Here is a 461,373-nt window from a genome sequence, read left to right on the forward strand (position 1 = left end):
ATATTGTGAGTGCGGAAGAGGGGCGTCCGATTGAGTTCTCGGTCATGTCCCAGGGGTTGCGTGAATTGGAACGGCAGGCAGATTGGCTACTGGTAGAAGGTGCTGGCGGCTGGTTTACACCGCTGTCTTCGCAGTTGACCTTCGCTGACTGGGTGGTGGTTGAGCAACTCCCGGTTATTTTGGTGGTGGGCATTAAACTGGGCTGCATTAATCATGCTTTACTGACGGTTTTAGCCATTCAACAGGCTGGGCTACATTTGGCTGGCTGGATCGCCAATGAGGTTGAACCGGCCGGTAAACGACAAAAAGAATATATCGCAACCTTGACCGAAAAACTTCCCACGCCCTTGCTGGGTGTGATTCCTCACTTGCCAGAGGTAGAAGGGCATCCATTAGGGGCTTATCTGGATATCAGCCTACTGACATAGCCAGAAAGTAAAAACTTGCGGGTGGAGAGTCATCTGCCTGCAGGTATAGATTTATCCCGTTAAATGCTCATTAATCAGATTATTATCTAATTGATCCCATGCTCCTTCTGCCACATTTCTCCCGTCTGACATCAAATAAAAACGATCAGCGACTGGCTGAATGTTCGCCAACCGATGTTCCACCCATAATACTGTCAGGCCGAATCCTTGACTGAACTGCTGGATAATCTGTCCTATCTCGACATTCAGTGTCGGCTGATTACCGCTACCCGGTTCATCCAGAATCAACAGTTCCGGTTCGGGAACCAATGCGCGAGCCAGCGCCAACTGTTGTTGTTGATTTCGGGACAAATCGCCGCTACGCAGGTGACGTTTATCGTGTAACTGCGGGAAAAAGTCATATAACCATGTGGGAATAACCTGATGTTTATTGCGGCCTGCCAGCAAGGCGATCAGAAGATTTTCTTCCACGCTGAGTTGCGAGAAAATTTGTTGCCCTTGAGGCACATAACTGATGCCCAGCGCAGTTCTTCGCTCAACTGGCTGTTGCAGCAGATTTTCCTCGGGCTTATCGGCGGGTTGCCAGGTCATGGTGCCACTCTTCACCGGCAGATGGCCCATAATGCAATTAATCAAGGTGGTTTTCCCCACTCCATTGCGGCCGATCAGGCAAGTACATTGGCCGCGAGGGAGCACCAGATTGATATCCCATAAAATATGGGTTTGACCATAAAATTGATTGACTGATTGTAGACGCAACATCAGAGAATCTCCTTGGTTAGTGGTACTGAATACTGTAAACCCAGTCAAATTCCGGCTCATTAACCTCCGTTTAATCGCTAATAATTAGCATAAAAAACTTTCGACTCAACGCACTGCATTGGAACAAAAAATGTAGGAATAAGGCAGTTGCGCGATGAAATAGCAGCCAAAGGCTATTTTCCACCCTGACTTTCCGATTTTGACCCTAAACCCAGGCCATTGAGTATTTGACCGCCTTTACTGCATCCTACTTTTTATGTGCTTAATCACAGTGAAACAAGCAACTGTTAGGCCAGGTTGAAAAATCAGCAACAATAATCCGAACGTTAATAATATGTAATGAAAATTAATGGGCAAAAAAAGCAGAGAGAGGCGAAATAGTGTAGAGCAGGCCGCAGTAAGGCTAAAGGGTTGCACCTGAGTGGTGCCGCTCTGTTATGGCATGGTGCAAAAAAGCAACAGTCTGGATAAAACGGAGGTTGCTCTACTCTGCTAGGCGTTGAATAGCAAATTATCAAGGGGGCTATTTAGTACTAATTGAAATAAATAGAGAGATAAAAATGTAAAAAAATAACTAAAAAAGCCGGTTTACCCCCATTTTTACCTTAACGACTGATTTTCGCCAACTCCCAGCACATACGGGTTTGAATGAGTTATCCACCATTCCTGTGGATAACCTTGTGCATTAGCCATAGAAAACTCATGGGAGACGAGAGCTGACGCGGCTTATGCTCCCGTTGTCCGGATTCTCTTCTTTTTGTTAAAATTGTTTATTTACAATAAGTTAATTAAAATCAAGACCCGGCAATTTAATGATCTTGGTTATGTATGATATTTAATCAATTTGTTTGGTGATGGTTAACAACAACGAACTTCTGGGGATAAACGGCATCTTGTCGTGTTCTTGCCCCGTTTGAAACCACGAAAAAAGGTATTTCATATTGTGATGTTACCCAGTTTCTCTCTATTCACACTTGATGCTGGTTTTATATCCAGTATCATAAAGGTGGAAAAAATCTGGGAGGCTCGCATAATTAGCTTCCTAACCGCGAGTGTCTCTCCATCGGGTAGCTAATTCATGAGTAAATTATTCAAACTGCATTCTGAGTTTAAGCCTGCTGGCGATCAACCGGAGGCGATTCGCCAACTGGAAGAAGGGCTGGAAAACGGCTTGGCGCACCAGACTTTACTGGGCGTGACGGGGTCGGGGAAAACGTTTACCGTGGCCAACGTTATTGCCGATCTTAATCGTCCCACCATGATTTTGGCGCCCAATAAAACTTTGGCAGCGCAACTTTATGGCGAAATGAAAGAATTTTTTCCCGATAATGCGGTGGAATATTTTGTTTCCTACTACGATTACTACCAGCCTGAAGCCTATGTGCCCAGTTCAGATACGTTTATCGAAAAAGATGCCTCGGTAAACGAACACATCGAACAAATGCGCCTTTCGGCGACCAAAGCCTTGCTGGAGCGGCGTGATGTGGTGGTGGTGGCTTCGGTTTCTGCCATTTACGGTTTGGGCGATCCGGATCTTTATCTGAAAATGATGCTGCATCTCACCAAAGGGATGATTATCGACCAGCGGGCAATTTTGCGCCGCTTGGCTGAGTTGCAGTATGCCCGTAACGATCAGGCATTCCAGCGTGGGACTTTCCGAGTTCGTGGTGAAGTGATCGATATCTTCCCGGCGGAATCCGACGAACTGGCACTACGCGTCGAGCTATTTGATGAGGAAGTTGAGCGACTCTCTCTGTTTGATCCTTTGACGGGGCAATTACAGCAAGAGATAGCGCGTTTTACGGTATATCCGAAGACGCATTACGTCACACCGCGCGAGCGAATTCTGCAAGCGATGGAAGATATCAAAGTCGAATTGGCGCAGCGGCGTAAGGTTCTGTTGGAGAATAATAAATTAATCGAAGAACAGCGCATTGCGCAACGTACGCAGTTTGATTTGGAAATGATGAATGAACTGGGCTATTGCTCAGGCATTGAAAACTACTCGCGCTATCTTTCCGGGCGTGGTGAAGGTGAGGCACCACCGACACTGTTTGACTATTTGCCGCCTGATGGTCTGCTGATCGTGGATGAGTCCCACGTGACTATCCCGCAGATTGGCGGGATGTACAAAGGAGACCGTTCCCGCAAAGAAACGCTGGTGGAATACGGTTTCCGTCTGCCGTCAGCGCTGGATAATCGCCCGATGCGCTTTGAAGAGTTTGAGGCTTTAGCACCGCAAACCATCTATGTTTCGGCAACGCCAGGGAAATACGAGCTGGAGAAATCTGCTGATGAAGTGGTTGAGCAGGTTGTGCGACCGACGGGGTTACTGGATCCGATCATTGAAGTGCGTCCTGTCGCTACGCAGATTGATGATTTGCTGTCTGAGATTCGCCAACGGGCAGCGATTAATGAGCGAGTATTGGTGACCACGCTGACCAAGCGTATGGCCGAGGATTTAACTGATTATCTGGTTGAGCACGGTGAGCGGGTGCGTTATCTCCACTCTGATATTGATACTGTTGAACGGGTTGAGATCATTCGCGATTTACGTCTTGGTGAGTTTGATGTACTCGTGGGGATAAACCTGTTGCGTGAAGGTTTGGATATGCCGGAAGTGTCATTGGTCGCTATTTTGGATGCGGATAAAGAAGGCTTCTTGCGTTCAGAACGCTCGCTGATTCAAACCATTGGTCGGGCAGCCCGTAACCTGAATGGTAAAGCAATTCTTTACGGCGACAGAATTACGGCTTCGATGGAAAAAGCTATCAGTGAAACCGAGCGTCGCCGAGAAAAACAGCAGGCGCATAACGAGGCTCTGGGCATTGTTCCACAAGGCCTGAATAAGAAAGTCGGTGATATACTACAACTGGGGCAGCCTTCTCTGCGTGGTAAAGCTCGAGGGAAACATGGCAAGGCAGCGGCAGAAAGCGCGGCGGCCTATGATGCGCTAACACCGAAAGCCTTGGATCGCAAAATCAGCGAACTGGAGGCACAGATGTATACTCACGCGCAGAACCTTGAGTTTGAGCAGGCCGCAGAACTGCGGGATCAGGTACATAAATTGCGGCAACAGTTTATTGCTATTTCCTGATGACCTTGCATCTTACACATTGCGGTGGCGTGTTTTGTCTTTAGCTAACTGAGCACTGAGTCGTCAGATTCTTGGGGATTCGCTCAGTTGTCGCCTTACTGCAATGGGAAATCAATTGGGTATGGTTTAGATGGATGTGATAAATCAGGAATTTCTTCTTGTCGCATCCGTAAATCCTGATTAATGTGTGCGACTTATAAATTAGCCACCTAATAACGTATGAGATAAATAATGAGCGACCACTTGTCTAAAGATCCACTCCACGGTATTACGCTGGAGCAGTTACTGACCAGGTTGGTGGAGCATTATGGTTGGGAAGAATTGGCGTACCGTATCCGCATCAACTGCTTTATGAGCGATCCTAGTATTAAATCCAGCCTGAAATTTTTACGTCGCACGCCTTGGGCACGGACGAAAGTCGAAGAGCTTTATATCCATATGACGCAAAAGCCAGACTGGATGAATGACGCCAATTGATAGAGTGTTTATGCTACTCATTCAGGCTCGCAATGCGGGCCTGATGTCTTTCTGTCAATGTGATAATCAGTCCAATTACTTGCGGAATAAATAATATGAGTATCACAATAGTGAAGCAGATTAATATCCTCCATTTTATTATTGATAATTTTTATTAATCATAAAGGGCACTCGTTTTATCTTTTTATGTTTAAATTATGTTAACTATTCATCTGGTGATGTGAATACGCTTCGATAATAAAAAAATAAAAATAACTTCTTGAGAATAAATGTAGATTCTTTTTTTAATTTATTTGTTCTTGACCGTAAATAACTTTGTCTATATCGTCCATGGAGACAATTGGCTTTATTCCTTATATTAAATAATGATTTTAATTTTTTTTATTTCTGGCTTTGTGAGTGTAATTTAAATAGATTCCAGCTATGGATGGTTGAAAATGAATGGATGCTATAAATCCCATTTATTACTCTCTTTTTTTATTTTTATTTCTTCAATCCCATTATCTATTAATGCCACTGAAGATAATAAACAGACTAATATGGAGGTTATTGGTCAGCCATATTCAGAATATGGTATTGCGCGTAGTTCTTATCAACAGGAACAGCAAAAACTTGCCCGGATTGCTGGCGGGACCAATCTGATGACACCCGGTGAGGAAGGTCGGTTAGGTACCTTACAAGATGCATTGGACTATCAACCGGGATTGGTCATTCAAAACTTCTTCGGTGGCGTTGATCAGCCTCGTCTGAATATTCGTGGATCTGGCGTACAGAGTGCGCCTTTATCTCGTGGTGTAACCCTATTGCAAGATGGCCTCCCGCTGAATGATGCGGATGGTGGTTTTCATATCAGCCTGTTGGAACCGAGAGAAAGTCAGTTTATTAGCGTCATACGTGGTGCCAATGCGGTCAGCCCAGTGAGTAATGCTCTCGGCGGCGAGTTGGATTTCATTTCCTATACCGGTGCTGATGAAACCGGGCGGATACGTTATGAATACGGCAGTTTTGGTCGCCAAGGGTGGCAGGGTGCTTTAGGGGGGCGCGATGGCGATCTTGACGGGCGAATCAGTATCAGCGGCGATCGTTTTAACGGTTATCGCCAGCACTCAGCCTCGCGTCGTAATGCAGTCAGAGCCAATCTGGGTTACGAAGGTGAAAATTTTGCCAGCCGAACCTGGTTTAGTTGGACTGATCTGGCATTTGATGTCGCAGGCTCTCTGTCGCAGGAACAGCTAAAAGCCAATCCCCGCAGCGTTTTCCCTTTGGTGCTGGTGCGAGATCCTCACCGTAATGTAGAGCAAGCCAGAATCGCTAACCGCATGAGTTGGCACGGCGATAATAGGCAACACCAATTAGGGTTATGGGCGCAGCATACACACGATAACTTTGTCACCCCAGTGGTATATGTGCTTAGCGGAGGCAACACTTATGGTGCGCAGTGGTTGACTCACTTGCAGCAAGGCCAGTGGCATTATCGCTTGGGTGCATCGACAGATCGATCTGATATGGAAAGGGATTTACATCAGAATCGGCGAGGAAAACCCGATAACTATAAACTTATCGGCGCTTATAACATGCTGGCACAAAACCATAATCTGGCGTTCGGTGCCGGGTGGAAACCCAATGAGCAGTGGCGGATTGATACCGATTTGAAAGGAACCCGCGCGGTACGTAATGCCTTGTCTAAAGATGGGCGTAGTGGGTTGGATCAGCACTGGTATTTTCTTTCACCTAAGTTGGGGGTGATTTGGACGCCTAATCCGCAACAACGCTGGTTTGGTAGTCTGAATTGGAGCAATGAAGCACCGAGTTTTCGTGAGATTATCTCCAATAAAGGTCTATTAACCCCGCTACGTCCACAGCAAGCAGTTACATTGGAAATGGGTGGTTCAGGCACATTGACCCGCCACATAAAATGGGATCTAGCGCTTTATCGCAGCCTGATCGCCGATGAGTTGATCACCACTTATGACAGTGAGGGAAATTCGGTCGGTACCTTCAACTATGGCAGCAACACGGTGCATCAAGGGATTGAAATGGGGTTCAAAGGGCATATTCCCATGCGCGATAGCAGCATTGAATACCGTTTTGCCTGGACCTATAACGATTTTCGCTTTAAAGGTGGAGAATATGCAGGCAAACGCATTGGCGGCATTCCACCGCAGTTAATTTCTGCTGAAGTATTGTACCAATGGCAACGTTGGAGTATTGGTCCCAATTTACATTGGTTACCAGAAATAACGCCAGTCGATCATCTTAATCGTACCCAGATTCAGGCGCGTGATAAATATGCGGTTTGGGGCATAAAAATGGATTATCGTCATCCTGACGGGTGGTCTGCTTATCTGAGTATGGATAATCTGACGGATAAACGGTATGCCACCGCATCGGTGACTGAACGGGAAGTGACATCAAAACAAAGTAAGACACTATTCCCTGGAATGGGCCGGTCAATTAATGGCGGCTTCACTTATACATTCTAATTAACGTTACCCACACTTATTTATCATTTAGCGATTTTAAATAGAGTCGGAGTTAATCACATCCGACGATTATCACAATGAAATATTGGTATCGGATACTAGAATGAAGAAGGTTTATCGCCTGTTAGGCTATTTTATTTTATCGATTTACTTATCAGTGCCATCCCTTTCATTGGCTGAGAATAATAGTTTTATCGATATGAATCAGCGCCACGTCAATTTACCTGCTGAGGTGAAGCGTGCGGTAGTGATTCCGATTCCAGCAGCATCATTGCTGGCTAGTCTAGATCTCGGCACTCAGCGTTTGGTCGGGATCCACCCTTTTGCCAAAGTGGCGGCGCAGGAAGGTCTACTCAGCCGGATGTTTCCGGCGATAAACCAGATCGCCAGCGATACTGTTGGTCAGGGATTCTCACCTAATATTGAAACTTTATTGGCCGCACAGCCCGATTTGGTTTGGCAATGGGGGCACTTAGGCAATGATATTGTTGAGCCGATTGTGCAGGCAGGGCTGAAAGTGGCAATAATCCTGTATCCCTATCACGATGATAGTCGTATGCAGCAGTGGATAACGCTGATGGGTATTTCCATCGGCCAGATGGCGCGGGCGCGGCAAATGATAGAATGGCGTCAACAGACGCTCGCTGACGTCATCAAAAAAACCGCACATATTCCTCGCGCACAAAAAGTTCGGGTGCTCTATCTTTCGCGGTTCTTATCCGAAATACAAACCATCGGCAGTACTTCTCATACCAACAGCGATATTCAACGGGCTGGAGGAGTCAGTATTACCGCTGATTTTGGTGGCGCACGCACCATTAATCAGGAACAAATCATGGTGTGGAACCCCGATATTATTTTGCTGGGTAATTTTGAGGTTGGGCTATTACCTGAGCATATTTACCAAAGTCCGGCTCTGGCTGAAGTTGCCGCAGTAAAGAATCGGCGGGTTTACAAAATCCCCATCGGTGGTTTTATCTGGGATGCCCCCAATCAGGAAACACCGCTGTATTGGCAATGGCTTGCGATGACGTTTTATCCCGACAATATTGCTTGGCCGTTACGGGCAGAGATTCATCGCCAATACGATTTTCTTTATGGTTATCGGCCGACAAGCCAAGACATTGATGGCGTTCTCCAGTTAGAGGCCAATAAGGCGTCAGAACGCTACCACCAACAATTCAAGGATGGTTTATGAGCACTGGGCATAGTGTTTACGGAGGAAATAAAAGCTTCTGGCTACTTTCGATATTCCTGTTGTTGATGGTCATGCTGTTGGCGCTCTGTTCTGGGCGTTATCACTTGCCTATCGACAAGGTGCTTTCCATTTTGGCATCGTCCCTATTTCCCCAGCAATGGCTGACATCATTAGTGCCGTATAGCCCGATAGAGCAACGAGTGGTTGAGTATATTCGTCTACCGCGAATGCTCATTGCCTTGCTGACCGGTGCCGGGTTATCTGTAGCCGGAGCTGCTTTACAGGGGATATTTCGCAACCCGCTGGTAGGGCCGCAAATGGTGGGCGTTTCCTCCGGTGCCGCGTTGGGTGGGGCATTAGGAATAGTGCTATTTTCTTCATTACTGGTGGTCAGCGGTTTGGCATTTATTGGTGGGATCGGCGCAATCTTGTTGGTGTATTTTCTCAGTCGCAGTGGCGGCAGTACCAGTATTTTGATGCTTATTCTGGCTGGAGTGGTGATCAGCGCCTTTTTCGCTGCGCTGATTTCATTGGTGACCTACTTTGCCGATCCGAATAATACCTTGCCAGCGATTGTCTTCTGGTTGATGGGCAGTTTTGCCACGGTGACTTATACCAAACTGGCTCTGGCAACGTTACCGGTATTCTGTGGCCTGTTACTGCTTTACGCTCTGCGATTTCGGATTAACGTTTTGTCACTGGGGGATGAAAACGCTGCTGCACTGGGTGTGCCGGTGGAAAAAGTACGTTGGTTGGTGCTGATTTGCGTTGCGCTGATTACCTCCGCGACCGTGGCTGTCGCTGGCACGATTGGCTGGGTTGGTCTGGTGGTTCCCCATATTGCCCGAATGCTGGTTGGGCCGGATCATCGGCAATTGATTCCAGCCTCGGCGCTGGTGGGAGCCATTTATATGGTGACGATTGATACATTGGCGCGAACCGCCAGTAGCGCCGAGATTCCATTGGGCATTATTACCGCTCTGATAGGTGCGCCAGTGTTTATCTGGTTGCTGCGTCAAACCGGACAAAAAGGATGGTCGCATGATTAAAGTTAACCAGCTAACGATGGTCAGAGAGCAAAAACCGTTGTTCGACTCACTGTCCTTTCACTTGAGCAAAGGTAGCGTAACCGCGATCCTTGGGGCGAATGGGCGAGGAAAAACGACTTTACTGCGGTTAATCCTTGGGACGATAAAACCCACCCGAGGATGTGTTTATCTCACGGCCAATACGGCCTATGTGCCGCAACAAGAAACGGCGGTTTTCCCTTATAGCGTAAAAACCATGGTGATGTTGGGGCGGGTGCGTCATATGGGATGGTTTGCCTCACCGAGTCATCAGGATCAAGACGTAGCGATGCGTTGTCTGGATTGCTTCGGATTGTTGCCGTTGGCGGATAAACCCGTTAATCAACTGAGCGGTGGTGAACGGCAATTGGTTTGTATTGCCCGCGCATTGGCGAGTGAACCAGAAATCTTGATTCTGGACGAGCCGGCTGCCGCGCTGGATTTATCTAATCAGGATAAGGTATTAACAGGATTACGGGAATTATCTACTCGTTTGGCGATGACGGTGCTGTTTACCACTCATTCACCGTTGCATGCGCTGCATATTGCCGATCTGGCTTTATTGTTATATCCACAGGGAGAGGCGGCATTTGGCGCGACACGGGAGATCTTGACCGACGAAAATCTGACGCGGCTTTATCAGTTACCGGTACATATTGATCAGGTGACCTATGCCGATAAAACGTGGGATACCGTAGTGCCGTTGTTTAACTGAGATGATGATTCAGGATGGTGCAAGCCCGGAAACCCGGGCTTGAGAACGTTAGCCAAGTTTTTGCAGAGTATATTCCAACGCCTGATGCAATAATTCCCGATCATGGCGATAAGGAATATCGACCGCTTCCAACGGTTGCTGAACCACGATGCGATCTTTCACGCCACTGGTATCGATGGTGGGGCTAACAATCACCGCATCAATCATTTTGCGTCCGATTTTGCTTTCCATGAGTGCCAGTTTATCTTGCAACCTCAAACTCGCAGCGGCCACGCTCAGTTCACGACCCAGATTACCAATATAAATCATACTGGCAGAACTACGGCGCAAAGCCTGGGTTAAATCATCCAGTAGCAACAAGGGCATCAGGCTGGTGAGAAAACTGCCCGGACCAATCAGGATGACATCAGCCTGGCCGATGGCCTCAATGGCTTCGCGGGTGACATTGACGTGAGGAGACAGCATCATTTCTTGTGGCATATGAGTCAGTTGATCGATATTCACTTCGCCGTAAACCGTATGGCCTTCATGGTCTAACGCCAGTAAGTCTACCGGCTGCTCCGACATCGGAATCAGCCAAGCGTCAACTTTCAACAGACTGCGTAACAAATTAATGGCTTCGATTGGCCGAACACTGAGATGGTCGAGAGCCTTTAACATCAGATTTCCGAGATTATGCCCCGATAATTCACCGTTGCCGCTAAAACGGTATTCAAACATGGCTGACGCCACGCTGGGTTCGGTAATCAGTTGATTCAGACAATTACGGGTATCACCCCAGGCAATACCGCCTTCAGAGCGCCGAATACGTCCGGTAGATCCACCGTTATCGGTGGTGGTGACAATTCCGGTCAAGCGCGATCCCAACGGAGAAAGTGCTGACATCACTCGGCCTAGCCCATGGCCACCACCAAGCGCCACAACCCGATCCAGATCGGCTAATGTGCGATTTCGCATAAGATTCCTATCGATTTGCCTAAATCAGGTCTATTTAGCAACCAACGACATAAAAACATGCCATAAGTTAACGGATTTACACGCGAAACGCGATAGAAGCCGCAATTTGCGTGATGTCGGGCAAAAATTTATCCAGCAATTAATCTAGCCTCGAAGTTCTGTTTATTTGTTGGCTAAGTCGTTGTATATGAAAATATATAGCGAATAGTCCGATTGGCTATCGCGGTGTTTTAGCGCTAGAATCCTGATGAAAACCACGGTTTCTCTTTCGGGTCTGCTGCCCGGAGATGAAGTCAAACTCCTAGCCTCCGTGTCTACGTTGCTGGTGCAATATGATGCTCAGGCCGTGGCTTATCGCCACCAGGGTGCAAGGTAGAAATGCCTGCATCTCCCGTATTTGGAAAGGTGTTATGGTACCGCAACTGACTGACGCTTTTGCGCGCAAGTTCTATTACCTGCGCCTATCGATTACTGACGTGTGCAACTTTCGTTGCACCTACTGCCTGCCTGATGGCTACCAGCCTAATGGGGTGAAAAGTTTTCTAACGTTGGATGAAATTCGCCGCGTTGGTCGTGCTTTTGCCGCATTGGGCACCGAAAAAATCCGGCTGACTGGCGGCGAACCTTCTATGCGTCGTGATTTTCCCGATATCATTGCCGCACTGCGGGAAAATCCGGCAATCCGTACACTGGCTGTTACCACCAATGGTTATCGGCTAAGCCGCGATGTCGTCCAGTGGCGGGATGCGGGGCTGACAGCCTTGAATATCAGCGTTGATAGCCTCGATCCACGCCAGTTTCATGCTATTACCGGGCAAGATAAATTCCATCAGGTGATGCAAGGGATCGATGCAGCCTTCGAGGCCGGCTTTGAAAAAATCAAAATCAATGCCGTACTGATGCGCGAGGTGAATGATCGTAGCCTGAAAACCTTCCTCGACTGGATTAAACCGCGCCCGATTCAACTGCGTTTTATCGAATTGATGGAAACCGGCGAAAGCAGCGATCTATTTCGTCAACACCATGTTTCCGGCGGCGTGATTCGCCAGCAGTTGCTTGCACAAGGCTGGCAACAGCAGGATCGCGCCCGCAGTGACGGCCCAGCGCAAGTCTTTCGCCATCCTGATTATCGGGGGGAAGTTGGGCTGATCATGCCATACGAAAAAGATTTTTGCGCCAGTTGCAACCGCCTGCGAGTGTCGGCCATCGGTAACCTGCATTTATGCTTATTCGGTGAGCAGGGCATTCCATTACGAGACTTACTGGCTGGCGACCTACAGCAGGAAGAACTGAAAGAACGAATTCAAAGCGCGTTACAGACCAAAAAACAAACCCATTTTCTGCATCAAGGCAACAGCGGCATCACGCAGAATCTATCGTTTATTGGCGGTTAACACGCGGGGGCATGACGCCACTATCAGGAGTTTCTATGAACCAATTGACCCATATTAATGCCGCTGGGGAAGCCCATATGGTTGATGTTTCAGGCAAAGCGGAAACGGTACGCGAAGCCAGAGCTGAAGCCTTTGTCGAAATGCAGGCGACCACGTTGGCCATGATTATTGACGGCAGTCATCATAAAGGCGATGTCTTTGCTACTGCCCGGATTGCCGGTATTCAAGCGGCGAAACGTACCTGGGAGTTAATCCCGCTGTGTCATCCGTTGATGTTGAGTAAAGTTGAAGTCAATTTGCAGGCTCAGCCGGAGCATAATCGGGTGCGGATCGAATCCTGCTGCCGCTTGAGCGGCAAGACGGGCGTAGAAATGGAAGCGCTAACGGCAGCCTCTGTCGCAGCACTGACCATCTATGACATGTGCAAAGCAGTACAAAAAGACATGATTATTGGCCCAGTACGCCTGTTGGCGAAAAGTGGCGGAAAATCCGGTGATTTTGAGGTGAATTCATGATTCAGGTTCTATTTTTCGCTCAGGTGAGAGAATTGATTGGCACCGAGAGCCTGCAATTGACTGCTGAGTTCTCAACGGTGGAAGCCTTACGTCAGGCACTGTGCCAGCGTGGTGATCGTTGGCAGTTGGCATTAGAGGAAGGAAAGTTGCTGACGGCGGTTAATCAATCGTTGGTCAGCCTCGATCACCCGTTGTCTGCCGGTGATGAGGTTGCGTTCTTCCCGCCGGTGACCGGAGGTTGACGATGGAAAATACCCGAATTCGCGTGGGTGCCGAGCTTTTTAATGTCGGTGAAGAATACCACTGGTTGGCACAGTGCGATGAAGACGGTGCGGTGGTGACGTTCACCGGCAAGGTGCGCAATCATAATCTGGGTGATCATGTTTGCGCTTTGACGCTGGAGCATTATCCTGGAATGACGGAAAAAGCGCTGAGTGAGATTATTGCCGAAGCCCGAGCTCGCTGGCCGCTACAGCGGGTGGCGGTGATTCATCGGGTTGGCGCGCTCTATCCTGGCGATGAAATTGTTTTTGTCGGCGTCACCGGTGCTCACCGTGGCATGGCATTCGACGCCGCGGAGTTTATTATGGATTACCTTAAAACCCGCGCACCGTTCTGGAAGCGAGAAGCAACGCCGACAGGGGAACGCTGGGTTGAATCTCGCGATAGCGACCATCACGCGGCTAAGCGCTGGTAAACTCATGTAAAGATCCCCCTGAAATACGTATTTTAACCTCCTGGCTATACGTTATTTTGTGGTAATCTTAGAATCAGGTGGGCTATCGTCGGATGGCCCGTATTCATTGTTCATATGCAAAAGGTAACTACCATGGATCGCTATCCACGCTCTAATGGTTCGATTGTCGAACGTGCCAACACAGGCATTCAGGCATATATGGCGCAGGTATACGGCTGGATGACCTGTGGTCTGTTATTAACCGCCTTTGTTGCCTGGTATACCGCCAGTACGCCAGCAATTCTCCACTTTATTTTCTCCAGCCAGATCACGTTCTTTGGCTTGATTATTGCTCAGTTGGGCTTGGTATTCGTTATTTCCGGTATGGTTAATCGTCTGAGTGGCACCATGGCGACCAGCTTGTTTATGCTGTACTCGGCGCTGACCGGGCTGACATTATCCAGCATTCTGGTGATGTACACTGGTGCGTCTATCGCCAGCACCTTCATCATCTGTGCTGGTATGTTTGGCGCGATGAGCGTATTTGGTTATACCACCAAGCGTGATTTAAGCGGTATGGGCAGCATGCTGTTTATGGGGCTGATTGGTATCGTGCTAGCTTCCCTCGTTAACATCTGGCTGAAAAGCGATGCATTAATGTGGGCAGTAACCTATATCGGTGTAGTGGTATTCGTCGGGTTGACCGCATACGATACCCAGAAACTGAAAAACATGGGGGCGCAGCTTGATGCGAACGATAAAGATAGCTTCCGTAAATACTCTATCGTTGGTGCGTTAACGCTGTATCTTGATTTTATCAACTTGTTCCTGATGTTACTGCGGATTTTCGGCAACCGTCGTTAATCACTGACAGGTTGCAGCGTACGGCATATTAACTTGTCGTATGCAGTTCTAAACGCTTTTAAGTCCTAAGCAACCTGAAAGGACACGATTTTAATCGTGTCCTTTTTTATGTCTGAGGAATGGTTATCCTAATAAGAATCGTGCGCTAATCAGGCAATTTTCCGGCGGAACATAGCATAAGCGGCACTACCGGTCGTCGCAGTAATGACCAGCAATGGCCATAGGCTATGCCAGATAATATCGAAGCTGGCGTCCTTCAAATATATTTGCTTGGTAATGTCAGTAAAATGGCGGATGGGATTAATCCAGGTGATATTTTGCAGCCACATTGGCATATTCTCCACTGGCGATACATAGCCGGAAAGTAATATCGCTGGCATCATAAAGACGAAAACGCCGATAAAAGCCTGTTGCTGTGTTGAACACAGTGACGAAATCAGTAAGCCAAAACCAACCAGTGATAATCCATAAATCAGCATCGTGCCATAAAACAGCACTAATGAACCGGCAAAGGGAATCTGGTAAAAGAAAATCCCAATCAGCAACACAATCGAGGCCTGACAAGTGGCGACAATCAGCGCCGGAACCGCTTTACCGATAAAAATCTGCCAAGTCGTCAACGGGGAAACCAGTAACTGATCCAACGTTCCCTGCTCCCGTTCCCGCGCCACAGAGAGTGACGTCACAATTAGCACGCCAATTGTCGTAATCATGGCGATCAATGATGGAACAACAAACCATTTGTAATCCAGGTTCGGGTTGTACCAATTACGCACGACCAACTCACTGTTGTTGGGTTTGATCTGCCCTTGTGTCACCTCGTCTTGATAGTTTTGCACAATCTGCTGAATATAATTGGCAGCGATTTGGGCACTATTGGAGTTGCGGCCATCCAGCAACAATTGCAGCGGCGCGGTCTTACCATTGACTAAATTCGCGCTGAATTGCTCTGGAAATCGGATAAGTAACAGCGCGCGCTGGTTATCAATCACCGGTTGAATCTCCTGCGGGCTGTGCAGCAACAACACCTGAGAAAAAGCCTTGGCCTTGGCGAAACGTTGAGTCAGTTCTACCGAGGCTTTACCGCTGTCTTCGCTATAAATAGCGATGGTGGCGTTGGTCACTTCCAACGTGGCGGCATAGGGAAACAGCACCACCTGTAAAATGACTGGCAGGATCAAAATTGCTCGGGTTTGTGGATCGCGCAGCAATGACTGCAATTCTTTGATAATCAAAGTATAAAGACGATGAAACATGATAACTCCTTGCTCAGTCCAACCGTCGCTTGGTTTTCCACGCTGTCAGCCCGATAAACACCACCGCTGAAGCGATCAGAAACAGCAGGTTAATCCACAACACCGTGCCGATATTTCCGGCTAAAAACAGGGTTTGCAGGCTGCTAACGAAATAGCGGGCTGGAATGATATAAGTCACGGCCTGCACAATGGCGGGCATGCTGTCTATCTCGAAAATAAAGCCGGATAACATCACCGAGGGTAAAAATGCGGCATTCAGCGCGATCATTGCGGCATTGAACTGATTGCGGGTGACGGTGGAAATCAACAAGCCCATGCCAAGGGTGTTGGCCAGAAACAAACTGGTCATGACAAATAATATCCCCAACGAACCACGATAAGGCACACCCAAAATAAATACCGACACGACCATGCATAGCACCATGGCAATCATGCCGAGGAAGTAGTAGGGGAGCAGTTTGGATAGCAGCAATTCGCTGCGAGTGATTTGTGTAGAAAGTAGAGCTTCCATCGTGCCGCGTTCCCATTCCCGGGCAATGACCAACGAGGTCAGAATCGCCCCGATAACGGTCATAATAATGGTAATGGCGCCGGGAATAATAAAGTGTCGGCTAATAGCCGCGGGATTGAACCAATAACGCAGTTGCACGTCGATTAATGGTTCATTGGTTTGCCCCAAATTTTGCCCTTGTTGCTGTTGCCAGACCTTCCAGATGCCCTGAGCGTAACCTTGTACGAAGTTGGCGGTATTGGGTTCACTGCCGTCGGTAATCACCTGAATCGGTGACGTATCCGGTGGCCGATCCAACCGCTGGGCAAAATCGCCAGGAATCACGATCAACCCGCGAATCTTACCTGCCTGCATTGCCTGAATCAGCGCATGGCGGTCGTCACTGATTTGTGCCGCGATATAAGGCGAACCGGTAAAGGCGGCGGCCAAATCTTGCGCGGGTTTGCTCTGTTGCTCCATCAAAATGCCCACGTGCAGTTTGCTGGAGTCTAGATTGATGCCATAGCCAAAAATAAACAGCAACATGATAGGAATAACAAAGGCAATCAGCCCGCTACTGGGATCGCGTAGGATTTGGCGGGTTTCTTTACGACACAACGCTCGCAGCCGTCGCCATGAAAAACCGGTATCCTGATAGGTTTGTTGCTGTGTAGTAGAGGATGGCGATTGATTAAGCATGCTGGTGCTCCTTATCGTAGTTTTGTACTAACCCGATAAATGCCTGTTCCATGGTGGGATTGGGGTCTTCAAGCGTAGCAACCTGCTGTTTGAGTTCGTCTGGTGTGCCCGCAGCAATGATTTTCCCACGATAAACCAACCCGATTCGATCACAATATTCTGCTTCGTCCATAAAGTGGGTTGTCACCATCACTGTGACACCTTTATCAACCATCCCATTGATATGTAGCCAAAATTCACGTCGAGTCAAAGGATCGACGCCCGATGTTGGTTCATCCAAAAATAGAATATCAGGCTCATGCATTAATGCGCAGGCTAAGGCTAAACGCTGTTTAAAACCCAGCGGCAGGGAGTCTGGCGTTTGGTCAAGGATTGGCGTGAAGTTAAAGGCCTCAGTCATATCACGGATTTTGTCGCGCTGAACTTTACCTTGTAGCCCATAAACCCCGGAAAAGAACTTCAGGTTTTGTGCCACGGTCAGATTACCGTACAAAGAGAACTTCTGCGCCATATAACCTAAATGCTGGCGAGCCTTACCGGAACTGGTTTTCAGATCCATTCCCAGCACTCGCGCATGACCTTCACTTGGTACCAATAGGCCGCACATCATTTTGAATGTTGTGGATTTGCCCGCGCCATTTGGGCCGAGTAAACCGAATATTTCACCGCGTTTGACCTGAAAGTCCACATGATCGGTAGCCGCGAAGTGGCCGAATTTTTTGGTCAAGCCGCGTGCTTCAATGACAGTTTCACTGTGATCGCCACTGACCGTGGGCATAATCTTTGCTAGCGCTGATTCGCTGGCTGGGCCGCCGCCTAATAGATCGATAAAAGCATCTTCGAAACGCGGTTCAGCTTCCTGAATTTTCGCATCGGGTTGTTTTAACTGTTGCAGAAGTTGTCGCCGGTCGGCATCCGGCTTCAGGATTAGTCGAACATATTTTCCCTGAATAACGCCGTCACTTACATTGGGTAGCGTCAATGATTTCTGTAACAGTTTACGGTTGGTACCGTTTTTCGCCGCCAGCAAAATAGTACGCCCACTCATGCGTTGGGTCAGGGATTGTGGCGCACCGCTGTACAGTAATTTGCCTTCATTCAGCAGTAAAATATCACGACACTGTTCCGCTTCATCCAGATAAGAGGTGCTCCACAGAATCAGCATTCCGTCACTGGCCAACTCGTGTACCATCCGCCAGAGTTCGCGGCGGGAAATGGGATCAACGCCAACACCTGGCTCATCGAGCAGCAATACTTTAGGCTGGCCAACCAACGTACAGGCCAAACCGAGTTTTTGCTTCATACCTCCGGACAGTTTGCCAGCCAAACGTTTGGTAAAGCGAGTCAGATCGGTAAAAGTAAGTAGCCGTTCAAAAGTTTGCAGCCGCAGTTCGCCAGTGATGCCTCGCAGATCGGCATACAGCGTCAGGTTTTCCATAACCGTCAAATCTTCATACAACCCGAATTTTTGCGGCATATAACCGAGAATAGCGTGTAATTGACGATCATCTTCAATCGGATCCAATCCGATCACCGACAGTTTTCCGCTACTGGGTTTGAGCAGCCCGGCTAGCATACGCAGCAGAGTCGTTTTCCCTGCGCCATCGGGACCGACCAGCCCGGTCACCGCGCCGCTGCGTATTTCAGTGGTTAAGCGGGCAACCGCCGGATTTTCCAGTGTGGGGAAGGTTTTTTCCACCCCATCCAGTGTGATCAAATGCTGGACTTCACGCATAATATCGCCTCTCGATTAAGGTTGTGAGAAGCGTATGGTGACCGGCATGCCTTGACGGAGTTCGCTATCGGCATCGGTGACGATAATGCGCAGGCGATAGACCAAATCGGTACGTAAATCCGGTGTTTCAACGGTTTTCGGTGTAAATTCAGCTGTGGGAGAAACAAAACCGATCTGGCCGCGATAAGGCTTACCGGGACGGCTATCGGTATAAACATCAACTTCTGTTCCGGGAACCGCCTGGCCTAAATGGCGTTCATCCACATAAGCACGCACCCAAACGGGATTGGTCAGCGACAAAGTGAATACCGTGTTACCGGCGGAAAGAATCGTCCCTGGCTCAACGGCACGAGTCAAAATAGTCCCTGATGACGGAGATATCAGGCTGGTATCATGAAGGTTGAGCTGCGCCTGCGCCAATTCGGCTTCAGCCTGTGCCACATTGGCTGCGGCCTGAGCGATTTCCTGTGGACGATTACCGCTCAGAAATTGCGCGAGCTTATCTTTGGCGGCCTGCAACGCAGCCTGAGCCTGATTTCGCGAGGTACGTGCATCGTCTAAATCGTTAGCAGAGGTCGCTTTGCTTGACCATAGGCCTTGCTGGCGTTTTAAAAAACTATCGGCGTAATTAAATGCGGCCTGCTTCTGCGCAACCTCCGATTTAACTTGTGCAATTTCCTCGTCCCGGTAGCCCGCTTGCAGCAATGCCAACTGTGCCTGTGCGCTTTCGACATTGGCCTGAGCCTGTTTTAACGCATTGTTAAATGGACCTTGGTCTAATTGCCCCAGTTGCTGTCCCGGCTGAATTTTGTCGCCTTCATCGACATCCAGAGAAGCCAGGCGGCCACCAACCCGAAAACCTAAATTCACCGTGCGAATATCGACATTACCATAGAGCGTCAGCGATTGATCCTGCTGCTGGCGATAGTCGCTCCATCCGTACATTGCCGCTGCTATCAGGGCGATAACGATAACTATCACTGCAATACGCTTGCGATTCATAACATTTCCTACCCACTAACATGTTGTTATTGCTGCGCTACCTGATGCCGCAGCCCGTTGAGAAGAAGGTCGATATGTTCGATAAGTACTTGATTGATTAATTTGTTTTCATGCTCTCCAATACTGAGCCAACCAGCCTGGTAGCGAATGGTTTCCCGTGCCATTCGAAACGCCAATACCTCACCCAACAGGGCATGGGTGTGGATAATGGTCTTGGTCGCCTGAGCATCAGCGCCGATATAGCGGGCTAACAGCAGATTAAGTTTTTGATGCAGGGGGGCAATGGCTTGATGATGGATCAGCGGATAGGCTTCAGTAGGGGAGAGTTGTTCTCGCGCCATGATCTTGCTGAGATTAATAGTTTCCTGTTGCGTCATTAAATGGCTGAATTCCAATAAGCCGCGGCGAATATAATGTAGCTGCTGTTCCGGTGATTGCTCCGCAGTAGGTTGTTGTAAGAAAACCTCAATTTCAGCGGCCAGCGGCATAAATGCCTGGCGGATAAAGTCAGCAATCTGTTGCGCTACCGCAAGATACAGCCCTTCTTTTGAGCCGAAGTAGTAGGTTATTGCTGCGATATTCTGGTCGGCGCGCTGCGCAATATCGCGGGTAGTGGCACCTTTCAGGCCCAGTTCTCCAAACAGCTCGGTCGCTGCGCGCAATAGTTGCTGCCGGGCCTGTTCGCCCCGGAGAGTGACAGGAACAGTCGAGTTAGGCATAACAGAACGCTCCGTATAGAAACCATTCTATATTAAGACTACCAGATACCTGACTAACATATTAATCAATCATATGATTAACTTTAGTCCATAAGTTTTACCCTGTAAAGTCAGGGGGTAGGAAAGGATTTTTAGCTGGGATAAGGCAATCTTTATGCATTTTTTACCTATAATTTCATCGTACTATTTAAAAAACTCATTTTTTGATAAAAATCTGATATAATCCGCCTTAATGGTGCACTGCAGTTTGTGCCAATCCCTCGTGGTAAAGCCTCATTTAATACCTCGTCTGATCATCTTCCCTTGAAACTGCACCTGACTGAATTGTCAGGATGGGGAAGATCTGGAGTTTCTCGTAATATGTCATTTGATTCCCTCGGCTTAAACGCCGATATCCTGCGTGCAATTGAAGAGCAGGGCTACCTTGTGCCGACGCCAATTCAGCGTCAGGCGATCCCTGTAGTACTGCAAGGCCGTGATTTAATGGCCAGTGCTCAAACCGGTACTGGTAAAACCGCAGGTTTTACCTTGCCGCTGTTGCAAATACTCAACGAAAACGCGCAACCAATCAAAGGCCGTCGCCCTGTACGTGCCCTGATTTTGACGCCAACGCGTGAACTGGCGGCACAAATCGGCGAAAACGTCGAACAGTACAGCAAGTATCTTAAATTACGTTCGCTGGTGGTCTTCGGTGGTGTGAGTATCAATCCGCAGATGATGAAGTTGCGCGGAGGTGTCGATATTTTGGTCGCGACTCCGGGCCGTTTACTGGATCTGGAACATCAGAACGCGGTAGATTTATCCAAAATTGAAATTCTGGTGCTGGATGAAGCCGATCGCATGTTGGATATGGGCTTTATTCATGATATTCGTCGAGTGTTGGCCAAATTGCCTGCCAAACGCCAGAATCTGTTGTTCTCTGCGACTTTCTCAGATGAAATCAAAGGATTGGCTAGTAAGCTGCTGAATAATCCAGCATCAGTCGAAGTTGCACGCCGCAACACCGCTTCTGAGCAAATTACCCAAAGTGTTCACTTCGTGGATAAAAACCGCAAACGTGAATTACTGTCCCAGATGATTGGCAGCCAGAATTGGCAGCAGGTATTGGTATTTACTCGGACTAAGCACGGCGCTAACCATCTGGCAGAACAATTGAATAAAGACGGTATCACTGCCGCCGCTATTCACGGTAACAAAAGCCAAGGTGCTCGTACTCGTGCGTTGGCTGATTTTAAAGACGGCAAAATCCGCGTGCTGGTAGCCACAGATATTGCTGCTCGTGGGCTGGATATCGATCAGTTGCCACATGTGGTCAACTATGAATTGCCTAACGTGCCGGAAGATTACGTTCACCGTATCGGTCGTACTGGCCGTGCAGAACGCACTGGCGAAGCGATTTCTCTGGTTTGTATCGATGAGCACAAATTACTGCGTGATATCGAACGCTTGTTGAAACGTGAAATTCCGCGTTTCGCTATCGAAGGCTATGAGCCAGATCCAAGCATCAAAGCGGATCCGATCCAAAACGGGCGTCAAGGCCGTGGCGCATCTCGTCCAGGTATGGGGCGTGGCAGCGCAACCCGCTCATCAGGCAGTGCAGGTACCGGTACTGGTCGTGGTGATAGCCGTGGCAATAGCAGCAAACCTCGTAGCCAGGGTGATGGCCAGCGCCGTTCAGCGCCACCGTCATCTCGCCCACGTAGCCGTAAACCGGGCGAATAAATTGTCAGTATTCACTGGAAACCGCCTTTAGGTATAAGGGCGGTTTTTTTTCGACTAAAATTCGGCATTTTCGGGTTTAATGCGCGGTATTGCTTGTCTTGTTCCAAGGTTCGCTCGTATTATTGCCGATCTTTTTTCGAGTTATCTTGATACAGATAATCACGATCATCATTAGCTGGTAGGTAACAGGGTCATGCGGGTACTTTTGGCACCGATGGAAGGGGTTCTGGATTCACTGGTTCGCGAATTACTTAGCGAAGTAAATGATTATGACCTTTGTATCACCGAATTTTTACGCGTGGTTGATCAACTGCTACCGGCTAAATCCTTTTATCGCCTGTGTCCTGAATTACACCATCAAAGCCGGACCCAATCTGGTACCTTGGTTCGTATCCAACTATTGGGTCAGTACCCAGAATGGTTAGCGGAAAATGCGGCTCGTGCCGTTGCGTTGGGCTCCTACGGGGTCGATCTTAACTGTGGTTGTCCATCAAAACTGGTGAATGGCAGTGGTGGCGGTGCCACCCTGCTGAAAGATCCTGAACTGATTTATCAGGGTGCCAAAGCCATGCGTGAAGCCGTGCCTGCGCATTTACCCGTAACCGTTAAAATCCGACTGGGTTGGGATAATGATTCTCGCCAGTTTGAAATTGCCGATGCGGTACAGCAAGCGGGGGCGACTGAACTTGCGGTTCACGGGCGTACTAAAGAAGATGGCTATAAAGCAGAACTTATTAACTGGGCGGCCATTGGCGAGATACGTCAGCGTTTGACTATTCCGGTGATCGCTAACGGCGAAATCTGGGACTACCAAAGTGCGCAGGAATGTCTGAAAGTGACAGGCTGCGATGCAGTTATGTTAGGCCGTGGCGCACTGAATGTTCCCAATCTGAGTCGGGTTGTGAAGTATAACGAACCGCGTATGCCGTGGCCGGAAGTGGTAAAACTGCTGCAAAAATATGTGCAATTGGAAAAGCAAGGCGACACGGGCTTGTATCATGTGGCCCGCATTAAACAGTGGTTGGGTTATTTACGTAAAGAATATACTGAAGCGACAGCGTTATTTAGTGAAGTCCGCGCATTAAAAACGTCAAAGGATATTGCACAGATTATCTGCCGCTAATTTTTCGCGGGTAGCGGTAGCTTATGCCAAACAGGATTGTAGTGGATCAGTCATGACTGCGCCAATGCCTTAAATATGTACCAAGCAGCCTCTTGCCATCAGTGTGGCAACAATTTCGGGTAACCGGGAAAAGTTGTTCCAACGTAAATCCAGCCGTTTTAACTGGTTTAATTCAGCGAAGCTATCGGGCAGCGCTGATAGTTGATTGGCGCGTAAATCTAGCGTTTGCAAGTTCTTCAATTCACCAAAGTTATCGGGTAACTGTGACAACTGGTTGAAGCGGAAATTAACATCCGTTAATTGTGCTAACCGGCAAAACTCATCAGGTAATTGACGTAAACAGTTATCTGAAATATCCAAAACTCGTAATTTGGTTAATGAGGCAATGCCTTTGTCAATCGATTCGATGTTATTCTTCATCAAATGCAGCTCCTGCATTTGCTGTAAGCGTCCGATAGATTGAGGAAGAATAGTAATAGCATTGTTATACAGGCGAAGTTCTTCAAGGGTGGAGAGGGAAAAAATAGCCTCGGGGATATCTTCCAACTGATTGTCTGTCACATTTAGGTAGACTAAATGCCGCAAGGCAGACAATGTCTCTGGCAAAGATTTCAACTTATTATTGCTCAGATACAAATATTCCAAATGGGTCAGATCGCCTAATTCAGCGGGTATAGAATCAATCTGATTGTGTCCCAAATCCAGCATCCGCAAAGCGGATAATTCAGCGATATCGACGGGTATAGCTGGAATATTATTACATGATATATTCAAAACCTGTAATGCTTTTAACGTACAAATCTGAAGTGGAAATGAATTTAAGTTATTATTATATAGACTAATTTCACGTAATCCCCCCCTCGCCGCGAGGCTTTCAGGAACGGAATTTAATCCTTTACCATCCATATTAAGCACCTGTTTGCTTTCAACAACGCCGTCGGTTTTTTCCTGTGGGTGTTGATGTAATAGCATAGTATTTTACCTTTCCAATTAAAGATGATACGCCATCTTAGTTAATTTCTTTCACCATGGGAAATTGATGCTGGAATTATCCTTTAACCAGATCTATCTTTATATTGGGTTTGATAAGTATTAATTAATGGATGATAAAGATTGACATCTGGTTATTACGGAACCAGTTACGCTACTCAACCAGATAAAACCTGAGAGAGGTCATGCTTAATCTTTGTAACAATCATTTAGATAATGTCTGGTGCGCAGTTTATAGTGGTAATTTATACTGCGATAGATTCTATTTCCGTCACTTACGACGATTCACTTAAGTCAGCGAACATGCATGCGAAAATCCGTTATTCATTATTAACTTTGGTTGTTTTATCAGCAACGGCGCTGGCTGTACCTCCGGTATTGGCTACAACAAATGTTGTTGTAAAACAACAGGTAGCACCGTTAGAATTGGCCTCTGGTAGCGCGATGGTGGTTGATTTAAAAACCAATAAAGTCCTTTACAGTAATAATCCCGATCATGTGGTGCCTATTGCCTCCATTACTAAATTGATGACAGCAATGGTAACCTTGGATGCTAAGTTGCCGCTAGATGAGGTGATTTCTGTTGATATTCATCAAACCAAAGAATTAAAAGGCGTGTTTTCTCGGGTTAAAGTCAACAGCGAAATAAATCGCAAGGATATGTTATTACTGGCTTTAATGTCATCAGAAAACCGCGCTGCGGCCAGCTTAGCCCATCATTATCCTGGTGGCTATAGTGCATTTATTACTGCTATGAATGTGAAAGCCAAATCTTTGGGCATGACGCATACCCACTTTGTAGAACCTACTGGGTTATCAATCAATAACGTTTCGACGGCGCGCGATCTCAGTAAGCTCCTGTTAGCGACAAAGCAATATCCGCTAATTGGACAATTAAGTACCTCAACGGAAAAAATGGCTACATTCCGTAACCCAAGTTATACCTTGCCTTTCCGTAATACCAATCATCTGGTTTATAATGATAAGTGGAATATTCAACTGACCAAAACGGGTTTTACCAATCAGGCTGGCCATTGTTTAGTGATGCGAACCGTGATTAATAATCGTCCGGTTGCTCTGGTTGTATTAGATGCATTTGGCAAATATACCCATTTTGCTGATGCAAACCGGCTACGTAGCTGGATGGAAACCGGTAAAGCCGCACCGATCCCTGGGGCGGCAAAAAGTTATCGTCAGCAGAAAGATTCTCAAGCTCGTTTGGCTCTGGTATCCGAGTAAGTCGGTATTGAGTTAAAGGAAGATGCAGGCGTGTAATGGCTTAAAGTGAATTCGCGGTGAGATGCCGCGAATTCAGCCAGAGTTTAAAAGATCAGTTTGAAAACACTGCTGATGGTCAGCCAGCCGCTTCTGCCACTCATCGCCACTGCCGATATTTAAGCATTAACTGAGTCATCAACGGATTCTTATTTATTGCTGCCAATGTTTACATTTGGACGTTTTACCCACGCCTGGATTAAAGCTATTGGTTGGGTCTATTGCCTGATAAAACTCTTTCAATTCAGGCTTAGCTAAATAGAGGTGACCGACGTTATGTTCAGCTGGATATTCAGCGCCTTTTTCATTTAGGATTTCCAACATTTTCTCTTTAATTTCCTGCGTATTATGGCCTTTTTTAATAATATAATCTTGATGAAAAACATGGCACATAAAATGGCCATAATAGAGTTTCGCCAACAAGCAGTGATCAATTTCTTCTGGTAAGGTTTCGAACCATTGGTCATCATTACGACGCAGTGCAATATCCAAAGCCAGAATATCTTCAACTTTATTGCAGTGAACTGCCTGATAACGTATCGCTGCCCCAGCGGCAGCAAAACGATGTAAAAAGGCCTTTTTCCCCTCATCAGCTGTACAGACTAAATAATTACCTGCAGCAGTAGCGAAAAAACGACGTAAATGCTCGTTAGCTTCTGCAATGCCTGCGCCGGACATTTTTAGCATTAAATGATGTTCATATTTATCACGATAACTTTTTAAACGTTTAGGCAAATGGCTAGGCAGAATATGGCTTAAGCCCTGCATAATTCGGTCGGTGAGATTATTGATTAGAAAAGGAACTTTATTTAGTCGGGCATCAAGCTTTCCCTTAATAGTAAAAAAGGTCGGCATTTTATCGGTACCCATGGTATTGATCATCATAAAGGTATCTTTGCCGTACACTTCGGCAATATCAAAAACGTCCCGGTGCATATATTCACCCGCCACCGGTAACTGTTTAAAATCGCGTAGAATTGTACGACGTAAATCAGTGAGTACGCGAGTATCGTTAGTGCCAATATAAAAAACCTGCTGTTGGGATTCCGCAGGGAATGTATCTAAACGCACGGCAAAAATGGCCAGTTTCCCGGCGCAGCCAGAGGCTTCAAATAAACGTCGTTTATCGGCATTGAATCGGGATGGTGTGCAGGCATCAATATCTCGAACTCGGTTGGCATAATCATGATCCGATGCTTTTTGCTCACCATAACCAATATCTTCTGGATCGTAATCCCCGAGGCTTAAACGCAATAAAATATCCTCCGGCGTATGGCCTAAATGGATCCCTAGGTGATTGACCAACTGTAGTTCCCCACGCGCATTTATTTGTGCAAATAAGGCCATTTCGGTATAGGCGGGGCCACGTTGAATTAACGAACCGCCGGAATTATTGCACACACCACCGACGATGGACGCCCCGATGCAGGAGGAACCTATCACCGAATGCGGTTCACGGTTATAGGGCTTTAAACGCTTTTCCAGATTGTTCAGGGTACTGCCGGGGAAAGCAATAACCTGTTTACCCTCACTGAGAATTTGTATTTGATCCAGACGCAGCGTATTGATAATAACGATTTGTCGATCATAATTATTGCCACTGGGCGTCGAGCCTTCCGTCAACCCGGTATTGGCTGCCTGCATAATAATAATCACATTGGCCGCAACACAGGCTTGCAGTATTTGCCATTGCTGAATTAACGTTGAGGGAAAAACCACGGCCAGTGCGGCACCCTGGCCAGAGCGAAAACCGGTTCGATAGCGTTCCGTTTGACGGGCATCGGTAAGAAGATAACGCTTGCCGACAATATTCTTTAGCTGTCGTAATAATTCTTGATTAGTATCAACGTCTACCTGATTCATTTTTCTCACCGAGAGTGCGAACATCCTGTTTAAATACGAAAATAAATCTGAATGGATTATTTACCGAACGAAATATTTTGTGTTGCCTTGAAGTAAACATGAGGTGGCAGGTTATTTCCTGGAAGCTGGGGTGACTCTGTGACCAGTTTCACACACTTATCTGTATGGGAAGTCGATCACTTACAGTATTAAGGATATTCCAGACTTTTTCTCCTGAATATATATAATCTTCGATACCCCACTGTTGGGGCGTGATGCTATATCATCAGATAATTAATTGACGTTTTCGGATACTTTCTATGAGTGAGCATTTTGTTGGGCAATATGAGGTCGAATTAAAATATCGGGTTAACAATGCAGATAATTTACTCGCAAGGCTTGCGGCATGTAATGCTGAGATTTTCACCTTTGAAAATCATGAAAAAGATTGTTATTTGGAAGTGAGCGATGACCATCTGGCACAGCAGAATATCAGCATGATATTGCGAGAAATGAATCCCTCTGGGATACGATTATGGATTATCAAAGGACCGGAAGCCGATCGTTGCGAAGCCAGTAGAGTCGAGGATCTGGCTAAAGTGCAGAGTATGCTCTCTACTCTTGGCTATCAACCGGCATTTGCCATTGAAAAAATACGTAGTATCTATTTTCTGGATAAATTCCACATTACGTTCGACCGGCTGACTTCACTAGGAAATTTTGCTGAAATAGCGGTCATGACAGATAATCTCAACGAATTAGCAAAGTTAAAACAAGAGGGTACACTTTTTGCCGCCCGTTTAGGACTGACACCCGAAGCCGTAGAACCGCGTTCTTACCGCCAGTTACTGGGTTATTAATCGTTAGACAAATTTGGCTCCAACGCTAATAACCGGTGAATGACACTCACCGGCCCAAAGTGGCTTATTTTTTCAATAAGGATTTCAGATTGGCAAAAGGATTATGAGTTGCGACGCCCTGATCTTTTTGCGCGTCATCTCCTGCAATAACGGTTGATCCATATTGGTCTGCTTCGGTGTACTTGGAATGCTCATGATCGTGGCAGAACAGACACAACATTTCCCAATTACTGCCATCTTCTGGATTGTTGTCATGGTCGTGATCAATATGGTGAACGGTTAACTCACGCAGATTCGAATAAACAAACTCTCTGGAACATTTACCACAAACCCAAGGGAACAGTTTCAGTGCTTTCTCCCGGTAGCCGCTTTCCAACCGAGAGTAATTTTTAGGTATATAAGCCATTAGAACCTTCAATTCCGTCGCATGATATCTGAGCTTATTTTAACGCGAAAGCCGGTGTGTCACCACGATTAAGATAGTCATGATCAGAATACCGTTGCTGACCTGCTGAAAATTGTGCTGGATGTCGGGTAAGGCTGGGAATGGTGTGAGTCAGCTAAAAATAATCTGATTAGCCGTATTTTGAGACTTTTGCTGATGATTTAAAGAGATAAGTCGTTTTACACTAACAAGATAATTAGGCTAATTTTATCTGAAGAATGGCATAACCAACCCGTGCCTGATAGATATTCCTTGCCGATAAAGTTGAGGCGATATGAAAGAATCTGAAATGCTGGCTGAAGTCAGTAATGAAAACCAGACCTTGATGGCGGTCGTTCAGCAAGATCAGCGGGTCGTTTATTTCTATATTTATCCCCTTGAGTCAACGGAAGATCGCTTCCCTGTGCGTGCCTGTTGGGTGAGAAATCTGACGGCAGCGCCACCATCCGATGATAGTGCCGCTGTGGCTCAAGGCGTTGCCCCGTGTTTGGCCGCAGAGTATTGCCGTAATATTGCCGGTGAAGCGGCGTTAGATGCCCAGTTTATTAACATCGTTTGGTCGGAAAGTGATGATGGTGCAGCCCTTTGGTATCAGGGGCAATTACTGGCTGTGATTCCCGGCTGGAGTTTATATATTGATCATTCGGTGTGCTATTCCGCGGGTTGCATCAAAGAAAATCCTCTGACATTACCGCTGGGTTCGGCCTCAACCAATACGCAATATGCTCTGGCTGAGCGCACCCGCTTATTTTGGCGTGCGTGGCAACAGGAAGAAGGAAACCCTTGGCCAGCAATACAGACCGAATATGTCCGCCGTTATGAACAACACTTTGGGCCATCACTAAAATATTACGCGATCGATCAAGGCACATGGCCTCCGATGGCAATATCCCAACATGAGAAAGACGGGATTTATTATTTTCTGACTCTTGGTGTCAGTATTCGCCCTCAGCCCTGGGTAGATATCTTGTTCAATGATGATGCCGGGCAATATAGACGTATAGAGATGGCATTGGCTGTCGATAGCCACTATGTCAATGAAGATAATGCAGTGAGAATGGCCAGTGCCTTGGCTGGTTTTGCCTCGGTTCCTTGGAGTAAAATAAGCTGGTTAGGGGAAGGGCATACATTGGAGTCTGACGTTGCGCCTCAGGGGTATGAAGGCTATGTATTATCCGCTCATCTTTATCCTGATGCCGATAGTTTGACACTGCCATTACAGCAAGACGATCCGGTTAATATTTATTGGGTCAGCCCGATATTTACCAGCGAGCGAGAGTTTGCTCATAGCACACCGAGCGGTGGCTTGGATTTACTGGCTAAAATGCGTCAGAGGCAGATAAATCATATTTTCACGCCGCGTGAACCGGTTATTTAACTGGCTGGTAGTCGTATTTTTCCTGAATAAATTTTTTATTTTTATTCGGGAAATTCGTTGTGTGATTTGCAGATTATCCTGATTGGGTCTTAACTTAATATTGTAGTTTATGCAGTAAGAGGCTAATGGCCAGTCAGCTAATGACTTATAGTCTGTCTGGTTTTTTCATTTTTGGAGGACGCTATGGGCATTCTATCCTGGATTATTTTTGGTCTTATTGCCGGTATTTTGGCTAAATGGATTATGCCGGGTAATGACGGCGGCGGTTTCTTTATGACTATCATCCTCGGCGTTGTGGGTGCCTTGGTTGGGGGATATATCAGCACCTTTTTCGGCATGGGGAAAGTAGACGGTTTCAACATTGGCAGTTTTATCGTTGCCGTTATTGGTGCATTGGTTGTGCTGTTTATTTATCGAAAAGTCCGCAGTTAATTCAATTCGAAAATCTATCTTCTTTCAAGAAAGGTGGCAAAGTCATGTCACCTTTCTCTCATAAAACCATCATTTCTCTGTCATAAAAATAACCGTTAATGGCTCGAAGGATAACTTGTAACCTGAGAGACATTTTATGGGTCAGGCATTACGTAAGTATACAGCGGATTCCCCTGAATCATTGCCGGAAACCAAAAAGAAAGTGCTTGTGGTTAAAGGCTTGGTCAAGGCTTACACCTCCCAGCAAAAAGTATTGGATGATATTAACTTTGAACTTCATGCTGGCGAGTTTGTTGCCATTATTGGTCGCTCTGGGGCGGGGAAATCCACGTTACTCCATGTATTGAATGGCACTATTTCGTCAAGTGCCGGGGAGATCCTCAACTACCAGGAAAATGGTGAAACACAAAATATCGCAGCCCTTACAACCAAGCAAATGCGTCAGTGGCGGGCGAAATGTGGCATGATTTTCCAGGATTTCTGTTTGGTTCCTCGGCTAGATGTGATTACCAATGTGCTATTGGGGCGTTTAAGTCACACCTCAACATTCAAATCCTTTTTTAAAATTTTCTCCGAACGGGATCGCGCCAGAGCTATAGAGTTATTGCAATGGTTAAATATGTTACCCCATGCCCTACAGCGGGCAGAAAATCTGTCTGGCGGTCAAATGCAGCGAGTAGCAATTTGCCGCGCCATGATGCAAAACCCTAAAATCTTATTAGCCGATGAACCCGTTGCTTCCCTCGATCCTAAAAACACCACACGAATAATGAATACACTACAAAAAATCAGTGCAAATGATATTGCGGTGGTAGTGAATTTGCATTCTGTAGCATTGGTTAAAGATTATTGTACGCGGGTGATTGGTATTGCTCAGGGGAAAATTGTATTTGACGGACATCCAAATCAACTCAGTGACAGTATTATTCAAGATATTTATAGCGACGAATCGATAGACCTCTTACATTAATTTCCATTAACCCTTTACACACATAGGTTATTTTAATGAAAAAAGTACTGAGTGTTACTTCGTTAGTAGCAGGTGTAATGATGGTATTTAACGCCACTGCGGCAGATACACCAAAAGAAATCAATTTAGGTATTCTTGGCGGGCAAAATGCGACGCAGCAAATTGGCGATAATATGTGTGTGAAGGAGTTTTTAGATAAAGAATTAAATGTAAAAACCAATTTGCATAATGCATCAGATTATTCGGGTGTTATTCAGGGATTGTTGGGCGGAAAAATTGATATGGTGCTGAGTATGTCACCATCATCCTTTGCGTCGGTCTATATAAAAGACCCCAAAGCTGTCGATCTAGTCGGCATTGTGGTCGATGACACTGATCAATCTCGTGGTTATCACTCGGTAGTGGTGGTGAAGGCTGACAGTCCGTATCAGAAAATTGAAGATCTGAAAGGGAAAGCTTTTGGTTTTGCCGATCCAGACTCTACTTCAGGCTTCCTGATTCCGAACCAAAGTTTTAAACAGAAACTGGGTGGCACGGCAGATAATAAATATAACGATTTCTTTTCTAGCGTGACTTTTTCCGGTGGTCATGAGCAAGACATTCTCGGTGTCATTAATGGCCAGTTTGCAGGAGCAGTAACCTGGGCCTCAATGATTGGTGATTACAATACCGGTTACACCAGTGGTGCCTTTACCCGAATGATTCGCATGGATCACCCAGATTTAATGAAGCAAATTCGAATCATCTGGCAATCACCATTAATTCCCAACGGCCCTATTTTGGTTCGCAGTGCCTTACCAACAGAATTTAAAGCACAGTTGGTTGCGGCAATCAAAAAGCTGGATAAAGAGGATCATGCCTGTTTTATCAAAGCGGTGGGCGGTAAACAACATATTGAAGAGACTTCTCTGAACGAATATCAGACCGTAATAAACCTGAAACGCGACCTAACCAAAGGCGACCGTTAAGTCGGTTGATGTGATGAACAGGATAGCTTTGGAACGCCATTTCTAGAGCTATCGCTTTTTAGGCGGTAAGTTATTTTGAATACTGATTTTAGCCATTATTATCAACAGATTCGCAATAAACAAAAACGTGAAACATTGCTATGGTCATTAACGCTGGTCGTTTTTTATTTAGGCGCGGGCCGTGTTGCTGAATTTAATCTCCATACTGTATGGGTGTCTTTCCCTCATTTTTTCGACTATCTGGCGGAAACTATTCCGGTTCTACATTGGCAGAATCTGTTTGCTGATGGATATACGGAAGGTTCATTAGCCTATTGGGGTTATCGTTTGCATATCCAATTGCCACTGATCTGGGAAACATTACAGTTAGCAATGGCTGCGACTATTCTCTCGGTAATTGTGGCCTGTATATTGGCTTTTTTCGCAGCGAATAATACGCATAGCCCGGTTGCACTTAGATTGGTCATTCGAACCTTTGTGGCCTTTTTACGCACCATGCCGGAATTGGCTTGGGCGGTCATGTTTGTTATGGCTTTCGGTATCGGTGCTATACCTGGTTTTCTTGCACTGGCACTACATACTATCGGTAGCCTGACAAAATTATTCTATGAATCTATTGAAACGGCATCCAATAAACCGGTTCGAGGTTTAACGGCCTGTGGTGCCAGTCAATTACAACGTATGCGCTTCGGTATTTGGCCGCAAGTGAAGCCGATATTCCTGTCTTATAGTTTTATGCGTTTGGAGATTAACTTTCGCCAATCGACTATTTTGGGTTTGGTTGGCGCTGGTGGAATAGGGCAGGAGTTAATGACGTCAATTAAACTGGATCGTTATGATCAGGTCAGTATGACGTTATTGCTAATTATCACCGTGGTTTCACTTTTAGATTATACCTCGGGGAAATTACGCAAACGGGTTGTGGAGGGCATTGCCTAATGTTAATGAATACACTTTCACCTGCTGATGTGACATTATTAAAGCAACAACATCCAGCGCTATTTTCCCTACAGCGCCGTTATATTGGTCTGATAGCCACTGTTGGTATCGTTATCGTGCTTTACTATCTGTTATTTTTTAAATATTTTGGTATCGACTGGCCTGCATTTATTCACGGAAGCCAACAAATTGGCCGTTATTTTTTACGTATGTTTGTCTGGCATGATTTTATTAACTGGCCATTTAAATATTACTTTGGCCAAATTTTTATTACCTTGGCGATCGTTTTTGCCGGTACCCTAACCGCAACCTTAATTGCATTGCCACTTTCATTTCTTGCCGCCAGAAATGTAATGGATACGCCGTTATTACGGGCTATCTCTTTCGTGGTTCGCCGTTTCCTCGATATATTCCGTGGTATCGATATGGCAATTTGGGGGCTGATATTTGTTCGAGCGGTTGGGATGGGGCCTTTGGCTGGGGTATTGGCAATATTTATGCAGGACATGGGGTTACTGGGGAAACTGTATGCCGAAGGTCATGAGGCAGTAGATAAATCGCCAAGCCGTGGTTTAACAGCGATGGGTGCCAATCCACTACAAAAATATCGCTTCGGTATTTTCACGCAGTCTTTTCCAACTATTTTAGCTTTAAGCCTATATCAGATTGAATCCAATACCCGTTCCGCCGCGGTATTAGGCTTTGTCGGAGCCGGAGGAATTGGTCTGGTGTATGCTGAGAATATGCGGTTGTGGAACTGGGATGTGGTGATGTTTATCACGTTAATTATGGTGGTGATTGTGATGATTATGGATAAGATTTCGTCCCTGCTGCGTAATAAATATATTATTGGCGAAGAGATAGCACTGTATAAGTCAACTACAGGCGAGATTGGTGTGATAAACAGTGATAAATAGCTAAGATTTATTACCAGATTAACCTGGTCAGGATAAATATATTCCTGACTGGGTTGGCGGTTTTTTTTAAAGATATGCTGAGTACGATTTTTATCTGAATTACGTCTCATGATTTTAATTGGGTTTTATTATTTCAAATTAACTTTTATTTCTATTTTTATATTAAATTAAATTTACATTGAGAAAGTCAACGTAAATCTATATAATACTGCCCGCCAGACGTTAAAGAAGTGATTCTGTTATTCTTGCGACATTCGCACACGTCTATTAAATTAATTTAAAATAGGGCAGTAATATGATCAACAACGATGTGCTCCGCAGTGTTCGCTATGTGCTTAATGTTAACGATGCAAAAATTGTAGAAATCATTAAGTTAACGGATTTCGAAGTGAACAGTACGGATATCGTTAATTTTCTTAAAAAAGAAGATGAAGATGGCTACCAGAATTGTCCTGATGAGGTGATGGCTCATTTTCTTAATGGCCTGATCTTCTTTAAACGCGGTAAAGACGACAAGTTCCCCGCGCCTTCTATTGAAGCCCGTATTACTAACAATATTGTACTGAAAAAGCTGCGTGTAGCCTTTGAGCTAAAAGATACTGACATGCACGATATCTTTACGTCTGTTGATTTCCCTGTATCCAAACCTGAATTGAATGCATTATTCCGTAAGGATGACAGCAAAAACTTCCGCCCTTGTGGCGATCAGGTATTGCGTTATTTCCTGAAAGGTCTGACGCTGCGCGTACGTGGCCCGAAAAAATAATTTTATTTTTCGGTTAGTTAGGTTAGTCACAGTAGTTATCCGGCGAGTCGCCTCCTTTGTTGGGTATGGCAAATAAATGCGGGAAAAGAGAAGCGTGGCACTATTGTCACGCTTGTCAACAAGCAGGAGTATTTTCTTAGATTAATTATATTATTTAATTAGTGGTAATTCGATTTTATAATATTTCAAATAATCAATCCTAATATCAAAAATATTTTCTTCAAAATCGTAAAAATATAAGATGGCATCAATTTTTGTTATTTTATTTGTTTTGAGATGCACGACTTGTTTGCAGCTATATTATCGTGCACCTACGGTGTTATTTAACCAAGGTTGCAATCGGTAAACTATCAGAGGCTCCCCATTCCGCCCAAGAGCCATCGTACAGCGCCACCGAGCGGGCTTTCACCGCATGTAAACCTAAAGCCAGCACGGCGGCTGTCACGCCGGAGCCACAGCTGACAATAATCGGTTTATTCAGGTCAACGCCTTTTGATTGGAATATTTCACGTAAAGTATCCGATGATTTAAGTTGGCCTTTATCGATCATCTGCCCCCAGGGTATATTGATGCTTCCCGGAATATGACCCAATCTCAGACCGGGGCGTGGTTCAGGTTCATGGCCGGCAAAACGTGCAGCCGGACGTGCATCCAGAATCTGAGTCTCTGGATCGTCTATTGCTTTCAGTATTTCAGCGACATTTTTAACTGATGATCTTTTCAATGTTGCAGTAAACCATTGTGGACTGGGATTGGCTGGCCCACTTTCCAGCGGATAAACCGCTTGTTGCCATTGTTCGAATCCTCCTTCCAAAACCCTAACGTCGCGAGCGCCGAAAGTACGAAACATCCACCAACCGCGTGGTGCGGAAAACAGGTTGCCATCGTCATACAGTACAATTGTGTGCTGATCGTTGATCCCAAGTTTTCCGATTGCTTCGCTGAATGCTTCGGCGGTAGGTAGCATATGTGGCAAAAGGGTACTGTGGTCAGATATCGCATCAATATCCAAATAAACGGCTCTAGGGATATGCGCCAACTCAAACTCCTCGCGAATGTTTCGCAGCGGAGACTGTCCCGGAGGTTGTAGGCGGATGTCCAGAATAACCACTTGGTTATCGTTTAAATGTTCAGCCAGCCACTGCGGGCTAACCAGAAAGGAAGGATTCATAGTGAGTTATCTGTCCATAGGTTAAAGAAAACAGTGACTGAACACTATATATCGAAATTTGCTCAATGGGATTTTCTCTGGGTGTTATCTTTTTCTATTGCGCGCTGGCTCTGAGTTTTGTTCGATAGATAAACAATATTTTTTCGCGATATGTTTATATTTTAGCCATTAAACTTTTGCCGAACCACGCTGTGAGTGGCGTGAACTAAGGGCGATGCCAAGCAGTTGATCTCGCTTGAGATCACTGCGCTGCAGGAATGTTGGCTAAAAGACTATACTGAATAAAGGTATTTTTTCGTCATATATTCATCCCCCCACTTAGTCTGGTTAGTCAGACTAAGTGGCGACAAACCAGCAAAATTAATGGTTATTTATATTGAGGCGAATGGCGGTTGATTAGGGGGGGTAGTGTGGACTGGTTACTGGATTAAGATAAATAAAGTCAATATAGTTATTGATTTGTTAATAGTTATTGGGCCATAAATAACCCTGTAACTGATTAAATTCATTCGCTGACAAGAGGTAAATCGATGGCGCTACATCTTACCCGCGGCCCCATTTTTGCACTGGCCACCATCATGTTAAGTCTGGGTTCCGGTTTGGCTCATGCCGCTGATAGTGTGCGTGTCGGTTCGAAAATTGATACTGAAGGTTCGCTGTTGGGCAATATCATTGTGCAGGTTTTGGAAGCCAATAATATTAAAACGACCAATAAATCGCAGTTAGGGACGACTAAAGTCGTGCGAGCAGCGATGACTGCTGGTGAGATTGATATTTATCCAGAATATACCGGTAACGGGGCTTTTTTCTTCTCGGATGAGAAAGATCCGGCTTGGAAGAATGCTCAGGCTGGCTATAACAAAGTCAAAGCACTCGATTATGAAAAAAACAGGTTGGTATGGCTTGAAGCTGCGCCAGCCAATAACTCTTGGACTATTGCCATTCGTCAGGATTTAGCCAGCCAGAATAACCTCAAGACACTAGATGACTTAGGCCAATGGGTGCGTAGTGGGGGGAAATTCAAACTGGCGGCTTCTGCCGAGTTTATTGAGCGACCTGATGCCTTACCCGCTTTTGAGCAGGCCTACGGATTTAAGTTGAGCCAGGATCAACTGCTATCGTTGGCCGGGGGGGATACTGCAGTGACGATTAAAGCTGCAGCAGAGCAGACCTCGGGTGTTAATGCTGCCATGGCCTATGGTACGGATGGCCCGGTAGCGGCTCTGGGATTACAGACGTTAGCGGATCCAAAAGGGGTTCAACCTATCTATGCGCCAGCACCCATTATTCGCGAAGTCACGTTGAAGCAACATCCGACGATACCGGCCATACTCAATCCGGTTTTCGCTACACTTGACGGACCTACCTTACAGAAATTGAATGCGCGCATTGCCGTTGAAGGACAGGATGCGAAGAAAGTTGCGGCGAATTATCTAAAAGAAAAAGGGTTCATCAAAGGGTAATTCGTTTTGTGTAATACGGGCCGGTAAAGGATTCGGTATTTGCCTGTCATGGAGACCTTTTGTTTATGGTAGTAAAAAACCGCGTGTTGCTAACGTTGGTCATGTTGTTGATTTTGGCTGGCGGCGGACTCTCGTTTCTCAGCCATGCGCCGAACCGGTTGATTTCAGGGCAGGGTATAGCCTTGTTCTCTTTGCTGCATGGGGCAGTCTGGCTTTTACTGTTGCCAGTGATCCTTTTAGTCTTGCTTTCTTTTTTGCCGCCTAATCGCGTGAACTGTGGTTTGGTCGTGCTGTCCGCCGAGTTACTGTTATTTGGCTTAACCTGGCTGGCGGGATTCTCGGCGTTTCAACTTTCTGGGCCGGAAGACAGTCTGGTGCGGACTTCATTAGGTAGTGCTTTTTGGCTGATGGGGGGGCTGAGTTTCTTGATTGCCGCAGACAGCTTATCCCGCGCTATTGTCAGCCCAGTCTGGCGTATGTTGGCAAGCTTGCAAGTATTGTTGCCAATTATCGTGTTGTTGGTCGGTGGTCAACTGGATCAGCTCTCTCTGATGAAAGAATATGCTAATCGGCAGGATATTTTCGACGATGCCTTATGGCAGCATCTGGGGATTTTGCTGGCGACGATAATTCCTACCGTGCTGCTGGGAATTCCTCTTGGCTTACTGTGTTTTCGTTCCTATCGTTTACGTACCGCAATTTTTTCCTTTTTGAATATTATTCAAACGGTACCTTCTATCGCGCTGTTTGGTTTACTTATCGCGCCATTAGCCGGATTGGCCGCCGCGTGGCCGTGGCTGAGCACTCTGGGCATCAGTGGTATAGGTCTGGCTCCGGCGATTATTGCATTGGTTCTCTACGCCTTATTACCGCTGGTTCGTAGCGTCGTTGCTGGGCTAGAAAGCGTGCCCGATAGCGTGATGGAGTCAGCTCGAGGTATGGGGATGACACGCAGTCAACTTTTTTTTCGCGTGCAGATTCCGCTAGCTTTGCCACTGATCCTCTCGGGTATTCGTATTATTGCGGTGCAAACCGTTGGCCTGGCAGTCGTTGCTGCTTTAATTGGTGCTGGTGGGCTGGGGGCGATAGTGTTTCAGGGGTTACTCAGTAGCGCATTGGACCTGGTGCTGTTGGGGGTTATTCCCGTCATAGTGATGGCCATCGTTGTTGATTCACTGTTTAAATTTATAGTTACTTTTTTGGACGTGGCACGCCGATGATTCAGTTTTATCATGTTAGTAAATACTTCGCCGGTAAAGTGGCGGTGGATAATCTTTCTCTGCATATTGCCAAGGGGGAATTCACAGTACTGATTGGAACCTCAGGATCGGGTAAGTCCACTACGCTGAAAATGATTAACCGGCTGATTGAACATGATGAAGGGCAAATTCATTTCGCCGGTGAAGAAATCCAAAAGTTTAAAGCGGAGGATTTGCGACGGTGCATGGGTTACGCCATTCAGTCTATCGGCCTATTCCCACACTGGACGGTTGAACAGAACATTGCCACCGTACCGCAGTTGCTGAAATGGCCACGAGCTAAAATACAGCAACGGGTTAGCGAATTATTGACGTTGCTACACTTGGATCCAGAACAGTTTCTCCACCGTTATCCCCATCAACTTTCTGGTGGTCAGCAGCAGCGGGTTGGTGTGGCAAGAGCGCTGGCGGCCGATCCGGAAGTGTTGTTGATGGATGAGCCTTTTGGTGCTCTGGATCCGGTTACCCGCTCGGCATTGCAATTCGAAATCGCCCGAATCCATCAACTGTCTGGTCGTACTATTGTGTTAGTAACACATGATATTGATGAAGCTTTGAATCTAGCCGATCGCATCGTGCTGCTTGATCAGGGCAAAGTTATTCAGCAAGGTACGCCTTTTGAACTGTTAACCCAACCGGCTAATGACTTTGTACGAGATTTCTTTGGCCGTAGCGATGTAGGCATCAAGTTATTGGCGCTCGGGTGGGCCGAGCAGCGGATGCGTCGAGGGGAAACTGTTGCGGGGGAACCTATTCTGGCTTCAACCAGTCTACGGGAAGCATTATCGCTGTTTGTTTCGCGCAAGGCCGACAAGCTACAGGTGATCGACGATTTGGCTAAACCTCTTGGTGTACTCTATTTTTCCGATCTGATTGTCGAGGATGGAAAACCATGAAAAGGTTTAGCGAGGGTTGCATCTGGCGTCGGTTAACCGATCCGCTGAGCTGGGTGATATTGCTGTTAGTGGGGTTGGTGTTTGGTATGACATCGTTACACGGCCTGTTCGCCGTATGGTTTCCCGATCTCGATCGACCCGTGTATTTACAGGACAGTTTCTGGTCTTTAGTTGAGGCTCATGTACTACTCGTTCTGGTCTCCAGCGTTATTGCCATTATTTGCGGTGTGGCCACTGGGATTGCAGTCACTCGCCCAGCTGGCCGGGAATTTCGCTCGGTCGTCGAAACCGTTGTGGCTATCGGACAAACTTTTCCCCCTGTCGCGGTATTGGCTATCGCGGTGCCAGTTATGGGGTTTAGTGAAAAACCCGCGATTATCGCGTTGGTGTTGTACGGTTTATTGCCGATTTTGCAAGGGACGCTAACGGGGATCGAGTCTGTTTCGCAGTCAATTCGCGAAGTGGCACAGGGCGTTGGAATGAGCGCCAGGCAAATCCTCTGGCGTGTCGAGTTGCCACTGGCTGCACCGGTGATGGTGGCAGGAATTCGCACATCGGTAATTATTAATATTGGCACCGCAGCCATTGCCTCTACCGTTGGCACCAAAACGCTGGGCTCACCCATTATTATTGGACTCAGCGGTTTTAATACTGCCTATGTGATTCAGGGGGCGCTGGTGGTAGCGTTGTTGGCGATTATTACGGATATGTTGTTTGAGCGCTGGACGCGGCGACTTTCAGCCTGGCGTGACATACAGCAAGTTTCTACATCAGAATAATCATTATTATCTTTCACTATTCTTTCAGTGATATTAGAAAGCTCGGATCCCATGTGCGTCAACCAGATAGCTATATTTTATACTGAAATTCAATGTGCCTGGGTTAACAGGTGATGGCCGTTATTATGGTTTCAATGACAGAGATGGCATCGAATGTTACATCAATAGCTAAAAATCACATAGTGATTGCCGCTAATAGGATTGAAAAATAAGTGAGTTCAGTTCGTACTGATTAAAAAGTTTATTTTTTCACAGGCGCGATGCTCAAATAACAGAAAACAAATTCCGTGTTAGGGATGGAGTCATTGATTAATATAGTGATGTTTGTTTATTGTGTGGATGATCAATAACTTTTATTTTCTATAATGACTAAATTTGATTTATATCAATAGTTGGATGGTATGCTCTTATATATGTTCTTCCATACAGTTAAGTCACATATTGTTACATGGATGATACCAATAAACCCAAGAGATTAAATAGCCTCAATAATATCTATTTACCTATATAATTATTACGTCACTAAGTGGTTTGTTATATTTAATATTATATTAAAATTGGTGTTTTATTCTGATGCCCTGTGCTGTAATTGCTGTTAATAGTGTTTTATCATTAAACTTATCGTCACACCATTGTCCCATGGGGGTTGTCATTAATTGTTTTTTATCGAAAATATCATTTTAACCTTTTATATCAATGGCTTTAATTTCAATCTTGTTATTATCATAATAACGAGTTGTTATTCTTCTCCTTACTTGGTATTGCGTGGATAACTTTCCTTCTACAAGTTATTGCTATGGCTTTTTTTTGATCAAGATTAAACTTTTTTAGATTATTTATTTTCTTTCTTTATAAATTTCATCGACTATCTTTAAATATGCATTTGGTTATTACTCATTATTTTAGCCCGACTAGTCGGGGTTTGTAAGGATGACCTATGTCTACAGATGATCAAAAGGTGGGCCTAATCCCTGTTACCTTAATGGTTGCAGGCAATATAATGGGCTCTGGTGTTTTTCTGTTGCCTGCGAATCTGGCATCAACGGGTGGTATCGCTATTTTTGGTTGGTTGGTCACTATTATTGGTGCACTGGCACTTTCAATTGTTTATGCAAAAATGTCATCAATTGATGATAGCCCAGGGGGGTCTTATGCTTATGCACGTCGCGCATTCGGACCTTTTTTAGGTTATCAGACTAACGTTCTTTACTGGTTGGCTTGCTGGATTGGGAATATTGCGATGGTGGTAATTGGGGTCGGTTACCTCAGTTATTTCTTCCCTATCTTAAAAGAACCAATGGTATTAACCATCACTTGCATTATCGTTCTGTGGATATTCGTTGGGTTGAATATTATTGGCCCAAAAATGATAACACGGGTGCAAGCGGTTGCTACCTCACTGGCCTTAATCCCAATTGTCGGGGTCGCGCTGTTTGGCTGGTTTTGGTTCAAAGGCGAAACCTACATGGAAGCTTGGAATGTTAGCGGAATGGGGACTTTTGGCGCGATTCAAAGCACCCTAAACGTGACATTATGGTCATTTATCGGGGTTGAAACCGCCTCGGTTGCGGCTGGGGTAGTTAAAAATCCAAAACGTAACGTGCCTATTGCAACTGTCGGTGGCGTATTGATTGCTGCGGTATGTTATGTCCTATCCAGTACTGCCATTATGGGGATGATTCCAAACGCAGCGCTGAAAGTTTCAGCTTCACCTTTTGGCGATGCGGCGCGTATGGCATTAGGTGATACCGCAGGGGCAGTGGTTTCTCTGTGTGCGGCTGCTGGATGTTTAGGTTCACTCGGGGGCTGGACGCTGGTTGCAGGTCAAACGGCTAAAGCGGCGGCGGATGACGGTTTGTTCCCACCGATTTTCGGTAAGGTCAATAAAGCCGGTACGCCGGTCGCCGGGCTTCTGATTTTGGGGGTACTGATGACCCTATTCCAGATCAGCAGTATTTCTCCTAATGCAACTAAAGAATTCGGTCTGGTTTCTTCCGTCTCGGTCATATTCACTTTGGTACCTTATATTTACACCTGCGCTGCGTTACTGCTGTTGGGGCATGGTCATTTAGGTAAACAGATCAATACCTACATTGCGATTACGATGGTGGCGTTTGTTTATTGTATCTGGGCCGTGGTGGGCTCTGGTGCTGAAGAAGTCATGTGGTCGTTCGTGGTGCTGATGGTGATCACCGCGCTCTATACCTTCAATTATAACCGTATACACAAAAACCCATTCCCGTTGGATGCTCCGCTCGATAAAAGCAATTAATTCATTTATCTCCCCCCGCAGCCAAAGCGCGGGGAGAATGAATCAGATGTTTTAGTCTATTAACAAGGACAGCTACGATGATTGATTTAAGTAGTCACAAAAAACGCAACGTTCTGGTGGTTGACAGTAATATTCTTGAAACCAATACCGCCAATGGACGAGCTGTGAACGAACTGATTGAAGCCCTAAGAGACATCAATTTTAATGTTATCGCTGCGGCCACTTTTGAAGACGGCACAGCCACAGTCGCTTCAGATTCATCTTTGTGTTGTATCTTCGTCGATTGGACCTCTGGAGGGAATGATGACGCCTCCCATAGTCAGGCTTTCGCACTGCTGCAAGATATTCGCCGACGCAATAAGAATGTACCGGTATTATTGATGGCGGAGCATTCGTGTATTAATAGTCTCAGCCTTGAAACCATGCGTCTGGTAAATGAATTTATTTGGATGCATGAAGATACCGCTGAGTTTATTGCAGCTCGTGCTCATGCGTTAATCACTAAATATTACGAACAGCTATTGCCACCGTTCACTAAAGCTTTATTCCAGTATACGGAAAATAATCCTGAATATTCCTGGGCTGCTCCGGGCCATCAGGGCGGTGTTGCGTTCAGCAAAACTGCCGTAGGTCGTGAGTTCCTCGATTTCTTTGGTGAAAATCTATTCCGTACCGACACCGGTATTGAACGTGAATCCTTGGGTTCTCTGCTCGATCACAGCGGGCCGATCAAAGATTCAGAAGCTTATGCCGCCCGAGTTTTTGGTGCGCACATGAGTTATTCGATGCTGAATGGTACTTCCGGTTCTAACCGTGCCGTGATGGCGGCAGTGATCGGAGACAAAGAAATCGCTCTGTGCGATCGTAACTGTCACAAATCTATTGAACAGGGTTTAGTGATGACCGGAGCCTTGCCGGTATTCTTTATGCCAACTCGCAACCGCTACGGTATTATCGGGCCGATTCCAAGATCTCAGCTCAAGCCGGAAGTCATCCAGCAAAAAATTGAACAGAATCCGTTAAGATCGCAGGGTAACAGTACCAAACCCGTTTATGCGGTATTGACCAACTGTACTTACGACGGTATGTGCTATAACGCGAAACAGGCGCAGGATTTGCTGGCAAAAAGTGTGGATCAGATTCACTTTGATGAAGCTTGGTACGCGTATGCCCGCTTTAATCCGCTGTATAAAGATCGCTATGCCATGCGTGGAAACCCTGCGGATCATGATCCTGACGGCCCGACGGTATTTGCTACCCAATCAACGCATAAATTGTTGGCAGCATTGTCCCAGGCTTCCTATATCCACGTCCGTAACGGTAAGAAACCAATAGAGCATTCCCGCTTTAACGAATCTTATATGCTGCAATCCACGACATCGCCACTGTATGCGATTATTGCCGCCAACGAAGTGGGTGCCGCGATGATGGATGGTGAGCAAGGAGAGGCATTGACTCAGGAAGTGATCAACGAGGCGGTTGATTTCCGTCTGGCACTGGCGCGTGCTCATGATACTTTCGCTGAGCAGGGTGACTGGTTTTTCAAACCGTGGAATGCTCCGGAGATTACCGATGCTGAAACCGGTAAAAAAGTCCCCTTTGCCCAAGCGTCGCGCGAACAGTTGACTACCGACCCATCTTGCTGGGTATTGAAGCCGGGCGACAACTGGCACGGTTTTGATCAGTTAGAAGATGACTGGTGCATGTTGGATCCGATCAAGGCTGGCATTATGGTGCCGGGGATGGGCGACGACGGCAAAATGCTGGATACAGGGATTCCAGCGGCGGTAGTGACGGCGTTCCTTGGGCAAAAAGGAATTGTACCATCACGGACCACTGATTTTATGGTGTTGTGTCTGTTCTCCGTCGGTATCACCAAAGGGAAATGGGGGACTTTAATCAACGTATTGCTGGAGTTCAAACAGCACTATGATGACAATACGCCAATCGCGCTTTGCCTACCGGATTTGGCGAAAAATTATCCACAGCAATATGGCAAAATGGGACTGAAAGATCTGTGTGATGATATGTTTGCACACATGAAAACCAGTGAAATGGATAAACTCCAGTCTGAAGCGTTCAGCAACTTACCAAAACCTATTACTCTGCCGCGCAAAGCCTTCCAGGATCATATGGCTGGTCGTTGCGAATTACTACCAATTGAAAAACTGGCTGGTCGCATTTCGGCGGTAGGGGTTATTCCTTACCCACCGGGTATTCCTATTATCATGCCAGGAGAAAGTTTTGGTTCTCAGGATGAACCTTGGCTGCGTTACATTCGGAGCATCGTGGCGTGGGGAGATAAATTCCCTGGTTTCGAGAAAATCCTGGAAGGCGCTGAGCTGAGGGAGGGTAAATACTTTATCTGGGTTCTGAAGCAGTCATAGAAACGCAGGAGCATGGTGAGCTGCGAAAATAAAAGGGTTAAGGACGTTTTGCGCGTTCTTGGCCCTTTTTTACGCCTACCACGGTACTTAAACGGCATAGGGTTGTGACCGCGTTCTCAGCAATGATGCGGGAGATTAAGGCTTGGCCTTCGCCTGATTTGACATACCTGCTGGAGCGATATCCCCCAATGGCGATGATGCCGTTTCGGTTTCCAACGGAGTAGTTGAACGGGTATACATGTTCAATCCCGCGAGGAATACGCCGCCAAGAGAACTCAGTGCCATCACGGCAAACAGGGCAATCAGTAATTTCTTCTGCATAGTTATATATTCACTTTTTATTGAAACATCCGCAATTATAGTCGTTTACCAGGGTGAAACAAAGGCGCAACTTTTAATGTTTACCAATCAAAAACTTGCCTAATGTCACCAATAGCACCGCAGAAACGATGATGCCAAGCGCCAGCCATTCGGTTAGCGATAGACTTTCACCCGCGAAACCGATACCGAGTAACACTGCGACCACTGGATTGACATAGGCATAGCTGGTCGCTACCGCCGGGCGCACGTTTTTCAGCAGGAACATATAGGCACTGATAGCCAGCATCGAACCGAAAACAATGAGATAAAGCAGTGCCAGAATTCCGCTAGTCGTTGGCAGTTGTGTCAGTTCTTCACCGCTGAGGGTTGAACCCAGCAGTAATACCACGCCAGCAACCAGCATTTGCGCCGCGCCGGACATCGCCCCAGTGGGGAGTGCCAGTTTTGAGCTCCAGATAGAACCAAAAGCCCAACTGGCCGATGCCAACAGAATCAATAGGGCGCCAGTGGGATTATCGGTCAGGTTACTGCCAGTATTCAGCAGGACTATCCCAACCAAGCCGAGAGCAATACCCGCCCATTCTAATTTGGTATTTTTCATGCCCCAGAGCAGGCTAAAACATAAAGTGAATAAGGGTACGGTGGCGACCATAACGGCGGCGATACCTGATGGAACATGTTGATGTTCCGCAATGGTGACTAGACCATTACCAATCGCCAATAGCAAAATCCCGATAGCACTGGCTGCTAGCCACTGACGTGCGGTGGGCAAGGCATGGCCGCGAATGATGAGAAAACCAAACAGGAGAATACCCGCGACCAGATAGCGAATACCGGCCATCATCAACGGGGGCCAGCTTTCTACGCCAATGCGAATCACCAGGTAAGTCGAACCCCAGACGAAATACAGCGTGAAAAGCGCGCCAATGAGTGGCCACGGATTACGACTAGCTTGCTTTAGCATAGATTATTCAACAGGTAAGCACGGGGGAAAATAGTGTTATAAGTAGACATGATATTGCTCACAATAAGCAAAGAATTAAATATGCTTTTTATCTGATATTATGTGACGAATAACTCCTTGTTTGTTGTATGTCTATCTGCGGGTTATTTCCTTACACTTGATCGCCGACGGATGCTGGGATGCATTTGATGTAATGCAATGTAATCTTAGTCTTGCTACAGCGGCCCGTACTCCAATCGCTAGCGGGATGGTTACGTGGAATCAGGTGGATAACGCCCTTAAACAGCGGTATTGCGTAATCGTAGGGGATTGTTATTTATATTGAAGATAAAACAAACGATTGTCATAAAAAAACCGGGAATAATCCCGGCGAATGATTTGAAAATATTTCATATAAAATGAGGGTAATACTTTCCTAAATCTTAGAACTGATAAACTAAGCCGACTGCAACGATATCATCACTATTCAGTTTAAGTTTATTATCGCTGCTCAGTTGATTAATTTTATAATCAATATAGGTGGACATATTCTTATTAAAGTAGTAATAGGCACCCACATCAATATATTTAACCAGATCGGCATCGCCGACACCTTCAATATCCTTTCCTTTAGACTGAACATATGCCAGCGATGGTTTCAAACCAAAATCAAATTGATATTGCGCGACTAACTCAATATTCTGCGCTTTATTGGCAAACCCGCTAACGGCTGTTGGCGTATTATTAATGCTGGCAGTACCAGAAATCGGGGTCATATTGCGGGTTTCAGCATAAGTCGCTGCCAAATAGATGCCATTATCGTCGTATTTCAGACCGGTAGCCCAGGCATCGGCTTTATCGCCCTTACCAAATGCACTCGCTTTTTGTGCGGTAGTACGGTTGGAAGAGGTATAAGCCGCACCAACGCTCACGCCAGAGCCGATGTTATAGCTGGACGCCAGACCAAAACCGTCACCGTTTTGTTTCGAAGTACCGCGTGACGTATCGTCGTTTTTACCTTGATATTGCAGGCTAAATTTCAGGCCGTCTACCCACCCGAAGAAATCACTGTTACGATAAGTGGCTACACCGTTGGTGCGGCCGGTCATGAAGTTATCGGTTTTCACATAGCTGTCACCGCCAAACTCTGGCAGCATATCTGTCCAAGCTCCGATATCGTATAACACACCGTAGTTGCGGCCATAATCGAAGGAACCGAATTTAGCATAACGTAAGCCAGCAAAACCTAAACGGGTTTTGGTATCGGTGGTGCCTTCGCTTTCGGCATGATTAACAGCTACGTTATATTCCCATTGGCCATAACCAGATAGTTGATCATTAATCTGTGTCACGCCTTTAAAACCAAAGCGGACATAAGATTTATCGCCATCACTATTTTTATTGTCAGAGAAATAATGCAAGCCTTTTACTTTTCCGTATAAGTCTAATTTATTACCGTCTTTATTATAAATCTCTGCTGCGTGGGAGGTGGCGGTAATGAAAAGTGCCGGTATAAGCATTGCCAGAATATTAATTTTCATGTTTTGCCCTGTTTCTCTTATTGAAAGATGCTAATCACCAATTTTTTTGCTGTATTCAATATCAGTCTGAACTTTCTCAGCGCAGAATTTTTACCGCAACTGTGTGATATATTTATGACAAAGTGAATTTAAGAACGATATTAATGAAAATAAGGGAGTCTGGCAGACATAACGGTGGCTCATTGTTGTTTTTAAGAGGCTGACGTGAGCGGCACTCTGTGGGACAATAGGACAACATTCAGTTTAGATAAGATATGCATGGCGTTATCCCCCGCAGTAAAAAACCAGATCAGCCAATGGTATAAAGCGCTTGGGCAACAAATTCCGGACTTTGTTTCTCGAACACCGCAGCGACAAATGATTGCCGAAGTAGCGAAAACGTTGGCAGGTGATGCTGGACGACATTTGGCCATCGAAGCCCCAACGGGTGTGGGGAAAACTTTGTCTTACTTGATTCCCGGTATTGCCATTGGTCGGGCGGAAACCAAGCCGCTGGTGGTCAGTACCGCGAACGTTGCGTTGCAAGATCAGATTTATAGCAAAGACCTGCCATTACTGAAAAAAATCATTCCTGATTTGAAATTCACCGGAGCCTTTGGCCGTGGGCGCTATGTGTGCCCACGTAATCTGGCCGCCATGTGTACCGATGTCTCTGGTCAAGGGGATTTATCGCTATTTTTGGGTGATGAACTGGCACCGGCCAACGGGGAAGAGCAGGCTACCTGTGTGGCATTATCAAAATCTCTCAATAGCTATGCCTGGGATGGTTTGCGAGATCATCATCAAAAGTCGCTGAGCGATGGGCTGTGGGCCAAACTCAGTACGGATAAAGCCAACTGTTTAGGCCGGAATTGTCACTATTTTCGCGAATGTCCCTTTTATATTGCGCGTAAAGAGATCGAAACCGCCGATGTGGTGGTCGCCAACCATGCTCTGGTGATGGCGGCGCTGGAAACTGAATCAGTGTTGCCTAATCCGAAAGAATTACTGTTGGTGTTGGATGAAGGCCACCATTTACCGGATGTTGCGCGCGATGCACTGGAGATTGAAGGGGAAATCACGGCAGTTTTTGCCAATCTACAGTTGGATATGATCGCCAGACTGGTAGATCAATGTATGGTGCAATACCGGCCCAAAAACCCACCAAAGCTGGCTAATCCTGAGCGCTTGCAAGATCATTGCGAGCAGATGCGGGAACTGATTCTTGACGTTGAGCAGCAGGTCAACCAACTGTTGCCAACCGATAGTATTCAGGCAACTCACCGCTTCGAAATGGGTATTTTGCCCGAGAGGCTGACGGAAAGTTGTGCCAAACTGTTCAAATTGACCGATGGTCTGCGGGGTCTGACTGAATTTGTGTTGAACGATTTGAGCGAACAAACCGGCAAGCACGATATTGTTCGTTTGCATCGAGCCATTTTACAAATGAGCCGAACCTTTGGTTATCTGGAAGCGATGACCAAATTGTGGCGTTTGGCAGCACTGGATAAAGCCTCTAACGCGCCGATATCCAAATGGGTAATGCGGGAATATCGTGAAAACCAAACGCACCTGTCTTTCCACTGTGTGGGTATTCGCGTGAGCGATCAGTTAGATAAAATGCTATGGCGAAAAGTCCCTCATGTGATCGTGACATCGGCCACGTTGCGCTCTCTAAATAGCTTCGCCCGCCTGCAAGAATTATCCGGCCTGAGTGAGAAGGCGGGTGATCGTTTTGTGGCTCTGTCTTCGCCGTTTAACCACGTTGAGCAGGGCAAGTTAGTGATCCCGCAAATGCGTTTTGAGCCGACTATGGCCAATGAGGCCGATCATCTGGCTGAAATGGCGCAGTTTTTCCGCGCTGAACAAGCCAGTGGCCGACATAAAGGGATGCTGATTTTGTTCAGCAGTCATCGGGCGATGCAGACTTTTCTCAGTCACGTGACAGATCTGCGGCTGATGCTGTTGGTGCAGGGCGATCAGCCTCGTTATCGTCTGGTCGAAGAGCATCGAAAACGGGTTGAGCAGGGAACCGCTAGCGTGTTGGTTGGTTTGCAGTCATTTGCTGAAGGTCTGGATCTTAAAGGCGAATTGCTGACCCAAGTACACATTCACAAAATAGCGTTTCCGCCGATCGACAGCCCAGTGATATTAACAGAAGGAGAGTGGCTAAAATCATTAAAACGCTATCCTTTTGAAGTCCAAAGTTTGCCGAGCGCGTCTTTTAACCTGATTCAGCAGGTTGGCCGATTAATTCGCAGTAATGAATGCCGTGGCGAAATTGTCATTTATGACCGTCGATTACTGACGAAAGGCTACGGTGCGCGTTTACTGGCGGCGTTGCCCGTTTTTCCGATTGAACAACCTGAAATGCCCGCCGCTGCCGCACTGCCGGTGAGTGTGAAAAAAACGCCGCGCAAGGCGGTGATAGGTAAGAAAAGAACACCCAAACGGCGTCGAAGCAATGTCACTCTCGGTAGCGGATGATATTGATGGCCAGTGGCCAATAATCGACCGTTAAACCCTTTTTATTCTAACAAAAATAGCGAGAAGGAAGCCTTGTCGATGGATTACCGCAAAATTATCAAAGAAGTGGGGCGGGGTAAAAATCATGCCCGCGATCTGGATCAGGAAACGGCCTATGGGCTTTATCAACGGATGCTACAAGGGCAGGTTCCTGAACTGGAATTGGGTGGAATTCTGATCGCTTTTCGAATTAAAGGTGAATCGGAACAGGAAATACTCGGTTTTTATCGGGCAATGCAAGAGCAGGTTATGAATCTGAAAGCCCCTCAGGGACGGCCAATTCCGGTGGTGATCCCCAGTTATAACGGCGCACGCAAGCAGGCAAATTTAACTCCATTATTGGCGTTGTTGCTCTCTCGCTTGGGATTCCCTGTGGTGATTCACGGTGTGACTGAGGACAGCACTCGTGTCACTAGCGCGGAAATATTTCAGGCGCTGGGCGTGCCGTGGTCGCTCACCAAAGACGATGCGCAAACCCGTTTAGATCATGGTTTGCCGGTATTTATTCCGGTAGCGGTGTTCTCGCCTGAGTTGGATCAACAATTAGCGTTACGCTGGCAGATGGGCGTGCGTAACAGTAGCCATACCTTGGCCAAATTGGCGACGCCGTTTGGGCAACACCCATCGTTGCGTCTGGCGAGTGTCTCACACCCAGAATATATGCAAAAAGTCGGCAGTTTCTTCCAAGAGATCGGTGCGCCAGCGTTGTTGCTACAGGGCACTGAAGGTGAAGTGTATGCCAACCCACTGCGTTGCCCGCCGATTCACGCTATTGTTGAAGGGGAACAACGGATATTGATTGAACGCTTATCCAATGATGACACGCCGACTCTTCCTACTTCTAAAGAAACAGCTGAAACTGCGCGCTGGATCGAAAGTTGTCTGGCGGGAGAGGTGCCTATTCCGGCATCAATAATCAAGCAATTAGCTTGTTGTTTACTGGTTACCGGGCAGGTCAGTTCGCTGGAGCAGGCACTGAAACAATTCGCTGGCTGAGTCAGGTTTGCCACCCCGGAACGGCAGCGTTGTCCTTGGCGTCGGCCTGTTCTTATTGGCATTTTATGCTATCTTACGCGCCAGAAAATGCCCACCAGAGAGTCAACCGATGGAAAACAAAAAAATCTTTCCCAAAGAAAAAAGCGGATTACATCCCCGAAATCATCATCGTTCTCGCTACGATTTTGATGCGCTTTCAATCAGTTGCCCTGAGTTAAGTGCGTTTTTGGCACCGAATGCCTACGGTGATATTTCAGTAGATTTTGCCGATCCTGCGGCGGTAAAAATGTTGAATCGGGCATTATTAAAACATTTTTATGGCATTGAATTTTGGGATATTCCTGCCGACTATCTATGCCCGCCGATTCCGGGGCGAGCCGATTATCTGCACCATTTGGCCGATCTGTTAGCCAGCGATAACGGTGGCGTTATCCCGCAGGGGAAAAGTGTCGCGGTATTGGACGTCGGTGTCGGTGCCAACTGCATCTATCCTATTATTGGTCAACGGGAATATGGCTGGCGTTTCACTGGCACAGAAATTGACCCACAGGCGCTGAGTGCTGCGAAAATGGTGGTTTCCATGAACCCAACGCTGAGAAATACACTGCGTTTGAAGTTACAGAAACAACCTGCGGCTATTTTTGACGGTGTATGGGCGATTAACGAGCGTTATGACGTGACGTTATGCAACCCGCCATTCCATGCTTCGGCGGAAGAGGCTGCAGCCACTACGCGGCGTAAACTGCATAAGCTAGGCAAAAATGAAGTGGCGGCGCAGCCGGTACAAAACTTTGGTGGTAAAAATGCCGAGTTGTGGTGCGATGGTGGTGAAGAAGGTTTTGTGACTCGTATGGTGAGAGAAAGCGTCGAGCGCGGCAACAACTGCCTTTGGTTCACGTCACTGGTTTCCAAAAAAACCAGTCTACCGGCGATTTATCATGCTCTCCGTTATGCGAATGCTGCGGAAATTCGCACCATTGATATGGCACAGGGACAAAAAGTCAGTCGCTTTGTCGCTTGGACATTCCAGACTGAAGCCCAACGTGCTGTCTGGGTTGCCGAACGTTGGTAGTTTTTTGACCGGTTAAATCGAATTTTCACCCTACGGCAGTTAGCTCATTGTGCGGGTATTTTTAGGCGCTTTGAATGGTGATTAATTTTAGCAATCAGAGATAAAACAGAGCGAAATACCTTGCGGGAGGCATGATTGTCCCCCGCAAGGCTAATTTATCAGGATACGTGTTGCAAGAACTCGCGCAAGCGATTACTTGGCGGGTTGGTGATTAACGTATCAGGATCTCCGTCCTCGGCTACGCGACCTTTATCAATAAAGATCAACCGTGACGCCACCTTCTGCGCAAAGCCCACTTCGTGAGTGACGATGACCATCGTCATGCCTTCTTCAGCCAGATCCTTCATTACAGTCAACACTTCATGACGTAATTCTGGGTCCAGTGCGGACGTTGGCTCATCAAACAGCATCAGTTTGGGTTTAACTGCTAGTGCTCTGGCGATAGCCACACGCTGCTGCTGACCGCCGGACAGTTCGGCAGGATAATGGTGTGCTCGTTCGGATAGCCCAACTTTTGCCAGCAGTTCGCGAGCCTGTTTTTCTGCATCCTGTTTACTGGCATGGCGCACTCGGATCGGGCCAAAGGCCACATTTTCCAACGCAGTCAGGTGCGGGAACAGATAAAACTGTTGGAAAACCATACCGGCTTCCTGGCGAATCAGACGTTCATCGACTTTAGGGTCGTTAACATCTAAACCATCAACGATCAGTTGGCCTTTGGTGATGACTTCCAGCTTGTTGATGCAGCGCAGCAACGTGGATTTACCTGAGCCAGAAGGCCCGATAATCACCACCACTTCGCCCTTGGTGATATTCAGATTGATATCGTGCAGTACCTGGGTTTGCCCAAAGTGTTTAGAAACATTCTTGAATTCAATCATATTATTTTCAATTTTCTTTCTAACCGACGCAGGGCAAAGCTCAGCGCCAGCGTGATAATCAGGTAAATCACCGCAACGGCCGTCCAGATTTCCATGGCACGAAAGTTACCGGCAATAATCTCCTGACCCTGACGAGTCAGTTCGGCCACACCGATCACGATAAACAGTGAGGTATCTTTAATGCTGACAATCCATTGGTTGCCCAGCGGCGGTAACATACGACGCAGTGCCAAAGGGGCAATGACATAACGCAGCGTATCGCGCTTGGATAAACCCAATGCCAAACCGGCTTCGCGGAAACCATTGTGGATTGACAGCACTGCACCGCGGGTGATTTCCGCAATATAAGCGCCGGAGTTAATCATGATGGTCACAACGGCTGCCGAGAAAGGATCGATGCGTACTGGCATCATCATTGGCAAGGCGAAATAGATAAACATCACTTGTACAACAATTGGCGTACCGCGAATCAATTCAATGAAAACTAACGCGATATTTCTACTTAACCAACCACCATAAGCACGAGCAAAACCTGCGACAACCCCAATAATCAGGCCACCAAGCAACCCGAGAACCGAGATCCACAGGGTTAACTTGGCACCTTCAAGCAAGATTGGTATGGCGGGCCAAATAGCGCTCCATTCAAACTGCATGTATATTCTCCTGGTATAAAAACCGCAAAAAAAATTAATTACTTAGGTTCAACACCAAACCATTTCTTATAGATTTCATTGTAAGTGCCGTTCTCTTTCAATGTCTTCAGTGCCGCATTGACCTTCACCCGCAACTCACTGCCTTGTGGGAAGGCGATACCGTATTGTTGTGCCTTGATGGAATCACCGACCGCTTTAAACTGGCCATTACCGGCAGTTTTGATGAAATACAGGATGTTCGGTGTGTCGTGCAGAACCGCATCAGCACGGCCAGTACCTAATTCCAGGTAAGCGTTGTCGATATTAGGGAACTGACGCAGGTCTTTGGTTTTGATGTTGGCTTTGGCGTAATCAACGGAACCAGTACCGCTTTTGACTGCCAATACTTTACCTTTCAGATCGGCTTCGCCTTTGATGTCATTGTTGGTGGTTTTTACCATTACCAGCAAGCCGCTGTTGTAGTAACCATCAGAGAAATCGACCGCTTTTTTGCGCTCGTCGGTAATGGTGATACCAGCCAGAGCCAAATCAACGTTTTTGGTTTGCAAGGCAGGAATAATGCCGCTGAAATCCATAGGTTTCAGTTCGTAATCCAACTTCAATTCTTTGGCGATAGCCGCCCAAAGATCAACATCAAAACCAACGTACTTATCCCCTTGTTTAAATTCGAAAGGAACGAAAGCGGTATCCGTGGCAACAATCAATTTGTCCGCTGCGTGAGAACTTACTGCAAAGGCCAGAGTGATAGCGGCCAATGAAACTTTTACAAGTGACTTCATATGTGGGAGTTCCTTTGTACTTTGAGTGGAGGAGATCCGTTTTTTTATAATTCCGGGAGCAATATGAAAAAATCGTGCCAAAATTGCAAGTCTTTTAAAAATAAAGCATTTAATACAAATTATTAGGCTGCAACTACTTAGCTACAATCAATTGCACTGCAACGAATCACCAAAATGGTGCATTTTGGCTATTTTGGTGCAATGCCATCATAATTAACTCACTACTAACTAATTAGTCAATAATTAATGATTGTGTTTTAACATGAAAACAACACAATTGCTGGTGGGCGCAGATTTTTATGTGACAGGCGTCAGAGGTAACATCAATGCGTGAGAGGAAAATATCACGTACAGCAATGGCTAAGTGAACGGGAAAAATGACGAAGGGCCAGCGTTGCCAGCCCCAATCATTTAATCTGATAGCATTCTTTCAATATGTCAGCGTTATTCGATATTGGCTTCGATAAACCATAGGAATTGGTCTAGATCGCGGGAAGCGGCGGTAAACATGTCAGCAGTGTCTTCGTCTTCGACCTGATTAATGGCTTTGCGAATATCATTAGCGACAACGGCGTAGCGATCCGCCAGCGCTTTCAGGTGTTCCTGTACGCTATGAATATTGGTCGGATAGCTTTTAAGCGGTGATTTATCATTCACAACCTGTACAGTACCTAATGCAATACCACCGAGCTGTACAGCACGTTCTGCAAAAGTATCCAAATGCCCGGTAATTGAGGTACGGAAACCATCCAGCATTTCATGTACGGCAATGAAGTTTGCCCCGCGCATATTCCAGTGAGCCTGTTTGGTTATCAATGAGAGATCGATAAATTGAATAAGCATGCGGTTCAGTGCCTTGATGGCAGCAATTTTTACGCTTTCATCCAGATCATTACGGGTGTAAAGCAGATCAGAAGATTTGGTTTTTACCAGTTTAGCGGTACTCATGATAGGTATCCTCTTGATAAGTGATTTATTCATTTTCTTACCGAATAATTATAGCAGTGATATTTATTTGCATTAAGCGGTTACGGCCTATCAATGACATCGGTTATATCTTGATATAATGAGTGGTAAATTATTTTTTATAACCATTGTGTTTTATTTTGATATTTATCAAGGATTTTATTTTTTATTATTAATGATTGTCGATGAGTTTATTTAACATTTAAATTAACCCGTCAATCTGAAAGATGAATAATCACTCAATACCTAACCATTACACTAAAGTTTATTATTTCCAATGGATATAATAGGAATAGATATCTTCTACTCCGTTAATTTTCACTGTTTAAAATCAACGGAGTAGAGACGCTATCTACCGACTTGCGCCACAATAAATAGGCGCGGGAAGGTCAGTAAACGGCGACCATCGCTTTGGATGCGATAAGCGGCATCAATCTTTCGTAAATAGGCTTGCAGAAAAGCTTGGCGTTGAATGTCATCGAGCGGATCGAGAAATGGCCTTAATCCGGTAGCACGAAGCCAATTGACGATGGCTTCAGCAGACGGCATCGGGTGGTAATAAAAGGTGCGCCATATATCAACCCGCTGAGCGAGCGGAGCCAGTAAATTGTAATATTCGCGCACAGACAGTATTTTCACCTGCTCGGCATGACTCGTTGCTAACAGCGATTGCCATGGGCCTTCCGTTGCCACTTCACGCATGGCTCTGTGGCTGGGTTCGTCGCGATTATCGGGCATTTGCACTGCCAGAATGCCTTGCGGGGCAAGCTGCGCCAGTAATTGTGGCATTAAATGTTTATGCTCTGGTAGCCACTGTAAACTGGCATTGGCGTAGATCAGATCCTGTGGCTGCGGAGGTTGCCAGTGCTGAATATCGCCCAGTTGGAATTGGCAGCCAGGTAAGCGCTTTTGTGCACTGTCTAGCATGGTTTGCGAGTTATCAATGCCGACTAGGTTGCCGGTAGAAAAGCGCTGCCACAATAATTCGGTGGAATTACCAGGCCCACAGCCCAGGTCGCTGATAAATAGAGGGTTATCGAGTGCCACCTTGGCAAGCAAATCGGCGGCTGGTCGGGTGCGTTCGGCTTCAAATTGACGGTAAAGATCGGGTTCCCAGTCTGACATGTCAATCCTCACTTTAGGTGTGTATCAGCGCTGTCATTGCGGCTCACTATTTTGCAACGAGCCGCTGTACAGCACCAATAAGTTGTCCAGTGGGTGAATCGCCTTCGGTTCCAGTCTGATAGCGCTTAGCCCTAAAGAAACCGACCGGCGTTAATTCGTCGGTATCCAGCGGGCCAAGAGAGTGAAGTTGCTCGCTAGCAGCCAGATTTCATTGTGTGTTGCCGGTCTGGCTTCCAGATTGTTGCTCTTGGGTGGCGGATTAAGCCAATTCTTCTATTTTAGATTTAGCTCTAATGGTTAAGGTTGCGCCAATCGATGCACAGATAATCGAGGCGAGTGCCAACCATTGCACCAGAGACAGATGCTCATTGAGGAAAATTAAGCCGGAAATAGCTGCCAGCGCTGGTTCCAGACTCATTAAAGTACCGAAGGTACGAGCGGGTAGACGAGTGAGTGCAACCATTTCCAACGAATAAGGCAATGCGGTGGAGAGAATGGCAACCGCTAGCGCAACAGGTAAAATAGCGGGCGAAAATAACGCCATGCCATTATAAGCGACACCAATCGGACAGAAAACCAACGCAGCGATTAATGAACCTATTGCCACCGTTCCGGCTCCGTGATCGCCACCGGCTTTTTGTCCGGAAAGAATATAAATCGCCCAGCAGGCACCGGCACCCAGAGCGCAGGCTGCACCAAACAGATCAATACGTTCGACGCTTTGACCGAGGGGAAGTAAAAAGGTTAATCCCAGTATAGCCAATCCCACCCACAGGAAATCGATCGGGCGACGTGACGAAAACATCGCCACCGCCAGTGGGCCGGTAAACTCAAGTGCAACGGCAATGCCTAGTGGCACCGTTTTTAATGATAAATAGAAAAGAAAGTTCATTCCGCCAAGTGCCAAACCATATATCAGCAGGGCTAACCGACTTCCTGCGGCAAAACGCATTTTCCACGGCTTGAAAATAACGAACAGAATCAGCGTGCCAATTCCCAGTCGTAGAGAGGTAATGCCCTGCGCACCCACTAACGGGAATAGGCTTTTTGCTAGTGATGCACCGCTCTGAATTGAAACCATAGCAATGACCAGCAGGCAAATGGGAAGCAGGGGAAATGACGATTTGGATGGAGGGGACAGCGACATCCTTTGAGACCTCGGTAAAATTAATAAATATTCAGTTTTTTACCAGTGTAAATGAATTGCTATCGATGTATCCAAAAATTAGCAAAAGCAGTGAGTCAAATGCAAAAAAAGGCAAACAACTTTAGCGCTGTATGTTTTTCAAACGCCAAAAGTGGGTTTTATAGACGATATGTTTAAGAATTGTCTGGAATTGAATAAAGTGATGAACTTCACAGTTCAAGCTTAATTTGGCTAAATCATGTATACTTTTAGCAAGTTACCTGTTCTAGAAAAGATTTGTTACACCATATAAAAGTTTAGACAACGATTCAGGTGCAGAGTTTCTATCTAATATTTGTTATATTTTAAAGGTGCTTTGTTTAATTAATAATAATTTGCGTCTTGAGGTAGTTATGAAGAAAATTGCATGTCTTTCAGCAGTAGCAGCTTGTGTGTTAGCAGTAAGCGTCGGTAGTGCATTTGCAGGCGAAAGCACCGTTACTGGTGGTTATGCCCAGAGCGATTTACAAGGTGTTGCTAACAAAGCTTCAGGTTTCAACCTGAAATATCGTTACGAGTGGAGCGATTCCCAGTTGGGCGCTATCGGTTCTTTCACTCACACTGAAAAAAGTTCTTTCGGTGATAAAGACAGCGCTTACAACAAGGCTCAGTACAACGCAATTACTGCGGGTCCAGCTTACCGTATCAACGATTGGGCTAGCGTTTATGGCGTAGTCGGTGTGAGCTATGGTCGTTTCACTCAGAACGGTCTGGCTAGTGACAACAAAGCAAGTTCAAGCGATTACGGCTTGGCATACGGTGCTGGCGTTCAGTTGAACCCAATCAAAAACGTCGCGTTGGACTTCTCTTACGAGCAGAGCCGCATCCGCAGCGTTGACGTTGGTACTTGGATCGCTGGTGTTGGTTACACTTTCTAAGTGTAGTTAGCCGCTAGGGTATTGGTTCTTTGGAACTCAGTACCCAATCCAATAAAAATCCGCCTCCGTGCGGATTTTTTCGTAATGGAAAACTTTTTAAGTTCAGTTAGTTATATTTTCATTCTTCATACGATGGGTCATCTTAAATAAGATAAAGTGCAAATTTATTTCAGCGGCAGCACTGATTTTTTAAAACCAACTTATTTTTATCTATGACTACTTTTTTCTAAATATTACTTAAACGACTTGCGAATGCCCGGAAAATTTTGGAAAGGGCGTGCTTTAATCACCGCGAAACAAATATGTATGCAGTATCTCGTTTGGCGAGGCTCCTATACAAACACAGGTTACTGATCTGACGACATCGAGAGATGCCCAAGGTTAAGACAGGCTTTATCGGATTAAGGTTCAGCCCAAGGTAACTTCTGATGACATCATCAGATACGTTGTATAGTGCTAAAACCTGGACGCGGAGATAGGCAGTCTGCACTCCCTCTTTGGTTACCGCCCCTATGCGATCACTGTTGAAGTCTAAACAGATATAGGGACAATCATGACTCATTCATTATCACACCATAATACGCTATTAAAAACTGACGCTGATGCCTGTGAAGAAGCATCCGTGGCGGCTTATATGAGCGATAACTTTATTACCATTTCTGAAAAGCTGACGACGAAGGAAGCCCGCGATTATCTGCTTTCTCAGTTAAAGACCGATGAAATTCCTTCTCAATTATTTGTCACCAGCGATAATTGTCATCTGTGCGGCGTGCTGTCAGTAAAGAAACTACTGCAATCGATTGAACCAAACAGCCCGATTAGTACCATGATGAACCAAAGTTTTTTCCATGTTTCTCCCGATGATGAGCGTAGCCATGTCGCGCAGTTATTAAGTCAGGGTGGCGTTGATGTTGTGCCAGTATTAGCGAATTGGAGTTTGGTCGGTGTGTTGGGTGAAAAAGAAATTGCTCGCCTGGTCGAAGACGAAAATACCGAAGATGCTCAACGTCAAGGCGCCAGTTTACCGCTGGATAAACCTTATTTGAGTACCAGTTCATGGGAATTATGGAAAAAACGCTGTCCGTGGTTGCTGATGTTATTTGTTGCTGAAGCTTATACTGGCACAGTGATCAAAGCCTTTGAAGAACAGTTGGAGGCGGTTATTGCGTTAGCGTTCTTTATTCCCTTATTGATTGGTACTGGTGGTAATAGTGGTACGCAAATCACCTCAACCTTGATTCGTGCTATGGCGTTAGGCGAAGTCAGCCTGCGCAATGTGGGTGCCGTCATTAAGAAGGAAGTGACAACCTCATTGATGATTGCTGTGACTATTGGTGGCGCGGCTTGGGTGCGCGCCTGGGTTATGGGCGTCGGTACGGATGTGACCTTGGTGGTGAGTTTGGCTCTGGTGGCGATTACCATCTGGAGTGCTTTTGTATCGTCCATTATTCCTATGATACTCAAGAAAGCCGGTATTGATCCCGCCGTAGTTTCAGCGCCGTTTATCGCCACTTTTATTGATGGTACGGGGCTGATTATTTATTTTAAAATTGCTCAGGTCATATTGAATATATAACAGACGAGTTAATACATGATAGAGAGCCACGCATTATTACATTAAGAATAACCGTAATAATAGTGTGCGTGGCTTTCTTGTCAGAAGTCTGTGAGTAAAAACTATTAATCTTGAAGCGGTTATTCAGGCAGTCAGTTTTATTGATAGCTTGCTGTTGTAGATATAATGGGTTGTTCGCCGTTTGTATCTGTGAAGGTGCCTTTTATGCATAATATTGTGGTAGTTATGTTAACCCTCAGTTTTACCAGTATATTGGTCTTCTTCGCTATTGCTATGCATGCTTGATGGGATGATTCGTCGAGAAAGTGAGACTCGCTAAATACATCCTTCTCGTGTTTGATCTTAATGAGTACGACAAAAAAATAGAGGTCATTGTGGTATTTTATTTTATCGGGATTATATATGCCATCTTTATGATTTATGTCGGTATTTATGAAATCAGCCAGGAATCAGGCGAAAGTCATGCTGTTTTCTACCAGATGTTATTAATATTTTCTGGGAGTATAATCGTCGTGGCTTTTATCTGGAGTCTGCTGTATCGGATAAATAGCGCGAAAAAATAAAGCTTATGTCGAACGACAATCAGCATCTGTGCACCTTGAGCGTATAAACGGGATCATCATAATCCAAATATCCGATATTAAAATCGGAGAGTTTATTGTAGGTAATGTCGATAAATGTGGGCATTGCCGTTATTGAGTGAGTCGTAAAATGCGAAATGAAAAACAAGATGTGGCTTGGAAATCAATGATTGCTAGTGGTTTACTTTCGATCGGAAAATTTGCCGTTGGGATATTCACCGGAAGTATTGGTCTTATTTCTGAAGGAATACATTCTCTTACCGACTTTATCGCCACTACCGTCACCTGGTGCGCAGTGCGGGTCAGTGATAAACCCGCCGATGACGATCACCACTTTGGGCACGGAAAAGTAGAGAATATGGCGGCTCTGTTTGAAATTTTGCTGCTATTAATGGCCGCAGCTTGGATCGCCGTCGAAGCATGGAAACATTTTTGGGGAGAAACCCAGCCGATTATTGCCGCGCCAGCGGTTATTCTGACGCTGATTATTGCGATGACGGTTGATTTTTATCGTGTCCGTGCCTTAAAACGAGTGGCCGAAAAAACCAATAGCACGGCGCTGGAAGCCGGTGCTCTGCATTTTCTCTCCGATATGATGTCGTCTGGAGTGGTTTTATTGGGCATGGTATTTGTGTTGTTTGGCTACCCAAAAGCCGATGCGCTGGCAGCGATGGTGGTAGCACTGTTTATTCTGGTGACGGCAATAAGACTGGGAAAACGTTCCTTTAACACGTTAATTGATACCGCTCCGGTCGGTAAACAGCATGAAATTACTGCTTCATTAACCCGTTTTCCCGAGGTTATTTCCGTGGCTAAATGCCGGGTGAGAGATGCGGGAGCGATGTTGTTTATTGAAGTAACCATTATTGTTTGTCGGACATTGTCGTTAGAGCGTATTGATCAGCTTAAAAGTCACATTGCTAAAAACTTGGCTGCGGATTATAGCGATGCCGAAATAACTGTATTGGCCACACCGAAAAAAAGAAATGATGAAAGTATGGCAACCCATTTACGGGTTATTGCGGCCAACAATGACGTAGCGATCCATAATCTGACCTTGCAGCAATTGTCTTCGCATACGTCGATTAGTTTGGATTTGGAAGTGCCAGCTCATTTTAGTGTAACCCAGGCCGATGTGGTGGCGACCGCCATGAAATCAGCCATTAGAGACGAGATGGGCGCGGCAACCGAAGTCGATATTCATATTGAACCGCAGATCAACTACTTGCTAAGTAGCGCGGATGTACCAAAAGCAGAACTCGTTACTATTCGCGAGGCACTATGCCAGTTGATGCAGCAAGACAGTATGTTGCGTGATATTCGCGACGTGAAAGCGAGAAATACCGATGTAGGTATTGTCGTCAGCTTTAATTGTATCGTACAACCTTTTATTTCTGTGATTAAAGCTCACTCGGCGATCGATAATATCGAGATGAAACTTAAAGCGCTTTATCCGGCCATTTCACGCGTTGTGGGTTATGTTGAGCCAGGTGACATTGAGCCGGTTGAAGCTTTGCAATAGTGGCGGTTTAAAGCTGCATTCTTGGCGGTCGATGGGGTATTGTGCAAACGAGAGGCGATTCTGCCTCTATCTTGTGGCATAATGCGCGCCGAATCACATATTTCTAATATTGATCCCCCTATTCAGTTATCCAATCGAGAGCGAGCTCTGTGCTAAGTACTAACAACATCACCATGCAATTCGGCAGTAAGCCGCTGTTTGAAAACATTTCAGTAAAATTTGGCGGCGGCAACCGCTATGGTTTGATCGGCGCTAACGGCTGCGGCAAATCAACCTTCATGAAAATTCTCGGTGGCGATTTAGTGCCGAGCGCAGGTAACGTGTTCCTCGATCCCAATGAGCGTTTGGGTAAATTGCGTCAGGATCAGTTCGCCTTTGAAAAGTACACTGTTCTGGATACCGTGATCATGGGTCATGGTGAACTGTGGGAAGTGAAGGAAGAACGTGACCGCATTTATGCTTTAGCCGAAATGAGTGAAGAAGACGGCTATAAAGTGGCCGATCTGGAAGTTGCCTACGGCGAAATGGACGGCTACAGCGCGGAAGCCCGTGCCGGTGAATTATTACTGGGCGTAGGTATTCCGGTCGAACAGCATTATGGCCTGATGAGCGAAATCGCTCCAGGCTTTAAACTGCGTGTACTTTTGGCGCAGGCGCTATTTTCCAACCCGGAAATTCTATTGCTTGATGAGCCAACCAACAACCTGGATATCGATACTATCCGTTGGTTGGAGCAAGTGCTGAACGAGCGTAGTAGCACCATGATCATTATTTCCCATGACCGTCACTTCCTGAATATGGTGTGTACTCACATGGCGGATTTGGATTATGGCGAACTGCGGGTTTATCCGGGTAACTACGACGAATACATGACGGCGGCAACGCAGGCACGTGATCGTCTGTTATCCGATAACGCCAAGAAAAAAGCTCAGATTTCTGAGTTGCAGTCTTTCGTTAGCCGCTTTAGCGCCAACGCCTCGAAATCCAAGCAGGCGACATCGCGTGCTCGTCAGATTGATAAAATTCAATTGGATGAGGTGAAAGCTTCGAGCCGTCAGAACCCGTTTATTCGTTTTGACCAAGAGAAAAAACTGTTCCGTAACGCGCTGGAAGTTGAGGCGCTGACCAAAGGCTTCGATCATGGCCCACTGTTTAAAAAACTCAATCTAATGGTTGAAGTGGGTGAGAAAGTTGCCATTCTGGGGCCGAACGGTATCGGTAAAACGACCTTACTGAAATGCTTGGGGGGTGACGCGCAGCCGGATTCTGGCACCGTTAAGTGGTCAGAGAACAGCAAGATCGGTTACTACGCGCAGGATCATGCCAGTGATTTTGAGATCGACCTGACGGTATTCGACTGGATGAGCCAGTGGAAACAGGAAAAAGATGATGAGCAGGCGGTTCGCAGCGTGCTAGGTCGTCTACTGTTCAGCCAGGATGATATCAAGAAGAAAGTCAAAGTGTTATCTGGTGGTGAGAAAGGCCGCATGTTGTTTGGTAAGTTGATGATGGAACGTCCTAATATTCTTATTATGGATGAGCCAACCAACCACCTTGATATGGAATCCATTGAAGCTCTGAATATGGCACTGGAAATGTATGAAGGCACCTTGATCTTCGTTTCCCATGACCGTGAGTTCGTGAGTTCACTGGCGACCCGTGTGATCGAAATGACGCCGAGCAAGATTCACGACTTTACCGGTAACTACGAAGATTATCTGCGTAGTCAGGGTATTCAGTCTTAATCGACTCTCGTTCCGCGCCATCCCTGGCGCGGACGCTTGACTCTTCTCCCCGTCTTTCCTTCCAGAGATTGCGTTATCGAGGTGGATCAGCAGTCTGAAGAGGGTACTCGGAACAATGGCTACTTACCGCACACTTCACACTGCGGCGCTTTAGTCAGTTTCAGGGTGCGAAACTCCAGCGTCATGGCATCCAGCATTAACAGGCGGCCACGGCGTACCTCTCCGTAACCAGTTAGCAGTTTAATTGTTTCCATCGCCTGTAAGCTGCCTATGGTGCCGACTAACGGTGCCATCACTCCAGCTTCAACGCAGGTAAGTGCCTCTCTACCGAATAAACGGCTGAGGCAACGGTAGCAAGGTTCGTCATCTCCATAGGTAAATACGCTGATTTGCCCTTCCATACGAATTGCTGCGCCGGAAACCAGTGGTTTTTTCTGGTAAAAGCACTGACGATTCAACTGTTCACGTATCGCTACGTTATCGGTACAGTCCAGCACTAAATCGTGTTCGGCTATGCTTACCGCCAGCGGCTGATCGTCCAGTTGGCGATCCAGCGTGGTGATGCTCAGGTGTGGATTGATTTGCTCAAGTGTCAAACGGGCAGAAGCCACTTTGCTCATGCCAATCCGGTCATCCCGATGTAGAATCTGTCGCTGTAAATTGGACAGTGAAACTCGGTCGAAATCCAGCAATGTCAGGTGACCAACCCCTGCTGCGGCTAAATATTGCGCAGCAGCGCAGCCCAGACCACCCAAGCCCACCACCAGAACCCGCGAAGCTTTCAGTTTTTCCTGACCATCAAAATCAAAACCACGCAGGACAATTTGCCGGTTATAACGCATCATTTCCGCATTCGATAGCTCCGGCAACATATCAGCCTCTCAGCACAGGGTTAAACAGCTCGATCTCGACGCTTTCACCAACGGCGACGGAACCGCGATCCTGTTCCAGCACGATAAAACAGTTACCTTGACTAAAAGAGCTAAAAACGTGCGAACCTTGATGACCGGTGCTGCTGACTTGCAGTTTTCCATCCGCGCTACGGGAGAGGCGGCCTCGCTGGAAATCCAGTCGCCCTGGCGATTTTTTCAGCGGTGTCATAGCAGTAGCAGTCAGGCGTAGCGGTGGCTGCCAGTGGGTATGCCCAGACAGTTTCGCCAGCAGCGGTTGCACCAGTTGATAGAAGGTCACCACGGCGGAAACTGGATTGCCCGGCAGGCCACAGAACCAGGCATTTTTCAGCTTACCGAAAGCGAAAGGTTTACCTGGCTTGATGGCCAGTTTCCAGAAGCTGACATCGCCCAGTTCTTCCAGCATTTGCTTGGTGTAATCAGCTTCTCCCACGGAAACACCACCGCTGCTGATCACCAAATCGGCCACTTCATCGGCTCGTTGGAATGCGGTGCGCAGCGCGGATTGATCGTCGGGAATGACACCTAAATCAATAACCTGACAGCCTGATTGTTGCAGCATTAAACGTACTGCGAAACGATTGGTATCGTAAATTTGCCCTTCAGCCAGTGGTTGCCCGATGGCTTGCAGTTCATCTCCGGTTGAGAATATGGCCACTTTCAACTGACGTATGACTGGCAGTTCGGCGATACCCAGTGAGGCCAACAACGGTAACTCAGCCGCGCCCAGTTTGATGCCCGCAGGCAACACATCGGCACCTTGGCGAATATCTTCACCAGCTAGTCGAATATTTTGCCCACTTTTAATGGGTACATTGAACAATATGCCGCCATCGCTGATGGTAGCTTGTTCCTGCATAATAACCGCATCAGCACCGATGGGAATCGGCGCACCGGTCATAATTCGAATACAGGTATTGGCTGGCCATTCACCTTTGAACGGCGCGCCGGCAAAGGCTTTTCCAGCTACCGGTAAGGCTGTGCTAACGTTAATCTCATGGCTACGTACGGCGTAACCGTCCATCGCCGAGTTGGCAAAAGGTGGGACATTAATCGGGGAGGTCACGGAGGTAGCAGTCATCCGGCCAGCAGCATCGGTCAATGGAATGGATTCGGTGGCCGTTAACTGAGTCACTTGCGACAACATTTTTTTCAGCGCCTGTTCCAGAGAGATTAAATCCGGGGTGTTACAGTGATCCATGCTGGGCTCCGTGGTCAGGATATCTGGCGGGTAAACAACTTCACCGGCGGCAGATGATCCAATCAAATAGGTGAGGTGACTATTATGTCAGAGATCGGCAATTGGGTGAATGAATGGTCGGGGGAAAGTCGTCAGCACTTCACTCTCAGGCAAAATCAGGTATTAAATGGGGAGCAGCGATGAACAGCCAACAAATTCTGGATTTTTGGTTCAGTGAAATTGACCCGGCATTGTGGTTTAAAAAAGACGATAATTTCGACAAATTACTGAGCCAGCGTTTTGGCACGGTGTGGCAGGCGGGTGCCAAGGGAGAGTTGGCCGAGTTTCCAGTGCGGAAGAACTGGCTTTTTTATTGCAATCCGACTCTTCTTTTTAACCTCAGATTAAATCAGGTGCTCTTTAGTCATACTGAGCACCTGATTTAATCGCGGGTTTGCATCTATAACTTTGTCATTAACCTCGCAGGGTTCTGCTTGCTACAATAATGATTTTTTATGTAAATATTTTGCGTGAAAATGCAAATGATCTGCAATAAATGTCGCTATGGTAAAATAACTATGGTCATAGCCTGGCTGAATACGAAGCACCAGCGACCCGTCTCGTTGGCGCGCAATTTCAGCCAATTTGGCCGGCTGAAGTTGGTCGGCTAAAAACTGATCGCCATCGCCTTGATCGACCAGAATGGGCAACGCGGTGTTGCTGATGGATAACAAATGGCAGCTATCGTATTGCAACCACTGAGATTCATCTTCCCCCAGATAAGCGGTGAAAGCTTTACGCCCCCATGGTACCTGACAAGGATTCACAATCGGTGCGAAGGCGGAAACTGACTGATATTGCAGAGGATTACGCAGTGCCAGCATTAAAGCACCGTGGCCACCCATTGAGTGGCCGCTGATGGATTGTCGATCGCTGACGCTAAAGTGCTGACGAATCAAGTCGGGCAACTCTTTGCTGATATAATCATACATCCGAAAATGATCGGACCAGGGTTTTTGCGTGGCGTTCAAGTAGAACCCGGCACCCTGGCCAAGATCGTAGCCTTCATCGTTCGGCACATTCTCACCGCGTGGGCTGGTATCCGGCATGACCAGTACCAGACCCAGTTCGGCGGCAACGCGCTGTGCCCCAGCTTTCAGGGTAAAGTTTTCGTCATTGCAGGTCAGGCCTGACAGCCAATACAGCACCGGTGGTGGCGTGTCATCCCGCGGTGGCGGCAGATAAATGCTGAATGTCATGTTGCAATTCAAGCTGCTGGCGGTGTGGCGATAGCGCTGCTGCCAGCCGCCAAACATCCGGTGCTCTTCGAGAAGTTCAATTGACCTGTGCATATCTCTGCCTCCTTGCCTTATTGATTAAAGTGAATCACAGTGCGGATCGATTTACCTTCATGCATTAAATCAAAGGCTTCATTGATTTGATCCAACCCCATCGTATGGGTAATAAAGTCGTTCAGTTGGAATTTCCCGTCTAAATACTGCTGTACGATGCCTGGCAGCTGTGAGCGGCCTTTAACGCCACCAAAAGCGGAACCGCGCCATACGCGGCCGGTGACCAACTGGAATGGTCGGGTAGCGATCTCTTCACCGGCTCCGGCTACGCCGATAATGACCGATTCACCCCAGCCTTTATGGCAGCATTCTAGCGCGGAACGCATGACATTAACGTTACCGATACATTCGAAAGAAAAGTCTACGCCGCCATCGGTCAGCTCAACGATGACATCTTGAATCGGCCGATCATAATCTTTCGGGTTGATCAGATCGGTGGCACCCAGTTTCCGCGCCAAATCAAATTTACTGGTATTCAGATCGATACCGATAATTCGACCGGCACCCGCCATTTGCGCGCCAATAATCGCTGATAACCCTATACCGCCGAGACCAAAGATCGCTACGGTATCGCCGGGTTGGACTTTAGCGGTATTCATCACGGCTCCCATGCCGGTGGTGACGCCACAGCCTAACAGGCAGACTTCTTCTAACGGTGCTTCTTTATTGATTTTTGCCAGTGAGATTTCAGGGACTACGGTCAACTCAGAAAAAGTCGAGGTACCCATATAGTGGAAGATGGGTTGGCCATTTTTTGAGAAACGGGTAGTGCCGTCTGGCATTAGACCTTTGCCTTGTGTAGCACGAATAGCCTGACACAGGTTGGTTTTACCGGATCGGCAGAATTTACATTCACCACATTCCGGGGTGTACAGCGGGATCACATGGTCACCGACCGCAACGCTGGTTACGCCTTCGCCCACCGCTTCGACAATACCGCCACCCTCATGGCCCAGAATTGCCGGAAATACGCCTTCAGGATCTTTGCCGGACAGGGTGTAGGCGTCGGTGTGGCAAACGCCAGTGGCGACAATACGCACCAGCACTTCGCCTTTCTGTGGCGGCATCAGATCCACTTCTTCAATGGATAGTGGCTGATTCGGCCCCCATGCGACGGCTGCGCGGGTTTTGATCATCTCCATGCTATTACTCCTCGGTTTTGCTACTGTAAATGTGATTTAATTTAATGTTTTTTGTATTAAATATGTTAATTTAATCAATTCAACGATTGATGATGGGACTGAACTTAAACGGCTCAGGCGGCTTCAATTTGCTCAATAATTAGCTGTTTCAGTGCCCGTACATTGGGGCTGAAGGCATCTCTACGCCAAATCAGCCAAGTGGCGGTATCGGCAAACTCAGCCGGTAGCTGATGCACCCGCACACGTTCGTGGCCAGGTAATAACGCCAGTACTGAATGGGGAATCAACGCCAGACCGGCACCGCTAACCACGCAGGCCAGCATGGCGTGATAGGACTGGATTTCCAGAATGGCACCAGGCAAGACACCAGATTGACGAAACCAGGACTCCAGTCTTAAACGGTAGGAGCAACTGGGACGGAAGGCAAACAAGGTTTTATCCACTGCATCGCTGGCCTGCTCGATCGGCGGGTGATCGACACAGGAAATGATCACCAACTGTTCGTCAAAGGCGCGACAGCCATGCAGTTCATCATGTTGAACTGGCCCATCGACCAGCGCTGCTGCCAGCGTACCGGCACGCACCTGCTCAATAATTTCGCCGGAAGTGCCGGTTATCAGGGAAAGTGACACCTGAGAATAGCGTAGATGATAAGCCGCCAACAGATTGGGCAAGCGGCTGGCGGCAGTACTTTCCATTGAGCCTAGCGGGAAGCTCCCCGCTGGCTCTCCGGCATGGGTAATGCGCATCGCTTCTTCACTCAATGCCAGAATACGGTGGGCATAACAGAGAAAGTTATGGCCCATCGGCGAAAGGCGCAGACGCTGTTTTTCTCGGATAAACAGGTCGGCTCCCAGCTCCACCTCCAACTGGCGCAGGCGGGTGGTCAAGTTAGACGGCACACGGTGCATCTGTTCTGCAGCACGAGCGACGGAACCGGTTTCCGCCACGCAGCAAAACATACGCAGTTGGGTCAAATCCATGGGCATTCTCTTTTCGTGATTAACTTTGTGACTATTATTCATTTTTTTTGATTCTAGTGTCGGCGCATGATATTAGCAACTTTCTTTTAACTGGCAGTATTGGTTCCGGTAGGTGATGGATATGGCGTTAAGAATTGCATTAAGTGGTTTTCTGGCATTGGTCGTCGCGATGGGCATTGGCCGCTTTGCCTTTACGCCACAGGTGCCTTTAATGATAGCCGAACATCAGTTCAGCCTGACTGGAGCGGGCTTGGTCGCGGCATTTAACTATTTGGGCTATCTGTGTGGTGCCTACGACGCTATGCGCGCCAGCCGTCATGTCGAACGGCGTTTATGGCTTGGTGTGTGGGGCGCGGTGACGCTGACGTTGCTGTCGGCCGTGGTCAATGGCCCGTGGTGGCACGGCGGGGTGCGTTTCGCCATTGGCTGGGCCAGCGGTTGGTCGATGGTGCTGGTGGCGGCCTGGACCAATGAGCGTCTGGCACACTATGGCCGTCCGGCGTTGAGCGCCGCCGTCTTTGCTGGGCCGGGTGCGGGAATCTTCATCAGCGGCCTATTAGCCGTTATCATCCACAGTTTTGCCTTGAGCGCCTCGCAGGCGTGGCTGGTTTATGGTGCATTGGCTTTGCTATTGATTGGCTCGATCAGTATTAATCTGCCGAGGGCTGGGGAATTACACCGTCCGCAGGTGGTGGTTACACCGTTGGTGCTGACACCCGCGTTAAAACGTTTGGTGTGGAGTTATAGTCTGGCGGGCTTTGGCTATATCTTACCAGCGACGTTTCTATCACAAATGGCGACGTCCCGCTTCCCTGATAGCCTGTTTGCACAATTTGTCTGGCCGGTATTTGGTGGCGCGGCGGTTATCGGCATTGGTTTGGGCATTCTGACGAGGCACTGCCTGAGTACGCAAACTCGTTTGGCGTTGACGCTCTGGGTACAAGCGCTGGGCGTGTTGTGCGCCGAATGGGTTCCAGGGGTGAGCGGTCTGATACTTGGAGCGGTATTTACCGGCGGTGGTTTCCTCAGTGTCGTGCAACTTGCTCTGCAACATGGCCGTGAACTGGCACCTAACCATACTCGTTATATGGCAGGTTTGCTAACCACCGGCTATGCCCTTGGGCAATGTGTTGGGCCGATATTGTCGGCAATCTCAACGGCATTAACCCATCGGCTAGAACCTGCGCTTTATGTCGCGGTGATGGCATTGATGATTGCTGGTGGTCTGGTGATCAATACGGCAGCTCGCACCGGTAAAAATACGGCAGCATAAATTGCGGGAATCAACGGTCTTAATCTTTGTGGATCAGGCTGTGATGCCGTTATTTCATCGGGACATGAAACACAATCACTGGATAATCCTGACGCTCTCATCTAGAGTGGTGCACAAAATCCGGACGTGATCTGCATCAATGTTTACGCCTGCCGGGTGCGTACGCCTGCTGGAGAGAAGAATGTCATCGCTAAGTAAAGAAGCAATATTGGTTCATGCTGCACTGGAAGCTCGTGGTCTTGAAACCCCTTTACGGGGGCAAGTGTTAGATTCAGAAACACGTAAACAGCGGATTCAGGCTCATATGACCGAGATTATGCAATTACTCAATCTCGATTTGTCTGACGATAGCCTGGCTGATACCCCAAGACGTATCGCAAAAATGTATGTCGATGAAATTTTCTCCGGTTTGGATTATGCCAATTTCCCTAAAATCACCGTCATTGAAAACAAGATGAAAGTAGACGAAATGGTCACGGTGCGAGACATTACGCTAACCAGCACCTGCGAGCACCACTTCGTCACCATTGATGGTAAGGCCACGGTTGCTTATATTCCGAAAGACAGCGTGATCGGCTTGTCCAAAATTAATCGCATCGTTCAGTTTTTCGCCCAGCGCCCACAGGTGCAAGAACGTTTGACGCAGCAAATTTTGCTAGCGTTACAGACTTTGTTAGGAACCAGTAATGTCGCGGTATCGATTGATGCGGTGCATTATTGCGTAAAAGCTCGCGGTATCCGCGATGCGACCAGTGCCACGACGACCACGTCATTGGGCGGGTTATTTAAATCCAGCCAGAATACCCGCCAGGAATTCCTGCGCGCGGTGCGTCACAGCAGTTAATCCTTTTTTGCATAAGATGGCACGCCATTGTGCCACTACACTGGATGTCAACTATGCGTCAACGGATCGCAACCTTGGACAGCGTGAGAGGGCTGGCCATTCTTGGCATTCTTCTCCTTAATATCAGCGCTTTTGGCCTACCTAAGGCGGCTTACCTTAATCCGGCCTTTCTGGGACTACCTTCGTTATCTGATGCCTGGACCTGGGCGGTGCTGGATATTTTTGCTCAGGCCAAGTTTTTATCGATGTTCGCCATTTTATTTGGCGCCGGACTTGAGCTATTACTTCACCGAGGAAAAGGCTGGATTCAGGCACGGCTTTCGATTTTGCTGTTGCTAGGGCTGATTCACGGTATTTTCTTTTGGGATGGCGATATCCTGCTGGCCTACAGTCTGATTGGTTTGGTGTGCTGGCGAATGATCCGCGACGCCAAAAGTGCCGATAGCCTATTGAGAACCGGAGCCGTGCTATATCTCATCGGCGTGGGTGTATTGTTACTTCTTGGGTTTATTGTGACTGGTGAGCCGGGGCAGTTCTGGATGCCTGGCCCAGCGGAAATCCAGTATGAGCAATTTTGGAAACTAAAAGGTGGCAGCGAAGCCTGGATCAATCGCGTTGATCTATTATCGTCCAATTTGATCGCCATTGGCGCGCAATATGGTTGGGAATTGGCTGGATTTATGCTGTTTGGCGCAGGATTGATGCGCAGCGGTTGGTTACGCGGACAGTATAGTTTGCAGCATTATCGTTTGCAGGCGACGTGGATGATACCGCTTTCACTGCTTATCCAGATTCCGGCGATTGCAGCACAATGGCAGTTGCAATGGGAATATCGCTGGACGGGTTTTCTGCTCCAGGTGCCGCGAGAACTGGGCGCACCGTTACAAACATTGGGCTATCTGGCGCTATGCTACGGTTTCTGGCCGACGCTATCACGTTGGCGCATCAGCCACTGGTTAGCGAATGTTGGCCGCATGGCGCTGAGTAACTATCTGTTGCAAACCTTGATTTGTACTACACTGTTTTACCGCTTTGGCCTCTATCAGCAATTGGATCGACTGCAATTACTCATGGTGGTACCCGCTGTTTGGTTATGTAACCTATTGTTTTCTAATCTTTGGTTAAGCTATTTTAACCAGGGACCGATTGAGTGGGTATGGCGCCGGTTGACGGCCTATGCCAGCGGGCAACCGGCTCGTCATTCTGACGGCAAAGCTTAACGGCGATAAATGAATAAACTGCAATCAACAGGTTAAAATAATGTATGTAAGCGTTTTCTTTCCTGTGACGGATTTCACGTAGTCACGACCACAAACTGGTTAGGATAGGCGGATTATTGGCGCGATGGATTCATCCGCACTGCCTACTTCACCACAGGTCGAGATGTCTATGACGGTTACACACATTATTACTATCCGCGATGTGGCTAGGTTGGCTGGCGTCTCACTCGCTACTGTGTCGCGGGTGCTGAATAATAGCGCTGCGATCCGACCTGCGACTCGAACTGCTGTCCTGCAAGCCGTTGCAGAGCTGGGTTATCGCCCGAATGCCAACGCGCAGGCATTGGCCAGTCAAAGCAGCGATACCATTGGTGTCGTGGTGATGGATGTGTCCGATCCCTTTTTCGGTGCTCTGGTTAAAGCGGTGGATACCGTGGCACAGCAGCATAATAAATATCTGTTGATCGGCAACAGTTATCATCAGGCAGAGAAAGAACGTCATGCGATTGAGGTATTGATTCGTCAGCGCTGCAATGCGTTGGTCGTTCACGCCAAAGCATTGGGCGACGCTGAACTGATCGACTTTTTGGATCAGGTTCCCGGCATGGTCTTGATTAATCGTATTATCCCCGGTTATGAATCTCGTTGTGTTGGGCTGGACAATGTTAGCGGTGCGCATATTGCCTGCCGGTTACTACTCAGGCAAGGGCACCGGCGCATTGGTTTCCTCGGTTCTAATCATCCGATTGAAGATGTTGTCCAGCGTCAGCAAGGATATATTCAGGCGTTAGAATCTGCGGATATTAACCCGCAGGAAAGCTGGCGAGCTTATGCATCACCTGATCTAGCGGGTGGTGAAGCCGCCATGATCGACCTATTAGGGCGCAACCTGAATTTGAGTGCGGTTTTTGCCTACAACGATTCCATGGCTGCTGGCGCGATGGCAGTACTGAAAGAAAACGGTATCATGGTGCCGGAACAATTCTCGCTGGTGGGTTTTGATGATATTCCGATTGCCCGCTACACCAGTCCAAAGTTAACGACTGTGCTCTATCCTATTGTTTCAATGGCGACTTTAGCCACCCAACTGGCCCTATTTAGTGCTGGGCAGGTCTCTGAAGATAACGCAGCTTACTGCTTTCAACCCACCCTGGTACCGCGTCATTCAGTGGCGGTTTGTCAAACTGTGGCACCGCTCACTAGTTGAGCATTTATTCTTGTGTAACCGTTTTCAATCTGTGAGAAAATTCACAGATTATTAACAAGCTCCCGTCTATGCTTTAATCGTTTTCTATCTAAATGGATCAAAAAATGACCCGGCAGGGGATAAACATTGCCGGTAATGGCCAGCAGATAGTGCCAAGCGTTTTCACCGTCACTAACGATAGTCCGTTCTTTTCCCGGAAGCGTCACTTTTCAGACCGCCTGTTTGTTGGTCAGAAAAAGTTGTTTTCAGGGACGCGTAATTTTCGTTAATGATAGGCTGCCTACACAGCTTTTTCGGAGTGAATGAGGTCAAGGACGATAGGTATTCAGTTGTCAGCTGCTCTAACCGATGGTTTCGATTATCGCAAAGGCAACGGTGTTATCACCCTGTACTACCCTACATAAACCCGGAGATACAAATGAATAAGAAGGTTTTCACTTTAGCTACCCTGGTTGCCAGCATGATGTTTGGCGCAGCCGCTCAGGCAGATACCCGCATTGGTGTAACCATTTATAAATATGACGACAACTTTATGTCTGTTGTGCGTAAAGCGATTGAAAAAGATGCCAAAGGCTCACCTGATGTGACTTTGCTGATGAATGATTCGCAGAATGATCAATCGAAACAAAATGACCAGATCGACGTATTGTTGGCCAAAGGCGTTAAAGCGTTGGCGATTAACCTGGTCGATCCTGCGGCAGCTCCAGTGGTGATTGATAAAGCGCGCGCAAACGATATTCCTATCGTGTTTTATAATAAAGAGCCATCTCGCAAAGCGTTGGATAGCTATGACAAAGCTTATTATGTCGGCACCGACTCCAAAGAGTCTGGTGTGATTCAAGGTGAATTGATTGCCAAGCACTGGAAAGCTTCACCTGCATGGGATTTGAACAAAGATGGTCAGATTCAATATGTGTTGCTGAAAGGTGAACCGGGCCATCCAGATGCTGAAGCGCGTACCACTTATGTCATTAAAACCCTGAATGATAAAGAAGGTATCAAGACTCAGCAATTGCAGTTAGACACCGCAATGTGGGATACGGCGCAGGCGAAAGATAAAATGGATGCCTGGTTATCTGGCCCTAATGCCAATAAAATTGAAGTGGTTATTGCCAATAACGATGCAATGGCAATGGGCGCGATTGAAGCACTGAAAGCTCACAATAAAACCAATATTCCAGTATTTGGTGTCGATGCTCTGCCAGAAGCGCTGGCACTGGTTAAATCAGGCCAAATGGCCGGTACCGTTTTGAACGATGCCAATAACCAGGCGAAAGCGACCTTTGATTTGGCAAAGAATCTGGCTGCAGGGAAAAGTGCTACCGATGGTACCCAATGGAAAGTGGATAATAAAGTTGTCCGTATTCCCTATGTCGGTGTAGATAAAGACAACCTGACCCAGTTTACCAAGTAAGTTATTTATTCACCCTTTGCCTCGTATTATTCAGGCGTGTTTGTACGAGGCAAAGGGCATTTATCAGGCGTTCTTATTTTAAAGTGGTTTTGATCACCATGATGCAGAACCCTTTTTTAGCCAGGTGTAGCTATGGCCGATATTAATACAGCGCAACCCCGTGAGTGGTTGCTGGAAATGAGTAACATCAATAAATCATTTCCAGGTGTAAAGGCATTGGATAACGTTAATTTAAAAGTCCGCCCACACTCCATTCATGCATTAATGGGGGAGAACGGTGCAGGCAAATCAACGCTACTAAAATGTCTGTTTGGTATCTATAAAAAAGACTCCGGTAGTATTATTTTTCAGGGGCAGGAAACCGAATTCAAAAGCTCGAAAGAAGCGCTTGAACACGGTGTATCAATGGTGCATCAGGAATTAAACTTGGTACTGCAACGCACCGTAATGGATAATATGTGGCTGGGGCGTTATCCAACCAAGGGCTTGTTTGTCGACCAAGACAAGATGTATCGGGATACCAAAGCAATATTTGACGAGCTGGATATTGATATTGATCCCCGAGATAAAGTGGCGACTTTATCTGTATCGCAAATGCAGATGATCGAAATCGCCAAAGCTTTTTCATACAATGCCAAAATCGTTATTATGGATGAGCCAACGTCATCGCTAACGGAAAAAGAAGTGAACCACCTGTTTACTATTATCCGAAAATTGAAAGACCGTGGCTGTGGCATTGTTTATATCTCGCATAAAATGGAAGAAATATTCCAGTTGTGCGATGAAATTACCATTTTACGCGATGGTCAATGGATCACTACCCAGCCACTAGCTGGTCTGGATATGGATCAAATCATCTCCATGATGGTAGGACGCTCTCTGAGCCAACGCTTCCCCGATCGTCAAAATATACCTGGTGAAGTCATTCTGGAAGTCAAAAACCTCACCTCTTTGCGTCAGCCTTCTATTCGCGATATTTCTTTTGACTTACATCAGGGAGAAATCTTGGGTATTGCTGGTTTGGTTGGTGCAAAACGTACCGACATTGTGGAAACCTTATTTGGTATCCGCGAAAAAATCAGTGGCACTATTAAGCTGCACGGTAAATCCATTAATAACCACAGCGCCAATGAAGCGATTAACCACGGGTTTGCATTAGTGACGGAAGAGCGCCGTTCTACCGGTATTTATGCTTATCTGGATATTGGTTTTAACTCGCTGATTTCTAATATTCGTAACTATAAAAACAGATTTGGTTTGTTAGATAACAGCCGGATGAAAAGTGACACCCAATGGGTGATTGATGCCATGCGAGTAAAAACGCCGGGGCACCACACCAATATTGGTTCATTGTCCGGTGGTAATCAGCAGAAAGTCATTATTGGTCGTTGGTTATTGACTCAACCAGAGATATTAATGTTGGACGAACCGACCCGCGGTATTGATGTTGGTGCTAAATTCGAAATTTATCAGCTAATAACCGAACTGGCAAAAAAAGGAAAAGGAATCATTATTATTTCATCCGAAATGCCTGAGTTGTTAGGAATTACCGATAGAATACTTGTTATGAGTAACGGCCTGGTTGCGGGAATTGTTGAGACTAAACAAACCTCGCAAAACGAAATATTGCGTCTTGCCTCCTTGCACCTCTAATCTAGTTGAAGGTTCTTATTATGAATACGTTAAATAAGAAAAGTTTGCTCACTTATCTTAAAGAGGGCGGGATTTATGTGGTTTTGCTCGTGCTACTGGCGATTATCATTTTCCAGGATCCGACCTTTCTCAGCTTAATGAATTTAAGTAATATTTTAACCCAATCGTCGGTGCGTATCATTATTGCATTAGGTGTGGCCGGGTTAATTGTTACTCAGGGTACTGACTTGTCAGCCGGACGTCAGGTTGGTTTGGCGGCGGTTGTTGCCGCTACCATGTTGCAGTCAATGGATAACGTCAATAAAGTTTTCCCTGATTTGCACACCGTGCCGATTCCGTTTGTTATTTTAACCGTCTGCCTGATTGGCGCGATTATCGGTTTAGTAAACGGTATTATTATCGCTTACCTTAATGTGACGCCGTTTATTACCACATTAGGCACCATGATTATCGTTTACGGTATTAACTCGCTGTATTACGACTATGTGGGGGCTTCACCGATTGCTGGTTTTGATCCTGCCTTTTCGTCTTTCGCGCAGGGATTCTTGCGATTCGGTGACTTTAAGCTGTCGTACATAACATTCTATGCTTTGATCGCCATTGGATTTGTCTGGGTACTATGGAATAAAACACGTTTCGGTAAGAATATTTTCGCCATTGGTGGCAATCCAGAAGCAGCTAAAGTATCCGGTGTTAACGTTCCTCTAAACCTGATTATGATTTACGCTTTGTCTGGCGTATTTTATGCCTTCGGTGGGATGTTGGAAGCGGGTCGTATCGGCAGTGCCACCAATAACCTCGGTTTTATGTATGAGCTGGATGCTATCGCCGCCTGTGTGGTGGGCGGTGTTTCCTTTAGTGGTGGGGTAGGTACGGTCTTTGGTGTGGTAACTGGTGTCATCATTTTCACCGTGATCAACTACGGTTTAACCTATATCGGCGTAAACCCTTATTGGCAGTATATTATCAAGGGTGGCATTATTATCTTTGCAGTGGCACTGGATTCGTTGAAATACGCCAAGAAGAAATAATATTTAATAGACGTTTACGGTAAAAAAGCCAGTTGGATTGAATGCTAACTGGCTTTTTACTTTATATTATTTGTCGTAGTGGCATTGGCTATTTAGCTCGCTTCTCACTAGCCAGTTTATGCTCCAACTCCACCAGTTGTTCCGGTGATACAGCTGGATAACCTTGAGCATTTTCCGGGACGATATGCACTGCCGGAATGGGAACCAGCGGGCCAAGAAAACGAGGTTCTCTTTTTAGAATATACAAATCGGTCAATGCGCCAAGACGGGCGAATATTTCTCTTACTCGCACCGACAGCATATTTTTTGGCGAGGGAACGGCGAAACACTGTGCCTGAATCCCCATATGTAGAGCAATAAACAGCGCTCTTTCACAGTGGAAGCGCTGGGTAATAATAATGAAATCGTTGGTATCAAATACTTTACGGGTACGCACGATAGAGTCCAGCGTCCGGAAGCCGGCATAGTCCAGTACGATATCGGCAGGTGCGACGCCTGCGGCAATTAAATCGCGGCGCATGGTCATGGGTTCATTGTAACTTTGCAGGGCATTATCACCACTCAACAGCAAATAATTCACCTTGCCGCTGTTATAGGCGTTAATTGCGCCCTGTATGCGATAAAGATAAAACTGATTGATCACGCCAGTACGGTAATATTTGGCGGTACCCAACACGACTCCGACTTGGCGATGAGGAAGTTGCTGAATTTCATCGTAGATATAGGGGGCGGTTTTCCAACTGATCCAGCGATCGAGCGCAATAGCCGATACCATCAGCAATCCTGCAATGGTAAATAAGCTGATTATCAGGCGTTTCCACATTCTCTTGCCTTGGTTGCGTCGGCTCTTGGGGTTATCTGCAAGGCTACTTTACCTGATACCACGGCGCAAGACGTGCCGGAGAGAGTTAAGCTGATTTTTATCATTAAAAAGTGAGGAAGAGGAATAACTGGATAGAGATTAACCTGCCCACAGGTTTGATATGGGCAGATTATAAGCGACTTAGAAAGAGGTGCTAGAAAGAGGTGCGCTTGTAAACCCGGTACTGAGGTTGCCAGTAATTATGCTCAATGGCTTCAGCCAGCGCATTATCAGAAGTGACGGTGGCCACGCCTTGTAACTGCGCGGCTTTACCTACTTGCATGGCAATGCTTTTGGAAACGGACTGAATATCATCGATATTTGGCAGCAACGCGCCTTTACCATTGATCGCCAGTGGTGAACAATCAGCCAGTGCCCGGCTAGCCGCCATCAGCATACCGTCAGTCACCCGGCGAGCGCCGGAAGCCAATACGCCCAAACCAATCCCAGGGAAGATATAGGAGTTGTTACATTGAGCGATAGGATACAGCGTGTCTTTGTAACTGACTGGGGAGAACGGGCTACCGGTAGCGACCAGTGCCGCGCCATCAGTCCAGTTCAGGATATCTTCTGGGCGCGCTTCTACTCGAGAGGTTGGGTTAGACAACGGCATGACGATTGGACGTGCACAGTGGCGGTACATTTCGCGAATCAGTTCTTCAGTAAACAGCCCCGGTTGCCCTGACACACCAATCAATACGGTGGGTTTAGCGTGACGAACGACATCCAGCAAAGAAATGGCATCGTTCTGCAAATCCCAGTGTTGCAGTTTTTCGCTCTTCTGCACCAATTTGCTTTGGAAATCCAGCAAATTAGGTAGCTTGTCCGTCAGCAGGCCAAAGCGATCAACCATAAAGACGCGGCTTCTGGCTTCTTCTTCACTTAATCCTTCCGACATCATTTGAGCAATGATCTGTTCGGCAATACCACAACCAGCAGAACCTGCGCCAAGGAAGGTCACGGTTTGGTCACGCAACTGACTGCCCGCAGCGCGACTGGCGGCAATCAAACTGCCCAGCGTGACGGCAGCAGTGCCTTGAATATCATCGTTGAAGCAGCACAGTTCATCGCGGTAGCGGTTCAATAATGGTGTGGCATTTTTCTGAGCAAAGTCTTCAAATTGCAGCAGAACGTTTGGCCAACGGCGTTTTACCGCCTGAATAAATTCATCAACAAAAGCGTAGTATTCATCACCGGAAATTCGCGGATGACGCCAGCCCATATACAGTGGGTCGTTTAGACGTTGTGGATTATTGGTGCCGACATCCAGCACGACTGGCAAGGTGTACGCTGGGCTGATACCGCCACAGGCGGTGTATAGCGCGAGTTTCCCAATCGGAATCCCCATACCACCGATACCCTGATCGCCCAGCCCCAGGATACGTTCGCCATCGGTAACCACAATGACTTTTACATTTTGCTTGGTGGCATTTTGCAGCATATCGTCGATACGATCGCGGTTTGGATAGGAAATAAACAGACCACGGGCGCGACGGTAAATATCAGAGAAGTGTTCACAGGCTTCGCCGACCGTCGGGGTATAGATGATTGGCATCATTTCACTGAGATGCCCTTCCAGCAGGCGGTAGAACAGGGTTTCATTGGTGTCTTGAATGTTACGTAGGTAGATGTGTTTGTCGTCATCATTCTTGAAGTCTTGATACTGGCGATAAGCGCGCTCAGCCTGTTCTTCAATAGTTTCAACCGCTTCTGGCAATAATCCGTGCAGGTTGAAATGGCTGCGTTCGTCGTCAGTAAAGGCACTGCCTTTATTCAATAAGGGAAATTCCAATAAAATTGGGCCAGCGTAGGGAATGTACAGCGGGCGTTTACTTTCGTATTCAAGTTCCATGAGTTTTACTCTTAAACGTTATCGGATAGCCGTGACTGCCTCCGATCCTAAGAGATAGGGAAAATATGTACAGCTTTTGTTAGCAAATTATAACAATCGCCAACAAAAATGAGAGTTAAAAGGCAAAAATGGACGATATCCACTGAGGAAACTCATGGCTTAGCTGATACTTATTAAAGTGCTCGCTAACTTTAATGATTAATTAATGACATAACCTACAGGTTTAAATATGGCGATTCACACGGCTTAATTTATTTGTTTTGTGAATCTGTTACCGTCAATTCTATTCGCTGACCGTAAGACACTTCCAGCGTATTATCATCAGGATCGGCAAAATAAGCCCAGTAACCGACCGGTTCGCCTGAATCCGTTGGCGCGGAACGTAAACAGCCTTCTGCGGTTGCCAGGGCGACCAGTTCGTCCACGTGTGCGCGGCTGGCACAGGCAATACCAATGTGACCAAACGGGCCGAGTGGCGTGTCTTTCAGCACCGGAGACTGTACCAGCACTATCGCAAAAGGCCGACTATGGTCAGTCATCCACACCACCTCCTCGCCGGGTTTTCCCCCAGCTCGGCGATGAACCAATATCATTCCTGCATAACGTTGGTAAAATGCCAGACTAGCATCAATGTTGTGCACCACCAGTGCAATATGACTGAGTCCAAGATCAAGAGGGCGGGTAATATCGGTTACAGTGGCATTCATTACATTTCTCCGGTTAATAACTTCAGGTTCTCTTCACCCGTCAAATGATTCATTATTCTCTGAACGATTGAAAATCGATATTTTATCTAATGAGTATTCTTCTGATGAATAGTTTGCGTGCCATCGATCTTAACCTCTTGGTGATACTGGACGTTTTGCTAAGTGAGCGGCATGTTTCTCGCGCAGCGAAACGGCTGTATATGAGTCAGCCTGCGGTTAGCCATGCGCTGAACCGTCTGCGATATTTACTGGATGATGAATTGTTGGTGCGCGTGGCGGGCGGTTTTCAATTGACTCGTCGGGCAGCAGCGCTGATCGAACCGTTGAAAGAGGTATTAGAAAAAGTTCGCTATATTATCGGAACCGGCAATTTTGAACCGGCACTGGCTACACAACGCTTTCGTATTGCACTTTCTGATTATGGTGCTGCCATGGTACTACCCGGGTTGTTACAGCGCTTGCGCCAGCAGGCTCCGGGGATTGATTTAGTGGTGGAACAGGCCAGTCGTGAGCAGATGATTGAGCAGGTAATGGCTGGGCAGTTGGATTTGGCTTTGGGGGTATTCCCGGATCTTCCTGCCGATATGACTGCCAGTCGATTGTTTGAGGAACACTTTGTTTGCGTTATCGATCAGGCTAATCCGTTGGCGCGAAAAAAATATTTTACGTTAGATGATTATCTGGTTCAGCCGCATTTACTGGTTTCCATGCGTGGAGAAAGCGTGGGCGAAGTGGAAACCGCGTTAGCTGAATTAGGTGTAAGGCGGCGGGTGGCCGCAATTATGCCGCATTTTCTGCTGGCACCACAGGCACTGGCCGGAACTGACCTGCTGCTGACGGTTGCCAGTCGGGTCGTGACTATCCAGCAAGAATCAATGAATCTACAAAGGCTTACATTGCCATTTACCGTACCGAATTTTGATTTCGTACAAATCTGGCATAACCGGAATCACGGTAAAGAGGATCACCGCTGGTTACGGCAACAGGTAGCGGAAAGTTGTTAATTTAACCGCCGGATCACAAAGTTCATGCTCCGGGGTTTTTATTCTGACATCCTGAGCTTAAAAGGTCATACGGCGAACGTCCTGACAACCCATGGCTGCCAGTGTAGAACGGGTGGCATCCCATTGGCTCAAAATCGGCGTGGTTGGCTCCGCCAGCACTGCTCGACGGATCTGCAAACAATCGCTGCCGGACATATTCATTAGAATCAGTGCAGCTTGCAGCGGCGGCAAACTGGGGTTGAATGCGGCATTTTCCGCGTAGCGACCCGCATAAACTACGCCATTAGCATCTTCGAGGGCGACGCCGCTGTGGGCTTTGCTATAAGGTGCGTGGCTGTGGTTGGCCGCGTCGAGCGCCGCCTGAATCAAGTTATCGCTATTGTTGAGACAGTAGCCGTGATCGACGTCATCCATTAACAAACTGCTGATAGCCAAATCTTTCGGACCAAAAGCGTCAGGCAGATAGTCAGCTAACGTTGCAACCGGACGTCCAGGCAAATGAATATGCAGGCCAGTCCCGCTATTTAGTTCATTCATAAATTGGCGACAATGCCCGCAAGGCGTGTAATTCACGGTAATGGCTACCAGAGCTGTTTCACCCCGCAGCCAGGCGTGAGTTACAGCACATTGTTCGGCGTGAATGGTCTGTTGCAATGGCGTGCCACTGAACTCCATATTGGCACCAAAATACAGATTGCCACTTTCCCCGCGAGCAATGGCTCCGACCTTAAAATGAGAAATCGGTGTCAGTGAACAGGCGGCGGCCAAAGGCAGCAGGGCAAAGGCCAACTCATCGTCATTCAGGCCACTGATGTGTTTAACCATTTCTACTTGTGCAGCGCTAAGCATTGCAGGGAAGCGATCGTTGCTCAGCAGAGGTTCCAGGGCAGATTGTAATGCTGATGGCAGTTCGGCCAGCGGCGCGTGAAAACGTGCTTGCATAGAGATTCTCTCCAACATTAACGGGAAACTATTTTAGATAGCTTGCTTGGGTAGTATTGTGATGTGAATCTCGTTATTTGTGAAATCCATGCAATAAAAAACATTAAATGAGAGATATATCTCAAACTTATGCCATCTTAACCATCCATTCCTCTTCGGAATTTCAATTTAGCCGAACAAATGCAGCAAAATTGGGAATAAAAAAGGTGCGAGCAATGAAGTCATGATCCCGCAAATAACGAGTGCAAGTGAACTGAATGCCCCTTCCTGAAAATCCACTTCGGCACAACGTGCGGTACCCAAGGCATGAGAAGCGGTGCCCATCGCCAAGCCTCTGGAGGCTTTGGTGGTAATTCTCAGCCGATTAAGCAGGGTATGGCCGAAAACGGCACCGAGGATCCCGACGAAGATAACGCAAACAGCGCTGATTGCCGGAATGCCGTTAATGGAACCGGCGACGGCCATGGCAATCGGGGTGGTCACGGATTTGGGTAATATCGACGCGGCAATTTCTGGGGTTGCTCCCATCCACAGTGCGATCGCAGTACCGCTGACCATCGCCGTTATGCTGCCAATAAAACAGATACTGATAATCGATTTCCAGCGCGCCCGAATCTGGTGTAACTGCTCATATAGCGGGAATGCCAGCGCGACGACCGCCGGCTGCAACAGGTCATTCAGAATTTTACTGCCTTTAAAATAATTGGCGTACGGCATATGGGTGAGCAGGAGCAGGGGAATAATCACCAGCATAGAGACCAGCAAAGGATTCAGCAGCGGCATTTTCAAGCTAACAGCCAGCTTGCGTGCGCCAAAGAAGACCAGCAGAGTTAACGGCAGCGACCACCAAATATGCTCCATTATTTGTCCTCCGATGATTCATCGACTGAACCGATAATTTTACGTTCGCGATGAATGAAATGCGAACTGTAGCCGACCACGATCATAACAATCAGCGTGCTGATAAAACAGGACACCACGATAGGACCGAACTGTTTGCTGAGTTGGTCATAATACTGCATAACACCGACACCGATTGGCACGAACAGCAGCGCCATGTAGCGAATCAAAATATGGCAACCGGATTTAACCCAGCGCGCTGGCAGGATTTGTGATGACAGCAAGGCAAATAAGATCAACATGCCAATAATGCTGCCTGGAATGGTCAGGGGTAGCAGCGCGGACAGGCCATTACCCGCCCATAAACAGAGGTAAATAAATACAAAGGCTCGCAGGTATTGCCAGCAAAGTGTAATCACATTGCGCATAATAAGTGTCCTAAGTAACGGAATGTAATCATCATACAATTATGACGAAAAATGTGCTACTGATCACAGCATGAATTATATCTATGGTTGTATTCCATTAGCGACATATGACTACTCGCTGGCTATTATCCCACTTATTTTATTGAACTAACCTTATCTCTGACGCTGGGTCAAACTCGTTCCCCTGCATTTTTTCCAACCGATAATCGCGATAGATAAAGCCCTGCCCGAGCCATGCATAATCATTAACATAAAAACGGGGTTTCTGGTACAGAATCGACCATTAAGAAACCACTCATCACGGGGGGGCTGTATTACCTGGATTAGCCAGATTTTGCACAAGGTAACAGCATAATGGCAAAGATAGTACGGTTGTTGCCGTTGCGAATACATCCACTTATTCACTAATGTTATTAAATTACTGGCTTAATAAGTCACTATTAATAGTAACCATCTTTTCTATTTTTGAATCATCTGGAGTATTATTGGTCAGATAGCGGTAGTCATTTCCTGCTATAGCGAGTAAGTGAGTTAACCCAATAAAAAACGAAAGATAAACACTTATTAAACGGATACGGGGCATCGTTAGGCTAATGTTATTCAATTTGAAACAGAATCAAAGGACCCGATCTCGCCATGAGTAAAGTTAGTCAGCTATTTAGTTTTTCGGATGTATTTAAAATGACTGAAATGGGATATCGCTACTCAGATATCAGTAACAACCCGGCCTTCTATTTTATGTCACGAGGCGAGTTTTTGATTGTTTTAATGCGTTATTTATTGGTATTGCCATTACTGCTTATTTTGATGGATGTACTGTGGCCTGATTTGTTTGATGAACTGGTGATAGTTGCACTTCAATCCTGGCCGGCGGTATTTTCTTTGGTGCTGTTGATACCTTGTTATTATCGATTAAAATCACAAGGCCTGAGTCATTACCTGCTCTTGATTAACTTATTTCCATTGATTAATTATTTGCCGCTAAATATCCTGACACTTCCATTATGTGGCGCATTTTTACTTTATCTTATCTTTATCAATATTTATCCCGGAGAAAGGCACCGTTGTGAGCGTAAAATAGAAATAAATCATGAAATACCGGGGGAATATCCCTTGAAGCCGACGATTGGCTACTTTTTTGCGTTGAATTTACTCGGTTTTTTATTTTTCGAATTAGATGATGCAGCAATACTGCTCATTATGATTTCGTGGATTTCCTTTCTTCTCACCAAATTTCATTGGCCTATTGTGATAATAAATATCATTGGTGCTATTGGTATTTTTATTTTCTTGAGTTCTGATTTCTCCGATCTCAAACACCATCAGAATATTTTTATCGATGCGTTGATAAAGATATCGCTACTGGACTCGGTACTATTTTTGATGTTCTCACTGAGTCTATTTCTGAATATGCTATTTTGGCTGGAAGAGCGTGATCGCAACAAAACAGCGCCGGAAGCTTAAAAGAGAACGGATAGATTGAGGGCGTTGAGCTTGATATTCTTTGGGATACAAAACGCGGGAAGTTGAATTCGTCAGTGCTAAATCCAGATCATGCCGGTAAGGTTTTCCCTACCGGCAAGCGATTTTTATTTGACCTGCATACCTGGTTGAGCACCGCTGTCCGGACTAAGTAGGAAGATCTCTTTCCCGCCAGGACCGGCAGCCATGACCATACCTTCTGAGAGACCAAAACGCATTTTGCGCGGTGCCAGATTGGCGACCATCACGGTCAAACGGCCTTCCAGTGCTTTCGGGTCGGGGTAAGCGGAACGAATACCGGAGAATACCTGACGAGTTTCACCGCCTAGATCCAAGGTCAGTTTCAGTAATTTATCGGAACCGTCAACGAAATCTGCCTGTTTAATCAGAGCGATTCGCATATCCACTTTGGCGAAGTCATCAAAGTTGATGGTGTCCTGAATGGGATCATCAGCCAACGGGCCAGTCACCGCAACCGTCGGCTCCAGGTTCTGCTTGGAATCGCTGACCATCTCGCTCACTTTATCCAGATCAATGCGGTTAAACAGTGCCTTGAACGCACTGATTTGATGATCCAACAGAGGCTGTTCAATGCTATCCCAGGCCAGTTCTGTATTGAGGAACGTCTCGGTTCGCTCTGTCAGCGCTGGCAATACCGGTTTCAGGTAAGTCATCAACACGCGGAACAGGTTAATGCCCATGGAGCAGATAGCCTGGAGATCGGCCTCGCGGCCTTCCTGTTTCGCCACCACCCACGGAGCCTGTTCATCCACATAACGGTTGGCCACGTCCGCCAGTGCCATGATTTCACGGATAGCCCGGCCACTTTCACGACTGTTATAAGCTTCAGCAATGGATGTGGCTGCATCGGTAAAGGTTTTATATAACGCGGGATCGGCCAATTTGTCAGCCAGTTTGCCGTCAAAGCGTTTATTAATAAAACCGGCGTTACGCGAAGCCAGATTAACCACTTTATTGACGATATCAGCGTTAACGCGCTGTACGAAATCTTCCAGATTCAGATCGATATCATCAATGCGCGAGGATAGTTTAGCCGCATAATAGTAACGCAGGCAGTCGGCATCCAAGTGTTGTAAATAGGTGCTCGCCTTGATAAATGTGCCGCGAGACTTCGACATTTTTGCACCGTTAACCGTTACATAACCATGTACAAACAGGTTGGTCGGTTTACGGAAATGGCTGCCTTCCAGCATGGCTGGCCAGAACAAACTGTGGAAATAGACGATATCTTTACCGATGAAGTGGTATAGCTCAGTGGTGGAATCTTCACGCCAGAATTCGTCGAAATCCAGATCGCCGCGTTTGTCACACAGGTTTTTAAATGACCCCATATAACCGATAGGTGCATCCAACCATACGTAGAAATATTTACCCGGCGCATCAGGCACTTCAAAACCGAAGTAAGGCGCATCGCGGGAAATGTCCCATTGTTGCAGACCGGAGTCGAACCATTCTTGCATTTTGTTCGCAACCTGCTCTTGCAGTGCGCCAGAACGGGTCCAGGCCTGAAGCATTTCGCTGAACGCCGGCAGATCAAAAAAGAAATGCTCGGATTCACGCATCACAGGCGTCGCGCCGGAAACGGCAGATTTCGGATCGATCAATTCAGTCGGGCTATAGGTTGCGCCGCAGACTTCACAGTTATCGCCGTACTGATCCGCTGCTTTACACTTGGGACAGGTACCTTTTACAAAGCGATCCGGTAGGAACATACCTTTCTCAGGATCGTACAACTGAGAGATGGTGCGGTTTTTGATAAAACCATTTTCTTTTAAACGGGTATAAATCAGGCTCGATAGCTCACGGTTTTCATCACTGTGAGTCGAATGATAATTGTCGTAGCTGATACCAAAACCGGCGAAATCCTGTTGGTGTTCCTGGCTCATTTCAGCAATCATTTGCTCAGGTTCAACGCCCAATTGCTGTGCTTTCAGCATGATTGGCGTGCCGTGAGCATCATCCGCACAGATGAAATGAACTTCATTGCCGCGCATTCGCTGGAAACGGACCCAGATATCTGCCTGGATGTGCTCGAGCATATGACCGAGATGAATAGAACCGTTAGCGTATGGTAGCGCGCACGTCACCAATAATTTTTTCGCGACTTGAGCCATAGTAGGAAATTGCTTTCTGTAATAGGAATAAGGGGTCTTTGATGTTAACCGATCCCGTCGATTGCCGCTAGGGTCAGGGAACGACTGGTGGTGCTTGAGGCAAATTGCGGTGATTTAAATGTGCTTTTTCGTAACGATTGGCACTCCGTCAGCGGAGTTCTGGTATGCTAAAGCGTATTGTCTTTAGGTTAATAACGATAAAATCAAGGAGCCGGGATGAGCAAAAAATCCCCCGAGCAGACCACCCCTGACCTGCTGCAATCTCAAGTATCAAAGGTGTTGGCTGCCTTTACCCATCCTACGTTGCAAAAAGATCTGACCGCATTACGCGCGGTTCACCACTGTGCATTGCTGGATAATGTTCTGCATATCGAATTGATCATGCCGTTTGCCTGGCAGTATGGCTTTGAATGCCTAAAAGAAGCCGTTACCGTCGAGCTGCAACAACTGACCGGTGCCAAAGCCATTGATTGGAAACTCAGCCACAACATTACCACGTTGCGTCGTGCCAACGATCAGCCTGGCGTGAAAGGGGTGCGTAATATAGTGGCCGTCAGCTCTGGCAAAGGTGGGGTCGGTAAATCCAGTACGGCGGTGAATCTGGCGTTGGCATTGATCAGTGAAGGTGCCAAAGTGGGGATTCTGGATGCGGACATTTATGGGCCATCAATTCCCAGTATGCTCGGTACCACCCATGAGCGACCAACCTCGCCGGATGGCAAACATATGGCACCGATTCTGGCTCATGGATTGGCGACCAATTCCATCGGTTATTTGGTCACTGATGACAATGCCATGGTGTGGCGTGGCCCGATGGCCAGTAAAGCCCTGATGCAGATGTTGCAGGACACGTTGTGGCCGGATCTGGATTATTTGGTGATCGATATGCCGCCAGGTACCGGTGATATCCAATTAACCTTATCGCAGAATATTCCGGTCACTGGTGCACTGGTGGTGACTACGCCACAGGATATTGCGCTGATCGATGCGATGAAAGGGATTGTGATGTTTGAAAAAGTGCATGTGCCAGTATTGGGTATTATCGAAAATATGAGCATGCATATTTGCAGTAACTGCGGTCATCTGGAACCGATATTCGGCACTGGCGGCGCAGAGAAACTGGCAGAGAAATACCATTGCAAACTGTTAGGACAAATTCCGTTGCATATTTGCCTACGTGAAGATCTGGATCGTGGTGAACCGACGGTGGTCAGTCGTCCAGATAGCGAGTTTGCGGATATTTACCGTCAGTTGGCCTCCACGGTTGCGGCTGAAATGTATTGGCAGGGGGAGGCGATCCCGACGGAAATTTCTTTCCGCGCGCTATAACCCAAAACGATTAGGCTTTGATGGTTCGCTGTGTTTAATCTGAGCGGACCATCCTTTCAGACCCGATTATTTGACTGTCAGCCCAATAATTCGCTCATCTATCCTGCATTGCTGTGCCTTAGCACTGGCGTGATGCCAGCTAACTCCTTATAATTGGCGCGTTCTTAGCACCCGCGTGCTTTGCCCCTCCACACTACGTAATCAGGTCTTTAATTTTATGACTGACAAGGCACATCAGTGCGTCATTATCGGGATTGCCGGCGCATCTGCCTCCGGAAAGAGTCTTATCGCCAGTACGCTGTATCGTGAATTGCGTGAGCAGGTAGGCGATCAACATATTGGTGTTATTCCAGAAGATAGCTACTACAAAGATCAAAGCCACCTGTCGATGGAAGAGCGTGTAAAAACCAATTATGACCATCCTAATGCAATGGATCACAATCTGCTCTTGCAGCACCTGCAATCGTTAAAGGCGGGCACGGCGATTGAATTACCGCTGTATAGCTATACCGAGCATACACGCAAGCAGGAAACCATCCATCTTGAGCCGAAGAAAGTGATTATTCTGGAAGGCATTTTATTGCTGACGGATCTTCGTCTGCGGCAGGAAATGAATTTCTCCATCTTCGTCGATACTCCGTTGGATATCTGCCTGATGCGACGGATGAAGCGTGATGTTAATGAACGCGGCCGTTCAATGGAGTCGGTGATGGCGCAGTACCAGAAAACCGTGCGTCCAATGTTCCTGCAGTTTATCGATCCCTCTAAGCAGTACGCTGATATTATCGTGCCGCGCGGTGGCAAAAATCGCATTGCCATTGATATTCTGAAAGCCAAACTTAGCCAGTTCTTCGAGTAATATCCGTCTGGATCTTTGCTCTTTTCTATGGCAGTTTTTGTAACATACGAATTTAAATGGAGATTTCATCGATGAGACTGTGCGATCGTGATATAGAAGCATGGTTGGACAATGGCAAGCTGGTTATCACCCCACGTCCACCGGTTGAACGGATCAATGGCGCCACGGTCGATGTTCGTTTGGGTAATCAATTCCGTGTATTTCGTGGCCATACGGCAGCGTTTATCGATCTGAGTGGTCCGAAAGACGAAGTCAGCGAAGCACTCGAACGGGTCATGAGCGATGAAATCATCTTGCCGAAAGGTGAGGCTTTCTTCCTGCATCCCGGTGAATTGGCGTTGGCGGTGACACTAGAGTCTGTCACCATTCCTGATGATTTGGTGGGCTGGCTGGATGGTCGTTCTTCTCTGGCTCGTTTAGGACTGATGGTGCATGTTACCGCGCATCGAATTGATCCCGGCTGGCAAGGCTGTATTGTGCTGGAATTCTATAATTCGGGTAAGTTGCCGTTGGCGCTACGTCCGGGAATGTTGATCGGTGCTCTCAGCTTCGAACCGCTGTCTGGGCCGGCAGCTCGTCCTTATAATCGTCGTGAAGATGCCAAGTACCGCGATCAGAAAGGGGCGGTTGCCAGTCGAATTGATAAAGACTGATTCGTGCCAGTCTGCTCTCCTGTTTAGCTAAGAGGATGTCATGAAAAGATTACTGACAACGTTAGCCATTTTGCTAGTGGTATTGATCGCCGGAATGAGCGCGTTGGTTCTGCTGGTTAATCCCAATGACTTTCGTGCCTATATGGTTAAACAGGTCGAGAAAAAATACAGCTATCAGCTCTCGCTGGAGGGGGATATGCGTTGGCACGTCTGGCCCCGGCTCAGTATTATTTCTGGCAGAATGTCACTGATTGCACCCGGCGCTACCACACCGGTGGTCAGTGCGGAAAATATGCGCCTAGATGTCAAACTCTGGCCGTTATTGTCTCATCAGCTAGCGGTTAAACAGGTAATGCTGAAAGGGGCGGTGGTTCGTCTGACACCCGACAGCGAAGCCCAAGCGCTGGCCGATGCCCCGGTGGCGCCCGCGGGAAACACGCCGTCATCAGAACGCGCGTCGTGGAGTTTGGATATCGGCAAAGTGCAGGTTGTCGATAGTCTGCTGATTTGGCAGCGTGCCAATGACGATCAAATCAATGTTCGCGATATCAATCTGTTAATGGAACAAGGCCCACAGCATCAGGTGAGTGTTTCTCTGAGTAGCCGGGTAAACCGCGATCAGCGGGATCTGACCTTGTCCCTTGCTGCTGACGTTGATATGCAGCGCTACCCGCAGCAAATAATGGCCAATATCAGCCAGTTTAGCTACAAGCTGGAAGGTGCCGATGTGCCGGTTGGTGGCATTGTTGGGCAAGGTGCGTTGACCGCATCCTATCAAAAAGAGGATGCTCGGATTTCCATTGATAAAATCAATATCAGTGCGAATGATAACGTCCTGACCGGCAGTTTACAGGCCAGCTTAGGTGATCTGCCAGACTATCGTGTTGATCTGCAAAGCGATAACCTTAATCTGGACAAACTATTTGGCTGGCAGGCTAAAATGGGTAATACCGACAGTTCCTCGCCGCCTTCATCTAGACAACAGGTTGTTGCCGCACCGGTGATTGCCAACCAAGATGTGGATGTCGGCCGGGATCTGCAAAGCCTGCGAGATTTCACTGGTCATTTAGCCTTAACAGCGACAAATCTGGTCTATCGTGGTATCAGCGTCAATAAGTTTACTGTGCTGGTGGATAATCAGCAGGGAAAACTGACCGTTAGCCGTTTATCCGGCCAGGCGTTGAATGGTGAGTTTTCATTCCCTGGTACTTTGAATATCACGAATAAGCGCCTACTACTTTCGGTTGAGCCAGTGATTCAGCATATGGATCTTGGCCCGTTATTAAAAGCGGCAGATTTGCCACTGATATTGACTGGGCAATTCTCAATGACGGGGCAACTTTCTGGTGTTGGCTTCGATATTGCGGCGTTGAGTCGCCGCTGGAATGGTAATGTGCGGTTGGAGATGAAAAGTGCCCAGTTACATGGCATGAATATTCAACAGCTTATCCAGCAGGCAGTGACCCGCAGCACGAGTGACGTGACTGGCCCTGACCGCTTTGAACGTTATACTGAAGTGAGTCGATTACAGGCTAATCTGGTGCTCAATAAGGGACTGTTAAGCGTTAACGAACTGAATGCTGATTCTGCGCTACTGTTGCTGAAAGGGAGCGGAACCCTGAATTTACCTGCTCAACAGGCTGATATGAACTTGATTGTGCGCATAGTGAAAGGTTGGCGTGGGCAGGATAAACTGGTGAGCTTATTGCAAACAACCGATATTCCTTTGCGTATTTATGGCCCGTGGTCTCAATTAAAGTATCAATTGGAAGTGGAAAAATTGTTGCGTAAGGAATTACAGCAGCGGGCGAAAAGTGCGCTTAACGAATGGGTCGAGCGTAATAAAAATAAGGGTTCAGATCAGGAACTGAAGAAGCTGTTGGATAAATTATAATATTACGTCAGGCTGGCGGGAGTGAGTTCTGCCAGCCTGATCGAGTTATTGAATTGTGTCATCTTTGTTTTATTTTCTAATATATTTTCTCCCTAAAGCCAAACATCTCGTCACATATTTTTCCTTCTGTATAAAATCCCTGCTTATCCTTGATAGATGTCATAAAATCGCGGGCTGACTTTAGGCAGAGTGCAGAACGTATTATTGTCCAATCCATGAAAAATAATATCCAAATGCGCTGAAACCTGGCCAGTACTGGATAAGAGAGGGTAAATGTTGGATCTGTTGATCGGGGTAGTGGTGGCTATAGCAGTAGGTCGCTATATCATCAAAGGCTATTCAGCAACTGGAGTGCTGATGGTCGGTGGTTTACTGTTGCTGGTAATCAGCGCATTGATGGGAAAAAACGTATTACCGGCCAGCGCGACATCGACTGGCTGGCGGGCAACCGATATTGTTGAGTATGTCAAAATCCTGCTGATGAGTCGTGGTGGCGATCTCGGCATGATGATTATGATGTTATGTGGTTTTGCCGCCTATATGACCCACATTGGCGCAAATGATGTGGTCGTGAAAATAGCCTCTAAACCGCTGCAAATGATCAACTCGCCATATTTGCTGATGGTGGCAGCCTATATCGTCGCTTGCCTGATGTCGCTGGCGGTCTCTTCTGCGACGGGGTTGGGGGTGTTATTGATGGCAACCCTGTTCCCTGTGATGGTCAACGTCGGTATCAGCCGTGGAGCTGCAGCCGCAATCTGTGCCTCTCCTGCGGCGATTATTTTGGCTCCGACTTCTGGTGATGTGGTCTTGGCGGCTAAAGCATCGGAAATGCCATTGGTAGACTTCGCATTTAAAACAACATTGCCAATTTCCATCGCCGCTATTGTCTGTATGGCTATTGCGCACTTTTTCTGGCAGCGCTATCTGGACAATAAAAGCCACGAAAAGCATGAAATGATGGATGTGAACGAAATCACCACTAATGCGCCAAGCTTTTACGCAATTTTACCTTTTACGCCGATTATTGGGGTGCTGATTTTTGACGGAAAATGGGGCCCAGAACTGCATATTATTACCGTGTTGGTTATTTGTATGCTGTCGGCGGCCATTATTGAGTTTGTCCGTAGTTTTAGCGCCAAGGTTGTATTTGCCGGTCTTGAGGTTGCTTACCGTGGTATGGCTGATGCTTTTGCTACCGTCGTGATGCTATTGGTTGCTGCAGGGGTTTTTGCTCAAGGCCTAAGTACCATTGGCTTTATCAGCGGGTTGATCGGATTGGCTCAATCCTTTGGTACTGGCGGTATTATCATGATGCTGGTTTTAGTCACCATTACCATGCTGGCGGCGATGACAACCGGCTCGGGTAATGCGCCTTTCTACGCATTTGTTGAATTGATTCCTAAACTGGCGAGCCAGATGGGAATTAATCCAGCATATTTAGTGATTCCAATGCTACAGGCATCGAATCTGGGTCGGACATTGTCACCGGTTTCAGGTGTGGTTGTCGCCGTTGCCGGGATGGCAAAAATATCGCCGTTTGAAGTGGTGAAACGGACGTCAGTTCCGGTTCTGGTCGGATTGGTGGTGGTTATTGTGGCGACAGAAATTCTGGTTCCACTGCGTTAAAAATGCATTGCCGTCAGGTGCGATAATACCTGACGGCAACAATGGCAGTTTACACTTCGTAGTCCGGTTCCGGCACGGTCAATGGCGTGATTTTCACCTTTAGAATACGGTGGCTACTGACTTCCAGTGGCTCGAACAGATAGTCTCCGATCTGCAATTGTTCTCCCACCTTGGGAATTCGCTGGGTGTGTTCCATCAACAATCCGGCCAAGGTGTGATATTCCCGTTTTTCATCAATCGTTAACGGGAGATACATCACCAAATCTTCCAGTGGCATATAACCATTGGCAATCCAACATCCGTCTTCAGTTTGTTGAATATCATGACGAGCATCGGGGACTTCACCGGCCTCCGGTAGATTACCGGCAATGGTTTCCATTACGTCAGTCAATGTCACCACGCCTTCAATTGAACCGAACTCATCTACCACAAAGGCAAAATGAGTTTGCGCCTGGCGGAACTGTTCCAGTGCCATCAATAACGATACCTGTTCAGGAAAGATCAACGGTTGACGAATCAGAGCGCGCAGATCCAGATATTCTTGTTCAAGTTGCTGTTTTAATAAATCAATGACGTGAATCACACCCACAGGTTCATCCGTTGCGCTGTCTTCTGTTACAACGATACGGGTGTGCAGATTTTTGCTCAGCAGAGCCGTTAATTTCTCTGGCGGATCATTCAAATCAAGATATTCCACATCGTGGCGTGACGTCATAATGCTGCTTACGCTACGTTGTGCCAGACCCAGAACCCGCTCAATCATTCGTCGTTCTTGCAGATTGAAGATTTCCTGACTATTTCCACCATGGTCAGCAATCAGGCCTGCGGTATGATTATCCAGTTCGGCTTCTTCATGTTTACCGCTGAGCATACGTAGCACCGCTTCTGCGGTACGTTCACGTAGCGGCCGTGCCGATGACAGAAAACGGCGGCGGTTGAATTGCGCAAACTGATTCAGCGATTCGATAGTGACCGAGAAACCAATAGCTGCATAGAGATAACCCTTTGGAATGTGGTAGCCAAAGCCTTCAGCCACTAGGCTGAAACCGATCATCAGCAAAAAGCTGAGACATAAAATCACGATGGTCGGGTGTTCATTGACAAAATGTGTCAATGGCTTGCTGGCCAGCAACATCAAGCCGATTGCGATAATGACGGCGATCATCATCACGGCCAAATGATCGACCATGCCAACGGCGGTGATAACTGAATCCAGTGAGAAAATGGCATCAAGTACCACGATCTGCGCCACAACCGGCCAAAAACGGGCCGCTTTCCGTTGGGTGTTTTGTTGATGATCTTTACCTTCCAGCCGTTCATTAAGCTCCATGGTGGCTTTAAACAGCAGGAAAATCCCCCCGATCAGCATAATCAGATCTCTGGCGCTGAACGGGTGTTCGGCGATGGTAATCAACGGCGCGGTGAGCGTCGCTAGCCATGAAATGCAGGCCAGCAGTATCAGGCGCATGCCCAAAGCACAAAGCAGTCCGGTTACCCGAGCTTTATCGCGAAGATGGCGAGGAAGTTTATCTGCCAGAATGGCAATAAATATCAGATTATCAATACCTAATACAATTTCGAGTACGACCAGCGTGGCTAATCCAGCCCAAATTGTTGGATCCGCGATCCATTCCATATGCCCAATTTCACCTTCTATTCCTACGGCTTATGCCGCAGGCTGAATAATGGGCGCTGATCGGGCAAAATTCAACTCTCAATCGGCTGATAGCAAGGGATTGCGGGAGAAATAACCTGATCGCTGAGTGATTATCTTAAAAATCCGCAGTGATATCGTATTGATGGCAGGGTTGCCGTAAGCTATCTCCTGTCATTAATCCATTTGATGACTAATAGATGTGGAATATACTGCGCAAGCTATTTTCGTTAAAACGTCGAAAGAATAGCAGGCTAATATTATTGTTGTCATGTACGTGATTAAGCTGAGTACAATATAATAGTTCAATTAACTTCTTGATGAAGATAACGGTTATTTTTTAGATTACAGCAAGTATCCAGATGTAAATGAATATGATTTGGCAAAAGGTTTAACCTCTGGGTTAGATAAATTACCAAATCATACTTGATTTTTATTTGCAGGTTATCGCATTGGGTAATTGGAAAAGAAGGAAAGGCAGATGATTAAAAATTTGAAGGCCGTGATCCCGGTGGCTGGTTTGGGTACGCGTATGTTGCCGGCGACTAAGGCGATTCCCAAGGAGATGCTACCTGTCGTAGATAAGCCATTGATTCAATATATTGTTAATGAGTGTATTGCCGCAGGCATAAAAGATATCGTGCTGGTTAGCCATTCGTCAAAAAATGCCATTGAAAACCATTTTGATACCTCATTTGAATTGGAAGCCACGCTGGAGTCTCGGGTTAAGCGCCAATTACTGAGTGAAGTCCAAAACATTTGCCCACCAGACGTGACTATTATGCAAGTTCGCCAGGGGCACGCTAAAGGCTTGGGTCACGCCGTACTTTGTGCCCAACCGATGGTTGGTGATTCTCCTTTTATCGTCTTATTACCCGATGTGTTATTGGATGAGGCGACCGCTGATTTATCGCGAGAGAATCTGGCCAGTATGATTAAGCGTTTTGAAGAAACCGGGTACAGCCAGGTTATGGTGGAACCGGTGCCGAAACAGGACGTATCCAAATACGGCATTGCCGATTGTGGCAATGTAAAACTGCAACCAGGCGAAAGCACCCAGATGACTGCCGTAGTAGAAAAACCCAGTGTTGCAGATGCGCCATCTAATCTGGCCGTCGTCGGCCGTTATGTATTATCTGCGGATATTTGGCCATTATTGAAAAAAACACCACGCGGTGCCGGTGATGAAATTCAGCTTACCGATGCTATTGCGATGCTTATGGAACAACAACCGGTAGAGGCTTTCCATATGACCGGAAAATCACATGACTGCGGTGATAAGCTCGGTTATATGAAAGCTTTTGTGACTTATGGCGTTCGTCATCATACCGAAGGTGCAAAATTTGCAGCTTGGTTAAAACAGCAAATAGACGAGTAAGTCGTGCCATATTTTTTTGTTCGTTTCTAAAATCACCAGGTTAATTATGACTAAATTAAAAGCAGTCATCCCGGTCGCCGGTCTGGGCATGAGAATGTTGCCAGCAACCAAGGCTATTCCGAAAGAAATGTTGCCAATTGTCGATAAGCCATTGATTCAACATATTGTTAATGAGTGTGTTGCGGCAGGTATTACGGATATTATTCTGGTGACCCATTCGTCCAAGAATGCGGTCGAAAACCATTTTGATACGTCTTATGAATTGGAAGCCATGCTGGAGGCACGGGTAAAACGTCAATTACTGGACGAAGTGCAATCGATTTGTCCTCCGGGTGTGACCATTATGCATATTCGACAGGGGCATCCCGAAGGTTTGGGCCACGCGGTGCTCTGTGCCAAGCCGTTGGTCGGCGGGTTACCCTTTGTCGTTATGCTGCCGGATATATTGATCGATGATGCGCAATCCGATCTGATGAAGGATAATCTGGCTCAAATGGTGGAGCGCTTTGAAGAAAGCGGTATTAGCCAGGTATTGGTTCAGCCAATGGCCATTGAAGACCTGCCTAATTACTCTGTCATTAGCTGTGAAACACCGACGCTAGCACCGGGAGAAAGCAGCCCGATTGTTGACATGATGGAAAAACCGCAAAACCTGAGTAGCCTGAACTCTAATTTATCGGCAGTAGGGCGTTATGTTCTTTCCGCTGATATCTGGCCATTGCTGGAGAGAACTCAGCCGGGAGCCTGGGGTCGGATTCAGTTAACCGATGCAATTGCCGCGTTGAAAGAGCTGCAACCTGTCGATGCGGTAGCGTTGACCGGAACATCTTATAACTGTGGTGAAAAACTGGGTTATATGCAGGCTTACGTTGCTTACGGTTTACGCCATCCGATTCAGGGGACTGAATTCAGGTGCTGGCTAAAGGATTTTGTTGCCTAAAACAGCCCATATTTACTGCTACCTGACCGATAGTCACCTGACTGATAACCCGGTCTTCCAGTTAGGAGATTAATGACAAAGTACTTGCGGCGGTGAGAACCGGCAGATCGCCAAGACGTCGTTAATACCTTCTTATCGGCTCGTTTTGCGCCACCCCAGGCGCGGACACCTGACCCGTTTAACTGACTTGCCCACCAGAGGCCGCAGGATCGAGGTTTGTCATCAGTCTTAGGCAACTTTTGGGTTGCCTTTTCTTTTTGGCAGAATGACTTTTACCGTAGGCAAACGACTGCGTACAGCAACTGGTCGGTTGTGCTGTCTATCGCACCAATCACTACCCACCTGACATAATCCTGAGTTAACATGTTTCCCACTGCAAAAACCTGTTGGTCTTCTGGCCATTAACAGGTGTCATCTTTCAGACAGGAGTTTTTTAATGTCCAAACAACAGATCGGTGTTGTCGGTATGGCGGTAATGGGCCGTAACTTGGCGCTTAACATCGAAAGTCGTGGCTATTCCGTTTCCATCTTTAACCGTTCAGCAGACAAAACCGACGAAGTGGTTGCTGAGAATCCAGGTAAGAATCTGGTGCCGAGTTATACCGTTGAAGAGTTCGTTGATTCATTGGAAAAACCACGCCGTATCTTGCTGATGGTTAAAGCAGGAGAAGCAACGGACAAAACAATTGCTTCATTAACACCGCACCTTGATAAAGGTGACATTCTGATTGATGGTGGTAATACCTATTACAAAGACACCATTCGCCGTAACCGCGAGCTGTCTGAGCAAGGTTTTAACTTCATCGGGACTGGTGTATCCGGCGGTGAAGAGGGCGCATTGAAAGGTCCTTCTATCATGCCCGGTGGCCAGAAAGAAGCTTACGAACTGGTTGCTCCTATTCTTGAGAAAATTGCTGCCCGTGCTGACGATGGTGAAGCATGCGTCGCTTACATTGGTGCCGATGGTGCGGGTCATTACGTTAAAATGGTTCACAACGGCATCGAATATGGTGACATGCAGCTGATCGCTGAAGCTTATTCTTTACTGAAACAAGCCTTGGGTCTAAATAACGAAGAACTGGCTGCGACCTTTACCGAATGGAATAAAGGTGAGTTAAATAGCTACCTGATTGATATTACTAAAGATATATTCACCAAAAAAGACGAAGAAGGTAAATATTTAGTTGATGTGATTCTGGATGAAGCGGCGAACAAAGGTACCGGTAAATGGACTAGCCAAAGTTCTTTGGATCTGGGTGAACCACTGACGCTGATTACCGAGTCTGTATTTGCACGTTATTTATCTTCATTGAAAGACCAGCGTGTTGCCGCATCCAAAGTATTGAGCGGTCCAACAGTTAAGCCTTTCAACGGTGATAAAGCCGAATTTATCGAAAAAATTCGTCGCGCGTTGTACTTGGGTAAAATCGTTTCTTATGCTCAGGGTTTCTCTCAGTTGAAAGCGGCATCTGATGAAAACAACTGGGATCTACATTACGGTGAGATTGCTAAAATCTTCCGCGCTGGCTGTATCATCCGCGCCCAATTCTTGCAAAAAATCACCGATGCGTATGCTGAGAATCCTAAGATTGCAAACTTGTTGTTAGCACCTTACTTCAAGCAAGTTGCAGACGAATACCAGCAAGCGCTGCGTGATGTCGTATCCTACGCCGTGCAAAACGGTATTCCTACACCGACTTTCTCAGCAGCTATCAACTACTACGATAGTTATCGTTCCGCTGTTTTGCCCGCGAATCTGATTCAGGCGCAGCGTGATTACTTTGGTGCCCATACATACAAACGCACTGATAAAGCAGGTGTGTTCCACACTGAGTGGATGGAGTAATTCAGCGGCTACTGCGCTTTGTCATTTTGGGATTGCGCAGTGCCCGGATTCCTCATGTACTGGGTGTACGCTCCGAGTCACTCGGTGCTGGGCGCACCCAGACTGGCTTTGCTCGCTACGTATTGAATGGATATGCTGTTAAGACAAACTTAGCAAGAGCAGATGCTCGTGGGGTTTAAAGGTTTATCTCAATAAAAAACGCTCGCGATGATCAGTCGGGGGCGTTTTTCTTTTGCCAGCAATCAAGACAATTAGGTGTTATTTCTCATGACGTTCGCGCAAGCGCCCGATCACTTTGCTCAGGTCTAAATCCTGATCCTGCAATAGTACCAATAAGTGATATATCAAATCTGATGCTTCGTTAGTCAGTTCTTCCCGATCATTTACTGTGGCGGCTAACGCGGTTTCTACACCTTCTTCACCAACTTTCTGCGCGATACGCTTAGTACCGCTGGCGTACAGGCTGGCAGTATAGGAACTGCTGGGATCAGCGTTTTTCCTTTCAGCAAGTAGTTGTTCCAACTGATACAGAAAACCCCAGTCGCTGGCTGCCGGTGAGAAGCAGCTACTGTTGCCCAAATGACAGGTAGGACCAATCGGATTCACCAAAATTAATAGTGTATCGTTATCGCAGTCAGGGTAGATATTCACCACGTTCAGGAAGTGACCCGAACTTTCACCTTTGGTCCACAAGCGCTGTTTGGTACGAGAGAAGAAGGTCACTTTCCCCGATTTTTCAGTGGCCGCCAGGGCTTCCTGATTCATGTATCCCATCATCAGAACTTCGCCAGATACAGCATGCTGAACGATTGCGGGCATCATTTCATCGACTTTTTTCCAATCTAATTGGCTTGTTTGTAGTTCAGTTAACACACTCGTATCTCCACGCCTTGTTCAGACAAGTAGGCTTTCAGTTCGCCAATATTGATGATTTGTTTATGGAATACCGATGCAGCAAGGGCACCGTCTACATCGGCATCGCGGAAGGCTTCCAGAAAGTGTTCCGGTGTCCCCGCGCCGCCAGAAGCGATCAGCGGAACCCGACATATGGCACGCATTTGTTTAAGCTGAAGTAAATCATAGCCATTACGTACGCCATCCTGATTCATCATATTCAGCACAATTTCACCGGCACCGCGCAACTGGACTTCGCGAATCCAGTCTTCGGTCTGCCAAGTGGTGGCTTTGGTTCGTTTTTCATCGCCGGTAAATTGATAAACCTGATAACTACCGCTTTCGGCGTCATACCAGGTATCAATGCCGACAACGATGCACTGTACGCCATAACGATCAGCCAGGCGGGTAATCAGGGTCGGGTCTGTTAGTGCAGGAGAGTTAATCGAAATCTTGTCAGCGCCATAGGTCAGAATTTGACCAGCATCTTCTACGCTTTTAATACCGCCAGCGACACAAAAAGGAATATCGATCACTTCAGCAACGCGAGCTACCCAGCTTTTGTCCACGACCCGACCATCAGAGGAGGCGGTGATATCATAAAACACCAATTCATCGGCACCTTCAGCAGCATAGCGCTGGGCAAGTGGGACGATATCGCCAATGATTTCATGGTGACGAAATTGAATTCCTTTTACCACCTGACCATTTTTTACATCCAGACAAGGGATTATGCGTTTTGCCAGCATGCGATAGCCTCCTTCACATTGAATTTGCCGTCCAGCAAGGCGCGACCCACAATCACACCTTGTACGCCACTGGTACGTAAGCGGGCAATATCATCCAGGCAACCGATGCCGCCTGAGGCCTGGAAAGCCACTTGTGGATAGCGGATACAGATTTCCTGATACAGTTCGACGTTAGAACCTGTCAGGGTGCCATCACGGGAAATATCGGTGCAAAGTACATGTTTCAGGCCAAAGGGCAGGTACTGCTCAATAATCTGCTCTAGCGTGACATTGGAATTCTCCTGCCATCCGCTGATCGCCACTTCTTTCCTTCCGGTGTTATCAATACGTATATCCAACGCCAGCACAATAGCATCAGCGCCGTAACGGGCGAACCAGCTTTGTACCAGACTTGGTTGTTTTACTGCTGTTGAGCCGATGACTACCCGAGTCGCGCCAGCTTCTAATAACGCGGCAACGTCTTGTTCATTACGGATACCACCACCCACTTGCACTGGCACATCGACCCCAGCCAACAGTTCGCGGAGTAACGGAATCTGTCGTGCTGCAGGGTCTTTGGCACCGGTTAAATCAACCAGATGTAGCACCTGAGCGCCTTGCTGCTGGTAATCTTGCAAACGGGGTAGCGGGTGATGGCCATAGTCACGTTGTTGGCCGTAATCACCCTGATGCAAGCGTACCACCTTGCCGTCGATCAAATCCAAAGCGGGAATAATCATGGTACTTACATCTCCAGAAAGTTTTTCAGCAGTCGTGCACCTGCTGCGCCAGAGCGCTCAGGATGAAATTGCACGCCAAAGAAGTTGTCTTTTTCGACCGCGGCGGTAAACGGCTCGCCGTAGTTGGTTTGGGCGATGGTATTTGGGCATATTGGCATCGCATATCCGTGGACAAAGTAGAAATAAGTACCTTCAGCAATCCCTCGAAAAAGAGGGTTAGCGGCTTGTGGATAAACTTGATTCCATCCCATATGTGGCAGCGGTAAGCCAAAATCTGTCATCCGATTTACTGGCGCATCAATAATGCCCAGCGTGTCGATACCACCACTTTCCTCGCTATGGCGAGCCAGTAATTGCATACCGAGGCAGATGCCCAGCACTGGTTGAGTGCAGACTTTGATCAAATCGATCAGATCCCGTCTTTTGAGCTGATCCATTGCAGCATGAGCAGTACCTACGCCGGGTAAAAATAACTTGTCGGCTCGTAATACAATTTCAGGTTCACGACTGATGACCGGCTGGTAACCCAAGCGTTGTACGGCATAAGTGACTGAAGAAAGGTTGGCGCATCCGGTATCCAGAATTACCACATTCATTACAGTACTCCTTTCGAGCTTGGCAAGGTGTTGCCTTCAACGCGAATAGCCTGACGTAACGTGCGGCCAAAGACTTTAAACAGACTCTCGACTCGGTGGTGATCGTTACGGCCTTTGGTTTTCAGATGCAATGTGCAAGCCATCGCATACGAGAGGGAGCGGAAAAAATGCTCAACCATTTCTGTACTTAAATCGCCTACGCGTTGATAGTTAAATTCGGCTTTGTATTCCAAATGTGGGCGACCGGAGATATCTAGCGCACAACGAGCCAGGCATTCGTCCATTGGCAGCACGAAGCCGAAACGGCCAATGCCGCGTTTATCACCCAAGGCGTTGTTGATCGCTTCACCGAGCGCTAGCGCAGTGTCTTCCACGGTGTGGTGATCGTCGATATAGAGATCGCCACTGACCTGAATATCCATGCGAAATCCACCGTGGGTGGCGATCTGATCCAACATATGATCGAAGAAACCGACGCCAGTCTTGATTTTGCTGCCGCCTTCACGATCCAGCCAGACATTGACGTCAATGGCGGTTTCTTTTGTCACACGGTTGACATGAGCATGGCGATCGCGTTGGGTCAACTGTCTGGCAATCTGTGCCCAGTTCAAGCCATCACGCTGATAACGTAAGCCACTGATACCCATATTTTCTGCCAGTTGCAGATCGGTTTCCCGATCGCCAATCACATAGCTGTTGGCACTATTCATGACGCCGTCGTCCAGATAACGTGCTACCAGTGCAGTTTTGGGTTTGCGGCATGTGCAGTTATCGGCTGGCAGATGTGGGCAAATCAGAACCTGTTCAAAATTGATGCCTTGTGAAGTAAAAATCTGCATCATCAGATTGTGCGGCGGATCAAACGTCGCTTGCGGGAAGCTGTCGGTACCCAGACCATCCTGATTGGTGATCATCACCAGTTTATAATTGGCTTTTTGCAGAGCCAGTAGGGCAGGGATAACCTCTGGCTCCAACGCTAATTTATCCAGCCGATCAACCTGATAGTCTTCCGGCGGCTCTGCGATCAGGGTGCCGTCGCGGTCAATAAAAAGAAATTTCTGGCTCATAACGTTCCCTTTAAAGGCTGGATGATGATGTATTGGTTGCATTGGGACTGTTTATACCGGGTAGTGGCATCAGGGCGGTGATCACTCGCTCACATTCTCGGCGAGTGCCGATGGTGATACGTAGGCACCCAGATAATCCCGGCTGTTTGTTCTGATCTCGTAGGATAATACCTTGATCCCACAGGATTTTAAATACGTTGCTAGCGGCGGTAAAGCGTGCCAGAACATAGTTGGTTTCGCTGGTGAAAACCTGTTCTACGCAGTCGCACTGTCGCAATTTGTCAATAAACCATTGGCGCGTAGTTTGTATCTCTGTAACTCGCTGCCGCATGATGGTGATACCCTGCGGGCTAAGTGCCTGCGCGGCGATATCTGCAACCGGTGTGGACAATGGGTAAGGCGCAATCACTTTAAGCAGTAACTGGATAATATCGTTGTTAGCCAGGGTAAAGCCACAGCGTAAACCAGCTAATGCAAAGGCTTTAGAGAGAGTGCGCAAAATGACTAAATTCGGATAATCTTTTAACCAACCGCTGACGCTGGCCTGTGGACAAAACTCAATATAGGCTTCATCAATAGCGACAATAGCGCGCCCCTTGGCCAAATCCAGCACCTGACGTAAATCTGCTCGATTAATCAGATTTCCGGTTGGGTTATTTGGGCTACATATATAGATGACTTTAACGGCGCTTAGATTAGCGGCGATAGCCGGTAAATCGAGCTGCCAATCCTCTTTGGTGGGTACGATACGGCGCTCTACGCCAAAGGTTTCTGCGCTGACCGAATACATGCCATAGGTCGGTGGGCAGAATAAAATAGCATCTTGACCCGGCTCGCAAAAGGCACGAATCAGCAGCTCAATGCTTTCATCAGCACCCCGGCTAACCAAGACCTGATCGGCACCCACGTCAGCATAATCGGCATAACTTTCAATCAGTTGGTTCGGCTGACATTCCGGATAACGGTTGAAGGTTTGCGCCGTTAATTCAAATTCGGTTGCCAGTGGATATTCATTGGCATTGAGCCAAACGTCGCCATTGCCACCCAGTCGGCGTGCCGACAGGTAAGGTGTTAACTCACGCACATTGGCGCGTGCCAGTTCACTGATATTGATCAATGTGCTCATTTTACCTCCTGGCGCATAGCATTAAGGGCGGCAACCCGCAGGGTGACGGCATTTTTGTGGGCAGTCAGTTGTTCTGCCTGCGCCAGAATCTCAATGGTTGGCGCGAGTCCCAACAGACCTTGAGGCGTTAATTGTTGCACTGTCATACGTTTCACGAAGTCTGCTAGCCCAAGACTCGAATAAGTCGAGGTATAGCCGTAAGTCGGTAACACATGGTTGGTACCCGAAGCGTAGTCACCGGCTGATTCTGGTGACCAATCGCCGAGGAACACCGAGCCTGCGTTATTAATTAAATCCACCATTTTTTCTGGTTCCCGGGTTTGCAGAATCAAGTGTTCCGGGCCGTATTGATTGCTGATATCAATGCATTGTTGTAAATCTTTGGTGATAATCAGACGGCTGCTTTCCAGCGCCTGACGGGCGATAGCCGAACGAGATAGTTGAGCCAGTTGTTTTTCCACCTCTAATGCGACGGCTTGCGCCATTTTTGCATCTGGGGTCAACAAAATGACCTGAGAGTCGGGGCCGTGTTCTGCTTGCGACAGTAAGTCTGAGGCTACAAAAGCTGGCGTGGCACCGCTATCGGCAATGACCAGCACTTCTGAAGGACCCGCCGGCATATCAATGGCTGCACCACCCAGACACTGGCTGACTTGACGTTTGGCTTCGGTAACATAGGCATTGCCCGGCCCGAAGATTTTGTCTACTTTGGGTACCGATTCACTGCCAAAGGCCAGTGCGGCAATGGCTTGAGCACCGCCTAATTGGAATACTTCTTCAATGCCACATAGCTGGGCAGCGTAGAGAATTTCGTCAGTAATCGGTGGAGGGGAACACAGCACTACGCGTTTGCAACCAGCAATACGCGCGGGTATCCCCAGCATCAATACGGTTGATGGTAGCGGTGCAGAACCGCCGGGAATATATAGGCCGACGGAGGCAATTGGGCGCGTAACTTGCTGGCAACGTACACCTGGCTGGGTTTCAACATCCACCACTGGCATTTTCTGCGCCTGATGGAAAGCGTCAATATTGCGTACGGCTTGTGCCATTGCCTGTTTGACCTCGTCACTCAAACGGACTGAGGCCGCGGCAATGTCTGCTTCGCTGACACGAATATCAACCATCTGCACATGGTCAAAACGCTGGCTAAAATCGCGCAGGGCACTATCACCCTCATTTTTCACCCGATCCAATATCTCATTGACTGCGGCGGTAATGCGCTCAGAGGCAGTCATTGCCGGGCGGGTCAATAGGGCTTTCTGCTGTTCTAAACTGCATTGTTGCCAGTCGATCAGAGTATTGAAGTTCGTCGGCTGCATGGTTTACTCCATCATCTTTTCAATAGGCAAGACCAGAATTGAACTGGCACCCAGTGCTTTCAGTTTTTCCATGGTTTCCCAGAATAGGGTTTCGCTACTCACCATGTGCATAGCGACGCGGCTTTTATCACCAGCCAACGGCAGAATAGTTGGGCGTTCCGCACCCGGCAGCAGAGTGATGATTTCGTCCAGACGCTCGCTTGGTGCGTGCAGCATGATGTATTTGGATTCGCGGGCTTGAATCACGCCCTGAATACGAGTCAATAGACGATCAATCAGCTGCTGTTTAGTCTCCGGCATTTCACCATCACGCTGAATCAAACACGCTTTGGAGCGATAAATAACTTCAACTTCACGCAGTCCGTTGGCTTCCAAGGTTGCGCCGGTAGAGACCAAATCACAGATGGCATCGGCCAGTCCAGCACGAGGTGCAACTTCTACCGAACCGTTTAACAAGCAGGATTTAAAACGGACGCCTTGTTTATCGAGGTATTGCTTTAACAGGTGTGGATAGGAGGTCGCGATGCGGGTATCTTGCAGGCACTGAGGTCCAGTGTATTCTGCATCCAGTGGCGTGGCCAGCGACAGACGACAGGTACCGAAATCTAAACGCCGCAGAGTAAAATAGCGCGGATCTTCGCCCTGAGCGCGGCGGTTCAGTAATTCTTCTTCCAGTACATTTTCGCCAATGATACCCAGGTCTACCACACCGTCCATGACCAGACCGGGGATATCGTCATCACGGACTCGCAGGATATCGATGGGCATGTTTTCTGCGAAGGCAATCAGACGCTGTTGTTGCAAATTGATTTTGATACCACAACGAGCCAGCAACTCTCGCGAATCTTCGCTCAGGCGACCGGACTTTTGCATTGCGATGCGTAAACGTGTTTTATCTAGCATGGTAATCCTCATAACTTATTAATTTAAATTCGAAAAATTTGGACAACAAAAAAGCCCTCGGAAGATTATCTTCCGAGGGCTCTCTTTATGCGTTCTACGCCACCTGGAAGATTGGTTAACCGTCTTCCAGCACACATCGGCCTGTCAGACTAGTCAGGATGATGGTGATGATGGTGATTAAATTGAACGCGGTTCATAATGTGTTCTCGCTTGAGGTTGACCGGCTCAGTGCCAGTCACCAGAATATGTCGTTTTCTCTGTCAATCAACCTAAACCATCTGGCAATGTGAAAGCAACCTTTTTTTATTAAGGTGATGGTTATTCGCATGATAGCCGGTATTAATTCATCTTGTTGGTGTTATCGCGAGAATTTTGTCAGTCAATGTTTATCAGTGTGACATTTACCTTATTATACATTGGTATTATCGTGGTTAGAGGCTAGTTTGCCATAATGAATACGAGTCGGATTGAGTGCAGCGCTGAAAGTGCAGGCATCAGGTTCATAAGATTGAGCGGTATAGACTGCATAAGCAGGAGAGCGGATTGATGAAAAAGGTCGCTATCATTGGTTTGGGCTGGTTGGGTATGCCGTTGGCACAAGCGTTGATCCGGCGGGGGATTCAGGTCGTGGGCAGTAAAACGACACCTGATGGTGTCGATGCTGCGAGAATGAGTGGCGTTGAGTGTTATCAGTTGGAATTGACGCCGGATCTTATGTGCGATCCGGAAGATTTACCACGGTTATTCGATGTCGATGCATTGGTGATCACATTGCCAGCCAGCCGTACCGCAGAGGATGGCGATGGTTATTTTCTGGCGGTTCGCGAGGTGGTGGACAGTGCGTTGGTATACGGTGTACCGCGTATTATTTTTACCAGTTCTACCTCGGTTTATGGCGATACTGTGGGGCAGGTAAAAGAAGATTCTCCTCTGCGCCCGGTATCTGGCGCGGGTAAGACGTTGGTGGCGTTGGAGCAATGGTTACATCAGTTGCCTCATACATCGGTAGATATTTTGCGTTTAGCGGGGTTGGTGGGAAATGAGCGCCATCCTGGGCGTTTTCTGGCGGGTAAAACGGCAGTGAAAGGTGCCTCTCAAGGAGTTAATCTGGTGCATCAGGATGATGTTATTGCCGCCATTGAACTATTGCTGAATTTACCTAAAGGTGGACATATTTATAATCTCTGTGCGCCTAAGCATCCGGCCAAAAAAGATTTTTACCCTGAATGTGCTCGTGCTTTGCAACTCACGCCGCCGAAATTTGCGCCTGAAGATGGAGTGCAGCCCAGCCGTCTGGTCGATGGCAGCCGGATATGCAGTGAGTTGGGTTTTGAATATATCTATCCGGATCCAGAGAGAATGCCGGTAAGTTGATGTTTTAGTTAAGGAGATGGATCAGATTTTAGTTAATCATCGTACGATTAATGTTGCATTCCGAGATCGCTACTGAAATCTGATCCATTGAAAGGCTGTGTACTTAGCTTAGCCCAATCTCTACCACTTGCTTAAACGCTGGGCGTTGGCTGATTTGTTGATACCATCGCTCCAGGTGTGGGTAATGACTGCGTTCAATAGGTAAATTGAACCAGGCATAAGCCATGCAACCTAGCGGAATATCGCCAATACCAAAGTGTTGACCGGATAAGTAAGGCTGCTTTTCCAACGCACCGTTCGCGATACCCATCAATGCATCCCATTCTTTGAGACCCTGCTGAATCTTCGGTTTGTCTTGCTGTTCCGGTGGAGTACGCACTAAACCGATAAAGGCAGCCTTGAACGGAGCGACAAGTGCATGAGTCCAATCCATCCATTTTTCGGCGCTGGCGCGCTGTTGGATATCAGATAGGTAAAGTGTACTTTTTTCACCGTACTTCAACGCAATATAGCGCACGATCGCGTTAGATTCCCACAAAACAAAATCATCATCTTGCAGGCAGGGAATCAGTCCGTTGGGGTTGAGCGAACGGTAGCGGGGTTCGTTCAGTTTGCCGAACTTGCCACCAGCATCAATTTGCTGATATTCAACGCTCAACTCGGTCAGGCACCACAACACTTTTTTTACGTTGGTGGAATTATTTCGACCCCATACTTTCAACATTGATTCCTCACTTATTGACCTGAAATAACTAGGTTTAACCGAAACGTCAGTGCCACTATAGGCCGGTTTCTCAGCCTAAAAAAGAGGGATTATGTCGCGGATATTCACTGCGCCAGTGAACCATATTCCAATCATGGAGAATTGCCAGATCCGCTAACTGATTGCTGGGATTGATAACCGTAGCATAATCAACAAACTCCAGCATTGCCTGGTCATTTATCGAGTCGCTATAGCCATAAATATTGGCAAAAGAAAGATGGGGTGAATTTGTTAGCCAATGGTTGATGCGCAGCACCTTGCCTTCGCGAAACGTGAGTACGCCGTAGGTTTCACCGGTAATCCGGTTATCTTCCAGCGCGACGCCAATGGCCAGCGCCGTGTCGGCACCTAAATGGTGGGCAATTGGCGCGACCAGGTGTTCGCCACTGGCAGAGATAATCAGAATATGGTCTCCCCGCTGTCGGTGCCAATCTAATTGCTCCCAGGCTTGTGGGTAAACTCGTGGCAGAATTTCCTGTTGAATAAAGTGTTCAATCCAAGTTGCCACTTCCTGCGTTGAATAGCCCACTAATGGAGCCAGTGTAGCGTGCATATAGCATTCCATGGAAAGTTGGCCACGGTAATAATCCTTCATCAACGCCTGTTCTTGTTCCAATAAGGATAACGGAGCCAGGTTCTGTGTGACCAGCCAGCGCAACCATAGGCTAGCGCTGTCTTCGCTAATTAGCGTTTCATCTAAATCAAACAAGGCTAAGTCCATCGGTTACCTCTCAAACATTCAAGATAATTAAAGCGCTGCAGTCGAGGAAATGAGCCTGAATCGGGGTGACTGCTGCGGTAAACCATTAATCGGTAGAGTCATGCTTTAAATGAAGACTGGGTGGTTAATTAACGACTCTAGCCAAGAATACGAAGTATTACGATTTTGCGGCGTAGGTCATAGCAAAAGATATTTCTGTTTTTATCCCCCAGTTTGGCAATAAATCGTGCCAAGAGATTGAGTGAGAAATATGACCGTTTCATGGCATAAGTCGGTTTTTTTACAGTTTTTTTGGATCTTCTTGCGGCTGCGGCAGATATCACTCGTTATGAAAGAAATAACATAGAACTTAAAGATATTGGTGTAGGTAAGATTTTGCGTGTTAATTATTTATATCTTTTAGGTATTGATTGTTGATTATATAGACGAAAACGCTATTAAAGATGGCGTATTTTTACACCGCCAGAATTTTGTATTCAGTCGGTTTTCTCTACTACTTAGGGGCTGATTATGTTTGTTATTCGTTTGTATTGTTGTCCGGTATTTATGGATTTTAAGCAGGATAAAAAGTCGAATAATCATACTACTGGAGTAAAATATGCGTCACCAACCCACACCCTATCGCCTGCCTCTGCTGGATCTGTCCCAGCTTAAACGCGGAGAAACCGAGCGTCAGGCGTTCTTGACTAGATTACGTCATGCTTCGCGAGATATCGGTTTCTTCTACCTCACTGGACACGGGGTGAACCCCGAGCTTTCCCGGCAAATACAGCTTCTGTCCCGACGTTTCTTTGAGCTACCTCTAGCCGATAAACTGGCGGTACAAATGGTACATTCCCCGCATTTTCGTGGCTACAACCGGGCGGCAGCGGAATTAACCCGTGGGCAACCCGACTGGCGTGAGCAGTTCGATATTGGCGCGGAACGTCCTCCGTTGAAACTTCTTCCGAAAACCCCCGCTTGGGCACGGTTGCAGGGGCCAAATCAATGGCCGCCAGCCTTACCAGAATTAAAGCCGCTTTTGCAGCAATGGCAAGCCGAGATGACCCTGATGGCACTACGCTTATTACAGGCTTTTGCACAGGCTCTGGAGTTGGACGAACACGCCTTTGATGAGTTGTATGGCGATAATCCCAATGAACATATCAAATTGATTCGCTATCCGGGGCGTGAAAATACCCAAAGTGGGCAGGGTGTCGGTGCGCATAAGGATTCTGGCTTCCTGACTTTTTTGTTACAGGATGAACAAAAAGGATTACAGGTTGAGGTGAATGATGATCAATGGATTGATGTGGAACCGTTGGAGAATACCTTTGTCGTGAATATCGGCGAATTGCTGGAGTTGGCGACCAACGGTTATCTACGCGCCACGGTACACCGGGTTGAAACGCCGCCAGCAGGTATTGATCGTCTATCTATTGCCTTTTTCCTTGGTGCGCGTCTGGATGCGGTCGTACCTTTGTATCCGCTTCCCATGCATCTGGCGGCAGAGGCCTACGGCCCCGCCAGTGATCCTCTCAATCCCCTATTCCGCGATGTGGGCCTTAACTATTTGAAGGGACGTTTGCGTTCTCATCCTGATGTTGCACTGCGCTACTACCCCGATCTGTTGGCTACCGCAGAACGGGCATTTTGACCCTCTTTTTGACAAGTCATCCATTACGGGTTAATTCTGCCCCCGGTGAGTCATTTTTGTTACCTACCGGGGGCAGAGAACGGCTGGGCAAGACGCCAGTGGCAGAACTCATTTGCTTCGATACATTATTGCCTTGCTATTCAATGAGTTGGTAAAATGATTCACACGATATTGGCGGACGGCAGATAAATGACGTCAAAGATCAACGACCCAATGCAGGGCCGTTGCAGGATTTCAACATTATTCTGGCTGGGATTAACTGGCCAATGCCTGTGCCAGATCGGCGATCAGATCTTCAGTGTCTTCAATTCCGATAGAAAGACGTAATAACTGCGGCGTGATGCCGTGTTTAAGGCGGATCTCCAAGGGGATAGAAGCATGAGTCATGCTGTAGGGTTGGCTGATCAGGCTTTCTACGCCCCCCAAACTTTCCGCTAAAGTAAACAGATGGGAACCCTTGATGACCTGACGGGCATACTCCGGTTCACCTTTCAGGCGTACTGCAATCATGCCGCCAAAACCAGACATTTGTTTGCGAGCCAACTGATGTTGCGGGTGGCTTTCAAGCCCCGGATAATACACCGCTTCTACCTGCGGCTGCTGTTCCAGCCAATGGGCAATCCGCAGAGCGCTTTCATTATGACGAGCCATTCGCAGTGCCAGTGTACGTAGGCCACGGAGAGTCAGGAAGCTGCTGAACGGATCGAGAATCCCGCCAACCGCGTTGTGTAAAAATCCTAATTGCTCTGCCAATTCTGGATTATTTCCTACCGCAGCGACCCCAGCCACCACATCTGAATGGCCGTTGAGGTATTTAGTCGCCGAATGCACCACAATATCGAAACCTAAATCCAGTGGGCGTTGGATATAAGGCGAGGCAAAGGTGTTATCCGCCACACTGATTAATTGATATTTCTTGGCAATCCCGGCGATGGCCGCTAAATCGGCCAATTTCAGCAACGGATTGGTCGGCGTTTCCACCCAAATCATTTTGGTATCCGGCTGAATAGCTTGTTCCAGTCCGTCAGTATCTGCCGGTGAAACATAGGTAACGCGCAGGCCAGCGGTGCGATTGCGCACTTTTTCCAGCAGGCGATAGGTGCCGCCATACAGGTCGTCAACGGCCACAATATGGCTACCTTGATCCAATAATTCCAGCACTGTCGAACAGGCGGCCAGACCGGAGGCAAAAGCATAGCCACGACTGCCGTTTTCCAGCTCGGCAATCGCCTTCTCTAACGCGCTGCGGGTGGGGTTACCACTGCGGGAATATTCGTAGCCGGTGTGTTCGCCCGGTGCGGGCTGGGCGAAAGTAGAGGTGGCATAAATTGCCGGCATGACGGCACCGGTGCTATCTGGGGTATAACCTGCATGTACAGTCAGAGTGTCAAACTTTGCCATGATTAGATCCTTGAAATATAAATTAAGCCAGAGCCTGGCGGCGGACATTTAGCACATCGGTGCGGGTAATCAAGCCAAGGAATTGCTCCCCGTCCAGCACGATAGCCACATGTCCTTGATCGAAGGTTGAGAGTAAGTCAGCGTAACTTGCTTCTTTTTGTAAGGTTTTCACTTGCTGCGTCATCGCCTCGCTGGTTGGTAAATTGAAATGGCTGGCATTTTCCTGCACCTTATTGAGCAGGTCCCACTCGTCAATCAGGCCAACCACTCGTTCGTTTTCCAGCACCGGTAATTGGGAAATATCGTAAAGACGCATGCGCGCGTGTACTACTGCTAGTGAATCATTCGGTGAAACCGAAACGGTGGCACCTGTCTGATGGCTGTAGGTAATGTAATCGCGCAGATCGCCGTGTTGAGTGCGAGCCAGCAAACCCTGTTCCAGTAACCAGTAGTCGTTAAACATTTTTGAGAGATATTTATTGCCGCTATCGCAGACGAAAGTGACCACTCGTTTAGGTTCAGTTTGTTCTTGGCAATAGCGCAGAGCCGCCGCCAGCAGCGTTCCGGTAGAAGAACCGGCCAGTACGCCTTCTTGTTGCAGTAAGCGGCGGGCAGTAGTAAAGGCTTCAGCATCATCAATTTGATAGGATTTGGTTACCAATGAGAAATTACTGAGCGGGGGGATAAAGTCTTCGCCAATACCTTCTACCAGCCAGCTCCCAGCTTCACCGATGCGAGCTTTCATCACATAATCGGCCAGAATAGATCCAGCCGGATCGGCCAAAACAAACTCAGTGTTGGGGGAGATTTCGGTGAAATACTGGCTTAAACCGCTGAGTGTTCCACTGGAACCGACGCCAACGACGATGGCATCGACCTGACCTTCCATTTGTTCGAATAGTTCCGGGCCGGTGGTAGTGCGGTGGATCGCAGGATTGGCTGGATTATTAAATTGGTCAATATAAAACGAACCGGGTATTTCCTGAGCCAAACGCAGCGCGTAATCCTGATAATACGCCGGGTGACCTTTACCGACGTCGGAGCGGGTGAGTAGCACTTGAGCACCCAACGCCCGCAGATGGAAGATCTTTTCTTGGCTCATCTTATCCGGCACAACCAATACCAGTTTGTAACCTTTTACTGCCGCGACCAATGCCAGACCCAAGCCGGTATTACCGGCCGTAGCCTCGATAATGGTGCCGCCTGGCTGTAGGTGACCGTCATGTTCGGCCTGCGTAATCATAGATAACGCCACACGATCTTTAATCGAACCGCCAGGATTTTGATTTTCTAATTTAACGAACAACTGGCAAAGGCCAGTATCAAAATGCGTTAATTCCAGCAGAGGTGTGTGGCCAATAAGATCGATAACCGAACGTGGGATTGCCATAATAGCTCACGAATCCAAAAGAATGAGTAAACAATGACCGAATCATAGCCCTAGTTTCTTAGTCACTAAAAATAACAAATAACCTTCTTATATTTCTTTTTGTTATATGAACGGGGGGTTTTAAGATGCTTGGGTGCTTAGATGGCTGGCGGTATAGACATTGAGATGTTTAGCTGTGTGGCCGTTAAAGTGGAGTGAAGCGTAAATAAGCGCAAAACATCACCCCATTAGTGCGGTTATCGGATAGATTTAAAGGAGGTATGAGTTTTTGACCCAGTTAAGATCTCTATCTCAGTGAAAAAGTGCGATTTTTCGCTAATTGGATAACAACTTAGTTTTGGGAATACCGCTTATTTCCGATTATTTGCAAGGATACTCTGGCGACCTCATGATGAAATATACAATCTCCTCCAAGCTAAAAAATGTCACTTTCAGTGCTGGTTTATTGCTATTGACGATGCCTGCCGTCAGAGCGGCAGACGAGCAACCGGCGCCTCCTATTGATGCCAAAGCTTATGTCTTGATGGACTTTAACAGTGGCAAGATACTGACGCAGGGTAACGCCGATCAGCGTCTGGATCCGGCGAGTCTGACAAAAATCATGTCCAGTTATGTGATTGGTCAGGCGATCAAAGCTGGCAAAGTTCATCCTGACGACATGGTGACGGTAGGTAAAGATGCCTGGGCGACCGGTAACCCGGTGCTGCGTGGTTCGTCATTAATGTTTTTGAAACCGGGTGATCAGGTAAAACTTCTGGATCTGAATAAAGGTATTGTTATTCAGTCAGGTAATGATGCCAGCATCGCGTTGGCTGATTATATTGCCGGTAGTCAGGACAGTTTTGTCGGGCTGATGAACAACTATGCGAAAGCGCTGGGGTTGGATAATACTCACTTCCTGACGGTACATGGCCTGGATGCTGAAGGGCAATATAGCACGGCGCGTGATATGGCGGTGCTGGCGCAGGCTTTGATTCGCGATGTGCCGGAAGAATATGCATTACATAAAGAGAAAGAGTTTACCTTTAACAATATCCGCCAGATAAACCGTAACCGCCTGTTATGGAATACTAATCTCAATGTCGATGGTGTAAAAACCGGCCATACCGCCGGAGCTGGACATAATCTGGTGGCATCGGCTACCGATGGCCCAATGCGTTTGATTTCCGTGGTTTTGGGGGCACCGAGCGATCGAGTTCGTTTTAGTGAGAGTGAGAAGCTATTGAGCTGGGGATTCCGTTTTTATGAAACGGTTGTGCCAATTAAAACCGATAAGGCATTTGTTACGCAGAAAGTCTGGTTTGGCGATATTGGGCAGGTGGATTTAGGTGTTGCTCAGAATGCGGCTATTACCATTCCCAAAGGGCAAATGAAAAACCTGAAAGCCAGCTACAAACTGGACTCAACCGAGTTGCGAGCACCATTAGCCAAACATCAGAAAGTGGGTGTCATCGATTTTCAGTTGAATGGTAAAAGTATTGAACAGCGTCCGCTGGTGGTGATGAACGAAGTGAAAGAGGGCGGTTTCTTCAGCCGTATGTGGGATTTCGTGATGATAAAATTCAGTCAATGGTTTGGCGGTATTTTCGCTTAGTTCTCGAATAAATAGTCGTTAAATAAACAACAGGGCCGTTGATAACTACGGCCCTGTTTTATTTCAGTTTGGTTGATGACCGATCAATTTATTAATAGAATCATCAATCACATGGCACGATTTTAATTGCCAGACCACCGCGGGAAGTTTCACGGTACTTGGCGTTCATGTCTTTACCCGTTTCGTACATGGTTTCGATCACTTTATCCAAACACACGGTCGGCTCGCTGGTACGGCGCAGGGCCATACGGGCTGCGTTAACTGCCTGAACGGCGGAGATAGCGTTACGTTCGATACAAGGAACCTGAACCTGTCCGGCTACGGGATCGCAGGTCAGACCCAAATTGTGTTCCATCGCAATTTCTGCGGCGATACACACCTGTGCCGGGCTGCCGCCCATCAGTTCGGCCAATCCTGCGGCTGCCATGGAACAGGCTACGCCGACTTCCCCCTGACAACCGACTTCAGCTCCGGAAATGGAAGCGTTCATTTTATATAACGCACCAATGACGCCGGAAACCAAGAAGAAGCGACTGTAAGAGTTTTCATTCACCGGACGGATAAACTTATCGTAATACGCCAGCACAGCCGGAATAATGCCACAGGCCCCGTTAGTGGGAGCCGTCACGACTCGGCCTCCGGCGGCATTCTCTTCGTTAACTGCCAACGCGAACATATTGATCCAGTCGACAACCATCATTGGATCGGTGTTGTTTTTATCGTTGGTCACCAACATGCGACGCAACGCTGCGGCGCGGCGCGGGATACGCATTGGGCCAGGTAATAAACCTTCGGTATTGATACCGCGTTCGATACCGTTTTTCATCACTTCCCAAATGGCGGCAAAGTGAGCGTTAAGCGCTTCTTTGGTGTGTAGTGCCAACTCATTTTGCAGCACCAGACCGGATAGCGACAGACCGGTATCTTTACAGTGTTTCTGCAAATCACGGGCATAATTGAACGGATAAGGTACCGAAATCTCGTTGCTGTCTGCTTTACCAAAATTTTCTTCATCAACGATAAAACCACCGCCGATAGAGTAATAGGTTTTACTGAACAACAGATTATCATTGGCAAAGGCACTGATAGTCATGCCATTTTCGTGCAGCGGCAAGTTGGTTTCGCGAAAATTCATTCCCCCTTGCAGCGGGAAATCCACTTCATGCGCGCCATTTGCCAACAGTAGACGTTCGCGGTGCTCAACATCGCGGATAAATTCCGGAATGCTATCGATATCAACACTATCCGGCAGATTTCCCGCCAAACCCATGATAATGGCGATATCGGTATGGTGACCTTTACCGGTCAAAGACAAAGAACCGTAAACATCAACGGCAATTCGGGTGATGGCAGAAAGATGCCCAAGCTTGATCAAGTCATCGGTAAACAGCTTGCCAGCCTTCATCGGGCCGACGGTGTGGGAGCTGGAAGGACCAATACCAATCTTAAAAATGTCAAAGACGCTGACCATATACTCGCCTCCTTAGTGTTAAAGGCGTTAATTATGAAAGTGCTTACATTACCGTGGTAGTAGAAGCCGGTACGATCGCACCGGCTTTTGATGCATTAATTCTGCGGCTTACTGTGCATTGGCACAGTGAGCTTGGCCAGCTTGGAACACTGGCCAGACAGGATTATTTAAACAGGCTGAACAGGATTGCAGAGATTGCAATCAGACCCATAATCACAACGAATACGTTACTGATGTGACCACTGTATTTGCGCATTGCTGGAACTTTATGAATGGCATACATCGGCATCAGGAACAGAATCATTGCGATAACCGGGCCACCCAGCGTTTCGATCATGCCCAAGATACTTGGGTTCAGAGTCGCAACAATCCAGGTAGACACTAGCATGAACAGTGCAGTCAGACGGTTCAGTTTGTCACCATTGATGGTTTTGCCACGGCTACGCAGAGACTTGATCACGATACCGTTGAAACCTTCACGCGCGCCAAGGTAGTGGCCGAGGAAAGATTTGGTAATAGCGATAAAGGCAATAACCGGTGCCATATAGGCAATCATTGGTGTATTAAAGTGGTTAGCCAGATAAGACAGAATAGAAATGTTCTGTGCTTTGGCTTCCATCAGATCTGCCGGAGACAGGCTCAGTACGCAGCTGAATACGAAGAACATCACGGTCAGAACCATCATGATGTGGCTGTATGCCAGAATGCGTGAGCATTTCTTCTCGGCGTCTTGGCCGTATTCTTCGCGTTTTGCTACAGCAAATGCAGAGATGATAGGGGAGTGGTTGAATGAGAACACCATCACTGGGATAACCAGCCACAGCGTCATTAACATACCATTGCCTACGCCATTACCGTCGAGAGACAGATTCTGGAAGATTGCGCTGCTCCAGTTTGGAATCAGGTACACCGCCAACAGCATCAGTACCGCAACAAACGGGAATACCAGAACGCTCATCGCCTTAACGATGAAATGTTCACCGAAACGAACAATACCCATCAGGCCAACGATCAGAATCAGGGACAAAATTGCCCGAGGTGGTGACGGCAGGTGCATTTGGTGGGTAATAAAGCTATCAACGGTGTTAGTGATAGCAACGCTGTACACCAACAGAATAGGGTAGATAGCAAAGAAGTAAAGCAGGGTAATCAGTTTACCCGCGCCAACACCAAAGTGTTCTTCAACAACTTCGGTGATATCTTCACCAGGATTTTTACCTGACAGCACAAAACGGCACAGGCCGCGGTGAGCAAAGAAAGTCATCGGGAAGGCGATGATAGCCATCACGATTAATGGCAGTAGGCCACCGATACCGGCGTTGATAGGCAGGAAGAGTACACCTGCGCCGATGGCAGTGCCGTATAGACCCAGCATCCACATGGTGTCGCTTTTACGCCAGGTGCTGGTAGAGGTTTTTCCCGTGGAGGCAATGGTGCTGGTTTGAGTAGTGTCCATAAAGGTCTCCGATTTGAACACGAAATTAAAATCCGAAAGTTAAATATCTGTCAGTGCGTTATTAAGTCGCCTAATCAGATGATAAATTCAGTCAAAGTGATGCGTTTTAAATCATATCTGGTTGTTATTGGGTTCCCGTGGCAGTGCAAATTACCTGAAGCCGTAAAATAAAATTTAATCCGCGTTGAGTAATGACTCTGCTCTCTGCCGATATTTTTGTGATTCTAATGCGTACCCTAGTTTTTGCTGGCGGCAAGATAGCGATTCATAGTGAAAAGTACCGTGATCATGCTCCCAAATGCAGAATAAATGCCAATAAAGCTAGTTGTTATGTATTTATATCTAATTGTTACAATAATGTTTGGTGTTTTGTCCTGTTAATCACGTGATAAAGGATAAAAACCCATTTCCTAATTCCGGTTGGCTACAGCCAATAACTTAGTGACTACCCATTATATCTTGCGTGGCAATATATTTTAACCTGCGTTTTGAATCTAGCGAAAATCGATACTTTATTGACAAAAATCATTATGTCAAAATAACAAAACTTAATTAACATTATGATTTATAGCTAATAATGTTGTTTTTTTATTTAAGTGTATATGTATTGATATTTATCACGGACACTAACGAGTGTTTGTTATATAAACAAATTACTGGCTGAGTAAAAAGGTCAGAAAGATACAAGCTCTATCAATTTATCATGTTTAAAATATGGATATCAGACTTATTTGTCATATGAAAGTTCGATAAGTTACTTTTGTCTGACAATATAAATCGACACTTTTTATCGGTGAAATGTGACGGTTAGTAATAAATGTTAAAATAATTTACTTTTAAAATTGCTTGCCTGAACATTTAATAAGCAGTTCTAAAAAGAGAAGTGCTTTTTTTATAAGCAATAGCTATTAACCTTAAATTTAAAATGGTTATTTCATTATCGAGTTATTGTTACAAAAAACAATTCCGCTCTGAAAGATAAACTGCGTTACTACTTTTATTCTTGATGTCCATTCTACTTATGTCTGCTGGGTCAAAAAATAGACGCTTTGTTATCGATTCGGTACCCATTCCGAATAGGGCTAAAAATCTTAACGGGGTCGGTTTTGTGGTGAGAGGTAGGCTTAGATGGCGTTACCGGTTATCCAATAAATAACCGGCAAGCAGATTTTCAGCCGAGAGCCAGCGGAAAGCCTGCCAAGGGAAACGACCGGAAAAATCGTCCGAATACTGTTCTAGTAGTATGTTTTTATGCCATTTTCAGCAAAGAAGTCGCTGAACGATTTATCCGGCTGGCGGTCAGTGACCAAGGCGTCAAATAACGTCAGTGAGCCGATACTAGCGGGTTTGATTTGGCCAAATTTACTGTGATCAACGACCAGTATTTTATGTTGTGACTTCTCCAGAGCCTGTTGTTTCCAGGGGAGTTCATCGAAATTAAAGCAGGTTACGCCATAGCGGGGAGAAATCCCTGCGGTCGAAATAAAGGCCTTGTTCGGGCAGATATTGTCCAGTTCGTTGTGTTGGCCAATCGGCGTGAAGATATAGTTATTCGGCTTAAATTCTCCTCCACACAGAATCACCTTACAGTTTGGTTTATCTTGTAGTGAAAGGAAGGTGTTGAGGGAATAGCAGATCGCGGTGAAGATCAGATCTTCCGCGATCTCATCGATGATGAGCGGAATAGTGGTTCCACAGTCAAAAAAGACCGTATCGTTTTCTTCAATCAGCTGCGCAGCCAGTTGACCAATACGTCGCTTTTCTTCCACCTGTTTTGCCTGTTGATCAGAAACAAAGTAGTTGTTGGCGTTATTAACCTTTGGATCCATGACCACATAACCGCCAAGTAGGATAACGGCGGAAGGTTCAGCACTCAGATCTCGACGGATAGTCATTTCTGAAACTCGTAGCAAGCTGGCCGCATCTTTCAGATGGATCTTGTCAGAACGTTTTAATGCCTGAATCAGTTTATTAATACGTTCGGCGCGGCGAGTTTCCATTGACGGTTCCCAATAAAGTAAACCCGGCCTTAGCCGGGTTAATAATCATTTAGTAGCTGGACGCGGCCGCTTGCTGGCCAGAGACGATGGCTACACCTGAGCTGGTGCCAATTCGCGTTGCGCCAGCCAGAATCATTTTTTCAGCCGTGGCGCGGTCACGCACGGCACCCGATGCTTTCACGCCCATCTCTGGACCTACGGTGGCTCGCATCAATTTGACATGATCTTCACGAGCACCGCCAGTGCTGAAACCAGTGGAGGTTTTCACAAACGCGACGTCAAGCTCGCGGCACATTTCGCAAACTTCAACGATTTGCTCATCGCTGAGTAGACAAGTTTCCAATATTACCTTCAATGGAATAGTGGCGCAAATACCACGCACGGCTTTGATATCCGCTTTAACTTCAGCTGATTTACCGCTTTTCAGCCAGCCGACGTTAATCACCATATCAATCTCTTGTGCACCAGCTTCAATGGCAGCTTGTGCTTCAAAGACTTTACTGGAAGTCAGGCCAGCACCCAAAGGGAAACCGATAACCGAACAGACTTTCACCTCGCTACCCGCCAATTGGCTGGCTACCAGTGGGACATAACCGGAGTTTACACAAACGGCATAGAAGTGGTGTTGTTTGGCCTCTTCACACAGTTTGACGATCTGCGTGTCGGTTGCATCCATCGCCAACAGCGTGTGATCGATGTAATTAGCATAATTGATGGTCATAGGAAATATCCTTGGTTTAAGTAGATGACAGTATTAATTGTTATAATAGTAACATCAAGTCAGATTGACAACTAAAATGTCACCTTTTAAACATGTATTGGCTGACTAATGTTATTTAAATAACATTTTTACGGGGTGATATGACAAATTAAGATGAGAAGTACATATAACTTATTGATTTTTATTTTTTCGCAGGAAGCGACACCGACAGAGAATCTGCCGGTGAGAGGATGGCCGAAAGTCAGCTTTTTACCCAGCCTTTACTGATTGGGAAGGAGAAACAACGGTGATAAAGATGTGTTAATCCAGTTGAAATATTTTCACCAAACAGATTCCACAGTAGTTGAGAAAAAAGACACCCAACTATTGCCACCAAAAATGCCCCAACCATATCCAGCGGCCAATGCACACCTAGATAAACTCGTGACCAAGCGATAGCAAGCCCGATAATCAGTAGAGTGACACCAGACCAAACCCGATGCCAACATAAGAAAGCCAGGGCAAAAGTGAAAATGGCAGTACCGTGATCGCTAGGAAAAGAGCTATCAGGGGCATGCGGTAAAAAGTTATAACCAAAACCTTCAACAAACGGACGATTATGTGGGAATAGCATGCCAATACAAGCGGCAGAAAGCATAGCGAATACCAATGCGATGGCCGTTTTGCTCACGGCTTGACGCTGTAACGTCATTTGTTCCGTTGAACCCCAAAGCCAAAGTCCGACCATCAATAATGGAATAATGTTGATCAGATCTCTGGCAACAAAAGTGGCAAAGGCGATCGCCCACTCTGGTGAATGGGGGGTGGCGTTAATCAGAGAAAATAAAAAATGATTGAATTGTTCCATTACTCAGTACCTTAATTGCGCTTGTAATAACGACTAATTAACCCAAAAAAAAACAACTGGCTTAGCCAAACCCACCATCCAGCCCACAGGTTATGGCTGATAAAATGCGCGCCACGCATAACTTGGCCAAATCCCATCAGCATTCCCAGTGTTACGCCGCCTAACCAGCAAAAGGTTGCCAGACGAGGACGCTCTGGATAAAACAGGAAAAATAAAGCCATAACAGAAAAACCGCTAGAGGCATGCCCACCGGGAAAACAGTGCCCAGGGCCAGCGCCAACCGGAGTCGCATCCAGCAGGGCATAACTGAGCGCTTTCCCACCGTACTGGACTAAATCCCAGGGACAGGAATGGCCGCTGGTGGATTTTAATATGCCAATGATTAACGGGCCGACACCGACCAGCAGCATCGTTACCACCAAACGCCAATTGCGTCGATATATTCCCCAAAATAGCGAACAGACGGCTACGCTAATAATGGTCAGTTTCAACAGACGATGATTGAGTAAATCTAACCAGTCATTATGTTCCCAAGGGAAATTTCGCATGACGGGATCGAACCAGTAATCACTTATCCAAAAGTCGAGTTGTTCATTCCGTGATAGCCACAGAAACAACAATCCGCTGATGACTAAACCGAAAACCTGCCAAAGGTAAAAGGATAAAGGAAGTGAGTAAAGGGCGTTTGTCCTAATTTTGGTTTTCGTTGTGTTTTGATTTAGGCATGGCGCATCGGTTTTACGAACATTCACGGGCTAATCCACAATCGAGCTAACAATACAGCCACTGTAATAATCCTAGATTAAGAAAGCCTTAGGCCAGTTACGGTGGTGAATGGATTTATACCGATGCAGGGGATTGTCCGCCAGCTTAGTGGGGTATCAGAGTCAATAATGTTGGTGAAAAATAGGTTTTTTTTACTTTTTAGGTGAAGAACGCAAATTCTAGACAAGAAAAAAACCGATACTCTAACAAGTCCATATAAAACAATAATATATAATGTAAACAAAGAGTTGATTGTTTAGTAAGGGTTAGCAAGGACTAGGGAAGATCAACTTGCGCCGCCACTTTGTCGCCAGTGTTCATGGTAGCCAGCGGATTGAATAATACGGCGGTCTCAAGGTGTTCCGGTGCCAGGTGAGCATAGCGCATGGTCATTTGAATATCACTGTGACCGAGGATGCGTTGCAGTACCAGAATGTTACCACCGGACATCATAAAGTGTGCGGCGAAAGTATGGCGCAGAACGTGAGTTAATTGGCCTTTGGGTAACTTAATATCGGTGGAGTTAATCGCCGCCATGAAACGAAAATAGCATTCACTGAAAAGTTGGTCGCCTTTAATTTTTACAAGTTCGTCGTGCAGTGCTTTGCTGATCGGTACGCTGCGGTTCTTTTTGCCTTTGGTTCTGACAAAGGTAATTTTATGTGGGCTGATTTGCGAACGAGTCAATTTCTCCGCTTCATTCCATCGTGCGCCGGTGCTTAGGCAAACTTTGACCACCATCGGCAAATCATTACGGCCTAAACTACAGGCGGCTAATAGGGTTTCGATTTGCTCATGAGTCAACCAGGCCTTTCCTTTTCAGCAATTGCGTACTTGCGCATATTGTCTAATGGGTTCGGTAGGTTCCATTCTCCTAGTTTTGCCAGCTCATTAAACATCGCATTCAAATAACTTTGTTCCTGATTCACCGTCACCGGCTGCGCGCCTTTTTTCCATTTTTCGGAATAGTAGATATCCCCGGACAGGCGTTTAGAACGATAGTGGGCAAAATCTTTCGCGTTAAAACTATGAGCGGCGGGATCACCTAGGGCATCAACAATAAGATCCAGCTTTTTATACACCTTATCGCCAGCGGCCAGCGAACGACCGTGGAGGTTATACCAAAGCTTAGCCAGTTCACCGAGAGTGCGGCGATCGGGTGCTTCCCCTAACCACGGCTTGTTGTTTACCTGTTCCATAGTGAAGCGTTCAAATGCCAGTGCTTCACCTTTGGTCGCAAACATTTTTCTAACCCGGCGACCTGTGCGGCCTGCCGGGTAGCACTCACATAGCCATTGACCTGTTGGTTGCTTGCGTACTGACATTGAGAACTCCCTTGAAAGATAAGGGAGTATTTAACTGTATGAATGAACAGTGGTCAATGTGTTTTTTTTATAAAATAAACATTTGATAATAAATTTATCTGTCAATCTATTGGATCACAGATATTACGACAGGGGTTATTAAGTGTATAGAAATCACAATAATTATCTGATAAGGAGAGTATCTTTATAATTACTCTGTTGCACATGACTCTTAGAACTTTATTTTCTCTTATCAGTGAGATGTAATCTGCATTAGGCGTTTTATTGCCATGTGCGGCATCATGTCTACGTTTATATGAATTCTTTTCAATCTCTCCTAAATTAATCCCTATAACTTCAAAAAATCTCTTTGTTTGTATGTCTTGTGGCGTGTTATTTAAATTGCTTATTTTGTTTCTCAAAATAGATAATGCACTTTCATCTATTTCATTTATGTTTTCTATAGCATTATCCAATGATAAACTTATTTCTTTCCACTTCTCGCTAGTAACTAGTTTAGTTGAAAATGAAGATTTGTGCTTTTTAATATAGGCTTTCTGTGTAAATTCTAAGACAGCACCAAAACAAACTGCCTGTAAATGGATTGGGGCAATGATTGCATGGAAATAAAGCCATAAGATATGAGGGATTTCATTTTGTTCATATTTAAAAATAAAATTAGAGATGAAGTTTTCAATTGTTTTTTTGTCGATTAACAAATATATAGCATTACTTTCGGCAAGTGAACAAGGGGGTAGTTTGGGTTCTTTAAAAAAAAGTCCATTCATTGTGTTTGGTGTAATGGCTTCTTTTGATATTATTTTATGTTCAATATCTAAAATAATATTACCTATATATATTATTTTACTGCCAACCATAAAAGAAAGGGCATCTATAAATTTCGAGCGGAATTCATCGCTTGCTTTTCCTTTGTAAAGGATAAATCCAGGGCTAAAAGTATTATCAATATTACAGTCTAATGCTTTCCCAAAGTAAATATCTATTCCCTCAATTGTTATGTGGCAGCAACTCATCGAACTTCCACAACTAGTAGTATTAGATAAGAAAGTTAATGGTTCTTGAGAGCCTATTTTATTAATTAGTTCTTCATTGGTAAGTGTTTCTATGCTTTCTGGCCAAGGATAAGAGCCAAGTCCAATATTTAGAACCCACTCTATGAAAAATTCTGGCTCTAATGATGGATTAACTAATGCTTTAAGTTTATCTACTTTTAGTTGGGTAGTGATTTTACGGCTTCCATCATCAACTTGTTTAGCATTTAAATTTACAATCGTCAAACCAGATAAACTAAGCTCTTGACCATCTATATTTTTGAAATTAGCTGTAGTATTATTATATTCAACAGTCCCTAATGGTTTTTTTGTTTGTTGATATTGATGTATATCATAGTCACTATATAAACAATTCATGGTGAGTTCATAACTATCATTTCTTTTTATTTCATATGAAATGATGTTTTTATGAATGATATCACTACATGTGAGATTTTTAAAATTCTTGCCAAAATCGTCTATATATTCCCATTGGAAGTATTTCATTTTTACTCCAAAATAAAAGTAAGATGTTATTTATTTACTATCTCTAAAGTTATTTTATATAGAAAACTGATATCACTCTCTAGACAATCGAAAGAAATATTTCCACCCTCAACTTTTATTTTCCCTCCGGGAATGCGAGCTATTTCACGAGTACTAACTTTACCCTCTATATCAACAACCCACTTGCCATCCTGTACCTCATCGAACTTGCGATCAGCAATATAGGTGACATCACCATCAAGGATAACAACTGGGTCTTTCAGTCCATCAGGCAAGAACGCCTTATCGAACATATAGAAATTCGAGTCGTAGAGTTTTCCATCTAATAATTTTTTGCGTGGAATTTGCACGATATCTGTCTGTTGGGCGCTTTCAAACATCACACCTTCACCCGTTGTTAACCAACGCAGCGATGCACCAGTCTCTAAAGCACACTGAATAACCCAATCAGATGGGAATGAATCACGCATATAACGCGTCGCAAGCGTACTTTTCGACACATTCAATTGATCGCAAAGTGCCTGACGGGTTGTAAAACCATAGGCTTCAACCATGCGCTCAATAGCGCCGCGGCCACCTTTATTTAAATCCATAAGATTTCACCGTGTGAACTTTTTTTATTGATGTTCGTTTATTGTGATCTTATAGTTCTCATGATTTCAAAATGTGAACTACTACTATTCGTCACTAATAAGCACTGATAAAAGAGGGATGTTGCACTATGAGACCTAACATTTCAATCACTCTTCTGACCCCCCATGTCACAGTAGAGAAATATAGTGAATTAACGGGGTTAGATTCAGACACCATCAGAGCAATGTTGGCTGATGGCCGTTTGATTCGCCATCGTCTGCGTAAAGATATGAAACGTGAAAAAGTCATGATCAACATGGCCGCTTTGACCGTAGATGCACTCTCGAACTGTGATGTTGCAATCGCCTAGTTCGATATTGCGTTACCGAGAGGGGTATCGACCATGTTTGATTTCGAAATTTCTAAACACCCGCGTTTTGATTCCTCGTGCCGGGCTTTTGCCCTTAATAACAATTTAGCCAGCGTTGCAGAGCAAATTGGTATGAGGCCGCAGATGCTACGCAACAAGCTCAACCCCGAACAGCCGCACCAACTGAGTTGCATAGAGTTGTTGGCGTTAACAGACGTCACCGAAGATCCAACCCTGTTAGATGGTTTGCTGGCTCAACTGCAATGCTTGCCCGCTGTGCCAGTGAATGAAGCCAATCCCGGCAACTTGCCGCTGCATACCCTAAGCGCTACGGCTGCTATCGGCGTGATTGCTGGTGAAACCGTTACGCCTGGTCCTATGACGCAATCCCGTAGAAACGCCATTCTTGACCGTGCGAATCAGGCCATTCGTGACCTGTCGCTGATTGTTGTATCGGTTGAAGCGCGTTTCCAATCCACGCCAGCACTGGCCGCCGCCGTTGACATGATCAGCGCCTGCGGTTTGGTGCCCGGCTTGAACTGAGGAATAGATGAAAATTTTCGCTAGATATCTGAAACAACAATCACCCAGCCCGCAATTAGGCAGTTATGGCCACGGCTGGATTGAATTACCCAACGGTCAACGCTGGCAGCCATGTACCAGCCGAGTGGTGTTTCTAGGGGCGTTACGTAAACCCGTATTGAAAAACAAGCGTCGCCCGTGGTGGTTCCGTTTAATGGGATTGAAAAGGGGGCGCTATGTCGGGCAATAACAATAAATGGTTGGCGATCATTCGTCACAAAGTGACCGGTAGCCACAGTAAGGTGCGTTTGATATGGGAGCGTCTACCGGCAGAGCATCGGGGGCTTTGATCTTACCCACGAACAATGGACACATGGCTAGCGAGGTTCTGTTTTTCAAATTGTTCCGGGCTAAGACCACCACAGGCACTGTGGCGACGCCAGCGATTGTAATCGCACTCGATATAATTAAACACAGTCGTTCGCATCATTTCCCGACTGGCAAAGTGCTCGCCGTGGATACATTCCACTTTCAGTGAGTGGAAGAAGCTTTCCGCACAGGCATTGTCGTAACAACAGCCTTTGGCGCTCATACTGCCACGCAGATTATGGCGTTTCAGTAAGGTCTGATAATCCACCGAACAGTACTGGCCGCCTCTGTCTGTATGAACAATGACATTTTCCGGGCGTTTACGCCGCCACAACGCCATTTGCAGCGCATCGCAGGCCAGTTGTGCCGTCATCCGCGAAGACATCGACCAGCCGATGACGGCCCGCGACCACAGGTCAATCACCACCGCCAGATAAAGCCAACCTTCGTCTGTACGTAAGTAGGTAATGTCACCCGACCATTTCTGATTTGGCCCACAGGCGGTAAAGTCCTGCTTCAACAGGTTTTCCGACACCGGCAGGCCATGTTCACGGTAACTGACTGGCCTGAACCGGCGTGAGGCCTTTGCGCGCAGCCCCTGACGCCTCAGGCTGGCTGCAATGGTTTTGACGTTGTACGCCGGAAGCTCATCAGCAAGACGCGGCGCACCATAGCGCTGTTTGGCGTCATTGAATGCCTGTCGAACGGCATCATCGCAGACAAGACGGAACTGCTGACGCGGGGTTATCTGATGACGACGCAGACGCCAGGCATACCAGCCACTGCGGGCGACACGGAGCACTCTGCACATGGCTTTGATGCTGAAATCAGCCTGATGTTTTTCGATAAAGACATACTTCATTTCAGGCGCTTCGCAAAGTATGTCGCGGCCTTTTGGAGAATAGCCAACTCTTCCTCCCGTTCTGCCAACTGACGTTTGAGCCGGGCATTTTCGGCAGCCAGTTCGCTTTCACGCTCGGATGATGTCAGTTGCTGTTGTTGTTTGCTTCGCCAGGTATAAAGTTGCGATTCGTAGAGACCGAGTTCGCGCGCGGCTGCGGCCACGCCAATACGTTGAGCGAGCTTAAGCGCTTCGTCCCGAAAGGCAGGCGTGTGTTGTTTGCGGGGCTTGTTTTTCGTTGCTGATGGTTTAGTCATGAGTCACCTCTGGGTTAAGAGTTTACTCACTTAGTGCCGTGTCCACTATTGCTGGGTAAGATCATTAGACCGTTTCTCTTGGTTTAAGGACAGAGATTTAAATTCACATGCTCCTTCACTAGCCACATATGCACGGATGTACAAGGTTTTTGAACCAATCTTTAAAGATTTGGATGGGCGCGATTTAGATGTTGATGAGTTAGCCGCTATATTAAATGCCAAAAGATACTCTTGATCCGAGAGCTTAAGCCCGCCGCGCGCGGGCTTTTTTACGCCTATCACAAATCACCGCCAGCCGCCTGATACACCACGCAATACCCATGCCACCACACCGCAATAGTCTAAATGGATCGCGCTCGCCTCGTCCCGCCAGCGCCGCAGAATCCCCACGAAAGAAACGTAATCCCCACGGAAACGGCACTACACCGCACCCGCCTGCACACTTTGCGTTATAAAGTTTTTTCAGTTTTAAATTCCTACAAAACACCCCACCAGCCCGCGCCGTGGCTGGGGCTTTGCAGCGTTTCGCCAACTGAAAAGATTGAAAAGAATTTCAGTGAATTTCAGTTTTTGGATCTCGGATTGGATCGCGGGGAAATATTAGTGCGTTGAATTTAAAGGGGATTGTGTAAATCACGTGGAATCTCTAAAAACTTTAACAATCTTATTATTGCTATTTGTTCACATTTATAAATGTATTTTTACAGTTGTAAATGTAAAGGCTATATTGATAGCACAAATACAATTAGTTATAGGTGATTCTTATGCAACCTGTTGATGATAATGTTTTTTTGGGTTTGCAGTATAAAGATTTTATTATGACCGTAGCTGTTATTTTAGGACCAATTTTGGCTGTTCAAGTGCAAAAATACCTTGAACAATTTAGAGAAAAGAAGAAACGGCGTCTTGAAATATTCAGAACTCTAATGTCAACAAGAGCAGAAATTCTGAATCGAAACCATGTACAAGCCTTGAATATGATCGACATCGAATTTTATGGTTGGATGATTCCTATCATTAAAACGAGATATCAGAGTCGTGCTGAACAAGCAGTTACACATGCTTGGAAGATTTATAACGGTCATTTAAACAAATTCATTGAATACGGTGATGCAATCTCTTGGGGTAATAAAAGACAAGAGTTGCTAACAGATGTTCTCTATGCGATGGCTACTGCACTAGATTATGATTTCGATAAGGTTCAGCTCCAGAGAGACTGCTATAGACCTATGGCTTATGGTGATCTTGATAACCTTCAGGCTGGTATTGTTACTAGTTTAGGAGAGGTTCTGAAGGGTGAAAGGCCAATTCCGATGAAAATAGTAGAATGGCCCTCGGCTTCTGAAAGTACGGCTGAAACTAAATACTCAGACCCCAAGCAAGAAAGCCAGCCGACAGACCAAGAAAATAAGAATACTAGTAGCTAATTCTTTGTTGCTGCCGCCATTCCATCGCCAATGGCAATGCAAAGTGCTCGTAACGTATTGATAGATAAGAGATTGAATTCCAGACAAGAAAAAACCCGATAAGTCTTGAACCTAAGAAGGCGGGACTATCGGGCTCCTCAATATGGGGACATCAAAGAAAAGCAGTGGCATTAATTCAGACTACAACCTATCGAGAAAGTTCTTACCCGAGAGATAAAAATATAAAAATTACTGTAGTTTTCGCGAAATAAATTAGGGTTATCCTAAAATCCCCGGCCAGATGATCACGATAAGTGAGCCTGCGAGGGTGAGTAGCACGTTGGCGATAGCATAAGTACCGGCATAACCCAACGCGGGAATGTTGCTGCGAGCCGCATCACTGATGATATCCATCGCGGGCGCACAGGTTCTTGCTCCCATAATTGCACCGAATAGTAGTGCGCGGTTCATCCGTAGAATGTAGGCACCAAACAGGAAGCAGATGATGACAGGCACCAGACTGACAATTAACCCGGAAATCAGCATTTGCCCACCAACGGCACCTAAACTGGAGTTAATGCCGCCGCCAGCGCTCAAGCCGACACCGGCCATAAATACCATCAGGCCGAATTCTTTCACCATATTCAGCGCACCCTGCGGGATATAACCGAAAGTAGGATGATTGGCACGCAGGAAGCCCAGCATGATACCGGCCATGAGTAAACCGGCCGCATTGCCAATGCCAAAGCTGAAGCTGCTGAATTGGAAAGTGATCAGACCAATCATCAGGCCAATAATGAAGAACGCGCAGAAAGCCAACAGGTCGGTCACCTGACTGTGAATGGAGATAAAACCAATTTTCTCCGCCACACTTTTTACCCGGCGGGCATCACCGCTGACCTGCAACACATCGCCTTTATTCAATACGACACTGTCATCGATCGGCATTTCAATCTGGCTACGAATAACTCGGTTCAGAAAGCAGCCGTGATCGGTCAGTTTTAAATGGCTGAGACGTTTGCCGACTGCATTGCTATTTTTCACCACGATTTCTTCAGTCACGATACGCATATCCAGCAAATCGCGATCAAACACTTCTTTACCGTTGCGAAAACTGGGATCCAGCCGGGAATGGGCATCTGGGTAGCCAACCAGTGAGATCTCATCGCCGACCTGCAAAACAGCGTCGCCATCCGGGTTTGCCAAAATGCCGTTGCGGCGAATTCGTTCTATATAGCAGCCTGTCTGACGATAAATCCCCAGTTCACGCAGATTTTTTCCGTCAGCCCAAGCGACCAATTCCGGTCCGACGCGATAGGCGCGAATCACCGGTAGGTAGACTTTTCGTTGGCTGTCGGCATCCAGGCCGCGCTCACGCGCTATTTGCTGGGCGCTGGTTGGCAAATCCTGATGCTGCAACTTGGGTAAATAGCGGGCACCAAAAATCAGACTGACCAATCCAATCAGGTAGGTCAGGGCATAGCCGAGGCTCAGGTTATCCTGCGCATGCTGTAGAGCTGGATTATTGGCAATCGTGTGGCGTAGCGTATCGCCAGCGCCGACCAGAACGGGCGTGGAAGTCATCGAGCCTGCCAGCATACCGGCGGTGAGTCCGATATCCCAACCAAATAGTTTGCCTAATCCGATCGCCAGAATCATGGCACTACCCACCATCACCAATGCCAGCATGAGGTAGTTTTTGCCATCGCGGAAGAAGATAGAGAAGAAATTGGGGCCGGCTTCGACACCGACACAAAAGATAAACAGCATAAAACCAAGATTGAGGGCTTCGGTATTAATGGCGAAATGTTGTTGCCCAAGTAACAGAGACACGACCAAGACACCAATAGAGTTGCCTAACTGAACGGAGCCAAGGCGAACTTTACCAAGACATAGCCCTAACGCGAGGACCACGAATAACAGCAGGATGTAGTTGCCGTTTAACAGATTTGCGACGTTTATATTCACAGAGAATAACTTATTGTTTAACCTGAAGTAGATAACGCTAATAAGGGCTGATATGCCCAGTAATATCCTAATTTTCCGCTACAAAAATACGTTAGATGCGCTTTGACATCTTCAGTGTTGATAGCGGGGCTATTCTAGTCTGTCCGAGGGATTACAGCCAGTGGTTAGCGGGGAAATCACTGTTAGCGGATAAATATGCTTGTGAAGGGGGAATAAAGAGTAAAGTCAGCCAGATAATCTCGATTTCCGGATAAAATCTTTCCCTTTCAGTCGGTGTAAACAAGTCTGTTGATAGCATCGAGGTGAAAAAGGGTGCAGAAGCACCCTCTATTCATCTCGTCATCTCGAAAATCATGTCATCAGCAAAAAACGTGCTTATTTGAACAGGTTCAGATGTTCTTTGGCGTAAGCTTCAAAATCAGTAAAGCCACCAATGTGTTTTTCATCGATAAAGATTTGCGGCACGGTTTCAACCGGCTTGCCGACAGTTTTTTCCAGATCGGCTTTTGTGATGCCTTCGGCATGGATATCAATATAGTTGAAATCAAAATCGTCGCGTTCTGCTTTCAGTCTCTCAGCCAGTTCTTTAGCTCGGACGCAATAAGGGCAGCCAGGACGTCCGAAAATTACAGTAAACATGCAAAACTCCTTGATTATATTGAGTTAATCACTTCGTCTGCTCATCGGTTTAATCCGATGGTTGAATGACTTGTCGCGTATTACTCACTTTCATTGGGTGTTACTATGCCCGCTGATGTAGCGAAAAAAAAGCAGGAATTGCCTGTTAATCTAATTATTCGAACCTATCGGTGGCAGGAATCCTGTTGGAACGTTGCTGGATTTAATAGACTTGGCTAAACCTTATGGATAAGTGGAAAGGAGAAAGATATGCGTGCACTTGGCGACATGCCGAAGAGAGTGATGCTACTTGAAGCATTAGGGATACTATTGTTGGTGCTGGCCTATTTAAGCCTTCATCAATACCTGATATTGCCCGCAGGTCTCAGCGAGCCGACGGTTGCAATCATGATGATATTTATCGGCATAGGTTTAATGATACCTGCGGCTGCCTGTATTGTGTGGCGCGTGGCTCAGGGATTCGGTCCGTTGTTGGGCATGAACGGGATTGATAAAAAAGAACCGACTGATGCGGATAAAAAAACACTAAACCCTAAAGTTAATAATGATAAAAGCTGATTTTGACGACCGTTTGCTTATCTCACTGTCTATCAAGTGGATCGTGTTGGTCGTTGCTATCAATTAGTCAGGATTGGTCATGGCGCTAACGGCGAATATTCCGTAAGCTATGCCACTTTTCTTGTTGCGAGAATCGTGAGGTGGTTGCTATGGATTCACTCATCGTCCCGGATTTAGCCTTATTACGGCGCTGGCTGGATCAATTGGGGATCTCATTTTTTGAATGCGACTCGTGTCAGGCGCTTCATTTACCCCATATGCAAAATTTTGAAGGCGTTTTTGATGCCAAAGTGGATTTGGTTGATAACGTGATTCTGTTCTCTGCATTGGCTGAAATCAGACCTACGGCGCTGATTCCTCTGGTTGCCGATTTAAGCCAGATCAACGCCAGTTCGCTGACTGCCAAAGCTTTTATCGATATTCAGGATGACAATCTACCAAAACTGATCGTCTGCCAATCAGTTTATGTCACTCAGGGTATGACCCTGGAGCAATTTGGTTATTTTATGCAGCAGAGCGAAGAACAAGTGTCGATGATTATTCTGGAGGCTCGGGCTAACGATCTGTTGTTTATTGGTGAAACTGAAGAGGACGAAGGACCGATTGTTCCCACTTCTTTCCCGGTTATCCATTAATTTAGCTGGCCGCCACCCTTGGCGGCATGCTGTTACTCATTTTTCTCACCACAAGATCCTCTGCTTTTTACCCTATTTTGCCAGATATTTAGCGCCGTTTATGCCGTAAGTGTCGAATGACATAGATTAACTATGCATAGAAAATCGATAAAAGGCGTTTTTTACGCTAGAGTCTAGTACCGGTATCTCACTGCGGTTATGCTTTATTTCCTGTAACGGCTAACTGATTATTCCGTGAGTTTGTGATTATTTGCTCAGGCAGGTAACGCTATCTCCAGTGCATAGACATGCATAATGAACTTTGCGGCAATAGCGCTCGATCAGGAAAGGTATTGCGTCCGAAGGACGCAAATTCAATTCGATGATTTATTCCTGTTCTGGAGGAGTTAACGGATGTTCACCCAACATAAAAAATGGTTATCGGGTGTGACTGCTGGCCTATTCATGGCCGCGTCCGTCGCAGTATCTGCTGAGGAAAAGGTACTGCACGTCTACAACTGGTCCGATTATATTGCCCCGGACACACTGGCTAATTTCCAAAAGGAAACCGGCATTAAAGTGGTTTATGACGTATTTGACTCTAACGAGGTGTTGGAAGGGAAATTAATGGCTGGGAGTACCGGATTTGATCTGGTGGTGCCTTCGGCCAGTTTCCTTGAGCGCCAATTATCTGCCGGTGTATTTAAGCCGTTGGATAAAAGTAAATTACCGAATAACAAAAATATGGATCCAGAGTTACTTAAATTAGTGAGTCAACACGACCCACAAAATCAGTATGCCATTCCTTATCTTTGGGCGACCACCGGGATTGGTTATAACGTCGAAAAAGTCAAAGCTGCATTGGGTACCGATGCACCGATCAACAGTTGGGATTTGGTGCTCAAACCGGAAAATTTGGAAAAATTGAAAAGTTGTGGCGTTTCTTTCCTGGATGCACCGAGCGAGATATTTGCCACGGTTTTAAATTATCAGGGGAAAGATCCCAATAGTAGCAATGCGGGTGATTACACCGGTTCGGCAACCGAACTTTTGCTAAAACTTCGGCCTAATATCCGTTATTTCCATTCCTCTCAGTACATAAACGATCTGGCTAATGGTGATATTTGCGTAGCCGTCGGTTGGGCAGGCGATGTGATGCAGGCGTCTAATCGGGCGAAAGAAGCGAAAAATGGCGTCAATGTGGCCTACAGTATCCCGAAAGAAGGCGCGCTGGCATTCTTTGATGTATTTGCCATGCCAACGGATGCCAAAAATCAGGATGAAGCCTATCAATTCCTGAATTACCTAATGCGGCCAGATGTGATTGCCAATATCAGTAATCACGTGTTCTATGCCAATGCTAATTTAGCGGCGACAGCGCTGGTGAATGTGGACGTCAGGGATAATCCAGGTATTTATCCACCGGCTGATGTTCGTGCCAAACTGTTTACACTAAAAGTCCAGTCGCCGAAAATCGACCGGGTGATTACGCGTGCCTGGACAAAAGTCAAAACAGGTAAATAACCCGCCATACCCTAAACAATCAGGGCGGAAACAGCGTAGGGGTTGGCTGTTTCTGCTGCCTATTTTCGCCGCATATTAATGCGGTCTGTTCTGCTTTTATGGAGAGCACGCTGAGTGAATGACGTTATTTCCCGCCCGCAGTCGAAATCCCTGAAGGTCTTCAGCCCTTTATTGGAAATCCGTAATTTAACCAAATCTTTCGACGGTCAGGCCGCCGTAGATGATGTCAATTTAACGATCTATAAAGGCGAGATTTTTGCCTTGCTCGGTGCGTCAGGCTGCGGAAAATCAACGTTGTTACGCATGCTGGCGGGGTTTGAACAACCCACGCAGGGGCAGATTGTGCTGGATGGACAGGATTTGTCTCATGTTCCACCTTATCAGCGCCCCATCAATATGATGTTTCAATCTTACGCGCTGTTTCCTCATATGACAGTAGAGCAAAATATTGCTTTTGGGCTCAAGCAGGACAAGTTGCCGAGTGCTGAAATTAAACACCGGGTAGAGGAAATGTTGGCTTTGGTGCATATGCAGGAATTTGCTCGACGCAAACCACACCAATTGTCCGGTGGTCAGCGACAAAGGGTCGCGCTGGCACGCAGCTTGGCCAAACGGCCCAAGTTATTGTTGCTGGACGAACCTATGGGTGCGCTGGATAAAAAACTGCGTGACCGGATGCAACTGGAAGTCGTAGATATTCTGGAGCGCGTTGGTGCGACCTGCGTGATGGTGACGCACGATCAGGAAGAAGCCATGACCATGGCCGGACGTATTGCCATTATGAATCGTGGTAAATTTGTGCAGATTGGTGAACCGGAAGAGATTTATGAGCATCCTAATAGCAGATTTAGTGCTGAATTTATTGGTTCGGTAAATGTGTTCGAAGGCGTGTTAACCGAACGTCAGGAAGATGCTTTGGTGATTCATAGCCCAGTTTTACGGCATCCATTGAAAGTAGATTCAGATGCATCGGTGGTGGATGGTGTGCCGGTGCTGGTCGCGCTGCGACCGGAAAAAATCATGCTGTGTGAAAGTATACCGGAAGAAGGCTATAACTTCGCCGTGGGCGAAGTGGTGCATATTGCTTATCTGGGGGATTTGTCGATTTATCACGTCAAGCTCCACAGTGGGCAAATTATCAGTGCTCAGTTGCAGAATGGTCACCGTTATCGGAAAGGAATGCCAACTTGGGGCGACGAAATGCATCTGTGCTGGGAAACCGACAGCTGTGTCGTTTTGGGGAGCTAGAAGATGAGACCTGATTCTGTGCCGCGCCACCAAGAACCTTCGGCCGATCCAATCGGTGGGCTAAAAGCCCGTTTACAACGCTGGCAAATGGTTCATGGACGTAAATGGGTAATAGGTCTGCCTTATTTGTGGCTATTTTTACTGTTTATGCTGCCGTTCTTGATTGTGTTTAAAATCAGTTTGGCTGAAATGGCTCGTGCTGTTCCACCTTATACAAATTTGGTCACCTGGTTGGATGGTAAGTTGGATATTTCCCTTAATTTGGGAAATTACCTGCAATTACTCGATGATCCGCTGTATATCGATGCTTATCTGCAATCTTTGCAGGTAGCGGGCATTTCCACCTTATGCTGCCTGATGATTGGCTATCCACTGGCCTGGGCAATTGCCCACAGCCGTTCTTCAACGCGTAATATTTTGTTGTTATTGGTTATTTTACCTTCATGGACCTCATTCCTGATTCGGGTTTATGCCTGGATGGGAATCCTGAAAAACAACGGCATTTTGAATAATGCGCTGATGTGGCTTGGTGTTATTGATCATCCGTTGGTGATATTGCAAACCAATACGGCGGTTTACATTGGCGTGGTTTATGCCTATTTGCCATTCATGGTGCTGCCGATATATACCGCACTCACGCGTCTAGATTACTCGCTAGTGGAAGCGGCTTCCGATCTGGGTGCCAAGCCGTTTAAGACTTTCTTTTATATTATTGTGCCGCTGACGAAAGGCGGAATCATTGCCGGTTCGATGTTGGTTTTTATTCCTGCCGTGGGGGAGTTCGTGATTCCCGAGCTGTTGGGTGGGCCTGATACCATCATGATTGGTCGTATTCTGTGGACTGAGTTTTTCAGTAACCGCGATTGGCCGGTCGCTTCGGCGGTAGCAACAGTCATGTTACTGCTGTTGATCGCACCGATCCTCTGGTTCCATAAACATCAGAATAGAGAAATGGGAGGCCAGGGATGAATAACTTGCCTGAAGTGAAGTCAGTGTGGCGGCGGGTTATTTTGCTGGTGGGATTCACTTTCCTTTATGCCCCGATGTTGATGTTGGTGATTTATTCATTTAACAGTAACAAGTTGGTGACTGTATGGGGCGGATGGTCAATCCGCTGGTACATAGAACTGTTCCATGATTCCACCATGCTCTCCGCCGTTGGGCTGAGCCTGACTATCGCTGCGGCCTCAGCCACGATGGCGGTGATCCTCGGAACGATTGCTGCGGTTGTGATGGTGCGTTTTGGCCGTTTTCGCGGTTCAACCGGGTTTGCTTTTATGCTGACAGCACCGTTGGTTATGCCGGATGTGATTACCGGATTATCGCTGCTGCTGCTGTTTGTTGCCCTGGGGCATGCCATTGGTTGGCCAGCGGAACGCGGTATGCTGACCATCTGGCTGGCTCATGTCACTTTCTGCACTGCGTATGTCACAGTCGTTATCGGTTCGCGTCTGCGGGAGCTGGATCGTTCCATTGAGGAAGCCGCGATGGATCTGGGAGCTACACCGTTGAAAGTGTTCTTTGTGATCACGGTTCCGATGATCGCTCCAGCGCTGATCTCTGGCTGGCTGCTGGCTGGCTGCTGGCGTTTACGCTGTCATTGGACGATCTGGTGATCGCCAGCTTCGTTGCCGGGCCAGGAGCTACAACTTTGCCTATGCTGGTGTTCTCCAGTGTACGGATGGGCGTTAATCCGGAAATCAACGCCTTGGCCACGCTGATCCTCTTGGTGGTGGGGATGGTTGGCCTGATTGCCTGGTGGGTTATGTCCCGCTCGGAAAAACAGCGGTTGCGTGAATTGCGCCAATCCACCCATAGCTGAAACCGCCCAAAGCTGCTAGGCTTTCTTTCGCTCACATACTACCGGTTGGCGGCGTTAATGTGAAAGATAACATCGGGTTGTGGGAGAGGGTTGATGAGTGTCAGTCAGGGTGTCGGACAAACTAAAATGAACGGTTCCACAGCCACACCGGTCGCCGTGTTAATTGGTGGAACCGCCATTATTGCCACTCGAATTTTAGGTTTGCTACTGCTGATTGCCGAACTGGGAATGGGGGAGATGCAGGCTTTTATCGCGGAAAATTTGCAAGGTTGGGATTCTGCACTGATTCTGTTGGCCAGTCTCGGGCTACTGTCATTGGAAATTGCCTGTGGCCGAGCGGTTATCCGGCGTAAAAATTGGGGGCGTTGGTGCTATCTGCTGTGCCAGTTTCTGGTGATCGTTTATATGTTGTTGGTTTCATTGGATTGGTTATATGTGGATGTTTTTCGTATTGAAGGTGAAACCAGTATTGATGTGTTACGCAGCCTACTGATGCAGAAAGTTCCAGATCTGGTCATTATTGGCCTATTGTTTATTCCCTTTCACTCTCAACGTTTTTTCCGCCAGTCAAAATGAGTGTTTAGTCGTTGGGGGTGTTACAATTCGCCGCCATCGGCAGCCGATGGCGCTGCAAACCTTAACCAATCAAAAAAGTAACGGTCAATATTCATGCATTGCGCACAGTATACGGCGGGTCGCTGCCGTTCCTGTCAGTGGTTGGAGAAAAGTTACTCCCAACAACTGGCGGATAAACAACATCATCTGGAAAGTTTGCTCGCCGGGCAGCCGGTTGCTGAATGGCTAACGCCAGTTTTCGGTCGTGAAAGCGCGTTTCGTAATAAAGCGAAAATGGTGGTCAACGGCAGCGTAGAACGGCCATTATTAGGCCTATTACAGCGTGATGGCACGGCGGTAGATCTCAGTGATTGCCCGTTGTATCCCGCCAGTTTTGCGCCAGTATTTGCTATCCTTAAACTGTTTATCGCCCGAGCAGGCCTGACACCCTACAACGTAGCGCGCAAACGTGGGGAATTAAAGTTTCTACTGCTGACAGAGAGCACTGTCAGTGGTGATATGATGCTGCGTTTTGTGCTGCGGTCAGAAAGTAAACTGGCTCAGATTCGCCATGCATTATCCTGGTTACAGCAGAAATTACCGCAACTGCGGGTTATCTCTGTCAATATTCAGCCGGTGCATATGGCGATTCTGGAAGGGGATCAGGAAATCCTATTGACAGAACAACATACGCTGGAGGAACAGTTTAATCAGGTTCCGTTGTATATCCGGCCACAAAGTTTCTTCCAGACCAATCCACAGGTTGCGGCGGCGTTATATGCGACCGCACGAGATTGGGTACGTGGATTGAACATTGGCAGTATGTGGGATCTGTTTTGCGGTGTCGGCGGGTTTGGCTTACATTGCGCGACAACAGAAACCCGTCTGACCGGCATCGAAATCAGCGCCGAGGCTATTGCTTGCGCCCGCCAATCGGCAGAAAAATTGGGGTTGAAGCAGGTCAGTTTTGCCGCATTGGATTCAACCCACTTCGCGACGGGTGAGGCTGAAGTGCCGGAGTTGGTATTGGTTAATCCGCCACGACGCGGCATTAGCGCTGAACTTTGTTGCTATCTCAGCCAGATGGCACCGCCGTTCATTCTTTATTCCAGTTGTCATGCGGAAACGATGGCTCAAGACATTGCCGCACTGCCGGATTACCGTATTCAACGCGTTCAGCTATTTGATATGTTTCCACATACCAGCCACTACGAAGTACTGACGCTGTTAGTGCGACGCGAACTGACAGCATAAGCGTTTATCCATTAAAAAGGCCGGAGATACAGATGAAATCCGGCCTGATATCTTCAGAACTCATGGCTATCTTTCGCTTATTGCGGGAACCATTTGTCGTTAATGGTTTTATAGCTGCCGTCAGCTTTCACCGCATCAAGGGCTTTATTCAGTTTATTCAACAGCTCGGTATTTTCGGGACGTACCGCGATACCTAAGCCAGTACCGAAATACTGTGCATCGGTCACGTGCTCACCCACTGAGGCCAGTTCAGGATGCGTTTTCAGCCATTCATTCACTACCGCAGTATCACCAAACACGCCGTCAATCCGGCCATTTTTCAGATCGAGAATGGCATTCTGGTAGCTGTCATAAGAGACAGTTTGAATTTCTGGATGTTTTTCCTGCATATATTTCTGGTGAGTGGTGCCATTCTCCATCCCGATCCGTTTGCCTTTTAAATCGGCAAGAGAGGTGAATTTGCCTTTGTGGGCAATCACAATAGCCGAGTTGGCGTAATAAGGCTGAGTAAATGCCACCTGCTTGCTACGTTCCGGCGTGATGTCCATACCAGAAATAACTGCGTCATAGCGGCGGAATTTCAATGCCGGAATCAGGCTGTCAAAGGCTTGATTAGTAAAGGTGCAGTTGGCTTCCATCTGTTTGCATAACGCTTTTGCTAAATCCATATCAAAACCAACAATCTCATTATTGGCACCCATAGATTCAAACGGCGGATAGGTTGCCGAAGCCGCAAAACGGAGGGTTTCCGCCGCGCTGGCGCTCAAGGCCATCCCGGTTAAAATTGTTGCCAGCAATAACTTTTTCATGCCTAAAACTCCTGTCTGAAGATCTAAAATGAAATACAACATGACTTATTGATTTTATTGACACTAAGGAAAATTTAGCGGTGCGCAATGCTGTAATCAACCGCAATTACATTGCCACGATATGAATTAATATGCAATAAAAGTGATTAAAAATATAATAATAAATGAATCTATCATGATGACTCAAACGAGAGATAAAGGGCGGCGGCTTATTGGGAGGCAGAAAGCGGTGGTTTGGTCGTTGGGAGAAAAGTGCGTTTTAGCGTGGATGTTCCATTCACCAAAATTAGAAACCCCGGCAGATACCGGGGTTTCAGAGCAGGCATGATTTTGATTTTAATTACGCCGTTCGAAGGCCAGTGCCCGGCGTTCGACCAACCGCATTAACAGCGTCAGCAAACCGTTGACGCACAGGTAAACGATACCTGCGGCACCAAACACCATGACGTCGTAAGTGCGGCCATACATTAACTGGCTATAGCCCATCACTTCCATCAATGTAATGGTATAAGCCAGTGAGGTACTTTTAAAGACCAATACCACTTCGTTGGAATAAGAGGAAAGTGCACGCTTGAAGGCGTACGGCAGCAGGATGCGCAGTGACTGCGGTTTAGACATTCCCAGTGCTTCACAAGACTGCCACTGACCGGCAGGAATAGCACGCACGGCACCGTGGAACAACAACGTGGTATATGCCGCACTGTTCAGCGCCAAAGCGATCATGGCACACAGCCAGGGTTGCGACAGCACATGCCATAACCACGGAAATTCCCGAATCGCTGGGAACTGACCAGGACCATAGTAGATCAGAAAAATCTGTACCAACAATGGCGTACCGGTAAACAGCGTGATGTAAATCTTCACCAACTGGGTGGCTATCGGGGTTTTCAGCGTCAGAATAATGGTGAAAATCAACGATAAAACCAAAGCCACCAACAGCGATACCAGGGTTAGCGTCAGGCTGGTATGCAGCCCTTTGAGTATCTCGGGGAGGTATTCAAACATCAGGATGGGCTCCGTTCAAAACGTGTGGTACGGAGTTCAATCAGCTTGATGACATACTGACTCAGCAGTGTGACGACCAAATAGATGGCCGCCGCAATCATATACCAAGTGAAAGGTTCCTGAGTCCGTGTCGCGATACTTTTAGTCTGCAACATCAAATCATTGACGCTAATCAGTGATACTAAAGCGGTATCTTTCAGTAATACCAACCATTGGTTACCCAACCCCGGCAGAGCATGACGCCACATCTGCGGCATGATCAGGCGGAAGAAAATCGCCGTCTGGCTCATGCCCAGCGCTTGACCGGATTCCCACTGACCGATAGGCACGGCTTTCAGCGCGCCGCGCAGTGTCTGGGAGGCGTAAGCGGAATACAGTAACGCCAGTGCAATGACGCCACACAGGAAGGGACTGACCTCGAAAGTGTCGATATTCAGTTTAACCGGCAGTTCGAAGAGATAAAAATTCAGGGTAAAGCCATCTGACAGCATCATCAGCAACTGTGATGAACCGAAATAGATAAACAGCACCACCAGAATTTCCGGTAGACCGCGCAACAACGTGACCCAGGCGGTGCCCAGATAGCTGACGACTTTCCAGCGGGAGGATTCCAAGACGGCAAAGAGCATTGCCAGAATCAGGCCGAGGACCAACGCGCAAAGGGCAAGGCCGACGGTCATTCCGGCGGCGCTTGCTAAAGGTTGAAATTCATTCATGGGGGCTTAAATTACTGTTGGAACCATTTTTTATAGATTGTCTGATAGGTGCCATCGGCTTTCACTTTCGCCAGTGCTGCATCTAACTTACCCAGTAATTCGGTATTATTCTGACGAACCGCAATGCCCAGGCCGGTACCGAAGTAATCTGCATCAGAAATCTTGTTGCCGACGGGTGCAAGTTCCTCACTCTGCTTCAACCATTCGTTGACTACGGCGGTGTCACCAAAGACTGCATCCAGACGGCCATTTTTCAGATCGAGGATCGCATTTTGGTAGCTGTCGTAAGGGACTGCGGTGATTTCAGGATGTTTTTCCAGCAGGAATCGCTGGTGAGTTGTGCCGTTTTGCATACCGACACGTTTACCTTTCAGCGCCGCCAAATCCGTTACTTTGCCTTTTTGGGCAATAAACAGCGCGGAGTTATCGTAGTAAGGCTGGGTAAAGGCAACCTGCTTCAAACGTTCTGGAGTAATGTCCACACCGGAAATCACCGCGTCAAAACGTTTGAATTTCAAGCTTGGGATCAAACTGTCAAAGGCTTGGTTGGTAAAAGTGCAAGTGGCCTGCATCTCTTTACACAATGCATTGGCTAGATCGATATCAAAGCCCTGCATTTTATTGTTGGCATCAATGAACTCAAACGGCGGGTAAGAGGCTTCTGCCGCAAAACGAATGGTTTCCGCCGCAGAGGCAGACAGACTGATACTGGCAAGGACCGCAGCAATTAGTATTTTTTTCATCGCAAATTCCCAAATAGATATCAATGTGACAGATAGCTGGCAAAAGCTTCAGTGTGGGGGTGGGCAAAATGACTGCCATCGCCTTGTTCCACCACCTGGCCGTTCTCCATATAAACTACCCGACTGGCAGTTTTACGGGCAACTTCAACTTCATGTGTAACGATAACCTGTGTGATGCCGGTTTCGGACAATTCGCGGATAATACTGACGATTTGTGCGGTAATTTCTGGATCCAGTGCTGCGGTCGGTTCATCAAACAGCAACACTTGCGGTTCCATCATTAATGCACGAGCAATCGCCACCCGCTGTTGTTGCCCGCCGGAAAGATGCAACGGAAAACGATCAACAAAGTCGGTCAAACGTAAACGGGTCAGCAATTTTTGCGCGCGTGCCATCGCCTGATCTTTGGATAAACCCAAAACCCGGCAAGGTGCTTCGATCAGATTCTGTACCACGGTGAGATGCGGCCACAGATTGTATTGCTGGAATACCATGCCAACGTTCTGGCGCAGTTCGCGGATCGCTTTCGCCCCAGGGACTTGGGCAAAGTCGAAATGATTACCGGCGATCTGTAATGTGCCGGAACGCGGCATTTCCAATAGGTTGAGTACACGCAGCAAAGAACTTTTACCTGCGCCACTAGGACCCAGCAAAACCAGAGTTTCCCCTGCTGGGCAGTTTAATGTGATGTCGAACAGCGCCTGATGTGCGCCGTAGTAACAGTTAATTCCGTTAAGTTGAATACTCATGCGCCAAATCTGAATAGCCAATGATGCGGAGAATGTTAACTCTCACAGCATACTTATGCAATCTTTGTGCGTTAAAATTTATTAATAACCGGTCTGATAGCACAAAAGTAGCATAATAGTTGGCATTATTCCCTGTGAGGGAGAATTTGTCGGGTAGTGAATAAAACCGGCAGATAATTCACTGTGTCGGCAGTCAATTTTGCCCTCGTTGGGGAACGTTTACTGCCGATTTTATCCAGTTAATGAAATTAATGCTGACTTAATAATTGGCGCAGGCTGCTGGAGGTCGCACGACTATCGATAAAGCGAATATCATCGACAACCCAGCAGGTGCCTTCGCGCACCATCAGGACTTCATCCTGCCAGCGATATTCATGTCCTTCGGGTGTTTTATGCACTAAATTCACCCGTAGTGGAATATGTTTGGCATCGCTATTGGGAATGGTTGACGCGCTGGCGACATCAGCATCGCTGAAATTTTTGTAGAGATTATCGATAACCTCTTTTTCAGTCGCGGCAGCTTGAGGGGTCGCTTGGCTACGGCTCTGCTGCTGTCTGGCGGTCTGAATATCCTGATAAAGTGCCTGACTCAAGAATGGACGTAATGACTCGCTTGAGTTTACGCCACCTAGCTGTTGGATTCGCAGGGAATAAAATTGTGCTGCGACTTGGTCGGGGCCACCGTCAATGCAAGGGCTGCTGCGGCTACCAATGTCCTTAAACGCGGGCGTAACAGAGGTCGTGCAAGCACTTAACAGTAATGCCAGGGGGAGTGCCAGTAAAATATTTTTATTTTTCATATTATTACCTATGTGAAATACCGGAGATACAACTCGGTTCTGCACTGACTCGATTCTGAACTTAATATAGTACAAATCACTTTTTATGTATGAGCTTAGGGTGCCGTATTCTTTCCCTGAGATTCACTTTAGTGTTGTTATAGCGATCTATCAGACATTCATTGCCGCTATTTGGGCGGTCACAATTTTAAATCTGCCTTAAGGAGTTTACCGTGCAGTTATCCACTACCCCGACATTAGAAGGTTCGACCATCACTGAGTATTGCGGTGTGGTTAGTGGCGAAGCGATTTTAGGGGCGAATTTTTTTAAAGATTTCTTTGCTAGCGTGCGGGATATTGTCGGCGGTCGGTCTGGTGCTTATGAAAAAGAACTGCGTAAAGCCCGGCAGATCGCTTTTGCAGAGTTACAGGAACAGGCTGAAGCATTGGGTGCCAATGCGATTGTCGGCATTGATATTGACTATGAAACCATTGGAAAAGATAGCAGTATGTTGATGGTCTGTGTGAGTGGTACTGCGGTTAAAGTGTCACGTTAAAGGCCGCGGGTGCAGCGGGTAGAGAGGATTCCACCGCTGCACCAACCGGTCAGAAGCCGCGCAGTTTCCCGTGTTCTTTTAACCAACGGGCGGTGCGATTAATACCTTCATCCAGTGAAATCAGCGGACGATAGCCCAATTCTTTCTCTGCGCGGGTGGTATCCAGCGTCAGATCAAAGTTCAGCTTGGCCACGCCGTAATGGGTTAATACCGGCTCTTTCTGGTTTTTGTCTCCCAATTTCTCCAGTGTTCGCGCCATAACATCCAGCATCGGATAAGGCACCGAACGGATGCGGCACGGCATATCCAGTGCATCCAGCAAATGCTGCACAATAGTGCGTAAAGGACGCGGTTGCTGGTTGGTAATGTTGTAGGCGCGGCCAGACGGCGTATGGGTGGCTTGAGTTGCCAACCACATAGCGTGGACTGCATTTTCCAGATAGGTCATGTCCACCAATGCTTCACCACCGCGGGGCAATAATAAGGTGCCGGAGTGCTTAATCATCTGCAATAAACGCGGCAGCATGACTTTATCGTGAGGACCAAATAATCCCAGTGGGCGCAGAATGGTAAAATGTGTCTGCGGGTTGGAAAGAGCCAACTGCATAACCACATTTTCACCGGCGGCTTTGCTACGGGCAAATTCATTCGCGAAACGCAGTGGGCGAAAATCTTCCTGAATATTTCGGTGATGACGGTAATCAAAATAGATCGCTGGTGAAGAGATATGCACGAAATTCTCTACGCCATAAGCGGTAGCCCATTCGCCTAAACGGCGGGTGGCGCGGACATTAGCCAACTCAAAAGCCTGCTCGGTTCCCCACGGAGAGGTGAAACTGGAGCAATGCCAGAGTGTATCCACGTCTGCCAGCATGGCTTTGGCCTGCGAGGAGACCAGATTCGTTAAATCAGCATGAATAAATTCAGCGCCCATTTTCTCCAATAGGCTACCCATAGCCTGATTACGACCAGTCGCGGTGACTTTAATGCCTTGACGGCGGAGATATTCAACGGCGTTTCGGCCTAACCCACTGGTTGCGCCGGTGACCAATACCTTCATAACGAATTCGGTTCCCACCAAAAATCAGAGTGCTGCATGATCATGATTATACGTGCAGCAAATAGGGTGCCATTCTTTCGTGAAATGATGCGCTATGCAATCAGAAAGGGCTGACTAAGCGTCGCAAACTGTGTAGTCGATCGCCAAATGCACGCTATTTGCGCGTTTCTCGGTCATATTGTTCGGCCAGTTGGGCTATTCGCTTCGCCATGCCGCGAAAAATAAACAGGTGAGCGGGCATCATAACGAACCAGTACAGTAGGCCGCTGAATCCGGCTGGATGCCACCAGGCTCTGACATCAAAACTACGTTCATTACCTAAATCTTTGATAGTAAAGGTTAGTCTCCCCAGTCCTGGCGCTTTCATACCAAATATCATCGCCAATTGGCGCAACGGTTTTAAGGTAATGACTTTCCAGCCGTCAATCAGATCACCAGGCTGTAAAGTGGGTCGATCAGGGCGACCATAAACCACGCCGCCACCGACCAAATCGTCGATCCAGGCACGGGTTTTCCACAGCGGATTACCGTAAAAATAACCTTCTGGTCCACCAAGCTGCTGCACCACATGCCACAGGGCTTCGCTGGAGGCGCAGGTCGTCAACTGGCAGCCCGCCTGTTTAGGATAGAAACCGTAACCAGGTCGCCAGCGAGCGCGAGCTTCCGGGTCGTAACCCCAATCGGCGGAATCGACCACTTCATCTTCCCGCCGCAAGGTTTCCCGTACCGCATCATCAAAACGGGTCAGATGCTGTGGAATCAGCGCTTGCAGTAGGCGGCCGTCAGCAGGTAAGTCATGATTCAGCCCCTGAATCAGAGCGCTGGCAATAGGGGTGGGAACCGAAGTGATCATGCTGATAAAGTAAACCGAGATAAAGCGGGTCGGCAACGGAATTGGGATCAACCAGCGGCGTTTACCACTGATGGCAATAAAGCGTTCAAACAGCGTTTGATAACTGATGTACTCTGGCCCGGCCACGTCAAAAATGCGGTGTTCATCGGCGGGGTGATGCAAGATTTCAGTGAGATAAACCAGCAGATTATCCAATGCGATCGGCGAGGATTTTGAACGTACCCAGCGTGGCGGCGTCAGGATCGGCAGGTTGTAAACCATATCCCGCATCACCTCAAAGGCCGCAGAACCTGGGCCTACGATAATGCTGGCGCGCAGTTCGGTAACGGGAACGCCACTTTGCCGCAGCAGGTCTCCGGTCAGCTTTCTGGCTACCAGATGAGGCGAACTGTTGTTATCAGGCTGTAACGCCCCAAGGAAAATGACCTGCTTAACGGAGGATTGTCTGAGTGCTTGTTGCATATTATTGGCGGCCAGTCGTTCCTGCTCGACCAAATCGGTGCTGTCGCCCATCCCATGCACCAAATAGTACAACACATCAATATCTTGTAATGCCGAGGTGAGCGTTTCTGGTTGATATAAATCAGCAAAACAGCAACGAACATTTGGCCATTCCTGCTCTTCCAACCATTCAATCCGGCGAGCGGCAGCGGTAACCTGATGCCCTTGTTGGCACAGGCGGGGAATTAAATTCTGGCCGATGTAGCCACTGGCCCCTAACACCAGGATTCGTTGCGGTGTCATGATCATTCCTCAATGATATTTTTCAGTCACGCGGTGATGTGGACGCCCTGCATGATGGTATCAGCAGAGCGTCAAACAGCGAAAATCATTACTTTCAGTTATGTGCAGCAAGAAACTCGCGCCACAGGCTGACAACTCGCTCCAGATCGGCACGGCTGACATTCAGGTGAGTTATCATTCGGGTAACAGGACCGGCGCTGATTAGCACGCCGCGTTCACGCATCCACGCCCCCATTTGGGCGGCGAGTTCAACCGACTGGCGGATATACAGCACATTGGTTTGCGCACCCGGTGCAATAATTTCCACACCCAATTGCTGCAGTTGGCGTTCCAGCCATAGCGCATTATCATGGTCTTGCTGCAATCGGGCTACATTGTTCTGTAGTGCAAACAGACCAGCTGCCGCCAGAATACCGGCCTGACGCATGCCACCGCCGGTCATTTTGCGCCAACGGCGTGCGCGTTTGATATAGTCTGCACTCCCGCATAGCAGTGAACCCACCGGCGCTCCTAACCCTTTGGAAAGACAGATGGTCAGCGTATCGCAATATTGGGTTATTTCCGGCAGTGGCAGATTCAGCGCCACTGCCGCATTCATAATCCGCGCGCCATCAATATGCAGCGCCAACTGGTGTTCACGGGTCAATTCCCACGCTTGTTGCAGGTAACTTATCGGTAGGACTTTACCACTGTGGGTATTTTCCAAGCTGAGCAGGCGCGTTTGTGCAAAATGAATATCATCCGGTTTAATGGCGGCCAGGACTTTATCCAGCGGCAGGCTGCCGTCATCATTGGCATCAATCGGCTGTGGCTGAATACTGCCGAGCACAGCGGCACCGCCAGCTTCATACAGATAATTATGAGCTTTCTGCCCAACAATATATTCTTCGCCACGCTGACAGTGGCTCAGCAACGCCACCAGATTAGCCTGAGTACCACTGGGTAAGAACAGTGCGGCGGCTTTACCAGACAGCTTTGCTCCTTCGGCTTCCAACGCGTTGACCGTCGGGTCATCGCCATAAACGTCATCGCCAACCTCGGCATTAGCCATAGCTTCACGCATAGCGGTGCAAGGGCGAGTGACTGTGTCACTGCGTAGATCAATAAACATAAAGGAAAGGCTCCCGGTAACGAAAAGGTAAACCATCATAGCGGGATTGTTAAAACAAGAAACAAGAAACAAGAATGGAGGTTAATGACAAAGTGCTCGCCGCGCTGAAAACCGGCAGATCGCCAAGACGCCGTGAATACCTCCTTGTCGACTCGTTCCGCGCCATCTCTGGCGCTGACGCTTGATTTATCTATCTATTTTCCCACCAAAGATCGCCGGAACGAGGTTTATCAGCAGTCTGAATGGCGATATTTTATTTATTACTAGAATGGGTTGGCGAAGCAGTTGGGTGTTGATAAATAATATCTGGCAGGGAGAATCGCACCCTGCCAGTATTGGTTGCTTCATCAGACACCATAAACAGCATGGTTGCCGTTGATGGCGTGGGATCAGGCCAATTGGGTATCGCCGTGTAATTGACAGCTACATGCCAACACATAGCCTTGGGCAATTTCTTCTGGCGTCAGCGTCATGGTACTGGTGGTGGTGTAATTTCCGCCGATAATCTGCGTCTTGCATGATCCGCAGACTCCGGCCCGACAGGCGGCGCTTACCGGCAACTGATTTTCCTCCAGAGCGAACAGCAAGGATACACCCACTGGTACCGCTAAACGGCGCAGAGGGCGATTAACGGTCAGCGTGAGTTGATTTTCAGACTGCGGCACTTCGGTGCCAATATGGAATTGTTCTTTCTGGAAATGATCGGCGGCAACCTGTTGCTCACGGCAATAATTCTCTACCCATGCCATATAAGCAGCCGGGCCGCAGGTCATCACCTGACGTTGACGAATATCCGGTGCCACTTGTTGCAGTATTTCTGCTGAAATTCGACCGCAGATAAAACCCGCTCTGGCATCAGATTCCGCCATCAAAGTGAGATGCAACTGTTGGGGATGTGCCTCAACTAATGCCTGCCATTCTGCGGAAAAAATCACGTCATCGGGGGTTCGGACGTTAAAAATAACTTGAATATCGACTTGGGTTCGGTGTGCCAATAGCCAACGGCACATTGACATAATTGGCGTGACACCGCAGCCAGCCGCTAGCATCAGGTAGCGGTTAGCCGTTGTCTCGACACAAGTAAATTCGCCTTGTGCATCGGACAGCCACAAATAATTGCCCGGTTTGACTTCCTGCGTGAGCCAGCGCGAGCCAACCCCATCGGGCAGGCAACGGATCGTGAGACGGATAAAGCGACTCAGACCCGGTGATGATGACAGCGTGTAAGCGCGCAGAGTTTCATCGCTATGGTGAATGCTCACCAACGCGTACTGGCCTGGCTGATAAGGATAAAAGTCATGGTTGATTAATTGCAGGCTCCAGACATCGGGCGTTTCCTGCACAATAGAGTGTACCTGCATACGATTAGGGCACATCGGTGTAGGCATAGTCATAGCAAACCTCATGGTGGTGTCGAGTAAAAGCGGCCAGCAGGTGCTGGCCGCATGACCTTTTAGGCCACCAAAATGTCGTTCAAATCTTGTTCGACCGAGGTGATCGGACGCATACCAAACTTTTCATTTAGAATGGCCAGCAGATTATCGGTCAGGAAGCCCGGAGCCGTTGGCCCGGTATAGATATTTTTGACGCCAAGAGACAGTAAGGTCAGCAGGATCACAATGGCTTTTTGCTCGAACCAGGATAGCACTAAGCTCAGAGGCAATTCATTGACGCTACAGCCCAGTTGTTCTGATAGTTTTACCGCTAACATAATGGCGGAATAAGCATCATTACATTGACCGACATCCAGCAAGCGTGGCAGTCCCTCTAAGGTACCGAAATCCAGTTTATTAAAACGGTATTTCCCACAGGCAAGGGTCATGATCAAGCAATCTTGCGGAATACTGCGGGCAAAATCGGTGAAATAGCTACGTTCATCCCGACTACCATCACAGCCACCGACCAAGAAGATATGGCGCAGCTTTTTGCGCGAAACCAGGTCAATTACCGTGTCTGCGGAGTTCAGCAGAGTCTGACGACCGAAACCGACAGTAATCATGTGTTCCAGCTCGTTGTACGGGAAGCCAGCCATGCTTTGCGCCTGAATAATAATCGGTGAAAAATCATCGCCTTCCAGATGATTGACGCCTGGCCAACCTACGATACTGCGGGTCCAGATTCGATCGCCATAATTGCCGACATTCGGATCGATAATACAGTTGGATGTCATCACGATCGGGCCAGGGAATTTGGCAAATTCCACCTGCTGATTTTGCCAACCGCTACCATAGTTACCGACCAGGTGACGGAATTTCTTCAGTTCTGGATAGCCGTGCGCTGGCAGCATTTCGCCGTGGGTATACACATTGATATCCAGCCCTTCGGTCTGTTCAAGCAACATTTGCAGATCTTTCAGATCGTGACCGGAAATGAGAATAGCTTTACCGGCTACTGGACGCACATTCACCGCCGTTGGCTGTGGGTGTCCGTATGCTTGGGTTTCGCCGCTGTCCAGAATCGCCATGACGTTGAAATTCATCTGGCCGATGCCCATGGCATGATTTAGTAAGGTATTGACATCGCGGGGCTGAGTCCCCAGCCATGCCATAAACTCATGATATTGAGCGTAAATTGTCTCATCAGATTGGCCCAGAACATGGGCATGTTCCATATACGCCGCTGCGCCTTTCAAACCATACAGACACAGCATCCGCAGGCCGTGGATATCATCGCCGACCTCAGCCTTATCGCTATTGAGAGCGAATTGTTGAGATTGCTGTTGCAGGGTTGGAATATCATCTGCCAGCAATTGCAGTTCGGCCATGGGATGGTCAACATTGGCTGTGGCATCCAGCAGACGGCAGCGCGCGGCAAGAGACTCGCGTAACACAATGGTTTCACGGGCGTAACCGATAATGCGTTCTGAATCAAAATTGACATTAGTCAGCGTTGAGAAGAATGCTCGGGGAGCAAAACTATCGATTTCCGCATCGATAATACCGAGTTGGCGAGCCTTCAGTGCCCAAGCGGATAATCCTTGCAACACTGCCACCAGCAAGTCTTGCAGATCGGAGGTTTCAGCGGTTTTTCCGCACATGCCCTGAGCGTAAGAGCAGCCGTTACCTGCCGGAGTACGAATGGTTTGTTCACATTGCACACAGAACATGATGGTTTCCTTTTAAAAGTGCATTTGTAATGCGTGTTTAAAAGCATAGATGTCTGGCACGGCCTTAAAAAGGCTTTTTTAATGCAACTTTAACTTATGTTGATTTGGCGCAATTTTTCTTACGAATGAGACTTTTTCGCTTTTATTCGCGGAGGGAGAAAATAATGGATTGTAAAATAACGGACTCAGACTGCTGACAAATCTTACCCCAGCAATCTCTGTTTTCACCGTTGCGAGCACTTTATCATGAATCTCAGTGGGTTATAAAACAACCCACTGAGATTAAATCAAGAGAAGAGGGCGATCAGCACGGGAGCCAGTAAACTGAGCAGGAAGCCATGAACAATCGCGGCTGGCACCATTTCCAGGCCGCCGCTGCGTTGCAAAACCGGTAAGGTAAAATCCATCGAGGTGGCGCCACATAAACCCAGGGCGGTTGAGCGGCTGCGGCGTACCAAGGTCGGAATAAGCATAATGGCCACTAACTCGCGAGCCAGATCGTTGAAGAAGGCGGCGCTACCAATCACGGGTCCGAATGCATCGGTTAACAAAATGCCGGAAAGGGAATACCAGCCGTAGCCTGACGCAATGGCTAAACCTGTTTTTAGCGGAAGCCCAAGGAAGAATGCGGCTAAAGCACCGCCAGCCAGCGCACTGACGGCAACCACAATTGCGACTATTGTCCCACGACGGTTAAGTACGATTTGCCGCAACGTCATACCACTATTACGTAACTGAACACCGACCAGCAATAACAGGAAAATCAGCGCCAGTTCGCTACCTTTGGCCGCAAATTGCAGTGGCGGCCACTCGGTTAAACCGAGCAAGAATCCCCCCATAACCACGCCACACAGCTTTAAGGATTCCAGCACCATATGCAGACGGGAAGGCAAGGTTTCCTGGCGGTGGGTATTTTTCCACGGACGCCGATGTTCCAGTAAAAACAGCGCCAGCAAATTAGCACAAAAAATACACAGGAAGCAGACGCTGGCGTATTGAAAAATAAGTAACAGGTTAGCGCTGAGATTTTCCAAAAATGCCAGACTTATCCCCATAAAAAATAAAATAACGTAAACCATCCAGCTTAATAAACGGTTAATCGCCTGAATTAAAGATTTACGGCTAAGGGGAATTAAATAACCGATAATTAACGGCAAAAGAATAATCAGCAATCCTGAATACATATGAGTTAAACCGTCCTGTTCGCGGCTAGCTGAATGAGCAGACATAAGGCTATAACTGATTGGTAATAGCCATTAAATCGGGCATTGTTAGGTAATGGCAACAAGCTATCTAAAAATGCTGGTAGAGTAAAGCCAGAACATTGGCGCTTTGTCTGACCTGAACGAGTTTTTAGCGTCATCCTTATTCATGTCAGCGCAGAGGTGGCTGGCGATGATTTAACTTCGCATGGGAGGCGTAGATATGTTTCTTGAACGCGTAGAAATAGCGGGTTTTCGCGGTATTAACCGGCTTTCACTGACGCTGGATGATAATACGGTACTGATAGGTGAAAACGCTTGGGGCAAATCGAGTCTATTGGATGCGCTGACATTATTGTTATCGCCGGAGCCACAACTTTATCATTTCAATGTGCAGGATTTTTATTACCCACCAGGCGATGAAACGTCAAAAGAGCGCCATCTTCAGGTTATTTTGACCTTTTGCGAAAAAGATATCGGCCACTGGCGTATTCCGCGCTATCGCCATTTAACCCCGATTTGGAACCCATGCGAAGACGGTTTACATCGTATTTACTATCGGGTGGAAGGTGAGTTGGCTGACGACGGCACCGTGTGTACCTGGCGTACTTTTCTCGATATTGAAGGTTTGCCGCTACCATTGCACGATATTGAAAAATTGGTGCTGGCGGTCATTCGTATCCATCCGGTATTACGCCTGCGGGATGCCCGTTTTATTCGGCGACTGCGTTCTAGCGTACCGGATAAGGTTCCGGGACAAGACAAAGCAGCGCTCAATCAGCAACTCGATCAACTGGGGCGTGAATTGGTGCGTAATCCGCAAAAACTCACCAATACCGAACTGAGACAAGGGCTGGATGCCATGCGGCAATTACTCGACCACTATTTTGCCGAGCAGGGATCCCAAATAACGCAGCGACATCATCGCCCGCGTCCGCAGCCCGAGCGTCAGGCGTGGCAGGCTTTAGATAGTTTTAACCGCATTATTGCCGAGCCGAACAGCCGAACGATGCGACTGATTTTGTTGGGTATGTTCTCCACGCTGCTTCAGGCAAAAGGGCCAATTCGTCTCGATCCACATGCCAGACCACTCTTATTGGTGGAGGATCCAGAAACCCGTCTACATCCTATTATGTTGTCGGTTGCCTGGGGGTTGCTCAATCAACTGCCTTTACAACGTATTACCACCACTAATTCCGGTGAACTGGTCTCTCTGGTGCCGGTTGAATGTATTTGTCGATTGGTGCGTGAGTCTGCCAAAGTGGCGACTTACCGACTTGGGCCAAAAGGCATGACAGCAGAAGACAGCCGCCGTATCGCGTTCCATATTCGTTTTAACCGACCTTCAGCACTGTTTGCACGCTGCTGGTTGCTGGTGGAAGGTGAAACGGAAATCTGGCTGCTCAATGAGTTGGCTCGTCAGTGTGGCTATCATTTTGAGGCTGAAGGCGTGAAAGTGATCGAATTTGCTCAAAGTGGCTTGCGCCCATTACTCAAATTCGCCAACCGGATGGGTATTCAGTGGCACACGCTGACTGACGGCGATGATGCCGGTAAGAAATATGCCGCGACTGTGCGTGATATGGCGGATAGAAATCGTGAAAGTGAGCGCGACCGTCTCACCATGCTTCCAGCTCCGGATATGGAACAATTTCTCTATCGCGCAGGTTTTGGCGAAGTTTACCATCGTATTTCGGGCATTCCGATGAATGCCAAAATGCCACCGCGCCGCGTGATAGAGAAAGCTATTCACCGCACATCAAAACCGGATCTGGCTATTGAGGTTGCCACTCAGTCTGGGATTTGGGGAGTGAATGCGGTACCTCCAATTCTGAAAAAGATGTTTTCCCGCGTGGTTTGGTTGGCTCGTGGACGGGCGGATTAGCCGTCAAAGTGGGGGTGATAGCGGCATGCTGAAAATGCGCAGCAATACCGGTTTCCAATTGATCTAACAATTGGTAACGACGACGGTATTCAGCGCGTTTTTTACTGGCGATGTCCTCAATAACTTTACGGGCAATGCGAGTCGGTAAAGCATAGTATCCATCGTCGGCTTTCTTACCGCCCAAAGATTGCCAGAAGTCATCGTAATTGGCGTGCAGTTTGTCTTTTTTCTGTCGGCGATAACGCCAGTTTTGGTAAATATGGGTACTATTTCCGACAGCAATAATCTGCGAGATCCCCATTGATTTAGCCAAACAATAAGCCGCTTCCAGCAACAAACGTTTCGGGAATAAACCGTGGCACTCTTTGGTGCTGATTTGAATTTTCTCATGAGGAATCTGCGATGCAGCACCTTGTAACCCGCCAATAAATAAGGTTTTCTCCTGCCGATACATCATCAGATTGAATGTCAGTAATGCCAGTATTTCTCCCTGCGGATTGGCAAACATCAACGTGGCCTCACCTTCCTTATTAAGGCTGGGAAGTGTGCCGAGAAAGAGAGAGAAAACCTGCTCATGACGCCCGGTGACATCGGCCAGTTTAAACGGGCTACCCTGAATATAGCCCAAACCCAGACTGGTTGGCATAAGCTCATTCACCAATTGGTAATGATCTTTTATGGCCTGCAGGCCCTGACGCTTAGTCAAGTTGGCGCTGAGGTAGGGGCGGTGGAGTTTACAAGGGAAATCCGGCTGTGATTGTAGCAGGGTACCTAGCTGAGGATTACCCGCCAGTTCACTGAGTAATCCCAGCGTAACCTGCGGGAAAACCAACGTCCTGGCGAGGGATTTCCAGCGGAAAATCGGCTTATGCCATGAGCCAGGTAGATTCGCATCGCCCTTAACCAGCCGTGAAATTAATTGCCAGCGATTGACCTGACCAACGTTTGCTGAGGATGCATTGAGCAAATACATAGAATATCCATTTCGTTAACTAATCATAAAGTAATTAAAACAAGAGGGAACTAAACGGGGACTAAATGTATCTGAGGCAAGTATTGTTATTATGATTTCTGGTTTATGTTCTGTTTATATTAGAGTGATTGTTGGATGATAATTTACTCTTTAGTGATGGGATTCTTCGTTAGTACTTCAGTATTCAGCATTAACTTTAAAAAGGTGGGGTAATAATTTGACGTGGTTTGATGGACGTAAACGACGCTGGATTTTGATCATTCTGATTCTGGCTATAGGTGGTTTTTTTGCGATCAAGGGTGGGATGGCACCGACACCGATACAGTATCAAACAGTGAAAGTCACTCATCGTGACTTGCAGCAAAACGTACTGGCAACGGGTAAATTAGATGCTGTACGCAAGGTTGATGTGGGAGCCCAGGTGAGTGGGCAACTTGAGCGGCTGTACGTTGCGATTGGCGATAAAGTCAAACAAGGCCAGCTTTTGGCCATGATTGATCCGCAACAGGCGCAAAACCAGATTAAAGAAGTTGAGGCGACGCTACAGGATCTGAATGCGCAATTGTTGCAGGCCAAGGCCGAGCAGCAATTGGCCGAAGTCACGTTACGTCGTCAGCAGGCACTAGCGAAACTGCAGGCGGTATCTCGTCAGGAACTGGATCAGGCAGCGACTACACTGACGGTGAAAAAAGCCAATGTTAGCGCCATTGATGCGCAGATCAACAAGGCTAAGGCTAGTCTGGCGACCGCCAATATCAATTTGGATTACACCAAGATTTCCGCACCAATGGACGGTGATGTAGTGCAAATTACCACCCTGCAAGGCCAAACCGTAATCGCGGCGCAACAAGCGCCAAATATTTTGACGCTGGCTGATATGAGTACCATGCTGGTGAATGCACAGGTTTCTGAAGCGGATGTTATTCACTTGAAACCGGGTTTAAAAGCCTCCTTCACCGTATTGGGCGATCCGAGCAAAAGTTTTGATGGTGTACTGAAAGATATTCAGCCAACCCCAGAAAAAGTGAATGATGCAATTTTCTATTCCGCGCGCTTTGAAGTGCCGAACCCGAATGGTGTATTGCGGCTGCAAATGACTGCTCAGGTTTCTATCCAATTAGCCAAAGTCGAAAACGCCAAAGTGATCCCGTTGTCGGCGTTGGGCAATGAATTAGGCGTTAATCGTTACGAAGTGGCGATCTTAAAAGAGGGAAAAGAACAGCCGCGCGAAGTGACCATTGGTATTCGCAACAATGTTGACGCGCAGATTCTCAGCGGGCTTGAGGTGGGTGATGAAGTGATTACCAGCCGTGGTGTTGCGGAGAAAACATAATGGCGGCTTTGCTTGAGTTAAATAGCATTCGGCGAAGCTATCAATCCGGTGAGCAAACGGTCGATGTGCTGCAAGACGTTTCGTTGGAAATTAATGCCGGTGAATTGGTCGCCATTATTGGTGCATCTGGATCGGGTAAATCGACGCTGATGAATATCCTCGGCTGCCTTGATAAACCGAGCGCGGGGATATATCGCGTAGCCGGGCAAGATGTTGGCCAAATGGATAATGATGCGCTGGCGGCGTTACGCCGTGAGCATTTTGGCTTCATTTTCCAACGCTACCATTTATTACCGCATTTAAGTGCAGCGCATAACGTTGAAGTTCCAGCCGTTTATGCCGGTGTAGGTAAAAATGAGCGACGAGAACGCGCCAAAATGCTGCTGACCCGTTTGGGGTTAGGAGATCGAGTCAGTTATCGCCCCAGCCAGCTTTCCGGTGGACAACAGCAGCGAGTCAGTATTGCCCGAGCGCTGATGAACGGTGGGCAGGTCATTCTGGCGGATGAGCCAACCGGAGCGCTGGATAGCCATTCCAGCGTTGAAGTGATGGCGATTCTAAAGCAGTTACAACAGCAGGGTCACACGGTAATTATTGTGACTCATGATCCCACCGTCGCGGCTCAGGCCGATCGGATTATTGAAATCAAAGATGGCCATATCATGGCTGATTCGGGCAGTAAAGCTCCGGAAAAGCCGATAGTGTCAGAGCCGCTTAGCCTTTCACCGCCAGCACCATCGTGGCAACAATTAGGCGGGCGTTTCCGCGAGGCTTTGCTCATGGCTTGGCGCGCCATGGCCTCCAACAAGATGCGTACTGCACTCACTATGCTCGGAATCATCATTGGCATCGCCTCGGTGGTATCCATTTTGGTGGTGGGCGATGCCGCTAAACAGATGGTACTGGCAGATATCCGAGCTATTGGTACCAATACCATTGATATTTATCCAGGCAAAGATTTCGGTGATGACGATCCCAGTAACCGGCAGGCGCTTGTCTATGGTGATATGGCGGCATTAAAAGCTCAGTCTTATGTTAATGCGGTTTCACCGGTAATATCCGGCAGTATGCGGTTACGCTTCGGTAATACTGATGTTGCCGGTAGCGTATCTGGCGTGAGTTCCCAGTACTTCCGCGTTTACGGCATAAAAATCGATCAGGGAACGGCCATCACTCCGGATCAGGTAGAACGGCAGGTTCAGGTGGTGGTGATTGATCGTAATACCCAGCGTCGCTTATTTCCTCATATGAACGACGTGATAGGGCAGGTCATGTTGATCGGTAATATGCCCGCAACCATTATTGGTGTTGTGGAAGAGAAACAGTCAATGTTTGGTAGTAGTAAAGCACTACGGGTGTGGATTCCCTACACCACCATGGCTAACCGATTGATGGGTAAATCCTATTTTGATTCGATTACCGTTCGAATCAACGACGGCTACAACAGTAAGGAAGCGGAGCAGCAGTTGGTGCGTTTGCTGACGTTACGCCACGGTAAGAAAGATATCTTTACCTACAATATGGACAGCTTGTTGCAAACGGCAGAAAAAACCACGCGAACGATGCAGCTGTTCCTGACATTGGTGGCGGTGATTTCGTTAGTGGTTGGTGGTATTGGCGTGATGAATATCATGCTGGTTTCCGTCACCGAACGGACGCGTGAAATCGGTATTCGTATGGCCGTGGGTGCGCGATCCAGTGATGTGATGCAGCAATTTCTTATTGAGGCCGTTTTGGTTTGTCTGGTGGGGGGAGCCTTGGGTATAACGCTGTCATTTGCTATTGGAATGGCCGTGCAACTGGTTCTACCTAGCTGGGAAGTCACCTTCTCGACCACGGCGCTGATCAGTGCCTTCTTGTGCTCAACGGTAATTGGGGTGGTATTCGGCTATCTGCCGGCTCGCAGTGCGGCCAGATTAAACCCGATCGACGCCTTGGCACGAGAATAAGTGAACAGACGGCACCTATCTAATGGCGTAACATTAATGGATTAACGCAGTATAAAAACAAAAATGCCAGTCGAATAGCGGCTGGCATTTTGAATCGCAGTGACTTTGGTGTCAGGCAATGGCTATCATGTCCAACGGCACAATCAGACTGGCATGATTGCCTTTGGGGCCTTGATGGATATCAAAGTTAACTTGTTGACCCGCTTTCAGCGTTCGATAACCATCCATCTGAATTGTGGAATAATGTGCAAAAATATCTTCGCCGCCGTTTTCCGGGCAGATAAACCCAAAGCCCTTGGCGTTATTGAACCACTTAACAGTACCTGTCTCCATACTTCTACATCCCTCGCAAGGTTATTTTAATTTTAGATGAGGTAATCGCCGGTTAAAGTGAATGCAAGTTGGTTAAAACTTCAGCAGTCCACAAATTTACACTCTAGTGGAAATGCGATTAACGTCAAGTGGGCGGCTTTTCTCATCGCGGATGAGTTCATAAAAGTTTGATGCAGATAACGCTATTGCGTTTATTTGGTTACAATTTTGCTATTTTGGATGCGAGTTTTTTCGCCGGTTTCTAAAGCGGCACTTCACCGCAAGAGATGTTAAAATAACAATAGAAATCGATACAGAATGGTCTTATAACCGGTACTGAATGTTGCTTTTGTATGATTCAGTGAAATGATGGGTAAGCAATGGGCAATAACAACGACTGGCTGAATTTTGAGCATTTAGTCAAAGATAAACAAATCGATGCGCTAAAACCGCCGTCTATGTATAAAGTTATACTTAACAACGACGATTACACACCGATGGAATTTGTGATTGACGTTCTACAAAAGTTCTTTTCTTATGATATTGAGCGTGCAACCCAGTTGATGTTGAACGTTCATTATAAAGGGAAGGCAATTTGTGGGGTGTTCACTGCGGAAGTTGCAGAAACAAAAGTTGCACACGTAAATCAATACGCCAGGGAGAACGAGCATCCATTGCTTTGTACGCTGGAAAAAGCCTGATTAAGGCAATTTATTGGGGAGGTGCCTATGCTCAATCAAGAACTTGAACTCAGCCTTAATATGGCTTTCGCCAGAGCGCGTGAGCACAGACACGAGTTTATGACCGTGGAGCACCTGTTGCTGGCATTACTCAGCAACCCTGCCGCGAGAGAAGCGCTAGAGGCCTGTTCGGTTGATTTGGTGGCGTTACGCCAAGAACTGGAAGCCTTTATCGAACAAACCACGCCGACATTACCGGCTACCGAGGAAGAGCGAGACACCCAACCTACGCTAAGCTTCCAGCGCGTACTACAACGCGCCGTTTTCCATGTTCAGTCATCCGGTCGCAATGAAGTTTCCGGTGCGAACGTACTGGTTGCCATCTTTAGTGAACAAGAATCTCAGGCGGCTTATCTGCTGCGTAAACACGATGTCAGCCGTTTGGATGTGGTGAACTTTATTTCTCATGGCGCGCGCAAAGATGAACCGGGTCAAGCGCCTAATGCAGAAAATCCGGTGAATGAAGAACCGGCGGGAGGGGAAGATCGTATGGAGAACTTCACCACCAATCTTAACCAACTGGCGCGCGTTGGTGGCATCGACCCGCTGATCGGTCGCGAGAAAGAACTGGAACGTGCTATTCAGGTTCTTTGCCGCCGCCGTAAAAATAACCCACTACTGGTTGGAGAATCTGGCGTAGGTAAAACCGCGATAGCTGAAGGTCTTGCCTGGCGCATTGTACAGGGCGATGTACCGGAAGTGATGGCGGAATGTACGCTGTACTCGCTGGATATCGGTTCTTTGCTGGCCGGAACCAAGTATCGCGGTGATTTCGAGAAACGTTTTAAAGCGCTGCTGAAACAACTGGAGCAGGATAAAGACAGCATCCTGTTTATTGATGAAATCCACACCATTATCGGTGCGGGTGCCGCTTCCGGCGGGCAAGTTGATGCAGCCAATCTGATCAAACCGTTGCTATCCAGCGGAAAAATTCGGGTTATCGGTTCAACGACCTATCAGGAATTCAGCAATATCTTTGAGAAAGATCGTGCGTTAGCACGCCGCTTCCAGAAAATTGATATTGTGGAACCGACGCCAGAAGAAACCGTGCAAATTATCAATGGCTTGAAACCGAAATACGAAGCGCACCACGATGTTCGCTATACCGCAAAAGCCATCCGAGCCGCAGTCGAACTGTCGGTGAAATATATCAATGATCGTCACTTGCCGGATAAAGCCATTGACGTTATTGATGAAGCGGGCGCTCGCAGCCGTTTGATGCCAGCCAGCAAACGCAAAAAAACGGTCAACGTATCGGATATCGAATCGGTGGTTGCACGGATTGCGCGTATTCCGGAGAAAACCGTTTCTGCCAGCGATCGTGATGTTCTGCGAAATCTCAGTAGCCGTCTGAATATGCTGGTATTCGGGCAGGATAGGGCGATTGAAGCTCTGACCGAAGCTATCAAGATGAGCCGTGCTGGTCTGGGTCATGAGAACAAGCCCGTTGGCTCCTTCCTGTTTGCTGGTCCGACTGGGGTAGGTAAAACGGAAGTCACGGTGCAACTGGCTAAAGCTTTGGATATCGAGCTGTTACGCTTTGATATGTCAGAATATATGGAGCGTCATACGGTCAGTCGCCTGATCGGTGCGCCTCCGGGCTACGTCGGTTACGATCAGGGTGGCCTGTTGACGGATGCAGTTATCAAACATCCTCATGCGGTATTGTTACTGGATGAGATTGAAAAAGCGCATCCGGATGTCTTCAACCTGCTGTTACAGGTAATGGATAACGGCACACTAACGGATAACAATGGACGCAAGGCTGATTTTCGCAATGTCATTCTCGTGATGACCACCAATGCTGGTGTGCGGGAAACTCAGCGTACCTCCATTGGTTTCCAGCGCCAGGACAACAGCACTGACGCGATGGAAGAAATCAAAAAGGTATTTACGCCGGAGTTTCGTAACCGGTTAGATAACATTATTTGGTTCAACCACTTATCGACTCAGATTATCCAACAGGTCGTCGACAAGTTTATCGTCGAGTTGCAGGCTCAATTGGACGCCAAAGGCGTTTCACTGGAAGTCAGTGATGAGGCTCGTAATTGGTTATCTGAAAAAGGCTATGACAGAGCCATGGGTGCGCGGCCAATGACGCGGGTGATTCAGGAAAACCTGAAAAAACCGCTGGCAAATGAACTGCTGTTTGGCTCACTGGTTGATGGCGGCTCTGTTTCTGTCGGATTGGATAAAGATAAACAGCAACTGGCTTATGAATTCCAAAGTGCGCAAAAACGTAAAACGGAAGGTGCGGTACACTAAGTGCAACATTATCAGTTAAGTTGACGTCAGAAGTTGAAATCAACAGTTGAATAAATGGAAGGGCGATAGCGATATCGCCTTTTTATTTTTCTGTCAATTTTTTCTGTCAATCTGCTGGGCGCTACTACGCTGAGATATCGCGCCGAAAAGATAAATTGCAAAAAAAGCAAAACGCCCTAGCCAATAAATGGTAAGGGCGTCGGAGGGGGACTACATCCTCAGAGCTCGCTAGCGACTAGCGACTTGGCAACCGATTAACGGCTACGGAAGACAATGCGGCCTTTGCTCAGGTCGTACGGGGTCAGCTCTACAGTGACTTTGTCACCCGTCAGGATGCGGATATAGTTTTTACGCATTTTACCGGAGATATGAGCGGTTACCACGTGCCCGTTTTCCAATTCAACACGGAACATGGTGTTCGGCAGCGTATCAAGAACGGTGCCCTGCATTTCAATATTGTCTTCTTTGGCCATCGAATCCTCTAGGAGTAACTACCTTAGTTTTTAACCGGCAAGATAATGCCGAAAAACCCACATTATGTAAAGAAGTGTTGGCAGTCATCACACCATTTCTGCAAAATTAGTCTGCTGAGGAAGGGATGAAGCCTAATGTGGGGTGCTTTTGTAACATTGATCTTTACTGCATCGCGATTTCGATATCCAGCGATTGCGGTAACCAGCATTCAGCCGGTAGCGGACTAAACTGGAGTTGACTCAAGTGCTGCAAAAAGTGGCTGCGAGGGATCTCTCTCGCACCCAGCGACGCAGTGTGAGCGTTGAGGACCTGACAGTCAATCAGTTCTCCTCCATGATGGGTAAAATGATGACAAAAAGCCATTAATCCGCTTTTTGACGCATTCTCTGCACGGCTAAACATTGATTCTCCGCAAAATAATGCTCCCATGGCAATACCATATAGCCCACCGACCAGTTCATCATCCTGCCAGACCTCCAGCGAGTGGGCGTGGCCCATCCCGTGCAACTGGCAATAGGCTTGTTGTACTTCATGACCAATCCAGGTGCCGTCATCCGGTCGATCAGCGCAGGCTGCTACCACATCGGCGAAAGCCTGATTGAGGGTAAAACGATAAGGGCAACGGCGATGAAAACGGCGCATGCTGCGGCTGATATGCAGTTCTGCTGGGTAAAGCACCGCGCGTGGATCCGGTGACCACCATAAAATCATCTCGCTGGGATTAAACCACGGGAAAATACCACGCTGATAGGCCGCCAGCAGACGTGGTGCGGATAAATCACCGCCGAGTGCCAATAAGCCATTAGGTTCGCGCAGAGCCAGCTCAGGCGCAGGGAACGCGTAAGAATGTGATGATAGGTGGGTAAGACGCATAAATCCCCTTAACGGCGCTCACAGGCGCATCTAGCTGTAGGGTATTGATAATGCCGCCGTTGTTCTAGCGGCATTCGATAACATTAGCCAAAAATTGTTTTAGCGTCGCTGGCGGAATTGATAATAGCGGCCCTTATTTTTCAATAAGGTTTGATGATTCCCTTGTTCGACGATATGGCCACCGTCCATGACGCATATCCGATCCATATATTCCAATCCATACAAACGGTGGGTGACCAGAATCAGACTCTTATGCTGGCAGTGTTGGCGTAGTAACATCAGAATCTGTTGTTCGGTTTCGGCATCGAGTCCTTCGGTAGGCTCATCCAGCAACCACAACGGTGCCGGATGGAGCAGGGCGCGGGCAATGCCCAGTCGGCGTTGTTCACCGCCGGACAAGGGACGACCCCCATCACCCATCCACGCGTTGAGTCCTTCCTCGTTCTCCAGCAAATTATCCAGCCCGACCTGCTGCAAAGCGGTGACCAGTTGCTGATCGCTGGCATTTGGGCATGCCAACAGCAAATTCTGCCGCAACGTGCTGCTAAATACGTGCACCCGCTGGCTAACAACGGTCATCATTTGGCGCAGTGTGGCCTCGTCGTAACGGGCTAGCGGTTGCCCATTGAGCAAAATTTGGCCCTGATCGGCATCCCAAGCGCGGGTCAGTAACTGCAATAATGTCGATTTACCGCAACCAGTGCGGCCAAGTAGCGCGATATGCTCCCCAGCAGCCAGTGACAGCGATATATCCTGTAATACCGGCAATGGTTGCCCTGGGTAGGTAAAACTCACCTGCGAGACGCTCAGCGTTACCTGAGTAGTCGCGTCTGGCCCGCTTAACGGGAAGGTCACTTCAGGTTTTTGTGCAATAAGCTGTGCGACGCGTTCGGCAGAGGCAATGACCTGCCCAAGATGCTGGAAAGCACCAGCAACGGGCAATAACGCCTCAAAGGCGGCTAATGATGAAAAAACAAACAGCGCAATCAGTGCGCCGGGTTGGGTATCGCCACCGACGCCTGCCGCTGCCAGCCATAAGATCAGCGTCACGGTCAGGCCGGATGCGAGAATCATGAGTGCCTGTGCCAGCCCAGCCAGCGAAGCCTGCTGCTGCTGACGTGCGAGCCAGCGTTGCTCTATTTCTTCTAGTGTTTGACGAAAACGCCCGAGAGCGCCAAACACCAGCAATTCAGCCTGGCCTTGCAGCCAGCAAGTGAGTTGCGAGCGATACTGACTGCGGAAACGGGTGAGATCGACCCCAATCGGCTGGCCTGCACGATAGAAGATCAGTGGCAGAATCAGCAGTAATCCCAGCAGGATCACGCCAAGCGTTAACGCCAGATCAACATCGAGGAAACTCAGTCCGAAAGTGACTGCCGCAATAATGGCAATGGCTGCGATGAGCGGTGAAATAACACGCAGATAGAGATGATCCAATGTATCGACATCAGCAACCAAGCGGTTAAGCACTTCGCTTTGACGAAAACGGGCAATACCCGCAGGGGATAGCGGTAAAATGCGCTGAAAAGCGAAAACCCGTAGATGAGCCAGTACCCGGAACGTGGCATCGTGGCTGACGACTCGCTCGGCATAACGTCCTGCTGTACGTAGAATCGCCGCGCCGCGCACCCCAGCCGCAGGCAATAAATAGTTAAACGTATATAATCCTGCGGGGCCAGCCAACGCTGTTCCGGCAAGGAACCAACCGGACAGTGTGAGTAAGCCGATACTGGCCAGCAGCGTGATAATCGCCAGGAGTATGCCCAAGCTGATCAAAAACCAATGACGACGATACTGCGCCAGGAAGGGGAGAAGTACACGCATGATCAAAGTTCCTCACTGCGATGCGACAGCAGGCTGGCGAACGGCCCGACAGATTGACTTAGGGTGGCGTAATTTCCTTGCTGAACCAGTAATCCCTGATCCATCACCCATATTTGGTCGTAATCCAGCGTATCTTCCAACTGATGGGTTACCAGCAAGGTAGTTTGTGCCCGCGAAGCATCGCTCAGCGCTTTCATCACCAATTGTTCACTATGAGCATCGAGACTGGCCGTTGGCTCATCCAAGAGCAGCAATCGGCATGGATTTAGCAATGCACGCGCCACAGCAACTCGTTGCGCTTGCCCAACAGACAATCGGGCAGAGTGGTCGCCAATTTCAGTGGCTAATCCATCAGGCAAATCAGTAATAAACTCATTGATATAAGCTCGCTCAATGGCGCTGTTCAGCTGTTGTTCGCTGGCATCGGGCTGGTTAAGTAGAATATTGGCGGCCAGCGTTTGCTCTGGCAAATGAGGATTCTGCCCCACCCAACTGAGCTGGCTGCGCCATGCCTGAGGTGCCAGTTCGCGCAGTTCGATGCCATTAACCTGCAAAGAACCACGATAGGGCAGGAAACCCAATAGCAGGTTGAGTAACGAACTTTTCCCCGCACCACTTTGGCCGACAACGGCAACGCGTTGGCCGGGCAGTAGAGTGAAGTTGAGCGGGCCAGCCAAGCGGGTACCGTTGGGTGCGAGGATCTCCAACTCTGTCGCTTCCAGAGTCACGGTTTTCTCTGGCGGCAGTATTTTATCGCCTTGACCGATGGCCTCACCTTCACTGCTTAAAAAGGTCACCAGAGATTCCGCCGCACCCACCGCCTGAGCTTTAGCGTGGTAGAAGGTGCCCAAATCTCGCAGCGGTTGATAAAACTCGGGAGCCAGAATAAGCACCAAAAAACCGGCAAACAGCGTCACGCCAGTGCCATAACTGCCGAAGTTCAGTTCGCCAAGATAGGAAAACCCAAAATAAACCGCGACGACAGCGATGGAAATGGCGGCAAAGAACTCCAGTACGGCGGAGGAGAGAAATGCCATCCGCAATACTTCCATGGTACGGCTGCGAAAATCTTCGGAGGAATCGCGAATCTGGTCAGTTTCAGCTTTGGCGCGGTTGAATAGGCGCAGCGTATCCAGACCGCGCAGCCGGTCAAGGAAGTTGCCACTTAAACGTGCCAATGCGACAAAGTTGCGCCGATTGGCGTCTGCGGCACCCAAACCGACCAATGCCATAAATATCGGGATCAGCGGAGCGGTGACAAACAGAATCAGCCCAGCAGCCCAGTTAATCGGGAATACGGCAATCAGAATCAACAACGGAATCAGACCTGCCAAGTACATCTGCGGTAGATAGCGGGAATAGTAATCCTGCATATCTTCAATTTGCTCAAGAATAATGGTCGCCCAACTACCGGCAGGTTTGCCTTTTACCCAGGATGGACCGAGCTGCTCCAGCTTATCCAACACCATTTTGCGGATTTGCAGGCGAATCTTCATCCCACAAATAAAACCGACGCGTTCACGTAACCCGCTGATAACGGCGCGCAGAGCGAAAGTACCTGCCAGCAACCCAAAATCGGTAACCAAGGTATCTCGCGGGATATGCTCCATAATCAGGGCTTGCAGTAATCCGGCTAATAACCAGGCTTGCGCAATAATCAACAGCCCACTGAGCAAACCCAGCAGCATGGAAAGGCGGAGCCAACGTTGCGCAGGCGCGCTTTGTTTTTTCAGCCAACGAATCAATTCATATTGTCTTGTTTTATTCATCAGGCAATTATTCTGCGCAGGAAAATGGATGATAAAATTATCATTAGATGTCTACTCCTGGTTGGGGATAAACCAACGAAATCTAATGTTACCGCGTCATAGCACCTTGTGAAAACAAATAAGGGGAGAAACGAGGTTTTAAAGAGAGTTGCAGAAAAGACGAGAGTGCAGACTTTTGATTTAGCGCCTTGATTATCAATTAGAAAAAACGTGGATTCTTGATATATATTCGGCAAGTGCCAAAAGAATAACGAAACGAATGATTTACAAATAAATAACAAATTACCGACATGTAAGTTATCACATAGAATAAACGAACCGCCTGTTCCCCTCTATTTCTCTCAACTGTATATTGACTTTTTATTGGCGTGAAAAACCGCTTTCCTCGTTCATCTTAATTCAGAAAATAATGAAGAGAGGATAATAACAAATAAGAAGGCGGCCAACCTGAGGTTAAGCCGCCAGTAAAAATGGCCGATAAAAATGCTAGAGACGAGTTATCTTGCAACCACGCAGTTATTTATCGTTTGCCAAACCGTCCAGATAACGTTCCGCATCCAGCGCCGCCATGCAGCCAGTACCTGCTGAGGTAATGGCCTGACGATAAATATGATCCATAACATCCCCGGCAGCAAAGACCCCAGGCACAGAAGTTTGGGTGGCATTACCCTGAATACCGGACTGTACTTTGATATAGCCGTTTTCCAACGCCAATTGATCGCCAAAGATAGCGGTGTTTGGGCTATGTCCAATGGCAATGAATACGCCAGCAACCGCCAGTTCTTGAGTTTCGTTGTTTGTGGTCGAACCTAAACGCACGCCGGTCACGCCCATTTGGTCGCCTAATACTTCGTCCAGAGTGCGGTTGGTGTGCAGCACGATATTACCGTTGGCCACTTTTTCCATCAAACGGTCGATCAGAATTTTCTCTGAACGGAAAGTTTCACGACGATGGATTAAATGCACTTCTTCGGCGATATTAGCCAGATACAACGCTTCTTCCACGGCGGTATTGCCGCCACCGACAACCGCGACTTTCTGACCACGATAGAAAAATCCATCGCAGGTTGCGCAGGCAGAAACCCCTTTGCCTTTAAACGCTTCTTCAGATTCCAACCCTAAATAACGGGCAGAGGCACCCGTGGCGATAATCAGCGCGTCACAGGTATATTCTTCACTGTCACCCACCAAACGGAATGGACGCTGTTGCAGGTCAACTTTCTGAATATGGTCGAAAATGATGTCGGTCTGGAATTTTGCCGCATGTTCATGCATGCGTTCCATCAGTGCTGGGCCAGTCAGACCTTCTGGATCACCGGGCCAGTTTTCAACTTCAGTGGTGGTGGTGAGCTGACCGCCTTTTTCCATACCGGTAATCAAAACGGGTTTCAGGTTGGCGCGCGCAGCATAAACTGCTGCGGTGTAACCCGCCGGACCTGAACCAAGAATAATTAATTTGCTGTGTTTAGCCGTGTTCATGAATACCTCTTTACTACATTATTGGCGGACAATGTCAGCGATTGTAGGGAAAATATGGACGTAAAAAAAGCGTACAAAAATGTTGTTAGCGATTTGTTTGATAGGTGATAACTATTTTTTCTGCGAAATGTATTAAGAATAAGCAGTTAGGAAAAAATCATCTTGGGTCAGTCAGTCATTCTGGTTGTATTTCTATCTGGCGTATCGCCGGAATCGCCGGTTTTTGCTGAGTTCCCACGAAATATGCAGCCCAGTATGTTGTTTAACGCGGTACCAGCGACTTTTTTCGTCTGATTTTTCGGTGAACAAAAAAGAGTAACAATGGGGGAAAAATGTGCGGGTAAGATTTTTTATCTGGCACGTTCTACTGATTTAACTTCTTTTACTTTGACAATCGGCTGTACATTTGCGAAAACATCCTAGGAAGAAGAAATTATCTGCGTGCCATGACTTTAGAATTGGCATCGCTGGTGCCAATCGAAAATCCTGGAATATTTTCGATTAATGCTGGGTGGCTACACGCGATATTTTCTCAGCCTCGCTGAAATCAATGTCAACGGGGGCCTGGATGTTTTCATCTCTTTCGGGACGCTAATAATCATCGAGTACCTCGCATGCGATTGGACAGACAAGGTGTGAGTGATAAACGTGTTGATATATTTGCATAAAAACAGGCTGTGGGTCTTTGTCTGTGGCAGGCTCATAACACCGACTTCCGGTTAGGGCATGTAACGGATTCAAGGAAATTAAGAGAGACAATGAGATGATAGACAATAAAAAACGCCCGGGGAAGGAGCTTGACCGTATTGACCGTAACATCCTGAATGAACTTCAAAAGGATGGTCGAATCTCTAACGTAGAGCTGTCAAAACGAGTAGGATTATCGCCTACGCCTTGTCTGGAGCGGGTTCGCCGTTTAGAGCGTCAAGATTTCATTCAAGGTTATACCGCTCTGCTTAATCCTCAATATCTGGATGCTGCATTGCTGGTCGTGGTTGAGATTACTCTGAATCGTGGTGCGCCAGATGTGTTTGAGCAATTTAACACCGCAGTGCAAAAACTTGATGAAATTCAAGAGTGTCATCTGGTTTCCGGTGATTTTGACTATTTGCTGAAAACCCGAGTGCCAGATATGTCTGCCTATCGTAAATTGCTTGGCGAAACCTTGCTGCGTCTGCCGGGCGTGAATGACACCCGTACTTACGTAGTGATGGAAGAAGTCAAACAAAGCAACCGTCTTGTGATCAAGACGCGATAAACGGGCAGGTGCAAAACCTGAGTAATTTGGTTACACTCCTGTTTATTCATACAGTTTCAGCGCCGAGAAGGGTTCTCGGCGTTGTTGCTATACCAATTCACAGGAACCTGGAGAGCCTTTCTTGAGCCAGGAATATACAGAAGATAAAGAAGTTACCCTGAAAAAACTCAGTAACGGTCGTCGTATGCTGGAAGCCGTGCTGATTGTGGTAACTATTTTGGCAGCGTACCTAATGGCTGCGCTGGTGAGTTTCAATCCCTCCGATCCAAGCTGGTCACAAACCGCATGGCACGAACCTATCCATAATTGGGGAGGCGGTGTCGGTGCCTGGATGGCTGATACATTATTCTTCACCTTTGGTGTGTTGGCTTATGTTATTCCACCTATTATGGTGATGCTGTGCTGGGCGGCGTTCCGGCAGCGTGAAAGCCACGATCATCTTGATTACTTTAGTCTATCCCTTCGCCTGATTGGTTCACTGGCATTGATTTTGACTTCATGCGGGCTGGCTGCACTTAATGTTGATGATATCTATTACTTTGCCTCCGGCGGCGTCATTGGCAGTCTGTTCAGTAACGCCATGTTGCCGTGGTTCAACGGCGTAGGTGCAACATTAACCTTGTTATGCATCTGGGCTGTGGGACTGACCCTGTTTACCGGCTGGTCATGGTTGGTTATCGCTGAAAAAATCGGCGGTGTGGTGCTAGGCTCTCTGGCTTTCCTGACTAATCGCTCCCGCCGTGAAGAACGTTATCTCGATGATGAAGATGATGTTTTGGTCTCGGACGCGGTGACTGAGAGAGAACACCCGCCAGCGGTTGCTATCGCGGCGACTTCTGCATTATCCGCGACCGCTGCGGCCAGTGCAGATGATGACGATGTGTTGTTCTCTGCTCCGTCGGTCGTCGACATCCTGGCAGAAACACATGAAGAGCGTGCAGATGCCGTATCCACTCCCGTGGTCGCTGTAGAAGAGTATGATCCGTTATTAAGTTCATTACGCGCGACGGACGATGGCGACCAACCCGCATATCCCGCATGGGCGACGGCAGAAACTACGCCAGTTGCTGCTCCGGCGCAGGCGGCTGGTCACAGTGTATCGCCGATGACAGTCAATACGACTACGCCACCGTTGTATTCCTTTGAGATTCCAGAGGATACCCCGGCACCAACTCAACCGACTTCCACGCTGCAAGTCGAGAAACATGAGCCTCAGTTGGGCGCATGGGAACGACCTCACGAATCTGCGGCTTCGCCGTTTGATTTCAGTGCCGCCCAAGGACATAGCGACCAGGTAGAACCAACGGCTTATCTTAATCCAGGAAGCGCTGCGCTTGGCACGGGCGCGGCCACTGCCGCTTTCGGTGTTTCTGCCAGCGTGACCAATCCGACGCTGGGGGCTGTGGCTGCAGCGGGTACGACCTTTATGCCTGCATTTACTGCCATCAGTGATAGCAACTCGCAGGTTAAACAAGGTATTGGCCCTGAATTACCACGGCCAAATCCAGTGCGAATTCCTACCCGTCGCGAAATGGCATCCTATGGTATTAAGCTGCCTTCCCAACGGATGGCAGAACAAGCGCAACGTGCGCAGCAGGATGAAGTTTCGCCAGCATTACCGCAAAGTGAAGAAGCTCAGCAGGATGAGGAAGCGCTGCAACAGGCGATATTGCGTAAGGCCTTCGCAGACCAACAGAATCAGCGCTATGGCGAAAACTATGCAGTAGAATCAGGGCTGGCGGTTGAACCGTCTTATCAACCGGAGGACGAGCAGGCATTACAAGAAGCTGAACTGCGTCAAGCTTTCGCTGCGCAGCAACAGAATCGGTATGGCATTCAGCCTGAGGTGGAATCTGTGATCGTTCAGGATAACCGACCGATTGATACACATAATGCCTTCACTTTCTCACCGGTTGCTGATTTGGTCGATGATTCGCCGCGTGAACCCTTATTCACACTGTCGCCTGTAGACATCCAAGTCACACAGCCAGAGTCAGAACCACAACCGGTTGCCCCGGCTTATCAACAACCGACGGAGCCAGTTTATCACCAGCCGATTGCTCCGGGTTATCAACAGCCTGCGGCATCAACTGGTGCGGCAACAGCACCGCAAACGTCGGCTGCACCACAGCCCGTTCACCAGCCGGTAGTGGCGATGGATAGCCTGATTCACCCATTCCTGATGCGTAACGATCAACCATTGCAAAAGCCGACCACGCCGCTGCCAACGCTGGATCTACTGACCTCACCGCCAGAAGAGGAAGAGCCTGTCGATATGTTTGCGTTGGAACAGACCGCCCGCTTGGTTGAGGCTCGTCTTGGCGACTATCGCGTTAAGGCTGAAGTGGTGGGTATTTCACCAGGGCCGGTTATTACTCGTTTTGAACTGGATTTAGCTCCCGGCGTTAAGGCATCGAGAATTTCTAACTTGTCCCGCGATTTGGCGCGTTCACTTTCGGCCATCGCGGTGCGCGTTGTTGAGGTTATTCCCGGTAAACCTTATGTTGGTCTGGAATTGCCGAATAAGCATCGCCAGACGGTTTATCTGCGGGAAGTGCTCGATTGTGCCAAATTCCGTGATAATCCGTCACCACTGGCAATTGTTCTGGGGAAAGATATCTCAGGGCAGCCAGTGGTAGCCGATTTAGCTAAAATGCCGCATTTGCTGGTTGCTGGTACGACCGGTTCGGGTAAATCGGTCGGCGTCAATGCCATGATTATCAGTATCTTGTATAAAGCCACACCAGACGAAGTGCGCTTTATCATGATCGACCCGAAAATGCTGGAACTGTCAGTGTATGAAGGCATTCCTCATCTGTTAACCGAAGTGGTTACTGATATGAAGGATGCTGCCAATGCATTGCGCTGGTGTGTGGGGGAGATGGAACGTCGCTATAAGCTGATGTCAGCACTTGGTGTCCGTAACCTTGCAGGTTACAACGAACGTGTGGCTCAGGCAGAAGCGATGGGCCGACCGATTCCAGATCCGTTCTGGAAACCGGGCGATGGCATGGATATCGAACCGCCGATGTTGGTGAAACTGCCATATATTGTGGTGCTGGTGGATGAATTTGCCGATTTGATGATGACTGTCGGTAAAAAAGTGGAAGAGCTGATCGCCCGTTTGGCGCAAAAAGCGCGTGCCGCAGGTATCCATCTGGTATTGGCTACTCAGCGGCCTTCGGTTGATGTCATCACTGGTTTGATTAAAGCCAATATTCCAACTCGCATTGCCTTCACTGTCTCGAGTAAAATCGACTCCCGCACCATTCTGGACCAGGGCGGCGCTGAATCACTGCTTGGGATGGGGGATATGCTGTATATGGCACCAAACTCATCGATACCGGTACGTGTACACGGAGCCTTTGTGCGCGATCAGGAAGTACATGCGGTGGTCAATGACTGGAAAGCCCGTGGGCGTCCGCAGTATATTGAAAGCATTCTGAACGGTAATGATGACAGTGAGTCCGGTGCCTTTGGGTTAGACAGCGATGAAGATCTGGATCCACTATTCGATCAGGCGGTCAGTTTTGTGCTGGAAAAACGCCGAGCCTCAATTTCCGGGGTTCAACGTCAATTCCGTATCGGTTATAACCGGGCTGCTCGTATTATCGAACAAATGGAAGCACAGCAAATTGTTAGTCCACAAGGGCATAATGGTAATCGTGAAGTTTTGGCTCCGCCACCTCACGAATAAACCATGCCAATGATCGGATCATCACGTTATAAAGGGCCGCATCGCGGCCCTTGTGCAAAGAAGCGTAAACCGCTCTATTTATCAGACTATTGAGCTATCGCTGAGTCATTGTCTTTGGCTAGAGTACGGATAGTTCAGTATTGAATACGGTCCCTGTGACAATGGTTGCCGGGGTAATAGCATTTAAAAGGTGTTTGGAATAATGAAAAAACTGCTCGTTGCCTGCTGTTTGCTCTCTAGTATGATTTCTGCCTCTGCTTTGGCTGATGCCAACCAGGATTTACAAGGCCGACTGAGTAAAGTTAACAGTTTCCACGCGAAGTTCTCGCAAAGTGTCACCAGCTCTGATGGCGCGGCGGTTCAGGAAGGTGAAGGGGAGTTGTGGGTGAAACGCCCGAATTTATTTAACTGGCATATGACTTCACCAGACGAAAGCATACTGATTTCTGATGGTGAAACGCTCTGGTTCTACAACCCTTTCGTGGAGCAAGCAACGGCAACCTGGCTGAAGAACGCCACGGGTAATACGCCATTTATGTTGATCACACGCAACAACCCGGAAGACTGGAAACAATATAACGTAAAACAAAAGGGCGATGATTTCGAGTTGACGCCAAAAGCGGCAAGCGGAAATCTTAAGCAGTTCGCCATCAGCGTTACGCCAAGCGGTACAATCAAAGGCTTCACCGCGATCGAACAGGACGGTCAACGCAGTGCATACGTACTGAAAGGCCAGCAAAACAGTTCAGCCGATGCCAGCAAGTTTAAGTTTACTCCGCCGCAGGGAGTGACGCTGGACGACCAGCGCCAGTGAGGTATCAGTGAGTAACCTGTCTCTCGATTTTTCTCAAAATGAATTTCAGCCTTTGGCCGCGCGAATGCGGCCATTAACATTGGCTGAGTATATTGGCCAGCAGCATTTGCTGGCTCCGGGCAAGCCTTTGCCACGGGCTATCGAAGCGGGACAACTGCATTCGATGATCCTGTGGGGGCCGCCGGGGACCGGTAAAACCACATTGGCTGAAATTATTGGCCGCTATGGGCAGGCTGATGTTGAGCGAATTTCTGCCGTCACTTCCGGGATCAAAGAGATCCGTGAGGCAATCGAACGAGCGCGGCAAAATCGCGATGCAGGGCGACGCACCATTCTGTTTGTTGATGAAGTTCATCGGTTTAACAAAAGCCAGCAGGATGCTTTTTTACCGCATATTGAAGATGGCACTATCACATTTATCGGCGCGACCACCGAAAATCCCTCTTTTGAACTGAATTCAGCCTTGCTTTCACGGGCGCGGGTTTATCTGCTAAAAGCCTTAACGGCGGCGGATATCGAAAAAGTCATCGATCAGGCGATGTTTGATAGTCCCCGAGGGTTGGGCGGGCAGAATATCAAACTGTTGGATGAAACTCGTCGCATGATGTCGGAACTGGTCGGTGGTGACGCTCGTCGTGCGCTTAACAGCCTGGAAATGATGGCAGACATGGCTGAAGTTGATGCCAGCGGTGTCCGTGTTCTAACGCCGGAGCTGTTAAAAGAGGTTTCAGGCGAGCGCAGCGCCCGCTTTGATAATAAAGGCGACCGTTATTACGATCTGATTTCAGCGTTGCATAAATCGGTGCGGGGATCAGCGCCGGATGCTGCACTGTATTGGTACGCGCGCATCATTACCGCTGGCGGCGATCCACTGTACGTTGCGCGTCGTCTGCTGGCCATTGCTTCTGAAGACGTCGGGAATGCCGATCCACGGGCGATGCAAGTGGCCATTTCCGCCTGGGATTGTTTTACCCGCGTTGGGCCAGCTGAAGGTGAGCGGGCAATCGCCCAAGCCATTGTTTATCTGGCCTGTGCACCGAAAAGTAATGCGGTTTACACCGCCTTTAAAGCGGCAATGCACGATGCGCGTGAAATGCCGGATTTTGACGTGCCGGAGCATTTACGCAATGCGCCAACCAAACTAATGAAAGAAATGGGGTTGGGAGCCGAGTATCGCTACGCTCATGATGAGCACAATGCTTATGCGGCGGGAGAGAACTATTTTCCACCTGAAATGGCGGCAACCCGCTACTATTTGCCGACTTCTCGCGGTCTTGAGGGCAAAATTGGTGAAAAGCTGGCATGGTTGGCTGAGCAGGATCAAAATAGCCCGATAAAACGCTACCGCTAGCCGGGTCATTGCGGTAAGGTTATCTTTATAACTACTTGGTAAGCGGTGAGTTACTCTGTTTACGCCAGTAAGATTCCTTCTAACAATCTTTTATTTTTAACTACAAGCACAGGACTAGCATGCTCGATCCCAATATGCTGCGCAATGAGCTAGACGCAGTCGCAGAAAAACTTGCTCGCAGAGGTTTTAAACTGGATGTTGATACATTGCGCGCGCAAGAAGCCCGCCGCAAGGTTTTACAAACTGAAACAGAAAGTCTGCAAGCAGAGCGTAATTCGCGATCGAAAATGATCGGTGCGGCAAAAGCTCGTGGTGAAGATATCGAGCCATTGCGTCTTGAAGTCAATACGCTGGGTGACAAGTTGGATGCCGCTAAAGCGGAACTGGAAACGCTGCAAAACGAAATCCGTGATTTGGCGCTTTCTATTCCTAACTTGCCAGACGATTCGGTGCCGATAGGTAAAGATGAAAACGATAACCTGGAAGTGAGCCGCTGGGGTCAACCGCAGCAGTATGATTTCGACGTTCGTGATCATGTGTCTCTGGGGGAAATGGCCGCTGGTCTGGATTTCGCTGCTGGCGTCAAACTGACCGGTGCACGTTTTGTCGTGATGAAAGGGCAAATTGCTCGCATGCATCGCGCATTGGCGCAGTTCATGTTGGATTTGCATACCGAAAAGCACGGTTATCTGGAAACTTACGTCCCTTATCTGGTTAACCATGCAACGCTGTATGGTACTGGGCAATTACCTAAGTTCGGTGGCGACCTGTTCCATACCAAACCACTGGATGAAGAATCAGCCAGCAGCAACTATGCGCTGATTCCAACCGCCGAAGTCCCGGTTACCAACTTGGTGCGAGACGAGATTCTGGAAGAAGAATCCCTGCCATTGAAGATGACTGCCCATACTCCGTGCTTCCGCTCTGAAGCCGGTTCTTATGGCCGTGACACTCGTGGTTTGATTCGTATGCACCAGTTCGACAAAGTTGAACTGGTACAAATCGTGCGTCCGGAAGATTCCACAGAAGCTCTGGAAGAACTGACTGGGCATGCAGAGAAAGTGCTGCAATTGCTGGGATTGCCTTATCGTAAAATGTTGCTGTGTACTGGCGATATGGGATTCGGTTCACGTAAAACCTACGATCTGGAAGTGTGGCTGCCTGCGCAGAATACCTACCGTGAAATCTCTTCATGCTCCAACATGTGGGATTTCCAGTCGCGCCGTATGCAAGCTCGCTGCCGCAGCAAAACCGATAATAAACCACGTCTGGTTCATACCTTGAATGGTTCTGGTCTGGCGGTTGGCCGTACTTTGGTCGCCGTACTGGAAAACTATCAGCAGGCTGATGGTCGAATTAAAGTGCCAGAAGTGTTGCGTTCATATATGGGCGGCTTGGAATTTATCGGCGGTTAAGCCATAGTTTTCACTCGTTAGATGGTAAAAAGCCTCGAAATACGAGGCTTTTTTATGTCTTCAGAAAAATGTGACTGTTCCATGTCAGACCAATATTTTTCGGTTATTACCTTGTAGATCAAGGAGAAGCGATGTTGATATCGATTCTTGTTTTTTAATTTATACGCATTGATAAACTTCGGTAGCATATCGTGCTATTGCATCCCTCAGGATCATTGACTTTTTTATCGCCAGTGGCATGATGCGCTCACTTTTTATCGCGCCAACGGTCCTCGTTCCATTATGTCCGCATACACTCGCCCAGTGCTATTACTGCTCTGTGGGCTTTTGCTATTTACAGTTTCAATCGCGGTATTAAATACATTAGTACCACTTTGGCTTACACATCAGACTCTACCAGTATGGCAAGTGGGTATAGTCAGTTCGTCTTATTTCAGCGGGAATTTGGCGGGAACTCTGATTGCAGGACGTCTTATTCAACTGTGCGGCTTTAATCGTAGCTACCACTATTCCTGCCTGTTGTTTGCCGTCGCTACCTGCGGACTCATGCTATCAGTGGACTTTTGGAGTTGGCTCAGTTGGCGCTTTTTTGCCGGTGTGGCTTGCGCGCTGATTTGGGTGATTGTTGAAAGCGCCTTATTGCGGAGTGGAACACCCACTAATCGCGGTCAGCTTTTGGCTGCTTATATGACAGTCTACTATTTGGGTACCGTCGGCGGTCAACTGCTATTAGGTCTGGTTTCAACGCAGTTGGTCAGCGTGATCCCGTGGGTTAGTGCATTAGTGATTACTGCCATGTTGCCATTGTTGTTTGCTCACTTCGCCAATCAATCGGCTGAAACCACTCATGTGAAGGTTTGGCCGATGTTTAAGCGCCGTAGCGCCCGGTTGGGGATCAACGGCTGCATTATCTCAGGTATTGTGCTGGGTTCGCTCTACGGGTTGATGCCACTATATTTATCCCATCAAGGGATGAGTGATGCCAACGTGGGATGGTGGATGGCGCTGCTGGTGAGCTCGGGCATTATTGGACAATGGCCAGTAGGACGCATGGCTGATCGCTATGGTCGTCTGCTAGTACTGCGTATTCAGGTCTTTGTGGTGATTCTGGGTAGTGTTGCCATGCTGAGTCACGCAGCTATGGCTCCAGCGCTGTTTATTCTTGGTGCGGCCGGTTTTACGCTCTATCCAGTGGCTATGGCGTGGGCGTGTGAAAAAGCCAGTTCCGATGAGTTGGTCGCCATGAATCAGGCATTATTAATGAGTTACACGATGGGGAGTTTGGCTGGGCCAACGATGACGTCAATGTTGATGCAGCATTTTTCCGACAATTTATTATTTGTGATGATCGCGGCAGTGGCCTTGGTCTATCTGATGATGCTGCTGAAAAAACCGGATCAACAACATACGCCTTTTGCAGCGGTGTAACGCTCTCTGCCAGCCGGTTGCGAAATTCCGACTGGCAGAATAAACGATAAGTCAGTAAATCACTTTGTGACCGTAACTTTCCAGTATACCTTTCACTCGATCCATAATTTCCTTGGATGGTGGCTTAACGCCGTCCAGTTTATATTCTTCGCCCATGGCTACCCATTTATGCTTGCCTAACTCATGATAAGGCAGTAATTCGATTTTCTCGATGTTAGTCATATTCTGAGTGAATTCGCCCAGCATATGGGCGGATTTATCGTCATCTGACCAACCCGGAACCACCACATAGCGAATCCAGGTTTTTTGGTTACGTTTGGCCAGATAGCGGGCAAATTCCAGCGTACGGTGATTGGATACACCCACCAGATTCTGGTGGATGGCGTCATCCATTTGTTTCAAATCCAGCATCACCAGATCGGTTTCGTCCAACAGTTCATCAATCACTGGGTCATAACGACGCACAAAACCGTTGGTATCCAGACAAGTGTGAATGCCTTCTTTGTGGCAGGCACGGAACCAGTCACGCACAAATTCAGCCTGCAAAATAGCTTCACCGCCGGATGCGGTTACTCCACCGCCGGATGCATTCATAAAGTGGCGATAGGTCACGGCTTCCTTAACCAACTCCTCAACGGTGACCTCTTTACCGCCGTGGGTATCCCAGGTATCACGGTTGTGACAGTACAGGCAACGCATGAGGCAACCCTGGAAGAAAACGATAAATCGAATACCAGGGCCATCAACGGTGCCACAGGATTCGAATGAGTGAATGCGACCAAGTACAGACATTGCAGGGGTTCTCCAAATTGACCGATCAATGGCAGTCGAAAACAACATCATGTCGACAAAGCAGAAGAGAAGGGGCGCCCTTGGCAACTCAGTGATTCGGGCGATCACATAGTGAGTTGGCACTACTGCTGCCGACATGATGTCGGATAAAACTGTTTTGCCGGACACCCACGCGAGGGAGATGGCTGGCAAAACAGACTTTCTGGCCAGTACGTCGTGCTGTGGCTGATAAAGACTGATGGTTTTGATAAGTAAAGGCCCCACAGTCGTGGAGCCTTTAAGTTTATACCCTTAGGACTTGAAGCAACAGAGGGCGCTACGTTTACTTGCCCGAATCACTGACCTGAGTCAGTTCATCGGGGTTCGTTTGTTGGCTACCGGCCTGTCATCCCAGGTTCTTTGCGTATATGCCATTTTACGTAGGCAGGAGATTAAATCGACTGGGTGAAAGTACGAGTAATCACATCCTGCTGTTGTTCTTTGGTCAAGGCGTTGAAGCGAACAGCGTAACCGGATACACGGATAGTCAACTGCGGATATTTCTCCGGGTTTTCCATCGCGTCTAACAGCATTTCACGGTTCATCACGTTCACGTTCAGGTGTTGACCACCTTCGATGGACGCTTCGTGATGGAAGTAACCATCCATCAGACCCGCCAGGTTAGCTTTACGCACTTCATCATCTTTACCCAAAGCGTTTGGTACGATAGAGAAGGTATAAGAGATACCATCTTTCGCATAGGCAAACGGCAGTTTGGCAACCGAAGTCAGAGAGGCAACAGCACCTTTCTGGTCACGACCGTGCATTGGGTTAGCGCCTGGGCCAAATGGTGCGCCAGCGCGACGACCGTCTGGAGTATTACCGGTTTTCTTACCATAAACCACGTTAGAGGTAATAGTCAGAACGGATTGAGTCGGTACCGCGTTACGGTAGGTACGCAGCTTCTGAATTTTCTTCATGAAGCGCTCAACCAAGTCACAGGCAATATCATCTACGCGAGAATCGTTGTTACCGAATTGTGGATATTCGCCTTCGATGTTGAAATCGACAGCCAAACCATCTTCATCACGAATAGTTGAGACTTTCGCGTATTTGATCGCAGACAGGGAATCGGCAGCAACGGACAGACCGGCGATACCACAAGCCATGGTGCGATACACATCACGGTCATGCAGAGCCATCAGCGCAGCTTCGTAGCTGTACTTGTCATGCATGTAGTGAATGATGTTCAGCGAAGTCACGTATTGTTTAGCCAACCAATCCATAAAGTGATCCATGCGTTCCATGACTTTGTCATAGTCCAGCACATCATCCATCATTGGGGCTTCTTTCGGGCCTACCTGAATTTTCAGTTTTTCATCAACGCCGCCGTTGATTGCGTACAACATGGTTTTCGCCAGGTTGGCACGGGCACCGAAGAACTGCATTTGCTTACCGACGATCATCGGGCTAACGCAACAGGCGATGGCATAGTCATCGTTGTTGAAGTCAGGACGCATCAAATCATCGTTTTCATACTGTACAGATGAGGTATCGATAGAAACTTTCGCTGCGAACTTCTTGAAGTTCAAAGGCAGTTTCTCAGACCACAGAATGGTCATGTTCGGCTCTGGAGAAGGCCCCATGGTGTACAGCGTGTTCAGGAAGCGGAAACTGGTTTTGGTCACCAGAGTACGGCCATCAACGCCCATACCAGCCAGAGACTCGGTTGCCCAGATTGGGTCACCAGAGAACAGCTCATCGTATTCAGGGGTACGCAGGAAGCGAACCATACGCAGTTTCATTACCAGATGGTCAATCAACTCTTGCGCTTCGATTTCGGTCAGTTTGCCGGCTTTCATGTCGCGTTCAATGTACACGTCAAGGAAGGTAGACACGCGACCGAAGGACATGGCAGCACCGTTCTGGGATTTCACTGCGGCCAGGTAGCCGAAGTAAGTCCACTGTACTGCTTCACGGGCGTTAGTTGCAGGACCGGAGATATCGCAGCCGTATTTGGCCGCCATTTCTTTGATCTGGGCCAGAGCACGATGCTGTTCAGCAATTTCTTCGCGCAATTGGATAGTCATCTCCAGATCTTCGCCGTTTTCCAGACGAGATTGCAGAGAATTGAACTGAGCCAGTTTGTCTTTCATCAGGAAGTCGATACCGTACACGGCTACGCGACGGTAGTCACCGATGATACGGCCACGGCCATAGGCATCGGGCAAACCAGTCAGGATACCTGACTTACGGCAGTTCAGAATGTCTTTAGTGTAAACATCGAATACGCCCTGGTTATGGGTTTTGCGGTATTCGGTGAATACTTTTTTCAGTTGCGGATCCAGCTCACGACCGTAAACTTTGCAAGAGTTGTCAACCATTTTGATGCCGCCGAATGGAATCAGGGCGCGTTTCAATGGTGCTTCAGTCTGCAAACCAACGATGGTTTCCAAATCTTTGCTAATGTAACCAGCATCGTGGGAAATGATAGTTGCTACGACGTCGGTATCGAAATCAACTGGCGCATGAGTGCGGTTTTCCAGTTTGATGCCTTCCATGACCTTTGCCCACAGCGAGTCAGTCGCTTTGGTAGAGCCAGCAAGGAAGGATTCGTCACCTTCGTACGGGGTGTAGTTCTTCTGGATGAAGTCACGAACGTTTACTGCGTTCTGCCAGTCACCCTCGGTAAAACCTTGCCATGCGTTGGCCAATTTTTCATTAAGTTCGGTCATAATGCATCTACCTTTTAATGTGAATTTCTTCGTAAACCAGACGTAGCGGCCACACTTTAGTGTTGCTGGTCACCGCGCAGATAAATGACCCAATAAGTTAACCCTACCAATAATCCGCCACCAATGATGTTACCAATGGTTACAGGAATAAGGTTATCGATAACAAAGTTACTTACGGTCAGATTAGCAAATTGCTCAGGTGTTGCTCCTACGGCTTGCCAAAACTCAGGCGATGCGAAATTTTTAATCACAATACCCATAGGAATCATAAACATATTAGCGATGCTATGCTCGAATCCGCTGGCGACAAACATGCCGACCGGTAGAATCATCGCGAACATTTTGTCCATAATGGTACGGCCGGAGTAACTCATCCATACCGCTAAACACACCATCAGGTTAGCCAAAATGCCCAAACATACCGCTTGAATAAAAGTATGGTGCAATTTGTGATCTGCAGTTTGCAGAACATTCATGCCCCATTGACCATTGGCCACCATATATTGACCGGCAAACCAGATAAGGCCAACAAAGAATAATGCACCCACCAGGTTGCCGATATACACATTAGCCCAATTAGCGGCCAATTGACGCCAGGTAATGCGGCCGCTGGCTTTGGCTACGGTAGTTAATACGGTTGAAGTGAATAAATCACCGCCGCATACCACAACCAACATCAAACCCAGTGAAAAGCAGATACCACCAACCAGTTTTGCCAAGCCAAAAGGGACAGCAGCAGTTCCGGTGGTCGCCGTAATATAAAAAACGAAAGCGATTGAAATAAATACGCCTGCGGTAATTGCCAAATAGAAAGTTTTTATCGGATGTTTAGTGGCTTTGTAGACACCGGCATCCTCGGCTACTTTCGCCATTGCCGCGGGTAGTAATGCATCGAAGGGGTTGTCAGCTTTCACACTAACTCTCTCTTTAGGGTTAATAAAGCACAACGAGATACTAGCAAAGCAGTATAGCGTGAAAATTGACGTGGATCATAAGGGGCGACTTTAGTTGGCTATAAATACCTATAAAACACAGGGATAATTCACTTATCATTATGAAAGTAAAGAAGAAAAAATATTTTAAGATTTGCAAATTTTTTTGATTACGTATCCGGAATGGACAGGAAAAGGTTAACAAATAGCGCTATTTGTAGATTATTCACACCAACGCGGTTATTAAAAATTAACTATTTTTTTACTTCCGCACTGAGGCTGCTGTTTGACTGAATTTTGCTTGCCTAAAAATGCGATTTTAAACAAAAGAGTCGGTTGATCTTTTTACCATAAAATTAAATTAATCGTTGGGAATTTCTGTAGTTAAATGATCAATGCTGCAGGGAAGCTAAATAGCGAGTTAAGCTGAATCGATAAAAACAGCGATCCGTTAGGATCGCCGTGGGTGTCAGATAAAACGCAAACGTGTAAAAACGCGCGTTATACCGTTTTCTTCCAATAGCGACGTTTGGCGACTTGCAGTTTTTCATAAGCCCCCAGTAACGCCTGGTGGGCCGGTAAGGCTTTCAAATCAGCGTCAACGCTAAACAGGCCATAGAACCGCTCTTCACCACACAATACAGCCGATGCGGCATCAACGGCATCTTGACCGTACATTTTCATAAAAGCAGCGTGATATTGGACTGGATCGCGTTCTGGCTCTTGCGTCAATAACAGCAAGGTCTGTAGGCAACGGTAATAATTTGCTTGTTTGGGAGTCAATACCGAGGCGTTGAAATCCTGTGTCCATTCTACCCAGATCAATGCCTGCTCCAGGTCACCACCCGCCAGCGCCAGCATCGATTTCAACTCACCAACCCGCAGGGTATACCAACCGTTGTCTTTACCGGAGGCAATACCGAGCAGTTCACGTACTCGGGCAAAATCATCCAGACCTTCATCATCCAGTCGTTCGATAAGCGCCAGATACTCTTCTGGCTTCCAGTCACTATCGGGTAATGACAGCAGCGTTTCCCGCAGATGCATCCCCATCGTGTTGTTCGCCATCAGCAGATCTTCAGCCGGATAGATGTCAGACATGCCCGGTACCAGAATACGGCAGGCGTAAACGCCCAAATGCTCGTAATCCGCGATATACACTTCAGCATTTTCCTGTTGGAAGATCGCCATCAGCGTGGCGAATTCTTCTTCGGTGGTGTCGCTGAAGTTCCAATCGACGAACGGATAGTCCGCATCCTGTTTGAACATATCCCAACTGATTAAACCGCTGGAATCGATAAAGTGGGTTTCTAGATTAGTATGCTCAGCCACTTCTTCGTCATCAAAAGTCGGGGCGGTGAAAACGTCCAGATCTTTCAGACTACGGCCTTGCAGCAGCTCGGTAACGGTACGCTCAAGAGCGACGCCAAAATCTGGGTGCGCGCCGAACGAAGCAAAACAGGTCCCATTGGCCGGATTGAACAACACCACACAGATAACCGGGTATGTGCCGCCCAAAGAGGCATCATAAGAAAGGATAGGGAAACCTTCCTCTTCCAGTTTTGCAATGGCTTCAACCACGCCAGGATAGCGATTCAGCACTTCTAGCGGGATTTCTGGCAGGCTGATGGACTCGGCAATAATGCGGTTTTTCACATAACGCTCGAAAACCTCCGACAAACCTTGCACCCGCGCTTCATTGGCGGTGTTCCCTGCAGACATACCATTTGAAACATAAAGGTTTCCTATAATATTCATAGGAATATATACTGTTTTCAGATCAGACTGACGGGTGAATGGCAGGGAGCAAATCCCACGTTCTCCGTTGCCTGACTGTAAATCCACCAGGTCGTTGGCATCCAGCTCGTGATCCGGATTATAAAAATCATGTAGACGGGCATCCAAAATGCCTTGTGGCAAGGAGCCATCAGCAGGAATAGGGAACCACTTCTCATTCGGGTAATGAACGAATTCGCCATTGGCGATTTTTTTACCTAGATAAAAATCAGCGAAGAAATAATTAGTTGATAAACGCTCAAAATATTCACCCAGAGCGGAGGCCAGTGCGGCTTTCTTACTTGCGCCTTTGCCGTTGGTAAAACACAACGGACAGTCGCGGTCACGGATATGCACTGACCAAACATGAGGAACCGGATTGAGCCAGGAGGCTTCTTCGATATTAAAACCGAGGTCGCTCAATTTTTGCTGAAAACGGGAGATGGAGTCTTCCAGCGCAGCGTCTTTGCCAGGGATAAAAGTTTGCGTCATGTTCTTCACTTTTTGACCGTACTAAAAACGCGCAATCATACGGGGTTTTGGCCGATAGCTCCACGAATTCCTAAAGCACAATAAATGTCACAGTTTTTATATGGATATACCGGATAATTCATTTTTTATAAAAAAGGGAAGTTACAAATGAAGTCTTTAAAATTAACCGTGTTGGCAGGGGTTTTGGCAGGAATTAGCGGTTCGGCTTTCGCCATACCGAATATTACGTTATTAGCTACTGGTGGGACTATTGCTGGTGGTGGTGATTCGGCAACAAAATCCAATTATACCGCAGGAAAAATCGGTGTAGACGCCTTGGTTAATGCAGTACCGGAAATTAAAAATATTGCCAATGTGCAGGGTGAGCAACTGGTTAATATCGGTTCGCAAGACATGAATGATGATGTCTGGTTGAAACTGGCGAAGAAAATTAATGCTGATTGCGCAAAAACTGATGGCTTCGTCATTACCCACGGTACAGATACTCTGGAAGAGACAGCTTATTTCCTCGACCTTACAGTTCAGTGTGAAAAACCTGTCGTGGTGGTGGGGGCAATGCGCCCAGCCACCGCAATGGGTGCCGATGGCCCACTGAATCTGTATAACGCAGTGGTAATTGCCAGTGATCCGCAGTCGGCCAAACGTGGTGTACTGGTCGCGATGAACGATATCATTCTGGATGCGCGTGATGTGACCAAAACCAACACTACATCGGTACAAACCTTCCAGGCACCAAACACCGGCACCGTTGGTTTGATCCACGATGGCAAGGTGAGTTATCTGCAAGCCAGCAAACATAAAAAGACATCTTTCGATGTGAGTAAACTGACTAACTTACCGAAGGTCGGTATTGTGTATAACTATGCAAATGCCTCAGATCTGCCAGCTAAAGCCTTTATTGCCGATGGTTATCAAGGCATCGTCAGTGCCGGTGTGGGTAATGGCAATATGTATCACAGCATTTTCGACACGCTGGCTAGCGCTGCTCATAACGGTGTTGCGGTAGTCCGCTCTTCCCGCGTGCCAACGGGCTCTACCACGCAAGATGCCGAAGTTGATGATGCTAAATACGGCTTTGTCGCTTCTGGCTTGCTCAACCCGCAAAAATCCAGAGTCTTGCTGCAATTGGCTCTGACGCAAACTAAAAATCCGCAAGAAATCCAACAAATGTTCCTGACTCACTAAGTCGAACATTGGATTTGCCGGGGGCAGTTGCCTGCCCCCAATTCCCCTTTCTGATAGATATTCAGCGCTCAAAGCGAACTGTAAACCTGCATCCGTAGCACCTAATGGGAAAATTCAGTCATCTATCACGTTACCGGGTCATGGGTGGCTGATTTTCGGTGATTAATTCTGCACAAGAGGCTAAATATCACAGGGACGATGGTCACTGTGCGAGACACTTTCGTTTTCTTGGATGAATAAGCGTTGCAGCCGTTGGATGCGAATGATAAAACCGAGGTATGGGTTAAAACGATAATTATCTCAGTGAAAGCGGTGAGGGGAAATGACACAGGTTTACAATTTTAGCGCTGGCCCGGCAATGCTACCAGTGGAAGTATTGCGTCGCGCACAACAGGAATTGTGTAATTGGCATGGTTTAGGCTCATCGGTGATGGAGATCAGCCATCGCAGCGAAGAGTTTATTCAGGTAGCCAAAGAGTCCGAACAGGATCTGCGGGATCTGTTAAATATTCCAGATAATTACAAAGTCTTGTTCTGCCACGGCGGCGCTCGCGCGCAATTTGCGGCTGTCCCACAAAATTTACTGGGTGACAACACCCACGCTGATTATATTGATGGCGGCTATTGGGCACATAGCGCCATTACCGAAGCGCTAAAATTTTGCACGCCAAATGTAATTGATATTAAAACAAAAATTGATGGTCAGACGGGTGTTTTGCCGATGAATCAGTGGGCGCTGAACGATAACGCCGCTTATGTTCACTATTGCCCCAACGAAACCATTGATGGCGTAGCTATCCATGAAGAACCTGATTTTGGTAACAAAATTGTCGTCGCCGATTTTTCCTCATCGATCCTTTCACGTCCGATTGATGTCAGTCGCTATGGCGTGATTTATGCGGGTGCGCAGAAAAATATCGGACCGGCTGGGGTGACGCTGGTTATCGTACGTGAAGATCTGTTGGGGAAAGCACATCAGGACTTGCCTTCTATCTTGGATTATCAGGTATTGGCAAAAAATGACTCGATGTTCAATACCCCGCCGACCTTTGCCTGGTACCTTTCCGGTATGGTATTCAAGTGGCTGAAAGAGCAGGGTGGTTTGGTCGAAATGGAAAAACGCAACCGTGCGAAGGCTGAGTTGTTATATGCGGCTATAGACAGTAGTGATTTCTATTGTAACCAAGTGGCTCCTGCCTATCGTTCGTGGATGAATATTCCGTTCCAATTGGCCAATCCGGCGCTGGATGAGGTGTTCCTGAGCGAAGCCGAAGCTCAAGGACTGGAAGCTTTGAAAGGTCACCGGGTTGCCGGTGGGATGCGCGCGTCGATCTATAATGCCATGCCAATAGACGGCGTTAAAGCGCTGACCGACTTTATGGCTGATTTTGAGCGTCGTCACGCTTAACGCTAAAGTTAATGTCCTAACCCTGTTTACTACGCCTTAAAATAACCCCGGCATGTCCGGGGTTGTTGATGAATAAAAGACTGGAGAGTGTTTTTCCCATGCTGGAATCCCTGACGTTACAACCCATCGCGCTGATCAATGGCACCGTGAACCTTCCTGGCTCGAAAAGTGTGTCCAACCGTGCTTTACTTTTGGCAGCCTTGGCTGAGGGGACAACCCGGTTACACAACCTGCTAGACAGTGATGACATTCGCCATATGCTCAATGCGCTGAAATCGCTGGGTGTCAATTACCGTTTGTCTGCTGATCGTACCCAATGTGACGTTGACGGTTTGGGTGGGCCACTGGTCGCAGACAAAACGCTGGAATTATTCCTCGGCAATGCTGGCACGGCCATGCGCCCATTGGCGGCGGCACTGTGCTTGGGGAACAGTGATATCGTGCTGACCGGCGAAGAGCGGATGAAAGAGCGCCCGATCGGTCATTTGGTTGACGCTTTGCGTCAGGGCGGCGCACAGATTGATTATCTGGAACAGGAAAATTATCCGCCATTGCGTATTCGCGGCGGTTTCCGCGGTGGTGAACTGACGGTGGACGGCAGTGTCTCCAGCCAGTTCCTGACCGCGTTGCTGATGGCGGCACCACTGGCAACACAGGACACGCATATCCGTATTCAGGGCGATCTGGTGTCCAGGCCGTATATTGATATTACCCTGCATCTGATGCGCAGTTTTGGTGTTGAAGTGACACACCAAAATTACCAAGTATTCCATATTCAGGGGGGGCAAACCTACCATTCACCGGGTGAGTATCTGGTGGAGGGGGATGCTTCCTCTGCGTCTTATTTTCTCGCCGCAGCAGCAATCAAAGGCGGAACGGTTCGCGTGACTGGCATTGGTAAGAAAAGCGTTCAGGGCGATACCAAATTTGCTGATGTACTGGAAAAAATGGGCGCCATCATCCATTGGGGCGATGACTATATCGAATGCAGCCGTGGTGAGCTGCGCGGTATCGATATGGATATGAACCATATTCCCGATGCGGCCATGACCATTGCCACTGCCGCGCTGTTTGCCAAAGGGCCGACCATTATTCGCAATATCTATAACTGGCGAGTAAAAGAGACTGACCGTTTATCGGCAATGGCGACCGAACTTAGAAAAGTTGGCGCAGAAGTGGAAGAAGGCCAAGATTATATTCGTGTCGTCCCACCTGCGCACCTGATCGCGGCGGAAATTGGTACTTATAACGATCACCGGATGGCGATGTGCTTCTCGCTGGTGGCGTTATCTGATACGCCAGTGACTATTCTCGATCCAAAATGCACGGCCAAAACCTTCCCGGACTATTTCGAGCAACTTGCTCGTTTAAGTGTGCTGGCGTAATACCTTGGCTGAATGATGAGTGAGGTTTATTCGCGGATACCTTTAGACACTCAGTTATCAATTTTATGAATATTCTCAGCGCGAGGTATAAACCTCTTCTACACTGATTAAACAGGGTGTGCTTTTATTTTGAGCAACTGAACCTTGTAGGGTAACAGTTCTCGCAGATGCGGCGTATAATGTCGCACCTGTGTTTGCCCGCTTGGGTAGACAAGAGGTTTTGCCTACCGAAAGGAGAGATAAATGACGGTAATAGCCCCGGTGATAACCGTTGATGGGCCTAGTGGTGCAGGCAAAGGCACGCTTTGTAAAGCACTGGCAGAAACGCTGAACTGGCGTTTACTGGATTCTGGTGCGATTTACCGGGTTTTAGCCTTGGCAGCGATACACCATCAGGTCGACATCAGCACCGAAGAGGCATTGGTTCCACTTGCCGCCCATCTCGATGTTCGTTTTGTCGCACAAAATGGTGAATTACGCGTTATTCTTGAAGGTGAGGATGTCAGTAACGCCATCCGCACAGAAAATGTAGGTAATACGGCTTCTCAGGCTGCTGCGTTCCCGCGAGTCCGTGAAGCGCTGCTACGTCGGCAACGTGCATTCCGTGAAGCTCCGGGGCTGATTGCTGATGGTAGAGATATGGGAACGGTTGTATTTCCCGATGCGCCGGTGAAGATATTTCTTGATGCCAGTTCGGAAGAACGCGCACACAGACGCATGCTACAGTTGCAGGAAAAGGGCTTTAATGTTAACTTTGAACGTCTTTTAGCCGAGATACAGGAGCGAGATGATCGCGATCGTAATCGGTCTATAGCGCCATTGGTACCCGCAGCTGATGCTTTAATACTGGACTCAACCAGTATGTCCATTGAGCAGGTTATTGAAAAAGCGCTGGCGTATGCCCAAAAAGTTTTAGCGTTGCCGTCGTGTTAATAACGTCAGCGTAGCAAGAACCAAGCCCCGAATAACTTGTTATTAAAGGGCAAATTAACCTTACTGCCACGGATGGAAGGTGAGGCATGTGAAACAACCCCATTAGGCAGGATGCCCGATGGACGTTAAACTTAAGAATCCTGAAGATTATTAACATGACAGAATCTTTTGCTCAACTCTTTGAAGAATCCCTGAAAACAATTGAAACACGTCCGGGCTCTATCGTCCGTGGTGTTGTTGTTTCTATCGATAAAGATATCGTACTGGTTGACGCCGGTCTTAAATCTGAGTCAGCAATTCCAGTAGAACAGTTCAAGAACGCGCAAGGCGAACTGGAAATTCAAGTTGGCGACGAAGTTGACGTTGCACTGGACGCTGTTGAAGATGGCTTCGGTGAAACCCAGCTGTCCCGTGAGAAAGCTAAGCGTCACGAAGCATGGCTGACTCTGGAAAAAGCTTTCGAAGTTGCTGCAACCGTTATTGGCGTGATCAACGGCAAAGTGAAGGGCGGCTTCACAGTCGAACTGAACGGCATCCGTGCGTTCCTGCCAGGTTCTCTGGTTGATGTGCGTCCAGTTCGCGATACTCTGCATCTGGAAGGCAAAGAGCTTGAGTTCAAAGTCATCAAGCTGGATCAGAAACGTAACAACGTCGTTGTTTCCCGTCGTGCCGTTATCGAATCCGAGAACAGCGCAGAACGTGATCAACTGCTGGAAAATCTGCAAGAAGGCATGGAAGTTAAGGGTATCGTTAAGAACCTGACTGACTACGGTGCATTCGTTGATCTGGGCGGCGTTGATGGCTTGCTGCACATTACTGATATGGCTTGGAAACGCGTTAAGCACCCAAGCGAAATCGTCAATGTGGGCGACGAAATCACTGTTAAAGTGCTGAAGTTCGACCGCGAACGTACTCGTGTATCCCTGGGCTTGAAACAGCTGGGCGAAGATCCATGGGTTGCTATCGCTAAACGTTACCCAGAAGGCACCAAGCTGACTGGCCGTGTAACCAACCTGACTGATTACGGCTGCTTCGTAGAAATCGAAGAAGGCGTTGAAGGTTTGGTACACGTTTCTGAAATGGATTGGACCAACAAAAACATTCACCCGTCTAAAGTTGTTAATGTAGGCGACGTAGTGGAAGTTATGGTTCTGGACATCGATGAAGAACGTCGTCGTATCTCTCTGGGCCTGAAACAGTGCAAATCTAACCCATGGCAGCTGTTTGCAGAAACTCACAACAAAAACGACCGCGTTGAAGGTAAAATCAAGTCTATCACTGACTTCGGTATCTTCATCGGCCTGGACGGCGGCATCGACGGCCTGGTTCACTTGTCTGACATCTCCTGGAACGTTGCAGGCGAAGAAGCCGTTCGTGAATACAAGAAAGGCGACGAAATCGCAGCTGTTGTTCTGCAAGTTGATGCAGAGCGCGAGCGTATCTCCCTGGGCGTGAAACAACTGGCAGAAGACCCGTTCAATAACTACCTGTCTATGAACAAGAAAGGTGCTATTGTTACTGGTAAAGTAACTGCTGTTGACGCTAAAGGTGCTACAGTTGAATTGGCAGGCGGCGTAGAAGGTTACCTGCGTGCTTCTGAAGCAACTCGTGATCGCGTTGAAGATGCAACTCTGGTACTGAACGTAGGTGATGAAGTTGAAGCCAAATATACTGGCGTTGACCGTAAAAACCGCGTAATTAGCCTGTCTGTTCGTGCGAAAGACGAAGCTGACGAGAAAGATGCAATCGCTACTGTTAACAGTAAGCCAGAAGAAAGCAACTTCTCTAACGCGATGGCTGAAGCGTTCAAAGCTGCAAAAGGCGAGTAATGACTGGGGGTGGATGTTTCGCCCCTATACGGTAGTTTAGCTGCAAAGCTTGGAGGTAATATGACCAAGTCTGAACTTATTGAAAGACTTGCTGGCCAGCAATCTCATATACCGGCTAAGGCCGTTGAGGATGCAGTGAAAGAAATGCTTGAGCATATGGCTGGAACATTAGCTGAAGGTGAGCGCATTGAGATCCGCGGATTTGGCAGTTTTTCGCTTCACTACCGTGCTCCGCGTGTTGGCCGTAATCCGAAGACTGGTGATAAAGTAGAGTTGGAAGGTAAATACGTTCCACACTTTAAGCCAGGTAAAGAATTACGCGATCGCGCTAATATCTACGGCTAAGTTGTTTACAACTAGCTGGGTTATTGCTTGTGAAAATACGAAACGGTGCCTTTATGGCACCGTTTTTCTTTTACTAAAATCCATGTCGCCTATCGTTCAACATCCACTTCTTTTTTAACCAAATAATCTCGCTGGCTGTTTTCACATTTGCCACTATTTTGAAGTACATCGCATCCCGAATCTGATAGTTGCAACATATCGAAAGAAATTTCGAGACTTCTCTGAACATGGATATCTCACGGTAGAAATACGGCGTTCTGCTGTGGAGAATGAGCTTACTGTCCAGGAACCGATAAATAGAAATCATGTTCAATAATCAAGGATGATTATCATACTGTGCTGCCAATTAATCAGATTGCAACTGCTATTATTATAGGGCTATTACCCCTTATTTTCTTACCCCAATTGCCTGGTTTTATTTCTTGCAGCTTGCTATTAGTCTTTGCACTGCTTTTCTGGTTTAGTCGCAATAATCACGGACAATTTATTGCATTAGCCATTTTGGCATTTATATGGGGATGCTGGAATGCCAACACCCTAGTGGATCAGATCGAAAAATGGGTAAAGGGAGATCAATGGATTGTCGCGACGGTAAAAAGTATTTCGCTAATACATGGAGCGAGCCATACCGCTAAAGTACTATTGAATATCGAGTCTGTTGCTGGGCAACGAGTCTTTCCGCCGATTGCGGTTTCTGTAGCTTGGCCAGATCAGTATTCTCAATGGTGCGCGGGGCAAAGATGGCAATTTAAAATCCGCATGAAGGCTGTGCATAGCCTACTTAATGAAGGTGGGTTTGACAGCCAACGTTGGGCTGTGGCGAATCGACGTCCTCTGTTTGGTCGGATTATTGATGGAAAATTGCTGGATGGTCATTGCAATCTGAGACAACGTATTATTCTTCGGGTAGAACAACAACTGGAGCCTTATACTCAACGGCATTTGTTGATGGCGCTGGCTTTTGGCGAACGTGCCGGGTTGTCTAAAAATGTGTGGCAAATTTTACGTCATACCGGAACGGCTCACCTGATGGCAATCTCGGGTTTACACATTGTTATGGCGGCCTTATTTGGCCATGCTCTGGTCAGAGCCGTCCAGTATTTATTGCCTTCACATTGGATTCGGCCCGTATTTCCATTGATTGCAGGTTGGCTAGTCGCATTGATGTATGCTTGGCTAGCAGGCGCGAATCCTCCAGCTGTGAGGGCAGCATTGGCATTGAGCTTATGGTTGGCCTTACGGCTATCCGGTGTGCTGTGTAGTTCATGGCAAATATGGCTATGGGCTGTAGGGCTGATTTTATTAAGCGAACCACTGTCTGTGCTATCGGATAGTTTTTGGCTTTCCTGTCTTGCGGTATTCAGCCTGATCTTTTGGTTTCAGTGGGCACCTATGTCTTCTCATCGAGCTTCTGGTCACTACGGACTGCTATTCCGATGGCTACATGTGCAACTCGGCATGATGCTCTTGCTCGCGCCGCTGCAAATTGGTTTGTTTCATGGCATCAGCCTATCTGCAATTCCGGCAAATTTATGGGCGGTTCCTATCGTGTCATTTATAACCGTACCAACGGTATTATTGGCACTTATTTCCTCAGCTAGCACTCATTTGGCGGAATTATGGTGGTGGGCAAGTAATGCCTCACTGACCCTGGCTATGCTGCCGTTAGATTCGTTAAGCCAGAGTTGGTTACCGCGAGGGGGAGATTATCTTGCCCTCAGTTTTATCGGGTGGTTTGCCATCGTTATCTGGCGATTTCAGTGGTGGCGTTCGCACTCTGTTAGCGTATTGGTGCTTTGTATTAACCTGATATTTTTGACATCACGGCGTGATATGGCGGGTTGGCGGGTTGATATGCTTGATATTGGTCATGGGCTGGCCGTTGTTATTGAGCGCAGACAGCGAGCAGTGGTGTTTGATACGGGTAATCGCTGGAAACAGGGCAGTATGGCAGATAAGGTGATCCTGCCTTATCTTAACTGGCGAGGGTTGCGTGTTGAGCAGATTATTCTCAGCCACGATCACCAAGATCATACTGGCGGTGTGTACGCGCTGCGTGCCGAATTCCCTTCAGCAACCATCAGAGCGCCATTTATAATGACAGATAACGGGCGGCCAATGGCAACCTTACCTTGCCGGCAGGGTGAACAATGGCAGTGGCAGGATCTGCATTTCGAAGTGTTATGGCCACCTCAAATCGTGGTTAATGCACAAAATGATGATTCATGCGTGATACGCGTCAGTGATGGCAAGCACAGCTTATTGCTCCCTGGGGATCTGGAAGCAAAAAGTGAGCTGCTACTGGTAAAACAATTTCGCAATAAACTGAAATCAACGTTACTTCAGGTTCCGCACCACGGCAGTAATACCTCGTCAACCGCACCTTTTCTGCGGGCGATAAAACCAGAACTGGCTTTGGCTTCTGTCGCTCGCTATAACCAATGGCATCTACCCACGAGAAAGGTTGTTAACCGCTATAAGAAAAATGGCATCATTTGGCGTGATACCTCGGTTTCAGGGCAACTTAGCGTTGATTTCTCGTACAGAGACTGGCGTATAAAAGGCTACAGAGAACAATTATTTCCTCGTTGGTATCACCAGCGATTTGGTGTTGAGGCTCATAATGAGTAGAATAGGCCGCTATTTCTTCTGGTACTGGTATTTGAATGATGAATGATAAAGATCTCTCCACCTGGCAGACTTTCCGTCGCCTCTGGCCGATGATCGCTCCTTTTAAAACCGGTCTTATCGCTGCGGCAATAGCGCTAATCCTCAATGCGGCCAGCGATACCTTTATGCTGTCGTTGCTGAAACCGTTACTGGATGACGGTTTTGGCAAGGCGAACAGTTCTATTCTGATGTGGATGCCGTTAGCGATCATTGGGTTGATGCTGGTCCGTGGGGTCAGTGGTTTTATCTCCAGCTACTGTATTTCATGGGTATCAGGAAAAGTGGTGATGCACATGCGCCGCCGTCTGTTCAGCCATATGATGGGCATGCCTGTTTCATTTTTTGATCAACAATCTACAGGTACGTTGTTATCACGTATTACCTATGATTCTGAGCAGGTTGCCTCATCTTCTTCCAGCGCGTTAATTACCGTGGTTAGGGAAGGTGCTTCAATTATCGGCCTGTTTATTCTGATGTTTTATTACAGCTGGCAATTATCGCTAATATTAATTGTTATCGCGCCTATCGTCTCTATCGCTATCCGCATGGTATCCAAGCGTTTTCGTAATATCAGTAAGAATATGCAAAGTACTATGGGCGAAGTGACAACCAGTGCTGAACAGATGCTGAAAGGGCACAAAGAAGTGCTTATTTTTGGTGGACAGCAGGTTGAAACCGAGCGTTTTAATACGGTCAGTAACCGTATGCGCCAACAGGGCATGAAGATGGTCTCTGCCTCGTCGATTTCAGATCCGATCATTCAGCTCATCGCTTCTTTTGCTTTGGCGTTTGTACTGTATGCCGCCAGTTTCCCCAGCGTAATGGAAACCCTGACGGCGGGTACAATTACGGTTGTCTTCTCATCCATGATTGCCCTGATGCGGCCACTTAAATCACTGACAAATGTGAATGCCCAATTCCAGCGTGGTATGGCTGCATGCCAGACTTTATTCGCTATTCTGGATATGGAACAAGAAAAAGACGATGGTAAACTGGAAATTGACCGCGTCAAAGGTGACATTGATTTCCGTAACGTTACATTTAAGTATCCAGGTAAAGAAACGCCAGCACTGATTGATATCAACATAGAGATTAAAGCCGGTAAAACGGTAGCACTGGTCGGACGCTCAGGTTCTGGCAAGTCCACCATTGCCAATTTACTGACCCGTTTCTACGATGTTAGTGCTGGCAGCATCCTGATGGATGGTCATGACTTGCGTGAATATACCTTGAGTTCTTTGCGTAATCAGGTCGCATTGGTTTCGCAGAATGTTCATTTGTTCAACGATACGGTCGCTAATAACATCGCCTACGCACGTGATCATCAATACACTCGCGCCGAAATAGAGAAAGCTGCTCGTATGGCTTATGCCATGGACTTTATCGAAAAAATGGATAACGGTCTGGATACGGTGATTGGCGAGAATGGGGTGATGCTTTCCGGTGGTCAGCGTCAACGCATTGCTATTGCCCGTGCTTTATTGCGCGATAGTCCCATTCTGATTTTGGATGAAGCCACTTCTGCGTTGGATACCGAGTCTGAGCGGGCGATTCAGTCGGCGCTGGATGAATTGCAGAAAAACCGTACTTCACTGGTTATTGCTCACCGCTTATCGACTATTGAAAAAGCGGATGAAATTCTGGTGATCGAAGATGGCCGGATTATTGAACGTGGTGAACATGCGGAACTCCTGGCTCGCCAAGGTGCCTACGCTCAACTTAACCGTATGCAGTTTGGCCAATGATTGAACGTATTTGGTCTGGTCAATCGCGGCTGTACTGGCTGTTGTTACCCTTATCCTGGCTATATGGTGGGGTAACATGGCTTATTCGCAGTAGCTATCGACTAGGCTTGCGCTCTGGCTGGCGCTCTCCTGTCCCTGTGGTTGTCGTTGGTAATCTGACGGCGGGGGGGAATGGCAAAACGCCAGTAGTGATTTGGCTGGTGGAGCAACTTCGCCTGCGCGCTAAGCGTGTTGGGGTCGTTTCCCGTGGCTATGGCGGTAAGTCAGATCACTACCCGTTAGTATTGAACGAACAGACTTCAACGGCGCAGGCTGGTGATGAACCGGTATTGATTTATCAGCGCACTGGCGCGCCAGTAGCAGTAGCGCCTAAACGGTCAGAGGCGATTCAGGCATTGCTGAAAAATCATGCGCTGGATGTGATCATTACCGATGATGGCTTGCAACATTATGCTCTGCAACGGGATTTTGAACTGGTGGTTATCGACGGTGTTCGCCGTTTTGGCAACGGCTGGTGGCTACCCGCAGGTCCGATGCGTGAACGAGCGGGGCGGTTGTCTTCGGTCGATGCAGTCATTACCAACGGCGGCGTTGCGGCACGAGGTGAAGTGCCAATGCGGCTTAAAGCTGAAAATGCGGTAAATATTCTGACCGGTGAACGATTACCGGTACAGGAACTGGGTACCGTCGTCGCCATGGCAGGTATTGGCCATCCACCGCGATTTTTCCAAACGTTACGGCAATTGGATGTGATAGTAGAGAAAGAATATGCGTTCGCCGATCATCAGGATTTTTCGTTATCTCAGCTACAGCCTTTGGCAACCTCAGCACAAACTTTGTTGATGACAGAGAAAGATGCGGTCAAATGTCGGGTATTTGCTCAACCGAACTGGTGGTATTTACCGGTAACGGCAGAATTCCCACCAGAACAGGCTGAGCAATTATTGGCTGATATTCTCTTTCTGTGCCAAACACGGGATTGAGTCAGTCCGTCTGGTTCTGAAGGAGCGCAGGCAGATTCAGCGCCTGCGCACAGTCCACGAGTGAGCGGCGCTGCGTTTCTTGATACAACGCTAGCTCATCAAAAACCGGTACACCTAAATCTCGTTCGAAAGCATCCCTACTTGAGTGTTCACTAAAGTGTCCCTGCGTTTTCTCCCCCAGATTGGATTGAAATATTCCCGCCGCACTGACCGGTAGGAAGTCTTCATAGACCAAAGGTTCATAATAGATATAACCTTGATCAATCAATGTTTCTAATAGATTTGTATTGCTTGTCGGTAATGTAGTCACCTGTTTTTTCCCTGAAGGGAAGTAACGGAAAAATGCCAGCTTCTGGCGGCGCATTTCTGCATAGTCATCAGGAAAGACGGCAAACTTATCGGCCAAAATAGCCATATATTCGCTGGCATTTTTCTCATTAACTGGAGCGCCTAGTCGATCCTGCGCAGCTTGCAGTAAATCGTCGTAGAGCGCCCGACCTTTGGCAGTTAACGCTGCACCTCGTTGCTCAATTTCGCCGAAACGTGCGGTATGTTTACCCTGAATGTTGTGTCCATTACCCTGTGGGAATGCAACCTGCTCCTCTAACGCCTTGAAACTGGTTTGGCGCAATAATATCGGACAACGGCGTGCCGGTGGCCCTTCAATCACTGCTTTTGGTGTGATCCGATGCTCAGGCATTGCCCGCTGAACAGCATCTATATCCAATGTTCGTGGCGTTAAGTGATTAATATGTGGGCCTTTAAACGCGACGACATCGGCAATCAGGCGGTGTTGATCGTGTAGCTGTTGATAAACCTCGGCGCTGACAGTCGCGGTGCTATGCCAGCGGAATGTTTCCAGAGACTCAGTGATAAAGTCTCGGGCTTCATCCGATGTGAGACCGCCGACTTTTTCGTAGCGTTGGATGAGTTCGAGTACGCGCGGAGTGAAAATAGTACGATGAGATAATATTTCGGTAGCTAATTGCCGTAGCTCTGGCTGATCGATCAGTTCCAGACGCAATAATGAGGTAAATACCCTGAACGGACTGGTTTGCAATGAGGTTTCATGGATAGCCCGGAATGCGGTGGAATGTACCGGAACACCAGCCGGTGCCAAGTCATAGTAGGCGACCGGAACCATGCCCATTACGGCAAATAGACGTCGTAGCATGGCAAGCTCTTCAGCCGTCCCTACGCGAATGGCTCCGTGGCGTTCCATCGCCAGTCGCTCAATTTCGCCGGTACGAGTTAAGTGTTTTTCCAGCTCAGGATGTTCAGTTATTGCCTGCCTATTGGTTTGGGCAACAATGTGTAGCAGAGTGCTATAAAGTGGTACTTCCGTTTGGTACATCTCTGACATCGCACGTGAAAATCCGGTGCGGATTTCATCTGGCTGAACTCGCTGCGGGGTGTTCATAATAGGGTCGTTCCTTTTATCGTGTTATTTATCAATTAACTGTGGGCAGGATGTTGTTTGGTATTAACAGAAAATCGCTACGCATCAGTATTCAGCCCTCTTTTAGTCTAGGTTGTGGATGGGGAGTTGGCGGCTAACAGCACGAGAATATTGAGGATTTATGCGTGAGCTCTCATGGGTATGACCACCATGGAAAAATAAAGAGATAAAATAGTTGCACTATTGAATATTTTATGACTTAATAGCGCTCGGCCTGTGATACAGACCTATTTATGTGTAAGAGTGTGTAGTGAGAGTATAAAAAGTACTAGCAGTTTCTCCCAAGCCGTTATCATTTGATTCCGCTTCAAAGACGAACCTTCTAAACATCTCCGGTAAACAACTTCCATAAGTAACGTTCCTGAATGCAGTCCAGCTATGTTATATAGCAATAAGTGCCTTGTGGCAGGTTATTAATATTTTTGAAGGTAAAGTTTATGTCTAAGAAGACAGGTCAAGTTAAATGGTTCAACGAAAGCAAAGGCTTTGGTTTTATTGAACAGAATGACGGTGGCAAAGATGTATTCGTACATTTCTCTGCAATCGCAACTGACGGATTCAAAACCCTGGCTGAAGGCCAGCGTGTAGAATATACCGTTGAAGACAGCCCGCGCGGGCCGGCTGCTGCAAACGTTGTTGCTCTGTAATTCAGAGATTAATAATGTTTAGAATATTCCAGAATCTGAAACGGTAAAGCAAATGCGCTAACCGTTTACTTGGATATTTAAAAATTATAAAACCCGCATTATGCGGGTTTTTTCATTAATTCAAGCTCATAGAGGTTTAATCAAAAACTTTAGGATGGGCAACTGCATCTAAACAATAAATAAAAATGAGTTGTTAGGATGCCCAGTAAAAGGATATTTATTATGATGTTAAAAATGGGTCGGGTGAAATGGTTCAACCAGCTGAAAGGCTACGGTTTTATTTCGCCACTCGATGGTGGGCTGGATGTTTATGTCAGCAAAACGGCAATTGCCAACACCAAAAATAAATCACTGAGTGAAGGACAAAACGTTGAGTTCTCCACTTATAAAAGTATTCACGGGCCCTCTGCGGCTGATGTGATCGCTTTCTAAAGCAAACGGCTACCTCGGTAGCCGTTTGTATTTTAGCGATGTAATATTTTAAAGCGATAATGGTGCAGGTGCTCTTTATGCTTACATTAAGATCAATACCCTGACCACGATCTTAATGACTAAAGTTAGCGAACATCGCGATGATTTTATGGAACAGTTTCATCTTTGGCTCAATAGTTATGTTATGTGATGTACATCACAAAATTCTACTCTTCGCATTTCAGCATATCAATAACAACCACACCAAAAGTGCATAATATTTACGGATAGTTGCAATGGATGACTGAGCGTTGCAATGAGCTAAATATTCCTTTGATCAATGTAATATCGAGTTGGTTAACCTGTCTGACGGGATATGCTATCCTCCTAGACTTTCCCGCTGTCTATGACTCCACTTCTTCGGAGGGTGTATGGATCACCGTTTACTCGAAATTGTTGCTTGCCCGGTGTGTAACGGCAAACTGTATTTTAATAAAGAAAATCTGGAGTTGGTGTGTAAAGCCGACAATCTGGCTTATCCCGTGCGTGATGGCATTCCAGTATTGCTGGAGAACGAAGCACGCGCACTTTCCGTCGATGAGAAACACGCATGAGTTTTATCGCGATTATTCCTGCACGCTATGCGTCAACCCGTTTACCGGGTAAACCTCTGGCCGATATTGGTGGTAAACCGATGGTGGTTCACGTGATGGAACGGGCTTTAGAGTCTGGAGCCAGCCGGGTTATCGTTGCAACGGACCATGAAGATGTGATGCGGGCGGTAGAGGCTGCGGGTGGCGAAGTGTGTCTGACGCGAGTGGATCACCAATCTGGTACCGAACGTTTGGCTGAGGTGATTGAGCATTACGGTTTTGCTGATGACGACATTATTGTCAATGTGCAAGGCGATGAGCCCCTGATCCCACCGGTTATTATCCGTCAGGTCGCGAATAATTTGGCTGCATCCCGCGCGGGTATGGCCACGCTTGCGGTACCGATTGAAAGCAGCGAAGAGGCATTTAACCCGAATGCGGTCAAAGTTGTGATGGATGCTCAGGGTTACGCGCTCTATTTCTCCCGCGCAGCTATTCCCTGGGAGCGTGAGCGTTTTGCTCAATCTAAAGACAGTATCGGTGACTGTTTTCTCCGCCACATAGGTATTTATGCATATCGAGCTGGTTTTATTCGTCGCTATGTTAATTGGGCACCAAGTAAATTGGAGCAAATAGAATTACTCGAGCAATTGCGAGTTCTGTGGTACGGCGAAAAAATTCATGTTGCTGTTGCCGAAGCGGCTCCAACTGTAGGTGTTGATACGCTAGAAGACCTGCAAAGAGTTCGGGAAATCCTGCTCAAAAAATGTAATTAATTAATCGTCACGGTGAGAGCCTGGACACTTATTTATTCTAAACGCCGGGTTGCCAGTCCTCTCGGCGTTGTTATATTGACTGCTTTTTCTTTTTGCCTCCCTTTTGTTTGATCTGTGTTCTGGAAATATCTTTTGCCTGCTTCCATTATGGGATTTCACCCCTGAGCTAATAATAGGCAAATCAGGTATGGAACAGTTAAAAGCTGAATTAAGCGTGGTACTGGGCGAGTCGATCACCCGCCTCGAATGCGTGAGTGAGCAACCCTATGCCCATTTGTACGCTATTTATGATCGGCAGGGGCAGGCGATTCCTTTACTGGCAAAAAGCTATGTCTGCCAGGGGATTGCTCAGCAAGAAGCCTATAAACTGTCGATGCTGGCGCGGGAAGGTGATATTCGTCTGCCAACAGTATACGGGCTGGTTATGACTCATCAGGCGCCCTATAAAGAAATCTTGCTCATGGAGCGGTTGCGCGGCGTATCGGCAGAGGCACCTCCAAGAACCGGGGATCGCTGGAATGCGCTGATGGATCAAATTGTTGAAGGCGTATTAGCCTGGCACCGCATTGACAGTCACGGTTGCGTTGGTAATGTGGACAGCATTCAGGAAAATAACTGGTTCAACTGGTATCAACAGCGAGTAGAAGTGCTTTGGGCCAGCGTCAGCAACTTGAATTCACCGTTAATCACACGGGACGATCGCGCGGTGCTTTACCGTTCCCGTGCTTGCTTATCCCAGTTGTTCGCTGATTTTGATGACAGTTGTGTACTGGTTCACGGCAATTTGTCATTGCGTAGTATGCTGAAAGATTCTCGTAGCGATCAATTGCTGGCGATGTTGAATCCCGGCCCGGTGCTGTGGGCTCCCCGCGAATACGATCTGTTCCGCCTGAGTGACGAAGGGATGTCGACTCAGCTACTTTATCGTTACCTTAGCAAGGCACCGGTATCAGAGGCATTTGTCTATCGCCGTTGGCTATACACACTGTGGGAGTTGGTGGGGCGATTTATTCACACCGGTTATTTTGACCGTCCCCTTTTCGATCTTGCTGCCAGCCAGTTATTGCCTTGGCTGGCATAATGTCGTTGATTTATGCCGTAGATTGTGGCGTTTATTCTGCTGTCGCATCTGGTGATGGTTGTTTAATCCATTGCCATAGACGACCTAAGGTTTCATACCAAGCACGCTCACTGTGAGAAAGAGCATTAGCGCTTGGGAAAATTCTTTCCCAATTGTGCAGTGGCGTAGTCACCGCCAGTTGATTTGCTGGCGCAGGAATTGGCTGCATCCCGTTATCGGTAAAGAATTTAATGGCACGAGGCAGATGATTGGCCGATGTGACCAACAAGAACGGTTTATTTCCTACTAATAAGGCAACTTCAGCCGCTTCCTCTTCTGTATCTTTCGGTTTTTCCAACGCGATAATATCTGTTACTGGTACACCTAAACTTTCTGCAACCCCTGCTGCGGTGCGAGCACTGCTTTGTACACCGTCAGGCCCCGATCCGCCGGTAAAGACCAACTTACTGCCCGGTTGCTGTAAATAAAGTCGGATGCCTTCGGTGACTCTTGGCAAACTGTTCGGAAATAAATTTGCGCTCGGTGCCCAATTCGGATTAAAGGTATAGCCGCCACCGAGGACAACAATGTAATCTACCCGGTCATGGCCATGATAAGTGGCATACTTATTTTCGATAGGTAGTAATAAACGATCGGCTACCGGTTGTAGACTAATAAGCAATAATACCAGACAGCTTATTGTAATTAGTATCTTGCCGCTTTTTTGCCAGCGGGTGAACCACAATAGGACTAAAGCCAATCCTATCAATATCAGCAAAAGTGGTAGCGGCATTAATAACCCGCCGAGGTACTTTTTTAGAGTAAATAACATGAAAAACGAACCTTTTGGTTGAAAAAACGGCATCCGGGCGGGATTCCTGCCCAAGAAGATTTATTCTCTGTCTGGCTGTGCCAAAATAGCATATTTGGGGCGAGCTCTTTTTCCCAATCGTTATATACCCGATAGATTTCCCGTTGTACTTCCAGCGACAACGGAAAAGTGAAGGGTGTAGATTTCATTAACGGAGCGGTTGTTCATGCAGCAGGATCGCAATTTTGATGATATTGCCGAGAAGTTCTCGCGCAATATCTATGGCACGACGAAGGGAATGATTCGTCAGGCGGTGGTTTGGCAAGATATCACCGGACTGTTAGCACAGTTGCCACAGCGACCGCTACGGATACTTGATGCCGGTGGTGGTGAAGGGCATATGGCCTGTCAACTGGCTGCGCTCGGTCACCATGTTGTGTTATGCGACCTTTCTGGCGAGATGATTCAGCGTGCAGCGGCGGCGGCGCAGGAAAAAGGTGTGAGCCACAACATGCAATTTATACAAAGTCCGGCTCAGGATATCACCCGACATTTGGAACAGCCGGTTGATCTGGTATTGTTTCACGCAGTGTTGGAGTGGATTGCCGAGCCTGAACAGGTTTTGCAGGTTCTTTGTGATGCATTAATTCCCGGTGGTGCGCTGTCGCTAATGTTCTTCAATTCGAACGGATTGGTGATGCGCAATGCCGTATTGGGTAATTTTCAGTTGGCAACGCCTGATGTGAAAAGACGCCGTCGGCGTTCTTTGTCACCGCAATATCCTTTGGATCCACCTAAAGTCTATGGCTGGCTTGAGCAAATGGGGATGACCATTAGCGGAAAGACGGGGGTGCGGGTGTTTCATGATTACCTGAAGAACAAACAGCAGCAGGTCGAAGAATTTGCTGAATTATTGGCGCTGGAACAGCGCTATTGTCGGCAGGAACCCTTTATCAGTTTGGGGCGCTACGTGCATGTGATGGCGTTTAAGCCGAATCTGAAGGACCAACTATGAGTGAATTTTCCCAGACAGTACCCGAACTGGTCGCCTGGGCGCGAAAAAATGATTTCTCGATTTCGCTGCCAACCGAACGTTTGGCATTTATTCTGGCTATTGCCACCTTAAACGGTGAGCGGCTGGATGGCGAAATGAGTGAAGGCGAATTGATTGACGCATTTCGTCACGTCAGTAAAGGCTTTGAACAAACCCATGAAACGGTTGCCGTCCGGGCGAATAATGCCATCAATGACATGGTTCGGCAGCGTATTCTTAACCGCTTTACCAGCGAGCTGGCGGATGGTAATGCGATCTACCGCCTGACGCCATTGGGAATCGGCATTACCGATTATTACATTCGCCAGCGTGAGTTTTCCACGCTGCGCCTTTCCATGCAGTTATCCATTGTGGCTCAAGAGTTACTGCGAGCGGCAGAAGCCGCAGAAGAAGGTGGTGATGAGTTTCACTGGCATCGCAATGTATTTGCGCCGTTAAAATACTCGGTAGCGGAAATTTTTGACAGTATCGATATGACCCAGCGTCTGATGGATGAGCAGCAACACAGCGTGAAAGAAGATATTGCTGCCCTGCTGAATCAGGACTGGCGGGCGGCGATTGCCAGCTGTGAGCTGTTATTGTCCGAAACTTCAGGCACGCTGCGTGAGTTGCAGGATACGCTGGAAGCCGCTGGTGATAAATTGCAGGCCAATTTGTTGCGTATTCAGGAAGCGACCATCGGCAACGCCGGTCTGGATCTGGTGGATAAACTGGTCTTTGATTTACAGAGCAAATTGGATCGTATTATCAGTTGGGGCCAACAGGCTATCGACCTGTGGATCGGTTATGACCGTCACGTTCACAAGTTTATCCGTACTGCGATTGATATGGATAAAAATCGCGTGTTTTCCCAGCGCTTGCGCCAATCGGTACAGAACTACTTCGACAACCCTTGGGCGCTGACCTACGCCAACGCCGATCGCATGCTGGATATGCGCGATGAAGAAATGGCGCTGCGCAGTGAAGAAGTGACCGGGGAGCTACCTGCGGATCTCGAATTTGAAGAGTTCAACGAAATCCGTGAACAGATTGCCGCCATGATCGAGCAAGCCTTGCTGGTATACCAACAGCAGAAGCTACCGCTTAATCTGGGGGAAGTGATGCGCGACTATCTTGCGCAATATCCGCGTGCTCGTCATTTCGACGTGGCTCGTATCCTGGTCGACCAGGCGGTTCGCCTCGGTGTGGCCGAAGCCGATTTTTCAGGATTACCGGCAGAATGGCTGGCGATCAATGATTACGGAGCCAAGGTGCAGGCACATGTCATCGACAAATATTGAATCAGTAATGCCAGCTAAACTGGCACAGGCATTGGCTAACTCATTGTTTCCGGCTTTAGACAGTCAGCTGCGCGCTGGGCGTCATATCGGTATTGATGAATTGGATAATCATGCCTTCCTGATGGATTTTCAGGATCAATTGGAAGAGTTTTATAGCCGTTATAATGTTGAACTCATTCGTGCGCCAGAAGGTTTCTTCTATTTGCGTCCGCGTTCAACCACGTTGATTCCGCGTTCGGTACTCTCCGAACTGGACATGATGGTGGGTAAAATTCTGTGTTATCTCTACCTTAGCCCGGAACGTCTGGCCCATGAGGGTATTTTCAGCCAGCAGGAAATGTATGAAGAACTGCTGAGTCTGGCGGATGAGAGCAAATTGCTGAAGTTTGTTAATCAGCGCTCAACCGGTTCCGATGTTGATAAGCAAAAGTTGCAAGAAAAAGTGCGAACCTCTCTCAACCGCTTACGCCGTTTGGGGATGCTCTACTTTATGGGCAACGACAATAGCAAATTTCGCATTACGGAAGCCGTTTTCCGCTTTGGTGCCGATGTGCGCAGCGGTGACGACGCACGCGAAGCACAGTTACGCATGATTCGTGATGGTGAAGCGATGGCGGTAGAAAACAGCCTGTCGCTGCAAGACGATAACGATGAAAACGAATCAACCCTGGCGAATGCCGCGGACAGTGCAGAGGATGAACAGGAATGATTGAACGCGGTAAATTTCGCTCACTGACGCTGGTGAACTGGAACGGTTTTTTTGCTCGCACCTTTGATCTGGATGAGTTGGTCACCACCTTGTCTGGAGGGAACGGTGCCGGTAAATCCACCACGATGGCGGCCTTTGTCACAGCATTGATTCCCGATCTAACCTTGCTGCATTTCCGTAACACCACCGAGGCCGGTGCGACCAGCGGCTCTCGCGATAAAGGTTTACACGGCAAGCTACGCGCCGGAGTGTGTTATTCAACGCTGGATGTGATCAACTCCCGCCATCAGCGCGTGGTGGTCGGCGTGCGCTTGCAACAGGTTGCAGGCCGTGATCGTAAAGTGGATATCAAACCCTTTACCATTCAGGGCTTGCCAACGGCTATTCAGCCAACGCAGATTCTTACCGAGATGGTGGGTGAACGCCAGGCGCGGGTGCTTTCACTACCCGAGTTGAAAGAGCGCGTAGAAGAGATGGAAGGAGTACAGTTTAAGCAATTTAACTCCATCACTGATTATCATTCTCTGATGTTTGATCTGGGCGTGATTCCTAAACGCCTGCGATCTTCTGCCGATCGTAGTAAATTTTATCGCTTGATTGAGGCCTCGCTGTACGGCGGGATCTCCAGCGCCATTACCCGTTCTCTGCGCGATTACTTGCTGCCGGAAAACAGTGGAGTCCGTAAAGCCTTCCAGGATATGGAAGCCGCATTGCGGGAAAACCGCATGACGCTGGAAGCGATCCGTGTGACTCAATCCGATCGCGATTTATTCAAGCATTTGATTTCCGAAGCCACATCCTACGTGGCTGCGGATTACATGCGTCATGCCAACGAACGCCGCACGCATTTGGACGGTGCTTTAACGCTGCGCCGAGATTTGTTGACCAGCCGCAAACAACTGGTGACAGAACAATATCGCCATGTAGAAATGTCGCGGGAATTGGCAGAGCAAAGCACGGCTGAATCCGATCTGGAAACGGATTATCAGGCTGCCAGCGATCACTTGAATCTAGTGCAGACGGCGATGCGTCAGCAGGAAAAAATCGAACGTTACCAAGGCGATTTGGAGGAACTGACTTACCGTCTGGAAGAACAGAACGAAGTGGTGGCTGAAGCCAGTGAGCAGCAGGCTGAAAATGAAGCCCGAGCGGAAGCGGCTGAGCAGGAAGTCGATGAACTTAAAAGCCAGTTGGCTGACTATCAGCAGGCATTGGATGTTCAGCAAACTCGCGCCATTCAATACCAGCAGGCATTGCAGGCATTGGAACGTGCGCGTGCACTGTGCCAGTTACCTGAACTGACGGCGGATAATGCTGAAGATTGGCTAGACGTTTTCCATGCCAAAGAGCAGGAAGCCACGGAATCCTTGTTGCAGTTGGAACAAAAACTCAGCGTTGCAGATGCCGCGCACAGTCAGTTCGAGCAAGCCTATCAGCTGGTCGTGAGTATTACCGGTCAGGTGAGCCGCAGTGAAGCCTGGCAAACCGCGCGTGAATTGCTGCGCGATTGGCCGTCTCAACAGCATCTGGCAGAGCGAGTACAACCATTACGGATGCGTTTGGCCGAGCTGGAGCAGCGTTTACGTTCTCAGCAGGACGCTGAGCGCCTGTTGCAGGAATTCTGCAAACGCCAGGCTCAGGCTTATCAGCCGGAAGAGTTGGAAGAGTTGCAGCGTGAACTGGAACAGCGAGTGGAAGAACTGTCCCTCAGCGTGTCCGATGCCGGTGAACGTCGCATGGAAATGCGCCAAGAACTGGAACAGATAAAGCAGAAAATTCAAAACCTCACCAGCCGTGCGCCAGTCTGGTTGGCGGCACAGGATGCGCTAAATCAACTGAGCGAACAAAGTGGCGAGTCGCTGGAAGATAGCCGTCAGGTGACGGAATACATGCAGCAACTACTTGAGCGTGAACGCGAAACCACGGTTGAGCGTGATGAAGTTGCTGGCCGCAAGCGTGAAATCGAAGCGCAGATTGAGCGTCTCAGCCAGCCAAGTGGCGCGGAAGATCCGCGCATGGTGGCGCTGGCCGAACGCTTTGGCGGCGTGTTGCTGTCTGAAATCTATGATGATGTCACCATCGATGATGCGCCGTACTTCTCTGCGTTGTATGGGCCTTCTCGTCACGGCATCGTGGTACCAGATTTGTCTTTGGTACGCGATCAACTATTGGGTTTGGAAGATTGCCCGGAAGATCTCTATTTGATCGAAGGGGACCCGCAGTCGTTTGATGACAGTGTGTTTGCCGTCGAAGAACATGATAAAGCGGTGGTGGTGAAAATCGCCGATCGCCAATGGCGTTATTCTCGTTATCCAGAGGTGCCATTATTTGGTCGTGCGGCGCGGGAAAATCGATTGGAAATCCTGCATGCCGAGCGTGATAGCTTGGCAGAACGCTATGCAACATTATCATTTGATGTGCAGAAAACCCAGCGTGCACATCAGGCTTTCAGTCGTTTCATTGGTACCCATTTAGCGGTGGCTTTTGATGCTGATCCAGAAGCCGAAATCCGTCAACTGAATACGCGTCGTGGTGAGATCGAGCGCGCCTTGAATGCGCACGAAGATCAGAACCAGCAGCAACGGCAGCAATTTGATCAGGCAAAAGAAGGTATTGCCGCACTAAACCGCCTAATTCCTCTGGTTTCTCTACTATTGGACGACACTTTGCAGGATCGGGTGGAGGAGATTAGTGAAGAATTGGCCGAAGCACAGGATGCTGCACGCCATATCCAGCAGCACGGTCAGGCGCTAATCAAACTGGAACCTTTGCTGTCTGTCCTGCAAAGCGACCCGCAACAACATGAACAACTGAAAGAAAACTATACCCAGGCGCAAAACAGTCAGCGTCTGGCTAAGCAGCAGGCTTTCGCTTTAACGGAAGTGGTACAGCGTCGGACGCACTTTAGCTATACCGATTCTGCAGGCATGCTGAATGAAAATACCGATCTAAACGATAAACTGCGTCAGCGTCTGGAGCATGCGGAAGCCGATCGGACTCGCGCCCGCGAGCAATTACGTCAGTATCAGACGCAGTTCACCCAATATAGCCAAGTGCTGGCATCGCTGAAAAGTTCCTATGATGCCAAGCGGGAGATGCTCAAAGAGCTAACGCAAGAGCTACAGGATATTGGCGTGCAGGCTGATGCTAACGCTGAAGCCCGTGCTCGTGCGCGTCGGGATGAACTGCATGCGGCACTGAGCACTAACCGCTCACGGCGCAATCAGTTGGAAAAACAACTGACTTTCTGTGAAGCCGAGATGGACAGCTTACAGAAGAAATTGCGTAAGCTGGAGCGGGATTACTACCAGATTCGTGAACAGGTAGTGAATGCGAAGGCGGGTTGGTGTGCGGTAATGCGGATGGTGAAAGATAACGGCGTTGAGCGTCGTCTGCACCGCCGTGAACTGGCCTATATGGACGGTGACGAGCTGCGTTCCATGTCGGATAAGGCATTGGGGGCATTGCGCCTGGCAGTGTCAGACAACGAGCACCTGCGCGATGTGCTGCGTCTATCGGAAGATCCGAAACGGCCTGAACGCAAAATTCAGTTCTATATTGCGGTTTATCAACATCTACGTGAGCGTATTCGTCAAGATATCATCCGCACCGATGACCCCGTTGAAGCCATTGAACAGATGGAAATTGAACTGGGCCGGTTGACGGAAGAACTGACCGCTCGTGAGCAAAAACTGGCGATCAGCGCCAAGAGCGTAGCGAATATTATTCGCAAAACCATTCAGCGCGAACAGAACCGTATTCGGATGCTGAATCAGGGGTTGCAGGCGGTGTCTTTCGGGCAAGTAAAAAGCGTGCGGTTGAACGTCAATGTGCGTGAAGCCCATGCTACCTTGCTCGATGTTCTGTCTGAACAGCAAGAGCAGCATCAGGATTTGTTTAACAGCAACCGTCTGACCTTCTCGGAAGCGTTGGCGAAGCTGTACCAACGTCTGAATCCGCAGATGGATATGGGCCAGCGTTTGCCACAAACTATCGGTGAAGAACTGCTGGATTACCGTAACTATCTTGAGCTGGAAGTGGAAGTATTCCGTGGCGCAGACGGTTGGTTACGTGCAGAAAGTGGTGCATTGTCGACCGGGGAAGCTATCGGTACTGGGATGTCGATTCTGGTGATGGTGGTGCAGAGTTGGGAAGAAGAATCCCGTCGTTTACGTGGCAAAGATATTTCGCCTTGCCGCTTGCTGTTCCTTGATGAAGCGGCTCGTCTGGATGCGAAGTCGATCGCAACGCTGTTTGAACTGTGCGAACGGTTAGAAATGCAATTAATTATTGCCGCTCCGGAAAATATCAGTCCGGAGAAAGGCACGACATATAAATTAGTGCGTAAAGTATTCCAGAATCATGAGCATGTTCATGTGGTTGGATTACGTGGTTTTGCCAATGATGTGCCAGCAATTGCAGCAATATCGCCGGAAAGACCCTAATATTCGCTGAATTAACGTATAGGGAATAAATCAAAATGGTCGCTTTCGGGCGGCCATTTTTAATGGTGCAAATAAAACCGGCTGCCATTTTATCACTTGGCGAAATCTGTTAGCGTAACTTGATGATTTAATTTATCGCATAAATAAGTTAAATATCATTTCTGTTTGTATAATAAGACTAACAAGTAGCGGTAACGGCATACTATGACGTACTTAGATGAGCACACCGGGGGGCATAGAATGTCGCTAGAAAAAACAATTTCATTACGGCCATTAGCCCTTTATTGCATTTTGCTTTGCAGCCTGACTCCGACTTTCAGCGCTTCTGCAGTCGCGCCGACGTTATCCATTGATTCCAATCTGCCCGTCAATTCAGGCAGCATGTCAGTTGTACAGAGTCGTTCTGAGATTTTGGCGACATTACCCAAGAAAGTGACGCCTTACTATGCTGCTAACCTGGCGGTGTTGTATGCATCCAATCATATGCAGCCGATGTGGCAGGATCGTCAAGCGGTACAGCGTTTTCAACAGCAATTGGCTGAAGTGGCGATGTCGGGTATTCAACCGCAATTTATGCAATGGGTAAAATGGTTGAGCGACCCAGAAATCAAAGGAATGGCTCGGGATATCGTACTCTCTGACGCCATGCTCGGTTATTTACACTTTGTTTCCGGGGTCGGTACCAATGGCAATGTTTGGCTATATAGCAATGTGCCTTACAAAATGGCCATGCCACCGACGGCGATACTTAATCGCTGGCAGCAGGCGGTTCGTGAAGGCAACACTGCGGCATATATGACAGCGCTAGCCCCACAACATCCGCAGTATGAAAAAATGCATCAGGCACTGAAAAGCATGCTGGCGGACAATCGTCCCTGGCCTCAGTTTACCGGAGCGGCTACCTTACGCCCTGGTCAGTTAAGTGATGATATTCCGGCGTTACGGGAAATACTGGATCGTAGTGGTCTGTTAAACGCCGCCCCGGCTGCGCCAGTGAAATCGCCGGAAGTTATTCCGATGGATAATCCGGTCGTTGCGGTGGTCAATGATGATTTATCTGTTGATGAAGAGAAGACCCGTGCTCAGGCTCATAGCCTGGTAGTCAGTCCAGCAGCCGCGCCAATTAGCGAAATCACGACCTCGCCACAAACGCTGACTACAGCACATTCTGGCAATAAACTTAGCGTGACGGATAATCAATATGGTGAAGAACTGGTGGCGGCGGTCAAACGTTTTCAGCAGTGGCAAGGTTTGACCGACGACGGAGTGATTGGCCCAAGAACCCGCGAATGGTTGAATGTTTCGCCGCAAATGCGAGCCAGCCTGTTGGCGCTGAATATTCAACGTTTACGTATCTTGCCGGGACAGGTAACCACCGGGATTATGGTTAATATTCCGAATTACTCGCTCAGCTATTATCTAAATGGTACTGAAGTGCTGTCGTCACGCGTGATTGTTGGCAGACCAAGCCGCAAAACTCCGCTGATGAGCAGCGCACTGAATAATGTGGTGGTTAATCCGCCATGGAATGTGCCGATCTCGCTGATTCGTCAGGATATCATGCCAAAAGCGCGTAACGATGCCAGTTACTTCCAACGTCACGGTTACACCGTTTTGTCCGGTTGGGGTAATGATGCCGAAGCCATCAATCCGTCGATGATTGACTGGAGCTTGATTTCTCCCAATCACTTCCCCTATCGTTTGCGGCAAGAACCTGGTGCATCCAACTCCCTCGGGCGTTTTAAGTTCAATATGCCAAGCTCCGATGCTATCTATCTGCATGACACACCGAATCACGGACTGTTCCAGAAAGATATTCGGGCATTAAGTTCAGGTTGTGTGCGGGTGAACAAGGCATCGGATTTGGCCAGCATGTTGTTGCAGGATGCCGGTTGGAACAATGAGCGGGTATCTTCGACGCTAAAACAAGGGAATACCACCTATGTGAATATCCGCCAACGCATTCCGGTGCAGCTTTATTACCTGACGGCGTGGGTAGCAGAAGACGGTAAGCCTCAGTTCCGCACAGATATTTACAATTATGATAAAACGGTGAGATCTGGTGCACAAATCACGTCACAGGCGGAGCTTTTAATGCAATAAATGCAGTAAAACTCAATAACTAATGGTCTGAATACTTGGTTGTCTGACAGGCGCTCATGATTATGAGCGCCTAAGAACCGTTGCTACACGTGAGTTGACGGCTTTTCCGTGGGCGGTTATGGTTCGGGGCGGTGCATTATAGCGCTTACTTTTGACATTATTGCCAGGTAGAAACAGAGAGCATGGATAAAATAGATAATTATCGCCGTAAATGGCTAACGTTAGGTGGGACAGCCTTGGGTCTTTCGCTGTTACCAGGGCATGCATTTGCGACCCTTTCAACGCCCCGTCCACGGATCTTGACCCTGAATAACCTGCACACGGGTGAATCTATTAAAGCCGAGTTTTTTGATGGTAAAGGCTACAATAAAGAAGAACTCACCCGCTTAAATCATATTTTTCGTGATTATCGGGCTAACAAAGTGAAATCTATCGATCCTCGCCTGTTTGACCAGCTTTATCGTTTGCAGGGTCTGCTCGGTACTCGCAAACCCGTCCAGCTTATTTCTGGTTACCGCTCACTGAATACCAATAATGAAATGCGGGAACGTAGCAGCGGCGTCGCCAAGCACAGCTACCATACGCTGGGTAAAGCAATGGATTTCCATATCGAAGGCATCCAACTGAATAATATCCGTAAAGCGGCATTAAAAATGCGCGCAGGTGGTGTAGGATATTATGTACGTAGCAACTTTTTACACATTGATACCGGGCCGGTACGAGCCTGGTAATCAGCATTATTCAGCCAGTGATACTACCGTTTCAGACGGCGGCTTCACTGGAGTTGGAGCCTTATGAAATATCATATTATTCCGGTAACCGCATTCAGCCAAAATTGTACTTTAATCTGGTGTGAAACGACCTCATTGGCTGCCTTGGTCGATCCTGGCGGTGATGCAGAAAAAATTATCGCTGAAGTCTCCCGTATGGGCGTGACGGTGACGCAGCTACTACTGACTCACGGTCACCTTGATCATGTTGGTGCGGCTGCCGAATTAGCCGAGTTTTATCAGGTGCCGATTTTAGGGCCAGAAAAAGAAGACCGTTTCTGGCTGGAAGGTCTACCAGCACAAAGCCGTATGTTTGGCCTGAGTGAATGCCAGTCTTTCGAGCCAACGCGTTGGCTGGAAGAAGGGGACGAAGTGAGTGTCGGCAATATGCGCTTATCTGTTCTGCATTGTCCAGGGCACACACCGGGGCATATTGTCTTTATCAATCAAGATGATCGTTTGGCGCTGACCGGCGACGTGATTTTTAAAGGCGGCGTCGGACGCAGTGATTTTCCACGCGGCGACCATCAACAACTGATTAACTCAATCCGCAATAAACTGTTGCCATTGGGTGATGATATGGCTTTTATTCCGGGCCATGGTCCAATGTCGACGATGGGGCATGAACGGCAGACCAACCCGTTTATTATTGATGAGCCAGCTATTTGGTAAGTCAGAAGCATGAATAATTGACAGTACAAGGCGCTTGTAGAGACCTTGTACTGCTGACAAACCTCAATACGCGACCTCAAGTGGGGAATTCAGGTAGAGAAGTCAAGCGTCCGCGCCAGGGATGGCGCGGAACGAGCCGACAAGGACATATTCACGGCGTCTTGACGATCTGCCGGTTTTCACCGCAGCGAGCACTTTGTCATTAACCCCAAGGGTGCCTTAGGCACCCTTTATTCATGTGCGACTGAAACTCATCAGAGAACAGCAACAATGGCTTCACACAGCGGAGCCATATTGTCCAGAGTCATGCCCGCAACGTTAACACGACCCGAGTTCACGGCGTAAACGCCAAACTCGTTACGCAGACGCAGAACCTGATCTTTAGTCAGCCCACTGAAAGAGAACATACCGTTCTGATTAATGATAAAGCTAAAGTCTTGCTTAGCGCCTTTCTCTTGCAGCGTTTTCACGAACAACTGACGCATCCGGTGAATACGTTGACGCATATCGGTCAACTCTTGTTCCCAAATGGCACGCAGTTCGTCATTACTCAAAATGGTTGCTACCACGGAAGCACCATGGGCTGGCGGATTAGAGTAGTTGGCGCGGATAACCGCTTTGACCTGGCTGAAGGATTTCTCCGCGATATCGCTGTCTGCCGCAACGATGGTGCAGGCGCCGACGCGTTCGTTGTACAGGCCAAAGTTTTTAGAGTAAGAGCTGCAAACGATCAGTTCTTTATGGCTAGCGGCGAAAATACGCAGGCCCTGAGCGTCTTCTTCCAGACCACGAGCAAAACCCTGATAGGCGAAGTCGAACAGCGGCAGCCAGCCTTTAGCCACAGACAGTTCGGCAAGTTTAGCCCACTGTTCGTCGGTTGGATCGATACCGGTCGGGTTATGGCAGCAGCCGTGGAACAGCACAACATCACCAGCCTCAGCTTTTTCAAGGCTTAATAGCAAACCGTCGAAATCCAGCCCATGATTGGCAGCATCATAATAATTGTATTCAACCACTTCCAAACCGGCGGCTGAGAAAACATTTTTATGGTTTGGCCAGCTTGGATTACTGACCCAAACGCGTTTAGCCGAAGTATTATGCGCAATAAACTCAGCAGCGATACGTAATGCACCAGTACCACCTGGCGTTTGCGCAGTGCGCGCACGCTGGGCTGTCACGATTGGATTTTGTTTACCAAACAGTAATGTTTGTGTGCAGCTGGCGAATACCGGCAGACCTTCAATACCCAGATAATTTTTGGTGGTTTCATTTTCCAGTAAAACTTGTTCAGCTTTCTTCACGCTGGTCAGTACCGGCGTTTTACCGGTTTCATCTTTATAGACACCAATACCCAGGTTGATTTTATTTGGGCGGTCATCGGCGCGGAAAATGTCGGTCAGACCCAGGATAGGATCGGCAGGTGCAGCAGTGATTTTTTCAAACATGTCAGGTGCTTCCATGGCTTAGAGTTAAGCAGACAGAACCATCAGGGTAGCGCCAGTTCCGTGCTTTGCCAACCGTTTGCGAGAAAAAGAGATCAATCTTGTGAGGCGGGGAGGTTACGGGTGAAAAATCGTCAAAATTAGCTAGATAGCAGCAGATTATGCACAATGTTAGTCAGGTTTAAACCCGCCAACCCAATGCAAAAGGCAGAGCCGAAGCCCTGCCTTTTTTACTTACGCCAATCAAGTTGGCATTAAGTCAGACAACTTAGAACTGGTAAACCATGCCAACACCCACTACGTTATCAGTGTTGATGCCGTTAGCAACGGTGAAGTCATTTTTGTCCAGCAGGTTGATTTTGTAATCAACGTAGGTAGACATGTTTTTGTTGAAGTAGTAGTAAGAACCAACAGAAACATATTTAACCAAGTCTTGGTCACCGATTGGAGCACCAGTTGCGCCGAACAGATCCTTACCTTTAGACTGGACGTAGCCCAGGGAAGGACGCAGGCCGAAATCAAACTGGTATTGCGCAGTGATTTCGATATCCTGAGTTTTGTTAGCGATGGTATCATCAAATTTGTTGCCGTATGGCGTGGTGTTCAGCGCTTCAGCATACATTACAGCCAGGTATACGTTGTTAGCGTCGTATTTAGCACCGATGTTCCATACCTGGGCTTTGTCGCCGTCGGCAGTGGTGGAATCTTTTTGTGCCACAGTACGGTTAGATGAAGAGTAACCCGCACCGAAGGTCACGCCGTAGCCGATATCATAAGTAGAAGAAAGACCGAAACCGTCGCCATTCTCATCTTTAACTTTGTCACGACCTTCTTCGTTTTTGCCTTGGTATTGCAGGGCAAAGTTCAGGCCATCAACCATGCCGAAGAAGTTGGTGTTGCGGTAAGTCGCCAGACCAGTAGAACGGCCAGTCATGAAGTTGTCAGATGCAGACAGAGAGTCGCCGCCGAATACTGGCAGCATATCGGTCCATGCGTTGACGTCATAGATTACGCCGTAGTTACGGCCGTAGTCGAATGAACCGTAGTTAGCAAATTTCAGACCTGCAAAGCCCAGACGGGTTTTGTTGCCTTCAGTGCTCTGAGATTCAGCGTGGTTAGCCTGAATGTTGTATTCCCACTGGCCGTAACCGGTCAGTTGGTCAGTAATTTGGGTTTCGCCTTTGAAGCCGAAGCGAACGTAAGTTTCGTCGCCGTCTTGGCCTGCGTTATCGGAGAACTGATGGCGGGCATCAACTTTACCGTACAGGTCCAGTTTGTTGCCGTCTTTGTTGTAGATTTCTGCCGCGTTTGCTGCACCAGCAACTAACAGAGCAGGGATTACTACTGCAAGAATATTGCGCTTCATCATTATTATTACCCTCATTGGTGTTATTCGGACACCTGCCACTGCCGCCAATAATTTTTTTGGAACTATTGTTGAGAGTTTGGTGTCGTCTGTGTCTGAGACGCAGTGTTCCATTCAGCGACCGGATAATCTACACCGAAAATGCTACTAATTGATAAAATCTGTTTCATTGAAATACAAAGTGTTACTAAATGTAAAATAAAGGGAACTTTGTGACTAATATCAAACTTTAAAAAATGACAAAAGCCAGCATGCGCTGGCTTTTTTTTATACAACTAACAGAAATTAAATAGAAATAATTAAATTAGAAACTGGCATTTCTTGGTGTCCGTGGGAACGGGATCACATCACGAACGTTTTGTACGCCAGTTACATAGGCGATCAAACGCTCAAATCCAAGGCCAAAGCCGGAATGTGGCACGGTGCCGTAGCGACGCAGATCACGATACCACCAATAATCTTCTTTATTCAGACCCATTTCGGCTAAACGTTGATCCAACACATCCAGACGCTCTTCACGCTGCGAACCACCGATGATCTCACCAATGCCGGGTGCTAGAACATCCATCGCCGCCACGGTCTTGCCATCTTCATTCATCCGCATATAGAAGGCCTTGATGTCTTTCGGGTAGTTTTTCACTACCACAGGCGCTTTAAAGTGTTTCTCTGCCAGATAACGTTCATGCTCAGAAGACAGATCGATACCCCAAGACACGTCGTTCTCGAAGGTTTGGCCAGAGGCGATCAGGATGTCAATGGCGTCAGTATAGTCAACCTGTGCAAAATCAGATGTCACAAAACGCTGCAAACGATCGATTGCATCTTTATCTACCCGCTGAGCGAAAAACGCCAGATCGTCGGCACGTTCATCCAGAACCGCCTGGAACACGTACTTGAGCATTTTCTCGGCCAGTGCCGCCACATCATCCAGAGAGGCAAAGGCCACTTCCGGTTCGATCATCCAGAACTCAGCCAGATGGCGGCTGGTGTTGGAGTTTTCAGCACGGAAAGTCGGGCCGAAAGTATATACTTTCGACAGCGCACAAGCGTAGGTTTCGCCGTTCAACTGACCAGAAACGGTTAGGAAAGCTTCTTTTCCAAAGAAATCTTCGCTGAAATCGATTTTTCCTGCATCAGTGCGTGGCAGATTTTCCAGATCCAGAGTCGAAACGCGGAACATTTCCCCAGCACCTTCAGTGTCGGAGGCGGTGATCAATGGAGTAGAAACCCAGAAATAGCCGTTTTCATGGAAGAAGCGGTGAATGGCCTGCGCCAGAGTATGGCGAACACGTGCAACGGCACCAATCAGGTTGGTTCGTGGGCGTAAGTGAGCGACTTCGCGCAGATATTCGATACTGTGGCGTTTTGCCGCCATTGGATAGGTATCTGGATCATCCACCCAGCCAACCACATTAACCCGAGTGGCCTGGATTTCGAAGCTTTGGCCTTCACCCGGTGATGCAACAACGGTGCCAGTAATTTCTACGGAACAACCGGTGGTGAGGTGTAAGACTTCATCCTGATAATTCGGCAGAGTATTATTAATGACGGCCTGTAACGGATCAAAGCAGGAACCGTCATAAACGGCGACGAAGGAGATACCAGCTTTAGAATCTCTCCGGGTACGCACCCAACCGCGTACGGTGACTTCACTGTCAACCGCAGCACGGCCTTGCAGTACATCGACTACAGGCACTACGCTCATAGATTTCTCTCTTTATAAGTTTTGGTTCGGAAATAAATTAAAACCCAAAATATGGGATGTTGCTATGTTACTTGCGGGAGTGCAGGACACAAGAGGAAATCACCGGATTCATGCAAGATTTCTACGGATAAGAGGAATAAATCGGTCGAGTGGTGAAGATATCAGCGGGATAACGGCGTCGGAGTGACTGGGAGTATAACCAAAGGTATGGGAAAGAGACCGGGAGAGGGAAATTCGCCCGGTCTGAATATGGCTAACTGGCCTTTTTCACTAATGGCAAATCAAAGGCTTCGCGTAATTCATCAACGAAGGCTGGATCCTGACAAATGGTTTTCCCCGGACTATCGGACAGTTTTGCCACCGGTTTGCCATTACATTCAACCAGCTTAATGACGATATTCAGCGGCTTGACTCCAGGAATATCACAGGTCAATCGCGTGCCAATACCAAAGACCAGATTGATGCGCTGATAAAAGTGGCGATATAAGTTCAGTGCTTTTTCCAGATCCAGATTATCCGAGAACACCAACGTTTTGCTCATGGGATCGATACCCAACTTAATAAAGTGAGCAATCGCTTTTTCACCCCATTCCAGCGGGTCACCTGAGTCATGGCGTAAACCCTGATAGCGCGTGGCAAACGGCAGGCCAAAATCACGCAGGAAGGCATCCATGGTAATGCAGTCGGTCAGTGCAATCCCTAGTTGGTCAGGATATTCATCCAGCCAGACTTGTAATGCCACCCGTTGGCTGCTGGCCAGTTCGGCGCTGATTTGCTGGTGAGCCTGGAACCATTCGTGGGCTTGAGTCCCCACCGGCGTCAACGATAGCCGGCGTGCCAGGTCATAATTGCTGGTGCCTACCAAGTAGGGAAACTCTGCTTTTAGTGTACTGACTACCGCCTGCTGCACGCCTCGTGAAAAACGGCGACGGGTACCAAAGTCCATCAACTTGAAGTGTGTGATATCCACATCAGCACTCAGTTGACTGAATTGCGCCAGTTTGGCACGCAGTTGCTCGATAGCCATCTGTGGAGTGACCTGCGGCGAACGGCGGCGATGTACCACTTCACTGATCACGGCCAGCAATGGTACTTCCCACATAATGACTTCACACCACCGGCCGGAGATACGAATATCCAGTTTGCCACCGATCTCGGAGACGCAGACCTGTTGTGGATCAAAACGAAAATCGCGTAGCCAATCAAGGTAGTCAGGTGTAAAGAAGGGGAGGCCGGACAGGTAGCTATATTCGTCCTGTGTCAGCGCCAGCTCACTCATAAGAGCGATCTGATGGCGAATTTCTTCAGCGTGATCAGCCAGTAATTCGTCACCACGGCAACGGAATTCTGCCGCCACGGTAATATGGCGATAACGATGAAACACTGCTTGTTGCATATGAAGCTTATAAGCATCCGTATCAAGCAATGAGGTCAAAATCGGAGAGGCGTCTTGATTCATGGCGCGTTACAGCATCCTCGTAGGAGCATTTTCCAGATTCGGCATAATCAATAAAGTGGCAGGAGTATACCGGTATTATGCTGTGATTGAAGCCTCATCACAGCATAAATAACGCAGAAAGATCTAGAGTTAAACGTGCCATTAACCGTTCTAAAGCATTTTTCACTTTATCATAGATAAAATAAGCTAAATTTTTGCTCAATAAGACGCCGGGTTATTTAAAAATAATAAGAAAAGTAGGGTTATTTCTCTGGGGCTGGGACGTAGATCAGGCCAGATACAGTTATTGTCACCAGGCCCATGGTATAAAAAATACCGAGAAAAATAACAAACGGTTAAAAAGAGAGAATACTCAATTGCTCATTAGCTGGTCGCCGTAAGTCATCGTTGCTGTCATATCACACGTTTTGGCCACATTGACATTCTGGATAAATCCCCAGGGTTCTCAACTGGGTTTTTTTTGTAGCTGTGATACATTTGAAAACAGTCTGAGTCTCGATGGATGGCCGCTGTTGTTCAGCGATTGAGCCACCTGAGCACAAAAACGACAAGCCAGGTAAATATACTCACTGATGACGTCAAAAGGGTTTTTATGACACAACAGCCGCAAGCTAAATACCGTCACGATTATCGTGCGCCGGATTACACCATTACCGATATTGATTTGAACGTCGAATTGGATGCGCAAAAAACGACGGTAACGGCAGTCAGTAAAGTAAAACGTCAGGGTGCGGAACAGGCTCCACTGGTCTTGAATGGTGAAGACCTGACGTTATTGAGTGTCAGTGTAAATGGTCAACCGTGGCTCCACTATCGCGAGCAAGATAACTTACTGTTTATTGAACAATTGCCGGAACAATTCACCTTAACCATCGTTAATGATATTCACCCGGCAAGTAATACCGCTCTCGAAGGGCTTTATCTTTCTGGGGAGGCATTATGTACTCAATGTGAAGCTGAAGGTTTCCGCCATATTACTTATTATCTGGATCGTCCAGATGTCTTGGCGCGCTTCACTACAACCATCGTGGCCGATAAAACCCGTTATCCTTATTTGCTGTCCAACGGTAACCGTTTGGACCAGGGAGAACTGGCTGATGGTCGCCACTGGGTTAAATGGGAAGACCCGTTCCCGAAACCCAGTTATTTATTTGCATTGGTTGCCGGTGATTTTGATGTATTGCGAGACAGCTTTATTACCCGCTCAGGCCGGGAAGTGGCTCTGGAGTTATTCGTTGATCGCGGTAATCTTGATCGCGCCGATTGGGCCATGACGTCATTGAAGAATTCAATGAAGTGGGATGAAACCCGTTTCGGTCTGGAATACGATCTCGATATTTATATGATCGTGGCGGTTGATTTCTTCAATATGGGTGCAATGGAGAATAAAGGGCTAAATGTCTTTAACTCCAAATACGTGTTGGCGAAAGCGGAAACGGCAACAGATAAAGATTATCTTAATATCGAAGCCGTTATTGGCCATGAATATTTCCATAACTGGACTGGCAATCGTGTGACTTGCCGAGATTGGTTCCAGTTAAGTCTGAAAGAAGGATTGACGGTATTCCGCGATCAGGAATTTAGCTCTGATTTGGGTTCGCGTTCAGTTAACCGCATTGATAATGTGCGTGTCATGCGTGCGGCACAGTTTGCGGAAGACGCCAGCCCGATGGCGCATGCTATTCGACCTGATAAAGTCATAGAAATGAATAATTTCTATACACTAACCGTTTATGAGAAAGGTTCAGAAGTCATTCGTATGATGCATACCTTATTGGGAGAAAAACAATTCCAGGCCGGTATGCAACTTTACTTCGAACGCCATGATGGCAGTGCCGCCACCTGTGATGATTTTGTTCAGGCGATGGAAGATGCTTCTAACGTCGATCTTTCACTGTTCCGCCGTTGGTATAGCCAGTCCGGTACGCCGCTGCTGACCGTTCGTGATGACTATGATGCTGAAAAACAGCAGTATCATTTGCATATCAGCCAAAAAACCTTGCCGACGGCCGATCAACCGGAAAAACTGCCATTGCATATTCCGTTCGATATCGAGCTGTACGACACCGCAGGCAACGTCATTGCTTTACAGAAAAACGGCACGCCAGTTCACCCAGTATTGAATATCACCGAAGCTGAACAAACGTTCACTTTTGATCAGGTGCCTTGTCAGCCAACGCCTTCATTGCTGCGGGAATTCTCTGCCCCGGTAAAACTGGACTACCCTTACAGCGATCAGCAACTGACATTCCTGATGCAACATGCTCGCAACGAGTTTTCTCGCTGGGACGCGGCACAAATGCTGCTGGCAACCTATATCAAATTGAACGTCGCCAAATATCAGCAGAAACAACCGCTTTCTTTGCCGTTACATGTCGCAGATGCTTTCCGTGCGGTACTGTTGGATGAGCAGATTGATCCGGCGCTGGCAGCACAGATCCTGACGTTGCCTGCCGAGAACGAAATAGCTGAATTGTTCACCACTATCGATCCTGAAGCCATTGGGGCGGTGCATGAAGCGATTACGCGTTGTTTGGCGCAAGCGTTGGCTGATGAGTTATTAGCTGTGTATCTGGCAAATCAAACGCCGGAATACCGAGTTGAGCACGGTGATATCGCTAAACGGGCGTTGAAAAATACCTGTCTGGGCTATTTGGCATTCGCCGACGCTGACTTTGCGAATAAACTGGTTTCCGCTCAGTATCATCAAGCTGACAATATGACCGATTCTCTGGCGGCGCTATCTGCTGCGGTTGTGGCACAGTTGCCTTGCCGTGATGAATTATTGGCTGCCTTTGATGTGCGTTGGAATCATGACGGTCTGGTGATGGATAAATGGTTTGCCTTGCAGGCGTCCAGCCCTGCTGGCGATGTGTTAACCAAGATACGTGCGCTGCTGACGCATCCATCCTTCAGTCTGAGTAACCCGAACCGAACCCGCGCACTGATCGGTGCTTTTGCGTCCGGAAATCCGTCGGCATTTCATGCAAAAGACGGTAGCGGTTATCAGTTCCTGGTTGAAATTCTGAGTGATTTGAATACCCGTAATCCGCAGGTCGCTTCGCGTTTAATCGAGCCATTGATTCGGTTGAAACGCTACGATGCGGACCGTCAGGCGCTGATGCGTCAAGCGTTGGAACAGTTGAAAGGACTGGAAAACCTGTCTGGAGATTTATTCGAGAAAATCACTAAGGCGCTGGCAGCATAAAGTTGCCCAGAGAGTATTTATCGCCGTCATACCGAAGTAAAAGACAAGGATGTCTTTCTCTTCGGATAATTTATTAGTGAGTTAGCGTTTCATTATTGGATGCTGTATTCCTCTCTTTTCTGCTTATATTTTGCCTGCCGCTGTTCCCATTACCCGTGCGAACAGGGTTATTTTGCGATCTATAAATATACAAGCTATTAACAACTTGTGATCAATATAGAGCCAGTGCTGGAATCTTTGCAGGGCTTTACTTAGCAAACGTTTACTTTACTAAAAGATAAATTTACCATTCTTGGGTTTATCCACTGGGTGGCGGGTTCGTCCTGTTTGTCTGCTGGCGAATACGTTACCGATAGAAAATAATAGGCTGAAGAATCATTGCGGTTGTTTCATTCAGCATGAGTGACTTGCTTGTCACCGGGAGCTTAGGAGATCACATGTTTTATCCGATCGTTAAAAAGGCACTGTTCCAGCTCGATCCCGAGCGCGCTCATGAATTAACTTTCCGCCAATTAAAACGTATAACGGGTACGCCATTGGAGTTTTTAGTCCGCCAATCGGTGCCGACCAAACCCGTGAGCTGCATGGGATTGTCTTTTAAAAACCCGGTAGGTCTGGCTGCGGGTCTGGATAAAGACGGTGAGTGCATTGATGCCTTGGGCGTGATGGGCTTTGGCTTTATTGAAGTGGGTACGGTCACTCCCTTGCCGCAACCAGGTAACGATAAACCTCGCTTATTCCGCGTATTAGAAGCTGAAGGTTTGATCAACCGGATGGGATTTAATAACCAGGGGGTAGATAATCTGGTCGATAACGTTAAGAAGTCTCATTTTGGCGGTATCTTGGGAATTAATATCGGTAAAAATAAAGACACGCCGGTAGAAAATGGGAAAGACGATTATCTGATCTGTATGGATAAAATTTATCCATACGCCGGTTATATTGCGATTAATATTTCATCACCGAATACTCCGGGATTACGCTCATTACAGTACGGTGAAGCGTTGGATGATCTGTTGGCGGCGATTAAAAATAAACAGGCCGAATTACAACAGCGGCATCATAAATATGTTCCTGTTGCGGTTAAGATCGCGCCGGATCTTACCGAAGAAGAATTGATCCAGGTTGCGGACAGTCTGGTACGACATAATATAGACGGCGTTATTGCAACGAATACCACATTAGATCGCTCGCTGATTCAGGGATTAAATTACTGTGAACAGAGCGGTGGGTTAAGTGGGCGTCCTTTACAGCTGCGCAGTACTGAGATTATTCGCCGTCTGTCGCAAGAATTACAAGGTCGCTTACCTATTATCGGTGTAGGTGGAATTGATTCCGTAATGGCCGCCAGAGAAAAAATGGCAGCGGGCGCTTCACTAGTACAAATTTATTCTGGTTTCATCTTCCGTGGGCCTGGATTGATTAAAGATATCGTTACTCATATCTAATTATTTGTATTGTTTTCGGCCTAGGGGTTTATTTCTCCCCCTAGCTCGTCTATATTTTATCCGTTAGTTTAAATAAACATCGATAATTGTATATGAATTGAGTTCGATGACATCACCAGGTAACTCAATCTTTGAGCGTTAAATGTTGGCAGTATGGCGGGAAGGAATAACTATGCGGATTAAACCTGACGATAAATGGCGTTGGTATTTTGATACCGAACACGATCGACTTATGTTGGATTTAGCCAATGGTATGATATTTCGTTCACGCTTTTCGGCCAAGATGTTAACGCCTGATGCATTTAATGAATCTGCATTTTGTGTTGATGATGCCGCTCTTTATTTTGAATTCGAAGATCAATGTCGCCAAATTAAACTGAGCCATGAACATCGTGCCGAACTGGTATTAAATGCACTGGTGGCTTTTCGTTTTCTGAAACCTTTAATGCCTAAGAGCTGGTATTTTATTACGCAGGGCAAAGCATTAATACCGCAAGATGGTAGCTTGGCGCTGGTAAGGCTAATGGAAACCGGGGAAGAGGTGAGGGTGTTGGTTGTTGAGTCTGGTGAGTCGGCGAGTCTGTGTTTATTGGCTCAGCCACAACTCATGCTGGCCGGTAGAATGTTGATATTAGGCGATGCCATTAAAATAATGAATGATCGATTATCGCCGTTAGAAATAAAGAATACGGATATTCAAGCTTTCGATCGGGCGGTCTGATTGGCGCTATAGTTAGCGTCAATCAAACAGATAAGTCTGATTCGAGGCCTATTTCCCTGTAAGGGTGAGATTCCCTTTAGGGATACAACTGCACGAAAGAATCACACCATTCTCGGCTATTGCACTTTGTTTTAACGGTGCCACTTCGCCCTCGACCAATGTTATTTTACAGCTACCACATATTCCAGCCCGGCATGAATAGGGAATCCGAATATTTTGTTGCTCTAGTTGTTCCAGTAAAACCTGCTGATTATTACCAGTAAACTGCACGCCGTTATAGTCGATGGTCACTGCGTGGGTGTGATCTTGTGTTACCGATAAGGTTTCAACCACGGTTCCGGCATGATAAGGACGTGAGGGTTTAGTCGCCAAAACCTCAATATTATCACCGACGCGAATAATACCACTATTGCGGGCGGTCATATTCTGGCCGAAATCTACGTCGCCATTATCAGCAGTACGGAATTTCTGTAATGTCATTAAAGGTTCGGCGGTTGGGTGCTTTTTCCCACTCTCGGCGCTAACGGTAGTTAAAATACAGCGGCTACAGGGTTTAACCAGATCAAATATAACGTTGCCAACGCGAATAACCTGCCAACTGTCTTCGGCAAATGCGCTGGCACCGGTGACAACTAAATTAGGGCGAAATTGTTCCATCTTGATACTGGCAGGGCCAACGCTGTTGTAATTCGGTAAATGAAGCTTCATTGATCAGCAGGTAGGGATAACCATCAGCAAAGGAGAGTGGAATTTCTGGCTGGCGTTTAACTCTGCGGGTCAGTTCTGGCCCGAGCCAGCGTAACTGCACTTCCCGTTGGAAATAGCCACTGAGCCAGTGGTTGATTGCTGTTGGGGCAATCAAGGCGGTGAAATGGTTGCCCCAGACTTCCGTCGGTGCTGCTGTTGCAGCAAAATCACAAAAGCGGATACTGGCACTTTCACCATCGGGTGCAGTCAGAAATAAACCGTCGATCAGCAAGGCCGGTGTAAAAGTCACCATTTTCGGATTATTACGTGCAGTAATAAAGGTGCCATCGAGTTCGGTAATCATGAATACTCGGTCGAATGCCAGACCGCTGCTGTCTACCTGAGCATGGGAAAGCTGTAGGCCGCGCATGGATTTAACCGGATGAATGTAAATTTTAGAGAGAGTAATCACCATAGGCTCCATGCAAGTATTAAAATTAGCAGGGAGCAACTTTATGACAAGCGGACAGGATTAGCTATAATGCGCAACAATTTTATTTTTGGTGATAGTGCGATATGAACTCTTTGTTTGCCAGCACGGCGCGTGGACTGGAAGAACTGTTAAAAAGCGAACTCGAAGCGCTGGGTGCTCACGACTGTAAAATAGTGCAGGGTGGGGTGCATTTTCAGGGTGACGATCGGCTTATGTACCAAAGTTTGCTGTGGAGCCGTTTGGCTTCCCGCATTCTGCTGCCCTTGAATGAATTTAAGGTTCATAGCGATCTGGATCTTTATCTCGGTGTGCAGGCCATTGACTGGTCTTCCATCTTTGGCGTGGACAAAACGTTTGCCGTGCACTTTAGCGGTGTCAATGAAGAAATCCGTAATAGTCAGTACGGCGCATTGAAAGTAAAAGATGCGATTGTGGATAGCTTCACGCGTAAAATCGATCAACGACCAACCGTCGCCAAACAGCAGCCGGATATCCGGGTGAATGTATTTCTCCAGCGCGATACCGCCAGCGTGGCGCTGGATCTCAGTGGCGAAGGCCTGCATCAGCGGGGTTACCGTGATCTGACGGGTCAGGCACCATTGAAGGAAAACCTGGCGGCAGCGATTATTCTGCGCTCCGGTTGGCAGCTTGGTACGCCAATGGTTGATCCTATGTGTGGTTCCGGTACTTTGCTGATCGAAGCGGCCATGATGGCATCTGATCGTGCTCCCGGTTTGCATCGCCAGCATTGGGGCTTTACCGCCTGGAACAGTTTTAACGAAGAACTGTGGCGTGAACTGACGACAGAGGCGCAGGTGCGTGCGCGTCGCGGGTTGCAGGAAACCACTTCGCGTTTCTTTGGTTCGGATATTGATCGTCGGGTGATTGAAATGGCGCGTGCTAACGCCCGTCGCGCTGGCGTAGCAGAATTGATTACCCTGAACGCCAATGATATCAGCAAGTTGGTTAACCCACTGCCAGAAGGCCCTGTGGGCACGGTGATCAGTAACCCGCCATACGGCGAGCGTCTGGAAAGCGAACCCGCGTTGATCGCATTGCACAATATGTTTGGTCGTATCATGAAGACCGCTTGTGGTGGCTGGCGTTTGTCGCTATTTAGCGCCTCGCCTGAGTTGTTGAGCTGCCTGCAATTGCGTGCTGAGCGTGATTTCAAAGCGAAAAACGGCCCGCTGGATTGCGTGCAGAAAAACTACCAGTTGGCGGCTAATCCGCTGGGCGCGAGTGGTGTTCAGGTGGCAGAAGATTATGCTAACCGTCTGCGCAAGAACATGAAAAAGTTGGATAAATGGGCTAAACAGCAGGGTATCGAATGTTACCGTTTATATGATGCTGATTTGCCAGATTATAACGTGGCGGTCGATCGCTATGGCAGCAAAGTGGTGGTACAGGAATATGCACCGCCGAAAACTGTCGATCCACAAAAGGCTCGTCAGCGTTTGTTTGATGTCATCAACGCTACGCTGGCGGTGCTGGATTTGCCGTCCAATCAGCTGGTACTGAAAACCCGTGAGCGTCAGAAAGGGAAGAATCAGTACGAAAAATTGGCGCAAAAAGGCGAATTTTTGCTGGTAGATGAATATAACGCCAAGTTGTGGGTTAACCTGACCGATTATCTTGATACCGGCTTATTCCTTGATCACCGCTTGGCTCGTCAAATGTTGGGCAAAATGAGTCAGGGTAAAGATTTTCTGAATTTATTTGCCTACACCGGTACTGCCAGCGTTCACGCCGGTTTGGGCGGCGCTCGCAGCACCACGACAGTCGATATGTCGCGTACTTATCTGGAGTGGGCGGAGAAAAACCTGCGCGTCAATGGTTTGACGGGTCAGCAGCATCGCCTGATTCAGGCCGATTGTCTGTCTTGGTTAAGCAATACCGAGGAGCAGTTTGACGTAATCTTTATCGATCCGCCGACTTTCTCCAACTCCAAGCGTATGGAGACCACCTTTGACGTTCAGCGCGATCATTTGGTGTTAATGAAAGAACTGAAACGGTTACTGCGCCGTAAGGGAACCATTATGTTCTCTAATAACAAGCGCGGTTTCCAGATGGATTTGGCCGGGATTGAAGCCCTGGGTCTGGTGGCGAAAGAAATCACCGCCCAAACCCAATCCGAAGATTTTGCCCGTAATCGTCAGATCCACAACTGTTGGCTGGTTACCCATGCCAACGAGGAAAAATAGAAACTATGTCGTTAATTAGCATGTCAGGTGCCTGGTTGTCGTTCAGTGACGCACCTTTGTTAGACAATACCGAATTACATATCGAGCCGAACGAACGTGTCTGTCTGGTTGGCCGTAACGGCGCGGGTAAATCTACGCTGTTGAAAATTCTGAGCAAAGAAATTGTGCTGGATGACGGTCGCATTGTCTATGAACAAGATCTGATTGTGGCACGCCTACAACAGGATCCGCCGCGTAACGTAGCGGGTACCGTATTCGATTTTGTTGCCGAAGGGGTACAGGAACAGGCGGAACATCTGAAAGCCTACCATGCCACTTTGCATCAGGTTGAACTGGATCCTAGCGAGAAGAACCTCAACCGTCTGGCGGCATTACAGGAAATTCTCGATCATCAAGGTTTGTGGCAGTTGGATAGCCGTATTCACGAAGTGCTGGAACAACTGGGTCTCAATGCTGACGCCGAGCTATCTTCCCTATCGGGTGGCTGGCTGCGTAAAGCGGCGCTGGGTCGGGCGTTGGTCAGCTCGCCAAAAGTGCTGTTGCTTGATGAACCCACCAACCACTTGGATATCGAAACGATCGACTGGCTGGAAGGTTTCTTGAAAGAGTTCCAGGGCAGCATTATCTTCATTTCCCATGACCGCTCATTTATCCGCGCGATGGCCACCCGTATCGTGGATCTGGATCGCGGTAAACTGGTGTCATGGCCGGGTAACTACGAGCTGTATCTGGAGAGTAAAGAAGAAGCGCTGCGGGTTGAAGAACTACAAAATGCCGAATTTGACCGTAAGCTGGCGCAGGAAGAGGTATGGATTCGTCAGGGTATCAAAGCTCGTCGCACCCGTAACGAAGGTCGTGTACGAGCCTTGAAAGCACTGCGTCAGGAACGTTCTGAGCGCCGTGAAGTGATGGGCACCGCCAAGATGCAGGTAGAAGAAACCGTGCGTTCGGGCAAAATCGTCTTTGATCTGGAAAATGTCAATTATCAGATCGGTGGCAAAGTGCTAGTGAAAAACTTTACGGCACAGGTACAACGTGGCGATAAGATTGCGTTGGTTGGGCCAAACGGCTGTGGTAAAACCACCTTGCTGAAACTGATGCTCGGCCAGTTGCAAGCCGACAGCGGGAAAGTCCATTGTGGTACTAAACTTGAAGTCGCCTACTTTGATCAACATCGTGCCGAACTGGATCCAGAACGTACGGTGATGGACAACTTGGCGGAAGGTAAGCAGGAAGTGATGGTTAATGGCCGTTCACGTCACGTGTTGGGCTATCTGCAAGACTTCCTGTTCCATCCTAAGCGTGCAATGACACCGGTGAAAGCCTTGTCTGGTGGCGAGCGTAACCGCCTGCTGTTGGCCAAATTATTCCTGAAACCCAGCAACCTGCTGATTCTTGATGAACCTACCAACGACTTGGATGTTGAAACGTTGGAATTGCTGGAAGAGATGGTGGATGGTTATCAGGGCACCGTGCTGCTGGTGAGTCATGATCGTCAATTCGTTGATAACTCGGTGACTGAGTGCTGGATTTTTGAAGGTAACGGTGAAATCAGCAGCTTTGTCGGCGGTTATTTCGATGCTCATAAACAGCGTGCTGAAGCCAAACCTATCCGTCAGGCCGCGGCAAAAAGCGAAATAAAACCGGCTACGACAGCCAAAAATCCGACGTCGACCAAGCGTTCTGTAGGTAAACTTAGCTATAACCTACAACGCGAACTGGATCAATTACCGCAGCAGCTAGAGCAGTTGGAAGCTGAAATTGGTGCATTGCAAACTCAGGTGAGCGATGCCAATTTCTTTTCCCGTCCTCATGAGGAAACTCAGCAGGTGCTAAAAGCACTGGCCAATGCCGAACAGGCGCTGGAAGTCGCTTTTGCCCGTTGGGAAGAATTGGAAGCACAAAAAAACGGTTAACCCGAGCTGTGAAGGTGTAGGGTCATTACGGCATTCACACACTCAAAACCGCTAAAACCGTTCTGCTGCCAAAACGTAAAGCGTTTTATGTAGCAGAACGGTATTTTTTGGCGCTGAAATATCGCCGTGAAGGAGAGTTATCTTGTGTTCTGTTAGCTATCACGATCACGGCCATCATCATGTTGAAAGTAATGATACGATGCTGTGCCCGCAGTGCGATATGCTGGTGGCATTGCCAGAATTGGCTTTTGGCACCAAAGCGGTGTGCCCGCGCTGTAAAACGACACTGAGTATACGCTGGAAAGAACCGCGTAAAAGACCGATTGGTTATGCACTCAGCGCATTATTTATGCTGTTGATCGCTAACCTGTTCTCCTTCGTAAACCTACGGGTGGCAGGGATTACCAGTGACATTACGCTAACCCAAATTCCCCGTGTGATGCTGGACGATAATTATGCCAGTATGGCAACATTATTTATGGTGCTGGTGCAATTAATCCCAGCATTCTGCATGATCGCCATTATTTTGCTGTGTTCTGGCACCCGTTTGCCGAAACTCCTGAAAATCAGCATGGCTAAGGCGCTGTTTATGTTCAAAACCTGGTGTATGGTGGAGATCTTCCTAGCCGGTGTTTTGGTTAGCTTTGTCAAGCTGATGGCGTACGGTGAAATTGGTATCGGCAGCAGTTTTGTCTCCTATTGTCTGTTTTGTCTGCTTCAGGTGCGGGCTTTTCAGTGTGTGGATCGCCGCTGGCTATGGCAGGATATTGCTCCAGCTCCGTTAATAAACTGTGAGCTAACCCTTGGCCGCACGGGTATTCGTCAGGGTGTCCGCTCCTGTACTTGCTGCACGGCCATTTTACCTATTGAGCAACAAGCGTGTCCGCGCTGTCATACCCGTGGTTATGCCCGTCGTCGTCATAGCCTACAATGGACTATGGCGTTGCTGGCTACCTCGATTCTGTTGTATATCCCCGCCAATCTGATGCCCATTATGATTACCGAATCTCTCGGTAATAAAATGACGTCGACCATTATGGCGGGAGTGATTTTTTTGTGGGGAGAAGGTTCCTATCCAGTAGCATTGGTGATTTTTATTGCCAGTATCATGGTGCCATCGTTGAAAATGCTGGCTATCGGTTGGCTGTGCTGGGATGCCAATGGTAAAGGTGATACCGATACCGAACGGATGCACTTTATATACGAAGTCGTCGAGTTTGTTGGCCGTTGGTCAATGATCGATGTATTTGTCATCGCAATGCTTTCAGCATTAGTGCGAATAGGCCAGTTAATGAGCATTTATCCCGCCATCGGCGCATTGTTATTTGCAATGGTGGTGATTCTCACCATGATGGCCGCATTGACCTTTGATCCCCGCCTAACCTGGGATCGGATGAGTGAAACAACCAAGAAGGAGCCGCAAGGTGACGGACAGTAAGTCAAGCCAAAGTGTGGCAGAAATAGAAAAAATCAAGCGCTGGTCTCCGGTGTGGATCATTCCGATTGTTACCGCATTGATTGGCGCATGGATTTTGTTTTATCACTTTAGTCATCAGGGGCCTGAGGTCACTTTATATACGCAAAATGCCGAAGGCATCGAAGCGGGAAAAACCAAAATAAAGAGCCGTAGCGTGGATATTGGCACGGTGGAAATGGTCACTCTAAGTAATGATCTGAATCAGGTTATCGTCAAGGCGCGCCTCAACTCGGGTATGGAGAAATTACTGCTCTCTGATTCCGTATTCTGGGTGGTGAAACCTCAGATTGGCCGTGAGGGGGTTTCCGGTTTGGGTACGCTATTATCCGGCCCCTTTATCGAGCTACAGCCAGGCAGAGCCACTAAACATGCCGATGAGTTCCATTTACTTGATTCCCCGCCTTTAGCCTCTCCAGACGCGAAAGGGCTACGCGTTATGCTGGATAGCGATCAGGCCGGGCAATTGAATGCGGGTGATCCGGTGTTATTCCGCGGCTACCGTGTCGGATCGGTCGAAACCGGTGCTTTCGATCCCAAGTCCCGTATGATGCGTTATCAACTGTTTATTAGTGCGCCCTATGACAGTCTGGTTACCACTAACGTACGTTTCTGGAAAGACAGCGGGGTAGCCGTTGATTTGTCCGCTCAGGGCATGCGTGTTGAAATGGCATCATTGTCGACGTTGTTCAGTGGCGGCGTCAGTTTTGATGTACCGGATAGCCTGGATTTGGGGCAGCCGGTCACGCAGGATAAAACAGCGTTCAAACTGTTTGATAACCGCAGCAGTATCCAAAACTCACTCTTTACCGAGCATGATGACTTCCTACTTTTCTTCTCGGATTCCGTGCGTGGTTTACAGGCTGGAGCACCAGTTGAATTCCGTGGTATTCGCGTTGGTACCGTGGGCGATGTACCGTTCTTCACCGAGGGTATCAAGCAGACGGTTGATAATGATTATCGTATTCCAGTACTGATCCGCATTGAACCGGGCCGCTTCCGTGGCGATTTGGGTCCAGAGACCCATTTTGAGCAAATACTGAAAACAGCCAAAGAGCGCGGTTTGCGCGCATCATTAAAATCAGCGAATTTGCTGACCGGGGCGCTCTTCGTCGACCTGGACTTCTATCCGGATGCCAAACCGTGGAAAGGGCCGCAAGAAATCGCGGGCTATCCGTTACTACCAACGGCAAGCGGTGGTCTGGCTCAGATTCAGCAAAAACTGATGGTGACTTTGGATAAGATTAATAATCTGCCATTGACGCCGGTATTGAATGAAGTCGCCCAGACTCTGGCTGAAAGTCAGAAAACGATGCGTGAAACGCAGAAAACTTTGGCGTCGCTGAATGAGATTACCTCTACTCAGGCAATGAAAGATCTGCCGAAAGACCTGCAAAATACGTTGAATGAAATCAATCGCAGCATGAAAGGCTTCCAGCCGGGTTCACCTGCCTACAATAAAATGGTGGGTGATATGCAACGTTTGGATCAGGTATTGCGCGAGCTGCAACCGGTATTACGCACCCTGAATGAGAAGAGTAATGCGCTGGTCTTTGAAGCTGCCAGCAGTCAGGATCCTAAGCCGAAGAAGGCCACAAAATGATGAAATGGATGATGGTAGTGATGGCGCTGGTACTCAGCGCCTGTAGCAGCAGCCCTGACAAGACTTACTACCAGTTACCTGCGTTAGGTACACCGGTAGCTGCCAGTTCCAGTGCCGTATCTCATCAGTTATGGCTGGAGCATGTTAGTGTTGCAGATTATCTGGCTGCATCTGGTGTGGTTTATCAAACCAATGATGTTCAGTATGTGATTGCCAATAACAATCTGTGGGCCAGCCCATTGGATCAACAATTGCAGCAGACGTTGGTGACTAACTTGAGCAGCGCATTACCGAACTGGCTGGTTTCCGCCCAGCCACTGGATAGTGATCAGGCGGTACTGAATGTTACCATTACCGGCTTCCATGGGCGTTATGACGGTAAAGTTGTGATTAAGGGCGTGTGGATCCTAAAGTATCGCGACAAATTGATTAAACAACCCTTTGATCTGGAATTGAAACAGAATGAAGATGGTTACGATGCCTTGGTCCGGACTTTGGCCCAAGGGTGGCAACAAGAAGCCCAACGTATGGCGACTCAATTGCAGGCGATAAAGTAATCGGCTTTATTATTTATATTAAGACCCTTTTCTACCTGTGAATACTTACAGTAAGAGGAAAGGGTTTTTTATTTTAAATCAAATGGTTAAGCTCATTCCTCCAAAATCAATCAGTTAACTGATTAACGGTGCCTAGCTCACAAATATGACATTGGCGTGAATATTGCGCATTGATTTTCTGTTTTAAACAGTCTATTTCTTAATCGTGGTTGTATGCAAAGCAACCATTGTTTTCTTTCCAGCAGACAAGAAATGAGGGAAACGAGGCATGAAGAGACAGAAAAGAGATCGTCTGGAACGGGCATTATCACGTGGATATCAGGCAGGTATTTCAGGGCGTTCAAGGGAAATTTGTCCCTATCAATCTTTAGATGCCCGGTCGCATTGGTTGGGTGGTTGGCGTCAAGCCATGGCTGACAGGGCTGTGACCGCTTAAGCGGCTCCCTGTTCGACAGAGGATAACCTCCGCTTTAGGCGGAGGTTTTCATTTCGGGCATCAGCCATTATTCGCGATGTGATAGAAAACTCTGCCACACAGAGCAGCATGACTTGTCCCATCATTTCAGCAAAAAACTGACATTGACCACGATCAAAACCATCGGAAACTGCATCTGTTAGTTGGAGCTAACGAATTTTACCACTCACCAGACCCAATCCTTCACAGTACGACGGTATTCGATTTTCTTATCGCAGGATGCAAGTTTTGCTCACACCCTGTATGGAAATAACACCCAGCACTTAGAACGCCGCAGTGTCTTTAAACAAGCCGACTTTCAGGTCGGTTGCGGTGTAGATGACTTGACCGTCAACCAACACTTCACCGTCTGCAACGCCCATGATCAATTTACGCATAATGACGCGCTTGAAATTAATCCGGTAAGTGACTTTTTTCGCATCAGGCAGAACCTGACCAGTGAATTTTACTTCGCCAACGCCCAATGCGCGGCCTTTACCTTCACCACCTAACCAACCAAGATAGAAGCCAACCAATTGCCACATGGCGTCAAGGCCAAGACAACCTGGCATCACTGGATCGCCGATAAAGTGACAACCGAAGAACCATAGATCTGGATTGATATCCAGTTCCGCTTCCACGTAGCCCTTGTTATAGGTGCCGCCGTCTTCGCTCATCTTGACAATACGGTCCATCATTAACATATTGCCTGCTGGCAGAGGTGGCCCACCCGCACCAAATAGTTCGCCACGGCCCGATGCTTCAAGGTCTTCTTTCGTATAGGATTCGCGTTTATCTACCATGTTCTCAGTAAGCCTTATTTTATTGAAGGTCGCAGATTAGCGTACACTTGTACGCTGAACAAGTCCGATCACCCCTGGTTGAACCAGTTGAGCCAGCGTAATGGCCATGGGCGGCGTCGATCCTGTGGGTTCATCTGTGCAATTCGCTCTTGAATTATACCTAACAAACTCGGTTGTTGTTCATCAGCATAAGGCAGGCCAGTTAAAAGCGGCAGTGCCTCAATAACTGAGTCTACCGCCCAAAGGTGGAATTGCCCATTTTGTACTGCGTCGATTACGGACGGGTGCAGACACAGATGACGCACATTGGTACTCGGTAAAATAACGCCTTGGGTACCGGTTAACCCGCGACGTTGACAGACTTCGAAGAAACCTTCGATCTTTTCATTGACACCGCCGATTGGCTGAACATGACCAAATTGATCGACGGAACCGGTCACGGCAATTTGTTGATTGATCGGTTGTTGTGAAAGGGCGCTGATCAAGGCACATAATTCAGCCAATGAGGCACTATCACCATCAACTTCACCATAAGACTGCTCGAAAACGATAGATGCCGAGAGTGGCATAGGCTGATCAAGCTCTAACTCAGCATTCAGGAAGGCCTGCATAATCATCATACCTTTTGCATGCAGATTACCACCTAACTCGGCTTTGCGTTCGACATCGACGAATTCACCGTCGCCGATATGAGCAACGCAGCTGATACGTGCGGGTTCGCCAAAGGCACGGGGATGACCCGGATATTCCAGAACCGATAAGCCATTAATCTGGCCAACGACGGCACCCTCGGTTTCAATCATAATCTGACCGAGTTCAATTTCATCCTGCATGCGTTCGGCCAGATAATTGTGTCGCCAGTCACGGTTGTTTAACGCAGCTTCCAGCGAATCAGCTGTAATTTCATTCTGTTGCGTATACATTGCCGCTTCCGCTAACTGGCGAGCGAGCCATTGCGGACAAAGTGGCAGGCTGCCTTGATCGCCACTATAACGAATGGCCTGTTTGAGTAGCACGGGCCAAGCATCGGTGGACAACGGTGGCAGATTATTCTGCTGTACCAATCCATTGATATAGCCACACCAGAGCGCCATGCCTTCTTCATCCAGCAGTGGCAACTCGGCCTCAAATTCGCCGTAGATCGCCAGTTCACCTAGCTCTGGTTCCATATCGTGGAAATCACCCAGACCTAAGCGATCACCAACCAGCACCAAGCGCAGGTCAAGCGGCATTGAGGGGATATGTAGCGGTAGTGGACGGGTTTCGTCAGGAGACAGCCAGTCGAAACGTTGCTGGGTAATCATCTGCTTTAAGCGCAGCCACATGAGCGGTTGTGCCAGCAAGGAGCGGACTGACAGGATCAGTACACCCCCATTGGCCTGATGAACCAGTCCTGGCTGTAGGCTGACCGTCTCTTTATGAATTCTGACGCAACCAAACAATTGTTCTGGCTCAACCCATTCCTGATACAGGCAGGTTACTTTGGCAGCAAATGGTTCATCGCCATGCTGCGCCGCTTGCCAGCGAACGTGATGGCCATGCACCAGATAATCACCGCCCGTCAGCGCCGGTGTTTCTTCGGCCTGTAACTCTTTAACTGCCCGATCCAGCAAGGCGAGATACTCGCCGCTTTCTTGCGCCTTGATTAACATAAAGCGCGGCTTGGATTGCGGATGACAAAAGAGTGTCAAACCGTTCTCCAACCGGGGCTGATATGCCGCAAAAGGAACGGGAGCCAGTTGAGCGGCGGTAGCAAATAACGCCTCGTATGGCGTTGTGTTTGGCAGCAAAGACTGCCATTCAAGTCGATTATTGGTCAAAGTGTTAGATGCAATCGTCAAAAAGGGAAAGGGCGATTATACAAGAATAACGCAGGCTGCATATAAGCAGAGTGGTAGTTGTCGATAAGGAGTGTGACATCCTGATATTTCAGTACAAAAAACAATCTAAAACAGCGTGATTAGCAGAGGGAAATTTAGCGCAAAGCTGTTATGCTTACTAAAGTTACGCGGTCACTGAAGAGATCACGATGAAATATCAGCAATTGGAAAATCTTGAGAGTGGATGGAAATGGGCCTACTTGGTGAAGAAGCACCGGGAAGGTGAACCCATCACCCGCCATATTGAAAAGAGTGCTGCTCAGGATGCGGTCGAGCAATTACTGAAACTGGAAAGTGAGCCGGTTAAAGTGCTTGAGTGGATTGATACGCATATGAATACGAATCTTGCTAATCGGATGAAGCAAACTATCCGAGCTCGTCGCAAGCGTCATTTTAACGCTGAGCATCAGCACACTCGCAAAAAATCTATCGATCTGGAGTTTCTGGTTTGGCAACGTCTGGCTGCATTAGCTCGTAGGCGGGGTAATACCTTATCTGAAACCGTAGTGCAGCTGATTGAAGATGCAGAACGTAAAGAGCAGTATGCTAATCAGATGTCATCGTTAAAGCACGATTTACAAGCTATTTTAGGTAACGAGCCATAGCCGGATAGGCGGGATAATGGATACTGATTCTTTACTCAAATTGGCAGCAAAAAAAAACCCCGCAAAGCGGGGTTTTTTATGAAGAAGTAAACTTAAGCCTGTGGCTGAGTTACAACTTCTTTGATGCCTTTCACTTCGATCTCTACGCGACGATCTGGTGCCAGACATTCGATCAGGGCAGCACGTGGTTTCACGTTGTCACAGGTGTTACCTGTAACTGGATCTGCTTGACCCATACCACGAGCAGAGATCTTGTCTGCAGGGATACCTTTAGCTACCAGGTACTCTACAACGCTGCGAGCGCGGTTTTCAGACAGTTTCAAGTTAGGAGCAGCTTGACCGATACGGTCAGCGAAGCCCAGAACTACAACAGAACCGTCTTTAGGATCGATAGAGCTCAACTGAGAATACAGTTGATCCAGCGCTTGCTGGCCTTCTGGTTTCAGAGTTGCTTTGTTGAAAGCAAACAGCACGTCAGATTTCAGTGTGAAACGCTTGGTATCAACAACTGGAGCTGGAGCTGGAGCTGGAGCAACAACTGGAACGATAGCATCATCTTGACCGAAACGGTAAGAAACACCTACGCTCAGCATACCGTTATCTGGACGAGCACCAACGGTACCACGGTCACCGATGTTGTTAACCCATTGGTAATCCAGACGAGTAGCCCAGTTTTTGGTTACTGCGTACTCAAGACCAACAGCGGCCAACGGAGAAACACCAGTATCGTGAGCGCTTGCGTGGCTGTTTGTACTTGGTTCGTTTACTGAAGCGTCTGCACGCCAAACCATACCACCCAGACGAGTGTACAGGTCCAGATCTTGAGCAATTGGGTAGCTCAGTTTAGCAGCCAACTGAACGCCTTGTGCTTTGAAAGCGCCGTTAACAGTATCGCCTTTGTAAGGCATACGGCCCAGCCAGTCATATCCCATTTCGAAGCCAAGATACTGGTTCGCTTGGTAACCGACGAATGCACCAGCACCCAGTTGACTCTTATGAGTTGGACCGTCGTTGCTAATGTCTGAACCGGTACCGACATCATGGAACTGGGACCAGCCCAGTTTACCACCAGTGTACCAGGTGTTATCTTTCGGTGCGGCTTGCGCTACTGTAGCGAAACCAGCCAGTGCCACTGCTAATGCGATAGCTGTCTTTTTCATTTTACGCCTCGTTATCATCCAAATAGGCAATGAGCTTTTATAAAGCCAAGCCCTTGGTTAAAATTCTTCGTTAAGGTTTAAACTGCTCCCGTTAATTACGCTGCCAGTTTAATTTGGCCTTTTAGAGCAACCTTAGCGAAGTAAAGTCTACAACGTGGTGAGAAAGTTACAAGTGTGATGTGATAAACTGCCTGAAAAAAAAGCGAAAACAGGGTATTTTTTTAACATTTTTAGTGTGAAATTGAGCGTTTTTTGCGCGTTATTTTATGCTGTAAGCCGCAGAATGACTCGCTTTGTGCCAACTTACCGAGGTTCCCATGTAATTCACGTTAAATTTCATGGGATAAATCCTAAATTTACTTAATGATACAAATTAGAATGAATTTTTAACGTTGCGCACTGTCCTTCATTCGATCTTGTGTCATTTTGCGGACGCATAATGAACCCATATGCATTCCCCTGCTCGGCAGCAAAACGCAGTCTTAGCCGATCCTCATCAGACAAATCCGGTAGCCAACCGAGCACGACGCTGTAATTTCCTGTCGATAGCGCTTTTTCCATCGCTTCAACCGTAGAGATGGCATTTATCTGGTTTAGCTGCACCACTTTATCAACGGGTAAACCCGCTTGTTCGAGCCATAAGCGACTGAGTTTTTGCTGTGGTGTTAACCATAGCAGCCAGCGCGCCTGTTTACCGAGTTGTTGGAGTAAAGGAACAAGTAACTGAGCGACTGCGGGCTGATTTTCACTGTAAACCACTTCACTGATAAGCCCGCTATCCATGGATGCACCGGTTTTCGTTGCTAATGAATTAGCAGAAAAAGAATGACGATTGGAGCGATGAGTTTTAAGTGAGAGAGTCTGCATGTGATTTCCTGCCCGTAGTGATACTGTATGAATATACAGTAATGGGTGTTTGATGGAAGATCAACCTAATTTTTCAAACTGCTTCGCAAAATTGTGATGAAAATTCATGCAAAGCAATTTTGTAATTGGATAGTCGATTCATATTGCGTATTTTTGCAATTAGTTGTTCCTCTTACACTTATTACAACGAAGTTAGGACTATAGGCTAAGCATTTACTAAAGGAGTAGTAATGAAGCACTTATCAGAAAAAAGGATTGCCCAAGCTCAGATTCGATTCGCATATCTCGGTCAGATCACCTTTCGTTCCCAGTTTGGCGGTTATGGGGTGTTGGCTAACGGCATCATGTTTGCACTGGTGTCGGAAGGTGAGATGTATTTGCGAGCCAGCCAGTGCGCCGAATGTTTATTTCGTTCGTACGGCATGCACAGCCTGGTTTATGCCAAACGCGGGATTCCAGTCGCTCTGCGTTATTACTGGATAGCGCCTGAGCTGTGGGAAGATGATGAAACGCTCACCCAGTTTGCTTATCTGGCCTATCAAGGCGCAGAGGATGACCTGAATAGCAAAAATCAGAAAACGACCAGGCTCAAGGATCTTCCTAACTTGAGTGCGGGTCTGGAGCGGCTGCTGTGGAAAGTGGGTATCAAGAATGCGGATGAACTGAGAACCGAAGGGGCGAAATGTAGCTACCTGAAATTGAAAGCGTTAAAAAGTGCGCTTGGTGTAAATATTTTGTTATCGCTAGCGGGAGCGATTAGCGGAGATCATCATGCCGTATTACCTCAAGGCATCAAAAATGAACTTTTACAATGGTTCCGTGACGTTGGTTCAGTAGGCAGGCCTCAGTATGATAATTGAATTCGGACCGGATTTTGAACCAGCCCGAATGGAGGATTAACCCTGTTGACCAATCTGCTTATTTAAGGCCGAGAGTTCAGGCAGTAGCCCGAGTAATAATCCAACTTGCTGCAACACCAAGGGTTCTTTGTTTTCTGGATCGGGAGTGGTTTGTTCGATACGGGTAGCAAGTGCACTAAAAGCCCGCTCCATGCGCGAATTGTCTACTGGCTCTTCGCTAAGAGCGGCCTCAACATAGCAAATTGCGTCATTCAGCAATTCCAGGATCACGGGGTTGGCTAGCATTTCGCGATGAGCACCCAGTGCAGAAATATAACTTAGCATGGTGTGATTCAGGCAAAGCAGACGGAATGCCGCATCTTGTGTTTCGCGATTATTTTTGGGTTCCGCCGACATATTGGAAATCACGGATGCCAGTTCAGCATCACTATTATGGGCATCACGTCTAGCAATACGATAGGTCAATCCGTTGTCTTTTCCCTGGTGATACTGCATCAGAATGGCATCCAGATAGCGACAGTTGGCGTTGAAGGTTTTGTGGATTACGGCGGGTAAGTGGCGGAATTTCCAGTCGGGCCAGATAAAGGTTACGGCAATCCAGGCAATAGCGCAGCCTAACAAGGTATCAATCACGCGCGGTGCGGCGACCTCGAATCCTTCCCCCAGAAGATTGAAACACAGTAAAACCAGCAGGGTGATAAACATAGTGGCATGGGCGTACTGCACGTTACGAAAGGCAAAGAACAAGACTCCGGTAATCACGATCAGGATGAGTTGCCCTTCGATAGATGGCACAAAGTAAAGAATAGGTAAACCAATCAGAATACCGGCCAGCGTACCAATAATTCTCAGCGCCAGACGGCGGCGGGTAGCGTTATAGTTGGGCTGACAAACAAACAGACTGGTGAGCAGTATCCAATAACCGTGTTGCATACCGGTTAGCTGGATAAAGGCATAGCCAATACACAGTACGATGGACATTCGCACTGCATGACGAAACAGAGCGGACTGCGGTGTCAGGTGCCGGTTGATGCGCAGCCAGATGTCGCTCCAGCCAGTAATACGATCATCGGCAAGCATATTGTCAGGCTGTGGGCCATCAGCCAGTACCTGCTCAGATTCGATACCCGCTAACTGGGCATCAATCGCTCGCAGATTGCGTAGCAAATAGGACAGCGCTTTGGCTTGTTGGCTATTCTCATGATTTTCTGCCATTCGTGACAAGGTAGCATCCAAATGAGTAAATGCTCGCTCAAAACGCTGATCGTGTTGATATTTCTGATGTAATAAAATGGATTGGGATAATTGCTGACAGGCACGAGCCTGCATGCTTAATAACCGTTGGAAGCGGAATAGCACGTCGCTAAACCGAAACTTTTCCCGCAAACTTTGGTATTGCACATGGGATGAACTGGCACGCTCATGAATATCCTGAGCGACAAAGTAATAATGCAGTGTCCGGCGAGTTCCTCGCTGGCCGCGGTCACCTTTTAGACGAGTGACTAATGATGCTTTAGCCTGATTGAGTGTCGCGACCAACTCGCTATTGGCCATAGCTACATCAATCAGCGGCTGGTTTACGTCGTCTTCAATATCTGGGTCAAACAGATTGGCTTTGGCTTCCAGATAGCGAGCCAACTGCTGATAACAGCGTGCCATATTGTCCTGCAACGGGCGGATAGGAAAAATCAAATGGCCAGATAGTGTTAATAAATTGTACCAGATGGCACCTAATATCAGTAACAACGGTTGCTCATACCAGATGCTGTACATTGTGGTGCCCAGCATGGTGTAGATGGCAATCAACAATGCGCCAAACGCAATGGTGGCATAGCGCTGCCCGAGTGCGCCCAGCAGAATAAATCCACAGGTCGAAAAAGTCAGACCGATGGCAAAGAACCATGGGTAGGGGAATAGCAGTTCAATCGATGCCGAGGCCACGAAAAAACAGACTAGCGTAATGAGCAGATTGCGCAAACGGCCAGCTAAGCGATCGTCTAAATCGGTTAGGGCTGCGGCAACAACGCCCAATGTTAGCGGAATAGTGAGTTTAGGCTGTTCAATCCACCAAGGCACAATAGTGGCACCCGTCAGAGCGATAAAAATACGGACGTAATACAGAAAACTGCTGTTATAGGCGTAGCGGCGTAAATCAGAAACAAAAGTGAGCACAAAAAATCCCTAAAACGGAGAAAAATCAACGTACTGAACGTAATGCTGACAAAGCCAGTCTGGACGTACCTTTTATCGTGTTACTGTGCCTCAATAGCGCCGCTAGCTCATAGGAATACGTTACTCATCTGCCTATAAACTGCTTTGTCAGCGGATGCTCATCAACGTTGTTGATAATGACGTTTGGCATTCTCGATTCTGGCTTGTTGCGCCATTTCAACCGAAACCACCCGGCGACCTACCGGCCATAGGGCAATCGCTGCAATTTTAAAATTAGCGATACCAACAGGAATGCCGATGATGGTTAAACACTGGGCAATCCCGGCGAGAATGTGTGAAATACACAGCCACCAACCAAACAAAATAAACCAGATAATGTTCAACAGAGAACCGCCGGTTGTTAGTAAAGCATTACTTTTTTCCGGGTATAATTCATTGACATGGATCGCCTCATTGCCATAAGGCAGGAATGAGAGCTTGGTTATTTCCCAGCAGGAGCGGGTTAATGGTAAGGTAACGATTAATAGCGCGCTGACTAAGGTAGCGAGCAGCCAGGCAAGCGTTGTGAAGAAGCCGCCTAAAACAAAATTCAAGATGTTCAATGCAGTGCGCATAGTGATTAATCTGCCTGATAAAATTGAAGAACCGCGATGCGGGTGAACGTAAAGATTATCACTTTTCCCATTATTACGTGTTTTTGACAATAACTCGTAAACTATCTGATACCTGCTGTTTAAACTCAATTATTTTATTTACACTTTATTTTGATATCGATACTCACTCAATACTAGCTATGGCGCATGTATATGGAACTTAAAGCGACATCTTTCGGCAAGCATTTGGCACAACATCCTTATAACCGGGTGCGTTTATTGAATGCGGGCATTGAGGTGAGCGGTGATAAACACCAGTATTTGATCCCGTTTAATCAGTTGGTCAACATCCAATGTAAACGAGGAATTGTTTGGGGTGAGCTAGAATTTGAACTGCCTGAGCAGCAAGTGGTTCGGCTGCATGGTACCGAGTGGCAAGAAACCCAGCGTTTTTACCATTATCTATTGGGTATCTGGCAGCAATGGAGCGAGGAAATGAGTTTGATCAGTGCCGAGGTACTACAAACTCAGGTAGTGGCAATCAGGAAGATAGAACAGCAGGATAAATGGTTCAAGCGAACTGAATTGGCGCAATTGCAAGAGAATATCAAACAGGCTTTCAGCGCATTACCAATACCAGTGGAACGCCTGAGTGAGTTTGAGTGTTGCCGTGAAGATTATGCCCTTTGTCTGCGTTGGCTGGATCAAGGTCACCGCAGTGTTGTCATGCGTAATCGGCAATGGACTGACCGAATGCTGGAGCAGCACCGCGAATTTTTCCAGCAGGTGGAAACCTCGCCGCTGAATGATTCTCAGTGCCGGGCTGTTGTCAATGGCGAGGATTCGGTGTTGGTACTGGCGGGTGCTGGCAGTGGTAAAACCTCGGTGTTGGTGGCGAGAGCCGGATGGTTATTACGCCGTCAGGAGGCTCAGCCAGATCAAATCTTGTTGCTGGCATTTGGGCGACAGGCGGCTGACGAAATGAACGCTAGAATTAAGCAGCAATTGGGTGTGGACGGTATTCAGGCTAAAACTTTCCACGCTCTGGCGCTGCAAATCATTCAGCAAGGCAGTCGGAAAGTGCCAGTTATCAGTAAATTGGAGTCTGATAGCGAGGCGCGACGCACACTGTTGATCAAAAGCTGGCAGCAGCAATGCAGCGAGAAAAAAGCGCAGGCCAAAGGGTGGCGACAATGGCTAACGGAAGAATTGGAATGGGATGTCGGCGACGGCAACTTCTGGCAGGATAAACGTCTGGCAGCTCGATTGGCTGGGCGTTTAGAACGTTGGCTTGGGCTGATGCGAATGCACGGCGGCAGTCAGGCAGAAATGATTGAACAGGCTGACGACGAAGTGCGCGATTTATTCCAAAAACGTGTTCGGTTAATGGCTCCTTTACTAAAAGTCTGGAAAAATGCCTTAAAAGAGGAAGGGGCGGTTGATTTCTCCGGTTTGATTCATCAAGCGGTGAATCTTTTGGCAAAAGGCCGTTTTGTCAGCCCATGGAAACATATTTTGGTAGACGAGTTTCAGGACATTTCGCCGCAACGGGCGCAGTTGTTGTCCGCTTTACGCCAGCAAAATACCCAAACGGCGCTGTTTGCCGTGGGCGACGACTGGCAGGCTATTTACCGGTTTAGTGGTGCAGAACTCTCGCTGACGACTGCGTTTAGCCACAATTTTGGAGAGGGTGCAGAGTGTGCGCTGGATACGACTTACCGCTTCAACGATCGTATTGGTGAAATTGCCAACCAGTTTATCCAACAAAATCCCTACCAGTTAAAGAAACCGCTAAACAGTCTGACCAAGGGCAACAAAAAATCAGTGACGATTTTGCCGCAGGAACAGTTGGAGCCGTTACTGGATAAGCTCAGTGGTTATGCCAAAGATAACGAGCGGATAATGATTCTGGCTCGCTATCATCATTTGCGTCCCGATATTTTACAGAAGGCAAAAACCCGCTGGCCTAAGCTAAATATAGATTTTATGACTATTCATGCCAGTAAAGGTCAGCAGGCGGATTATGTGATTATTGCTGGTTTGCATCAGGGTAACGATGGATTCCCGGCACAGGCGAGAGAATCGGTGCTGGAAGAGGTGCTTTTGCCTCAGCCGGAAGATTTTCCTGATGCGGAAGAGCGGCGGTTACTTTATGTGGCCATGACGCGAGCTAAACATCAGGTATGGTTACTACAGGATGGCGAGCGTCCTTCGGTTTTTGTCAGCCAATTACATGAAATAGGTGTACCGGTACAGAAGAAACCTTGATGTTAACGCTATGTCCCAGTGACAGAAAAACACTGGGACATAAACTTACCCGAGGTGAGCTAGACTCTGGTCTGAACGCTGTAGAGATCCTCGCCCTTTATGGGGGTCAGTTCATTTAGGGCGGGGAGGATGTCAATTCAGACGGTCTTGCAGATAGCGTTGATAGTCGGGAATGGTAATCTCGACTTCTTGTTCAAATAGAGATGAACAGACCAGAAAGTCTGCTGTTGAGCGGTTGGTGGCAACCGGTATATTCCATACGGTGGCTAAACGCAGTAAGGCTTTAACATCGGGATCGTGAGGAACGGCATTCAATGGATCCCAAAAAAAGATCAGCATATCAATCTTGCCTTCGGAAATCAGCGCGCCAACTTGCTGATCACCGCCCATCGGGCCACTCAACATGCTGTGAACCGGTATTCCTGTGGCTCGTTGCACTAAATTCCCAGTAGTGCCTGTGGCATAAAGCTCATGTTTTGCCAGTAGATCGCGGTTTCCTTCAACCCAGGCAAGTAATGATTTTTTACAATGGTCGTGGGCGACAAGTGCAATATGTTTTCTCGCCGCAACGGTACGGGTGGTCAGTTCCATGAGCAATCCTTAAATAACCGAGATTTTCCCAACAGATTACTGAAACTGGGTTTCAGTTCATAGCGGTAACGCAAGAAAATGCGAAGGGCAGCAAAAAACCTGATTTTTTAATTGGATATAATGTGAGAACTTTATTTTTCTGCGTATTTTTTTGCCCAGTCCAGGAAGCGTTTTTGGGTGTCTTTATCCGCCTGAAGAAACCAATATTGCAGCATTTGCTCGGAAACATTTTCGCCATTCAACCGGGTGGTTTTATCCGTTATATTACTGCCTACTGCCGGTAGAGTGGTTCCCGGTACCGCGCTGGTGGTCGATGGCGGAATAGATGCGAAAGATGGAACCGATGCTTTATGGTTGCCCAGATTATACAGCGCCATCAGGTTTTCCAGTGATGGGCTGTTGCTCAAGTCTTCCGGGTGTAAAACATCCGAACGAACCGGTAAAATGTGAGTGTTGTGATCAACTAACTGATAGATGGGATTGCGAGTAAACTTCAGTCCTTCCCGTGGGTTAGCAATAGCGGGTAGGCGAATGGCTACAGATTTAACGTTATGGGTGTTAAATACTACGACCAACGGTGGTGAAGTGTAAAATATTTGAGCCGATGCATCATCTGACAGATTTTTGGCAACCTTGAACAAAATCTGATGTTGTCCACTGTTCAGTTCCAAGCTGTCAGCACCTTTGAGCAATGAGCCGGACATGTTCTTACCGTCAACAACCAGTAAGTCAATCTCAGGTGACAGTTTTAATGTCGTTGCTAAGGTAGAGGCACTTAAGCAGGCGATCAAAACTCCCATAGCCATAAGACCGATTTTCATGTTTCACTCCTTTTACCCGTTATCTGTGTTGTTAGATAAGCAAGCTGATGCGTCAAAGATTATCCATTCCATCATTATAATTACATTTCGAAATTTTTTGTATTATATGATTGTATTTATATTTTTGAATTTAAAAGAAAAATCAATCTAATCTAACCGTTACCAGCTTGACAGAAGTTAAACAAAGTCAATTGGATACCATTCTTTTTTGTCGCGTTGCCAGATGATATACACTTAGTTAATCGACAACGGCTTATACCCCATTGGGATTGGCATGAGTCTGATAAGTTCTATTTATGCACATCAGAGGAACGGAAATATGCATGACAACGAAATCGCTGAGGTACTCAAAAAAACCAAAACAATCGCATTAGTGGGTGCCAGTAATAATCCTGGACGTCCAAGCTATGGCGTGATGGCTTATCTGCTTTCTCAAGGTTATCAGGTGATTCCTATCAGCCCAAAGCTGGCGGGGCAAACTCTACAGGGGCAATTGGCATACGGTCAACTGGCTGATATTCCTCATCCGGTGGATATGGTGGATGTGTTCCGTAATGCTGATGCTGCTTATGTGATTGCGCAGGAAGCCATTGCCATCGGTGCCAAGGTCCTGTGGCTGCAAATTGGCGTGATTAACGAGCAAGCTGCGGTGCTGGCTGCCGATGCTGGCATTAAAGTGATCATGGATCGTTGTCCGAAGATTGAGATTCCACGGTTGGGTTTGGAGAAATAAAAACTATTTTTTGTGTCCCAGCTAAAGTGTCCTTTCAATGGCTGGGTATTTTTTGATGTAAAAAATGTTGCCAGTGGTGGGTTAGCGAGGTCAACGCAAAAAACCAATAAAAAAACCTGACGCCAAAGCCAGGTTTTTCCGGGGTATTCGGCTTCGTTAGTTGACGGTCAATGACGTAATCTCGGTGCCTGTAATTGATCACGTATTGATACCGCCAATTCATCCAGAGACGGTTGATCAGGATGTGCGTCCTGCGTTTCATAGGTTAACTGTGCTTCTGCCAGATAGGTATGTATCGGCTGGCCTTCATCATCTTCCATCACCACGTGGTACCAAGGAGCCAGACGCAGGGTATCGCTGTTGACGACGTCTTCAGGTTGAGGTTGGTTTAGGGAGTATTCGGGGTCAATATCAATAACTACCCCCAAAAAGCCGAGCAGTTTGTGACGAACCTGCTGACCAATACCGAATTTGCTGGCGATCATGGTAACCTCCTGAAAAACATTACACTGCCTTCATATATGAGGGCAGTGCAGAACATTTCAAGTTACATCACCCGACAAGCAAATCCTTTCAGGTACAAACCTTCCGGATAAGTCGCAATGACGGGATGGTCGGCTGCCTGACGGAACTGCTCTACAAATTGTATATCACAACTTGCATCTAGCGCGGCATCCGCCAAAATTTTCTGGAACAAATCGTTTGGCATTAAACCTGAACAGGAGAAGCTCAGTAAAATACCGCCGGGACGCAGCAGTTGTAGCGCCAACATATTGATATCTTTATAACCACGACAGGCACTGGCTAACTGGTTTTTATTTTCAACGAATTTCGGCGGATCCATGATGATCATGTCGAATTTCTCACCCTGCGTGCGGTAATGACGCAGCAATTGGAAGACATCGTCGCGAATAAATTCTGCTTTGCTCAGATCCAACTGGTTTAATTCCACATTCTGTTTGGCAATATCCAGCGCTGCCTGAGAAGTATCCACGCTGATAACCTGCTCACATCCGCCCATTAACGCAGCAACCGCGAAGGCTCCAGTGTATGAGAAGCAGTTCAGAACCCGGCGGCCTTTGGCGTAGTTACGTGCCGCTAGACGGCTGTCACGTTGATCCAGATAAAATCCGGTCTTATGGCCCTGTTGGATATCAACCAACAGTTTCATTCCGTGTTCCTGAATCGGCAGTAGAGCTGGTGGAATATCGCCGAGAATTGGGCCTTGGGTCAGTTCCATGCCTTCTTTTTTACGCACTGATACATCGGAACGATCGTAAATAGAGCAATCTGGGTAGCAATGCTGTAATGCCGCAACCAGCGCTTCGCGATGATATTCAGCACCGGCAGACAATAATTGCAGTACGAAGAAGTTTTGGAAACGATCGATAGTCACACCGGGTAAACCATCAGACTCACCGGCGATCAGGCGATAACTGTCTAATCCATCACGCTGGGCGATCCAATCGCGCCAGCTTTGTGCACGTTGCAGCCGTCGGATAAAGAAGGCGTTATCGATGGACTCATCCTGCATGAATGTCCAGACACGGGCACGTAACTGAGATTCTGGCGAGTAGGCACCGCGAGCCAGCCATTTGCCTTGGCTGTCCATAATATCAATGGTTTCGCCTGGTAACGGCTTGCCTTCAATACGTTCAACGGCACCGGAAAATACCCACGGATGACGGCGAATCAAGGACTTTTCGCGTCCTTTGGCTAGAAATAAACGGTTCATAATAATCTTTTATAATCAATTCGTTGGGATCAATAAGTCATTATCGATCAAAAAATAGGTGGTCATCATATAGTAATATCAATCAGCTCACTACCTCGGCTGTTTTGAATGCGGCCAGTGAATGGCCCCCATTTGTGGGGAAATGGCGGGAAAGGTTAGTGTATTATTTACTCTACTACCTGTCTTCCCCACCTGAGAGCTCATTGTCATGGTTTGTAAGCAGTCAGGTAGTTAAACGTAGAGTGGCCCAGAAATGTGGTCTAACTCGGGGGTAAAACGGCATAAATAATCTGAAATGAGGAGATGATGATGCCAACTGTTTGCATTGCAGCCTATGTATATGGCGTAGTTCAGGGGGTGGGTTTTCGTTTTAGTACTCAACATCAAGCGACCCTCCGCAATATTACCGGGTATGCAAGAAATATGGATGACGGTGGCGTAGAGGTCGTTGCCTGCGGTGATGTGGAGGCAATAGAGCAACTGCTAACCTGGCTGCGACAAGGGGGGCCACGACAGGCTCGGGTGGATCGGGTGCTGATAGAACCCCGGGCTGAAGAAGTATTCGATGGCTTTAAGATTCGTTATTAAACCGACTGGCCGCAGGGGCCAGTGGTAGTATGGGAATAATTGTATCAGATGCATTTTACCGGTTTAGGTAAACCTGCAATTTTGGTCGCTTGTTTCGCAGGGCCTTTCGGGAAAAGGCGATACAGGTAGCGGCTGTTCCCTTTTTCTTCGCCGTATTTCTGCGACATGGCTTTGACCAGCATGCGAATAGCGGGGGAGGTATTGAACTCCTGATAAAAAGCCCGAACAAATTGTATAACTTCCCAGTGCGGCTCGGTTAATGTGATCTCTTCCTGCGCGGCAAGAATTGGCGCGAGTGCTTCAGACCAGTCATCACTATTTTTCAGGTAACCCTGAGCATCGGTATCAATTATCCGCCCTTCAAACTCCAACATACGGCCTCGATTATTCAAAAAAAACAAAATCAGCGGCTAATTTAGCAAATATTCCGCTGTATCCCAAAAATGTCTGTGATGGACAGTTGCTGGTGCGATACCCATATCTTGACGATGAAACGATATTTTTTTATCGGGATGATGATTAATTCGACGCTTGCCTCGGTGACGATGAATTTTTGCTCAATTAAACCAAATCAGACTTTACAAGCTATGTCGTGATGTTTATAGTGCGCCTCATTGCGGAGGGGTGGCCGAGTGGCTGAAGGCAACGGTCTTGAAAACCGTCGACGGGAAACCGTTCGAGAGTTCGAATCTCTCCTCCTCCGCCATCACTTCCTATTAATGTCTCAATACCTCAATACCTCAATACCTCAATACCTCAATACCTCACAGTCTCTTAGCGTGTAACTTCAATCTGATACGAAAATACTTCCTAAATATGACGTCAATGATGGTTTTTGCCATTCTGCCTGGATTATCTATCTATGGGGTTTTAAAAATGACTTATCCAGATGTTAGGTGGGGTAGTTTCTGGGATTCGGCTAGAAGAACGGGCTAAAAGAACAGCAGGTTATCAATGGTGTAATGTGTTAGGTAAACGACTCGTTTCACCCACATAACAATAAGTTAATTATGTGGGTGACGTCCTCCGGGACATAGGTTGTTCATTGGCAATATCAGCGGTACTGATTGTTAGCTGATAAATTCCGCCATACCGCCATTTAGCTGATACATTGCGCCAACAATTTTGATTTTTCCTTCGTTCTCTAGCCCACGCAGAATATCACTGCGCTCGCGGATATTTTTGATGGTATTCAGGACGTTGGTTTTTGCTACTGCGTCGACAAAATCATAGTTTTTACCTGACCGATCACCACTATATTCTGTGGCGGCAATCGCCGGTTTAATTTGGTCTAATAAACCGGTTAAATGCCCCAACTCCACATTATCAATCGCTCCACGAATGGCACCACAGGCGCTGTGCCCTAGCACTAACACGACTTTGGCTCCGGCTGCAGCGCAGGCGAATTCAAGACTACCCAGTAAATCATTATTGGCGATATTGCCGGCAACGCGACCATTAAAAGTTTCACCGATACCAGTATCGAAAATAATTTCAGCCGGAGCGCGGGAATCAATGCAACTCAGAATCACCGCTGAAGGAAATTGCCCGCTGGCACTGGCGCGCTTCTGTGCCAGATAATCATGTTGCTGCATTTTGCCACTGCGGAAACGGCTATTCCCATCTTTCAATCCCTGAATGATTTGATCGGGTGTCAGTTTGTCGCGTTCTTCTTTGGTTAATGCTGCGGCGAAGGTTATTCCGGGGCTAGCTAAGCCTATGACTCCAGTGATACTTAGCACCGACATACCGATAGCGGCTTTTAGTAACGACCGGCGTGGGTTGGGTGGTTTTTTTGATAAATCTCTGGTAGGAATTGATTCCATTTTTATTACCTCAGAGCAAATAAAAGCAGAGAACAAGGCTGGTTCGGTATAGCTATTAATAGCCACTATAAAATATAGTTTATTATTCGTACTGTTAGTGCGGGGGAACACAGCATTTTTGTATTGGGTTCTCTTGACTCATGAATGGGATAAACTTTCCAGCGACTTTGCCCAGTCATTTAATGGTTTCACTGGTTGTTTGACCGGTTTTTTGGCCGGTCAGGTTAGATTCTTGCCATTCAAATCACTAAACTCTCAATTAAATGGCTAACGCAGCAGACATGGATGGAGGCGATTGGGAGAATCCACAGGCAGAGTGCAATTGCCTGTGGCAGAGATTAGGCTTTATCGGTAATAATTTTCACCCCAACCTTACTGACGTGGTCAGCATCCATTTCGGCAATAGTCCAGGTTAATCCATCCCATTCGATCTGGTCACCAATAACCGGTTCGCCACCTAATAGATAGATAACAAAGTTCCCCAAAGTTTGCTGGCCATCGACCCCTTCTTTCAGATTAAGGCCATATATTTGCGAGATATCCTCGAGTTTTGCATCGGCTTCCAGAATGAAATCACCGAAGAAACGCTCATCCAATGTGATCGTTGGCGATTGGCTGAATAGTTTACCCAATGCCGGTAAATCATGTTCCTGGCCAATAACACACAGAATATCGCCTTCTTTTAAACGGGTGCTACCGGTTGGGTGCAGGAGGTCTTTGCCACGGAACAACGCGGCAATTCGGGTTCCCTGCGGCATCTTCAGGTCGCGTAGCGCCGCACCAATACACCATTTTTCCGAACTAAGCTGATAAATGAACTGTTCCCACTGGCGGTTCATATCAATATCCAGCCCAATGCGGGAAATCGGTGCCAGCGCTGGCGGTACTACCAGTTTGGTTTTTCTGGCGGCAAAGGACAGGCTAGTACCTTGTAGCAGGAGAGAGACCAGAACCACAAAGAATGCCACATTGAAAAACAGATGGGCGTTTGGTAGACCTGCCATCATCGGAAATACCGCTAAGATAACCGGTACTGCGCCGCGTAGACCGACCCAAGAAATAAAGATGCGCTCACGCAGGTTAAAACTGCGGAAAGGCAATAGCCCGATAAAAACGGAGAGCGGGCGGGCAAACAGAATCATCCAAAGTGACAGAATTAGCGCCGGAATGGCAATAGGCAGTAAATCACTGGGATTAAGTAACAGGCCGAGTACCAGGAACATGCCGATTTGGCTAAGCCACGCCAGCCCGTCAAAGGTTTGCAAAATACCTGAACGGTTGCGAATTGGCCGGTTGCCAAGCATCAGACCACACAGATAAACGGCCAGAATACCGCTGCCGTTGAGTGCGGTCGTTAGCGCAAAAATAAGAATACCGCCGCTGACGGCCAGCAATGGATATAGGCCGTTGGCCAGTTCGATACGGTTAATCAGTAATAATAACAGACTGCCACCGAGCAGCCCGATGACGATACCCAGGCCGAATTGCTGGAGTAAATGCACGATAAACATCCAGCTCAGGCTGGTTTCACCAGCGGAAATCATGGCAATCAGCGTAATGGTGAGGAATACCGCCATAGGATCGTTACTGCCAGATTCAATCTCTAGCGTGGCGCTGACGCGTTCGTTTAGGCCTTTGCCGCCTAACAAGGAGAACACCGCTGCGGCATCGGTGGAGCCGATGATCGCACCAATCAACATTCCCTGAATAATATCCAGATCAAATAACCAGGCGGCAGCCAGGCCGGTTAACCCGGCGGTAATCATGACACCAACGGTTGCCAGTGAGAGTGCAGGCCACAGTGCCACGCGGAACGATGAGGCGCGGGTGCGCATTCCGCCATCTAGCAGGATGACGGCTAAAGCCAGATTACTGACCAAATAAGCAGCTGGATAATTATCAAAAGGAATCCCACCAATCCCATCGCCGCCTGCCAACATACCAATGGCAAGAAAGATAACCAAAATTGGAATGCCCAAACGTGATGACAGTGAACTGAGTAAAATACTTGCGCCCACCAATACTGCGCCGATCAAAAAGAGACTATTGATAGTGGTCGCGTCCACGGTGGCGGATCTCCTGGTTAGTGGATAAATAACGGGATATGGATAAACGAGTTAATTATACACAGAAAAGCGCGGTTTATTATGAAAGATATGACCTAATTCAAGACGTTAAATCCGCATTTTTTTAACGGTTTATCTTCGTCAGTTAGAAATAAAAAAGTTTATCTTATTCAGGGAACATAGCGCTGGGCAGTTCTGGCGGGAAGAATACGAGGGTATTCACCCACACCACCCATGACGCAGTGGAGTGGGAGAAATACGGCAATTAAGCCTGGTCGAGGGTGGTTATAGTGCGTTTGAGCAACTCGGTGACCAAGGTTCGTTCCGGTTCTGGAATATCAGAAAAGGTCAGTTGTGAAAGCTCGGTTACCAGTACGCTGCGATCTTTTCCATTTATGGAGCTATCCAACGCGCTGCTAAGACGATTGACCAAGGCAAAAATGGCGGGGAACTCGGCGCTGATATCGGCAGGGCTCTTCCCAGTTGTGTCTGGTGTATTCATCACTAATCCTCTGTGTTGTCACTGCGAGTGAAACAAATCCCAATGACTGCTTCTCAGTACCAATGCCCAGTTTAACGGGCATACAGTGAGTGTTTTCGATCCCGCTCTCTGTATGAGGGTTGAACAGTGTAGTCGTTTTATGCCTCTAACGGTATGGTCACTTTCATATTACTTGGTAATAACATTATGCGATAAGCACATAGTGGAACTGTGCCGGCCAGAAAAGAGGAATGTCAGCAATGGAATGCGTAAGTGAATTTCATACAATAGCAATGCAATAGGCAACACGAATAGCAGGCCTAGAAAGAATCCCAGAGCATTATTATGAATGTGTGGCGTAATAAAGGCACCGTAAATCAAAGTCAAAGGATGATGAACCAGATAGATAAACAGTGACGCATTCACCAGATAGGTGACGCCGACAGACGAAAAATTGAGTAGGCGGTAGCCCAGCGAAAACACTACGTTAGTCATAGTGATGCCCATCAGCATTTTGATCATGATCTCCAACTCAGAGGAGTAATAAGTTGGCGTGTTGAGCTGCAGGTTGAAACAATAGGCGGCTAACAGGATAAGAGAACTGATTAACGCACCGTAGGAAAACTTTAGAAACAATTCTTTTAGCGCGGTGTATTTAAAACTGAATGCGCCCAGAATAAAAAATGGAAGATAGAACACTGTCTCCATCACCACAAAATTAAAGACGCTATTAAAAAGTAATTCTGGGTTAAGTATAAATATTATTCTGTGTATTCCCGAATAGAATAAAGAGAATACAAAGAAAATCAGTGAGATTTTTCCTAAACCATTCAGTTTATTAATCACACCAATGACGGAGTAGTTGATATTTTTAATCTTATTGAATAGATAAATTCCCATGATGGTTAGTAAGACCAGCGATAACAAAAACCACAGATGCGAAACACCTTCCCAAATAGCAATATTTATTTTTTGATAAAGTGTAAAAGAATCCCATTCCTGCAATTTATCCGTGTAATGTTTGAGCAGGAAAAATTGTGGCAGGGTAATCAGCGGGATTGCGGTTAGCAGCGGTATGGCGATTCGTTCCAGGCGAACTTTTAGCCAGCGGCGCTGTTCATAGCGTTCATAAAGCATAAAAGAGAAATAGCCGGAAATAACGAAGAAAACCTGCATACGAAAGGCGTGGATAACATCGTTCAGTAGCGTGAGTGACGACGATGGGATGCTGCTATTTACCGCCCAATGATGGCTGGAGTAAATCAGAGAAAGATGAAAAGGAATGCCCAACAGCATCAAATAGGCGCGAATAGCGTCCAGAAAGTATTCCCGTTGTTTAGTGCTTTTTTTCATAGATATTCACTACTTATTATAACATTTAGAATAACGCGCTTATTTTGCCAGCAATGCATAAAGCCGAATGTAAAACCCTACTATAGTGATTAATATTTTTCCATAGCGTATTCCAATGGGGCTTGATAGGCTTATGATTAGCTCGACGTTTAAATAATAGCCATAAACATAAAATCAGGATTTATCATATTGTCGCAAGACAGGATAATCCATTAATATTGAGTTAAGAATTTAAGCACCCGTACAGGGGGAATTGTGCCAGTTAATATTTTATCTAAAGGCCTTTATGCGAATCACGCTAAATGGCTGAGTGTTGCTTTATTGTTATCTTTTTTCTCTTCAGCGGCTTCGGCATTTACTTTGGAGGATGTGGCAAAACAGGCCCAGAGTCTGGCGGGTAAAAGTTATGAAGCACCAAAGAGTAACCTGCCATCGCAATTCCGCGAAATGAAATTTGCCGACTATCAACAAATTCAGTTCAATCACCAGAAGTCTTACTGGAATAAACTGAAAACACCTTTTAAGTTAGAGTTTTATCATCAGGGGATGTATTTTGATACGCCGGTGCAAATCAATGAAATCACCGCCAAGCGTGTTACACCGATCAAATACAACCCAGATTATTTTAATTTTGGAACCGTGAAACACGATCCTGATGCCGTCAAAAAACTCGGTTTTGCCGGGTTTAAAGTGCTTTATCCGATTAATCAAGCGGATAAAAATGACGAAGTGATGAGTATGCTCGGTGCCAGTTATTTCCGCGTGATTGGTAAAGGGCAGGTTTATGGTTTGTCTGCGCGCGGCTTGGCGATTGATACCGCACTGGCTTCTGGCGAAGAGTTCCCACGTTTCCGCGAATTCTGGATCGAACGACCAAAACCGAATGACAAACACCTGGTGATCTATGCGTTGCTGGATTCGCCACGCGCCACAGGTGCCTATCGTTTCACCGTTTATCCGGGGCGCGATAGCACGATAGATGTACAGGCTAAGGTGTTCCTGCGTGACAAAGTCGACAAACTGGGTATTGCGCCATTGACCAGTATGTTCCTGTTTGGGGCGAATCAGCCGTCAAAAGTGCTGAATTACCGCCCAGCATTGCATGACTCCAATGGTTTATCGATTCACGCCGGAAATGGTGAGTGGATTTGGCGACCGTTGAATAACCCTAAACACTTGTCCGTCAGCACTTATACCATTGAGAATCCGAAAGGCTTTGGTTTGCTGCAACGTGGGCGCGCATTCTCCCAGTATGAAGATTTGGACGACCGTTATGACTTGCGCCCAAGTGCCTGGGTAGAACCGCGTGGTGATTGGGGTAAAGGCAAGGTGGAGTTGGTGGAAATTCCTACGGCGGATGAAACCAATGACAACATTGTGGCTTTCTGGTCACCGGATGTATTGCCAGATGCCAAACATTCGTTGGATCTGAACTACCGCCTGCACTTCACCCGCGACGAAGATCAACTGTATTCTAATGAAGTGGGCTATGTAAAACAGACTTTGCGTTCTACCGGTGATGTTAAACAGTCGAATTTGATTCGTGAGCCTGATGGCAGCGTAGCGTTTCTGATTGACTTTATCGGCCCAGTATTCAGTTCTCTCGACCAGAATACCGCGCTGACTCCTCAGGTCAGCATTGATGATAACGGAGAATTGCTGGAGAGCAGCATTCGTTACAACCCGGAAACCAAAGGCTGGCGTTTAACACTAAGAGTTAAAGTGAAAGACGCGAAAAAACCGATAGAAATGCGGGCTGCACTGGCTAACGGTGACAAGACTCTGACGGAAACCTGGAGCTATCAGCTACCTGCCAATGAATAAGTCAACTTATGCTTTACAGGATTATATCGCTGCCTTGCCTCTGACTGCTGAACAGCAGCAGGCATTACGGGCGGCATTGCCTGATGATGATCGGGATGCGCTGACACAGTTGCATCGTCAACTGGCAGCAGGTCAGTCAGAAAATGGCGACTTAGCGGTAGAAGAGGCGGCGCTGGCTTCGGTTAAAGCGCGGTTACTGGCTGCTTGGCCGGATGCGCTGGAGGGGGGTAAGAAATTGACCACGGATGCCGAAGGGCGCACGGTGATCACGGCCACACCGCCCATCGTGCGTTCACGCATGTTTCCCGAAGCCTGGCGTACCAATCCGGTCGCGCGTTTTTGGGATTCACTGTTGGGGCGCGGCGTGGTTTCTCGTGCCACAACGCCAGAACAGGCCGATGCAGAACGTCAGTGGCGTACGGTAGGATCGATACGTCGCTATATATTGTTAGTGCTGATATTGGTACAAACCAGCATTGCGACGGTATACATGAAAAGCATTCTGCCTTATCAGGGCTGGGCGCTGATCGATCCGATAGAAATCTGGAACCAGAATTGGCAGCAGTCGATAGGGCAGTTATTGCCTTATCTGTTACAGACTGGAATTTTAATCCTGTTCGCCATTTTGTTCTGCTGGGTTTCTGCTGGATTCTGGACTGCGTTGATGGGTTTCCTACAGTTGTTGATTGGTAAGGATAAGTACAGTATTTCTGCCAGTATCACCGGTAAGGAACCGCTGGATCCTACCCATCGTACCGCGTTGATCATGCCGATTTGTAACGAAGATGTAGAACGGGTTTTCGCCGGTCTGCGCGCGACTTATGAATCGGTTGCTGCAACCGGGCAGTTGGAACATTTCGATATTTACGTATTGAGTGACAGCTACGATCCAGATATTTGTGTTGCCGAACAGCAAGCCTGGTTGGAACTGTGTCGCGACGTTGAGGGCCATGGCAAGATTTTCTATCGCCGTCGTCGTCGTCGGGTCAAGCGTAAAAGCGGCAATATCGATGATTTCTGTCGTCGTTGGGGCAGCCAGTATAGCTACATGGTGATACTGGATGCCGACAGTGTGATGAGCGGCGAATGCCTGACCGGTTTGGTGCGCCTGATGGAAGCTAACCCTAACGCCGGAATTATTCAGTCCGCGCCCAAAGCCTCGGGAATGGATACACTGTATGCGCGGATTCAGCAATTTGCTACCCGAGTTTACGGCCCGCTGTTCACCGCCGGCCTGCACTATTGGCAATTGGGAGAATCACATTATTGGGGTCATAACGCCATTATTCGCGTGAAACCCTTTATTGAACACTGCGCATTGGCACCGTTACCAGGAGAAGGCTCTTTCGCTGGTTCCATTTTGTCGCATGATTTTGTTGAAGCCGCATTGATGCGTCGAGCGGGCTGGGGGGTGTGGATTGCCTATGATTTACCGGGCAGTTATGAAGAGTTGCCACCTAACTTGTTGGATGAACTGAAACGTGATCGCCGCTGGTGTCATGGTAACCTGATGAACTTCCGCCTGTTTTTGGTTAAAGGTATGCATCCGGTTCACCGGGCAGTATTCCTGACTGGCGTGATGTCTTATCTATCGGCTCCGCTGTGGTTTATGTTCCTGGTCTTGTCTACGGCGTTGCAGGTGGTACATACGTTGATGGAACCGCAGTATTTCCTGCAACCACGCCAGTTGTACCCCGTGTGGCCACAGTGGCGCCCAGAGCTGGCCATCGGCCTATTTTCTACCACTTTGGTTCTGTTATTCTTGCCTAAGTTGCTAAGCATTATCCTGATTTGGGCTAAGGGGGCGAAAGAATACGGCGGTAATATTCGTCTGTTACTTTCTATGCTACTGGAAATGCTGTTCTCGGTGCTTTTGGCTCCGGTTCGGATGTTATTCCATACGGTCTTTGTGGTCAGCGCGTTCCTTGGTTGGTCGGTACAATGGAATTCGCCACAGCGTGATGATGATGCGACGCCATGGAGTGAAGCGCTGGTGCGTCATGGCCCGCAAATGTTACTGGGGCTGATTTGGGCTGGTGGCGTTGCATGGCTGGATCTGCGTTTCCTGTGGTGGTTGTCGCCGATTGTTTTCTCGCTGATCCTGTCGCCGATAGTGTCGGTGCTATCCAGTCGTAGAACCTTGGGTATGGCCAGCAAGCGAGCCAGGATCTTCCTGATTCCCGAGGAATATAATCCACCAAGTGAATTGGTTGCCACGGAACAATATTTGTTACTGAATCGCCAACATGCCTTGGCTGACGGTTTTTTACATGCGGTGATGAATCCGTCACTCAATGCGTTGGCCAGTGCGATGGCGACGGCACGCCATCATGCGCGTGACATTATCGATCAGGTGCGGACGCTGCGGGTGAGTGAGGCGCTGAGTGGCGGGCCAGAGAAACTGACCAAGCTACAGCGTTTGGAATTACTCAGCGATCCGGTCATGATATCCCGCCTGCATCAGCAAGTTTGGCAACAGCCGGAAGTCTATGCACAGTGGGCGGAATTTTATCGCCAGTTACCGCAGAATGAAAAGGCCATGCCTCGCTAGCTTATCCTCATATTCTTCAGTCATTATCATGGGCAATGTGTTCTGCACATTGCCCGTTTTACGTTATTCATGCCTCACGAACGAGGTTAACGCTCCACTTGCCAACGGCCTTTCATCTATGCGTAAAACGGTACTACTTTGCTGTTGCTTATCGGTGAGGTTTTCCAGGATATTATCGTGCTGTAATGGCAGGATCGCTGGATAGTCATTAGGGTTAGCCAGTCTGATCTTTATAATCAACCACGCTATTTCAGATGGAATTTATCTATGCTGCCAGTCAATTCGGTCATGCGCGTTGCCAGACCGACGGATAATCTTGATGTTATCACTGAAATGTATTGTCAGGGTCTAGGTTTTCGCCTGCTGGGGAGTTTTGAGAACCATCAGGGATTCGATGGCAGAATTTTAGGGCACCCTCACCATACCTATCATCTGGAGTTTACTCATCATCGCGGCTCTGTTGTCAGTGGTGCGCCGACACAGGATAATCTGCTGGTATTCTATCTAGCGGATCAGGAAGAATGGCACGCACAGTGTCGAGATATGCAAACTGCCGGTTTTCAGATTGTAACCGCCTACAATCCTTATTGGGATATCAATGGTAAATCCTTTGAAGATATAGACGGTTATCGGGTGGTGTTACAGCAGCGTCCCTGGCCACTGTAAACGAGCATAAAAAAAGCCAACCTAACATCGGGCTGGCTATTTTTCCGCATCAGATGAAGCTACGCCGTTGGCGCGCTACCTTGGGTGTTATTCATCATCCGACGAATAGGTACAATCAGCAGAATCAGGATTGCGGCACAGATGACCAATGCAATAGAGCAGCGGGCAAACAGGGTTGGCAGCATATCCAACTGATCGGCTTTCACATGGCCACCAATCAGCCCAGCGGCCAGATTACCCAGCGCCGAAGCACAAAACCACAGACCCATAACCTGCCCACGCATTCTGTCTGGTGCCAATAGTGTCATGGTCGCCAGCCCAATCGGGCTAAGGCAAAGTTCACCCAGCGTCAGCATCAGAATACTGCCTACCAGCCAGAGCGGGGAAACCCCTTCACCCGTGGTCAGCACATGCTGTGCGGCCAGCATCATCACACCAAAACCGGCAGCGGCACAGAGAATACCGATAACAAATTTGGTAATACTGCTTGGACGGATGCTTTTTTTCGCCAGTGCAGGCCAGGCCCAGCTAAATATCGGTGCCAGCAGAATGATAAATAGGGCGTTAACCGATTGGAACCAAACGGTCGGGATTTCAAAACCCATCACCATGCGGTCAGTGTAATCATTGGCAAACAGGTTGAATGAGGTTGGTTTTTGCTCAAAAGCTGACCAGAAGAACGCGGCTGAAACCAGCAGGATAAAGCATACCAGCAACCGTGCTTTATCTTTACGGCTTAAACCAGCCAAGGCAAACAGATAGACAAAATACAGTGTGACCGAGGCTGCGATCAGGTAAACCAGTGTACCGGCAACCAATACCGGATTAATTACAATTACGCCTTGAGTAACCAGAATAACCACCGCAGTCAATGCAACCATGGCTGCACCAACCCACTTGGCGACATTCTTACGTTTGACGGTAGGGCGGTTCCAACTGGAATCCATACCGACTTCAGCATCATAGCGAGTCATGGACGGAATCACGAACATGCGAAAGGTTAATAATGCGACTAACATGCCGACGCCGCCGATGCCGAAGCCCCAGTGCCAGCCGTGGGTGCGCAATAGCCATCCTGATAGCAGTGGCGCAATAAAGGAACCCATATTGATTCCCATATAGAACAGCGAGAAACCGCCATCGCGACGAGCATCACCCGGTTTGTAAAGGGTGCCGACCATCACGGAAATACAGGTTTTGAACAGGCCGGTTCCCAAAACGATAAAGACCAGACCGATAAAGAACATCTCATTGCCGAAGAAGGCGGACAGGGCGATGGAAAGGTGGCCCAACGCAATCAGGATTGAGCCATACCAGACGGCCCGTTGTTGTCCTAGCCAGTTATCGGCCAGCCAGCCACCCGGCAATGAGGCGAGATACAAGCTACCGGCAAAAATACCGACGATGGCAGAAGCCTGTTCACGCGGCAGACCTAAACCACCGTCATAAACCGTGGCAGCCATAAATAGGATCAGCAGTGGGCGGATGCCGTAAAATGAGAAACGTTCCCACATCTCGGTGAAGAACAGCGAACTGAGGGGATAGGGATGGCCAAAGAATGTTTTAGTATTAGAAAATTGCATAAAGTCTTCCCATAGAAGTCGCCTATAAAAATTGGGCTGTGGTGTCAGTGAATCAACGTACCTGGTTCGCGTTAGTGCTGCCGTTGAGCGTCAGAGTTAAGGCAGTCACTAAAATAACGAATGATCGTTTTAACACTCTATATAATAGTATTTAACTCCATAATAACGTTGCTTTGGTTTTCTACGATGCTTATATCCCATTTTTTAGATGAAAAGTCGATATACATCTCGTTTTTTAGAGTTATATTTTTGCGTGAGGATGGTTTTTTGCCCCCGCTTTTTTAGTGATTGCCGTGAGCGGTGATGTTAACTTGTTTGTTGTTTTTTAAGGGATTATGTTGAGCGGTAAGAGGGTTTTTTACGTCTGTTTTTCAGCGGAATAAAAAAATCTTCAGTAAAAGAGAGTAAAACGTCGGTTTTAGGCGAATTGGGCAGGGTACTGGCGTTTTAATTAAGTCTATATGAGCTTTATTCAGCAAAAAACGTCGGCAAAAGTGATTTATCTCCTGCCGGAAAATGAGGATTGTCAGTGGGTGTTTTCCCGCCCTAAAGGGCGAGAATGGCGACTCTATGCAGGCCGTAATCATCCCGGCGACGTTTTATAACCCCTTGAGAGCGGTGAGTGAGTCAGACGTCATGGTTGGCGTAAATTCGATAACATCATAATGAGCAACGGCGTTAAATGGATCTTCTGCCAAAATAGCATCCAGTTCGTCACGTGGCAGCGCAATGGCAAAAATAACACCGCCGGTGCGCGGATTTTTACGTCCAGAGGCCAAAAATATGCCTTGGGCGTAATAGTGATGTAGCCAGGCAATGTGGGCATCCAGATGTACATCAACCTCTTCAACGGGCGATGATAAGTTAAATTAATAATATACATGGTAGGTCACTGTGGGAATAAGTTAAAGATAAACTCCCATGTTGATGGCTGATTGACAACCCTTTTAGCAAGGTTTTTGTTTGTAGACGATAGTTTGCGGATGAAAAACTTGGCTGGACGTTTGGGGTGACGCCGGTGTTCGGCACCGACGTCGATAAAGCCATTATTCATATAACCGTGGCGCGCCTGCGGGACGTGTTTTGAAGCGACGGTGGAGCCACATATATTGATCCGTTGCCTGCTGAATTTCATTTTCGATCACTTTATTCATAAAAGCAGCGGCGGCTACATCATTTTCCAGCGGGAAATCTTCCACTGCCGGTTGTAGCGTGAGTTGGTAACCTTTGCCATCAGGCAGACGGCGCGGTGTAAATGGGATTACCGCGGGGTTAGCCATGCGAACCAGCAGGTAAGTTCCGGTTGTTGTGGCGGCATCGTCCACGGCAAAAAGAGGGACAAACACGCTGCTACGTGGGCCGTAATCGTGATCCGGTGCATACCAGATAATCTCACCTTGCTTTAGGCTGCGAACCATACCTTTCAGATCTTTGCGATCCAGCATGGATTTATTTGACCGTAAACGCCCCCAAGTCTGTATCCAGTCCATGGCTTTATTATCATGAGGCCGATAAACGCCAATACCAGGGTTATAAATACCGAAGATACGTGCACCCAATTCCAATGTGAGGAAATGCAAGCCAATCAGCAGGACGCCCTGACCTTTTTCCCGCGCGGTGTTAATATGTTCCAACCCATTGATTTTACACCAGCGATTGATTCGCCAGTCTGGCCAGAACCAGGCCATTCCGGTTTCAAATAACCCCATGCCAACGGATTCGAAATTCTTGACCACTAACTGGTCGCGCTCCGCTTTAGACATCTGTGGAAAGCACAGCTCTAGATTTCGTTCGGTAATATAGCGACGGCGTTTGAGGAACCGCATGGAGAAACGCCCCAGAGAGGTACCCATGGCATAAATCATCGGGTAGGGCAGTAAAACCAGTAAGTAGAGGATACCTAGGCCTAACCATGTTGGCCAGTATCGCGGGTGCAGCAATGCACGCTTAAAAGAAGGAACTTGCATCGTATGCTCTCAGCTTCAGAGTGATCGTTTAAGACGGTGAATATTTACCTTATGGCTGTTATATCGGTGTTACCAGTCTTACTATCAATAGGTTTATCTACCGTTTAAGGTAGCTTATTGTGGCATTTTTGCGCCATAACGGGAAAACTGACAGCATTAAAACACCATCCAAGTCACCATTGCCGGTGATTTGTGCAGTTTCGCATCCAATCTGTCTATCAGACAGACAGGATTAGCACTAATTTTGGCTTATATTTATCAGACTAACAAATGCAGCCACACACTATAACCGGTTCTTACCGCTGTGTGATCCGCCAGTTTCAGGTATGATGTGCGCCGCGCGGGTTAACGCCTGCCATAACCGCAGTCCCACTGCTCAAATATCTATCAGTAACCTCTTCGAAAGACAGGAAAGTACACCATGCCAGTGTTACATAACCGAATTTCTAATGAGGAACTTAAAGCACGGATGTTGGCCGAGACCGAACCCCGTACCACAGTTTCTTTTTATAAATACTTCAATCTAGATGATGCCAAAGCATTCCGTGACCACCTTTACAGCCAATTTGTAACATTGGCTGTATTTGGCCGAGTGTATGTGGCGAAAGAAGGTATCAATGCGCAAATCAGCGTCCCGGCTAACCGCTACGAAGATTTTAAAGCGACGCTGTTTGCTTCGCATCCGGCGCTAGACCAGGTTCGCCTTAATGTGGCATTGGAAGATGATGGTAAATCCTTCTGGGTGCTACGAATGAAAGTACGCGAGCGCATTGTTGCCGACGGTATTGACGATGACAGTTTTAATCCAGCGAATGTGGGTCATTATCTGAAAGCGGAACAGGTCAATCAGATGATTGATGACCCCAATACGTTGTTTGTCGATATGCGTAACCACTACGAATATGAAGTGGGCCATTTTGAAAATGCCATCGAGGTGCCTTCGGATACGTTCCGTGAGCAATTGCCGATGGCGGTGGATATGTTGCAGCAAGCCAAAGACAAAAATATTGTTATGTATTGCACCGGCGGTATCCGTTGTGAAAAAGCCAGCGCCTATATGCTGCATAACGGCTTCAAAAATATTTATCATGTTGAAGGCGGTATTATCGAATATGCCCGTAAAGCCAAAGAGCAGGGATTGCCGTTAAAATTTATCGGTAAAAATTTTGTTTTCGATGAGCGTATGGGCGAGCGTATTTCTGACCATGTGATTGCCCATTGTCATCAATGTGGTACGCCTTGTGATGCACATACCAATTGTCAGAATGACGGATGCCACTTACTGTTTATCCAGTGTCCAACCTGTGCCGCCAAGTTTGACGGTTGTTGTAGCGAGATTTGCCGTGACGAATTACAACTGCCTCGTGAAGAACAGCGTGCCCGTCGTGCTGGCCGCGAAAATGGCGTGAAAATATTCAATAAATCAAAAGGATTATTACAAACGACCATGCACATTCCTGCACCTGAAAAATCCGACGACTAAAAAAACAAGCTAAAAGGATGAGTTTACGTTCAGCTCGGTAGCTATATTCGGTAAATTAAGTTTAATTTGAGGAATCGCTCTGTTATTTTCGATTCCTCATTTTTTTTATCATCATTTTCGATAATGGGCTTAATGCAAGGAAAAATTATGGTTACGCCGACAGTCAGCAATAAAGGTCTACGAATCGTCGCCATGTTGGCTATGCTGGTGGTGATTATGGCTGGAATTAAAGCGGCATCGCCGATCGTAGTTCCCTTCCTATTAGCCATATTTCTCTCCATCGTGTTGAATCCAGTCGTCAGGCTACTGCAAAAAATAAAAATCCCCCGCACGCTGGCGATAGTCCTATTAGTAACGATGATTATTCTTTTAATGTCATTCGTGGTGGGAATGCTCGGTAGCTCATTGAATGAGTTTGCTCGCTCGCTGCCGCAGTATCGCGGCGTGATGCTGGAGAAAATTCGCGAGCTGCATGAGTTTGCCGAACGTTTTAATATCAATATGTCGGTCGATGATGTGATGAAGTATGTTGATCCTGGCGCAGCGATGAATTTTGTTACCCGGCTCATTAGCCATCTTTCCGGTGCCATGACCGGCATTTTTCTGCTGTTGATGACTGTGGTCTTTATGTTGTTTGAGGTTGAGCGCTTGCCTTACAAACTGCAATTGATGTTTGATGACCCGATAAAAGGGATTGAGGTGCTACAACGCGCAGTCAAAGGGGTGACGCACTATCTGGTGATTAAAACCGTCATCAGCGTGGCTACCGGTATCGTAGTTTGGCTCTTTTTGGCATCAATGGACGTCCGCTTCGCCTTTATCTGGGGGCTGCTAGCTTTCTTACTTAATTATATTCCGAATATTGGTTCGGTATTGGCGGCTATTCCGCCGATTATTCAAGCATTATTGTTTAATGGCTTTGCTGATGCCCTGGTGGTTGCTGGCGGCTTTATTCTGATTAATCTGATTGGTGGTAACATCATCGACCCGCGCATCATGGGGAGAGGTCTGGGGCTATCAACGCTGGTGGTTTTCTTGTCACTGATTTTCTGGGGCTGGCTGTTAGGGCCAATTGGTATGTTACTCTCGGTTCCCTTGACGATTATCGCAAAGATTGCTCTTGAATTAACGCCGACGGGCCATAAGTTTGCGGTACTACTGGGTGATGGTCAGCCGGTATCTATTGAAACCGAGTCATAGGATAGAGTGTTTTGGGCGGAGTGGGGTGCGATAGTGGCCTCATTCTCCTGATAAGGTGAATCGGCGACTGGCCCCACTAGGTTTGCTACGATAAAAGCGCTAGGTATAGAAGACAAAGAAGTCAATATCCCGCCGCAGGAGGATCAACTATAGACAGATATTCAACACCAGATGTTGGCGTACCTTATTGATTAAAATTGAAAATAATTTATTGAGCATTGACGCCAACCAACCAGCGAAATCTGCAATAATTACAGTTAAATTTATTCTTGAAACAATCAGTTAGTGCTGTGACTCAGGGCGGGAAAATAATTGCATTCTCTACCTTTCTGGGTAATAAACGTAATGATATATCCATGCTGACAGTCGTAAGCCTCAGGTTTATTACAACAAAGATATTAACGCTATTAGTTAATAACATGAATTATTACGACGATTATTATGTAACTATAAAAATGGCAACTTAATTTAATAAACTATTGAAGTTGGACAAATAAAATAACCCGGCTATGCATCACCCATCGGACAAGAATGAAATGGGTCATCGCCGGATTTTTAATTCCATTAGCAGCAATAGAAAAGTTTTTACATTCAATGCTGAAAACTGATATTGAACAGAAAAATACGTTTAATAGATAGTGTGTAAAGATAGTTTGCCTATCTGACCCTTTTCTGGCGTCGGATGGAGAATGTAGGATTTTCTCAATACAAATATTTAAATACGTTATAAATAAAGCAGAGCTCAAGCCTGTTTCTGACTTTTATTTTTTCGGTAATGTGCCTTTTATGTGAATAGACGGTGCTATCACTGATATTCAGTTTTTTAGCAATGCGATAATTGGGCATTTCCGTCATCCAGTAGCACATCACTTTATGCTCCTGCGGACTGAATAACGATGATTGTGGTACGGTCTCCTGACGACGGTACAGGCCATCTGCGCTCTGCACATTAGTGATTGATTGTAATAATTCTGGTAAACGTCGTTTTGCCAATATGGATACAGACTCCGTTAAAGGGATGGGGGTATCACTGAAAGGATAGGAGGCATCCAGATAAATATACACTCTGGCTCGCGTACAGCAGGTGATAAATTGTTCCAATAATGGGCAGTGCCCACCGTATCGACAATATTGGGTTAGATTAACCATTATTATCGTAGGATCGAAATCATCAATAACGATGGTTGCTTGCTCAACTGTTGCTACATCCATTAAATTGACAGATGACATACTATTTAGGTATTTATTTACACCAGAGCGAGTGTAATAACATTCGTCGATGATTAATATTCTCATGGTGTTACATCCTTGTCTCACGCAACCATACCCGGTCGCAAACGCGAATAAGTTAATCCTCTGGCAGGTTGAGCGTCAATTCGGGAATCGCGATGAAAGTGTGTGGTATTTACGAATGGATAATGTGCGAAATATAATAAAATACAAAGTACATAGTAAAATAAATTAAACTAAATGTCAGGATAACATCTCCCATGACATCCTGATGTGACCGACATATCATGGGAAAATAACAATATGATAACGCGATGGCTAGTAAAAACGGCTGAGGGAAAAGGGTTTAATATCAATAGGTGATGGCTTATTTTGACCGAACAGTGCGGCAATTTCACCCAAGGCGGTGGCGAATTTGAAACCATGTCCGCTTAACCCACTGAACACCATGATTTTTTTACTTTCAGGCAGCGTATCGATGATAAAGTCCTCATCGGGGCTCATATCGTAACTACAAGCTGCACCGCGTAAACAGACACCAACACCGGGTAAATAATGACGTAAAAAGCTGAAAACTTCTGATCCATCCTCGGCAAAACTGCCAAAAGGCTTTCTTTGCTGCGCAGAGTTTATGGGTTGTCCACCATTATGCTTACCGATTTTCAGTTCGTCTTTCTTCGCGGGGAAACCGTAATAGTGAATATTATCGGGCGTTTCGACGGTAAATGCCGGGAAGTGATTCTCCTCGCTGTAACGGCCATCCGCGTGGTGCCAGGCAAATACTTTACGCAACGCTGTAACCGGCAGTGACGGCAGTAGTTTTTTCACCCAGGTTCCAGCAGTGACCACCACTTTTTTCCCACGATATGTGCCATCAATCGTGACGACATCAACGCCTTCATCATCGGGTTCAATAGCCGATACCGGGCAATTGAATAAAATGCCACAGCCGGCCGCCGTTACGGCTTTAATTAACGTCGCGACCGCCAGATCCGATTGCAGATAGCCAGATTTTGGTTCAAATACACCCAGGTAATCATCTGGAACGTTAAACAGCGGCCATCGTTCCTTCACCTCTTTACCGGTGAGTATTTGCACCGGTAAAGCAAATTTCCGGGCGCTTTCCTGTACATTTTTTAGGAACACTGAGTTTGCCGGGCCGAGATTAATCAAGCCACTGGCATGAAATAGCGCGGTTCCGGTTGCCGCAGACAAACTGTCCCACAGTGATTGCGCCCGTAAAACCAGTGGTACATATTTATCGCCTTCACCATAGGCATGGCGCATCAGTCGCGTATCACCATGGTGGCTACCGGATTGGTGTGGAGGCATGCCACTGTCGATCATCAGCACCTTCAATCCAGCCTGTGCGGCATAATAGCCCGCTGCGGAGCCAATGGAACCGCTGCCAACCACAATCAAATCATATTCCATGCTCTAGGACTCCAAGGGTAAATATCGTACATATTGTACCTTGCCTCATTCAACTGACAGATCGTAGTGAAGAACATCGTACTACGTTGAAGGCAATAATTAAGGGCATTAGTAATAGCACGTGTTGCAGGCTATCAAAAGAGGCGTATTGGGAGTAGCGAAGGAGAGGGCGAATAAAAAGGCACCGAATGAGGAGTCATTGGTGCCTAAAGTTTTTACCCTTGGTGTCACTAATGTTTGCGATGGTCAATATCTAAATAATCCGATGATTCGATCTTGGCAATGCCTGCTTCTAATATATTGATTAATTGGCGTGCGACATCGGTGGTCAACCAGAGCGTTCTATCGACTAAAGCATGCTCTGGTGACTGATCCACGGAAGACAGGTAATGAAGGCGTATCATCATGGCATTGTATGCGTCTACAGTGCTGATATCCCAGCCTACGAGCGGGTGAGTCTGAATAACTTCATCATTTCTGTCCATATAGACCCCTTATTAAGTAGTAACTAATTGAAGTAACTAATGAGGATCAATGCGGCTCATTATCAGGTGAGCTTTTTCAGTATACGCAACCAGATATATATTTGGCGAATATCGGTAAATCTTTACAATTTACTTTAGTCTGCTGCAAAAACGAACAATAACGTGGGCGGTGATGAATAAGCGAATAATTTGAGGAACACTCAGGGTAGAAACAAGTGATAGATGAAAACAAACTTTTCAACAGGCGAAAAAACAGGAAATAAAAGGCAAAAAAGCCGAGGAGCGACCCCCCGGCAAAAACAGCATGACAGTGAGTTATTCTGCGTCAAACCAATCGTCGGCGCTTTCCCAAATTTCTTGTAATATTGTCGAAATCAAGTCCTTGTCCGTTTTGGCTCCGCCTAAAACAGAGAGATTATTGGCTCCGGCATAGCGAACCGTCACAATTGTATCGGGGAATTGTGTATTGAGCCTTTTACTCAATTCACCGGTGAGTGCTTCAATTGCCCCGGCAAGAAGTTGGTTTTTTTTATCAATACTGACTTCAACACGCATGTTTGCCCCTCCTAATATCAATACTGTGTATTTATACAGTTAAATGATAAGGTCGGCAAGGGGCGAATGTAAGAATTGCAGGAAATAGGGAAGAAATGCGTTCTTCCCGTGGAGAATACTTAACCTTTCACCGACCAATTCAAGCTTTGTCCTGCCAGATAAGGAACGATGGATTCGTTACCCAGAGCGATCTCTTCTGGTTGAGTGAAGATTCTTTTCTCCAGCTCGACAAAATCTTCATTGATTGGCAAACCGTAGAAACGTGGGCCGTTCAGCGAACAAAAAGCTTCCAGATGTTGCAGCGCATTCAACTCCTCAAACACCGTAGCGTAAGAAGGTAGCGCGGAAGGCGCATTAAATACGCCAGCACAGCCGCAGGACGACTCCTTACGATGTCGGGCATGTGGTGCTGAGTCAGTGCCGAGGAAGAAACGATCGCTGCCGCTAGCGACGGCTTGACGCAATGCCTGCTGATGAGTACTGCGTTTGAGGATTGGGAGACAGAAGAGGTGAGGGCGAATACCACCGACCAACATATGGTTGCGGTTGAACATCAAATGCTGCGGTGTGATGGTGGCGGCCAAGAAACGATTGCCTGCCAACACATAATCAGCCGCATCTTTCGTGGTGATATGCTCGAAGACGATTTTCAGCTCAGGGAACTGCTGGCGAATAGGTTGCAGAATCTGGTCAATAAAACGCGCTTCCCGATCAAAAATATCCACGTCTGCAGCGGTCACTTCTCCATGAATCAGCAGCGGCATACCCAATTGTTGCATGCGTTCAAACAGAGGATAGATGCCCAGAATATTCGACACACCCTGCGTTGAGTTAGTGGTGGCATTGGCCGGGTAGAGTTTTGCCGCAGTAAATACGCCTTGCTCGAAACCGCAGGTTAATTCGTTGATATCCAGGGTATCTGTCAGGTAACACGTCATCAGTGGCGTGAATTTATGCCCCGCAGGTACGGCAGCAAGAATTCGCTCACGGTAAGCAATGGCGCTACGTATCGTCGTAATTGGTGTCGCCAGATTAGGCATGACTATCGCACGACCAAATACCTCACTGGTATAAGGGAGCACTCTGGCAAGCATGTCGTCATCCCGCAAGTGGATATGCCAATCGTCAGGGCGGTGAATTTTCAGAGTCTGGGATTGTGCAGTCATTTGGCTAGCTCCACTGTGATAATAATTTCGGGGTTGGATGCTGGTACAAGAGTATTTCCGGCGGGGTATAAGGATAAGCGGAAAGCGCGCCTGATGCATCTGATTGTTCTGGTTAAGTTGAAAACAGTTAAAAAAAGGCATCTTATAGAGAAGGCATTCCGTCGATGAACTCGATGGGGTTAACGCATTATTAGCCATCTTTAGGGCTGAATGTTAAGTAGGAGAGAGAATAATGGAAGTGCGCATTATCGCTAGTTTGATTGCAAAACCTGATTTTTTTGAAGATGTTAAAGAGATTTTACATCAAATAATCGAGCCAAGTCGTGCGGAAAGCGGCAATCTGCAATACGATCTTCATCGTGATATTGATCAGCCAAACACCTTTGTTTTCTTCGAGCGCTGGGCGTCTGAAGATGCTGTGCAAAAACACAATAAAACTGCTCATTTCCAGCAATTTGTCGCTCAACTTGATGGCAAGTTAGATAGTCTCGATATCAAGAAATTGAAGCAAATCGCCTGATACCTCCATGTTCTAATACTGTGTTATTTCGCGGAATTTTTTTAGCGAAATAACACAGTGCTGATTGTCTTATCTTACTTCCGCTTATATTTTCCCTGACATGGGAGCCATCCGCATCGTTCCAGCTTTGCTACTGATTGTATTGAAACGGTAAAATTGAAATAAGAAAGAATTAGCCGATACAAACAGCATAATTTCTCAAGATAAAGCCGCCTTGCAGAGCAATGGTGCTCGTCAGATGCAGTAGTGAATGTACGGTGTGAATACGGCCGAGATGTGAGTATTCATACTGCTTCCTGTTATGATTGCTTGGGAGCCTTAGATGATAAGTGCCAATACAACGAAAATATCGTTATCCCCGATTTTCCAGCCTACGGCCGCGATGGATTATCTTCATGGCCATGTAGCGCTGCCGTTAAGCGCAGTCAACAATATCACCGGTGAACAACCCCGATTTTTTTCGTCAGCACAAAATACAGGCGGTGATTCAGTTGGGCGTTATTTAAATCAACATCTTAAAAAAGTGATGAATCCCACGTGTGTCGGCGCGAATGCGATGATCAGTATGCAGTTGGATCATCTGGCGGAAATCAATAAACCGGCCGTTATTTCTGATCACTTACCGGTCAGTTTTATGGTCGAAGTAGGGCGTAATACTGATGCCATACCCATTACCAGTTGGAATATGCTAGCCGATATTCACCGAAATAATAATTACGAGAATATTACTGTGGATGACGTAGTCTCCTCATTATTCTCGCGTAAAAAACTGGAATATTTCTCTGCCCAAGATGCTCTTAGCCGAACCTGGTATTTTTCAGATTTAGCCACGGAACTGGCCAGATCTGAATCATTTAGCCACCCGGAGAGACGCGCAGATTTTTACTCTGGCACCCGATTGGGACAGCAGGTATTGATTGATTTTCTTCAACGTGAATATGTAGAAGCAACCCATGCGGTGTTAAGACCGAGTAGACAGCGAACCCCAGCGGCTCAGGAACAACTCAGAAAAAAAGCACGCGCAGCTTTAGTTGACGAGGTGATTAAGGTTCAGAAAACGGACCCGCACTTCGCATCCAGTGATTTTTATTGTGCCGCCGTTAGCGCGTTAAAACTGTTTAACTCGCTTAATTCGGGCAGTATGAGTTGGGATAGCCGTAAAGCGACGTTAGCAAAGCATACAGATTTACTGCAAGTGCTGAGTCAAAATCAGGTGATTTTATTGCAGGAATGCACCGAGCCTGAATGGTTTGTTAATACGTTAAATAAACAGGTTAGCGCCAATTCTCAATCTTCATTTGCCTGTATTTCTCATAAAGAGGCGGCAATCAATAACAATGATCACTGTGCCATCATTTATGACAAATCGAAATGGCAAATCAGAAACCCAAGAAAAGACATTGTGAATTTTAAACTTGGGCGTAATAAACCCGCTATTTTAGCACGCTTGACCGCGACAGAACCCCGTATTGGTTCTGATACATTGATGGTTGGTTCCGTTCATTACCCAGGTAACGACGATGGGCAAAATTATTTAACCCGTGTGATGGATTCTGTGACGAAAATGGCGTTTCAGCCCAATGAACCGCTGTTTGTTGCCGGTGATTTCAACCAGTCGAAAAATGAACTGGATAAAAAAGTGTCGCGGCTCGCGGCAGATGATTCATCACCAAAGTCTCTCAACGCGTTGGATCTCAGTACGCTGGTTGTTTTTGAACCCCAGAGCTGTGGTGGAACTATGGCTGGTCCAGATTGGCAGCGTGAGCATGAAGGGCAAATTATTGATCTGGCATTTTCCAATACGCGGGTGAGCGGGAAGGTTTTGGATCTGAAGTTATTTATTTAAACTTGGGCAAAAGTTATCAGTCAGCACCGTGATTAAACAGAAACATTACGGATGTGACAGATTGAGAATGAACGGATTGATAACGTGTCGAACATCACCCGGTTCACTACTTGGTAGGAAAAGGCAGGAAAAGAAAAGGCCTGAGTTCTGTGAAGCACAGCGCTCAGGCCATATTAGTCACTCTAATTTACACGGTTAACAGTAACCTTGAAGGGCTACTTTACGGACTGCGGCTTGGTAACCGGTGCCGTTGCTTGGCTAATGGCAGCGTGTCCGCCAGCAGAGCCTTTACCGGCAAAATCAAAGGAAGGGCGTTGCCATTCACCTTGAGTTGTAGCCTGTGGTGCTGATGCCACTGAAGCCGGTGCTTTGGTCATTGGCGCAAACGCGTGATGTTTAAAACGCACGCCTTCTGGATGATCCGCAGGCTGGGTGACGATAGCGGTGATGACGGTGGCCGCTGCGGGTTCTTCAGCCACGACAACGTTATCTATAGGCGTTGCAGCCGCGACAGTTTCAGTGACCTTTTCCACAACAACGTCAAGTGCTGGTGCCGCCGCGGCAGTTTCAACTTCTGCTGTTACTGGTTCCAGGATAACAACAGTTTCGGTTACCGCTTCTTCAACTACGGCTTCTTGTGCGACCACAGCTTCAATTGCAACTTCAGTCGCTTCAGCAGCCGGTGTTTCAACGACGGGAGTCTCAATGACTGACTCGGTAGTCACGGTTTCGACCGCTGGTGCGACTGCGGTTTCCAGAGTTGCGACAACAGGTTCAGCAACAACAGGTTCAGCAACAATAGGTTCAGCAACAACAGGCTCAACGACTGGTGCAGCAACCGGAGCACGACCCGGTACGGCGGCAGCAGATGAAGAAGAACCGCCAGGTTGATGTTTGAATGCGACTGGTGCAGCTATCACGGTTTCAACCGAGGTTTCAGCGACCGGAGTTACGACTACCGGTGCCACAGCAGCAATTTCAGGCTGCGCAGCAGCTATCGGTGCAACCAGGTTAGCGGCAGTTTCAGTCAGATTTTCAATCGTGGATTCAGCAACTTGCTGTTCCTGCGGTGGTGTCACAGGGTAGTGAACCCACACTTTACCTGATGCCAATTCCGGTGATGCAAAAGCCCCCGCCAGTGGCATAGCCGATTGGGTCGGGTAACGCTCATCACGATAGCGACGGCGACGTTGACCACTCACACGCAGGTGACGCGGTGAGCGACGCGAGCGACGCGGCATACCATTCTCATTGTTGGCCGAACGTTCGTGACTGTTCTCTTCATCCGCAGTCGCTGGGGATGGTGCTAACAGTTTAACTTCGTCTTGAACGATGAGTGCAGCAGGCGCAGTGGTTGGGCTATCAGTACTTTCCACCGGATTCAGTTCGTCGTTGGCGGACTGAATTCGTACTTTTTGGTTCAACTGACGACGTTGACGGCGTTGCATAACCTGTTGGCGCTCTTCCTGCTCAGGTTGCACTGCTTCAGTCGGTATTACCGATTCAACTACACCAACAACTTCAATAACTTCTACCGCTTTCACTTCCTGCGGAGCCTGACGTTGACGGCGCTGACGATCACCTCGTTCGCGGCGCGGTTGCTGCCCTTCACGTTGTGCTTTATCGTTCTCAGTATTTTCTACAACGGTTTCTACCGCAGTATTCGGCTGGTTTGAACGACGATTGCGACGTTGATCTTCACGACCTTCGCGATTACCGTCACGATTATTCTCGCGGGTATTCTCACGAGTGGTCGACGTGTTGTTATCACGGTTGCTCTCGCGATTTTCACGGCCTTCGCGTGGTGTGCGATCGCCACGATCTTTACGGCCATTGTTCTGGCGGCGCGGATTACGACGATCCTGACGGCGGTTTTCAGTATTTTCGGTTTTCTCGGTTTCCTGCGGTTTAACTTCCGCTTCGGCTGGCGCGGCAAACAGATTCTTCAAACCGCTCATCAAGCGACCGAACAGACCTGGTTGTGCTGCACTGGCGGCGACAGGCTGTGCTACTGGCTTAGCCACGGTTACCGGCTCGGCTTCAGGTGGAACTTCGGTTGGTAGAGAGAAGGTCGCCAGTGCCGGTTGTTCCGGACGTTTGCGTTCCATTGGCGCTTCTTCCAATGGTTGTGCCATTTCTTCTTCGTGCAGTTTTGGTAGCAGGTAGCTCAGGGTTGGAACTTCTTCGCCCTTACGTACACGCAGTACTGAGTAATGTGGTGTTTGCATCTGGTCATTTGGCACGATAACCGCACGCACGCCGCCCTGACGCTTCTCGATGGCATTAACTGATTCACGTTTTTCATTCAGCAGATAGGACGCAATCTGTACCGGAACGATAGCGTGAACTTCATGGGTGTTTTCCTTCAGCGCTTCTTCTTCAATGAGACGCAGAATGGACAATGACAAGGATTCGTTATCACGCACAGTACCGGTGCCGCTACAACGTGGGCACACATGATGACTGGACTCACCTAATGACGGGCTGAGACGCTGACGAGACATTTCCAACAAACCGAAGCGCGAAATACGCCCGATCTGAATACGGGCGCGATCCTGACGGACGGCATCACGTAAACGATTTTCCACTTCACGCTGATGGCGAACCGGCGTCATATCGATAAAGTCGATAACAATCAATCCACCCAGGTCACGTAGACGTAATTGGCGAGCGATTTCATCAGCGGCTTCAAGGTTGGTATTAAACGCGGTTTCTTCGATATCACCGCCGCGAGTTGCGCGGGCTGAGTTGATATCAATGGCGGTCAGTGCTTCAGTGGTATCGATAACAATAGAACCACCGGAAGGCAGACGCACTTCACGCTGGAACGCAGACTCAATCTGGGATTCAATCTGGTAATGGCTGAACAACGGAATCTCGCCGCTGTACAATTTAATTTTGCTGCTGAAATCTGGACGACCCAAGGCGGCGATATGTTCTTTGGCCAAATCGAGAACCTTCGGATTATCGATCAGGATTTCACCGATATCCGGCCGCAGATAGTCACGGAAAGCGCGGACGATAACGTTACTTTCCTGGTGGATCAGGAACGGCGCTGGACGGCCTTCAGCGGCTTTCTTGATAGCGTCCCAGTGTTTCAGGCGGAATGACAAATCCCATTGCAACGCATCGGCAGATTTGCCGACGCCAGCGGTGCGGACAATCAGACCCATGCCATCAGGTAATTGCAATGAAGAAAGCGCTTCTTTCAGTTCGGTACGGTCATCACCTTCGATGCGGCGAGAAATACCACCAGCACGCGGGTTATTTGGCATCAGAACTAAATAGCTACCCGCCAGACTGATGAACGTGGTCAAGGCTGCGCCTTTGTTGCCACGTTCTTCTTTATCAACCTGAACAATAACTTCCTGACCTTCGCGCAATACATCTTTGATGTTCGGGCGGCCATGGGAAGAATAATGACTTGGGAAGTACTCGCGAGAGATTTCTTTTAATGGAAGAAAACCATGTCTTTCAGCACCGTAATCAACAAAGGCGGCTTCCAGGCTTGGCTCAATTCGGGTGATTTTACCTTTGTAAATATTCGCTTTTTTTTGCTCATGGCCCGGACTTTCAATATCCAGATCATAAAGCCGCTGTCCATCTACAAGGGCAACACGCAACTCTTCCTGCTGAGTTGCGTTAATCAACATTCTTTTCATCTTAACTTACTCGTTATTTTTACATTGGCGTTAGAACTGCGGGCAAAATAACCTCATGGCCGGATAAACCGATGACCCCGAGTCTTCTAGCAAAGCCGTCAACCTCACGGTTGTCGCCTGCATAGGGGCGCATTATCTCGGTAAGCCTGTGTTTCTTTCTGAAAAACAGCGCTTTTAGTAGAGGGCAGTTTCTGAATTTACGACCACAGATCTGATCCCATTTGCCGGCCAAGCTGCAACCCGCAGCCCGCTAATTGCTTGATTTCACATTACGTCTTACGCCATTGCTGCGTTTTTGTGCGATCAGGCAAACTGATTATTCCACAAGTCCCTTGGTCTAACGAGAATCAACGCGGAATCGACTGCATTATTCCATTGCTGATACTGATATAGCAAGGTGACTTTAGCTGTCTAAGTAAAGATTATTTTACTGTGTTCACAGTGATGGCGAGTATTGTTGTGTTATTAAACAAAAATAGTGCGCAAACGTTCTCTTCAATAGTCAGACTGACAGTTAAGCACATAAAAAGAGGTGGCGCTAATTCCTCGGTGTAATTAGAATCCCGCACCATGAAAACAGATAATCCAGTCGTTCAATTAATCACCATTTCTGCCGACGAAGCCGGTCAGCGGATCGATAACTTTTTACTCGCCAAATTGAAAGGCGTACCAAAAAGTATGATTTACCGCATCGTGCGAAAAGGTGAAGTACGCGTCAATAAAGGACGCATTAAACCCGAATATAAACTGGCGGACGGTGATGTAGTGCGCGTGCCTCCAGTCCGCGTTGCCGAGCGTGAAGACGCACCGGTTTCGGCGAAACTGGATAAAGTAGCGGCACTGGCCGACTGTATCCTGTTTGAAGATGACTATTTGCTGGTACTGAATAAGCCGTCAGGTACCGCGGTTCATGGCGGCAGCGGTTTGAGCTTCGGTGTGATTGAAGCGCTGCGTGCGCTGCGGCCAGAGGCGCGCTTCCTTGAATTGGTACACCGTCTGGATCGCGACACCTCCGGTGTGCTGTTAGTGGCCAAAAAACGGTCGGCGTTGCGATCGTTGCACGAACAGTTGCGACTGAAAGGTATGCAAAAGGATTATTTGGCGCTGGTGCGTGGTCAGTGGCAGTCGCACTGCAAAGCGGTTCAGGCACCCTTGCTGAAGAATATTATGCAAAGCGGCGAGCGGGTCGTGAAGGTGAGCAGTGAAGGCAAACCGTCAGAAACCCGCTTTAAGGTGGAAGAACGCTTTGAACATTGCACATTGGTCAAAGCCAGCCCGATCACGGGTCGTACTCACCAAATTCGTGTGCATGCGCTTCACGCGGGTCATCCGATCGCTTTTGATGACCGCTACGGCGACCGTGATTTCGATCTGCAACTGAAAGGCACCGGCTTGCACCGCCTATTCCTGCATGCCGCTGCATTACGCTTTGCACATCCTGATACCGGCGAAACCATGCGAATTGAAGCACCACTGGATAACCAACTGCGCCATTGTCTGTTGATGTTGCGCAAGAATGCCCCAGCAAAATAATCATCAATCGGCGTGGTTTTAACACGCCGACGTTCAACTATGATTCGGCATCAGAATATTATCCGGCATGATACCGCAATGTGTGATGCCGGATCAGCCAACATCATTTTCGCCATGGTTCAGCGCAGCAGAGGATTTACGCCCTGCGCCATCAGCATATGATTCAATGCAATCAGCGGTAAACCAATCAAGGTATTGGGATCGCGGCCTTCTAATCGCTCAAACAAACTTATTCCCAAACCTTCACATTTAAAGCTCCCCGCACAATTCCACGGTTGTTCAAGGGTTAAATAACCGTCTATTTCTTTATCAGTCAGTTCTCTGAAATACACTTTAAAGGTTTCGCATTGAGTATTTATTTTGCCATTGGCCGAATTTAATACGGCCAAACCGGTATAAAAAGTGACACATTGACCACTGGCTTGTCGTAGTTGCTTAAATGCGTTGTCATAATGATGCGGTTTACCGGTGATATTTCCATCAATAACACCCACCTGATCTGAGCCGATAATTAAATGCTGCGGGAATTGGTTGCCCAATGCGCTGGCTTTGGCAGCGGCGAGTCTGATCACCAAATCGGTGGCACTTTCCCCCGGCAGTGGGCTTTCGTCGATGTCCGGCGAAGCAGTAATAAAGGGCAGTTGCAGTTTTTCCAACAACGCTTTGCGATAAGAAGAAGTGGATGCGAGAACTAACTGAGACATAATATTTTCCATAAACCGTGGCGTAATTTAATCAGGCATTTTAAACTGTCCGCCGCTGTGGAAGCGAATATTGGTGAAAGGTGCGGTTGAATGGCCTTTTTCTTTGACTCTATGTCGTTACAAAGTTAATATGCGCGCCCTATGCAAAAAGTAAAATTACCCCTGACCATTGATGCGGTTCGTACTGCCCAGAAGCGATTAGATTACGCAGGTATCTATTCCCCTGAGCAAGTTACACGTGTTGCCGAATCCGTGGTTAGTGTGGACAGCGATGTTGTGGGCTCCTTATCGTTTAATATCGATAATCAGCGCCTGGCAGTTATTACAGGTCATGCGGACGTCGACGTAACGTTGATGTGTCAGCGCTGTGGTGGCACTTTCGCACACCATGTCCACACAACATATTGTTTTAGCCCGATCGTCAATGACGAGCAGGCTGAAGCATTACCGGAAGCGTACGAACCGATTGAAGTCGACGAATTTGGCGAAGTTGATCTGTTGGCAATGATTGAAGACGAAATTATTCTTTCGTTGCCTGTCGTTCCGGTACATGAATCTGAACACTGTGAAGTGTCCGAGGCGGACATGGTATTTGGTAAACTGCCTGAAGAGGTGGAGAAACCGAATCCATTTGCCGTATTAGCCAGTTTAAAGAAAAGTAATTAAGGAGTAAGGTCAATGGCCGTACAACAGAACAAACCAACTCGTTCCAAACGTGGCATGCGTCGTTCACACGATGCTCTGACCACTGCCACGCTGTCTGTGGACAAAACTTCCGGTGAAACTCACCTGCGTCACCACATCACAGCCGACGGTTTCTACCGCGGCCGCAAGGTTATCGGCTGAGTAGTACTTGCTAATCATTAGCAAGGCGATACCTTGACTTGTCTAACCCTAGCGTTAGATGCAATGGGTGGGGACTTCGGTCCCTGCGTCACAGTGCCTGCTTCATTGCAGGCACTGGCCTCTAATCCACAGCTAAAGCTTCTGCTGGTCGGCAATCCCGACGCCATCACTCCATTACTTGCCCACACCGATCCTTTGTTGCTGGAAAGGTTGCAGGTAATTCCCGCTGAGCATGTTATTGCCAGCGACGCTAAACCCTCACAAGCGATTCGTGCCAGCCGTGGTACATCGATGCGCATCGCATTGGATCTGGTGAAAAATGGTGAGGCTCAAGCTTGTGTCAGCGCGGGGAATACCGGCGCGTTGATGGGGTTGGCAAAGTTGATGATTAAGCCGCTGGAAGGAATAGAGCGCCCAGCTTTGATGACGGTCATTCCCAATCAGCGCCGCAGTAAAACGGTAGTGTTGGACTTGGGAGCGAACGTGGAATGCGACAGCACTATGCTGGTGCAATTTGCCATCATGGGTTCGGTGATGGCGGAAGAAGTGGTGGGGATTGCTTCTCCCCGAGTCGCGCTACTGAATATTGGTGAAGAAGAAACCAAAGGTTTAGATAATATCCGCGAAGCCGCCGCAATATTGAAAAATACGCCGGCGATTAATTATATCGGCTATCTGGAAGGCAATGACCTGCTAACGGGAAAGACCGATGTAATGGTTTGTGACGGCTTCGTGGGTAACGTCACCCTTAAAACCATGGAAGGTGTGATAAGAATGTTCTTGTCACTGCTCAAGTCATCGGGCGAAAACACTAAAAAGTCCTGGTGGTTGAAACTGCTGGGGCATTGGCTGCAAAAACGGGTGGCAAAGCGGTTCGGCCATCTGAACCCCGACCAGTATAATGGCGCATGTCTGCTAGGATTACGGGGCATCGTAATCAAAAGCCACGGCGCTGCGAACCAACGCGCGTTTGCAGTTGCAATAGAGCAGGCTGTGCAGGCGGTGCAGCGGCAAGTTCCCGAAAGGATTGCCGCGCGCCTTGAAGCTGTATTACCCAAGAGTGACTGAACGTACATGTATACAAAGATTCTCGGAACGGGGAGCTATTTGCCCGTACAAGTGCGCAGCAATGCTGATTTAGAAAAAATGGTAGAAACCACCGACGAGTGGATCGTAACTCGTACTGGGATTCGCGAACGCCGCATTGCAGCACCAGATGAAAATGTGGCTACCATGGCTTTCTGTGCGGCAGAAAAAGCGCTGGAAATGGCCGGTGTCAGCAAAGACGAAGTCGGTCTGATCATTGTTGCTACCACGTCTTCAAGTCACGCATTCCCTAGCTCTGCTTGCCAGGTGCAACAGATGTTGGGTATTAAAGATGCCGCTGCTTTCGATTTGGCTGCAGCTTGCGCGGGTTTTACCTATGCGCTGAGCGTTGCCGATCAATATGTGAAAAGTGGTGCTGTGCGTCATGCGTTGGTGATTGGGTCAGACACCTTGTCCCGTGCGCTGGATCCACAGGATCGCGGCACGATTATTCTGTTTGGTGATGGTGCGGGTGCAGTATTGTTGGGTGCCTCTGAAGAACCGGGCATCCTGTCTACGCATCTGCATGCCGACGGTACTTACGGTGGGCTGCTGACTTTACCCTACCAGGATCGTGAAAACCAGACGCAACCAGCCTACGTCACCATGGCGGGTAATGAAGTCTTTAAAGTGGCGGTAACCGAACTGGCACACATTGTGGACGAAACCTTGCAGGCCAATGGCCTGGATCGTTCAGCGCTGGACTGGTTGGTGCCACATCAAGCCAATCTGCGAATCATTAGTGCAACGGCTAAAAAATTAGGTATGGGGCTGGATAAAGTGGTGATCACGCTTGATCGTCACGGTAACACCTCTGCCGCATCCGTCCCTTCAGCGTTAGATGAAGCGGTGCGAGATGGCCGTATTCAACGTGGGCAATTGGTGCTGTTGGAAGCGTTCGGCGGTGGCTTTACTTGGGGCTCTGCGCTGGTTCGTTTTTGATTTAACAGGAAGTCTTTTGTTTAACGGGAAAGTAAAATGTCGAAATTTGCAATGGTATTTCCAGGCCAAGGGTCTCAGACTGTTGGCATGCTGGCTGATTTAGCCGCACAATTTCCGATAGTTGAAGAAACTTTCAGTGAGGCTTCTTCTGTTTTAGGCTACGATTTGTGGCAGTTGGTGCAACAGGGGCCAACAGAAGAACTGAATAAAACTTGGCAAACCCAGCCTGCATTGCTGACCGCATCAGTGGCAATTTGGCAGGTCTGGCAACAACAGGGCGGCAAAGCCCCCGCGATGATGGCTGGCCATAGTCTGGGTGAATACTCAGCGTTGGTATGTGCTGGCGTACTGGATTTCAAACAGGCGGTTAAGCTGGTTGAGTTGCGCGGCCAGTTGATGCAGGAAGCGGTGCCTGAAGGTACCGGTGCCATGTCGGCCATCATTGGTCTGGATAATGAATCCATCGCCAAAGCCTGCGAAGAGTCAGCTCAGGGGCAGGTAGTTTCACCGGTCAACTTTAACTCGCCAGGTCAGGTTGTGATCGCCGGGAATAAAGAAGCCGTTGAGCGTGCCGGTGCCGCTTGTAAACTGGCTGGTGCCAAACGTGCGTTACCTTTACCTGTTAGTGTGCCGTCTCATTGTGCATTAATGAAACCAGCGGCAGACAAACTGGCCGTGGCATTGGAACGTATTGAATTCAAGGCACCGTTATTCCCGGTAATCAACAACGTAGACGTGGAAGCAGAAGTTTCACCAGAAGCTATTCGTAGCGCGCTGGTACGTCAGCTGTATAATCCGGTACGTTGGACAGAAAGCGTTGAATTGATCGCAGCAGAAGGCGTGCAGTTGCTGCTAGAGGTTGGCCCAGGCAAAGTCCTGACTGGCCTGACCAAGCGTATCGTGGATACATTGGCGGCAGCACCGGTAAACGATGTCGCTACAGTGACCGCTGCGCTTGAACAATAATAAAGAGGGTAGCATGAGCTTTGAAGGAAAAATTGCGCTGGTAACTGGCGCAAGCCGTGGCATAGGCCGCGCTATTGCAGAATTATTGGTCGAACGTGGTGCTGTGGTTATTGGTACCGCGACCAGTGAAAAGGGGGCTGAAGCGATCAGCGCCTATTTGGGTGGCAAGGGTAAAGGTTTAGAGTTAAACGTTGTTGACCCTGAATCGATTGGAAAAGTATTGGCAACTATTCGTGCTGAATTTGGCGAAGTTGACATTTTAGTGAATAATGCCGGTATTACGCGTGATAACCTGCTGATGCGTATGAAGGATGAAGAGTGGCAAGATATTATTGACACTGATCTAACTTCCGTATTCCGCCTGTCAAAAGCGGTAATGCGCGCTATGATGAAAAAGCGGTTTGGGCGTATCATTACCATAGGTTCTGTCGTTGGAACCATGGGTAATGCAGGGCAGGTTAACTACGCGGCAGCTAAAGCCGGTCTGATTGGCTTTAGCAAGTCTTTGGCGCGTGAGGTTGCTTCACGTGGCATTACTGTCAACGTTGTGGCACCTGGCTTTATTGAGACGGACATGACGACGGCGTTGACAGATGATCAACGCGCAGGCATTTTGGCCCAGGTACCAGCTAACCGGCTTGGGCAAGCAAAAGAAATTGCCAGCGCTGTTGCATTTTTAGCCTCTGACGAGGCCAGCTATATCTCGGGTGAAACATTACATGTCAATGGCGGCATGTACATGATTTAAGCGCTGAGCGGACTTTTTACGCTATTTGAGGGTAAAACCGCAAAATAACGTAAATTTGTGGTTCGACCAGCCGAGATTTAGTTGCATCTTTTTCAACATTTTATAAACTACGAAAACCATCGCGAAAGCGAGTTTTGATAGGAAATTTAAGAGTATGAGCACTATCGAAGAACGCGTTAAGAAAATCATCGTTGAACAACTTGGTGTTAAACAGGAAGAAGTACTGAACAACGCTTCTTTCGTAGAAGATCTTGGCGCTGATTCTCTTGACACCGTTGAGCTGGTCATGGCTCTGGAAGAAGAGTTTGATACCGAGATTCCAGACGAAGAAGCAGAAAAAATCACTACTGTTCAGGCAGCTATTGATTTTATCAACGCTAGTCAGCAGTAAGCGAACATATCTAGGCGGTCATTCGACCGCCTAAGTTTTTTTGCCCCAACGTCTTATTTTCCCTCCTTGGAGGACCAACGTGTCTAAGCGTCGAGTTGTTGTAACTGGACTGGGCATGCTGTCTCCTGTCGGTAATACAGTAGAATCCACTTGGAATGCTGTTCTTGCTGGGCAGAGTGGCATTAGCCTGATCGACCATTTTGATACTAGCGCCTATGCGACGAAATTTGCTGGACTGGTACAAAATTTTAACTGTGAAGACTACATGTCGCGTAAAGATGCGCGCAAAATGGATGCCTTCATTCAGTACGGCATAGCCGCCGGTATTCAGGCGATGCGAGACTCCGGTCTTGAAGTGACTGAAGCTAACGCTGACCGCATTGGAGCCGCTATCGGTTCTGGTATTGGTGGTCTGGGGCTGATCGAAGAAAACCATACCGCACTGGTTAACGGTGGGCCGCGGAAAATCAGCCCGTTCTTCGTGCCTTCTACTATCGTGAATATGATCGCGGGCCACCTCAGCATTATGTTTGGTTTACGCGGCCCGAGTATTTCTATTGCGACAGCCTGTACCTCTGGTGTGCACAATATCGGCCATGCCGCCCGTATCATTGCTTATAATGATGCTGACGTGATGGTCGCCGGTGGTGCCGAGAAAGCCAGTACGCCATTAGGCGTTGGCGGCTTCGGTGCTGCGCGAGCCTTGTCTACCCGTAACGATAATCCACAAGCGGCCAGCCGCCCATGGGATACAGATCGTGACGGTTTTGTACTGGGCGATGGTGCTGGCATGATGGTGCTGGAAGAATACGAACACGCGAAGCAGCGTGGCGCTAAAATCTACGCAGAAGTTGTTGGTTTTGGTATGAGCAGCGATGCCTATCATATGACCTCTCCACCGGAAAACGGTGCCGGCGCAGCGTTGGCAATGGTGAATGCGTTACGTGACGCGGGTATCACGGCCTCGCAAATCGGCTATATCAATGCTCATGGCACTTCAACGCCAGCGGGTGATAAAGCGGAAACTCAGGCTGTTAAATCAGTATTTGGTGCCGATGCTGGAAAAGTTATGGTTAGCTCAACCAAATCTATGACCGGTCACCTGTTAGGTGCAGCAGGTGCGATAGAGTCTATCTTTACCATACTGGCATTGCGCGATCAGGCTGTTCCGCCAACCATTAATCTGGATAACCCGGATGAAGGTTGTGATTTGGATTTTGTTGCGCATACTGCTCGTCAAGTCTCTGATCTTGAATATACCCTGTGTAACTCGTTTGGTTTCGGTGGCACTAACGGCTCTTTGGTATTCCGTAAAGTGTAACTGCGGCTGTTACGGCACAGATAATAAAAAACCCGGTTATCCGGGTTTTTTTATGCCTCTCGCCGAATGATGCTGTCCGCTGAAAAATCAGGAAGATAACTCTGAACCTGTAAACTGAATACACCGCATTCACTATATCTATTATATTAAACTGCGTCATACAAAAGAGAGTTAGGTATGTTTCTGATTAATGGTGTTGTGCAAGACCAGCTTTCTGCAACGGATAGAGGCTTACAGTTTGGTGACGGCTGTTTTACTACCGCCCGGGTAGTCAATGGCCAGATATGTTGGTTGCCAATGCATATACAACGTTTGCAGCAGGGGGCTGAGCGTCTGCTACTACCGACGATTGACTGGTCGTTACTCCAACAGGAAATGACCGAACTGGCGCACCAATCCGCACAAGGTGTAGTGAAAGTGATCCTGACGCGCGGCAGTGGTGGACGTGGCTACAGCGGCGTTGGCTGCGAGCATCCGACGCGGATCCTTTCGCTTAGTGATTATCCTGCTCATTATTCACTTTGGTGCGAGCAGGGGATAACATTGGCTCTCAGTCCGATCCCTTTGGCCCAAAATCCGCTGCTTGCGGGGATCAAACACCTTAACCGGTTGGAACAAGTGTTAATTCGTGCGCATCTTGAACAGACAACCGCAGATGAAGCGCTGGTGCTTGACACTGCTGGGCACCTGGTGGAATGCTGTGCGGCCAATTTATTTTGGCGCAAAGGGGATACGGTGTTTACGCCAGATCTGAGTCAGTCCGGTGTGGCGGGTATTATGCGTCGTCGCATAATGGCGCGGTTATTTGCATCAAAATATAAACTGCATTGCGTGTCTGAGCCGCTGGAAACATTGCAAGATGCCGACGAAGTATTGATCTGCAATGCTTTGATGCCTTTAATTTCAGTTAATCAGGCGCATAAATGGATCTACTCATCACGACAGCTCTATGAATTTCTGCGCCCACATTGTTAATATTGATTTAACCGCTGACATCGACTTAAAAATTTAAACATGGCCGATAGATGAAAAGAAAAAAACTCAGAGTACTCACCATCCTTGTCGCAATTTGCCTGGGTTTGCTGTTTTTTGGTTATCAAAAAGTGCAAAACTTTGCCAACGCGCCGCTAACCATCAAACAGGACACTATTTTCACCCTGCCAGCGGGCACCGGGCGCGTCGGTCTTGAAACTTTATTACTGCAAGATCATCTCGTTGTCGACAGTCGCTTGTTCCCGTGGTTATTGCGTATCGATCCAGAGTTAGCCAAATTCAAGGCAGGCACTTATCGGTTCACTCCGGGCATGACCGTACGCCAAATGTTGCTATTACTCGCCAGTGGCAAAGAGGCTCAGTTTACGATCCGCTTTATCGAGGGCACTCGTCTGAGTGATTGGCTGGACGAACTGAAACAGGCTGAATACGTCAAACATGAATTGGCGGGCAAAAGTAACGTCGAAATCGCCCGTCTTATCGGCCTGAAAGATACCGAACATCCAGAGGGTTGGTTGTATCCAGATACCTATGCTTATACTGCCGGTACCACCGATCTGGCCTTGTTGAAACGGGCACATAGGAAGATGGAAAAAACGGTAGAAGAGATCTGGCAGGCACGAGACGATGCTTTGCCGTACAAAAATCCCAATGACTTAGTGACCATGGCATCGATCATTGAGAAGGAAACGGCAGTCAATGATGAGCGAACCAAAGTGGCCTCGGTGTTTATCAACCGATTGCGCATCGGTATGCGGCTGCAAACCGATCCGACGGTAATCTATGGTTTGGGTGATAAATACAGTGGAACCATCACCCGTAAAGATTTAGAGACGCCAACACCGTATAATACTTATGTGATTGCCGGGATGCCACCCACACCGATCGCCATGCCGGGCTTGGCCTCATTGAAGGCCGCGGCTCATCCGGCTAAAACGCCTTATCTCTACTTTGTCGCTGATGGTAAGGGCGGACATACTTTTACCACTAATCTAGCCAGCCATAATCAGGCGGTACGCGTTTATCGTCAGGCGCTAAAGGAAAAGAATGGACAGTAAATTTATCGTTATTGAAGGCCTGGAAGGGGCGGGTAAAACCACCGCCAGAGATACCGTGGTCGCTACACTGCAGGCACAGGGCATTAACGATATCGTCTTTACCCGCGAGCCGGGCGGCACGCCGTTGGCCGAAAAATTGCGCGACCTGATTAAGCAAGGTATTGATGGCGAAGAGCTGACCGATAAAGCCGAAGTTCTGATGCTGTATGCCGCGCGGGTGCAATTAGTGGAGAATGTCATTAAGCCGGCACTGGCGCGTGGTGCCTGGGTGGTGGGCGATCGGCACGATCTTTCTTCGCAAGCTTATCAAGGGGGAGGCCGTGGTATCGATAGTCAACTGATGACCTCTCTACGGGATACGGTTCTTGGCACATTTAGGCCGGATCTGACGCTGTATCTGGATTTGCCTCCCGCTATTGGCTTGCAACGTGCCCGGCAGCGCGGAGAACTGGATCGTATCGAGCAAGAATCACTGGCTTTCTTCGAGCGTACTCGCGAGCGCTATTTGGCACTGGCCGCCGCTGATGACACTATTCTGACCATTGATGCTTCTCAGTCATTGGAGAATGTTAGCGCCGCTATTCGTCGCGCACTGACTGAGTGGCTAGTTTCACGGGAAACTGCGTAATGAATTGGTATCCGTGGCTGAATGCGCCTTATCGTCAGTTGGTTGGGCAACATATTGCCGGTCGTGGTCATCACGCCTTACTGGTGCATGCCTTGCCCGGCAATGGTGCTGATGCGCTGATTTATGGCTTGAGTCGTTGGTTGATGTGCCAGCAGCGTCAGGGGGAGAAAAGCTGCGGGGAATGTCACAGTTGCCGCCTGATGTTGGCTGGCAATCATCCCGACTGGCATGTGTTGACGCCGGAGAAAGGCAAAAGCAGTATCGGAGTCGAGCGAGTGCGAACCCTTATTGAGACACTTTATTCCCATGCTCAACAGGGTGGAGCCAAAGTGATCTGGTTACCACAAGCAGAATCCCTGACTGACGCAGCGGCCAACGCGTTGCTAAAAACACTGGAAGAGCCGCCGGAAAAGACTTACTTCCTATTGCGATGTGTTGAGCCTTCCCGTTTACTACCGACGCTGCGTAGTCGATGCTTTTACTGGCACTTTTCCAGCCCTGAAACTGCATTGAGCATGCAGTGGTTGGGGCGGCAAGTCAGTGCCGAGCCGGTGGCGATGCTGGCTGCGTTACAGCTCAGTGAAGGTGGGCCTATTGCCGCCGAGCAATTATTACAGCCGGAACGTTGGGCGCAACGCACGGCGCTGTGTCAGGCTCTTAGTGAAGGATTATCCCGGCAAGACCTGATGTCTCTGTTGCCACAGCTGAACCACGATAACGTCAGTGAACGCCTGCATTGGCTATCCTCTTTGCTATTAGATGCGTTGAAATGGCAGCAGGGGGCGGGCAACTTTATCGTGAACCAGGATCAGCGGCAATTGGTGCAACAGCTTGCCCAGTCAACGCCGATTTCTGCACTGCTTCAATCGGCTAATCAATGGCTACATTGTCGCCATCAATTATCTTCTGTCGTCGGCGTTAACCGCGAATTGTTACTGACTGAGCAATTGCTCAATTGGGAAAACAGACTGTCCGGTGCTGATCGTACCTTTTCTCATTCGTTGTAAAAGAGTTTAATTATTATGTTGTTAGTCGATTCTCATTGCCATCTGGACAGTCTGGATTATCAAGGGCTGCATACCAGCGTCGATGACGTAGTTGCCAAGGCGAAATCCCGTGATGTGGGCTTTATGCTGGCAGTTGCCACTACCTTACCCGGTTTTCGCGCCATGACATCAATGATTGGTGAGCGCCCAGAAGTGGCGTTTTCCTGCGGTGTGCATCCGTTGAATCTGGACGGTGGCTATGACTTTCAGGAGTTGAGAACTCTGGCCGCAGCTGAAAACGTAGTGGCAATGGGGGAAACCGGGCTGGACTACTTCTATCAGCAGGATAATATTCCGTTACAGCAAGCTTCATTCCGCGAGCATATTCGTCTTGGCCGGGATCTGAATAAACCGGTGATTGTCCATACTCGCGATGCACGGGTCGATACGCTGGCTATCTTAAGAGAAGAACAGGCTCAGGAGTGCGGTGGGGTATTGCATTGCTTCACTGAGGATATTGCCACAGCAGAAACTTTGCTGGATCTGGGTTTCTATATTTCTTTCTCTGGTATCGTGACATTCCGAAATGCTGAACAATTACGCGATGTTGCCCGTTATGTGCCGCTGGATCGTATTCTGGTTGAGACCGATTCGCCTTATTTGGCGCCAGTTCCTCATCGTGGCAAAGAAAACCAACCTGCCTACGTTCGTGATGTTGCTGAATATATGGCGGTATTAAAAGGTGTGAGTTTGGAAACGCTGGCTGAAGCGACTACCGCAAACTTTTGTCGTCTGTTTCATCTGGACGATTTAGCACAATCTGCCACAATCAAATCATACAAGCAGTAATAGTTATTTTTAAGCTCGTAATTAATCGAGTAAACGAGTAATGTTTCCACCCTATTTATAACGGGTGGACGTTTTTTATTGACATTTCTTTACGAGAATTGGCCTTTTTATACAGGATTAGGTGGCTTCTTCAAAGAAACGTGACTGCCATCAAACATTAAGCAGGCTATTTATTTTACTCTTCGTAATAATTAAAGGGGTGCTGTAGATACCCCGATTCGCAAAGGTTTTACTCCCCCCCTTTGTCACGCCAATAAAAGCGAGAAGCAGTAAGAAAGCACTTTACTCAGGAGCACACTCAACTATGTTTAAGAACGCATTTGCAAACCTACAGAAAGTAGGTAAATCGCTAATGCTTCCGGTATCCGTCCTCCCTATTGCAGGTATCCTGCTGGGTGTGGGTTCCGCGAATTTTAGCTGGCTACCGTCGGTAGTCTCTCACGTTATGGCAGAAGCGGGCGGTTCAGTATTCGCCAATATGCCGTTGATTTTTGCTATTGGTGTCGCTCTGGGCTTTACCAATAACGACGGTGTATCTGCACTGGCCGCGGTTGTTGCTTACGGCATCATGGTGAAAACCATGGCGGTGGTGGCTCCGTTGGTTCTGCATCTGCCTGCGGAAGAGATTGCTGCCAAGCATTTAGCCGACACCGGTGTGCTGGGCGGGATCATTGCGGGTGCGATAGCCGCCTATATGTTTAACCGCTTCTATCGCATTAAGTTGCCTGAGTACCTGGGCTTCTTCGCGGGTAAACGTTTCGTCCCGATTATCTCCGGTTTTACCGCGATCTTTCTGGGTGTGGCGCTGTCCTTCATCTGGCCACCCATCGGTACGGCTATCCAGACCTTCTCTCAATGGGCGGCTTACCAAAACTCTGTAGTGGCTTTCGGCATCTACGGCGTGGTTGAGCGTTCACTGGTGCCGTTCGGTCTGCACCATATCTGGAACGTTCCTTTCCAAATGCAAATTGGTGAATACACCAACGCAGCCGGTCAGGTATTCCACGGTGATATTCCACGTTATATGGCCGGTGACCCAACTGCGGGTAAACTATCCGGTGGTTTCCTGTTTAAAATGTACGGCCTGCCAGCGGCGGCAATTGCGATTTGGCACTCAGCCAAACCGGAGAACCGCGCTAAAGTCGGCGGTATCATGATTTCTGCGGCATTGACCTCGTTCTTGACCGGTATTACCGAGCCAATCGAGTTCTCCTTCATGTTTGTCGCTCCGATTCTGTATGTTATCCACGCCATCCTGGCGGGCCTGGCTTTCCCAATCTGTATTCTGTTGGGGATGCGCGACGGGACCAGTTTCTCCCACGGATTGATCGACTTCGTGGTGCTGAGTGGCAACAGTAGCCGTATCTGGCTGTTCCCTCTGGTTGGTATCTGCTACGGTCTGGTGTACTACACCATCTTCCGCGTGCTGATTGCCAAACTGGATCTGAAAACGCCTGGTCGTGAAGACGCAAGCACTGAACAAACGACGCAGAGCGGTACAGAAATGTCAGCTGCATTGGTTGAAGCCTTTGGTGGTAAAGATAACATTACCAATTTGGATGCCTGCATTACTCGTCTTCGCGTTAGCGTGGCGGATATATCCAAGGTTGACCAAGCTGGACTGAAAAAACTGGGAGCAGCTGGCGTCGTTGTCGCAGGCTCTGGTGTTCAGGCTATCTTCGGGACTAAATCTGATAACCTGAAAACTGATATGGACGAATATATTCGTAACCATTAATTCAGACCGGGGAGTGCAAAAGGAGGCGAAAGCCTCCTTTTTTTGCGTTTTACATGGCGATAGTAATAATATTCACGCTTATGGTTAAGCTGAAACCTATGCGGTTTTGAGTATAATCAGGCCTCGGGTACCCACTGAATCTACATTCTTTCTTGACCTGGGGTGACGGCAAGATAAATTGCGGAGAAAACTGGGCGATTCTGCGGTACTCATGGCGTAAAATACTTAATGAGGTTGATAAAGATAGAAATTCTCGCTCATACTGCATGCACTGACTTCTCCCTTACCAAGGAAATATGTGATGGCCGAAGAAACGATTTTCAGTAAAATTATCCGCCGTGAAATTCCGGCTGATGTGATTTATCAGGATGAGCTGGTGACCGCTTTCCGTGATATTGCCCCGCAGGCACCGACTCATATTCTTATCATTCCTAACCTATTGATCCCTACCGTTAACGATGTCACTGCTGAACACGAAATGGCATTGGGAAGAATGGTCACTGTGGCGGCTAAAATCGCCAAACAGGAAGGTATTGCCGAAGACGGCTATCGCTTGATTATGAATTGTAATCGTCATGGCGGGCAGGAGGTCTATCATATTCATATGCATTTGGTGGGTGGACAGCCACTCGGACCGTTGTTGAACCGTAAATAGTTGGGTAGGCCGTCAGTGATGTTATCCTGCCCGACCTTCTTTTGAATGAGGTCATGCTATGCGCCGTATACAGGCGTTTATATTGCTGATGATGGTACTGGTTCCGGTTGTTGCCTTGTCAGGGTGCAGTTCACCTAAAGGTATTTCCGTTAATGAACAACAGTCGGTGGTGATGAATTCACCGCTGCTCACGGCCGGTATTCTCGCAGGTAAACCGGTAATATCAACCCAATCTGGGCGCAGCATTGCGACGGTAAACTTGAGTAATGGCAATACTAAACCGGTCAAAGTATCCTATCGTTTTTATTGGTATGACGCTCAGGGATTAGACTTATTGCCGTTTGAGACTCCGCGAACGCTGACTCTTGCACCGGGTTCGGATATTGATGTTGTGTCGGTCACCCCCAATCTGGATGCGCGCCGTGTGCGCCTCTATCTGTTTTTATAATTGTGCTGTTGGAGTGGGATAATGAAAAGGTATTTATTTGTGGCATTGGCCGCGTTGGTGTTGACCGGTTGTCCCTCCCGGCCGCCAGAGCCGACCGAGCCGCCTGCGACCATTGAGCCAGTAACGCCAGTGACACCGATACCACCGATTGAAAAGCCACCTGTCGATATAGTACCGCAACCACCGAAAGCACCGCAGCCGATGGACTGGGTTGCCAGCGTTGAGCCATTGGTCGCTAACATGGTGAATGCTAACGATGTCGCCGCAGGTAGCGTATTGTTGCTCGATAGTGTTAAGAACAATACTAATGGCTCATTACAGATGGGTAAAGCCACTGCTGCATTACATCAGGTGCTGTCATCAAACAAAAAATTTGCATTGATTCCTGCGACACAGTTGGCGACGGCGAAACAAACCTTGGGTCTGTCTGAAGATGACAGTCTTGGCTCTCGTACCAAGGCGATTGGTTTGGCGCGGTATGTCAGTGCCCAATATGTATTGTACAGCGATGTGAGTGGCGATGTGAAAGCTCCAGTTATTGATATGCAGTTAATGTTGGTGCAGACCGGCGAAATCATCTGGTCGGGTCATGGCAACGTACAGCGTTGAACAGCGTCTGCGTGCGTGGATAAGTACCCTGATACCGGCGGATAATACCGCCGGTTGCCATTTTAGCCCAGTATCAGGTCTGACAGGGGAAAGCTGGCGAATCCGTGGTGATGGCATTCAATGGTTGGCGCGGGAACAGTCTAGCGCCAAGGCGCAGTTGGGAGTTTATCGCCAGCGAGAAGGTCGGATTTTGCAAAAAATGGCAGCCCGAGGCCTTGCACCACGCAGGGTGGCATCAAATCGTGAATGGCTATTGGTCGAGTGGCTGGATGGTGAGGTGCTCAATGAGGCCGGTTTTATCCAAATCGCCGAGCAGGGCGCACTGGCAACCTTGGTGGTAAAACTGCATCAGTTGCCCCGCACAGGCTATACGCTGAACCTTCGTCGGCAATTAGAATGCTATGGTGAGCAGATGGCTGCCTCCCGCCGCTCAGCTAACTGGTTGCGATTACACCGATCTTTTCTGACAGGTTCACTCCCCAAGCCACTTAAACTCGCGCCCTTACATATGGATATTCATCCGGGAAATATTATATCGACAACTTCCGGCTTGAAATTGATTGATTGGGAGTATGCGGCAGATGGCGATATTGCGCTGGAACTGGCGGCATTATTTCGCAGCAATGGCTGGCAAGTGGCACAGCAGCAGCGATTTTTACAACAGTATTGCCAGCGGCCGGATGCTTACCGCGATACCCCATTATTAATGCAACAGATCCACAACTGGTTCACTTGGGTTGATTATCTGATGCTGATGTGGTTTGAAGTCCGTTGGCAACAAACGGGCGACCGTGCTTTTCTACACTGGGCAGCACCGCTGCGCCAGAGATTCCATCTGCCTGATCGTTAAATCCGAGCAGATAACGTGACATATTTTTTTGAATAACGTGAGGTCGTTGTGGGTCCAGTGATGTTAGATGTCGCCAGCTACGAGCTGGATGCTGAAGAACGTGAAATTTTGCAGCACCCGCTGGTGGGTGGGCTGATTTTGTTCAGCCGTAACTTCCATGATGCGGAACAACTGCGTGAGCTGGTGCGGCAAATCCGCGCAGCCTCGCGAGATCGTCTGGTGGTGGCAGTGGATCAGGAAGGGGGACGAGTGCAACGTTTTCGCGAAGGATTTACCCGCTTACCTGCTGCTCAGTCTTTTGCCGCGCTTAACGATGCGGAAACCGCAGGACGTTTGGCGCAAGAAGCCGGTTGGCTGATGGCAGCGGAAATGATAGCGATGGATATTGATATCAGCTTTGCGCCAGTACTGGATATCGGCCATGTCAGTGCCGCCATCGGTGAACGCTCATTCCACAGTGAGCCGCTCAAGGCGCTGGAAATGGCTGAGCGCTTCATTATGGGCATGCACAGCGCTGGGATGAAAACGACCGGTAAGCATTTCCCCGGCCACGGTGCCGTAACGGCAGATTCACATAAAGAAACACCGCGAGATACACGACCACTGGCAGAAATCCGCGCACATGATATGGTTATATTTCGTGAGCTCATTCAGCGTAAGCTGTTGGATGCCATTATGCCAGCTCACGTGATCTACACCGATGCTGATCCCCGCCCGGCTAGCGGCTCGGCCTATTGGCTGCAACAGATATTGCGTCAGGAACTCGGTTTCGAGGGGATTATTTTCTCTGACGATTTATCCATGGAAGGTGCGGCGATAATGGGCAGCTATGCCGAACGTGGTCAGGCTTCACTGGATGCAGGTTGCGATATGATTCTGGTATGTAACCATCGTCAAGGTGCGGTGAGCGTGTTGGATAATCTGTCCCCGATCAAGGCAGATAAACTGAGTCAATTGTATCATCGTGGGCAGTTCAGCCGCAAAGAGCTGCTTGGCTCCGCGCGTTGGCAGCAGGCCAATAAAGCGTTAGCGGCGCTTAGCGAGCGTTGGGATACCCATAAGCAAGGGTTAGGGAACTAAGTCACGCATCGGGGAATATCCGGTGTGGTTGACCCTGTCGTCGCGAGGATAATAATGATCGTCTATTTACATGGTTTTGATTCAACCAGTCCGGGCAATCACGAAAAGATACTGCAATTGCAGTTTATCGATCCGGATGTCCGTTTTATCAGCTATAGCACCTTACATCCGCGACACGATATGCAGCATTTACTGAAGGAAGTAGATAAAGCGATACAGCAGGGCGGCGACAGCCATCCGCTGATTTGTGGTGTGGGTTTGGGCGGGTTCTGGGCCGAGCGCATCGGTTTCTTGTGCAGTATCCGGCAGGTAGCTGTTAATCCGAATTTATTCCCGCAAGAGAATATGAGCGGAAAAATAGACCGGCCAGAAGAATATTTGGATATTGATACCAAATGTGTCCGTGATTTTCGTGAGAAAAATCGCGATCGCTGTTTAGCGGTGCTTTCACGCCATGATGAAGCCTTGGATAGTCAGCGTACCGCGGCAGCACTGCATCCGTATTACGAAATCGTCTGGGATGAAAAACAGGGGCACAAATTTAAAGATCTCTCCGTCCATTTGAAACGGATCAAGGCATTTAAAACCCTCGATTAACATTTTAACCTGATGACAAAGGCCCAAAAAGATCGTTCACCGCGATCTTTTTGGGCTTTTTCTTTCGCAAAAAAGGCCTGTTACCGCTATTTTTTATCATAGACAGTGAAATTTTAAAACTGTGATTTAGCGCTAACTCTATGAATCTTATTCCAGAAAAAAATAGCCTGTTGAAGCTTTAATCAAAATAAATTGATATATGTCAATTTTGGTATGACCAAATGACCCTGCATGATATTCTGACGGCAGATTATTAAATTAGCTCAAGCGAACCCTATGTTATCTAAGGATATTATTCTTTTACTCTTAGCTAACAATTGGTTCACATTTAGGGGGTCATTTTGACAACGCCAAAGAAGAAAATCGTTATTATTGGTGGTGGTGCTGGCGGACTGGAACTGGCAACGAGCCTGGGTCACAAACTGGGTCGCAGTAAAAAAGCGGAGATTGTTCTGGTCGATCGCAACCACAGCCATTTGTGGAAGCCGCTGTTGCATGAAGTCGCAACCGGATCGCTGGATGATGGTGTAGATGCGCTGAGCTATCTGGCTCATGCTCGTCATCATGCTTTCAATTTCCAATTGGGTTCATTAACCAATATTAATCGGGAAACCAAAACCGTTAGCCTAGCAAAAATCTGTGATGAGCATGGCGACGTATTGGTGACCGAGCGTGAATTGTCTTATGACATTCTGGTCATGGCGTTGGGCAGTACTTCCAATGACTTCGGCACCCCAGGCGTCAAGGATAACTGTATTTTCCTTGATAACCCGCATCAGGCGCACCGTTTCCACAATGAAATGCTTAACCTGTTCCTGAAGTATTCCGCCCAGCCGGGAGAGAAGGGCAAAGTGAACATTGCCATTGTGGGCGGTGGTGCAACGGGCGTAGAACTGTCTGCTGAACTGCATAATGCGGTGAAACAACTGCACAGTTACGGTTTTGAAGGTTTGGATAATCAGGCGCTGAATGTCACCTTGGTGGAAGCTGGTGAGCGTATTCTGCCGGCGTTGCCACCGCGTATTTCTGCCGCAGCTCATCAAGAGTTGACCAAGCTGGGCGTACGGGTCTTAACCAAAACGATGGTCACCAGCGCCGACAGTAACGGACTGAATACCAAAGACGGTGAATTGATTCATGCTGACCTGATGGTGTGGGCTGCCGGGATTAAAGCACCTGATTTTATGAAAGATATCGCTGGGCTGGAAACCAACCGTATCAACCAGTTAGTGGTTGAGCCAACGCTGCAAACCACTCGTGATCCCAATATTTTTGCCATCGGTGACTGCGCATCTTGTCCGCAGCCAGCCGGCGGTTTTGTGCCACCTCGCGCTCAGTCTGCTCACCAAATGGCCAGCCGTTGCTACAGCAACATTCTGGCACTGCTGAATGGTCAAAGTATGAAGCCTTACGTGTATAAAGATCATGGTTCGTTGGTTTCACTGTCCAAATTCAGCACCGTAGGCAGCTTGATGGGTAACCTGATGCGTGGTTCAATGATGGTTGAAGGCCGTATAGCCCGCGTGGTTTACATCTCATTGTACCGTATGCACCAAGTGGCATTGCACGGTTATACTAAAACGGGCTTGATGATGCTGGTAGGTGGTATTAATCGGGTGATCCGTCCGCGCCTGAAATTACATTGATCATCGGAAGCCCAGATTCGGCTTTGCGGATCTGACACCTTCGGTAGCACAGAAAACCGTTGTCATTCGTGGCAGCGGTTTTTTGTTTTATCACGCCGATGAATTGCCTCTACCGGCGAGTAAAACCCTCTCTCCAGCACAATATCCCGTGATAAGCGAGATGATGACTAAGATTTCTCCTAAAGCCGGGTTTTCTACCCCATATCAGCTAATTTGAGGTGTTTGTCTTATTGCTGTCCTAAATGACATTGTGCAGACTTAACCGCGAAAATATCGGCGAGTCACGCACGCCAAAACCCGAAGCTCTGCTTACGAGGTTGCTGTCCGATGGGTCGCCGTGAAGGCGAAGGGACTGAGATACAACGTCGGCGGCAGACATTGCGTGATAACACTTTAGGAGGATTTCCTGTGAACAAATCAATGTTAGCAGGCGTGGGTATTGGTATTGCGGCAGCTCTGGGAATTGCTGCGGTTGCAAGTATGGATGTCTTCTCAGGTGCCCCTCAGTATGCGCAGGTTATCGCGGCAACGCCGATTAAAGAAACGGTGAAAACGCCGCGTAAGCAATGCCGTGATGTCACCGTCACTCACCGTAAACCGGTACAGGATGAAAACCAGATTGCTGGTTCAGTGCTGGGAGCCGTAGCCGGTGGCGTATTGGGCCATCAGGTTGGCGGTGGCCGTGGTAAAGATATTGCTACCGTGGCTGGGGCGCTAGCGGGCGGTTATGCCGGTAATCGGGTACAAAATAATATGCAGGAAAGTGATACTTACACAACCACGCAGCAGCGCTGCCAAACAGTGTATGACAAATCACAAAAAATGCTGGGATATGACGTAACCTACAAAATTGGCGATCAGCAGGGTAAAATTCGCATGGATCGTGATCCCGGCACGCAGATTTTACTGGATAAAAATGGTCAACTGATACTGAATGATCGAGCATAATCGACAATCTGTTGTCCAATACTGAGTAACAAGAACCCGCGGTATAGTGTTAATTCTGATCGTTTAACAGAAAGTAGGGACAACGGGCAAACCGGTTGTTTGGTTAAGCGAGTGGCATTAACATTGACGCGGGTTTTTTCCTGCCCGACGCCAATGTCATTTGCGGATAATACTGTTTTTGCAGTCACATTTTTCTAACAACAACACTTTCTAATAATAATGGCTGCCTAGCCATGCTATGGCTAGGCCAAGACTCTGTTTGAGCACTTTACTTCCGTTATCCCAACCGGTGCTGTTCGAAGTCAGTGAGTAATTGTTCGATGAATTTCAATCGGTTGCTTCTATCGCTAAGATCCTGCATGAATTTTAGTTTGCTCGAACCTTCCAGACGGAATATTTGCGGCTGGTGCTGAAGTAGTCCAATCAGGTAAACCGGATCCACTTTATTTTTCTCTCCGAACTCGATAAAACCACCACGCTCATTGCCCTCAATCCGCTTGATTCCCAACTTCTGCGCATGCTGGCGCAGTGAGGCGGCCTGTAGTAGGAAACGTGCTGCATCTGGCAATAACCCGAAACGGTCAATCAGCTCAACTTTCAATTCATCTAGCTCGACGTCATCATGAGCGCTGGCAATACGTTTATAGAATGAAAGACGGATATTAACATCTGGAATGAAATCATCTGGCAACAGTACTGGCATGCGTAGTTCGATTTCGGTCTGATTGTTGGTCAAATCCTCCAGTGACGGCTCGCGGCCTTCTTTCAACGCATCAACGGCACTTTCCAATAGCTCCATATATAAAGAGAAACCAATGGTGGTCATCTGACCGCTTTGATCTTCACCCAGCAGTTCGCCCGCGCCCCGAATTTCCAGATCGTGGGTTGCCAATGCGAAACCGGCACCGAGATCCTCCAGTGAAGCGATGGCCTCGAGGCGTTTTTTCGCGTCGGTGGTCATGGCTTTGGGATTGGGTGTCAGCAAGTAAGCATAAGCCTGATGATGAGAACGCCCGACCCGGCCACGTAACTGATGAAGCTGTGCCAGACCGAAGTGATCGGCGCGCTCGATAATGATGGTATTGGCGCTGGGAATATCGATGCCGGTTTCAATAATGGTGGTGCAAACCAATACGTTGAAGCGCTGATGATGGAAATCATTCATCACCCGTTCTAGATCCCGCTCACGCATCTGACCGTGACCAATGGCAATTCGTGCCTCCGGTACCAATTCCGCCAGTCGTTGAGTGGCTTTCTCAATATTTTCCACATCGTTATACAGATAATAAACCTGCCCACCGCGCAGCACTTCACGCAGAATAGCCTCACGCACCACCAGACTGTCATACTCGCGGACAAACGTTTTCACCGCCAGACGTCGGGCGGGTGGGGTGGCGATAATGGATAAATCGCGCATCCCGCTCATGGCCATGTTCAGCGTGCGGGGAATAGGGGTTGCCGTCAGCGTTAGAATATCCACGTCGGCGCGCATAGCTTTAATCCGCTCTTTGTGGCGCACCCCGAAGCGGTGCTCTTCATCGACGATCAACAGGCCAAGGTCTTTCCAGTGCAAATCACTTTGCAGCAATTTATGGGTGCCGATAAGAATATCCACTTTTCCTTCTGCCGCCTGCTCCAGAATAACCTGCTGCTCTTTGGCGCTACGGAAGCGGGATAACATCTCGATACGCACGGGCCAGGTGGCAAAACGATCGCGGAAATTATCGAAATGCTGTTGTGCCAGTAAGGTCGTCGGCACCAATACGGCGACCTGTTTATTATTGCTGACAGCCAGGAAAGCAGCCCGCATTGCCACTTCGGTTTTACCGAAACCAACATCACCACAAACCAGACGATCCATCGCCAGTGGTTGGCACATATCGCTGAGGACGGCATTGATAGCCTGCTCCTGATCTGGCGTAGTTTCAAATGGGAAGCTTTGGCAGAACAGCGGGTATTGTTCGCGGTCTAGTTTGAATTTAAAGCCGGATTTCACCGCGCGTTGGGCATAGATATCCAGCAGTTCGGCTGCCACATCGCGCACTTTCTCGGCCGCTTTCTGACGGGCGCGACTCCAGGCATCACCACCTAATTTGTGCAGCGGGGCATTTTCATCGGCACCCCCAGAATAACGGCTAATCAGATGCAGAGAGGAAACCGGTACATAGAGCTTATCTTCACCGGCGTAGGTCAAAATCAGGTATTCGGCCTTAATGCCACCGGCTTCCAGCGTAGTGAGACCCAAATAACGACCAACACCGTGTTCCAGATGTACGACGGGCTGACCGGGGCGCAATTCGGCCAGATTGCGAATCAAGGTATCGGTATTGATAGTGCGACGATTATCCTGGCGACGGCGGCTGACGCGTTCACCCAGTAAATCGCTTTCGCAAATCAGCGCCAATTGTCGCTGATTGTCGAGGAAACCACGCTCAGCAGCACCGATCATCAGATAATGGCCGGGCTTGCTGGTTTCATCCAGACGCGCGATCAGTTTCGGGCTGATTTTGACGCGGCCAAGTAAATCTTGCAGCGTTTCCCTGCGTCCTTCACTTTCCACCGAGAACACCACCCGGCCACTAAAACCTTCGATAAAACGACGCAAATTATCCAGCGGCGCTTTTTGCTGCGCTTGCACAGCAATATCTGGCAGCGATTGATACGCTAAATTGATATTGGCGGTTTTATCGGGCAAGGCCTCGGTTTTCAACTGAATACGTGGCCAGGCTTTTAACTCGCTAAATAGCCCATCGATTCGGAGCCACAGCGTTTCTGGAGCCAACAGTGGACGCATCGGATCAATCCGGCGGCTCTCATAGCGCTGGTTTACATCCAGCCAGAAACGTTCGGCTGCGGCTTCGAGGTCGCCGGTATTCACCAGTAAGGTGTTATCCGGTAGATAACTAAACAGCGATGGCAGTGACTGACTGAAAAACAGCGGTTGCCAGTATTCGATGCCAGCCGGCCAGATACCTTTGCTGACTTGTTGATAAATATGTTCCGGGTCGCGCCGTACTTCAAACTGCTCGCGCCACTGGCTGCGAAACAGCTCGATAGCGGCCTGATCGATAGGAAACTCATGGGCAGGCAGTAGATTGATGTGATCCACTTCCGTTAGGGTACGCTGAGAATCCACATCAAACACCCGCAGACTATCGATTTCATCATCAAAGAAATCAATGCGATAAGGTTCTTCGCTGCCCATAGGATATAAATCCAGCAACGCACCTCGGGTGGCAAATTCACCGTGCTCCATAACCTGATCGACGCTGCGATAACCAGCTTGCTCTAGCTGGGCGCGCAGCTTATCCCGCGATAAATGCTGGCCTTTTTCCATCACCAGTGCGTGACCGTGGAGGAATTCGTGGGGGCACACGCGCTGCATCAGTGTATTGACGGGTAGAATGATCACGCCGCGTTTCATGCTCGGCAATTGATAAAGGCAGGATAAACGGGCGGAAATAATGTCCTGATGTGGTGAGAAACTGTCGTAGGGCAGTGTTTCCCAATCGGATAACGTGCTGACATGGTGAGAGGTAAATTGCTGGATTTCATCCCGCAAACGCAGCGCATTTTGCATATCCGGCGCAATAAGCATCACCGGGCCGGGATGACGCTCGATAATTTCGGCACATTCAATGGCGCAGGCTGAGCCAGTTAACTGGCCTAGCTGGCGGACATCGCCACGGCGATCAGGTAATGAGTAACGGTATTGTTGGGACATAAGCAGTTAAGCAATCTCTTTGGTTCAGCACTGCGGTAAAAACGGTATTGCCTATCCTAGCATGCGATGACAGCAAGGCTGTGGAATTGGCGCTATTTCTGGAATAAAAGCCGGAGATATAGACTGTTAGTGGTTCCATAAAGCGGCGGTACGCTTTATTATCCTCGATCACTTTGCTTTAGCAACAGGAACTCAACAGATTTCATGTATCAACCTGTCGCACTATTTATTGGCCTGCGTTACATGCGCGGGCGTGCTTCCGATCGTTTTGGTCGTTTCGTTTCATGGTTATCAACCATCGGGATTACTCTTGGGGTGATGGCGCTAATTACCGTATTATCGGTAATGAACGGCTTTGAGCGCGATTTGCAGAACAATATTCTGGGGCTAATGCCACAGGCGTTAATTACTACGCCAAAAGGTGCCCTCGATCCGGAAAAAATTCCTGCCTCCGCCTTGAAAAATTTAAGCGGTGTCAGTGACATTGTGCCGCTGACGACAGGCGAAGTGGTGCTGCAAAGCCCGCGTAGCGTGAACGTCGGGGTGATGCTGGGTATTAATCCGGATCAGCACGAACCGCTGAGTGACTCACTGGTTAACGTTCATCTGCGCGACTTACAGCCGGGACAATACAACCTGATTATGGGTGAAAAATTGGCCGGAAAACTGGGCGTTAGCCGCGGTGAAACTATCCGCCTGATGGTTCCCAGTGCCAGCCAGTTTACGCCGATGGGCCGTATTCCCAGCCAACGCCTATTCAATGTGATCGGTACCTTTGCCGCTGGCAGCGAAGTGGATGACTACCAGTTGTTGGTCAACCAGCAAGACGCTTCACGCCTGATGCGCTACCCAGCGGGCCATATTACCGGTTGGCGTTTATTCCTGTCGCATCCTTTACAAGTGGATAACCTCAGCCAGCAAACACTGCCTGAAGGCACCGTTTGGAAAGATTGGCGTGAGCGGAAAGGGGAACTGTTCCAAGCGGTACGAATGGAAAAGAATATGATGGGATTACTATTAAGCCTGATCATTGCCGTCGCAGCATTTAATATCATTACCTCGTTGGGTTTATTGGTGATGGAAAAGCAAGGGGAAGTGGCAATATTGCAAACCCAAGGGCTGACTCGACGCCAGATTATGCTGGTGTTTATGGTGCAGGGTGCGAGTGCCGGTATTATTGGGGCGCTGCTGGGGGCTGGATTGGGGATTTTATTTGCCAGCCAGTTGAATGTATTAATGCCGTTATTGGGCTTGCTGATCGACGGCGGAGCACTGCCGGTTGCCATTGATCCACTGCAAGTCACGGTGATCGCCCTGTTGGCCATGGCCATTGCGCTACTGTCCACGCTTTATCCTTCCTGGCGCGCTGCCGCCGTTCAACCCGCTGAGGCTTTACGTTATGAGTAACCAACCTTTATTACAGTGCGAAAACCTGTGCAAACGCTATCAGGAAGGGCAACTGCATACTGACGTATTGCGTAATGTGACTTTCACGATTCAGCCGGGTGAAATGATGGCGATTGTCGGTAGCTCTGGCTCCGGTAAAAGTACCTTGTTGCATCTATTGGGCGGGTTGGATTCACCAACTTCCGGCGACGTGATTTATCAGGGGCGCTCGCTAAGCCAGTTGTCTTCTGCCGCCAAAGCGGAATTACGAAATAGGGAACTCGGTTTTATCTACCAGTTCCACCATTTACTGCCAGATTTCACTGCATTGGAAAACGTCGCCATGCCGTTGTTGATCGGGGGGAGCAAACCGGCGGAGGCGCAGGATCAAGCGCGGGCCATGCTGCTCGCAGTCGGGCTGGAGCCGCGCAGTCAACATCGTCCTGCCGAACTGTCTGGCGGAGAACGGCAGCGGGTGGCGATTGCCCGCTCGCTGGTGAATAACCCGTCGCTGGTACTGGCTGATGAACCGACCGGTAATTTAGACCAACGTAATGCTGACAGTATTTTCAATTTGCTGGGTGAGCTTAATGTGCGACAGGGCACGGCATTTCTGGTGGTGACCCACGATTTGCAGTTGGCTAAGCGAATGAACCGCCAGTTGGAAATGCGTGACGGCCAATTACAGCAAAACCTGACGTTGGTGGGAGCGGAGTAATGAGTCGTTTCCCCCTTTCACTGTTGATCGGTTTACGCTTCAGCCGCGGTCGTCGCCGCGGTGGTATGGTCTCGATGATTTCGGTGGTCTCCACACTGGGTATCGCCTTGGGCGTTGCTGTGTTGATTATCGGTCTGAGTGCCATGAACGGCTTTGAACGTGAACTGAAAAACCGCGTGTTGGCGGTGGTTCCTCACGGTCAGATCGCTTTTCTCGATCAGCCTTTCAATAGCTGGAATGAAAGTTTACAGCGGATTGAACAAGTGCCCGGTGTGGCGGCTGCCGCACCTTATATTGATTTTACCGGCCTGATGGAGAATGGCGCACAATTGCGCGCAGTGCAGGTGAAAGGTGTCAATCCGCAACAAGAAGAACAACTTAGTGCGTTGCCTAAGTTTGTGCAGGACAACGCTTGGAAAGATTTTAAAGCCGGTCAACAGCAAGTCATTCTGGGCAAAGGCCTGGCAGATGCCTTGGGTGTTAAGCCGGGTTCTTGGCTGACAGTGATGATCCCAAATAGCGATCCTGAAATGAAATTGTTGCAGCCAAAACGTATTCGGTTGCAGGTCGCTGGCGTTTTTCAACTCAGTGGGCAACTGGATCACAGTTTGGCGCTGGTGCCATTGAGTGATGCTCAGCAGTATCTGGATATGGGCAACAGTGTGACCGGCATTGCCTTAAAGTTTAATGATGTTTTTAACGCCAATAATTTGACCCGAAATGCGGCTGAGGCCTCTAATGCCTACGTCAATTACAGCAGTTGGATTGGAACCTATGGCTATATGTATCGCGATATTCAAATGATTCGCACCATTATGTATTTAGCCATGGTGTTGGTGATGGGCGTGGCCAGTTTCAATATTGTTTCCACACTCGTCATGGCAGTAAAAGATAAAAGCAGTGATATCGCAGTGTTGCGGACATTGGGTGCCAAAGACGGTTTAATCCGCGCTATTTTCATCTGGTATGGATTACTGGCTGGGCTGGTGGGCAGTCTGAGCGGCGTGGTAATCGGTGTGGTGGCCTCTTTGCAACTGACTAATATCATTAGCGGACTGGAGACATTGGTTGGTCATCAATTCTTGTCCGGTGATATCTATTTTATCGATTATCTGCCTTCGGAATTGCACGGGTTTGATGTCGCCTGCGTGCTGGCTACGGCGATTGTGTTGAGTCTGGTTGCCAGTTGGTATCCGGCTCGGCGCGCCAGTCGTATTGACCCAGCGCGAGTATTGAGTGGGCAATAAATGACGAGTCACCATGGCTTATCAATACGAGTATTTTAGTGAACGTCGGATGGTACTGATTAACCCTTTACTGAATAAAGGCGGGCATATGTACTACGGTTTTGATATGGGTGGTACCAAAATCGAGTTGGGCATATTTGATGCGGATTTACAGCGTATTTGGCATAAACGTGTAGCCACCCCGAAACAGGATTACTCGCAATTATTACAGGTTTTCACTGAACTCACTCATGAAGCCGATGTATTTTGCGGTACGCAGGGGAGCGTCGGTATCGGTATCCCCGGATTACCCAACGATGACGGCACATTATTTACCGCCAATGTGCCTGCCGCGATGGGCAAACCCTTGCAGGCAGACCTTTGCCGTATTCTTGAGCGGGAAGTCCGTATTGATAATGATGCCAATTGTTTCGCATTATCCGAGGCTTGGGATCCAGAGTTTCAAGCTTATCCTAGTGTTCTAGGGATTATTCTGGGTACCGGCGTCGGTGGTGGCATTATTCTTAACGGTCAGGTGGTCACGGGACGTAATCATATTGCCGGTGAATTTGGTCACTTTCGTTTACCGCTGGATACGCTCGATGTTTTGGGGGCAGATATTCCACGCGTCACTTGTGGTTGTGGCCAACGGGGCTGTATCGAAAATTACATCTCTGGCCGCGGATTTGAATGGATGTATGCCCACTTTTACGGCCATGCGTTACCTGCCGCGCAAATTATTGAGTATTATTATGCTGGAAATGTGCAAGCTATCGAGCATGTAGAGCGTTTTATGGCGGTTTTAGCTATTTGTCTGGGTAACTTACTGACTATTCTCGATCCGCATCTGGTGGTCATTGGTGGCGGATTGTCGAATTTTGAACATCTCTATCAGGAACTTGAGCAACGTTTACCTGCACATTTACTTCCCGTCGCGCGTTTGCCACGGATTGAAAAAGCTCGCTATGGGGATGCAGGTGGCGTGCGTGGAGCGGCATTCTTGCACCTTTCTGACAGAAACCCATTATAAATAAAGTAAAAAGAGGCAAAAGGTTATGCGCATTCGTCATCGGCTGTGTCGCTTTCGTAAGAATAAACATTTGCGACATCAACGTTTTCGCTCCCGTATTTTTCATCGGGACAATACTGCCACTACAGACATGAAGAAGCCTTTTGTGGTCGTTCTGACTGGTGCGGGTATTTCTGCCGAATCGGGTATCCGCACTTTCCGCGCCGCCGACGGCCTGTGGGAGGAGCATAAAGTCGAAGATGTGGCCACGCCGGAAGGCTACCTCCGCGATCCGGGGCTGGTACAGGCATTTTACAATGCGCGCCGCCGTCAATTACAGCAGCCTGATGTGCAACCAAACGCCGCGCATTTTGCACTGGCGGATCTGGAAGCGGTATTGGGCGATAACTTCCTGCTGGTGACACAGAATATTGATAACCTGCATGAACAGGCGGGTAGCAAGCGGGTGATTCATATGCACGGTGAATTGCTTAAAGTACGTTGTACCCAATCGGGACAGGTGCTGGATTGGCTGGGTGATCTTAGCGCGGATGAGCGTTGCCACTGCTGTCAGTTTCCTTCGCCGCTGCGCCCACACATTGTCTGGTTTGGTGAAATGCCGATGGGTATGGATGATATCTATCAGGCGCTGGCTGAAGCTGATTTCTTTATCTCAATCGGGACTTCGGGCCATGTTTATCCGGCGGCCGGATTTGTCCATGAATCTGCGCTGCACGGCGCCCATACCGTTGAACTGAATCTGGAACCGAGCCAGGTTGAAAGCCAGTTTGATGAGAAACATTACGGTTTGGCCAGTAAGGTGGTGCCTGAGTATATTCGTGAATTCCTGACGACGCGTGGCGAGAATCGTCAGGGAGAATAATTCACCTACCGTTTTCTTTTCTCGGCAGGGGCATCATTATGATGCCTCGCGTCATTTTATGTCAGCGGGTTATTATTCCGGCTTAAGTTTATTTAAAACTGACCTGACGCAATATTTGATCGTGATCACTTCCCCATAATGATATCCATCATTCTAAGGGTGGGAACCATGGACAAATTACTCGATCGCTTTTTTAACTATGTCTCTTTCGATACACAATCAAAAGCTAAGGTAAAATCCGTGCCGAGCACCGATGGGCAACGCAAGTTGGTTATGGCGTTGCAACAAGAGTTGCTGGCGCTGGGTTTGGATCAAGTCACTTTAAGCGAACACGGTTGTGTGATGGCAACGCTACCCGCTAATGTCGCCTGGGAAGTGCCGACCATTGGTTTTATTGCTCATCTGGATACTGCGCCCGATTTTAGCGGTAAAAACGTTAACCCGCAGATTGTCGAAAATTATCGTGGCGGTGATATTGCGTTGGGAATGGGCGATGAGATTCTGTCGCCAGTGATGTTCCCAGTATTGCACCAACTGTTGGGGCACACGCTGATTACCACCGATGGTAAAACGTTACTTGGTGCCGATGATAAAGCCGGTATTGCCGAGATCATCACGGCGATGGTTCGACTCAAGCAAAAAAATACTCCCCACGGTACTATTCGTGTGGCCTTTACGCCGGATGAAGAGATTGGTAAAGGTTCACAGTTCTTTGATGTGAAAGCATTTAATGCTGATTGGGCTTATACCGTTGATGGCGGCGCTGTTGGCGAGCTGGAGTATGAAAACTTTAATGCAGCTTCAGTGACGATCAAAATCGTTGGGAATAATGTGCATCCCGGCAACGCCAAAGGCGTGATGGTCAATGCCTTGGCGTTAGCGACGCGTTACCATCAATCACTTCCGGTAGAAGAAGCTCCAGAACACACCGAGGGTTATGAAGGTTTCTACCATTTGCAGAGCATCAAGGGTACGGTAGAGCGCGCTGAAATGAGTTACCTAGTGCGTGACTTTAGTCGGGAAGGGTTTGAAGCACGCAAAAAATACATGGTGGATATCGCCAAACAGGTCGGAAAAGGCCTACATCGTGATTGCTATATCGAAATCATTATTGATGACAGTTATTACAATATGCGAGAGCATATTGTAAAACATCCTCATATCATCGAACTGGCCGAACAGGCGATGCGGGATTGTGATATTGAACCGATCATGAAACCGATTCGTGGTGGCACTGATGGTGCTCAACTGTCGTTCCGTGGGTTGCCTTGCCCTAATATCTTTACCGGTGGTTATAACTTCCACGGGAAACATGAGTTTATTACGTTGGAAGGTATGGAACAGGCGGTTGCGGTGATTATGCGCCTCGCTGAACTCACGGCATTACGTGCGAAGCAACGGCCGCTACAGGTTGAGAAGGGCGCAATGGCTATCCGCTAACCTTAGTGGCTATTCGAACAAGGCTTCAACAAAAAAACGCCCCTAAGGTAAAACCAAAGGGGCGTAGTTATTTCTATATCAGATGCGGCGGCGATTAATCACGGAAATACCAATAACCGCTGTTGACCAACTCAGTCAGCATCGCGAGGAAGGAAGGATCGTCCAGAGCATCACCAAACATCTCGGCATTTACGCTGTAATGCTGACATAAAGCATCAGCGGCCAGCAGATGCGGCGTATCAATCAATTCACCATTGGCATAGCAACGGTCACCCACGCGGATAACCCGCAGGCCACTCAAGCGGACCAAATCTTCACCTTGATTGAGTACCTCGTAAATCTCACCTGCTTGATACGGCGGTTCCGGCGGAGAAATATCCAGCTCATGGCGGGATTGAGAAACAAACTCACCAAACCAACTCTGGAAATGTTCAGGTTGTTGGAACAGCTCCAGCATCATCTGGCGTAGCGCATCCATTTCTTCAGGCAGCACGTCAGCAGGGCGATCGCGTAGTTTCAGATCAGGATCGCTGTAACGCTTACTGCCCAATTCTCGAGCTAAAACGTAATCGGCAAAGCCACTGACTAATTCCCGACTATTGGGCGCACGGAAACCGACGGAATAGTTCAGTGCATTTTCCAGTGCATAGCCTTCATGAGGGAAGCCCGGCGGAATATACAGAATATCGCCTGGTTCCATTTCTTCATCAATGATGGCATCAAATGGCCCAACTTGTAGCAGATTAGGATGTGGACAGTGTTGCTTCATGGGCACCTTTTCGCCCACACGCCATTGGCGGCGACCACTTCCCTGAATGATAAAGACATCATACTGATCCAAGTGTGGTCCAACGCCACCGCCAGGAACCGAATAGGAGATCATCAAATCATCCATCCGCCAGTCAGATAATGCTCGGAAAGGACGCATCAGTGCTGCGGATGGTTCATGCCAGTGATCAACGGCCTGAACCAGCAAGGACCAATTGGTTTCCCCCAAGTGATCGTAGCTTTCGAAAGGCCCGTGCCCCACTTGCCAGCGGCCATCCTGATGGCTGACTAAACGACTGTCGACTTCACTTTCCATTGCCAACCCGGCTAATTCATCGGGGGAAATTGGATCGATAAAGTTTTTGAAGCCACGCTTCAGAATTACCGGGCGTTTCTGCCAATAACGTTGCAGGAAGTCTTGCCAATCCAGATCGAGTTGATAGTCCATTTTTTATTCCAGGGATTGAGTGAGCTTGCGAATGATTATAACGGATGGCGCAAGTCAGTATCAGGGGCTGAGTGGCAAATATTAGCGCTGATATTATCGCGTGCTGATAATGTGGGTGTTTTTTAATCATGCCATGATCATTGGCTGACGGTGTTTTGGTCAACAGGTTAATAACGTCGGTTATTCATCGTGATGGTCTTGCTGTCGGCCAAAGGTCACTAACATTTTCGCTCCGCCGAGGGGGCTTTCGGTGACGGAAATTCGCCCTTGATATTGTTCAATAATTTCGGCTGCGACGGACAAACCCAAGCCCTGACCGGGGCGTAAAGTGTCTACTCGCTGACCGCGTTTGAAAATCATTTCACGCTTGCTTTCCGGAATGCCGGGACCATCATCATCCACCACAATGGTTAACTCTTTTTCCGAATACAGGGCTGTAATCTCGACGAACTCGAGACAATATTTACAGGCATTCTCCAGCACATTGCCCATGACTTCCATAAAGTCATTTTTCTCCCCCATAAAGGTCACTTCAGGAGAGATATCTAACGTCAGCACGACCCCTTTACGTTGGTAAACCTTATTGAGCGCACTGCATAAACTGTCCAGCAATGCGGTAACTGAATGGATTTCCCGCGCTAATACACTGTGTTCCGAGCGCATACTGGCTCGATGTAGGTAGTAGCCAATTTGCTGAGAAATTCGGCTAATTTGCTCCAGCATGATCGGCTCTACTTCTTCAATAGTCGTTTGCTTTCCTGAGCGCAAAGAGCGTAGCGTCGTTTGCAACACGGCCAGCGGCGTTTTCAGGCTATGAGTAAGGTCGGACAGAGTCGTGCGATATTTGGTATAGCGCTGACGTTCGTTGGTCAGTAGAATATTCAGGTTACGCACCAGACTGAGTAGTTCTCTTGGCGGGTTTTCATCAAGTTGCTCGCGTTCACCTTTTTCCAATTGACTGATCTGACTGACCAAGGCTTTGATTGGCCGTAAACTCCAATAGGCCGCCAGCCATAGCAGTGGTACCACTAGCAGCAGGTTAGCCAATAGTACATAGCTAAACCAGTTCCAAACCAAATCAGAGCGCTGCAACTCTTGCGGGATGGTATCCACTACGACAATGGTGAGTTCAGGCAGGCGGTTGGTGGCATGATATCTATTCACGGAAACTGAATGTGTCAGTGCGCTGCTGTCAGTATCATCATATTTTTTCAGCTTATCTTGCGCTTCAGGGTTATCCCCCAGCATCGCGCTACTGATTTCAGTCCCGGTATCCAGCTCATAGAAGCCGGGTTTACTAAGCCAGCTTTTTTCAATATGAGACTCCAACTCTGGAACATGTCGCTGTCGCCACAGCAGATTGCCATTGTGATCATAAATCAGCACCAATGTTGGGACATTCAGCTCCAGCTCGGGGGGAATGGTGATGCTGAGTTTATTGTCATGCCACTGAGCCAAGCTAAAGAATAGGTTACTTTCCCCACGATGGACACGGAAGGTATTCTTGTCAAAACTGACGATATAACCGACAACTGCGACCATACCATAGGACAGTGACAGTGCTAGAATGACACCTGCTGTCGCCATCAGAAAGCGGGCGCGTAGGGAGAAGGGTTTACTGTTCTTTTTAAACATGGTGTTTAGCTGGCATCAAATCGGTAGCCTTGGCCACGGATAGTGGTGATGACATCTTTATCATGTTCTACCTGAAGTTTTTTGCGCAAGCGACCCATTAAGACGTCAATGGTATGGCTTTCCCGCAATTCTGCATCGGGATAGAGTTGTAACATCAAGGTATCTTTACTGACCACTTTACCGGCGTTACGAATCAGAGTTTCGATAATGGTGTATTCAAATGCGGTCAGTTTGATTTGCTGTTGATTGACGCACAGTTCGCGGCGCGACAGATCAATCATGAACGGCTGAAACTCGATGATTTGCGATGCCAGGCCGCTATTACGACGCATCAATGCCTGCATACGGGCAATCACCTCTTCCAGATGAAAAGGCTTGGTAACATAATCATCGGCACCGGCCTCGAGTACCGCCACTTTATCTTGCCAGCTTTCACGGGCAGTCAGCACCAAAATAGGCAGTTTGGCTTGATGATTACGCCAACGTCGAATTAGGCTTAGCCCATCTTCACCGGGTAAACCCAAATCGATGATGGCGATATCGGGTGCATGTTCCTGTAAAAAGTAGTCAGCTTCTTTGGCATCTTCCGCCGCATCGACCTGATGGCCCATCTCGCGCATTTGAACTGAAAGGTGGTGACGCAGCAGAGCATTATCTTCTACGACTAAAACACGCATACCCAATTCCTCAAAAAGCGTGAACCGGGTAAAGTATTACCCGGTAAAATAAGGGCGAAATTAATCGCTTAGAAATTATAGCGCAAGCCAGCCTGGCCGATTTGATCGTTAACTTTCCAGTTATGGTAGATATAACCCACTTCAGCTGCAAGATTTTGTGTCAGTGCATAGTCCGCAGACAGACGACCTTCGTGGTACATTTTGTTGTCATATTCGGCAAGACGGTAAGCCGCGCCGATTCCGACGTCTTCAGATAACTTGGTTTTGATACCAATTTCACCGGTAGCGCTATTATATGCTTCCGTTTTATCGCTACTTTTCTTCACATCATAGGTCATGGCATGGCGACTGGCACCAGCCAGCATATACATATCTGCATCAGACGACAGAGCGAAATGGTAACCGAGGCCTAAAACACCTTCACCCAGGCCACGATCATTATCAGCGATGGCATTAAGACGGGCGGTCAGGAAAAGGTTATTTTCAAAGCCATAACCGCCGTTTAAATAAAAACCGTGCATGTTATTGCTGCCAATATGACTGGTATCAGATTTATTAAATTGTTTATCGAAACTTTGTTTGTTATCAATGACACCGAACTGATAGCCACCACTGATAAAGGTATAATCTTCTGCGATAGCCAGAGTACTGGTACTGAAAAGTGCCACTGCGATCAACGATTTCTTAAACATAACTGCTCCTATTGGTTTTGGTTTCCTTGTTTAACGCAGATAATTATCAAGGCACATGATTAAACGCGGGTTCAACAAGGCAGGAGAGTAAGTAAATGAAAGGTAAACGGGGCTGGGCAGGTGAAAGGCAGGCGGAAAAATACCGCCTGCGGATAATGCTTATTTCAGTTCGTCGACCATAGTGATGGCACGGCCAATATAATTTGCCGGTGTCATGGCTTTCAGGCGTACTTTTTCTTGTTCCGGCAGCGCTAATCCATCGATAAAGGCTTGCATGCCAGCGGCATCAACGCGTTTGCCGCGAGTCAATTCTTTCAGCTTTTCATACGGTTTTTCAATGCCATAACGACGCATCACAGTTTGGATCGGTTCAGCCAGAACTTCCCAGTTATGATCCAGTTCGTCCCGCAAATGCGCTTCATTCACTTCCAGCTTGCTGATGCCTTTCATGGTGGACTGGTAGGCGATCAATGCATAGCCCAGACCGACACCGAGGTTACGCAGCACGGTGGAGTCGGTGAGATCGCGCTGCCAGCGGGAAACCGGCAGCTTGGCGGCCAGATGTCCCAATACGGCATTAGATAAACCGAGGTTACCTTCGGAGTTTTCGAAGTCAATCGGGTTAACTTTATGTGGCATGGTGGAAGAACCGATCTCGCCAGCAATGGTTTTTTGCTTGAAGTGGTTCAGTGCGATGTAACCCCAAATATCACGGTCGAAATCGATTAAAATGGTGTTAAAACGCGCCACGCAATCGAACAGTTCTGCAATATAGTCGTGCGGCTCGATCTGAGTGGTGTACGGGTTCCAGTTGATACCCAATCCAGTCACAAAGCTCTCACTGAACTGATGCCAGTCAACTTCTGGATAAGCCACCATGTGAGCGTTGTAGTTACCGACAGCACCGTTGACTTTCCCCAGAATTTCTACCTGGGACAATTGGCGATACTGGCGTTCCATGCGATAGGCCACGTTAGCCATTTCTTTACCGACGGTGGACGGCGTCGCTGGTTGACCGTGAGTGCGAGACAGCAGCGGCAAATCGCGATACTGATGGGCGAGCGCTTTAATGGCATCAATCAGTTGACGCCAAAACGGCAAGATCACGTCCTGACGAGCCGTTTGCAGCATCAGGGCATGCGACAGGTTATTAATATCTTCTGAAGTACAGGCAAAATGGATGAATTCAGACACGGCGTGTAGCGCCGGGATGCTTGCCACTTTTTCTTTCAGGAAGTATTCAACGGCTTTGACATCGTGGTTGGTGGTGCGCTCAATGGTCTTAATGCGCAGGGCATCTTGTTCATTGAAATCTGCCACGATCTTGTCAAGGTAAGCGTTTGCGTTGGCATCAAAAGCGGGAACTTCTTTAATTTCTGCGCAGGCTGCCAGTTTTTGCAGCCAACGTACTTCGACCTGCACGCGAAATTTCAGCAAACCAAATTCGCTGAAGATAGCGCGCAGTGCGCTGACTTTATCGCCGTAGCGTCCATCAATCGGGGATACGGCGGTCAGTGAGGATAATTCCATCGGTAGCAACTCCTGGGATCAAATTTTAACAATGAGCGAGAATACTCTGTGCCTGCTTAAACAGACGATTACGGGAAAACATAAGTTGTAGACGGCTTCCGCCAACCTGCTGCCAGAGCACAGTGGCACGGATGCCAGCTAACAGTGCCGCGCGAACCTTAGCCTGTACTAACGTGCTTTGTAGCATAGTGGGGTTGCCAGTAACCTGAATCCGTGGGCCGAGCGGACTAATAACATCAACATAAATTGATGCCAACGCACTCATCATGGTTTCTGATTCAAGGTCGAAATGTGCGAGCTGGCGATCCAACTGACTAATCCGCTCACCCAGCATATTCATCGCAGATTTTTTGGCATTGAGCTTACGTTCCAGCACCATTAGACTGAGGACGTAGCGGGTCAACTCGGCGCTCGATCCTTGACGATTGGCGTTCAACACCACTTGCAGGGTTTCCAACCCCATAGTGAGGCGCTTCTCCTCCCCACCGAAAACCGCCAGAGTCGAGTCTGGATTGGTCAATAACACACTATTGAGGGACGTATGCAACACGGAGTTGTCACACTGTCCCTCATGGGCCAATTGTTGAACCAAACGGGCAGATTGGCAGATTCCTGCCAGCGCCAGCGTGATGTCATAATAATTCTTTGCCACGGTCACTCCTGTAGAGTTTCTTATTATGCCGTTTCGCTTAATGGATGGCGCGATTCGATAATCCCACCACCGAGGCACACTTCACCTTGATAAAACACGGCTGACTGGCCGGGAGTCACTGCTGCAACCGGCTGGTCAAAGCACACATCAATGCGCTCATCATCCAGTGGTGTCACCGTGCAGGGAATATCCTGCTGACGGTAACGCGTTTTCACCACGCAGCGAAACGGTGCGATAACCGTTTGGCGATCGACCCAATGTAGCTGTTGGGCGATCAGCCCGGTAGACATCAAACGCGGGTGTTCATGACCTTGCGCCACCACCAGGACGTTGTTGGCGACGTCTTTATCCACCACATACCACGGGTCATCGCCACCTTCTTTGGTGCCACCGATGCCCAGACCTTTACGCTGGCCGAGAGTGTGATACATCAACCCTTGATGTTCTCCAAGGTATTGGCCATCGACTGACAGAATCTGGCCGGGTTGAGCTGGCAGATAACGAGCCAGGAAATCACGGAATTTACGCTCGCCAATAAAACAGATACCGGTGGAGTCTTTTTTCTTCGCGGTCACCAGATCCAAGGTTTCTGCAATGCGACGAACTTCCGGTTTCTCAAGCTCGCCAACGGGGAATAGACTTTGCGCCAACTGATCGTGACCAAGAGTATACAAGAAATAGCTCTGATCTTTATTGCTGTCCAGACCACGTAGTAGCTGGCTTTTGCCATTGACATCATGGCGGCGCACGTAATGGCCGGTAGCAATATAATCGGCACCGAGATCTTCAGCGGCGAATTCCAGAAAGGCCTTAAATTTGATTTCTTTGTTGCACAGAATATCCGGATTTGGCGTTCGACCCGCTTTGTACTCTTCAAGGAAGAGTTCAAAAACGTTATCCCAGTATTCTGCGGCGAAATTGACGGTGTGTAACTCCATGCCCAGCTTATCGCACACTGCCTGAGCATCGGCCAAATCGGTCGCTGCGGAGCAATATTCTTCATTATCGTCTTCTTCCCAGTTCTTCATGAACAGGCCAGCAACCTGGTAACCCTGTTGTTGGAGCAGGTAAGCGGAAACGGAAGAATCGACGCCGCCGGACATACCGACGATTACTTTTTTCTGGCTGTTATCTGACATGGAAGTCTCACTAACATAACGCCGGCGTGCTGAAAACGGGTCATCCGCATCGCATTGCGCGGCAAACAAAGCATGATAAAATCAAGCGCCGGATTTTATCACGTTGCCCGTCGGGGCGCACCGCAGAATCAATGCTTCAGCCAAATTACCTGAATTAACCCGTCGCGCTGACTAATACGAGCCACTAAAAGTGCCGATGATAGCCAAAGGATAACGCTGTGGCTGCTGGTAACAGCGGAGACTCTCTGCGACTAACGGTGAGCGCAAATTAGTCGCCTGCAAAATCTCATCGGCGGTTAACCACAGGCAGCGATCAATATCGCTATCATGAGGCTGAGTTGGTAATTCTCTCGGTAAATCAATAACAAAAGCAAAACGCAGAAAAGGAGTGTTATCCGGTGCTCGCCATTGATGCATACGTAGAAATGATTGTGGCACGGCGCGGATACCGGTTTCCTCCCACAGCTCGCGTTCAGCTGCCTGTAGTAAGGTTTCGTTTGCTTCCAAGTGGCCGGCGGGCTGATTCCATAGCGCTTTACCATTAATGGTTTCTTCGACGATAAGGAACTTGCCTTGAGCATGTACCACGCAAGCGACGGTCACATGAGGTTTAAACATCGCTGATCTCCTTCCATTCTCCAGGTTGTAAATTCCCTAGAGTGAGATTCCCCATACTAAAACGGATCAGGCGCAGGGTCGGAAAACCAATGTGTGCGGTCATTCTGCGCACTTGTCGATTGCGGCCTTCATAAAGCGTCATTTTCAACCAATGGGTCGGGATGGATTTGCGCTCCCGAATCGGTGGATTACGTGGCCAAAGCCATTCAGGTTGCTCCACTTTTTCAGCATCGGCTGGCAGTGTTGGGCCATCTTTCAGTATGACGCCCTGACGCAGATGACGTAGCGCCTCTTCGTCCGGCTCACCTTCGACCTGCACATAATAGACTTTAGCGGTTTTTTGCCCCGGCTGGGTCAATCTGGCTTGTAGTTTCCCATCGTTGGTTAACACCAGTAAACCTTCACTATCACGATCGAGCCGCCCGGCGGCGTAAACATCATTAAAAGGAACCAATCCCTTCAATGTTGCCCGTCCAGCCTCGTCGGTAAACTGTGGTAATACATCAAAAGGCTTATTCAGTAACACAATGCGGCGAGGGCCTTTCACTGGCGCTATTTTCGTCTGCGCTTTGGAGCTGAATCGGTTAACTTTGTGATTTTTAACAGAGATTTTATTCATGATTATTGCGCTTCCATTTGATTAGCGCATTATACATCAATCCGTTTTGGATTGGCGTGAAACGAATATTCAAGTACTATTGACACGATTCTTACAAGGCATTAACAAAAATTACGCTGAAGGAGAGGTTGATGGAAAGCAAAGTAGTTGTTCCGGCAGAAGGTAAAAAAATTACGGTCGACGCTCAGGGTAAATTAGTGATTCCTAATAACCCAATCATTCCGTTCATTGAAGGCGACGGCATCGGCGTTGACGTGACTCCTGCTATGATCAACGTAGTGGATGCAGCGGTGAAGAAGGCCTATAACGGCGAGCGTAAAATCTCCTGGATGGAAATTTACACCGGTGAGAAGTCTACCCAGGTGTACGGTAAAGATGTTTGGTTGCCAGAAGAAACACTGGATCTGATTCGCGATTATCGCGTTGCCATTAAAGGCCCGTTGACCACGCCTGTTGGCGGCGGTATTCGTTCTCTGAACGTGGCCTTGCGTCAACAGCTTGACCTGTATATTTGCCTGCGTCCGGTACGTTATTACGAAGGTACGCCAAGTCCGGTAAAACATCCGGAGCTGACTAACATGGTGATCTTCCGTGAAAATGCCGAAGATATTTATGCCGGTATCGAATGGAAAGCGGGTTCACCAGAAGCTGAGAAAGTGATTAGGTTCCTGCGTGAAGAAATGGGCGTTAAGAAAATCCGCTTCCCTGAGCAATGTGGTATCGGCGTGAAGCCGTGCTCGGAAGAAGGGACTAAACGCTTGGTACGCGCGGCAATTGAGTATGCGATTACCAATAATCGTGAATCAGTAACCTTGGTTCATAAAGGCAACATTATGAAGTTCACCGAAGGCGCGTTCAAAGACTGGGGTTACCAGTTAGCGCGTGAGGAATTTGGTGGTGAGCTGATTGACGGTGGCCCATGGGTCAAGATTAAAAACCCAAATAATGGCAAAGAAATTATCATTAAAGACGTGATTGCCGATGCGTTCCTACAACAGATTCTGCTGCGTCCAGCTGAATATGATGTGATTGCCTGTATGAACCTGAACGGCGACTATATCTCTGACGCTCTGGCGGCACAGGTTGGCGGTATCGGTATTGCTCCGGGAGCCAATATTGGTGACGAATGCGCATTATTTGAAGCGACACATGGCACGGCACCTAAATATGCTGGTCAGGATAAAGTGAACCCAGGTTCTATTATTCTGTCCGCTGAAATGATGCTGCGTCATATGGGCTGGACTGAAGCCGCTGATTTAATCATTAAAGGCACTGAAGGCGCGATTCAGGCCAAGACTGTAACTTACGACTTCGAACGTTTGATGGAAGGCGCTAAGTTACTGAAATGTTCAGAGTTTGGTAACGCTATTATTAAGCATATGTGATATTGATAGTTTGATAAAACTTCACGGGGGCTTATGCTTCCGTGGGTTTTTCAACTAGTTAACATTTCTTCTGCAAAACCCTTCTGCAAAACTGTACAAAAAACAACCCCAATTAAACAGCGAACACCAGCCATTCTTTACCCCGATCATCATGATATTTATCAGTCGTGGCCTGATGTTTATCGCTCGGGCAAATTTTGGTATTGACGGACGAATCAAATGAATAAACTTGATTGAAGACAACAGTATTATTCGGCTTATATACCGCTATTCTTGGACATAAAAGCGGCACCAAAACACACAGATATGCTTCTGATAAAGTAGTGAAATCCAAGATATCCGAATAGGTTTTTTATACTCATATTTTTACATAAAATTAGAAATAGGTGCTATTGGCGATTGAAGCGTGATAGTGGCGATGAGGAGACAGATAAAATACGAGGGTAGATGCTAAATAACCATGAATGACGCAGATTTTATTAAATGCTACAGAAGCCGTACTTGCACAAACGAATGTACTTCTGTAACATTTTTATTTGTTATAACTACTTTTTCCCTGGTGTTGGCTAATATTGCCCCTGGCTACAGTGTAGTCAGGTTTTTTTATCGTCCAACAGATGCGACTGATTATACAGATGTAATCGTGATACGATAGCTGTACTAAGGTGTGATGGTTTACTGTACTTTAAGACAGGAATACTTTGAAAAATCAAAAGGGAAGCAGTTTAAGCTTTGGGAGAAGGAGAATGTTTTCAACGATCAAAAATGATGAGCAGATAATAGAAACAATACGTGATTATATCGATAGAAAACTGGAGCGCTACGACAGTCCCAGATATACCTATATGGTGATCGACAAAAAGAATCCTGTGGATGTCTTTATTGTAACGAGTTATCCAGACGAGTGGGCTGATATCTATACTAGCCAAAATTACCAACATATCGACCCCATTGTACTTACCGCGTTCAAGCGAATTTCACCCTTCGCGTGGGATGAAAATATCACCATCCTTTCCGATCTTAAATCATCAAAGATTTTTGCGCTTTCCAAAAAATACAACATTGTTAACGGATTCACTTTTGTTCTTCATGATCATATGAATAATCTGGCCATGTTATCGTTGATTATGGACAATAATGCAGATAAAGGGCTGAATAGTCGGATTGAGAGTGATAAAGACAGGTTACAAATGAACCTGATCAAGATTCACGAAAAAATGCTGATGCTGGAACAAAATAAACTCGGTGTCTCGAATGGAAAAAATACTGATACATCAGGCAAAGGGATTTTATCCCCGAGAGAAAATGAAGTGCTCCACTGGGCAAGTATGGGTAAAACTTATCCGGAAATTGCTCTGATTGCTGGCATTACTACCCGAACGGTTAAACATCACATGGGTAATGTGGTGAAAAAGCTGGGAGTAATTAACGCCCGCCAGGCAATCAGACTGGGTGTCGAACTGGAGTTGATTAAACCAGTTCTGGTATAACGGGCAGCGAAATGGGCCAAGCCAGCAATGCTGAATCAGAACCCTGTAGAACCTGATTAACCTGCGATGCCAACAGAGCCTGGTTGTGTTTATCAACCGGAAGACGGAGCAGGTAGATACGTTCTTTTTCGCTAACAAAAGCTTCTTTAATGACGTCAAATTGCCAACCGGAACGCTTTAGTATTGTTAGCATGGCACGGCTAACAATAGTATAAATGCCGGTATGCTTGTGATGTCGGGTATAATTGATCACCGCAAGAAATAATACATAACTGATGGGATAGCGGTTACCTAACAGTGTTTTTGCCCCAGATTTATCAACAAAGAAACGACTCGATTCGATATAGTTACCTTCCGGTAATATTATATCGTCGAACTGAGCGTTAAAGGTATGAGTGATCATATTAGGTCGGTGAAGTTCAATAAAACGAACACTGCAAATAAGCTGATTTCCATAAATTCCGAGTAGGTATCGTGTGTTAGGATTATCGTACTCATCAAACTCCATGTCATTACTACAGTTCACTGCCCATTGAAGCCGATCTTTAAACGTTTTCTTTCTTAACCTGTAAAGATCATCAGACCTCATATCCATTAATTCTTCATAACTGACATCGAAAATTTCTAACATTTATTTTTCCCAATAATTAATACTACTGGCATTTAACATATATGCTTGAATTTTATCATTCAAAAAGCGGATTGTCTCGCTTAGAAATCCTTGAATGTTCATTTCTATTTACTTGATAAGACATATGCGTAGTACTCATCATAAATTATATTTATGCGAGCTATATAGTGCAATAAATTATAAATGATATTTTTTAACTACAAAAGACAATGGCGTTGATTAATAACTAATCAAAAATAATATTTTCATGCATTCTTTAAAATAATCTAATAAATAAATTACTATCAAGACAAGAATGCATAGATATGATTATAAAACGATACTTTTTTCCTAAAGAGAGGATAGCCAGTAGTGACTAGCGCTTTTCTAGAGATAAAAAAAGTGAAGTAATAAGCAATTGTATTTAAGTGACTTTTTTTGTCTCTGGCTCCGCCTGGCTAGGGAATGGCTTTATTACTGAACTTGCGCCAATGTAGAATGTGAATATTTTTAGCAGAGAATGTCGACTGTGAGAAATCGATAGGGTTAACACATAACATACTCTCATTAAGAATGAGAATACTATTTTCGCAAGCTTAATTTTATGCGTTTATGCTATGAAATGTTTGCCAATGATATAGGTATGGTTTAGCCCTGTGTCATTCTACTTTGCTGTCGTTGGCCAGGTTTATCATGAGTAACGGTGTTTGTTTGAATAAACGTTTAATCCATTGTGATAATAATCGCAGAGTGAATTCTGTGGAGGTGCAACTGGCGTCACAGCACGATAAAACTACCGAATAAGTCCGCTGATAGGCGGAGTGCGGTTTTATGATATCTGACATGGACAACAAGGAGAGTAGGTTATCTGATAGCGACACCTCACGGAACGGGAGATTATTTTAGCGAGGAAAGGCCGTCTAAATAGAAATTAACAGCCTCTCCCAAATTCAGTGCTGATTAGTTTTTAAAGCAACTCGCCATTACTGGCAATCACCTTTCTATACCAGTCAAAACTTAATTTACGTGAGCGAGCCATTGTACCAGTGCCATCATCGTTTTTGTCAACATAGATAAAACCGTAGCGCTTGCTGTATTCACCGGTAGTGAATGACACACAATCAATACAACCCCAAGGGGTATATCCCATTAAGTCAACACCGTCTTCAAATACTGCTTTCTTCATTTGCTCAATATGAGCTTTGAGATAAGCAATACGGTAATCGTCATGAACTATGCCATCTGCCGCTACTTTATCAATGGCACCGAAACCATTTTCAACAATAAACAACGGTTTTTGGTAACGCTCATATAATAGGCTAAGTGAATAGCGCAAACCCACAGGATCAATTTGCCAACCCCAATCAGAAGCTTTTACATGTGGATTGGGTACGCTGCCGGCAAAACCGGAAAGCGAATGACCATTACCCGGATTGGTGGCGGATATCGCATTACTCATATAATAACTGAGTCCCATATAATCGGCACAGCCATCACGCAGTGTTTCAAGGTCGCCCTGCTCCATTTTAATATTAAAGCCGCGACGCTCCCATTCTTTCAATATGTATGAAGGATAATAGCCACGCATATGTACATCGCCGAACAGGAAACGTTCACGCATCGCTTCAACGGAATACATCATATCGTCTGGATGACAGGAGAACGGATACAATGGCACCATGGCGACCATACAACCAATCTGAAATTCAGGATTAATAGCGTGTCCTAACTTGACCACTTTGGCGCTGGCAACAAACTGATGATGCAGTACTTGATACAGAGTTTCTTCTGGATTTTCTTGTTTTGTGTATACGACCCCGGAGCAGCAATAACCGAACAGAGGATATTGCCAATTCCGTTGGTTATTAATTTCGTTGAACGTCATCCAGTATTTGACTTTATTTTTGTAGCGATCCATCACCACTTCACTAAATTTAACAAATAAATCAACTACCCTTCGATTTTTCCAACCACCATACATTTTGACCAAATGCCACGGCATTTCGAAGTGAGACAGGGTAATAACCGGCTCAATACCATATTTTAGCAACTCGTCAAACATGTCGTCGTAGAACTGTAAACCGGCTTCGTTGGGTTGCTGCTCATCGCCTTTCGGGAAAATACGCGTCCAGGCAATGGATGTACGGAAACACTTAAAGCCCATTTCGGCAAACAGCGCGATATCTTCTTTATAATGACTATAAAAGTCGACGGCTTCATGATTAGGATAATCATAACCCTCAAGCACGCCGTCAGTCATTATGCGGTCAACCCCGTGCGAGCCGCCGGAGAGAACATCGGCAATACTGACACCTTTTCCACCTTTGTCCCAGCCGCCTTCAACCTGATGTGCCGCTACGGCACCCCCCCACAGAAAGTCTTTCGGTAACTGTTGTTGGCTCATAAATATCTCCCTATTGCTACGGGCTATTCGGTACCCGATAAATGAAATCGATGGGCGGGAATCAAGCCCGTCGGATAAAGATGGATGAATCCTCGGTATTATCGACATATTTTAGCGGTTTAATAGTTTGTTTTTGCTGAAAATCGTCATTGCGCCTAAGCTGGGAAGGCAATAACAGTGTCTTAAACATAAACATGGAGGCGTTGCGTTTGATGCGTGTATCAACTTTAGTTTTAGCCATGAGTATGGCACTTACAGGGCAGGGGCACTCTACTGAAACGCTCAGCAGTGACCCAAATAATAAATCGCGGTTGAGTGGGAAAACGGATGTTAAAAGTCCAAATCCCTTTGTTAGCCGTAGTTCGTTGCCTTTTTCTGCGCCACCTTTTGATCTGATTAAAGAAAGTGACTATGAGCCGGCGATCGATCTTGGTATCGCTGAGCGTTTGGCAGAAGTGGATGCCATCGCCAATAATCCGACGCCGCCAACCTTTGAGAATACTTTTGTGACGCTGGAGAAGTCGGGCGCGATCCTGACTCGAGTCATAAATGTTTTTGGCGCAATGACGTCTGCCCATTCCAGCGATACGTTGCGGCAAATAGATGAAACCACATCGCCAAAACTGGCGGCGTTAAACGACGCCATCATGCTGAATAGTAAACTTTTTAAGCGGGTCAAGACCGTTTATCACCAACGGGATACTCTCGGCCTTGATGATGAGTCACTTCGCTTGGTGAACGTGATCTATCACAACTTCGTGCTGGCTGGAGCCAATCTTTCTGATGCAGATAAAATCCAGCTTAAAGCGCTTAATCAAGAAGCGGCCAGCTTGAGCACTCAGTTTACTCATAGATTATTGGCGGCGACTAAAGAGGGTGCGCTAGCCATCAATGAGAAAGCGGCGTTGGCCGGATTATCCAAAGCCGAGTTGGCCGCAGCGGCGCAGGCAGCTCATGATCGACAGTTGGGTCAGCAATGGCTGTTGGTGTTACAAAATACCACCCAGCAACCAGCATTACAGAATCTGAGCGATCGAGACACACGGAAAGCACTATTTGATGCCTCGTGGAACCGGACAGAGAAAGGCGATGTTCATGACACGCGGAACATCATTTCTCGCCAGGCAAAAATTCGCGCCGAACAGGCTCAGCTATTGGGATTCCCGAACTATGCTGCTTGGAAGCTACAAAACCAGATGGCAAAAACGCCAGATGCGGCACTGAGCTTTATGCGAAATATTGTTCCGGCTGCGACGGCGCGAGCAGAGCGTGAAGCGAAAGATATTCAGGCTGTTATCGATCGACAAAAAGGTGGATTTAAACTCGGGCCAGAGGACTGGCAGTTCTACGCTGAACAGGTGCGTAAGGACAAATACGCATTAGATGAATCGCAGATTAAACCCTATTTTGAATTAAATAATGTGTTGAATAATGGGGTGTTTTACGCAGCTAACCAGCTGTTTGGTATCCGCTTTAAAGAAAGAAAGGATTTGCCAGTTTATCATCCAGATGTGCGAGTGTATGACGTGATTGATAACGATGGTCAACCGCTGGCATTATTCTATACCGACTACTTTAAGCGTGATAATAAAGGTGGCGGAGCCTGGATGAGTAATTTTGTCGATCAATCTAAGTTATTAGGCAGTAAACCTGTGATTTATAACGTGGCTAATTTTAGCAAACCAGCCACCGGTCAACCTGCATTGTTAACCTATGATGAAGTTATCACGTTATTCCATGAATTTGGTCATGCCCTGCATGGCTTTTTCGCCAATCAGCAATATCCAAGCCTATCTGGAACCGCTACGGCACGTGATTTTGTTGAGTTTCCGTCGCAGCTAAATGAATACTGGGCCAGCGATACCCAAGTGTTTTCCCATTATGCGAAACATTACCAAACCGGCGAACCTATGCCACCGGCATTGGTGGATAAAATCCAAAAAGCCGATAAGTTCAACAAAGGCTATAGCATGACGGAGTTGCTGTCAGCCGCCTTGTTGGATATGCACTGGCATACGCTAAGTGCTAGCCAGCCGCCACAGGATGTTGATTTATTTGAGAGGGAATCGCTACGGCGTGACAACATCGATCTGAGCTATGCGCCACCACGTTATCGTTCCAGCTATTTCCAGCATATTTGGGGCAACGGTTATGCCGCCGGTTACTATGCTTATCTTTGGACAGAAATGCTGGCTGATGATGCCTTTGAGGGGCTGAAGGAAAATGGTGGATTAACTCGTGAAAATGGCCAGCGTTTACGTGACAAGATATTGTCACGCGGTAATAGCCAGGATCTGGAAAAACTGTATATCGACTGGCGGGGCAAGGCACCCGAGATTGAACCTATGTTGATAAACCGTGGTTTAAAAGAGACTAACCCATAACCCATATGACAGAGGGGCATGAATGTGTGCCCCATTATATTTTATGGATAATTAATCGCCATATTTGAGAAGTGATCCACAGGGATGAAGGGGAAAACTCCCATTGGTTTATTCTGTTTATTGGGGGAATAATGGCATTAAATTGTGGTATAGAAACATAGATTGTTATTTCGTCATGCGGCTTCTCATAAAATTGGTTTTCCTGCAATAATAAACATATTGCAATGGGTGATTTTATTGGTGTATACCACTATAAATTTAAGATAACATCACACTATCACCTTCATTTAAATCACATTGTGGTTAATAATATTTAAATCCCGCCATGAAATAAAGTTCAAAAATAAACATCTGATAAGAACCCTATACAATTATTACTGTAGTGTGGTTTTAATGTTTAAAGAAATGAAGATAAGCGTTGATTTATCGCTATTTTGGCATTGACAGAAAAAGGGCGGCGATTACGCAGGAATAATATGAGCGTATTGGCCAGAAAGAATGGTACTAATATTGCGGATATTACCAATAATATTGTGGCGATTAATCAAAGTTCGGAGAAGATATCTAATATTATTGGTGTGATCGACTCTATCTCGTTTCAGAGCAATATACTGGCATTGAATGCAGCGGTAGAGGCGGCGAGAGCAGGGGAAGCGGGTAAAGGTTTTGCCGTCGTTGCGTCGGAGGTTCGTAATCTGGCACAACGCAGTGCTGTCTCAGCCAAAGAAATTAAAGAGCTGATTGAAGACTCGGTGCATAAAATCAAACAAGGCTCTGATATGGCGGCTCATTCCAGTGAGGATATGAAAATATTGCTTGATGAGGTTGATCAAGTTAAAGATTTTGTCGGCAGCATTGCGATGGCTTCTGATGAACAGAGTCGCGGTATTGAGCAGGTTAATATTGCCATTGCGCAATTAGAACAAATTGCGCAACAAAATGCAGCATTGGTTGAGGAAGCCTCTGCGGCAACTGATTCTCTGGCCGATCAGGCTGATACTCTGGATGAAGTGATGCAGATTTTTACTCTATCTAAAACGATGCAGTAAGCCGGCGCTGGTAGAATGGGTACGCTCTTGCGTCAGACGTATAGCTAGATATATTCTGCCAGCCATCTTATTGACAGCATCTGCGGTAATAGGCCAATCGATTTTTTGCTGTGGAAAGACCCTATGACTTTCCCTTCCACTAAACAGACTACGTCGCTGGGCGTGTCTGACGTGCGGGTTGTTTTGGGTTCATTGATTCACGTTATGTCATCAGACAATTTTTATACAAATCGATTTTTATTTATTAATTATGGCTTGATGGATTAGCCATAACACTGTCTTGCATTATAATCCGATTACTTTACTTATATAATGGAGAAATAAGTTATTTAAAATAAACTTGTCGATTGTTTCACAATTATCTTACATGATTTTCTGATGGTTGTTCTATTCATTTTTTTTAAATGTTAGTTTACTTGTAAGCCAACACCAATGACACTTTTCTTCAACTGCTGGATGGTTTATTTATTGGCTGTTATTAATCGATAATAAAAGAGTTGTTGCTCTATTTTAATCTCGTCAGAATATTCTAATAATAGCAGGTTAAAAATGAAAAAAATAAATCAGGATGTAATTTTTTCTAACCGTGATTCTGCTGAAAGTGATGGTGTCAAAACGTGGCCCATGAAAATTTTCAGTGGTATTTATGATAAAAATGTTAACGCAGTACCCTTAGTCCTTTTTCTCGCTATTGCTGCAATTGTCGTTATCTCCTCCTATTCTGGTCTATTACCTAAAAATATGATCGGCGGTCTGGCAGTTATTATGACGCTGGGCTTTGTTTTGTCACATATCGGGCGCAGTATTCCATTGTTAAAAGATATTGGTGGCCCGGCAATATTGTGTTTGATGGTGCCTTCAGTCTTGGTTTACTTCGGTGTATTTCAGACTAATACATTAGATACCGTTCATTTGCTGATGAAAGAAGCCAACCTGCTCTATTTTGTCATCGCCTGTTTGGTGGTTGGCAGTATTTTGGGTATGAATAGAGTAGTGTTGATTCAGGGGATGATGAGAATGTTTATTCCTCTGGTCGTGGGGACTGTTGCGGCGGTTGCTTCAGGCCTGTTGGTCGGGAAGCTTTTTGGTTATAGTTTCTACCATACTTTTTTCTTTATTATTGTCCCGATTATTGGTGGTGGCATCGGTGAGGGTATTCTACCGTTATCACTCGCCTATTCAGCCATTTTGGGTGAGTCCCCAGATATTTATGTGGCACAGTTAGCGCCAGCTGCGGTGGTCGGTAATATTTTTGCAATTATTTGCGCGGGGGTACTGGCTCGAATAGGCTCTCACCGCAAAGACATAAATGGCGACGGTATGCTGATCCGTAAAGCCGAAGACAATGCATTATTTACCTCGCAGGAAGGGCCACAACAAGCCGATTTTCAACTGATGGGTGGCGGTTTGCTGATGATTTGCGCCTTCTTTATTGTTGGCGGGTTATTTGAAAAGCTGGTGCATATTCCCGGTCCGGTATTAATGATCCTGATTGCTGTGCTGTGTAAATACTGCCAGGTCATTCCGGCCAAAATGGAGTTGGGGGCACACAGTTGCTATAAGTTTGTCTCTACCACGTTGGTTTGGCCGTTAATGATCGGTTTGGGTATGCTTTTTGTTCCGTTGGAAAGCGTTGTTGCCGTATTTTCTATCGGTTATGTCGTTGTATGTGGCGCTGTTGTATTATCTATGGCAACTATTAGCTTCTTTATCGCCCCTTACCTGAATATGTATCCAATAGAAGCCGCTATTGTGACCAGTTGCCATAGCGGCCTTGGTGGTACCGGTGATGTCGCTATTTTATCGGCATCTAATCGAATGTCTTTGATGCCATTTGCGCAAATAGCGACGCGGATTGGCGGAGCATCTACGGTTATCGGCGCGACGTTATTGTTGGGCTGGATTATTTAAAGCGTTTCTAACAGGCTCACCTTGCCGCAGATGTTTGGTGAGGGGGAGCTTGTTAGACCTTCATAATATTATCCGCAGTGCTGTTTATCCGAGTATTCTTATTCGCAGTATTGTTGTAATGCTCTGAGCTGGTCGGGAAGCAGACGGTAGAGATAAACTGGACGACCAGTAGCACCATAGAGTACATGAATACTGAGCACGGCAGTCTCAGAAAGAAAAATCAGATACTTACGACAAGATACCCTGGAGACGCCAATCGCCGTTGCCAGTTGTTCAGTTGAAAATTCACTACTTTGATTTGCCACAATCCATTCACAGACGGTGCGTAGCGTCTGACTGGTCAAACCTTTTGGCAATTTTTTGCGCTCACCATTATTACGACTATCGCGGCGTAACAGTTTATCAATATCCGCTTGGGCGTAGTTATCGCGCTTCTCCAGTAGGCGATGCTGGTGCCGATAGACCGAGAGTGCCTCTTCGAAACGAGAGAACTGGAAAGGTTTGATCAGGTAATCAACCACACCGTACTGCAAAGCCTTCTTAATGGTATTGACATCACTGGCGGAGGAAATAACGATGACATTGGTGTGTTCGCTAAATTCACGCAGCGTCGGTAGCAAGTCCAGTCCGTTGTCTTTCCGCATAAAAACATCGAGTAAAACCAAATGAATGGGTGTCACGGAATGCATCAATTGCTCGCGGGCTTCCTGTAATGAAGACACCACACCACAGCAGAAAAAGCCGTTAACCTGACTTAAATAACATTTATTCAGCTCAGCCACCATGGCGTCGTCGTCTACTATCAACACATTAATCATGATTTACCGCACTGGTTTTATAAGGAATTTTAATGAAAAATTGAGTGTGGATACCCGCCTCAGATTCAAACTCTAGTGTACCAGCCACAGCCTCAAGACTGCGTTGAACCAGCGTCAAACCAATTCCGCGCCCACTGCCTTTGGTTGAGAATCCTTCGTGTAAAATTTTGTCTTGCTGCTCAGTGGTAATACCTGGTCCGTTATCACTGACTTCACAATGTAATACCTCACCTGTGTGGTAAAAACTGATATTAATTTCTTTTTGCGGCATGTCCTGCATCGCATCCAGCGCATTTTCAATCAGATTTCCGAGCACAGTAATTAAGCTTATGGTTGTTTGTTCATCTTGAGTATCAGGTAATCGACTGTCTTCACTGATCAATAGGGTAATGCCAAGATCCCGTGCCCGATTAATTTTTGCTAATAAGAAACCCGCAATCACTGGCGACTTTATTTTAAACAGCAATGAACCTATCTCTTCCTGATGATTGTCGGCAGTTTTAAGGATATAGTCTTCCAACTGCGTATAATGTTTCATATGTAGCAGGCCGAGAATGACATGAAGTTTATTCATAAACTCGTGGGTTTGAGTCCGCAGGGCATCGGCATAATTGGCCATGCCGGTTAACCGTTGCATCAAATGGCTAATTTCAGTTTTATCGCGAAAGGTAGCAATGGCACCAATAATATCGCCATTCACTACCACCGGAACGGTATTTGCTAATAATATGCTACCGTTAAAATTAATTTCTTCGTCGCGCCGAGCTGTCCCTGTATCCAAAACCTGCTGTAGATTTAACCTGTTTGGCCAATATTTGCTGGTATTGTCCAATAATAAATTCGCCAGCGGACCATTCTGCTTAAATAATCGTTTAGCTTCATGATTGACCAGTGTGATGCGGCAGTGGGTATCGACAGCAATAACCCCTTCCTTAATAGATTGCAACATCGCATCCCGCTGTTCAAATAGATTGGTTATTTCATAGGGCTCAAAGCCAAACATGATTTTCTTTAAGGCTTTTACCAGAAACCAGGTGCCGAGAGTACCGACCAGAATCCCGAATATAATCGTCCAGGGAACGCTCCAGAGATTTTCATGAATCACCGACTGAATGTTGATCAGTGATACACCCACCGCCACTACACCAATCTGCTGGTGCTGTGCATTAAAAATCGGCGTAAAAACACGCAGGGCAGGAACTAATGTTCCACGATTAATTGCACTGTTTTCCTCACCGATTAAAGCTGGTTGTAGATCGTCTCCGACAAAATGCTGGCCGATCATCATTGGATTAGGGTGGGAATAGCGAATACCCTGCATATCGGTTACAACAATAAACAGTAATTCATTACTCTTACTGACACTGTCAGCGAACGCCTGAATTTGGTTTCTGTCGGACTGATGGTTTAACCCATTAATGACTATAGGAGACAATGCCAGGGTTCGAGCAACAGCAAAGGATTTCTCCTTTAGATTATCTTGTGCGACATGGCTGATTTGTATAAAAAATAGTGTATGTACCGCTAATAAAACCGAAATTATGACGATAGATACCATCAGAGTGACTGAGGTGCTGAGCCGTAGTGGCACTTTCTGTCTGTGTGTGGGTTTTACAACATCCATGCCATGCTCCAAGAATAGCCAATATGCAATTAGGTCTGCGACTGAAGGCTATTTTATTAATTAGCTCAATCTATTACATTAGTGTAATTAAGAACGATTTGCTGTGACTCAACATCTGATAATGTTATCTGAGGGCAGAGAGGAAGGGGGACAACTTATAGTTGGCTTGCCTCCGTAGGTAATCAAATCCACTCGTTAATAACAGCAACAAATTTTTTTCACTATATCATATGGGATGTGGTATTGGGGGTTATTTTACTTACTAAATAGGCCGAGGAGACTAAAAATCTGATTATTCCTTATCAGTTATTTGAGATGTTATTTATTGTGAAAAATAATGGATGGTTGGGTTCCGATAGTCATTTTTTCTTATTCTCATCTGGCTTTCTTAATTTGATTACTTCCCATTACCTTTGTTGAGATAATAATTTATTAAATAAATTAGGTGTGATAATTATTGGGTTGAAGTGTTATTGGAGTGGCGTGTGTGGCTTTCAATAAATAATAGATGGGTATCACATGGTTTTGTTTATGAAGAGTTTTTTATCTTATATGGCGGATTTTTCTCAGTGCGGTCAACAGAATAAAAGAAATCAATCCAGATCGAAAAAATGATAGCGTCACCTTTCCATACTTTGATCTTCTAATCGGTATCATATCAAGGGGAGTATCTATAGTCAGAAATAAAAGTCAGAAATAAATTTTTTTGTTGAGTAACGTCTAGCTGAAATCTGGCGAGAAAGAAAAGCTGACTAAAGTAGGCTGAGGTTAATGACAAAGTGCTCGCTGCGGTGAAAACCAGCAGATCGTCAAGACGCCGTGAATACGTCCTTGTCGGCTCGTTCCGCGCCATCCGTGGCGTGGATGCTTGACTCTTCTACCGGTCTTCCCCACCAGAGATCGCAGGATCGCGGTTTGTCAGCAGTCTGAGCCTACTAAAGTAGGCTTAATATCGATGTTATTCATTAAAATAGAATGACTGTCTGCCTGATGGTGTAATGGGATTTTATAGTAAAGCCCCGTAACTCAATGTTATCAGTGAGCCTATAAAATAAACCACATAATTTTTTTGGAGCAATAATGACATTTACGAAAGGACGCTTAGGGAAAATAAATTTAATTTTACTTATTGGTATATCTATTTGGCTTTATCCAACACCGGATGCCGTAGATCCTAAAGCGTGGGGATTAATGGCTATATTTGCAAGTACAGTCATTGGATTAATTATCTCTCCTTACCCTTTAGGAGCAATGGCAATATTCAGTTTGACTGTTTCTGTGGCAGCAGGGCTGGTTGGAATAAAAGAAATTCTGGCTGGATTTAGTGAGCCGATTATTTGGATGATTGCTTGTGCATTTTTTATTTCTCGAGGCTTTATTAAAACGGGGTTTGGCCGGAGAGTGGGGTATTTTTTTATCCGTAAATTTGGTCATAGCTCATTGGGATTGGCGTACGGATTGATACTGACAGACCTGATTTTTGCACCGGCAATGCCGTCTACGTCAGCCCGATGTGGCGGTATTGTTACGCCTATTTTTCGCTCCATTTCGGAAGCCTATGGTTCAACCCCAGAAAAGGGAACAGAACGGCAAATTGGTGCCTTTCTCATGCAGTGCGTATTTCAATGCAATGCCATCACTTGTGCCATGTTTTTAACCTCGATGGCTGGAAATCCCATGATAGCCAAATTAGCCAGCGAGATGGGAATGACAATAACCTGGGGAAGTTGGGCGCTGGCTGCTAGCGTTCCAGGGATTATTTCATTGGCTATTATCCCGTTATTGCTTTATCGCTTTTATCCGCCGGTATTAAAGAAGACGCCGGAAATGAGAGCGATTGCTGATAAAAAATTGAAAGAAATGGGTTCGATGAGCCGTCATGAGTGGGTTGTTCTCGGTGTGTTTATTTGTTTGATCGTGCTGTGGGTTTGCGGCGCAACGTTTAATATAGATGCTACTTTGACCGCCTTTATCGGACTCACCGCCTTACTCTTGACCGGAACGCTAACCTGGGATGACGTCGTTGCCGAAAAGGAAGCCTGGCATGCCATGATTTGGTTCTCAGTACTACTGACTATGGCGAGTCAATTAAATAAATTAGGCTTGATAAAGTGGTTGGGAGAGATAGCTGTCTCATGGGTGGATGGTATGAACTGGATTCCCATGTTGGGAATACTACTATTGGCCTACTACTATATTCATTATTTTATGGCGAGTGCGATAGCCCATATTAGTGCCATGTATGCCGTATTCGTTTCTATTGCTATTTCAGCTGGTGCGCCGCCGATGCTAAGTGTTCTGGTATTTGGTGTTTTCAGTAACCTGTATATGGCGACGACGCATTATTCTGGTGGGCCAGCACCCATATTGTTTGGGTGCAACTATGTACCATTGAGTACCTGGTGGAAAGTGGGTTTCTTGCTAAGTTTGGTGATCATTCCTGTCTGGCTGATTATTGGTGGCTTATGGTGGAAAATGATTGGTCACTGGTAGTGATGACTTCCACATTGGTTATGTTGGCCATGACACCAGCCAGACTTATAACCTGCCAGGTCAGTAGATAATCTAATCTAGCGTCAGTTATTGTCTGGTGAACTATCTGATAATCGGTTTCGGGGGGGCAGTTTCAATACATTCTGGCAAACCTTCTTGACTAAAACGGATTGCATCGAGATTGAGAGAGTATTCACAGGGCTGGCAGTATTGTAATTCAGACTTTGTTACGCAGCCACTTGCGCCGGATTTTGGGGGGCGATTTCTTAGGTGTTGATAAAGTTGATGGAACAGTCTTTTCATATGGGTACCTTATTTAGCGGAGTGCTAGGTTTATCTTGATGATAATGATTCTCAGTTGGTATTTTAGTGTAATAGCGTAACTCATTCCAATCCGTCTTAATTGGCGTTAAGAAGATTAAACAATGACACTATTATTTATATGGGTATTTATGGTAAGAAGAGTGAGCGATCAGATGTTTTGATCTTTGTGTCAGTCCAAAATAAGAATGGATAAAGATACCTAGCTGCTGTATTTCAACTCATATCGAAAACGGGTATGTTTTTTAATTATATTCTTATTTCATAATGTTCACTTTCTTTAAACTGATGTGCTGAATGAGTATTCTTGTAAAAAACAGTAATAACCTTACTAGGATTAATGCCAAATGCCAACTCTTCAATATGTTAATAATTTATATTGAATTGATATTTTGTATAATTATTCAACTGAAAGTGTATTTTAACTTTATGTTTTAATTTGTTTTTTTAATTAACATGTGAGATTGTAAAAATAATTTCAATTATTCTTGCATTCTATAGTTAGAAGCTATAATTACTTTCATGTGATTATTTAGTTAGTTATTCATTATCTGCTTTTCCATGTTCTGTAATACTGTCACACACGTTGTGGCAGCTGGATGCCTGTGTGTTTAATTTATTTCTTAATTATTTCATTGGCTACATTCGGTTAAATGGCAATTAAGCCAAACTATTGGGAACTTTATCTATGAAAGCAAGTAGTAATAAAGCTGATGTTCAGTTTGATTCTGCTATAGCACGTAGTGGCTATGACACGGTGATTGAGTTTTTGAACTATCATGCGCGTGGCGATGGTTTAATCATTCAAGGTAAGCCTTCTTACACACCTGAAGAGGCGGGGTTACAAATTACCCGCACCAACCAAACCTGGAATGGGAAAAATGTGTTTGACCAACCGGTCAAATTAACTTATTCATTCCTGGATCAGGTCAGCAGAATACCGAGTGGCGACAAGGGGTTTGTTAAGTTTAACCCTGCACAAATTGAAGTGGCCAAGTTGTCATTACAATCTTGGGCAGATGCGGCCAATATTGCTTTCACAGAAATTACCTCGAGCCAAAGTGCCAATATCACATTTGGTAACTATACGCTGTCATGGAACGGCAAACCTGCCGATTCACAGGCTTATGCGTACTTACCGGGCAGTGGCAGCCCATCGGGTTCAACTTGGTATAACTACAACGTCGATAATATTCGTAATCCTGATGTGATGGAATATGGTCGTCAGACGTTTACCCATGAGATTGGACATGCATTAGGATTGAGCCATCCGGGTAATTACAATGCCGGGCAGGGTGATCCGTCTTATAAAGATGTCACCTATGCGGAAGATACCCGTCAGTTCAGTATTATGAGCTATTGGAGTGAAAAAAATACCGGTGGGGATAACAAAGGGCATTATGCCTCAGCACCATTGCTAGATGATATTAGTGCCATCCAGCATTTGTACGGGGCCAATATGACTACGCGTACTGGCGACACCATTTACGGTTTTAACTCCAATACCGAACGCGATTATTACACGGCGATAAACAGCAGTAAGGCACTGATATTTTCTGTTTGGGATGCCGATGGTAATGATACATTCGACTTCTCTGGTTACAGTAATAACCAGCGTATTAATCTGTATGAGCAATCTTTCTCTGATGTCGGTGGCCTGAAAGGCAACGTTTCCATTGCCGCTGGCGTAACTATTGAAAATGCTATTGGTGGTTCCGGTAATGATGTATTAGTTGGTAACGATATTGCTAATGAATTACATGGTGCGGCGGGTAACGACGTTCTGTTTGGCTGCGGTGGTGCGGATAAACTTTGGGGCGGTAGCGGCAGTGATATTTTTGTCTATGGGGAAGCCATGGATTCTACACCTGCCAGTCCTGACTGGATAATGGATTTTGAAAGCGGTATCGATAAAATCGATTTATCCATATTTAACTCGGGCAATAAAGGTATTCACTTTGTCGATCACTTTACCGGTTCAGCGGGTGAAGCCTTACTCACCTACGATGCGCAAACCAATATCAGCGATTTGGTATTAAATGTTAACGGTGGTCAGGCATTCCCCGACTTCTTGGTTAAAATTGTCGGGCAACCGATGCAGGCAACAGATTTTATTGTTTGATGGTATTCGATTAAATACCGCCACTGGCTGATTAATTCGATCAGCCTTTGTTTATCACTCGCACTAGAGTATAAAACTCGACATTTTTATCATGCGGTAAGTGAAATAATACGAGAAAAAAGTGATGTTTATTTGTGGTAATGGGATAGCTTGGTTTATAACGGATAATCTGATTATTTCTCCGATTTATCTATAAATTGTGTCCATTCCTTTCTGATCGACCGTCACTGACTGTTTGATGACAGCAATGATCAGCCGTCGGTACCAGAGCCTATTTAGACGCCGTTAACACAGGAGTTTTTACGGTGAAGCAGTCATTCCTTCAATCCTATCGGCAATTATTCGGTGCCATATTGGTAGTATTAACCTTAATGAGTTCGGGAGAAATTATGGCCAGCAGCCTGGTATTACCCAAAGTTGGTGATTTAAGTGGTCAGTGGCAACTGCAACTTAATGTTTCCGGGGCAAAAATCTGTGATATAGAACTGAAAAATACGCCCATTACCCCCGATCTGATTTGGCATGCCAGCGGCGATACGGATTGTCTGTCTCAGTTATTGGGGAGTGCGCCACAAGGATGGCGACCGACACCGGATGGCATTATGTTGACGGATGAAACCGGTAGCGCAGTGGCGTTTTTTGAGCGGGCGCAAAATGGCTATGAGAATACATTGCCTGATGATGCGGGTGTCATTGTGCTACGTCGAGTACAGGAGTGATTTCTGACCGACGTATTCCCGTGATTTCCCCTGTATTTGTTAGAACCGGGCGTGAAGTCAAAAAGCGATCTTAGGCTTGCCAGAAAGCCGTTAAAGGAAAGATATGGATCCTCATCCAATTCGCAATGATGACCGGTTATGGGAAGCGCTTGGTGCCTGTCGCCAAAGTTTCTACGGTGTCGGTATTTTCAGTGCCATCATCAATATTCTGATGTTGGCACCTTCACTGTATATGTTACAGGTTTACGATCGGGTTTTAGCATCAGGTAATGAAATGACATTGTTGATGCTGACATTATTAATGGTGGGATTGTGCCTTTTTATGGGGGCGTTGGAATGGGTTCGCAGCCTGGTTGTCATCCGCCTCGGTACCCGACTTGATTTGCGTCTGAATCAACGAGTGTTCAACGCGGCTTTTGAACGCAATCTGCGCGATAGCGACTCCAAAGCGGGTCAGGCATTAACGGATTTGACTTTGTTACGTCAGTTCGTTACCGGTAATGCTTTGTTTGCATTTTTTGATGCGCCTTGGTTTCCGCTGTTTCTCTGTGTGGTTTTTCTACTGCATCCGTGGTTGGGCATGCTGGCACTGGGGGGAGCGATATTTTTAATTATTCTCACCTGGCTAAACCAGCGGGTTACGCGTCGTCCTTTGGCCGAAGCCAATAAATTGTCAATGCAGGCCACCCATCAAGCCAATACGCATTTGCGCAATGCCGAAGTCATTGAAGCCATGGGGATGTTGGGGAATATGCGTCATCGCTGGCTGTCTCAGCATTATGGGTTTATCCGACTACAAAATCTGGCTAGTGAACGTTCGGCGGCAATAAATGCACTTTCAAAAAGTTCGCGCATTATTCTGCAATCGCTGATGTTGGGGCTGGGCGCATTGCTGGCGGTCAAGGGCGAAATTACCGCCGGGATGATGATCGCCGGTTCGATTTTGGTTGGCCGTGTGCTGAGTCCTATTGATCAACTGATTGGTGTATGGAAACAGTGGGTTGCCGCGCGTCAGGCCTGGCATCGCCTGCATTTGCTATTGCAAAGTCACGCCCACCGTGATGAGGCCATGATTTTGCCTGTACCCACGGGTAATCTCAGTGTTGACCATCTCAGTTTCCGCCCTGATACCGCCCAGCCGCCGCGGTTGTATAATATTCACTTTACTTTACGTGCTGGTGAAACCCTGGGGATACTTGGTGCATCGGGGTCTGGAAAATCTACCTTGGCACGTTTGTTAGTGGCGGTACAGACGCCGAGTCAGGGAACGATTCGTCTGGATGGTGCCGATATGAATCAGCTAGATAAGGACGTATTCGGTGCTTATGTCGGCTATCTCCCGCAGGATATCCAGTTATTCAGCGGTACGCTGGCAGAAAATATTGCTCGCTTTGCTCATCCTGATGCTGAAAAAACGGTGGCTGCCGCTAAATTGGCGGGTGTGCATGAGCTAATTCTTTCATTGCCTCAGGGCTACGATACGCTGCTGGGTGAAGGGGGGGCCGGGCTATCTGGCGGGCAACGCCAGCGAGTGGCGCTAGCCAGAGCAGTCTATGGCGATCCTTGCCTGCTGGTATTAGATGAACCGAATGCCAGCTTGGATATGGAAGGGGATCGTGCGTTGTTGATGGCGTTGGAGGCTCTACAACAACGCGGCTGTACCATTGTGTTGATTACTCACCGGCCAGCATTGACTGCTCGGGCGCATAAGTTATTGATCCTCAATCAGGGATCGCAACAGCGCTTTGGCAGTGTCAGGGAGGTGATGACTGAACTGCAACAGATGAGCGCAGCCAATCAATCTGCGTTGAAACCTGAACCGCAAACCGTAGAAATCCAAGGTTGAACGACGATAAAAGAGAATCAACTGATATGTCCAAACCACAAAATCAAACGCAGCAGGCATTTTTGCAAGAAGTACAGTGTAGCGAAAACAGGGCGTTGTACTGGGGATGGGGTTTGGTATTGGCTGGATTCGGTAGCTTTATGCTGTGGGCGCTACTGGCTCCGCTGGATAAAGGCGTACCGGTGACCGGTACGGTGGTCGTTTCGGGCAATCGTAAAGCCATTCAACATCCAGAAGGTGGCATCGTTGAACGTATTCGTGTCCACGATGGCGATCGGGTTGAAGCGGGAGAAGTGTTGTTGACGTTGAACGCAGTAAGAGCCCGCTCTGCCAGCGATGGGTTGACTGCGCAATATCATCAATTACTGGCTAATGAAGCGCGGCTGTTGGCCGAGCAAAAGGGTGAAACGCAGTTGCTCAATACACCACATCTAGAACTGGCCAGGCAACAACCTGGTATGGCCGATATTCTGGCGTTGCAACAGCAATTACTGAATAGCCGTCAACAGGCGTTGCAGTTGGAAATGGATGGCTTGCGCGCCAACATTGCCGGATTACAGGCCACGATGAATGCGCAACGGCGGGTTCTCAGCAGTAAAAATCTGCAAAAACAGGCACTTTCCCAACAATTAGCCGGTTTGCAATCTCTAACGGAAGAGAATTATGTACCGCGCAACAAAATGCTGGAAACCCGACAACGGTATGCCGAACTTAATGGCGAAATAGCTCAGCTTAGCGGCGAAATCACCCGTGCCGAGCGGGAAATTCAGCAACAGAATTTTCGTATCAGTCAACGTCAGCAAGAATATCAGAAAGAGGTCAATACTCAGTTGGCCGAGTTACAGTCCACGTTAACCTCGGTAATTAGCCAATTGGAAAGTGCTGATTTTGATTTAGCCAACGTGCAAATGCGTTCGCCGGTCGCCGGTACCGTGGTGGAAATGAAAGTCTTTACCGAAGGTGGTGTGATTGCTGCTGGGCAGTCATTAATGGAAATCGTACCGGATAATCAACCGCTGTTTGTTGATGCACGGGTGCCAGTAGCTATGGTGGATAAAATCCAAACGGGTTTACTGGTTGAACTGCAATTCACCGCGTTTAATCAAAGTACGACGCCTAAAGTAGAAGGCACCGTGAAACTGCTCTCAGCCGATCGCTTGCTGGATGAGCGCACCGAAGAACCTTACTACAGTATGCGAGTGGAAGTTAGTGAAACCGGGCGGCAGAAGCTCGATGGCCTGGACGTCAAACCCGGTATGCCAGTTCAGGGGTTTGTTCGTACCGGAGAACGGACACTGATGAATTATTTGTTTAAACCCTTGATGGATCGCCTACATATGGCATTAACGGAAGAGTAAGGATCGCAGGATGCCCTTAAAGTTATGCGTTATTTTTCTCACCTTGTTACTGCTGCCGCTGTGCAGCAATGCATTAGGATTATTGGACGCTTGGGAGTTAGCGGTACGCAACGATCCGCAATATCGCGCCGCAGGCTATGAACGGGATGCCGGTCAGGAGGAAGCCTCTCTGGGATTGTCCGGTTTGTTACCGACGGTGCAATATACTTATGGCGTAAACAGCAATGACTCGACGGTCAGCCAGGCCGACAACCGTAGCAGTAATCAGGTTAGGCGGGACTATGATAGCTACGTTTCGGTCTTGTCTTTGCGTCAGCCGCTGATTGATTACGGTGCCTATGCCCGTTATCGCCAGGGTATAGCCAGAAAATTGTTTGCTGACCAGCGTTACCGGGATAAAAGCCAGGAACTGATGGTCAGATTGTATCGGGCCTACAGCAATGCCTTACTGGCTCAGGAAAAACAGACTTTATTGGCAGCACAGCTCCGTGCTTATCAGGAACAGATCCAATTGAATCGCCGTTTACTGACGGCGGGTGAGGGAACGCAAACCGATATTGATGAAACCGAAGCTCGCTATACCTTGACGCAGGTGCAACTGATTGAGCAGCAAGATACGCTGGACAGCCAGTTGACCGATCTGGAAAACATTATTGGCCGACCGGTAAATCTGGCTGAATTACGCCCATTAACGCTGGAAAGCCTGCCGCAGAATCTCGACGATGGCCGTACATTGGCGCAGTGGCGGGAACTTGCCATTCGGTATAATGCCCGCCTTGCCGGCCAGCGGGATAATCTGGATGCCAAGCACGACGAGATAGAAAACAGTCGCAGTGGACATTTGCCAACCTTACAACTGGTTGCTTCATCCCGTCATTCCCGTTCGGAATCCGAACAAAATTACAATCAGAAATATGATACGCAGAGCATTGGCTTGCAGTTGAACGTGCCAATTTATGCTGGTGGTAGCGTATCCAGCGCAACGCGTCAGGCGACAGCCTATTACCAGCAGTCGCAGGCGGAATTAGATCAGGAAACCCGGCAAGTTCTGGCGGAACTAAAGCGTCAATTCAACTTGAGCCGCAGTGGTGCAGCTAAAATTCGAGCCTGGCAAATGGCGGTAGCTTCTGCCCAAAAAGTCTTGATTGCCACCAGTCGTAGCGTCTTGGGTGGGGAGCGTATCAACTTGGATGTCTTGTTGGCAGAACAGCAGTTATTCAACTCGCGGCGCGATTTGGCCGAGGCTAAATACGGTTGGTTACAGTCGTGGCTGGAATTGCGTTACAACGCCGGTACCTTACAGGAGAATGACCTGCTGCAACTGGCCGCGTGGTTTGAACCAGAAAATCCCAGATAAAGACGCTGAAATAAAAGGAAAACTGCGTTTCCTCGTTTTCATCTTGGATTTATCTACTATTTAGGTTTGTTAATCTGATTTTTTAATCTATATCAACATTATAAATGCGATTATCAGGTTATTATGCCACGGATCCTGATGGGGCGCGTTTCCCCATCGGGCGAATATCATCAGTTAATATATCGATTGTCAGAGGAGAGGCTAGATGCACTCAGCAGCCGATTATATCACCCTGGGGTTAATTGCGCTTATTTTTGGCGCCTGCATGTACGGTCTATTTGTTACGCCTAAGCAAAAATAAGTCTTTGCGCCCTACTCGGTTCGAGTGGGGCAATCACCTTATGGGTCAAATAACATTTTCCCGCACTTCAATGCCAGCATAGATAATACTTTTTCAGTTTATTCATCGGTATGACTTAAATGATTCCCGTATAATTATATCTGTGGAGCAAATGTTATCAGTAGCATAATAATGCCAAAAAACCATAGAATAAATTTGACTAAGAACGGAGAGTTTACTGATAAAATAATTTATCAACGACGATAATAATTAATCGAGCTGAACTATAGTTAATCTATTCTAATTAAAGTATCAGTAGCACGATAAGTCATATAACTTGGTTTTTACACAATATTAGTACTGATTTTCCTTTATGTATTAACCGTGCTGGTGCTTATTACCTTGCTGCTCTTAGGATTGTATCCGCAAACCCAACTGACTTTAGCCTATGACGGCAAGATATTACCCGCCGAATACGGTTATCCCGATAAGATTATGTATACCAATCCCATTGGGTACAAAAAACCTATATATATTCAGTCAATTATCGTCACCAATACTGACCTCGGAGGCTTTTGGGAAAACTAGGGTGACAACGAATTTGACGGCCGTTAGCCTTTTTTCCTATGCCTCTTTTCACTCCGTTCTAAAAGGATCATTCCATGAAAAAACATATTGTTGTGTTGTTTTGTAGTTGTATGGCATTGGGCATGGGTATCGCCCATGCAGAAGATGCCATGAGTAGTGCTCCGGTTAAAGATATGAGCATGAAGCAGGATGAAATGCATAAAAAGGAAATGATGAAAAAGGATGATATGCACAAACAGGAAATGATGAAAAAGGACGAAATGCATAAAAATGACATGATGACAAAAGATGGTGTGCATAAAAAAGAAATGATGAAGAAGGACGAAATGCACAAAAAAGAGATGATGAATAAAGACAGTATGAAAAAGCCAGTTCCCGAAGGGGAAATGAAGAAAGCCACAACGTCGTATTGATGGCAAGCCGATCGGGCAATGCGCGATCGGCTTTATTCATGACAGGCGATAAATGTGGTGTCACACGCGATTATTTGCACTGGATGCTTAAACCCAGGGTATTAGGCTCGTCGGGTACGCCAGACGCGGATTATTATGCCAGGGCGTGAAAACATCACCAAATTCCCTAACAGAATGAACACCAAACCTAATACGGCATTACCATGCCATTGATAGCCTTCGTAAAATGTCGATAGACTCAGTGCCACGAGAGGGAATAATAACGTGCTATATGCCGCGGCATTGGCACCGATACGCCCAACCAGACTGAAATAGAGCGCAAAAGCAATAGCTGAGCCGAAAATAGCCAGATAAAACAATGCCACGAGATAATGGGTTGACCAATCCAGACTAAAACTATCGTACTGTGTCCAGGCAATGATGCCCATAATTAGCGTTCCATAACCCATGGCGTAAGTATTGGTTGAGAGCACATCTAAACCGTGGCGCTGATGACGGCTACTGATCATATTTCCCAGCGAAAATCCATAAGTGCCCAGCAGGCTCAGGCCAATACCTTTGAGCAATGCTGGCTCCAATTGTGCCGCTGTAAGATCGTGCCAGAATAACGCTACAATGCCAGTTAAACCCAGCATACTGGCCGGAATAAAGTTGGGATTCAGACGTTGGCGGAAGAATATCAGGCCATTTATGGCATTAAACAGTACCGCCATAGAGAAAATAACCGATTCCAGCCCACTACTGATATAAGCTGCTGCCTGATAAAAACAATAGAAATTAAAACCGAATACGCACATTCCCTGCACAATACAGAATAAGTGATCCTGCAATTTAATTCGCCGCAGACGGCGGCTTACTAGCAAAATAACCCACATGGTGCTAGTGGCAATGAGAAATCGGTAAAAAATGGATTGGATGACCGGCACTCCACCTTGTTGCAGGGTAATGGCGATCCAGGTGGTGCCCCAAATCAAGACGACGGCAGTATAAAGCAAGGCATTCATCGCTATTCTCGTTTATAACATGATGAATGCAGTATGACTTGCCAGCAATATTCGCGCTTTCAGCTTTTTGCCAGCACTTGCATAATCTTGCGCATTTATTGGTTGGGATAATCGTGAATATCTGGTTTGATCTTGGTCAACTGAGTACACTGTTATTTCAGTTTTATAAGGAGTCGCCCCGGTGAAATCCGCTAATTATCAGGCTTTCGATACCCTGAGAGGCCATAAGGCACAGTTACAAAACTCGGTGCGGTTAGGGTCGGGCATTCAACTGGCGGCCTGGACGAACAGTAGGGATTGCGTGACACTGGATAATCCTGATCATCATACCCTGAGTTTATACGTAGCCGATGGTTATGAGTGTTACCACAAAACGGCGGGAGGATGGAAAAACGGTGGTGGACCTGATCGGTTTTGTATCATGCCAAAAGACAGTTATTCCAGTTGGGATGTGCGCACCGATCTCTCATTTGTGCATCTGTATTGTACTGATGATCATTTGCACGAACTGGCCGAAAAAATCTGGGATCGCAGCCCGACCTCGCTACAAGTTGATGAGCGGGTATTTGCCGATGATAAACAAATCACGCTGCTATATCGACAGTTTTTACTGAGTTGTGACTGGCAGGATCGTGCCAATCAATTGACCTTGAGCAGTGCCAGTACCTTATTGCTAACTCATATGTTGCGCCATTATACGCAGTTACAATGGGCATTGCCGCAGGTCACTGGCGGCTTGGCACCCAGTGTATTGAATCGGGTGAAAGACTATATAGACAGTCAACTTTCGGAACCTTTGCTACTATCCGATTTGGCCGCGCAGGCACAGTTAAGCGAATTTCATTTCGCCCGTATGTTTAAACAGAGCACCGGTCTGGCTCCTCATCAATATGTGATGAAATTACGTCTGGAAAAGGCGCAGTCGCTACTGCGCTATGGAACATTACCGTTGATCGATATTGCGCTGGTTTGCGGTTTCAGTTCAGCCAGCCATTTCAGTCACCGTTTCAAAAGTACCTTTGGCTATACCGCTTCGGCGTTACGGCAGGAATACCGCTGATACTCGGTTCTGCATAATAATATTCATTGTGGATATCTCAGAGGTCTGCAAAGGATCGGGTTTTAAATATGCAGGGCAACTCAGGCAGACTATCGTGGTTAATAGGCCAAATAGGGATATCGAGAGGTTCGCGATCATCAATACAGAATAGCCAACAGTTAACCAGATAGTCGCCCTATGGTTATCCAAGGATAACGTTAACAACAAAGAGCCACTGAAGTGGTCAGACTGCTGACAAACCGCGATCCTGCGATCTCTGCCGGTTTTCACCGCAGCGAGCACTTTGTCATTAACCTCAACCACCAAAGTGGTGTTGACCGGATCTTCAAATCCACATCGAGCTTATTTAGTGTAGGTGAAAGCCGCGCTTCGCTGTTTTCTAGGTTGTGTGGGGACGGATACTTTATTATGGAGGGAGAGAGGGTTTATGATTTAAACATTATCTGGATTCAATAGCAGTGCTTAATACGATAATCCAGAGATGGTTAAATAAAAAAGTGAGCATGGAAATAAATTATCTTTTTTTATCTTTGCAGCACGCGAAATGCAAGAGTGTCATTATACTGTAATCATCTGGCGGTAATTTTCACACGGTGTACAGCTTAGGCTGTTATTTATCACTGCGAGGATCGCTAATGGTAAAGTCCTGGTTAGGGCTATTAAGGCAAGAGCACTTATTTCACCCCCAAACTCGTTGTAACGAGGGTCGACTCACCGTCTCTCAATTATTGGTTCAAAATCTAACTTCTCCCTCTGATATTTTATGTTTATCCCGGATGTTTCTCCCCTGCGTTAGTGTATTCAACACATCCCTAAAGGGATGGAGTTGTTTGCGTTATATGCATTTTTCATTGGCTATTATTGGCTACGAAGGAAGCCAAAAACCTAATCCGTATGTGAAACATAATCGCGCAGGCAGTCACTGCTGCGGTAGGTGAAACAAACTGTAAGGTGCCATTATGGGAAGACAAAAAGCAGTGATCAAAGCTCGTCGTGAAGCGAAACGTGTGATAAGACGTGATTCACGTAGCCATCGTCAACGTGAGGAAGAAAATGTGACATCGTTAGTTCAAATGGGCGGTGTTGAATCCATTGGGATGGCGCGGGATAGTCGTGATACTTCTGCTATTGTGGCGCGAACTGAAGCTCAGAGTCATTACCTGGAAGCGATAGCCAGTAAGCAACTTATTTTCGCCACTGGCGAGGCGGGTTGCGGCAAAACCTATATCAGTGCCGCGAAAGCAGCGGAAGCATTAATTCACAAAGAAATTGATCGGATTATTGTTACCCGGCCAGTTTTGCAGGCAGATGAAGATCTGGGTTTTTTACCCGGTGATATCTCTGAGAAATTTGCACCTTATTTCCGCCCGGTCTATGACATTCTACTGCGCCGTTTGGGATCATCATTTATGCAATATTGTTTGCGACCGGAAATTGGCAAAGTGGAAATTGCTCCTTTTGCTTATATGCGTGGACGGACGTTTGAAAATGCAGTGGTCATCCTGGATGAAGCACAGAACGTGACGGCCAGCCAAATGAAAATGTTTCTGACTCGCCTAGGAGAGAACGTAACGGTAATCGTTAATGGCGATATTACCCAGTGTGATTTACCTCGTGGCGTCAAATCGGGTCTGAGCGATGCGATGGAACGTTTCTCTGAGGATGAGATGATAGGAATTATCCGTTTTGATAAACAAGATTGTGTTCGCTCGGCGTTGTGTCAGCGGACGTTAAACGCATATTCCTGATGCGGTAATGTTCTGTCGGTAAATTAATGCCAAAAGGGCAAGCGCTATGCTTGCCCTTGTCTATCCAAACGGATCTGAAACTACAGCATAATAGTCATCATGTAGGCGGCAAATAATGCCAGATGAGCGGTGCCATTCAGGACATTGGTTCTGCCACTGGAGAATGAAACCTGACACAACACCAATACGCTGACCATCACGACCATGTGTGGGGCTTCCAGGCCAAAGGTCAATTCCTGCCCGGTTAATACCGCAATCAGCGTCACCGCAGGTACTGTGAGAGAGATTGTTGCCAGCACTGAGCCGAAGAACAGGTTCATGGCGCGCTGTACCTGATTGGCCAATACCGCTTTTAATGCCCCCAAACCTTCAGGTGACAGAATCAGCAAAGCGATAAGAAAACCAGTAAATTTGGCGGGAGCATTCAGCTCAGTGAGCAGACTTTCCAACGGATTCGCGTCAAATTTGGTCACGGCAATAACAGCCATCAAATGCACCAATAACCAAAATGTATGCCATAGACTGCTGTGGGAAGAGGGTTTACCGTGGTGAGGATCGGTAGGATCATCACCTTCATCTTCGTGTTCATACACAAACAGGCTTTGGTGTGTTTTGGTTTGAATTACCAGAAACACGCCGTACATCGCAGCGGAAATTAATGCGGCAACCAGTGATTGCGCCACGCTGAAGTTACCACCTGGAAAAGTCGCGGGCAGTACCAATACAATGATAGCCAGAGGAAAGATCGCCATCAGGTACTGCTTGATACCGACCAGATTGACGTGTTGGGTGGCGAATTTACGGCCACCTAGCAGTAGCGATATACCAACCAGCCCACCCACGACAATCATAATAATAGAATATAGAGTGTCTCGCATCAGCGCGGGTGCCGCATCCCCAGTAGCCATTATTGCGGAGATTAAGCTGACTTCCAGTACCACAACGGACAGACTGAGAATCAAGGAACCATAGGGTTCACCCAAACGGTGAGCCAGAACGTCGGCATGGCGAACCACGCTGAAAGCGCTGCTAAGAATGGCCACTAGGGCAATAAGATTGATAACAATGATGGCGGTAAAGTTGCTGGTATTTCCCCATGAGCTGAGGATAACTAACGCGATGACGGGCAGAATAAGAGAATATTCGTGATGGCGGGATTTAGATCGGCCAGGATCTTGCTGAGACTTCATTTCAGGTGCGCTCCTTATTATTTTATAGCTCTAAAAGTAGCGTTAAGTCCGTTTGACGTACATAAAGTGACTATTTACAAAAAAAAGAGGCCAATACTAGCAAATAACAAGAGGTTGGTAGTATTTATTTACCTATTTTTTAACACGAGCCAATCTAGTCCGCCAACTCATTTAAGGATGGACATATCAGGGCGATATGTCCAAGACCGGGCAGAAATTTATCTTGTCGATCAGCTATCGAGATTATCCATCACATCATGGCGTTTCTGATGATAGGCTTCTTCGGTCATCCCTTCGCGCCAGTAAGGTACGGCGTAGAGTTGTTCGCGCTCACAACCTTTTTCACGACGCAGATAACGGCGCAGTAGCACCACCAATTTATCTTCGCCTGCCAACCAAAACATGACATTTTCCGTCGGTAAGTCGAATGAACAGAATTGAGTGACGATTTCATCCGTTTTCTCTGTTCCACCAATGATCCAGTTCAGTTCGATACCGACCGGTTTTTTCAGATCAATTCTGTCCTGATCGCTATCAATGCGAATGATGACCTGGCCTTCAACCTGCGCTGGCAGGGATGCCAGCAATGCAGCGATGGCGGGTAGTGAGGACGGGTCGCCAACCAGATAATAATGTTGCGCCGCAGGCAGCATTGGGTGCGGGCCGCCGGGATTGCTGATGCCAATCCAATCATTTTCCTGTGCATTACGGGCAAAATCGACCGCAGGGCCATGATGGTCGTGGATGGCAAATTCAATGTCTATTTCACCGACGGCAGGACGTATGGCTCGCACTGTGTAGGTGCGTACCACGGGGCGTCTTTTTCCTTCCGGCCAAATCGGGCCTTTATCACTGAATACCGGTAATGTCGGTTGAGTTTGCCCAGCTTGCGGAAGAAATAATTTCAAATGAGCCCCTGCGCTATCGGTAGGATAATTGGCTAGAGAAGGGCTATAAAAGGTAATACGACGTAGATGCGGGGAGATATCTGATACTTTTTTGACCTGAACCAAACGGGGCGGTGGCGCACGATAAGGGGGGTTGTTTACAATAGCGTCAGTGGTCACGTTCTCATCCTTTTCATTGTATTCAATATTCAGTCATGCAGAGATGGGCTGTTTCAATGAGAGGATTATATCACCGAGTTATGTGAATGATAATTATTTACATATATTTAATGCGCTGATAAATAATGATGTCAGATGTTTTTTGCCAATCATGACTCGGAGCAGGGACTGGCACCGCTGAAATTCAGTCTAAATTGTTATTATCTGGTGGGAACTGGATACGAACTTCAGTTCCACCTGTTTCTCGTTGTCGAATTTCGCACTGCCCGCCCAAACTGTGGGCGCGATCGTGCATAATCATTAATCCATAATGGTTAGGACGCGCGCTGCTGTCGCCAATACCTAAACCGTTATCCTGCACCACCATCACCACTTTCTCTTGTTCGCGAAACACTTGAATACTGACCTGAGTACATTGAGCGTGCTTATAAATATTATTCAGCGCCTCGCGGGCGACCTGTACCAGATGAATAGCTTGATGTGCGGGGATCAACTCTGGCGGAAGCTGATAATCAAGCGTAACCGGTACGCCGATTCGGTCGCTAAACTCTGCCGCGCTGGCTTCCAATGCCGCATTCAGCGTGGCTTCGTTGAGTTTTAACCTGAAGGTGGTGAGTAATTCGCGCAACTGCCGGTAGGCAATATTTAGCTCCTCACGCATTTGTTGCATCAATACCTGGCTGGGTTCGGGGAGATCTTTTGCATGCTGTTGTAGACAACTGATCTGAATTTTCAGGCAAGAAAGAGATTGAGCGATCGAATCATGCAGTTCACGGGCAATCGCGGAGCGTTCGTTCATTAGCAATAACTGTTGCTGATGTCGGGCCTGATTCTCCAGCGCCAGCGTGCTGGTTAACTGTTCGACCAGCATATGGATCAACTGTTGCTGATCAGTATTAAGCGGTTGGTCAACGGGCTGTCTGGCCAATAGCAGACCATATTGCTCCAGTTTGTCACTCAGGCTCCAACTTAGCGATTCCCACTGGTAACTCGGCGTCAGGGCATGCTCCAGATCGGCGCTACTGATAATGGAACTTTGTGCCGTATTGAGCGGATTATGATAGCTATCACCCGCGCTACCATACAAACAGATCTGAATATTTTTCAGTGGCGTTAGGGATTGTAATTGCTCGATAACCGGGGTTAAACGCTGCGCCAGAGGCTGATGGGTATGCAATTCCTGGCTGCTGCGATACAGGAAAGCCAACACCTGATTTTTTTGTTGCAAATCAGCGGTTTTTTCTTCAACCCGTTGCTCGAGATCGGTATAAATCAGCGACAGCTCCTGCGACATGCGATTTAAGGCCATTCCCAACGTTCCCATTTCGTCTCGATTATGGGTCAGGGTGTAGCGTCGACTGAAATCACCACGGGCAATGGCATTCGCCATGGCAATGAGCTGTAGCCAAGGGCGCAGTAACCGACGGCGCAGATAGAAGGTTGTGGCGAGCAACAGCACCAGCGTCAGGGCAATAAACACCCATTGAATCACCGATACCCGCACGATTCGTTGTTCGGTTTTATGGTCGATAGCCAGCACCAGAGCATCAAGTTGGTGAACAAAATTGGCCACCTGTGGCGCGACATCTTCAGCACGCTGCGCCTGCTGTAAATCCGGTTTCAGGATTTGGCTCCAGTACTGATTGAGCTGTAAATAGGGTTTGGTCAGGCCTTCTCGTTGCAGGGATTGTTGTAGGTCTATGCTGGTTTTATCCCGCTCCAACGCGTCGATATAGGGTAAATCATCACGCTTTAACGGTACCATTGATAGCAAACGATAGCTTTGCATCCGCAGCGAACCCGCTTTGTTAATCGCATGGGCATTGCCCTGAATACTGTGAGCCATCCACGAAGAAATACTCATACCGGCCAGACCCAACAAACTCAGTAACAGCATCATCAGGGCAACCTGATTAACCAGGGGGATCAGGTAGCGTTTCATTCAGTGGATTCCTCGCGATAATCATCCCTACTACCTTAGCGTTTTTGTGGATAAAGCGTTAGTACTAATGGCTTTTCATCCCGGCGGCGGTCATCATCATGCGAAACAGCATAGAAACCATCAGCAGTGCCAGCACGCTGCCACACCATATCAAGATCAGCCAGCCCAGTTTTTTCCACCAAGGGGCGACATGGCTGTTAGCTTCCACGCGCGTTGACGTTTTTTTAAACATAGTCTTTCCTGTGACTCAAGCGAGAAGATGTGGGCTGGCATCACCAGCCCGTAGAAAATCAGTGATAGCCTTGATCATGATTAATCTTGCCGCGGAACACGTAATAGCTCCAGAAGGTATAAACCAGAATAATTGGGATAATAAACAGTGCGCCAACCAGCATAAAACCGAGGCTTTGCGGCGGTGCGGCGGCGGCCCAAAAGGTGATGGATGGTGGGATCAGATAAGGCCAGATACTGATGCCTAATCCGCTGTAACCGAGGAATACCAATAACAGTGTCAATAGGAAAGGAGCATAGTGACCACGTAATTGCACGCTGCGCAACAATGCCCAGGTTGTCAGCAATACCAGTATTGGAACCGGTAGGAACGCGTAGAGATTAGGTAAACTGAACCAACGTTCGGCAATCTGAGGGTGAGCCAGCGGCGTCCATAGGCTGATAATTCCGATCACTAATAACATCAGTAAGGTGAGCGGCGTAGCCAGGCGCAGCATGGCATTTTGCAGGTGCCCTTCAGTCTTCATCACCAGCCAAGTACAGCCGAGTAGGGCATAGGCGATCACTAAACCCAAACCTGAAAACAGAGCGAACGGAGTCAACCAGTCAAAAGGCCCACCGGTATAAGCGCGGCCGGTTACCTCGAAACCGTTAATAAAAGCGCCAAGCACCACGCCTTGGGTAAAGGTTGCCAGCAGAGAACCACCAATAAAAGCCTTATCCCAAATATGCTGCTTCTCCGGGCTGGCTTTAAAGCGGAATTCAAAGGCCACACCACGGAAAATCAGCCCGAGCAGCATGAGTGTTAATGGAATGGTCAAAGCATCCAGAATCACCGCATAAGCCAGCGGGAAGGCACCGAATAACGCCGCACCGCCCAAGACCAGCCAGGTTTCATTACCGTCCCAAACCGGTGCTACGCTGTTCATCATCAAATCGCGATCACGACTGTCCTTCACCAATGGGAACAACATACCGATACCCAAATCAAAACCGTCCATCACCACATACATCATGGTACTGAATACAATAATGACAAACCAAATCAGTGGAAGATCCATACCCATATTCAGCTCCTACGGCTCTGAGTGTTGTTGTCGTCGAGGCTATCACTGACTGCGGACAATGGCCGCGATGGTGTCCGCGTTTGGCCAGGGCCACCTTGCTCTGGATAATCTCCTTCATGTTTTACTGGCCCTTTACGAATCAGGCGCATCATATAGGCGTAACCCACGCCGAATACCGAACAGTAAACCAGTAAAAAGGCCAGCAAGGTGATGCTCATATGGATTTCACCGTGACCGGAAACCGCATCCTTGGTGCGCATCAAACCATAAACCACCCAAGGTTGGCGGCCCATTTCAGTGGTAAACCAACCCGCCAGCAGGGCGATCAATCCAGACGGACCCATCCATAGGATGAAATGCAGGAATGGGCGACTGTGGTACAAATTGCCGCGCCAGCGCAGCCATAAACTCCAGACACCCGCCAGAATCATCAACATCCCCAAACCCACCATAATGCGGAATGCCCAGAATACGGCTGGCACATTAGGGCGATCTTCTGGCGGGAAGGATTTGAGCGCCGGAACCTGTTTATCCAGACTGTGAGTCAGAATCAGACTACCCAGATAGGGAATTTCCAGCGCATAGTGATTTTTTTCCTGTTCCATATCCGGCCAGCCGAATAGCACCAGCGGTGTCGCTTCACCCGGATGATTTTCCCAGTGTCCTTCAATGGCGGCGATTTTTGCCGGTTGATATTCCAGGGTGTTTAAGCCGTGGGCATCGCCAATCATCGCCTGAAGCGGCGACACAATCAGTGCCATCCACATCGCCATTGACAGCATTTTTCGCATAGCGGAAGTATCGCGCCCGCGTAACAAATGCCAAGCCGCCGACGCGCCGATGAAGAAGGCTGAGGAGAGGAATGCGGCGGTGGTCATATGGAGCAATCGGTATGGAAAGGACGGGTTAAAAATCACTTTTATCCAGTCCAATGGCACCACTTGCCCATTCACCACTTCAAAGCCTTGCGGCGTTTGCATCCAGCTATTGGATGCCAGAATCCAGAAGGTCGACATCAGAGTGCCGAGCGCCACCATACAGGTAGCAAAAAAATGCAGGCCGGGGCCGACACGATTCCAACCAAATAGCATAACGCCGAGGAAACCCGCCTCAAGGAAAAATGCAGTCAAAACCTCATAGGTCAGCAGTGGGCCGGTGATGCTGCCAGCAAATTCGGAGAAAAAGCTCCAGTTGGTACCGAACTGATAGGCCATCACCAGGCCGGATACCACGCCCATACCAAAGTTAACGGCAAATATTTTCGACCAAAAATGGTACAGATCGCGATAATCCTGATTTTTGGTTTTCAGCCACAAACCTTCCAGTACCGCCAAAAAGCTGGCTAATCCAATAGTGATCGCCGGAAAAATAATGTGAAATGAAACGGTGAAAGCGAACTGGATTCTGGCCAGTTCAAGCGCAGTTAACCCAAACATGCGAACCCCTTATCAAACATGGTGCTTCCTTATAATCTTCATAGCGGTGTAACGCGATAACGTTGCAGGTGATAGGTATCACGGTAAAATAAACAGCGCCGGGCTGGCACAATCGCATCCTTCAGATAGGTATTCCTGTGGGTAGTAACTGAGATCCCTATGCGGCAGTACATTGATTTTATCAATGCCGATACGGTTATTTCTGGCTAGCAGGCTTGGCAGTAAGTTAACCACAGGTTAAAGTAGGTATAATAGTGACAGTTAATGCAATATTACCTATAACAGATAAGCTATGACTCGATATGAACAGTTAGCTAGCCAGATACGATCCCAAATCCAGTCAAAAGTATGGCAGGCGGGAGACAAATTGCCCTCGCTGCGGGAAAGCTGTAAACAATCCGGCTTGAGTCTGATGACCGTAGTTCAGTCCTACCAATTGTTGGAGAGTCAGGGTTGGATCGTCGCGCGGCCACAATCGGGTTACTACGTGGCCTCACGTCCAACGCAATTACCGCAGCCGCAACGTGGAACCCAACTTCATCTTTCGGAACAAGTGGATATTAATGCCTTTATCTTCGAGGTATTACAGGCGGGAAAAGATCCGTCGATTGTGCCTTTCGGTTCGGCATTTCCCGATCCCAGTCTATTATTGCAACCCCGTTTATCGAAAGCGTTAGCCAGCGTGGCCCGTAAAATATCGCCGCAAAGTTCGGTCACCAATCTACCACCGGGTAACGAGAGCCTGCGACGGAATATTGCCCAGCGTTACGCTGCCAGCGGCATGAATGTTTCGCCAGAGGAAATTGTGATCACCGCCGGGGCGATGGAATCGTTAAGCCTGAGTCTGCAAGCGGTTACCGATCCGGGAGACTGGGTCGTGATTGAATCACCGGCATTTTATGGCGCATTGCAGGCCATCGAACGCCTACGGCTAAAAGCTATCGCGATTACCACTCATCCACAGTTGGGCATCGATTTGGATGCGCTGGAGCAGGTGATTGGACAATATCCGATTAAAGCCTGTTGGCTGATGACCCATTTCCAAAACCCGTTGGGATCGACGATGCCGTGGAGCCACAAGCAACGGTTGGTTAATTTGTTGCAGCAAAACAATATCTCACTGATAGAAGATGATGTTTACGGCGAGCTGTATTTTGGCGCGCAGCGCCCTTTACCGGCCAAGGCGCTGGATCAGCACCGTCAGATTCTACACTGCTCTTCATTTTCTAAATGTCTGGCTCCGGGTTTTCGCGTGGGCTGGGTGGCGGCAGGGATTCATGCTCAGCGTATTCAGCATCTGCAATTGATGAGCACGGTTTCAGCCAGTGTACCGACGCAGCTGGCTCTGGCGGATTACCTGACGCAGGGGGGTTACGATACCCATTTACGCCGCTTACGCCGGGTGATGGAACAGCGCCTTAATAGCATGCATCAGGCGGTGGTCGACGCTTTCCCGAGAAACGTTAAGATCAGTCACCCTGGCGGCGGCTATTTCCTATGGCTGGAAATGGAACCGCCATTCAATACCAATGAACTGTATTTACGTGCGTTGGAACAAGGAATTAGCATTGCACCGGGACGGATGTTTACCACCGGTAATAAGTTTGATCATTGTTTCCGCCTCAATGCTTCTTTTCCCTGGAGCGGTCACAGCGAGCAGGCAATTAAAACGCTGGGGCAGTTGGTCTATCAGCTCAGTGGGCAGTCCAGCGCTGGAAAACCCGTGCGTTAGACCGGCCACTATTCAGTAGCAAAGAACCGGGTGCCAAAAGTGACCCGGTTTTTTTTGGCGATATCAGCTTGTTTCGTCGCTTAACTCTGTGACTCATTCAAACGTTTTTAGCCCGTGTAACGTCACTTTCTCTCCGAATGCTTGCCGGCGTACCTTTTCCATTAATCTGAAATCCCACCCAATAAGCGCACTAAATTAACGCACTCTCTGCTCAGATATAGGGCAATCACACGCGCAATTGTTTGTTTTGTGTTGCGCAAGTGTGATCAGGTAGAGCAAAAATAGAACTTTCTTGAGCTTTGAATAGTATTTCATCTTTCATTGCGTAGATTCGCCACTGTTCTAGTTAAAATTCATTATGAATGCTTGTATCTTGCATAACTATGCAAAATAAAGCCTTGATTTTAAGTAAAAAAACAATTCATTCACATTTTGAGCGGTCTGGCACAAAAGCTGCTCTACACTTTATATCAAGTGAATTTGTTTCATTATGAATTGTTAATAGGGTAATCGTGCAGGGCCGGTTTGATTTCTCAACCAGCAATATCTGTTCGAGGAGTCACATTTTTACGCTGGCTATTTTCGCCGCAATCGCTGGTGGGAAAAGCGCCAATAGAGAATGCCCGAATTCAATGATAATGCCGGAAATGACAGACCGGTATCGTGAGCATTCAAACGCAGAATTCAAGCTGATAAAGAGGTCTATATGGAACAACCAATCTCGGTCACCCGTCAATCATTCGATGACTGGCTTGTCCCCACCTATGCACCCGCTGATTTTATTCCGGTGCGAGGTGAAGGCTCGACCCTTTGGGATCAACAGGGAAAGTCGTACATCGATTTCGCTGGCGGTATCGCGGTGAATGCGTTGGGACACGGGCATCCTGCGCTAAAAGCAACGTTGCACGAACAAGCTGAAAAACTGTGGCATTTAGGCAATGGCTACACCAACGAACCCGTGTTGCGATTAGCCAAACAGCTGATTGATGCCACCTTTGCTGAAAGAGTCTTTTTCTGCAATTCGGGTGCAGAAGCCAATGAAGCTGCTTTGAAACTGGCGCGCAAATACGCCTTGGAAACTTACGCTAACAAACCGGGCCAGTCGGGTGAAAAAAACCAGATTGTTTCGTTCCGCAATGCCTTTCACGGCCGCACGTTATTTACCGTTTCGGCCGGTGGGCAACCGAAATACTCGCAGGATTTTGCTCCTCTGCCTGCGGGTATCAGCCACGGTATTTTTAACGACCTGGCATCGGCAGAAGCGTTAATCAACGCACAAACCTGCGCGGTTATCGTCGAGCCGATTCAAGGTGAAGGTGGGGTAATTCCGGCGGACGCAGATTTTCTGCGTGGGCTGCGTGTTCTGTGTGACCGCTTCAACGCATTGCTGATTTTTGATGAAGTACAAACCGGCGTCGGTCGTACTGGCGCGCTATATGCCTATATGAATTATGGCGTGACACCGGATGTGCTGACCAGTGCCAAGGCATTGGGCGGCGGATTTCCCATTGCCGCCATGCTAACCACCAACCGTTTTGCTGGGGCGTTGAATGTCGGTAGCCATGGCACCACGTACGGTGGTAACCCGCTGGCCTGCGCGGTGGCAGGCACGGTAATCACCTTGATTAATACCCCTGAGGTGCTGGCGGGCGTTAAACAGCGTCATGAATGGTTTAAACAGGGATTAACTAAAATAAACGAACGTTATCCAGTATTTAGCGAGATTCGCGGCAGCGGCTTACTGATTGGTTGTGTGTTAAAACGTGAATATGCCGGCCAGTCAAAAGCGATTATTCAGGCTGCAGCACAGCACGGTGTTATTGCACTGATTGCCGGGCCAGACGTGGTGCGCTTCGCACCTTCGCTGATCATTTCGCCAGCGGATATTGAAGAAGGACTGGCTCGACTTGCCCGCGGTATTGAGCAACTCTGTCAATAGGACTCACGCAGTAAGCAAAGGACCTTGATTATGATGATTATTCGCCCGGTAGAACGCCGAGATCTGGCCGATATCCTTGAACTGGCTGGAAAAACTGGCGTAGGCATGACTTCACTGCCAAAAAATGAGCAGCACCTTGCCGCACGCATTGAACGGGCGTTGAGCACTTGGCAAGGGACTTTGGCTGCGGGCGAGCAGGGCTATCTGTTCGTACTGGAAGACAGTGAACGGAATAAAGTGGTGGGCGTCAGTGCCATTGAAGTCGCCGTCGGCATGAACGATCCCTGGTATAACTTTCGCGTAGGAACGCTGGTTCACGCCTCTAAAACCCTGAATGTGTATAAATCAGTGCCCACGCTGTTTTTGAGTAACGACCATACCGGTTACAGCGAACTCTGTACCTTATTCCTCGATCCTGAATATCGTCAGGGCAAGAATGGCCCGTTCTTGTCCAAAGTGCGATTTTTGTTTATTGCCGCATTTCGCCAGTATTTTTCCCGCAAACTCATTGCTGAAATGCGTGGTTTTACCGATGAGCAAGGACGTTCTCCTTTCTGGGAGAATGTAGGTCGCCACTTCTTTGCTATCGAATTTGCCAAAGCGGATTATCTGAGCGGAACCGGTCAGAAAGCCTTTATTGCTGAATTGATGCCGAAACATCCGCTTTATGTGGATTTCCTCGCCCCAGAGGCTCGAGCGGTTATCGGCCAGGTTCATCCCCACACTGCGCCTGCGCGTGCGGTACTAGAAACCGAAGGCCTGCAATATCAGGGCTATGTGGATATTTTTGACGGCGGCCCAACGCTAGAGGCCAATACGGATGAAATTCGTGCCGTTCGCCAAAGTATCCTACGACCGGTTTCTATTGATGATCGTGCGCTGTCTCATGGCGGAACCGCTTATCTGGTCGCCAATGAAAATTATAACCACTTCCGCGCCTTATTGATTGATACCGAATTAACCGACGAAGTCTTGCACCTGAACAGCGAAAGTGCTGCAGCACTGGGCGTGAAACAGGGCGGTACGGTGCGTCTGGTTAGTCTATTTTCCCTGGAGACCCAAAAATGACGCATCCCGCGCTCTTTATTCAAGGGGAATGGCACACCGGTAACGGTGAGTCTTTCGCCAAGCATGAACCGATGGACCAGCAGTTATTATGGCAAGCTCGCGCAGCCAATGAACAGGATGTGGCTTGCGCTTGCGCCTCAGCTCGCGCCGCTTTTCCCATCTGGTCAGCGACCTCTCTGGAGCAGCGAGTGGCGATTATTCAGCGTTTTGCCACCTTGCTGGAACAGCATAAGCAGCAACTGGCGCGAGTGATCAGCCTGGAAACCAGTAAACCGTTCTGGGAAACGCTGACTGAAATTCAAGCCATGATTAGTAAGGTCAATATCTCTTTGCAGGCATACCAGATACGCACTGGCAGCAGTGAATCACCGATGCCCGATGCGCTCTCGGTAGTGCGGCATCGTCCACACGGTGTGCTGGCGGTCTTCGGGCCATACAACTTCCCCGGCCATTTGCCCAATGGACATATTGTTCCGGCTCTGTTGGCGGGCAATACGCTGGTGTTTAAGCCTAGCGAACTGACACCGCTCACGGCTGAAGAAACCGTCAAATTGTGGCAGCAGGCAGGCATCCCAGCCGGGGTGCTGAATCTGGTTCAGGGAGGGCGGGAAACCGGTATCGCTCTGGCGGGGCAACGCAATATTGACGGCGTGCTGTTTACCGGTAGCGCCGCCACTGGTTATCAACTGCATCGCCAGTTGGCTGGGCAACCGGAGAAAATGCTGGCGTTGGAAATGGGCGGCAATAACGCACTGATTATTGAAAAGATTGCTGATCGGGATGCTGCGGTGAATCTGGCTATCCAATCGGGATTTATTTCTGCTGGACAGCGTTGTACCTGTTCCCGCCGGATTTTGGTTAAACGGGGTGCTGACGGGGATACATTCCTGCAACGCTTTATCGCTGTGGCACGCTCCTTAATGATTGGCCGCTGGGATCAACAACCTCAACCGTTTATGGGCGGGGTCATTTCACTTCAGGCGGCCGACAAGATGATGGCGGCTCAAGAGCGGTTGATGGCCTTGGGTGGTAAACCGTTACTGACCATGACCCGACCCGATGTGCAGGGTTCGATATTAACGCCAGGAATTATCGACATGACTGGGGTGGCCAATGTGCCGGATGAAGAATATTTTGGGCCATTGGTCAGCATTATCCGTTATGACAATTTTAATGAGGCGCTGGATATCGCCAACCAAACTCGCTTTGGTCTTGCTGTCGGCCTGGTTTCTCCTGATCGTAAACAGTTTGAACAACTGCTGCTGCAAGCTCGAGCCGGTATCGTCAACTGGAATAAACCGCTGACTGGCGCATCCAGTGTGGCACCGTTCGGTGGTATTGGTGCCTCGGGGAACCATCGTCCCAGTGCATTCTATGCCGCAGATTATTGTGCCTGGCCGATGGCATCGCTGGAAAGCGATAGCCTGACGCTACCGGCAACGCTCTCACCGGGCATTTCGTTTGATGTGACCGATCCGCTATAAGTAGCAAGTCGTGCTGGAGAGACCGATGGCAGGATATGAATTAAATATGGATGGTTTGGTTGGGCTGACTCACCATTACGCCGGTTTATCCTTTGGTAATGAGGCGTCAACCACCCACAAAAACAGCTTGTCTAACCCGAAACTGGCGGCTAAACAGGGCCTATTAAAAATGAAGGCGTTAGCGGATTTGGGTTATCAGCAAGGCGTATTACCGCCGCAAGAACGACCTTTCCTGCCACCGTTGCGCCAGTTGGGATTTAGCGGCTCGGATCAGCAGGTGTTAAGTCAGGTTGCACGGGAAGCGCCACGTTTATTGTCGGCTGTCAGTTCGGCCTCGTCGATGTGGACAGCCAATGCCGCCACTGTGTCGCCTTCAGCCGATAGCGCCGATGCACGGGTGCATTTCACCGTAGCCAATCTGAATAACAAATTTCATCGAGCTATTGAAGCCGATACCACGGCATCTATTCTGCAACGAGTATTCCATCACCCGCATCACTTTATGCACCATATGGCACTGCCCGGAGTTGAGCTGTTTGGTGATGAAGGGGCGGCTAACCATAACCGTTTGGGCGGCGACTATGCGCAACCCGCCATTCAGGTGTTTGTTTATGGCCGACAGGGAATGGCACAGGGAAACGCGCCTGGCCGCTATCCGGCACGACAAACCTATGAAGCCAGTCTGGCGGTGGCACGATTGCACCAGCTTGATAGCAGCCGCACGGTATTTCTCCAGCAAAATCCTGAGGTGATTGATCTGGGCGTTTTCCATAACGATGTGATCGCAGTGAGTAACCAACAGGTGTTATTCCATCATCAACAGGCCTTTTTGGGCGGCAACAGTGCACTGAGCGAGCTGCGGCAAAAAATGGCCAATATTGAACAACCATTAGTGGCGATTGAAGTGCCAGCCAATCGAGTATCGGTGAAAGATGCGGTAGCTACCTACCTGTTTAACAGCCAGTTACTCAGTAAGCCGGGAGGGAAAATGTTGCTGGTGATCCCGCAAGAAGCGCGGGATCACGCCGGCGTGTGGCGTTATTTATCCGAACTGATAGTCAGCGGTGGGCCCATTGATGAAATCAGCGTATTCGACCTACGAGAAAGTATGCGCAACGGCGGCGGCCCAGCCTGTTTACGGCTGCGGGTGGCGCTGAACACCACGGAGCTCAAGGCGGTGAATCCACGGATCATGATGACGTCTGCACTTTTTGTCACTTTGAATGATTGGGTCGATCGCCATTATCGGGACCGATTACAACTGAACGATTTGGCCGATCCCCAGTTATTGCAAGAAGGACGGCAAGCGTTGGATGAACTGACACAGATTTTGGATCTCGGCTCAGTTTACAGCTTTCAGAAGATTTAAACGGGTAACTGGATGACAAGGAGCAGCCATGTTGGATCTGTTAACACTGACATTATCTGGCGACCAACTTGCCAACCCTGGCGGAGAAAATGCCACTTTACGCTGGCATTGGCTGGGTGAAGGCATACTTGAATTGTGCCCATTGCAAGGCTATCGGCAAGCGGTGGTGTTATCTGCCGGAATTCATGGTAATGAAACAGCACCGATTGAAATCCTCAATCAACTGGTGAATGAATTGTTGTCTGGTCAGCGTCAGTTGGCGGTAAGGTTATTGATTTTATTCGGGAATCCGGCAGCCATTCGCGCCGGTAAGCGTTACCTCGAACATGATGTTAACCGCATGTTTGGCGGGCGATATCAACAGTTCCCACCATGTCTTGAACGGGAACGCGCGCAGCGGCTAGAACAAGCGGTCGCCGATTTTTTCTGCACGGAAGGAGCGCAGCAGCGTTTACATTACGATTTGCACACGGCAATTCGCGGCTCCTATCATAGCCGTTTTGGTTTATTGCCTTATCAGATGCGACCTTATTCAACGGAATTATATCGCTGGTGTCAGGATATCGAACTGGATGCCTTGGTGATGCATACCACCGCTGGTGGAACCTTTGCCCATTACAGCAGCGAACACTGGAGCGCTGATAGTTGTACTCTGGAACTGGGAAAGGCGCTACCTTTTGGTACGAATGATTTGGCGCAGTTTACCCCCATCATCAGTGGGTTACAGGCATTGGTCAGCGGTGAGTCACTTCCCACTCGAACGCTGACAACACCGATGGTTTTGTATCGGGTGGTGACGTCGATCATTAAAAAAGATGCGAATTTTCGCCTGCACGTCGCTGATGAAACCCTCAATTTCACGCGCTTTGTTCACGGACGTTTACTGGCCGAACAGTCCGGCGAAGAATATCGAGTGGCACATCCTTATGAATGGATACTGTTTCCCAACCCCCACGTGGCCCAAGGGCTGAGGGCGGGTATGATGCTGGTAAAAATGGAAGAGCAGACGTTGCTGCGACAAACCTGCGATGGAGTGGCAATGAGGCGGGAGACTGAATCGTCCGACGCCAATAAAGTGGCACGCCCAACCAGTCTTGGAATGGGATAATGAATAAAGATAACTAATGGATTTAATGATTAAACCTAATCACGTAGTTTAATATAACTGTTGGTAAGACTCTTATATAACCCCTCTTATGAGTGCATAACATGATTACTCTTGATTAAAGGCAGTGATAAAAACTGGATAAATAAACTTATAGAGCATAATCCTAAAGCACTATTAGATTGATGTGGTGGGCTAATAATTATTATCTACAATTGTTAATGTTAACCTTGCACTTTATAGAACTATTATTTTTTTGCATGCCAATCTCATTACCTGAGCTGTTAACGCCAGTCATGGTTAATTATTCAGGTTCCAGCAAGAAGTAGGCTGATTACTCCCTTTAATCCGATGAATAACGATAAGGTTCGTTTATAGCCTTCATTTATTCACCACCATCAACAATGCGTGCAAAAAGAAACAAAGAGAAACACTAGCGCACTAATTTGGTGCGTGCATAGCATTATGGTTATATGGGAACAATAAAAAATGATAATAATCAATGTGTTAAAAAAAGTTCCGAAAATAATATTTTGTTACAATTTGAAAGCTGTTTTTGCCGATGTTTCTATCATTTTTTCGTTTTATCTTCTTTCGCTTAATGCTAATGTCTCTTGGCTTTACATTTGCCGTGTCTATTAAAAATAAAAAATTAACCAGAATGTGACTCAATTCTATTTTGTCGCTATGAGTTAACTTTATATAAAATTCAAGGAAAATAATGATGAAACGCAGTGTGCTGGCCTTGGCCGTCTCTTTAAGTTTGATTCCTTCTCTGTCAAATGCAGCTGAAATCTATAATAAAGATGGCAATAAACTTGACCTGTATGGTCGCGTTGCCGCTAAACATCTTTTCAGCAAAGATAAAGATAACGATGGCGACAAAACTTATGTTCGTTTAGGTTTTAAAGGCGAAACTCAAATTAACAGCCAACTGACCGGTTTCGGCCAGTGGGAATACAATATTCAGGCTAACCATGCTGAATCTCAGGGCGATAAAGGCAATAAAACCCGTCTGGGCTTTGCTGGTCTGAAATTTGCTGAATACGGTTCACTGGATTATGGCCGTAACTACGGCGTTGTGTATGACGCGCTGGCGTATACCGATATGTTCCCTGAGTTCGGTGGCGACTCTATGTCCTTCACTGATAACTACATGACAGGGCGCTCTACCGGTCTGCTGACTTACCGTAACAGCAATTTCTTCGGTTTGGTTGAAGACCTGAACATTGCCTTGCAGTACCAGGGTAACAACGACGAAGGTGCATCGACTGACACCAATATTCGTTCAATCCAGAAAGCCAACGGCGACGGTTACGGCCTGTCTGTTGACTACCAGAACATCGCGGGTTCAGGTATTGGTGCAGCGGCGTCATTCTCTTCTTCCAACCGTACACTGGGTCAAAAAACACTGGCTAACAGCGCCGGTGGTGATAAAGCTCAAGCATGGGTAACCGCGCTGAAATATGATGCTAACCAGGTTTATCTGGCCGCCATGTACGGCGAAACGTTGAACATGACACCATACAAATCATTGATCGCCAATAAAGCGCAGAACATTGAATTGGTTGCTCAGTATCAGTTCGAAAACGGCATTCGTCCTTCCCTGGGCTACGTACAGTCTAAAGGTAAGAATCTGATTGGCGTTGAGGGTGGCGATGCAGACTTGTTGAAATATTTTGATATCGGTGTGACTTACTACATCAACAAAAATCTGTACACCTATGTTGACTACCAAATCAACCAGTTGAACGATGATAACAAGCTGGGCTTGAGCACTGACGACGTCGTTGCCGCTGCACTGGTTTACCGTTTCTAAGTTGTTAAAATTGTGATTGTTACCCTTTTCTGTGTCGGAAATTGGTGCATAAAAAGCGGGGATATCCCCGCTTTTTTATCCACTACAATTCGTGAAATACATCTTAATCCCGCACTCGCTGTTGTTGTCGCCCCCACAAAATCATGCTACCAATCAGTTGCTTCAGTAAGGTTTGTAACACTTCGGCTCGAACCGCATTAAAATCGTAAGGTTCAGATTCAGACATGTAGTTTAACTGAGCTAATTCCAGTTGCACTGCGTATTGTTGTAACGGGGGCTGACCATAGGCATGAGTGATATAACCGCCTTTAAAACGGCCATTCAGAATATGAGTAAAGGTGGTTTGTTGTTGGCAACAGGCAATCAAACGCGCGCTTAATTCCTCGGCACAGCTGACGCCACCGTTGGTGCCCCAGTTCAAGTCAGGTAATTTACCGTCAAACAGCCGTGGAATAACCGAGGCGATCGAGTGGGCATCCAGTAATAGCGCATAACCGTGTTTGGCTTTCAGCCGATCCAGTTCTTGCTGCAATTGCTGGTGATAAGGGTGCCAGATTTCGTCCAAATAGCTCTGTCGCTCGGTGGCAGACGGCGTTTTTCCTGCAATGAAACACGGCCTGCCGTCAAACAGCGTATCGGGAAACAAGCCGGTAGTGGCGGAGGAATACAACGGTTGATCGTCAGGTGGACGATTCAGATCCACCACCAGCCGAGAATAATGACCAATCAGCATACTGGCACCCATTTCTTTAGCAAATGAGTAAAGGCGTGGAATATGCCAGTCAGTATCAGAGAGTGGTCGGGCGGCATCGCTTAAACCGGCGGCAACTGCCGGTGTTAGACGAGTACCGGCGTGAGGAATGCTGATTAGCAGCGGTAATTCACCCGCATGAAAACTGATAGGTTCGGTGAGGGTCATGGACGTATTTCTCCTTGATAAACCACGGTAGCGGGGAGTTGTCCGCCCAACCAATAAGATAACTCTGCGGGGCGAGACAGTGGCCAGTGTACCCAGTTAGCCAACTTGTCGACTTCCAATGTACCCTGCGTGGCCTCGATACCTAGCGCCTGAGCGGCGTGGCAGGTGATACCGGCTAGAGCTTCTTCCGGCGTCATGCAGAATAAGGTACAGGCCATATTCAGCATCAGACGCAAAGACAGAACCGGTGAAGTGCCAGGATTAGCGTCGCTGGCCAGTGCCATGGGTACGCCGTGCTGGCGGAACCAGGCAATCGGTGGGCATTGGGTTTCCCGCAGTATGTAGTAGGCACCCGGCAACAGTACCGCCACGGTACCGGCAGTAGCCATGGCGCGGGCATCGTCTTCGCTGGCGAACTCCAGATGATCGGCTGACAACGCATGGTATTTGGCCGCCAGGGTGCTACCACCCAGTGCAGATAGTTGTTCGGCGTGGAGTTTCACCGGCAGCCCAGCCAGTCTGGCCGCAGAGAAAACTCGTTCCACCTGCGCTGGCGAAAAGGCCAGATGCTCACAGAATGCATCCACGGCATCGGCCAGCTTTTCTTTGGCGACCAGCGGGATAATGGTATGACAGACCAGATCAATATAATCATCAGCGCGGTGGGTATATTCCGGTGGCAATGCATGGGCAGCCAGACAGGTGGTTTTGATTTCCACCGCCAGCATCTCACCGAGGCGGCGAGCAACCCGCAGCATTTTCAACTCGCTGGCGACATCCAGACCGTAGCCGGATTTTATTTCTATGCAGGTAACGCCTTCTGCCAGCAACGGTTTGATCCGTTGTAGTGCCTGCGCGAATAATGTTTCTTCCGAAGCTTGACGGGTAGCCTGAACGGTGGAAATAATCCCACCCCCTTGAGCAGCAATCTCGGCATAGCTGACACCATTAAGCCGCTGTTCAAATTCGTCGCTGCGATCGCCACCAAAGATCAAATGAGTATGACAATCGATCAATCCTGGAGTGATGATCCCACCGGGAAAGATCACTTCCTGCTCGGCTTTGATGGCTGGCAGAGCAGCGTATTCGCCAATCCAGATAATCTTGCCATCGGTAACGGCAATTGCTCCGTCGTTGATGATGTTGTAGTGGCCATCGCGCATGGTGACGATATTGGCTCCAGACCACAAACTGTCACAGTGAATTACAGACGCCATCTTTGTCCTCCGCCGAGTGTGGCGATATGGTTGTATAGACAATCAAAGACAACCTAGCCTATAAATTCAACCTCGGCAACTGGCAAGACACAGCAATTTGCGCTATCACACCTTTAATCTGTTATCAGGATGTTACTGTCCCTTGTGGCGTGAAACGGCCGAATAATTGATAGCGGGAACCGGGATAAAGTAATTGCGCGGAGGTGACCACGGCTTTACCAAACCAGGTGCGCCGCCGAATCAGCAGACAGGGTTCATTTTCTTTTAATGCCAATAGGTCACGCTCTGCTGGTGCTGGCATGACGGCTTCGACAATATGCTCGCCTTCGGTCAGTGGCGCCGCCTGCGTTAGGTAGCTGTACGGGGTAATTCGACTGAAATCCTGCTGCATATAGTCCGGTGCAGTCTGTGGGTTAACGCAGCGGTTTTCTACCTGTACCGGTATATCATTCTCAAAATGCACTATCTGGGAATAAAATAGCTGTTGTCCCGTCTGAATGCCCAATGCGCTGGCTTCTTCTGCACTGGCGGGGCGCGCTTCCAACTGCAAAATCTGACTGCTGTGACGATGGCCTCGGGCGGCAATTTCATCGGCAATATTATGCACCGCCAGCAATGCGCTGTGGGCTTTGGCTTCAGCAACAAAAGTACCCACACCTTGCATGCGGATCAGAAAACCCTCGCTGGTCAGTTCACGCAAGGCGCGATTGATAGTCATTCGGCTGACACTCAGTTCCGCCACTAATTCGCTTTCGGATGGAACCCGCTGGTGAGGTTGCCAGGTACCAGAACGAATTTGGCGGATGATGGCCTGCTTGACCCTAAGGTAAATAGGGGCAGGAGCGTCACTCATTGCGCTGGTCAGTTGTAATAGAGACTGTTGTTCAGCCACGGCGTTAACCTCGTCAAAGAAACAATAATAAGATAAGTCTACGGTTGAATTTAGCGTATGTATATGTATATACAAGTAAGCGGTTTAATTTATTGATGTAGCGATGTCTTGCTGTGTTAACTGTTCTCACAACCTTGGGATGACTTATGCCAGCTTATTTTGCCAAACGTGCCTTCTTATCTGACGGATGGGCAACCAATGTGCAGTTAGAGGTCGATCAGCACGGTATTATCCAGCAGATAACGGTGGGAAGTCGGGAAGAGGGCTGCCTATTACTCAACGGGCCAATAGTACCGGGAATGCCGAATCTTCATTCCCATGCCTTTCAACGCATGATGTCAGGATTGGCCGAAATCGCTGGCGATCCGCAAGACAGTTTCTGGACATGGCGAGATCTGATGTACCGATTGGTGCAACGCTTAACGCCGGAACAGGTTGGCATCATTGCCCGGCAATTGTATATCGAAATGCTGAAGGGCGGTTATACCCAAGTGGCTGAATTCCACTATCTGCACCATGCTCCCGATGGTAAACCTTATGCTGACGTTGGCGAAATGACCGCGCAGCTGAGTCAGGCTGCCGAACAGGCTGGAATAGGTATGACGCTGCTCCCGGTGTTGTATCGCTATGCCGGTTTTGGCGGGCAGCCAGCCCAACCGGGGCAGCGACGTTTCATTCAGGATACTGATAGCTATTTACACCAGCAGCAAGTGATTGCCAACCAGTTGAAAAACCAGCCATTGCAAAATCAGGGGCTGTGTTTCCATTCTCTGCGAGCGGTGGAGCTGACGCAGATGCAACAGGTATTGGCGTCTTCCGATCAGGCATTACCGGTACATATCCACATTGCAGAGCAACAAAAAGAAGTCGATGACTGCCTAGCGTGGTGCGGGCAGCGGCCTGTGGCTTGGTTGTATGAACACGTAGCAGTAGACCGCCGTTGGTGTTTGGTGCATGCCACACATCTGGATCAGAGCGAGTTATCGGCATTAGCGGGCAGTCAGGCCGTGGCTGGGTTGTGCCCGACCACCGAGGCCAATCTGGGGGACGGTATCTTCCCCGCAGTGGAATATATCCGGCAACGAGGACGTTGGGGCATCGGCTCTGATAGCCATGTTTCGCTCAATGTAGTGGAAGAATTACGTTGGTTGGAATACGGTCAGCGCCTGCGTGATCAGCGGCGTAATCGTTTAACCTCAGAAATACAGCCAGCGGTTGCCGACTTACTCTATTCGCAAGCGTTATCTGGCGGTGCGCAGGCCTGCGGCAGTCAAATCGGTGCGTTGGCCGTGGGGTATCGGGCAGATTGGTTGGTATTGGATGGCGCTGACCCTTATATCGCCGGTACACCCTCCGCCTCTCTGTTGAATCGGTGGTTGTTTGCCGGTGACAAAAGCCAGATCCGCGATGTTTACGTCGGCGGAAAACCGGTGATTATTAGTGGATTCCATCCGCTACAACAGCAAAGTGCCGCGGCATTTCTGGCGCTGCTAAAAGACTGTCAGCAGGAGCTATGATGAGTGTGACATTTTTTGATTACGCCGATTTACCGGTAAGTCGTTGGCGTAATGGTGGCGGTGAAACCCGTGAAATTGCCTGCTGGCCGGTGGGAGGGAACGATTTTGGTTGGCGTGTCAGTATCGCGACTATCGAACAAAATGGGCCATTTTCGGCCTTCCCGGGTGTTGATCGCTCAATTATGTTGCTGGGCGGCGAAGGTGTCAGACTTTACAGCGTTGATCGAATAGATCATTACCTGTCTAAACTTTATCGACCTTTTTCGTTCCCCGGGGATGTACCGCTGGAGGCTAGGTTATTGGGCGGCAGCAGTCAGGATTTTAATGTGATGACTCGGCGCGGATGCTGGCAGGCTGGTGTCACGGTGATCTCCACGACCCAGACATTGCCCGCAAACCATGCCGGAGTGGTGTATGCCGTGCGTGGTGAATGGCAGATTGTGCATGCTGAAACTCGCCAGTTATTGCCACAACAGGGATGCTGGTGGATGCCGGTAGTCAAGGCTGGGCAACTGGTTCCCAGCACCGCCGATAGCCAATTAATCTGGGTTGATTTATGGCCAGAACGTTAAATTGGCGTTGAAAATAGACGGCTAAAACCAGGCGTTGACAGCCCTTCAATCACGAGCCTAATTCGCGTTGTAGACGCTGTTGTAATTCATCAGCAAACCATCTGACGCGCGAAGAAAGCGTCTGTTCTGATTTAAACAGCATCCAGGCATGGTAGGTATCCATTCGCCAGTCTGGCAGCAGGCGTATTAGTTTTCCTGCGGCCAGGGCTTCTCGAGCGATATAATCCGGCAAATACGCAATACCGGTGCCAGCTAATGCCGAACTCATTAATGCAACGCTATTATTGGCGCGAAAACGGCAGTGTACATCGATATCCATTTTTTGTTTTTCTTTGCGAAATGGCAGAGAAATCGTGTGGGCGGGGCCACGGAAAAAAATATAGTCATAGCGCGGCAAATCTGCCGGTTTTTCAATATTGGGATACTGCTGTAAATATTCCGGTGTAGCGTAAAGGCCCCAGGTAATATCAATCAGGGGCTTGAGTAGCGAATGGTCGGGTGGGGTGCGGCCAATAACAATGGCAATATCGCAATGATCTTCTGCCATATTCACGGGTCTATCGGTTAAATCAAGATCGACATTGACGTGAATACTCCCAGAAATAAAGTTATTCAGCACTGGCATAATATACTGACAGCCAAAACTTACGGGTGCCACCAAACGCAAATGACCTATCGGTTCTTCATGAAAATTGCGGATAAAGCGTTCCGCATTTTTTGCCTCATTCAGAATACGCTGGCAGTACTGATAATAACTCAAACCGACTTCTGTCACTTCAATTTTGCGGGTTGTGCGCTTGAGCAAGGGGGTGCCCAAGCGGATTTCTAACTGCGCAATCTCGCGGCTAACCGACGATTTTGATAACTGTAATGACTTTGAAGCCTCGGTAAAACTCATGGTTTCTACCACGCGGGCAAACACCACCATTGCAGTGAGATTTTCAATGTTACTCATCAACGTCCCCAACATCTCGAACCAGAATAATGAGTGACCTTAGCACAGAAACTGTATATGAAAATCATGACAGCGGTTTTGCAGGGAGATTACTGACCGGCTGCCATTTTCTCGATGTAGTACCTTGGAAATTAATAGTAATCGCCGTGGCGGTAATCCCAGGTAGTGAAAATATCAGACATCATTGACATGATTTTGTCCACATCCAGTCCTTTGCGGATCAATACTGGGCACGGAGTGACTTTACGCTCGCCTTTTTGCTCTGGCACCAATTTGCCGTCAGCATCGACCATAGAAACCATCACGCCTTGCTCGTAGCGGGTTTTACTCCCTTCACTTGGCTGAATTGATTTCACATAATCATTGGCACCAATAATCAGATCGGCACGCTCTTCAATACGATCACCGATACCTTCGACCAAACCCCGGTTACCTTTACCTGAAGGGTTAGCAGAACTGGCGAAAGAGAACTTAGCGTGGTTTTCCCACAATTCTTTCGCTAAAATCTCACCCGGCTTACCGAATTTAATCACAAAGCAACTGGTTTGGCGGCCATCCATCATCAATTCTTTTGAACCGTCGTCTGGAATGCGAGCCAACGCGTCTTCTTTCCACGGTAAAATACAGCCCAGCAATACATCAGCATCCCAGTGTTGTTGATACAATTGTTCGATTTCTGCATTCAATTGCGCCAACTCTTTTAACTGTTCTAATGAACCGCACAGAACGACCCCCGGTTTGTTACGATTACGTTGTTTGGCTTCAAACTTGCGTTCCAGACCCGCTTTGTCGGAGGTCATAATGATATAGCCCACTTTGGTAGGGCAAACAATCATACCACCATTATTTGACAATATTTCAATCGCTTCCGGCTGTAAACCACCGTTCCATTGCACTTTTTTAGTGTTCATCAGAAATACCTTTTATACAAATTCTGGGTTGATTCGAGCCGTATTGAGCGGGCGAAAAATCGGTTATTGAGACTTTCGTAACCTTGCCGATAAATCATGGTGACTCATTCGGCTGAAGATATTTTAGACACTTCCTGTTACGACAGGCATGAATGAATCCTACCCAATTTTTTCAGTACCGCAATAACACTAACCAAAAATGCAGTATTGTTCCATTGCTGCAACAATAGATGTAAATATCGGCTATGGCAGTGGAGGATTTGGCTAAAAACAGTGTCCGGTTATTCTTTGGGAGCACAGTTTTTCGCTGAGTATGATGGCTGAATAAATCGCGATCCGGTGGCTGATTCCTACCACCGGATCGCTGGATAGGTAAACAAGAACCCAGCAGTTGGGGATCCTTGTTTCAAGCAAAAGTTGAGCAAAGCTATTTTAGCTCAATAGGCGATCATAGCCTTTAAGACGATAATTCAGCGCTGAAACACCCCAGAACACCACGAAAATCGCTATGGCAGCGTAGCCGACACTGCCCATATTGTCGTTCAATCGTTCAACAATACTCCAGATTCCGCTGTGTAAATCCAGCTTGTCAGCCATCAACCCCAGCGCTTCTAACCCACCAATAAATAGCGCTATCACAACGCTGGTGGCGGTGATGGTCATGTTGTAGTAAAGCTTACGCACCGGCTTGTCGAATGCCCAGCCGTAGGCACCGACCATGACAAAATTATCCAATGAATCGACCAACGCCATGCCGCTGGCAAACAGCGCGGGAAACACCAGAATGCTCCACACTGACATACCGGAAGACGCGCCTGCGGCTGAAATACCCAACAGGCCGATTTCTGTTGCGGTATCAAAGCCTAATCCAAACAAGAATCCGACCAGATACATCTGCCAACTTTTGTTCACCAGATTAAACGCAAAACTGAAGAGTCGGCTCATCACGCCACCCTGAATGGCATTCAGCTCTTGGTTTTCAGTGAAGGATTTACCCTGTTTAACTTGCTGAAAACGAAGATAAACATCGCGCAAAATAAGGGCGTTGAGTAACGCCATCATGAGTAAAAATAATGCAGAAACCAACGTACCAATGGTGCTGCCATAATCATGTAACCAGCCGATTTTGTTGCCGAAAACCAGCGAGGTTGCGGCAATGGCCACGCAGGCCAAAACCACAATACTGGAATGTCCGAGGGAGAAAAAAGCGCCGACGGCCACTGGGCGTTGCCCTTGTTGCATCAACTTGCGAGTGACATTATCTATTGCGGCAATATGGTCGGCATCTACCGCATGGCGCAGACCGTAACCGTAAGCCAGTAAAGCGGCGGCAATGAGCGGCGCACTGTGGCGAAATAGCGTCAGTGCCCAGCCCCAGGCCAGTAAATTGATCAATACTAGCCCGACTAACAGCCAGAAAGCATTGCGGTGCGTGTAAAAGAAATCGTGCTTAATCATGGTATTCCTACTTTATTTCACTGAAGGTTGTATGGTGTGCGGCATCCGGCGCGGCGGTTTGACGGCGAGCGCAGGCGATGAGTGCCTGACCGAGTGCAAGCCCACCGTCGCCTGCAGGGATGTTGTGTGGCATGAGGACATGAAGAGGAGCCAAGTGATGGTGCAAACGTTGACGAAGTAACCGGTTATGTAATACGCCACCCGCCAATGCGACGGTGTGAATACCGGTTCGGGCACTGTGATAATGCGCGAGGGCGGCAAACCCCTGCGCCAATGCATCATGAAAAGCGAAAGCACGTGCCGCAGGCGCGGCTGACCAGTCCAGCCATTGCTGCCAGAAGGTGGCTAAATCCAAAAAAGTGCCATTCGCGCAATGCGTCAGAGGGATCGAAATCGGATGTTGTACGCCATCGGCCAGATGTGCTAACGCTTCAAGGCGGCAAGCGGCTTCACCTTCCCAACTGAGTGTGTCTGGCGCGCAACCGAGCACGGTCGACACCGCGTCAAATAAGCGCCCACAAGAGGAAGCCAAGGGGGAATTGACCCCTGCCATGATGGCTTTGGATAAAGGTTGCCATGGATGGGCAAGCAGTACCTTGGCTTCAGGGCGTGCCTGCCAATTCGGCACAAAAGCCTGCCACTGGGCCAACAGATTACGCCAAGGTTCCTGTGATGCTCGATCGCCTCCGGCCAAAGCCACGGCGGGTAATCCGCCGAGATGTTCACAGTGAAGATAATTGACCTGAAAACACTCGCCGCCCCACAGTGCGCCGGGTGCTGCATAACCCAGACCATCGAGTGCCAGCCCGATGACGTGACTGCCATCCAGCGGCCACTGATGCTCCCCCAGACAGGCGGCAATATGTGCATGATGATGAAGCACATCGACATCCGTGGTTTCAGGTTGTTGTTGGCGTTGATGACTGACATAGGCCGGATGCGCATCATGGACGATAACGCGTGGCGTGCAGTGATAAAGCTGCTGAAAATGCTCAATGGCCTGCTGCTGTTGACGGGCGATATCGCTGCGGTTAAGTGAACCAAAGTGCGCGCTGAGGATGGCCTGATTGCCTTTCACCAGGCAGAACGTGTTTTTGAGGTCGCCACCCAGCGCCAATAGTGGCGGTTGGCATGCAAAGCCAGCGGGTAACCTGAGAGCATCCGGGACGTAACCCCGCGCGCGGCGAAGGACTTCGTTGCCCTGTGGTGACCAGCGCACCAGCGAGTCATCGACCCGCTGAACAATATCGCGGTTGTGCAGCAACCACAGGTCGGCAATATCAACGAGTTGACGCCGTGCATCGTTATTGGTGATTACTGGTGCGCAATCGGCGCTATTTCCTGATGTCATGACCAGCGGAGTTTGCATGGCCTGCATGAGCAAATGATGCAGCGGGGTAAACGGGAGCATGAGACCGACTTCATCTAGATTCGGTGCAATCGCAGCACACAACGGCGAGGATGCGCGGTGCCGAGTCAACACAATCGGAGCCGCAGGGGATTGCAATAGGTCACGTAGGGCGAGCGACCGATGGTCATCGCTGCACTGCGCCAGCCAGTTGATGCTCGGCAGCATGACGGCCAACGGCTTGGTAGGCCGTTGCTTACGTTCGCGTAGACGCACGACGGCGGTTTGTTGCGTGGCATCGCAGGCCAGATGAAAACCACCCAGCCCTTTAATCGCCACGATTTTTCCTGATCGGAGTGCTGCAACGGCGGATTGAATAGCGTCAGCATCCTGCGTCAGAATAGTTGCATTTTGACGTGAAGCGCTGATCTGCGGTCCGCATTGTGGGCAGGCTACAGGCTGCGCATGAAAGCGTCGATCAGCCGGATTTTGATATTCCTGCTGACATGCAGGACACAGCGTAAATGCTGCCATGCTAGTCGCTGCGCGGTCATAGGGCATCGAGTGAATAATCGTAAAGCGTGGACCACAATGTGTGCAGTTGGTAAAAGCGTAGCCAAAACGACGATCATCAGGTTGAGTGATATCTTTCAGGCATGCAGGGCAAGTGGCGGCATCGGGTGTTACCTGCGTCTCCATCTGGCTCTGCTGACTCGTGGTAATGGTAAAATCTTGCGGTGGAGTGAGCCAGTCAAAAGATTCAAATAGGATTTGGTCAATACGCGCCAATGGTGGGCATTCGCGTTGTAATTCTTCGATAAAAAGATCAATGTTGACCGACTGAACCAGTCTGATGTCTACGCCTGAACCGTCGTTACACACTTCTCCGCTAAGCCGTAGCTTATTAGCCAGTTGCCAGATAAAGGGTCGAAAACCCACCGCTTGAACCTTGCCGCGGATGCGAATGTGTAGAGCGGAATCAGACATAAAAACCTCATACCCTTCATATTTCGAGCTACAGATGCGTTAGCTGCACGCGCGAATCCAAACACATGACTCATGTCAGCACTTACTGACTGGCTGCCTTTCTGTAACTCGAATTATTTTGGCTATCAATGTCGCTATTTAACGATAAGCGCTAATCAGAAAAACTAAATCTCAACCACTGGAATCACATCTTCAACGGCACTGCGCAGACGGGCTTTCATGTCGCTATAACTTTGCTGGGCGAAGTTTTCGGCCCAACGCTGATCAGCGATATGCTCGACTTTGACTGCACAATATTTGGTTTCCGGCGTTTTGGAGATCGGATCCAAATTTTCCTGCGTCAGTTCGTTACACGCACCAATCCACCATTGATAAGTCATGTACACCGCGCCGAGATTGATGCGCTCGTTGTAATTGGCGCGTGAAATGACTTTACCGCGGCGTGAGGAGACCCAGACCAACTGCTGATCGCGAATACCCAGCACCTGCGCATCCTGTGGGTGCATCTGCACAAAGCCTGGTTCGTCGGCCAGTGTTTGCAAGGCGGCACAGTTACCGGTCATTGAGCGGCAGGAATAGTGACCGACTTCGCGCACGGTACAGAGCACCAACGGGTAATCGGCGTCCGGCACTTCGGCTGGCGCGCGCCACGGCGCAGCAAAAAGCTGGCCTTTACCCGATGGAGTATCGAAGTGATTGTCCTGATACAAAAATGGCGTTCCAGGGCTGTCTAGCGTGGTGCAAGGCCACTGAATATGCCCCAGCGTACCCATTTTCTCGTAGGTTGCACCGTAGAACAGTGGACATAGTTCACGCATTTCATCCCAAATTTCCTGGTTGTCGTTATAGTGCATCGGATAACCCAGCTCACTGGATAGTAGGCTAATAATTTCCCAGTCACGTTTGATGTTGTATTTCGGCTCAATCGCTTTCTCAAAACGTTGGAAACCGCGATCGGCACAGGAGAACACGCCTCCGTGTTCACCCCAAGAGGTGGCGGGTAGAATGACGTCGGCCTGCTCTGCCGTTTTGGTCATGAAAATGTCCTGAACTATCACCAACTCCAATGCTTCAAAGCCCTTACGTACCAGACTTAAATCGGCTTCGGTCTGCAACGGATCTTCCCCCATGATGTAGTAGGCTTTAACGTGGCCTTCCAACGCCAGATGCGGGATTTCGGTAATACGATGGCCGACTTCGGTATCCATTTGATTAACATCAATGCCCCATGCGTCGGCAAATTTCGCTCGAACTAGAGGGTCGGTAACCGACTGATAGCCAGGGAACTCATTCGGCAAGACGCCCATATCACAGGCACCCTGCACGTTATTTTGCCCCCGCACCGGACCGACGCCAACGTTGGCTCGCCCGATATTACCGGTCAGCAATGCCAACCCAGCCAGACCTTTCACCACGTCCACCGCCTGACCAAACTGGGTAACACCCATGCCCCACATGATGGTGGCAGAAGGCGCGGCAGCGTAAGTTCGCATCGCTTGACGAATTTGTTGTGCCGAAACACCCGTCTGTTCCGCGACGGCTTCAGGTGAATAGTCGGCTACGTTTTTGCGGTACTCATCGAAGCCTTCGGTGTATTTGGCGACATAGTCGTAGTCATACAGATTTTCTTCGATCAGCACATACGCGAAAGCATTGACCAATGCCATATTGCAGCCGTTGGTGATTTGCAAATGCTGGTCGGCGATGCGGGCGGTTTCGATACGGCGTGGGTCACAGACAATAATCTGTGCGCCTTTTTCTTTGGCTTTGATCACGCGACGGGCAACGATCGGGTGGGAATCGGCGCAGTTATAGCCGATCACCAACAAGCATTTGGAGTTTTCAATATCGCCGATGGAGTTACTCATCGCGCCGTTGCCGAGCGTGGCTTGCAGGCCGGCAACTGACGGGCCGTGACACACACGGGCACAACAATCAACATTGTTCGTACCGATCACCGCCCGGGCAAATTTCTGCATCACATAGTTGGTTTCATTGCCAGTACCACGGGACGAACCGGTATGCATAATCGAACGTGGGCCATATTTTTGTTTGATTTCTTTTAGGCGTTGCGCCGTATAACGGATGGCTTCATCCCAACTGACCGCTTCAAATTTACCGCCTTTATGACGGCGAATCAGTGGTTGCGTCAGGCGCGGTGTGAGCAGTTTGGTATCATTAAGGAAATCCCAGCCGTAATAGCCCTTCAGACAGAGCTCCCCTTGATTGGTGACACCTTCAGCCGCTTCTGCACGAACGATTTTGCCGTTATCCACAACCAGATTCATTTTGCATCCGGCCCCGCAGTAAGGGCAGACAGTGGTGATTTTTTTCATGTTTTTACTTCCTCTATCTGGGGTTAAAACAGCAACGGTGAAGTGCTGTCGAGCGCAGCGCGGCGGCGTTTTTCTGCGTTCATTTCTTGTAATTGATTACGATCGATGGCGAACAGCGCATTGGTCGGACAGATGTCGATACAGGCTGGACCTTCAGCATGGGCATGGCACAGGTCACATTTGTGTGCTTCGGCTTTATCGGATGTTGCGCTTATTGCCGCACCGTTTTGGCGGAATATCGGTTTGGTAACCACCTCCATTGCGCCGTAGGGGCAGGCGACCACGCAGGTTTTACAGCCGATGCAACGTTCTTGCATCACCTGAATGTGGTCGTCGATACGGGCAATGGCTCCATTTGGGCACACATTGGCGCAAGGAGCGTCTTCACACTGGCGACACATGACGGCGGTGCTGAGATTGACACCTTTGATCACGTGTAAGCGCGGGGCAAAGGTGCTGGCATTAAGTAGTGAGATATCCTGTGAATCGCTATGTGCCATCACACAGGCAATTTCACAGGTACGACAGCCGATGCATTTTTTGGGATCGGCAATAATGAAACGGTTCATGATTTCGTCTCTTGGTAAAGGGTTCTGACCATCGGCTATACATAAACCATGCCAATGCTAGAATTAAATTTTTATTGCTTTTATTCAGTGAGTTACGAACGGGTATTCTTGCGGTGACGAAACTCACTACTGACGTGATGTCAGATCTGTCACCGCATCGACAATTGTGTCGACTGCCGCGGTCAGCCGCTTTCAGCCTGAAAAAGGGCGATACCCAGACCGATTTCCAGATCCGGTAACCGCTGGTGGATACAGCAGACTGCCTGCTCAACGACGGCACTCATCGGGTAGTAAAACGCCACAACGTCAGGCTGGATGCCGACAAAGGTGATCTGTGGGATATCTTCACGCAACTGTTGCATCAGATAGGTTAGTGGCAAGTTGTGCGTGGTCATCATGAACATTTCGCCAATGTCCTTTTCGTCGATAATACGCATCTCTCCGGGAGCCAACCCCATGTCGGTGGCATCGACAATCACCAAGTGTTGCGGCTGTAACTCACGTAAAAAACCGATGTCATTTTCCGGTGCCGCACCGCCATCAACCACCGTCCAACCAGCGAGTGGTTGTTCAGCACATAATTCGGCCAATCGAGGGCCAGCACCGTCATCACCCATCATGCTGTTACCGACACATAATAGGGCGTAGCGCGAGGTAAAATCAGGCATCGTATCTCCGAACCATCAGGTACATAGCAGGATCGTTTTCAATCTGTTGTAACAGCGTAATCAGCTGTTCGCTCCAGCCTTGTTGTTGCACGTTCATCTGTGGAAGGGCATCGCGCAACGCCAATGCCAGACAATGTGTGTGGCTGCTATCGATAGTGATTTCGCCAAAACGCTGTACGCCGGTGAGCTTGCGTTGCGCTTCACCATGTTCCGGCAGGAGATTAATCCATAATCCATAAGCGTCGAGAGGACATTCGAGGCGCGATTTAAGGCAGTCAATCACACCGAGATGATGGCCAATCGCCAGGCTGTAATAAACCACTTCCTGTACCTTGGGCGAACTGCGCTTTTGTGCATTTTTCTCATCAATAAATTTGCCGCTTAAGGAATAGAACACCACCTTATTTTTGGGCGGTTGCCAGCCAGGACAGGGTTGATGCTGTGCGTAGCGTTGGTCATTTCCTAACGTCTTCACAGGCGAACCTCGCCGCTCAGAACCTGCTGATAAATGTGTTGCAGATTGCCAATAATTTCATTGAGCCGCCTATCGCCTTGTTGGGCGAGATAGTCTGATATGCGTTGTTCAATGGGCTGTAAACCGGGTTCGGCGATCATGTTCATAAACTGATCGGCAATCTGGCGACCATAGCGATAACCCGCCATGCGACGTGCTTCACGATCGAGTAACACCCGCAGCGGCTGCGGTAAGTCGGGATGCAATAAGGTGGCGGGTTCGGCGGCGGTCTCGTTGTGTTGCTGGCCGTTGATTTTTTGATCGAGCAAACCGAGTGCCATGGCGAAGCCATAAATAGTGGCGGCTGGCGTTGGCGGACAACCTGGAATATAAACGTCAACCGGCACGATTTTGTCCGTGCCACCCCAAACGCAGTACAGGTCATGGAAGATCCCACCGCTGTTGCCACATGCACCATAAGAAATAGATATTTTGGGATCGGGTGCGGAATCCCATGCCCGCAGCGCCGGTATGCGCATCGCGCGGGTGACGGCACCGGTAAACAGCAGAATATCGGCATGGCGTGGCGAGGGGACGACTTTGATCCCGAAGCGTTCAGCATCGAACAGCGGAGAAATTGCGGCGAAAATCTCGATTTCACAGCCGTTACAGCCGCCGCAGTCTACGCGGTAAACATAGGCGGAGCGACGAATGCTGGTCAGCAACGTGGATTTTAGTTTGGCAATACTTTCGTCAATAGTGACGGGAACCGGCAGGCCATTTTCGTCACGAGGCCCAATTAGCGTCTGGCTCATCAATAGGCCTCCGTGGTCATATGTCGACCGAGATCAATGCGGTCACTGGAAGAAAGGCTGTGCCTACTTTTGCATGTCGGACAGGTTTCGTACTGCACGCGACGATCGGCCATTTGTTGATCACTCAACGCGGCACTGTCCTGTAATAGGCTCAGTGCGAAGTCGATTTCTTTTTGCACGGCATAGGGTTTGCCGCATTCACGGCAGGCACAAACCGGAAAATCGGCCGTTTCGAACAAGTCTTCTTTGCGCCATACTGCCAGCTCAAATTCCTGCGACAGGTGTATTGCTGCGGTTGGGCATACTTCCTCGCAGCGGGCACAGAAAATGCAGCGCCCTAAAAACAGCGACCAACGGAGACTTTCGCCATCTTCGGCTGGAGTCATGGTCAGCGCGTTGGAAGGGCAGGCATTAGCGCAAGCTCCACAGCCGATACATTGCTGTGCGTTATATTCAGGTTTCCCGCGAAAGTTTGCTGCCAGATCCAGCGCTTTGAACGGATAGGCCACGGTTACCGTGCCAGTTTTTAGCACTTTTTTAATCAGCTTTATCATGATGAAGCGTTCCTTAAAGTGGCGAATTCTTGCGTTCTATGCCGTAACGCTCGATCTCTTTGTAAGGCACGACAATCGTTGTTTTCTTACGCACGTCGACGACGGTCATACGGTCGGTGCAGGAATAACAAGGGTCGAGGCTACCGATGATCAAGGGGGCATCGGACACCGTATTGCCACGCAACATGTAGCGCAGGGTTGGCCAATTGGCGTAGGTCGCGGCTCGACAGCGCCAGCGGAACAACTTCTGATTGTCGCCGGTCATGCTCCAGTGAATGTCGTCGCCGCGTGGTGCTTCGGCAAAACCAAGGGCGAAGCGGTGGGGGATATAAGTAAAACCTTCTACCATTAGCGGTCCACTCGGCAGGCTTTGCAGGCCGAACTCGATCATATTCAGCGCGTTAAAGACTTCATGAATGCGGACTTTCAGGCGCGAATAAACGTCGTTACCGGTTTCGCTATACAACTCAAACGGTAGTTTGGCGTAACCAGCGTAAGGGTGATCGTGGCGCATATCGCGGCGATGGCCGCTGCCGCGCACCATCGGACCTACATTGCTGAAATCGCGAGCCACTTGAGGGTCCAAAATGCCGACGCCGACGCTGCGTTGCTCGGTATTCGCCGTACTCAGTAAAATATCGACCAACTGATTAAAGTCGCGGCGCATGCTGCCAGCTAATGCGATGGTCTGGATCATGTCATCTTTTAAGATATCGCGACGCATGCCACCAATCAGATTCATGCCGTAGGTTTTACGTGCGCCGGTCAGGATTTCCGCCATCTTCATTGACTGTTCACGAATGCGGAAAAACTGCATAAAACCGGAATCAAAACCAACAAAGTGGCAGGCCAACCCCAAGTTGAGCAAATGACTGTGTAGACGTTCGACTTCTAGCAGAATGGAGCGAATCATCTGCGCCCGTTCTGGCACCACGATGCCCATCGCATTTTCCACTGACGAGGTGTATGCCACGCTGTGCGTAAAGCCGCAGATGCCGCAAACACGATCGGACAGGAACGTCACTTCGTTGTACCCCATCCGGGTTTCGGCCAGTTTTTCCATACCGCGATGAACGTAAAACAGGCGGTAATCGGCGTCGATAATGTCTTCACCGTCGACAAACAGTCGAAAGTGTCCCGGTTCATCAGAGGTAACGTGTAGCGGGCCAATCGGCACAATTTTGCTGCCTGCTTTGGCCTCGGAAATAAACGGATAGGTTTCTTCGTCGGTGGTTGGCGCGGGGCGCTGGCGATAATCCATCGAATCTTTACGCAACGGATAGAGATCGTCAGGCCAGTCATCTGGCAGTACCAGCCGGCGTTCGTCTGGCAAACCCACGGGACGTAATCCGTACATGTCGCGGACTTCGCGTTCGCCCCAGACAGCCGCCGGAACCCGCGGCGTGACCGACGGAAATTCCAGCGAAACCGGGTCCACTTCAGCGCGCACGGTTATCCAGCACTTCACACCTTGCTCCATCGACATCACGTAATACAGCGCGTAGTTGCCGCATAGCGTGCGTTCGTCATTGCCAAATAGTACCGACAACCAGCCGCCCTGCTGGTAATACAGCCACTCAACCACGTCGGGTAGGGCGTTCAGTTTGATGGTCACCGTTACCTGCGTATCGGTCTGCCATTCACTGCCCTGTACCGCTGATGGAAACTGTTTGGCCAGCGCTGCCAGATAATGATGACCAACAGGGTGCTGATTTAATGCGGTATTGAATTCACTCATTACAAAGCCTCTTCCCGTCGTCGCGGGATAAAAAAAGGTCAGGTCAGCCTGCGACCAGCCAGGATACCAGTGCCAGAAACGCTAGCCCGAACCCCGCCCACGTGGTACGGGACGTTTTGAGAAAGCGCAGACGGGCAACGCTGTTTTCGATCAGCGATACCAAAAAAATGGCGATCAGCAGTTTCAACAAACACAGCACCACGGCGACAAGCAGCGATAGCGGCGTGATGTGCTCTGCCAGCCCGAAAGGGAAAAACAGGCCAAGAAAAAGTTGCAACACCACCCATTGCTTTAGACTTATGCCGATTTTCAGCACGCCCAACGCCGCACCGGAATATTCCGTCAGCGGACCTTCCTGCAATTCCTGTTCAGCTTCCGCCATATCAAACGGCAATTTGCCCATCTCGATGTAGGTCGCAAAGGCACAGGCCAGACCCGCTAGAATCAATGTCAGGGACGATGATTGTGGCCAATACCGCACGCAACTGGCGATGGCGCTGAGTGAGGTCGAACCCGCGACCAGCGCCGCGATCCAAAGCCCCAGCAACAAAATAGGCTCAACCAAAATACCGAGCACTGCTTCACGGCTGGCACCGATGCCAGTGAACGTGCTGCCGGTATCCAGCCCCGCGATGGCAAAAACAAAACGCACCACGGCGAACAGATAAATAACGGTGATGACATCCCCCGCGGCGCCGATCGGTGATGCCAGTGTTACCATCGGTAGGGCGGTGGCAATCACCAGTAATCCGCCAGTTAGCAAGTACGGCATACTGCGAAATGCCACACCGGATGCCATGGGTGCTACGCTTTGTCTTTTCAGTAACTTGGCGATATCACGGTATTCCTGTAAGACGCCTGGCCCTTGTCGGTTGTGCATTCGGGCACGCATCACGCGACTCAATCCAGTAAACAGCGGTGCCACGGCCAGCAGCGCAATAGCTTGAATCAGCGCCAGTGGCCACAGCGAACCAGCCAGTAAGAAGGGAAGATTCATAGTCATTTCCTTAGGCAAAAGCCACGACCAGCAACACGGCCAGTTCGATAAAAGCCAGTCGACGGCAGCATGCGCCCAGCCATCCCTGATGTAGCGTAGAAACCAGAGCAACAGGCGTCACTTGACGGCGCAGGCGGTACAGTGGTGCAAACATCACGCGCAGCGGCTGAGTGAAACCCGTGGCGGTGACCACCATGTCAGCAGAATGTCCGTAGCCACAGGCCCAGGCATCCCCCCGTTGACGGTTTGCCAGACGGGTTCCGCGCAAGAGATGGGCGATAATCCAAGGTAAGAGCGGCATCGCCAGCAACAACAGCGCCAGCATCGGCGCAGAGACGGCTGAAGATGAGGAAAACACCACACCGTGCTGCGTGCTTTGCAATAATGGCGACTGTAGAACAGCGGTGGCAATCAGTGAAAACTGCGGGATAATCCACGGGGAAGCGACACCAAAAATTACGCACAGCGCGGCAAGCATGATGCTGCTCAGCGTCATGACGAGAGGTGCTGGCGTGGCATCTGACGCTGCCTGACTGCGTGGCATCTGACGCTGCCTGACTGCGTGGTGTACCGAGGAAGGTGACGCCGAAGACTTTGGCAATACACATCAATGCCAGCGCACCGGTGAGTGCCAGACCGACCGCCAGCAGCGGCCCGAGCAGCCGAGTGATAAACATCGGACTGCTGCTGAGCTGAAACAACGATTGATACAGCAGCCATTCACTGGCGAAGCCGTTCAGCGGGGGCAGCGCTGCCATTGACATCAGCGCAATGAGCATCGCGATAGTCGTCCATGGCATCCGGTACGCGATGCCGCCGAGTTTTTCCATATCCTTAATACCGGTTTGTAGCTCAACTTCTCCGGCTCCCAAGAAGAGCGTCGTTTTAAACAGACCGTGGTTGAACAGATGAAACAGTCCGGCCAGCAGAGCCAACGAGGCCAATTCCGGTCGCTTCAGTGCCACCCCGACCATCGCGCCGCCAATACCCAGCAGAATAATCCCAACGTTTTCCAGCGTGTGATACGCCAATAGCCGACGGATATCGTGCTCCATCAGGGCGTAAAGCCCACCAAGAAACGCCGTCAAGATCGCCAATAGCAAAACCACCACCCCCCACCACAGCGGCGGTGCCCCGAGCAAATCCAGCCCGATTTTAATCACACCGAGAATACCGACTTTCATCAGGGCAGAAGAGAATAAGGCAGCGGCATGAGCGGGCGCACTAGAATGTGACTGCGGCACCCAAGCGTGCAGCGGAATGATCCCGGCATACAGCCCGAAACCGATCAGCGCCAGCAAAAAGGCGACAGATTTTACCCCGCCGGAGAACTCAGTGTGACGAAGGCTCTCAAAACTCAAACTATCAAAACCTTGGCTACCACTGGCGTAATGCAACACCGCGAAGGCCAAAATCAGACTGATTGTGCCGAATCGGCCAGACAAAAACTGATTCAGCGCCGCCCGACGGCTTTTCTCGTCATCGGCTTGCAGGATCAGGAAATAAGCACACAGCGCGGCCAGCTCCATCATCAAGATAAGCTCAACGGCGTTAGCGGAGATGACCGCGGCTGTCAGCGCAGCCATCAGCAGATGACACAGCAGACCAGTACGTGCGCGTTGGCACCGATGGGTATTTGCCAGCCATGCGCAGGAGTACAAACTACAAAACAGAGATGTCACCGATATCGCCAGCAGTAACAGCGCATTCAGCCGGCTGAATTCGGCAGAAAAATGTACCAGTGGCAAGCGTATCTGTTGTGCCGTGCCAGCCAGTAATAATTGGGTTGCGGCAAGGATCCCAGCAAGGGAGGCCACTGCGCCACCGAGACCTGAAATCAGGCTGCTGACTTTGACTCTGTCAACCAAAAGCCAGCCGACTATGCCACTCAACAACCAGAGTACTAATGCCAGTGTCAGTAATGAGGCAGGGTGCAACGCGAATAACGCTGTCATGGTTTGACCTCCGGAAATACGTTCATTGCGTTCAGGCGTTTTTGCTGATTGGCGTGTTGGGCTACATCGGCGGTAACGAACCGAATCGCCTGTGTTGGGCAAGTTTTCATGCAAGCGGGTCCATCAGGACTGAAACTGCATAAATCGCATTTCACTGCCACAGCGCGCAGCCCGGGAACGCAATCAAGAAACGGGCTGATAGCGCGCGGCGCGCGCGGTGCAGGCAGGGCTTTTGAGGTATTGCAGTCGCGCGGGATATCCACCGGTGTGCTGGCTGAAAAGGTGATCGCGCCAAAGGGACAGGCGATGCCGCACAGCTTGCAACTGACACACAGATTTTCATTGAGATGAATCGCGTTATTTTCGTGAGTGATCGCATTGACTGGGCAAACTTGTGCACAGGGCGCATCTTCACACTGGTGGCACATCACGGGGGCAGAATCCAGACGGTTTCGCATCACCTGTAAGCGAGGCGCGGATTGTAAACCGTGGCGTTGGTGTTCCTGCGAACAACTGGCCATACAGGTATTGCAGCCAATACACAATTTAGGGTCGGCTATCAGATAATGATTTATGGCGGCAACGCGACGCATAAAGTCTCCTTGGTATTTCGTCAAAGATGACGAAATGGGTACTTAAAATGACATTTCGACATTTATGTCGGAATTGGTTTCAGTCGATATCGCCAAAATAGCAGTGTGAAATAGTTTGTTACCTTGTCGGTTTAAATCTATTTCAGTCGCTATTCTTCGTGTAGCCGATTAATTGTTTTAATTGTCTATAGACCGATTTATTGTCACGTAGAGAATCAAATAAACATTGGTAAATAACGAAAATCTTATTGAGATAATGTTCAAAAACGGCATTTTTATCGCGAATATCGACGCTGCCGTCAACCAGCCCCTCTTCAGTCAGGTGGGCATGCGCAAAGGCTTTGAAATCAGGCTGATCACTGCTTGGTGAGAGGTTCAGGCTGTAGACAATATCGTGACTGTAAAAATCATCACACAAATGAATATTGATGGCAAAATGGCTAAACAGAGTAAAGCTGATACCCTGACTCTCACCACATCTAACCTCATGGTTTATATTGTTTTTTGATTGGGTTATAGCCTGCGTCAAGCTATTTTCATAGGTGCGCCATTGCGTTCGTAACTGGTTATTTCTACTGGCAATATAGTCTGCTTTACTACTGAGTTCGCTAAGAGTGCTCATGATCATTACCTATTGTGATTTATCCATGGGAGCTGGTGATGTTCGTCAAATCGCGACATCAATGCAGCGCATACAGAACCTACTGGCATAAAACGTGCCAATTCGAATCATTAATTTAAATACATTTAAAATCATCGAGTTAAATTATTCCCATGTATTTTTATGTATCGCGTAAAAATAAATGACATGTCGATGACACTTCTTTTCGACATATATGACGGGAGAGCGCAGATAATTATTTTTTTATCGAATTAACGGTTTTTATTTGTGACGATATTTTTGGCATTGATATTGCAGATGCTTTTATTTTACGCATCGGTAATAAAATTATGCATGAGATCACGCTGTGCCAGAATGCCGTAGAAATAATGCAACAGTTCGGGCAGGAAAATAATGCCCGACGCATTACGGCAGTGTGGATGGATATAGGTGCATTTTCCTGTGTAGAGCCGGAGGCGGTGAAATTTTGTTTCGAACTGGTGTGTCGGCAAACGTTGGCCGAAGGATGCACGTTGCATCTCAATACGCCAGCAGCAGACAGTTGGTGCCACGATTGCCAGCAGCAGGTCTCATTACTTAGCCCTGGTGTACTGCTTTGCCCACAATGCGGTGGACGTAATTTGCGCGTCTCAGCCGACGATGGCATGAAAATCAAACGTATCGAAATCGAATAACGGGCACCAGTTTGCCCAAGGAGAAAGCTATGTGCGTTACCTGTGGTTGTGCCAGCAGTGAACTTCATATTGAAGGTGTCAGCAATCAACATTCTCACGATCACGGCCATGGGATCCGCTCCGCGCATTCCTCTGGTCTACCGTTTGCACCGCGCCGTTTGATCGATATTGAAATGGATGTACTGGTAAAGAACAACCATATTGCTGCACACAACCGCGAGCATTTTGCTGACAGCGCAATTTTGGTGTTAAATCTGGTGTCGAGTCCCGGTTCTGGTAAAACGACACTGCTGACCAGCACGTTGACTCGTCTCGCCCCTGATGTTGATTGCGCTGTAGTAGAAGGTGACCAGCAAACCACTCACGATGCTGATCGGATCCGTGCGACTGGCGTTCCGGCGATTCAGGTGAATACCGGCAAAGGCTGTCATTTAGACGCACAGATGGTTCACGATGCAGTACATCAATTAGCACCGAAAAATAATAGCCTGCTATTTATTGAAAACGTCGGCAATCTGGTGTGTCCAGCCAGTTTCGACCTGGGTGAACACCATAAAGTCGCGGTACTTTCCGTCACGGAAGGTGATGATAAACCGCTGAAATATCCACATATGTTTGCCGCTTCCCGCCTGATGATCATCAACAAAATAGATTTGCTACCTTATGTCAATTTTAACGTCAATGCCTGCATCGATAATGCGCGTCAGGTGAATCCCAATATTGAAGTCATTCAATTGTCGGCTACCACAGGTGAAGGATTGGCTCAATGGCTGACATGGTTGGAGCAACAGCGATGTGCATAGGCATTCCAGGACAAATTGTTGCGCTACATGAACAGCAAGCGGATCACGCATGGGCGCAAGTCTGTGGAATGCGCCGCGAAGTGAATATTGCGCTGGTGTGTGACGGTGTACGCGAGCAGCTTATCGGTTGTTGGGTGCTGATCCACGTCGGTTTCGCGTTAAGCAAACTCAGTGAGCAAGAGGCTGAGGAAACACTGGCTGCGTTACATGCCATGGAGGAAGTAGAAGCCGATGTTGCACTGTTTCTCGGCAAGGGAGAAGTGAATTAATGCGTTTTGTTGATGAATTCCGCGACCCAGAACTGGCTAACGTATTGATTGAACGCTTGCATCAGCGGGCGCGACTGTTGCCCTTTAGCGCAGAAAAACCGATGCAGATTATGGAAGTGTGCGGTGGTCATACCCACGCTATCTTTAAATTTGGGCTAGACCAACTACTCCCCCCACAGCTTGAGTTTATTCACGGGCCTGGTTGTCCGGTCTGCGTGTTACCGATGGGGCGCATTGATGCCTGCTGTGAAATCGCTGCACATCCCGAGGTGATTTTCTGCACCTTTGGTGATGCGCTGCGTGTACCAGGTAAACAGGGTTCGCTACTACAGGCGCGCGAGCGCGGTGCTGATGTGCGAGTGGTATATTCTCCGCTCGATGCGTTAAAACTGGCGCGAGAATATCCGCACCGTCAGGTAGTATTTTTTGCCCTTGGTTTTGAAACCACGTTGCCAGTCACGGCCGTCACACTGCAAAAAGCGCGGCGTGAAGGTATGAGCAATTTCAGCATCTTCTGTCAACACATCAGCCTGATCCCCACCTTACGCAGCCTACTGCAACAGCATGATGTCCATATCGATGCATTTCTCGCACCAGGCCATGTCAGCATGGTGATCGGGACTACTCCGTATAATTTCATCAGTGAACAGTTCGGCAAACCGTTGGTGATCAGTGGATTTGAACCACTGGATATGCTGCAAAGCGTGTTGATGCTGGTGGAACAATTCTGCGAGGCGTCGTGTAAAACTGAAAACCAATACCGTCGAGTGGTTGCTGAACAAGGTAATCTGCTGGCACTGGATGCCATACGTGAGGTATTTCAGCTTGCGGGCAGTAGCGAATGGCGTGGACTAGGGTTAATTGCAGAATCAGGTATTTCGCTAACAGACACTTATGCCGGGTTTGATGCCGAGCGGCGTTTCACGCCCCAAATACAGTCTGTCGCCGATGATCCACAGGCGCGCTGTGGCGACGTCCTGACAGGACGTTGTAAACCACATCAGTGCCCACTTTTTGGCCATGGTTGTACACCGCATAACGCTTTTGGTGCACTGATGGTCTCTTCCGAAGGGGCTTGTGCGGCCTGGTATCAGTACCGGTATCAGGAAAGCGAAAAAAGAGTGCAGTATCAACAACACAAGGAGGTGAGATGAGCAGTCATAATCAAGTCGTTACTATGGCGCACGGCAGTGGTGGGCGTGCCATGCAACAGATGATTGAACGTATGTTTCTACAGGCGTTCGATAATCCGTGGCTGAATGAGCGTGAAGACAGCGCCCGATTGTCATTGGCTGCCCTCAGTTGTCAGGGTGACCACCTGGCCTTTACCACCGACAGTTATGTTATTGATCCCATCTTCTTTCCCGGTGGCAACATCGGCAAACTGGCGGTGTGCGGAACGGCCAATGATCTGGCCGTCATTGGCGCGACACCGGCTTTTCTTTCCTGCGGATTTATTCTAGAAGAGGGTTTTCCTCTCGATGACTTACAAAAAATCGTCAGCGCGATGGCCGTAACGGCGAATGAAGCCGGTATAGCTATTGTCACTGGCGATACTAAAGTTGTTCAGCGTGGTGCGGCGGACAAAATTTTCATCAATACCGCAGGGATCGGCGTGATCCCGACGGCAGTTACTTGGGCGGCGAAAAGGATTCAGGTGGGCGATAAAGTCATCGTCAGCGGGACACTTGGTGATCACGGTGCGGCGATCCTCAATCTTCGTGAGCGGCTGGAAATGGATCTTGCGGTACAAAGTGATTGCGCGGTCTTGGCCGCGATGATTGCTCCATTACGGACACTCTCAGGTGTGCATGCATTGCGTGATGCGACGCGTGGCGGAGTTAATGCCATTCTGCATGAATTCCACCAGGCCAGTGGCCTGGGGATTTGCATTGACGACAATGCGCTACCCGTCAGACCTGCGGTCAGAGGTATTTGTGAACTTCTGGGGCTGGAGCCACTGAACTTTGCAAATGAGGGAAAAGTGGTTTTAGTCGTATCCGCTGAAGCTGAAAAAAGGGTACTGAAAATATTGCGCGAGCACGTTTTGGGTGTTGACGCTGTGACAATCGGTGAGGTGACTGTAGACCCGCAGGTTTGTGTACGTGGTGCGCTGGGTATTTCTCGTCGCTTAATGTTGCCCCATGCTGAGCCATTACCCCGGATTTGTTGATCTCATCAGGGAGAGGGCGACAAAGAAAAGTGAATAGACCCGGGTTTCGTAGACACTTTTTTGCCTCATAATGGAGGCCTAATGAAGGAGTGTTTATGTCAGTCAAAACGTTCACTGAAGAATTCAAAATTGAAGCTGTAAAACAGATTAACGAGCAGGGATACCCTGTTTCTGAGGTTGCGGCACGACTTGGTGTTTCCACCAATAGCCTTTACGCATGGATCAAGCGTTACCAAAAACCCGAACCACAGCGCAAGCAGGACGATGCCCTCCAGCACGAAGTAAAGCGCCTCAGGCAAGAACTTAAGCGGGTGACTGAAGAGCGAGATATTTTAAAAAAGGCCGCCGCGTACTTTGCAAGAACGTCAGGCTGAAGTACGCCTTCATTAAAAAAATAGTCGACCTTTTATGCGGTACGCCGGTTGTGTCTGGTTCTTGGCCTCCATTACAGCGGTTATTACCAGTGGCTAAAACGGCCTCAATCTCTGCGCGCCAGGCAAGATGAGCGCCAAACAGGCCTCATTAAACAACTGTGGCTTGAAAGTGGTACGGTTTATGGTTATCGAAAAATCTGGCTCGACATGAAAGACTTGGGTGAGCGAGCTGGGCGTAACAGGATCGCGCGCCTAATGAGGCTTGCAGAGTTGGCTTCTCAAACCGGATATCGGAAACGCCGCTATTACGGCGGCGGAAAAACATCAGTTGCCAACCCTAATTACCTTGAACGCCAGTTCATTGTTCCTACCCCCAATACGCATTGGGTGAGTGACATGACCTATATCAGAACGCATGAGGGATGGTTGTATCTGGCCGTTGTTCTCGATCTTTTCTCGCGTCGGGTTATCGGCTGGAGTATGGGGGGGCGAATGACAGCAGAGCTGGTGATGGACGCCTTGTTGATGGCAGTGTGGCGACGTAAACCAACGGCAAAAGTACTAATCCATTCGGATCAGGGCTCGCAATATACGAGCGAAAGATGTCAGCATTTTATGACCGCTCACAATTTAAAAAGCAGCATGAGTCGCCGAGGTAATTGCCATGATAACGCGGTGGCTGAAAGCTTTTTTCAGTTGCTAAAACGAGAACGCATAAAGAAACGGATCTATAAAAATAGAGAAGAAGCGAAGGCGGATATCTTCGATTATGTAGAGATGTTTTATAATGCTAAACGGCGTCACAGTGCCTGTGAAGATCAACCACCTGCAGTTTATGAAAGTGCCTGGTTCATGAGGCACGCAACCGTCTAGGAAACTGGGGTCTATTCAAAGTGTAGAATTTTCATTACTGCTTTTATTTGCAGAACTCAGATTATCCAGAACGAAATGCCATATAGAGTGGAACAATGAGCACGATAAAACACAAAGGATTACTCGAGTTGACGCGCACGTTGTTGCAACAGCAAAACATGGCATCGCTGTTGGAAGCATTAACTCATGTTGTTCAGCAAGCCGGTCTCGCCGAGGCGCTGACACTGGTGTTGTTTGACAGTAACAGTCACAGTGAGCGTGTCAGTTTTTATGGCCGGGATCTACACCATCAGCCAGTGCGCTATGAAGATGAAACTCTGCTGGCAACCGGGCCAGTATATTCATTGCTACAGCAGCCGAAAATGCAGGTCTGGAGCCACGAGGCTTTGCATCTGCGTTATCCACAATTGGCCGCACTCAACCTCTATCCCGCGTTTACTGACTATTGCCTGGTGCCGTTATTGGCGTCGTCGAGGTTATTGGGTGGCTGTGAGTTTACCCGTCAGGACAGCAGATCTTTTTGTGAGGAAGATAAAGACGCTCTGCATGAATTTTGTTCGCTGGCGGCGATTGCGGTTGAACAAATGCAGCTACGTGAAAATGCACTGCTTCAGCAATCGTTACTGCGTCATGAACGGGATGATTTTCGTATTCTAGTGGATATAACCAATGCGGTACTTTCCAAGCTGGATCTTGATGAACTGACAGGAGAAATCGCCAAAACCATTCATCATTTCTTCCACATCAATGCGATCAGTATTGTGCTGTGCGACGCAGATAAGGAGTGTGAACACGCCAGTGTATATGCCATGCATTATGTGCAAACTCACTTGGCTGAGCGTGAAAAAAACCGCATGACACTGGCCGGCTCGCTGGAGCAACAAGTTATGGAAAGCGGCGAGATGCTGCTGACTAATGTGCTTCCCTTCAACGAGTTACCGGACGAGGGTAACAGCACATTATTTTCGCTACTATGGCGAGAGCAGACCAAAACGCTATGTATCTTACCATTACGCTTTGGACATAAGACGTTAGGCGTATTGAAGCTTGAGCAATGCCAGCCGGACAATTTTAATGCAGCCAATTTACGGTTGTTGCAGCAAATTGCCGAGCGGATCGCGATCGCGGTTGATAACGCTTTGGCCTATAAACAAATCAAAACCCTTAAAGAAAAGCTACAGCATGAAAACCTGTATTTGACTGAGCAAATCAACAGCGATAACCCTGATTTCAGTGATATCGTTGGGCGTAGTTCAAGTATGTCGGCCGTGTTGAAACAGGTAGAGATCGTCGCCAAAAGTGACTGTTCGGTATTGATTCTCGGTGAAACCGGTACCGGCAAGGAGCTGATTGCCCGCGCTATTCACAATCTGGGTGACCGCCGTGGCCAACGCATGGTTAAAATGAACTGTGCCGCGATGCCCGCAGGACTGATGGAAAGCGATCTTTTCGGTCACGAAAAAGGTTCATTTACAGGAGCGACGGCTCAGCGTATGGGGCGTTTCGAGTTAGCCGACCAAGGCACGCTGTTTCTTGATGAAGTCGGCGAAATCCCATTGGAGCTACAGCCAAAATTATTGCGAATACTTCAGGAACAGGAGTTTGAACGCGTCGGTGGTAATAAACTTATTTCAGTCAATGTGCGAGTCATCGCGGCGACGAACCGTGATCTAAAGCAAATGGTTAATGACAAAGAATTTCGCAGTGATCTTTATTATCGTCTGAACGTATTCCCGATTGTGATCCCACCGCTGCGTGAGCGGCCAGAAGATATTCCTCAATTGGTGAAATTCCTCACCTATAAAATCGCTAAACGGATGAAACGTACTATCGACAGTATCCCCGCAGAAACGCTGCGTTTACTGAGTCGGATGCCGTGGCCAGGTAATGTCAGAGAGCTGGAGAATGTCATTGAGCGTGCGGTGTTGCTGACGCGCGGAACAGTACTGGACATGCAGCTTACCGAATTACATCACCCGTTACCGATCGCTGTGCCGATAACTCCGCTGGGTGTCCAGCAAGCCACGCCCTTTTCCCCAGCCAACGAAATCGATGAACGGGAACGTATTATTTCGATGCTCAAAGAAACAAATGGTGTCGTCGCTGGGCCTCGTGGTGCGGCAATACGTCTAGGGTTGAAGCGTACCACCCTATTATCCAGAATGAAAAAAATGGGCATTGATGTTAATCAGGTAGAACGTAACGGCATGAAAGGAGGGTAAGGTCATGTTCGCGCTGCTTTTATTAACTTGTTATAAGAATGTAGGTTAAAACGTAGGTTTTAATTGTTAGCTTTAAACCACCTGAGGTTAATGACAAAATGCTCACCGCGGCAAAAACAGGCAGATCGTCAAGATGCCGTGAATACGCCCTTGTAGGCTCGCTCCGCGCCCTCTCTGGTGCGAACGCTTGACTCTTCTGCTTGTCTTCCCCACCAGTGATCGTTGGATCGAGGTTTGTCAGCGGCCAGAAGGAATACTTACTCATAAAAAACTGCCCCCTTAATCGTTGGGTATCCAACGTTTTGGGGCAGTTCACTTATGGGGGGCTTTTACTCATCGTCATGAGATGCACTAACACCGCATGAGACAACAGATTTTATGATGATTGAGGGGCAGCGTTGAGGGATCAGGGCGATCAGATTAAGTTATCTTCATTCTAAACTAAAAATAAAAAATGCAAAAAATGAACCGAGGTAAGGTTTCATTATATGTAAGATAGCAACCAGTCAGATGAGAATAGGGGAGACACACTGGTCAGATACATTTTGAGTTGGGTGGAGGAAGGCATCTATATTAGGTGTTTGCGCTGACGGACATTCCGTTGATGTACGTTAATGGAAAAATTCCAGAATAAATCCTGATGGGCTGGAATGACGAATGTGAACACGTTTGTCAGCGGTCATCTGGATACTGTCAGTTATTTATTGTCTGGCCAAACTAATATCCTGTGCAATAAGTTTATTTTTTTAAATACTTGAGATTATTCCATTCTGTTGGCGGAATAGATTCTCTATCTGTGTACCATCATTGCTCATGGTTTTTATTATATAAATTTAAGTTCGTTTTAATATAAATCATCCTGATGTATATCGTGAAAGAGAAATACTTATCCTCTCTTGAGAAAAGTATTTACTTTCTGTAGTCGCCCGATAAATGGAGTAAATAGGACTTTAAATGAAATTTAAAACAATTATTGCATCCGTCATCTCCCTGATTGCTCTGGGGGGGGCTAACGCTTTCGCCGCTAATGGCGAGGTTCAGTTCATCGGTGCGGTCACCGCTACCACCTGTGATCTGATCCCAGAAGTGAGCGGCGCAGTGAACAACGTGATTCAACTGGGTACCGCACCGATTGACAATGTGGCAACGGAAGTTGAATTTGCTCTCAAGCCAAATGACACTCAGGCAGGCTGTGCCGCGCTTGATACCACTAAAACAGCTGAGATTGCCTGGGGCGGTCAGTTCAACGCGAGCGGTCTGGAAAACCAGGGTGGTACCGCAACGGGCTCATGGGTGAAATTGAGCACCGTTAACGCAAAAACAACGGCCATTGTTGATATGACTGCCTCAAAACTGAGCGCTGATTTCGACGGAGCCGTTCTTAAGGCGGATGGCGCGAAATTCAAAGCTCAGTTGAACGGCCTTAATCAAGCCGGTAGTTATAATTCTGCTGCTGCATTCGTGGTTGCTTATAAATAATCGCTGAAGGAGGGGGCGTCTTAATTTCCGATAAGGTCGCCGCACCGGAATTACACTAAAGGTTTTCAGGTTTTATTATTTACATCTGTTCCGATAATGCTGGGCTGAGAAATTAAATGAACATCAGAAATGTATTACCATCAGCTCGCCTTTCTATTATCTGTCTGAGCTTATATGCCGGACTGACCCAGGCGGCTGAACTCAATACGCTGTTTCTGCGTAATGTTTCTGGTGTTCCCTCGGTGCTGAAGTCCGACGTGAATTACCCGTCGGGCGAATATTACGTGGACGTGCTGGTCAATGGTGTCAATACTGGCCGCATGATGCTGACCATTAGTCAGGCCGAAGAGGCCGACGGGATGTTGTGTCTGTCGCCGGAGTGGCTGCGCACCGCCGGGATTTTCTTTAAGACTGAACCCTATCAGAACGCGTTTGATACCGCCCGAGGCTGTTACCCGTTGGCGCGTAACACGCACACCCGCACCGAATTTGACTACAACGCTCAGTCGCTGGACTTTGTTATCCCGCAGGCTTACCTGCTGGACAAGAATGACACCACCCTGTGGGACTACGGCATTAACGGCTTTCGTCTGACCTATAACGGCAACTTTAATAAAAACACGAACGATGAGCTGAACGCCTACGGCAGTTTTAATACCAGCCTGAACCTGGGGCGCTGGGTGCTGACCAGCAACATGAACGCCACCCGCAACAGTTCAGAGAGCCGCTTTCAGGCCAACGACATCACGCTCTCCACCGCCATCAGCGAGATTCAGGGCGACCTGATACTGGGTCGCTCCCAGACCCGCACCGAGCTGTTCAGCGACTTTAGCTTCTACGGCGCCTCACTGCGATCCAACAGCAACATGCGCTCATGGAAGACCAGTGGCTATGCTCCGGTAATTTCCGGTGTGGCCAGCGGGACCTCCCGTATCACCATCACCCAGAATGGCTACACCATCTACTCGGCGGTGGTGCCGCCGGGGCCGTACCGGCTGGACGATCTCTCTCCAGTGAACAACGGCAACCTGGTGGTGACCGTTGAGGGTGAGGGCGCTCAGAAAACGGTGACCGAGTACCCGGTGGCCACCTTACCTACCCTGCTGCGCCCAGGAGAGGCCAACTACAGTGTGGCGGTGGGTCAGAAGAGCACCTCCTCTGACGTCGGGGATGCGTTCTCCTCGGGACAGGGCATCTTTTTGCTCGGCAGCTACGACTACGGCTTCCCGGTGCTGACTCTGAACCTGGCCTCCATCCTCAGCGATAACTACCAGACCGGCGGCGTGGGTGCCACCCTGTCGCTGGGGATTTTTGGTGCGTTGTCCACCAACGTCAACGTAGCGAAGGCGAGCTATGACGACGGTGCCACGAAGCAAGGCGGCAGCGTGGCGTTCAAGTACGCCAAGAGCTTCACCGACCGTACCGACCTGCAACTGCTGACCTACCGCTACCAGACCCAAGGTTATACCGAGTTTGCGGACTTCCGCCGGGACGATGCATTTTACTTTTCCCGGGAGAAAGCCCGCTACGAGGTACGGCTGTCGCACTTCTTCGACAACCTGTATCTCAGCGCCTCCTACTGGCAGCAGACGTACTGGAGTCAGTCGGGCAAAACTTCAGGGGCGAACCTCTCCGCTAGCACCTCGATTGGTCGAGCGTCCATTTTCCTGACTGGCAGCCATACGCGCAACGCCTGGGGCGGGACGCCGGACTACCAGGCATTGCTGGGCGTCAACATCCCGTTCACGCTGGGCGGCGCGACGTACTACACCAGTAACAGCATGGGCTACAGCCGCAACAGCGGAAGCACCTTCAACACGGGAGTGTCGGCCACGGTGAATGACCGTCTTAACTACAGGCTGAATGCCAACGCCAGTTCGAAGGGCGACCGCGGTGCCAGTGCCTCTGCAAGTTACGCCTTTGACGCGGTGCAGACCAATCTGCAGGTGGCAAAAAACCGGTACGGCTCGAACGTGTCGGGCAGCCTGTCGGGGTCGGCTCTGGTAACCGGTGTAACCGGACTGCTGCTGACCAAGCAGGCGACAGATACGGTGGCGGTGGTGAAGATTAAGAACGTGCCGGGAGTGACGTTTAATGGCTCCCTGCCGACCAACGGCCAGGGTGAGACGGTGGTGCCGATGTCCAGCTACATACAGTCGGGCATCACGATCAACATGGACAACGTGCCGGACAGCATGGAGTTGGTGAACACCTCCTTTAACGTACTGCCGACGGAGCGGGCGATTATCTATCGCGAATTTGAAGCGAAGCACGTGCTGCGCTACATCCTGCGCCTGAAGGACACCCAGGAGCAGATTATTAACGGCGGCAGCGCCGAGACGGAACAGAAGCTGGACGCTGGCTTTATTGCCGACAACGGCGTGCTGCTGATGAACCTGCTGTCGGCTCCGAAAATGATAACCGTCACACGGGGAGACGGCCGTAAATGCAGTTTTACCATGGATTCCACGAAGCCGAACACCGGTACCGTGCAGGAGATACGTTGTGAATAAAGTACTAAAACAGACTCTGATGGCCACGACCCTGATGCTGGTGATGAGCCAGGCGATGGCGGCGTTCTCCCTGAACGGCACCCGTTTTATCTATGAGGGCGGGAAGAAGAACACCTCCTTTGAGGTGAGCAATGGGGCGAAGGAAACCTACGGCGGGCAAGTGTGGGTAGACAACACGGATCAGGCAAAGGACAGCGTGTCCCTGGTACCGAGTCCGCCGTTCTTTAAGGTGAAACCGGGCCAGAAGCAGATAGTGCGCCTGATGAACGTGAACCCGAACCTGCCGAAGGACCGCGAATCGCTGTTCTGGCTGAATGTGCAGGAGGTGCCGCCGGTGCAGGAGAACAACGAGGGCAGTGTGCTGGCGATAGCGATGAACACGCAGGTGAAGGTGTTTTACCGCCCGAAGACCCTCATGGACGGCCGTAAGGATGCTGAGAAGAACATTAAGGTTGGCACGGAGAACGGCAGGACGGTGTTGAAGAACCCGACGCCCTATTACTTCGCGGTGGTGAAGGTGAACCACAACGGGAGCGAGGTGAAGCTTTCGAAGGCGATGATGGATGCGCTGGCGCAGATGGCGCCGTACTCGGAGGTGTCTCTGGGCAATATGAACCTCGGCAGCGAGGTGACTGTCACAGCCATCAATGACTGGGGCGGGGAGCAGACTTATGCGATTAAGTAACTGGAGTCTGCTGTGCGGGGGCGTCATCTCAATGTTACTGATTGCCCCCATACCGCAGGCTCGGTCCGCTCCTTTGTTTGACTCAATAACCATTACGCTGGAGGCAACCTTCACGATGCCGCCGTGTGAGATAGACGTTCCCCCGGTGGTGCATCTAGGCAGTATTTCCTACGGTGAGAAGCGCTACCGTCCAGTCACTCTGACGGTGAACTGCACCTCGGCTGCAAGGTCTGAAATTTACGCACAGACAGCCGGGCTCCTGGTGAGCGGGACCACGGACACCACGGCCATGACTGGGGCTGATGCGCTGACGCACTTCTGGTTGGAAGAAAATGGAAAGAAGATAAAGCTGAACGGAGAGACGAACACGACGGACAGCGGGTTCTGTGCGGGCACGGACAGCCGGACGTGTACGCTGACCCCGGCCACCCAAGTGGGTGTAGCAGCCCAAGAGGGAGAGCGCAGCGCGGTGATTAAGTTCAACGTTCGCTACAAGGCCTAAGGCGCTCTGAAAATAACGAACCATTACTGTCGGCGATTACGGCTTGAAGACGTAGCCTGTGCCTGCCAGCAAGCGCTATTGACTTGCGGGTGCAGCGTTATGAGAGCAATGGAACATATAGATGGCTGCGTTGCTCGGTTTTTGCCCCCCCCGGCTGGTGAATCGCCTGGGCTGTATATCGTTCAACGTTGATAAGGAATACAAAGAATGCTCCACATTACAAAAATCACACTCATAGTCGCAATGATAGTAGGTATCCCGGGAGTCGGATTTGGAGCGGAGATTAAACTGCCTGATCAAACTGGGATAGGCGTGTTTCCGGCATTTCGGTCGAACGAGTGGTCAATCCCAATATCGGGTCCGAGTGCGCCTTTGCGCGTAGAGCTTCAACCTGTGGAGCCGAGCTGGATCCCCAGTGTGTATTCGGCGACTGCTACATATATTTCTAGTATTCACTCGGACGGATACAAGTTCCGTGTGTATCTAGAGGGTAATGGTGGGAGGGTTTGTTTTAATGAGGTCGTCACATTGCCAGTTACAGTCACATCGTGCTCGGGATACAGCAAGTTAAGAGTACTGCTATCTTTAGCCGCTGGTTCATTCCCGGTGACAGCGTCCAACATACGCTACGTTTATGGTTATGACGGCGTTATCCTCAACGGTTTAGTGCCAGATATCCTAAAGCTAGGAGTAGCGTTTAACATCGTCACACCCGGAAAGATACACAGCTCGCCTACCTACGGTGGGATAACCGTTTCTTATACGGCCTCCAGTGCGTGGGGAACGAACCAAACCGGGGTTTCAGCGGCAAGGCAAGTGGTCTCTTGCTCAACAAGTGTTGTAGGAGAATGGAGCAAGTGCGACTCACTAAGCGTGACTCACTCGACAGGTAGCCAAATCAGCCTGGCCGCGCGCTTGCAGGTACCACCCCGCGATTGTGAAGTTCGCGCCGAAGGGATCTCGCTGACCGACCAGCCTTCATCCATCGTGACCAGTCCGTTTACATCCCGAATAGTCGAAGAGTATACCAAAGATATCGTAATGGAAGTAAAATGTAGCGTCCCTGGAAAATACCAGATACCGATAACGTTGGAGCGACGACACAAGTAACTATGCCACTACAGTACGTAAAGTTATTTACAATATTGGGTTACATAATGCAGCGGTGTTATGCCATAAAATCAGTGTTGCAAAAACGGAAGTGACCATAGATTCGATATCCAAACTACGCCCCAATAAAGTAGAACAGATTAAATTATCTTCATACCAGGCTAAGAGTAATATAAAGAAATACAAAAAATGAATCATTGAAGCATATCATTGTACGTAAAATAGCAACCAGTCAGGTGATGATATGGAAGGTGCGGTGGTTAGATACATTTTGAGCTGGGTGGAGGAGAACATCTATACTGGTGCTTCCATTGGAAAATTGGTCGATGAAACGGGCTATTCTAGAAGAACGCTGGAACTCTGGTTTCTGAAGTATAGTGGATTTCCCCTTGGTGAATATCTACTCAGGAGAAGAATGAGTCGAGCGGCCATGTTACTCCGAATGACCGAGTTGTCGATTTTGGAGGTGTCGACGATGTTCCATTTTTACAGTTCTCAGAACTTCACTCGATCATTCAGAATATTTTCCGGTGTCACTCCAACAAAATACAGGAAGCAGGATAAATGGTCAGTTAAGTTACTTCAGCGGCCATTGCTGATGGAGGATACGCATAATTTAAAGGCTGAGCACTGCGTCCTTCCTGAATTAAAGCTACGCGGTTCGTCAGTGGTATGTGCACATAACTTTATTTTACCGTTAGTTGAAGATGACTTGGCCAGAAGAATGAAATCAGCCGTCAGCTCAATCAGGGATAATAGTGGCAATGAGGTATGCATTGCATTCAGAATCATGCCTTCAGCCTCACTGTCTGCAAGTCGCGACGCGGTTATTAATGTTGAAATGATTATCCATGACATGGATGAAAAAAAAGAGGGGACTGAAGAGATTGTCATCCCTGCCGGAGAGTATATACAGTTTCGCTTCAGCGGATTGTGGAGCGAGTATATTGTTTTTACTAGGCTCGTTTATTTTAAACTCGTTGAAGAGAAGGTTTGTCGACGAAACTCGTATGATTTAATCTTTTTTACGTATCAACCGGACAGTAATGATGATCTGATATGTAGACTCCTCATTCCGGTTGAGTAATTATCTACTTCGCCTGAGCTGCTACAGCGAGGGCATTCGTTAGTTTCATCAGTTCCATCGCCATAGCACGTATGACATTGTGATATGGCTTACCTTCTTCTGGGTCATACCCTGCGCCTCAGCAGTCTGGACATTCAATCTCAAACAAGCCGCCATGGCTACTACATACAGGGCAAATTTGGGTTATCGTCATATATTCCTCGCTTTCGAGATGAGCAGAGTACTCAATTTTAGCTGAGATTCTACGATATTATCTGAGACAATATAAAAGGAAAAATCCACGCAACCGCGTGGATTTTATGGGGTTTTGTATTTTTTATGCGATTCACTGAGATCGCATGAGACAACAGAAACGAATTAGACGTTGAACAGGAAGTTCATTACATCGCCATCTTTCACGATATAGTCTTTGCCTTCTGAACGCATTTTCCCGGCTTCTTTCGCGCCTTGCTCACCTTTGTAAGTAATAAAATCTTCAAAAGCGATGGTTTGTGCGCGGATAAAACCTTTTTCGAAATCGGTATGGATCTTGCCAGCGGCTTGTGGAGCGGTAGCACCAACAGGAATAGTCCATGCGCGAACTTCTTTTACCCCAGCAGTAAAGTAGGTTTGCAGGTTCAGCAACTCATAACCGGCACGAATTACGCGGTTCAAACCGGGTTCTTCGATACCTAATTCAGCCATAAATTCGGCGCGATCTTCGTCTTCCATTTCAGCAATGTCGGATTCTACAGCGGCACAAACAGCAACGACTACGGAACCTTCAGCGGCGGCAATCGCACGAACCTGATCCAGATACGGGTTATTCTCGAAGCCATCTTCATTGACGTTGGCAATGTACATGGTGGGTTTGAGCGTCAGAAAACTCAGGTAACGGATCGCGGCCTTATCTTCTGTTGTCAGATCCAGGCTACGCAACATGCCCGCTTTTTCCAGATGTGGCAGACATTTTTCCAGCGCTTCCAGTTCGGCTTTAGCGTCTTTATCACCGCCTTTGGCTTTTTTCTGTACACGGTGGATAGCGCGTTCACAGGTTTCCAGATCGGAAAGAGCCAACTCGGTATTGATCGTTTCAATATCGTCGGCTGGGTCAACTTTACCTGCAACGTGAATAATGTTGTCATTTTCAAAACAACGCACTACGTGACCGATCGCTTCAGTTTCACGAATATTGGTCAGGAACTGGTTGCCCAGGCCTTCACCTTTTGATGCGCCTTTTACCAGACCGGCAATATCGACGAATTCCATAGTGGTTGGCAGGATGCGCTGAGGTTTGACGATCTCGGCCAACTGATCCAGACGCGGATCCGGCATGGGAACCACACCCGTATTAGGTTCAATAGTACAGAACGGGAAGTTGGCAGCTTCGATACCCGCTTGTGTCAACGCATTGAACAGAGTGGATTTACCAACGTTTGGCAGACCAACAATACCGCATTTGAATCCCATGTTTTATATCACCTTAAATAACTTAAAAATCAGCCAGTTAGATTTAACTCACTGAGGTAATCAAAATTTATGCCGCCATTATACACATAATGCCGATTTATCTCGATCCTACTCTTCATATCCAGGCTGCGCGGTATGTATTAACTGGAAAGTAACGAAGTGGCAACATTACGACAATCAGACCTATAGAGAATGAAATGATTGCCGATAATCAGAGAATAAAATTGAAACCGGTTATACCAAGCTCCTGTAAATGGGGGGCTTCTCTTTTTGTTGGATAGTTAATATGGCAATGAATGGTATTAAATGGCTGTGGGTAGTTTTATTGGGGGTGGCAATCGGTGTGATGGTAGCGCAGTTATTATCATACTTTGGCAAACCGCCAGCATTAACCTGGTTGGAGAAAATCGATCATTACGGAAAGGTTGTACCGCGTGAGAGTGTCGGTAGCGTTAAATATATCGGGGTAAAAAAGAGTAATGCTTCGGCAGAAATGGACAGTTACGTCATGACATTCACTGCGTTGAGCGAGCGTTTCGAACGTCAGACGGACAAACGAGCAAACGAGAAAAAAACGGCGGCCTGGCATAAGATTTTTTGTACGGATAAACTGAAAATCATTATTAGCCAGTATGATAATAGTCGCGTGAAGGTGATGGTATCCGGCGTGGTTTATAGCAACGCGGGTGTCAGAGTCACTGCAACAGTATGTTATCTTGATTGATAGCGACTAATTATTGGCAATGATGACCGATTCTCCGGCTATTGGTGCCGGAGAATCGCAATTTAGGCGTTGGCTTTGAAAGAGTGCAGACGATTCATCGCCTTAGTGACATCTTCTTTTAACAATACATCCGTGCAACGAATCGCTTCATCGATGGTTTCATCGATCAAAGCCTGTTCACTGGCTGGTGGTTTACCTAATACAAACCCCGTCACTTTGCTTTTATCACCAGGGTGCCCAATACCAATACGTAAACGGTAAAAATTAGGGTTATTACCTAATTGACTCTGGATGTCTTTTAGACCGTTATGGCCGCCATTGCCGCCCCCCAGCTTCAGTTTGGCCACGCCGGGCGGAATATCCAGCTCATCGTGCGCCACCAAAATTTCTTCTGGCAAAATCCGGTAAAAACTGGCCATTGCCGAAACTGCCTTGCCACTCAGGTTCATAAAAGTGGATGGCACTAATAAGCGTACATCCTGACCAGCCAGATTCAAGCGAGCAGTATAGCCATAGAACTTGCTTTCTTCTTTCAATGATTGGTTATTAGACTCGGCCAACCGATCTACAAACCAGGCTCCGGCATTATGGCGGGTTTGGGCATATTCAGCGCCTGGATTTGCCAGGCCAACAATCAATTTAATGCTGCTCACGTCGTCATTCGCTATTACTAAAGAGATTAAAGGCTAACAGTTTACCTGTCACAGCGGGTAAGCACAAAATTAAGGGCGACAGAAAAGGTGACAATGTAATGACTGTTTAAATAATAACCAAACTAAATAATTCAATAATGGAGCCAAATCACCACCTAACGTAAAGATTTATAGAAACATCTTTGTCAGATGTGATCCTCTACGCAATACCCTTACGGATTCCTTGCCTATACTGAGTCATTAAGTACAGGTGAACAATTCATTAGGAAGGATTGTTTGAGACAGTGAATACAGGAGGTGGCAAATGAAACGTAAAACTGCAACGGTATTAGGTAACTTGTTGATGGGATTAGGTCTGGTCACTATGGTGGTTGGAGTGGGTTACTCTATTCTGGCAGAAATATCTGAGCTGGGTTTACCGCAGTTCTTTGCCCACGGTGCCATAATGAGTATTTTTGTTGGCGCGCTGCTCTGGCTGGTCGGTGCCCGTATGGGGGGTCATGAAGAAGTCGCCGATCGTTATTGGTGGGTTAAACATTTCGATAAGCGCTGCCGTAGGAATGAGCGTCATTCATAGTCATATCTTTAATCACTCAAGCGGTTATGGTATCCGTTTGCTGATGAATTTAACGGATATACAGCCGCTAATATCTGGCTGACGTCAGGGAAAACAAATGACAACCCAAGAGTAGAAAGCCCGTTGTTGCTCACGCTTCAACGGGTTTTTCTTTTTCTGCATTTAGCCGCAAATCACCATCAGTATGACGATCGGTCTGGTGCAACCATCGGCAAACTTGCAGCGCCAAGGCGCTGCAGAGTGTGATTAATGCTCAAACATCGCAGAGATAGACTCTTCGTTACTGATACGGCGGATGGCTTCAGCCAGCATACCGGACAGAGTCAGAGTACGAACATTTTTTAATGCTTTGATTTCCGCAGACAGCGGAATGGTATCGCAAACAATCACTTCATCGATAACTGAATTTCTGATGTTATCAACCGCATTACCGGAGAAGATCGGGTGAGTTGCATAGGCAAATACGCGCTTGGCACCACGTTCTTTCAAGGCTTCAGCAGCTTTACACAGAGTGCCACCGGTATCGATCATATCGTCAACCAACACACAGTCACGACCTGCAACGTCACCGATGATATGCATCACCTGTGAAACGTTGGCACGTGGACGGCGTTTGTCGATAATGGCCATATCAGTGTCATTCAGCAGCTTGGCAATAGCCCGGGCACGGACTACACCGCCGATATCTGGAGAAACAACGATTGGGTTTTCCAGATTCTGCTGCAACATATCTTCCAGCAGAATTGGGCTACCAAATACGTTATCAACCGGCACATCAAAGAAGCCTTGGATCTGTTCAGCATGCAAGTCCACTGTCAATACACGGTCAACCCCAACACTTGAGAGGAAATCGGCAACAACTTTGGCAGTGATAGGCACACGAGCAGAACGCACACGGCGATCCTGACGAGCATAACCGAAGTAAGGAATAACGGCAGTAATACGTCCTGCGGAGGCGCGACGCAGGGCATCAACCATGACAACCAATTCCATCAGGTTATCGTTTGTGGGTGCGCAGGTGGACTGGATGATGAAAATATCACCACCGCGTACATTTTCGTTGATTTGCACGCTCACTTCGCCGTCGCTAAAACGACCTACAGCGGCGTCACCAAGACTGGTGTACAAACGGTTGGCAATACGTTGTGCTAGTTCCGGGGTGGCGTTACCAGCAAAAAGCTTCATATCAGGCACGAGAAGAACCTCAGGCTTGCGTCCAGAGAAGATATTGTCAACCAGTAGTCAGGGGCGATTAATTCTACTGATTGCAATATACATACGGGTATTTAAAACCAAAACATTGTTAACCTAAAAAAGCGTTATGGGCCGGTTTTTAATTCAATCGAGAAGGTAACGTGTTGGCTAGACAACGGTGCTTAAAAAACTGTATAGCCACGCAAATCGCTACTTATTTCTCAACTTTTCCAGAGCGTACAAGATGCAGTGGTGAGACGTTAACGCCACGAGCCACAAAACCCTGTAACCACTCCGGGGCAATGCTTAACACCTGACGGGCCGATGACTCGGTATCGAATTCGGCAAACACACAAGCGCCGGTCCCGGTTAGGCGCGACGGGGCGTATTGTAACAGCCATGAAAGAGCCTGTTCAACCTTACGAAAACGTTTTCTTGCGATCGCTTCGCAATCATTTGCGTAAGGAGCGGCTAAAAGTGCCGTCAAGGGGCGAACTGGCGTGTTTCTGGTTAAATCAGGATCGGAAAAAATAATTGGTGTTGGGATGCTTACACCGGGGTGCGCGACCAAATACCAGCGCTCAATTGGCTCCGCAGGCTGTAATTTTTCACCAATACCTTCAGCAAAGGCGGCGTGACCTCGCACAAAGACCGGCACATCGGCACCCAACGCCAGGCCCAAATCGGCTAATTCTTCATCGCTCAAACCGCAGTGCCACAGGTCATTTAGCGCCACCAACACGGTCGCCGCGTTGGACGAACCACCGCCTAATCCTCCTCCCATCGGCAGAGACTTTTCTACCGAAATATCGGCTCCGTGAGGGCGACCGGAACCGGCCGTGTGTTTTTGTAATAAACGGGCGGCGCGGACGATCAAATTCTGCGCATTTTCCACACCAGCAATGGGTGTGAGCAGATTAATTTCATCGTCATTTCGTGGCGTAATGGTGAGTTGATCACCATAGTCAAGAAATTGAAATAGGGTCTGTAACTCATGATATCCATCGGCACGTTGCCCAGTAATATAGAGAAACAGATTCAGTTTTGCGGGTGAAGGCCAGGTTTGAATCATTTAACGGTCCAGTTATCCATTTTCAATTTAATACGCTGTCCATCTTGTTTCAGTTCTAAACGGCTGGGTAAAGCGAGCCTCGTTTGCGTGTTATATTCTTGATAATCCACAGTCCAGACCTGATGATCCTGCGTATATGTTAGCTGTTTCAGGCGATATTGATCATCGAGAGTAAAGTTTTTGGTCTCGCCGGGTAGCCCAACAATCCATTGACGCAGGCTATTAATCGGGATGTCCATGCCGGTCAACTTGCCAATCATTTCTTCTGGATTATCGCTAACGTAGCGTTTGCCCTGATTATCGGTTAATTGAGTGACACCCGGCTGAACCACCAGTTCCAACTCGGTGCTGCCCAGCGGGTTGGTCAGCAGCAGGCGGTAGCGTTCAGGTGAATAATGCTGCCAAAAGAATCGTGCATAGACTTTCTGTTTATCCGAAATATAGGCAAAGGAACCCCGGATCTGGAACTGATCGAGTTGCTGTAATTGTTGCTGATGCTGCTGCCACTGTGGTGAGGTCGGGCTGGTGGCAGGGCCTGGCGGTGTGAGAGTGGAACAGGCAGCTAACATCAGGCTGGCTAACGGAAGCAGGCGATAAAAAGTTATCTTGCGCATCGGCATATCAATCTAAATCCTTTCAAAAGCATGGTTTTCACCTGCGGATCATTGGGTGCTGCACTGTTGCAGTCAAGGTGCTCACGCTAACGGCGGTAAGGTGGATCGTCAATATCTTGTTTATTCAGTGAACGATATCCGTGATATTAGACCGGATATCGCAGTGTGACTTTTATTGATCCCGCGCATCAAGTAGAATGCGACTCAGACGAGAATCCATACTAAGACAAGCATTACTCTAAGCCGTTCTCATGACCCTGCTCGCATTAGGTATTAATCACAAGACCGCCCCTGTCTCGTTACGTGAACGGGTGACATTTTCACCTGACACTATCGACCGGGCGCTGAATAGCTTGCTCCAGCAACCGCTGGTGCAGGGCGGTGTGGTGTTGTCTACGTGTAACCGAACCGAATTATACCTCAGTGTAGAACAGCAAGAAAATCTGCATGAGCAATTGATTGACTGGTTGTGTAATTATCACCACCTGAGTCGTGATGAAGTCAGCAAAAGTCTGTACTGGCACCATGGTAATGACGCTGTCAGTCATTTAATGCGGGTTGCCAGTGGTCTGGATTCGCTGGTGTTGGGTGAGCCGCAGATTCTCGGTCAGGTAAAAAAAGCGTTTGCCGAGTCTCAGCGGGAACAGTCCCTTTCTGGTGAACTGGAGCGTTTGTTCCAGAAAACCTTCTCTGTGGCCAAACGAGTCCGTACCGAAACCGACATCGGTGCCAGTGCGGTATCGGTGGCTTTTGCCGCTTGTACGCTGGCTCGACAAATATTCGAATCCCTCTCCGAACTGAATGTGCTGCTGGTGGGTGCAGGCGAAACCATTGAGCTGGTGGCACGCCATCTGCGTGAACATCAGGTCAAGCACATGATTATCGCCAACCGAACCCGTGATCGGGCGCAGTTGTTGGCGGATGAAGTTAACGCCGAAGTGATTACCTTGCCGGAAATTGATGCACGTCTGGCCGATGCCGACATCATTATCAGTTCCACGGCCAGCCCGTTGCCTATCATTGGTAAAGGTATGGTCGAACGCGCCTTGAAAGCGCGGCGTAATCAGCCAATGCTATTTGTGGATATTGCCGTCCCACGGGATATTGAGCCTGAGGTCGGTAAACTGGCGAATGCTTATCTATATAGTGTTGATGATTTACAGGCGATCATTCAGCACAATCTGGCGCAGCGTCAGGCAGCGGCGGTGCAGGCTGAATCCATAGTACAGCAAGAAAGCATGAATTTTATGGCCTGGATGCGTTCTCAGGGCGCGGTGGAAACTATTCGTGACTACCGTTCTCAGGCTGATCAGCTCCGCAGCGAAATGACGGCTCGTGCGCTGGCGGCCATCGAGCAGGGCGCTGATGTGGAGCAAGTGATCAATGAACTGTCCCGCAAATTGACCAATCGCCTTATTCATGCTCCAACCAAATCCCTTCAGCAAGCCGCCAGCGATGGCGATATGGAGCGGTTACAATTATTACGCGACAGCCTTGGGCTGGATCAGCATTAGTTTCCTCAATTAACAGGATTTAAAACCGCGGATGAAGTCTTCTATTGTTGCCAAACTGGAAGCGTTACAAGAGCGCCATGAAGAAGTGGAAGCCCACCTCGGTGATGCTACCGTTATTGCCGATCAAGACCGTTTTCGCGCGTTATCGCGTGAATATGCCCAGTTGACCGATGTGACCCGTTGCTTTAAAGAGTGGCAGAGCGTTCAGGAGGATATCGAAACGGCTGAAATGATGCTGGACGATCCTGAAATGCGCGAAATGGCGCAAGAGGAACTGAAAGACGCAAGAACCCGTAGCGAAGCGCTGGAACAACAACTGCAAGTGTTGTTACTGCCAAAAGATCCGGATGATGAACGTGGCTGTTTCCTGGAAATTCGCGCTGGAACCGGCGGTGACGAAGCGGCGATTTTTGCCGGTGACATGTTCCGGATGTACAGTCGCTATGCAGAAGCACGTCGCTGGAAAGTGGAAGTGATGAGCGCCAGCGACGGCGAACACGGTGGTTATAAAGAGATTATCGCCAAAGTTTCTGGTGAAGGAGTTTATGGGCAGTTGAAATTTGAGTCCGGTGGTCACCGAGTGCAGCGTGTGCCAGAAACCGAATCTCAGGGGCGCATTCATACCTCGGCTTGTACGGTGGCTGTGATGCCGGAAATCCCTGAAGCTGAAATGCCGGAAATCAATGCGGGTGATTTGCGTATTGATACTTTCCGTTCCTCCGGTGCCGGTGGTCAGCACGTGAACACCACCGATTCGGCCATTCGTATTACCCATCTTCCAACCGGACTGGTGGTAGAGTGTCAGGACGAGCGCTCACAACATAAGAACAAAGCTAAAGCCATGTCAGTATTAGGGGCGCGTATCCGGGCGGCTGAAATGCAAAAGCGTCAGTTGGCTGAGGCGTCTGAACGTCGCAATCTATTGGGGAGCGGCGATCGTTCCGATCGCAACCGCACCTATAACTTCCCACAGGGCCGCGTAACGGATCACCGTATCAATCTGACATTGTACCGTCTGGATGAAGTCATGGAGGGGAAACTGGATATGTTGATTCAGCCGATTGTGCAGGAGTATCAGGCTGATCAGCTGTCTGCACTTTCCGAGCAAGACTGATGGATTATCAACGTTGGCTGGCGCTGGCTGCGGCACGTTTTCAGCACAGTGATAGCCCGAAACGCGATGCGGAAATTCTGCTGGGGTTTGTCACTGGGCGCCCGCGGACTTTTTTGCTGGCGTTTGGTGAAACCGAACTGACAGCGGAACAGGAAGTTCAACTGGCGGAGTTAGCCGAACGGCGGGAGCAGGGCGAACCCATCGCTTATTTGGTTGGCGAACGGGAATTTTGGTCGCTGCCACTGAGTGTTTCACCTGCGACCTTGATTCCTCGCCCTGATACTGAATGCTTGGTTGAGCAGGCATTGATGCGGCTGCCTGAACCGGCCTGTCAGATTCTGGATCTGGGTACCGGCACCGGTGCCATTGCTTTGGCTCTGGCCAGTGAGCGGCCTGATTGCCGGGTAACCGGGGTGGATGTGCAGGCGGATGCCGTAGCATTAGCACGACATAATGCGGAAAAACTGGCACTGACAAATGTACAATTTCTACAAGGCAGTTGGTTTACGCCGATCAATGGCCGTTTCTCCCTAATTGTCAGTAATCCTCCTTATATTGATGCCAATGACCCTCATCTGGCGCAGGGGGACGTGCGTTATGAACCCCACAGCGCGCTGGTCGCCGAGGCCAAAGGTATGGCCGATCTGGCGGCTATTGTGCAGCAGGCACCTGATCATCTGGAGCCGGCAGGGTGGTTATTGTTGGAACACGGCTGGCAGCAGGCTGCCGGGGTACGGGAGCTGTTGCTGCAAGCGGGTTTCAGCGCGGTGAGCACTTGTAAAGATTACGGTAACAACGATCGGGTTAGCCTAGGCCAATGGCTGCCAAAGATGACACATCACTAGAAAAAATAAGGAGTGATTCATCATGTGGATTGATTATATCGCCATGAAACATTTACATCTGGCGACAGTTGCGATCAGTATTGGCTTGTTTGTTTTACGGTTCTTCTGGAAATGCCGTGGTTCAGCTATGATAGACAAGCGCTGGGTGAAAATAACGCCACATATTAATGACACGCTGCTATTCGCCAGCGGGATTGCTTTGGTATTTATCACCGGTTTTTATCCGTTTAGTCCACAAGGCTCATGGCTAACGGAAAAACTCTTCGGCGTTATTATCTATATCTTGCTGGGTTATATTGCACTAGGTAAAAGAACTCGCAGTCAAAAGACGCGTTGTTTGGCTTTTATCCTCGCATTGGGTTGTCTGTACCTGATTGTTAAACTGGCAACGACTAAACTACCACTGCTGATGGGATATTTATGAGTACCATTGCTGATTTCGAATTTAACAATGCGCTGTTAAGTGAAGGGGTACTACTGGTTACCCAGGAAATCCGTCCGAATTTTCCCATGGCTGATGTTCGCAGCCAATTGCAACAGTTAGTTGACGATGCCCGTGCGGCGATGCCTGGTGACCTCAATCAAGATCAGCAATTAGAAGTGCTTATCGATCTGTTCTACCACCAATGGAAATTCGGCGGAGCCGGTGGGGTTTACCGCCTTTCTGATGCAATCTGGCTGGATAAGGTGTTGGATAAACGTCAGGGTACACCCGTTTCATTAGGTATTATTTTCCTGCATATTGCCCATCAATTGGATCTACCATTGATGCCGGTTATTTTTCCAACGCAATTGATTCTTCGTGCCGATTGGCTCGACGAAGAAATGTGGTTAATTAACCCACTGAACGGCGAAACCCTGAACGAGCATATGCTTGAAGTGTGGATTAAAGGCAATTTGGGACTGGCTGCGGAACTGGAAGATGAAGATCTGGAAGAAGCGGAAAACACCCTGATTGTCCGTAAAATGCTGGATACGCTGAAAGCGGCATTGATGGAAGAGAAGCAAATGGAGCTGGCGTTAAGTGCCAGCGAAGCGGTATTGGCCTTTGATCCAGACGATCCCTATGAGATCCGCGACCGTGGCCTGATTTACGCTCAGTTGGATTGTAACCATATTGCCGTTTCGGATCTGAGTTATTTTGTCGAACAGTGCCCGGAAGATCCGATCGCTGAAATGATAAAAATGCAGATTCATTCCATCGAGCAACAGCGTATTACCTTGCATTAATACTGACTGGATACGGCGTTGTGGCGCTGTCATGAATTCCGATTTACCCTCAATAAAGGCATAAGCATGAAACAAAAAGTGGTTAGCATTGGCGATATCAAAGTAGCGAACGACCTACCCTTTGTGCTGTTCGGTGGCATGAACGTGCTTGAGTCACGCGATCTGGCGATGCGCATCTGCGAGCATTACGTCACCGTGACCCAAAAGCTCGGTATTCCTTACGTATTCAAAGCCTCGTTTGACAAAGCCAACCGTTCTTCGATTCATTCTTACCGTGGGCCGGGCTTGGACGAAGGCATGAAAATTTTCCAGGAACTGAAAAAACAGTTCGGTGTGAAAGTGATTACTGACGTACATGAAATCAGCCAGTGCCAGCCCGTTGCCGAAGTGGTTGACGTCATCCAATTACCCGCATTTTTGGCACGACAGACCGATCTGGTTGAAGCTATGGCCAAAACCGGCGCCGTGATTAACGTGAAAAAACCACAGTTCGTCAGCCCTGGGCAAATGGGTAATATCGTTGATAAGTTTAAAGAAGCGGGTAACGATCAGGTGATCCTATGTGATCGCGGTAGCAATTTTGGCTACGATAATCTGGTGGTTGACATGTTAGGTATCAATGTGATGGTGCAGTCTACAGGCGGTCATCCAGTGATTTTCGATGTCACTCACGCCCTGCAATGCCGAGATCCATTTGGTGCAGCATCGGGTGGTCGTCGTGCTCAGGTTGCCGAACTGGCTCGCGCCGGTATGGCGGTGGGCTTGGCGGGGTTGTTCATTGAGGCTCATCCAGAGCCAAACAGTGCGAAATGTGACGGCCCATCAGCATTACCGTTGGATAAACTAGAACCATTCCTGGTGCAAATGAAAGCCATTGATGATCTAGTGAAAAGCTTCCCTGCATTGGATACCAGTAAATAAACTGCGTTTTATTCTGGCTTAAACGGGTAAAAAAAGGGCGATGTAGTGAAATACTACGCCGCCCTTTTTTCATGCTCTGAACTCAGACTTGACGGTTTTTCAGGGCGTCAAGAGCCTCCGGCAGAGAACCGTAGAAGCTCAGTTTGCCAAGGATAGGTTTCACTCTGGCCCTTGCCAGTGTTTTCAATGGTTGGAACGGTGTATCGGTGATGATCAGTTCCCGGCCTTCGGGTAAAGCCTCAACGAAACGCAGGAAGGCATTCAGGCCACCAGCGTCGAGAACCGGTACCGCATCCCACTGCAAAATGATGGTTTGGCGCTCCTCACTCATTTCAAGTAATTCATTGAAAATACGTTCGGCTGCGGCAAAAAACAGCGGACCATTTACCCGTAGAATTAACGTCTTATCGTTACTGCCGCCGGGCAATGGGCTGAGCTTGGTCATTCGAGCAATACGGCGCATGAATAACAGTGAGGCCAGCACTATACCCACGGTGATAGCGATCACCATATCGAACAGTACCGTCAAACTCATGCACAGCAACATGACGATAATGTCATCTTTGGGTGCCCGACGCAGTAAATCGACAACTTTATGCGCCTCACTCATATTCCAAGCCACCATCAGGAGTAGAGAGGCCATCGCCGCCAACGGCAGATATGAAAGCATCGGAGCCAGCACTAGCAAAGCCAACAGTACCAGCAAAGCATGAATAATGGCCGATACTGGAGACGTGGCACCCGCACGCACGTTAGCTGCTGAACGAGCTATAGCGGCAGTCGCGGTGATCCCGCCGAAGAACGGTGCGATCAGGTTCCCTAATCCCTGACCAACCAGTTCACTATTGGGTCGATGTTTCTGCCCCGTCATGCCATCCAGCACCACCGCGCACAGCAACGATTCAATGGCACCCAGCATGGCCATCGTAAAGGCTGCTGGCAGCAAGGCTGAAATGGTGGCCCAATTCAGCACAAAAGGTTGTCCATTAGCGCCCGGAAGGTTCCACGGCAGCACAAATTGCGGCAGAATCGGCGGAATACCCTGACCCTGTGTACCATCGGCCAGTAAATAGCTAAATTTTGAACCTATGGTAGCGACATGCTGATCAAACAGTGATAACAGACCCATAACCGCGGTGCCTGCTACCAGCGCAGGCAGGTGACCGGGTAACTTAACCCCCAGTTTCGGCCAGAAAATCAAGATGAAAAGCGTGACGCTACCAATCAAGGTATCGCTGAAATTCAGCGTGGGTAATGCCTGAAATAGAGCCGACACTTTACCAATATAGTTTTCCGGCACGACTGTCATCTGTAAGCCAAAGAAGTCTTTAACCTGCATAGTCGCGATGGTAATAGCAATCCCAGAGGTAAACCCCAGAGTTACCGACAAAGGAATATATTCAATGAGACGCCCGAAGCGAGCCAGCCCCATACCCAGTAAAAACAGGCCGGACATCAGGGTTGCCAGCAACAGACCCGCCAGTCCAAATTGCTGCGAAACCGGGAAAAGGATCACCACAAAGGCGGCGGTCGGGCCGGAAACGCTGTAGCGCGAACCACCGCTGACGGCAATAACGATACCGGCGATGGCGGCAGTATATAACCCGTATTGTGGGGGAACACCACTGGCGATGGCTAAAGCCATCGCTAGCGGAATAGCAATAATACCGACGGTAACACCGGCAATTAAATCTTTTATGAAGCGTTGAAATGTATAGGTTTCTCGCCAGCAAGCTTCAATAAGCGCGCTGAACGGCCTAATGCCGTTAATTCCGTGCGTTTTCATCTAAGGTGCAAACCAAATAAGGAAAAGACAAAATAAATGGCGGGCCAGCCAAGGGTCCGTCTCGATGAGTCAGTATCAACGATACGCCAAATGCAGGGAAGAGATCTAGATGTATATCAATCTCTGCCTTGAATAAGATAACTCGGAGTTTTATAAAGTCATTTAAACCACAGAAATCATATCTGGCAATGAGTTTGACGATGGTATTATATTCATTTGACGACTTTTACTCATTACTGGCGAATATTCGCCCAAAGCCAGTAAAAGACGTTAAAATTCATAGACAGTAAGAGAGAGTCATTCTCTTATGCCATGGCAGGGTGACAACATTTCACTCATTGACATTAAATAGCGAGTGAGAAAAATAAAAATTCTCGGTGTCATTGTCAGCATACGGCTAAAATTTAGATAAGAAGCTATTACGGCAACACTCTATTTTATGCTGAATTAGTGGGTGGCGAAGCGAACGCCATAAGTCACATTTACGGTGCTGAAAGACATTTACGGTGCTGAAAGACATTGATGGTGGTAGATTAAATGCAGATAATCATGAGTATGCAAACTAAGTTTTCTATCCGATGACTCACTTGGAGTCACTTTCGCTTATTTTCAACGATGCTTGTATCACCTATGCCTCGTTATCCATTAGTTACTTTGCGCTAAGTAAAAATACGCCATTTTCCTACCACGGCCAAATATGGAAACGGGCACTATTTGGATTAGTGGCCGGTTTGGTGTCCTTACATCTCAACCAGGATAAATTCGTTATCACTACGGGTTTTTTCTACAGCTTTGAAGTATTGCCGATAGTGTTAGCCACGTTTTATGGCGGTTGGGTCAGTACGCTAATTGCGACTGTGGTTAATATTGCCTTTACTGATGGCTTTACGTTAGATAATTTACTTATTCTGTTTATCGTGTTGCCATTGCTGTTTTCCAAGGTATGGACGCGTAAAAATAATCGGGTTTTTTATACCACTATTTTACTCATAATGTTTTATCGCCTGGCTGTTAGCGCGTTCTTTGTTGATTACAAAGACCTTTGGCCTGCGATTATGGTATTTCAGCTCTCTTCAACGCTTTGTTTGGCCATTTGCTACCATGCCCTGAATTTTAAAGAACGCCATATCCATGCCTATTTCTCCATGAAAGATCGGGCCAATATCGATAATCTCACCCGCCTCAATAATCGTGCCAGCGTTGATTTCTATTTAGCTCAACTGCATGCACAGCGGCGGGCTTGCGGATTATTACTGATGGATTTGGATAAGTTTAAAGCGATCAATGATAACTATGGCCACGCCATTGGTGATCAAATATTGACGAGTGTCGGCGCAATATTAAAACAGACGGTAAGATGTTTGGATTTTGTTGGCCGTTTCGGCGGAGAGGAATTTATCGTCATCACGGAAAGCCATCACCCTGAACATATTAAAAAGATTGCGGAGTGTCTCAGAGAGAATGTTGAACAGTTAAAAGTGACGTTAAATGATGGACGGGAAATGCACGTGACGATTTCTATCGGCGCATCGCTATATCTGCCAGGTATGTCGATGTTGAAAGCGATAGAAATGGCCGATGATGCGCTCTATCAGGCGAAAAATCAGGGACGCAATCAGGTGGTTTACAGCAAACTGATGCCTTTTTCTCAGTTAGGCGATCGAATCAGGAGCACAGGGAAAGGTTACCAACGACGTCACGGTGACTAAAACTTGGGATTGCTTGGCGGCAAAAGAAAAAGGCTCCGACGTTGTCGGAGCCTTTTGCTCGAATATGGCGGTGAGAGAGGGGTTCGAACCCTCGATACACTTACGCGTATACACACTTTCCAGGCGTGCTCCTTCAGCCACTCAGACACCTCACCGTGTTGTTACCGCTTATTACGCTGCAACGGGGCGGTACTATAGGGATAGGCGTCCTTAGGGTCAAGAAGAATTTACGCTTGACAATGTGCTTGCTTAATTCACCGACAATTTGCAGAAATACCCTGCAATAGGGTGTTATTTTTGCCAGTATTGCGCCCGCTGCGGCGAATCCACCATCACGAAATCAGCCTGCAATTCTTTCGCTAAATCATAATCAGACTGTGAATCAATTCCTATCAGCATTAATTTCGACAATGAATTGCGTTTAAAGCACTGGGTGACCTTTGAATTCCACACCAGCAATGCGGCTGATTGCCCTTTGCCCAGCGTTAACGTTTCGACCACATAGACGGGTGCGCGTAATTCAAATGCATGATATTCCAGTTTTTGCGCCTCTCTTCTATCATCAACTCGGCAATGATCGGCCATGAGTACATTGGCCATTGTTTTACGCGTATAATTGCGCGGTTCAAAGGTTTTTATCTGCGGATCCAGCTTTCTATAAAACCGATGCTTGGTGGAATACACTCGAGTTCTGTCTGCGGCATTATTATTTAAAATGACGGCTGAAATATGTTGGGCGACCTCATCATAGTCTTTAGTTTGTGCTTTGATATCAATAAAGAATTGTGTGGCTGGAAATCTATTTAATACGCTACTTAACGTGGGTATTTTGATCCCTAGTCCTTTAAATTTTTTCTCACCATCGTATTCAAATTGATAAGCGGCATCCAGAGTTTGTAGCTCGCTAAGGGTGAAATCCTCCACCCGCCCTTCGCCGTCAGTGGTGGAGTTCAGATCCTTGGCGCGAAAAAGTACCGGAATTTTATCTTTACTGAGTTGCACACTGACCCAAATGATATCAGCTTGATGCTCTAGTGCGTGGTGGATAGCATCAATCGTATTTTCTGGCAGATCAGCGGTACCACCGCGATGGGCGACAAGCAGTGGTGCAGCATAACTTGTTGGTATATTTGGAAAAAACACGAAAGCAGCAAGATAAAATAATGTCCGTAATTTCATAATAAAACCTCTGTCCATAGAGATGTGAAAAATACCCAGTTAATGGTGTGTTAAGCCATAGGATGGCTTGGCTGTTTTAGCATGGGGAATGGTGGACGGACAGAATGAACTTCGAGGGACGTTGGAGATATTTTATTCAATCAACTAGCGGGAAATAACGCCGATAAATAAAGCAAAGCCGTGGGGCTAACCAAGAGGCATCGTCGATTACCACGGTATTTATACAAAAAAAAACGGCAATCGTATTAAGTCAGGAACATAACATCTGACTACCGATTGCCGTTCTTCTTGCGGAGGACTCACTACATCATCCGATACTCAATATGGCGGTGAGGGAGGGGTTCGAACCCTCGATACACTTACGCGTATACACACTTTCCAGGCGTGCTCCTTCAGCCACTCAGACACCTCACCGTTTTGTTGTCGGCAACGTTAAACGTGGTCGACCGGCGTAATGTAGGGAAAACCGAGTCCAGCGTCAACCCTCTTCTGCATTGTTTATAACTGTTTAGCTAAAGTTGCATCAATTTGCTGATTTCATCAGCATCTCTCGGCATAAAGGGCGGTGAATCGTGGTTGGTTACCGGATTGTGGCGGAATGAAAGATTAAATCGCTCAGTTAGCTGATTATTTGCACACTAATGCATAAGTAGGCGATTATGTCGGACATTTAGTGCTTAACTATGAGGTTGAGTGGCATTTTTACTGGAAAGTCAGTCAAAAATATCGCTAAATAATTATCTCTACCGAATGATAGTCTGAGTTGCCCCACCGATTGACTCACGCTGCCAAGTTGGCGCGGCGGTGCTTTGGCCGGGATAGAAACAGAGAGCAGGAGCTTATTTTGCCACAGTCAGATTCCACCCAATATCAGAACCATAATCATTTACAGGCCATCCCCTCAGGAGCAGGAACACTGTTTTTTGTTCAAACCTTCGCCACGCTGGGTTTTGCCGTACTGTATTCGACTCTGGTTCTCTACACCACCAAACGCTTGGGCTTCAGTGAAAGTCATGCCAATGCCATCATGGGGGTTTTTGGGGCTTTTAACTATGGATTACATCTGTTTGGTGGCTATTTGGGTGGACGCTATCTAAGTAACCGCAATTTGTTTGTACTGGGTATGGCACTCCAGGTGATCGGTTGCTGTCTCATCGCAGTTTACGGTTTATCGGGATTATATTGGGGGCTGGCAATGTTCCTCACCGGTAGTGGTTTGAACGTAACCTGCTTGAATATGATGCTGACTCAACGCTTCCTGCCTGATGATGACCGGCGTGAATCGGCTTTCCTGTGGAATTATGCCGGAATGAATCTGGGATTTTTCCTCGGTTTTGCTGTCGCCGGTTACTTCCAACTGAGTGAGAATTACCGTGCGTTATTCCTGTTTGCCACCGTGGGCAATGTGGCGGCTATCGCCATTACCTGTTGCCGCTGGCGGGTACTGGCCGATATTAACACGCCATTACTGCAAGCCTCTGTCAGACAAGCCAAAGGGCGGATGTTGATGGGCATTCTGGTACTGATTGTTATGGTGCCAATCATCCGACTATTACTGACTCACGCTGGATTTAGCAGCTATTTCGTCCTGGCAGTCGGTATTGCGGTTTTTGTATTACTGGGAATCGTTACTGCTCGGCATTATCCACACGTCGAGCGTCGCCGGATGCTGGCTTATCTGTTGCTAGCGGCAGGCTCTTTGGTGTTCTGGGCGCTCTATCAATTGGCTCCGATGGGGCTGATGCTGTTTGCCGAACACAATATCGACCTCAATGTCTACGGTTGGCCGGTGGCACCACAATGGATTCAAAATATCAATACATTAGTGATTGTGGTTGGCGGGCCACTGATGGCGCTGTGGTTCCGTCGCTTACGTCAGCGCGGTTTTTCCATTGATATACCACTGCAATTCTCCGGTGCATTACTTTGTATGGGCTTTGGAATGTTGGTGCTGCCGCTGGGCATTCATCTGGCTGGCGGTGATGGTTTGGTCGCATTCAAATGGATTGCCCTGAGTTATCTATTACAAAGCCTCGGTGAATTACTCATTTCCCCGATTGGCTACGCCATGATTGGCAAGTTGGCTCCACCGCGTTATCAGGGCGTGATGATGGGATGCTGGATGATGGTCACTGGCGTGGCGTCGGTGTTGGCGGGCTATGTTTCTGGGCTGATGCCGGCGAATAGTGGTAGTACGCCGCTAGAAACTAACCCTGGTTATAGTGACATTTTTAGTTTACTGGGTTGGGGCGCGTTATTGACCGGAGCAATACTGATTATTCTCATTCCATTGTTACGTCGCTTGATTCAGGAAAACGCATTGGCCGGGCAAAGCAAGTTGGTTGCACAAAACCGTTAACCCACTGGCATTATTCAGATTTAGGGCGGAGTTTATTTCTCTTCGCCTTGCATCTCTCCGCTAATCACGGAAATCTAGGGTGACTTACGCAAGGAGCCTACTAACAATGAATATTATTTTTCATCATCCCTTTGTTGAAGCCCAACAATGGTTAAACGGTATGCAAAGTCGCTTACCAAAAGCGACTATCCGTCAGTGGCAGCGGGGTGATAATAAACCTGCCGATTATGCGATGGTGTGGTTACCACCTCATGAAATGCTGGTCAATCGTCAGCAATTGAAAGGAATATTTGTGTTAGGCGCTGGTGTTGATGCCATTCTGGATCAAGAGCGTCGTCACCCGGGCACCTTACCTGCTGGTGTGCCGTTGATTCGACTGGAAGATACCGGCATGGCATTGCAGATACAGGAATATGCAGTAAGCAGCACACTGCGTTATTTCCGCCGTATGGATGAGTATCAATTACAGCAAGAGCAGAAACTGTGGCAGCCATTAACACCTCATCAGCATGAGCAGTTTGTGGTTGGGGTGATGGGCGCTGGCGTTCTGGGGCAAAGTGTAGCTCGAAAACTGAGCGAATTTGGTTTTAAAGTGCGGAGCTGGAGCCGCACGGCGAAACAAATCAGCGGAGTTGAGAGTTTTGCTGGTAATAAAGCGTTGCCGGATTTCTTACGGGGAACGCAATTATTGATTAACCTGTTACCGAGTACACCGGAAACCATCGGTATTCTCTCGGACTCTCTGTTTTCTCAGTTGAATAAACAGGCCTATTTGATCAATCTGGCGCGCGGTGCGCATTTGCTGGAAAAAGATCTGCTGGCGGCAATGAAAACAGGTCAGATTGCAGCGGCAATGCTGGATGTCTTTGCCGAGGAGCCCCTGCCTAGCATGCATCCGTTCTGGACGCATCCTCGCATCACTCTTACACCGCACATCGCCGCAGTGACGTTACCCGAAGTGGCAATGGATCAAGTGGCTGAAAATATTAAATCGATGGAAGCGGACAGGTCGCCAGTCGGCCGAGTGGATGTGGCGCGCGGTTACTGATTCCGACAGGCAAGGCATGGGTTTTGGCTCGGCTGGGCGGACGATTTCTGCTATGCTGAGCGAACGACGCTTTGCCTGATAAACCGAGAATAAGATACTGTGGAGTAGTTATGTATCCAGTTGATTTACATATGCACACCGTTGCCAGCAGCCATGCTTACAGCACCTTGCACGATTATATTGCCGAAGCAAAACAAAAAAACATCCAACTGTTCGCGATTACCGATCATGGTCCAGATATGGCTGATGCTCCACATTATTGGCACTTTATGAATATGAAAGTGTGGCCGCGTTTAGTGGATGGGATTGGCATTCTGCGTGGTATTGAAGCCAATATCAAAAATCTGGACGGTGATATAGATTGCACCGGTCCGATGCTGGATGCGGTGGATCTGATCATTGCCGGTTTCCACGAGCCGGTGTTCCCGCCGCAAAATAAAGAGGCGCACACTCAGGCAATGATCGCTGCCATGGCGCAAGGCAATGTGCATATTATCAGCCATCCGGGCAATCCAAAATTTAGTGTGGATATTCCGGCGATTGCGGCGGCAGCGGCCAAATATCAAGTCGCTTTAGAGCTGAATAACTCGTCCTTTACGCATTCTCGGGTGGGCAGTGAGGACAATTGTCATGCGATTGCCAAAGCGGTGCGCGATGCCGGTGGCTGGCTGGCATTAGGCTCTGACTCCCATATTGCTTATTCTCTGGGGAATTTTGATCATTGTGAGCGAATTATTGCCGATGTTGGTTTCCCAGCTGAGCGAATTTTAAACCAGAGTCCGCGACGTATATTGAATTTCCTCGAACAGCGTGGCCGTCCAGCGATTGCAGAATTCGCCGATTTGTGACATTGTCACGTAAAATGCTTAGCGCAGTAAACGTATGCATGACTCATGCACAGATAACGGGATTAGGGCGGTTTTATGAATGATTTTTCGCTGGTATGTCGGGTATTAGGCTCGCTGTTTTATCGTCAACCGCAGGATCCGCTGCTGGCTCCACTATTTACACTGATTGAACAGGGCAAACTGGAACAACACTGGCCGTTGGAACAGGGTGATTTGCTGGTGCGTTTACAGCAGGAATATCAACCCCAAGCGCTGGCAGATGATTATGCCGCCTTGTTTAGTGGTAGTGAATGCAGTGTGTCGCCTTTTGCCTCGGCGTGGGAAGATGCAAGGCCAGAAGCAGAGTTGCGCGTATTTCTGCAACAACGCGGTATGCCATTGACTGATGGGCCGGTTGATCATTTTGGTTCGTTACTGCTGGCTGCTTCTTGGCTGGAGGATCAAGCTGGGGAAGATGAAGTACAAGCGCAAATTGCTTTATTCGATGATTTCCTGTTCCCGTGGTGTGGTCGTTTTCTGGGTAAAGTTGAAGCCCATGCGGCCAGTGGTTTTTATCGTACGCTGGCGCAGTTGACCCGTGAAGCCTTGCAGGCGATGCGCGATGAGTTGGCAGAAGAGCAAGATGAGTCTGAGGCCGAATAGCCGGATTTTTGCGGGCTAATGTCTGAATATAGCCCGCCATTTCGGCGGGCTATCGTTTTAGTCGGTAAAGGGCACCACTAACTGACCCGGTTTGACTTCTAACCCTTTGGCCAGTTTCTTCGCCATCGCCTCGGTTTTGCTGTTTTCCGCATTCAAAACATAAGCGGGCTGCTGGTCAAAGTAGGATTTCAGCGACTGGTTCAGGTAAGGTTTCAACATACTCATTACCGAATCCATTTTCTCCGGCTTAACGGTATAATCCGTCACTTCCATATCTTTCAAGAAGATTGCCCCTTTTTCCCGATCAAAAACCGGCTGCGCTTTTAACGTTAACAGCATTTCTGCATCTTGTGGCCCGAGGATCGAACTGATTTTTACCTGTGCATTGCCGGTCAGGGTAATTTTACCCGGCTCGGAACGGCCAATCTGGCTTTGCAGTTGCGTTAAGGTAATCTGAGCATCAACCAATCCAGGTACGCCGATTTGCTTCTGGTAATGATTATGTTTTTGCAGGTAGGTGTTAATCTCCTGCTCGGTGAGCGTGTATTGCGTCAGTGGGTTACAGCCGGTCAGCGCGCCGACAAAAATCAGAGCCGCAGCACCGCAAAATAGTTTCTTCATCATGTTCATCATGGCCTCGTTTAGCCGTAAATTTGGCTAATTATAACGGTTTAATCAATGAGTTGATATTTTTAACCGATGCTATGCCCAGTTGCGCCAACCTGACGCAAGGAAATTAAGGCTGTGATAGTGCGGAAGTCGACGCGGGTTGCCAATCGGATAATTCTGTCTCCGGCGATTAAATGGCCATTGCCGATCTATCCGATATTATGCTTTGCTGGAGGTATACGTTATTCGAAGGAATCCATAAATAAAAAGGTACAGGCCTGCCGCTGATAGCGGTTTATTTGTGGAACCAGACGCTTGAAATGTTCGGATTGGCAGTGAATATCGAGCGCCTCGCGATCAGGCCATTGTTCAATAAAAATAAAATGGCCTGGATCTTTTTGATCGATACACAGTTGGTAGGCGCGACAGAGCGGTTCCTGCAAAGTCTTTTCCACCAGTTCCCGATATAACGGCATGACTTTATCGATATGTTCGAGATGAATAAAATCTTCGGCAATCACTTTTAACATCGGGATGTTCCGTCCAATTATGTCAGACAACGGGCAATAGTGCCTCTGTAGCGAATTTCGTTGGGAGATGGATTTAACCACCACTTAACATCGCTGGCTCAATACGTCGTTGATTAAACTGCCAGTACAGCCCCGCTAGTGTGATCAGGCCGATCACGCCCAACAGGAACCAAGGTAATTCGGGCAGCGCCAGGCTTTTACCCGTGTCATACATCCAACCGCCGCCGGTATAGCCTAATGCGCCACCCAGCGCCAGACCTAAGCGACTGAATCCCATATAACTACCGCGAGCACGGGCATCGGCCAGCGAGGCACTCAGCGTTTCACGTGCGGGTTCAGCAATAATCGAACCCATATAGAAAAAGCAAATCAGCATAAACAAGGTGTGCAAACTGTCGGTCATACCAATAGGGAACATACTGAGGCTCATAATAAATAGCCCAGCCATCAGCCGTTGTTCCAGACGGAAATGTTTTTCGCTCCAGCGCGCAATAGGGTAAAGCAGCGTCAGAGACAAAATAGCCTCAATGGCATACATCCATTTTACCGCCGCAGGTGAACCGGCCACTTCATTAACCACAATAGGCAGCATCAGCATCACCTGTACTGCCAGCATATAGTAACCCGTTAAGGTGAGCACATAAGTCAGGAAGCGCTTATCACGGATCACCCGCATCATGCCTTCTTTCATTGGGGTACGCACGGTAGAGATGCGATAGGCCGGTAACAGCCAAGCGTTCCAAATGGCCGCCAATACGAAGATAAAGGCACCCACCCAGCACACTAAATGGAAATCGTACTGTAATAGCCAACTGCCCAACAGCGCACCGACCACGGCACCCGCGCTGTCCTGCATCATCAATATGGAGTAGAAACGGCCACGTTCATGCGGACGCACCAACTTAATCACCAGCGCGGTACGCGGTGGATCGAACAGTGTGCCACCCAGCGCCGATAAGGCACAGGCCAGCCAAAGAATCCAGGGTTGGTCCGCCATCGCCATCAGGGCAAAACCGGCGGCGCGCAACAACATCCCAATGACAATCATCGGCTTGGCACCAAAGCGGTCAGCAATCGCGCCACCAAAGATCCCTAAACCTTGCTGAATAAACTGCCTCAAACCCAGAGCCGCACCGACAATCACCGCAGCCCAGCCCAATTGATCAACAAAACGGATGGATATTAGTGGGAACACCACGAAAAATCCCAATACTACCAATAGGTTGTCAAACAATAAGAAATACTTACCCAAGCTACGCGCTTGCGATACCAGAGACATTTTTCACCGTCGGAATATGTAGGGGGGGAGAAAACAATAATCACCCTTATAGTTTGCACCTAAATTGATTTAAGTGATAGATGATAAGTTGATGATATTTTTTTATCGTCAATACGTTACCGTCATGGCAAATTCGCAAAAAAAAACGTTTTTTGTTGATTGATTGCGCAATAACTCGTCAATAGCGGTTTTACCCTGAGATACTGCAACGGTTATATTAATCACTACTGTCAATGAACCGCCTGAACTAAGGGGAGTCGATGTTTGGCTATCATTCTGCGTCACCAAAAGTACGGCTGACGACCGATCGCATGTCGCTGCGTTTAGTTCACGAGCGGGATGCGTACCGAATGGCGGAGTATTACGCCGAAAATCAGCTGTTTCTCAAACCCTGGGAGCCAGTACGCGATCAAAGCCACTGTGTGCCTTCCGGTTGGCAAGCGCGGTTGAGTATGATCGCCGAAATGCATAAACAGGGCAGTGCCTATTATTTTATCTTGCTGGATCCAGAAGAACATGAGATTCGTGGTGTAGCCAATTTTAGCAATGTAATGCGAGGCTCATTCCATGCCTGTTTTCTCGGGTACTCCCTTGGAGAACGCTGGCAGGGGCAAGGCCTGATGTTTGAAGCATTACAACCGCTGATTCGCTATATGCAGCGCCAAGAACGGATGCATCGGATCATGGCCAATTATATGCCACATAACCGTCGTAGCGGCGATCTGCTGACCCGATTAGGTTTTGAACGGGAAGGTTATGCGAAAGATTATTTGTTGATCGATGGCCAATGGCGCGATCACGTACTGACGGCATTAACGGATACTGAATGGAAAGCCACGCGCTGAGGTCCAGATGAAACATAATTTAACCCCGTTAGAAGCCCGAGTTATCGGCTGTTTACTGGAAAAACAAGTCACAACGCCAGAACAATATCCGATGTCTCTCAATGGGATAACTACGGCCTGTAACCAAAAAACCAACCGCGAGCCAGTGATGGAGCTGTCAGATAATGAAGTACAGCAAACACTGGATCTCCTGACGAAAAAACATGTTATCCGCACCCAAAGCCTGAGCGTGAGCCGGGTCATGAAGTATGAGCAGCGCTTTTGTAATTCAGAATTTGGCAATTTGAAGTTTTCGCCAGCAGAACAGGCCATCATCACTACGCTGTTACTACGTGGCGCTCAAACTCCCGGTGAATTGCGCACTCGCACCAATCGCCTACATGAATTTACCGATGTCAGCGAAGTGGACGCAACCTTGGAACAGCTTGCTAGCCGTGAGGATGGACCTTTTGTGATCAAATTATCCCGAGAGCCGGGTAAACGGGAAAGTCGTTATATGCATCTGCTTAGCGGCGATGTGGTCAGCGCATCCGTTGACGAGCTGGCGTTTGATGAAGCAAAAACGGCACTGGAAGAACGGGTTGCCCAGCTTGAATTACAGGTTGCGGCGCTGAATCGACGTCTGGATGAAGTGATGGTCCTGCTGGACGACTGATGGGAAACCTATGAAAAAATTACGCGTCGGCGTGGTCGGTCTAGGGGGAATCGCGCAGAAAGCTTACCTGCCGATATTAAGCTGTACCGGTGACTGGTCGCTGGTAGGTGCATTTTCTCCTAATCAGATCAAGGCGCAACCGGTATGTGACAGTTACCGCTTGCCTTATTTCTCGCGACTGGAAGGATTGGCAGCGGCCTGTGATGCCATTTTTGTTCACAGCAGCACAGCCAGTCATTTTCAGGTTATCAGCGAGTTATTGCGTGCCGGAGTGCATGTCTATGTGGATAAACCACTGGCGGAAACCGTAGCGCAGGCCGAACAATTGATTGCGTTGGCAGAAAAATAGGGCAAAGCACTGATGGTCGGTTTTAACCGTCGTTTTGCACCGTTATATCTGCAGTTAAAACAGCAACGGGTTGATCCGGCTTCATTACGGATGGAAAAACACCGGCAAGACAGCGTTGGCCCACTCGGTGTTGATTTCACGCTGCTGGATGATTATCTGCATGTACTGGATACCGCACTCTGGCTCGGTGGTGATAATGCCAAGCTGATCGGCGGCCAGATCACGACCAATGACGCTGGGCAGATGCTATACGCCGAGCACCATTTCCAGACGGCTAACTGTATGATAACCAGCAGCATGCATCGGCAGGCTGGCACTCAGCGGGAATCGGTGCAGGCTGTTACCGCTGGGAGTTGCTACCACATCACCGATATGCGGCGCTGGCAGCAAGAGTCGGCGGGGCAGATTCTTGAATTGCCGACAGCAGGTTGGCAAACTACGTTAGAACAACGCGGTTTCGTCGGTGCAGTACATCACTTTATTAATGCGGTGAGTCATCAGACTGTACCGGCAATCTCTGGCGAACAGGCGATTAGCGCACAACGCTGGATAGAAAAATTACGACAAAGTCGCTGAATAGAACGCAGTTTGTTACAACAAGCGGTGGCTATTAGCCTGTGGATACGTAGACTATTGTCATACTCAAACCCGGAATCGGGTTGCACTGACGCCTGCTTTTGCAGGCGTTGATATTTTCAGCGTAACCAATCAGAAAAATATATGAATTTACTTAAATCACTGGCTGCGGTCAGTTCGATGACCATGTTTTCGCGGGTTCTGGGGTTTGCCCGGGATGCAATTGTGGCGCGGATATTTGGTGCTGGTATGGCAACCGATGCGTTTTTTATTGCGTTTAAATTACCCAATCTACTGCGCCGTATCTTTGCTGAAGGGGCTTTTTCACAGGCTTTTGTACCGATTTTGGCTGAGTATAAAAGTCAGCAAGGGGAGGAAGCGACCCGGACTTTTGTCGCCTATGTCGCTGGTCTGTTAACGCTGGTTCTGGCGGTGGTGACTGTTTTGGGAATGTTGGCTGCACCCTGGGTGATTTATATTACGGCTCCCGGTTTCGCCAATACACCGGATAAATTCGCCTTAACGTCTTCACTCCTGCGCGTGACTTTTCCCTATATTCTGCTGATTTCCTTGGCCTCGCTGGTGGGGGCCATCCTTAATACCTGGAACCGTTTTTCCATCCCGGCTTTCGCGCCGACACTGCTGAACGTTAGCATGATTGGCTTTGCCCTGTTTGCTGCGCCGTACTTTAATCCACCGATTATGGCATTGGCATGGGCAGTGGTGTTGGGGGGCGTACTGCAATTGGGCTACCAATTACCGCATCTGAAAAAAATCGGTATGTTGGTGTTACCACGACTCGCGCTGGGGGATAGCGGTGTCTGGCGAGTGATGCGCCAGATGGGGCCTGCGATCCTTGGGGTGTCTGTCAGCCAGATCTCATTAATCATCAATACCATCTTTGCCTCATTCCTGGTGTCGGGTTCAGTGTCCTGGATGTATTATGCTGACCGATTGATGGAGTTCCCTTCTGGTGTATTGGGGGTGGCTCTGGGGACTATTTTGTTGCCTTCACTAGCGAAAAGTTTCTCCAGTGGTAATCATGACGAATATTCTCGCCTAATGGATTGGGGGCTGCGTTTATGCTTCCTGCTGGCCATTCCTAGCGCTATCGCATTGGGTATTTTAGCCAAGCCTCTCGTAGTTGCGCTGTTCCAATACGGTAAATTCAACGCTTTTGATGCCGCGATGACTCAACGTGCGCTGGTGGCTTATTCTGTCGGTCTGATCGGGTTGATTGTGGTTAAGGTATTGGCCCCCGGTTTCTATTCGCGGCAGGACATTAAAACGCCGGTGAAAATTGCCATTGTTACCTTGATAATGACACAGGTCATGAACCTGGTGTTTATCGGGCCGCTAAAGCATGCGGGGCTGTCGCTGTCTATCGGTCTGGGGGCTTGCTTGAATGCTGGCCTACTGTATTGGCAACTGCGTAAACAGAAAATATTCCAGCCGCAGCCAGGTTGGGCGATATTTATGACCAAGCTGATTATTGGCGTGGTAGCGATGTCCGCGGTGTTAATCGGTATGTTATGGCTGATGCCGGCCTGGGATGTCGGTGGTATGGCGTATCGCCTGCTACGATTATTCGCGGTAGTGATTATCGGTGTGGTTGCTTATTTTGCCACGTTGGCGTTGTTAGGTTTTAAACTGCGAGATTTTGCCCGCCGAACCGGCTGACAGAATCATTAAGCTGCGGCCTGCCATAGCAGAACTCAAGAGGTAATATTTCAACCCGATAATGATCGGTTTTTTTTACGTCTATTATCACCGCTGGAATATCACTACAAAATATAAATAAAATAAATAATATAATAAGACAAATAAAAATCATAAATCACATATGTTTATTGATTAATAATCATTAAATTATATTACCGTATACTATTCAAGTGGCTTATGGTGTGTATTTTAAATAAACAAATTATCCGGTTCGTTTAATATATATTATTTATTTATACTATTTATTATTTAAATTGATAATAACTTTTATTTAAAACGCACTCATTAAATGCAGTGGTGATTCCATGAAAAAAATAATCATTTTTTTGATGTTTAGTCATATGGTATGGGCGACAGAGAGTCGCGAAGAAAGTTATCACTCAACCCAGCCTTCAGTGAATAGCATTAGCCATATAATAGAGAAATCTGATGAATTTGAAACTCATCTTAGCCCGCAATGTCTAAATATTTCGTCTGTCTATATACAAGGAAATACAATATTCTCAAATGATAATTTGCCAAGAATAATAAAAAAATTGAACGAATGCATCACCATTGAACATGTAAATAAGTTGATGAGGGATATAAAAAACAAATATATTAGCAATGGTTATATTATGGTCGCAGTTGACACATTACCATTAAATAAAAAAAGAGAATTAGGTATAAGTATTATAGAGGGTGCTGTTGAACGTATTGATGGAACGGATAATCGAACCAACCCACACTTTCTCTTTCCCGGCGTTCAGGGTAAACCATTGCGCTTATCTGAAATCGATCAGGCTATTGATCAGGCGAACAGATTACAGTCAAATCAGGTAACGTTGAATTTACTTCCTGGCAGTGAACAGGGAATGTCGATCATTAATGTGAATAATATCGATGCAAAACCCTGGCTATTGAGTACCTCAGTTGATAACTACGGATATAAAAATGTCGATGAATGGCAAGGGAAAACATCGCTAACGTGGGATAGCCCATTCAAGTTATCTGATTTGGTTACTGTCAATTTCAACCGTACTTTGGAGAATTCTAAAAATCGTTATAAATACCATTACACGCTATTTTACTCGGTTCCCTATGGCGCATATACATTCAGCACCACATTAAATAAAAGTCAATCTCGTCGCTATGAAAAATTGAAATATCAAACAATAATGCTCAGTAACAATAATGAAAGATATCGGATTGAAAATAAATATACATTTCACAGAAACAGTCAACAAATAAACTCAGCTAGCGCAAATATAGAACATAAAAAAATAAATGCTTTTATTAATGAAGCTAAACTGAACATTAATAGTTATCAAAATACAGTGCTGGAATTGGGAGTCAATCACTATCGAAAGATACCTAATGGAGGAATAAATGCTTATCTCTCAATTGAGAAAGGTATACCTTGGCTAGATGCTAATCGTGCGGATAAGCAGAATAACCGATTCCTGCCAAGGAGTGATTTTATTAAAAATTCAATCATGCTGAGTTTATACCGCAACTTTCGTTTAGCAGATTCAGATTACCAGTGGAATAGTGTATTGGCAGGACAATATAGCCACAGAATATTACCTGGCTATGAGCAACTGAACTTAACTGAACGTGGGGCAGTACGTGGATTTAGTCGTAGTGGATTAACTGGCGACAACGGTTGGTATTCAAGGAATACGATCTCGCGATATTTATTTATTAAAGAGATGGTGTTAATTCCACGATTGGGTGCTGATGCTGGGCGAGCTTTGCAGCGAAAAAATAAAGAAGGCTGGCGAAGTCATGCCGGTATCAGTACTGGAGTAAGTCTGCATTATAAAAATGCACTGTTTGATCTTGAGAGCAGTCGTGGATGGCACTTATCAGAGAAATATCATAAAAAGGAGCCACTGCAGTTTTTATTTAGAGCCAGTTACACCTTTTAATTCTCTAAAATAAAAAGGCTTATCGGGTAATATTATTTCTACCTAAGGCGATACTTTGCCATATGAAAGGTTATTTATCGTAAATAAAACGTAAATAGTTCATGTGGTTTTAATCACCCCATAGGATTTAATCATTACAATATAAAAATAAACCGACGACGCCTCGCATTATGGAGCGGTAAAGATACCAATATTTAGGTAGGTCTAGTGCTGTCATTTTTTATCAAAACGAATGGGAAAAGATGATTTTTTCTATTCAACTTTACCATCGAAATAATAAGGATAGACTAATGAAAGAGAGAAAATTTAAATTATCTGCATCTGGAAAATTGGCTTTAATTATCACGATGACATTGTCACCGCTCTCACTCAGCTATGGCAGTCATATCGTACCGGTTGAAAATACCGCTAATAGCCCGACTCTCAGTAAGCACGTCAATAATTCAACGGTGGTCAATATAGTCGCTCCGTCAGCATCTGGTCTATCTCATAATCAGTATAAGGAGTTTAATGTTAATCAGCAGGGAATCACATTTAATAATTTAACTTATGAGGCTGAGTTAAATTCTAACCCTAACTTGATTAACGGACGACCGGCGACCTTGATTTTAAATGAAGTTGTAGGCGTGAATATTTCTGAGTTGCAGGGACGTCAACAACTTGCTGGCTCTCCTGCAGATTATATACTGGCTAATCGCAATGGTATTAATTGTGATGGCTGTAGTTTTGACCCACAATTTAATCAAGTTAGCTTGGCTGTCGGCGAGACTATCGTTAATCAAGGTAAATTCGAAAAAATAAATACGGTTGATGGGAAAGGCAGCTTGAATATTAATGCTTCTGGTGCGTACTGGGGGCTTGGGAAAAACGTTAATCTTATTGCTCCTAATATTAACTCAGATCGAGACATATCAATCGATGGTAACCTTAACATTGTTTTAGGCCATAATCACGTTAATAGTGATGGCAATGTAATCTATAGCGTTGAGCCAAAAAATAATCCGTATATTAGAGACGCAATATTAGCTGGCAGTATGAATGCCAACAGAATAAGAGTGTTTGATAATCACCACGATAGAAAAATTAAATTAAAAGGAGATAACATAATCTCATCTAATGATATTGATATTGATGTAAATTCTAAATTAATGGTACATTCTGATAGCCTTCATGCTGGCTCAACGTTAAAAATAAAAGCAAATAATATCAATGTGGCTAATAATGTTGAGAGTCCATTTCGAAACAATCAGGTTGAACTGACCGATATCTCTGCGGGTGAAAATATTGTTTTTTCTGCGAATGGTAACATCAACCTGACCAGCGTTAACATTAAGGCAAAAAAGGATGTCAGCTTAAATGGAGGAGAGATAAATATCACAGCAGGGATTAAATCTTCGAGTACTGATGACTATGACCGTGAATATACTATCGGTTTTACTAATATTTACTCCACATCATCTACTTCAATAGATAAAGTTGTTAAAAACTCAATCAATACTGATGGTAATGTACGGATTTCAGCCACCGATGGCGATGTTACTGCTGGTGCACTTTTGGTCAATGCGGGTAATGAATTGAATGTGTTAGCTTCCGGAAGTATAAACACTCACGGAATTTCAGGACTTAATGTAAATCGTAAGCATATCAGGAAAGTCGATAGTCTATTCTATGCTGAAAAAGACAAAAACAACAAGCTTATTAAACGGCAGTTTTTAGAAAAAAACCACTTCTTTGCCAATAAAAATATGAATCTTAATGCTAGGGATAATATTAACCTCACTGCACTTACAACTCATGCTGGCGGTGATTTATTCATTCATTCTGATGGTACGGTAAATATAAATGTACAAAAAACAAAAAATACTGAAATAGATAATTACGATAAGGATAAATTTTTTGAGATAGGAGGTGAAGATAAAGATAACCATAGCGATAGTTATGAGATTAGCCATAGAACTGAATTGACTGGGCGAGATATACATATTACTTCTGGTAATAATATGCAGATTTTTGGTGCAAAAATTGATGCCAGAAGAAATAGCAATATTGAAGCAGGTAAAGCATTATTCTTCGGCGGTGCTATTAATGAACGGAGGGAGAAAGGAAAAAAAGTCACTACTGGCATATTTGATATTCCTTTCAGCTCAAACCAGAAAGATAATAGCTATGAAGCCTTTGTGGACAGCCAGATCACTACCGGTGGTGATTTAGTTGCTCGTGGTGATACCGTACAGATAGAAGGCAGTATTTTTGATATTAATAATCACTTATCTATTCACAGTGATAATGACATCACTGTCATTGCTGCGCGTGAGCAGCAAAAGAAAGATGAACAAAGTACGCAATTGAGCATGGGTTTTTATAGTGAAGAAAGTGATAAAAACCAGTACAACGCTGGATTTATGATTAAATATATCAATGAAAGTGAAAAAAGTACCCACAATAATAGTAAAACCTCCACCTTAAAGGCCGGAGATATTGATATCTCTGCCGGTGGCGACTTATTATATTATGGCACGGCGATAGAAACCACCGCCGGTAATCTTACGATTAATGCGGATAAAAATGTTGGTTTTTTTGCGGCCAGAAACAACATGACTAGCGATAAAAATACCAAGATAACCAGTGGCGGATTTTATTATACCGGAGGCATTGATAGAGCCGGTAGCGGAATCTCGGTCAGTCACCAAGACCATGAAGAAAATAGCTCGTCTGATTCTGGTATTGTTTCTCGCACCGACATAAAAGGAAGTCTGCTGATTAACGCTAAAGGGGACATTACTCATCAAGGTGCGCAACATAAGGTAACAGAAGAGTATCATGCTCAAGGGGGGACGATAAATAACCTTGCCAGTAATAATATTTATATTGACCGGTCTAATCATGAGAAGTGGAATGGCGGTTTAGGATTCAATATTGATTATAGCGGTATCACTCGACCAATAAGAAAATCATTAGAAAAAAAACTGGAAACCGAGGGGCTGGTCATTCCCAATGCTAAACCACCAACAGCAGGTATGGATATTACCTTAAATAAAAAAGATACGGATAAATCTGATAAGAAGATTGTGGCCTATGTGACCACCATTCATGCGGGGAAAGGTATAGTAGAACATGCCACAGGTACAATGATTGATGAAGGAACCCAATATAATAGCGCTGGGGCAATTAAAATCACCGCTAATGATTATTTTAATAATACAGCAGAAATTACCAGCCTAGGCCACCAGCATGATATCCATGGTCAAGGAAAGTTACGTGTAGCAACCAGTAGCGGTAAAGATATTAAAATTTCCTTGAAAGGTCAGGGCGGAGTCAATATCAGTGACTATTATACACAGGATGCATTACCCGGCATTATCCAGGCGAAAGATGGCGTGTCTATCGATATTATTAATGACGGCTACTTTCAAGCGACACAAATAGAAGGTGGTAATAACGACGTTATTGTAAACGCAGGTAATCAACTTAATTTAGATCAATCGCAATATTCTGAAATTAACGGTTTATCCAATGCCTTTGGCAAAGGCGGGCTTAAATTGGATTCGAAAGCTGGTGCGAATGGTGGACTGATTGAGGGTGGTGGTGGCATGCATCGACAGAATAAGAATGCAAACAACGCCATGAAAACCCGTATCACTACCGAGGGGAAGGTGAAGCTAGCCAGCGGAAATGGTGATTTAACTTTAAAAGGCGTTGAGATTGGTAGTGCGGATGCCGCGGTTGCTGATGTGGAATTAATATCAGGTGGTAAAGTTAAGCTATTGGCGTCAGTTTCTGACAGCGCCACCCAAGCGAGTAAGCAAGGGGGAAGTGTACTCCTCGGCATGACAAAATCCAGTTCAGGCGATAAAAATACCACCAGTGGTGCGATAGGCGTCACGGCAGAGGAAAATATCATCAATGAATCAACCCTATTTAGTCAGGGTTCTTATATTAACAGTCGAGATAATATTATTATTAGTGCAGGAAGTTATGATGAAAAATCTATATATACTCAGGGATTAGAGGCCATAGCCCCGTATATCAGTATGACCGCAGAAAATGGCGGCATATTTATGGAGTCAGCGCGGAGTTCATCACCGAAAGATAATAAGAACCTCTATATCGGTATCAGTGCAAATGGAGAGAAAACCTCTGGCTCAAATTCGAACAGCATTAATGGCTACGATGTCACTGGCGGGAGTTTTAATTTAATTTCCGCTAATGAAAATCAAACTATTATCAAACATGAAAATACCAAACTGACTGCCAATATATTTAAATTATCTAGCGCTGGTGATACTAAAATGAAGGGGGCTAAAGTCATCGCTGATATTGTGCGGGCCGATATTGGTGGGAACCTCAAGATCCAAAGTGTTGAAGAGCACGAAAAAATAAATAAGAGTGATATTCGGTTTAATCTAGGCTATATGGGTAATGTTGACTCCGATAAAGATGCCAAGTTTGAGTTTGGAGGGGCGTTTGATCGGAGTACTACAGAACAACAGGGAATAAAGGAGAAATCTGGTTTCTCGGGTAAATATAAAAACGTGATTAACTATGATGGCCATAGAACATTATTCGATGCGGAGGTCATTAATTCACGTAATCCTGTGGAGTGGAATACCTTCAGTCATAGACCTTCACGGGATGAGTTATACACAAATTGGTTATTATTAGTAGATAAAATCACAAATTATTGATTCAGATTTTTTAAATAAAATTTCTGAACCTAAATGCCAGTCGATGATAACGGCTGGCATTTATTGTCGGTATCGTCAGGGCTTCATCCGGTTTATTTTAAAGTCGTAAAATTATTAAATGTTATTATTATTTCATTTTTATTTATTCCGCTGTCGGCTAACTGGTGTCAGAATTTGAACATCATCTCGATCTTAATAAGAAGGTCAAAACAAGAAACCATAAAACTTTAGCGCCTGGGCACCCCATGCGATGGCATCAATTTTGGCGGCATGTTGAGCGAATCTGTAATCGAATCGTAAGATCAAGGAGAGTGACCATGAGAATATCAGGTGTCGGTACGCTGCTATTATTCGCCACGCTATCGTCCAGCGTGTTGGCGAATACCTTACATTGTCCGAAGGTGGAATCAATTCAGAGTGGGGCGGGTGTCTATACGGCACAAACACAAAGCGGTGAATGGTTGGGGGTTAAGCAAGGAAGCGTAAGCAATGCGGATCCGGTTACGGCCTTTGTTGAAGCCAGCCTGACGATTGCACCAGCGGAGGCCGGAGCCGCCCAAGCTGACAAGGTATTAAAATGTACTTATCTGCTGAGCAGTAATATTAAATTGGATATGCGCTATAGCGTAAGAGAAAACCCAGACTGGCAACCAGTAGAAGAAAACCCACAACAAACCAAATTCTGGCATGAAGAAGAAGGGCCATTTGGCTTACAACTGAAGATATGTTCAGGTCCAGAGGTTCATGCGGAACAATGTCACGTTCAATTACTTCATGGACAAATTGGTTAATAGTAATAATAAAAAAGGCCCGTTAGGGCCTTCAGACTGCGGACAAACCGCGATCCTGCGATCTCTGGTGGGGAAGACCGGTAGAAGAGTCAAGCGTCCGCGCCAGGGATGGCGCGGAACGAGCCGACAAGGACGTATTCACGGCGTCTTGACGATCTGCCGGTTTTCACCGCAGCGAGTACTTTATCATTAACCTCAAGGCCCATTAGGGCCTTTTTAGTCAAATTCACCTTGTCATACACCGGTATTACATACGTTCAACGGTTTGAATACCCAGAGTATCTAAACCTTGCTTCAGCGTTTTTGCGGTCAGCATGGCCAATTTCAGGCGGCTTTGGCGGCTTTCTTCGCTATCGGCATTGAGGATCTGGCAATGTTCGTAGAAGCTGGAGAATAAACCAGCAACATCGTACAAATAGGCACACATAACATGCGGTGTACCTTCGCGAGCAACATTGGTGATGGTTTCCTCGAACTGCAACAGACGGGTGGCCAGTGCGGCCTCACGCTCTTCGGTGATCACCAGAGGCAGTGTCAAGCTACGTTCATCGACCACCCCGGCACGTTTAAACACCGAAACTACGCGGGTGTAGGCATATTGCATATAAGGGGCGGTATTGCCGTCCAACGCCAGCATGTTGTCCCAGTCAAACACATAATCGGTAGTGCGACTTTTAGAGAGATCGGCATATTTCACCGCACCAATACCCACGGCATTGACCACTTCAGCCAGCTCATTAGCGGGCATATCCGGGTTTTTCTCCGCAATCAGTTTACCAGCACGCTCGATAGCTTCATCCAACAGATCGGACAATCTAACGGTACCACCTGAACGGGTTTTGAACGGTTTGCCATCCTTGCCCAGCATCATGCCGAACATATGATGTTCCAACGGCACGGATTCTGGTACATAACCAGCTTTGCGCACGATAGTCCAGGCTTGCATCAAATGTTGGTGCTGACGAGAGTCGATGTAATACAGTACCCGATCGGCTCCCAGTGTTTCATAACGGTATTTGGCGCAAGCAATATCGGTGGTGGTATAAAGGTAGCCGCCATCTTTTTTCTGGATAATCACACCCATAGGCTCACCGTCTTTATTTTTGTATTCGTCGAGGAATACCACGGTGGCACCTTCACTTTCTACCGCCAGACCTTTGGCTTTAAGATCGGCCACAATGCCCGGTAGCATTGAGTTGTACAGACTTTCGCCCATCACGTCGTCTTGAGTCAGTGTCACATTCAGACGATCGTAGGAAATCTGATTTTGCGCCATGGTGATATCCACCAATTTACGCCACATGGCGCGACAATATTCGTCGCCACCTTGTAGTTTTACCACGTAGGCGCGGGCGCGGGCGGCGAACGCTTCGTCTTCATCGTAGTGCTTTTTCGCTTCGCGATAGAACACTTCCAGATCCGACAACCCCATATCACTGGCATTTTCGTTCTGCATTTTTTCCAGATAGGCAATCAGCATACCGAACTGAGTACCCCAGTCACCAACATGGTTGGCTCGGATAACGTTGTGACCCAAGAATTCCAGAGTCCGAGCCGCAGCATCACCAATAATCGTGGAACGCAGATGACCCACGTGCATTTGTTTAGCTACGTTTGGTGCGGAATAGTCGATCACCACGGTTTGTGGTTCAACGGGGGCAATGCCTAATTTTGGGGCGGTCAGCGCATATTCGACTTTCTCGGCAATCCACTGACGATCAAGGAAGATATTGATAAAACCGGGGCCCGCGATCTCAACTTTACTGGAGATGCCTTCGAGATCCAGCAGCGCGACCACTTTCTCAGCCAATTGTCGGGGTTGCATACCGAGTTTTTTGGCCACGGCCATCACGCCGTTTGCTTGATAATCGCCAAATTGGGCTTTGGCGGACTGGCGAACTTGTGCTTCGCTGTCGGCTGGAGCACCTGCTGCAATCAGCGCCTGGCTGACTTTATCTGAAAGAAGAGCCTGAATATTCACCGGGTTACCTTAATTACGGACGTGAGGCGCAGCGTTGCGCCCTGTTAATCTTAAAGAGGCCTGATCCTCAACGCGACCTGACTCGGTGCGCAGTGATCAACCACAAAACTGCTGGGTTTATACCATATTTGCCCGCCCACGTCAGCAGGGGGAGGGGTTCTGCAACACATAGACTGGCGCTATTTTTCCGATGGGTTATATCATAATCACCCTAGCTTGTTTTATCTGCAATCAAAGCGACTTTTCGACAAAGCACTGTCGTTCGCCGCTGAAAACGGTAAATTATGGCTGCTACTCTTTTATCCACAGGTATAGGCGAAAATAACTTGATGCAAACGCTGGTACAGATTACCGAACTACAGGATTTAGTGAAGGATTTACCCAACTTTGAACAGCAATTGGCTGACTTTTCTCAACAACTCAATCTGGAGCTGTCCTCATTTAGCGCAGACCATATTTCGTTACGTTGTCACGAAATCGTCACAGCAGAACGTTGGCGTGCCGGTTTGCTACAGTGTGGCCATTTGATGTCCGAAAAGGTGATTAATGGCCGCCCAATATGCTTGTTTGATCTGGCGGTTCCTTTGTCTGTTGGCCCGTGGAAAATAGATTGCGTTGAATTACCTTATCCTGGTAGCAAATACTATCCCCATGAAGGTTGGGAGCATGTGGAACTGGTGCTGGCAGGATCGCCGGAAACGCTATACGCCAGAGCTGTAAACCTGCTGCCGGAGGAAGCGGCATTGCCGGAAGGCGTGACATTTAAATTCAGTTCGCCGAAAGGTAAAACCGAGCGATTACCGAATCCGACGCTGGCAGTGAGCAACGGGGTCATTACGATTAAGTTTCATCCGTATACATTGCGGCAAATTGTTGACAGTGAGCATAATAATTAACGAGTTTAGGTTATTTATCTCGCTCAGGATTATCACTTATGGTTACCACTGTGATTGGCCTCTAGTCATTATTTTGCAATGAGTGCCATAGTAAGGGCTTCAACTGCCCTGAAGGAATGGCCATTGAACTTGAATATTACGTTCGGTTTTTAACCTGTCAGGTCGTTGAACCCTGTTTTACAGGTTGTGATATGAGCTGTAGCAGACACGTTTGTCAAAGGGGGGAGAAATAATGACCAAGTTAGAGATTTGTTGCTATAGCGTTGATTGTGCACAAATAGCCGAAGGTGCGGGAGCTGACCGGATTGAATTGTGTTCTGGGCAGTCGGAAGGGGGATTGACACCGAGTTTAGGGGCTTTGATTCAGGCTCGTGAGACGATAACCATTCCGGTACACCCGATAGTCCGGCCGCGCGGTGGCGATTTCTGCTACAGCCAGAACGATTTTGCGATCATCAAACATGATATTGCACAGATTCGGGATATGGGGTTTGCCGGTGTTGTGGTGGGGGTTCTGGATGAAGAAGGACACATTGATTTAGCGCGGATGCGAGAAATCATGAAAATTTGTGGCCCGTTAGCGGTAACTTTCCATCGTGCTTTCGATATGTGCCTGAACCCGATGGTAGCGCTTGAACAGTTAACCGATTTAGGCGTGGCGCGGCTTTTAACCTCGGGCCAACAGCAGAATGCGGAACTGGGGCTGACATTACTACGAGATTTGGTTAATGCCAGCAACGGGCCGATTATTATGGCTGGTGCCGGTGTGCGTTTGAGTAATATGCAGAAATTTTTGGAAATTGGTATCAGAGAACTGCATAGTTCTGCCGGTCGAACCGTGCCTTCGAGTATGCGTTATCGCAAGGCTGGGGTATCGATGTGTTCGGATAATGATGCTGATGAATTTAAGCGTTATTGCGTGGATGGTGAAGTGGTCGAAGCCATGAAAAACATGCTATGCATCACTGAACCGCTGCCACGCTCAGCCTGATATAACCAGCCCCGAAAATGTTTCCGGGGCTGATTTACCGCCAGCAACAGAGGTTATGGTTTACGTGCAATCAATAGCGCACGCAGTGGTGCTGGATAGCCCTCAACCGTTTTACTGTGATCGTTCGGATCAAGGAACTCAGCCAGTGATTCGCTGGTCATCCAATCAGTACGTCGCTGTTCTTCGGTAGTCGTCACCGCCATATCGGCGATTCTGACATCGACAAAACCGCATTTCTCCAACCAAGCTTTCAGCGCAGGTGCTGAGGGAATAAAGTACACATTCCGCATTTGGGCATATCGATCGCCTGGCACCAATACCTGTTGGCTATCACCTTCAACCACTAAGGTTTCCAATACCAGTTCACCTTCACTGACTAGCTGATTTTTCAACTGATATAGATGGTCTAGCGGTGAGCGTCGATGATAGAGCACGCCCATCGAGAATACACTGTCAAATGCGGCTAGCTCGGGTAATTGTTCAATCCCCAGCGGCAATAGGTGGGCGCGTTGGTCGCCACCTAACAGCTTGCGTACGGCTTCAAATTGGCATAGAAACAACTGCATCGGGTCGATACCGACCGCCAGATGAGCACCTTCGCCAATCATGCGCCACAAATGGTAACCACTGCCGCAACCCACGTCCAGAATCGTGCGGCCCGCCAGTGGACTGATATGCGGTAGCACCCGATCCCATTTCCAGTCTGAACGCCATTCAGTATCAATATCAATGCCATATAACGAGAAGGGACCTTTGCGCCATGGCATTAATGCCCGCAGCATTTTTTCCATTCCTTCACGTTGCCCGGCTGATAGCGGCGGGGAAATCTCAGTGCACACGCCCTCTTTCAGATTCACTGCCGTTGGTGTTAACAACGGCAGATGCTCGACGGCATTGAACCAGGTTTTGAATTTGCCGTGCAGAGATTCTCGCTGCCAACTGCTAAGCTGGGCGGGCAGGGTATCCAGCCAAGGGCTAAGCGGGCCTTTGGCAATTAACCGGTAAAAATCACCAAACTCAATCATTGGGCTTCCCCCGCTTTCAACGCGATCAATGAGCCAAAATTAAAACACTGGAACCACACTTCGGCATGTTCAAATCCGGCATTGTGCAACCGGGTTTTATGGCATTCAACCGAATCCGTCAGCATCACGTTTTCCAGCATGCTACGTTTCTGGCTGATTTCCAGTTCGCTATAGCCGTTGGCACGTTTGAAATCATGATGCATGTTAAACAGCAACTCACCGACGTTGGCATCGGCAAAACTGAATTTTTCCGACAGCACCAGTGCGCCACCGGGGCGCAGTCCGGCGTAAACCTGATTTAGCAGCCGCTGGCGATTGGCTGGCTCCAAAAATTGCAGTGTGAAGTTCAATACCACCATTGAGGCATTTTCCAACTGGATATCCAGAATATCAGCCTCGATCACCTCGACCGGTGTCTCGGCGCGGAATGCGTCAAGATGGCGGCGACAACGTTCAACCATCGCCGGAGAATTATCTACCGCAATGATTTTACAACCGGGAACTTTAATATTTCGCCGCATGGCGAGAGTCGCTGCCCCCAGAGAGCAACCGAGGTCGTAAACCTGACTGTCAGGTTGTACAAAGCGCTCAGCCAGCATGCCGATCATTGAGATGATATTGGAATAGCCGGGCACTGAACGCTGAATCATATCGGGGAAAACTTCCGCGACGCGTTCGTCGAAAGTCCAATCCCCTAATTTGGCGATCGGGGCAGAAAACAGACTATCCCGTGGTAGTTGTGTGGTTTCTGCTGGCGGCTGGCTTGCTGGCGCAGTACCAGTTGCTGGTCGGGTTTCGCGTTTAGGCATGACGGTCATTGAGATGGCTGGAAATCGAAGGCGCACACTCTAACAGAAAACCCCTGATTTTGCTAAAACCGCAACAGAGAGATAGAAAGAAAAAGCGGATCAGGGAAATCACGGAGAGGCAACATGAAGGCGGTGATAAACCGCCCTAACTAACTGTTGTTTCGAACTGTAGGCACAGACAAAACCGGTAAACAGCGTAACTGGGGTTAAATTAAACTAAAAATTTGTTCCCACGGTAAATAGTAGATATTGGCAATAATCATGAGCACCAACGAGACATAGGTTGCGCTCATCCCCGAACGTCGCCATCGGATTTCCCGGTGACGTAAACCGTAATAATGCAATAAACGGCCTACAATCAACATCAATCCGCAAATATGGATCATCCAGGTTTGTGCGCCGTTCATTTCCATCATAATCAGCAAAACAACAGCAATGGGAATATATTCAACGGCATTGCCGTGTACTCGAATTGCCGTCTGTAACTCATAAAAACCACCGTCTCCATAAGCTACCCGGTACTGATTCCTTAATCTCACCACATCAAATGAAAGCTTAATCAACAATAGTGCGCCCAACACAACATAAAGCGAGCTAACCATTTTTAACTCCATAGCCCAACCATAACTGGCGGAATAATGATAACCGTCAATGTCGACACTGTCGCTAGAAAAATAGCAGGTTGTTGCGCCCGATCGGCGTTGTTTATAAAGCAGAATGCAATACTTTCCACACTTAATCCGATTATTTTGTCAGAATGAGCGTGGGTTCTCATCTCTGCGGCCTAGCCTGTGAATGGTTTTATAAAGATTTATACTGGTAGCGGGTTTCTTCGTCGGAATATCCGAGTTAGCGTACGGCTAAAATAAGGTGTTTTGCTCCGGCCAGTCCGGTGGCGCAGGCAACGAGGGAATCAACGCAGATAACTGCTGCCAGATTTTTTGCGCCTGCTGCGGAGAATCGCCGTTATCCGGAGTATGAATAAACAGATAGGGCGGATACAACGGTTCCCACTGCCGCAGTTTTTGTAACCAGGGAGCAAAGAGCGCAAGATTTTCGTCCAGTCGGTTACCACCGATAAACCGCACCATGGGATGCTTTCCAGTCACCACCGCGTGAACGGGCAACTTCGGTTTTTTACTTTGCGCCTCTCGCACCCGCACCGTGACGGGGGCGGCGCTATGAATAGGGCGGCTATCCAGAATCACTCGATTGATTTGTCGCTGATGCAAGCCTTGATTGAGCGCCCGCTCTTCCGAGCCTTTAGCAAAAAAAGCCGGATGGCGGATTTCAACGCCGTAACTGAATTCGGTGGGCAGTTTGTCCAGAAATTGCCATAAGCGTGGCAATTCATTCGGACCGAAAGCAGCGGGTAATTGCAGCCAGAGTTGTCCGATTCGATCGTGCAATGGAGCCAGTGTTTGGTAGAAAGTGGCCAGCTCGGTTTCACACTGCCGTAATGCCGCTTGATGGCTGATAGTTGAAGGAAATTTAAAACAAAAGCGGAAAGTGTCTGGCGTCATATCTCGCCAGCGCCGGACAATTTCCGGCTTCGGCAGGGCATAAAAGGTGGTATTGCCTTCGACACAGTTGAAATAACGGCTGTAATCTGCCAGATCTTGCAAACCTAACCGGCTCCATGCCGAATGTTGCCATTGCGGTAGTCCAATATACATAAGTCAGCCACTGGGATGATAAAAAGTGGCCTCATACACCGCGAGGCCGCTACATGATGGTGTTACCTTAGCCGTTGACCGAAAGCGCAGCAACCATTTCGTCGGTGCTGCGCCAGCGTGCGGGTTTTCGCTTCAACTTTCATCAATATAGCTCTCGGTAGCGGAGTATGGAAAAAACGCTCACTTCTGACTGCACCACGTTTATGCTCACAAATGTTACAGATCCGTCCTATCAGGGCGCTAATTTTGTTAAATGAGCGGTTAAATCATCCACGAGAGGCACTTTGTGGTGTCAGACCTGTGCGTTCGCTCTTATCTATGCCATGAATTTCCTTTATAATGACTCCCTTTTTTCAACACGCTTTAATCTATCAATACCTATGCCAATTTACGAATATGCGTGTAGCGCGTGCAAACATCGATTAGAGAAACTACAGAAATTTTCCGATGCGCCACTAACCGACTGTCCGGCGTGTGGGCAACCTGCGTTATCGAAACAGATCTCTGCGGCCGGTTTTCAGTTGAAAGGCACCGGTTGGTATGCGACTGACTTCAAGCCAGGTGGTAAAAAACAGGGTTCGCCAGAATAAGAGCCTATCAGGGCTTACCAGATTAATAGCCGCGCGGCCAGTGCAGGGCACTCGACGGGCGTGGCATCGGCTGAGTAAAAGGACATTGTATGCGTACTGAATATTGCGGGCAGTTGAATCTGTCTCACGTAGGACAAGAAGTAACACTTTGTGGTTGGGTAAATCGTCGCCGCGATCTGGGTGGCCTGATTTTTATTGATATGCGCGATCGTGATGGCATCGTTCAGGTGTTCTTCGATCCTGACCATAAAGCGGCCTACGAGCAGGCTTCCGAACTGCGTAACGAATTCTGCATTCAGATCATCGGCACCGTGCGTGCGCGCCCTGAAAGCCAAATCAATAAAGATATGTCTACCGGCGAAGTGGAAATTTTCGCTCACTCGCTGAATATCATCAACCGCTCTGAACCGCTGCCATTGGACTCAAATCAGACCAACAGCGAAGAACAGCGGTTGAAATACCGTTATCTGGATCTGCGTCGCCCAGAAATGGCCGATCGTCTGAAAACCCGGGCAAAAATCACCAGCTTTGTACGCCGCTTTATGGATGATAACGGTTTCCTGGATATCGAAACCCCAATGCTGACCAAAGCGACGCCGGAAGGCGCGCGCGATTATCTGGTGCCAAGCCGGGTACACAAAGGCAAATTCTACGCGTTGCCACAGTCTCCTCAACTGTTCAAACAGTTGCTGATGATGTCCGGTTTCGACCGTTATTATCAGATCGTAAAATGCTTCCGTGACGAAGATTTACGTGCTGACCGTCAGCCTGAATTCACTCAGATTGATGTTGAAACGTCTTTCATGACCGCCGATCAAGTGCGTGAAGTGATGGAAAGAATGGTTCGTCAGTTGTGGCAAACAACCAAAGGCGTGGATTTGGGCGATTTCCCGATCATGACCTTTGCTGAAGCCATGCGCCGTTATGGCTCTGATAAACCGGATCTGCGTAACCCACTGGAACTGGTGGACGTGGCCGATCTGGTCAGAGATGTCGAATTTAAAGTGTTCGCAGGCCCGGCTAACGATCCAAACGGTCGCGTTGCTGCTATTCGCGTCCCTGGTGGGGCGCAAATCACCCGTAAACAGATTGACGAATACGGTCAGTTCGTTGGTATTTACGGTGCTAAAGGCCTGGCATGGTTAAAAGTCAACGATCGGGCGGCTGGCCTGGAAGGTGTGCAAAGCCCGATTGCCAAGTTCTTGAGCGCAGAGGTATTGGAAGCCATTTTGGCTCGTACTCAGGCAGCCAGCGGCGACATTCTGTTCTTCGGTGCAGACAGCGTAAAAATCGTGACTGATGCGATGGGCGCACTGCGTCTGAAACTGGGGCGCGATATGGATCTGACCAAGCTGGGTACCTGGCAACCGCTGTGGGTGGTTGATTTCCCTATGTTTGAAGACGACAGTGACGGTGGCCTGACGGCGATGCACCATCCGTTCACTGCGCCAAAAGACATGAGCCCGGAAGAACTGGCCGCGAACCCAACTTCGGCGATTGCTAACGCCTACGACATGGTGATTAACGGTTATGAAGTCGGCGGCGGTTCGGTGCGAATCCACCGCACTGAAATGCAGCAGCAGGTCTTTGGCATTCTGGGAATCAACGAACATGAACAGCGTGAAAAGTTTGGCTTCCTGCTGGACGCACTGAAGTACGGCACGCCACCACACGCCGGTTTGGCCTTCGGTCTGGATCGCTTGGTGATGTTGCTGACTGGCACCGATAACATTCGTGACGTGATTGCTTTCCCTAAAACGACGGCGGCGGCCTGCTTGATGACAGATGCTCCAAGCTTCGCTAATCCGGCGTCCTTGCAAGAGCTGTCCATCAGCGTTGTCGCGAAAAAAACCGCGCATGATGCACCGGCAGAAGAGAAAGAGTAATGAGTGACAAACGGCCGGTATCGATTTTGGCGCTGATTTATGCCAAATCCAGCGGCCGGGTGCTGATGTTGCAACGGCGTGATGACCCTGAATTCTGGCAGTCGGTAACCGGCAGCCTAGAGGTGGGGGAATCCCCATTGCATGCTGCACAGCGCGAAGTAAAGGAAGAGGTGGGCATCGATATTCTGGCTGAAAACCTGACGTTGCTCGACTGTCAGCGCTGTGTGGAGTTCGAAATTTTCGCGCATTTTCGTCCTCGCTATGCACCGGGTACCACGCATAACAAAGAACATTGGTTTTGTCTGGCGTTACCCGAAGAGCGTGATGTGATTATGACCGAGCACCTCGCGTACCAGTGGCTTGATGCGGCACCAGCAGCTGCACTGACCAAGTCCTGGAGTAATAAGCTGGCGATTGAAGAATTTGTTATTTTTTCAGTCTATACCCCAAATAATTCAGATTGCAGAACGGCGGCAAGCGAGTGAGTTCCGATAAACTTACGTCAGTAAGTGATTCGGCGAGTTGATCGTAGCCTGCGGCCCTGCAGCTTGAGGTAAGACGGATATACTTAGGTTATTTTCGGAGATTCTTATGGCAGGTCATAGTAAGTGGGCCAACACAAAACACCGCAAAGCGGCACAGGATGCCAAACGCGGTAAGATTTTTACTAAAATTATTCGTGAATTGGTGACCGCTGCCAAACTGGGCGGTGGCGACCCGGCGGCTAACCCGCGTTTGCGTGCGGCTATCGATAAAGCATTGTCCAACAACATGACGCGCGACACCCTGAATCGGGCGATTGCACGCGGCGTGGGCGGTGATGAAGATAACAACATGGAAACCATCATTTATGAAGGTTACGGCCCAGGCGGCACCGCAGTGATGGTGGAATGCTTGAGTGACAACCGTAACCGTACCGTATCTGAAGTGCGCCATGCCTTCACCAAAACCGGTGGTAATCTGGGGACTGATGGCTCCGTTTCTTACTTATTCACCAAAAAAGGCGTCATTTCTTATGCACCGGGTCTGGACGAAGATACCGTGATGGATGCGGCGTTGGAAGCCGGTGCCGATGACGTAACGGTGTACGACGATGGTGCCATTGACGTGTTCACGGCTTGGGAATCTCTCGGTCAGGTAAAAGATGCACTTGATGCCGCCGGTTTGGTGGCTGAATCGGCTGAAGTTTCACTGATTCCTTCAACCAAGGCAGATTTGGACGCAGAAACTGCGCCAAAACTGCTGCGTCTGATCGATATGCTGGAAGATTCCGATGATGTTCAAGAGGTTTACCACAACGGTGAAATCTCTGATGAAGTGGCTGCTACGTTGTAATAAGCGATGCTAAGGTCAGCGCTGTGAAGTCGCCGTGCTCATTGATTGGGCACGGCTTGTTTTTAGGTGGATGCTGTACGCGAATATAACTTATAAGGTGAAAATTGGTATGGCGATCGTATTAGGTATCGATCCCGGTTCACGTGTCACCGGTTATGGCGTTATCCGCCAAGAAGGTCGCCAACTGACCTATTTAGGCAGCGGCTGTATCCGAACCGTGGTTGATGACATGCCGACCCGGTTGAAATTGATCTATGCGGGTGTGACTGAAATTATTACCCAGTTTCATCCAGACTTTTTTGCCATTGAACAGGTCTTTATGGCAAAAAATGCCGATTCGGCACTGAAACTCGGGCAGGCGCGTGGCGCGGCTATTGTGGCCGCAGTCAATCTGGATTTGCCGGTTTCCGAATATGCGGCCAGACAGGTAAAACAGACCGTGGTTGGCACCGGTGCGGCAGAGAAAAGTCAGGTACAGCATATGGTACGCTCCTTGCTGAAATTGCCAGCCAACCCACAGGCCGATGCGGCGGATGCCTTGGCTATTGCGATTACCCACTGCCATCTGAGCCAAAATACGGTGCGTTTGGGTAACAACCAATTGATTATGGCTCGTGGTCGTTTGCGCTAATTTTGTGCAAAGGCGCGCAAAGACAATATAAAGCCGGGTTTATCGCCGAGGGCTGGATATCCATCCAGCCTTTTTTGTGTTATAAACAGCGGTAAAATGATATTAATAATTGCATTACCTGCGGGGCAAGGAGAGAGTCAACGTGATAGGTCGCATCAGAGGTATTATTCTGGAGAAGCAGCCACCGCTGGTGCTGCTGGAAACCAACGGCGTTGGCTATGAAATTCAACTGCCAATGACCTGCTTTTATGAACTACCAGAAATCGGGCAGGAAGCCATTATCTTCACGCAATTTATCGTGCGGGAAGATGCCCAGCTACTCTATGGTTTCAATGATAAGCAGGAGCGGGCTTTATTCCGCGAGCTGATCAAGGTTAACGGCGTGGGGCCGAAACTGGCACTGGCTATTCTCTCCGGGATGTCAGCGCAGCAGTTTGTCAGCGCAGTGGAGCGAGAAGAGATCACCACGCTGGTTAAATTACCGGGCGTGGGCAAGAAAACGGCCGAGCGTTTAGTGGTCGAAATGAAAGACCGCTTTAAAGGATTGAACGGCGATCTGTTTAATAACACCAGCGACATTCCGTTGCCGACGACCTCAGCACAGGTTTCAGCCGCCGATGCGGAAGCGGAAGCGGTATCCGCACTGGTGTCTTTGGGTTATAAACCGCAAGAAGCCAGTCGTTTGGTTAGCAAAATTGCCAAACCGGGCACAGACTGCGAGACGTTGATCCGTGATGCGTTGCGGTCAGCACTATAGCGCCAGCAGAGGTAGATCATGATTGAAGCAGACCGCCTGATTTCAGCTGGCGTTATCAGTGAAGAAGAAATCATTGACCGAGCGATACGCCCTAAACGACTCAGTGAATACGTTGGGCAGCCCCATGTTCGCGAGCAGATGGAAATCTTTATTCAGGCGGCGAAGCAACGCGGCGATGCGCTGGATCACCTACTGATCTTCGGCCCTCCGGGATTGGGCAAAACGACATTGGCAAATATTGTGGCTAATGAAATGGGGGTCAACCTGCGAACCACTTCTGGTCCAGTATTGGAAAAAGCCGGGGATTTGGCGGCGATGCTGACCAATCTTGAACCTCATGACGTGCTGTTTATTGATGAAATTCATCGATTGTCACCCGTGGTAGAAGAAATTCTCTACCCGGCAATGGAAGATTATCAGTTGGATATCATGATTGGTGAAGGGCCAGCCGCGCGTTCCATCAAGCTGGATCTGCCGCCCTTTACGTTGATTGGGGCGACCACTCGTGCTGGCTCACTCACTTCGCCGCTACGTGATCGCTTCGGCATTGTGCAGCGTCTTGAGTTTTATCCGGTTGCCGATCTGGAGCACATCGTTGCTCGCAGTGCCCAGTGTCTGGGGCTGGAGTTGACACAGGAAGGTGCTCATCAACTGGCACGTCGATCACGCGGAACTCCACGGATTACCAACCGCTTACTGCGGCGGGTACGGGATTTTGCTGAAGTAAAAGCCGACGGAGCCATTAATGGCGATGTAGCCATGAAAGCGCTGGATATGCTGAATGTGGATGCCGAAGGTTTTGATTATATGGATCGCAAGCTGTTGTTGGCGGTGATCGATAAATTTATGGGTGGCCCGGTTGGCTTGGATAATCTGGCAGCCGCTATCGGTGAAGAGCGTGAAACTATCGAGGATGTGCTGGAACCCTATCTGATTCAACAGGGCTTTATCCAGCGAACCCCTCGTGGTCGTATTGCCACCCATCATGCCTACAAGCATTTTGGCATTGAGAGAGAAGAGTAGGTGACACTGCGATTACAGCAGTTACAGCGGTGATATAGCGCGGAGCCAAGCAATCTTGACTCCGCATTATTTACCCTTTATTCAACTGCGATGACCTTTAACGCTGCTTAAGCTACGGCTTTCTCTTCCACTTCGTTGTTAACCATACGATTCAGCCACGGAATCATCAGCCCCATCACTACTGCAATCGCCAAAGTGGTCAAGCCGATTTTACCGAATACATCGGTATAAATAGGTAGGGTTTCTAACGGATCGGTAATACCTTCCGGCGTGGCAGTAAAGGTCGCGACGTAACCACCAATCAGGAAGGACGCCGCCTGCGTCAGGAACCACATCCCCAGGATAAAGCCCATCAAATATTGTGGTACCAACGCTGCTACCATCGCCAGACCTAAAGCACTGATCATCAATTCACCCAGGCTCTGGAAAAGATAAACCAGCACGATAAACCATGGTGATGTCAGACCTTGTGCATCAGCGAACCACATGCCTGCCGCAGCGGCGGTTAAAAAGCCGAGTGAACATAAAAACATCCCCAGTGTAAATTTGGCTGGCATGGAGAGATCGCGGCCTTTACTACCCAAACGAGTATAGAGAGTGGCGAGAATTGGACTGGCTACGACCACCCAGAACGGATTCAGTGCCTGGAAACTGACGGGGTTTATGGCAAAGCCGAGTATTTCATGATGAACGTTATTAATCGCGAAGAAGTTAAGTGATGTTGGCATTTGCGCATACAACACATAGAACACAATGGCTTCCAGCATCAGAATAAAGGCGACGAACATTTTGTTCCGCCCTAGAGAATCCTGCTTGAAGGCTTCTCTAAAGAAGATAAATACCACGATCAAAGACAGCACGATCAACACCAAATTGGCGATCATCACGTGATTCATCAACCAAGCGCAGACAAATACCATTATCACGGTACCGGCTAATACCAAGAACAGGTTTCGCCAGTTCAATGGCAAAGCGTCAGGTTCAGAACCGATATGGCGAACCATATGGCGGCAGCAGAAATACACTAGCAAGGCGAAGATCAAGCCAATACCGCACAGATAATAAGTGACAGCGTAACCGTAGCGCTCAGCGATAATCGGCGCTAGAGACAGGGATAACAGCGAGCCGACGTTAATCGACATGTAAAACAGAGTAAAGGCACCATCTAAGCGCGGATCCTTGGGTGGATAGCATTTAGATAACAGGCTAGCTGGGTTGGCTTTAAATAAACCATTACCCACCGCAATAATGCCTAATGCGATAAAGATTAGATTAGGTTTATACAGTGATAAACCCGTCGCAAAATAACCTATTGCCAGTACAACGGCACCCAACACCATGGTGCGCTTGGTTCCCAGTAAGTGGTCGCCGACATAACCACCGATAGAAATCAGGCCGTAAACCAACGCCGCAAAGGCACCGAAGGTGACGAATGCCTGCTCCTGTGAAAAGCCCAACTGCTGGACAAAGAAAACCGCGAGAATGCCCTGCACACCGTAGTAACCAAATCTTTCCCACAGCTCGACAAAGAAAATCATGAAAAAAGGTTTAGGTTGCTGCAATAAACCGGTTGGTGTGGGTTTATCCATGATGGTTCGCCTCTGAAATAATAATTATGAATGAGTAGGGCGCGCACAAGCGCATACCGGCGCGAGAAATAGAGCTACCTAAATAAATAATGAAAAACATCTCGATAGGATTTCTTGCAGAGTATTACACTGCTTAATTATTATGTTTGTGGCTGATCACACTAATTAAAAATTATACAATGGATTTTGTATTCAATGTATTTAATTTAAGCAGAATAATTTAAATAGGCGAAAAACCAATATCATGAGAGTCGTCAGAGCAGTAGGTGTTGGGAAAATTAAGCAGAAAATAATAAAGTGCAGGAAGCTTCGGCGCGGATAGACAAAACAACGGGAGCCTTTTCAGCCCCCATTGCACAACATTAACCTTTGGGTTTTTGTGATAAACTCAGCACAAACATAACGGCGGCACACAGGACTACCGAAGGTCCTGCTGGGGTATCGTAGAATGCCGAGAACGCTAAACCACCGGATACCGCCAGTATGCCGATAATAATCGCAATACCAGCCATTTGCTCCGGTGTTCGAGAGAAACGGCGCGCTGCGGCAGCAGGAATAATCAGTAACGAGGTGATGATTAATGCGCCGACAAATTTCATCGATAAACCTATCGTCAGTGCAGTGACTAACATCAACAGCATCTTGACTCGTTGTAAATTGACACCATCGACATGTGCCAGTTCCGGGCTGATAGTCATTGACAGTAGCGGTCGCCATTGCCAGCACAGCACCAGCAAGACGGCGGCAATGCCTGCGGCAATCAGCCAGAGATCACTCAAGGTAACGGAAAGCAGGTCGCCAAACAGATAGGCCATTAAATCCACCCGCACGTTGGACATCAGGCTGACAACCACCAAACCCAGCGACAACGCACTATGCGCCATAATCCCTAGCAGCGTATCCACCGCCAACTGAGGTCGGCGCTCCAGCCATACCAATACCATCGCCAATACCAACATCATCGCGATAACGGCATAAAATGGATTAATGTTTAGCAGCAGGCCAAAAGCTACGCCAAGTAATGAGGCGTGCGCCAGAGTATCGCCAAAATAGGACATACGACGCCAGACCACAAATGATCCGAGAGGACCGGCGGCAGTGGCTAACAACACACCCGCCAGCCAGCCGGGTAACAGTAATTCGATCATGCGTCACGACTCCCATGATTTTTCAGAATAATTTTGCCATGCAAATCGTGACGATGATTATGGTGATGACGATAAACAGCCAATTTTTCTGCGCCGCGATTGCCAAACATGGCAATAAACTCGGGATGGGTGGAGACCACTTCTGGTGCACCTGAACAGCAAATATGCTGGTTAAGGCATAAAACTTCATCGGTTTTTGCCATGACCAGATGCAGATCGTGGGAAACCATCAGTACACCACAGCCCAATTCAGTGCGCAGTTGTTCAATCAAACCGTACAGTGCCAGCTGTCCGTTCACGTCGACGCCCTGAGTCGGTTCATCAAGCACCAACAATTGCGGTTTATTGAGCAAGGCTCTGGCGAGCAGCACCCGCTGATTCTCGCCGCCGGACAGTTTTTGCATTGGCTGATCTAATAAATGGGCGGCATGTACTCGTTCCAGTGCCGGCAGAATATCCGCTTGCTTCACTCCGGGTTTGAGCCGCATAAAACGACTGACCGTCAGCGGCAGAGTGGCATCCAGATGCAGCTTTTGCGGTACGTAGCCAATACGCAGCCCCGCATCCCGAGTGACTGAACCACTGGTTGGTGGAATGAGTCCCAGCACCACGCGAACCAGCGTTGACTTACCGGCACCGTTAGGCCCAAGCAGAGTCAGTATTCTTCCCGCTTGCAAGGAAAGGGAAATATCAGAAAGTACCCGCCGTGTACCAAAGCTGACGGATATTTTGTCAAGACTAATCAATGTGGACATGATGATTACGTTTGCAGATTTAAGTGAATGTTATAATATTACGCTTTTCCAGCGAAAAGGACGAGATAACTTATCATGTTAACGAGAAATAACTTTATGTTACAAAAAAACAAGTGGCTGAAAAGCACTTTGCTGATCGGCACCATTTTAGTGACAGGTGCGGTCAATAGTGCTTCTGCCGCAGTAGTAACCTCAGTTCGTCCTTTGGGATTTATCGCCTCGGCTATTGCCGATGGCGTCCTGCCGACGGAAGTATTACTGCCCGATGGCGCTTCGCCACACGATTATGCTCTTCGTCCCTCTGATGTCCAGCGTTTACGTGGTGCTGAGTTGGTTATTTGGGTCGGACCGGAAATGGAAGCGTTTTTATCTAAACCCTTATCGCAACTGGCTGATAATAAAAAGATAGCCTTATCAGAATTAAAGTCGGTCAAACCATTATTGATGAAAGGTGAGGAACACGATGAGCACGAAGGGGAAAGCGTAGGGCATGACCATGATCATGCTAAAGATCATCACAGTGATGAGCATCACCACGGCGAGTATAACCTGCATCTTTGGTTGTCACCCGATATTGCAAAATTGACGGCAATCGCCATTCACGATCGATTATTGGAACTTATGCCACAAAAACGGGACAAATTAGATGCAAACCTGCGCCAATTCGAGGATCAACTAGCGCAAAGCAACGAAAAAATTGCTAATATGCTGCAGCCTGTGCAGGGTAAGGGATACTTTGTTTTTCATGACGCTTATGGCTACTTTGAAAAATACTTTGGCTTGACTCCATTGGGTCACTTTACAGTCAACCCCGAAATACAGCCCGGCGCACAGCGTTTACATCAAATTCGAACACAGTTGGTTGAGCAAAAAGCGGTATGCGTTTTTGCTGAGCCACAATTCAGGCCGGCCATAATTGATGCCGTTGCCAAGGGGACTCAGGTGCGTTCAGGCACGCTAGACCCGCTGGGCAGCGGTATCGTACTCGGGAAAGATAGCTATGTTACGTTTTTAACTCAGTTATCCAATCAGTACGTGAGCTGCCTGAAGTGAGACTATAAGGATACTCTTAAGTGCAGCAGATAGTCCGAACTATCGCTCTGGCGTATAACAACTTACCGCGGCCCCATCGAGTGATGTTGGGGTCGTTGACCGTAGTGACGTTGGCCGTCGCCGTATGGCGGCCATTTGTTTATCATCCAGAACACGATATCATCGCAAAAAGTGTGATACTCGATACCAGTCGAGCACATATCCTGGCTCCCGATGCCAGTGAACCGATTGATCAAACCACGCCAGAAGACGAAATTCCTCAAGACGAGCTGGATACCAAAGATGCTAATGAACATGGCGTCCACGAGTATGTAGTTTCAACCGGTGATACCCTCGGAAATATTCTGACCCAGTACGGTGTCGAGATGTCTGATGTGACACTGTTGGCTTCGCAGAATCGAGACTTGCGTAATTTGAAGATCGGTCAGCAAATCTCCTGGACCTTGAATGATAGTGGTGATTTACAAAGTCTGACTTGGGAAGTTTCTCGCCGTGAAACCCGTACTTATAATCGTGTGGGTAATACTTTTAAAGAAACCAAAGAATTGCAGAAGGGCGAATGGAAGAACAGCGTTCTGACCGGTCGTCTGGATGGCAGTTTTGTCAATAGCGCCAAAAAAGCCGGGTTGACCAATACTGAAATTCGCGCCGTAACCAAAGCGTTGCAATGGCAGTTGGATTTTAGCAAATTGCGTAAAGGCGACCAATTCTCAGTGTTGATGTCCCGAGAGGTGCTGGATGGACGCAGTGAGCAAAGCCAACTGATTGGTGTTCGCCTGCGCTCCGGCGGGAAAGACTACTATGCTATTCGCGCGGATGATGGGAAATTCTACGATCGTCAAGGTTCAGGGTTAGCTCGTGGTTTTATGCGTTTCCCGACCATGAAGCAATTCCGGGTTTCTTCCAATTTCAATCCTCGTCGTCTTAACCCGGTGACTGGTCGGGTTGCACCACACAAGGGCGTCGATTTTGCTATGCCGGTTGGTACACCCGTGTTGGCCGTCGGTGATGGCGAAGTGGTGATAGCGAAGTATGACGGTGCTGCAGGTAACTATATTGCGATTCGTCATGGTCGCCAGTACACCACGCGTTTTATGCATCTGAAAAAACTGCTGGTTAAACCTGGTCAGAAAGTTAAACGTGGTGATCGCATCGCATTATCCGGTAACACTGGGCGTTCTACTGGGCCACATCTGCATTATGAATTTTGGGTCAATCAACAGGCAGTAAATCCGCTGACAGCGAAATTGCCACGTTCGGAAGGCTTGAGTGGCAAGGATCGCAGCGATTACTTGGCGATTGCAAAAGAAGTGATACCGCAGTTGCTGCTTGACTAGTCCGATCTATTTGCCCCGCAATTGCGGGGCAAGAATAAAATAATCACTGGCATGCGAGGTTGCGAGTGGGCAACAGTAGCGGTCAGGAGTCATTAGTCGGGTAGTTTGAAACCTGATATCCGCTTTATGCGATCAGCATAATTATTGCATTCTCAATCTTCGCAATTATGATGCTGATCAGCTTATTCAAAGAGTTTTCTGATGCAAAAAGAGAAAAACGATAGCGCTGGTTTTATTCCGGTATTCCAGAAATCATTCCTGCATCCGCGCTACTGGGGCGTATGGCTGGGGGTTGGCGTGATGGCTGCGCTGGCTTATTTGCCCGTCAAGGTCCGTGATCCCATGCTGGCGGGCATTGGCCGTTTCGCGGGTAAATTGGCGAAAGGTGCGCGTAGGCGAGCGCGTATAAATCTTCTCTATTGTATGCCCCATTTGAGTGAAGGGGAACGTGAGCAGATTATTGACAAGATGTTTGCCACCGCCCCTCAACCGATGATGCTGATGGCAGAACTGTGTTTCCGCGATCCAAAACATGTATTGTCTCGTGTTCATTGGCACGGTGAATCTGTTTTAGATGAA

386 protein-coding genes, 3 tRNA genes, 8 pseudogenes, 2 riboswitches and 1 other annotated feature (2 of these 400 cut by a window edge) are annotated in these 461,373 nt (G+C 47.8%); of the genes and pseudogenes, 223 read left to right on the forward strand and 174 right to left on the reverse strand.

The genetic code is table 11. The annotated features are described in order from the left end of the window. Positions 1-428, forward strand: the 3' portion of a protein-coding gene (bioD, locus tag DJ39_RS08645) for a dethiobiotin synthase (protein WP_038244467.1). 250 nt of this gene lie to the left of the window's left edge; 428 of the gene's 678 nt are visible here — the last part of the coding sequence; its start codon lies off the left edge, out of view; the stop codon is at positions 426-428. 51 nt (positions 429-479) lie between these two features. Here bioD and DJ39_RS08650 read toward each other — a convergent pair whose 3' ends face one another. Beyond that, positions 480-1,190, reverse strand: coding sequence for an ABC transporter ATP-binding protein (locus DJ39_RS08650; protein ID WP_004717017.1), 711 nt, complete (start codon positions 1,188-1,190; stop codon positions 480-482). 1,078 nt (positions 1,191-2,268) lie between these two features. On the opposite strand from DJ39_RS08650, the gene uvrB reads away from it, so the two are divergent. The 6 genes from uvrB to DJ39_RS08680 all read left to right on the forward strand — a co-directional run bounded on the left by uvrB (position 2,269) and on the right by DJ39_RS08680 (position 10,227). Next, on the forward strand, positions 2,269-4,287 hold the full coding sequence (gene uvrB / locus DJ39_RS08655) for an excinuclease ABC subunit UvrB (protein WP_004717019.1): 2,019 nt from the start codon (positions 2,269-2,271) through the stop codon (positions 4,285-4,287). 231 nt (positions 4,288-4,518) lie between these two features. Beyond that, complete coding sequence (locus DJ39_RS08660; protein ID WP_004717020.1) at positions 4,519-4,764, forward strand: VF530 family protein; 246 nt, start codon at positions 4,519-4,521, stop codon at positions 4,762-4,764. A 437-nt stretch (positions 4,765-5,201) separates the two neighbouring features. Continuing rightward, positions 5,202-7,247: a TonB-dependent receptor family protein gene (locus tag DJ39_RS08665; RefSeq protein ID WP_004717022.1), complete on the forward strand. Its 2,046-nt coding sequence runs from the start codon at positions 5,202-5,204 to the stop codon at positions 7,245-7,247. A 103-nt stretch (positions 7,248-7,350) separates the two neighbouring features. Then, a complete protein-coding gene (locus DJ39_RS08670) occupies positions 7,351-8,445 on the forward strand; it encodes an ABC transporter substrate-binding protein (RefSeq protein WP_004717023.1) in 1,095 nt (364 codons plus the stop codon). After that, the gene (locus DJ39_RS08675) at positions 8,442-9,494 is read left to right on the forward strand and encodes a FecCD family ABC transporter permease (protein ID WP_038244413.1); all 1,053 of its coding nucleotides are present in this window, start codon (positions 8,442-8,444) and stop codon (positions 9,492-9,494) included. The genes DJ39_RS08670 and DJ39_RS08675 overlap by 4 nt, the downstream gene beginning before the upstream one ends. After that, positions 9,487-10,227, forward strand: coding sequence for an ABC transporter ATP-binding protein (locus DJ39_RS08680; protein ID WP_038244410.1), 741 nt, complete (start codon positions 9,487-9,489; stop codon positions 10,225-10,227). The genes DJ39_RS08675 and DJ39_RS08680 overlap by 8 nt, the downstream gene beginning before the upstream one ends. 48 nt (positions 10,228-10,275) lie before the next feature. On the opposite strand, the gene yvcK is transcribed toward DJ39_RS08680, so the two are convergent. Beyond that, positions 10,276-11,184: a uridine diphosphate-N-acetylglucosamine-binding protein YvcK gene (gene yvcK, locus DJ39_RS08685; RefSeq protein ID WP_004717027.1), complete on the reverse strand. Its 909-nt coding sequence runs from the start codon at positions 11,182-11,184 to the stop codon at positions 10,276-10,278. Between the two features lie 286 nt (positions 11,185-11,470). Beyond that, positions 11,471-11,608, forward strand: a riboswitch (molybdenum cofactor riboswitch). Between yvcK and moaA the strand changes: the two genes are divergently transcribed. The 5 genes from moaA (at position 11,595) to DJ39_RS08710 (ending at position 14,633) form a co-directional block, all read left to right on the forward strand. Then, positions 11,595-12,578, forward strand: coding sequence for a GTP 3',8-cyclase MoaA (gene moaA, locus DJ39_RS08690; RefSeq protein WP_004717032.1), 984 nt, complete (start codon positions 11,595-11,597; stop codon positions 12,576-12,578). (Overlaps the previous riboswitch by 14 nt.) Positions 12,579-12,613: 35 nt before the next feature. After that, positions 12,614-13,093: a cyclic pyranopterin monophosphate synthase MoaC gene (gene moaC / locus DJ39_RS08695; protein ID WP_004717033.1), complete on the forward strand. Its 480-nt coding sequence runs from the start codon at positions 12,614-12,616 to the stop codon at positions 13,091-13,093. After that, positions 13,090-13,335 carry a molybdopterin synthase sulfur carrier subunit gene (moaD, locus tag DJ39_RS08700; protein WP_038244406.1) on the forward strand — a complete coding sequence of 82 codons (246 nt, stop codon included), beginning with the start codon at positions 13,090-13,092 and terminating at the stop codon, positions 13,333-13,335. The genes moaC and moaD overlap by 4 nt, the downstream gene beginning before the upstream one ends. Before the next feature lie 2 nt (positions 13,336-13,337). Next, entirely contained in the window at positions 13,338-13,790 is a 453-nt protein-coding gene (moaE, locus tag DJ39_RS08705) for a molybdopterin synthase catalytic subunit MoaE (RefSeq protein WP_004717037.1), read from the forward strand. A gap of 132 nt (positions 13,791-13,922) precedes the next feature. Next, positions 13,923-14,633 (forward strand): Bax inhibitor-1/YccA family protein, encoded by a 711-nt coding sequence (locus DJ39_RS08710; RefSeq protein ID WP_004717039.1) that lies wholly within the window; start codon positions 13,923-13,925, stop codon positions 14,631-14,633. 149 nt (positions 14,634-14,782) lie between these two features. Here DJ39_RS08710 and DJ39_RS08715 read toward each other — a convergent pair whose 3' ends face one another. The 5 genes from DJ39_RS08715 to DJ39_RS08735 are packed head-to-tail and all read right to left on the reverse strand — an operon-like array spanning position 14,783 to position 20,534. Beyond that, entirely contained in the window at positions 14,783-15,889 is a 1,107-nt protein-coding gene (locus tag DJ39_RS08715) for an ABC transporter permease (protein ID WP_004717041.1), read from the reverse strand. Positions 15,890-15,902: 13 nt separating this feature from the next. Next, positions 15,903-17,078: an ABC transporter permease gene (locus tag DJ39_RS08720; RefSeq protein ID WP_038244404.1), complete on the reverse strand. Its 1,176-nt coding sequence runs from the start codon at positions 17,076-17,078 to the stop codon at positions 15,903-15,905. After that, the gene (locus tag DJ39_RS08725) at positions 17,071-18,813 is read right to left on the reverse strand and encodes an ATP-binding cassette domain-containing protein (RefSeq protein ID WP_004717046.1); all 1,743 of its coding nucleotides are present in this window, start codon (positions 18,811-18,813) and stop codon (positions 17,071-17,073) included. Before DJ39_RS08725 ends, DJ39_RS08720 begins: the two co-directional genes overlap by 8 nt. A gap of 15 nt (positions 18,814-18,828) precedes the next feature. Beyond that, complete coding sequence (gene hlyD, locus DJ39_RS08730) at positions 18,829-19,815, reverse strand: secretion protein HlyD (protein WP_004717047.1); 987 nt, start codon at positions 19,813-19,815, stop codon at positions 18,829-18,831. A 26-nt stretch (positions 19,816-19,841) separates the two neighbouring features. Then, entirely contained in the window at positions 19,842-20,534 is a 693-nt protein-coding gene (locus DJ39_RS08735) for a CerR family C-terminal domain-containing protein (RefSeq protein WP_004717048.1), read from the reverse strand. Between the two features lie 360 nt (positions 20,535-20,894). Between DJ39_RS08735 and rhlE the strand changes: the two genes are divergently transcribed. Continuing rightward, positions 20,895-22,256, forward strand: a complete 1,362-nt coding sequence (rhlE, locus tag DJ39_RS08740; protein ID WP_004717050.1) for an ATP-dependent RNA helicase RhlE — start codon at positions 20,895-20,897, stop codon at positions 22,254-22,256. A 193-nt stretch (positions 22,257-22,449) separates the two neighbouring features. Continuing rightward, positions 22,450-23,379 (forward strand): tRNA dihydrouridine(16) synthase DusC, encoded by a 930-nt coding sequence (dusC, locus tag DJ39_RS08745; protein ID WP_004717051.1) that lies wholly within the window; start codon positions 22,450-22,452, stop codon positions 23,377-23,379. A 69-nt stretch (positions 23,380-23,448) separates the two neighbouring features. Here dusC and DJ39_RS08750 read toward each other — a convergent pair whose 3' ends face one another. Next, positions 23,449-24,351: a leucine-rich repeat domain-containing protein gene (locus DJ39_RS08750; protein WP_004717053.1), complete on the reverse strand. Its 903-nt coding sequence runs from the start codon at positions 24,349-24,351 to the stop codon at positions 23,449-23,451. Positions 24,352-24,672: 321 nt separating this feature from the next. Between DJ39_RS08750 and pbpG the strand changes: the two genes are divergently transcribed. Beyond that, entirely contained in the window at positions 24,673-25,608 is a 936-nt protein-coding gene (gene pbpG / locus DJ39_RS08755; protein WP_004717056.1) for a D-alanyl-D-alanine endopeptidase, read from the forward strand. Between the two features lie 189 nt (positions 25,609-25,797). Here the strand turns inward: pbpG and dld are convergent, their stop codons facing one another. Beyond that, complete coding sequence (gene dld / locus DJ39_RS08760; RefSeq protein ID WP_004717060.1) at positions 25,798-27,507, reverse strand: D-lactate dehydrogenase; 1,710 nt, start codon at positions 27,505-27,507, stop codon at positions 25,798-25,800. A gap of 299 nt (positions 27,508-27,806) precedes the next feature. Between dld and DJ39_RS08765 the strand changes: the two genes are divergently transcribed. Next, positions 27,807-28,346, forward strand: coding sequence for a class IV adenylate cyclase (locus DJ39_RS08765; RefSeq protein WP_004717062.1), 540 nt, complete (start codon positions 27,807-27,809; stop codon positions 28,344-28,346). Positions 28,347-28,410: 64 nt separating this feature from the next. Here the strand turns inward: DJ39_RS08765 and yajD are convergent, their stop codons facing one another. Next, positions 28,411-28,752, reverse strand: coding sequence for an HNH nuclease YajD (gene yajD, locus DJ39_RS08770; RefSeq protein WP_004717063.1), 342 nt, complete (start codon positions 28,750-28,752; stop codon positions 28,411-28,413). A 313-nt stretch (positions 28,753-29,065) separates the two neighbouring features. Between yajD and DJ39_RS08775 the strand changes: the two genes are divergently transcribed. From DJ39_RS08775 to DJ39_RS08805, 7 genes are all read left to right on the forward strand, one after another. After that, entirely contained in the window at positions 29,066-30,169 is a 1,104-nt protein-coding gene (locus tag DJ39_RS08775) for a suppressor of fused domain protein (protein WP_004717065.1), read from the forward strand. Between the two features lie 183 nt (positions 30,170-30,352). Beyond that, positions 30,353-30,601 carry a GlsB/YeaQ/YmgE family stress response membrane protein gene (locus tag DJ39_RS08780; RefSeq protein WP_004717067.1) on the forward strand — a complete coding sequence of 83 codons (249 nt, stop codon included), beginning with the start codon at positions 30,353-30,355 and terminating at the stop codon, positions 30,599-30,601. A 136-nt stretch (positions 30,602-30,737) separates the two neighbouring features. After that, entirely contained in the window at positions 30,738-31,571 is an 834-nt protein-coding gene (gene phnC / locus DJ39_RS08785; protein ID WP_004717069.1) for a phosphonate ABC transporter ATP-binding protein, read from the forward strand. Positions 31,572-31,606: 35 nt separating this feature from the next. Next, positions 31,607-32,539 (forward strand): phosphonate ABC transporter substrate-binding protein, encoded by a 933-nt coding sequence (phnD, locus tag DJ39_RS08790; protein WP_004717070.1) that lies wholly within the window; start codon positions 31,607-31,609, stop codon positions 32,537-32,539. A gap of 75 nt (positions 32,540-32,614) precedes the next feature. Next, positions 32,615-33,478 carry a phosphonate ABC transporter, permease protein PhnE gene (gene phnE, locus DJ39_RS08795; protein WP_038251302.1) on the forward strand — a complete coding sequence of 288 codons (864 nt, stop codon included), beginning with the start codon at positions 32,615-32,617 and terminating at the stop codon, positions 33,476-33,478. Next, the gene (phnE, locus tag DJ39_RS08800; RefSeq protein WP_004717073.1) at positions 33,478-34,395 is read left to right on the forward strand and encodes a phosphonate ABC transporter, permease protein PhnE; all 918 of its coding nucleotides are present in this window, start codon (positions 33,478-33,480) and stop codon (positions 34,393-34,395) included. Before phnE (DJ39_RS08795) ends, phnE (DJ39_RS08800) begins: the two co-directional genes overlap by 1 nt. 295 nt (positions 34,396-34,690) lie before the next feature. Next, the gene (locus DJ39_RS08805; RefSeq protein WP_004717076.1) at positions 34,691-35,161 is read left to right on the forward strand and encodes a YehS family protein; all 471 of its coding nucleotides are present in this window, start codon (positions 34,691-34,693) and stop codon (positions 35,159-35,161) included. Positions 35,162-35,480: 319 nt separating this feature from the next. On the opposite strand, the gene sseA is transcribed toward DJ39_RS08805, so the two are convergent. Beyond that, on the reverse strand, positions 35,481-36,332 hold the full coding sequence (gene sseA / locus DJ39_RS08810) for a 3-mercaptopyruvate sulfurtransferase (RefSeq protein WP_004717081.1): 852 nt from the start codon (positions 36,330-36,332) through the stop codon (positions 35,481-35,483). A 530-nt stretch (positions 36,333-36,862) separates the two neighbouring features. Between sseA and osmF the strand changes: the two genes are divergently transcribed. The 6 genes from osmF to DJ39_RS08840 all read left to right on the forward strand — a co-directional run bounded on the left by osmF (position 36,863) and on the right by DJ39_RS08840 (position 45,388). Next, positions 36,863-37,795: a glycine betaine ABC transporter substrate-binding protein OsmF gene (gene osmF / locus DJ39_RS08815; protein ID WP_004717083.1), complete on the forward strand. Its 933-nt coding sequence runs from the start codon at positions 36,863-36,865 to the stop codon at positions 37,793-37,795. 65 nt (positions 37,796-37,860) lie between these two features. Beyond that, positions 37,861-39,015 (forward strand): ABC transporter permease, encoded by a 1,155-nt coding sequence (locus DJ39_RS08820; protein ID WP_004717084.1) that lies wholly within the window; start codon positions 37,861-37,863, stop codon positions 39,013-39,015. Then, entirely contained in the window at positions 39,012-39,950 is a 939-nt protein-coding gene (locus tag DJ39_RS08825) for an ABC transporter ATP-binding protein (protein WP_038244380.1), read from the forward strand. Before DJ39_RS08820 ends, DJ39_RS08825 begins: the two co-directional genes overlap by 4 nt. Further along, complete coding sequence (locus DJ39_RS08830; protein ID WP_038244378.1) at positions 39,947-40,729, forward strand: ABC transporter permease; 783 nt, start codon at positions 39,947-39,949, stop codon at positions 40,727-40,729. Before DJ39_RS08825 ends, DJ39_RS08830 begins: the two co-directional genes overlap by 4 nt. Positions 40,730-41,666: 937 nt before the next feature. Beyond that, positions 41,667-43,001 (forward strand): arginine/agmatine antiporter, encoded by a 1,335-nt coding sequence (adiC, locus tag DJ39_RS08835; RefSeq protein ID WP_038244376.1) that lies wholly within the window; start codon positions 41,667-41,669, stop codon positions 42,999-43,001. A 77-nt stretch (positions 43,002-43,078) separates the two neighbouring features. Then, a complete protein-coding gene (locus tag DJ39_RS08840; protein WP_004717094.1) occupies positions 43,079-45,388 on the forward strand; it encodes an Orn/Lys/Arg family decarboxylase in 2,310 nt (769 codons plus the stop codon). 135 nt (positions 45,389-45,523) lie between these two features. On the opposite strand, the gene DJ39_RS08845 is transcribed toward DJ39_RS08840, so the two are convergent. The 3 genes from DJ39_RS08845 to ompC form a co-directional block, all read right to left on the reverse strand. Next, positions 45,524-45,709 carry a hypothetical protein gene (locus tag DJ39_RS08845; protein ID WP_004717095.1) on the reverse strand — a complete coding sequence of 62 codons (186 nt, stop codon included), beginning with the start codon at positions 45,707-45,709 and terminating at the stop codon, positions 45,524-45,526. Positions 45,710-45,782: 73 nt separating this feature from the next. Next, the gene (gene yedA, locus DJ39_RS08850; RefSeq protein WP_004717098.1) at positions 45,783-46,673 is read right to left on the reverse strand and encodes a drug/metabolite exporter YedA; all 891 of its coding nucleotides are present in this window, start codon (positions 46,671-46,673) and stop codon (positions 45,783-45,785) included. A 422-nt stretch (positions 46,674-47,095) separates the two neighbouring features. Then, positions 47,096-48,193, reverse strand: coding sequence for a porin OmpC (ompC, locus tag DJ39_RS08855; protein ID WP_004717101.1), 1,098 nt, complete (start codon positions 48,191-48,193; stop codon positions 47,096-47,098). A gap of 258 nt (positions 48,194-48,451) precedes the next feature. Here ompC and dinG point away from each other — a divergent pair, with 258 nt between their 5' ends. The 3 genes from dinG to rlmF all read left to right on the forward strand — a co-directional run bounded on the left by dinG (position 48,452) and on the right by rlmF (position 52,766). Further along, entirely contained in the window at positions 48,452-50,659 is a 2,208-nt protein-coding gene (gene dinG / locus DJ39_RS08860; RefSeq protein WP_004717104.1) for an ATP-dependent DNA helicase DinG, read from the forward strand. A gap of 78 nt (positions 50,660-50,737) precedes the next feature. Continuing rightward, complete coding sequence (ybiB, locus tag DJ39_RS08865; RefSeq protein ID WP_038251303.1) at positions 50,738-51,694, forward strand: DNA-binding protein YbiB; 957 nt, start codon at positions 50,738-50,740, stop codon at positions 51,692-51,694. Between the two features lie 109 nt (positions 51,695-51,803). Continuing rightward, positions 51,804-52,766 carry a 23S rRNA (adenine(1618)-N(6))-methyltransferase RlmF gene (gene rlmF, locus DJ39_RS08870; RefSeq protein WP_038251304.1) on the forward strand — a complete coding sequence of 321 codons (963 nt, stop codon included), beginning with the start codon at positions 51,804-51,806 and terminating at the stop codon, positions 52,764-52,766. A gap of 158 nt (positions 52,767-52,924) precedes the next feature. Here rlmF and glnQ read toward each other — a convergent pair whose 3' ends face one another. The 6 genes from glnQ to rhtA form a co-directional block, all read right to left on the reverse strand. Beyond that, positions 52,925-53,647, reverse strand: a complete 723-nt coding sequence (gene glnQ, locus DJ39_RS08875; protein ID WP_038251305.1) for a glutamine ABC transporter ATP-binding protein GlnQ — start codon at positions 53,645-53,647, stop codon at positions 52,925-52,927. Further along, positions 53,644-54,300 (reverse strand): glutamine ABC transporter permease GlnP, encoded by a 657-nt coding sequence (gene glnP, locus DJ39_RS08880; RefSeq protein WP_038244364.1) that lies wholly within the window; start codon positions 54,298-54,300, stop codon positions 53,644-53,646. Before glnP ends, glnQ begins: the two co-directional genes overlap by 4 nt. A 38-nt stretch (positions 54,301-54,338) precedes the next feature. Beyond that, complete coding sequence (gene glnH / locus DJ39_RS08885; protein ID WP_038244362.1) at positions 54,339-55,079, reverse strand: glutamine ABC transporter substrate-binding protein GlnH; 741 nt, start codon at positions 55,077-55,079, stop codon at positions 54,339-54,341. Between the two features lie 444 nt (positions 55,080-55,523). Then, on the reverse strand, positions 55,524-56,027 hold the full coding sequence (gene dps, locus DJ39_RS08890; RefSeq protein ID WP_004717117.1) for a DNA starvation/stationary phase protection protein Dps: 504 nt from the start codon (positions 56,025-56,027) through the stop codon (positions 55,524-55,526). Positions 56,028-56,393: 366 nt separating this feature from the next. Further along, complete coding sequence (gene tam / locus DJ39_RS08895) at positions 56,394-57,170, reverse strand: trans-aconitate 2-methyltransferase (protein WP_004717118.1); 777 nt, start codon at positions 57,168-57,170, stop codon at positions 56,394-56,396. A gap of 259 nt (positions 57,171-57,429) precedes the next feature. Further along, positions 57,430-58,317: a threonine/homoserine exporter RhtA gene (gene rhtA / locus DJ39_RS08900; protein WP_038251307.1), complete on the reverse strand. Its 888-nt coding sequence runs from the start codon at positions 58,315-58,317 to the stop codon at positions 57,430-57,432. 392 nt (positions 58,318-58,709) lie between these two features. Here rhtA and ompX point away from each other — a divergent pair, with 392 nt between their 5' ends. The 4 genes from ompX to DJ39_RS08925 all read left to right on the forward strand — a co-directional run bounded on the left by ompX (position 58,710) and on the right by DJ39_RS08925 (position 64,658). Beyond that, on the forward strand, positions 58,710-59,234 hold the full coding sequence (ompX, locus tag DJ39_RS08905; protein WP_038244358.1) for an outer membrane protein OmpX: 525 nt from the start codon (positions 58,710-58,712) through the stop codon (positions 59,232-59,234). A gap of 308 nt (positions 59,235-59,542) precedes the next feature. Then, positions 59,543-59,716: riboswitch (M-box (ykoK) riboswitch) on the forward strand. Between the two features lie 71 nt (positions 59,717-59,787). Beyond that, positions 59,788-60,810 (forward strand): magnesium transporter, encoded by a 1,023-nt coding sequence (locus DJ39_RS08910; protein WP_004717125.1) that lies wholly within the window; start codon positions 59,788-59,790, stop codon positions 60,808-60,810. Positions 60,811-61,521: 711 nt separating this feature from the next. Beyond that, complete coding sequence (locus tag DJ39_RS08920; protein ID WP_004717129.1) at positions 61,522-62,913, forward strand: cation diffusion facilitator family transporter; 1,392 nt, start codon at positions 61,522-61,524, stop codon at positions 62,911-62,913. Positions 62,914-63,062: 149 nt separating this feature from the next. Then, positions 63,063-64,658, forward strand: a complete 1,596-nt coding sequence (locus DJ39_RS08925; protein ID WP_071815356.1) for an ABC-F family ATPase — start codon at positions 63,063-63,065, stop codon at positions 64,656-64,658. Between the two features lie 119 nt (positions 64,659-64,777). On the opposite strand, the gene moeB is transcribed toward DJ39_RS08925, so the two are convergent. Next, the gene (moeB, locus tag DJ39_RS08930) at positions 64,778-65,530 is read right to left on the reverse strand and encodes a molybdopterin-synthase adenylyltransferase MoeB (protein WP_004717133.1); all 753 of its coding nucleotides are present in this window, start codon (positions 65,528-65,530) and stop codon (positions 64,778-64,780) included. Position 65,531: 1 nt separating this feature from the next. Then, positions 65,532-66,770, reverse strand: coding sequence for a molybdopterin molybdotransferase MoeA (gene moeA, locus DJ39_RS08935; protein WP_038244350.1), 1,239 nt, complete (start codon positions 66,768-66,770; stop codon positions 65,532-65,534). A 179-nt stretch (positions 66,771-66,949) separates the two neighbouring features. Here moeA and DJ39_RS18445 point away from each other — a divergent pair, with 179 nt between their 5' ends. Beyond that, complete coding sequence (locus DJ39_RS18445; RefSeq protein WP_038244348.1) at positions 66,950-67,195, forward strand: DUF924 family protein; 246 nt, start codon at positions 66,950-66,952, stop codon at positions 67,193-67,195. Between the two features lie 51 nt (positions 67,196-67,246). Here the strand turns inward: DJ39_RS18445 and fghA are convergent, their stop codons facing one another. The 3 genes from fghA to ptrR all read right to left on the reverse strand — a co-directional run bounded on the left by fghA (position 67,247) and on the right by ptrR (position 70,226). Then, entirely contained in the window at positions 67,247-68,101 is an 855-nt protein-coding gene (fghA, locus tag DJ39_RS08945; RefSeq protein WP_038244346.1) for an S-formylglutathione hydrolase, read from the reverse strand. Positions 68,102-68,118: 17 nt separating this feature from the next. After that, entirely contained in the window at positions 68,119-69,243 is a 1,125-nt protein-coding gene (locus DJ39_RS08950) for an S-(hydroxymethyl)glutathione dehydrogenase/class III alcohol dehydrogenase (protein ID WP_004717142.1), read from the reverse strand. 113 nt (positions 69,244-69,356) lie between these two features. Further along, positions 69,357-70,226 (reverse strand): putrescine utilization regulator PtrR, encoded by an 870-nt coding sequence (gene ptrR / locus DJ39_RS08955; RefSeq protein WP_004717143.1) that lies wholly within the window; start codon positions 70,224-70,226, stop codon positions 69,357-69,359. Positions 70,227-70,347: 121 nt separating this feature from the next. Here ptrR and DJ39_RS08960 point away from each other — a divergent pair, with 121 nt between their 5' ends. The 7 genes from DJ39_RS08960 (at position 70,348) to mglC (ending at position 78,868) form a co-directional block, all read left to right on the forward strand. Then, on the forward strand, positions 70,348-71,499 hold the full coding sequence (locus tag DJ39_RS08960; RefSeq protein WP_038244344.1) for a YbfB/YjiJ family MFS transporter: 1,152 nt from the start codon (positions 70,348-70,350) through the stop codon (positions 71,497-71,499). 181 nt (positions 71,500-71,680) lie between these two features. Further along, positions 71,681-72,343, forward strand: a complete 663-nt coding sequence (folE, locus tag DJ39_RS08965) for a GTP cyclohydrolase I FolE (protein WP_038251309.1) — start codon at positions 71,681-71,683, stop codon at positions 72,341-72,343. 53 nt (positions 72,344-72,396) lie between these two features. Beyond that, positions 72,397-73,563 (forward strand): DUF418 domain-containing protein YeiB, encoded by a 1,167-nt coding sequence (yeiB, locus tag DJ39_RS08970; RefSeq protein WP_004717149.1) that lies wholly within the window; start codon positions 72,397-72,399, stop codon positions 73,561-73,563. 169 nt (positions 73,564-73,732) lie between these two features. Continuing rightward, positions 73,733-74,770: an HTH-type transcriptional regulator GalS gene (gene galS, locus DJ39_RS08975; RefSeq protein ID WP_038244458.1), complete on the forward strand. Its 1,038-nt coding sequence runs from the start codon at positions 73,733-73,735 to the stop codon at positions 74,768-74,770. 418 nt (positions 74,771-75,188) lie between these two features. After that, positions 75,189-76,184 (forward strand): galactose/glucose ABC transporter substrate-binding protein MglB, encoded by a 996-nt coding sequence (mglB, locus tag DJ39_RS08980; protein ID WP_004717155.1) that lies wholly within the window; start codon positions 75,189-75,191, stop codon positions 76,182-76,184. Positions 76,185-76,316: 132 nt separating this feature from the next. Next, positions 76,317-77,837, forward strand: a complete 1,521-nt coding sequence (gene mglA / locus DJ39_RS08985) for a galactose/methyl galactoside ABC transporter ATP-binding protein MglA (protein ID WP_004717157.1) — start codon at positions 76,317-76,319, stop codon at positions 77,835-77,837. Between the two features lie 20 nt (positions 77,838-77,857). Further along, positions 77,858-78,868, forward strand: a complete 1,011-nt coding sequence (gene mglC, locus DJ39_RS08990; RefSeq protein WP_004717159.1) for a galactose/methyl galactoside ABC transporter permease MglC — start codon at positions 77,858-77,860, stop codon at positions 78,866-78,868. Positions 78,869-78,956: 88 nt separating this feature from the next. Here mglC and sanA read toward each other — a convergent pair whose 3' ends face one another. From sanA to DJ39_RS09005, 3 genes are all read right to left on the reverse strand, one after another. After that, the gene (gene sanA, locus DJ39_RS08995) at positions 78,957-79,691 is read right to left on the reverse strand and encodes an outer membrane permeability protein SanA (protein WP_004717162.1); all 735 of its coding nucleotides are present in this window, start codon (positions 79,689-79,691) and stop codon (positions 78,957-78,959) included. A 193-nt stretch (positions 79,692-79,884) separates the two neighbouring features. Then, entirely contained in the window at positions 79,885-81,582 is a 1,698-nt protein-coding gene (locus DJ39_RS09000; RefSeq protein ID WP_004717164.1) for an NAD-dependent malic enzyme, read from the reverse strand. Between the two features lie 251 nt (positions 81,583-81,833). Then, complete coding sequence (locus DJ39_RS09005; protein ID WP_004717167.1) at positions 81,834-82,289, reverse strand: VOC family protein; 456 nt, start codon at positions 82,287-82,289, stop codon at positions 81,834-81,836. 104 nt (positions 82,290-82,393) lie between these two features. Between DJ39_RS09005 and DJ39_RS09010 the strand changes: the two genes are divergently transcribed. After that, positions 82,394-83,293 (forward strand): LysR family transcriptional regulator, encoded by a 900-nt coding sequence (locus tag DJ39_RS09010; protein ID WP_004717169.1) that lies wholly within the window; start codon positions 82,394-82,396, stop codon positions 83,291-83,293. Positions 83,294-83,350: 57 nt separating this feature from the next. Here DJ39_RS09010 and cdd read toward each other — a convergent pair whose 3' ends face one another. The 3 genes from cdd to DJ39_RS09025 all read right to left on the reverse strand — a co-directional run bounded on the left by cdd (position 83,351) and on the right by DJ39_RS09025 (position 85,503). Next, entirely contained in the window at positions 83,351-84,235 is an 885-nt protein-coding gene (cdd, locus tag DJ39_RS09015) for a cytidine deaminase (protein ID WP_004717171.1), read from the reverse strand. Positions 84,236-84,403: 168 nt separating this feature from the next. Further along, entirely contained in the window at positions 84,404-85,096 is a 693-nt protein-coding gene (locus DJ39_RS09020; protein ID WP_004717172.1) for a CidB/LrgB family autolysis modulator, read from the reverse strand. Beyond that, entirely contained in the window at positions 85,096-85,503 is a 408-nt protein-coding gene (locus tag DJ39_RS09025) for a CidA/LrgA family protein (RefSeq protein WP_038241474.1), read from the reverse strand. The genes DJ39_RS09020 and DJ39_RS09025 overlap by 1 nt, the downstream gene beginning before the upstream one ends. A 636-nt stretch (positions 85,504-86,139) precedes the next feature. On the opposite strand from DJ39_RS09025, the gene DJ39_RS09030 reads away from it, so the two are divergent. Then, the gene (locus DJ39_RS09030) at positions 86,140-86,967 is read left to right on the forward strand and encodes a hypothetical protein (RefSeq protein ID WP_004717175.1); all 828 of its coding nucleotides are present in this window, start codon (positions 86,140-86,142) and stop codon (positions 86,965-86,967) included. A gap of 125 nt (positions 86,968-87,092) precedes the next feature. Here DJ39_RS09030 and metG read toward each other — a convergent pair whose 3' ends face one another. Next, positions 87,093-89,234: a methionine--tRNA ligase gene (gene metG, locus DJ39_RS09035; protein ID WP_071815358.1), complete on the reverse strand. Its 2,142-nt coding sequence runs from the start codon at positions 89,232-89,234 to the stop codon at positions 87,093-87,095. Positions 89,235-89,336: 102 nt separating this feature from the next. Here metG and apbC point away from each other — a divergent pair, with 102 nt between their 5' ends. The 5 genes from apbC (at position 89,337) to dcuC (ending at position 95,484) form a co-directional block, all read left to right on the forward strand. After that, positions 89,337-90,449 (forward strand): iron-sulfur cluster carrier protein ApbC, encoded by a 1,113-nt coding sequence (apbC, locus tag DJ39_RS09040; RefSeq protein WP_004717178.1) that lies wholly within the window; start codon positions 89,337-89,339, stop codon positions 90,447-90,449. A gap of 217 nt (positions 90,450-90,666) precedes the next feature. Further along, the gene (udk, locus tag DJ39_RS09045; protein ID WP_004717180.1) at positions 90,667-91,308 is read left to right on the forward strand and encodes a uridine kinase; all 642 of its coding nucleotides are present in this window, start codon (positions 90,667-90,669) and stop codon (positions 91,306-91,308) included. 71 nt (positions 91,309-91,379) lie between these two features. Next, on the forward strand, positions 91,380-91,961 hold the full coding sequence (dcd, locus tag DJ39_RS09050) for a dCTP deaminase (protein WP_038251311.1): 582 nt from the start codon (positions 91,380-91,382) through the stop codon (positions 91,959-91,961). A 40-nt stretch (positions 91,962-92,001) separates the two neighbouring features. Then, a complete protein-coding gene (asmA, locus tag DJ39_RS09055; protein ID WP_004717185.1) occupies positions 92,002-93,855 on the forward strand; it encodes an outer membrane assembly protein AsmA in 1,854 nt (617 codons plus the stop codon). 273 nt (positions 93,856-94,128) lie between these two features. Then, positions 94,129-95,484 (forward strand): anaerobic C4-dicarboxylate transporter DcuC, encoded by a 1,356-nt coding sequence (gene dcuC, locus DJ39_RS09060; protein ID WP_004717187.1) that lies wholly within the window; start codon positions 94,129-94,131, stop codon positions 95,482-95,484. Positions 95,485-95,533: 49 nt separating this feature from the next. Here the strand turns inward: dcuC and DJ39_RS09065 are convergent, their stop codons facing one another. Further along, positions 95,534-97,120, reverse strand: a complete 1,587-nt coding sequence (locus DJ39_RS09065) for a TerC family protein (protein WP_004717189.1) — start codon at positions 97,118-97,120, stop codon at positions 95,534-95,536. Between the two features lie 499 nt (positions 97,121-97,619). On the opposite strand from DJ39_RS09065, the gene galU reads away from it, so the two are divergent. The 4 genes from galU (at position 97,620) to DJ39_RS17910 (ending at position 101,481) form a co-directional block, all read left to right on the forward strand. Further along, positions 97,620-98,516, forward strand: a complete 897-nt coding sequence (gene galU, locus DJ39_RS09070; RefSeq protein WP_004717191.1) for a UTP--glucose-1-phosphate uridylyltransferase GalU — start codon at positions 97,620-97,622, stop codon at positions 98,514-98,516. 46 nt (positions 98,517-98,562) lie between these two features. Further along, positions 98,563-99,456, forward strand: a complete 894-nt coding sequence (locus DJ39_RS09075; protein WP_004717193.1) for a sugar phosphate nucleotidyltransferase — start codon at positions 98,563-98,565, stop codon at positions 99,454-99,456. Positions 99,457-99,892: 436 nt separating this feature from the next. Continuing rightward, positions 99,893-101,302 carry an NADP-dependent phosphogluconate dehydrogenase gene (gndA, locus tag DJ39_RS09080; protein ID WP_004717196.1) on the forward strand — a complete coding sequence of 470 codons (1,410 nt, stop codon included), beginning with the start codon at positions 99,893-99,895 and terminating at the stop codon, positions 101,300-101,302. Beyond that, entirely contained in the window at positions 101,290-101,481 is a 192-nt protein-coding gene (locus DJ39_RS17910; protein ID WP_126940126.1) for a hypothetical protein, read from the forward strand. Before gndA ends, DJ39_RS17910 begins: the two co-directional genes overlap by 13 nt. A 79-nt stretch (positions 101,482-101,560) precedes the next feature. Here DJ39_RS17910 and hisIE read toward each other — a convergent pair whose 3' ends face one another. From hisIE to hisL, 9 genes are all read right to left on the reverse strand, one after another. Beyond that, a complete protein-coding gene (gene hisIE, locus DJ39_RS09085; protein WP_038241481.1) occupies positions 101,561-102,175 on the reverse strand; it encodes a bifunctional phosphoribosyl-AMP cyclohydrolase/phosphoribosyl-ATP diphosphatase HisIE in 615 nt (204 codons plus the stop codon). Then, positions 102,169-102,945, reverse strand: coding sequence for an imidazole glycerol phosphate synthase subunit HisF (gene hisF / locus DJ39_RS09090; RefSeq protein WP_038241483.1), 777 nt, complete (start codon positions 102,943-102,945; stop codon positions 102,169-102,171). Before hisF ends, hisIE begins: the two co-directional genes overlap by 7 nt. Continuing rightward, positions 102,927-103,664, reverse strand: a complete 738-nt coding sequence (gene hisA, locus DJ39_RS09095; protein WP_004717200.1) for a 1-(5-phosphoribosyl)-5-[(5-phosphoribosylamino)methylideneamino]imidazole-4-carboxamide isomerase — start codon at positions 103,662-103,664, stop codon at positions 102,927-102,929. The genes hisF and hisA overlap by 19 nt, the downstream gene beginning before the upstream one ends. A 5-nt stretch (positions 103,665-103,669) precedes the next feature. Then, entirely contained in the window at positions 103,670-104,260 is a 591-nt protein-coding gene (hisH, locus tag DJ39_RS09100; protein ID WP_038241485.1) for an imidazole glycerol phosphate synthase subunit HisH, read from the reverse strand. Further along, positions 104,260-105,327, reverse strand: coding sequence for a bifunctional histidinol-phosphatase/imidazoleglycerol-phosphate dehydratase HisB (gene hisB / locus DJ39_RS09105; RefSeq protein WP_004717204.1), 1,068 nt, complete (start codon positions 105,325-105,327; stop codon positions 104,260-104,262). Before hisB ends, hisH begins: the two co-directional genes overlap by 1 nt. 10 nt (positions 105,328-105,337) lie before the next feature. Next, positions 105,338-106,453 (reverse strand): histidinol-phosphate transaminase, encoded by a 1,116-nt coding sequence (gene hisC / locus DJ39_RS09110; RefSeq protein ID WP_038251314.1) that lies wholly within the window; start codon positions 106,451-106,453, stop codon positions 105,338-105,340. After that, complete coding sequence (hisD, locus tag DJ39_RS09115; RefSeq protein WP_004717207.1) at positions 106,450-107,775, reverse strand: histidinol dehydrogenase; 1,326 nt, start codon at positions 107,773-107,775, stop codon at positions 106,450-106,452. Before hisD ends, hisC begins: the two co-directional genes overlap by 4 nt. Positions 107,776-107,778: 3 nt before the next feature. After that, positions 107,779-108,678 (reverse strand): ATP phosphoribosyltransferase, encoded by a 900-nt coding sequence (gene hisG / locus DJ39_RS09120; protein ID WP_004717209.1) that lies wholly within the window; start codon positions 108,676-108,678, stop codon positions 107,779-107,781. Positions 108,679-108,723: 45 nt separating this feature from the next. Further along, positions 108,724-108,852, reverse strand: a sequence feature (His leader region). Continuing rightward, a complete protein-coding gene (hisL, locus tag DJ39_RS17915) occupies positions 108,828-108,875 on the reverse strand; it encodes a his operon leader peptide (RefSeq protein WP_002231208.1) in 48 nt (15 codons plus the stop codon). Its footprint overlaps the feature before it by 25 nt. 349 nt (positions 108,876-109,224) lie before the next feature. On the opposite strand from hisL, the gene DJ39_RS09125 reads away from it, so the two are divergent. Next, positions 109,225-110,052, forward strand: coding sequence for an SDR family oxidoreductase (locus DJ39_RS09125; protein ID WP_004717214.1), 828 nt, complete (start codon positions 109,225-109,227; stop codon positions 110,050-110,052). A gap of 103 nt (positions 110,053-110,155) precedes the next feature. On the opposite strand, the gene DJ39_RS09130 is transcribed toward DJ39_RS09125, so the two are convergent. Together DJ39_RS09130 and DJ39_RS09135 are read right to left on the reverse strand one after the other, a co-directional pair. Then, a complete protein-coding gene (locus DJ39_RS09130) occupies positions 110,156-110,776 on the reverse strand; it encodes a glutathione S-transferase (protein ID WP_004717216.1) in 621 nt (206 codons plus the stop codon). 70 nt (positions 110,777-110,846) lie between these two features. After that, complete coding sequence (locus DJ39_RS09135) at positions 110,847-111,536, reverse strand: HAD family hydrolase (RefSeq protein ID WP_004717218.1); 690 nt, start codon at positions 111,534-111,536, stop codon at positions 110,847-110,849. A 598-nt stretch (positions 111,537-112,134) separates the two neighbouring features. Here DJ39_RS09135 and DJ39_RS09140 point away from each other — a divergent pair. After that, positions 112,135-113,172 (forward strand): isopenicillin N synthase family dioxygenase, encoded by a 1,038-nt coding sequence (locus DJ39_RS09140; protein WP_004717224.1) that lies wholly within the window; start codon positions 112,135-112,137, stop codon positions 113,170-113,172. A 255-nt stretch (positions 113,173-113,427) separates the two neighbouring features. Here the strand turns inward: DJ39_RS09140 and DJ39_RS09145 are convergent, their stop codons facing one another. Together DJ39_RS09145 and DJ39_RS09150 are read right to left on the reverse strand one after the other, a co-directional pair. Continuing rightward, positions 113,428-114,573, reverse strand: a complete 1,146-nt coding sequence (locus DJ39_RS09145; protein WP_004717226.1) for a trans-sulfuration enzyme family protein — start codon at positions 114,571-114,573, stop codon at positions 113,428-113,430. A gap of 22 nt (positions 114,574-114,595) precedes the next feature. Beyond that, positions 114,596-115,963: a pyridoxal-phosphate dependent enzyme gene (locus DJ39_RS09150; RefSeq protein WP_004717228.1), complete on the reverse strand. Its 1,368-nt coding sequence runs from the start codon at positions 115,961-115,963 to the stop codon at positions 114,596-114,598. Positions 115,964-116,351: 388 nt separating this feature from the next. Between DJ39_RS09150 and DJ39_RS09155 the strand changes: the two genes are divergently transcribed. After that, a complete protein-coding gene (locus DJ39_RS09155; protein ID WP_004717230.1) occupies positions 116,352-117,557 on the forward strand; it encodes a serine hydrolase in 1,206 nt (401 codons plus the stop codon). A 103-nt stretch (positions 117,558-117,660) separates the two neighbouring features. On the opposite strand, the gene DJ39_RS09160 is transcribed toward DJ39_RS09155, so the two are convergent. From DJ39_RS09160 to DJ39_RS09200, 9 genes and pseudogenes are all read right to left on the reverse strand, one after another. Further along, positions 117,661-119,028, reverse strand: a complete 1,368-nt coding sequence (locus DJ39_RS09160; protein ID WP_004717232.1) for an L-serine ammonia-lyase — start codon at positions 119,026-119,028, stop codon at positions 117,661-117,663. Positions 119,029-119,191: 163 nt separating this feature from the next. Further along, positions 119,192-120,484 carry an HAAAP family serine/threonine permease gene (locus tag DJ39_RS09165; protein ID WP_004717235.1) on the reverse strand — a complete coding sequence of 431 codons (1,293 nt, stop codon included), beginning with the start codon at positions 120,482-120,484 and terminating at the stop codon, positions 119,192-119,194. Positions 120,485-121,719: 1,235 nt separating this feature from the next. Then, on the reverse strand, positions 121,720-122,484 hold the full coding sequence (deoR, locus tag DJ39_RS09170) for a DNA-binding transcriptional repressor DeoR (protein ID WP_004717238.1): 765 nt from the start codon (positions 122,482-122,484) through the stop codon (positions 121,720-121,722). Positions 122,485-122,533: 49 nt separating this feature from the next. After that, the gene (deoC, locus tag DJ39_RS09175) at positions 122,534-123,205 is read right to left on the reverse strand and encodes a deoxyribose-phosphate aldolase (RefSeq protein WP_004717240.1); all 672 of its coding nucleotides are present in this window, start codon (positions 123,203-123,205) and stop codon (positions 122,534-122,536) included. Positions 123,206-123,446: 241 nt separating this feature from the next. Further along, positions 123,447-124,052 carry an undecaprenyl-diphosphate phosphatase gene (gene ybjG / locus DJ39_RS09180; RefSeq protein ID WP_004717242.1) on the reverse strand — a complete coding sequence of 202 codons (606 nt, stop codon included), beginning with the start codon at positions 124,050-124,052 and terminating at the stop codon, positions 123,447-123,449. A gap of 11 nt (positions 124,053-124,063) precedes the next feature. Beyond that, a complete protein-coding gene (locus tag DJ39_RS09185) occupies positions 124,064-124,747 on the reverse strand; it encodes a phosphatase PAP2 family protein (RefSeq protein ID WP_038251718.1) in 684 nt (227 codons plus the stop codon). Between the two features lie 346 nt (positions 124,748-125,093). Then, positions 125,094-126,142: pseudogene (locus DJ39_RS09190) on the reverse strand (phage integrase). A 101-nt stretch (positions 126,143-126,243) separates the two neighbouring features. After that, the gene (locus tag DJ39_RS09195) at positions 126,244-127,680 is read right to left on the reverse strand and encodes a hypothetical protein (RefSeq protein ID WP_038251315.1); all 1,437 of its coding nucleotides are present in this window, start codon (positions 127,678-127,680) and stop codon (positions 126,244-126,246) included. 26 nt (positions 127,681-127,706) lie between these two features. Then, positions 127,707-128,273: a phage repressor protein CI gene (locus tag DJ39_RS09200; RefSeq protein WP_004717252.1), complete on the reverse strand. Its 567-nt coding sequence runs from the start codon at positions 128,271-128,273 to the stop codon at positions 127,707-127,709. Positions 128,274-128,401: 128 nt separating this feature from the next. On the opposite strand from DJ39_RS09200, the gene DJ39_RS09205 reads away from it, so the two are divergent. From DJ39_RS09205 to DJ39_RS09215, 3 genes are read left to right on the forward strand one after another with little or no spacing between them, the layout of a single operon-like run. Beyond that, entirely contained in the window at positions 128,402-128,623 is a 222-nt protein-coding gene (locus DJ39_RS09205; protein WP_038251316.1) for a hypothetical protein, read from the forward strand. Positions 128,624-128,656: 33 nt separating this feature from the next. Beyond that, positions 128,657-129,166, forward strand: coding sequence for a phage regulatory CII family protein (locus DJ39_RS09210; RefSeq protein WP_004717255.1), 510 nt, complete (start codon positions 128,657-128,659; stop codon positions 129,164-129,166). 7 nt (positions 129,167-129,173) lie between these two features. Continuing rightward, positions 129,174-129,395 carry a phage filamentation protein Fil family protein gene (locus DJ39_RS09215; protein ID WP_004717258.1) on the forward strand — a complete coding sequence of 74 codons (222 nt, stop codon included), beginning with the start codon at positions 129,174-129,176 and terminating at the stop codon, positions 129,393-129,395. Positions 129,396-129,497: 102 nt separating this feature from the next. Here DJ39_RS09215 and DJ39_RS09225 read toward each other — a convergent pair. Then, positions 129,498-130,672 (reverse strand): IS3 family transposase gene (locus DJ39_RS09225; protein ID WP_370274468.1). Its coding sequence is split into 2 segments (ribosomal slippage): positions 129,498-130,411 and positions 130,411-130,672, totalling 1,176 coding nucleotides; the frame shifts between segments, so codons are not numbered across the junction. Between the two features lie 764 nt (positions 130,673-131,436). Between DJ39_RS09225 and DJ39_RS17125 the strand changes: the two genes are divergently transcribed. Next, a complete protein-coding gene (locus DJ39_RS17125) occupies positions 131,437-132,099 on the forward strand; it encodes a DUF6680 family protein (RefSeq protein ID WP_049687767.1) in 663 nt (220 codons plus the stop codon). 258 nt (positions 132,100-132,357) lie between these two features. Here the strand turns inward: DJ39_RS17125 and DJ39_RS09240 are convergent, their stop codons facing one another. Together DJ39_RS09240 and DJ39_RS09245 are read right to left on the reverse strand one after the other, a co-directional pair. Beyond that, positions 132,358-134,046 carry an aspartate:alanine antiporter gene (locus tag DJ39_RS09240; protein ID WP_004717267.1) on the reverse strand — a complete coding sequence of 563 codons (1,689 nt, stop codon included), beginning with the start codon at positions 134,044-134,046 and terminating at the stop codon, positions 132,358-132,360. A gap of 375 nt (positions 134,047-134,421) precedes the next feature. Further along, entirely contained in the window at positions 134,422-134,685 is a 264-nt protein-coding gene (locus tag DJ39_RS09245) for a GrxA family glutaredoxin (protein WP_004717272.1), read from the reverse strand. Between the two features lie 249 nt (positions 134,686-134,934). Between DJ39_RS09245 and DJ39_RS09250 the strand changes: the two genes are divergently transcribed. The 8 genes and pseudogenes from DJ39_RS09250 (at position 134,935) to rlmC (ending at position 142,260) form a co-directional block, all read left to right on the forward strand. Beyond that, the gene (locus DJ39_RS09250; protein ID WP_045844532.1) at positions 134,935-135,243 is read left to right on the forward strand and encodes a YbjC family protein; all 309 of its coding nucleotides are present in this window, start codon (positions 134,935-134,937) and stop codon (positions 135,241-135,243) included. Positions 135,244-135,392: 149 nt separating this feature from the next. Beyond that, a complete protein-coding gene (locus DJ39_RS09255; protein WP_004717277.1) occupies positions 135,393-135,878 on the forward strand; it encodes a type III secretion system chaperone family protein in 486 nt (161 codons plus the stop codon). 393 nt (positions 135,879-136,271) lie between these two features. Continuing rightward, positions 136,272-137,381, forward strand: a complete 1,110-nt coding sequence (potF, locus tag DJ39_RS09260; RefSeq protein WP_004717279.1) for a spermidine/putrescine ABC transporter substrate-binding protein PotF — start codon at positions 136,272-136,274, stop codon at positions 137,379-137,381. A 114-nt stretch (positions 137,382-137,495) separates the two neighbouring features. Further along, positions 137,496-138,629: a putrescine ABC transporter ATP-binding subunit PotG gene (gene potG / locus DJ39_RS09265; RefSeq protein WP_004717281.1), complete on the forward strand. Its 1,134-nt coding sequence runs from the start codon at positions 137,496-137,498 to the stop codon at positions 138,627-138,629. A gap of 3 nt (positions 138,630-138,632) precedes the next feature. Then, positions 138,633-139,598, forward strand: a complete 966-nt coding sequence (gene potH, locus DJ39_RS09270) for a putrescine ABC transporter permease PotH (RefSeq protein WP_038241497.1) — start codon at positions 138,633-138,635, stop codon at positions 139,596-139,598. Next, positions 139,595-140,451 (forward strand): annotated as a pseudogene (gene potI / locus DJ39_RS09275) (putrescine ABC transporter permease PotI). The gene potH and the pseudogene potI overlap by 4 nt, the downstream one beginning before the upstream one ends. A gap of 93 nt (positions 140,452-140,544) precedes the next feature. Then, on the forward strand, positions 140,545-141,027 hold the full coding sequence (locus tag DJ39_RS09280) for a YbjO family protein (RefSeq protein ID WP_004717288.1): 483 nt from the start codon (positions 140,545-140,547) through the stop codon (positions 141,025-141,027). A 93-nt stretch (positions 141,028-141,120) separates the two neighbouring features. Then, complete coding sequence (rlmC, locus tag DJ39_RS09285; RefSeq protein ID WP_038251320.1) at positions 141,121-142,260, forward strand: 23S rRNA (uracil(747)-C(5))-methyltransferase RlmC; 1,140 nt, start codon at positions 141,121-141,123, stop codon at positions 142,258-142,260. A 77-nt stretch (positions 142,261-142,337) separates the two neighbouring features. Here the strand turns inward: rlmC and artJ (DJ39_RS09290) are convergent, their stop codons facing one another. From artJ (DJ39_RS09290) to DJ39_RS09315, 6 genes are all read right to left on the reverse strand, one after another. After that, positions 142,338-143,069, reverse strand: coding sequence for an arginine ABC transporter substrate-binding protein (artJ, locus tag DJ39_RS09290; RefSeq protein ID WP_004717292.1), 732 nt, complete (start codon positions 143,067-143,069; stop codon positions 142,338-142,340). 336 nt (positions 143,070-143,405) lie between these two features. After that, complete coding sequence (gene artM, locus DJ39_RS09295; RefSeq protein ID WP_038241501.1) at positions 143,406-144,074, reverse strand: arginine ABC transporter permease ArtM; 669 nt, start codon at positions 144,072-144,074, stop codon at positions 143,406-143,408. Next, positions 144,074-144,790, reverse strand: a complete 717-nt coding sequence (artQ, locus tag DJ39_RS09300) for an arginine ABC transporter permease ArtQ (RefSeq protein WP_004717297.1) — start codon at positions 144,788-144,790, stop codon at positions 144,074-144,076. The genes artM and artQ overlap by 1 nt, the downstream gene beginning before the upstream one ends. A gap of 11 nt (positions 144,791-144,801) precedes the next feature. After that, positions 144,802-145,533 (reverse strand): arginine ABC transporter substrate-binding protein, encoded by a 732-nt coding sequence (artJ, locus tag DJ39_RS09305; RefSeq protein WP_004717299.1) that lies wholly within the window; start codon positions 145,531-145,533, stop codon positions 144,802-144,804. Positions 145,534-145,553: 20 nt separating this feature from the next. Continuing rightward, positions 145,554-146,282 carry an arginine ABC transporter ATP-binding protein ArtP gene (artP, locus tag DJ39_RS09310; RefSeq protein WP_038241502.1) on the reverse strand — a complete coding sequence of 243 codons (729 nt, stop codon included), beginning with the start codon at positions 146,280-146,282 and terminating at the stop codon, positions 145,554-145,556. Positions 146,283-146,530: 248 nt separating this feature from the next. Then, the gene (locus DJ39_RS09315; RefSeq protein ID WP_004717303.1) at positions 146,531-147,082 is read right to left on the reverse strand and encodes a lipoprotein; all 552 of its coding nucleotides are present in this window, start codon (positions 147,080-147,082) and stop codon (positions 146,531-146,533) included. A 212-nt stretch (positions 147,083-147,294) separates the two neighbouring features. Here DJ39_RS09315 and DJ39_RS09320 point away from each other — a divergent pair, with 212 nt between their 5' ends. Beyond that, positions 147,295-147,618 (forward strand): heavy metal-binding domain-containing protein, encoded by a 324-nt coding sequence (locus DJ39_RS09320; RefSeq protein WP_004717306.1) that lies wholly within the window; start codon positions 147,295-147,297, stop codon positions 147,616-147,618. Between the two features lie 49 nt (positions 147,619-147,667). Here the strand turns inward: DJ39_RS09320 and DJ39_RS09325 are convergent, their stop codons facing one another. The 6 genes from DJ39_RS09325 to DJ39_RS09350 all read right to left on the reverse strand — a co-directional run bounded on the left by DJ39_RS09325 (position 147,668) and on the right by DJ39_RS09350 (position 155,676). Then, positions 147,668-148,678 (reverse strand): NAD-dependent epimerase/dehydratase family protein, encoded by a 1,011-nt coding sequence (locus tag DJ39_RS09325; protein WP_004717308.1) that lies wholly within the window; start codon positions 148,676-148,678, stop codon positions 147,668-147,670. A 154-nt stretch (positions 148,679-148,832) separates the two neighbouring features. After that, positions 148,833-150,275, reverse strand: coding sequence for a DUF2867 domain-containing protein (locus tag DJ39_RS09330; protein WP_038251321.1), 1,443 nt, complete (start codon positions 150,273-150,275; stop codon positions 148,833-148,835). Positions 150,276-150,369: 94 nt separating this feature from the next. Next, a complete protein-coding gene (ltaE, locus tag DJ39_RS09335) occupies positions 150,370-151,386 on the reverse strand; it encodes a low-specificity L-threonine aldolase (protein WP_004717312.1) in 1,017 nt (338 codons plus the stop codon). Positions 151,387-151,775: 389 nt separating this feature from the next. Beyond that, positions 151,776-152,780 (reverse strand): NADH oxidoreductase, encoded by a 1,005-nt coding sequence (gene hcr / locus DJ39_RS09340; RefSeq protein WP_038251323.1) that lies wholly within the window; start codon positions 152,778-152,780, stop codon positions 151,776-151,778. A gap of 59 nt (positions 152,781-152,839) precedes the next feature. Continuing rightward, positions 152,840-154,492: a hydroxylamine reductase gene (gene hcp / locus DJ39_RS09345; protein ID WP_004717316.1), complete on the reverse strand. Its 1,653-nt coding sequence runs from the start codon at positions 154,490-154,492 to the stop codon at positions 152,840-152,842. A 287-nt stretch (positions 154,493-154,779) separates the two neighbouring features. Next, positions 154,780-155,676, reverse strand: coding sequence for a LysO family transporter (locus DJ39_RS09350; RefSeq protein ID WP_038241508.1), 897 nt, complete (start codon positions 155,674-155,676; stop codon positions 154,780-154,782). Positions 155,677-155,917: 241 nt separating this feature from the next. Here DJ39_RS09350 and DJ39_RS09355 point away from each other — a divergent pair, with 241 nt between their 5' ends. Beyond that, positions 155,918-157,579 carry an ATP-dependent endonuclease gene (locus DJ39_RS09355; RefSeq protein WP_004717321.1) on the forward strand — a complete coding sequence of 554 codons (1,662 nt, stop codon included), beginning with the start codon at positions 155,918-155,920 and terminating at the stop codon, positions 157,577-157,579. Here the strand turns inward: DJ39_RS09355 and DJ39_RS09360 are convergent. Then, on the reverse strand, positions 157,470-158,552 hold the full coding sequence (locus tag DJ39_RS09360; protein ID WP_071815365.1) for a VirK/YbjX family protein: 1,083 nt from the start codon (positions 158,550-158,552) through the stop codon (positions 157,470-157,472). The genes DJ39_RS09355 and DJ39_RS09360 overlap by 110 nt on opposite strands. A 217-nt stretch (positions 158,553-158,769) precedes the next feature. On the opposite strand from DJ39_RS09360, the gene macA reads away from it, so the two are divergent. After that, entirely contained in the window at positions 158,770-159,885 is a 1,116-nt protein-coding gene (macA, locus tag DJ39_RS09365) for a macrolide transporter subunit MacA (RefSeq protein WP_038241510.1), read from the forward strand. Then, complete coding sequence (macB, locus tag DJ39_RS09370) at positions 159,885-161,834, forward strand: macrolide ABC transporter ATP-binding protein/permease MacB (RefSeq protein WP_004717322.1); 1,950 nt, start codon at positions 159,885-159,887, stop codon at positions 161,832-161,834. The genes macA and macB overlap by 1 nt, the downstream gene beginning before the upstream one ends. Before the next feature lie 111 nt (positions 161,835-161,945). On the opposite strand, the gene cspD is transcribed toward macB, so the two are convergent. Then, positions 161,946-162,167, reverse strand: coding sequence for a cold shock-like protein CspD (gene cspD / locus DJ39_RS09375; protein ID WP_004717324.1), 222 nt, complete (start codon positions 162,165-162,167; stop codon positions 161,946-161,948). A 359-nt stretch (positions 162,168-162,526) separates the two neighbouring features. On the opposite strand from cspD, the gene clpS reads away from it, so the two are divergent. Further along, complete coding sequence (clpS, locus tag DJ39_RS09380) at positions 162,527-162,847, forward strand: ATP-dependent Clp protease adapter ClpS (RefSeq protein WP_004717325.1); 321 nt, start codon at positions 162,527-162,529, stop codon at positions 162,845-162,847. A 27-nt stretch (positions 162,848-162,874) separates the two neighbouring features. After that, the gene (gene clpA, locus DJ39_RS09385) at positions 162,875-165,151 is read left to right on the forward strand and encodes an ATP-dependent Clp protease ATP-binding subunit ClpA (protein ID WP_004717327.1); all 2,277 of its coding nucleotides are present in this window, start codon (positions 162,875-162,877) and stop codon (positions 165,149-165,151) included. Between the two features lie 254 nt (positions 165,152-165,405). Here clpA and infA read toward each other — a convergent pair whose 3' ends face one another. From infA to trxB, 5 genes are all read right to left on the reverse strand, one after another. Then, positions 165,406-165,624 (reverse strand): translation initiation factor IF-1, encoded by a 219-nt coding sequence (infA, locus tag DJ39_RS09390; RefSeq protein WP_002211347.1) that lies wholly within the window; start codon positions 165,622-165,624, stop codon positions 165,406-165,408. Between the two features lie 163 nt (positions 165,625-165,787). Next, positions 165,788-166,498, reverse strand: a complete 711-nt coding sequence (gene aat / locus DJ39_RS09395; RefSeq protein WP_004717329.1) for a leucyl/phenylalanyl-tRNA--protein transferase — start codon at positions 166,496-166,498, stop codon at positions 165,788-165,790. Positions 166,499-166,597: 99 nt separating this feature from the next. After that, positions 166,598-168,322 carry a heme ABC transporter ATP-binding protein/permease CydC gene (gene cydC / locus DJ39_RS09400; RefSeq protein ID WP_004717331.1) on the reverse strand — a complete coding sequence of 575 codons (1,725 nt, stop codon included), beginning with the start codon at positions 168,320-168,322 and terminating at the stop codon, positions 166,598-166,600. 2 nt (positions 168,323-168,324) lie between these two features. Beyond that, a complete protein-coding gene (gene cydD / locus DJ39_RS09405) occupies positions 168,325-170,091 on the reverse strand; it encodes a heme ABC transporter permease/ATP-binding protein CydD (RefSeq protein ID WP_004717332.1) in 1,767 nt (588 codons plus the stop codon). Between the two features lie 516 nt (positions 170,092-170,607). Then, on the reverse strand, positions 170,608-171,570 hold the full coding sequence (gene trxB, locus DJ39_RS09410) for a thioredoxin-disulfide reductase (protein WP_004717335.1): 963 nt from the start codon (positions 171,568-171,570) through the stop codon (positions 170,608-170,610). Between the two features lie 763 nt (positions 171,571-172,333). Between trxB and lrp the strand changes: the two genes are divergently transcribed. The 7 genes and pseudogenes from lrp to DJ39_RS09440 all read left to right on the forward strand — a co-directional run bounded on the left by lrp (position 172,334) and on the right by DJ39_RS09440 (position 181,533). Then, positions 172,334-172,828: a leucine-responsive transcriptional regulator Lrp gene (lrp, locus tag DJ39_RS09415; RefSeq protein ID WP_004717338.1), complete on the forward strand. Its 495-nt coding sequence runs from the start codon at positions 172,334-172,336 to the stop codon at positions 172,826-172,828. 232 nt (positions 172,829-173,060) lie between these two features. Continuing rightward, positions 173,061-173,462 (forward strand): annotated as a pseudogene (locus DJ39_RS18455) (DNA translocase FtsK 4TM domain-containing protein); the annotation flags it as partial. Between the two features lie 489 nt (positions 173,463-173,951). Beyond that, a pseudogene (locus tag DJ39_RS09420) lies at positions 173,952-176,525 on the forward strand (DNA translocase FtsK); the annotation flags it as partial. Positions 176,526-176,727: 202 nt separating this feature from the next. Then, positions 176,728-177,339, forward strand: a complete 612-nt coding sequence (gene lolA, locus DJ39_RS09425; RefSeq protein WP_004717341.1) for an outer membrane lipoprotein periplasmic chaperone LolA — start codon at positions 176,728-176,730, stop codon at positions 177,337-177,339. 7 nt (positions 177,340-177,346) lie between these two features. Beyond that, the gene (locus DJ39_RS09430) at positions 177,347-178,690 is read left to right on the forward strand and encodes a replication-associated recombination protein A (protein ID WP_004717343.1); all 1,344 of its coding nucleotides are present in this window, start codon (positions 177,347-177,349) and stop codon (positions 178,688-178,690) included. 119 nt (positions 178,691-178,809) lie between these two features. Beyond that, complete coding sequence (serS, locus tag DJ39_RS09435; RefSeq protein WP_004717344.1) at positions 178,810-180,105, forward strand: serine--tRNA ligase; 1,296 nt, start codon at positions 178,810-178,812, stop codon at positions 180,103-180,105. Positions 180,106-180,387: 282 nt separating this feature from the next. Beyond that, the gene (locus DJ39_RS09440) at positions 180,388-181,533 is read left to right on the forward strand and encodes an MFS transporter (RefSeq protein WP_038241517.1); all 1,146 of its coding nucleotides are present in this window, start codon (positions 180,388-180,390) and stop codon (positions 181,531-181,533) included. 51 nt (positions 181,534-181,584) lie between these two features. Here DJ39_RS09440 and pflA read toward each other — a convergent pair whose 3' ends face one another. The 4 genes from pflA to ycaO all read right to left on the reverse strand — a co-directional run bounded on the left by pflA (position 181,585) and on the right by ycaO (position 188,239). Then, positions 181,585-182,325, reverse strand: coding sequence for a pyruvate formate lyase 1-activating protein (gene pflA / locus DJ39_RS09445; protein ID WP_038241519.1), 741 nt, complete (start codon positions 182,323-182,325; stop codon positions 181,585-181,587). A gap of 431 nt (positions 182,326-182,756) precedes the next feature. After that, positions 182,757-185,039, reverse strand: coding sequence for a formate C-acetyltransferase (gene pflB, locus DJ39_RS09450; protein ID WP_004717350.1), 2,283 nt, complete (start codon positions 185,037-185,039; stop codon positions 182,757-182,759). 56 nt (positions 185,040-185,095) lie between these two features. Beyond that, complete coding sequence (gene focA / locus DJ39_RS09455) at positions 185,096-185,953, reverse strand: formate transporter FocA (protein ID WP_004717352.1); 858 nt, start codon at positions 185,951-185,953, stop codon at positions 185,096-185,098. Between the two features lie 519 nt (positions 185,954-186,472). Next, on the reverse strand, positions 186,473-188,239 hold the full coding sequence (ycaO, locus tag DJ39_RS09460; RefSeq protein WP_038251325.1) for a 30S ribosomal protein S12 methylthiotransferase accessory factor YcaO: 1,767 nt from the start codon (positions 188,237-188,239) through the stop codon (positions 186,473-186,475). A 147-nt stretch (positions 188,240-188,386) separates the two neighbouring features. Here ycaO and ansB point away from each other — a divergent pair, with 147 nt between their 5' ends. From ansB to lpxK, 9 genes are all read left to right on the forward strand, one after another. Then, the gene (ansB, locus tag DJ39_RS09465; protein WP_004717356.1) at positions 188,387-189,424 is read left to right on the forward strand and encodes an L-asparaginase 2; all 1,038 of its coding nucleotides are present in this window, start codon (positions 188,387-188,389) and stop codon (positions 189,422-189,424) included. Between the two features lie 322 nt (positions 189,425-189,746). Beyond that, positions 189,747-190,832: a 3-phosphoserine/phosphohydroxythreonine transaminase gene (gene serC, locus DJ39_RS09470; RefSeq protein ID WP_004717357.1), complete on the forward strand. Its 1,086-nt coding sequence runs from the start codon at positions 189,747-189,749 to the stop codon at positions 190,830-190,832. Positions 190,833-190,930: 98 nt separating this feature from the next. Then, positions 190,931-192,217 carry a 3-phosphoshikimate 1-carboxyvinyltransferase gene (gene aroA, locus DJ39_RS09475; protein ID WP_038241524.1) on the forward strand — a complete coding sequence of 429 codons (1,287 nt, stop codon included), beginning with the start codon at positions 190,931-190,933 and terminating at the stop codon, positions 192,215-192,217. Between the two features lie 243 nt (positions 192,218-192,460). Then, a complete protein-coding gene (gene cmk / locus DJ39_RS09480; protein ID WP_004717361.1) occupies positions 192,461-193,150 on the forward strand; it encodes a (d)CMP kinase in 690 nt (229 codons plus the stop codon). Between the two features lie 155 nt (positions 193,151-193,305). Then, entirely contained in the window at positions 193,306-194,979 is a 1,674-nt protein-coding gene (gene rpsA / locus DJ39_RS09485; protein ID WP_004717363.1) for a 30S ribosomal protein S1, read from the forward strand. 60 nt (positions 194,980-195,039) lie between these two features. Continuing rightward, positions 195,040-195,324: an integration host factor subunit beta gene (ihfB, locus tag DJ39_RS09490; protein ID WP_004717365.1), complete on the forward strand. Its 285-nt coding sequence runs from the start codon at positions 195,040-195,042 to the stop codon at positions 195,322-195,324. A 336-nt stretch (positions 195,325-195,660) separates the two neighbouring features. Then, positions 195,661-197,955: a ComEC family protein gene (locus DJ39_RS09495; RefSeq protein WP_004717367.1), complete on the forward strand. Its 2,295-nt coding sequence runs from the start codon at positions 195,661-195,663 to the stop codon at positions 197,953-197,955. A gap of 35 nt (positions 197,956-197,990) precedes the next feature. Next, positions 197,991-199,739 (forward strand): lipid A ABC transporter ATP-binding protein/permease MsbA, encoded by a 1,749-nt coding sequence (gene msbA / locus DJ39_RS09500; protein WP_004717369.1) that lies wholly within the window; start codon positions 197,991-197,993, stop codon positions 199,737-199,739. After that, positions 199,736-200,722: a tetraacyldisaccharide 4'-kinase gene (gene lpxK / locus DJ39_RS09505; protein WP_038241534.1), complete on the forward strand. Its 987-nt coding sequence runs from the start codon at positions 199,736-199,738 to the stop codon at positions 200,720-200,722. Before msbA ends, lpxK begins: the two co-directional genes overlap by 4 nt. A gap of 1 nt (position 200,723) precedes the next feature. Here lpxK and hglS read toward each other — a convergent pair whose 3' ends face one another. Beyond that, positions 200,724-202,142, reverse strand: coding sequence for a 2-oxoadipate dioxygenase/decarboxylase HglS (gene hglS / locus DJ39_RS09510; protein ID WP_004717373.1), 1,419 nt, complete (start codon positions 202,140-202,142; stop codon positions 200,724-200,726). A 476-nt stretch (positions 202,143-202,618) separates the two neighbouring features. On the opposite strand from hglS, the gene cspE reads away from it, so the two are divergent. From cspE to DJ39_RS09535, 5 genes are all read left to right on the forward strand, one after another. Continuing rightward, on the forward strand, positions 202,619-202,828 hold the full coding sequence (gene cspE, locus DJ39_RS09515; protein WP_004717375.1) for a transcription antiterminator/RNA stability regulator CspE: 210 nt from the start codon (positions 202,619-202,621) through the stop codon (positions 202,826-202,828). Positions 202,829-203,050: 222 nt separating this feature from the next. After that, entirely contained in the window at positions 203,051-203,260 is a 210-nt protein-coding gene (locus tag DJ39_RS09520; RefSeq protein ID WP_004717377.1) for a cold-shock protein, read from the forward strand. 410 nt (positions 203,261-203,670) lie between these two features. After that, complete coding sequence (locus tag DJ39_RS09525; RefSeq protein WP_004717378.1) at positions 203,671-203,853, forward strand: Trm112 family protein; 183 nt, start codon at positions 203,671-203,673, stop codon at positions 203,851-203,853. Further along, positions 203,850-204,608, forward strand: coding sequence for a 3-deoxy-manno-octulosonate cytidylyltransferase (gene kdsB / locus DJ39_RS09530; RefSeq protein ID WP_038241540.1), 759 nt, complete (start codon positions 203,850-203,852; stop codon positions 204,606-204,608). The genes DJ39_RS09525 and kdsB overlap by 4 nt, the downstream gene beginning before the upstream one ends. 187 nt (positions 204,609-204,795) lie before the next feature. Then, a complete protein-coding gene (locus DJ39_RS09535; RefSeq protein ID WP_004717382.1) occupies positions 204,796-205,689 on the forward strand; it encodes a YcbJ family phosphotransferase in 894 nt (297 codons plus the stop codon). 31 nt (positions 205,690-205,720) lie between these two features. On the opposite strand, the gene elyC is transcribed toward DJ39_RS09535, so the two are convergent. Then, positions 205,721-206,500 carry an envelope biogenesis factor ElyC gene (gene elyC / locus DJ39_RS09540; RefSeq protein WP_004717384.1) on the reverse strand — a complete coding sequence of 260 codons (780 nt, stop codon included), beginning with the start codon at positions 206,498-206,500 and terminating at the stop codon, positions 205,721-205,723. 205 nt (positions 206,501-206,705) lie between these two features. Here elyC and cmoM point away from each other — a divergent pair, with 205 nt between their 5' ends. The 7 genes from cmoM to DJ39_RS09575 all read left to right on the forward strand — a co-directional run bounded on the left by cmoM (position 206,706) and on the right by DJ39_RS09575 (position 217,512). Continuing rightward, positions 206,706-207,494, forward strand: coding sequence for a tRNA uridine 5-oxyacetic acid(34) methyltransferase CmoM (cmoM, locus tag DJ39_RS09545; protein WP_004717386.1), 789 nt, complete (start codon positions 206,706-206,708; stop codon positions 207,492-207,494). After that, positions 207,491-208,813, forward strand: a complete 1,323-nt coding sequence (gene mukF / locus DJ39_RS09550) for a chromosome partition protein MukF (RefSeq protein ID WP_038241544.1) — start codon at positions 207,491-207,493, stop codon at positions 208,811-208,813. Before cmoM ends, mukF begins: the two co-directional genes overlap by 4 nt. Continuing rightward, positions 208,794-209,522 carry a chromosome partition protein MukE gene (gene mukE, locus DJ39_RS09555; protein WP_038241546.1) on the forward strand — a complete coding sequence of 243 codons (729 nt, stop codon included), beginning with the start codon at positions 208,794-208,796 and terminating at the stop codon, positions 209,520-209,522. The genes mukF and mukE overlap by 20 nt, the downstream gene beginning before the upstream one ends. Further along, the gene (gene mukB / locus DJ39_RS09560; RefSeq protein ID WP_038241548.1) at positions 209,519-213,967 is read left to right on the forward strand and encodes a chromosome partition protein MukB; all 4,449 of its coding nucleotides are present in this window, start codon (positions 209,519-209,521) and stop codon (positions 213,965-213,967) included. The genes mukE and mukB overlap by 4 nt, the downstream gene beginning before the upstream one ends. A gap of 240 nt (positions 213,968-214,207) precedes the next feature. Next, the gene (ldtD, locus tag DJ39_RS09565; RefSeq protein WP_004717393.1) at positions 214,208-216,070 is read left to right on the forward strand and encodes a L,D-transpeptidase; all 1,863 of its coding nucleotides are present in this window, start codon (positions 214,208-214,210) and stop codon (positions 216,068-216,070) included. A gap of 182 nt (positions 216,071-216,252) precedes the next feature. Then, a complete protein-coding gene (gene mepK, locus DJ39_RS09570; protein WP_004717395.1) occupies positions 216,253-216,801 on the forward strand; it encodes a peptidoglycan L,D-endopeptidase MepK in 549 nt (182 codons plus the stop codon). 63 nt (positions 216,802-216,864) lie between these two features. Beyond that, positions 216,865-217,512, forward strand: a complete 648-nt coding sequence (locus tag DJ39_RS09575) for an MBL fold metallo-hydrolase (RefSeq protein ID WP_004717398.1) — start codon at positions 216,865-216,867, stop codon at positions 217,510-217,512. A gap of 254 nt (positions 217,513-217,766) precedes the next feature. On the opposite strand, the gene DJ39_RS09580 is transcribed toward DJ39_RS09575, so the two are convergent. From DJ39_RS09580 to pncB, 4 genes are all read right to left on the reverse strand, one after another. Beyond that, the gene (locus tag DJ39_RS09580; RefSeq protein WP_038241552.1) at positions 217,767-218,957 is read right to left on the reverse strand and encodes an amino acid aminotransferase; all 1,191 of its coding nucleotides are present in this window, start codon (positions 218,955-218,957) and stop codon (positions 217,767-217,769) included. A gap of 265 nt (positions 218,958-219,222) precedes the next feature. Continuing rightward, positions 219,223-220,320, reverse strand: a complete 1,098-nt coding sequence (gene ompF / locus DJ39_RS09585) for a porin OmpF (protein ID WP_162013024.1) — start codon at positions 220,318-220,320, stop codon at positions 219,223-219,225. 304 nt (positions 220,321-220,624) lie between these two features. Further along, positions 220,625-222,025, reverse strand: coding sequence for an asparagine--tRNA ligase (gene asnS, locus DJ39_RS09590; RefSeq protein WP_004718892.1), 1,401 nt, complete (start codon positions 222,023-222,025; stop codon positions 220,625-220,627). A 253-nt stretch (positions 222,026-222,278) separates the two neighbouring features. Further along, positions 222,279-223,484, reverse strand: coding sequence for a nicotinate phosphoribosyltransferase (pncB, locus tag DJ39_RS09595; RefSeq protein ID WP_038251328.1), 1,206 nt, complete (start codon positions 223,482-223,484; stop codon positions 222,279-222,281). A gap of 592 nt (positions 223,485-224,076) precedes the next feature. On the opposite strand from pncB, the gene pepN reads away from it, so the two are divergent. The 3 genes from pepN to DJ39_RS09610 all read left to right on the forward strand — a co-directional run bounded on the left by pepN (position 224,077) and on the right by DJ39_RS09610 (position 228,861). Then, the gene (gene pepN, locus DJ39_RS09600; RefSeq protein ID WP_038251330.1) at positions 224,077-226,692 is read left to right on the forward strand and encodes an aminopeptidase N; all 2,616 of its coding nucleotides are present in this window, start codon (positions 224,077-224,079) and stop codon (positions 226,690-226,692) included. 437 nt (positions 226,693-227,129) lie between these two features. Further along, the gene (pyrD, locus tag DJ39_RS09605) at positions 227,130-228,140 is read left to right on the forward strand and encodes a quinone-dependent dihydroorotate dehydrogenase (protein WP_004718901.1); all 1,011 of its coding nucleotides are present in this window, start codon (positions 227,130-227,132) and stop codon (positions 228,138-228,140) included. 172 nt (positions 228,141-228,312) lie between these two features. After that, positions 228,313-228,861: a cell division protein ZapC gene (locus DJ39_RS09610; RefSeq protein ID WP_038241562.1), complete on the forward strand. Its 549-nt coding sequence runs from the start codon at positions 228,313-228,315 to the stop codon at positions 228,859-228,861. A gap of 48 nt (positions 228,862-228,909) precedes the next feature. Here DJ39_RS09610 and DJ39_RS09615 read toward each other — a convergent pair. After that, positions 228,910-230,023, reverse strand: a pseudogene (locus DJ39_RS09615) (YcbX family protein). 101 nt (positions 230,024-230,124) lie between these two features. Between DJ39_RS09615 and rlmKL the strand changes: the two are divergent. From rlmKL to rmf, 6 genes are all read left to right on the forward strand, one after another. Beyond that, complete coding sequence (rlmKL, locus tag DJ39_RS09620; RefSeq protein WP_004718909.1) at positions 230,125-232,245, forward strand: bifunctional 23S rRNA (guanine(2069)-N(7))-methyltransferase RlmK/23S rRNA (guanine(2445)-N(2))-methyltransferase RlmL; 2,121 nt, start codon at positions 230,125-230,127, stop codon at positions 232,243-232,245. A 5-nt stretch (positions 232,246-232,250) separates the two neighbouring features. Continuing rightward, a complete protein-coding gene (locus tag DJ39_RS09625) occupies positions 232,251-234,161 on the forward strand; it encodes an ABC transporter ATP-binding protein (protein WP_038251332.1) in 1,911 nt (636 codons plus the stop codon). Positions 234,162-234,303: 142 nt separating this feature from the next. Continuing rightward, complete coding sequence (gene pqiA / locus DJ39_RS09630; RefSeq protein ID WP_071665742.1) at positions 234,304-235,599, forward strand: membrane integrity-associated transporter subunit PqiA; 1,296 nt, start codon at positions 234,304-234,306, stop codon at positions 235,597-235,599. After that, complete coding sequence (gene pqiB / locus DJ39_RS09635) at positions 235,586-237,238, forward strand: intermembrane transport protein PqiB (protein ID WP_038241569.1); 1,653 nt, start codon at positions 235,586-235,588, stop codon at positions 237,236-237,238. The genes pqiA and pqiB overlap by 14 nt, the downstream gene beginning before the upstream one ends. After that, positions 237,235-237,795 (forward strand): membrane integrity-associated transporter subunit PqiC, encoded by a 561-nt coding sequence (pqiC, locus tag DJ39_RS09640; protein WP_038241572.1) that lies wholly within the window; start codon positions 237,235-237,237, stop codon positions 237,793-237,795. Before pqiB ends, pqiC begins: the two co-directional genes overlap by 4 nt. Positions 237,796-238,063: 268 nt before the next feature. Next, the gene (gene rmf, locus DJ39_RS17445; protein ID WP_038402188.1) at positions 238,064-238,231 is read left to right on the forward strand and encodes a ribosome modulation factor; all 168 of its coding nucleotides are present in this window, start codon (positions 238,064-238,066) and stop codon (positions 238,229-238,231) included. Between the two features lie 302 nt (positions 238,232-238,533). On the opposite strand, the gene fabA is transcribed toward rmf, so the two are convergent. Both fabA and DJ39_RS09650 read right to left on the reverse strand, forming a co-directional pair. Beyond that, entirely contained in the window at positions 238,534-239,052 is a 519-nt protein-coding gene (gene fabA / locus DJ39_RS09645) for a bifunctional 3-hydroxydecanoyl-ACP dehydratase/trans-2-decenoyl-ACP isomerase (RefSeq protein ID WP_004718918.1), read from the reverse strand. Positions 239,053-239,120: 68 nt separating this feature from the next. Next, on the reverse strand, positions 239,121-240,872 hold the full coding sequence (locus DJ39_RS09650) for an AAA family ATPase (RefSeq protein ID WP_004718920.1): 1,752 nt from the start codon (positions 240,870-240,872) through the stop codon (positions 239,121-239,123). A 209-nt stretch (positions 240,873-241,081) separates the two neighbouring features. Between DJ39_RS09650 and matP the strand changes: the two genes are divergently transcribed. Then, on the forward strand, positions 241,082-241,537 hold the full coding sequence (matP, locus tag DJ39_RS09655; RefSeq protein WP_004718923.1) for a macrodomain Ter protein MatP: 456 nt from the start codon (positions 241,082-241,084) through the stop codon (positions 241,535-241,537). A 92-nt stretch (positions 241,538-241,629) separates the two neighbouring features. Here matP and ompA read toward each other — a convergent pair whose 3' ends face one another. Both ompA and sulA read right to left on the reverse strand, forming a co-directional pair. Then, on the reverse strand, positions 241,630-242,697 hold the full coding sequence (gene ompA / locus DJ39_RS09660) for a porin OmpA (protein WP_004718926.1): 1,068 nt from the start codon (positions 242,695-242,697) through the stop codon (positions 241,630-241,632). Between the two features lie 360 nt (positions 242,698-243,057). Continuing rightward, complete coding sequence (gene sulA, locus DJ39_RS09665) at positions 243,058-243,564, reverse strand: SOS-induced cell division inhibitor SulA (protein ID WP_004718927.1); 507 nt, start codon at positions 243,562-243,564, stop codon at positions 243,058-243,060. Positions 243,565-243,794: 230 nt separating this feature from the next. Between sulA and DJ39_RS09670 the strand changes: the two genes are divergently transcribed. Continuing rightward, a complete protein-coding gene (locus tag DJ39_RS09670; protein WP_038241578.1) occupies positions 243,795-244,424 on the forward strand; it encodes a TfoX/Sxy family DNA transformation protein in 630 nt (209 codons plus the stop codon). 36 nt (positions 244,425-244,460) lie between these two features. Here DJ39_RS09670 and yccS read toward each other — a convergent pair whose 3' ends face one another. Further along, positions 244,461-246,596, reverse strand: a complete 2,136-nt coding sequence (gene yccS, locus DJ39_RS09675; protein ID WP_004718930.1) for a YccS family putative transporter — start codon at positions 246,594-246,596, stop codon at positions 244,461-244,463. Between the two features lie 161 nt (positions 246,597-246,757). Next, on the reverse strand, positions 246,758-247,210 hold the full coding sequence (locus DJ39_RS09680) for a YccF domain-containing protein (RefSeq protein ID WP_004718932.1): 453 nt from the start codon (positions 247,208-247,210) through the stop codon (positions 246,758-246,760). 192 nt (positions 247,211-247,402) lie between these two features. Between DJ39_RS09680 and helD the strand changes: the two genes are divergently transcribed. Continuing rightward, the gene (helD, locus tag DJ39_RS09685; RefSeq protein WP_038241584.1) at positions 247,403-249,457 is read left to right on the forward strand and encodes a DNA helicase IV; all 2,055 of its coding nucleotides are present in this window, start codon (positions 247,403-247,405) and stop codon (positions 249,455-249,457) included. 132 nt (positions 249,458-249,589) lie between these two features. Here the strand turns inward: helD and DJ39_RS09690 are convergent, their stop codons facing one another. Both DJ39_RS09690 and DJ39_RS09695 read right to left on the reverse strand, forming a co-directional pair. Further along, positions 249,590-250,048: a methylglyoxal synthase gene (locus tag DJ39_RS09690; protein WP_004718935.1), complete on the reverse strand. Its 459-nt coding sequence runs from the start codon at positions 250,046-250,048 to the stop codon at positions 249,590-249,592. A gap of 131 nt (positions 250,049-250,179) precedes the next feature. Beyond that, positions 250,180-250,869 carry a DUF2057 family protein gene (locus tag DJ39_RS09695; RefSeq protein ID WP_004718938.1) on the reverse strand — a complete coding sequence of 230 codons (690 nt, stop codon included), beginning with the start codon at positions 250,867-250,869 and terminating at the stop codon, positions 250,180-250,182. Between the two features lie 319 nt (positions 250,870-251,188). On the opposite strand from DJ39_RS09695, the gene DJ39_RS09700 reads away from it, so the two are divergent. Further along, positions 251,189-251,602 carry a CoA-binding protein gene (locus DJ39_RS09700; protein WP_004718940.1) on the forward strand — a complete coding sequence of 138 codons (414 nt, stop codon included), beginning with the start codon at positions 251,189-251,191 and terminating at the stop codon, positions 251,600-251,602. A 167-nt stretch (positions 251,603-251,769) separates the two neighbouring features. Here DJ39_RS09700 and hspQ read toward each other — a convergent pair whose 3' ends face one another. Together hspQ and rlmI are read right to left on the reverse strand one after the other, a co-directional pair. Next, on the reverse strand, positions 251,770-252,087 hold the full coding sequence (gene hspQ / locus DJ39_RS09705) for a heat shock protein HspQ (protein WP_004718942.1): 318 nt from the start codon (positions 252,085-252,087) through the stop codon (positions 251,770-251,772). 62 nt (positions 252,088-252,149) lie between these two features. Next, the gene (gene rlmI, locus DJ39_RS09710) at positions 252,150-253,340 is read right to left on the reverse strand and encodes a 23S rRNA (cytosine(1962)-C(5))-methyltransferase RlmI (RefSeq protein WP_170854675.1); all 1,191 of its coding nucleotides are present in this window, start codon (positions 253,338-253,340) and stop codon (positions 252,150-252,152) included. Between the two features lie 306 nt (positions 253,341-253,646). On the opposite strand from rlmI, the gene yccX reads away from it, so the two are divergent. After that, positions 253,647-253,925 (forward strand): acylphosphatase, encoded by a 279-nt coding sequence (yccX, locus tag DJ39_RS09715; protein WP_038241587.1) that lies wholly within the window; start codon positions 253,647-253,649, stop codon positions 253,923-253,925. A gap of 44 nt (positions 253,926-253,969) precedes the next feature. Here the strand turns inward: yccX and tusE are convergent, their stop codons facing one another. Beyond that, a complete protein-coding gene (gene tusE / locus DJ39_RS09720; protein ID WP_004718948.1) occupies positions 253,970-254,299 on the reverse strand; it encodes a sulfurtransferase TusE in 330 nt (109 codons plus the stop codon). A 244-nt stretch (positions 254,300-254,543) separates the two neighbouring features. On the opposite strand from tusE, the gene DJ39_RS09725 reads away from it, so the two are divergent. After that, positions 254,544-254,631: transfer RNA gene (locus DJ39_RS09725), tRNA-Ser, on the forward strand. 364 nt (positions 254,632-254,995) lie between these two features. On the opposite strand, the gene DJ39_RS09730 is transcribed toward DJ39_RS09725, so the two are convergent. From DJ39_RS09730 to mdoC, 4 genes are all read right to left on the reverse strand, one after another. Then, on the reverse strand, positions 254,996-255,751 hold the full coding sequence (locus DJ39_RS09730; protein WP_049687757.1) for a carbonic anhydrase: 756 nt from the start codon (positions 255,749-255,751) through the stop codon (positions 254,996-254,998). 338 nt (positions 255,752-256,089) lie between these two features. Further along, entirely contained in the window at positions 256,090-257,817 is a 1,728-nt protein-coding gene (locus tag DJ39_RS09735) for a potassium/proton antiporter (RefSeq protein ID WP_038241590.1), read from the reverse strand. 265 nt (positions 257,818-258,082) lie between these two features. Beyond that, positions 258,083-258,319, reverse strand: a complete 237-nt coding sequence (locus DJ39_RS09740) for a hypothetical protein (RefSeq protein WP_004718957.1) — start codon at positions 258,317-258,319, stop codon at positions 258,083-258,085. A 168-nt stretch (positions 258,320-258,487) separates the two neighbouring features. Further along, a complete protein-coding gene (gene mdoC / locus DJ39_RS09745; protein ID WP_004718959.1) occupies positions 258,488-259,651 on the reverse strand; it encodes a glucans biosynthesis protein MdoC in 1,164 nt (387 codons plus the stop codon). Positions 259,652-259,957: 306 nt separating this feature from the next. On the opposite strand from mdoC, the gene DJ39_RS09750 reads away from it, so the two are divergent. The 3 genes from DJ39_RS09750 (at position 259,958) to DJ39_RS09760 (ending at position 264,692) form a co-directional block, all read left to right on the forward strand. Continuing rightward, on the forward strand, positions 259,958-261,475 hold the full coding sequence (locus DJ39_RS09750; protein ID WP_256466075.1) for a glucan biosynthesis protein G: 1,518 nt from the start codon (positions 259,958-259,960) through the stop codon (positions 261,473-261,475). Then, the gene (gene mdoH, locus DJ39_RS09755; RefSeq protein WP_045844033.1) at positions 261,468-264,026 is read left to right on the forward strand and encodes a glucans biosynthesis glucosyltransferase MdoH; all 2,559 of its coding nucleotides are present in this window, start codon (positions 261,468-261,470) and stop codon (positions 264,024-264,026) included. The genes DJ39_RS09750 and mdoH overlap by 8 nt, the downstream gene beginning before the upstream one ends. 267 nt (positions 264,027-264,293) lie before the next feature. Continuing rightward, a complete protein-coding gene (locus tag DJ39_RS09760; RefSeq protein ID WP_004718967.1) occupies positions 264,294-264,692 on the forward strand; it encodes a VOC family protein in 399 nt (132 codons plus the stop codon). Between the two features lie 59 nt (positions 264,693-264,751). On the opposite strand, the gene DJ39_RS09765 is transcribed toward DJ39_RS09760, so the two are convergent. The 3 genes and pseudogenes from DJ39_RS09765 to DJ39_RS09775 form a co-directional block, all read right to left on the reverse strand. Then, positions 264,752-266,275, reverse strand: coding sequence for a peptide MFS transporter (locus tag DJ39_RS09765; protein ID WP_004718968.1), 1,524 nt, complete (start codon positions 266,273-266,275; stop codon positions 264,752-264,754). Between the two features lie 599 nt (positions 266,276-266,874). Next, positions 266,875-267,158: pseudogene (locus tag DJ39_RS09770) on the reverse strand (YciI family protein). A gap of 163 nt (positions 267,159-267,321) precedes the next feature. Continuing rightward, a complete protein-coding gene (locus DJ39_RS09775; protein ID WP_038241599.1) occupies positions 267,322-268,242 on the reverse strand; it encodes a Kdo(2)-lipid IV(A) acyltransferase in 921 nt (306 codons plus the stop codon). A 421-nt stretch (positions 268,243-268,663) separates the two neighbouring features. On the opposite strand from DJ39_RS09775, the gene trhO reads away from it, so the two are divergent. Together trhO and DJ39_RS09785 are read left to right on the forward strand one after the other, a co-directional pair. Further along, positions 268,664-269,725, forward strand: a complete 1,062-nt coding sequence (gene trhO / locus DJ39_RS09780; RefSeq protein ID WP_004718975.1) for an oxygen-dependent tRNA uridine(34) hydroxylase TrhO — start codon at positions 268,664-268,666, stop codon at positions 269,723-269,725. Positions 269,726-269,872: 147 nt separating this feature from the next. After that, positions 269,873-270,925, forward strand: a complete 1,053-nt coding sequence (locus DJ39_RS09785) for an AI-2E family transporter (protein ID WP_038241601.1) — start codon at positions 269,873-269,875, stop codon at positions 270,923-270,925. A gap of 702 nt (positions 270,926-271,627) precedes the next feature. Here the strand turns inward: DJ39_RS09785 and DJ39_RS09790 are convergent. The 5 genes from DJ39_RS09790 to pyrC all read right to left on the reverse strand — a co-directional run bounded on the left by DJ39_RS09790 (position 271,628) and on the right by pyrC (position 275,795). Beyond that, positions 271,628-272,221: a LuxR C-terminal-related transcriptional regulator gene (locus tag DJ39_RS09790; RefSeq protein WP_038251333.1), complete on the reverse strand. Its 594-nt coding sequence runs from the start codon at positions 272,219-272,221 to the stop codon at positions 271,628-271,630. A gap of 252 nt (positions 272,222-272,473) precedes the next feature. After that, on the reverse strand, positions 272,474-273,589 hold the full coding sequence (gene solA / locus DJ39_RS09795) for an N-methyl-L-tryptophan oxidase (RefSeq protein WP_004718980.1): 1,116 nt from the start codon (positions 273,587-273,589) through the stop codon (positions 272,474-272,476). A 230-nt stretch (positions 273,590-273,819) separates the two neighbouring features. After that, entirely contained in the window at positions 273,820-274,074 is a 255-nt protein-coding gene (gene bssS / locus DJ39_RS09800; protein ID WP_038241611.1) for a biofilm formation regulator BssS, read from the reverse strand. A gap of 315 nt (positions 274,075-274,389) precedes the next feature. After that, positions 274,390-274,629, reverse strand: a complete 240-nt coding sequence (gene dinI, locus DJ39_RS09805) for a DNA damage-inducible protein I (RefSeq protein WP_004718983.1) — start codon at positions 274,627-274,629, stop codon at positions 274,390-274,392. A gap of 119 nt (positions 274,630-274,748) precedes the next feature. Next, the gene (gene pyrC, locus DJ39_RS09810) at positions 274,749-275,795 is read right to left on the reverse strand and encodes a dihydroorotase (RefSeq protein WP_004718984.1); all 1,047 of its coding nucleotides are present in this window, start codon (positions 275,793-275,795) and stop codon (positions 274,749-274,751) included. A gap of 232 nt (positions 275,796-276,027) precedes the next feature. Here pyrC and DJ39_RS09815 point away from each other — a divergent pair, with 232 nt between their 5' ends. After that, a complete protein-coding gene (locus tag DJ39_RS09815) occupies positions 276,028-276,315 on the forward strand; it encodes a putative quinol monooxygenase (protein ID WP_004718987.1) in 288 nt (95 codons plus the stop codon). Between the two features lie 322 nt (positions 276,316-276,637). Continuing rightward, a complete protein-coding gene (locus DJ39_RS09820) occupies positions 276,638-278,161 on the forward strand; it encodes an exonuclease/endonuclease/phosphatase family protein (protein ID WP_004718988.1) in 1,524 nt (507 codons plus the stop codon). A gap of 215 nt (positions 278,162-278,376) precedes the next feature. On the opposite strand, the gene rne is transcribed toward DJ39_RS09820, so the two are convergent. Next, entirely contained in the window at positions 278,377-281,823 is a 3,447-nt protein-coding gene (gene rne / locus DJ39_RS09825) for a ribonuclease E (protein WP_004718989.1), read from the reverse strand. 570 nt (positions 281,824-282,393) lie between these two features. Here rne and rluC point away from each other — a divergent pair. Then, positions 282,394-283,356: a 23S rRNA pseudouridine(955/2504/2580) synthase RluC gene (rluC, locus tag DJ39_RS09830; protein ID WP_004718990.1), complete on the forward strand. Its 963-nt coding sequence runs from the start codon at positions 282,394-282,396 to the stop codon at positions 283,354-283,356. Positions 283,357-283,475: 119 nt separating this feature from the next. Here rluC and DJ39_RS09835 read toward each other — a convergent pair whose 3' ends face one another. Continuing rightward, the gene (locus DJ39_RS09835; RefSeq protein WP_038241619.1) at positions 283,476-284,060 is read right to left on the reverse strand and encodes a Maf family protein; all 585 of its coding nucleotides are present in this window, start codon (positions 284,058-284,060) and stop codon (positions 283,476-283,478) included. A gap of 141 nt (positions 284,061-284,201) precedes the next feature. On the opposite strand from DJ39_RS09835, the gene yceD reads away from it, so the two are divergent. From yceD to DJ39_RS09945, 22 genes are all read left to right on the forward strand, one after another. Beyond that, positions 284,202-284,726, forward strand: coding sequence for a 23S rRNA accumulation protein YceD (gene yceD / locus DJ39_RS09840; RefSeq protein ID WP_004718993.1), 525 nt, complete (start codon positions 284,202-284,204; stop codon positions 284,724-284,726). 12 nt (positions 284,727-284,738) lie between these two features. After that, on the forward strand, positions 284,739-284,906 hold the full coding sequence (gene rpmF / locus DJ39_RS09845; protein WP_002210931.1) for a 50S ribosomal protein L32: 168 nt from the start codon (positions 284,739-284,741) through the stop codon (positions 284,904-284,906). A 33-nt stretch (positions 284,907-284,939) separates the two neighbouring features. Next, complete coding sequence (gene plsX, locus DJ39_RS09850) at positions 284,940-285,974, forward strand: phosphate acyltransferase PlsX (protein ID WP_071665740.1); 1,035 nt, start codon at positions 284,940-284,942, stop codon at positions 285,972-285,974. A gap of 6 nt (positions 285,975-285,980) precedes the next feature. Next, positions 285,981-286,934: a beta-ketoacyl-ACP synthase III gene (locus DJ39_RS09855; protein WP_038241623.1), complete on the forward strand. Its 954-nt coding sequence runs from the start codon at positions 285,981-285,983 to the stop codon at positions 286,932-286,934. A 36-nt stretch (positions 286,935-286,970) separates the two neighbouring features. Further along, on the forward strand, positions 286,971-287,900 hold the full coding sequence (gene fabD / locus DJ39_RS09860; protein ID WP_038241625.1) for an ACP S-malonyltransferase: 930 nt from the start codon (positions 286,971-286,973) through the stop codon (positions 287,898-287,900). A gap of 13 nt (positions 287,901-287,913) precedes the next feature. Beyond that, positions 287,914-288,648 carry a 3-oxoacyl-ACP reductase FabG gene (gene fabG, locus DJ39_RS09865; RefSeq protein WP_004719000.1) on the forward strand — a complete coding sequence of 245 codons (735 nt, stop codon included), beginning with the start codon at positions 287,914-287,916 and terminating at the stop codon, positions 288,646-288,648. Positions 288,649-288,802: 154 nt separating this feature from the next. After that, the gene (acpP, locus tag DJ39_RS09870; protein ID WP_004719003.1) at positions 288,803-289,039 is read left to right on the forward strand and encodes an acyl carrier protein; all 237 of its coding nucleotides are present in this window, start codon (positions 288,803-288,805) and stop codon (positions 289,037-289,039) included. Positions 289,040-289,118: 79 nt separating this feature from the next. Next, positions 289,119-290,360, forward strand: coding sequence for a beta-ketoacyl-ACP synthase II (gene fabF / locus DJ39_RS09875; RefSeq protein WP_038241627.1), 1,242 nt, complete (start codon positions 289,119-289,121; stop codon positions 290,358-290,360). A 177-nt stretch (positions 290,361-290,537) separates the two neighbouring features. Then, the gene (gene pabC, locus DJ39_RS09880; protein WP_004719008.1) at positions 290,538-291,335 is read left to right on the forward strand and encodes an aminodeoxychorismate lyase; all 798 of its coding nucleotides are present in this window, start codon (positions 290,538-290,540) and stop codon (positions 291,333-291,335) included. Between the two features lie 50 nt (positions 291,336-291,385). Beyond that, positions 291,386-292,411 carry an endolytic transglycosylase MltG gene (gene mltG, locus DJ39_RS09885; RefSeq protein ID WP_004719009.1) on the forward strand — a complete coding sequence of 342 codons (1,026 nt, stop codon included), beginning with the start codon at positions 291,386-291,388 and terminating at the stop codon, positions 292,409-292,411. After that, positions 292,401-293,039 carry a dTMP kinase gene (tmk, locus tag DJ39_RS09890; protein ID WP_038251335.1) on the forward strand — a complete coding sequence of 213 codons (639 nt, stop codon included), beginning with the start codon at positions 292,401-292,403 and terminating at the stop codon, positions 293,037-293,039. Before mltG ends, tmk begins: the two co-directional genes overlap by 11 nt. Then, a complete protein-coding gene (gene holB, locus DJ39_RS09895; protein ID WP_004719011.1) occupies positions 293,039-294,046 on the forward strand; it encodes a DNA polymerase III subunit delta' in 1,008 nt (335 codons plus the stop codon). Before tmk ends, holB begins: the two co-directional genes overlap by 1 nt. A gap of 15 nt (positions 294,047-294,061) precedes the next feature. Continuing rightward, positions 294,062-294,874, forward strand: a complete 813-nt coding sequence (locus tag DJ39_RS09900; RefSeq protein ID WP_004719013.1) for a metal-dependent hydrolase — start codon at positions 294,062-294,064, stop codon at positions 294,872-294,874. 304 nt (positions 294,875-295,178) lie between these two features. Then, positions 295,179-296,612 (forward strand): PTS glucose transporter subunit IIBC, encoded by a 1,434-nt coding sequence (ptsG, locus tag DJ39_RS09905; RefSeq protein ID WP_004719015.1) that lies wholly within the window; start codon positions 295,179-295,181, stop codon positions 296,610-296,612. A gap of 301 nt (positions 296,613-296,913) precedes the next feature. After that, the gene (gene hinT, locus DJ39_RS09910; RefSeq protein WP_004719016.1) at positions 296,914-297,267 is read left to right on the forward strand and encodes a purine nucleoside phosphoramidase; all 354 of its coding nucleotides are present in this window, start codon (positions 296,914-296,916) and stop codon (positions 297,265-297,267) included. Positions 297,268-297,325: 58 nt separating this feature from the next. Beyond that, a complete protein-coding gene (locus tag DJ39_RS09915; protein WP_004719018.1) occupies positions 297,326-297,715 on the forward strand; it encodes a YcfL family putative periplasmic lipoprotein in 390 nt (129 codons plus the stop codon). Positions 297,716-297,736: 21 nt separating this feature from the next. Next, complete coding sequence (gene lpoB / locus DJ39_RS09920) at positions 297,737-298,324, forward strand: penicillin-binding protein activator LpoB (protein ID WP_004719021.1); 588 nt, start codon at positions 297,737-297,739, stop codon at positions 298,322-298,324. Next, positions 298,305-299,174 (forward strand): thiamine kinase, encoded by an 870-nt coding sequence (gene thiK, locus DJ39_RS09925; RefSeq protein ID WP_038251337.1) that lies wholly within the window; start codon positions 298,305-298,307, stop codon positions 299,172-299,174. The genes lpoB and thiK overlap by 20 nt, the downstream gene beginning before the upstream one ends. Positions 299,175-299,234: 60 nt before the next feature. Beyond that, positions 299,235-300,254: a beta-N-acetylhexosaminidase gene (nagZ, locus tag DJ39_RS09930; protein ID WP_170854674.1), complete on the forward strand. Its 1,020-nt coding sequence runs from the start codon at positions 299,235-299,237 to the stop codon at positions 300,252-300,254. Positions 300,255-300,308: 54 nt separating this feature from the next. Then, complete coding sequence (gene ycfP / locus DJ39_RS09935) at positions 300,309-300,851, forward strand: alpha/beta hydrolase YcfP (protein WP_004719026.1); 543 nt, start codon at positions 300,309-300,311, stop codon at positions 300,849-300,851. 341 nt (positions 300,852-301,192) lie between these two features. After that, positions 301,193-302,497 (forward strand): NAD(P)/FAD-dependent oxidoreductase, encoded by a 1,305-nt coding sequence (locus tag DJ39_RS09940; protein WP_004719028.1) that lies wholly within the window; start codon positions 301,193-301,195, stop codon positions 302,495-302,497. 408 nt (positions 302,498-302,905) lie between these two features. Beyond that, positions 302,906-303,445, forward strand: coding sequence for a glycine zipper 2TM domain-containing protein (locus DJ39_RS09945; RefSeq protein WP_038241694.1), 540 nt, complete (start codon positions 302,906-302,908; stop codon positions 303,443-303,445). Positions 303,446-303,722: 277 nt separating this feature from the next. Here the strand turns inward: DJ39_RS09945 and mfd are convergent, their stop codons facing one another. Beyond that, positions 303,723-307,169: a transcription-repair coupling factor gene (mfd, locus tag DJ39_RS09950; protein WP_004719032.1), complete on the reverse strand. Its 3,447-nt coding sequence runs from the start codon at positions 307,167-307,169 to the stop codon at positions 303,723-303,725. Positions 307,170-307,373: 204 nt separating this feature from the next. Here mfd and lolC point away from each other — a divergent pair, with 204 nt between their 5' ends. The 6 genes from lolC (at position 307,374) to pepT (ending at position 313,831) form a co-directional block, all read left to right on the forward strand. Further along, a complete protein-coding gene (lolC, locus tag DJ39_RS09955; protein ID WP_004719033.1) occupies positions 307,374-308,576 on the forward strand; it encodes a lipoprotein-releasing ABC transporter permease subunit LolC in 1,203 nt (400 codons plus the stop codon). Further along, positions 308,569-309,273: a lipoprotein-releasing ABC transporter ATP-binding protein LolD gene (gene lolD, locus DJ39_RS09960; RefSeq protein WP_038241643.1), complete on the forward strand. Its 705-nt coding sequence runs from the start codon at positions 308,569-308,571 to the stop codon at positions 309,271-309,273. The genes lolC and lolD overlap by 8 nt, the downstream gene beginning before the upstream one ends. After that, on the forward strand, positions 309,273-310,520 hold the full coding sequence (gene lolE, locus DJ39_RS09965; protein ID WP_004719034.1) for a lipoprotein-releasing ABC transporter permease subunit LolE: 1,248 nt from the start codon (positions 309,273-309,275) through the stop codon (positions 310,518-310,520). The genes lolD and lolE overlap by 1 nt, the downstream gene beginning before the upstream one ends. 88 nt (positions 310,521-310,608) lie before the next feature. Then, the gene (gene nagK / locus DJ39_RS09970) at positions 310,609-311,529 is read left to right on the forward strand and encodes an N-acetylglucosamine kinase (protein WP_038241696.1); all 921 of its coding nucleotides are present in this window, start codon (positions 310,609-310,611) and stop codon (positions 311,527-311,529) included. Between the two features lie 25 nt (positions 311,530-311,554). After that, positions 311,555-312,391 carry a Sir2 family NAD+-dependent deacetylase gene (gene cobB / locus DJ39_RS09975; RefSeq protein WP_038241648.1) on the forward strand — a complete coding sequence of 279 codons (837 nt, stop codon included), beginning with the start codon at positions 311,555-311,557 and terminating at the stop codon, positions 312,389-312,391. 168 nt (positions 312,392-312,559) lie between these two features. Beyond that, on the forward strand, positions 312,560-313,831 hold the full coding sequence (gene pepT, locus DJ39_RS09980; protein ID WP_004719037.1) for a peptidase T: 1,272 nt from the start codon (positions 312,560-312,562) through the stop codon (positions 313,829-313,831). A 94-nt stretch (positions 313,832-313,925) separates the two neighbouring features. Here pepT and DJ39_RS09985 read toward each other — a convergent pair whose 3' ends face one another. From DJ39_RS09985 to rluE, 9 genes are all read right to left on the reverse strand, one after another. Beyond that, positions 313,926-315,047, reverse strand: coding sequence for a ribosomal protein uL16 3-hydroxylase (locus DJ39_RS09985; protein ID WP_004719038.1), 1,122 nt, complete (start codon positions 315,045-315,047; stop codon positions 313,926-313,928). A gap of 180 nt (positions 315,048-315,227) precedes the next feature. Beyond that, complete coding sequence (phoQ, locus tag DJ39_RS09990) at positions 315,228-316,682, reverse strand: two-component system sensor histidine kinase PhoQ (RefSeq protein WP_004719039.1); 1,455 nt, start codon at positions 316,680-316,682, stop codon at positions 315,228-315,230. Between the two features lie 5 nt (positions 316,683-316,687). After that, on the reverse strand, positions 316,688-317,359 hold the full coding sequence (gene phoP, locus DJ39_RS09995; RefSeq protein ID WP_004719040.1) for a two-component system response regulator PhoP: 672 nt from the start codon (positions 317,357-317,359) through the stop codon (positions 316,688-316,690). Between the two features lie 68 nt (positions 317,360-317,427). Beyond that, positions 317,428-318,051 (reverse strand): outer membrane beta-barrel protein, encoded by a 624-nt coding sequence (locus DJ39_RS10000; protein ID WP_004719041.1) that lies wholly within the window; start codon positions 318,049-318,051, stop codon positions 317,428-317,430. 159 nt (positions 318,052-318,210) lie between these two features. Beyond that, positions 318,211-319,581, reverse strand: coding sequence for an adenylosuccinate lyase (gene purB, locus DJ39_RS10005; RefSeq protein ID WP_004719042.1), 1,371 nt, complete (start codon positions 319,579-319,581; stop codon positions 318,211-318,213). Between the two features lie 25 nt (positions 319,582-319,606). Beyond that, the gene (gene hflD, locus DJ39_RS10010; protein ID WP_038251340.1) at positions 319,607-320,233 is read right to left on the reverse strand and encodes a high frequency lysogenization protein HflD; all 627 of its coding nucleotides are present in this window, start codon (positions 320,231-320,233) and stop codon (positions 319,607-319,609) included. A gap of 23 nt (positions 320,234-320,256) precedes the next feature. Then, entirely contained in the window at positions 320,257-321,372 is a 1,116-nt protein-coding gene (gene mnmA, locus DJ39_RS10015; protein ID WP_004719044.1) for a tRNA 2-thiouridine(34) synthase MnmA, read from the reverse strand. A gap of 171 nt (positions 321,373-321,543) precedes the next feature. Continuing rightward, positions 321,544-321,990, reverse strand: coding sequence for an NUDIX hydrolase (locus DJ39_RS10020; RefSeq protein ID WP_038241663.1), 447 nt, complete (start codon positions 321,988-321,990; stop codon positions 321,544-321,546). Further along, positions 321,983-322,609 (reverse strand): 23S rRNA pseudouridine(2457) synthase RluE, encoded by a 627-nt coding sequence (rluE, locus tag DJ39_RS10025; RefSeq protein WP_004719047.1) that lies wholly within the window; start codon positions 322,607-322,609, stop codon positions 321,983-321,985. The genes DJ39_RS10020 and rluE overlap by 8 nt, the downstream gene beginning before the upstream one ends. 131 nt (positions 322,610-322,740) lie before the next feature. On the opposite strand from rluE, the gene icd reads away from it, so the two are divergent. Both icd and DJ39_RS10035 read left to right on the forward strand, forming a co-directional pair. Then, entirely contained in the window at positions 322,741-323,994 is a 1,254-nt protein-coding gene (gene icd, locus DJ39_RS10030; protein ID WP_004719048.1) for an NADP-dependent isocitrate dehydrogenase, read from the forward strand. A 746-nt stretch (positions 323,995-324,740) separates the two neighbouring features. Continuing rightward, on the forward strand, positions 324,741-325,484 hold the full coding sequence (locus DJ39_RS10035; protein ID WP_004719049.1) for a LuxR family transcriptional regulator: 744 nt from the start codon (positions 324,741-324,743) through the stop codon (positions 325,482-325,484). Here the strand turns inward: DJ39_RS10035 and DJ39_RS10040 are convergent. The 3 genes from DJ39_RS10040 to DJ39_RS18115 form a co-directional block, all read right to left on the reverse strand. Further along, the gene (locus tag DJ39_RS10040; protein ID WP_038245616.1) at positions 325,465-326,115 is read right to left on the reverse strand and encodes an acyl-homoserine-lactone synthase; all 651 of its coding nucleotides are present in this window, start codon (positions 326,113-326,115) and stop codon (positions 325,465-325,467) included. The genes DJ39_RS10035 and DJ39_RS10040 overlap by 20 nt on opposite strands. A 946-nt stretch (positions 326,116-327,061) precedes the next feature. Further along, positions 327,062-328,498 (reverse strand): 6-phospho-beta-glucosidase, encoded by a 1,437-nt coding sequence (locus tag DJ39_RS10045; protein WP_004719050.1) that lies wholly within the window; start codon positions 328,496-328,498, stop codon positions 327,062-327,064. Positions 328,499-328,559: 61 nt separating this feature from the next. Further along, positions 328,560-328,739 carry a hypothetical protein gene (locus DJ39_RS18115; RefSeq protein ID WP_004719051.1) on the reverse strand — a complete coding sequence of 60 codons (180 nt, stop codon included), beginning with the start codon at positions 328,737-328,739 and terminating at the stop codon, positions 328,560-328,562. A 4-nt stretch (positions 328,740-328,743) separates the two neighbouring features. Here DJ39_RS18115 and dcp point away from each other — a divergent pair, with 4 nt between their 5' ends. From dcp to DJ39_RS10060, 3 genes are all read left to right on the forward strand, one after another. After that, a complete protein-coding gene (gene dcp, locus DJ39_RS10050) occupies positions 328,744-330,882 on the forward strand; it encodes a peptidyl-dipeptidase Dcp (RefSeq protein ID WP_004719052.1) in 2,139 nt (712 codons plus the stop codon). A gap of 476 nt (positions 330,883-331,358) precedes the next feature. Further along, a complete protein-coding gene (locus DJ39_RS10055) occupies positions 331,359-331,931 on the forward strand; it encodes a methyl-accepting chemotaxis protein (protein WP_004719053.1) in 573 nt (190 codons plus the stop codon). 624 nt (positions 331,932-332,555) lie between these two features. Beyond that, positions 332,556-333,842 (forward strand): 2-hydroxycarboxylate transporter family protein, encoded by a 1,287-nt coding sequence (locus DJ39_RS10060; RefSeq protein WP_234055439.1) that lies wholly within the window; start codon positions 332,556-332,558, stop codon positions 333,840-333,842. A 98-nt stretch (positions 333,843-333,940) separates the two neighbouring features. Here DJ39_RS10060 and dcuR read toward each other — a convergent pair whose 3' ends face one another. Both dcuR and DJ39_RS10070 read right to left on the reverse strand, forming a co-directional pair. Beyond that, on the reverse strand, positions 333,941-334,660 hold the full coding sequence (gene dcuR, locus DJ39_RS10065; RefSeq protein ID WP_038242277.1) for a two-component system response regulator DcuR: 720 nt from the start codon (positions 334,658-334,660) through the stop codon (positions 333,941-333,943). Beyond that, the gene (locus tag DJ39_RS10070; RefSeq protein ID WP_038242279.1) at positions 334,653-336,284 is read right to left on the reverse strand and encodes a sensor histidine kinase; all 1,632 of its coding nucleotides are present in this window, start codon (positions 336,282-336,284) and stop codon (positions 334,653-334,655) included. Before DJ39_RS10070 ends, dcuR begins: the two co-directional genes overlap by 8 nt. Positions 336,285-337,364: 1,080 nt before the next feature. Here DJ39_RS10070 and DJ39_RS10075 point away from each other — a divergent pair. The 7 genes from DJ39_RS10075 (at position 337,365) to DJ39_RS10105 (ending at position 347,781) form a co-directional block, all read left to right on the forward strand. After that, entirely contained in the window at positions 337,365-338,777 is a 1,413-nt protein-coding gene (locus tag DJ39_RS10075; protein ID WP_004720582.1) for an anion permease, read from the forward strand. Between the two features lie 1,009 nt (positions 338,778-339,786). Further along, positions 339,787-341,220 (forward strand): serralysin family metalloprotease, encoded by a 1,434-nt coding sequence (locus DJ39_RS10080; protein WP_004720585.1) that lies wholly within the window; start codon positions 339,787-339,789, stop codon positions 341,218-341,220. Between the two features lie 305 nt (positions 341,221-341,525). Next, positions 341,526-341,939 (forward strand): protease inhibitor Inh/omp19 family protein, encoded by a 414-nt coding sequence (locus DJ39_RS10085; protein ID WP_004720586.1) that lies wholly within the window; start codon positions 341,526-341,528, stop codon positions 341,937-341,939. A 103-nt stretch (positions 341,940-342,042) separates the two neighbouring features. Further along, the gene (locus DJ39_RS10090) at positions 342,043-343,785 is read left to right on the forward strand and encodes a type I secretion system permease/ATPase (protein WP_004720589.1); all 1,743 of its coding nucleotides are present in this window, start codon (positions 342,043-342,045) and stop codon (positions 343,783-343,785) included. 26 nt (positions 343,786-343,811) lie between these two features. Then, positions 343,812-345,143: an HlyD family type I secretion periplasmic adaptor subunit gene (locus tag DJ39_RS10095; protein WP_004720590.1), complete on the forward strand. Its 1,332-nt coding sequence runs from the start codon at positions 343,812-343,814 to the stop codon at positions 345,141-345,143. Between the two features lie 10 nt (positions 345,144-345,153). Beyond that, on the forward strand, positions 345,154-346,500 hold the full coding sequence (locus DJ39_RS10100) for a TolC family outer membrane protein (protein ID WP_004720593.1): 1,347 nt from the start codon (positions 345,154-345,156) through the stop codon (positions 346,498-346,500). Between the two features lie 942 nt (positions 346,501-347,442). Beyond that, entirely contained in the window at positions 347,443-347,781 is a 339-nt protein-coding gene (locus tag DJ39_RS10105; RefSeq protein ID WP_004720597.1) for a hypothetical protein, read from the forward strand. 101 nt (positions 347,782-347,882) lie between these two features. On the opposite strand, the gene DJ39_RS10110 is transcribed toward DJ39_RS10105, so the two are convergent. Beyond that, entirely contained in the window at positions 347,883-348,785 is a 903-nt protein-coding gene (locus DJ39_RS10110) for a DMT family transporter (protein ID WP_004720598.1), read from the reverse strand. Positions 348,786-348,966: 181 nt separating this feature from the next. Between DJ39_RS10110 and DJ39_RS10115 the strand changes: the two genes are divergently transcribed. Both DJ39_RS10115 and phoH read left to right on the forward strand, forming a co-directional pair. Next, entirely contained in the window at positions 348,967-349,845 is an 879-nt protein-coding gene (locus DJ39_RS10115) for a helix-turn-helix domain-containing protein (RefSeq protein ID WP_004720600.1), read from the forward strand. A gap of 959 nt (positions 349,846-350,804) precedes the next feature. Next, complete coding sequence (gene phoH / locus DJ39_RS10120) at positions 350,805-351,593, forward strand: phosphate starvation-inducible protein PhoH (RefSeq protein ID WP_004720601.1); 789 nt, start codon at positions 350,805-350,807, stop codon at positions 351,591-351,593. A gap of 80 nt (positions 351,594-351,673) precedes the next feature. Here phoH and chaA read toward each other — a convergent pair whose 3' ends face one another. From chaA to DJ39_RS10145, 6 genes are all read right to left on the reverse strand, one after another. Beyond that, on the reverse strand, positions 351,674-352,783 hold the full coding sequence (chaA, locus tag DJ39_RS10125) for a sodium-potassium/proton antiporter ChaA (protein WP_004720603.1): 1,110 nt from the start codon (positions 352,781-352,783) through the stop codon (positions 351,674-351,676). Between the two features lie 230 nt (positions 352,784-353,013). Beyond that, positions 353,014-353,850, reverse strand: a complete 837-nt coding sequence (locus DJ39_RS10130; RefSeq protein WP_004720605.1) for a siderophore-interacting protein — start codon at positions 353,848-353,850, stop codon at positions 353,014-353,016. Positions 353,851-354,034: 184 nt separating this feature from the next. Then, positions 354,035-355,792, reverse strand: a complete 1,758-nt coding sequence (gene narX / locus DJ39_RS10135) for a nitrate/nitrite two-component system sensor histidine kinase NarX (RefSeq protein ID WP_004720606.1) — start codon at positions 355,790-355,792, stop codon at positions 354,035-354,037. Between the two features lie 64 nt (positions 355,793-355,856). Next, positions 355,857-356,024, reverse strand: a complete 168-nt coding sequence (locus DJ39_RS17465; protein ID WP_069971713.1) for a DUF2474 domain-containing protein — start codon at positions 356,022-356,024, stop codon at positions 355,857-355,859. A gap of 58 nt (positions 356,025-356,082) precedes the next feature. After that, positions 356,083-357,090 carry a cytochrome d ubiquinol oxidase subunit II gene (cydB, locus tag DJ39_RS10140; RefSeq protein ID WP_004720609.1) on the reverse strand — a complete coding sequence of 336 codons (1,008 nt, stop codon included), beginning with the start codon at positions 357,088-357,090 and terminating at the stop codon, positions 356,083-356,085. A 2-nt stretch (positions 357,091-357,092) separates the two neighbouring features. Continuing rightward, positions 357,093-358,526 carry a cytochrome ubiquinol oxidase subunit I gene (locus DJ39_RS10145; protein WP_004720611.1) on the reverse strand — a complete coding sequence of 478 codons (1,434 nt, stop codon included), beginning with the start codon at positions 358,524-358,526 and terminating at the stop codon, positions 357,093-357,095. Positions 358,527-358,818: 292 nt separating this feature from the next. Between DJ39_RS10145 and DJ39_RS10150 the strand changes: the two genes are divergently transcribed. From DJ39_RS10150 to DJ39_RS10180, 7 genes are all read left to right on the forward strand, one after another. Beyond that, entirely contained in the window at positions 358,819-360,258 is a 1,440-nt protein-coding gene (locus tag DJ39_RS10150; RefSeq protein ID WP_004720616.1) for an aminotransferase-like domain-containing protein, read from the forward strand. 706 nt (positions 360,259-360,964) lie between these two features. Beyond that, on the forward strand, positions 360,965-362,197 hold the full coding sequence (locus DJ39_RS10155) for an aspartate aminotransferase family protein (RefSeq protein WP_004720617.1): 1,233 nt from the start codon (positions 360,965-360,967) through the stop codon (positions 362,195-362,197). A gap of 30 nt (positions 362,198-362,227) precedes the next feature. Further along, the gene (astA, locus tag DJ39_RS10160; RefSeq protein ID WP_004720619.1) at positions 362,228-363,265 is read left to right on the forward strand and encodes an arginine N-succinyltransferase; all 1,038 of its coding nucleotides are present in this window, start codon (positions 362,228-362,230) and stop codon (positions 363,263-363,265) included. Next, positions 363,262-364,749 carry a succinylglutamate-semialdehyde dehydrogenase gene (gene astD / locus DJ39_RS10165; protein WP_038251342.1) on the forward strand — a complete coding sequence of 496 codons (1,488 nt, stop codon included), beginning with the start codon at positions 363,262-363,264 and terminating at the stop codon, positions 364,747-364,749. Before astA ends, astD begins: the two co-directional genes overlap by 4 nt. Positions 364,750-364,774: 25 nt before the next feature. Next, positions 364,775-366,118 carry an N-succinylarginine dihydrolase gene (gene astB / locus DJ39_RS10170; protein WP_004720624.1) on the forward strand — a complete coding sequence of 448 codons (1,344 nt, stop codon included), beginning with the start codon at positions 364,775-364,777 and terminating at the stop codon, positions 366,116-366,118. A 28-nt stretch (positions 366,119-366,146) separates the two neighbouring features. Further along, entirely contained in the window at positions 366,147-367,226 is a 1,080-nt protein-coding gene (gene astE / locus DJ39_RS10175; protein ID WP_004720626.1) for a succinylglutamate desuccinylase, read from the forward strand. A 718-nt stretch (positions 367,227-367,944) separates the two neighbouring features. Beyond that, positions 367,945-369,042, forward strand: a complete 1,098-nt coding sequence (locus DJ39_RS10180; protein ID WP_004720628.1) for a porin — start codon at positions 367,945-367,947, stop codon at positions 369,040-369,042. 103 nt (positions 369,043-369,145) lie between these two features. Here DJ39_RS10180 and hutG read toward each other — a convergent pair whose 3' ends face one another. The 3 genes from hutG to hutC form a co-directional block, all read right to left on the reverse strand. Further along, positions 369,146-369,961 (reverse strand): N-formylglutamate deformylase, encoded by an 816-nt coding sequence (hutG, locus tag DJ39_RS10185; RefSeq protein ID WP_038251344.1) that lies wholly within the window; start codon positions 369,959-369,961, stop codon positions 369,146-369,148. Then, positions 369,958-371,178: an imidazolonepropionase gene (hutI, locus tag DJ39_RS10190; protein ID WP_038242304.1), complete on the reverse strand. Its 1,221-nt coding sequence runs from the start codon at positions 371,176-371,178 to the stop codon at positions 369,958-369,960. Before hutI ends, hutG begins: the two co-directional genes overlap by 4 nt. A gap of 124 nt (positions 371,179-371,302) precedes the next feature. Beyond that, positions 371,303-372,070 carry a histidine utilization transcriptional repressor HutC gene (hutC, locus tag DJ39_RS10195; protein ID WP_004720633.1) on the reverse strand — a complete coding sequence of 256 codons (768 nt, stop codon included), beginning with the start codon at positions 372,068-372,070 and terminating at the stop codon, positions 371,303-371,305. Between the two features lie 146 nt (positions 372,071-372,216). Between hutC and DJ39_RS10200 the strand changes: the two genes are divergently transcribed. Continuing rightward, a complete protein-coding gene (locus DJ39_RS10200; protein ID WP_004720635.1) occupies positions 372,217-373,587 on the forward strand; it encodes a formimidoylglutamate deiminase in 1,371 nt (456 codons plus the stop codon). After that, complete coding sequence (locus DJ39_RS10205) at positions 373,587-374,159, forward strand: HutD/Ves family protein (RefSeq protein WP_038242310.1); 573 nt, start codon at positions 373,587-373,589, stop codon at positions 374,157-374,159. The genes DJ39_RS10200 and DJ39_RS10205 overlap by 1 nt, the downstream gene beginning before the upstream one ends. 49 nt (positions 374,160-374,208) lie before the next feature. Here the strand turns inward: DJ39_RS10205 and DJ39_RS10210 are convergent, their stop codons facing one another. From DJ39_RS10210 to DJ39_RS10285, 16 genes are all read right to left on the reverse strand, one after another. After that, entirely contained in the window at positions 374,209-375,114 is a 906-nt protein-coding gene (locus tag DJ39_RS10210; protein ID WP_038242313.1) for a LysR family transcriptional regulator, read from the reverse strand. 131 nt (positions 375,115-375,245) lie between these two features. Continuing rightward, the gene (locus DJ39_RS10215; protein WP_004720639.1) at positions 375,246-376,025 is read right to left on the reverse strand and encodes an L-threonylcarbamoyladenylate synthase; all 780 of its coding nucleotides are present in this window, start codon (positions 376,023-376,025) and stop codon (positions 375,246-375,248) included. A 432-nt stretch (positions 376,026-376,457) separates the two neighbouring features. After that, positions 376,458-377,483 carry a HoxN/HupN/NixA family nickel/cobalt transporter gene (locus tag DJ39_RS10220; RefSeq protein WP_004720641.1) on the reverse strand — a complete coding sequence of 342 codons (1,026 nt, stop codon included), beginning with the start codon at positions 377,481-377,483 and terminating at the stop codon, positions 376,458-376,460. A gap of 7 nt (positions 377,484-377,490) precedes the next feature. After that, the gene (gene hypF, locus DJ39_RS10225; RefSeq protein ID WP_049687748.1) at positions 377,491-379,818 is read right to left on the reverse strand and encodes a carbamoyltransferase HypF; all 2,328 of its coding nucleotides are present in this window, start codon (positions 379,816-379,818) and stop codon (positions 377,491-377,493) included. A 164-nt stretch (positions 379,819-379,982) separates the two neighbouring features. Then, complete coding sequence (gene fdhF, locus DJ39_RS10230; protein WP_038242319.1) at positions 379,983-382,154, reverse strand: formate dehydrogenase subunit alpha; 2,172 nt, start codon at positions 382,152-382,154, stop codon at positions 379,983-379,985. Between the two features lie 23 nt (positions 382,155-382,177). Then, complete coding sequence (gene hydN, locus DJ39_RS10235; protein WP_004720647.1) at positions 382,178-382,723, reverse strand: electron transport protein HydN; 546 nt, start codon at positions 382,721-382,723, stop codon at positions 382,178-382,180. A 182-nt stretch (positions 382,724-382,905) separates the two neighbouring features. Next, positions 382,906-383,391 carry a hydrogenase maturation peptidase HycI gene (hycI, locus tag DJ39_RS10240; RefSeq protein ID WP_038242322.1) on the reverse strand — a complete coding sequence of 162 codons (486 nt, stop codon included), beginning with the start codon at positions 383,389-383,391 and terminating at the stop codon, positions 382,906-382,908. Beyond that, positions 383,384-383,791 (reverse strand): formate hydrogenlyase maturation HycH family protein, encoded by a 408-nt coding sequence (locus DJ39_RS10245; protein ID WP_045844547.1) that lies wholly within the window; start codon positions 383,789-383,791, stop codon positions 383,384-383,386. The genes hycI and DJ39_RS10245 overlap by 8 nt, the downstream gene beginning before the upstream one ends. Before the next feature lie 71 nt (positions 383,792-383,862). Next, on the reverse strand, positions 383,863-384,660 hold the full coding sequence (locus DJ39_RS10250; RefSeq protein WP_004720653.1) for an NADH-quinone oxidoreductase subunit B family protein: 798 nt from the start codon (positions 384,658-384,660) through the stop codon (positions 383,863-383,865). Further along, the gene (locus DJ39_RS10255; protein WP_038242329.1) at positions 384,660-385,214 is read right to left on the reverse strand and encodes a formate hydrogenlyase complex iron-sulfur subunit; all 555 of its coding nucleotides are present in this window, start codon (positions 385,212-385,214) and stop codon (positions 384,660-384,662) included. Before DJ39_RS10255 ends, DJ39_RS10250 begins: the two co-directional genes overlap by 1 nt. Before the next feature lie 13 nt (positions 385,215-385,227). Continuing rightward, on the reverse strand, positions 385,228-386,952 hold the full coding sequence (locus DJ39_RS10260) for a hydrogenase large subunit (RefSeq protein WP_004720656.1): 1,725 nt from the start codon (positions 386,950-386,952) through the stop codon (positions 385,228-385,230). Between the two features lie 43 nt (positions 386,953-386,995). Further along, a complete protein-coding gene (locus DJ39_RS10265; protein WP_004720658.1) occupies positions 386,996-387,949 on the reverse strand; it encodes a respiratory chain complex I subunit 1 family protein in 954 nt (317 codons plus the stop codon). Between the two features lie 10 nt (positions 387,950-387,959). Further along, positions 387,960-388,145: a hypothetical protein gene (locus DJ39_RS18265; protein ID WP_004720659.1), complete on the reverse strand. Its 186-nt coding sequence runs from the start codon at positions 388,143-388,145 to the stop codon at positions 387,960-387,962. A 1-nt stretch (position 388,146) separates the two neighbouring features. After that, on the reverse strand, positions 388,147-389,904 hold the full coding sequence (locus DJ39_RS10275; RefSeq protein WP_230596538.1) for a proton-conducting transporter transmembrane domain-containing protein: 1,758 nt from the start codon (positions 389,902-389,904) through the stop codon (positions 388,147-388,149). Then, positions 389,901-390,497, reverse strand: a complete 597-nt coding sequence (locus tag DJ39_RS10280; RefSeq protein ID WP_004720663.1) for a 4Fe-4S dicluster domain-containing protein — start codon at positions 390,495-390,497, stop codon at positions 389,901-389,903. Before DJ39_RS10280 ends, DJ39_RS10275 begins: the two co-directional genes overlap by 4 nt. Positions 390,498-390,639: 142 nt before the next feature. Continuing rightward, entirely contained in the window at positions 390,640-391,119 is a 480-nt protein-coding gene (locus DJ39_RS10285; protein WP_038251346.1) for a formate hydrogenlyase, read from the reverse strand. Positions 391,120-391,448: 329 nt separating this feature from the next. Between DJ39_RS10285 and hypA the strand changes: the two genes are divergently transcribed. From hypA to DJ39_RS10360, 13 genes and pseudogenes are all read left to right on the forward strand, one after another. Beyond that, complete coding sequence (gene hypA / locus DJ39_RS10290) at positions 391,449-391,793, forward strand: hydrogenase maturation nickel metallochaperone HypA (protein ID WP_004720666.1); 345 nt, start codon at positions 391,449-391,451, stop codon at positions 391,791-391,793. Between the two features lie 29 nt (positions 391,794-391,822). Next, the gene (gene hypB / locus DJ39_RS10295) at positions 391,823-392,596 is read left to right on the forward strand and encodes a hydrogenase nickel incorporation protein HypB (RefSeq protein ID WP_004720669.1); all 774 of its coding nucleotides are present in this window, start codon (positions 391,823-391,825) and stop codon (positions 392,594-392,596) included. Continuing rightward, entirely contained in the window at positions 392,587-392,865 is a 279-nt protein-coding gene (locus DJ39_RS10300; RefSeq protein ID WP_038242339.1) for a HypC/HybG/HupF family hydrogenase formation chaperone, read from the forward strand. Before hypB ends, DJ39_RS10300 begins: the two co-directional genes overlap by 10 nt. After that, positions 392,865-394,019, forward strand: coding sequence for a hydrogenase formation protein HypD (gene hypD / locus DJ39_RS10305; RefSeq protein WP_004720671.1), 1,155 nt, complete (start codon positions 392,865-392,867; stop codon positions 394,017-394,019). Before DJ39_RS10300 ends, hypD begins: the two co-directional genes overlap by 1 nt. Next, positions 394,016-395,038, forward strand: coding sequence for a hydrogenase expression/formation protein HypE (hypE, locus tag DJ39_RS10310; RefSeq protein WP_038242341.1), 1,023 nt, complete (start codon positions 394,016-394,018; stop codon positions 395,036-395,038). Before hypD ends, hypE begins: the two co-directional genes overlap by 4 nt. A 95-nt stretch (positions 395,039-395,133) precedes the next feature. Further along, positions 395,134-396,285: pseudogene (locus tag DJ39_RS10320) on the forward strand (IS3 family transposase). A 95-nt stretch (positions 396,286-396,380) separates the two neighbouring features. Then, on the forward strand, positions 396,381-398,507 hold the full coding sequence (flhA, locus tag DJ39_RS10325; RefSeq protein WP_004721140.1) for a formate hydrogenlyase transcriptional activator FlhA: 2,127 nt from the start codon (positions 396,381-396,383) through the stop codon (positions 398,505-398,507). Between the two features lie 954 nt (positions 398,508-399,461). Continuing rightward, positions 399,462-399,986 carry a fimbrial protein gene (locus tag DJ39_RS10335; protein ID WP_004721142.1) on the forward strand — a complete coding sequence of 175 codons (525 nt, stop codon included), beginning with the start codon at positions 399,462-399,464 and terminating at the stop codon, positions 399,984-399,986. Positions 399,987-400,102: 116 nt separating this feature from the next. Further along, a complete protein-coding gene (pefC, locus tag DJ39_RS10340; protein WP_004721144.1) occupies positions 400,103-402,499 on the forward strand; it encodes a PefC/AfrB family outer membrane usher protein in 2,397 nt (798 codons plus the stop codon). Further along, positions 402,492-403,184 (forward strand): fimbrial chaperone, encoded by a 693-nt coding sequence (locus tag DJ39_RS10345; RefSeq protein ID WP_038242348.1) that lies wholly within the window; start codon positions 402,492-402,494, stop codon positions 403,182-403,184. The genes pefC and DJ39_RS10345 overlap by 8 nt, the downstream gene beginning before the upstream one ends. Further along, the gene (locus DJ39_RS17130) at positions 403,171-403,686 is read left to right on the forward strand and encodes a hypothetical protein (protein ID WP_050777619.1); all 516 of its coding nucleotides are present in this window, start codon (positions 403,171-403,173) and stop codon (positions 403,684-403,686) included. The genes DJ39_RS10345 and DJ39_RS17130 overlap by 14 nt, the downstream gene beginning before the upstream one ends. 873 nt (positions 403,687-404,559) lie before the next feature. Next, positions 404,560-404,796: a hypothetical protein gene (locus DJ39_RS17930; protein ID WP_126940129.1), complete on the forward strand. Its 237-nt coding sequence runs from the start codon at positions 404,560-404,562 to the stop codon at positions 404,794-404,796. Positions 404,797-405,040: 244 nt separating this feature from the next. Continuing rightward, entirely contained in the window at positions 405,041-405,883 is an 843-nt protein-coding gene (locus tag DJ39_RS10360) for a helix-turn-helix domain-containing protein (protein ID WP_004721154.1), read from the forward strand. A gap of 357 nt (positions 405,884-406,240) precedes the next feature. Here the strand turns inward: DJ39_RS10360 and ychF are convergent, their stop codons facing one another. Then, a complete protein-coding gene (gene ychF, locus DJ39_RS10365; RefSeq protein WP_004721156.1) occupies positions 406,241-407,332 on the reverse strand; it encodes a redox-regulated ATPase YchF in 1,092 nt (363 codons plus the stop codon). A 286-nt stretch (positions 407,333-407,618) separates the two neighbouring features. Here ychF and DJ39_RS10370 point away from each other — a divergent pair, with 286 nt between their 5' ends. Then, positions 407,619-408,056: a hypothetical protein gene (locus DJ39_RS10370; protein ID WP_004721159.1), complete on the forward strand. Its 438-nt coding sequence runs from the start codon at positions 407,619-407,621 to the stop codon at positions 408,054-408,056. Positions 408,057-408,118: 62 nt separating this feature from the next. On the opposite strand, the gene pth is transcribed toward DJ39_RS10370, so the two are convergent. Then, a complete protein-coding gene (gene pth, locus DJ39_RS10375; protein ID WP_004721161.1) occupies positions 408,119-408,709 on the reverse strand; it encodes an aminoacyl-tRNA hydrolase in 591 nt (196 codons plus the stop codon). A gap of 304 nt (positions 408,710-409,013) precedes the next feature. Between pth and ychH the strand changes: the two genes are divergently transcribed. After that, positions 409,014-409,286 (forward strand): stress-induced protein YchH, encoded by a 273-nt coding sequence (gene ychH / locus DJ39_RS10380; protein WP_004721163.1) that lies wholly within the window; start codon positions 409,014-409,016, stop codon positions 409,284-409,286. A gap of 246 nt (positions 409,287-409,532) precedes the next feature. Here ychH and prs read toward each other — a convergent pair whose 3' ends face one another. The 3 genes from prs to lolB form a co-directional block, all read right to left on the reverse strand. Next, on the reverse strand, positions 409,533-410,480 hold the full coding sequence (prs, locus tag DJ39_RS10385; RefSeq protein WP_002211240.1) for a ribose-phosphate diphosphokinase: 948 nt from the start codon (positions 410,478-410,480) through the stop codon (positions 409,533-409,535). A 214-nt stretch (positions 410,481-410,694) separates the two neighbouring features. Then, a complete protein-coding gene (gene ispE / locus DJ39_RS10390) occupies positions 410,695-411,552 on the reverse strand; it encodes a 4-(cytidine 5'-diphospho)-2-C-methyl-D-erythritol kinase (RefSeq protein ID WP_038242356.1) in 858 nt (285 codons plus the stop codon). Further along, positions 411,549-412,172: a lipoprotein insertase outer membrane protein LolB gene (gene lolB / locus DJ39_RS10395; protein WP_004721172.1), complete on the reverse strand. Its 624-nt coding sequence runs from the start codon at positions 412,170-412,172 to the stop codon at positions 411,549-411,551. Before lolB ends, ispE begins: the two co-directional genes overlap by 4 nt. Before the next feature lie 245 nt (positions 412,173-412,417). Between lolB and hemA the strand changes: the two genes are divergently transcribed. The 6 genes from hemA to kdsA all read left to right on the forward strand — a co-directional run bounded on the left by hemA (position 412,418) and on the right by kdsA (position 417,790). Then, a complete protein-coding gene (gene hemA, locus DJ39_RS10400) occupies positions 412,418-413,680 on the forward strand; it encodes a glutamyl-tRNA reductase (protein ID WP_004721175.1) in 1,263 nt (420 codons plus the stop codon). Between the two features lie 31 nt (positions 413,681-413,711). Next, positions 413,712-414,794, forward strand: coding sequence for a peptide chain release factor 1 (prfA, locus tag DJ39_RS10405; protein WP_004721176.1), 1,083 nt, complete (start codon positions 413,712-413,714; stop codon positions 414,792-414,794). After that, positions 414,794-415,639, forward strand: coding sequence for a peptide chain release factor N(5)-glutamine methyltransferase (prmC, locus tag DJ39_RS10410; protein ID WP_038242362.1), 846 nt, complete (start codon positions 414,794-414,796; stop codon positions 415,637-415,639). The genes prfA and prmC overlap by 1 nt, the downstream gene beginning before the upstream one ends. Positions 415,640-415,661: 22 nt before the next feature. Further along, complete coding sequence (locus DJ39_RS10415) at positions 415,662-416,063, forward strand: SirB2 family protein (RefSeq protein ID WP_004721178.1); 402 nt, start codon at positions 415,662-415,664, stop codon at positions 416,061-416,063. Beyond that, positions 416,060-416,869, forward strand: a complete 810-nt coding sequence (gene sirB1 / locus DJ39_RS10420) for an invasion regulator SirB1 (RefSeq protein ID WP_038242366.1) — start codon at positions 416,060-416,062, stop codon at positions 416,867-416,869. The genes DJ39_RS10415 and sirB1 overlap by 4 nt, the downstream gene beginning before the upstream one ends. A 66-nt stretch (positions 416,870-416,935) precedes the next feature. Next, complete coding sequence (gene kdsA / locus DJ39_RS10425; protein ID WP_004721182.1) at positions 416,936-417,790, forward strand: 3-deoxy-8-phosphooctulonate synthase; 855 nt, start codon at positions 416,936-416,938, stop codon at positions 417,788-417,790. Between the two features lie 82 nt (positions 417,791-417,872). Here the strand turns inward: kdsA and dauA are convergent, their stop codons facing one another. Beyond that, positions 417,873-419,576 carry a C4-dicarboxylic acid transporter DauA gene (dauA, locus tag DJ39_RS10430; RefSeq protein ID WP_004721184.1) on the reverse strand — a complete coding sequence of 568 codons (1,704 nt, stop codon included), beginning with the start codon at positions 419,574-419,576 and terminating at the stop codon, positions 417,873-417,875. Between the two features lie 578 nt (positions 419,577-420,154). On the opposite strand from dauA, the gene DJ39_RS10435 reads away from it, so the two are divergent. Next, positions 420,155-421,285 carry a GGDEF domain-containing protein gene (locus tag DJ39_RS10435; RefSeq protein WP_004721185.1) on the forward strand — a complete coding sequence of 377 codons (1,131 nt, stop codon included), beginning with the start codon at positions 420,155-420,157 and terminating at the stop codon, positions 421,283-421,285. 65 nt (positions 421,286-421,350) lie between these two features. Here the strand turns inward: DJ39_RS10435 and DJ39_RS10440 are convergent. The 3 genes from DJ39_RS10440 to DJ39_RS10450 form a co-directional block, all read right to left on the reverse strand. Further along, positions 421,351-421,440 (reverse strand) — tRNA-Ser (locus tag DJ39_RS10440). A 136-nt stretch (positions 421,441-421,576) separates the two neighbouring features. Continuing rightward, complete coding sequence (locus tag DJ39_RS10445) at positions 421,577-422,464, reverse strand: glycerophosphodiester phosphodiesterase family protein (RefSeq protein WP_004721187.1); 888 nt, start codon at positions 422,462-422,464, stop codon at positions 421,577-421,579. 324 nt (positions 422,465-422,788) lie between these two features. Then, positions 422,789-422,878, reverse strand: a tRNA-Ser gene (locus tag DJ39_RS10450). Positions 422,879-423,308: 430 nt separating this feature from the next. Between DJ39_RS10450 and DJ39_RS10455 the strand changes: the two genes are divergently transcribed. The 4 genes from DJ39_RS10455 (at position 423,309) to DJ39_RS10470 (ending at position 427,361) form a co-directional block, all read left to right on the forward strand. Further along, positions 423,309-424,823 carry a peptide MFS transporter gene (locus tag DJ39_RS10455; protein WP_004721189.1) on the forward strand — a complete coding sequence of 505 codons (1,515 nt, stop codon included), beginning with the start codon at positions 423,309-423,311 and terminating at the stop codon, positions 424,821-424,823. A 106-nt stretch (positions 424,824-424,929) separates the two neighbouring features. Then, complete coding sequence (gene ghrA / locus DJ39_RS10460) at positions 424,930-425,871, forward strand: glyoxylate/hydroxypyruvate reductase GhrA (RefSeq protein WP_004721191.1); 942 nt, start codon at positions 424,930-424,932, stop codon at positions 425,869-425,871. A gap of 110 nt (positions 425,872-425,981) precedes the next feature. Next, complete coding sequence (locus DJ39_RS10465) at positions 425,982-426,719, forward strand: phosphatase (protein WP_004721193.1); 738 nt, start codon at positions 425,982-425,984, stop codon at positions 426,717-426,719. A gap of 75 nt (positions 426,720-426,794) precedes the next feature. Further along, on the forward strand, positions 426,795-427,361 hold the full coding sequence (locus DJ39_RS10470) for a TorD/DmsD family molecular chaperone (RefSeq protein ID WP_004721195.1): 567 nt from the start codon (positions 426,795-426,797) through the stop codon (positions 427,359-427,361). A gap of 57 nt (positions 427,362-427,418) precedes the next feature. On the opposite strand, the gene DJ39_RS10475 is transcribed toward DJ39_RS10470, so the two are convergent. From DJ39_RS10475 to mdtH, 3 genes are all read right to left on the reverse strand, one after another. After that, a complete protein-coding gene (locus DJ39_RS10475) occupies positions 427,419-427,982 on the reverse strand; it encodes a lipoprotein (RefSeq protein ID WP_038242482.1) in 564 nt (187 codons plus the stop codon). 230 nt (positions 427,983-428,212) lie between these two features. Next, on the reverse strand, positions 428,213-428,500 hold the full coding sequence (locus tag DJ39_RS10480; protein ID WP_004721198.1) for a putative quinol monooxygenase: 288 nt from the start codon (positions 428,498-428,500) through the stop codon (positions 428,213-428,215). Between the two features lie 73 nt (positions 428,501-428,573). Beyond that, positions 428,574-429,779, reverse strand: coding sequence for a multidrug efflux MFS transporter MdtH (mdtH, locus tag DJ39_RS10485; RefSeq protein ID WP_004721200.1), 1,206 nt, complete (start codon positions 429,777-429,779; stop codon positions 428,574-428,576). Between the two features lie 260 nt (positions 429,780-430,039). On the opposite strand from mdtH, the gene rimJ reads away from it, so the two are divergent. The 7 genes and pseudogenes from rimJ to DJ39_RS10520 all read left to right on the forward strand — a co-directional run bounded on the left by rimJ (position 430,040) and on the right by DJ39_RS10520 (position 441,312). Further along, positions 430,040-430,624 (forward strand): ribosomal protein S5-alanine N-acetyltransferase, encoded by a 585-nt coding sequence (rimJ, locus tag DJ39_RS10490; RefSeq protein WP_004721204.1) that lies wholly within the window; start codon positions 430,040-430,042, stop codon positions 430,622-430,624. A gap of 7 nt (positions 430,625-430,631) precedes the next feature. Next, entirely contained in the window at positions 430,632-431,279 is a 648-nt protein-coding gene (locus tag DJ39_RS10495; protein WP_004721207.1) for a DUF480 domain-containing protein, read from the forward strand. 10 nt (positions 431,280-431,289) lie between these two features. Further along, a pseudogene (locus tag DJ39_RS10500) lies at positions 431,290-432,204 on the forward strand (Gfo/Idh/MocA family protein). A 144-nt stretch (positions 432,205-432,348) separates the two neighbouring features. Next, on the forward strand, positions 432,349-433,884 hold the full coding sequence (murJ, locus tag DJ39_RS10505; protein WP_004721212.1) for a murein biosynthesis integral membrane protein MurJ: 1,536 nt from the start codon (positions 432,349-432,351) through the stop codon (positions 433,882-433,884). A 347-nt stretch (positions 433,885-434,231) separates the two neighbouring features. Continuing rightward, complete coding sequence (locus DJ39_RS10510; protein ID WP_004721213.1) at positions 434,232-435,836, forward strand: ShlB/FhaC/HecB family hemolysin secretion/activation protein; 1,605 nt, start codon at positions 434,232-434,234, stop codon at positions 435,834-435,836. A gap of 290 nt (positions 435,837-436,126) precedes the next feature. Continuing rightward, on the forward strand, positions 436,127-440,521 hold the full coding sequence (locus DJ39_RS10515) for a hemagglutinin repeat-containing protein (RefSeq protein WP_004721215.1): 4,395 nt from the start codon (positions 436,127-436,129) through the stop codon (positions 440,519-440,521). A 317-nt stretch (positions 440,522-440,838) separates the two neighbouring features. Then, positions 440,839-441,312 (forward strand): DUF3757 domain-containing protein, encoded by a 474-nt coding sequence (locus tag DJ39_RS10520; RefSeq protein WP_038242392.1) that lies wholly within the window; start codon positions 440,839-440,841, stop codon positions 441,310-441,312. Between the two features lie 247 nt (positions 441,313-441,559). Here DJ39_RS10520 and argS read toward each other — a convergent pair whose 3' ends face one another. Further along, the gene (argS, locus tag DJ39_RS10525; RefSeq protein WP_004719759.1) at positions 441,560-443,293 is read right to left on the reverse strand and encodes an arginine--tRNA ligase; all 1,734 of its coding nucleotides are present in this window, start codon (positions 443,291-443,293) and stop codon (positions 441,560-441,562) included. Positions 443,294-443,622: 329 nt separating this feature from the next. On the opposite strand from argS, the gene DJ39_RS10530 reads away from it, so the two are divergent. Continuing rightward, positions 443,623-444,189, forward strand: a complete 567-nt coding sequence (locus tag DJ39_RS10530) for a VOC family protein (RefSeq protein WP_038251733.1) — start codon at positions 443,623-443,625, stop codon at positions 444,187-444,189. A gap of 232 nt (positions 444,190-444,421) precedes the next feature. Then, entirely contained in the window at positions 444,422-445,180 is a 759-nt protein-coding gene (cutC, locus tag DJ39_RS10535; protein ID WP_004719763.1) for a copper homeostasis protein CutC, read from the forward strand. A gap of 53 nt (positions 445,181-445,233) precedes the next feature. On the opposite strand, the gene cmoB is transcribed toward cutC, so the two are convergent. The 4 genes from cmoB to DJ39_RS10555 all read right to left on the reverse strand — a co-directional run bounded on the left by cmoB (position 445,234) and on the right by DJ39_RS10555 (position 448,690). Continuing rightward, a complete protein-coding gene (cmoB, locus tag DJ39_RS10540; protein ID WP_038242399.1) occupies positions 445,234-446,205 on the reverse strand; it encodes a tRNA 5-methoxyuridine(34)/uridine 5-oxyacetic acid(34) synthase CmoB in 972 nt (323 codons plus the stop codon). Further along, complete coding sequence (cmoA, locus tag DJ39_RS10545) at positions 446,202-447,029, reverse strand: carboxy-S-adenosyl-L-methionine synthase CmoA (protein WP_230596573.1); 828 nt, start codon at positions 447,027-447,029, stop codon at positions 446,202-446,204. The genes cmoB and cmoA overlap by 4 nt, the downstream gene beginning before the upstream one ends. A gap of 191 nt (positions 447,030-447,220) precedes the next feature. After that, the gene (locus DJ39_RS10550) at positions 447,221-447,616 is read right to left on the reverse strand and encodes an MAPEG family protein (RefSeq protein ID WP_038242402.1); all 396 of its coding nucleotides are present in this window, start codon (positions 447,614-447,616) and stop codon (positions 447,221-447,223) included. Between the two features lie 258 nt (positions 447,617-447,874). Continuing rightward, positions 447,875-448,690 carry a DUF72 domain-containing protein gene (locus tag DJ39_RS10555; protein WP_004719773.1) on the reverse strand — a complete coding sequence of 272 codons (816 nt, stop codon included), beginning with the start codon at positions 448,688-448,690 and terminating at the stop codon, positions 447,875-447,877. 380 nt (positions 448,691-449,070) lie between these two features. Between DJ39_RS10555 and DJ39_RS17470 the strand changes: the two genes are divergently transcribed. The 7 genes from DJ39_RS17470 to ruvB all read left to right on the forward strand — a co-directional run bounded on the left by DJ39_RS17470 (position 449,071) and on the right by ruvB (position 454,912). Beyond that, entirely contained in the window at positions 449,071-449,280 is a 210-nt protein-coding gene (locus DJ39_RS17470; RefSeq protein ID WP_004719776.1) for an FmdB family zinc ribbon protein, read from the forward strand. An 89-nt stretch (positions 449,281-449,369) separates the two neighbouring features. Next, on the forward strand, positions 449,370-451,166 hold the full coding sequence (gene aspS, locus DJ39_RS10565) for an aspartate--tRNA ligase (RefSeq protein WP_004719777.1): 1,797 nt from the start codon (positions 449,370-449,372) through the stop codon (positions 451,164-451,166). Continuing rightward, positions 451,166-451,651 (forward strand): dihydroneopterin triphosphate diphosphatase, encoded by a 486-nt coding sequence (nudB, locus tag DJ39_RS10570; RefSeq protein WP_045844060.1) that lies wholly within the window; start codon positions 451,166-451,168, stop codon positions 451,649-451,651. The genes aspS and nudB overlap by 1 nt, the downstream gene beginning before the upstream one ends. Before the next feature lie 106 nt (positions 451,652-451,757). Further along, the gene (locus DJ39_RS10575; RefSeq protein ID WP_004719779.1) at positions 451,758-452,501 is read left to right on the forward strand and encodes a YebC/PmpR family DNA-binding transcriptional regulator; all 744 of its coding nucleotides are present in this window, start codon (positions 451,758-451,760) and stop codon (positions 452,499-452,501) included. 109 nt (positions 452,502-452,610) lie between these two features. Further along, entirely contained in the window at positions 452,611-453,132 is a 522-nt protein-coding gene (ruvC, locus tag DJ39_RS10580; protein WP_038242406.1) for a crossover junction endodeoxyribonuclease RuvC, read from the forward strand. Between the two features lie 142 nt (positions 453,133-453,274). Continuing rightward, complete coding sequence (gene ruvA, locus DJ39_RS10585; protein ID WP_004719782.1) at positions 453,275-453,889, forward strand: Holliday junction branch migration protein RuvA; 615 nt, start codon at positions 453,275-453,277, stop codon at positions 453,887-453,889. Between the two features lie 18 nt (positions 453,890-453,907). Beyond that, positions 453,908-454,912: a Holliday junction branch migration DNA helicase RuvB gene (ruvB, locus tag DJ39_RS10590; RefSeq protein ID WP_004719784.1), complete on the forward strand. Its 1,005-nt coding sequence runs from the start codon at positions 453,908-453,910 to the stop codon at positions 454,910-454,912. Positions 454,913-455,019: 107 nt separating this feature from the next. On the opposite strand, the gene dtpB is transcribed toward ruvB, so the two are convergent. The 3 genes from dtpB to znuC form a co-directional block, all read right to left on the reverse strand. Next, a complete protein-coding gene (gene dtpB, locus DJ39_RS10595; protein WP_004719786.1) occupies positions 455,020-456,501 on the reverse strand; it encodes a dipeptide/tripeptide permease DtpB in 1,482 nt (493 codons plus the stop codon). Between the two features lie 362 nt (positions 456,502-456,863). Further along, on the reverse strand, positions 456,864-457,649 hold the full coding sequence (gene znuB / locus DJ39_RS10600) for a zinc ABC transporter permease subunit ZnuB (protein WP_038242410.1): 786 nt from the start codon (positions 457,647-457,649) through the stop codon (positions 456,864-456,866). Then, positions 457,646-458,404, reverse strand: a complete 759-nt coding sequence (gene znuC / locus DJ39_RS10605; RefSeq protein WP_004719791.1) for a zinc ABC transporter ATP-binding protein ZnuC — start codon at positions 458,402-458,404, stop codon at positions 457,646-457,648. The genes znuB and znuC overlap by 4 nt, the downstream gene beginning before the upstream one ends. A gap of 96 nt (positions 458,405-458,500) precedes the next feature. Here znuC and znuA point away from each other — a divergent pair, with 96 nt between their 5' ends. The 3 genes from znuA to lpxM all read left to right on the forward strand — a co-directional run. Beyond that, positions 458,501-459,457 (forward strand): zinc ABC transporter substrate-binding protein ZnuA, encoded by a 957-nt coding sequence (znuA, locus tag DJ39_RS10610; protein WP_004719792.1) that lies wholly within the window; start codon positions 458,501-458,503, stop codon positions 459,455-459,457. A gap of 20 nt (positions 459,458-459,477) precedes the next feature. Then, positions 459,478-460,794: a murein DD-endopeptidase MepM gene (mepM, locus tag DJ39_RS10615; RefSeq protein ID WP_038242415.1), complete on the forward strand. Its 1,317-nt coding sequence runs from the start codon at positions 459,478-459,480 to the stop codon at positions 460,792-460,794. A gap of 201 nt (positions 460,795-460,995) precedes the next feature. Beyond that, positions 460,996-461,373 carry the beginning of a lauroyl-Kdo(2)-lipid IV(A) myristoyltransferase gene (gene lpxM / locus DJ39_RS10620; RefSeq protein WP_004719795.1) on the forward strand. The gene runs 585 nt beyond the window's last position, so only the first 378 of its 963 coding nucleotides appear in the window; it begins with the start codon at positions 460,996-460,998; its stop codon lies off the right edge, out of view.

It is taken from the genome of Yersinia ruckeri ATCC 29473 (genome assembly GCF_000754815.1).
Taxonomy (GTDB): domain Bacteria; phylum Pseudomonadota; class Gammaproteobacteria; order Enterobacterales; family Enterobacteriaceae; genus Yersinia; species Yersinia ruckeri.

Coding starts and splice junctions, on each gene's coding strand:
- DJ39_RS08650 (WP_004717017.1), bottom strand. CDS start 1,190: ATGTTGCGTCTACAATCAGTCAATCAATTTTATGGTCAAACCCATATT.
- uvrB (WP_004717019.1), top strand. CDS start 2,269: ATGAGTAAATTATTCAAACTGCATTCTGAGTTTAAGCCTGCTGGCGAT.
- DJ39_RS08660 (WP_004717020.1), top strand. CDS start 4,519: ATGAGCGACCACTTGTCTAAAGATCCACTCCACGGTATTACGCTGGAG.
- DJ39_RS08665 (WP_004717022.1), top strand. CDS start 5,202: ATGAATGGATGCTATAAATCCCATTTATTACTCTCTTTTTTTATTTTT.
- DJ39_RS08670 (WP_004717023.1), top strand. CDS start 7,351: ATGAAGAAGGTTTATCGCCTGTTAGGCTATTTTATTTTATCGATTTAC.
- DJ39_RS08675 (WP_038244413.1), top strand. CDS start 8,442: ATGAGCACTGGGCATAGTGTTTACGGAGGAAATAAAAGCTTCTGGCTA.
- DJ39_RS08680 (WP_038244410.1), top strand. CDS start 9,487: ATGATTAAAGTTAACCAGCTAACGATGGTCAGAGAGCAAAAACCGTTG.
- yvcK (WP_004717027.1), bottom strand. CDS start 11,184: ATGCGAAATCGCACATTAGCCGATCTGGATCGGGTTGTGGCGCTTGGT.
- moaA (WP_004717032.1), top strand. CDS start 11,595: ATGGTACCGCAACTGACTGACGCTTTTGCGCGCAAGTTCTATTACCTG.
- moaC (WP_004717033.1), top strand. CDS start 12,614: ATGAACCAATTGACCCATATTAATGCCGCTGGGGAAGCCCATATGGTT.
- moaD (WP_038244406.1), top strand. CDS start 13,090: ATGATTCAGGTTCTATTTTTCGCTCAGGTGAGAGAATTGATTGGCACC.
- moaE (WP_004717037.1), top strand. CDS start 13,338: ATGGAAAATACCCGAATTCGCGTGGGTGCCGAGCTTTTTAATGTCGGT.
- DJ39_RS08710 (WP_004717039.1), top strand. CDS start 13,923: ATGGATCGCTATCCACGCTCTAATGGTTCGATTGTCGAACGTGCCAAC.
- DJ39_RS08715 (WP_004717041.1), bottom strand. CDS start 15,889: ATGTTTCATCGTCTTTATACTTTGATTATCAAAGAATTGCAGTCATTG.
- DJ39_RS08720 (WP_038244404.1), bottom strand. CDS start 17,078: ATGCTTAATCAATCGCCATCCTCTACTACACAGCAACAAACCTATCAG.
- DJ39_RS08725 (WP_004717046.1), bottom strand. CDS start 18,813: ATGCGTGAAGTCCAGCATTTGATCACACTGGATGGGGTGGAAAAAACC.
- hlyD (WP_004717047.1), bottom strand. CDS start 19,815: ATGAATCGCAAGCGTATTGCAGTGATAGTTATCGTTATCGCCCTGATA.
- DJ39_RS08735 (WP_004717048.1), bottom strand. CDS start 20,534: ATGCCTAACTCGACTGTTCCTGTCACTCTCCGGGGCGAACAGGCCCGG.
- rhlE (WP_004717050.1), top strand. CDS start 20,895: ATGTCATTTGATTCCCTCGGCTTAAACGCCGATATCCTGCGTGCAATT.
- dusC (WP_004717051.1), top strand. CDS start 22,450: ATGCGGGTACTTTTGGCACCGATGGAAGGGGTTCTGGATTCACTGGTT.
- DJ39_RS08750 (WP_004717053.1), bottom strand. CDS start 24,351: ATGCTATTACATCAACACCCACAGGAAAAAACCGACGGCGTTGTTGAA.
- pbpG (WP_004717056.1), top strand. CDS start 24,673: ATGCATGCGAAAATCCGTTATTCATTATTAACTTTGGTTGTTTTATCA.
- dld (WP_004717060.1), bottom strand. CDS start 27,507: ATGAATCAGGTAGACGTTGATACTAATCAAGAATTATTACGACAGCTA.
- DJ39_RS08765 (WP_004717062.1), top strand. CDS start 27,807: ATGAGTGAGCATTTTGTTGGGCAATATGAGGTCGAATTAAAATATCGG.
- yajD (WP_004717063.1), bottom strand. CDS start 28,752: ATGGCTTATATACCTAAAAATTACTCTCGGTTGGAAAGCGGCTACCGG.
- DJ39_RS08775 (WP_004717065.1), top strand. CDS start 29,066: ATGAAAGAATCTGAAATGCTGGCTGAAGTCAGTAATGAAAACCAGACC.
- DJ39_RS08780 (WP_004717067.1), top strand. CDS start 30,353: ATGGGCATTCTATCCTGGATTATTTTTGGTCTTATTGCCGGTATTTTG.
- phnC (WP_004717069.1), top strand. CDS start 30,738: ATGGGTCAGGCATTACGTAAGTATACAGCGGATTCCCCTGAATCATTG.
- phnD (WP_004717070.1), top strand. CDS start 31,607: ATGAAAAAAGTACTGAGTGTTACTTCGTTAGTAGCAGGTGTAATGATG.
- phnE (WP_004717073.1), top strand. CDS start 33,478: ATGTTAATGAATACACTTTCACCTGCTGATGTGACATTATTAAAGCAA.
- DJ39_RS08805 (WP_004717076.1), top strand. CDS start 34,691: ATGATCAACAACGATGTGCTCCGCAGTGTTCGCTATGTGCTTAATGTT.
- sseA (WP_004717081.1), bottom strand. CDS start 36,332: ATGAATCCTTCCTTTCTGGTTAGCCCGCAGTGGCTGGCTGAACATTTA.
- osmF (WP_004717083.1), top strand. CDS start 36,863: ATGGCGCTACATCTTACCCGCGGCCCCATTTTTGCACTGGCCACCATC.
- DJ39_RS08820 (WP_004717084.1), top strand. CDS start 37,861: ATGGTAGTAAAAAACCGCGTGTTGCTAACGTTGGTCATGTTGTTGATT.
- DJ39_RS08825 (WP_038244380.1), top strand. CDS start 39,012: ATGATTCAGTTTTATCATGTTAGTAAATACTTCGCCGGTAAAGTGGCG.
- DJ39_RS08830 (WP_038244378.1), top strand. CDS start 39,947: ATGAAAAGGTTTAGCGAGGGTTGCATCTGGCGTCGGTTAACCGATCCG.
- adiC (WP_038244376.1), top strand. CDS start 41,667: ATGTCTACAGATGATCAAAAGGTGGGCCTAATCCCTGTTACCTTAATG.
- DJ39_RS08840 (WP_004717094.1), top strand. CDS start 43,079: ATGATTGATTTAAGTAGTCACAAAAAACGCAACGTTCTGGTGGTTGAC.
- DJ39_RS08845 (WP_004717095.1), bottom strand. CDS start 45,709: ATGCAGAAGAAATTACTGATTGCCCTGTTTGCCGTGATGGCACTGAGT.
- yedA (WP_004717098.1), bottom strand. CDS start 46,673: ATGCTAAAGCAAGCTAGTCGTAATCCGTGGCCACTCATTGGCGCGCTT.
- ompC (WP_004717101.1), bottom strand. CDS start 48,193: ATGAAAATTAATATTCTGGCAATGCTTATACCGGCACTTTTCATTACC.
- dinG (WP_004717104.1), top strand. CDS start 48,452: ATGGCGTTATCCCCCGCAGTAAAAAACCAGATCAGCCAATGGTATAAA.
- ybiB (WP_038251303.1), top strand. CDS start 50,738: ATGGATTACCGCAAAATTATCAAAGAAGTGGGGCGGGGTAAAAATCAT.
- rlmF (WP_038251304.1), top strand. CDS start 51,804: ATGGAAAACAAAAAAATCTTTCCCAAAGAAAAAAGCGGATTACATCCC.
- glnQ (WP_038251305.1), bottom strand. CDS start 53,647: ATGATTGAATTCAAGAATGTTTCTAAACACTTTGGGCAAACCCAGGTA.
- glnP (WP_038244364.1), bottom strand. CDS start 54,300: ATGCAGTTTGAATGGAGCGCTATTTGGCCCGCCATACCAATCTTGCTT.
- glnH (WP_038244362.1), bottom strand. CDS start 55,079: ATGAAGTCACTTGTAAAAGTTTCATTGGCCGCTATCACTCTGGCCTTT.
- dps (WP_004717117.1), bottom strand. CDS start 56,027: ATGAGTACCGCTAAACTGGTAAAAACCAAATCTTCTGATCTGCTTTAC.
- tam (WP_004717118.1), bottom strand. CDS start 57,170: ATGTCAGACTGGGAACCCGATCTTTACCGTCAATTTGAAGCCGAACGC.
- rhtA (WP_038251307.1), bottom strand. CDS start 58,317: ATGTCGCTGTCCCCTCCATCCAAATCGTCATTTCCCCTGCTTCCCATT.
- ompX (WP_038244358.1), top strand. CDS start 58,710: ATGAAGAAAATTGCATGTCTTTCAGCAGTAGCAGCTTGTGTGTTAGCA.
- DJ39_RS08910 (WP_004717125.1), top strand. CDS start 59,788: ATGACTCATTCATTATCACACCATAATACGCTATTAAAAACTGACGCT.
- DJ39_RS08920 (WP_004717129.1), top strand. CDS start 61,522: ATGCGAAATGAAAAACAAGATGTGGCTTGGAAATCAATGATTGCTAGT.
- moeB (WP_004717133.1), bottom strand. CDS start 65,530: ATGTTGCCGGAGCTATCGAATGCGGAAATGATGCGTTATAACCGGCAA.
- moeA (WP_038244350.1), bottom strand. CDS start 66,770: ATGGATCACTGTAACACCCCGGATTTAATCTCTCTGGAACAGGCGCTG.
- DJ39_RS18445 (WP_038244348.1), top strand. CDS start 66,950: ATGAACAGCCAACAAATTCTGGATTTTTGGTTCAGTGAAATTGACCCG.
- fghA (WP_038244346.1), bottom strand. CDS start 68,101: ATGCACAGGTCAATTGAACTTCTCGAAGAGCACCGGATGTTTGGCGGC.
- DJ39_RS08950 (WP_004717142.1), bottom strand. CDS start 69,243: ATGGAGATGATCAAAACCCGCGCAGCCGTCGCATGGGGGCCGAATCAG.
- ptrR (WP_004717143.1), bottom strand. CDS start 70,226: ATGGATTTGACCCAACTGCGTATGTTTTGCTGCGTGGCGGAAACCGGT.
- DJ39_RS08960 (WP_038244344.1), top strand. CDS start 70,348: ATGGCGTTAAGAATTGCATTAAGTGGTTTTCTGGCATTGGTCGTCGCG.
- folE (WP_038251309.1), top strand. CDS start 71,681: ATGTCATCGCTAAGTAAAGAAGCAATATTGGTTCATGCTGCACTGGAA.
- yeiB (WP_004717149.1), top strand. CDS start 72,397: ATGCGTCAACGGATCGCAACCTTGGACAGCGTGAGAGGGCTGGCCATT.
- galS (WP_038244458.1), top strand. CDS start 73,733: ATGACGGTTACACACATTATTACTATCCGCGATGTGGCTAGGTTGGCT.
- mglB (WP_004717155.1), top strand. CDS start 75,189: ATGAATAAGAAGGTTTTCACTTTAGCTACCCTGGTTGCCAGCATGATG.
- mglA (WP_004717157.1), top strand. CDS start 76,317: ATGGCCGATATTAATACAGCGCAACCCCGTGAGTGGTTGCTGGAAATG.
- mglC (WP_004717159.1), top strand. CDS start 77,858: ATGAATACGTTAAATAAGAAAAGTTTGCTCACTTATCTTAAAGAGGGC.
- sanA (WP_004717162.1), bottom strand. CDS start 79,691: ATGTGGAAACGCCTGATAATCAGCTTATTTACCATTGCAGGATTGCTG.
- DJ39_RS09000 (WP_004717164.1), bottom strand. CDS start 81,582: ATGGAACTTGAATACGAAAGTAAACGCCCGCTGTACATTCCCTACGCT.
- DJ39_RS09005 (WP_004717167.1), bottom strand. CDS start 82,289: ATGAATGCCACTGTAACCGATATTACCCGCCCTCTTGATCTTGGACTC.
- DJ39_RS09010 (WP_004717169.1), top strand. CDS start 82,394: ATGAATAGTTTGCGTGCCATCGATCTTAACCTCTTGGTGATACTGGAC.
- cdd (WP_004717171.1), bottom strand. CDS start 84,235: ATGCAAGCACGTTTTCACGCGCCGCTGGCCGAACTGCCATCAGCATTA.
- DJ39_RS09020 (WP_004717172.1), bottom strand. CDS start 85,096: ATGGAGCATATTTGGTGGTCGCTGCCGTTAACTCTGCTGGTCTTCTTT.
- DJ39_RS09025 (WP_038241474.1), bottom strand. CDS start 85,503: ATGCGCAATGTGATTACACTTTGCTGGCAATACCTGCGAGCCTTTGTA.
- DJ39_RS09030 (WP_004717175.1), top strand. CDS start 86,140: ATGAGTAAAGTTAGTCAGCTATTTAGTTTTTCGGATGTATTTAAAATG.
- apbC (WP_004717178.1), top strand. CDS start 89,337: ATGAGCAAAAAATCCCCCGAGCAGACCACCCCTGACCTGCTGCAATCT.
- udk (WP_004717180.1), top strand. CDS start 90,667: ATGACTGACAAGGCACATCAGTGCGTCATTATCGGGATTGCCGGCGCA.
- dcd (WP_038251311.1), top strand. CDS start 91,380: ATGAGACTGTGCGATCGTGATATAGAAGCATGGTTGGACAATGGCAAG.
- asmA (WP_004717185.1), top strand. CDS start 92,002: ATGAAAAGATTACTGACAACGTTAGCCATTTTGCTAGTGGTATTGATC.
- dcuC (WP_004717187.1), top strand. CDS start 94,129: ATGTTGGATCTGTTGATCGGGGTAGTGGTGGCTATAGCAGTAGGTCGC.
- DJ39_RS09065 (WP_004717189.1), bottom strand. CDS start 97,120: ATGGAATGGATCGCGGATCCAACAATTTGGGCTGGATTAGCCACGCTG.
- galU (WP_004717191.1), top strand. CDS start 97,620: ATGATTAAAAATTTGAAGGCCGTGATCCCGGTGGCTGGTTTGGGTACG.
- DJ39_RS09075 (WP_004717193.1), top strand. CDS start 98,563: ATGACTAAATTAAAAGCAGTCATCCCGGTCGCCGGTCTGGGCATGAGA.
- gndA (WP_004717196.1), top strand. CDS start 99,893: ATGTCCAAACAACAGATCGGTGTTGTCGGTATGGCGGTAATGGGCCGT.
- hisF (WP_038241483.1), bottom strand. CDS start 102,945: ATGCTGGCAAAACGCATAATCCCTTGTCTGGATGTAAAAAATGGTCAG.
- hisA (WP_004717200.1), bottom strand. CDS start 103,664: ATGATTATTCCCGCTTTGGATTTGATCGACGGCAAGGTGGTACGCTTG.
- hisH (WP_038241485.1), bottom strand. CDS start 104,260: ATGAATGTGGTAATTCTGGATACCGGATGCGCCAACCTTTCTTCAGTC.
- hisB (WP_004717204.1), bottom strand. CDS start 105,327: ATGAGCCAGAAATTTCTTTTTATTGACCGCGACGGCACCCTGATCGCA.
- hisC (WP_038251314.1), bottom strand. CDS start 106,453: ATGAGCACATTGATCAATATCAGTGAACTGGCACGCGCCAATGTGCGT.
- hisD (WP_004717207.1), bottom strand. CDS start 107,775: ATGCAGCCGACGAACTTCAATACTCTGATCGACTGGCAACAATGCAGT.
- hisG (WP_004717209.1), bottom strand. CDS start 108,678: ATGCTAGATAAAACACGTTTACGCATCGCAATGCAAAAGTCCGGTCGC.
- DJ39_RS09125 (WP_004717214.1), top strand. CDS start 109,225: ATGAAAAAGGTCGCTATCATTGGTTTGGGCTGGTTGGGTATGCCGTTG.
- DJ39_RS09130 (WP_004717216.1), bottom strand. CDS start 110,776: ATGTTGAAAGTATGGGGTCGAAATAATTCCACCAACGTAAAAAAAGTG.
- DJ39_RS09135 (WP_004717218.1), bottom strand. CDS start 111,536: ATGGACTTAGCCTTGTTTGATTTAGATGAAACGCTAATTAGCGAAGAC.
- DJ39_RS09140 (WP_004717224.1), top strand. CDS start 112,135: ATGCGTCACCAACCCACACCCTATCGCCTGCCTCTGCTGGATCTGTCC.
- DJ39_RS09145 (WP_004717226.1), bottom strand. CDS start 114,573: ATGGCAAAGTTTGACACTCTGACTGTACATGCAGGTTATACCCCAGAT.
- DJ39_RS09150 (WP_004717228.1), bottom strand. CDS start 115,963: ATGGCAATCCCACGTTCGGTTATCGATCTTATTGGCCACACACCTCTG.
- DJ39_RS09155 (WP_004717230.1), top strand. CDS start 116,352: ATGATGAAATATACAATCTCCTCCAAGCTAAAAAATGTCACTTTCAGT.
- DJ39_RS09160 (WP_004717232.1), bottom strand. CDS start 119,028: ATGGTCAGCGTCTTTGACATTTTTAAGATTGGTATTGGTCCTTCCAGC.
- DJ39_RS09165 (WP_004717235.1), bottom strand. CDS start 120,484: ATGGACACTACTCAAACCAGCACCATTGCCTCCACGGGAAAAACCTCT.
- deoR (WP_004717238.1), bottom strand. CDS start 122,484: ATGGAAACTCGCCGCGCCGAACGTATTAATAAACTGATTCAGGCATTA.
- deoC (WP_004717240.1), bottom strand. CDS start 123,205: ATGACCATCAATTATGCTAATTACATCGATCACACGCTGTTGGCGATG.
- ybjG (WP_004717242.1), bottom strand. CDS start 124,052: ATGGAACAATTCAATCATTTTTTATTTTCTCTGATTAACGCCACCCCC.
- DJ39_RS09195 (WP_038251315.1), bottom strand. CDS start 127,680: ATGAAATACTTCCAATGGGAATATATAGACGATTTTGGCAAGAATTTT.
- DJ39_RS09200 (WP_004717252.1), bottom strand. CDS start 128,273: ATGGATTTAAATAAAGGTGGCCGCGGCGCTATTGAGCGCATGGTTGAA.
- DJ39_RS09205 (WP_038251316.1), top strand. CDS start 128,402: ATGAGACCTAACATTTCAATCACTCTTCTGACCCCCCATGTCACAGTA.
- DJ39_RS09210 (WP_004717255.1), top strand. CDS start 128,657: ATGTTTGATTTCGAAATTTCTAAACACCCGCGTTTTGATTCCTCGTGC.
- DJ39_RS09215 (WP_004717258.1), top strand. CDS start 129,174: ATGAAAATTTTCGCTAGATATCTGAAACAACAATCACCCAGCCCGCAA.
- DJ39_RS17125 (WP_049687767.1), top strand. CDS start 131,437: ATGCAACCTGTTGATGATAATGTTTTTTTGGGTTTGCAGTATAAAGAT.
- DJ39_RS09245 (WP_004717272.1), bottom strand. CDS start 134,685: ATGTTTACTGTAATTTTCGGACGTCCTGGCTGCCCTTATTGCGTCCGA.
- DJ39_RS09250 (WP_045844532.1), top strand. CDS start 134,935: ATGCGTGCACTTGGCGACATGCCGAAGAGAGTGATGCTACTTGAAGCA.
- DJ39_RS09255 (WP_004717277.1), top strand. CDS start 135,393: ATGGATTCACTCATCGTCCCGGATTTAGCCTTATTACGGCGCTGGCTG.
- potF (WP_004717279.1), top strand. CDS start 136,272: ATGTTCACCCAACATAAAAAATGGTTATCGGGTGTGACTGCTGGCCTA.
- potH (WP_038241497.1), top strand. CDS start 138,633: ATGAGACCTGATTCTGTGCCGCGCCACCAAGAACCTTCGGCCGATCCA.
- DJ39_RS09280 (WP_004717288.1), top strand. CDS start 140,545: ATGAGTGTCAGTCAGGGTGTCGGACAAACTAAAATGAACGGTTCCACA.
- rlmC (WP_038251320.1), top strand. CDS start 141,121: ATGCATTGCGCACAGTATACGGCGGGTCGCTGCCGTTCCTGTCAGTGG.
- artJ (WP_004717292.1), bottom strand. CDS start 143,069: ATGAAAAAGTTATTGCTGGCAACAATTTTAACCGGGATGGCCTTGAGC.
- artM (WP_038241501.1), bottom strand. CDS start 144,074: ATGTTTGAATACCTCCCCGAGATACTCAAAGGGCTGCATACCAGCCTG.
- artQ (WP_004717297.1), bottom strand. CDS start 144,790: ATGAATGAATTTCAACCTTTAGCAAGCGCCGCCGGAATGACCGTCGGC.
- artJ (WP_004717299.1), bottom strand. CDS start 145,533: ATGAAAAAAATACTAATTGCTGCGGTCCTTGCCAGTATCAGTCTGTCT.
- artP (WP_038241502.1), bottom strand. CDS start 146,282: ATGAGTATTCAACTTAACGGAATTAACTGTTACTACGGCGCACATCAG.
- DJ39_RS09315 (WP_004717303.1), bottom strand. CDS start 147,082: ATGAAAAATAAAAATATTTTACTGGCACTCCCCCTGGCATTACTGTTA.
- DJ39_RS09325 (WP_004717308.1), bottom strand. CDS start 148,678: ATGAAGGTATTGGTCACCGGCGCAACCAGTGGGTTAGGCCGAAACGCC.
- DJ39_RS09330 (WP_038251321.1), bottom strand. CDS start 150,275: ATGACACCGCAACGAATCCTGGTGTTAGGGGCCAGTGGCTACATCGGC.
- ltaE (WP_004717312.1), bottom strand. CDS start 151,386: ATGTTTATTGATCTACGCAGTGACACAGTCACTCGCCCTTGCACCGCT.
- hcr (WP_038251323.1), bottom strand. CDS start 152,780: ATGACTATGCCTACACCGATGTGCCCTAATCGTATGCAGGTACACTCT.
- hcp (WP_004717316.1), bottom strand. CDS start 154,492: ATGTTCTGTGTGCAATGTGAACAAACCATTCGTACTCCGGCAGGTAAC.
- DJ39_RS09350 (WP_038241508.1), bottom strand. CDS start 155,676: ATGTATTCAGGATTGCTGATTATTCTTTTGCCGTTAATTATCGGTTAT.
- DJ39_RS09355 (WP_004717321.1), top strand. CDS start 155,918: ATGTTTCTTGAACGCGTAGAAATAGCGGGTTTTCGCGGTATTAACCGG.
- DJ39_RS09360 (WP_071815365.1), bottom strand. CDS start 158,552: ATGTATTTGCTCAATGCATCCTCAGCAAACGTTGGTCAGGTCAATCGC.
- macB (WP_004717322.1), top strand. CDS start 159,885: ATGGCGGCTTTGCTTGAGTTAAATAGCATTCGGCGAAGCTATCAATCC.
- cspD (WP_004717324.1), bottom strand. CDS start 162,167: ATGGAGACAGGTACTGTTAAGTGGTTCAATAACGCCAAGGGCTTTGGG.
- clpS (WP_004717325.1), top strand. CDS start 162,527: ATGGGCAATAACAACGACTGGCTGAATTTTGAGCATTTAGTCAAAGAT.
- clpA (WP_004717327.1), top strand. CDS start 162,875: ATGCTCAATCAAGAACTTGAACTCAGCCTTAATATGGCTTTCGCCAGA.
- infA (WP_002211347.1), bottom strand. CDS start 165,624: ATGGCCAAAGAAGACAATATTGAAATGCAGGGCACCGTTCTTGATACG.
- aat (WP_004717329.1), bottom strand. CDS start 166,498: ATGCGTCTTACCCACCTATCATCACATTCTTACGCGTTCCCTGCGCCT.
- cydC (WP_004717331.1), bottom strand. CDS start 168,322: ATGCGTGTACTTCTCCCCTTCCTGGCGCAGTATCGTCGTCATTGGTTT.
- cydD (WP_004717332.1), bottom strand. CDS start 170,091: ATGAATAAAACAAGACAATATGAATTGATTCGTTGGCTGAAAAAACAA.
- trxB (WP_004717335.1), bottom strand. CDS start 171,570: ATGAACACGGCTAAACACAGCAAATTAATTATTCTTGGTTCAGGTCCG.
- lrp (WP_004717338.1), top strand. CDS start 172,334: ATGATAGACAATAAAAAACGCCCGGGGAAGGAGCTTGACCGTATTGAC.
- lolA (WP_004717341.1), top strand. CDS start 176,728: ATGAAAAAACTGCTCGTTGCCTGCTGTTTGCTCTCTAGTATGATTTCT.
- serS (WP_004717344.1), top strand. CDS start 178,810: ATGCTCGATCCCAATATGCTGCGCAATGAGCTAGACGCAGTCGCAGAA.
- DJ39_RS09440 (WP_038241517.1), top strand. CDS start 180,388: ATGTCCGCATACACTCGCCCAGTGCTATTACTGCTCTGTGGGCTTTTG.
- pflA (WP_038241519.1), bottom strand. CDS start 182,325: ATGTCTGTACTTGGTCGCATTCACTCATTCGAATCCTGTGGCACCGTT.
- pflB (WP_004717350.1), bottom strand. CDS start 185,039: ATGACCGAACTTAATGAAAAATTGGCCAACGCATGGCAAGGTTTTACC.
- ycaO (WP_038251325.1), bottom strand. CDS start 188,239: ATGACGCAAACTTTTATCCCTGGCAAAGACGCTGCGCTGGAAGACTCC.
- ansB (WP_004717356.1), top strand. CDS start 188,387: ATGAAGTCTTTAAAATTAACCGTGTTGGCAGGGGTTTTGGCAGGAATT.
- serC (WP_004717357.1), top strand. CDS start 189,747: ATGACACAGGTTTACAATTTTAGCGCTGGCCCGGCAATGCTACCAGTG.
- aroA (WP_038241524.1), top strand. CDS start 190,931: ATGCTGGAATCCCTGACGTTACAACCCATCGCGCTGATCAATGGCACC.
- cmk (WP_004717361.1), top strand. CDS start 192,461: ATGACGGTAATAGCCCCGGTGATAACCGTTGATGGGCCTAGTGGTGCA.
- rpsA (WP_004717363.1), top strand. CDS start 193,306: ATGACAGAATCTTTTGCTCAACTCTTTGAAGAATCCCTGAAAACAATT.
- ihfB (WP_004717365.1), top strand. CDS start 195,040: ATGACCAAGTCTGAACTTATTGAAAGACTTGCTGGCCAGCAATCTCAT.
- msbA (WP_004717369.1), top strand. CDS start 197,991: ATGATGAATGATAAAGATCTCTCCACCTGGCAGACTTTCCGTCGCCTC.
- lpxK (WP_038241534.1), top strand. CDS start 199,736: ATGATTGAACGTATTTGGTCTGGTCAATCGCGGCTGTACTGGCTGTTG.
- hglS (WP_004717373.1), bottom strand. CDS start 202,142: ATGAACACCCCGCAGCGAGTTCAGCCAGATGAAATCCGCACCGGATTT.
- cspE (WP_004717375.1), top strand. CDS start 202,619: ATGTCTAAGAAGACAGGTCAAGTTAAATGGTTCAACGAAAGCAAAGGC.
- DJ39_RS09520 (WP_004717377.1), top strand. CDS start 203,051: ATGATGTTAAAAATGGGTCGGGTGAAATGGTTCAACCAGCTGAAAGGC.
- DJ39_RS09525 (WP_004717378.1), top strand. CDS start 203,671: ATGGATCACCGTTTACTCGAAATTGTTGCTTGCCCGGTGTGTAACGGC.
- kdsB (WP_038241540.1), top strand. CDS start 203,850: ATGAGTTTTATCGCGATTATTCCTGCACGCTATGCGTCAACCCGTTTA.
- DJ39_RS09535 (WP_004717382.1), top strand. CDS start 204,796: ATGGAACAGTTAAAAGCTGAATTAAGCGTGGTACTGGGCGAGTCGATC.
- elyC (WP_004717384.1), bottom strand. CDS start 206,500: ATGTTATTTACTCTAAAAAAGTACCTCGGCGGGTTATTAATGCCGCTA.
- cmoM (WP_004717386.1), top strand. CDS start 206,706: ATGCAGCAGGATCGCAATTTTGATGATATTGCCGAGAAGTTCTCGCGC.
- mukF (WP_038241544.1), top strand. CDS start 207,491: ATGAGTGAATTTTCCCAGACAGTACCCGAACTGGTCGCCTGGGCGCGA.
- mukE (WP_038241546.1), top strand. CDS start 208,794: ATGTCATCGACAAATATTGAATCAGTAATGCCAGCTAAACTGGCACAG.
- mukB (WP_038241548.1), top strand. CDS start 209,519: ATGATTGAACGCGGTAAATTTCGCTCACTGACGCTGGTGAACTGGAAC.
- ldtD (WP_004717393.1), top strand. CDS start 214,208: ATGTCGCTAGAAAAAACAATTTCATTACGGCCATTAGCCCTTTATTGC.
- mepK (WP_004717395.1), top strand. CDS start 216,253: ATGGATAAAATAGATAATTATCGCCGTAAATGGCTAACGTTAGGTGGG.
- DJ39_RS09575 (WP_004717398.1), top strand. CDS start 216,865: ATGAAATATCATATTATTCCGGTAACCGCATTCAGCCAAAATTGTACT.
- DJ39_RS09580 (WP_038241552.1), bottom strand. CDS start 218,957: ATGTTTGAAAAAATCACTGCTGCACCTGCCGATCCTATCCTGGGTCTG.
- ompF (WP_162013024.1), bottom strand. CDS start 220,320: ATGAAGCGCAATATTCTTGCAGTAGTAATCCCTGCTCTGTTAGTTGCT.
- asnS (WP_004718892.1), bottom strand. CDS start 222,025: ATGAGCGTAGTGCCTGTAGTCGATGTACTGCAAGGCCGTGCTGCGGTT.
- pncB (WP_038251328.1), bottom strand. CDS start 223,484: ATGAATCAAGACGCCTCTCCGATTTTGACCTCATTGCTTGATACGGAT.
- pepN (WP_038251330.1), top strand. CDS start 224,077: ATGACACAACAGCCGCAAGCTAAATACCGTCACGATTATCGTGCGCCG.
- pyrD (WP_004718901.1), top strand. CDS start 227,130: ATGTTTTATCCGATCGTTAAAAAGGCACTGTTCCAGCTCGATCCCGAG.
- DJ39_RS09610 (WP_038241562.1), top strand. CDS start 228,313: ATGCGGATTAAACCTGACGATAAATGGCGTTGGTATTTTGATACCGAA.
- rlmKL (WP_004718909.1), top strand. CDS start 230,125: ATGAACTCTTTGTTTGCCAGCACGGCGCGTGGACTGGAAGAACTGTTA.
- DJ39_RS09625 (WP_038251332.1), top strand. CDS start 232,251: ATGTCGTTAATTAGCATGTCAGGTGCCTGGTTGTCGTTCAGTGACGCA.
- pqiC (WP_038241572.1), top strand. CDS start 237,235: ATGATGAAATGGATGATGGTAGTGATGGCGCTGGTACTCAGCGCCTGT.
- rmf (WP_038402188.1), top strand. CDS start 238,064: ATGAAGAGACAGAAAAGAGATCGTCTGGAACGGGCATTATCACGTGGA.
- fabA (WP_004718918.1), bottom strand. CDS start 239,052: ATGGTAGATAAACGCGAATCCTATACGAAAGAAGACCTTGAAGCATCG.
- matP (WP_004718923.1), top strand. CDS start 241,082: ATGAAATATCAGCAATTGGAAAATCTTGAGAGTGGATGGAAATGGGCC.
- ompA (WP_004718926.1), bottom strand. CDS start 242,697: ATGAAAAAGACAGCTATCGCATTAGCAGTGGCACTGGCTGGTTTCGCT.
- sulA (WP_004718927.1), bottom strand. CDS start 243,564: ATGCAGACTCTCTCACTTAAAACTCATCGCTCCAATCGTCATTCTTTT.
- DJ39_RS09670 (WP_038241578.1), top strand. CDS start 243,795: ATGAAGCACTTATCAGAAAAAAGGATTGCCCAAGCTCAGATTCGATTC.
- DJ39_RS09680 (WP_004718932.1), bottom strand. CDS start 247,210: ATGCGCACTGCATTGAACATCTTGAATTTTGTTTTAGGCGGCTTCTTC.
- helD (WP_038241584.1), top strand. CDS start 247,403: ATGGAACTTAAAGCGACATCTTTCGGCAAGCATTTGGCACAACATCCT.
- DJ39_RS09690 (WP_004718935.1), bottom strand. CDS start 250,048: ATGGAACTGACCACCCGTACCGTTGCGGCGAGAAAACATATTGCACTT.
- DJ39_RS09695 (WP_004718938.1), bottom strand. CDS start 250,869: ATGAAAATCGGTCTTATGGCTATGGGAGTTTTGATCGCCTGCTTAAGT.
- DJ39_RS09700 (WP_004718940.1), top strand. CDS start 251,189: ATGCATGACAACGAAATCGCTGAGGTACTCAAAAAAACCAAAACAATC.
- hspQ (WP_004718942.1), bottom strand. CDS start 252,087: ATGATCGCCAGCAAATTCGGTATTGGTCAGCAGGTTCGTCACAAACTG.
- yccX (WP_038241587.1), top strand. CDS start 253,647: ATGCCAACTGTTTGCATTGCAGCCTATGTATATGGCGTAGTTCAGGGG.
- tusE (WP_004718948.1), bottom strand. CDS start 254,299: ATGTTGGAGTTTGAAGGGCGGATAATTGATACCGATGCTCAGGGTTAC.
- DJ39_RS09730 (WP_049687757.1), bottom strand. CDS start 255,751: ATGGAATCAATTCCTACCAGAGATTTATCAAAAAAACCACCCAACCCA.
- DJ39_RS09740 (WP_004718957.1), bottom strand. CDS start 258,319: ATGAATACACCAGACACAACTGGGAAGAGCCCTGCCGATATCAGCGCC.
- mdoC (WP_004718959.1), bottom strand. CDS start 259,651: ATGAAAAAAAGCACTAAACAACGGGAATACTTTCTGGACGCTATTCGC.
- mdoH (WP_045844033.1), top strand. CDS start 261,468: ATGAATAAGTCAACTTATGCTTTACAGGATTATATCGCTGCCTTGCCT.
- DJ39_RS09760 (WP_004718967.1), top strand. CDS start 264,294: ATGCTGCCAGTCAATTCGGTCATGCGCGTTGCCAGACCGACGGATAAT.
- DJ39_RS09765 (WP_004718968.1), bottom strand. CDS start 266,275: ATGCAATTTTCTAATACTAAAACATTCTTTGGCCATCCCTATCCCCTC.
- DJ39_RS09775 (WP_038241599.1), bottom strand. CDS start 268,242: ATGCAAGTTCCTTCTTTTAAGCGTGCATTGCTGCACCCGCGATACTGG.
- trhO (WP_004718975.1), top strand. CDS start 268,664: ATGCCAGTGTTACATAACCGAATTTCTAATGAGGAACTTAAAGCACGG.
- DJ39_RS09785 (WP_038241601.1), top strand. CDS start 269,873: ATGGTTACGCCGACAGTCAGCAATAAAGGTCTACGAATCGTCGCCATG.
- DJ39_RS09790 (WP_038251333.1), bottom strand. CDS start 272,221: ATGAGAATATTAATCATCGACGAATGTTATTACACTCGCTCTGGTGTA.
- solA (WP_004718980.1), bottom strand. CDS start 273,589: ATGGAATATGATTTGATTGTGGTTGGCAGCGGTTCCATTGGCTCCGCA.
- bssS (WP_038241611.1), bottom strand. CDS start 274,074: ATGGACAGAAATGATGAAGTTATTCAGACTCACCCGCTCGTAGGCTGG.
- dinI (WP_004718983.1), bottom strand. CDS start 274,629: ATGCGTGTTGAAGTCAGTATTGATAAAAAAAACCAACTTCTTGCCGGG.
- pyrC (WP_004718984.1), bottom strand. CDS start 275,795: ATGACTGCACAATCCCAGACTCTGAAAATTCACCGCCCTGACGATTGG.
- DJ39_RS09815 (WP_004718987.1), top strand. CDS start 276,028: ATGGAAGTGCGCATTATCGCTAGTTTGATTGCAAAACCTGATTTTTTT.
- DJ39_RS09820 (WP_004718988.1), top strand. CDS start 276,638: ATGATAAGTGCCAATACAACGAAAATATCGTTATCCCCGATTTTCCAG.
- rne (WP_004718989.1), bottom strand. CDS start 281,823: ATGAAAAGAATGTTGATTAACGCAACTCAGCAGGAAGAGTTGCGTGTT.
- rluC (WP_004718990.1), top strand. CDS start 282,394: ATGAAAACAGATAATCCAGTCGTTCAATTAATCACCATTTCTGCCGAC.
- DJ39_RS09835 (WP_038241619.1), bottom strand. CDS start 284,060: ATGTCTCAGTTAGTTCTCGCATCCACTTCTTCTTATCGCAAAGCGTTG.
- yceD (WP_004718993.1), top strand. CDS start 284,202: ATGCAAAAAGTAAAATTACCCCTGACCATTGATGCGGTTCGTACTGCC.
- rpmF (WP_002210931.1), top strand. CDS start 284,739: ATGGCCGTACAACAGAACAAACCAACTCGTTCCAAACGTGGCATGCGT.
- DJ39_RS09855 (WP_038241623.1), top strand. CDS start 285,981: ATGTATACAAAGATTCTCGGAACGGGGAGCTATTTGCCCGTACAAGTG.
- fabD (WP_038241625.1), top strand. CDS start 286,971: ATGTCGAAATTTGCAATGGTATTTCCAGGCCAAGGGTCTCAGACTGTT.
- fabG (WP_004719000.1), top strand. CDS start 287,914: ATGAGCTTTGAAGGAAAAATTGCGCTGGTAACTGGCGCAAGCCGTGGC.
- acpP (WP_004719003.1), top strand. CDS start 288,803: ATGAGCACTATCGAAGAACGCGTTAAGAAAATCATCGTTGAACAACTT.
- pabC (WP_004719008.1), top strand. CDS start 290,538: ATGTTTCTGATTAATGGTGTTGTGCAAGACCAGCTTTCTGCAACGGAT.
- mltG (WP_004719009.1), top strand. CDS start 291,386: ATGAAAAGAAAAAAACTCAGAGTACTCACCATCCTTGTCGCAATTTGC.
- tmk (WP_038251335.1), top strand. CDS start 292,401: ATGGACAGTAAATTTATCGTTATTGAAGGCCTGGAAGGGGCGGGTAAA.
- holB (WP_004719011.1), top strand. CDS start 293,039: ATGAATTGGTATCCGTGGCTGAATGCGCCTTATCGTCAGTTGGTTGGG.
- DJ39_RS09900 (WP_004719013.1), top strand. CDS start 294,062: ATGTTGTTAGTCGATTCTCATTGCCATCTGGACAGTCTGGATTATCAA.
- ptsG (WP_004719015.1), top strand. CDS start 295,179: ATGTTTAAGAACGCATTTGCAAACCTACAGAAAGTAGGTAAATCGCTA.
- hinT (WP_004719016.1), top strand. CDS start 296,914: ATGGCCGAAGAAACGATTTTCAGTAAAATTATCCGCCGTGAAATTCCG.
- DJ39_RS09915 (WP_004719018.1), top strand. CDS start 297,326: ATGCGCCGTATACAGGCGTTTATATTGCTGATGATGGTACTGGTTCCG.
- lpoB (WP_004719021.1), top strand. CDS start 297,737: ATGAAAAGGTATTTATTTGTGGCATTGGCCGCGTTGGTGTTGACCGGT.
- thiK (WP_038251337.1), top strand. CDS start 298,305: ATGGCAACGTACAGCGTTGAACAGCGTCTGCGTGCGTGGATAAGTACC.
- nagZ (WP_170854674.1), top strand. CDS start 299,235: ATGTTAGATGTCGCCAGCTACGAGCTGGATGCTGAAGAACGTGAAATT.
- ycfP (WP_004719026.1), top strand. CDS start 300,309: ATGATCGTCTATTTACATGGTTTTGATTCAACCAGTCCGGGCAATCAC.
- mfd (WP_004719032.1), bottom strand. CDS start 307,169: ATGTCCCAACAATACCGTTACTCATTACCTGATCGCCGTGGCGATGTC.
- lolC (WP_004719033.1), top strand. CDS start 307,374: ATGTATCAACCTGTCGCACTATTTATTGGCCTGCGTTACATGCGCGGG.
- lolD (WP_038241643.1), top strand. CDS start 308,569: ATGAGTAACCAACCTTTATTACAGTGCGAAAACCTGTGCAAACGCTAT.
- lolE (WP_004719034.1), top strand. CDS start 309,273: ATGAGTCGTTTCCCCCTTTCACTGTTGATCGGTTTACGCTTCAGCCGC.
- nagK (WP_038241696.1), top strand. CDS start 310,609: ATGTACTACGGTTTTGATATGGGTGGTACCAAAATCGAGTTGGGCATA.
- cobB (WP_038241648.1), top strand. CDS start 311,555: ATGCGCATTCGTCATCGGCTGTGTCGCTTTCGTAAGAATAAACATTTG.
- pepT (WP_004719037.1), top strand. CDS start 312,560: ATGGACAAATTACTCGATCGCTTTTTTAACTATGTCTCTTTCGATACA.
- DJ39_RS09985 (WP_004719038.1), bottom strand. CDS start 315,047: ATGGACTATCAACTCGATCTGGATTGGCAAGACTTCCTGCAACGTTAT.
- phoQ (WP_004719039.1), bottom strand. CDS start 316,682: ATGTTTAAAAAGAACAGTAAACCCTTCTCCCTACGCGCCCGCTTTCTG.
- phoP (WP_004719040.1), bottom strand. CDS start 317,359: ATGCGTGTTTTAGTCGTAGAAGATAATGCTCTGCTGCGTCACCACCTT.
- DJ39_RS10000 (WP_004719041.1), bottom strand. CDS start 318,051: ATGTTTAAGAAATCGTTGATCGCAGTGGCACTTTTCAGTACCAGTACT.
- purB (WP_004719042.1), bottom strand. CDS start 319,581: ATGGAATTATCCTCACTGACCGCCGTATCCCCGATTGATGGACGCTAC.
- mnmA (WP_004719044.1), bottom strand. CDS start 321,372: ATGTCAGATAACAGCCAGAAAAAAGTAATCGTCGGTATGTCCGGCGGC.
- DJ39_RS10020 (WP_038241663.1), bottom strand. CDS start 321,990: ATGTTTAAACCTCATGTGACCGTCGCTTGCGTGGTACATGCTCAAGGC.
- rluE (WP_004719047.1), bottom strand. CDS start 322,609: ATGAATAAAATCTCTGTTAAAAATCACAAAGTTAACCGATTCAGCTCC.
- icd (WP_004719048.1), top strand. CDS start 322,741: ATGGAAAGCAAAGTAGTTGTTCCGGCAGAAGGTAAAAAAATTACGGTC.
- DJ39_RS10035 (WP_004719049.1), top strand. CDS start 324,741: ATGTTTTCAACGATCAAAAATGATGAGCAGATAATAGAAACAATACGT.
- DJ39_RS10040 (WP_038245616.1), bottom strand. CDS start 326,115: ATGTTAGAAATTTTCGATGTCAGTTATGAAGAATTAATGGATATGAGG.
- DJ39_RS10045 (WP_004719050.1), bottom strand. CDS start 328,498: ATGAGCCAACAACAGTTACCGAAAGACTTTCTGTGGGGGGGTGCCGTA.
- DJ39_RS18115 (WP_004719051.1), bottom strand. CDS start 328,739: ATGGCTAAAACTAAAGTTGATACACGCATCAAACGCAACGCCTCCATG.
- dcp (WP_004719052.1), top strand. CDS start 328,744: ATGGCACTTACAGGGCAGGGGCACTCTACTGAAACGCTCAGCAGTGAC.
- DJ39_RS10055 (WP_004719053.1), top strand. CDS start 331,359: ATGAGCGTATTGGCCAGAAAGAATGGTACTAATATTGCGGATATTACC.
- DJ39_RS10060 (WP_234055439.1), top strand. CDS start 332,556: ATGAAAATTTTCAGTGGTATTTATGATAAAAATGTTAACGCAGTACCC.
- dcuR (WP_038242277.1), bottom strand. CDS start 334,660: ATGATTAATGTGTTGATAGTAGACGACGACGCCATGGTGGCTGAGCTG.
- DJ39_RS10070 (WP_038242279.1), bottom strand. CDS start 336,284: ATGGATGTTGTAAAACCCACACACAGACAGAAAGTGCCACTACGGCTC.
- DJ39_RS10075 (WP_004720582.1), top strand. CDS start 337,365: ATGACATTTACGAAAGGACGCTTAGGGAAAATAAATTTAATTTTACTT.
- DJ39_RS10080 (WP_004720585.1), top strand. CDS start 339,787: ATGAAAGCAAGTAGTAATAAAGCTGATGTTCAGTTTGATTCTGCTATA.
- DJ39_RS10090 (WP_004720589.1), top strand. CDS start 342,043: ATGGATCCTCATCCAATTCGCAATGATGACCGGTTATGGGAAGCGCTT.
- DJ39_RS10095 (WP_004720590.1), top strand. CDS start 343,812: ATGTCCAAACCACAAAATCAAACGCAGCAGGCATTTTTGCAAGAAGTA.
- DJ39_RS10100 (WP_004720593.1), top strand. CDS start 345,154: ATGCCCTTAAAGTTATGCGTTATTTTTCTCACCTTGTTACTGCTGCCG.
- DJ39_RS10105 (WP_004720597.1), top strand. CDS start 347,443: ATGAAAAAACATATTGTTGTGTTGTTTTGTAGTTGTATGGCATTGGGC.
- DJ39_RS10110 (WP_004720598.1), bottom strand. CDS start 348,785: ATGAATGCCTTGCTTTATACTGCCGTCGTCTTGATTTGGGGCACCACC.
- phoH (WP_004720601.1), top strand. CDS start 350,805: ATGGGAAGACAAAAAGCAGTGATCAAAGCTCGTCGTGAAGCGAAACGT.
- chaA (WP_004720603.1), bottom strand. CDS start 352,783: ATGAAGTCTCAGCAAGATCCTGGCCGATCTAAATCCCGCCATCACGAA.
- narX (WP_004720606.1), bottom strand. CDS start 355,792: ATGAAACGCTACCTGATCCCCCTGGTTAATCAGGTTGCCCTGATGATG.
- DJ39_RS17465 (WP_069971713.1), bottom strand. CDS start 356,024: ATGTTTAAAAAAACGTCAACGCGCGTGGAAGCTAACAGCCATGTCGCC.
- cydB (WP_004720609.1), bottom strand. CDS start 357,090: ATGGGTATGGATCTTCCACTGATTTGGTTTGTCATTATTGTATTCAGT.
- DJ39_RS10145 (WP_004720611.1), bottom strand. CDS start 358,526: ATGTTTGGGTTAACTGCGCTTGAACTGGCCAGAATCCAGTTCGCTTTC.
- DJ39_RS10150 (WP_004720616.1), top strand. CDS start 358,819: ATGACTCGATATGAACAGTTAGCTAGCCAGATACGATCCCAAATCCAG.
- DJ39_RS10155 (WP_004720617.1), top strand. CDS start 360,965: ATGGAACAACCAATCTCGGTCACCCGTCAATCATTCGATGACTGGCTT.
- astA (WP_004720619.1), top strand. CDS start 362,228: ATGATGATTATTCGCCCGGTAGAACGCCGAGATCTGGCCGATATCCTT.
- astD (WP_038251342.1), top strand. CDS start 363,262: ATGACGCATCCCGCGCTCTTTATTCAAGGGGAATGGCACACCGGTAAC.
- astB (WP_004720624.1), top strand. CDS start 364,775: ATGGCAGGATATGAATTAAATATGGATGGTTTGGTTGGGCTGACTCAC.
- astE (WP_004720626.1), top strand. CDS start 366,147: ATGTTGGATCTGTTAACACTGACATTATCTGGCGACCAACTTGCCAAC.
- DJ39_RS10180 (WP_004720628.1), top strand. CDS start 367,945: ATGATGAAACGCAGTGTGCTGGCCTTGGCCGTCTCTTTAAGTTTGATT.
- hutG (WP_038251344.1), bottom strand. CDS start 369,961: ATGACCCTCACCGAACCTATCAGTTTTCATGCGGGTGAATTACCGCTG.
- hutI (WP_038242304.1), bottom strand. CDS start 371,178: ATGGCGTCTGTAATTCACTGTGACAGTTTGTGGTCTGGAGCCAATATC.
- DJ39_RS10200 (WP_004720635.1), top strand. CDS start 372,217: ATGCCAGCTTATTTTGCCAAACGTGCCTTCTTATCTGACGGATGGGCA.
- DJ39_RS10205 (WP_038242310.1), top strand. CDS start 373,587: ATGAGTGTGACATTTTTTGATTACGCCGATTTACCGGTAAGTCGTTGG.
- DJ39_RS10210 (WP_038242313.1), bottom strand. CDS start 375,114: ATGAGTAACATTGAAAATCTCACTGCAATGGTGGTGTTTGCCCGCGTG.
- DJ39_RS10215 (WP_004720639.1), bottom strand. CDS start 376,025: ATGAACACTAAAAAAGTGCAATGGAACGGTGGTTTACAGCCGGAAGCG.
- DJ39_RS10220 (WP_004720641.1), bottom strand. CDS start 377,483: ATGATTAAGCACGATTTCTTTTACACGCACCGCAATGCTTTCTGGCTG.
- hypF (WP_049687748.1), bottom strand. CDS start 379,818: ATGTCTGATTCCGCTCTACACATTCGCATCCGCGGCAAGGTTCAAGCG.
- fdhF (WP_038242319.1), bottom strand. CDS start 382,154: ATGAAAAAAATCACCACTGTCTGCCCTTACTGCGGGGCCGGATGCAAA.
- hydN (WP_004720647.1), bottom strand. CDS start 382,723: ATGAACCGTTTCATTATTGCCGATCCCAAAAAATGCATCGGCTGTCGT.
- hycI (WP_038242322.1), bottom strand. CDS start 383,391: ATGCCTGATTTTACCTCGCGCTACGCCCTATTATGTGTCGGTAACAGC.
- DJ39_RS10250 (WP_004720653.1), bottom strand. CDS start 384,660: ATGAGCCAGACGCTAATTGGGCCTCGTGACGAAAATGGCCTGCCGGTT.
- DJ39_RS10255 (WP_038242329.1), bottom strand. CDS start 385,214: ATGATAAAGCTGATTAAAAAAGTGCTAAAAACTGGCACGGTAACCGTG.
- DJ39_RS10260 (WP_004720656.1), bottom strand. CDS start 386,952: ATGAGTGAATTCAATACCGCATTAAATCAGCACCCTGTTGGTCATCAT.
- DJ39_RS10265 (WP_004720658.1), bottom strand. CDS start 387,949: ATGAATCTTCCCTTCTTACTGGCTGGTTCGCTGTGGCCACTGGCGCTG.
- DJ39_RS18265 (WP_004720659.1), bottom strand. CDS start 388,145: ATGGTGGTCACCGCCACGGGTTTCACTCAGCCGCTGCGCGTGATGTTT.
- DJ39_RS10275 (WP_230596538.1), bottom strand. CDS start 389,904: ATGACAGCGTTATTCGCGTTGCACCCTGCCTCATTACTGACACTGGCA.
- DJ39_RS10280 (WP_004720663.1), bottom strand. CDS start 390,497: ATGCGTCGCGTTGCCGCCATAAATCATTATCTGATAGCCGACCCTAAA.
- DJ39_RS10285 (WP_038251346.1), bottom strand. CDS start 391,119: ATGAGCACTCTTAGCGAACTCAGTAGTAAAGCAGACTATATTGCCAGT.
- hypA (WP_004720666.1), top strand. CDS start 391,449: ATGCATGAGATCACGCTGTGCCAGAATGCCGTAGAAATAATGCAACAG.
- hypB (WP_004720669.1), top strand. CDS start 391,823: ATGTGCGTTACCTGTGGTTGTGCCAGCAGTGAACTTCATATTGAAGGT.
- DJ39_RS10300 (WP_038242339.1), top strand. CDS start 392,587: ATGTGCATAGGCATTCCAGGACAAATTGTTGCGCTACATGAACAGCAA.
- hypD (WP_004720671.1), top strand. CDS start 392,865: ATGCGTTTTGTTGATGAATTCCGCGACCCAGAACTGGCTAACGTATTG.
- hypE (WP_038242341.1), top strand. CDS start 394,016: ATGAGCAGTCATAATCAAGTCGTTACTATGGCGCACGGCAGTGGTGGG.
- flhA (WP_004721140.1), top strand. CDS start 396,381: ATGAGCACGATAAAACACAAAGGATTACTCGAGTTGACGCGCACGTTG.
- DJ39_RS10335 (WP_004721142.1), top strand. CDS start 399,462: ATGAAATTTAAAACAATTATTGCATCCGTCATCTCCCTGATTGCTCTG.
- pefC (WP_004721144.1), top strand. CDS start 400,103: ATGAACATCAGAAATGTATTACCATCAGCTCGCCTTTCTATTATCTGT.
- DJ39_RS17130 (WP_050777619.1), top strand. CDS start 403,171: ATGCGATTAAGTAACTGGAGTCTGCTGTGCGGGGGCGTCATCTCAATG.
- DJ39_RS10360 (WP_004721154.1), top strand. CDS start 405,041: ATGGAAGGTGCGGTGGTTAGATACATTTTGAGCTGGGTGGAGGAGAAC.
- ychF (WP_004721156.1), bottom strand. CDS start 407,332: ATGGGATTCAAATGCGGTATTGTTGGTCTGCCAAACGTTGGTAAATCC.
- DJ39_RS10370 (WP_004721159.1), top strand. CDS start 407,619: ATGGCAATGAATGGTATTAAATGGCTGTGGGTAGTTTTATTGGGGGTG.
- ychH (WP_004721163.1), top strand. CDS start 409,014: ATGAAACGTAAAACTGCAACGGTATTAGGTAACTTGTTGATGGGATTA.
- ispE (WP_038242356.1), bottom strand. CDS start 411,552: ATGATTCAAACCTGGCCTTCACCCGCAAAACTGAATCTGTTTCTCTAT.
- lolB (WP_004721172.1), bottom strand. CDS start 412,172: ATGCCGATGCGCAAGATAACTTTTTATCGCCTGCTTCCGTTAGCCAGC.
- hemA (WP_004721175.1), top strand. CDS start 412,418: ATGACCCTGCTCGCATTAGGTATTAATCACAAGACCGCCCCTGTCTCG.
- prfA (WP_004721176.1), top strand. CDS start 413,712: ATGAAGTCTTCTATTGTTGCCAAACTGGAAGCGTTACAAGAGCGCCAT.
- prmC (WP_038242362.1), top strand. CDS start 414,794: ATGGATTATCAACGTTGGCTGGCGCTGGCTGCGGCACGTTTTCAGCAC.
- DJ39_RS10415 (WP_004721178.1), top strand. CDS start 415,662: ATGTGGATTGATTATATCGCCATGAAACATTTACATCTGGCGACAGTT.
- sirB1 (WP_038242366.1), top strand. CDS start 416,060: ATGAGTACCATTGCTGATTTCGAATTTAACAATGCGCTGTTAAGTGAA.
- kdsA (WP_004721182.1), top strand. CDS start 416,936: ATGAAACAAAAAGTGGTTAGCATTGGCGATATCAAAGTAGCGAACGAC.
- dauA (WP_004721184.1), bottom strand. CDS start 419,576: ATGAAAACGCACGGAATTAACGGCATTAGGCCGTTCAGCGCGCTTATT.
- DJ39_RS10435 (WP_004721185.1), top strand. CDS start 420,155: ATGACTCACTTGGAGTCACTTTCGCTTATTTTCAACGATGCTTGTATC.
- DJ39_RS10445 (WP_004721187.1), bottom strand. CDS start 422,464: ATGAAATTACGGACATTATTTTATCTTGCTGCTTTCGTGTTTTTTCCA.
- ghrA (WP_004721191.1), top strand. CDS start 424,930: ATGAATATTATTTTTCATCATCCCTTTGTTGAAGCCCAACAATGGTTA.
- DJ39_RS10465 (WP_004721193.1), top strand. CDS start 425,982: ATGTATCCAGTTGATTTACATATGCACACCGTTGCCAGCAGCCATGCT.
- DJ39_RS10470 (WP_004721195.1), top strand. CDS start 426,795: ATGAATGATTTTTCGCTGGTATGTCGGGTATTAGGCTCGCTGTTTTAT.
- DJ39_RS10475 (WP_038242482.1), bottom strand. CDS start 427,982: ATGAAGAAACTATTTTGCGGTGCTGCGGCTCTGATTTTTGTCGGCGCG.
- DJ39_RS10480 (WP_004721198.1), bottom strand. CDS start 428,500: ATGTTAAAAGTGATTGCCGAAGATTTTATTCATCTCGAACATATCGAT.
- mdtH (WP_004721200.1), bottom strand. CDS start 429,779: ATGTCTCTGGTATCGCAAGCGCGTAGCTTGGGTAAGTATTTCTTATTG.
- rimJ (WP_004721204.1), top strand. CDS start 430,040: ATGTTTGGCTATCATTCTGCGTCACCAAAAGTACGGCTGACGACCGAT.
- DJ39_RS10495 (WP_004721207.1), top strand. CDS start 430,632: ATGAAACATAATTTAACCCCGTTAGAAGCCCGAGTTATCGGCTGTTTA.
- murJ (WP_004721212.1), top strand. CDS start 432,349: ATGAATTTACTTAAATCACTGGCTGCGGTCAGTTCGATGACCATGTTT.
- DJ39_RS10510 (WP_004721213.1), top strand. CDS start 434,232: ATGAAAAAAATAATCATTTTTTTGATGTTTAGTCATATGGTATGGGCG.
- DJ39_RS10515 (WP_004721215.1), top strand. CDS start 436,127: ATGAAAGAGAGAAAATTTAAATTATCTGCATCTGGAAAATTGGCTTTA.
- DJ39_RS10520 (WP_038242392.1), top strand. CDS start 440,839: ATGAGAATATCAGGTGTCGGTACGCTGCTATTATTCGCCACGCTATCG.
- DJ39_RS10530 (WP_038251733.1), top strand. CDS start 443,623: ATGCAAACGCTGGTACAGATTACCGAACTACAGGATTTAGTGAAGGAT.
- cutC (WP_004719763.1), top strand. CDS start 444,422: ATGACCAAGTTAGAGATTTGTTGCTATAGCGTTGATTGTGCACAAATA.
- cmoB (WP_038242399.1), bottom strand. CDS start 446,205: ATGATTGAGTTTGGTGATTTTTACCGGTTAATTGCCAAAGGCCCGCTT.
- DJ39_RS10550 (WP_038242402.1), bottom strand. CDS start 447,616: ATGGTTAGCTCGCTTTATGTTGTGTTGGGCGCACTATTGTTGATTAAG.
- DJ39_RS10555 (WP_004719773.1), bottom strand. CDS start 448,690: ATGTATATTGGACTACCGCAATGGCAACATTCGGCATGGAGCCGGTTA.
- DJ39_RS17470 (WP_004719776.1), top strand. CDS start 449,071: ATGCCAATTTACGAATATGCGTGTAGCGCGTGCAAACATCGATTAGAG.
- aspS (WP_004719777.1), top strand. CDS start 449,370: ATGCGTACTGAATATTGCGGGCAGTTGAATCTGTCTCACGTAGGACAA.
- nudB (WP_045844060.1), top strand. CDS start 451,166: ATGAGTGACAAACGGCCGGTATCGATTTTGGCGCTGATTTATGCCAAA.
- DJ39_RS10575 (WP_004719779.1), top strand. CDS start 451,758: ATGGCAGGTCATAGTAAGTGGGCCAACACAAAACACCGCAAAGCGGCA.
- ruvC (WP_038242406.1), top strand. CDS start 452,611: ATGGCGATCGTATTAGGTATCGATCCCGGTTCACGTGTCACCGGTTAT.
- ruvB (WP_004719784.1), top strand. CDS start 453,908: ATGATTGAAGCAGACCGCCTGATTTCAGCTGGCGTTATCAGTGAAGAA.
- dtpB (WP_004719786.1), bottom strand. CDS start 456,501: ATGGATAAACCCACACCAACCGGTTTATTGCAGCAACCTAAACCTTTT.
- znuB (WP_038242410.1), bottom strand. CDS start 457,649: ATGATCGAATTACTGTTACCCGGCTGGCTGGCGGGTGTGTTGTTAGCC.
- znuC (WP_004719791.1), bottom strand. CDS start 458,404: ATGTCCACATTGATTAGTCTTGACAAAATATCCGTCAGCTTTGGTACA.
- znuA (WP_004719792.1), top strand. CDS start 458,501: ATGTTACAAAAAAACAAGTGGCTGAAAAGCACTTTGCTGATCGGCACC.